Origin of the sequence: Bradyrhizobium algeriense (assembly GCF_036924595.1) — a bacterium.
Lineage (GTDB): Bacteria > Pseudomonadota > Alphaproteobacteria > Rhizobiales > Xanthobacteraceae > Bradyrhizobium > Bradyrhizobium algeriense.
In genome coordinates this window covers 4,596,371-5,051,122 of sequence record NZ_JAZHRV010000001.1, presented here as the reverse complement: position 1 = coordinate 5,051,122, position 454,752 = coordinate 4,596,371, and the positions used below count along the sequence as shown (strand labels likewise).

General features: G+C 61.1%; 430 protein-coding genes and 11 pseudogenes (2 of these 441 only partly in view). 261 read left to right on the top strand and 180 right to left on the bottom strand.

The genetic code is table 11. The annotated features are described in order from the left end of the window. Nucleotides 1-105 carry the 5' portion of a hypothetical protein gene (locus V1286_RS24435; protein WP_334483669.1) on the bottom strand. 204 nt of this gene lie to the left of the window's left edge, so 105 of the gene's 309 nt are visible here — the first part of the coding sequence; its start codon is at nt 103-105; its stop codon lies beyond the left edge, outside the window. A 472-nt stretch (nt 106-577) separates the two neighbouring features. Here V1286_RS24435 and V1286_RS24430 point away from each other — a divergent pair, with 472 nt between their 5' ends. Further along, entirely contained in the window at nt 578-1,363 is a 786-nt protein-coding gene (locus V1286_RS24430) for a bestrophin-like domain (RefSeq protein ID WP_334479398.1), read from the top strand. A 446-nt stretch (nt 1,364-1,809) separates the two neighbouring features. Here V1286_RS24430 and V1286_RS24425 read toward each other — a convergent pair whose 3' ends face one another. Beyond that, complete coding sequence (locus tag V1286_RS24425) at nt 1,810-2,460, bottom strand: TetR/AcrR family transcriptional regulator (protein WP_334489860.1); 651 nt, start codon at nt 2,458-2,460, stop codon at nt 1,810-1,812. Between the two features lie 240 nt (nt 2,461-2,700). Between V1286_RS24425 and V1286_RS24420 the strand changes: the two genes are divergently transcribed. From V1286_RS24420 to dinB, 5 genes are all read left to right on the top strand, one after another. Further along, nucleotides 2,701-3,198 carry a (2Fe-2S)-binding protein gene (locus V1286_RS24420; RefSeq protein WP_334483667.1) on the top strand — a complete coding sequence of 166 codons (498 nt, stop codon included), beginning with the start codon at nt 2,701-2,703 and terminating at the stop codon, nt 3,196-3,198. After that, nucleotides 3,195-4,250 carry an FAD binding domain-containing protein gene (locus tag V1286_RS24415; protein WP_334483665.1) on the top strand — a complete coding sequence of 352 codons (1,056 nt, stop codon included), beginning with the start codon at nt 3,195-3,197 and terminating at the stop codon, nt 4,248-4,250. The genes V1286_RS24420 and V1286_RS24415 overlap by 4 nt, the downstream gene beginning before the upstream one ends. Beyond that, the gene (locus tag V1286_RS24410) at nt 4,243-6,504 is read left to right on the top strand and encodes a xanthine dehydrogenase family protein molybdopterin-binding subunit (protein WP_334483662.1); all 2,262 of its coding nucleotides are present in this window, start codon (nt 4,243-4,245) and stop codon (nt 6,502-6,504) included. Before V1286_RS24415 ends, V1286_RS24410 begins: the two co-directional genes overlap by 8 nt. 36 nt (nt 6,505-6,540) lie before the next feature. Beyond that, complete coding sequence (locus V1286_RS24405; RefSeq protein WP_465249083.1) at nt 6,541-6,822, top strand: portal protein; 282 nt, start codon at nt 6,541-6,543, stop codon at nt 6,820-6,822. 151 nt (nt 6,823-6,973) lie between these two features. After that, a complete protein-coding gene (dinB, locus tag V1286_RS24400; protein WP_334483656.1) occupies nt 6,974-8,221 on the top strand; it encodes a DNA polymerase IV in 1,248 nt (415 codons plus the stop codon). A 340-nt stretch (nt 8,222-8,561) separates the two neighbouring features. Here the strand turns inward: dinB and V1286_RS24395 are convergent, their stop codons facing one another. Further along, on the bottom strand, nt 8,562-9,929 hold the full coding sequence (locus tag V1286_RS24395; protein WP_334483653.1) for a tyrosine-type recombinase/integrase: 1,368 nt from the start codon (nt 9,927-9,929) through the stop codon (nt 8,562-8,564). A gap of 1,216 nt (nt 9,930-11,145) precedes the next feature. Between V1286_RS24395 and V1286_RS24390 the strand changes: the two genes are divergently transcribed. The 4 genes from V1286_RS24390 to V1286_RS24370 all read left to right on the top strand — a co-directional run bounded on the left by V1286_RS24390 (nt 11,146) and on the right by V1286_RS24370 (nt 16,362). After that, the gene (locus V1286_RS24390; protein WP_334483650.1) at nt 11,146-13,173 is read left to right on the top strand and encodes a TonB-dependent receptor; all 2,028 of its coding nucleotides are present in this window, start codon (nt 11,146-11,148) and stop codon (nt 13,171-13,173) included. A gap of 620 nt (nt 13,174-13,793) precedes the next feature. Next, nucleotides 13,794-15,011, top strand: coding sequence for a sigma-70 family RNA polymerase sigma factor (locus tag V1286_RS24380; RefSeq protein WP_334483647.1), 1,218 nt, complete (start codon nt 13,794-13,796; stop codon nt 15,009-15,011). 24 nt (nt 15,012-15,035) lie between these two features. Next, complete coding sequence (locus tag V1286_RS24375) at nt 15,036-15,836, top strand: anti-sigma factor (RefSeq protein ID WP_334483644.1); 801 nt, start codon at nt 15,036-15,038, stop codon at nt 15,834-15,836. Between the two features lie 256 nt (nt 15,837-16,092). Then, the gene (locus V1286_RS24370) at nt 16,093-16,362 is read left to right on the top strand and encodes a hypothetical protein (RefSeq protein ID WP_334483642.1); all 270 of its coding nucleotides are present in this window, start codon (nt 16,093-16,095) and stop codon (nt 16,360-16,362) included. Between the two features lie 347 nt (nt 16,363-16,709). Here the strand turns inward: V1286_RS24370 and V1286_RS24365 are convergent, their stop codons facing one another. From V1286_RS24365 to V1286_RS24355, 3 genes are all read right to left on the bottom strand, one after another. Beyond that, nucleotides 16,710-18,626, bottom strand: a complete 1,917-nt coding sequence (locus V1286_RS24365; protein ID WP_334483639.1) for a caspase family protein — start codon at nt 18,624-18,626, stop codon at nt 16,710-16,712. Nucleotides 18,627-18,794: 168 nt separating this feature from the next. Further along, entirely contained in the window at nt 18,795-19,226 is a 432-nt protein-coding gene (locus V1286_RS24360; protein WP_145963620.1) for a hypothetical protein, read from the bottom strand. A gap of 155 nt (nt 19,227-19,381) precedes the next feature. Then, entirely contained in the window at nt 19,382-20,110 is a 729-nt protein-coding gene (locus tag V1286_RS24355) for a DUF4908 domain-containing protein (protein ID WP_334483635.1), read from the bottom strand. Between the two features lie 295 nt (nt 20,111-20,405). Between V1286_RS24355 and V1286_RS24350 the strand changes: the two genes are divergently transcribed. The 10 genes from V1286_RS24350 to V1286_RS24305 all read left to right on the top strand — a co-directional run bounded on the left by V1286_RS24350 (nt 20,406) and on the right by V1286_RS24305 (nt 30,572). Next, nucleotides 20,406-20,837 carry a hypothetical protein gene (locus V1286_RS24350; RefSeq protein ID WP_334483633.1) on the top strand — a complete coding sequence of 144 codons (432 nt, stop codon included), beginning with the start codon at nt 20,406-20,408 and terminating at the stop codon, nt 20,835-20,837. A 313-nt stretch (nt 20,838-21,150) separates the two neighbouring features. After that, the gene (locus V1286_RS24345; protein WP_334483630.1) at nt 21,151-21,816 is read left to right on the top strand and encodes an HAD family hydrolase; all 666 of its coding nucleotides are present in this window, start codon (nt 21,151-21,153) and stop codon (nt 21,814-21,816) included. After that, nucleotides 21,816-22,769, top strand: coding sequence for a sugar-binding transcriptional regulator (locus V1286_RS24340; RefSeq protein WP_334483627.1), 954 nt, complete (start codon nt 21,816-21,818; stop codon nt 22,767-22,769). Before V1286_RS24345 ends, V1286_RS24340 begins: the two co-directional genes overlap by 1 nt. Before the next feature lie 196 nt (nt 22,770-22,965). Beyond that, nucleotides 22,966-24,279, top strand: a complete 1,314-nt coding sequence (locus tag V1286_RS24335; protein WP_334483624.1) for a sugar ABC transporter substrate-binding protein — start codon at nt 22,966-22,968, stop codon at nt 24,277-24,279. 83 nt (nt 24,280-24,362) lie between these two features. Next, a complete protein-coding gene (locus V1286_RS24330; RefSeq protein WP_334483621.1) occupies nt 24,363-25,235 on the top strand; it encodes a carbohydrate ABC transporter permease in 873 nt (290 codons plus the stop codon). A 3-nt stretch (nt 25,236-25,238) separates the two neighbouring features. Further along, a complete protein-coding gene (locus V1286_RS24325; protein WP_334483618.1) occupies nt 25,239-26,069 on the top strand; it encodes a carbohydrate ABC transporter permease in 831 nt (276 codons plus the stop codon). A 17-nt stretch (nt 26,070-26,086) separates the two neighbouring features. Continuing rightward, nucleotides 26,087-27,091: an ABC transporter ATP-binding protein gene (locus V1286_RS24320; RefSeq protein WP_334483615.1), complete on the top strand. Its 1,005-nt coding sequence runs from the start codon at nt 26,087-26,089 to the stop codon at nt 27,089-27,091. Nucleotides 27,092-27,138: 47 nt separating this feature from the next. Further along, a complete protein-coding gene (locus tag V1286_RS24315) occupies nt 27,139-27,912 on the top strand; it encodes an SDR family NAD(P)-dependent oxidoreductase (protein ID WP_334483612.1) in 774 nt (257 codons plus the stop codon). Between the two features lie 28 nt (nt 27,913-27,940). Next, nucleotides 27,941-29,605, top strand: a complete 1,665-nt coding sequence (locus V1286_RS24310) for an FGGY-family carbohydrate kinase (RefSeq protein ID WP_334483610.1) — start codon at nt 27,941-27,943, stop codon at nt 29,603-29,605. A 4-nt stretch (nt 29,606-29,609) separates the two neighbouring features. Continuing rightward, entirely contained in the window at nt 29,610-30,572 is a 963-nt protein-coding gene (locus V1286_RS24305; protein ID WP_334483608.1) for a carbohydrate kinase family protein, read from the top strand. Between the two features lie 332 nt (nt 30,573-30,904). On the opposite strand, the gene V1286_RS39005 is transcribed toward V1286_RS24305, so the two are convergent. Then, nucleotides 30,905-31,399 carry a transposase gene (locus V1286_RS39005; RefSeq protein ID WP_417021178.1) on the bottom strand — a complete coding sequence of 165 codons (495 nt, stop codon included), beginning with the start codon at nt 31,397-31,399 and terminating at the stop codon, nt 30,905-30,907. 533 nt (nt 31,400-31,932) lie between these two features. Here V1286_RS39005 and V1286_RS24300 point away from each other — a divergent pair. The 11 genes from V1286_RS24300 to V1286_RS24250 are packed head-to-tail and all read left to right on the top strand — an operon-like array spanning nt 31,933 to nt 44,402. Beyond that, the gene (locus V1286_RS24300) at nt 31,933-32,634 is read left to right on the top strand and encodes a sugar transferase (RefSeq protein WP_334483606.1); all 702 of its coding nucleotides are present in this window, start codon (nt 31,933-31,935) and stop codon (nt 32,632-32,634) included. Then, nucleotides 32,634-33,809 (top strand): glycosyltransferase, encoded by a 1,176-nt coding sequence (locus tag V1286_RS24295; protein WP_334483603.1) that lies wholly within the window; start codon nt 32,634-32,636, stop codon nt 33,807-33,809. Before V1286_RS24300 ends, V1286_RS24295 begins: the two co-directional genes overlap by 1 nt. Nucleotides 33,810-33,843: 34 nt before the next feature. Beyond that, a complete protein-coding gene (locus V1286_RS24290; protein ID WP_334483600.1) occupies nt 33,844-35,085 on the top strand; it encodes a polysaccharide pyruvyl transferase family protein in 1,242 nt (413 codons plus the stop codon). Then, nucleotides 35,082-36,518: a hypothetical protein gene (locus tag V1286_RS24285; RefSeq protein ID WP_334483598.1), complete on the top strand. Its 1,437-nt coding sequence runs from the start codon at nt 35,082-35,084 to the stop codon at nt 36,516-36,518. The genes V1286_RS24290 and V1286_RS24285 overlap by 4 nt, the downstream gene beginning before the upstream one ends. Further along, nucleotides 36,515-38,284: a GumC family protein gene (locus V1286_RS24280; RefSeq protein ID WP_334483596.1), complete on the top strand. Its 1,770-nt coding sequence runs from the start codon at nt 36,515-36,517 to the stop codon at nt 38,282-38,284. The genes V1286_RS24285 and V1286_RS24280 overlap by 4 nt, the downstream gene beginning before the upstream one ends. Next, the gene (locus V1286_RS24275) at nt 38,281-38,988 is read left to right on the top strand and encodes a methyltransferase domain-containing protein (protein ID WP_334483593.1); all 708 of its coding nucleotides are present in this window, start codon (nt 38,281-38,283) and stop codon (nt 38,986-38,988) included. The genes V1286_RS24280 and V1286_RS24275 overlap by 4 nt, the downstream gene beginning before the upstream one ends. Continuing rightward, the gene (locus V1286_RS24270; RefSeq protein ID WP_334483590.1) at nt 38,985-39,908 is read left to right on the top strand and encodes a glycosyltransferase family 2 protein; all 924 of its coding nucleotides are present in this window, start codon (nt 38,985-38,987) and stop codon (nt 39,906-39,908) included. Before V1286_RS24275 ends, V1286_RS24270 begins: the two co-directional genes overlap by 4 nt. A gap of 9 nt (nt 39,909-39,917) precedes the next feature. After that, nucleotides 39,918-41,201, top strand: coding sequence for a glycosyltransferase family 4 protein (locus V1286_RS24265; RefSeq protein WP_334483588.1), 1,284 nt, complete (start codon nt 39,918-39,920; stop codon nt 41,199-41,201). Further along, a complete protein-coding gene (locus tag V1286_RS24260) occupies nt 41,201-42,442 on the top strand; it encodes an acyltransferase family protein (protein ID WP_334489857.1) in 1,242 nt (413 codons plus the stop codon). Before V1286_RS24265 ends, V1286_RS24260 begins: the two co-directional genes overlap by 1 nt. A 2-nt stretch (nt 42,443-42,444) precedes the next feature. Beyond that, the gene (locus V1286_RS24255; protein ID WP_334483585.1) at nt 42,445-43,341 is read left to right on the top strand and encodes a class I SAM-dependent methyltransferase; all 897 of its coding nucleotides are present in this window, start codon (nt 42,445-42,447) and stop codon (nt 43,339-43,341) included. Next, on the top strand, nt 43,338-44,402 hold the full coding sequence (locus V1286_RS24250) for a glycosyltransferase (protein WP_334483582.1): 1,065 nt from the start codon (nt 43,338-43,340) through the stop codon (nt 44,400-44,402). The genes V1286_RS24255 and V1286_RS24250 overlap by 4 nt, the downstream gene beginning before the upstream one ends. A gap of 5 nt (nt 44,403-44,407) precedes the next feature. On the opposite strand, the gene V1286_RS24245 is transcribed toward V1286_RS24250, so the two are convergent. After that, nucleotides 44,408-45,199 carry a glycoside hydrolase family 16 protein gene (locus V1286_RS24245; RefSeq protein WP_334483579.1) on the bottom strand — a complete coding sequence of 264 codons (792 nt, stop codon included), beginning with the start codon at nt 45,197-45,199 and terminating at the stop codon, nt 44,408-44,410. A 187-nt stretch (nt 45,200-45,386) separates the two neighbouring features. On the opposite strand from V1286_RS24245, the gene V1286_RS24240 reads away from it, so the two are divergent. Further along, nucleotides 45,387-46,916: a lipopolysaccharide biosynthesis protein gene (locus V1286_RS24240; protein WP_334483577.1), complete on the top strand. Its 1,530-nt coding sequence runs from the start codon at nt 45,387-45,389 to the stop codon at nt 46,914-46,916. 20 nt (nt 46,917-46,936) lie between these two features. Further along, a complete protein-coding gene (locus tag V1286_RS24235; protein WP_334483574.1) occupies nt 46,937-48,289 on the top strand; it encodes a polysaccharide biosynthesis/export family protein in 1,353 nt (450 codons plus the stop codon). Between the two features lie 25 nt (nt 48,290-48,314). Here the strand turns inward: V1286_RS24235 and V1286_RS24230 are convergent, their stop codons facing one another. Continuing rightward, nucleotides 48,315-48,626 (bottom strand): hypothetical protein, encoded by a 312-nt coding sequence (locus V1286_RS24230; protein WP_334483572.1) that lies wholly within the window; start codon nt 48,624-48,626, stop codon nt 48,315-48,317. 515 nt (nt 48,627-49,141) lie between these two features. Between V1286_RS24230 and galE the strand changes: the two genes are divergently transcribed. After that, nucleotides 49,142-50,173, top strand: coding sequence for a UDP-glucose 4-epimerase GalE (gene galE / locus V1286_RS24225; protein ID WP_334483569.1), 1,032 nt, complete (start codon nt 49,142-49,144; stop codon nt 50,171-50,173). 200 nt (nt 50,174-50,373) lie between these two features. On the opposite strand, the gene hydA is transcribed toward galE, so the two are convergent. The 7 genes from hydA to V1286_RS24190 all read right to left on the bottom strand — a co-directional run bounded on the left by hydA (nt 50,374) and on the right by V1286_RS24190 (nt 57,439). Continuing rightward, entirely contained in the window at nt 50,374-51,783 is a 1,410-nt protein-coding gene (hydA, locus tag V1286_RS24220; RefSeq protein WP_334483566.1) for a dihydropyrimidinase, read from the bottom strand. 47 nt (nt 51,784-51,830) lie between these two features. Beyond that, a complete protein-coding gene (locus V1286_RS24215) occupies nt 51,831-52,667 on the bottom strand; it encodes an ABC transporter substrate-binding protein (RefSeq protein ID WP_334483563.1) in 837 nt (278 codons plus the stop codon). Nucleotides 52,668-52,739: 72 nt separating this feature from the next. Then, complete coding sequence (locus tag V1286_RS24210; RefSeq protein ID WP_334483561.1) at nt 52,740-53,240, bottom strand: MaoC family dehydratase; 501 nt, start codon at nt 53,238-53,240, stop codon at nt 52,740-52,742. A 10-nt stretch (nt 53,241-53,250) separates the two neighbouring features. Continuing rightward, nucleotides 53,251-54,834 (bottom strand): acyl CoA:acetate/3-ketoacid CoA transferase, encoded by a 1,584-nt coding sequence (locus V1286_RS24205; protein WP_334483558.1) that lies wholly within the window; start codon nt 54,832-54,834, stop codon nt 53,251-53,253. Between the two features lie 16 nt (nt 54,835-54,850). Continuing rightward, nucleotides 54,851-55,993, bottom strand: coding sequence for an acyl-CoA dehydrogenase family protein (locus V1286_RS24200; protein ID WP_334483555.1), 1,143 nt, complete (start codon nt 55,991-55,993; stop codon nt 54,851-54,853). A gap of 15 nt (nt 55,994-56,008) precedes the next feature. Continuing rightward, on the bottom strand, nt 56,009-56,377 hold the full coding sequence (locus V1286_RS24195; protein WP_334483553.1) for a tautomerase family protein: 369 nt from the start codon (nt 56,375-56,377) through the stop codon (nt 56,009-56,011). Between the two features lie 3 nt (nt 56,378-56,380). Further along, on the bottom strand, nt 56,381-57,439 hold the full coding sequence (locus V1286_RS24190; RefSeq protein ID WP_334483551.1) for a LacI family DNA-binding transcriptional regulator: 1,059 nt from the start codon (nt 57,437-57,439) through the stop codon (nt 56,381-56,383). A gap of 183 nt (nt 57,440-57,622) precedes the next feature. On the opposite strand from V1286_RS24190, the gene V1286_RS24185 reads away from it, so the two are divergent. The 5 genes from V1286_RS24185 (at nt 57,623) to V1286_RS24165 (ending at nt 61,357) form a co-directional block, all read left to right on the top strand. Beyond that, nucleotides 57,623-58,540 (top strand): dihydrodipicolinate synthase family protein, encoded by a 918-nt coding sequence (locus tag V1286_RS24185; RefSeq protein WP_334483548.1) that lies wholly within the window; start codon nt 57,623-57,625, stop codon nt 58,538-58,540. 76 nt (nt 58,541-58,616) lie between these two features. After that, nucleotides 58,617-59,558, top strand: coding sequence for a dihydrodipicolinate synthase family protein (locus V1286_RS24180; RefSeq protein WP_334483545.1), 942 nt, complete (start codon nt 58,617-58,619; stop codon nt 59,556-59,558). A gap of 72 nt (nt 59,559-59,630) precedes the next feature. Continuing rightward, nucleotides 59,631-59,762, top strand: a complete 132-nt coding sequence (locus V1286_RS24175; RefSeq protein WP_334483542.1) for a hypothetical protein — start codon at nt 59,631-59,633, stop codon at nt 59,760-59,762. Beyond that, a complete protein-coding gene (locus tag V1286_RS24170; protein ID WP_334483539.1) occupies nt 59,759-60,490 on the top strand; it encodes an amino acid ABC transporter permease in 732 nt (243 codons plus the stop codon). Before V1286_RS24175 ends, V1286_RS24170 begins: the two co-directional genes overlap by 4 nt. 87 nt (nt 60,491-60,577) lie before the next feature. Continuing rightward, nucleotides 60,578-61,357, top strand: a complete 780-nt coding sequence (locus V1286_RS24165; protein WP_334483536.1) for an amino acid ABC transporter ATP-binding protein — start codon at nt 60,578-60,580, stop codon at nt 61,355-61,357. A gap of 250 nt (nt 61,358-61,607) precedes the next feature. Here the strand turns inward: V1286_RS24165 and V1286_RS24160 are convergent, their stop codons facing one another. From V1286_RS24160 to V1286_RS24150, 3 genes are read right to left on the bottom strand one after another with little or no spacing between them, the layout of a single operon-like run. After that, nucleotides 61,608-62,903: an LLM class flavin-dependent oxidoreductase gene (locus V1286_RS24160; protein ID WP_334483533.1), complete on the bottom strand. Its 1,296-nt coding sequence runs from the start codon at nt 62,901-62,903 to the stop codon at nt 61,608-61,610. A gap of 4 nt (nt 62,904-62,907) precedes the next feature. Next, entirely contained in the window at nt 62,908-63,669 is a 762-nt protein-coding gene (locus V1286_RS24155) for an ABC transporter permease (RefSeq protein WP_334483530.1), read from the bottom strand. Next, the gene (locus V1286_RS24150; protein ID WP_334483527.1) at nt 63,666-63,920 is read right to left on the bottom strand and encodes a hypothetical protein; all 255 of its coding nucleotides are present in this window, start codon (nt 63,918-63,920) and stop codon (nt 63,666-63,668) included. Before V1286_RS24150 ends, V1286_RS24155 begins: the two co-directional genes overlap by 4 nt. Nucleotides 63,921-64,100: 180 nt before the next feature. Between V1286_RS24150 and V1286_RS24145 the strand changes: the two genes are divergently transcribed. The 4 genes from V1286_RS24145 to V1286_RS24130 all read left to right on the top strand — a co-directional run bounded on the left by V1286_RS24145 (nt 64,101) and on the right by V1286_RS24130 (nt 69,462). Then, nucleotides 64,101-65,282, top strand: coding sequence for a hypothetical protein (locus tag V1286_RS24145; protein WP_334483524.1), 1,182 nt, complete (start codon nt 64,101-64,103; stop codon nt 65,280-65,282). A gap of 302 nt (nt 65,283-65,584) precedes the next feature. Continuing rightward, entirely contained in the window at nt 65,585-66,106 is a 522-nt protein-coding gene (locus V1286_RS24140; RefSeq protein WP_334483521.1) for a hypothetical protein, read from the top strand. Nucleotides 66,107-66,220: 114 nt separating this feature from the next. Beyond that, entirely contained in the window at nt 66,221-67,957 is a 1,737-nt protein-coding gene (locus V1286_RS24135) for a type I secretion system permease/ATPase (protein WP_334483519.1), read from the top strand. A gap of 173 nt (nt 67,958-68,130) precedes the next feature. Then, nucleotides 68,131-69,462: an HlyD family type I secretion periplasmic adaptor subunit gene (locus V1286_RS24130; protein WP_417021278.1), complete on the top strand. Its 1,332-nt coding sequence runs from the start codon at nt 68,131-68,133 to the stop codon at nt 69,460-69,462. 32 nt (nt 69,463-69,494) lie between these two features. On the opposite strand, the gene V1286_RS24125 is transcribed toward V1286_RS24130, so the two are convergent. From V1286_RS24125 to V1286_RS24115, 3 genes are all read right to left on the bottom strand, one after another. Continuing rightward, nucleotides 69,495-70,268 (bottom strand): response regulator transcription factor, encoded by a 774-nt coding sequence (locus V1286_RS24125; protein WP_334483515.1) that lies wholly within the window; start codon nt 70,266-70,268, stop codon nt 69,495-69,497. A 200-nt stretch (nt 70,269-70,468) separates the two neighbouring features. Further along, nucleotides 70,469-71,077, bottom strand: coding sequence for a hypothetical protein (locus V1286_RS24120; RefSeq protein WP_334483512.1), 609 nt, complete (start codon nt 71,075-71,077; stop codon nt 70,469-70,471). Between the two features lie 1,407 nt (nt 71,078-72,484). Beyond that, a complete protein-coding gene (locus V1286_RS24115; RefSeq protein WP_334483509.1) occupies nt 72,485-73,090 on the bottom strand; it encodes an SCO family protein in 606 nt (201 codons plus the stop codon). A 216-nt stretch (nt 73,091-73,306) separates the two neighbouring features. Between V1286_RS24115 and V1286_RS24110 the strand changes: the two genes are divergently transcribed. The 10 genes from V1286_RS24110 to V1286_RS24065 all read left to right on the top strand — a co-directional run bounded on the left by V1286_RS24110 (nt 73,307) and on the right by V1286_RS24065 (nt 82,653). After that, complete coding sequence (locus V1286_RS24110) at nt 73,307-74,062, top strand: carboxypeptidase regulatory-like domain-containing protein (protein WP_417021177.1); 756 nt, start codon at nt 73,307-73,309, stop codon at nt 74,060-74,062. A gap of 128 nt (nt 74,063-74,190) precedes the next feature. Then, nucleotides 74,191-75,321, top strand: a complete 1,131-nt coding sequence (locus tag V1286_RS24105) for a metallophosphoesterase family protein (protein WP_334483506.1) — start codon at nt 74,191-74,193, stop codon at nt 75,319-75,321. Between the two features lie 11 nt (nt 75,322-75,332). Continuing rightward, a complete protein-coding gene (locus V1286_RS24100; RefSeq protein ID WP_334483503.1) occupies nt 75,333-75,788 on the top strand; it encodes a c-type cytochrome in 456 nt (151 codons plus the stop codon). Nucleotides 75,789-75,896: 108 nt separating this feature from the next. Further along, a complete protein-coding gene (locus tag V1286_RS24095; RefSeq protein ID WP_334483500.1) occupies nt 75,897-77,354 on the top strand; it encodes a cbb3-type cytochrome c oxidase subunit I in 1,458 nt (485 codons plus the stop codon). Then, on the top strand, nt 77,351-79,030 hold the full coding sequence (locus V1286_RS24090) for a cbb3-type cytochrome c oxidase subunit II (RefSeq protein ID WP_334483498.1): 1,680 nt from the start codon (nt 77,351-77,353) through the stop codon (nt 79,028-79,030). The genes V1286_RS24095 and V1286_RS24090 overlap by 4 nt, the downstream gene beginning before the upstream one ends. 6 nt (nt 79,031-79,036) lie before the next feature. Beyond that, a complete protein-coding gene (locus tag V1286_RS24085) occupies nt 79,037-79,228 on the top strand; it encodes a hypothetical protein (protein ID WP_334376151.1) in 192 nt (63 codons plus the stop codon). A 232-nt stretch (nt 79,229-79,460) separates the two neighbouring features. After that, the gene (locus tag V1286_RS24080; RefSeq protein ID WP_334376150.1) at nt 79,461-79,583 is read left to right on the top strand and encodes a hypothetical protein; all 123 of its coding nucleotides are present in this window, start codon (nt 79,461-79,463) and stop codon (nt 79,581-79,583) included. A 14-nt stretch (nt 79,584-79,597) separates the two neighbouring features. Then, nucleotides 79,598-79,720 carry a hypothetical protein gene (locus tag V1286_RS24075; protein WP_334483496.1) on the top strand — a complete coding sequence of 41 codons (123 nt, stop codon included), beginning with the start codon at nt 79,598-79,600 and terminating at the stop codon, nt 79,718-79,720. A 57-nt stretch (nt 79,721-79,777) separates the two neighbouring features. Next, nucleotides 79,778-80,497 (top strand): sulfite exporter TauE/SafE family protein, encoded by a 720-nt coding sequence (locus V1286_RS24070; protein ID WP_334483493.1) that lies wholly within the window; start codon nt 79,778-79,780, stop codon nt 80,495-80,497. Next, nucleotides 80,494-82,653, top strand: a complete 2,160-nt coding sequence (locus V1286_RS24065) for a heavy metal translocating P-type ATPase (protein ID WP_334483490.1) — start codon at nt 80,494-80,496, stop codon at nt 82,651-82,653. Before V1286_RS24070 ends, V1286_RS24065 begins: the two co-directional genes overlap by 4 nt. On the opposite strand, the gene V1286_RS24060 is transcribed toward V1286_RS24065, so the two are convergent. The 5 genes from V1286_RS24060 to groL all read right to left on the bottom strand — a co-directional run bounded on the left by V1286_RS24060 (nt 82,638) and on the right by groL (nt 86,945). Then, nucleotides 82,638-83,918, bottom strand: coding sequence for an NAD(P)/FAD-dependent oxidoreductase (locus V1286_RS24060; RefSeq protein ID WP_334483487.1), 1,281 nt, complete (start codon nt 83,916-83,918; stop codon nt 82,638-82,640). The genes V1286_RS24065 and V1286_RS24060 overlap by 16 nt on opposite strands. Continuing rightward, nucleotides 83,915-84,232, bottom strand: a complete 318-nt coding sequence (locus V1286_RS24055) for a c-type cytochrome (protein WP_334483485.1) — start codon at nt 84,230-84,232, stop codon at nt 83,915-83,917. The genes V1286_RS24060 and V1286_RS24055 overlap by 4 nt, the downstream gene beginning before the upstream one ends. A gap of 91 nt (nt 84,233-84,323) precedes the next feature. Then, entirely contained in the window at nt 84,324-84,650 is a 327-nt protein-coding gene (gene soxZ, locus V1286_RS24050; RefSeq protein ID WP_334483483.1) for a thiosulfate oxidation carrier complex protein SoxZ, read from the bottom strand. A gap of 21 nt (nt 84,651-84,671) precedes the next feature. After that, nucleotides 84,672-85,097, bottom strand: a complete 426-nt coding sequence (locus V1286_RS24045) for a thiosulfate oxidation carrier protein SoxY (RefSeq protein WP_334483480.1) — start codon at nt 85,095-85,097, stop codon at nt 84,672-84,674. A 204-nt stretch (nt 85,098-85,301) separates the two neighbouring features. Next, nucleotides 85,302-86,945, bottom strand: coding sequence for a chaperonin GroEL (gene groL / locus V1286_RS24040; RefSeq protein ID WP_334483478.1), 1,644 nt, complete (start codon nt 86,943-86,945; stop codon nt 85,302-85,304). Nucleotides 86,946-87,177: 232 nt separating this feature from the next. Between groL and V1286_RS24035 the strand changes: the two genes are divergently transcribed. After that, a complete protein-coding gene (locus V1286_RS24035) occupies nt 87,178-88,122 on the top strand; it encodes a LysR substrate-binding domain-containing protein (protein ID WP_334483477.1) in 945 nt (314 codons plus the stop codon). Between the two features lie 366 nt (nt 88,123-88,488). On the opposite strand, the gene V1286_RS24030 is transcribed toward V1286_RS24035, so the two are convergent. Both V1286_RS24030 and V1286_RS24025 read right to left on the bottom strand, forming a co-directional pair. Further along, a complete protein-coding gene (locus V1286_RS24030; protein ID WP_334483475.1) occupies nt 88,489-89,496 on the bottom strand; it encodes a hypothetical protein in 1,008 nt (335 codons plus the stop codon). A 10-nt stretch (nt 89,497-89,506) separates the two neighbouring features. Continuing rightward, nucleotides 89,507-92,371, bottom strand: coding sequence for a penicillin-binding protein 1A (locus V1286_RS24025; RefSeq protein WP_334483473.1), 2,865 nt, complete (start codon nt 92,369-92,371; stop codon nt 89,507-89,509). A gap of 408 nt (nt 92,372-92,779) precedes the next feature. On the opposite strand from V1286_RS24025, the gene V1286_RS24020 reads away from it, so the two are divergent. Beyond that, on the top strand, nt 92,780-93,358 hold the full coding sequence (locus V1286_RS24020; RefSeq protein WP_334483470.1) for a hypothetical protein: 579 nt from the start codon (nt 92,780-92,782) through the stop codon (nt 93,356-93,358). Nucleotides 93,359-93,839: 481 nt separating this feature from the next. On the opposite strand, the gene V1286_RS24015 is transcribed toward V1286_RS24020, so the two are convergent. Then, a complete protein-coding gene (locus V1286_RS24015; RefSeq protein WP_334483467.1) occupies nt 93,840-94,289 on the bottom strand; it encodes a YbhB/YbcL family Raf kinase inhibitor-like protein in 450 nt (149 codons plus the stop codon). Nucleotides 94,290-94,301: 12 nt separating this feature from the next. Then, nucleotides 94,302-94,532 carry a hypothetical protein gene (locus V1286_RS24010; protein ID WP_334483465.1) on the bottom strand — a complete coding sequence of 77 codons (231 nt, stop codon included), beginning with the start codon at nt 94,530-94,532 and terminating at the stop codon, nt 94,302-94,304. Here V1286_RS24010 and V1286_RS24005 point away from each other — a divergent pair. From V1286_RS24005 to V1286_RS23995, 3 genes are all read left to right on the top strand, one after another. Beyond that, entirely contained in the window at nt 94,531-95,538 is a 1,008-nt protein-coding gene (locus tag V1286_RS24005; RefSeq protein WP_334483462.1) for a ribonuclease Z, read from the top strand. The two genes, V1286_RS24010 and V1286_RS24005, sit on opposite strands and share 2 nt — an antisense overlap. 53 nt (nt 95,539-95,591) lie before the next feature. Then, a complete protein-coding gene (locus V1286_RS24000) occupies nt 95,592-96,746 on the top strand; it encodes a CapA family protein (RefSeq protein WP_334483459.1) in 1,155 nt (384 codons plus the stop codon). 290 nt (nt 96,747-97,036) lie between these two features. After that, on the top strand, nt 97,037-97,369 hold the full coding sequence (locus V1286_RS23995) for a hypothetical protein (RefSeq protein WP_334483456.1): 333 nt from the start codon (nt 97,037-97,039) through the stop codon (nt 97,367-97,369). On the opposite strand, the gene V1286_RS23990 is transcribed toward V1286_RS23995, so the two are convergent. Beyond that, nucleotides 97,359-97,697 (bottom strand): DUF2905 domain-containing protein, encoded by a 339-nt coding sequence (locus V1286_RS23990; RefSeq protein ID WP_334483453.1) that lies wholly within the window; start codon nt 97,695-97,697, stop codon nt 97,359-97,361. The two genes, V1286_RS23995 and V1286_RS23990, sit on opposite strands and share 11 nt — an antisense overlap. A 23-nt stretch (nt 97,698-97,720) precedes the next feature. On the opposite strand from V1286_RS23990, the gene V1286_RS23985 reads away from it, so the two are divergent. The 9 genes from V1286_RS23985 to V1286_RS23945 all read left to right on the top strand — a co-directional run bounded on the left by V1286_RS23985 (nt 97,721) and on the right by V1286_RS23945 (nt 108,731). Beyond that, on the top strand, nt 97,721-98,446 hold the full coding sequence (locus V1286_RS23985) for an SAM hydrolase/SAM-dependent halogenase family protein (RefSeq protein WP_334483450.1): 726 nt from the start codon (nt 97,721-97,723) through the stop codon (nt 98,444-98,446). A 651-nt stretch (nt 98,447-99,097) separates the two neighbouring features. Further along, nucleotides 99,098-100,744, top strand: a complete 1,647-nt coding sequence (locus V1286_RS23980) for an amidase (RefSeq protein WP_334483448.1) — start codon at nt 99,098-99,100, stop codon at nt 100,742-100,744. A gap of 165 nt (nt 100,745-100,909) precedes the next feature. Beyond that, complete coding sequence (locus tag V1286_RS23975) at nt 100,910-101,266, top strand: Mth938-like domain-containing protein (protein ID WP_334483446.1); 357 nt, start codon at nt 100,910-100,912, stop codon at nt 101,264-101,266. 260 nt (nt 101,267-101,526) lie between these two features. Further along, the gene (locus tag V1286_RS23970) at nt 101,527-103,497 is read left to right on the top strand and encodes an AMP-binding protein (RefSeq protein ID WP_334483443.1); all 1,971 of its coding nucleotides are present in this window, start codon (nt 101,527-101,529) and stop codon (nt 103,495-103,497) included. Then, entirely contained in the window at nt 103,494-104,279 is a 786-nt protein-coding gene (locus tag V1286_RS23965; protein WP_334483440.1) for an ABC transporter ATP-binding protein, read from the top strand. Before V1286_RS23970 ends, V1286_RS23965 begins: the two co-directional genes overlap by 4 nt. Before the next feature lie 10 nt (nt 104,280-104,289). Beyond that, nucleotides 104,290-105,219 carry a branched-chain amino acid ABC transporter permease gene (locus tag V1286_RS23960; protein WP_334483437.1) on the top strand — a complete coding sequence of 310 codons (930 nt, stop codon included), beginning with the start codon at nt 104,290-104,292 and terminating at the stop codon, nt 105,217-105,219. Nucleotides 105,220-105,234: 15 nt separating this feature from the next. Next, complete coding sequence (locus V1286_RS23955; RefSeq protein WP_334483434.1) at nt 105,235-106,362, top strand: branched-chain amino acid ABC transporter permease; 1,128 nt, start codon at nt 105,235-105,237, stop codon at nt 106,360-106,362. Between the two features lie 131 nt (nt 106,363-106,493). Then, nucleotides 106,494-107,813, top strand: a complete 1,320-nt coding sequence (locus tag V1286_RS23950) for an ABC transporter substrate-binding protein (protein ID WP_334483430.1) — start codon at nt 106,494-106,496, stop codon at nt 107,811-107,813. Nucleotides 107,814-107,912: 99 nt separating this feature from the next. Continuing rightward, nucleotides 107,913-108,731 carry an ABC transporter ATP-binding protein gene (locus tag V1286_RS23945; protein ID WP_334489851.1) on the top strand — a complete coding sequence of 273 codons (819 nt, stop codon included), beginning with the start codon at nt 107,913-107,915 and terminating at the stop codon, nt 108,729-108,731. A 95-nt stretch (nt 108,732-108,826) separates the two neighbouring features. Here V1286_RS23945 and V1286_RS23940 read toward each other — a convergent pair whose 3' ends face one another. Then, nucleotides 108,827-109,486, bottom strand: coding sequence for a universal stress protein (locus V1286_RS23940; RefSeq protein WP_334483427.1), 660 nt, complete (start codon nt 109,484-109,486; stop codon nt 108,827-108,829). Between the two features lie 171 nt (nt 109,487-109,657). Then, a pseudogene (locus V1286_RS23935) lies at nt 109,658-110,748 on the bottom strand (type II toxin-antitoxin system HipA family toxin); the annotation flags it as partial. Nucleotides 110,749-111,312: 564 nt separating this feature from the next. On the opposite strand from V1286_RS23935, the gene V1286_RS23930 reads away from it, so the two are divergent. After that, on the top strand, nt 111,313-112,080 hold the full coding sequence (locus V1286_RS23930) for an SDR family oxidoreductase (RefSeq protein ID WP_334483424.1): 768 nt from the start codon (nt 111,313-111,315) through the stop codon (nt 112,078-112,080). Between the two features lie 282 nt (nt 112,081-112,362). Next, complete coding sequence (locus tag V1286_RS23925; protein WP_334483421.1) at nt 112,363-112,581, top strand: hypothetical protein; 219 nt, start codon at nt 112,363-112,365, stop codon at nt 112,579-112,581. Here V1286_RS23925 and V1286_RS23920 read toward each other — a convergent pair. After that, nucleotides 112,578-113,486 carry a LysR family transcriptional regulator gene (locus V1286_RS23920; protein WP_334483418.1) on the bottom strand — a complete coding sequence of 303 codons (909 nt, stop codon included), beginning with the start codon at nt 113,484-113,486 and terminating at the stop codon, nt 112,578-112,580. The two genes, V1286_RS23925 and V1286_RS23920, sit on opposite strands and share 4 nt — an antisense overlap. A gap of 85 nt (nt 113,487-113,571) precedes the next feature. Here V1286_RS23920 and V1286_RS23915 point away from each other — a divergent pair, with 85 nt between their 5' ends. Then, nucleotides 113,572-114,633 carry a YeiH family protein gene (locus V1286_RS23915; protein ID WP_334483415.1) on the top strand — a complete coding sequence of 354 codons (1,062 nt, stop codon included), beginning with the start codon at nt 113,572-113,574 and terminating at the stop codon, nt 114,631-114,633. 199 nt (nt 114,634-114,832) lie between these two features. On the opposite strand, the gene V1286_RS23910 is transcribed toward V1286_RS23915, so the two are convergent. The 3 genes from V1286_RS23910 to V1286_RS23900 all read right to left on the bottom strand — a co-directional run bounded on the left by V1286_RS23910 (nt 114,833) and on the right by V1286_RS23900 (nt 117,174). Continuing rightward, on the bottom strand, nt 114,833-115,423 hold the full coding sequence (locus V1286_RS23910) for a nitroreductase family protein (RefSeq protein ID WP_334483412.1): 591 nt from the start codon (nt 115,421-115,423) through the stop codon (nt 114,833-114,835). A 612-nt stretch (nt 115,424-116,035) separates the two neighbouring features. Continuing rightward, nucleotides 116,036-116,347 carry an H-NS histone family protein gene (locus tag V1286_RS23905; RefSeq protein WP_334483409.1) on the bottom strand — a complete coding sequence of 104 codons (312 nt, stop codon included), beginning with the start codon at nt 116,345-116,347 and terminating at the stop codon, nt 116,036-116,038. 107 nt (nt 116,348-116,454) lie between these two features. Next, nucleotides 116,455-117,174: an Npun_F0296 family exosortase-dependent surface protein gene (locus V1286_RS23900; protein ID WP_334483407.1), complete on the bottom strand. Its 720-nt coding sequence runs from the start codon at nt 117,172-117,174 to the stop codon at nt 116,455-116,457. A gap of 381 nt (nt 117,175-117,555) precedes the next feature. On the opposite strand from V1286_RS23900, the gene V1286_RS23895 reads away from it, so the two are divergent. Further along, nucleotides 117,556-117,861, top strand: coding sequence for a hypothetical protein (locus V1286_RS23895; RefSeq protein ID WP_334483405.1), 306 nt, complete (start codon nt 117,556-117,558; stop codon nt 117,859-117,861). Nucleotide 117,862: 1 nt separating this feature from the next. Here the strand turns inward: V1286_RS23895 and V1286_RS23890 are convergent, their stop codons facing one another. The 7 genes from V1286_RS23890 to V1286_RS23860 all read right to left on the bottom strand — a co-directional run bounded on the left by V1286_RS23890 (nt 117,863) and on the right by V1286_RS23860 (nt 124,508). Further along, entirely contained in the window at nt 117,863-119,371 is a 1,509-nt protein-coding gene (locus V1286_RS23890) for a glycosyl transferase family protein (RefSeq protein WP_334483402.1), read from the bottom strand. 3 nt (nt 119,372-119,374) lie between these two features. After that, entirely contained in the window at nt 119,375-120,562 is a 1,188-nt protein-coding gene (gene wecB, locus V1286_RS23885) for a non-hydrolyzing UDP-N-acetylglucosamine 2-epimerase (RefSeq protein WP_334483399.1), read from the bottom strand. 220 nt (nt 120,563-120,782) lie between these two features. Further along, a complete protein-coding gene (locus V1286_RS23880; protein ID WP_334483396.1) occupies nt 120,783-121,007 on the bottom strand; it encodes a hypothetical protein in 225 nt (74 codons plus the stop codon). A 166-nt stretch (nt 121,008-121,173) separates the two neighbouring features. Further along, on the bottom strand, nt 121,174-121,374 hold the full coding sequence (locus tag V1286_RS23875) for a hypothetical protein (RefSeq protein WP_334483393.1): 201 nt from the start codon (nt 121,372-121,374) through the stop codon (nt 121,174-121,176). 426 nt (nt 121,375-121,800) lie between these two features. Then, nucleotides 121,801-122,505 (bottom strand): PEPxxWA-CTERM sorting domain-containing protein, encoded by a 705-nt coding sequence (locus V1286_RS23870; RefSeq protein WP_334483390.1) that lies wholly within the window; start codon nt 122,503-122,505, stop codon nt 121,801-121,803. A gap of 439 nt (nt 122,506-122,944) precedes the next feature. Further along, nucleotides 122,945-123,961, bottom strand: coding sequence for a hypothetical protein (locus V1286_RS23865; RefSeq protein ID WP_334483387.1), 1,017 nt, complete (start codon nt 123,959-123,961; stop codon nt 122,945-122,947). Between the two features lie 139 nt (nt 123,962-124,100). Continuing rightward, nucleotides 124,101-124,508 (bottom strand): hypothetical protein, encoded by a 408-nt coding sequence (locus tag V1286_RS23860; protein ID WP_334483384.1) that lies wholly within the window; start codon nt 124,506-124,508, stop codon nt 124,101-124,103. A 267-nt stretch (nt 124,509-124,775) separates the two neighbouring features. On the opposite strand from V1286_RS23860, the gene V1286_RS23855 reads away from it, so the two are divergent. Continuing rightward, a complete protein-coding gene (locus tag V1286_RS23855; RefSeq protein WP_334483381.1) occupies nt 124,776-125,123 on the top strand; it encodes a hypothetical protein in 348 nt (115 codons plus the stop codon). 56 nt (nt 125,124-125,179) lie between these two features. On the opposite strand, the gene V1286_RS23850 is transcribed toward V1286_RS23855, so the two are convergent. Continuing rightward, on the bottom strand, nt 125,180-125,443 hold the full coding sequence (locus V1286_RS23850; RefSeq protein WP_334483378.1) for a hypothetical protein: 264 nt from the start codon (nt 125,441-125,443) through the stop codon (nt 125,180-125,182). A 188-nt stretch (nt 125,444-125,631) separates the two neighbouring features. Here V1286_RS23850 and V1286_RS23845 point away from each other — a divergent pair, with 188 nt between their 5' ends. Next, the gene (locus tag V1286_RS23845) at nt 125,632-127,095 is read left to right on the top strand and encodes an undecaprenyl-phosphate glucose phosphotransferase (protein ID WP_334483375.1); all 1,464 of its coding nucleotides are present in this window, start codon (nt 125,632-125,634) and stop codon (nt 127,093-127,095) included. Nucleotides 127,096-127,388: 293 nt separating this feature from the next. Continuing rightward, the gene (locus V1286_RS23840; protein WP_334483372.1) at nt 127,389-127,766 is read left to right on the top strand and encodes an H-NS histone family protein; all 378 of its coding nucleotides are present in this window, start codon (nt 127,389-127,391) and stop codon (nt 127,764-127,766) included. 329 nt (nt 127,767-128,095) lie between these two features. Here the strand turns inward: V1286_RS23840 and V1286_RS23835 are convergent, their stop codons facing one another. From V1286_RS23835 to rfbF, 4 genes are read right to left on the bottom strand one after another with little or no spacing between them, the layout of a single operon-like run. Beyond that, entirely contained in the window at nt 128,096-129,022 is a 927-nt protein-coding gene (locus tag V1286_RS23835; protein WP_334483369.1) for an NAD-dependent epimerase/dehydratase family protein, read from the bottom strand. Next, entirely contained in the window at nt 129,019-129,585 is a 567-nt protein-coding gene (gene rfbC, locus V1286_RS23830; protein ID WP_334483366.1) for a dTDP-4-dehydrorhamnose 3,5-epimerase, read from the bottom strand. The genes V1286_RS23835 and rfbC overlap by 4 nt, the downstream gene beginning before the upstream one ends. A gap of 19 nt (nt 129,586-129,604) precedes the next feature. Beyond that, the gene (locus V1286_RS23825) at nt 129,605-130,648 is read right to left on the bottom strand and encodes an NAD-dependent epimerase/dehydratase family protein (protein ID WP_334483363.1); all 1,044 of its coding nucleotides are present in this window, start codon (nt 130,646-130,648) and stop codon (nt 129,605-129,607) included. A gap of 14 nt (nt 130,649-130,662) precedes the next feature. Further along, nucleotides 130,663-131,433: a glucose-1-phosphate cytidylyltransferase gene (gene rfbF, locus V1286_RS23820; protein ID WP_334483360.1), complete on the bottom strand. Its 771-nt coding sequence runs from the start codon at nt 131,431-131,433 to the stop codon at nt 130,663-130,665. Between the two features lie 497 nt (nt 131,434-131,930). On the opposite strand from rfbF, the gene V1286_RS23815 reads away from it, so the two are divergent. Then, the gene (locus V1286_RS23815; protein ID WP_334483357.1) at nt 131,931-132,131 is read left to right on the top strand and encodes a hypothetical protein; all 201 of its coding nucleotides are present in this window, start codon (nt 131,931-131,933) and stop codon (nt 132,129-132,131) included. 49 nt (nt 132,132-132,180) lie between these two features. Here the strand turns inward: V1286_RS23815 and V1286_RS23810 are convergent, their stop codons facing one another. Beyond that, nucleotides 132,181-132,348, bottom strand: coding sequence for a hypothetical protein (locus V1286_RS23810; RefSeq protein ID WP_334483354.1), 168 nt, complete (start codon nt 132,346-132,348; stop codon nt 132,181-132,183). Nucleotides 132,349-132,790: 442 nt separating this feature from the next. Between V1286_RS23810 and gspD the strand changes: the two genes are divergently transcribed. Both gspD and V1286_RS23800 read left to right on the top strand, forming a co-directional pair. After that, nucleotides 132,791-134,953, top strand: a complete 2,163-nt coding sequence (gene gspD, locus V1286_RS23805) for a type II secretion system secretin GspD (protein ID WP_334483351.1) — start codon at nt 132,791-132,793, stop codon at nt 134,951-134,953. Then, on the top strand, nt 134,950-135,387 hold the full coding sequence (locus tag V1286_RS23800) for a hypothetical protein (protein ID WP_334483348.1): 438 nt from the start codon (nt 134,950-134,952) through the stop codon (nt 135,385-135,387). Before gspD ends, V1286_RS23800 begins: the two co-directional genes overlap by 4 nt. On the opposite strand, the pseudogene V1286_RS23795 reads toward V1286_RS23800, so the two are convergent. Beyond that, nucleotides 135,384-135,522, bottom strand: a pseudogene (locus V1286_RS23795) (IS5/IS1182 family transposase); the annotation flags it as partial. The gene V1286_RS23800 and the pseudogene V1286_RS23795 overlap by 4 nt on opposite strands. Nucleotides 135,523-135,545: 23 nt before the next feature. Beyond that, a complete protein-coding gene (locus tag V1286_RS23790; protein WP_334483346.1) occupies nt 135,546-136,355 on the bottom strand; it encodes a helix-turn-helix transcriptional regulator in 810 nt (269 codons plus the stop codon). Between the two features lie 729 nt (nt 136,356-137,084). Here V1286_RS23790 and V1286_RS39000 point away from each other — a divergent pair. The 3 genes and pseudogenes from V1286_RS39000 to V1286_RS23775 form a co-directional block, all read left to right on the top strand. Next, a pseudogene (locus tag V1286_RS39000) lies at nt 137,085-137,192 on the top strand (PEPxxWA-CTERM sorting domain-containing protein); the annotation flags it as partial. A 280-nt stretch (nt 137,193-137,472) separates the two neighbouring features. Further along, entirely contained in the window at nt 137,473-137,715 is a 243-nt protein-coding gene (locus V1286_RS23780) for a hypothetical protein (RefSeq protein WP_334483342.1), read from the top strand. Between the two features lie 327 nt (nt 137,716-138,042). Beyond that, a pseudogene (locus tag V1286_RS23775) lies at nt 138,043-139,072 on the top strand (IS110 family RNA-guided transposase). 468 nt (nt 139,073-139,540) lie between these two features. On the opposite strand, the gene V1286_RS23770 reads toward V1286_RS23775, so the two are convergent. Next, nucleotides 139,541-139,819, bottom strand: coding sequence for a hypothetical protein (locus V1286_RS23770; RefSeq protein ID WP_334367013.1), 279 nt, complete (start codon nt 139,817-139,819; stop codon nt 139,541-139,543). Nucleotides 139,820-140,103: 284 nt separating this feature from the next. On the opposite strand from V1286_RS23770, the pseudogene V1286_RS39135 reads away from it, so the two are divergent. Further along, nucleotides 140,104-140,399, top strand: a pseudogene (locus tag V1286_RS39135) (transposase); the annotation flags it as partial. A gap of 405 nt (nt 140,400-140,804) precedes the next feature. On the opposite strand, the gene V1286_RS23760 reads toward V1286_RS39135, so the two are convergent. Beyond that, the gene (locus V1286_RS23760) at nt 140,805-141,341 is read right to left on the bottom strand and encodes a DinB family protein (RefSeq protein ID WP_334483340.1); all 537 of its coding nucleotides are present in this window, start codon (nt 141,339-141,341) and stop codon (nt 140,805-140,807) included. Between the two features lie 252 nt (nt 141,342-141,593). After that, complete coding sequence (locus V1286_RS23755) at nt 141,594-141,779, bottom strand: hypothetical protein (RefSeq protein ID WP_156438732.1); 186 nt, start codon at nt 141,777-141,779, stop codon at nt 141,594-141,596. 236 nt (nt 141,780-142,015) lie between these two features. Here V1286_RS23755 and V1286_RS23750 point away from each other — a divergent pair. Then, a pseudogene (locus V1286_RS23750) lies at nt 142,016-142,109 on the top strand (IS5/IS1182 family transposase); the annotation flags it as partial. Nucleotides 142,110-142,183: 74 nt separating this feature from the next. On the opposite strand, the gene V1286_RS23745 reads toward V1286_RS23750, so the two are convergent. Continuing rightward, nucleotides 142,184-143,032, bottom strand: a complete 849-nt coding sequence (locus V1286_RS23745; protein WP_334483334.1) for a hypothetical protein — start codon at nt 143,030-143,032, stop codon at nt 142,184-142,186. Between the two features lie 219 nt (nt 143,033-143,251). Here V1286_RS23745 and V1286_RS23740 point away from each other — a divergent pair, with 219 nt between their 5' ends. From V1286_RS23740 to V1286_RS23700, 9 genes are all read left to right on the top strand, one after another. Further along, nucleotides 143,252-145,033, top strand: a complete 1,782-nt coding sequence (locus V1286_RS23740) for a GspE/PulE family protein (RefSeq protein WP_334483331.1) — start codon at nt 143,252-143,254, stop codon at nt 145,031-145,033. 15 nt (nt 145,034-145,048) lie between these two features. After that, nucleotides 145,049-146,314, top strand: coding sequence for a type II secretion system F family protein (locus V1286_RS23735; protein ID WP_334483328.1), 1,266 nt, complete (start codon nt 145,049-145,051; stop codon nt 146,312-146,314). Further along, nucleotides 146,311-146,751: a GspH/FimT family pseudopilin gene (locus V1286_RS23730; RefSeq protein ID WP_334483326.1), complete on the top strand. Its 441-nt coding sequence runs from the start codon at nt 146,311-146,313 to the stop codon at nt 146,749-146,751. Before V1286_RS23735 ends, V1286_RS23730 begins: the two co-directional genes overlap by 4 nt. Before the next feature lie 20 nt (nt 146,752-146,771). Next, nucleotides 146,772-147,191, top strand: a complete 420-nt coding sequence (locus V1286_RS23725) for a type IV pilus modification PilV family protein (RefSeq protein ID WP_334483324.1) — start codon at nt 146,772-146,774, stop codon at nt 147,189-147,191. Beyond that, on the top strand, nt 147,188-147,832 hold the full coding sequence (locus V1286_RS23720; RefSeq protein ID WP_334483321.1) for a prepilin-type N-terminal cleavage/methylation domain-containing protein: 645 nt from the start codon (nt 147,188-147,190) through the stop codon (nt 147,830-147,832). Before V1286_RS23725 ends, V1286_RS23720 begins: the two co-directional genes overlap by 4 nt. Nucleotides 147,833-148,161: 329 nt before the next feature. Continuing rightward, nucleotides 148,162-149,271, top strand: coding sequence for a PilN domain-containing protein (locus tag V1286_RS23715; RefSeq protein WP_334483318.1), 1,110 nt, complete (start codon nt 148,162-148,164; stop codon nt 149,269-149,271). After that, nucleotides 149,268-149,873: a type II secretion system protein GspM gene (gene gspM, locus V1286_RS23710; protein WP_334483315.1), complete on the top strand. Its 606-nt coding sequence runs from the start codon at nt 149,268-149,270 to the stop codon at nt 149,871-149,873. The genes V1286_RS23715 and gspM overlap by 4 nt, the downstream gene beginning before the upstream one ends. Beyond that, nucleotides 149,870-150,469 carry a hypothetical protein gene (locus V1286_RS23705; RefSeq protein WP_334483313.1) on the top strand — a complete coding sequence of 200 codons (600 nt, stop codon included), beginning with the start codon at nt 149,870-149,872 and terminating at the stop codon, nt 150,467-150,469. The genes gspM and V1286_RS23705 overlap by 4 nt, the downstream gene beginning before the upstream one ends. Beyond that, nucleotides 150,466-151,086, top strand: coding sequence for an A24 family peptidase (locus V1286_RS23700; RefSeq protein WP_334483310.1), 621 nt, complete (start codon nt 150,466-150,468; stop codon nt 151,084-151,086). Before V1286_RS23705 ends, V1286_RS23700 begins: the two co-directional genes overlap by 4 nt. Before the next feature lie 59 nt (nt 151,087-151,145). Here V1286_RS23700 and V1286_RS23695 read toward each other — a convergent pair whose 3' ends face one another. Next, complete coding sequence (locus tag V1286_RS23695) at nt 151,146-151,808, bottom strand: PEPxxWA-CTERM sorting domain-containing protein (protein WP_334483307.1); 663 nt, start codon at nt 151,806-151,808, stop codon at nt 151,146-151,148. Between the two features lie 323 nt (nt 151,809-152,131). Here V1286_RS23695 and V1286_RS23690 point away from each other — a divergent pair, with 323 nt between their 5' ends. After that, entirely contained in the window at nt 152,132-152,458 is a 327-nt protein-coding gene (locus V1286_RS23690; RefSeq protein ID WP_108514999.1) for an H-NS histone family protein, read from the top strand. A gap of 649 nt (nt 152,459-153,107) precedes the next feature. Here the strand turns inward: V1286_RS23690 and V1286_RS23685 are convergent. After that, nucleotides 153,108-153,512, bottom strand: coding sequence for a VanZ family protein (locus tag V1286_RS23685; protein WP_334483301.1), 405 nt, complete (start codon nt 153,510-153,512; stop codon nt 153,108-153,110). Nucleotides 153,513-153,752: 240 nt separating this feature from the next. Between V1286_RS23685 and V1286_RS23680 the strand changes: the two are divergent. Continuing rightward, nucleotides 153,753-153,995 (top strand): annotated as a pseudogene (locus V1286_RS23680) (PilZ domain-containing protein); the annotation flags it as partial. 61 nt (nt 153,996-154,056) lie between these two features. Continuing rightward, on the top strand, nt 154,057-154,362 hold the full coding sequence (locus V1286_RS23675) for a hypothetical protein (RefSeq protein WP_108514995.1): 306 nt from the start codon (nt 154,057-154,059) through the stop codon (nt 154,360-154,362). Between the two features lie 161 nt (nt 154,363-154,523). Here V1286_RS23675 and V1286_RS23670 read toward each other — a convergent pair whose 3' ends face one another. The 6 genes from V1286_RS23670 to V1286_RS23645 all read right to left on the bottom strand — a co-directional run bounded on the left by V1286_RS23670 (nt 154,524) and on the right by V1286_RS23645 (nt 162,268). After that, the gene (locus V1286_RS23670) at nt 154,524-154,673 is read right to left on the bottom strand and encodes a hypothetical protein (protein WP_334483297.1); all 150 of its coding nucleotides are present in this window, start codon (nt 154,671-154,673) and stop codon (nt 154,524-154,526) included. 282 nt (nt 154,674-154,955) lie between these two features. Further along, nucleotides 154,956-156,488: a hypothetical protein gene (locus V1286_RS23665; RefSeq protein WP_334483294.1), complete on the bottom strand. Its 1,533-nt coding sequence runs from the start codon at nt 156,486-156,488 to the stop codon at nt 154,956-154,958. A 49-nt stretch (nt 156,489-156,537) separates the two neighbouring features. Then, entirely contained in the window at nt 156,538-157,032 is a 495-nt protein-coding gene (locus V1286_RS23660) for a hypothetical protein (RefSeq protein ID WP_334483292.1), read from the bottom strand. A gap of 26 nt (nt 157,033-157,058) precedes the next feature. Next, nucleotides 157,059-158,042: a glycosyltransferase family 2 protein gene (locus V1286_RS23655; RefSeq protein WP_334483289.1), complete on the bottom strand. Its 984-nt coding sequence runs from the start codon at nt 158,040-158,042 to the stop codon at nt 157,059-157,061. 414 nt (nt 158,043-158,456) lie between these two features. Then, the gene (locus tag V1286_RS23650) at nt 158,457-158,867 is read right to left on the bottom strand and encodes a hypothetical protein (RefSeq protein ID WP_334483287.1); all 411 of its coding nucleotides are present in this window, start codon (nt 158,865-158,867) and stop codon (nt 158,457-158,459) included. A 299-nt stretch (nt 158,868-159,166) separates the two neighbouring features. Then, nucleotides 159,167-162,268 (bottom strand): efflux RND transporter permease subunit, encoded by a 3,102-nt coding sequence (locus V1286_RS23645; protein WP_334483284.1) that lies wholly within the window; start codon nt 162,266-162,268, stop codon nt 159,167-159,169. Nucleotides 162,269-162,628: 360 nt separating this feature from the next. On the opposite strand from V1286_RS23645, the gene gspG reads away from it, so the two are divergent. After that, nucleotides 162,629-163,057, top strand: coding sequence for a type II secretion system major pseudopilin GspG (gene gspG, locus V1286_RS23640; protein WP_334483282.1), 429 nt, complete (start codon nt 162,629-162,631; stop codon nt 163,055-163,057). Between the two features lie 150 nt (nt 163,058-163,207). Here the strand turns inward: gspG and V1286_RS23635 are convergent, their stop codons facing one another. After that, nucleotides 163,208-163,900, bottom strand: a complete 693-nt coding sequence (locus tag V1286_RS23635) for a PEPxxWA-CTERM sorting domain-containing protein (protein WP_334483279.1) — start codon at nt 163,898-163,900, stop codon at nt 163,208-163,210. 364 nt (nt 163,901-164,264) lie between these two features. On the opposite strand from V1286_RS23635, the gene V1286_RS23630 reads away from it, so the two are divergent. The 3 genes from V1286_RS23630 (at nt 164,265) to V1286_RS23620 (ending at nt 168,337) form a co-directional block, all read left to right on the top strand. Continuing rightward, nucleotides 164,265-165,200 carry an O-fucosyltransferase family protein gene (locus tag V1286_RS23630; protein WP_334483276.1) on the top strand — a complete coding sequence of 312 codons (936 nt, stop codon included), beginning with the start codon at nt 164,265-164,267 and terminating at the stop codon, nt 165,198-165,200. Between the two features lie 364 nt (nt 165,201-165,564). Beyond that, nucleotides 165,565-166,950, top strand: coding sequence for an oligosaccharide flippase family protein (locus tag V1286_RS23625; RefSeq protein WP_334483273.1), 1,386 nt, complete (start codon nt 165,565-165,567; stop codon nt 166,948-166,950). Between the two features lie 61 nt (nt 166,951-167,011). Then, the gene (locus tag V1286_RS23620; protein WP_334483271.1) at nt 167,012-168,337 is read left to right on the top strand and encodes a glycosyltransferase family 4 protein; all 1,326 of its coding nucleotides are present in this window, start codon (nt 167,012-167,014) and stop codon (nt 168,335-168,337) included. A gap of 16 nt (nt 168,338-168,353) precedes the next feature. On the opposite strand, the gene V1286_RS23615 is transcribed toward V1286_RS23620, so the two are convergent. Then, on the bottom strand, nt 168,354-169,106 hold the full coding sequence (locus tag V1286_RS23615) for a class I SAM-dependent methyltransferase (RefSeq protein ID WP_334483269.1): 753 nt from the start codon (nt 169,104-169,106) through the stop codon (nt 168,354-168,356). A 310-nt stretch (nt 169,107-169,416) separates the two neighbouring features. Here V1286_RS23615 and V1286_RS23610 point away from each other — a divergent pair, with 310 nt between their 5' ends. Together V1286_RS23610 and V1286_RS23605 are read left to right on the top strand one after the other, a co-directional pair. Continuing rightward, nucleotides 169,417-170,820: a hypothetical protein gene (locus V1286_RS23610; protein ID WP_334483266.1), complete on the top strand. Its 1,404-nt coding sequence runs from the start codon at nt 169,417-169,419 to the stop codon at nt 170,818-170,820. 571 nt (nt 170,821-171,391) lie between these two features. Continuing rightward, on the top strand, nt 171,392-173,098 hold the full coding sequence (locus V1286_RS23605; RefSeq protein ID WP_334483264.1) for a hypothetical protein: 1,707 nt from the start codon (nt 171,392-171,394) through the stop codon (nt 173,096-173,098). Between the two features lie 173 nt (nt 173,099-173,271). Here V1286_RS23605 and V1286_RS23600 read toward each other — a convergent pair whose 3' ends face one another. Beyond that, on the bottom strand, nt 173,272-174,366 hold the full coding sequence (locus V1286_RS23600; protein ID WP_334483262.1) for an acyltransferase family protein: 1,095 nt from the start codon (nt 174,364-174,366) through the stop codon (nt 173,272-173,274). 531 nt (nt 174,367-174,897) lie between these two features. Between V1286_RS23600 and V1286_RS23595 the strand changes: the two genes are divergently transcribed. Next, nucleotides 174,898-175,773 (top strand): UbiA family prenyltransferase, encoded by an 876-nt coding sequence (locus tag V1286_RS23595; RefSeq protein ID WP_334483260.1) that lies wholly within the window; start codon nt 174,898-174,900, stop codon nt 175,771-175,773. A 6-nt stretch (nt 175,774-175,779) separates the two neighbouring features. Next, a complete protein-coding gene (locus V1286_RS23590) occupies nt 175,780-177,249 on the top strand; it encodes a hypothetical protein (RefSeq protein ID WP_334483258.1) in 1,470 nt (489 codons plus the stop codon). Nucleotides 177,250-177,568: 319 nt separating this feature from the next. Here the strand turns inward: V1286_RS23590 and V1286_RS23585 are convergent, their stop codons facing one another. Together V1286_RS23585 and V1286_RS23580 are read right to left on the bottom strand one after the other, a co-directional pair. Next, nucleotides 177,569-178,279 carry a class I SAM-dependent methyltransferase gene (locus V1286_RS23585; protein ID WP_334483256.1) on the bottom strand — a complete coding sequence of 237 codons (711 nt, stop codon included), beginning with the start codon at nt 178,277-178,279 and terminating at the stop codon, nt 177,569-177,571. A 327-nt stretch (nt 178,280-178,606) separates the two neighbouring features. Further along, on the bottom strand, nt 178,607-179,467 hold the full coding sequence (locus V1286_RS23580; protein ID WP_334483254.1) for a glycosyltransferase family 61 protein: 861 nt from the start codon (nt 179,465-179,467) through the stop codon (nt 178,607-178,609). Nucleotides 179,468-179,849: 382 nt separating this feature from the next. Here V1286_RS23580 and V1286_RS38995 point away from each other — a divergent pair, with 382 nt between their 5' ends. Next, the gene (locus V1286_RS38995) at nt 179,850-181,103 is read left to right on the top strand and encodes a glycosyltransferase (RefSeq protein ID WP_417021176.1); all 1,254 of its coding nucleotides are present in this window, start codon (nt 179,850-179,852) and stop codon (nt 181,101-181,103) included. Between the two features lie 308 nt (nt 181,104-181,411). Here the strand turns inward: V1286_RS38995 and V1286_RS23570 are convergent, their stop codons facing one another. The 3 genes from V1286_RS23570 to V1286_RS23560 all read right to left on the bottom strand — a co-directional run bounded on the left by V1286_RS23570 (nt 181,412) and on the right by V1286_RS23560 (nt 183,581). Beyond that, on the bottom strand, nt 181,412-182,398 hold the full coding sequence (locus V1286_RS23570) for a glycosyltransferase family 2 protein (RefSeq protein WP_334483250.1): 987 nt from the start codon (nt 182,396-182,398) through the stop codon (nt 181,412-181,414). Beyond that, nucleotides 182,398-182,925: a serine O-acetyltransferase gene (locus tag V1286_RS23565; RefSeq protein ID WP_334483248.1), complete on the bottom strand. Its 528-nt coding sequence runs from the start codon at nt 182,923-182,925 to the stop codon at nt 182,398-182,400. Before V1286_RS23565 ends, V1286_RS23570 begins: the two co-directional genes overlap by 1 nt. A gap of 158 nt (nt 182,926-183,083) precedes the next feature. Then, nucleotides 183,084-183,581, bottom strand: coding sequence for a serine acetyltransferase (locus V1286_RS23560; RefSeq protein WP_334483246.1), 498 nt, complete (start codon nt 183,579-183,581; stop codon nt 183,084-183,086). Between the two features lie 296 nt (nt 183,582-183,877). On the opposite strand from V1286_RS23560, the gene V1286_RS23555 reads away from it, so the two are divergent. Together V1286_RS23555 and V1286_RS23550 are read left to right on the top strand one after the other, a co-directional pair. Beyond that, a complete protein-coding gene (locus V1286_RS23555; RefSeq protein WP_334483243.1) occupies nt 183,878-185,044 on the top strand; it encodes a WecB/TagA/CpsF family glycosyltransferase in 1,167 nt (388 codons plus the stop codon). 42 nt (nt 185,045-185,086) lie between these two features. Continuing rightward, a complete protein-coding gene (locus V1286_RS23550) occupies nt 185,087-187,474 on the top strand; it encodes a tetratricopeptide repeat protein (RefSeq protein ID WP_334483241.1) in 2,388 nt (795 codons plus the stop codon). 6 nt (nt 187,475-187,480) lie between these two features. Here V1286_RS23550 and V1286_RS23545 read toward each other — a convergent pair whose 3' ends face one another. The 3 genes from V1286_RS23545 to V1286_RS23535 form a co-directional block, all read right to left on the bottom strand. Next, entirely contained in the window at nt 187,481-188,665 is a 1,185-nt protein-coding gene (locus tag V1286_RS23545; protein ID WP_334483239.1) for a hypothetical protein, read from the bottom strand. 88 nt (nt 188,666-188,753) lie between these two features. Next, nucleotides 188,754-189,338: a polysaccharide biosynthesis/export family protein gene (locus V1286_RS23540; RefSeq protein WP_334483236.1), complete on the bottom strand. Its 585-nt coding sequence runs from the start codon at nt 189,336-189,338 to the stop codon at nt 188,754-188,756. 111 nt (nt 189,339-189,449) lie between these two features. Continuing rightward, nucleotides 189,450-190,286: an ExeA family protein gene (locus tag V1286_RS23535; RefSeq protein WP_108514940.1), complete on the bottom strand. Its 837-nt coding sequence runs from the start codon at nt 190,284-190,286 to the stop codon at nt 189,450-189,452. Nucleotides 190,287-190,533: 247 nt separating this feature from the next. Between V1286_RS23535 and V1286_RS23530 the strand changes: the two genes are divergently transcribed. Next, on the top strand, nt 190,534-191,868 hold the full coding sequence (locus V1286_RS23530; protein ID WP_334483233.1) for a GumC domain-containing protein: 1,335 nt from the start codon (nt 190,534-190,536) through the stop codon (nt 191,866-191,868). A 24-nt stretch (nt 191,869-191,892) separates the two neighbouring features. Further along, nucleotides 191,893-192,693, top strand: coding sequence for a CpsD/CapB family tyrosine-protein kinase (locus V1286_RS23525; RefSeq protein ID WP_334483230.1), 801 nt, complete (start codon nt 191,893-191,895; stop codon nt 192,691-192,693). On the opposite strand, the gene V1286_RS23520 is transcribed toward V1286_RS23525, so the two are convergent. After that, nucleotides 192,687-193,388 (bottom strand): S1 family peptidase, encoded by a 702-nt coding sequence (locus V1286_RS23520; RefSeq protein WP_334483227.1) that lies wholly within the window; start codon nt 193,386-193,388, stop codon nt 192,687-192,689. The two genes, V1286_RS23525 and V1286_RS23520, sit on opposite strands and share 7 nt — an antisense overlap. 72 nt (nt 193,389-193,460) lie before the next feature. Beyond that, entirely contained in the window at nt 193,461-194,156 is a 696-nt protein-coding gene (gene epsI / locus V1286_RS23515) for an exosortase-associated protein EpsI, V-type (RefSeq protein WP_334483224.1), read from the bottom strand. Nucleotides 194,157-194,403: 247 nt separating this feature from the next. Here epsI and V1286_RS23510 point away from each other — a divergent pair, with 247 nt between their 5' ends. The 5 genes from V1286_RS23510 (at nt 194,404) to V1286_RS23490 (ending at nt 198,107) form a co-directional block, all read left to right on the top strand. Further along, nucleotides 194,404-195,210, top strand: a complete 807-nt coding sequence (locus V1286_RS23510) for a SurA N-terminal domain-containing protein (RefSeq protein ID WP_334483222.1) — start codon at nt 194,404-194,406, stop codon at nt 195,208-195,210. 132 nt (nt 195,211-195,342) lie between these two features. Then, the gene (locus V1286_RS23505) at nt 195,343-195,567 is read left to right on the top strand and encodes an XrtV sorting system accessory protein (protein WP_108514931.1); all 225 of its coding nucleotides are present in this window, start codon (nt 195,343-195,345) and stop codon (nt 195,565-195,567) included. Between the two features lie 61 nt (nt 195,568-195,628). Then, complete coding sequence (xrtV, locus tag V1286_RS23500) at nt 195,629-196,543, top strand: exosortase V (RefSeq protein ID WP_334483218.1); 915 nt, start codon at nt 195,629-195,631, stop codon at nt 196,541-196,543. Between the two features lie 151 nt (nt 196,544-196,694). Continuing rightward, a complete protein-coding gene (locus V1286_RS23495) occupies nt 196,695-197,384 on the top strand; it encodes a metallophosphoesterase (RefSeq protein WP_334483215.1) in 690 nt (229 codons plus the stop codon). A gap of 66 nt (nt 197,385-197,450) precedes the next feature. Then, complete coding sequence (locus V1286_RS23490; protein ID WP_334483212.1) at nt 197,451-198,107, top strand: PEP-CTERM sorting domain-containing protein; 657 nt, start codon at nt 197,451-197,453, stop codon at nt 198,105-198,107. A gap of 348 nt (nt 198,108-198,455) precedes the next feature. Here the strand turns inward: V1286_RS23490 and V1286_RS23485 are convergent, their stop codons facing one another. Then, nucleotides 198,456-199,670, bottom strand: coding sequence for a glycosyltransferase (locus V1286_RS23485; protein WP_334483210.1), 1,215 nt, complete (start codon nt 199,668-199,670; stop codon nt 198,456-198,458). 189 nt (nt 199,671-199,859) lie between these two features. Here V1286_RS23485 and V1286_RS23480 point away from each other — a divergent pair, with 189 nt between their 5' ends. Both V1286_RS23480 and V1286_RS23475 read left to right on the top strand, forming a co-directional pair. After that, a complete protein-coding gene (locus tag V1286_RS23480; RefSeq protein ID WP_334483208.1) occupies nt 199,860-201,047 on the top strand; it encodes a glycosyltransferase family 2 protein in 1,188 nt (395 codons plus the stop codon). Nucleotides 201,048-201,221: 174 nt separating this feature from the next. Further along, the gene (locus V1286_RS23475; RefSeq protein ID WP_334483205.1) at nt 201,222-201,386 is read left to right on the top strand and encodes a hypothetical protein; all 165 of its coding nucleotides are present in this window, start codon (nt 201,222-201,224) and stop codon (nt 201,384-201,386) included. A 588-nt stretch (nt 201,387-201,974) separates the two neighbouring features. Here the strand turns inward: V1286_RS23475 and V1286_RS23470 are convergent. Then, nucleotides 201,975-202,256, bottom strand: a complete 282-nt coding sequence (locus V1286_RS23470) for a hypothetical protein (RefSeq protein WP_334483202.1) — start codon at nt 202,254-202,256, stop codon at nt 201,975-201,977. Between V1286_RS23470 and V1286_RS23465 the strand changes: the two genes are divergently transcribed. Together V1286_RS23465 and V1286_RS23460 are read left to right on the top strand one after the other, a co-directional pair. Next, nucleotides 202,255-202,398: a hypothetical protein gene (locus tag V1286_RS23465; protein WP_334483199.1), complete on the top strand. Its 144-nt coding sequence runs from the start codon at nt 202,255-202,257 to the stop codon at nt 202,396-202,398. The two genes, V1286_RS23470 and V1286_RS23465, sit on opposite strands and share 2 nt — an antisense overlap. A gap of 433 nt (nt 202,399-202,831) precedes the next feature. Beyond that, nucleotides 202,832-203,710, top strand: coding sequence for a PEP-CTERM sorting domain-containing protein (locus tag V1286_RS23460; RefSeq protein WP_334483196.1), 879 nt, complete (start codon nt 202,832-202,834; stop codon nt 203,708-203,710). Nucleotides 203,711-203,900: 190 nt separating this feature from the next. On the opposite strand, the gene V1286_RS23455 is transcribed toward V1286_RS23460, so the two are convergent. Then, complete coding sequence (locus tag V1286_RS23455) at nt 203,901-206,507, bottom strand: NfrA family protein (RefSeq protein ID WP_334483193.1); 2,607 nt, start codon at nt 206,505-206,507, stop codon at nt 203,901-203,903. 1,101 nt (nt 206,508-207,608) lie between these two features. Here V1286_RS23455 and V1286_RS23450 point away from each other — a divergent pair. The 4 genes from V1286_RS23450 (at nt 207,609) to V1286_RS23440 (ending at nt 210,691) form a co-directional block, all read left to right on the top strand. Further along, complete coding sequence (locus V1286_RS23450) at nt 207,609-207,881, top strand: hypothetical protein (RefSeq protein WP_108514911.1); 273 nt, start codon at nt 207,609-207,611, stop codon at nt 207,879-207,881. A gap of 549 nt (nt 207,882-208,430) precedes the next feature. Then, complete coding sequence (locus V1286_RS23445; RefSeq protein ID WP_334483188.1) at nt 208,431-208,751, top strand: hypothetical protein; 321 nt, start codon at nt 208,431-208,433, stop codon at nt 208,749-208,751. Nucleotides 208,752-209,031: 280 nt separating this feature from the next. Next, nucleotides 209,032-209,433 (top strand): CHAT domain-containing protein, encoded by a 402-nt coding sequence (locus tag V1286_RS38990; RefSeq protein WP_417021175.1) that lies wholly within the window; start codon nt 209,032-209,034, stop codon nt 209,431-209,433. Between the two features lie 100 nt (nt 209,434-209,533). Then, entirely contained in the window at nt 209,534-210,691 is a 1,158-nt protein-coding gene (locus V1286_RS23440; RefSeq protein ID WP_334483186.1) for an epoxide hydrolase family protein, read from the top strand. 16 nt (nt 210,692-210,707) lie between these two features. On the opposite strand, the gene V1286_RS23435 is transcribed toward V1286_RS23440, so the two are convergent. After that, complete coding sequence (locus V1286_RS23435) at nt 210,708-211,649, bottom strand: GAF domain-containing protein (protein WP_334483184.1); 942 nt, start codon at nt 211,647-211,649, stop codon at nt 210,708-210,710. A gap of 125 nt (nt 211,650-211,774) precedes the next feature. Beyond that, the gene (locus V1286_RS23430) at nt 211,775-212,569 is read right to left on the bottom strand and encodes a class II aldolase/adducin family protein (protein ID WP_334483182.1); all 795 of its coding nucleotides are present in this window, start codon (nt 212,567-212,569) and stop codon (nt 211,775-211,777) included. Nucleotides 212,570-212,780: 211 nt separating this feature from the next. On the opposite strand from V1286_RS23430, the gene V1286_RS23425 reads away from it, so the two are divergent. Continuing rightward, on the top strand, nt 212,781-213,800 hold the full coding sequence (locus V1286_RS23425) for a glutathione S-transferase N-terminal domain-containing protein (RefSeq protein WP_334483179.1): 1,020 nt from the start codon (nt 212,781-212,783) through the stop codon (nt 213,798-213,800). Nucleotides 213,801-213,823: 23 nt separating this feature from the next. Here V1286_RS23425 and V1286_RS23420 read toward each other — a convergent pair whose 3' ends face one another. The 5 genes from V1286_RS23420 to V1286_RS23400 form a co-directional block, all read right to left on the bottom strand. Further along, complete coding sequence (locus V1286_RS23420) at nt 213,824-214,453, bottom strand: 2-hydroxychromene-2-carboxylate isomerase (RefSeq protein WP_334483176.1); 630 nt, start codon at nt 214,451-214,453, stop codon at nt 213,824-213,826. A gap of 515 nt (nt 214,454-214,968) precedes the next feature. Continuing rightward, nucleotides 214,969-216,912: a flavin-containing monooxygenase gene (locus tag V1286_RS23415; RefSeq protein ID WP_334483173.1), complete on the bottom strand. Its 1,944-nt coding sequence runs from the start codon at nt 216,910-216,912 to the stop codon at nt 214,969-214,971. Between the two features lie 13 nt (nt 216,913-216,925). Next, the gene (locus V1286_RS23410; protein WP_334483170.1) at nt 216,926-217,699 is read right to left on the bottom strand and encodes an SDR family NAD(P)-dependent oxidoreductase; all 774 of its coding nucleotides are present in this window, start codon (nt 217,697-217,699) and stop codon (nt 216,926-216,928) included. Continuing rightward, nucleotides 217,689-218,345, bottom strand: coding sequence for a TetR/AcrR family transcriptional regulator (locus V1286_RS23405; protein WP_334483167.1), 657 nt, complete (start codon nt 218,343-218,345; stop codon nt 217,689-217,691). The genes V1286_RS23410 and V1286_RS23405 overlap by 11 nt, the downstream gene beginning before the upstream one ends. After that, nucleotides 218,342-219,838 carry an AMP-binding protein gene (locus tag V1286_RS23400; RefSeq protein WP_334483164.1) on the bottom strand — a complete coding sequence of 499 codons (1,497 nt, stop codon included), beginning with the start codon at nt 219,836-219,838 and terminating at the stop codon, nt 218,342-218,344. The genes V1286_RS23405 and V1286_RS23400 overlap by 4 nt, the downstream gene beginning before the upstream one ends. Nucleotides 219,839-220,008: 170 nt before the next feature. Between V1286_RS23400 and V1286_RS23395 the strand changes: the two genes are divergently transcribed. The 12 genes and pseudogenes from V1286_RS23395 to V1286_RS23340 all read left to right on the top strand — a co-directional run bounded on the left by V1286_RS23395 (nt 220,009) and on the right by V1286_RS23340 (nt 230,618). Further along, complete coding sequence (locus tag V1286_RS23395) at nt 220,009-221,268, top strand: ABC transporter substrate-binding protein (RefSeq protein ID WP_334483161.1); 1,260 nt, start codon at nt 220,009-220,011, stop codon at nt 221,266-221,268. A gap of 95 nt (nt 221,269-221,363) precedes the next feature. Continuing rightward, a complete protein-coding gene (locus V1286_RS23390; RefSeq protein ID WP_334483158.1) occupies nt 221,364-222,266 on the top strand; it encodes a branched-chain amino acid ABC transporter permease in 903 nt (300 codons plus the stop codon). After that, nucleotides 222,263-223,282, top strand: a complete 1,020-nt coding sequence (locus V1286_RS23385; protein ID WP_334483155.1) for a branched-chain amino acid ABC transporter permease — start codon at nt 222,263-222,265, stop codon at nt 223,280-223,282. The genes V1286_RS23390 and V1286_RS23385 overlap by 4 nt, the downstream gene beginning before the upstream one ends. Nucleotides 223,283-223,284: 2 nt before the next feature. Beyond that, the gene (locus tag V1286_RS23380) at nt 223,285-224,043 is read left to right on the top strand and encodes an ABC transporter ATP-binding protein (RefSeq protein ID WP_334483153.1); all 759 of its coding nucleotides are present in this window, start codon (nt 223,285-223,287) and stop codon (nt 224,041-224,043) included. Then, the gene (locus V1286_RS23375; RefSeq protein WP_334483150.1) at nt 224,040-224,756 is read left to right on the top strand and encodes an ABC transporter ATP-binding protein; all 717 of its coding nucleotides are present in this window, start codon (nt 224,040-224,042) and stop codon (nt 224,754-224,756) included. The genes V1286_RS23380 and V1286_RS23375 overlap by 4 nt, the downstream gene beginning before the upstream one ends. Nucleotides 224,757-224,780: 24 nt before the next feature. Beyond that, a complete protein-coding gene (locus V1286_RS23370) occupies nt 224,781-225,683 on the top strand; it encodes a CaiB/BaiF CoA transferase family protein (RefSeq protein ID WP_334483147.1) in 903 nt (300 codons plus the stop codon). A 172-nt stretch (nt 225,684-225,855) separates the two neighbouring features. Continuing rightward, a complete protein-coding gene (locus V1286_RS23365) occupies nt 225,856-226,785 on the top strand; it encodes a TAXI family TRAP transporter solute-binding subunit (RefSeq protein WP_334483144.1) in 930 nt (309 codons plus the stop codon). Between the two features lie 188 nt (nt 226,786-226,973). Next, entirely contained in the window at nt 226,974-227,135 is a 162-nt protein-coding gene (locus V1286_RS23360) for a hypothetical protein (protein ID WP_334483141.1), read from the top strand. Further along, nucleotides 227,132-227,908 carry an enoyl-CoA hydratase/isomerase family protein gene (locus V1286_RS23355; RefSeq protein WP_334483138.1) on the top strand — a complete coding sequence of 259 codons (777 nt, stop codon included), beginning with the start codon at nt 227,132-227,134 and terminating at the stop codon, nt 227,906-227,908. The genes V1286_RS23360 and V1286_RS23355 overlap by 4 nt, the downstream gene beginning before the upstream one ends. Then, the gene (locus tag V1286_RS23350) at nt 227,908-228,363 is read left to right on the top strand and encodes a MaoC family dehydratase (protein WP_334483135.1); all 456 of its coding nucleotides are present in this window, start codon (nt 227,908-227,910) and stop codon (nt 228,361-228,363) included. The genes V1286_RS23355 and V1286_RS23350 overlap by 1 nt, the downstream gene beginning before the upstream one ends. A gap of 4 nt (nt 228,364-228,367) precedes the next feature. Next, nucleotides 228,368-229,225, top strand: a complete 858-nt coding sequence (locus V1286_RS23345; RefSeq protein WP_334483132.1) for an HpcH/HpaI aldolase/citrate lyase family protein — start codon at nt 228,368-228,370, stop codon at nt 229,223-229,225. Nucleotides 229,226-229,390: 165 nt separating this feature from the next. Beyond that, nucleotides 229,391-230,618: pseudogene (locus V1286_RS23340) on the top strand (acetyl-CoA C-acetyltransferase). Nucleotides 230,619-230,726: 108 nt separating this feature from the next. On the opposite strand, the gene V1286_RS23335 reads toward V1286_RS23340, so the two are convergent. The 3 genes from V1286_RS23335 to V1286_RS23325 are packed head-to-tail and all read right to left on the bottom strand — an operon-like array spanning nt 230,727 to nt 234,532. Further along, entirely contained in the window at nt 230,727-232,319 is a 1,593-nt protein-coding gene (locus V1286_RS23335; RefSeq protein ID WP_334483129.1) for an ATP-binding protein, read from the bottom strand. Then, nucleotides 232,316-233,020, bottom strand: a complete 705-nt coding sequence (locus V1286_RS23330; RefSeq protein ID WP_334483124.1) for a response regulator transcription factor — start codon at nt 233,018-233,020, stop codon at nt 232,316-232,318. Before V1286_RS23330 ends, V1286_RS23335 begins: the two co-directional genes overlap by 4 nt. Before the next feature lie 21 nt (nt 233,021-233,041). After that, nucleotides 233,042-234,532 (bottom strand): DUF4153 domain-containing protein, encoded by a 1,491-nt coding sequence (locus tag V1286_RS23325; protein WP_334483122.1) that lies wholly within the window; start codon nt 234,530-234,532, stop codon nt 233,042-233,044. A gap of 293 nt (nt 234,533-234,825) precedes the next feature. On the opposite strand from V1286_RS23325, the gene V1286_RS23320 reads away from it, so the two are divergent. Then, entirely contained in the window at nt 234,826-236,199 is a 1,374-nt protein-coding gene (locus V1286_RS23320) for a glycoside hydrolase family 3 N-terminal domain-containing protein (protein ID WP_334483120.1), read from the top strand. A 146-nt stretch (nt 236,200-236,345) separates the two neighbouring features. Here the strand turns inward: V1286_RS23320 and V1286_RS23315 are convergent, their stop codons facing one another. The 4 genes from V1286_RS23315 to V1286_RS23300 form a co-directional block, all read right to left on the bottom strand. After that, a complete protein-coding gene (locus V1286_RS23315; RefSeq protein WP_108514862.1) occupies nt 236,346-236,618 on the bottom strand; it encodes a hypothetical protein in 273 nt (90 codons plus the stop codon). A gap of 223 nt (nt 236,619-236,841) precedes the next feature. Beyond that, nucleotides 236,842-238,017: an OpgC domain-containing protein gene (locus V1286_RS23310; RefSeq protein ID WP_417021174.1), complete on the bottom strand. Its 1,176-nt coding sequence runs from the start codon at nt 238,015-238,017 to the stop codon at nt 236,842-236,844. Between the two features lie 184 nt (nt 238,018-238,201). Beyond that, nucleotides 238,202-238,477 carry a hypothetical protein gene (locus V1286_RS23305; protein WP_334483112.1) on the bottom strand — a complete coding sequence of 92 codons (276 nt, stop codon included), beginning with the start codon at nt 238,475-238,477 and terminating at the stop codon, nt 238,202-238,204. Between the two features lie 171 nt (nt 238,478-238,648). Continuing rightward, nucleotides 238,649-239,287, bottom strand: a complete 639-nt coding sequence (locus V1286_RS23300) for a S24 family peptidase (RefSeq protein WP_334483109.1) — start codon at nt 239,285-239,287, stop codon at nt 238,649-238,651. Nucleotides 239,288-239,416: 129 nt separating this feature from the next. On the opposite strand from V1286_RS23300, the gene V1286_RS23295 reads away from it, so the two are divergent. The 3 genes from V1286_RS23295 to V1286_RS23285 are packed head-to-tail and all read left to right on the top strand — an operon-like array spanning nt 239,417 to nt 240,740. Next, on the top strand, nt 239,417-239,950 hold the full coding sequence (locus V1286_RS23295) for a GcrA family cell cycle regulator (protein WP_334483106.1): 534 nt from the start codon (nt 239,417-239,419) through the stop codon (nt 239,948-239,950). Beyond that, on the top strand, nt 239,947-240,117 hold the full coding sequence (locus tag V1286_RS23290) for a hypothetical protein (protein ID WP_334483103.1): 171 nt from the start codon (nt 239,947-239,949) through the stop codon (nt 240,115-240,117). Before V1286_RS23295 ends, V1286_RS23290 begins: the two co-directional genes overlap by 4 nt. 47 nt (nt 240,118-240,164) lie before the next feature. After that, nucleotides 240,165-240,740: a DUF6456 domain-containing protein gene (locus tag V1286_RS23285; protein WP_334483100.1), complete on the top strand. Its 576-nt coding sequence runs from the start codon at nt 240,165-240,167 to the stop codon at nt 240,738-240,740. Here V1286_RS23285 and bamA read toward each other — a convergent pair. Beyond that, the gene (gene bamA, locus V1286_RS23280; protein WP_334483097.1) at nt 240,721-243,057 is read right to left on the bottom strand and encodes an outer membrane protein assembly factor BamA; all 2,337 of its coding nucleotides are present in this window, start codon (nt 243,055-243,057) and stop codon (nt 240,721-240,723) included. The two genes, V1286_RS23285 and bamA, sit on opposite strands and share 20 nt — an antisense overlap. A gap of 226 nt (nt 243,058-243,283) precedes the next feature. Between bamA and V1286_RS23275 the strand changes: the two genes are divergently transcribed. Further along, nucleotides 243,284-244,336 carry a hypothetical protein gene (locus tag V1286_RS23275; protein WP_417021173.1) on the top strand — a complete coding sequence of 351 codons (1,053 nt, stop codon included), beginning with the start codon at nt 243,284-243,286 and terminating at the stop codon, nt 244,334-244,336. 21 nt (nt 244,337-244,357) lie between these two features. Here the strand turns inward: V1286_RS23275 and V1286_RS23270 are convergent, their stop codons facing one another. Beyond that, nucleotides 244,358-245,914 (bottom strand): winged helix-turn-helix domain-containing tetratricopeptide repeat protein, encoded by a 1,557-nt coding sequence (locus V1286_RS23270; RefSeq protein ID WP_334483095.1) that lies wholly within the window; start codon nt 245,912-245,914, stop codon nt 244,358-244,360. 350 nt (nt 245,915-246,264) lie between these two features. On the opposite strand from V1286_RS23270, the gene mddA reads away from it, so the two are divergent. The 6 genes from mddA to V1286_RS23240 all read left to right on the top strand — a co-directional run bounded on the left by mddA (nt 246,265) and on the right by V1286_RS23240 (nt 251,317). Then, nucleotides 246,265-246,816: a methanethiol S-methyltransferase gene (mddA, locus tag V1286_RS23265; RefSeq protein WP_417021172.1), complete on the top strand. Its 552-nt coding sequence runs from the start codon at nt 246,265-246,267 to the stop codon at nt 246,814-246,816. 43 nt (nt 246,817-246,859) lie between these two features. After that, a complete protein-coding gene (locus V1286_RS23260) occupies nt 246,860-247,282 on the top strand; it encodes a GFA family protein (RefSeq protein WP_334489842.1) in 423 nt (140 codons plus the stop codon). A gap of 293 nt (nt 247,283-247,575) precedes the next feature. Continuing rightward, complete coding sequence (locus V1286_RS23255; RefSeq protein WP_334483093.1) at nt 247,576-248,838, top strand: CaiB/BaiF CoA transferase family protein; 1,263 nt, start codon at nt 247,576-247,578, stop codon at nt 248,836-248,838. Nucleotides 248,839-248,973: 135 nt separating this feature from the next. Then, nucleotides 248,974-250,107, top strand: a complete 1,134-nt coding sequence (locus tag V1286_RS23250; protein ID WP_334483090.1) for an alpha-hydroxy acid oxidase — start codon at nt 248,974-248,976, stop codon at nt 250,105-250,107. A gap of 165 nt (nt 250,108-250,272) precedes the next feature. Further along, nucleotides 250,273-250,479, top strand: coding sequence for a hypothetical protein (locus V1286_RS23245; RefSeq protein ID WP_334483087.1), 207 nt, complete (start codon nt 250,273-250,275; stop codon nt 250,477-250,479). A 484-nt stretch (nt 250,480-250,963) separates the two neighbouring features. Further along, on the top strand, nt 250,964-251,317 hold the full coding sequence (locus V1286_RS23240; RefSeq protein WP_108514838.1) for a phasin: 354 nt from the start codon (nt 250,964-250,966) through the stop codon (nt 251,315-251,317). Between the two features lie 9 nt (nt 251,318-251,326). Here V1286_RS23240 and V1286_RS23235 read toward each other — a convergent pair whose 3' ends face one another. Continuing rightward, nucleotides 251,327-251,548: a hypothetical protein gene (locus V1286_RS23235; protein ID WP_190241816.1), complete on the bottom strand. Its 222-nt coding sequence runs from the start codon at nt 251,546-251,548 to the stop codon at nt 251,327-251,329. A 204-nt stretch (nt 251,549-251,752) separates the two neighbouring features. On the opposite strand from V1286_RS23235, the gene V1286_RS23230 reads away from it, so the two are divergent. Beyond that, on the top strand, nt 251,753-252,028 hold the full coding sequence (locus tag V1286_RS23230; RefSeq protein WP_334483083.1) for a hypothetical protein: 276 nt from the start codon (nt 251,753-251,755) through the stop codon (nt 252,026-252,028). A gap of 78 nt (nt 252,029-252,106) precedes the next feature. Here the strand turns inward: V1286_RS23230 and V1286_RS23225 are convergent, their stop codons facing one another. Further along, nucleotides 252,107-252,292: a hypothetical protein gene (locus V1286_RS23225; RefSeq protein WP_334483081.1), complete on the bottom strand. Its 186-nt coding sequence runs from the start codon at nt 252,290-252,292 to the stop codon at nt 252,107-252,109. Nucleotides 252,293-252,416: 124 nt separating this feature from the next. Further along, nucleotides 252,417-252,893 (bottom strand): hypothetical protein, encoded by a 477-nt coding sequence (locus tag V1286_RS23220; protein WP_334483078.1) that lies wholly within the window; start codon nt 252,891-252,893, stop codon nt 252,417-252,419. Nucleotides 252,894-252,983: 90 nt separating this feature from the next. Between V1286_RS23220 and V1286_RS23215 the strand changes: the two genes are divergently transcribed. The 11 genes and pseudogenes from V1286_RS23215 (at nt 252,984) to V1286_RS23165 (ending at nt 259,704) form a co-directional block, all read left to right on the top strand. Beyond that, nucleotides 252,984-253,145, top strand: a complete 162-nt coding sequence (locus V1286_RS23215) for a hypothetical protein (RefSeq protein ID WP_334483076.1) — start codon at nt 252,984-252,986, stop codon at nt 253,143-253,145. Next, complete coding sequence (locus tag V1286_RS23210) at nt 253,145-253,405, top strand: hypothetical protein (protein ID WP_334483074.1); 261 nt, start codon at nt 253,145-253,147, stop codon at nt 253,403-253,405. Before V1286_RS23215 ends, V1286_RS23210 begins: the two co-directional genes overlap by 1 nt. A 240-nt stretch (nt 253,406-253,645) precedes the next feature. Beyond that, the gene (locus tag V1286_RS23205; protein ID WP_334483072.1) at nt 253,646-254,053 is read left to right on the top strand and encodes a hypothetical protein; all 408 of its coding nucleotides are present in this window, start codon (nt 253,646-253,648) and stop codon (nt 254,051-254,053) included. Nucleotides 254,054-254,339: 286 nt separating this feature from the next. After that, on the top strand, nt 254,340-255,431 hold the full coding sequence (locus V1286_RS23200) for a hypothetical protein (RefSeq protein ID WP_334483070.1): 1,092 nt from the start codon (nt 254,340-254,342) through the stop codon (nt 255,429-255,431). 79 nt (nt 255,432-255,510) lie between these two features. Further along, nucleotides 255,511-255,825: pseudogene (locus V1286_RS38985) on the top strand (phage terminase large subunit); the annotation flags it as partial. Nucleotides 255,826-256,164: 339 nt separating this feature from the next. Further along, entirely contained in the window at nt 256,165-256,596 is a 432-nt protein-coding gene (locus V1286_RS23190) for a hypothetical protein (protein WP_334483065.1), read from the top strand. 170 nt (nt 256,597-256,766) lie between these two features. Further along, nucleotides 256,767-257,561, top strand: a complete 795-nt coding sequence (locus V1286_RS23185; RefSeq protein WP_334483063.1) for a hypothetical protein — start codon at nt 256,767-256,769, stop codon at nt 257,559-257,561. A gap of 162 nt (nt 257,562-257,723) precedes the next feature. Next, entirely contained in the window at nt 257,724-257,990 is a 267-nt protein-coding gene (locus tag V1286_RS23180; RefSeq protein ID WP_334483060.1) for a hypothetical protein, read from the top strand. Between the two features lie 72 nt (nt 257,991-258,062). Continuing rightward, on the top strand, nt 258,063-258,503 hold the full coding sequence (locus tag V1286_RS23175; protein WP_334483057.1) for a hypothetical protein: 441 nt from the start codon (nt 258,063-258,065) through the stop codon (nt 258,501-258,503). Continuing rightward, entirely contained in the window at nt 258,475-258,675 is a 201-nt protein-coding gene (locus V1286_RS23170) for a hypothetical protein (RefSeq protein WP_334483054.1), read from the top strand. Before V1286_RS23175 ends, V1286_RS23170 begins: the two co-directional genes overlap by 29 nt. A gap of 33 nt (nt 258,676-258,708) precedes the next feature. After that, the gene (locus tag V1286_RS23165) at nt 258,709-259,704 is read left to right on the top strand and encodes a phage tail protein (protein ID WP_334483050.1); all 996 of its coding nucleotides are present in this window, start codon (nt 258,709-258,711) and stop codon (nt 259,702-259,704) included. Here the strand turns inward: V1286_RS23165 and V1286_RS23160 are convergent. Continuing rightward, nucleotides 259,697-260,407, bottom strand: coding sequence for a class I SAM-dependent methyltransferase (locus V1286_RS23160; RefSeq protein WP_334483048.1), 711 nt, complete (start codon nt 260,405-260,407; stop codon nt 259,697-259,699). The two genes, V1286_RS23165 and V1286_RS23160, sit on opposite strands and share 8 nt — an antisense overlap. 65 nt (nt 260,408-260,472) lie before the next feature. Between V1286_RS23160 and V1286_RS23155 the strand changes: the two genes are divergently transcribed. From V1286_RS23155 to V1286_RS23120, 8 genes are all read left to right on the top strand, one after another. Beyond that, a complete protein-coding gene (locus V1286_RS23155; protein ID WP_334483045.1) occupies nt 260,473-261,177 on the top strand; it encodes a hypothetical protein in 705 nt (234 codons plus the stop codon). Beyond that, entirely contained in the window at nt 261,174-261,404 is a 231-nt protein-coding gene (locus tag V1286_RS23150; protein ID WP_334483042.1) for a hypothetical protein, read from the top strand. The genes V1286_RS23155 and V1286_RS23150 overlap by 4 nt, the downstream gene beginning before the upstream one ends. Nucleotide 261,405: 1 nt before the next feature. After that, the gene (locus tag V1286_RS23145) at nt 261,406-261,573 is read left to right on the top strand and encodes a hypothetical protein (protein ID WP_334483040.1); all 168 of its coding nucleotides are present in this window, start codon (nt 261,406-261,408) and stop codon (nt 261,571-261,573) included. Further along, the gene (locus tag V1286_RS23140) at nt 261,564-261,947 is read left to right on the top strand and encodes a hypothetical protein (RefSeq protein ID WP_334483037.1); all 384 of its coding nucleotides are present in this window, start codon (nt 261,564-261,566) and stop codon (nt 261,945-261,947) included. The genes V1286_RS23145 and V1286_RS23140 overlap by 10 nt, the downstream gene beginning before the upstream one ends. After that, a complete protein-coding gene (locus tag V1286_RS23135) occupies nt 261,944-262,246 on the top strand; it encodes a hypothetical protein (protein WP_334483034.1) in 303 nt (100 codons plus the stop codon). The genes V1286_RS23140 and V1286_RS23135 overlap by 4 nt, the downstream gene beginning before the upstream one ends. A gap of 51 nt (nt 262,247-262,297) precedes the next feature. Then, nucleotides 262,298-262,726 carry a GNAT family N-acetyltransferase gene (locus V1286_RS23130; RefSeq protein ID WP_334483031.1) on the top strand — a complete coding sequence of 143 codons (429 nt, stop codon included), beginning with the start codon at nt 262,298-262,300 and terminating at the stop codon, nt 262,724-262,726. Between the two features lie 195 nt (nt 262,727-262,921). Continuing rightward, nucleotides 262,922-264,148: an acyl-CoA dehydrogenase family protein gene (locus V1286_RS23125; protein ID WP_334483029.1), complete on the top strand. Its 1,227-nt coding sequence runs from the start codon at nt 262,922-262,924 to the stop codon at nt 264,146-264,148. Between the two features lie 9 nt (nt 264,149-264,157). After that, nucleotides 264,158-264,712: a flavin reductase family protein gene (locus V1286_RS23120; protein ID WP_108514829.1), complete on the top strand. Its 555-nt coding sequence runs from the start codon at nt 264,158-264,160 to the stop codon at nt 264,710-264,712. A gap of 42 nt (nt 264,713-264,754) precedes the next feature. On the opposite strand, the gene V1286_RS23115 is transcribed toward V1286_RS23120, so the two are convergent. Both V1286_RS23115 and V1286_RS23110 read right to left on the bottom strand, forming a co-directional pair. Continuing rightward, nucleotides 264,755-265,630 (bottom strand): polysaccharide deacetylase family protein, encoded by an 876-nt coding sequence (locus V1286_RS23115; protein ID WP_334483027.1) that lies wholly within the window; start codon nt 265,628-265,630, stop codon nt 264,755-264,757. A gap of 25 nt (nt 265,631-265,655) precedes the next feature. Continuing rightward, nucleotides 265,656-266,762, bottom strand: coding sequence for an LLM class flavin-dependent oxidoreductase (locus V1286_RS23110; RefSeq protein WP_334483025.1), 1,107 nt, complete (start codon nt 266,760-266,762; stop codon nt 265,656-265,658). 175 nt (nt 266,763-266,937) lie between these two features. On the opposite strand from V1286_RS23110, the gene V1286_RS23105 reads away from it, so the two are divergent. Genes V1286_RS23105 through V1286_RS23095 form a run of 3 tightly spaced genes read left to right on the top strand, consistent with a single transcriptional unit; the run spans nt 266,938 to nt 270,691 of the window. After that, nucleotides 266,938-267,819 carry an FAD binding domain-containing protein gene (locus V1286_RS23105; protein ID WP_334483022.1) on the top strand — a complete coding sequence of 294 codons (882 nt, stop codon included), beginning with the start codon at nt 266,938-266,940 and terminating at the stop codon, nt 267,817-267,819. Beyond that, nucleotides 267,816-268,301: a (2Fe-2S)-binding protein gene (locus V1286_RS23100; RefSeq protein ID WP_334483019.1), complete on the top strand. Its 486-nt coding sequence runs from the start codon at nt 267,816-267,818 to the stop codon at nt 268,299-268,301. The genes V1286_RS23105 and V1286_RS23100 overlap by 4 nt, the downstream gene beginning before the upstream one ends. Continuing rightward, entirely contained in the window at nt 268,298-270,691 is a 2,394-nt protein-coding gene (locus V1286_RS23095; RefSeq protein ID WP_334483016.1) for a xanthine dehydrogenase family protein molybdopterin-binding subunit, read from the top strand. Before V1286_RS23100 ends, V1286_RS23095 begins: the two co-directional genes overlap by 4 nt. A 38-nt stretch (nt 270,692-270,729) precedes the next feature. Here V1286_RS23095 and V1286_RS23090 read toward each other — a convergent pair whose 3' ends face one another. Beyond that, complete coding sequence (locus V1286_RS23090) at nt 270,730-271,884, bottom strand: zinc-dependent alcohol dehydrogenase (protein ID WP_334483013.1); 1,155 nt, start codon at nt 271,882-271,884, stop codon at nt 270,730-270,732. Between the two features lie 185 nt (nt 271,885-272,069). On the opposite strand from V1286_RS23090, the gene V1286_RS23085 reads away from it, so the two are divergent. From V1286_RS23085 to V1286_RS23055, 7 genes are all read left to right on the top strand, one after another. Then, nucleotides 272,070-273,077, top strand: a complete 1,008-nt coding sequence (locus tag V1286_RS23085; protein ID WP_334483011.1) for an ABC transporter substrate-binding protein — start codon at nt 272,070-272,072, stop codon at nt 273,075-273,077. A gap of 38 nt (nt 273,078-273,115) precedes the next feature. Beyond that, nucleotides 273,116-273,931: an ABC transporter permease gene (locus tag V1286_RS23080; protein ID WP_334489840.1), complete on the top strand. Its 816-nt coding sequence runs from the start codon at nt 273,116-273,118 to the stop codon at nt 273,929-273,931. 4 nt (nt 273,932-273,935) lie between these two features. Beyond that, the gene (locus V1286_RS23075; RefSeq protein WP_334483008.1) at nt 273,936-274,721 is read left to right on the top strand and encodes an ABC transporter permease; all 786 of its coding nucleotides are present in this window, start codon (nt 273,936-273,938) and stop codon (nt 274,719-274,721) included. Further along, nucleotides 274,718-275,779, top strand: a complete 1,062-nt coding sequence (locus V1286_RS23070; protein WP_334483006.1) for an ABC transporter ATP-binding protein — start codon at nt 274,718-274,720, stop codon at nt 275,777-275,779. The genes V1286_RS23075 and V1286_RS23070 overlap by 4 nt, the downstream gene beginning before the upstream one ends. Nucleotides 275,780-275,787: 8 nt before the next feature. Next, the gene (locus tag V1286_RS23065; RefSeq protein WP_334483004.1) at nt 275,788-276,627 is read left to right on the top strand and encodes a phosphodiesterase; all 840 of its coding nucleotides are present in this window, start codon (nt 275,788-275,790) and stop codon (nt 276,625-276,627) included. Nucleotides 276,628-276,768: 141 nt separating this feature from the next. Continuing rightward, complete coding sequence (locus tag V1286_RS23060; RefSeq protein WP_334483001.1) at nt 276,769-277,737, top strand: Bug family tripartite tricarboxylate transporter substrate binding protein; 969 nt, start codon at nt 276,769-276,771, stop codon at nt 277,735-277,737. Between the two features lie 578 nt (nt 277,738-278,315). Next, nucleotides 278,316-279,050 carry a Crp/Fnr family transcriptional regulator gene (locus V1286_RS23055; RefSeq protein ID WP_334482998.1) on the top strand — a complete coding sequence of 245 codons (735 nt, stop codon included), beginning with the start codon at nt 278,316-278,318 and terminating at the stop codon, nt 279,048-279,050. A gap of 50 nt (nt 279,051-279,100) precedes the next feature. Here V1286_RS23055 and V1286_RS23050 read toward each other — a convergent pair whose 3' ends face one another. From V1286_RS23050 to V1286_RS22985, 14 genes are all read right to left on the bottom strand, one after another. Further along, nucleotides 279,101-279,772, bottom strand: a complete 672-nt coding sequence (locus V1286_RS23050) for an ATP-binding cassette domain-containing protein (protein ID WP_334482995.1) — start codon at nt 279,770-279,772, stop codon at nt 279,101-279,103. Beyond that, on the bottom strand, nt 279,769-280,515 hold the full coding sequence (locus tag V1286_RS23045) for an ABC transporter ATP-binding protein (RefSeq protein WP_334482992.1): 747 nt from the start codon (nt 280,513-280,515) through the stop codon (nt 279,769-279,771). Before V1286_RS23045 ends, V1286_RS23050 begins: the two co-directional genes overlap by 4 nt. Beyond that, nucleotides 280,512-281,501 carry a branched-chain amino acid ABC transporter permease gene (locus tag V1286_RS23040; protein WP_334482990.1) on the bottom strand — a complete coding sequence of 330 codons (990 nt, stop codon included), beginning with the start codon at nt 281,499-281,501 and terminating at the stop codon, nt 280,512-280,514. The genes V1286_RS23045 and V1286_RS23040 overlap by 4 nt, the downstream gene beginning before the upstream one ends. Further along, a complete protein-coding gene (locus tag V1286_RS23035; protein ID WP_334482987.1) occupies nt 281,501-282,397 on the bottom strand; it encodes a branched-chain amino acid ABC transporter permease in 897 nt (298 codons plus the stop codon). Before V1286_RS23035 ends, V1286_RS23040 begins: the two co-directional genes overlap by 1 nt. A gap of 95 nt (nt 282,398-282,492) precedes the next feature. After that, the gene (locus V1286_RS23030; protein WP_334482984.1) at nt 282,493-283,800 is read right to left on the bottom strand and encodes an ABC transporter substrate-binding protein; all 1,308 of its coding nucleotides are present in this window, start codon (nt 283,798-283,800) and stop codon (nt 282,493-282,495) included. A 198-nt stretch (nt 283,801-283,998) separates the two neighbouring features. Next, nucleotides 283,999-284,685 carry a cyclase family protein gene (locus V1286_RS23025; RefSeq protein ID WP_334482982.1) on the bottom strand — a complete coding sequence of 229 codons (687 nt, stop codon included), beginning with the start codon at nt 284,683-284,685 and terminating at the stop codon, nt 283,999-284,001. A gap of 34 nt (nt 284,686-284,719) precedes the next feature. Further along, nucleotides 284,720-286,009, bottom strand: coding sequence for a TRAP transporter large permease (locus tag V1286_RS23020; RefSeq protein WP_247835873.1), 1,290 nt, complete (start codon nt 286,007-286,009; stop codon nt 284,720-284,722). 5 nt (nt 286,010-286,014) lie between these two features. Continuing rightward, on the bottom strand, nt 286,015-286,536 hold the full coding sequence (locus V1286_RS23015; RefSeq protein ID WP_108514789.1) for a TRAP transporter small permease: 522 nt from the start codon (nt 286,534-286,536) through the stop codon (nt 286,015-286,017). Nucleotides 286,537-286,639: 103 nt separating this feature from the next. Next, nucleotides 286,640-287,641 (bottom strand): TRAP transporter substrate-binding protein, encoded by a 1,002-nt coding sequence (locus V1286_RS23010; protein WP_334482974.1) that lies wholly within the window; start codon nt 287,639-287,641, stop codon nt 286,640-286,642. A gap of 46 nt (nt 287,642-287,687) precedes the next feature. Next, nucleotides 287,688-288,386: a GntR family transcriptional regulator gene (locus V1286_RS23005; RefSeq protein WP_334482971.1), complete on the bottom strand. Its 699-nt coding sequence runs from the start codon at nt 288,384-288,386 to the stop codon at nt 287,688-287,690. A gap of 161 nt (nt 288,387-288,547) precedes the next feature. Beyond that, entirely contained in the window at nt 288,548-289,255 is a 708-nt protein-coding gene (locus V1286_RS23000; protein ID WP_334482969.1) for a molybdate ABC transporter substrate-binding protein, read from the bottom strand. Further along, nucleotides 289,252-291,393, bottom strand: coding sequence for a xanthine dehydrogenase family protein molybdopterin-binding subunit (locus tag V1286_RS22995; RefSeq protein WP_334482966.1), 2,142 nt, complete (start codon nt 291,391-291,393; stop codon nt 289,252-289,254). The genes V1286_RS23000 and V1286_RS22995 overlap by 4 nt, the downstream gene beginning before the upstream one ends. After that, nucleotides 291,390-291,860, bottom strand: a complete 471-nt coding sequence (locus tag V1286_RS22990) for a (2Fe-2S)-binding protein (RefSeq protein ID WP_108514779.1) — start codon at nt 291,858-291,860, stop codon at nt 291,390-291,392. The genes V1286_RS22995 and V1286_RS22990 overlap by 4 nt, the downstream gene beginning before the upstream one ends. A 27-nt stretch (nt 291,861-291,887) precedes the next feature. Beyond that, nucleotides 291,888-292,862: a Bug family tripartite tricarboxylate transporter substrate binding protein gene (locus tag V1286_RS22985; protein ID WP_417021277.1), complete on the bottom strand. Its 975-nt coding sequence runs from the start codon at nt 292,860-292,862 to the stop codon at nt 291,888-291,890. A gap of 161 nt (nt 292,863-293,023) precedes the next feature. Here V1286_RS22985 and V1286_RS22980 point away from each other — a divergent pair, with 161 nt between their 5' ends. From V1286_RS22980 to V1286_RS22935, 10 genes are all read left to right on the top strand, one after another. Then, entirely contained in the window at nt 293,024-294,112 is a 1,089-nt protein-coding gene (locus V1286_RS22980) for a hypothetical protein (protein WP_334482959.1), read from the top strand. A gap of 21 nt (nt 294,113-294,133) precedes the next feature. Beyond that, nucleotides 294,134-296,908 (top strand): xanthine dehydrogenase family protein molybdopterin-binding subunit, encoded by a 2,775-nt coding sequence (locus V1286_RS22975; RefSeq protein WP_334482957.1) that lies wholly within the window; start codon nt 294,134-294,136, stop codon nt 296,906-296,908. Continuing rightward, the gene (locus V1286_RS22970) at nt 296,905-297,429 is read left to right on the top strand and encodes a (2Fe-2S)-binding protein (protein WP_334482956.1); all 525 of its coding nucleotides are present in this window, start codon (nt 296,905-296,907) and stop codon (nt 297,427-297,429) included. The genes V1286_RS22975 and V1286_RS22970 overlap by 4 nt, the downstream gene beginning before the upstream one ends. Nucleotides 297,430-297,451: 22 nt before the next feature. Continuing rightward, nucleotides 297,452-298,069: an Isoquinoline 1-oxidoreductase subunit gene (locus V1286_RS22965; protein WP_334482954.1), complete on the top strand. Its 618-nt coding sequence runs from the start codon at nt 297,452-297,454 to the stop codon at nt 298,067-298,069. A gap of 118 nt (nt 298,070-298,187) precedes the next feature. Further along, nucleotides 298,188-298,508 (top strand): hypothetical protein, encoded by a 321-nt coding sequence (locus tag V1286_RS22960; RefSeq protein ID WP_334482952.1) that lies wholly within the window; start codon nt 298,188-298,190, stop codon nt 298,506-298,508. Further along, on the top strand, nt 298,451-299,254 hold the full coding sequence (locus tag V1286_RS22955; RefSeq protein ID WP_334482950.1) for an ABC transporter substrate-binding protein: 804 nt from the start codon (nt 298,451-298,453) through the stop codon (nt 299,252-299,254). The genes V1286_RS22960 and V1286_RS22955 overlap by 58 nt, the downstream gene beginning before the upstream one ends. Before the next feature lie 5 nt (nt 299,255-299,259). After that, nucleotides 299,260-300,633 (top strand): MmgE/PrpD family protein, encoded by a 1,374-nt coding sequence (locus V1286_RS22950; RefSeq protein WP_334482948.1) that lies wholly within the window; start codon nt 299,260-299,262, stop codon nt 300,631-300,633. A 6-nt stretch (nt 300,634-300,639) separates the two neighbouring features. Beyond that, a complete protein-coding gene (locus V1286_RS22945) occupies nt 300,640-301,392 on the top strand; it encodes a 3-oxoacyl-ACP reductase family protein (RefSeq protein ID WP_334482946.1) in 753 nt (250 codons plus the stop codon). A gap of 84 nt (nt 301,393-301,476) precedes the next feature. Beyond that, nucleotides 301,477-303,573, top strand: coding sequence for a molybdopterin oxidoreductase family protein (locus V1286_RS22940; RefSeq protein ID WP_334482943.1), 2,097 nt, complete (start codon nt 301,477-301,479; stop codon nt 303,571-303,573). 72 nt (nt 303,574-303,645) lie between these two features. Then, nucleotides 303,646-304,428 carry an enoyl-CoA hydratase/isomerase family protein gene (locus V1286_RS22935; RefSeq protein ID WP_334482941.1) on the top strand — a complete coding sequence of 261 codons (783 nt, stop codon included), beginning with the start codon at nt 303,646-303,648 and terminating at the stop codon, nt 304,426-304,428. 489 nt (nt 304,429-304,917) lie between these two features. On the opposite strand, the gene V1286_RS22930 is transcribed toward V1286_RS22935, so the two are convergent. The 3 genes and pseudogenes from V1286_RS22930 to V1286_RS22920 all read right to left on the bottom strand — a co-directional run bounded on the left by V1286_RS22930 (nt 304,918) and on the right by V1286_RS22920 (nt 309,148). After that, a complete protein-coding gene (locus tag V1286_RS22930) occupies nt 304,918-305,346 on the bottom strand; it encodes a GlcG/HbpS family heme-binding protein (RefSeq protein ID WP_334482939.1) in 429 nt (142 codons plus the stop codon). Then, nucleotides 305,342-308,318: pseudogene (locus V1286_RS22925) on the bottom strand (FAD-binding and (Fe-S)-binding domain-containing protein); the annotation flags it as partial. The pseudogene V1286_RS22925 and the gene V1286_RS22930, both read right to left, overlap by 5 nt. A gap of 98 nt (nt 308,319-308,416) precedes the next feature. Continuing rightward, nucleotides 308,417-309,148, bottom strand: coding sequence for a GntR family transcriptional regulator (locus tag V1286_RS22920; protein ID WP_334489837.1), 732 nt, complete (start codon nt 309,146-309,148; stop codon nt 308,417-308,419). A gap of 132 nt (nt 309,149-309,280) precedes the next feature. Between V1286_RS22920 and V1286_RS22915 the strand changes: the two genes are divergently transcribed. The 3 genes from V1286_RS22915 to V1286_RS22905 all read left to right on the top strand — a co-directional run bounded on the left by V1286_RS22915 (nt 309,281) and on the right by V1286_RS22905 (nt 312,661). Next, nucleotides 309,281-310,483, top strand: a complete 1,203-nt coding sequence (locus V1286_RS22915) for a pyridoxal-phosphate-dependent aminotransferase family protein (RefSeq protein ID WP_334482935.1) — start codon at nt 309,281-309,283, stop codon at nt 310,481-310,483. 144 nt (nt 310,484-310,627) lie between these two features. After that, nucleotides 310,628-311,827, top strand: a complete 1,200-nt coding sequence (locus V1286_RS22910; RefSeq protein ID WP_334482933.1) for a pyridoxal-phosphate-dependent aminotransferase family protein — start codon at nt 310,628-310,630, stop codon at nt 311,825-311,827. A 36-nt stretch (nt 311,828-311,863) separates the two neighbouring features. Continuing rightward, the gene (locus V1286_RS22905) at nt 311,864-312,661 is read left to right on the top strand and encodes an enoyl-CoA hydratase/isomerase family protein (protein ID WP_334482931.1); all 798 of its coding nucleotides are present in this window, start codon (nt 311,864-311,866) and stop codon (nt 312,659-312,661) included. A 33-nt stretch (nt 312,662-312,694) separates the two neighbouring features. On the opposite strand, the gene V1286_RS22900 is transcribed toward V1286_RS22905, so the two are convergent. Then, nucleotides 312,695-313,024, bottom strand: coding sequence for a hypothetical protein (locus tag V1286_RS22900; RefSeq protein WP_334482929.1), 330 nt, complete (start codon nt 313,022-313,024; stop codon nt 312,695-312,697). Nucleotides 313,025-313,729: 705 nt separating this feature from the next. Between V1286_RS22900 and V1286_RS22895 the strand changes: the two genes are divergently transcribed. Beyond that, entirely contained in the window at nt 313,730-314,707 is a 978-nt protein-coding gene (locus V1286_RS22895) for a Bug family tripartite tricarboxylate transporter substrate binding protein (RefSeq protein ID WP_417021276.1), read from the top strand. Nucleotides 314,708-314,715: 8 nt separating this feature from the next. Here V1286_RS22895 and V1286_RS22890 read toward each other — a convergent pair whose 3' ends face one another. Beyond that, complete coding sequence (locus V1286_RS22890) at nt 314,716-315,366, bottom strand: class II aldolase/adducin family protein (RefSeq protein ID WP_334482924.1); 651 nt, start codon at nt 315,364-315,366, stop codon at nt 314,716-314,718. A 91-nt stretch (nt 315,367-315,457) separates the two neighbouring features. Between V1286_RS22890 and V1286_RS22885 the strand changes: the two genes are divergently transcribed. From V1286_RS22885 to V1286_RS22870, 4 genes are read left to right on the top strand one after another with little or no spacing between them, the layout of a single operon-like run. Continuing rightward, entirely contained in the window at nt 315,458-316,333 is an 876-nt protein-coding gene (locus V1286_RS22885) for an S-methyl-5'-thioadenosine phosphorylase (protein WP_334482921.1), read from the top strand. After that, nucleotides 316,330-317,433, top strand: a complete 1,104-nt coding sequence (mtnA, locus tag V1286_RS22880; RefSeq protein ID WP_334482918.1) for an S-methyl-5-thioribose-1-phosphate isomerase — start codon at nt 316,330-316,332, stop codon at nt 317,431-317,433. Before V1286_RS22885 ends, mtnA begins: the two co-directional genes overlap by 4 nt. Nucleotides 317,434-317,493: 60 nt before the next feature. Then, on the top strand, nt 317,494-318,036 hold the full coding sequence (locus V1286_RS22875) for a tripartite tricarboxylate transporter TctB family protein (RefSeq protein ID WP_334482915.1): 543 nt from the start codon (nt 317,494-317,496) through the stop codon (nt 318,034-318,036). Nucleotides 318,037-318,085: 49 nt separating this feature from the next. After that, the gene (locus V1286_RS22870) at nt 318,086-319,597 is read left to right on the top strand and encodes a tripartite tricarboxylate transporter permease (RefSeq protein ID WP_108514726.1); all 1,512 of its coding nucleotides are present in this window, start codon (nt 318,086-318,088) and stop codon (nt 319,595-319,597) included. Nucleotides 319,598-319,931: 334 nt separating this feature from the next. Here the strand turns inward: V1286_RS22870 and V1286_RS22865 are convergent, their stop codons facing one another. Further along, nucleotides 319,932-320,141 carry a hypothetical protein gene (locus tag V1286_RS22865; RefSeq protein ID WP_334490280.1) on the bottom strand — a complete coding sequence of 70 codons (210 nt, stop codon included), beginning with the start codon at nt 320,139-320,141 and terminating at the stop codon, nt 319,932-319,934. Between the two features lie 340 nt (nt 320,142-320,481). On the opposite strand from V1286_RS22865, the gene V1286_RS22860 reads away from it, so the two are divergent. Next, nucleotides 320,482-321,741 carry an IS110 family RNA-guided transposase gene (locus V1286_RS22860; RefSeq protein WP_334477866.1) on the top strand — a complete coding sequence of 420 codons (1,260 nt, stop codon included), beginning with the start codon at nt 320,482-320,484 and terminating at the stop codon, nt 321,739-321,741. Nucleotides 321,742-322,063: 322 nt separating this feature from the next. Beyond that, on the top strand, nt 322,064-323,431 hold the full coding sequence (locus V1286_RS22855; protein ID WP_334489835.1) for a hypothetical protein: 1,368 nt from the start codon (nt 322,064-322,066) through the stop codon (nt 323,429-323,431). A 6-nt stretch (nt 323,432-323,437) separates the two neighbouring features. On the opposite strand, the gene V1286_RS22850 is transcribed toward V1286_RS22855, so the two are convergent. Further along, entirely contained in the window at nt 323,438-323,935 is a 498-nt protein-coding gene (locus tag V1286_RS22850) for a YybH family protein (protein WP_334489833.1), read from the bottom strand. A 150-nt stretch (nt 323,936-324,085) separates the two neighbouring features. On the opposite strand from V1286_RS22850, the gene V1286_RS22845 reads away from it, so the two are divergent. The 5 genes from V1286_RS22845 (at nt 324,086) to V1286_RS22825 (ending at nt 329,806) form a co-directional block, all read left to right on the top strand. Continuing rightward, nucleotides 324,086-325,084 carry a LysR family transcriptional regulator gene (locus tag V1286_RS22845; RefSeq protein ID WP_334482914.1) on the top strand — a complete coding sequence of 333 codons (999 nt, stop codon included), beginning with the start codon at nt 324,086-324,088 and terminating at the stop codon, nt 325,082-325,084. Nucleotides 325,085-325,263: 179 nt separating this feature from the next. Then, the gene (locus tag V1286_RS22840) at nt 325,264-325,968 is read left to right on the top strand and encodes a cysteine hydrolase family protein (RefSeq protein ID WP_334482912.1); all 705 of its coding nucleotides are present in this window, start codon (nt 325,264-325,266) and stop codon (nt 325,966-325,968) included. Between the two features lie 2 nt (nt 325,969-325,970). Next, a complete protein-coding gene (locus tag V1286_RS22835) occupies nt 325,971-327,623 on the top strand; it encodes a regulator (protein ID WP_334482911.1) in 1,653 nt (550 codons plus the stop codon). A 180-nt stretch (nt 327,624-327,803) separates the two neighbouring features. Then, nucleotides 327,804-328,823, top strand: coding sequence for an alpha/beta fold hydrolase (locus tag V1286_RS22830; protein WP_334482909.1), 1,020 nt, complete (start codon nt 327,804-327,806; stop codon nt 328,821-328,823). 23 nt (nt 328,824-328,846) lie between these two features. Next, entirely contained in the window at nt 328,847-329,806 is a 960-nt protein-coding gene (locus tag V1286_RS22825) for a fatty acid desaturase (RefSeq protein ID WP_334482906.1), read from the top strand. On the opposite strand, the gene V1286_RS22820 is transcribed toward V1286_RS22825, so the two are convergent. The 6 genes from V1286_RS22820 to V1286_RS22795 all read right to left on the bottom strand — a co-directional run bounded on the left by V1286_RS22820 (nt 329,793) and on the right by V1286_RS22795 (nt 336,507). Then, complete coding sequence (locus tag V1286_RS22820) at nt 329,793-330,404, bottom strand: TetR/AcrR family transcriptional regulator (protein ID WP_108514706.1); 612 nt, start codon at nt 330,402-330,404, stop codon at nt 329,793-329,795. The genes V1286_RS22825 and V1286_RS22820 overlap by 14 nt on opposite strands. 39 nt (nt 330,405-330,443) lie before the next feature. Continuing rightward, nucleotides 330,444-331,298 carry a VOC family protein gene (locus V1286_RS22815; protein WP_334482904.1) on the bottom strand — a complete coding sequence of 285 codons (855 nt, stop codon included), beginning with the start codon at nt 331,296-331,298 and terminating at the stop codon, nt 330,444-330,446. Between the two features lie 130 nt (nt 331,299-331,428). Continuing rightward, nucleotides 331,429-333,060: an ABC transporter ATP-binding protein gene (locus V1286_RS22810; protein ID WP_334482902.1), complete on the bottom strand. Its 1,632-nt coding sequence runs from the start codon at nt 333,058-333,060 to the stop codon at nt 331,429-331,431. Beyond that, nucleotides 333,057-333,887: an ABC transporter permease gene (locus V1286_RS22805; protein ID WP_334482900.1), complete on the bottom strand. Its 831-nt coding sequence runs from the start codon at nt 333,885-333,887 to the stop codon at nt 333,057-333,059. The genes V1286_RS22810 and V1286_RS22805 overlap by 4 nt, the downstream gene beginning before the upstream one ends. A gap of 4 nt (nt 333,888-333,891) precedes the next feature. Further along, entirely contained in the window at nt 333,892-334,866 is a 975-nt protein-coding gene (locus V1286_RS22800) for an ABC transporter permease (protein WP_108514700.1), read from the bottom strand. A gap of 24 nt (nt 334,867-334,890) precedes the next feature. After that, nucleotides 334,891-336,507, bottom strand: a complete 1,617-nt coding sequence (locus V1286_RS22795) for an ABC transporter substrate-binding protein (RefSeq protein ID WP_334482898.1) — start codon at nt 336,505-336,507, stop codon at nt 334,891-334,893. 426 nt (nt 336,508-336,933) lie between these two features. Between V1286_RS22795 and V1286_RS22790 the strand changes: the two genes are divergently transcribed. Beyond that, on the top strand, nt 336,934-337,233 hold the full coding sequence (locus tag V1286_RS22790) for an HU family DNA-binding protein (RefSeq protein ID WP_027536409.1): 300 nt from the start codon (nt 336,934-336,936) through the stop codon (nt 337,231-337,233). A 207-nt stretch (nt 337,234-337,440) separates the two neighbouring features. Here V1286_RS22790 and V1286_RS22785 read toward each other — a convergent pair whose 3' ends face one another. Continuing rightward, on the bottom strand, nt 337,441-338,220 hold the full coding sequence (locus V1286_RS22785; RefSeq protein ID WP_334482896.1) for an SDR family oxidoreductase: 780 nt from the start codon (nt 338,218-338,220) through the stop codon (nt 337,441-337,443). A 341-nt stretch (nt 338,221-338,561) separates the two neighbouring features. Between V1286_RS22785 and V1286_RS22780 the strand changes: the two genes are divergently transcribed. The 4 genes from V1286_RS22780 to V1286_RS22765 all read left to right on the top strand — a co-directional run bounded on the left by V1286_RS22780 (nt 338,562) and on the right by V1286_RS22765 (nt 341,529). Then, the gene (locus tag V1286_RS22780) at nt 338,562-339,407 is read left to right on the top strand and encodes a CmcJ/NvfI family oxidoreductase (protein ID WP_334482894.1); all 846 of its coding nucleotides are present in this window, start codon (nt 338,562-338,564) and stop codon (nt 339,405-339,407) included. 81 nt (nt 339,408-339,488) lie between these two features. Further along, nucleotides 339,489-339,710, top strand: coding sequence for a hypothetical protein (locus V1286_RS22775; protein ID WP_334482892.1), 222 nt, complete (start codon nt 339,489-339,491; stop codon nt 339,708-339,710). A gap of 9 nt (nt 339,711-339,719) precedes the next feature. Then, complete coding sequence (locus V1286_RS22770; protein ID WP_334482890.1) at nt 339,720-340,067, top strand: hypothetical protein; 348 nt, start codon at nt 339,720-339,722, stop codon at nt 340,065-340,067. Nucleotides 340,068-340,296: 229 nt separating this feature from the next. Further along, nucleotides 340,297-341,529, top strand: a complete 1,233-nt coding sequence (locus tag V1286_RS22765; RefSeq protein ID WP_334482888.1) for an ABC transporter substrate-binding protein — start codon at nt 340,297-340,299, stop codon at nt 341,527-341,529. Nucleotides 341,530-341,672: 143 nt separating this feature from the next. Here the strand turns inward: V1286_RS22765 and V1286_RS22760 are convergent, their stop codons facing one another. Both V1286_RS22760 and V1286_RS22755 read right to left on the bottom strand, forming a co-directional pair. Next, entirely contained in the window at nt 341,673-342,887 is a 1,215-nt protein-coding gene (locus V1286_RS22760; protein ID WP_334482885.1) for a mandelate racemase/muconate lactonizing enzyme family protein, read from the bottom strand. 184 nt (nt 342,888-343,071) lie between these two features. Further along, nucleotides 343,072-344,313, bottom strand: a complete 1,242-nt coding sequence (locus V1286_RS22755; RefSeq protein WP_334482882.1) for an amidohydrolase family protein — start codon at nt 344,311-344,313, stop codon at nt 343,072-343,074. Between the two features lie 153 nt (nt 344,314-344,466). Here V1286_RS22755 and V1286_RS22750 point away from each other — a divergent pair, with 153 nt between their 5' ends. Further along, entirely contained in the window at nt 344,467-344,883 is a 417-nt protein-coding gene (locus tag V1286_RS22750; protein WP_334482879.1) for a nuclear transport factor 2-like protein, read from the top strand. A 123-nt stretch (nt 344,884-345,006) separates the two neighbouring features. Here the strand turns inward: V1286_RS22750 and V1286_RS22745 are convergent, their stop codons facing one another. Then, nucleotides 345,007-345,765, bottom strand: a complete 759-nt coding sequence (locus tag V1286_RS22745) for a GntR family transcriptional regulator (RefSeq protein WP_334482876.1) — start codon at nt 345,763-345,765, stop codon at nt 345,007-345,009. A gap of 195 nt (nt 345,766-345,960) precedes the next feature. Between V1286_RS22745 and V1286_RS22740 the strand changes: the two genes are divergently transcribed. From V1286_RS22740 to V1286_RS22720, 5 genes are all read left to right on the top strand, one after another. Continuing rightward, nucleotides 345,961-346,839 (top strand): ABC transporter ATP-binding protein, encoded by an 879-nt coding sequence (locus tag V1286_RS22740; RefSeq protein ID WP_417021275.1) that lies wholly within the window; start codon nt 345,961-345,963, stop codon nt 346,837-346,839. A gap of 1 nt (nt 346,840) precedes the next feature. Continuing rightward, nucleotides 346,841-347,617 carry an ABC transporter permease gene (locus V1286_RS22735; protein ID WP_334482871.1) on the top strand — a complete coding sequence of 259 codons (777 nt, stop codon included), beginning with the start codon at nt 346,841-346,843 and terminating at the stop codon, nt 347,615-347,617. A 47-nt stretch (nt 347,618-347,664) separates the two neighbouring features. Beyond that, nucleotides 347,665-348,690, top strand: a complete 1,026-nt coding sequence (locus V1286_RS22730; RefSeq protein WP_334489830.1) for an ABC transporter substrate-binding protein — start codon at nt 347,665-347,667, stop codon at nt 348,688-348,690. Nucleotides 348,691-348,819: 129 nt separating this feature from the next. Then, nucleotides 348,820-350,262, top strand: a complete 1,443-nt coding sequence (locus V1286_RS22725) for an amidohydrolase family protein (protein ID WP_334482869.1) — start codon at nt 348,820-348,822, stop codon at nt 350,260-350,262. Nucleotides 350,263-350,469: 207 nt separating this feature from the next. Next, a complete protein-coding gene (locus tag V1286_RS22720; protein ID WP_334482867.1) occupies nt 350,470-353,790 on the top strand; it encodes a carboxyl transferase domain-containing protein in 3,321 nt (1,106 codons plus the stop codon). Between the two features lie 378 nt (nt 353,791-354,168). On the opposite strand, the gene V1286_RS22715 is transcribed toward V1286_RS22720, so the two are convergent. Then, entirely contained in the window at nt 354,169-355,785 is a 1,617-nt protein-coding gene (locus V1286_RS22715; RefSeq protein WP_334482866.1) for a flavin-containing monooxygenase, read from the bottom strand. Nucleotides 355,786-355,966: 181 nt separating this feature from the next. On the opposite strand from V1286_RS22715, the gene V1286_RS22710 reads away from it, so the two are divergent. From V1286_RS22710 to V1286_RS22700, 3 genes are all read left to right on the top strand, one after another. Beyond that, the gene (locus tag V1286_RS22710) at nt 355,967-357,565 is read left to right on the top strand and encodes a GMC family oxidoreductase (protein WP_334482865.1); all 1,599 of its coding nucleotides are present in this window, start codon (nt 355,967-355,969) and stop codon (nt 357,563-357,565) included. A 22-nt stretch (nt 357,566-357,587) separates the two neighbouring features. Then, nucleotides 357,588-358,037 carry a hypothetical protein gene (locus tag V1286_RS22705; protein ID WP_334489828.1) on the top strand — a complete coding sequence of 150 codons (450 nt, stop codon included), beginning with the start codon at nt 357,588-357,590 and terminating at the stop codon, nt 358,035-358,037. 80 nt (nt 358,038-358,117) lie between these two features. Continuing rightward, nucleotides 358,118-359,140 carry a S1C family serine protease gene (locus V1286_RS22700; protein ID WP_334482863.1) on the top strand — a complete coding sequence of 341 codons (1,023 nt, stop codon included), beginning with the start codon at nt 358,118-358,120 and terminating at the stop codon, nt 359,138-359,140. 167 nt (nt 359,141-359,307) lie between these two features. On the opposite strand, the gene V1286_RS22695 is transcribed toward V1286_RS22700, so the two are convergent. The 5 genes from V1286_RS22695 to V1286_RS22675 all read right to left on the bottom strand — a co-directional run bounded on the left by V1286_RS22695 (nt 359,308) and on the right by V1286_RS22675 (nt 366,848). After that, nucleotides 359,308-360,090: an alpha/beta fold hydrolase gene (locus tag V1286_RS22695; RefSeq protein ID WP_334482862.1), complete on the bottom strand. Its 783-nt coding sequence runs from the start codon at nt 360,088-360,090 to the stop codon at nt 359,308-359,310. Between the two features lie 3 nt (nt 360,091-360,093). Further along, nucleotides 360,094-361,389 carry an O-acetylhomoserine aminocarboxypropyltransferase gene (locus V1286_RS22690; protein ID WP_334482860.1) on the bottom strand — a complete coding sequence of 432 codons (1,296 nt, stop codon included), beginning with the start codon at nt 361,387-361,389 and terminating at the stop codon, nt 360,094-360,096. Nucleotides 361,390-361,437: 48 nt separating this feature from the next. Further along, nucleotides 361,438-362,742 (bottom strand): nicotinate phosphoribosyltransferase, encoded by a 1,305-nt coding sequence (gene pncB, locus V1286_RS22685; protein WP_108514656.1) that lies wholly within the window; start codon nt 362,740-362,742, stop codon nt 361,438-361,440. 69 nt (nt 362,743-362,811) lie between these two features. After that, a complete protein-coding gene (locus tag V1286_RS22680) occupies nt 362,812-366,366 on the bottom strand; it encodes a molybdopterin cofactor-binding domain-containing protein (RefSeq protein WP_334482857.1) in 3,555 nt (1,184 codons plus the stop codon). Continuing rightward, nucleotides 366,366-366,848: a (2Fe-2S)-binding protein gene (locus V1286_RS22675; RefSeq protein WP_334482854.1), complete on the bottom strand. Its 483-nt coding sequence runs from the start codon at nt 366,846-366,848 to the stop codon at nt 366,366-366,368. The genes V1286_RS22680 and V1286_RS22675 overlap by 1 nt, the downstream gene beginning before the upstream one ends. Before the next feature lie 286 nt (nt 366,849-367,134). Here V1286_RS22675 and V1286_RS22670 point away from each other — a divergent pair, with 286 nt between their 5' ends. The 8 genes from V1286_RS22670 to V1286_RS22635 all read left to right on the top strand — a co-directional run bounded on the left by V1286_RS22670 (nt 367,135) and on the right by V1286_RS22635 (nt 375,375). Continuing rightward, nucleotides 367,135-368,583, top strand: coding sequence for a 6-hydroxynicotinate reductase (locus tag V1286_RS22670; protein WP_334482851.1), 1,449 nt, complete (start codon nt 367,135-367,137; stop codon nt 368,581-368,583). Next, complete coding sequence (locus tag V1286_RS22665; RefSeq protein ID WP_334482848.1) at nt 368,580-369,488, top strand: UPF0280 family protein; 909 nt, start codon at nt 368,580-368,582, stop codon at nt 369,486-369,488. The genes V1286_RS22670 and V1286_RS22665 overlap by 4 nt, the downstream gene beginning before the upstream one ends. Nucleotides 369,489-369,506: 18 nt before the next feature. Further along, nucleotides 369,507-370,091 (top strand): amino acid synthesis family protein, encoded by a 585-nt coding sequence (locus tag V1286_RS22660; protein WP_334482846.1) that lies wholly within the window; start codon nt 369,507-369,509, stop codon nt 370,089-370,091. Nucleotides 370,092-370,115: 24 nt separating this feature from the next. After that, nucleotides 370,116-371,318 (top strand): ABC transporter substrate-binding protein, encoded by a 1,203-nt coding sequence (locus V1286_RS22655; protein ID WP_334482844.1) that lies wholly within the window; start codon nt 370,116-370,118, stop codon nt 371,316-371,318. A 196-nt stretch (nt 371,319-371,514) separates the two neighbouring features. Continuing rightward, nucleotides 371,515-373,404: an ABC transporter permease gene (locus V1286_RS22650; RefSeq protein WP_334482842.1), complete on the top strand. Its 1,890-nt coding sequence runs from the start codon at nt 371,515-371,517 to the stop codon at nt 373,402-373,404. Further along, nucleotides 373,401-374,192 (top strand): ABC transporter ATP-binding protein, encoded by a 792-nt coding sequence (locus tag V1286_RS22645; RefSeq protein ID WP_334482839.1) that lies wholly within the window; start codon nt 373,401-373,403, stop codon nt 374,190-374,192. The genes V1286_RS22650 and V1286_RS22645 overlap by 4 nt, the downstream gene beginning before the upstream one ends. After that, nucleotides 374,189-374,893, top strand: coding sequence for an ABC transporter ATP-binding protein (locus V1286_RS22640; protein ID WP_212418956.1), 705 nt, complete (start codon nt 374,189-374,191; stop codon nt 374,891-374,893). Before V1286_RS22645 ends, V1286_RS22640 begins: the two co-directional genes overlap by 4 nt. A 26-nt stretch (nt 374,894-374,919) precedes the next feature. Next, nucleotides 374,920-375,375 carry a MarR family winged helix-turn-helix transcriptional regulator gene (locus V1286_RS22635; protein ID WP_334482835.1) on the top strand — a complete coding sequence of 152 codons (456 nt, stop codon included), beginning with the start codon at nt 374,920-374,922 and terminating at the stop codon, nt 375,373-375,375. 22 nt (nt 375,376-375,397) lie between these two features. Here the strand turns inward: V1286_RS22635 and V1286_RS22630 are convergent, their stop codons facing one another. Together V1286_RS22630 and V1286_RS22625 are read right to left on the bottom strand one after the other, a co-directional pair. Beyond that, nucleotides 375,398-376,063: a hypothetical protein gene (locus tag V1286_RS22630; protein ID WP_334482832.1), complete on the bottom strand. Its 666-nt coding sequence runs from the start codon at nt 376,061-376,063 to the stop codon at nt 375,398-375,400. Nucleotides 376,064-376,065: 2 nt separating this feature from the next. Next, entirely contained in the window at nt 376,066-377,466 is a 1,401-nt protein-coding gene (locus V1286_RS22625) for a selenium-binding protein SBP56-related protein (RefSeq protein ID WP_334482829.1), read from the bottom strand. A 24-nt stretch (nt 377,467-377,490) separates the two neighbouring features. Between V1286_RS22625 and V1286_RS22620 the strand changes: the two genes are divergently transcribed. From V1286_RS22620 to V1286_RS22605, 4 genes are all read left to right on the top strand, one after another. Continuing rightward, nucleotides 377,491-377,751, top strand: a complete 261-nt coding sequence (locus V1286_RS22620; RefSeq protein WP_334482827.1) for a hypothetical protein — start codon at nt 377,491-377,493, stop codon at nt 377,749-377,751. An 81-nt stretch (nt 377,752-377,832) separates the two neighbouring features. Continuing rightward, nucleotides 377,833-378,495, top strand: a complete 663-nt coding sequence (locus V1286_RS22615) for a TetR/AcrR family transcriptional regulator (RefSeq protein ID WP_334482824.1) — start codon at nt 377,833-377,835, stop codon at nt 378,493-378,495. A 13-nt stretch (nt 378,496-378,508) separates the two neighbouring features. Continuing rightward, nucleotides 378,509-379,321 (top strand): crotonase/enoyl-CoA hydratase family protein, encoded by an 813-nt coding sequence (locus tag V1286_RS22610; protein ID WP_334482821.1) that lies wholly within the window; start codon nt 378,509-378,511, stop codon nt 379,319-379,321. Between the two features lie 22 nt (nt 379,322-379,343). After that, complete coding sequence (locus V1286_RS22605) at nt 379,344-380,201, top strand: crotonase/enoyl-CoA hydratase family protein (protein ID WP_334482819.1); 858 nt, start codon at nt 379,344-379,346, stop codon at nt 380,199-380,201. A 46-nt stretch (nt 380,202-380,247) separates the two neighbouring features. Here the strand turns inward: V1286_RS22605 and V1286_RS22600 are convergent, their stop codons facing one another. The 4 genes from V1286_RS22600 to V1286_RS22585 form a co-directional block, all read right to left on the bottom strand. Beyond that, entirely contained in the window at nt 380,248-380,673 is a 426-nt protein-coding gene (locus V1286_RS22600) for a DUF4399 domain-containing protein (protein ID WP_334482816.1), read from the bottom strand. A gap of 18 nt (nt 380,674-380,691) precedes the next feature. Further along, a complete protein-coding gene (locus V1286_RS22595) occupies nt 380,692-382,254 on the bottom strand; it encodes an SUMF1/EgtB/PvdO family nonheme iron enzyme (RefSeq protein ID WP_334489827.1) in 1,563 nt (520 codons plus the stop codon). Between the two features lie 241 nt (nt 382,255-382,495). Further along, on the bottom strand, nt 382,496-383,185 hold the full coding sequence (locus V1286_RS22590) for a hypothetical protein (RefSeq protein ID WP_334482814.1): 690 nt from the start codon (nt 383,183-383,185) through the stop codon (nt 382,496-382,498). Between the two features lie 125 nt (nt 383,186-383,310). Then, entirely contained in the window at nt 383,311-384,510 is a 1,200-nt protein-coding gene (locus V1286_RS22585) for an amidohydrolase family protein (RefSeq protein ID WP_108514624.1), read from the bottom strand. 145 nt (nt 384,511-384,655) lie between these two features. Between V1286_RS22585 and V1286_RS22580 the strand changes: the two genes are divergently transcribed. Then, the gene (locus tag V1286_RS22580) at nt 384,656-385,429 is read left to right on the top strand and encodes a ferredoxin--NADP reductase (protein ID WP_334482808.1); all 774 of its coding nucleotides are present in this window, start codon (nt 384,656-384,658) and stop codon (nt 385,427-385,429) included. 19 nt (nt 385,430-385,448) lie between these two features. Here the strand turns inward: V1286_RS22580 and soxA are convergent, their stop codons facing one another. The 10 genes from soxA to V1286_RS22530 form a co-directional block, all read right to left on the bottom strand. Next, complete coding sequence (soxA, locus tag V1286_RS22575; RefSeq protein WP_334482806.1) at nt 385,449-386,222, bottom strand: sulfur oxidation c-type cytochrome SoxA; 774 nt, start codon at nt 386,220-386,222, stop codon at nt 385,449-385,451. After that, nucleotides 386,219-386,539, bottom strand: coding sequence for a thiosulfate oxidation carrier complex protein SoxZ (soxZ, locus tag V1286_RS22570; protein WP_334482803.1), 321 nt, complete (start codon nt 386,537-386,539; stop codon nt 386,219-386,221). Before soxZ (V1286_RS22570) ends, soxA begins: the two co-directional genes overlap by 4 nt. Beyond that, the gene (locus V1286_RS22565) at nt 386,539-387,018 is read right to left on the bottom strand and encodes a SoxY-related AACIE arm protein (protein ID WP_334497956.1); all 480 of its coding nucleotides are present in this window, start codon (nt 387,016-387,018) and stop codon (nt 386,539-386,541) included. The genes soxZ (V1286_RS22570) and V1286_RS22565 overlap by 1 nt, the downstream gene beginning before the upstream one ends. 9 nt (nt 387,019-387,027) lie before the next feature. Further along, nucleotides 387,028-387,465, bottom strand: a complete 438-nt coding sequence (soxX, locus tag V1286_RS22560) for a sulfur oxidation c-type cytochrome SoxX (protein ID WP_334482801.1) — start codon at nt 387,463-387,465, stop codon at nt 387,028-387,030. A 13-nt stretch (nt 387,466-387,478) separates the two neighbouring features. Continuing rightward, a complete protein-coding gene (locus V1286_RS22555; RefSeq protein ID WP_334482799.1) occupies nt 387,479-388,759 on the bottom strand; it encodes an FCSD flavin-binding domain-containing protein in 1,281 nt (426 codons plus the stop codon). 11 nt (nt 388,760-388,770) lie between these two features. Next, nucleotides 388,771-389,064 carry a c-type cytochrome gene (locus tag V1286_RS22550; protein ID WP_334482796.1) on the bottom strand — a complete coding sequence of 98 codons (294 nt, stop codon included), beginning with the start codon at nt 389,062-389,064 and terminating at the stop codon, nt 388,771-388,773. A 58-nt stretch (nt 389,065-389,122) separates the two neighbouring features. Continuing rightward, on the bottom strand, nt 389,123-391,309 hold the full coding sequence (locus tag V1286_RS22545; protein ID WP_334482793.1) for a xanthine dehydrogenase family protein molybdopterin-binding subunit: 2,187 nt from the start codon (nt 391,307-391,309) through the stop codon (nt 389,123-389,125). 10 nt (nt 391,310-391,319) lie between these two features. Next, the gene (locus V1286_RS22540) at nt 391,320-391,769 is read right to left on the bottom strand and encodes a (2Fe-2S)-binding protein (RefSeq protein WP_334482790.1); all 450 of its coding nucleotides are present in this window, start codon (nt 391,767-391,769) and stop codon (nt 391,320-391,322) included. Nucleotides 391,770-392,130: 361 nt separating this feature from the next. After that, the gene (locus tag V1286_RS22535; RefSeq protein ID WP_334482788.1) at nt 392,131-392,547 is read right to left on the bottom strand and encodes a type 2 periplasmic-binding domain-containing protein; all 417 of its coding nucleotides are present in this window, start codon (nt 392,545-392,547) and stop codon (nt 392,131-392,133) included. A 48-nt stretch (nt 392,548-392,595) separates the two neighbouring features. Beyond that, nucleotides 392,596-393,993, bottom strand: coding sequence for an MFS transporter (locus tag V1286_RS22530; RefSeq protein WP_334482787.1), 1,398 nt, complete (start codon nt 393,991-393,993; stop codon nt 392,596-392,598). Between the two features lie 251 nt (nt 393,994-394,244). Here V1286_RS22530 and V1286_RS22525 point away from each other — a divergent pair, with 251 nt between their 5' ends. From V1286_RS22525 to V1286_RS22515, 3 genes are read left to right on the top strand one after another with little or no spacing between them, the layout of a single operon-like run. Then, nucleotides 394,245-396,008 (top strand): ABC transporter permease, encoded by a 1,764-nt coding sequence (locus V1286_RS22525; RefSeq protein WP_334482785.1) that lies wholly within the window; start codon nt 394,245-394,247, stop codon nt 396,006-396,008. 23 nt (nt 396,009-396,031) lie between these two features. Further along, complete coding sequence (locus V1286_RS22520; protein WP_334482782.1) at nt 396,032-397,066, top strand: ABC transporter substrate-binding protein; 1,035 nt, start codon at nt 396,032-396,034, stop codon at nt 397,064-397,066. Nucleotides 397,067-397,094: 28 nt separating this feature from the next. Next, on the top strand, nt 397,095-398,198 hold the full coding sequence (locus V1286_RS22515; protein ID WP_334482779.1) for an ABC transporter ATP-binding protein: 1,104 nt from the start codon (nt 397,095-397,097) through the stop codon (nt 398,196-398,198). Between the two features lie 5 nt (nt 398,199-398,203). Here V1286_RS22515 and V1286_RS22510 read toward each other — a convergent pair whose 3' ends face one another. The 6 genes from V1286_RS22510 to V1286_RS22485 form a co-directional block, all read right to left on the bottom strand. Continuing rightward, nucleotides 398,204-398,992 (bottom strand): ABC transporter ATP-binding protein, encoded by a 789-nt coding sequence (locus V1286_RS22510; protein WP_334482776.1) that lies wholly within the window; start codon nt 398,990-398,992, stop codon nt 398,204-398,206. Continuing rightward, nucleotides 398,980-400,035: a dihydrodipicolinate synthase family protein gene (locus V1286_RS22505; RefSeq protein WP_334482774.1), complete on the bottom strand. Its 1,056-nt coding sequence runs from the start codon at nt 400,033-400,035 to the stop codon at nt 398,980-398,982. The genes V1286_RS22510 and V1286_RS22505 overlap by 13 nt, the downstream gene beginning before the upstream one ends. A gap of 11 nt (nt 400,036-400,046) precedes the next feature. Next, on the bottom strand, nt 400,047-400,871 hold the full coding sequence (locus V1286_RS22500; protein WP_334482771.1) for a GNAT family N-acetyltransferase: 825 nt from the start codon (nt 400,869-400,871) through the stop codon (nt 400,047-400,049). Further along, nucleotides 400,858-401,895: an NAD-dependent epimerase/dehydratase family protein gene (locus V1286_RS22495; protein WP_334482769.1), complete on the bottom strand. Its 1,038-nt coding sequence runs from the start codon at nt 401,893-401,895 to the stop codon at nt 400,858-400,860. Before V1286_RS22495 ends, V1286_RS22500 begins: the two co-directional genes overlap by 14 nt. Before the next feature lie 13 nt (nt 401,896-401,908). Continuing rightward, entirely contained in the window at nt 401,909-402,679 is a 771-nt protein-coding gene (locus V1286_RS22490; RefSeq protein WP_334482766.1) for an ABC transporter permease, read from the bottom strand. A gap of 88 nt (nt 402,680-402,767) precedes the next feature. After that, nucleotides 402,768-403,415: a TetR/AcrR family transcriptional regulator gene (locus tag V1286_RS22485; RefSeq protein WP_334482763.1), complete on the bottom strand. Its 648-nt coding sequence runs from the start codon at nt 403,413-403,415 to the stop codon at nt 402,768-402,770. Nucleotides 403,416-403,514: 99 nt separating this feature from the next. On the opposite strand from V1286_RS22485, the gene V1286_RS22480 reads away from it, so the two are divergent. Continuing rightward, nucleotides 403,515-404,519, top strand: coding sequence for an ABC transporter substrate-binding protein (locus V1286_RS22480; protein ID WP_334482761.1), 1,005 nt, complete (start codon nt 403,515-403,517; stop codon nt 404,517-404,519). A gap of 195 nt (nt 404,520-404,714) precedes the next feature. Here the strand turns inward: V1286_RS22480 and V1286_RS22475 are convergent, their stop codons facing one another. Further along, nucleotides 404,715-405,257: a MarR family winged helix-turn-helix transcriptional regulator gene (locus tag V1286_RS22475; protein ID WP_334482759.1), complete on the bottom strand. Its 543-nt coding sequence runs from the start codon at nt 405,255-405,257 to the stop codon at nt 404,715-404,717. On the opposite strand from V1286_RS22475, the gene V1286_RS22470 reads away from it, so the two are divergent. Continuing rightward, nucleotides 405,256-405,684, top strand: a complete 429-nt coding sequence (locus V1286_RS22470; RefSeq protein WP_334482757.1) for an anthrone oxygenase family protein — start codon at nt 405,256-405,258, stop codon at nt 405,682-405,684. The genes V1286_RS22475 and V1286_RS22470 overlap by 2 nt on opposite strands. Nucleotides 405,685-405,715: 31 nt before the next feature. On the opposite strand, the gene V1286_RS22465 is transcribed toward V1286_RS22470, so the two are convergent. Beyond that, complete coding sequence (locus tag V1286_RS22465; protein WP_334482754.1) at nt 405,716-406,213, bottom strand: Bug family tripartite tricarboxylate transporter substrate binding protein; 498 nt, start codon at nt 406,211-406,213, stop codon at nt 405,716-405,718. 62 nt (nt 406,214-406,275) lie between these two features. Beyond that, complete coding sequence (locus V1286_RS22460) at nt 406,276-407,049, bottom strand: IclR family transcriptional regulator (RefSeq protein ID WP_334482751.1); 774 nt, start codon at nt 407,047-407,049, stop codon at nt 406,276-406,278. Between the two features lie 145 nt (nt 407,050-407,194). Here V1286_RS22460 and V1286_RS22455 point away from each other — a divergent pair, with 145 nt between their 5' ends. The 3 genes from V1286_RS22455 to V1286_RS22445 are packed head-to-tail and all read left to right on the top strand — an operon-like array spanning nt 407,195 to nt 412,293. Next, entirely contained in the window at nt 407,195-408,436 is a 1,242-nt protein-coding gene (locus V1286_RS22455) for an acyl-CoA dehydrogenase family protein (RefSeq protein WP_334482748.1), read from the top strand. A 49-nt stretch (nt 408,437-408,485) separates the two neighbouring features. Next, nucleotides 408,486-410,306, top strand: coding sequence for a flavin-containing monooxygenase (locus V1286_RS22450; RefSeq protein WP_334482746.1), 1,821 nt, complete (start codon nt 408,486-408,488; stop codon nt 410,304-410,306). A gap of 40 nt (nt 410,307-410,346) precedes the next feature. Beyond that, complete coding sequence (locus V1286_RS22445; RefSeq protein ID WP_334482743.1) at nt 410,347-412,293, top strand: alkyl/aryl-sulfatase; 1,947 nt, start codon at nt 410,347-410,349, stop codon at nt 412,291-412,293. Between the two features lie 127 nt (nt 412,294-412,420). On the opposite strand, the pseudogene V1286_RS22440 reads toward V1286_RS22445, so the two are convergent. Continuing rightward, nucleotides 412,421-413,492, bottom strand: a pseudogene (locus V1286_RS22440) (glycosyltransferase family 4 protein). Between the two features lie 303 nt (nt 413,493-413,795). Here V1286_RS22440 and V1286_RS22435 point away from each other — a divergent pair. From V1286_RS22435 to V1286_RS22425, 3 genes are all read left to right on the top strand, one after another. Then, the gene (locus V1286_RS22435; RefSeq protein ID WP_334482741.1) at nt 413,796-415,559 is read left to right on the top strand and encodes an ABC transporter ATP-binding protein; all 1,764 of its coding nucleotides are present in this window, start codon (nt 413,796-413,798) and stop codon (nt 415,557-415,559) included. 67 nt (nt 415,560-415,626) lie between these two features. Beyond that, entirely contained in the window at nt 415,627-417,825 is a 2,199-nt protein-coding gene (locus V1286_RS22430) for an amylo-alpha-1,6-glucosidase (protein ID WP_334482739.1), read from the top strand. Nucleotides 417,826-417,866: 41 nt separating this feature from the next. After that, nucleotides 417,867-418,370: a PRC-barrel domain-containing protein gene (locus V1286_RS22425; protein WP_334482737.1), complete on the top strand. Its 504-nt coding sequence runs from the start codon at nt 417,867-417,869 to the stop codon at nt 418,368-418,370. On the opposite strand, the gene V1286_RS22420 is transcribed toward V1286_RS22425, so the two are convergent. Beyond that, nucleotides 418,367-418,489: a hypothetical protein gene (locus tag V1286_RS22420; RefSeq protein WP_334482734.1), complete on the bottom strand. Its 123-nt coding sequence runs from the start codon at nt 418,487-418,489 to the stop codon at nt 418,367-418,369. The two genes, V1286_RS22425 and V1286_RS22420, sit on opposite strands and share 4 nt — an antisense overlap. 27 nt (nt 418,490-418,516) lie before the next feature. On the opposite strand from V1286_RS22420, the gene V1286_RS22415 reads away from it, so the two are divergent. After that, nucleotides 418,517-419,746, top strand: coding sequence for an MFS transporter (locus V1286_RS22415; RefSeq protein ID WP_334482731.1), 1,230 nt, complete (start codon nt 418,517-418,519; stop codon nt 419,744-419,746). Here the strand turns inward: V1286_RS22415 and V1286_RS22410 are convergent. The 4 genes from V1286_RS22410 to V1286_RS22395 all read right to left on the bottom strand — a co-directional run bounded on the left by V1286_RS22410 (nt 419,718) and on the right by V1286_RS22395 (nt 423,583). After that, entirely contained in the window at nt 419,718-420,944 is a 1,227-nt protein-coding gene (locus V1286_RS22410; protein WP_334482728.1) for an MFS transporter, read from the bottom strand. The genes V1286_RS22415 and V1286_RS22410 overlap by 29 nt on opposite strands. 121 nt (nt 420,945-421,065) lie before the next feature. Beyond that, nucleotides 421,066-421,557 (bottom strand): cupin domain-containing protein, encoded by a 492-nt coding sequence (locus tag V1286_RS22405; RefSeq protein WP_334482725.1) that lies wholly within the window; start codon nt 421,555-421,557, stop codon nt 421,066-421,068. Nucleotides 421,558-421,701: 144 nt separating this feature from the next. Beyond that, nucleotides 421,702-423,048, bottom strand: a complete 1,347-nt coding sequence (locus tag V1286_RS22400) for a dihydrolipoyl dehydrogenase family protein (RefSeq protein ID WP_334482723.1) — start codon at nt 423,046-423,048, stop codon at nt 421,702-421,704. Nucleotides 423,049-423,091: 43 nt separating this feature from the next. Continuing rightward, nucleotides 423,092-423,583, bottom strand: a complete 492-nt coding sequence (locus V1286_RS22395; protein ID WP_334482720.1) for a DUF302 domain-containing protein — start codon at nt 423,581-423,583, stop codon at nt 423,092-423,094. A gap of 238 nt (nt 423,584-423,821) precedes the next feature. Between V1286_RS22395 and V1286_RS22390 the strand changes: the two genes are divergently transcribed. Then, complete coding sequence (locus V1286_RS22390) at nt 423,822-424,106, top strand: hypothetical protein (protein WP_334482717.1); 285 nt, start codon at nt 423,822-423,824, stop codon at nt 424,104-424,106. A 77-nt stretch (nt 424,107-424,183) separates the two neighbouring features. Beyond that, a complete protein-coding gene (locus V1286_RS22385) occupies nt 424,184-424,903 on the top strand; it encodes a peroxiredoxin-like family protein (RefSeq protein WP_334482714.1) in 720 nt (239 codons plus the stop codon). A gap of 40 nt (nt 424,904-424,943) precedes the next feature. Here V1286_RS22385 and V1286_RS22380 read toward each other — a convergent pair whose 3' ends face one another. After that, entirely contained in the window at nt 424,944-425,663 is a 720-nt protein-coding gene (locus V1286_RS22380; protein WP_334482711.1) for a DUF899 family protein, read from the bottom strand. A 259-nt stretch (nt 425,664-425,922) separates the two neighbouring features. Here V1286_RS22380 and V1286_RS22375 point away from each other — a divergent pair, with 259 nt between their 5' ends. After that, entirely contained in the window at nt 425,923-427,080 is a 1,158-nt protein-coding gene (locus tag V1286_RS22375) for an ABC transporter permease (RefSeq protein WP_334482708.1), read from the top strand. Nucleotides 427,081-427,162: 82 nt separating this feature from the next. Here the strand turns inward: V1286_RS22375 and V1286_RS22370 are convergent, their stop codons facing one another. Then, entirely contained in the window at nt 427,163-428,065 is a 903-nt protein-coding gene (locus tag V1286_RS22370) for a LysR family transcriptional regulator (protein WP_334482705.1), read from the bottom strand. A gap of 186 nt (nt 428,066-428,251) precedes the next feature. On the opposite strand from V1286_RS22370, the gene V1286_RS22365 reads away from it, so the two are divergent. Further along, a complete protein-coding gene (locus tag V1286_RS22365; protein ID WP_334482703.1) occupies nt 428,252-429,076 on the top strand; it encodes a 3-hydroxybutyrate dehydrogenase in 825 nt (274 codons plus the stop codon). Nucleotides 429,077-429,094: 18 nt separating this feature from the next. Next, nucleotides 429,095-430,258, top strand: a complete 1,164-nt coding sequence (locus V1286_RS22360; protein ID WP_334482700.1) for a patatin-like phospholipase family protein — start codon at nt 429,095-429,097, stop codon at nt 430,256-430,258. A 6-nt stretch (nt 430,259-430,264) separates the two neighbouring features. Here V1286_RS22360 and glgA read toward each other — a convergent pair whose 3' ends face one another. Then, nucleotides 430,265-431,692: a glycogen synthase GlgA gene (gene glgA, locus V1286_RS22355; RefSeq protein ID WP_334482698.1), complete on the bottom strand. Its 1,428-nt coding sequence runs from the start codon at nt 431,690-431,692 to the stop codon at nt 430,265-430,267. Between the two features lie 204 nt (nt 431,693-431,896). Between glgA and V1286_RS22350 the strand changes: the two genes are divergently transcribed. From V1286_RS22350 to V1286_RS22315, 8 genes are all read left to right on the top strand, one after another. Continuing rightward, entirely contained in the window at nt 431,897-433,102 is a 1,206-nt protein-coding gene (locus tag V1286_RS22350) for a CaiB/BaiF CoA transferase family protein (protein ID WP_334482696.1), read from the top strand. Nucleotides 433,103-433,250: 148 nt separating this feature from the next. Continuing rightward, nucleotides 433,251-434,792, top strand: a complete 1,542-nt coding sequence (locus V1286_RS22345) for an ABC transporter substrate-binding protein (protein ID WP_334482693.1) — start codon at nt 433,251-433,253, stop codon at nt 434,790-434,792. A 6-nt stretch (nt 434,793-434,798) separates the two neighbouring features. Next, entirely contained in the window at nt 434,799-435,749 is a 951-nt protein-coding gene (locus V1286_RS22340) for an ABC transporter permease (protein ID WP_334482690.1), read from the top strand. Beyond that, complete coding sequence (locus tag V1286_RS22335; RefSeq protein WP_334482688.1) at nt 435,736-436,608, top strand: ABC transporter permease; 873 nt, start codon at nt 435,736-435,738, stop codon at nt 436,606-436,608. Before V1286_RS22340 ends, V1286_RS22335 begins: the two co-directional genes overlap by 14 nt. Beyond that, nucleotides 436,605-437,600 carry an ABC transporter ATP-binding protein gene (locus V1286_RS22330; protein ID WP_334482685.1) on the top strand — a complete coding sequence of 332 codons (996 nt, stop codon included), beginning with the start codon at nt 436,605-436,607 and terminating at the stop codon, nt 437,598-437,600. The genes V1286_RS22335 and V1286_RS22330 overlap by 4 nt, the downstream gene beginning before the upstream one ends. Next, nucleotides 437,597-438,577 (top strand): ABC transporter ATP-binding protein, encoded by a 981-nt coding sequence (locus V1286_RS22325; protein WP_334482682.1) that lies wholly within the window; start codon nt 437,597-437,599, stop codon nt 438,575-438,577. Before V1286_RS22330 ends, V1286_RS22325 begins: the two co-directional genes overlap by 4 nt. 94 nt (nt 438,578-438,671) lie before the next feature. Further along, the gene (locus V1286_RS22320) at nt 438,672-439,742 is read left to right on the top strand and encodes an alcohol dehydrogenase (RefSeq protein ID WP_334482679.1); all 1,071 of its coding nucleotides are present in this window, start codon (nt 438,672-438,674) and stop codon (nt 439,740-439,742) included. Nucleotides 439,743-439,869: 127 nt separating this feature from the next. Continuing rightward, the gene (locus tag V1286_RS22315) at nt 439,870-440,952 is read left to right on the top strand and encodes an isocitrate/isopropylmalate dehydrogenase family protein (RefSeq protein WP_334482676.1); all 1,083 of its coding nucleotides are present in this window, start codon (nt 439,870-439,872) and stop codon (nt 440,950-440,952) included. A 22-nt stretch (nt 440,953-440,974) separates the two neighbouring features. On the opposite strand, the gene V1286_RS22310 is transcribed toward V1286_RS22315, so the two are convergent. Then, complete coding sequence (locus tag V1286_RS22310; RefSeq protein WP_334482673.1) at nt 440,975-441,796, bottom strand: enoyl-CoA hydratase; 822 nt, start codon at nt 441,794-441,796, stop codon at nt 440,975-440,977. Continuing rightward, complete coding sequence (locus V1286_RS38980) at nt 441,790-442,002, bottom strand: hypothetical protein (RefSeq protein WP_417021274.1); 213 nt, start codon at nt 442,000-442,002, stop codon at nt 441,790-441,792. The genes V1286_RS22310 and V1286_RS38980 overlap by 7 nt, the downstream gene beginning before the upstream one ends. Here V1286_RS38980 and V1286_RS22305 point away from each other — a divergent pair. Continuing rightward, nucleotides 441,919-442,098 (top strand): hypothetical protein, encoded by a 180-nt coding sequence (locus V1286_RS22305; RefSeq protein ID WP_334482670.1) that lies wholly within the window; start codon nt 441,919-441,921, stop codon nt 442,096-442,098. The two genes, V1286_RS38980 and V1286_RS22305, sit on opposite strands and share 84 nt — an antisense overlap. A 403-nt stretch (nt 442,099-442,501) precedes the next feature. Here the strand turns inward: V1286_RS22305 and V1286_RS22300 are convergent, their stop codons facing one another. After that, nucleotides 442,502-442,897 (bottom strand): helix-turn-helix domain-containing protein, encoded by a 396-nt coding sequence (locus tag V1286_RS22300; protein ID WP_028347342.1) that lies wholly within the window; start codon nt 442,895-442,897, stop codon nt 442,502-442,504. 894 nt (nt 442,898-443,791) lie between these two features. On the opposite strand from V1286_RS22300, the gene V1286_RS22295 reads away from it, so the two are divergent. The 3 genes from V1286_RS22295 to V1286_RS22285 all read left to right on the top strand — a co-directional run bounded on the left by V1286_RS22295 (nt 443,792) and on the right by V1286_RS22285 (nt 446,708). Further along, the gene (locus V1286_RS22295; RefSeq protein ID WP_334482667.1) at nt 443,792-444,790 is read left to right on the top strand and encodes a TRAP transporter substrate-binding protein; all 999 of its coding nucleotides are present in this window, start codon (nt 443,792-443,794) and stop codon (nt 444,788-444,790) included. Nucleotides 444,791-444,876: 86 nt separating this feature from the next. Next, complete coding sequence (locus tag V1286_RS22290) at nt 444,877-445,392, top strand: TRAP transporter small permease (protein ID WP_334482665.1); 516 nt, start codon at nt 444,877-444,879, stop codon at nt 445,390-445,392. Continuing rightward, on the top strand, nt 445,389-446,708 hold the full coding sequence (locus V1286_RS22285; RefSeq protein WP_334482662.1) for a TRAP transporter large permease: 1,320 nt from the start codon (nt 445,389-445,391) through the stop codon (nt 446,706-446,708). Before V1286_RS22290 ends, V1286_RS22285 begins: the two co-directional genes overlap by 4 nt. Here the strand turns inward: V1286_RS22285 and V1286_RS22280 are convergent, their stop codons facing one another. Continuing rightward, entirely contained in the window at nt 446,709-448,205 is a 1,497-nt protein-coding gene (locus tag V1286_RS22280; protein ID WP_334482659.1) for a sensor histidine kinase, read from the bottom strand. A 151-nt stretch (nt 448,206-448,356) separates the two neighbouring features. Further along, the gene (locus tag V1286_RS22275) at nt 448,357-449,619 is read right to left on the bottom strand and encodes a serine hydrolase domain-containing protein (protein ID WP_334482657.1); all 1,263 of its coding nucleotides are present in this window, start codon (nt 449,617-449,619) and stop codon (nt 448,357-448,359) included. A 137-nt stretch (nt 449,620-449,756) separates the two neighbouring features. On the opposite strand from V1286_RS22275, the gene V1286_RS22270 reads away from it, so the two are divergent. From V1286_RS22270 to V1286_RS22245, 6 genes are all read left to right on the top strand, one after another. After that, nucleotides 449,757-450,671, top strand: a complete 915-nt coding sequence (locus V1286_RS22270) for a dioxygenase family protein (RefSeq protein ID WP_334482654.1) — start codon at nt 449,757-449,759, stop codon at nt 450,669-450,671. A 340-nt stretch (nt 450,672-451,011) separates the two neighbouring features. Next, nucleotides 451,012-452,331, top strand: coding sequence for a CmpA/NrtA family ABC transporter substrate-binding protein (locus V1286_RS22265; protein ID WP_334482652.1), 1,320 nt, complete (start codon nt 451,012-451,014; stop codon nt 452,329-452,331). Between the two features lie 67 nt (nt 452,332-452,398). Next, nucleotides 452,399-453,307: a nitrate ABC transporter permease gene (ntrB, locus tag V1286_RS22260; protein ID WP_334482649.1), complete on the top strand. Its 909-nt coding sequence runs from the start codon at nt 452,399-452,401 to the stop codon at nt 453,305-453,307. A gap of 12 nt (nt 453,308-453,319) precedes the next feature. Further along, on the top strand, nt 453,320-454,114 hold the full coding sequence (locus V1286_RS22255) for an ABC transporter ATP-binding protein (protein ID WP_108514505.1): 795 nt from the start codon (nt 453,320-453,322) through the stop codon (nt 454,112-454,114). Nucleotides 454,115-454,198: 84 nt separating this feature from the next. Continuing rightward, nucleotides 454,199-454,624 carry a globin family protein gene (locus tag V1286_RS22250; protein ID WP_334482646.1) on the top strand — a complete coding sequence of 142 codons (426 nt, stop codon included), beginning with the start codon at nt 454,199-454,201 and terminating at the stop codon, nt 454,622-454,624. A gap of 9 nt (nt 454,625-454,633) precedes the next feature. Then, on the top strand, nt 454,634-454,752 hold the beginning of the coding sequence (locus V1286_RS22245; RefSeq protein WP_334482644.1) for an NAD(P)/FAD-dependent oxidoreductase. Its footprint extends 1,099 nt past the window's final position; the window shows 119 of its 1,218 coding nt (coding positions 1-119); the start codon lies at nt 454,634-454,636; the stop codon falls past the right edge of the window.

The following is a 454,752-nucleotide window of genomic DNA, read 5'->3' as shown; positions in this document are numbered from 1 at the left end:
CATCTTGTCGCCATCGTCGAAAAGTTGCAGCAACGCTGGATAATCTTCCTCCTTGATCCAATAGGCCCCGACTGCGGGAGGCGGTTTATCCTCGGAATTCGTCATACGTGTTCTCCCTGCAGATGCTGCCTGTCACTAACACGATCGAGGCGGGTCGCCCGCCTTGAACTGTCGTAAATCAGTGATGTCATCATTGATGAAATTATCTCCGAATTGAAACACTTCCCCTTGCAAAGTCGGGCCGCCGAACTTCCACGATATTCCCCGGACGCCGATGGCGGCGTAGGCATGACAGTTCCTCCGCCATCCCGCCCTCCGCGTCGCTCTATAGCGAGCCGAAGACCATAGCTTCAAAACCGTCTTGACCTTTGATCTCACCCAAGCGGCCGTCTCTGATCGGCCGCTTGTGGCGCAAAGCGGCCGTTCGACCGTCGGCGGAAGCCGTCGTCAAACCGCATGAATTGATCTACAACAAGGGGGCAATGTCGCTACGCCAACCGGCGTGTCGCGTGATTTGGCGCCATTCTGTTGCGGCCGGAGCCGATCCATTCGGGCGCCAGGCGGAACGGGGACAATAATGAGCGACTGGTTACACAATCTGCCGGTGCCGTTGATGGCAATAGCTATCTTCGCCTTTACCTATCTGCTTGCCATAATTATTTTCGCCAGTGTTTCGGCACTCGCGACGGGAGAGCGCGCAAAATCGTTCCAGGCGATTTCTCCCGGTATGTTGCCGGTGCTGGGTATCCTATTCGGCCTGTTTGTTGCTTTCACCGCTGCACAGGTCTGGAGTGACAGTGATCGTGGTAGTGCGGCGGTCAGCCGAGAGGCCAGCGCGCTGAGAGCCGTTGTGCTTCTAGCGGCTGGCCTGCCGCCAGAACAGGAAAGCCGGTTGCGTGACCTGATTCGTGACTACGTTGAGCAAACAGCAACGGTGGAATGGCCGATGATGGCGCGCCAAACGGCTTCACTGAGGTCGGCTCCTATTGCTCTGGCCGAGGCGCTGCAGTTCGTTGTCTCGATGACTCCGCAGAACCCGGGCCAGCAGACCGCGCAGCGCGAAATAATCAGCGCACTGGGGTCCGCGCTGGATGCGCGCCGGCAACGGATCATCGTCAGCCAAGCAGAAGTCAATTCGGTGAAATGGTGGAGCCTGTACCTGCAGGCGATATGCGAGTTGCTCGTGATCGCCGTGGTCCACTGCGGCAATCGGCTGGCATCGGGGATAGCGATGGGGCTGTTCGCGACAGGAGTGGCCACCTCCGTACTGCTGATCGCCGCTCACGACCGGCCATTCACCGGTCAAATCTCGATCGGGCCGGAGCCTCTTCTGCAAATCATGCCAGGTAAGTCGGCGAGCTAGTGAGCGCGGGCCATCTGCCGCTGTGACGAGGTTGGATGAGTAGCGTGTTTGCGTTAGCTGGAGTCCGCAATTGGCGCGAAGCGGTCGTTGTGGATGTTAGATTTCGCTAGCTCCCGCCAACTCGACCTAGTCCGAACAACCTCCTCTCGATGGACTGGACCGACCCGCATTGCGAGCGCCAATTCAAGCGCGTGTAGAAATTTTCTCTCAATTGCTTGCTCGCGCGAATGAACGAGAACTGAAGTCTCAGGCTGAGTTTGCACATCGCCTTGTAAAACAACGAAAAACTGGCGCACCCGGCACGATTCGAACGTGTGACCTTTGCCTTCGGAGGGCAACGGCTCTACGCCGGCGGATCGGCAAGGCGTTCCGCGGAGGGCGACCCTATGGCGCGGCGCGGTTCGTCGCCGGCCAGCGCGATGAGCTAAAGCCCGATCCTGACGGGGTTAGCGTCTAACCGTTCGCGTCGTCGCGCGTTTGTTGGTCGGCGACTTCGCAGCGGCGCGTGACGCTTTCGCCTTCGGCTGGATCCGAAGCCCGTCGATGAACACGTCGAGCAGCCGCAGTGCCGTCGCCTGCCAGCCGGGCTGATCGTGCATGTAGCACATGCCGATCAGCGCCCGCAGCAGGTCCTCCGAGCTGATATCGGCGCGCACCTCGCCGGCGGCGACCGCGCGGTCGAGCAACAGGCCGACAGCCTTGGTCAGGCGATCGAGCGAAAATGCGTGCAGCTCGGACTGGTTCTGCACTGCGAGCGCCAGCGCCGCCAGCATGCCCTTCTTGGTGGCGACGAATTCGACATTGGAATGCAGCCAGCGGCGCAGCGCCTCGACCGGGTGCTTTGCACTCTTCAGCTGCCCGGCGAGTTCACCGAGCTGTTCGACCTCGCGCCGGTAGACGGCCTCGAACAGAGCTTCGCGGGTCGGGAAGTGCCGATAGAGCGTGCCGATGCCGACGCCGGCGCGCTTCGCAACGGCTTCGAGGCTCGCCTCCGATCCGCCCGCGCTGAACACGGCTTTCGCGGCTTCGAGCACGCGCTCGCGATTGCGCACGGCGTCGGCGCGGGGCTTCCTGACGTTGTCGACGTGGTCGTCCATGCCCGCAATGTAGATCACGATCTGGTTAGATTGAACCCGCTCATGGCTGCATCGCGTTGTTTGCACATGTCCTTTGGATGGATTCTGAAATCTTTCGGGGCACGTCTTGTTAAACGGAGGGTACCTCCGTATATCCGTCCCTATGCCGGCTCGATCCATCTTCGCGCCGTCTGAGATCGATGGTGGCCGCGGCGGCGGCACGCTGCGGCCACCCATGACCATATCTGATCGGAGCCCTGCATGATCCACTCCATCAGCCTCACCGTGAACGGTGCGCGGCGCGAGATCGAATTGAACGATCCGCGCGTCACGCTGCTCGATCTACTGCGTGAGCGCCTGCAACTCACCGGAACCAAGAAGGGATGCGACCGCGGCCAATGCGGCGCCTGCACCATCCTCGTCGACGGCAAGCGTATCAACTCCTGCCTCGCGCTCGCCATCAGCCATGACGGCGCCGAGATCGTAACCATCGAAGGCATCGCGCGGGGCGACCAGCTGCATCCGGTGCAGGCCGCCTTTATCGCCTGTGATGGCTTCCAGTGCGGGTTCTGCACGCCGGGCCAGATCATGAGCGCGATCGGCCTGATGTGCGAAGACCAAGCCGGCGACGATCCCGAGCGGATCCGCGAGGGAATGAGCGGCAATCTCTGCCGCTGCGGTGCCTATGCCGGCATCGTCGACGCTGTACTTGAGGCGCAGGCCAGCCAGACCGAAGACAAACAGAGGCGTTCCGCATGAAGATGTTCGATTATGTGAAGCCCGCGACGCTTGCTGAGGCTGTTGCAGCCGCGGCCCAGCCGGGTGCGGCCTATCTTGCCGCCGGCACCAATCTGCTCGACCTGATGAAGGACGGCGTCAGCCGGCCGGATCGCCTGATCGACATCACCCATCTTCCGGGGCTTGACCGCGTCGAGCATCTCGCTGATGGCAGCGTCCGCATCGGCACGCTCGTCAGCAATGCCGGCCTGGCGCACGACACGGATTTCGCAAAGGTCTATCCAGCGGTGGCGGAAGCTTTGCTGTCGGGTGCATCCGCACAGCTGCGCAACGTCGCGACCGTCGGCGGTAACTTGCTGCAGCGGACCCGTTGCGCCTATTTCTACGACAAAGCCAGCCGCTGCAACAAACGCGAGGCGGGAAGCAGCTGCGATGCGCGTGATGGCGAGAACAGGCTGCACGCGGTGCTCGGCTGGAGCGAGAGCTGCATCGCGACCCACCCGTCCGATTTCTGCGTGCCGTTGGTCGCGCTCGATGCTGTGGTCGAGATCGAAGGCAACAGTGGCCGGCGCGAGCTGCCGCTTGAGGAACTGCACCGCTTGCCCGGCGATGCGCCGGAGCGTGACACCGTACTCGAGCCTGGCGACCTCATCGTCGCGGTGCGGCTGCCGCCGGCGGCGCGCAGCTTTGCTGCGCATGCGCGCTATCTCAAGGTGCGGGAGCGCACCTCCTATGCTTTCGCCGTTGTGTCGGCGGCCGCGACGCTCCACGTCGAGAACGGCAAGATCTCGGAGGCACGGTTGGCGCTCGGCGGGGTCGCGGCAAAGCCGTGGCGTGCCCGGGCGGCGGAGCAGGTGCTGAAGGGTACCGCGTCCGAGGCGGCGAATTTTCGCGAGGCCGCGCAAGCTGCTCTCGCCGACGCAAAGCCGTCGGGCGACAACGCCTTCAAGATCGAGCTGGCGCGCCGCGTGATCGTGCGCGCACTGAGCCTTGCCGCAAACGGGACGCCCGCGCGCATGCCCGCGTTGCCGGCGTCTCCCTTCGCATCGAATTCGGGAGCATTGCATGCTTGAGATCAATCCAACCCAGACGCCTGCCCACATACGGCATGGTTCGAGCATCGGCCAGCCGCTGACCCGCCGCGACGGCATCCTGAAGGTCAAGGGACAGGCTGCTTACGCCGCCGATCATCATCCACCGGGCATGCTGTTCGCGGTGATTGCCGTTGCCAGCATCGCGCGCGGCCGCGTGACATCGCTCGATGTCGCGGCGGCGAAAGCCCATCCCGGCGTGGTCGACGTCATGACCTCGACGCACAAGCCGCCGCTTGCGATCGACCCTGATATCAAGACCAATCCGTTCGTGTTTCGGATGGAGGTGCTGCAGAGCGACGAGGTGCGCTATGCCAACCAGTCCATAGCGGTCGTGATCGCCGAGACGCTGGAAGCCGCTACCGAAGGCGCAGCCCTGCTGGTGCCGCGCTACGAGGCGTTGCCGGCGCGCGTCGGCCTCGATGCCGGCGAGACATTCGTGCCGCCCGTCGTCGGCGTCGGCAATCCGACCGAGAATGTGCACGGCGATATCGAGGCAGGCCTTGCCGCGGCATCGAAGACGGTCGAAGCGACCTATGAGACGCCGCCGCAATATCACAACGCGATGGAGCCACACGCGATCGTCGTGGCCTGGGATGGCGACACGCTGTCGATCGATACGCCAAGCCAGGCGATGGTGATGGCGCGCGCGCGGGTCGCCGAGCTGTTCGGCATCGCGCCAGAGAATATCCTGATCCGCAGCCCGTTCCTCGGTGGCGGCTTCGGCTCGAAGGGATTTTTGACCGGCCCTCAGATCCTTGGCGTCATGGCGGCGAAGCTGGTCGGCAGGCCGGTCAAGCTCGTGCTCCGCCGCGAGCAGATGTACGGCCCTGTCGGCCATCGCGCGCCGACGCGGCAGCGCCTGCGGATAGGTGTCGACGGCGAAGGGCGTCTTACCGCGATCGACCACCACGCTAGGACGGTGTCGAGCAGCTATGATGATTTCTACGAGCCGGCGGCGGGCGCGTCCCACACGCTCTATGCCAGTCCCGCGATCCGCACCTCGCATGAGGCGGTGCGCGTCGATACCGGCACGCCCCTATTCATGCGTGCGCCTGGCGAGGCGACCGGATCGATTGCGTTGGAGAGCACGATCGACGAGATGGCCTTGGCCTGCGGCATGGATCCGCTCGCGTTCCGCCTGAAGAACTATGCCGAGGTCGAGCCGATCACCGGCAAGCCGTTCTCCTCGAAGGCACTGCGGGCCTGTTATGAGCAGGGCGCCGCGCGCTTCGGCTGGGCGAAACGTCCGCTCTCGCCGCGGCAGATGCGCGATGGTGACGGCCTTCTGGTCGGCTGGGGTCTCGGCACGGCAACGTTCCCAGCGATGATGTTCCAGGCTGAAGCCCGCGCTGTGATCCGCCGCGACGGCACAGGCGTGATGGAGATCGGCGCGCATGACATGGGGCAGGGCGCCTGGACGGCGTTGGCCCAGATCGCGGCCGACGGCCTCGGCCTTGATGTTGACCGAGTCGAATTCAGGTCCGGCACGTCGGATCTGCCGGACGGCGGCATCGCCGGCGGGTCGGCGCACACCGCGACCGCGGGAAATGCGATCCACAACGCCGGAGCGGCCTTGATCGCCAGGCTCGCCGATCTCGCAACCAATGACGAGCGCTCAGCGCTGTTCGGCGCCGGCAATGCCGGCGTGATCGCGCGCGACGGGCAACTGTTCCGCCGCGACGATGAGAGTCGTAGCGAGGCCTATCCGGACATCCTCGCTCGCGCCGGCCTTGCCGAGATTGAGGCGCGCGGCATGGGCGGCGCTGATACGGCGGCGCAGGCAGAGTATGCGATGCATGCCCATGGCGCCGTGTTTGCCGAGGTCAAAGTCGATCCCGAGCTCGGCCAGATCCGCGCCACCCGCATGGTCGGCGCGTTCGCCGCGGGGCGCATCATCAATCCGCATCTAGTGCGGAGCCAGCTGTTCGGCGGCATGATCTGGGGCCTGTCCTTTGCGTTGCATGAGGAGGCCATCATCGATCGCCGCAGCGGCCGGATCATGAACGCCAACCTCGCCGAGTACCACATCCCCGTGAATGCTGACGTGCCCAGTCTCGACGTGCTAACCGTCGAGGAGCACGATCCGCACGTCAACGCGCTGGGCATCAAGGGCGTCGGCGAGATCGGCATCACGGGCAGCGCCGGCGCGGTGGCGAATGCAATCTGGCACGCGACCGGCGTGCGGCTCCGCCGCTTCCCAATCCGGATCGACGAACTGCTGACGCAGCTGTAGCGACAGAACTGCACTCCCTCTCCCCCCTTCTGGCCGATTGAGTCGAATCCTAGCAATCGGCAGGAAGTGCAGTTCTTGCCGCGAACGCCCGGCGTTGTGAAGAAAAACGAGCTTCTGACGTCGGCGGCGAAGTGGTTTCACCAGCAATGCGACGCGGGAGATGAGGAAGGCGACGCCTTCCACGACATGGTTGTTTGCGGCATGGGTCGGATGGAAACCCGCTTAGACTATGAGGACAACCCGGAAGATCCGAAACGACCATTTGATGCGCAACGTTCGCAACGCAATCATTGCCGGCGTCGTCGGCGCGCTCGGTAGCGGCGGCGTCAGGTACTGAAGGAAACGTAGAGCCACGGCCTTATGTTGGAACTGGTCACGGGGCGCAGGATCGGCTTGACTTCATCCATGTGTGTTCTCATTATGTTCTCCGCGTGAAACTTCCTCGAAACGTCACGGGCCAACGATCGGGATGGCAACGACAGCCACCATCCTCCATGCGGACCTGGATGCTTTCTATGCCTCGGTAGAGCAGCTGCTCGACCCGTCGTTACGCGGCAAACCGATCGCCGTCGGCGGCGGAGTCGTGCTCGCCGCTTCTTACGAGGCTAAGGCCTTCGGGGTCCGTGGCGGGATGCCGGGACGACAAGCGCGCGGACTCTGTCCGCAACTAACTTTTGTCAGCGGGCATTTCAAGGAATACCAACGGCTGGGCGATGCCGCCATCAAGGTGATCGGCGATTTCACGCCCCTCGTCGAGCGGATTTCCATCGACGAGGCCTTTGCCGACGTTGCGGGCTGCACTCATCTCTTCGGTTCGCCTGCTGAAATTGCAACGGCAATCCGCCAACGGGTGCGGGTGGAGTATGGCCTTCCGATCTCGGTCGGTGTCGCGCGCACCAAGCATCTGGCAAAAATCGCGTCGCAGTTGGCCAAGCCCGACGGATTGGTGGTTGTCGATCCCGACACCGAGTTGCAATTCCTTCACCAAGTGCCAGTCGAGCTGATGTGGGGAGTGGGTCCGGTTACAAAGGCACGGCTGGCCGAGATCGACGTGCTGACGATCGGGCAGCTGGCAAAGACACCAAGATGGTCGCTTGAACGGCTGCTCGGTCCCGCGGCAGGAGAGAAACTCTCAGCGCTGGCATGGAATCGCGATCCACGCGAAATCAAGACCCACCGACGGGCTGGATCTGCGGGAGCGCAGTCGGCGATCGGCGTGAAGTGTGCCGAAGAGCGAGTTTTTCGACCTACCCTGTTTCACCTTGCAGACCGAATCGGCACCCGGCTCCGGGCCAAATCCAGGCCGGGCCGAACCGTGACGGTCCGCGTTCGCTTCGCCGACCTGAACTCAGTTACTCGCTCGCTAACACTCGATGCACCAATCTCCGCGACCGTGATCCTCGCCGAGCTCGCCGAGGAGCTAGTGCGCGCGGTCATCGCGGAACACCCTGACGAGAAGACCATCTCGCTCCTGGCGATCTCTGTGTCGCATCTTGAGGAGCACTGGGATCTCGAGCTGGAACTTCCGCTTGGACTTCAAGATGAACCTCGTCGCCCCGGCACCAAAACAGGCATGGCACGGTGGGCGGCCGACCGTGCTGTCGATAAGATCCGCGATCGCTTCGGATGGGATGCCATTGGGTACGGCTCGGTGGTGCTGGGCATCTCTCGTTCCGTTCCCGACGAATTTCGCGAGCTTGCCGAAAAGGACCTGTGACCGTCGCGGGCCAGGGTTAAGATCTGAGCCCGGCAACACACCGTGTGTACAAAGATGCGTGGCAAACCAAGGTCGCAGCGAGCGCCGTTCTCCCTGAGAACGCCGCAACGAAATCGCAACGAATTGGGTGAAACGACCGTGAACAAAACGGGACAGAGGTGCCCGCCACCGCAAGAAAAATCAACAACTTAAAAGATGTGCACTGCGTTCGGGACGCAGGGATCAAATCGCCCCTAATCGAATGTCGGAATAGGCCGTTGCGCTACAGCCTTTCAGAGTCCGAGGGGCGCTGCACCGACCGCGGCGCCGAGCACCAAGGCTATCCGGCCTATGCGTGCATTCACGCTGCATGCCGAATTTTGTCTTGATCCTCACCCAGATCGCCTGGCTTCATCTGAAGCCCGCCGGTTACACATCGGCTTGCGCCCCGTCCGAGCCAATCTCGCAAAGCGGCGTCTTTCGTGAGCGTTTTACCGATAGCGGAGAACACAGCGGTGCTGATCGCTTGTTGCTGGCTGCGCAGGTGGTCCTCAAGCAGTTTATGGCGGGTAACGTAGCCGGCATTCACACCTGGGATTGAATGGTTCATCAGCAGCTTTGCGTCGAATTCCGAGACCCCGGCGGCTGTTGCAATGGTGCGGAACGTTTGACGAAGATCGTTACCCCACTTTGAAAGGGTATCGCGATCCTCTTTTGTTTCAGCAAGGTGGCCTGACTCACTGTCGCCGGGAAAGATCCATTTCCGCGACTGCAACGGATACATCTGCCTACCGAAGCGTATTGCCCGAATGAGACACAGTATCATTTCTCGGGAGAGCGGGATGTCGAAAGCTCGCTTCCTGCCACCCTTTGGCTTTTCGATGTGCAGAGTTCGGCGGCGAAAGTCGACGTGACTTGGCTTTACTTGCTGTAATGCGGTAGTCCGAGAACCACAGAGCAGCGTGAGCAGATGAAATTCGCGGCGGACCGGATTTTCGAGGGCAGCCAACTCCCGGAACCATTCGGTCAAGTCGTTCGCGCCCATGCCGGTATCTCGGCGCTTCTCCTCATTCCAGTCGACGGCGTCTGCAGGGTTGTCGCGTGGCAGCAATCTATTGGTCTTGCGAGCATGATTGTAAATTGCGCGCAGCGTTCGCATACAGCCATTCGCGATATAGGGACCGTTCTCTTTCGTAATCTCGTCGTGCTTCTTGGCAACGCGAGCGGGATCCATCGCGAGTTCGCCTAGTGAAGTATCAAGCCATTCCACAAAAAGGCGTTCCACGTGATCGCGATAACCACTTATGGTCTTTTCACTGCGACCCTTTCGGATCAAGTGGGCTTCCCGATATCGCTGCCATGCTTGCCTAAGGGTGACAGTCGAAACGTCGGTTTTCGCCTCGTTCCCGACTAGGCCGAAGTTAGTGTCTCCGTCTTGCTTTGCCGTCTTCGGGTGCTGTCCTCTGCTGATCTGGGCCAGATATTCCTTCGCGATCGCGCGCGCTGCTCGGGTCGTCAACTCGCGCGTGTCGCCGATAGATACTCTGATCGAAGACGCCCGCTTTCCTCCCTGCCGGAGATCGCCCTGGACGGTGAAGGTTCTTTTCCTCTTTCCAACGACGACGAAGAACCCCTTCAACTCGGTGTCGCGGGCTAGATACCAGCCGTCCTTCGGGGTGGGTAACTGAGCGATGCTCTTATCGCTCAGGGGCATGCGAATGTCGTTCATTGTGGGAGCCAGTCGAGTAAAACGGTTTTCAAACGGTGTTGGCGAACCGGGGTGTTTGGTTGTTTGGGTTCGACGTACTGCGAAACTATGCGACAAAACCCTGTAAAACAAAGGACTTCTGAAGGTTCGTCGTAGTGCAGAGCAGATTTAGAAATCGCAGCGAAGCGCTGGTTTTGAACTCTTAATCAGCGGGTCCCAGGTTCGAGCCCTGGTGCGCCCACCAAGCCTTTCAAGGGGCTTGGGACCTCTCGTGAGAAGCATTCCGACAAGCGGTCAGCGGCTATTCCGACAAGCCGGCTGTTTTTTAGTCGCTCCTCGCTTCGCTATGCCGGTCTGCGGCGCGCAACTCCGCATCTGCGAGATCGCTGTCGGCGCCTTCGTAAACCCGCCGTGATGGAATGAGGTGAACGAAAGCTCGTTACGAATTTCCAGCTTTGGCAAACTGAGAAATCTGCTTTGAGCCGGCGCGCGTACCATCCTTCAGTTCGTGGCTCGCAAACAGTGCCAGGCCCTGTTCATACAGCCGCTGCGTCTTGCGCCCGCCAGTTCTACGTACAGCTTGAAAAGCTCTTCAGACAGATCTTTGTTAGCTCCAAATTTCAACAGCACTGATTTTGGAATCTTCCAAAGCGAGCGTTTGGAAATTTTCCAAACACGGTGTCAGCTGACTCGAGTCGTCGATGATCGAGACATTCTAAGTCGCAGCGCACGCATTTGCGTTGTGGTCACCATAGCGCCTCTCTAAAGACGCGGTGCAGCTCGCTCGCGATCGGACTTTGCCGATAAGGCACAGGCAACCAACCCGAAGTGCGAGTCTGCGGGGCATCTGATTCACAGAGCCATAAGTGTCGGGCCGAGTTCGGACGCGGAGAGCGGATCTTCGATCTATGGTCGTTGCAGGTCGAGCGTAGAACCATTTCACGTTGTGTGGCGTGCTATTGAGGGGAACTTTCTGGAAATGCGACGTGCAGGTGGGGTTGGAACGACAGCTCGCTTTGGTGCGACACTGCTGGGTGGAGTGGCGTTGTTGGCGTGGTTCGAATCGCCCGCTCGATCCCAAACATCGCAAGGCGGCAACTCCCTTCCACCCGTTACTGTCGATGCTCCGTCGCAACAGTCGGTCCGCCGCGCGCCAACCAAACGAAGTGACGCCCGGGTCCGATCGACTTCACGGCGCACCACGGTGCCTGCCGCCCCGCAAGCGGAAACCGTCGCGGTGCAATCGCAGCCGTCGCAGCCGGGTGTCGTGCCCGCCTTTGCCGGCGGCCAAGTCGCTCAAGGCGCGCGGCTGGGAATGCTCGGCAACACCAACACAATGAAGTCACCGTTCAACGTGACGAGCTACACGGACAAGTTCATCCGGGATCAGCAGGCGGCAACCGGTGCGGATGCCTTGATCCTGGATCCTTCCGTGCGCAGTTCCCACCCAACGGGCGGCGTGGTCGATTCCTTCAACATTCGCGGCTTCCCAATCAACGAAGGCAACAATGGTGAGTTTGCCTTTGAGGGCCTCTACGGGATCGCGCCGAGCTACCGCATCTTCACGGATTACGTCGAGCGCATCGAGGTGCTCAAGGGTCCCTCAGCCGCGCTCTCGGGCATCGCACCCAATGGCGGCGTCGGCGGCGTCATCAATGTCGTGCCCAAGCGTGCGGGAGAGGATTTGACCCGCCTCACCGCGAGTTACGGTTCGGCCGCACGGTTCGGCGGTCACTGGGACGTCGCGAGGCGCTACGGCGACAGCAAGGAATGGGGCGTGCGCGCCAGCGGCAGCCTGCGCGGCGGCGACACGCCCATCGACCGCCAGTCTGAAACGACGGGCGTCGGAGCGCTGGCCCTCGACTATCAGGGCGAACGGTACAGGTCCTGGCTCTATTTCCTCGCGCAGACCGATCGGTTCACCGCGCCGTCACGCCCGTTCCTCATGACTGCGGGCCTGCCGGTGCCAAAGGCGCCGGACGGCCGGCTGAACGTGATGCAGCCCTGGGAATGGTCGCGCATCAACGATCAATCCGCCCTGTGGCGCAACGAATATGATGTAACCGATCAGGTGACGCTGTTCGCCGATGTCGGCGGATCGCACACCAATGTCGAGCGGTTCTTCGGCCTTCCGACGATCACCAGTGCGAGCGGCAACACCACCTCGACGCCGCAATTCTTCGGGCTCAGCATCGATCGGCAGACCTATGATGGCGGCGTCCGCGCCCGTTTCGACACCGGCTTCGTCCGACATGCCGTCACCTTCCAGGCCTCGGTCTATCACGACGTGCTGCACCGGCGGACGACCAATGGCAGTCCGGTCTCCTCGAACATCTACAGTCCGACCGTGGCGCCAACCCAGTTTGCGAACGAGATCAGCGATCGCCCCCGGTTCTCGGACAGCCAGCTCACGGGGCTGTCGATTGCCGACACTTTGTCCGTGCTCGATGAGCGGGTCCTGCTGACGTTGGGTGTCCGGCGCCAGGGCGTCGAGGCGACCAACTATGCCCCCAATCTCGGAACGTTTTCGAACTCCTACGACAAGACCGCGACCACTCCCGTGGTCGGCCTCGTCGTCCGGCCTTGGGACAACGTCTCGCTGTACGCGAACTACATCGAAGGTCTGAGCCGGGGCGACGTCGCGCCGCAGGGCACTTCCAATTTCGGCGAAGTGCTCGCGCCCTACATCGCCAAGCAGTACGAGGCCGGCATCAAGGTGGACTTCGGCCGGATCGCAACCACCTTCAGCGCCTTCGAGATATCGAAGGCGAGCGGCGAGCGGTCCGCAGCCAACCGCTTCGAGGCGACCGCCGAAACGCAGGTGCGTGGACTCGAGTTCAACGTCTTCGGCGAGCTCAGGCCCGATGTTCGGGTTCTCGGAGGCGTTTCGCTGCTGGATGGCACCCTGACCAAGACCGCCATCGCGGCAAACTTGGGCAATACGCCGATCGGCGTTCCGAACGTACAGGCCAATATCGGCGCCGAGTGGGATCTGCCGTGGGTGAGAGGGCTCACCTTGAATGGGGCGGTCATCTACACGGGCCGGCAGTTCGTCGATGCCGCAAACAAGCAGCCGATCCCGGAATGGACGCGACTCGATCTCGGCGCCCGCTACACGACGGCGATCAACGGCAGGAAGACGATTTTCCGCGCCAACGTTCAGAATGTGACCGGTGAGAATTACTGGTCGAGCGTGGCCTCATTCGGAACGTTCTTCCTGGGAGCACCGCGCACGTATCTGCTGTCGATGACCGTGGACATGTAATCGCTGCATATGTTGTCGGGCACAAACCTTTGGCGCATGCTGCGGGAAGAGGCCGAGGCAGTTTTCGACGCGCTCAGGCCGCGCATGTTGTCGGACGCGTTCTGGCGGGAAGAACGCAAGGCCTTTCTCGAGAAACCCTGGCCGAGCTGCTCGGTGCTACGGGTACGTCTGGAGCGTTATCGCGACTATCGGGTTGCCAAATCCAGTGGCGGGAGCGGAATGACAAATGCTTCCACCGCGCTTCGCGGCTTCGGACCTGTTTACCAGAAAGATCACGCAGGTCGCGATAGATGCGCATCCCGTATCTCGATCGACGCAATGTGGCTTGTGGTATTTGCGAGCGCCAAGCTTGGCGTAGTTGTGACAATTAAGTGTCATGTCGGGGCAGGCACGACGAACAGACTCAGCAAAGTCGAGTGCGCTCAGGATGGAGCACTGCATTCATCTTACAATTTTTGCGTTAGCATTGTTGCAATTCATAATCTCGCCAGATTGGGATACCAGTTGTTTATCGACAAGAACCAGTTATTCGGCGACGAAAGAGGCCAACTTGCGATGGCCGTAGTCTCTGGCTGTTCAACTGTCATGCGGTGGGTCGGCTGTTTGTCAGGGGAGAAGCCATGTGGTCGCGCAGCCTGTTGGTCCAGAATCTGTTGGTCCTGAAAAAGGCCAAGCCGCAAGACAACGATGCCGACAGTGCCAATGCGGTCGCCGAACGACCGGTCTCCTCTGAGATGCAGAGTGTGCCGGCGCTGAGCGGTAACTTTGAGCACGCGCTCGTCAATGGTGCCCTCTCCGGTGACGCTGGGGCAGCGAGCAGATTTCTCGAACACGTCTCGACGACATTATGGTCGATCGTCGTGAAGCTGGTAGGCGAAGGAGCGGACGCGGAGGCTGCGTTCCTTCACATCGTCGCATCACTGAAGGCTGACGATTATGCGCGGCTGCGGAGGTTCGACGGGCGCTCGCGGCTTACGACGTATTTGTCGCTGGTCGCCCGTGATGTTCTCGCCGACGAACTGGCGGGACAATTCAGTAAAACGCCGCACGAAGCGTGGGAGAGATTCTCGCGTTACTTCGAGACCGACATTCGCAGCCGGATCGCCAGACAATTGCCGCGTAACCTTGGTAGAGCCGGACGCGAGGATACATATCAAGAAGTATGCCTCAAGCTGATCGAGAATGATTTCCGTCGTATCCGCTTATACGGAGGCCGCGGCAGCTTCACGGGCTATATTCTGACCGTGGTCGATCGCGTCTTGATCGATCTCGTGCGGCGTGAGGCGCCCCGACGGCGTTTGCCGGTGGCGATTTCTCGTTCGACGCCGCTTGACCAGGCGATTTATGCAGCCGTGGTGTGGGAGGGTTGTCCGCTGGACACCGATCGCCTCGCTGCTGCACTGCGCGGCAGGCTGGCGCAAGATCCGACAGCCGCTGATGTCGCCGAGTCGGTCGCGCGCGTTGCCGGCATGGCGAAGCTGGAACGCACGCCGCCTGCGACCGAGGCCATCTCGCTCGACGCGCTGCTTGGCGAAGGTGGAGGTATTTCGATCGCGGATTCGTCGCCGACGCCAGAGGACCGTTTGCTGCTCTTTGAGGAGGAAGAGCGCCGCGCTACTCTCGTCGCTGCCGTCAATGCGGCTGCGGAGAAGCTTCCCGCCGATGAACGGTTGTACCTTCAGATTGTATTTTCGGCCAATGAGCCGTTGCCAGCACGTGACATCGCTAGGCTGATGGGTTGCCCGGTCGAGGACGTCTATCGCTTCAAGCAGCGAACCCAGAAATGGTTGAAAGAAATTGCGGTGCAATTGGAAAAGAATTCCGATATGTCCGTCTGAACATGGGTATTGGAATTCTGCCCGATGATCGAACGCCCTAGTCAGGAACCGGCGTCTGTGCCCGCCGAGGACGATGACCGCTCCGACCGGCTGCAAACCTATGAGCTGCTTCGCGCGCAACTGTCGCGGACCATTTCAGAGGGTTTGGAGCAGGGTTCCCTTGCTGCAGGTCAATGGGACGAGATCGACAACGCTCAGATCGCTGCGTTTCTCGACTGTTCCCTGCCGCGAGCAGAGTGGGATGCTGTCGCCGCGAGACTTGCGAACGACCCGGTGGCCCGCGCGGAGTTAACTTCCGCGGCGGCATTGCTGGACGAAATCCAAGCGCGGCCTGCGACAGCTCCAGCGGGCCTGGTGGTGCGGGCGGCTGGCGTTCTTGCTGCGTCGGAACAGAGCCGAACGCAGGTTTCGGCAATGGCGGTCAGTCCAGTTGCTCGGTACCGGCGCTCGATTGCGTGGTCCGGCTTCGCTCTCGCCGCCCTGGCCGTGATCGCGATCCCGACCGCTGTGAAGATGGTTGGGGACGGTGCAGCCATCGCGGTCAAGCAGGACGACGCAGGTGATGCGATCGGCCGCGGAATCGTGGCGACCCCGTCCGGTCCAACGAAGAAGAAAGATGCTCACTCGTGCAGTGACGCGAACGAACAAGCCAGGAAATCGACACCCGGCAGCATGGGAAGCGATCGCGGTACTGGACCGGGGGCGACCGCGGAGGGGGCCGAACATCCAGGCAAGGCAGCGCCCACCGATGATAACGATCCATGCGGGCCAAGGCCGGCAGGGGGCCGTAGGCATGAGCGCCCCGCTTCCGCAGGACCGAACTGACCTAAACTCGACGCTTAAGTCGTCCGGGCCACATCTCGGTTGCGGGAGGTGCGTTGTGCTCCATCACGAGGATGGGTCTAACGAGACATCGCGATGGCCGGCGACAGACAAAAAATGAGAGCCTGTCCGTCTGCTCCAATGTTGCCATCCAACAAAGGAGCAAGAGATAATGCGTTATACAACGACGAAGGCTGCGATCGGATCACGCTTGAGCACGCGCAGAGCGTTGCTTCTCCTGCATTTGGCGGGTGCCGCTTTGTTCGCGATTGCCGGCGCCGGGCCCGCACGTGCGCAGAGCACCGGCATCGCCGCTTGCGACGACTTTCTGCAAAAATATGATAGTTGCGTTACGTCGAAGCTTCCGGAGGCGCAACGTGCGACCTACAAGGCACAGCTCGACCAGACGCGAAAGATGTGGGTTGATATGGCCAAGAATCCATCAGCGAAGTCAACCATGGAAGGGACGTGTAAGCAGACGATGGACGCGATCAAGACCTCGCTGCAAAGCTTCGGCTGCTCGTTCTGATGTAGCCGCGCGGGCAGGAAGGCTGGGGTGCTCATCTGATCGCCCCAGCCTTCTGAGTACGGCGCGTCCAGGCGAAGAACCCGGAGTTCACCCTGCCAGAGCGTGATCCGGAGAAACATGCCCTCAGGCCGATGGTGGGACAGCGGTTTTCCCTTGAGCCTAACAAAGGCGACGCGTTTGCGCGGAGATGATGCTCAAGCAAAGAGCCAGAGCATGATCTGGCTTTCCGAAAAGACCATGCTCAAAACAAGCGCCGATGGCGATGTTTCCTGAACTCGTCGCGCTCCAGGTTCAAGATGAGACCGCTGCTTGTCGTGGGGGTCTCGAAAGCGATGTGATTACCTCACCTATCGCGATTTGATCTCCCGGCAGCGGGCCGCGCGCAGTCCCGTTAGAGCGTCGCGCTGCAGCAGTGTCGGGCAGGCATTGCCAAGGTAGTAGCTGTCGCCAGTCTCGCGGGCGACCTGCGCCACGACCGCAGGGCCGAGTGTGCTCCAGCAGGCTTCCGTGAGCGCCTTCGACGCCTTGGCTTCATCCCAGTCGGGAGGCCGGCTGAGCGCGGCAATGACAGCGTTGGTGAGATCTGGATCCGTACAGACTACCACATTCGTTTCGGCCGGCGCCTCGATCGCGATGGCGAAAAACGGCGCGGCGGCCGAGCGGTTGAGCTTGCGTCCGACGAGACGGGCGGCGTCACGCGCGAGGTCGGCGCGCGCCGTACCGGCGCTCTTGGGCGTTGTGCGCACGAAGTTCTCCAGCCCCCGGCGGCAATCGGCTGCCCCGTAAGCCTGCTCAAGGCAGTCGCCGAACGCGGACAGGCCGATCGACGCGCGCAGAGCCAGGAATTTCGGGTTGTCGTTCAGGATCGGAAAGGTCGTGGCATAGCGCTCGAGCGCCGCAAGCCGATCGCCAAACGGATGCGGCGACGTTGCAAGTGGAGTTAATTCGCCGATTGCGGCTTGTTCGGCCAACGTAGCCCAGTGTGCGTCGCGCGCCGTCGGCCTCACCGTTGTCAGGTGGCCGCGGAGCTCGCTCCAGCTCTTCGCGGCCGCCAGCGCGTCGAGCTCGGCGATCACAGGATCGGCCGAAGGAGCCGGCACGGCCTCGGCGGCGCGCTTGTCGACGTCGGATAGCAGGGCCGCGGTTTGTGGTGGCGGCGGGTCGGCGGGCGTGGTGCGTCCGCTTGAGTTGAGTACGATCTCGCCGACGACCTGGTCGTAGTAGGCCGGCGTTTGCTCGAGGCCGACGCTCGCTGCCAACTGCCGAACCTCGATTTGCAAGCGCTTGGCAATTTGCACCAGCGTCAGGTCAGGCTCCGCCAGCCGGCGGACGAGATTTCGCGTGAACACGGAGTTCGAGGCGCGCTCGGTGCTGGACAGCCGGTCGAGCGCGGTCTGCTTGGCGCCGGCGGAGAACATGATAAATACGCCCTCGGCAGGCGTCATCGCGGCGAGCCCGCCGCTGCCCCTGAGCCCGCGCCCGCCCGGCCGTTCGAACGGATTGTTACGGCAGGCGTCGAGCATGAGCACCGCCGTGCGGGCGCCGCGCGCCTGCAGCCGGTCGATGATCCGGTCGGCTGGAAACGCGGAATCGCGGATCAGCTCTTCCTGTCCTTCGCGGACCTCCGGGATGTCTGTCGGCAACAGGTAGTTCTGGCCGCGGATCTCGAAGCCGTGCCCAGCGAAGAAGAACAGCGCGATGTCGCCCGGCTCGATCATCTTGTCGAAAGCGAGCATGGCCTCGCTCATGGCACGGCGCGGCTGGTTCTCGACGACCATCACCGAGAAGCCGAGCCGGCGCAGGGCGGTGCCGACCGCCCGCGCGTCGTTGACGGCGGTCTGCAGCCGTGGAATGTTCTCATAGGCGTTATTGCCGACCAGCAGGGCGACGCGCTTCTCCGCGCGTGCGGTCGTGGCGAAGCCTATCGCGACGCTCAGCGCGAGGATCGCCAGGCACGAGTTTGTTTTCAACATGGATGCTCTCGTCGATGCTCTAGCGGGCTCATGGAGCGGCTGTCTCACCCGGTTGGCCAAACTGTTCGGCGGGTGAGCGCCATTATCCGTCAACTCATTGTTTGTCAGCTCTGTGGCCGGATGATGTGCATGCTGCGGGTCGGCAGGTTGGCTGCGAACTTCATCATGGGCGGGTAGCCGACGATGAGCGGGCCAGCAAGTAATAAAACTAGTCCAGATTGCTGATGACGATCGAGACGCGCCCTCGGCAGGCAAGACAATCCCTGGAGCATATTCCGGTCCGTTCGCCACGGGATTTCGTCACGCCCAAGTTGACTTTTCAGCAACCTGCTGGGGGGCGCGATGCGTTCAAGATGAAGCGTCATCGCGCTTTAGCTTTTTGTTGAGTATGAACTTTTCGGGAAAATCGGTGCTCCCATCGGGTCGTGGCCCGATGGGCGTGATTTTCCGGACCATGCCCTAGATACGATAGAGAAACGTAGCGACGATCGTCCATAGGCCGAGGACGATCGCGGCATAACCGAGCACGGTCTGATAGGGGACAATGGCAGCGCGAATCTGCTCGCCACGTTGAGCCGCTTGAGCGTTGTGGCTGAAAATGAACTTCGTCAGCAACGCATAGCCGAGCAGCAGGCCGAGCGATGCAATTAGCACGCCGGTCGCGAGGTAGGTCAGCCACCAGACCGGCACGTAGCCGAACCAGTTCAGGTTGATGATCGCATTGATGATGGTCCAGGCGCCCCACAGGCAGGTTATGAATCCGAACCATCCCTGGTAAGGTACCATCAGTTCGATATACGCCTTCGCGTCCGGACGCCTCGCAACGATGCTCGAAGCGGCCGCCAGGGCGCCGAGCGCGAGCAAAACCAGCCCAGTTATAAGACCCGACATTGGATTCCTCTCTTTCTTGACAACAATGCACCATATTGCGGTGACATTTCGAGACGGCCCGCGGCCGTCGCCACCACATCAAGATAGAGAGACGGACCAGCGAACATTTTTCTCCGCGCCGGCTGCTGTAAATTCGTGCCCGGATAAAGATCCAGCTACAGGAGATCACCGATCGCAGACTTGAGGCGCGCCGAGGACGGCCGGCCTGTGATCGCCTCCTTGGCTTCGACCTCCACGATCAGGGTGTCGCCCGCCAGTCTGACGTCGACCCGGTCGGCGTCGCGGATGACGACGCGCTGCAGTTTCGCAGCGATGATCTCGCGTGCGATCGGTGAGGTGAGCATCTCGGCCAGGGCTGTTCCTGTGACGGCGATGGCATCTGCCATCGCGGACCACGCGGCGGAGTCAGCGGAAAGGCGCGGTGCGTCGAGCGAGATTTTGAGCGCCGGGGCGCCCGCGCGCCCAAGCCTGCGCCCGAGCGACTCGGCCTCGGTCTCGGCCTGCTCTTTCGTTGCGTTCTTGACGACGAGTGGCTCGGCTTCCTGGTCGTGATACGCGTCAGCCGAACCGCCCGACAATTTGTCGCTGAATACAAGGACGCGGCCCGTTTCGTAGATCCGAAGAACCGAGACGCCGTCGTCGCGCTTGAGTGTCATCGAATCGTAAGGAGCCGGCTCGACAGTCAAGGCCAGGATTTCGGCGGAGCCGTCGAAGCGCAGCTTGATCGGCGTTCCCATGCGGTCGATCACAAAGCCGATCAATCCGCTGCCGGTGCTGTAATGCCCGATGCGAAGCCGCGGGCCCCTCTCCGCGGCGAGGGCGCCATGGCCGGCGATCAAGGCGAGGGCGGCGCCGACGACGGCCGCTCGGAAACGTCCGGACATGGCAGACCTCACAGCATCACGACAATCCGCGGGGTGCGGTACCGCTGATGAGCGCAGCGAGAGATGAGAAACAAATACGGAGTTTTTGCGGCCGATACCTACGTTGAACGCGGTGCATTCATGATTCAAAATGTTTCAATCAAGATGCACCGCTCCAGGTGCTGCGATGACACGGTGCTGCGATGACGCGGGAAAATCACCGCCGCTGTCCGTCTATCCCCAAGTCCGCCGCAGTGGCCGGACGCCGTGCCCACACGGGATGCGCGCATGAACATCTAAATTGGAGTTGTCCGCTATGATTATCCGTGCCGGTGTCGCCGTCGTCGCGCTCTCTATCTTCTCCTCGGTCGCGCTTGCGCAATCGCTGAAGGACAAGGAGTATTTCGCGGAGCAGGAAAAGTATCTCGCGGCAGAGGTCACCTCCACCAACGAGCGGTGCGGCAACAGTCTCACCGCGAAGTTTAACTGGTTGAAGCCGCCGACGCCGGAGGATCGGAAGACCTACAGCGCCTACGGTTACTGCAAGGTAGCTCTCGAAGCCATGTGGCGCGTCTGTGGCTCCGAGGCCGGCAAGGAAGCCGTCAAACAGAAGATCAAAAGCCTGACTTGTAGTTTTGGACCGCAGCGCACGGTTGTGCTCAAGGATGGCACGATCGACTACGAGGTCAATTTCAATTCGAGCAACGACGTCGACTACGTGTTCGAATATTTGCAGAACAATTTGTGAGGTGCAACGGCGTCAGAACGCATTGGTCTTTGAACAAGGATGCACCAGTCTCTCGCTCGGTACAGCGCACCGGCATCATTCGTTCACGCGCCATCCCTGGTGGACTTCACCACCACTACGCCTGTGCTTAGGTTTTCGGTACACACAACAGGCTTCTGACGCATGATCGCTCGTCGACCGTGATCCCGACTGGCGGACTGAGCCCGTGCTCTGGGTAGTGCACGGGAATCCGCCAGGCGGGGTGCCCATTCGCGGAGGCGGGTTATTGCCCATTTTATGAGTTTATGCTCATATTGGGCATGAGAAATTTACGATGATCCGGCCCGATCTCATCATTTTCGACTGCGACGGCGTATTGGTCGACAGCGAGGTGCTGAGCTGTCGCTGCCTCTCTGACACGTTGGCGGGATACGGCATCAGCCTTGACGTCGATCAGGCACTTGATCTGTTCCTTGGGCGAAGCGTGACGGCGGTCTTCCAGCATTATGAAGCGTTGGGACGCTTGAACCCCGAGAAATTTTCGGCCGAGCTGAGGGCAGGGGTTCGAGCGGCGTTTCTCTCGTCACTTTGCCCAATCGAAGGGGTGAACTCGGTACTGGAGGACTTGCAAATCCCCCGTTGCGTCGCCTCGTCCAGCGATGTCGATAGGGTGTCCTTCTCCCTTTCTCTGACCGGTCTCGCGCCGCATTTCGGCACGCGTCTCTATACCTCCCAGATGGTGGAGCGCGGCAAGCCGGCGCCCGACCTCTTTCTCTACGCGGCCGAAAAGATGCGGGTAGATCCGCGTCGCACCCTCGTGATCGAGGATAGTGTCAGCGGCGTCAAGGCGGGCAAGGCCGCCGGCATGACCGTTTGGGGCTTTGTCGGAGGCAGCCACTATCAATCGCGTGACGGGAAGGCCATTCTCCGCGAAGCGGGAGCCGATCGCGTATTCGCACGGATGGCGGATTTCTGGCGAGTGGATCGGCAAGGAACCTGATGGCAGCATCCGATAACGAGAGGTCGCGTCTGGACGAAGCCGCGCGGGCCGGTTGGCTCTATTTCATTGCCGGTCACACCCAGGACGAAATCGCCAAGATGCTGCAGGTTTCGCGCGCGTCGGCACAGCGCCTCGTCTCGCTGTGCCTCGCCGAGCGCTTGATCACTTTCCGCCTGGAGCATCCGATCGCTGCATGCATGGAATTAGCAGCGCGGTTGAAGGATTTGTTCCATCTCGCCTATTGCGAAGTCGTGCCGACCGATCCCGCCGCGCCGCTGTCGGCCGCTGGAATCGCCGAGCGCGCCGCCAACATCCTTGAATCGACGTTGCGGACCGAGAAGCCGACCATCGTCGCGCTTGGCACCGGCAGAGCGGTGCGGGCTGCCGTCGAGCGCGTGTCGCCGATCGACTGTCCGAACCACCAGATCGTGTCGCTGGTCGGAAACATTTCGGCCGACGGCTCGGCCAGCTTCTTCGACACTGTCGGCCGTCTCGCCGACCGGACCAAGGCGCGCCACTATCCGATGCCGCTGCCGTTTCTGATGTCGTCCGAGCGCGAGCGCGACCAGATGCTGAAAATAGATCCGATCGCCAGGGTGAGAGCGGTCGCCGCCAAGGCCGACCTGCGGCTTGTCGGGGTCGGGCAGATGGATCGGCAGGCGCAAGTTCACGTTGACGGTTTCGTCTCGCGCGAAGAACTGCTCGAGATGATGCGGCTGGGCGCCGTTGGCGAACTGACCGGCTGGGCGTTCAACGAGGAGGGGCACCTCATCAAAGGCGGGACAAACCTTCGTCTCACCAGCATTCCGCCGCGGGTACCTGCCGAGACCCTGACCATCGGAGCGGCGGTCGGTCGTGCCAAGGTTCCGGCCATCAGGGCGGCGCTGAAGGGGCGGCTTCTCAACGGGTTGATCACCGACGAGGCGACGGCAGGCGCAATCCTCAAGCCGTAGCGAACTGGCCGGTCTTCGGCCTCGGCGTGCGCGGGTTTCCCGCCAGCCGATCCTGGCATGCGATCCCATTAAACCATGTCCTCCCGCCCAGCGAGTCCAGTGCGGAAGCGCGATCCGATCCTTGACAACGCTTCGGCCCGGTGTGAACATAAATGCAAGGCGTGGGCATATGCTCAACGCCGTAAGGGAGGTTATCGTGAAACACGTCCTCAGCGCCCTGCTGGGCGCGGCTACCTTGTTGGGCGCAGCTCCTTCCGTCGCACAGACATCCCTGACCATCGCCACCGTGAACAACGGCGACATGATTCGGATGCAGGCGCTGACCAACGAATTCACCGCTAAAAATCCTGACATCACCGTCAAATGGGTGACACTCGAAGAGAACGTCCTGCGCCAGCGCGTCACCACCGACATCGCGACCAAGGGAGGACAGTTCGACGTGCTGACCATCGGCACCTATGAGGTTCCGATCTGGGCCAAGAAGAACTGGCTCATTCCGCTTGACAATCTCGGACCCGACTACGACGCCGCGGACCTGCTTCCGAAGATCCGGGATGCCGTGTCGGTTTCGGGCCAGCTGTACGCCGCGCCGTTCTATGGCGAGAGTTCGATGGTGATGTATCGCACCGACCTGTTCCAGAAGGCCGGCCTGACCATGCCGGAAAAGCCGACCTGGGATTTCGTGATCGATGCGGCGAAAAAGCTCACCGACAAATCCGGCGGCGTCTTCGGCATCTGCCTGAGGGGCAAGGCGGGCTGGGGCGAGAACATGGCGTTCCTGACCGCGATGTCCAACTCGTTCGGCGCGCGCTGGTTTGATGAGAAATGGCAGCCGCAATTCGACAAGCCGGAATGGAAGAAGACACTTTCGACCTATGTCGATCTGATGAAGGCCGCGGGCCCTCCCGGTGCCAGCTCGAACGGCTTCAATGAAAACCTCGCGCTGTTCAACTCCGGCAAATGCGGGATGTGGATCGATGCCACGGTGGCTGCGTCCTTTGTCACCAACCCGAAGGATTCCAAGGTTGCCGACAAGGTCGGCTTCGCGCTTGCGCCGAATGCGGGGCTCGGCAAGAACGCCAACTGGCTGTGGGCGTGGAATCTCGCCATCCCTGCGGGCTCGAAGAAGACCGCAGCCGCCGAGAAGTTCATCGCCTGGGCGACCAGCAAGGACTACACCAGGCTCGTCGCCTCGAAGGAAGGATGGGCCAATGTCCCGCCCGGCACCCGCACCTCGCTCTATCAGAATCCGGAATATCTGAAGGTTGCGCCGTTTGCCGGGCTGACGCTGGCATCGATCGATGCCGCCGATCCGAATAAGCCGACCGTGCAGTCGGTGCCTTACGTCGGCGTGCAGTACGCGGCCATTCCGGAATTCCAGGGCATCGGAACTAGCGTCGGCCAGCAATTCTCGGCGGCGTTGGCCGGGTCATCGACAGTGGACGCTGCGCTCGCAGCCGCGCAAACAGCCACCGAACGCGAAATGAAGCGCGCCGGCTACATCAAGTAGCGCGACACGCAATTCTGGCTGCCGTCAGGCCCCCGAGCAGCGACGGCAGCCCCATCTCCTTTCCCAGATAACAGGAGGCGGCGATGGCAACGCAGCAAACCCAGGTCCTCGGAAGGGCCCTGCTGACGCCGGCCGTCGCATTGCTGTTCATCTGGATGATCGTCCCGCTGGCAATGACGGTCTACTTCTCGACGTTGCACTACAGCCTACTCGATGCGGAAACCTGGAGCTTCGTCGGGCTGGAGAATTTTCGATATTTTCTCACCGATCCCGCTTTTCTGACCGCACTACGGAACACGCTGGTGCTGGTCGGATCGGTGCTCGCAATCACCATCCTGCTCGGCACGCCGTTGGCGCTGCTGCTCGATCAGCAGGTGGTCGGGCGCAGCATCGTCCGCCTGATGGTGATCGCACCGTTCTTCGTGATGCCGACCGTCAGCGCCCTGGTCTGGAAGAACCTCTTGATGCATCCGGTGTCCGGACTGTTCGCCTGGGTCGCGACACTCGTGGGCGCAACGCCGATCGACTGGTTCAACGATGTGCCTTTGTTCGCGGTGATCCTGATCGTGGCCTGGCAATGGCTGCCGTTCGCCACCCTCATTCTGCTCACGGCGCTGCAATCCCAGGACGAGGAGCAAAAGGAAGCGGCCGAGATGGATGGGGCGAGCGCACTTTCGACCTTCATCTATCTCACTTTGCCGCATCTGGCGCGGCCGATCACCGTAGTCATCCTGATCGAAACGATCTTCCTGCTGACCGTGTTCGCCGAGATCTTTGTTACGACTGGCGGCGGCCCGGGCCTCGCGACCACCAATATCGCGTTCCTGATCTATACGCAGGCGCTGGTCCAGTACGATGTCGGCAACGCGTCAGCCGGCGGACTGGTCGCGGTCGTGATCGCTAATATCGTCGCGTTCTTCCTGGTGCGGATCGTCGGACGGAATCTGGAGGCGTAGGCGATGGCACGCAAGGTGACAGCAAGGCGCGTCTGGATGTCCACCGCTGCGGCGTGGCTGTTCGGATTTCTGATTTTCCTGCCCATCCTGTGGATGGTGCTGACGAGCTTCAAGACCGAGCTCGAGGCGTTCTCGATGCCGCCAAAATTCCTGTTGTTTCACTGGACCACTGAGAACTACGCGACAGTGCAGGAGCGCAGTGACTATTTTCATCATGCGCTCAATTCGATCATCATTGCCGGCGGGTCGACGCTGATTGCGATGATCATTGCCATTCCGGCGGCTTGGTCGATGGCGTTCGCGCCGACGAAACGCACCAAGGATGTTCTACTCTGGATGCTCTCGACCAAGATGATGCCATCGGTCGGCGTGCTGGTTCCGATTTACCTGATCTACCGGGATTTCGGGCTGCTCGACAGGCGCGCCGGTCTCGTCATGATCCTTTGTCTCGGCAATCTGCCGATCGTGATCTGGATGCTCTTCACCTATTTCAAGGAAATCCCGAAGGATATTCTGGAGGCGGCGCGGATGGATGGTGCGACCATCGGACGTGAACTCGTTTATGTTCTGACGCCGATGGCCATCCCGGGCCTTGCCTCGACGCTTCTTCTCAATTTCATTCTGGCGTGGAACGAGGCGTTCTGGACACTGAATCTTTCGACCCTGGACGCAGCACCGCTCACAACATTCATCGCGTCCTATTCAAGTCCCGAGGGCCTGTTCTGGGCAAAACTGTCGGCCGCCTCAACGCTCGCCATTGCCCCGATCATCATTCTCGGATGGTTCACGCAGCGGCAGCTTGTCCGTGGACTGACCTTCGGCGCCGTCAAATAGCAAGGGGACCAGAGATCATGGGCCAGATAACGCTGCAGGGAGTCAGAAAATCGTTCGGGCCGGTCAACATCATCAAGGATGCCAATTTGGATATCGAAGACGGCTCCTTCGTGGTGTTCGTTGGGCCGTCCGGCTGCGGGAAGACGACGCTGTTGCGCCTGATCGCCGGGCTTGAGGATGTCACCGGCGGGAAAATCCTGATTGACGGCAAGAATGTGGTGGACGTGCCGCCGGCCAAGCGGGGCCTGTCGATGGTATTCCAATCCTATGCGCTCTATCCGCATATGAGCGTCCGCGGCAACATCGCGTTCGGCCTGAAGATGGCCGGCCTGCCGCGGCCGGATATCGACCGCAAGGTGGAGGCCGCGGCCGCCACGTTGAATCTCACGCCCTATCTGGACCGCAAGCCGCGCGAGCTATCCGGTGGACAGCGCCAGCGCGTGGCGATCGGACGCGCGATCGTGCGCGAGCCCAAGGCGTTTCTGTTCGACGAGCCCTTGTCGAATCTCGATGCAGCGCTGCGGGTCCAGATGCGCCTGGAAGTCACCAAATTGCAGAAGCAACTTGCGACCACCGCCATCTATGTCACGCATGACCAGGTCGAGGCCATGACGATGGCCGACAAGATCGTCGTGCTCAACGCCGGCCGTATCGAACAATATGGCTCGCCGTTGGAACTCTATGAGCACCCGGCGAATCTCTTCGTCGCCGGCTTCATCGGGTCGCCAAAGATGAATTTTGTATCCGGCGAGGCGGCAGGCCAACCCGGCGTCGCCACGCTCGGCGTCAGGCCCGAACACCTGAGGATCGGCAAGGAGGGAGAGGGTTGGCCCGGCACCGTGTCGGTCGCAGAGCATCTGGGCAGCGACACCTTCCTCTATGTCGACGCCGGCAAGCTCGGTCTGCTGACGGCGCGCTGCATCGGAGAATTCAATCTCAAGGCCGGCGACCGCATCTGGCTTTCGCCCGATCCAACCCGGCTGCACCGCTTCGACAAGGACGGCGCGGTGATAGCGGCATGAGCGGACGGCACGCTGCGCCGCGATAGGAAAACAGGAATAACAAGAAGATGTATCTGGAAAAATTCAAACTGGACCGAAAAACGGCGGTTGTTACAGGCGCCGGCCAGGGAATCGGCCTTGCCTGCGCGGAGGCCTTGGCGGAGGCCGGAGCGAAGGTCGTGATCGCCGATCGCGACCCCCAACTTGCCGATGCCGGGTGCGCGAGCCTGAAGGCGAAAGGCCTGGATGCCGAGATCGTCATCATGGACGTAACGGACTCGAAGCGCGTTACCGAGGTCGCCGACCAATTGGCAGCCCGCTACGGCGGCATCGATATCCTTGTCAACAATGCCGGCATTGCGCGAAGCGAGACGCCGGCCGAAGAAGTTGCCGACGAACACTGGAACAATGTCATCGACGTCAATCTCAACGGCACGTTCTGGTGCTGTCGCGCCTTCGGCAAGCACATGCTGGACGCAAAGTCCGGTTCCATCGTGAACATCGGGTCGATGTCAGGCTTCATTGTCAACAAACCGCAGGAGCAGTGCTACTACAACGCTTCCAAGGCCGCGGTGCACCATCTCACCAAATCGCTCGCGGCCGAGTGGGGGGCACGCGGCGTCCGTGTCAACGCCGTGGCGCCGACTTATGTCACCACGCCTCTCAATGCATTCGTCAAAAGCAACCCGAAGATGTACGATGCCTGGATCGGTGGTACGCCGATGGCCCGAATGGGGGAGGTCGACGAGATCGCATCGGTCGTCCTGTTTCTGGCGTCTGACGCCGCCAGCCTGATGACCGGGAGTGTTGTTCTCGTTGACGGAGGCTATACGTGCTGGTGAGCTGGCGCTGAACTGAAGCGGGGTTGCAATGCAGCAGGCCTTCATCGGCATCGACGTCGGAACGTCGAGTGCCCGCGCCGGAGTGTTTGACGAGAAAGGAACCTTGCTGGCGACCGCCCGGCATCCGATCACGCTATGGCACGAAGCGGGCGGTGTCGTCGAACAGTCGTCGTCCGAGATATGGTCAGCATGCGCCGCGTCGGTTCGCGCCGCGATGGGAGAGGCAGCCATTCCGCCTTCCACGGTCAAGGGCCTGGGTTTTGACGCGACCTGCTCGCTCGTGGTGCTCGATGCCGGCGGCCATCCGCTGACCGTAAGTGGCTCCGGCGACGACCGAAGGAACGTCATCGTCTGGATGGACCATCGCGCTATGGCCGAAGCGCGCGAGGTGAACGAGACGCAGGACGAGGTCCTGCGCTATGTCGGCGGCTCGATCTCACCGGAAATGGAAATTCCAAAACTGCTTTGGCTTAAACGGCACCTGCCATCGACCTATCGGTCCGCGGGCCATTTCTTCGACCTTGCCGACTATCTTTCGTTTCACGCCACCGGATCAACGGCCCGGTCGATATGCACGGTCGTCTGCAAATGGAATTATCTTGCCCAGGATCAGCGCTGGAGCCGCGGCTATTTCGAGCGCGTTGGTCTTGGCGATCTTGCCTCGGACGAATATGCGCGAATCGGAAGGGAGATCGTCGCACCCGGCACGTCGCTGGGTGCCGGCCTGACGAAGTCCGCGGCACGGGATTTGGGACTTCTCGAAGGCACGCCGGTCGCCGCGTCGCTGATCGACGCGCACGCCGGCGGCGTGGGCACGATCGGTGGGCGCGGGAAGTCGGGTGAGCCGGTCGATGTGTGTCGTCGCCTTGCCTACATTATGGGGACCTCGGCTTGCATCATGGCAACGACGCGTGAGCCGTGCTTCGTCCCTGGCGTCTGGGGTCCTTACTATTCGGGAATGGTGCCCGGCTTCTGGCTCAACGAGGGCGGACAGTCCGCAGCCGGTGCCGCCATCGATCATCTCGTCAGGTCTCATCCCGCTTACAGCGAGGCCGTCGCGACCGCGCACTCCGCCGGCATGGAAGTTCTGGAATTTCTCGAACGGCGCATCGTCTCGGGCGTCGCGAGCCTGGGTGGGGCGGCGTTGCTGGCCCGTGACATCCACGTTCTGCCCGAGTTTCTCGGCAACCGGTCGCCCTTTGCCGATCCCTATTCCCGCGCGGTCGTTGCAGGCATGGATCTCGACGTCGACATCGGCTCGATGGAGCGGCTGTTCGTGGCCGGGCTGTGCGGGCTTGCGTATGGACTTGCCGATGTCGTCGAAGCTTTTCGAGCGCACGGCGTGGACAGCGATATGATGGTGATCAGCGGTGGCGCAGGACGAAGTCCGCTGGTTCGCCAGATCATGGCGGATACAACCGGCCTGACCGTTGCGGTCCCCGAAACGCAGGAGCCCGTGCTGCTCGGCGCCGCCATGCTGGGCGCGGTTGCGGCGAAGTCTTGCGGGTCAATCGGTGAGGCGATGGCCTCAATGTCCGCGATCGGCCGGCTGAGCGAACAGACACCGCCGGGACTAGCCGATTTCCACCGGACAAAGCGGCGGGTTCACGGGCTGATGCGAAAGCTGGAGCAAGACAGCCGTCATGCGATGCAGGGGATCGCATCGATCGCCAGACGTGATACGAAGAACTAAAGCCATGCTGCTGAGTTGCGGAGATGCCCTGGTCGATTTCCTGCCGGTCAAGTCCGTGGATGGACGCGACGCGACTGTGCCAGTTGTCGGAGGATCCTGTCTCAACATCGCCGTCGGCATGGCGCGTCTCGGCGCGCCGGCGGGGTTTGTGGGCGGCATCTCCACCGATCTCTTCGGCCGCATGATTGCCGATCATGCGTCGGCCTCGCAGGTCGACCTTCGCTACGTGACGCGCAGCGATTGCCAGACGACCCTTGCCTTCGTCCGCACTATCGCGGGCGAGCCGCAATATGCGTTCTATGACGAGGCGACGGCGTCCCGAAACTGGACCTATCGGCAGGGCTCCATCCCCTTCGACGAGATCGAAGCGATTCATGTCGGATCGACCACGCTTGCCAACGACAACGGGGCAGCCCAGGCGCTGGCGATGATCGAAGACGCAGCCGGCTCGATCACCATCTCCTTCGATCCAAATTGCCGGCCCAATCTGGTCAGGCATAAGGCGCACTACGTCGATCAGATGAATGCTTTTGCGGCCGCTGCAGACATCGTGCGAATGTCGGATGTCGATTTTGAATTTCTATACGGCGGCAACGACTATGCGGGAAAGGCCAGGTCGCTCATCGAGGCGGGCGCCGGCCTGGTTGTTGTCACCCGTGGGATCAAGGGAGCGCAGGCGTGGCATGGAAGTGTAGGCGCAGTTGAGGTTCAGGCCCCCGCCGTAGATGTGGTGGACAGCATTGGGGCTGGCGACAGTTTTCAAGCGGCGCTCCTATTCGCTTTGCGTGCGATCGGAAGGATCAAAACCCGCCCCCTGTCGCAGATGAATTCCGATGAGCTTTGTCGAGTGCTGTCGTTTGCCTCGATTTGCGCGGCCTTCACATGCGGGCGGGCCGGGGCCGATCCGCCGCGCCAATCGGATGTCGGCGCCGCCTTATCTCGTCTTTTGTCGGATGGGCTCGGATGAGAAATTGCGCCCGCCAGGTGCGTGTCATGGCAATGTATTGGCGCAAAGTGCTCATCGCCGAGAAGCTTTATTGTAGTTCGACGGCCTCCGGCCGACGATCACATCGCATTGGCGGTCAGTCATTCCTGCCCACCCCGTTTGACTTGTCGTTCTGCTTGCGGGGCGAGCGCTTTCGTGGCCGGCCAGCCCGCAGGAGTTGCCCCAGGCGGCTTTTGAACTGCGCAATAAGATCGTCGTTATAAAGTTCCGAGCTTGTGTCGCTATCTTGCTTCTCTGGCTCGAAATCCGGGACCTCAGGTAGCTTTTGCATCGAGGCTGGCTCCTGCGGAGGCCTATGCGTGTGAGTTCACGGTCGAGATTTGCGGTTCTCCAGCCGTTGGGAACTCCGACGGAACCAGCGTGGAGCGCTCGTGCGCAGGCAGAGTAGTCTCGGCTTTATCTTCAGAAGTTCGTATTCCGCACGCGACGGCAGACTGGTTGATCTGCGCGATCATAAGGGCGGCGGTCTTGAAGGAGACATCGATAGCCCGGCTGAGCTGAAATGGCTTGATAGGTTCCGTGCCGCACCCGGTCAGGAAGAGAGCCTTCAGCCATTTGTGAAATGGGACGTGGCTGCACTCGAACATTGTGCCTGTTCGCACCGAGAACAGCTTTCGGCAGCCATAACACTTGCGCGTGCCGGTCTTGGTGCTGGATCCTCTTAGGAGACTAGTTCGACTATTTTCGCCGCAATGTGGACACACAACCCCGTTCGGCCAGATGCAGGCCTCGACAAGTTCGAGCGCAGCACACTCGTCTTTGAAGCAGCGAGAGAGGTCGGTACGCATACGGGGCCTCGTTTACGTCCAAAACGTCGTCGAGACGTTCCACTCCCCCCGATTTCATTCTCAGAAATTTTTACGCGCGCTTATGGCATGCGAGAACCGTACCAGTTCACGAATGAAGCTAGGTGCGGATCGCAAATGCGGATTGCAGACCAAGCTTCAGTTCAGTTTCGAGCTGATTTTGGATCGGTTTCTCTCGGAATAAAAATTTTTGATACAGCGTGTACGTGATCACTCTACCGCGAATGCGCTAGCTCCCGAGCGTGAGATCGATGGCGGTGCGTGCACACTGAGCGATCAATATGCACAAGCATCGCGCATTAGTGGGTTAGAATAATCAAGTTGCGATGCACCAATAGTTACGCATTAATTAACAACAATAGTTGCGCACTTATTAGCGATGCGGGCTGACCGAGAGATTTGTTCCCGGTACTGCCGATTAAGCGAGACCAACTAGCGAGACCCACTCGTGACCGCGGCGCGAGCCGCGGAATGAGGACGGCTTGCATGAAGGTCCCTCATTGGAGCTTAAGCTAATGCAGTTGTATCAGTTGCCGAAGAGTGCGACCACAGAAGTCGGCCTACTCATCGACAGGCGCATCAAGCAGAGATCGGCAAGGTACCCGATCGGGGGCGTACCGAAACGGTTACTTGATATTCTCGTTTCTTCGTCTGCGCTTCTGGCCTTCGCACCGCTCTTTCTCCTCATTGCATTGCTTCTGAAGGTCATGGATCGCGGTAACATTCTTTACCGGCAACCACGCGTCGGCTTTCGTTCTTCCACTTTCGGCTGTCTGAAGTTCAGGACAATGGCAATGGATGGCGACGCGGTGCTGGCGCGGCACCTTCGTGATTATCCCGAGGCTGCGAGGGAGTGGGCCGAAACGCGCAAGCTAAAGTGCGATCCGCGCGTGACTGCGGTTGGCCTGGTGTTGCGTCAAACCAGTCTGGATGAATTGCCACAGCTCTGGAATGTTCTTCGAGGCGACATGAGCATCGTGGGTCCGCGGCCGGTGGTCGTCGAAGAGATCACAATGTACGGACCGAGCGCGGGGCACTATCTGCTGACGCGTCCTGGTCTAACCGGCGCGTGGCAGGTCAGCGGACGCAACGATGTTTCCTACGAGCGCCGCGTTTCCATCGATCGGGACTATGTCGAGAACTGGTCGTTCTGGAATGACATAAAGATCATCGCGAAGACTGTGCCGGTGCTGATTACGGCCAAGGGCACATACTGATGCGGGTCGCAATAGTCCACTATTGGCTTGTCGGGATGCGCGGCGGCGAGAAGGTCCTCGAAGCCATCTGCGAACTCTATCCATCGGCCGACATCTTCACGCATGTAGTGGTGCCGGAGTCCATCTCCCCGGCGATTGCCAACCATCGAATCGTCACGTCGTTCATCGCCAAGCTGCCGCGGGCAAAGTTATGGTACAAGAAGTATCTGCCGCTAATGCCGCTTGCGCTCGAGCAGATCGACCTTCGCGGCTACGACTTGATCATCAGCAGCGAGTCCGGTCCCGCGAAGGGCATCATTCCTCCCGCGCATGCGGTGCATGTCTGCTATTGCCATTCCCCGATGCGGTACATCTGGAACATGTACCACGACTACAGATCCGCGTCCGGCCTGCTGACGCGCGCCGCGATGACGCTGTTCTCTCACTACCTGCGCAACTGGGATCAGGGGTCATCTGCTCGGGTCGACTTGTTCGTTGCCAACTCCCACAATGTTTCATCGCGTATCCGGAAATACTTTCGCCGCGAATCCGATGTTGTCTTTCCACCAGTCGATGTCGACGCCTTCGAGCAGGTTACGGCTTCTGATGTCGGCGACTACTATCTGATGGTGGGGGAACTGGTTGCCTATAAGCGGGCCGACCTGGTCGTTGACGCCTTCAACGCGTCTGGCAAGAGGCTCATCGTTATAGGCGGCGGTGAGATGCTGGATACTCTCAAGCGGCACGCGCGGCCCAACGTCACGATTATGGGACCGCAGCCATTTGCAGTCCTTCGGCATCACTATGCGCGTTGCCTTGCTTTGATTTTCCCCGGTGAAGAGGACTTTGGCATCGTTCCGGTCGAAGCGATGGCGAGCGGCCGGCCCGTCATCGCATTCGGCCGCGGCGGCGCCACCGAAACAGTTATCGACGGCGTTACTGGCGTGCTGTTCTCGGAGCAGACCACGGAGGCGCTTGGGAAGGCGATCACGCGCGCCGAGACGATCAGCTTCTCCGCCACCGACATCGTTCGGCATGCAGCCGGCTTCAGTAAGGAGCGCTTCAAGCGCCAAATGAGGCGTTCGGTTGAACGGGCATTGCGCGAAAACGCGACAGTTGCTAGCGGCCACCAGAATCAGAATCCGTCCGGCGCCGGAGCGCGCGTTGTCCATGCGAGCAGGTTCTGGGGCGGATGAATCGCACTCTGTTACGATGTTGAGTGGTAGTATCATGAAGGTTGTCACCTTCAACGTTAAGTACAGCCCGAACCTCGGTGATGGGGTGATTGCCGAATGCCTCGAAGCCGAGCTTCGGCGGCGGCTACCCGATGTCGGCATTGAAGCTCTGGATCTTGCCGGACGCACCGATCGCGACAGTCCGGCGAGGTCAGGCCGTCGTGTCCTTGCCTTGAAGGCACTGCAGATGATGCCCGCCTTGCTGCGCGATGTTTTGGTAGAGGCAATCCTTCGCCTTCAGATATGGAGGAAATGCCGACCGGTCTGGCGCGAAGCGCTACGCGATGCCGATCTCGCGATTGTCGGTGGCGGCCAGCTAATCCAGGACGGCGACCTCAACTTCCCGGTCAAGCTGTCGATTGTGGCGGCGGAGTGCAAGCGCAACAATGTTCCGATCGCCTTGTTTGGGCTAGGTGTCGCCGAAAGCCGCTCCGGACGAGGTGCAGCACTGATCTCGTCACTGTTGCATGCGGACCTGCTGGTATTCGCAGGCGTGCGCGACAGCGATTCTGCGAGACGGCTACGCCAGCGTCGCGTGAAGGGCGTCGTCGTGACGCCGGATCCCGGCCTGATGGCGTCTCAGGTGTGGCCATCAAGTGTGCGGCGACAGCGCAAGCGCCCTGTTATTGGCGTCGGGATGACCCATCCGGTCATTCTGCAACATCACGGGGAGGGAAAGTCTGATGATACGACCGTTATGGGTCTCTATCGAAGCTTGATCAGGCGACTGCTGGCATCGGGATACGACGTCACCTGCTTCTCGAACGGAGCTCGGGAAGACCGGACTTGCCTGGACCGTGTCGTTGGTTCGTTCCGTGGTGACGATGGGCTGACGCGCGCGCCAGACTGCAGGACACCCCGGGAACTCGCGGAGCTGGTGGGGAGCTTCGATGCGGTCATCGCGCACCGGCTGCACGCATGCATCCTGGCATACTCCTACCGCGTAGCGCACGTCGGATTGAGTTGGGACCCAAAGCTCGCGGCGTTCTTTGCGAATGTCGGACGGAGCCGGTACCTGGTGGAGTTCAGCGATGACGCTGTGCAGATAATGCCGGAGCTCCTGGCCGCTGCGCGGGCCGAGACGATCTGCGAGGTCCAGCATAAGCGTGTACTCACATTAACGGGGGCATCGATCGATGGTCTGGTGGGGCTGCTCAAGGGGGAGACGCGGCCAAAGCTGATCGAACATTCCGAACGGGCCTTGAACCCAATGCGTCTCAGCAAGGTTCGCGCATGACCATCGAGATTATCGGCATTGGCACAATTTTGGCGGGCCTCTGGGTGCTGTGGCAGGGCCCAATCGCGGCGTTCTGGGTGATGGCCCTGGCTACCCTGCTGGGGGCAGCGGCTGCGTTCAAGGTTCCGGCGCTGGGCGACGCAAGCGTCCCACCGGTCGTGGTAGTCGCCATCTTTCTTGCGATGACGTTCGCACTGCGGCTGCGTCTGCGCACGGCAGCGCTCGAGAGTCTTGCGCCGGCGGGGCCCGGTTTCTGGGTTCTGCTGTTCACGATCTACGCAGTTGCAACCGCATTTTTCATGCCGCGGCTGTTTCAAGGCCTGACCTACGCCTACTCGCTCGCGCGAAACGACGCCGACATTGGTATCGTCAGTCTTCCGTTGAAGCCTCGGGCCGCCAATGCGACGCAGGCCTTCTATCTCATCGCGGATCTCGGATGCTTCATGAGCACCTGGGCGCTTATGGTCCGGGATCAGGCGAGGGGTATCACAAATGCGTTGATCGTGTGTGCGGTGGTCTTGCTCGCCTCGGCCGTGGCCGACGTCGCCACACATTATACCGACACCGGATTCTTGCTCTCCTGGCTCCGCAATGCCAACTACCGGATGCTCGAGTCCGGTGAAATCGGCGGATTCAAACGCATCGTCGGCACATTCACCGAAGCCGGCGCCTTCGGCTATGCGGCGCTGGGCTTCCACGCATTTACCCTGAGCCTTTGGCTGTACGGGTTCCGCACTCGCATCACCGGATCGCTCGCGCTGCTTCTCGCAGTATCGCTGTTGTTATCGACTTCGACGACGGCCTATGGATCCTTGGCGATGTTCTCGTCGCTCATGCTGGTCGGTGCGCTTGTGAAGCTCGCCAACGGACAGGCCACCGGCAGGGACTGCAGTTATCTTTTTATCGTCTCGATGATCCCGTTCCTGCTTTTAGTGGTCATCTTGTTCGTGCCTTCGATCTGGTCGGCTGTGGCGGGCCTGTACGATGCAGCCGTCTTCAACAAGCTGGCAAGCCAGTCCGGGATTGAGCGCATGCGCTGGAATTACTTCGCGCTGCAGAACTTTTGGGACACTTCGGGCTTCGGCGCCGGGCTCGGGAGTGTCCGGGCGTCCAGCTTTGTGGTCGCCTTGCTCGCCAATACGGGCGTTCTCGGCTTGCTCCTGTTCGTCGTGACGCTGGCATCGGTGTTCACTATGGGAAGGCCGATTTCTTTTGAGGATGTTGTCGCGCGTGCAGGCCTGCATGCATGCCTCGCTCTCTTTGGCTCAGCCTGCATATCGGCTGGTAGCGTCGATCTTGGATTTCTCTTTTTCATCTTCTTTGCGCTTGCCGCTAGCGGGCGACAACTGCGTGAGCGTGCGGCTCCGGCGTTGGTGAAAAGCAATCCATTGATCGCCGTGGGTCATTTCACGCTGCAGGGACGTGGTTCATGAGACAGCCGCACTATCCGGAATCGAATGACAAGGTGTTCGGCGTCTGGGACATTGCCGCCTTTCTCCTGGAGAACCGCAAGACGATTGCTGCTTTCATCGCAGCGACCGTTTCTGCCGCTGTGGTCTATCTTCTGCTGGCGACGCCGATATTCGTGGCTACGACCAGTGTCATCATTGACCCCAACCGGGGAGCGGAACTGTTCAATGCAGCGCCAATGCCTCCGACGATGACGTCGGATCAGTCGCGCGTTGAGAGCCAGATGGAGGTAATCAAGTCGGACCGGGTCGCCAATTCGGTTATTTCACGGCTGAAACTTGAGCAGCGGACGGAGTTCGCGACCGGACCTTCGCTTTTCCAAACTGTCCTGGCCCGGCTTACTCCAACTTCGACGGCTTCCGCAGCAGGAGAGGCCGGTCCTCCAGATACGACGGAATTTCGTGAGGTTGCGTCACGCTTTGCTGGCAAACTGTCAACGAAACGAATCGGACAGTCTTTAGTCATAGAGATTGCCTTCTCGTCCGCCGATCCGAACTCGTCCGCAGAGATCGCCAATGAAATCGCCGAATCGTTTATCAGAACGATAGTCGAGGCCAAGTCCAAACTCGCAGAGGAGCAGGGCAAGTGGCTCTCGGAGCGATTGGAGACCCTGCAGCAGCAGGCGTTCGAGGCGGCGCGCAGGGTTAACCGCTTCCGCTCCGTCGGCGACTCCCTTTCCAGCCAGGACGCTCGAGCAAAGCTCGAAGAACTCGAGAGCATCGCGACCAGTTATCGCAAGATGTACGATGATTTCCAGCGCCAATATAACGAGACGCTGCAGCGCATCAGCTATCCGGACGCTGATGTAAGAATCATTTCCCGGGCGTCGGCCCCGCTGGGAAAGAGCAGCCCACGCACCTCGCTCGTTCTTGCATTCGCGGTTGTTCTGGGAGGACTGAGTGGAACGGCGTTTGCGGCGGTACGCCTCACTGGCGATCGCGCCGTTCGCTCCCTGGCGCAGCTGAACACGAATGTCGGAATAGCCCCCCTTGGTGCGATCAATGATCTTTCAGAGGCGGGCATCTGGCGGGAAGGGAAGCTGCGGTGGTTCAGCAGGAGCGCGGCGGCCCGAGACGCTGCGGGTACCTTGAGCAGGATTGCGGCCGGCCGCCTGAGCGCTTCGGTGAAGACCGATCTTCGAAGGCTAAGAACGACTATCGCGTCGCTGACGGCGAATCCGGATGTCTTGTGCATCGGCGTGATCGCCTGTTGCGAAGGAGAGGGGTCGACGACGGTTGCGGCATGCCTGGCCAATGAATACGCGCGGAGCGGCGCACGAACCATTCTGGTCGATAGCTGCGCTGACAGCCGGACACTGAGTCAGGAGCTGGCTGCCGGAACGACGACAAAGTCGCAGCCGGATGGACGACAGGAGTCCGAGCGAGCGGTCGGGCCTGGTGCTCTTGCATTGGCATTGTTGCCGTCTGCCGAAAGTTACCTCGAGCCGGGCGAAACCAATCGGCTCCTGATGGAACGGACGACGGAAGTACTCACGCAATCCCGGCTGGAGTTCGAACGGATCATCGTCGATCTGCCAGCGCTGCTGTCGTCGGATCATTGGAAGCTGCTCAGTTCCCACATTGACCAGGTGATCATCGTGGTCGACTTCGGGAAAACGACAGTCGACCAGGCAAGAGACGGCGTGATCGAACTCAATCTTGCAGGCCGCAAGGTGCTCGGTGCCGTTCTCAATCGCGTTCCTGCAATTGCTCGGAAGACCTGGTCATGACGATTGCCGGGCAGAGAGAGGTAGTGATGACCACTAGCGCGTTTGCCGAACCTTCAGCAACTCCTGTGTTGTCAGCCATTCGAAGTCGTCCCCGACTCAAGGCAGCGATGAAAAGGTACCTCGAAGCGATTGGCTATGACACGACCGACTGGGTGCGTGTGGCGATGTATCGGCATGCGTTCGAGTTCATCACGCGGTTGGGACCGGAGCGACTTCGTGTTTTGGAGGTGTCGGCCGGCTCGCAATGGAAAAGCAGGTTTGCCTTCGAGTCATTCATGGGGACGAGCTATCCGACTTTCGATATCTGCAAGGATGTCTTGCCGGATCAGTTTGATCTGGTCATCGCCGACCAGGTCTTTGAGCATTTGAAGTGGCCGACACGTGCTGCCCGCAATGTATATGAGATGGTGCGGCCAGGCGGCCACTTCCTCATCGCTACGCCGTTTCTGGTTCGCTATCACCCATCGCCGATAGACTGTAACCGGTGGACGTCCGAGGGGCTTTCCTGCCTCTTGCAGGAGGCAGGGTTTCCCGAAGCCGGGATCCAGACCTTCGCCTGGGGCAATCGTTCGTGCCTTAAGGCTAACCTGTCAGCATGGCGCAAGCGCGGTTTCTTCGGCTCGCTGCGCAACGAGCCGGATGTTCCCATCATGGTGTGGGCGTACGCCAGAAAGCCGCTCGGACCCGCGGAGGCAACCGAATGAATGGCACAGGCTCCAATTGGTCCGAAGAACGCGTGCACCATCCGCCGCTCAGGATTGTAGTGGGTATTGCAACGTCGGGTCGCCCCCTCATTCTTGCGCGCCTGCTGGAACGCTTGCGCGTGCAGACGCGTATTGCCGACGCGGTCATCGTTTGCGGCGCATCGCCAGCCGACGTATCAGGGATCGAGTCAGCACATCCGGGACTTCGCTGCATCACGAGTGATCGGGGCCTGACGATACAGCGTAATGCAATCCTCAGGGCGGGCGCGGCCTTCGACCTCGTCGTCTTCCTCGACGACGATTTCGTGCCTTGTCCCGGTTATCTTCAGGCTGTCGAACGGACCTTTATGACAAGGCCCGATGTCGTCGTTGGCACCGGACATGTTGTCGCCGACGGCATTCGTGGTCCCGGACTCGCCTTCGAGGATGCGCTCAAGACGCTGCAGCAAGACGGTCAGGCGGAGCCGACGCGGGAGATCGAGAACGTCTATAGCGCCTACGGCTGCAACATGGCGATACGCATCGACGTGGTCCGCGCGAGGGGGCTGGAGTTTGACGAGACCCTGCCACTCTACGGCTGGCTGGAGGATGTCGACTTCAGCCGTCGCATGGCGGCATATGGCCGGATTGTGAAGATCGATGCCGCGCGCGGCGTCCACCTCGGCGTGAAGTCCAGCCGTCAATCGGGTCGCCGGCTCGGCTACTCGCAGGTTTCCAACCCTCTCTATCTGATTCGCAAGGGCACCTGCTCGAGCAGCAAGGCGCTGAAGCTGATGAGCCGCAACGTCGTGGCCAACGTCGCCAAGACGTTTCGCCCGGAACCCTACATCGATCGCGCCGGTCGACTGAAAGGAAACATTCGTGCGTTGCTCGACCTGCTGGCCGGCCGGCTGTCACCGAAGCGCGTTTTGAGTTTGTGAGATTCATGTATGTTGCAGGTGATTGACCAAATTCGTCCGGCATCCGGGTCGCAACAAACGCAGCCGGCGCCGGATCGTGTCGTCATCATCAACGATGTATCCCAAGTGCGTGGAGGCGCCACGAATGTGGCGTTGCATTCCGCGGCATTGCTGGGTGACAGCGGCATTCCGGTTACCTATTTCACCGGCGACCATGGCTTGCACTCCGAGCCCCGGCTGCGCAATGCAGATGTCGTGGCTGTCGGCGGTAAACATATCCTCCGAACGGCATTGCCGCGCGCGGCACTGGACGGGCTCTACAACGTGTCGGCCGAACAGAGGTTGGCCGCCTGGATTGCCGCCAACGATACGCCGGGCACGATCTATCATCTGCATGGCTGGTCGAAGATACTATCACCTTCGGTCTTCCGTGCGCTGCGTCCAGTCGCAAAGCGCCTGATCGTCAATGCTCATGACTTTTTCCTGGTTTGTCCGAACGGCGGCTATTTCAACTTCCGCAGCGAAAGTCCCTGCGAGCTGCGGCCGATGAGCGCGTCGTGCCTGCTCAGCTCGTGCGACCGGCGCAACTATGCCCACAAGCTCTGGCGATCGGCCCGCCAGGAAATTCGTCGCGCGGTCTTCGATTTTGCGTCGGGCGCCAGGGTTCTGGCGGTTCATGAAGGCATGCTGCCGCATCTCGAACGCGGCGGAATTCCGCGGGCGAGGCTTGCGACCCTGCGCAACCCGGTTACGCCGTGGTGCCCACGACGCATCGAAGCCGAACGAAACAAGGTGTTCCTGTTCGTTGGCAGACTCGAGGAGGACAAGGGTGTCGACCTTCTTCTTGCGGCAGCCCGCGATGCGAACGTGCGCGTTCGTGTGATAGGTAGCGGTCCGCTCGAGGGCAAGCTTGCCGGGATCTACCCCGAGGTGGAGTTCACCGGATGGAAGAGCGCAAATGACATGCCCGCACTCGTCCGCGATGCCAGGGCCCTGGTCATGCCGAGCCGCTACCGTGAGCCGTTCGGCCTGGTGGCGTTCGAGGCGCTCGCCAGCGGCCTGCCGGTCGTCGTCTCCAGTTCTGCGATGATCGCCGACGAGCTATCGGAGGTCGGAGCAGGCATATCCTGCGATCCTTACGATCGGGATGCATTCAGCAAAGCCCTGTCGATTCTGGCATCCAACAACGAACTGACCGCTTCGATGAGCGATCTGGCGTACGCCAATGCCGCTCGCTTCTCGCTGACCCCGAGCGAGTGGGCGCAGCGGCTTGTTTCGTACTATAGCGACGCCCTGCAGGAGGCCGTAGCGTGATGAACAGGCTTGCTGCGATCCAGATTCTGCGTGCCGTTGCGGCGCTCCTGGTCGTTGTTTCTCATGCAATCTTGCGGCAAGCCGAATGGGCTCCGACCGATCCATTGACCAGTCAGATCGCGATACACATCGGCCTCCTTGGCGTCTGGATCTTCTTCATCATCAGCGGCTTCATCATGTCGTACACTTACTACGACAACTTTGCTGTTCCCGGCGCCGCGGGGCAGTTCATCGCCAGCCGCATCATCCGGATCGTTCCGATCTATTGGTTGGCCACCGCGCTTGAAGTTGTGCTGCGCCTTCATCACGGCGCCGGGCTGGACGTCCACAAGCTGATCTGCTCGCTGTTCTTCATTCCGGTTGCGGTCGAGCCAGGCCCGATGGCGGCGATGCGTCCGACGCTCGGCGTAGGCTGGACGTTGAACTACGAGATGATGTTCTACGCGGCTTTTGCGTCGGTGCTGTTGCTGTCGCGCAGGAAAGGACTGACGCTGCTGATTGTTCTGATGACAGGAGTTGTCTTGACCGGGACGTTCTTCAAGCCGATTGCCGATACGCGCGCTCCCACGAGCCTGATCACGTTCTATTCCGATCCCATCATCCTGCTGTTCGGTGCCGGCGTCTTGCTCGGAGCTGCCGCCCGCTGGCTCAAGAGCGCGCATGCCGTTCGCAGCAACGCTTTCCTTTTGATCGCGCTGGCCATGTTTCTCGTTGTTGATGTCATGTTGTTTGCAGCCTTCGTTGGCACTCATCCAGTTGACGTCGAGTGGAACGCTACCTTCTGGGTCATCAGTGCGATTTGTGTCGCCCTTTGTGTCACAGTACGGATAGACGACACGCGATGGCTCACCCAAAGACTCGTGCAGTTGGGGGACGCATCCTACAGCCTCTATCTGTTCCATTTCTTTACGATCATTGCCGCGGAGAAGCTTTGGTGGTGGTTCTTTGGGAAAAGCGAGTCATGGATGTTTGTCCCCCTCTCTGCCGTCGCGGCCATCATGGCAACCATAGCGATCCACAATTTCGTCGAGCAACCGATCGGCAGGCAATTGCGACGCTTCAGTGCGTTGTTCAATAAGCGTCGATTTGTTCGAACCGAAACCGTCCGAATTCCGATGAGCGGGATGCCTGGTGATGTAACTGTGACCTGGAACGGAGTTGCATCGCCTTTGGAGCCATCGCGTTCAGAGGTGTCATCCGGCACGCCCTTCCGCGCCGACATGGTCCACAGGAGACGCTAGTCATGCAGCACGCAACGTGGAACGCCATCGAATCCTCCTCGGTCGCGATGAGCGTTTACCGCTCCTATCGGAGGCTGCTTCCGTCATCAGCCCGAGCCCTGCTGCGCTGGCTTGCGATGCCCCGCTGGAATGCGGCTGCGGCCCTGGTCCGTCATCGCGCTGCCAACACAGTGCTGTCCGGCCCGTTTAGGGGAATGCACTTGAGCCTGACCCCGGTCTCCAGTCGGAATCTGCTCGGTTATCTTCTCGGCACGCAGGAGATCGAGCTGCATGACGTTGTGCGTCAGGTGATTGCGCGTGACTATCCGCGCATCATTAACGTCGGTGCGGCTGATGGCTACTACGCCATCGGATTCTTGCGGCAGATGCCACGGACGGAGGTTACAGCCTTCGAAGGTGCCCTGGAGCATCACGCCGGCCTGCTGCGGACGGCTGTTCTGAACGGCGTTTGCGCCCGTTTTACGCTGAAGGGCTTCTGCCATCCGGATGACCTCGGGGCCGAACTCGCCGAACTCCCCGGTCCGACCCTGGTGCTTGCCGACATCGAAGGCGGAGAGCTTGATATGCTCGACCTCATCAAGGTCCCACGCTTGTCGTCCGTCGACATCCTCGTGGAAACGCATGACGCCTTCGTGCCCAACTGTACCGAAAAGTTGAAGGCGCGATTTTCCGGAACGCACAACGTTGAGCAGATTGTCGCGCGGCCACGTTCCCTTGCAGACTTCCCCAAGGCGATTATCCCCGAACTTTCGAAGTTCATGCCGCGCACCGCTGTCGAACTCATGAACGAACGGCGCACCGGAACGCAGATGTGGCTCTATCTCACCGCAAAACGGCAGCCGGAAGTCGAGGCTGTTGGAGTTGAGGAGAAATCAAATTCGGACAGAGGCAATTTGTGAGTATTCTACTCGCCAGTGGCACGTCGTACCTTCCCCACGTCGTCGGTGGTTTGGAAGTCAATACGCACGAGCTCGCGCTCGAACTGAATCGCCGCGGAGTCAAGACCTCCGTGTTGTCGCGGTTACCGCTACGGCGCGTGGATGGAGTATTGCGAGCTGCCGCCAACTTTCTTCGCGGGACCGACGTATGCGTGGACCGGCAGCTTGGCTACGATGTCTACCGATCGCGCAAGCCGTGGGACAGTCTAGACGGGCTGCCTCTGCCTCGTCTGGTCGTGGTTCAGAACGGGAAGATGGTTGAGATCGCCAAGGCGTTCGTCCGCCGCGGCGTGCCGGCGATCGCCTATCTGCACGGGCTGGAGTTTGAAATCGGTCGCAGGCGTTGGACCGCCTCCAGCGGAGGTCTTCCTTTTCACGCCTATATAGCCAACTCGGAGTTTACTGCGGGAAGGTTCCGCGAACGGTTCGGGATTCATGCCTGCGTCATTCCGCCTGTGTTCCGGGCCGAGCGCTATCGCCTGGCCGGTGATCGTCGTTATGTCACTTTCATCAATCCGGTGGCCGAGAAGGGCGTCGATGTCGCCCTCGCGATTGCCGAGCAGTGTCCGGACATTCCGTTCCGCTTCGTGAAGGGGTGGCCGCTGAGAATGCGCCAGGCCGCGTTGCTGAAGGGGCGCATCCACAGGCTGGCCAATGTCGAACTTGTCGAGCGCAGCGACGACATGTCGCCGATCTATGCTTCGACACGTGTATTGCTGGTGCCGAGCCAATGGGAGGCGGAGACCTGGGGCCGCGTCGTCTCAGAGGCACAGTTCAGCGGAATTCCCGTGCTGGCGAGCGATCGCGGCGCATTGCCGGAGACGGTCGGTGCAGGCGGGGCCATCATCAAGTATGACGCGCCTGCCTGCACCTGGGCCACCGAGTTGAGGCGGATGTGGTCCGACGATCTGTATTACCGGCATCTGCAGCAGGCAGCGCTGGCGCATTCGCGTCGCCCGGAACTCGACTTCAAGCAGCAGATCGACGCCTTTCTGGCAGTTGCCACGAGGATTGCGGCATGACTGCCTCAGCGCTTCTGCCACGCCCGGACATAGTCGACATACATGTAGGACGGGCTCGGCGCCTCGTCGATAGGCCATCCGGCGCCAAGCCCGAGATCGATCAGCATGTACATCGGCTGATGATGTTCGGCGGCCGTCGGCACGCTCCCGACCTCACGACGATCGAAATAGAATCGCGTCCACTCGCCGTCGATCTTTACACCATAGGTGTGGAAGTCTGCGTAGAGGGAGTTGGGCGGCACCGCGACGAACTTGTGCGTCGTGCGCGATTTTTTCGGCTCCTTGCGATCCCACACGTGAACCGAAGCGGTGTAACGCGCGGGAATATGGCCGTAGTGCTCGACCACGTCGACCTCGGACGTATGAGTAGACCGATCGAGACCGATCAGCCAGAAGGCGGGCCAAAGGCCCTTGCCCGCTGGAAACCTGGCTCGCATTTCAAAGTACCCGAACTGCTGCGCAAAGCCCTTGCCTTCCCGATCGACGGACGCCAGAAGCCCGCCGCGCCACTTCCCATCTGCGCCTTTGGCGGCTTCGATGCGGAGCTGGCCGTTCTGCGTAGTGAATGGAAAGCCCGGCTTCGGATCCGCGAAGGCCGCGCTCCCAAAGTCGCCGTTCCACGGCGTGTGAGCGATCCAGCGCGTTCCCGGTCCCCACGCGGACACGTCCAACGCGTCAAAATCCTCGCTGAAGGTTTGTATGAGATCCGAAAGATTGAGTTCGTCGCCGGTGTCGGCGCGCCCGAGCGTCGGAAATCCAGCCAGTACAAGAAGGAGCAAAAGAACTCGTGTAACCATGTCAACGCCTCATACCCTAAAGGGGAAGGCCTCCGACCCGAAAGAACCATAGCGATGCTTGATGACGATGTCATGCATCGCAAGTATCGGTGGCTCGACAGGTCTGGACCTATTATGCAGTGGCCGTCGGCATGCAAGCTGGAAGTCCAAAAGGGCGCACTGCATGTCTAGGTTCGTGAAGAACTCGATGCTTGGCGCGCTGGCGGGAGGTGCAATTGCGCTTGCGAGCTTCCTCAGCAGCATTGCCGTGGCTCGTACACTTGGCGTGAACGAGACGGGATCGGTCGCCTATGTTATCTGGCTTGTTTGGATGGCCGCGCCCTTCGTCGATCTGGGTCTATCGTCCGCTGTTGGACGGTTCCTGCCGTTCCTGCACGGGAGCGGACAGTCCAGCGTGGCGGCACATCTGGACAGAAACCTCTCGCGACGGCTCGTGATTGCGGCGCTTATCGCGGCCATCTGTTCTGGCACGATGGTGTGGATGTATGGTCAGCGATCCGTTGCAGAGTTCCTCAGTGGCGATGCGGCGAAGGGCGCATCAATGCCGCTGGTCGTCCTCATGATCCTGCTTGTCGTCGGCCAGGCGTTGACCACTTACACCTATGCTCGCTTGAGGGGACGGCAAGAATTTTTAATGGCGGCGCGCATCGCTGGCGTTTCGCTGTTGCTTCAGGTCTTCGCCGTGATCGGCGGTTCACTGTTGTTCGGGATCACGGGCGCATTGGCTGGTTACGCTGCGGGGATGCTGGTTCCTTCAGTGGTGTGCCTGTCAGCGATGTTCGGGCCGGCGTCAATCGATCGCACGCTGAGCCGGCGCGTGACCTCGTTTGCCCTCTACTGTTGGGGCGCCAATGTCACCAGTGCCATTGTCTGGTCGCGGATCGAGCTGTTCTTCCTTGAACGCTACTGGGGAATGGATTCGGTGGCGATGTTCGCGGTTGCCCTGGCGCTGACCCAGCTCGCCGTTCAGGGCCCCATGTTGCTGACAAGCGCAGTGCTCGCGTCGCTTGCCGAGAAACGCGGGCGCGACGATCTGGATGGCATGAGAGGGCAGTTCGCTGCCGCGGTCCGGCTTCTGGCGGCACTCGTATTTCCGATATGTTTTGGCACCGCTGCCATTATTCCAGAGCTGCTGCCGGCTCTCTATGGCGACAAGTTCGTCGCTGCCGTGCCGGCGGCAATGGTCCTTGTTTCCGTTGCAGCGCTGAGCGTGTTGTCGACAATCGCCACCAGCTTGGTGCAGGCGCTCGAGCGAAGCGACTTCGTATTCGTAAGCTCCCTCTGTGGTGCCGCATGTGCGCTGGCCGCTGGTTTTCTGCTGATCCCCGAATTCGGCGTGATAGGCGCCGCTTCCGCGCGGGTGGCAATTCAGATCTTGATGATCGGCCTGGGTTGCTGGTTCGTAGTGCAGCGGCTCGGGTTCACCATTCCGGTGGTTGCGGTGCTGAAGCTCTGTGCAGTTGCACTCGCCAGCGCTGCGGCGGCATCCGTCGGCATCAGGGTTGTCGGCCATCCTTCAAGCATACCGTTGGCGATTGCCGCAGGAGCGGCGGTCTACGTGGTTGGGCTGCGCGTAGTGAACGCGGTCGAGCCTGGTGATGTAGCTTTCCTGACTAATCTTACGCGATCGCTGCCGCCGGCTCTCGCGGAGATCGCTGCTCGTCTTGCAGCTTTCGTAAGTGCAACGAAGCGGAATGAAAGAATGCTGCCGCCATGAGATCAGAAGAGGACCACCGTATGCCGATGGAGACATGGACTACGGCTTCGACCTGGAGCCATCGCGTCGCGCCGCCGAGGATCGGCGCATCGCTTGCGGCTCTTTGCGTGCTTCAACTTCTCGCCGCACCGGCTTTCAGCGCTGAATATCTTCTTGGCCCTCAGGACAAACTGCGCCTGAAGGTCGTCGAATGGCGCGCCGGCAAGGCCGAATACTACGAGTGGACACCGCTTGGCGCGGAATACACCGTAAATCCTGCTGGTCGCGTCTCTTTGCCGATGATCGGCGAAATCGCCGCGGAAGGGCGGACCAGCGACCAACTCGCTCGTGCGATCACGGCAGAACTGTACAAGCGCACCGGCTTTATGGGCGCGCAGGAAGCGGCGGTCGAGATAGTCCAGTATCGCCCGTTCTACGTGCTTGGCGATGTGGAGCGCCCCGGTGAATTCAGCTTTCGTCCCGGCTTAAGCGTCTTGCAGGCAGTCGGCGTAGCTGGCGGCTTGCATCGGCCAAGCGAAGCCGGGATGCGGGAGCAGATCAACGCGGCAGGAAACGTCGAAGCTGCACGTCTGGAACTGTGGCGGACCTACATCCGCCGCGCTCGGCTCGAAGCTGAGCTTGCCGAGCAGAACACAATCACTCTCCCGCCCGAGCTCGCTAACGAGAAGGATATCGGAAGTCTCCTGGCAGAGGAGGCAACGATCCTGATAACCCGGCGCGACGCGCAGCAATCGCAGCTCGCGGCCTTGTCGGAACTGCGATCGCTGTATGAGAAGGAGATTACCTCGCTGCAGAGCAAGCTGGCGACACAGGAGAAGCAGGTCGCCCTGGCCCAGCGCGAGCTGAGTACCGTTGGCGCGCTTGTCGATAAGGGGCTTGCAGTCACGTCGCGGCAGTTCGCGCTGGAGCGCACGACCGCAGATATTCAAAGCGGAATGCTTGATGTGCAAACCGCGTTAGTGCGGGCGCAGCAGGAAGTGCGGAAGACGGAGCGCGATGCGACCGATCTGGTCAAAGACGGCAAGGCGAAAGCCTCGTCCGAACTGCGGGAGGCCAAGGCCAGCATCGAGCAGCTGATCAATCGAATGAGTACGTCTGAAACGCTTGTCGCCGAGACAGCGACGTCGCCGCGGACGGCTCAAAATGAGGGCGGCGGGAAGTCGCTTTCCTACTGGATACAGCGGCGCAAGGACGGCGCGATGGCAACATTCCCGGCTGACGACGGAGCGCTTGTGGAACCTGGCGACGTTGTTCGCGTCGAGGTCAATCGCGCGCCGGGTGCTGCAGCGTCAGTCTCACGCAAGGGTGTCGCGACAACGGCATTCAACGCGGGGAACTACGCCACCATCGTTTCGCAATCGGGTGAGCAGTAGAGCGGAGCATGCAATCAAACGGGCTTCAGCTTGTGGAATGGTCGGTCTTGCTCGCGCGCGCGACATGCAGAATCGCATGCAGCCGGGCAAATCCGGGCGAACGAGCCTTCAGCTTTATGAGACATATTCGTGCGACGACGGCTCCCACGTATCCGACTTGCAGAAAAAGCAGCGCCAACAGCAACTCGATGGCAAGCACGTTCCAGGAGGCGTTGGCCAAGCCGAGCAGCAGTGCGTATCCGGCAATGAGTGCCGCGACGCCGATTGCAAAAGCGCCGAGTCGAAAAACGACGCCGCAGGCAAAGCCTGCGGCCGTGAACAACATGCCCGCGAGCATTCTGAGCTACCTTTGCGGTCGGTCGCGTCGGCGATCCAATCGGAACGCGCCCCGATCTCTGTCGATAAGCTGCGTTCTATCCGACAAATATTAGCGTCAAGATGCATGAACAAATCAATAAGTCGCGCCTAAAAAATGGGCAGGAGGCCACCTTCGAGAGCTCGAGGAACAGAATGGGATCCGGGGCAGGAGCAGAGCGATTGCCGGTTCCACCGGGAAACGAAGAGGTCGTAATGAAGATCGCAAGAGACTTTGCATGCGACACGTGCGGCTCTGCCTCTATCGCGCCTCCACCAAGGCTGGGCGATAGCGACGAGGTCAGGTGCCAGCACTGCAAGAAAGTTCTGATGACCTGGAAAGTCTACAGGCTCCTCGGCGCCGACGATGCAGGCGAAATCGCCATCGGCCCTGCTTGTTGGGAAGATTGAAGACCAGTTCTGCTCAGGAAGGGACGAGAGGGGCGTGTGACCACCCGTTTTACGGCCGCGGCCAGGATCAGCACGGACAGAAGGTGAATGACGATGCAGGACTTCCGGGCGACGCGATTGATGAATGGCAGCAGCGTGCTGGTCACCGGCGGAGCCGGCTACATTGGAAGCCACGCGGTCCTGGCCCTGCTGGATGCGGGCGAGCGAGCCGTCGTAATCGACGATCTATCCACGGGTCTGCAGGCCGCCGTCCCGGAAGGCGTGCCCTTCTATCGTGCAAGCTGCGGCGACACTGCGATGGTCGCCAAGATCCTGCAGAACCACGCTGTCGATACGATCATGCATTTTGCCGGCAGCATATCGGTCGCTGAGTCAGTTCGTGATCCTGGAAAATACTATTTGAACAATACCGTGAATACGCATGCGCTGATCTCCCAGGCTGAGCGCGCTGGCGTTTTACACTTCATATTTTCGTCGACGGCCGCTGTTTACGGAGAGCCGCGAACGATCCCAATTGAGGAGGAAAACGCGACGCTCCCAATCAACCCATACGGCCGTTCGAAGCTTGCCATCGAATGGATGCTACGGGATGCAGCAGCATCGACCTCGCTCAGGTATTGTGCGCTGCGCTACTTCAATGTCGCAGGGGCCGATCCGGCGGGGCGTTCGGGGCAGTCCACGCGAGAGGCATTTCATCTCATACACGTCGCGGTGCAGGCGGCGCTGGGTCGGCGGCAGGGCATGGACGTGTTTGGCAGCGATTATCCAACCTCGGATGGATCCTGCATTCGGGACTATGTGCACGTCACCGATCTCGCGCAGGCGCACGTCGATGCGCTGACGTATCTGCGAAGCGGGGGAGAGTCCCTGACCTGCAATGTGGGGTATGGCCGCGGCTACTCGGTCCTGGATGTGATCGATGTCGTCAAGCGCGTGTGCCGCGTCGATTTCGACGTGAGGACGCGCGAACGCAGGCCCGGCGATCCGGCTATCCTCGTGGCATCCAACGCAAAGGCGAAGTCCATCCTGCGGTGGAGATCGTGTCACGACCATCTCGAGCAGATCGTGCAGCACGCACTGAGCTGGGAGCGGCAGCTGAAATTCGGCGTTCCGGCATGATCAGACTTACTTACGGTGTTGGTTTTAAGACACATTACGAAGGACCGCCGAGGTCGGGACGGAAAAGGGGGTTACTTGATGCGCGCGTCCTATCGTCTGACCAAGGAAGGGGCGGAATGTCCCGAAGGGGGGTCGCAGTCAGCCGTGCACCGGGAGACCAAAGAAAGTTTGGCGACAACCAACGAAAACTGCGGGTCACGTTAGTCGCGGGCGGAGGCGAACAGCGAAGCGTCGCGCGCCAGATGTTGGCCGGCTCCCTTGCGGCCGACCAGGGTGCCATTCGCGACGACGACCTCACCGCGTACCAGTGTGGTCATCGGCCAGCCGGTGACACGAAAACCCTCATAGGGTGTGTAATCGGGGCCGTGATGCAGGATGTCCTGGCTGATCGTAACCTCACGCGCCGGATCCCAGATCGCAATGTCTGCGTCCGAGCCGATTGCGATCGTGCCCTTGCGCGGATAGAGGCCGTACGTCTTGGCATGGTTGGTCGCCGATAGGGCAACGAACCGGTTCAGATCGATACGACCCTTGACCACACCTTCCGAAAACAGGATCGGCAGGCGCGTCTCGACGCCGGGAATGCCATTCGGCACCCAACGAAAACTGGTACGGCCTTTCGGGGCGAGCTTTCCGGTCGTGTCGTAACGGAACGCGCAATGATCGGAGGAGAAAACGCTGAAGGTGCCTTGCTGCAATCCTTCCCAGCAGGCGACCTGGCTTGGGACATCGCGTGGCGGTGGGCTACAGACGTATTTGGTGCCCTCCATGTTGAGCCCTTCCATGTCCTTCTCGGTCAAGACGAGATATTGCGGGCAGGTTTCGCCAAACACCTTCAGGCCACGCTGCTGCGCGCGGCGGATTTCCTCCATCGCCTGCCGGTTGGAGACGTGGACGATCATCACCGGGACGTCGATGAGTTCTGCAAGCGCAATGGCGCGGTGGGTGGCTTCCCGTTCGACGGCAATCGGCCGGGATGCCCCGTGGAAATGCGGTGCGGTATGGCCAGCTTGCTCGAGGCGATCCGTGAGGAAGCGGATGGCGTCGAAATTCTCGGCATGGACCATGACCAGCGCACCGGTTTCGCGGGCGACTGCCATCACCTCAAGGATCTGGCGGTCGCTCAGCGCCAGGTCTTCATAGGTCATGAACACCTTGAACGAGGTGTAGCCGTCCTTGATCAGTGCCGGGAGATCCTGGCCGAGAACCTGCTCGGTTGGATCGGAGATGATCAAATGGAAACTGACGTCGATGTAGCAGTTGCCGTCAGCCTTGGCGTGATAGTCCCGCACCGCCTGACGCAGGCTCTGTCCGCGTTCCTGCAGGCAGAACGGCAGCACCGTGGTGTTGCCGCCAAAGGCGGCGGCGCGTGTGCCGCTTTCGAAATCATCGGCCATGACGATGCCCGGTCCGCTCGGCTGGGAAAAGTGGACATGGCTGTCGATGCCGCCGGGCAGGACCAGCCGGCCGGTAGCATCGATCGTCTGTCCCGCATCGCCGAGGTCGTGGCCGAGTGCTGCAATCCGACCGTCTGATATTCCGACGTCGCAGGCGAAGGTGTCGGACGCCGTCGCGACTGTGCCGCCGCGGATGACGGTGTCGAATGTCATGTCGCGCTCCCGTCGGGCCGGTTAGCGAATGGCCGCGGCGCTTGCCGTCAGTTGGTTGGACCGTCGCCGCGAATGACGAAAGTGGTGGCTTTCAGCTTGGTCATGCCGAACTTGTCGAACAGTTTGTCATAGGTACCGTCGGTGCGGATGGCCGTCAGAGCATCCGCCGTCGCCTGCGCCAGCAGCTTGTCGCGGAAGGCGAAGGTAATGTCGGTGCCGGCAATGTCCCTGACCCAGATCTTGGCGATGCCACGCTGTTCGAGCGAGTTGGCGGTCTCGTTGATGTTGAGCGCCGCTTCGAGCTGTCCGGCGCGCAAGGCCGCCGAGGTCGCGGTAACGGTCGTGAACGTGCGCAACTCGACTTCCTTGAGTCCTTTCGCCACCATCGCGGCGCTGAATTCGCGCGCCTTGCGCTCGGTATAGGTTGCCGACTCAACGCCGACGACACGGCCGGCGAGATCTTCGAACTTCTCCAGCTTCAGGGAGGAAGCGGGATCGGTGTAGATGCTGATCGCCTGCTGCGCGTAGGGCACGAGGTACAGCATCTTCGAGCGCTCCTCGGTCCAGAACAGGCCGGTATTGATGGTGTCGAAGCGGCCGGAGCGCAGACCCGGGATCATCGGCGGGAAGTCCATCCGCAGGAACACCGGCTCGATGCAGATCCGTTTGGCGATTTCGCGGGCCAATTCGACATTGAGCCCCTGCAGTTCGCCCTTGTCGTCGATGAATTGCTGCGGCGGCAGGGTCGGGTTGATCGACATCTGCCATTTGCCGGCTTCGATCAGGCTGGATGCCGGCACTTTCGGCGTGCAGCTCTGCGCGTGAGCTGTTGGGACGAGGCCGATCAGGACGGCCAGGGCGGAGAAGATATTGAGAAGTCGCATGACGTAAACCCCTGTGTAAAAGTGAATGGGTAAGGCGGCGTTCCCGGGTCTGGTCGTCTTTTCGTTGTCTCGTTATGTCGCGTCCGGCATACTGGATGCGCGATCCGGCTGGCGGGTCAGGATCAGCGAAGTATGGCGGGCTTCCGTCACTACCTCGTCGCGCTGGTTGATCAGGTCGAGTGCTTCGATGACGACGCCGCGTGCGGGGTTGCGGGTCGGCCGCTTCTCGACGAAGCGAAAGCGCACGCGGAGCCGGTCGCCAGCGACGACCGGCGCCTTGAAGCGCACTCCGTCCCAGCCGAGCGAGGCGACTGAAGTCTCTTCATAGAGCTTCAATTCCGACTTCAGCCCTTCCATCAGTGACAGGCCATACAGCCCGTGCGCGATCACTGCCGGGAAGCCGCGGGATTTTGCGTAAGTAGCATCGACATGCAGCGGATGATGATCGCGCGTGACGTCGGCGAAGGCCTCGATATCGGCCGGTGTTACGGTATGCGTCGCGCTTTCGAACTGCGTGCCGGGTTCGATGTCCTCGTAGCGGAGATTGATCGACGCGGTGGCCGTGGTTTCCATTGGCGTGTCCTCAGGCGACCTTGCGCGGGCGAGCCGGCAGCTCAACGAAGCTCTGTCCGATTCCCATCGGCCCGGGCCGGAAGATGCGCGGGTCCATATCCCGGAGGTCGGGGCTGATGCGCGGCCGGAAACCCATATGCGCCAGCACGTCCTGCTCCAGGCGTACGCCCGGGGCGATCTCGGTCAGCGTGATGCCGCCATTCTCCAGTTGGAACACGGCGCGTTCGGTGACGTAGGACACTTCCTGACCGCGCTGCGCGGCCAGCGCTGCGCTGAAGCTGATCTGGCCGACCTGCGGCACGAATTTACGGAAGGCGCCGTCGCGGCGGATCGCCAGCCGGCCGTTCTCAACGGCGATGTCGAACTTGCCGCCGGTCATGGTGCCGCTGAAGATCAGCCGTTTGGCGTTCTGGGTGATGTCGATGAAGCCGCCCGAGCCGTCGCGACGGTCGCCGAAACGGGTGACATTGACATTGCCGGTTTCGTCCACTTCCGCGAAGGAGAGGAAGGCGCAAGAGAGGCCGCCGCCGTCGTAGAAATCGAACTGGTAGGCTTGATCGAGGATGGCGCGGGGATTGATGGCGGTGCCGAACTCGCGCGCATGGCCCGGCACGCCGCCGACCACGCCGGATTCAACCGTCAGCGTGATCAGATCCGCGATGCCTTCCTCAGCTGCGACGTTGGGGATCATCGCGGAGATGCCGACGCCGAGATTGACCACGTCGCGCGGGCGCAGCTCGAAAGTAGCGCGGCGGGCGATCACTCGCCGTTCGGTGAGCGGGTCGGGCGTGATCATTGCGACCGGTACGCGGGTCTCGCCGCAGCGGGCGGCATCGTGGACCGTGCCGTAGGTCTGCATCTGGTCGGGTTCGAGCACCACATGGTCGATCAGAAAGCCGGGGATCTTGACCATCTGCGGATGGATCGAGCCGCGCTTGACGATCCGTTTCACCTGGCAAACCACCGTGCCGCCGGCATTGTGCACGGCCTGCGCGATCGAGAGATCCTCGCGTGTCGTGCCTTCGTGCTCCATGCTGATATAGCCGTCTTCGTCGGCCGAGGTGCCGCGGATGATGGCGATGTTTGGAGGCGAGGGCGCGCGGTAGAGCAGCCATGGCTGGCCCTGCAGCTCGACGAGGTCGACCAGTGGCGGGGTGGTGCGCGCGTTCATGCGCCCGCCGTCCTGGCGCGGATCCATATAGGTGTTGAGGCCGACATGGGTCAGCACGCCGGGATGCTTCGCGGCCATGGCGCGGCAGAGCTGGCTCATCACGCCTTGAGGGAAATTATAGGCGTCGATCAGTTCGTCGCGCACCAGGCGCATGAACGGCACCTGCAGCCCGAAATTGCCGCCGACCACCCGCGCGATCAGGCCCTCATGGGCAAGATGGCATAGACCCTTCTCGGTCACCGCGCCGACGCCTGTGATGTTGATCAGCGTTAACCCGTGCGGCCCACCGCCGCCGAGGAAACGCTGCTCCAGCGCATCGAGAATGGCTTCCGCCACGCCGGTGCCGCCATTGCCGCCGACGATCAGCGTATCGGCATCGCGAACCAAGTTCGCGGCCTGCGTCGCGGTGATGACACTCAGCATGGTTGCACGCTCCAATTCATGCGGCCTCCTTCTCGACCTGGCGGGCGATGATGAGGCGCTGGATCTGGTTGGTGCCCTCATAAATCTGCGCGAGGCGCACGTCGCGGAACAGCCGCTCGATGCGGTAGTCGCGTGAATAGCCGTTGCCGCCATGGATCTGCAGCGCGTTGGAGACGTGCTTCATCGCCATGTCGGTGGTGAACAGCTTTGCCTGTGCGGCTTCCTTGGCGATCGGCTCGCGGGCGTCGTGCAGGCGCGCGGCGTGGTGGATCAGAAGACGGGCGGCGGCGATGTCGGTGGCCATGTCGGCCAGCATGAACTGAACCGCTTGAAAACCGATGATCGGCTGGCCGAACTGCTTGCGGTCCTTTGCGTAGGCGGTGGCATCCTCGAAAGCGGCCTGTGCCATGCCGAGCGCCATCGACGCCATCATCAGGCGGCTGAAATTGAAGTTGCTCATGGCCATCTTGAAGGCCTGGTTCTCGGGTCCCATCACGCTGTCGGCCGGCAGACGCACGCCGGAGAAGGTGATCTGGCAATCCTCCAGGCCGTGCATGCCCAGAAGCTCCTCGTTCTTGCCGCGCGCGATGCCCGGCAACGTGCCATCGACGAGCAGGCAGGAGATGGCGCGGTGTCCACCCTCCGCGCCGGTGCGGGCGAACACCATGATGCGGTCGGCGACGCCGCCGAGCGTCACCCAGGCCTTGGTGCCATCGAGCAGCCAACCGTTGCCGTCGCGCACCGCGGTCGTTCTGATGCCGGCGACATCAGAGCCGTGGTCGGGTTCGGAGACGGCGGTGGCGGGGATAATTTCGCCACTCAGGATCTGCGGGATCAGCGTCTTGTGCGTCTCGGTGCCGTGCTGGTCGAAAAACAGCACCGCCTCGACGGGAATGGCGAAAGCGTTGGCCACCGCGCCCGAACAACGCGCCAGCTCTTCCATGGCGATGCAGGCCGCGACCGCGTCGAGCCCTGCGCCGCCCGCGCCTTCGCGCAAGCAGATGCCGAACAGGCCGAGGTCGGCCATACCCTTGTAAAGCGAACGGTCGAAGCGGTCGTCGCGATCGATCGCGGCCGCGCGCGGCAGGATCTCGGCTTGCGCGAAGCGCCGCGCGGTGTCTCGCAGCGCCTTCTGGTCCTCGGTGTAGAAACGGTCCATGGCGTGACGCTTCCCTCAGTCGCTGGCGAGCTTGGAATCGTGGGCGACCTCGTCCTTCTCCCGGTCGAGGAAGTACGTGGCGACATCAGTACCCGGCACGCCATAGGCGCTGCAGACGCTGCGCGTCAGCGCGGCCGCGGCGGCGCGGCGCTCGGCCGCGCTGCGGCGGAACGCGTGCACCTTGAGCAGGATACGCTGGCCGGTGCCTTGCGGTCCCATCTCGCCGGCATGGGCGTAGTCGCAGGGAGCGATTGGCAGGAAGTAGAGTGTGATCGTCTGCGCATCGACGCCGAAGGCCGACATCAGACCGTCGGTGATGGACTTTGCCAACGAGGCCTTGCTTTGCGGTGGGGCAGGCGGCGCAAGAATTTCGACATAGGGCATCGGTCAGGCCTTCGATCTGGACAATTTGGTTGCGGAAGATCCGCGCGCGGCCGGATCGAACGGGCGGCAGGAATCGCGGATCACCAGCCGGGCGCCGACGCGATATTCGCGTACGCTATCGGCGCCATTCCCCTTGGCGTCCATACGGTGCAGCAGCCGGTCGACCGCGAGATTGGCAAGGTCGCGCGCGCCGTTATCGACGATGCTGATGGCCGGGCGATGCCATTCGAACCAGGGCGAATGCTCGTAACAGAGTAACGACAGATCATCGGGAATCGACAGGCCACGCTCCGCCGTCACGCGCAGGACGCCGAGCGTCGCTTCGTGGTTGGCGACGAAGATCGCACTGGGGGGTTCGGTGAGATCCAGCAGCTTGCGACAGGAGGCGGCGCCGGTTTCCGGCTCGAAATGGCCAGCATGGATCAACGTATCGTCCACGGGTATCGACGCCTCGCGCAATGCGCGGACATATCCCGACAGTCGTTCGCGTCCCGAAGTCGTATCTGGACGGCCGACAATAAGGCCGATCCGCCGGTGCCCGAGCCCGGTCAGGTACCGCGTGCCCACAAAGGCGCCTTCCGAATCGTCGGCGAGCACGGTCTCGAGGTCTGTCCCGTCGTCGCGGCGCACCAGGCAGACGATCGGGATTTCATTTGCCAGAGCGGTGAGGCGGGCGCCGTTCTTGCCCGTGGGCACAACGATCAGTCCATCGACACGATGGTCGGCAAGTGTCGTCAGCGTGTCGCTTTCGAGCTGCGGATCATCGCCGGCGATGCACAGCAGCATCTGGTAGCCGAGCGCCTTCAGCCGCGCCTGCACCACCTCGGCCATCACCTGGAACGACGCGTTGGCGAGGTTGTGGACCAACAGCCCCACCAGCCGCGACTGTCCGGTCTTGAGTCCGCGCGCGATCGGGTTGGGACGGTAACCGAGCTCGCGCGCAATGCGCGTCAAGCGCTGCTGGGTGCGCTCGCTCGTCAATCCGCTGCCGCCCAGCGCGCGCGAGGCTGTGCTGATCGAAACGCGGGCCGCCAGTGCCACATCTTTGAGCGTGACGCTCATCAATCTCGCCGCTAAAATGGAAACGATTGCAAAACATTATTGGCGGAAATTTACGTGTGCAAGCCTAAATTAGAGATGGGTTCTGCCCAAATCAGCGTCAGTTCTGCAATCGATTGCAGCGCACATGGAGGTGTGCGGCAGAGGCCGCTGCCCGAGTTCACCTGAGCAACTGGAAGTTCTTCGATGAAGACATTTCGCGGTACCTACACGGTCATGATCACGCCGTTCACGCCGGCCGGTGAGGTTGATGCCGAGGCGTTGCGGGGGTTTGTCGATTGGCAGATCGGGCAGGGCATCCACGGGCTGATTCCGCTCGGCTCGACCGGCGAGTTCCTCTCGCTCGACGATGACGAGAAGGTTCTGGTGGCCGAGACGGTCATCACCCAGGCGGCGGGGCGCGTGCCTGTGCTGATCGGGACCGGCGCGGAGGATACGCGGGAAGTGGTGCGCCTCAGCCGCCGTGCCGAAAAATTGGGCGCCGACGGCGTGATGATTATCCCGCCGTTCTATTCGACGCCGACCGACGACGAGGTCGTCCAGCACTACAAGACAGTGGCCGATGCGATCTCACTGCCCATCATGGTCTACAACAATCCCGCGACCGCCAATGTCGATCTCAAGCCGGCATTGGTGGCGCGACTCGCCGAGATCGACAACTGTCTTTACATCAAGGAGTCGACGCTCGAGGTGACGCGCGTGCGCGACATCATCCGGCTGTGCGGTGATCGGATGACCGTGTTCGGCGGCATCCTCGGTTTCGAATCTTTCGTGGAGGGTGCGCAGGGCTGGGTGGCGGTTGCCTCCAACGTCGTACCCCAGCCCATGGCGCGCATCTTCAGCCTCGTCGCGGATGAAGGCGGGATCAATGCGGCGCGCAAGCTCTATCTCGACTATTTGCCGGTGATCGAATTCGTCGGTGGCCAGGCTTACGTTGCCGGCACCAAGGCGTTGCTCGGTCACATGGGCTTTTCCGCGGGCGTGCCGCGTCCGCCCCGTCTGCCCTTGCCGGGCCCGCAGGATGCAGCCGCGCGCGCACTGGTGGCGAAGTTCGGTCTGGTGTGGCCGGGCGTGACCGCGGCATCAAGGCAGAACGCCGGATGAGGAAAGGGCGCAGCATGATCGCATCCGTTCTTCGTGGTCGTACAGTTCGGCGGCGCAAACCGTCATGAGCGATCTGATGAAAAAACTCGATCTGCGCGGCGTCACCGTCGCCACCGTGCTGCCGTTCAAGGACGACCTGTCGATTGACTGGGACGGCTATGCCCGGCTGCTGGATTATTGTGCCTGTCCCGACGGCATCGCGGCTGTCTTCGTCAACGGGCATGCGGGCGAGGGCGCCTCGCTGTCGGACGAAGAGCGTCAGGCGGTCATCGCGCGGACCCGGGCCCATATCGCCGGCAAGCCGCTGCTTGCCGGCATCATCGCGCACTCGACCGCAGAGGCCATCCGGCAGGCCCGGCTCGCCGAGGCTGCCGGTGCGGCTTGCGCGGTCCTGTTTCCGCCTGCTGCCATTGGTGGCGGTGCATCGGCCACACCGCGCGCGCCGGTCGCCTTCGTGCGGGCGGTTAGCGAGGCAATCGCAATCCCGGTGTCTATCTTCCAGTATCCGGTGGCGTCCGGCTTCGGCTATTCGACGCAGACGCTCGCAGAAATAGCGACTATCGACCGCGTCATCGCCGTCAAGGAGGGTAGCGACACGATGCTCGCCTATGACGAGAACCGACGGGCCGTGAAAGAAGCCGATCCGGAGGTCGCGGTCTTGCCGTCGAATTACAACTGGTTTTTGCCGCAGCTCGCTGTCGGTGGCGACGGTATCCTGTCCGGGCTCGTCAGCCTGGCTCCGCATCTGTTTATCGAACTCTGGCAGGCGTCGGTCGCTGACGACCTCAAGGCGATGCGCGTCGTGAACGAGCGGCTCCACCCGATCGTCCGGGCGATTTACGGCCCGGCGCCGATCGTCGACATGCATACGCGCATGAAGGTGGGCCTCAAGGCATTGGGGCTGATCCGCAATGCGGATCCGCGGCCGCCGTTGTTGCCGGTTCTGCCTGATCTTTGCGACGCCATCGCAACGACGCTCGGTGCGGCGCGCTGCGCCGGCGACATTCACCTGACTTGAGGGCTCCGTCATGTCCGACGAGGCCTTCATTCCTATCGTTCGGCAGGTCGGACCGACGGAATTGATAGCGACATGCTTGGGTTCGAGGAGCGCTCGAAGCTGATGTACATGGTGGCTCGTGCTGTGCAGGCGATCTCGGTTTTCGTCGCTCCCGACGGCGGCATGAAAATTGCTGCCGAATACCACACGGAGATGAGCCGATGACCCATTTCAATCTGGCGGCCAGCGTCGACTACTTTTTCAATTTCTTCCTGATGAAGGGGGTACTCGTCACCATCGGCTTGACGGTTGCCGGAGTCGTTGGTGGGCTTATTCTGGGGATGGGCATTGCGCTGATGCGCATGTCATCCAATCCTGTGCTCAGCGGCTTCGCCCGGTTCTACATCTGGTTCTTTCGCGGCACGCCGCTCCTGATCCAGCTCGTGGTGATCTACAGCGGCCTGCCGCAGCTGGGCATCAAGTTTGACGTGATCACCTGCGCCCTGATCGGATTGATCCTCAATGAGGCTGCGTATCTTGCTGAAATCGTTCGCAGCGGTTTCATGGCCGTATCTGCCGGGCAACGGGAGGCCGCCTGGGCGCTAAGTCTGTCGAGATGGGTGACGTTCCGGCGCATCACGCTTCCGCAAGCCTTTCGCCTGATGATCCCACCGCTCGGCAACTCCATCAATTCGCTCCTGAAGGCGACGTCGCTCGCCTCCGTCATCTCGGTCGAGGAAATCATGCGCCGGAGCGACATGCTGATGCAGGAGCATTTTCAGATCCTCGAAGTCTATGCGGCCGCCACCGCCTATTACCTGATCCTCACCTCGGTCTGGGATGTGGTCCAGCGCCGCCTTGAAAAACACTTTGGCCGGTCGAGCGCGACAAGATCGCGAAGAACCACCGCAACGGCGTCGTCGCCGCAAGCCGGCCTCGAGGCCAGGGCATGAAAGTGCCGAGGGAAGATTTTGTTGCGAGGAACGAAGCTGCGACCGCGAGGCGCAGCTCCGGTGCGCGCGCCACCAAGGAACGGATCGATGGCAGCCGATATTGAAGGTGGACAGGGCCAGCCGCGCATGCGCGAGGTCGCCGCGGTTCAAATGGAGGCGGTCTACAAATATTACGGCGATTTTACCGCCTTGAACGAGATCGATCTCAAGGTGGCCAGGGGTGAGAAGATCGTCATCTGCGGTCCGTCCGGTTCGGGGAAGTCGACCCTGATCCGCTGCATCAATCATATCGAAAAGCACGACCAGGGGCTGATCTACATCAACGGCACCGAGCTGGATGATCAGCGGAAGAACATCGATGCCATCCGGCGGGACACCGGTATGGTTTTCCAGAGCTTCAACCTGTTTCCGCACATGACGACCCTGGAGAACTGTATCCTGGCGCCGATGACGGTGAACGGAATGGCGAAGGAGGAGGCGAGGGATCTCGCCATGCACTTCCTGACCAAGGTCCGGATCCCGGAGCAGGCCGAAAAGTTTCCGGGGCAGTTGTCAGGCGGACAGCAGCAGCGCGTCGCCATTGCGCGCGCGCTCTGCATGCAGCCGAAGATCATGCTGTTCGACGAGCCGACGTCGGCGCTCGATCCGGAAATGGTCAAGGAAGTGCTTGAGACGATGAAGAAGCTGGCGGAAGAGGGCATGACCATGCTCTGCGTCACCCACGAGATGGGCTTCGCCCGCGAGGTCGCGGACCGGATCGTGTTCATGAATGAGGGAAAAATAGTCGAGCAAGCAGCTCCGAAGGACTTCTTCAATCATCCGGCGTCCGAGCGGGCAAGGACATTCCTCGACCAGATCCTTCATTAGTTCGTGGCTCTCGCTCACGAACCGGAAAGACTGACCGGCGCCGCATGAATCCGTGGTTGCACCAATTCTACGTCAGCGCGACGATTGTACACTGGCACGATCCTGCAACGCAGGCGGCCGCACTCTACTTCAACCAGTCGGCGGATCGGTTCGGCGCAGCATAGTCGCACCAAATCCAATTGAGGGATGTGTGCAGTGATAATTCAGATATGACGATTTCGTGCAGGTTGAGGTGATCGTCCGGTACCAGCTAGAAGGTGTTCTCCGGCCGCCGCAGGCCGAGATGATCGCGCAGCGTCGTCCCCTCATAGTCGGCGCGGAACAGGCCGCGCTCCTGCAGGATCGGTACCACGAGCTGCACGAAATCCTCAAAACCTTCATGGAAATATGGCGGCATCACGTTGAAGCCGTCGGCGGCATATTCATCGAACCAGTGCTGCAGGGTGTCGGCGATGCTGATCGCCGAGCCGCACAGCACCCAATGGCCGCGCGCGGCGGCGGTGAGATTATAGAGGTCGCGCAACGTCATGTTCTCGCGGCGCGCCTTGGCGAGCATGACACTGGCGAAGCTGTGATAGCTGTCGGACGGCTCGATGTCGGGAACCGGTCCATCCAGATCGTAGGCTGACATGTCGCGGCCGAAGCGATCGGAGAGAATGGCGATTGCGTTGGTGCCGCTGACGAAGCTCTGCAGCACGTTGAGCTTTTCGAAAGCCTCCTTGTCGGTGCGGCCGACGATCGGCATGACGCCCGGCAGCATCGTCACATCCTCTGCGCTGCGGCCGAGGGCCGGCAGGCGGTTTTTCAGCGACGCATAGCCGGCCTTGGCCTCGTCTATGTCCTGCACAACAGAGAATACGATGTCCGCGGTGCGTGCGGCGAGTGCCTGGCCTGCCTCGGAGCCGCCGGCCTGCAGCACCACCGGATGGCCTTGCGGGCTACGGCCGATATTGAGCGGGCCCTTCACCTTGAAGAAGGCGCCGTCATGGTCGATCGAGCGCAACTTCGCCGGATCGATATAGAGCCCGCTCGCGCGGTCGGCAACGATGGCGTCATCAGCCCAGCTGTCCCAGAGGCCCTTCACGACGTCGAGGAATTCGCCGGCCATCTCGTAGCGGCGGGCGTGGTCGGGATGGGTGGTGCCGAAATTGGCTGCGGTCGCGGGATTTGCTGTCGTCACCGCATTCCACGCGGCGCGGCCGTTGCTGATGTGATCGAGCGAGGCGAACACGCGCGCCACCATGAACGGATCACTGTAGGTGGTGGAAACGGTGGCACCTAATCCAATATGGCTGGTCGAGGTGGAAAGCGCAGCCAGCATCGTAAGCGGTTCGAGCCGCAGCGTGTAGGAGGGATGGGCGGTAGCATCCGCGTAGAGGTTGTCGCCCATGAAGATCAGGTCGAATTTGCCGCGCTCGGCGATGCGGCCGATCTCTTGAATCGCGGGAAAGTTCTGGAAGCTGTCCACCGCACCAGGGTAGCGCCAGCCGGCAACATGGCTGCCGGTCCCCAGGATGAACAGCCCAAGATGCATCTGTCGTTTCATCGCATCATTTCCAAAACAGGATTTTGCGTTCGAGAAAGCCGATCAGGCCGAAGAAGCTCAGGCTCGCCGCCGAAGCAACGAAGATCGCCGACCAGACCTGCACGAAGTCGATCTGCAGCACTGCCTGGTAGATCACCCAGCCGAGCCCTCCATAGGCGCCAAGCATTTCGGTGATAATCGCCACGATGAGGCTGCGGACGGTGGAGACGCGCATCCCGGCAAGCAGCAGCGGCAGGGCGGTCGGCAGGCGCAGGCGCCACAGGATGCTCAGCCGCCCCGCACCGAAGCTGCGCATGAGATCGATGGCGCGGCGATCGACGCGGTCGAGCCCGGCGAGCGTCGACAGGAAGACGGTGAAGCTCACCGCCATGGCCACCATCACCATCTTCGACGCAACGCCGATGCCAAACCAGAGCAGGATCAACGGCGAATAGGCGACCACTGGCACCGAGTTGATGGCGGTGGCTGCAGGCAGGATCACGGCGCGGAGCGTCGGGAGCATGGTGATGGCGACCGCAAGGCCAATGCCGATGAGACAGCCGAGCCCGTAGCCCACCAGCGCTTCGAGCACGGTGTAGCCCGCAGCCTCACCCAGTAGCGCGCGCTTGGACCAGGCGCCGGCCAGAATCTCGCTGACGGCGGGAAGAACGTAGGACGGCAGATGCAGTCCGCGCGCGAGCCCTTCCCAGCACACCACCAGTAGAACCGCGCCGAGGATGCCCCGTTGTACGGCAAGCGGAGAAGAGGCGAGGGGCGATCCGCTCATTGCTCCGCGCTCCAGAATACCAGCCACCGTTCGGCCGCGGCGACGAGGGCGTAGAAGCCGGTGCCAAGCAGCGCCGCGGCCAGCAGCGCGCCCCAGATCGCGACCACGTTCTCGGTGAACATGGCCTGCAGCAGCAATACGCCAAGACCCGTGGTGTCGCCGAACCATTCGCCGACGATCGCGCCGACGAGGCTAAGCGACGAAGCAAGCCGCAGCGCCACGAATATCTGCGGCAGCGCGGTGGTCTCCAAGACTCACGGCAAGGCACCACTACCCACGCCCGAATGGGCGTAACCGATATCATGTCAACCATCCGAACGTTTGCGATCCGAATTGACGACTCGGCTTTTGGCTTGCCGCGGTGACATTCTTTCTCGAGTTTGGGAGCGTCCGTCCAGTCGGCGCGAAGCGATTTCGGTAGGGCAGCAGCCATGGGTGTTCGGAGTGTATCGGACGGCGCTCACCTCGGCATCAAGTATCCGCTCGGGTACGATGCATCAGGCTCGTGGTGGCTTTCCGCGGATTCGTGGCCAAACTTCCCGACCCACACGGGAGATAACAGCGCCGGCAATGGCGGCAACGGCTATTTTGCCGGGAGCCTGATCCATAGCAGCTACGCTGGTTTCGAGCCGCTCAACGTGGCGTGGCCGGGCGTCCATGCGACAGCTCTCGCCCATCAGACGAACATCGCCTATTTTGATCAGTCCGCAAGCCAGATCGCGGGAGTTGGCGGTGATGGCGGCAATTGGAACGCCGCATCGGGCGGAAGCGTCGGCGCGCTCGGGCCTGCCGGCCTTGGCGTGATTGCCACCGGCGGCAACAGTGCCGGCAACGGTGGCGATGGTTACTTCTCCGGAGCAATGGTGCATGCTCCTGTCGCGGTCTATAACCCGATCAATATTGCGGTGGCGGGTCCGCATGCGACGGCCGACGCTCATCAGACGAACAACGTGGTGTTCGATCAATCCGCGACCCAGATCGCGGGAGTTGGCGGCGATGGCGGCAACGGAAATGCCGCATCGGGTGGAAATGTCAGTGCGATCGGGTCCACCGGCTCTGACGCGCCCGGTACCGGCGACAACAGCGCCGGCAATGGTGGCGACGGATACGCCTACGGGGGCATCGTTCACGCGACCTTTGCGCTCTACTATCCGATCAACATCGCGGTGGCCGGATACAATTCCACCGCCAACGCCGAACAGACAAACAATGTGGTGTTCGATCAATCCGCTTTTCAGATGGCCGGCGTGGGGGGTGACGGCGGGAACGGTAATCACGCGGTTGGCGGAACTGCAGACATTTTCTCTTCCATCTTCGAGTTAATTGGCTCTGACGTAATTGCGACCGGCAACAACAGCGCCGGCAACGGCGGCAACGGCCATTTCTCGGGAAGCATGGTCGACATCGACGTAGCGATCTACGCCCCGATCAACATTGCGGTCGCCGGCTACAATTCAACAGCCGATGCTCATCAGAGCAACAATGTCGTGTTCGATCAGAGCGCGATCCAGATTTCCGGAATCGGTGGTGACGGCGGCCACGGCAACGCTGCGTTGGGCGGCGATTTCGCCATGCACCTGTTGTCGGACCTTCACTTGCTGGATCATGCCTAGCTAGAGCCTTTTCCGTTTCGATAGAATCGAAACGGAGCTCTCGATTTTTCATTTGACGCAGTTTCTTGACGCGGACCGGTCTCTACCCACGGATCAAGTCCCAGGGCATGCTTCGCTCGAAAACGCTCCAGCGGCATTGAAGCTCGCCGGATCTCGGCGGCGGGACCGTAGCATTTCGGGCGTACACCGTTGCCACAGGGTGGCATCAGCTTTGGCGGCTAGACCGATCCGGTGTCCAAATCCAAGATCGTTGCTGTCCACATTGGGACGCACAGTGTGCAAACCACATCAGGGAGACTCACATGGCAAAGGCATCATTTCCTTCAGACACGATCATGTTCAAGGCATCGACCGGCGGCAACAGCGCAGGTAACGGTGGAGACGGTTACAACGAGGGCAATATCATCAGCAACCCGAGTATCAAGTTCGAGCCGACCAACAAGGCGGAAGGCGCCGACGTCCACGTCAAAAACGGCGATGACGTTTACCAGAAGGCATACTGGGACGCCGGGGGCGCGAATGCGAAGGCGGAGAAGTATTCCAAGGCTGAGGGCGGAAAGGCCGTCTCGAATGGCGACCAGGAATCTGAGAGCGGCCATAACAAATCCGACGTGGATGCCAACACGACGGCCTATCAGGAAAACTGGCTTGCTGCGGATCAGAGTCAGACGGTGATGGCCGGCGTCGGCGGCGACGGCGGAAACAACAATAAGGCGGAAGGCGGAGATGTTTACTTCAAGGCTAGCATCGAATCCGTGAACCTGAACGACGTGCTTAACGATTCCGAGCACTTCCATATCGACGATTCAGGCATGTTCAGCTGATCGATGCCTGTGAGGGGTGAGACCGGCGGTTGAACGCCGCCGGTCTCAATTCGTCGCGAAGTCGACGAATAATGGGGCGGAAGGTTCGGACTTCAGATCTCTGGCGGGACCGCAATGCTGATGCCACCGCTCCGGCTGCAAACGATGTCACCACCACGGACGCCGTTGAAGACGGCCTTGCGGGCCTGCGTAGGGTCGCTTGGACTCGTTTTCGCGTATAGCTGCAGCTATAATCTCCTTCTTCTCGCGCCTTCCATCTATCTGCTTCAGATCTATGATCGCGTTCTGTCGAGCCGCAGCAGCGATACGCTCCTGATGCTGACGCTGATCGTTGCGTTTGCCGTCGTAGTTGGCGGAGTGCTTGACGCACTGCGCCGCGCTGCATTGGGCCGGATGGGCGAGTGGCTTGAGGAAGAACTCCATCCGGTTACGCTCGTCGCATGCTTCAAATACGCCTATGAAGCCGATCGGGCGCGGTCATCGGAAGCATATCGCGATCTTACTAGCCTGCGTCAGTTCGCTCAGTCCGGAGCTAGCTCGACGCTGTTTGACGCGCTCTGGACGCCGCTCTTTCTCGGCGTCCTTTTCCTTGTGCATCCGTTGCTGGGAGTGATAGGCGCGCTCAGCGCGCTTCTCCTGCTGGGTCTCGGGTTTGCCGGAGACAGGCTCACGGAAGGCCCGCTGGCGCGCTCGGCTGCCGCACTGACGAGGAGCCAGGGGTGGTTCGCCATGGCCGTCGGAAATCTCCACGTCATCAGGGCGATGGGAATGCTCGACGGCGCCGCGCGCTTCATCGGCCAGGCTGCACATGATGCAAGGAGCGAGCAAGCGGTGGTGCAACGCCGCCACGAGACCATCATGCTGATCTCCAAACCTGTGCGGGCGCTGGCGCAGGTACTGATTATGGGCACTGCCGCCTGGCTCGTCCTGGAGCAGAGCAGAAGTCCCGCCATCATCTTTGCCACGAGCATGCTGTTCGGACGCGCGCTCGCGCCCATTGAAGGAGCGATTGCAGGATGGAAGGCTTTCGCGATGGCCCTGGCCGCCTACCGCCGGCTCAACGACATCATGTCTGCTGTCACCCCGGTTAAAAACATCAAGGCCTTCCCGGAGCGGCCGAAGGGTAACCTCATCGTTAACAATGTTGGCGCCGCCCTGCCAGGATCGGACCATTTGATGCTGAAAGGCGTGTCGTTTTACCTCGCACCCGGTGAATGTCTTGGCATCATTGGTCCCTCCGGCTCCGGCAAATCCACGCTCGGCAAAATCATTGCCGGAATCTCCGCTCCGACGGTAGGTTCGGTCTCGCTCGATGGCATCGACGTTTTAGCCGTGCGCGATTCGGGCGGCGGCCGGCGCCTCGGATATCTGCCGCAGGATATCGATCTCTTCGGAGAGACGGTAAAGGACATCATTGGCCGGCTGGACGACGCCGATTTGCAGCAGGTCATTGAAGCAGCAAAGCTGGCCGGCCTTCACGAGACGATCATTCGGCTTCCGCAGTCGTACGATACGGTCGTCGTTGGCGGCGGGGTCAATCTCCCGCGTGGGTTTCGCCAGCGCCTCGGCCTTGCACGGGCGTTCTTTGGCGACCCGCACCTTGTGGTCCTCGACGAGCCGAACTCCAGCCTGGACGCTCTCGGCGAGCGCATGCTCTTCGACGCCATTGAGCGGATGAAGGCGGCCAATACAACTGTCATCATCATCACCCACCGGATAGGGATCCTCGGTGCAACGAACAAGCTTGCCATCATGCAAGGCGGTGTGGTCAGCGCATTCGGTGAGAGCAGGGAAATTTTCGAAAGGTGTTTGACACGCCCCCAAGTTGCTTCGCGCGAGCCTGTCTCATGAAAATCTCAGTCGCTCACGTCAACATACGAGAGGCTCCACGATGGTTGAGATCGGCGGCGTCCGCGCTCTGCGACCGGCTTCGCGGTGTCACCTGGATCCGCATCAAACGTTCTCACGGTCTCTTTGCCCAAAGGGGATGGGCTCGCCTGAAAATTGCATTCGCTCAGGTCGAGATTTGGGAGGTCCCACGGTGGTTGAGATCGGCGCCGCCGGCGCTCCGCGACCGACTTCGCGGCGTCACCTGGACCGGAAACTTGCTGGTTTGGGGTTTTGTCGTTGGTCTCGGCACCTGGTCAACCTATGCCCCCCTTGAGAGCGCCGCGATTGCGATCGGCACCGTCGAATCCGAGTCGAGCCGCAAGACGATTCAGCACCTCGAGGGTGGCATCATCAGGGAAATTCTGGTCGCGGACGGCGACGTTGTCCGCGCCGGACAAACGCTGATCTCGCTGGAGGACACCAAGGCGCGCGCCGAAGCGCAGGGCCTCCAAGGCCAGTTGTGGGAGGCGACGGCGCGAGAAGCACGGCTGCAGGCGGAACAGCATGGAGAGGAACAAGTGTTGTTTTCGGCCAGCTTGGAGATGGCGCAGTATGCTAGTTCGTCGGTCGCAGATGTCCTTGCGGGGCAGCAAGCCATCTTCGAAACGCGTCGTCAGGTCTTTCAATCGCAAGCGGCCGTAAATCGGGAGAAAAGGTCGCAGGTGGAGAAAGAGATCGAGGGCCTCAGGGCGCAGGAAAGCGCGGCCTCAAGGCGCATCGAAATCGTCCGCGAGGAGGCGGCGACCGTTGCGATGCTCGTTAACAAGGGACTTGAGCGGCGTCCGCGCCTTCTGAACCTCGAGCGGGAGATGGCTGACATCGAGGGGCGGCGGGGTGAGATTGTCGCGCAGATATCGCGCGCCGGGCAGGTTATCAACGAATCGCAGGCGACTCTTCTCAAGCTCGATAACGACCGTCAGAACGAGATCGCGCAGTCGCTGCGCGAGGTGCAAAACCAGATTTTTCAAATACGCGAGCGACTGCAGGCGGCGGACGACCAACTGTCACGAACGGCGGTCAAGGCGCCCCAGGACGGCGTGGTAACCGACCTGAAGGTCCATACCCCAGGCGGCGTCATTGGCGCCGGCGCACCTCTTATGGATCTGGTTCCCCGGCAGGATCGGCTCATCGTTATTGCGCGCATCAGGCCCGAGGACATCGATGTGGTCCGTCCCGGACTGAGCGCAGATGTGAATCTCCTGCCCTACAATCAGCGCCGCGTGCCACGGCTCCATGGGACTGTGACGCACGTTTCTGCCGACCGTCTGGTCGACAAGCGCACGGATCAGCCCTACTACGCAACGAAGATTCGAGTTCAGGATCCGGCAGGCGCGGGGATCGATGGTGTCCAGATTATTCCGGGAATGCCGGCCCAGGTGTTCATCAAGACGGGTCGCGGCACCGTGGCGCTCTACGCTCTCAGGCCTCTGCTCGACAGCTTCCACGGCGCGTTCCGCGAAGATTAAGCTGCGACCGGAACGGCGAGCGCAGGCAGCCCTCAGGATGACCGCACGCGTGAGGGCTGCGCATGGCCGTTGGCTCGCCGGCTCCAGCGAATGACCGCCTCGGTGCGGTTATGCGCGGAGCATTTTCGCATGATGCGTTGAATGTGCATTTTTACAGTGTTTTCCGAAAGGTTGAGCCTGACGGCAATCAACTTGTTGGGAAGGCCGAGCTGCAGCGCCTCGAGCACATGTTGTTCGCGTGGCGTAAGGTCGACCATCGCCTTCTCCGGCACAATCCTGGTGGCGCCGTTACCCTCGTTAGCTCCGAATAGCTCGGGCGCGTCGGGACATTCCGATATCGCCTTGAGGCTCGACGCTCCATTTTGCCCAACGATCGGTAACGGTCGGTAGACCCCACCGGCAAGGACAAGCCGTAATCCGGCAACAGCGACTTCGACCGGGATCGATGTCGGAAAAAAGCCGCGCACTCCCCGTTGCATCGCAGCTGAAGCCGTCGCATCGTCGTTGCGATTTGACAACACGGCAACAGACGCTTTCGGGCAGGATTCTGCGAGGAGGGCAAGGCTTTCCTCGATCGAAGGGTCGGTGATCTGCTTGTCCCCGATATTCAGCGCAATCAAGCGGATATCTCTGCCGGATAATGAGTTCAGGCCACTCGTCGTCGCCATCTCGACGATCTCGAATCCAGTGAGTTCTCTCTTGAGGATATTGAGGATGCACGTACGCGCCAGGACATGTTGCTCGATGATCACGAGCACCGGCGGTGACCCCTGGGTTAGTTCGGCGAGATTAATAAGATCGTCCATGATATCCTCGAGTTCAGAGAAACGCTGAGTACTCCACCAGTTTTGATTTCCATTTTCCATGGAGCAAGTCTGCCCCACACACTCTGCAGCGAATTGCTGCTGATCGCGACGTGCTTCCGACTTTCAAGTTCGTCAGGAACGTCGTCAGGGACCTTCTGGTCCGTTGCAACAGATCTTGGCAGCGGTTCCGTTGTTCCGGGCTAGCTGCTGCAAATATTGCGATACGCGCTCGCCGCCGCCGAATTCGCGGGACCATCGACGACGTATGCTTCATCTTCCGTCACGAGATATAGAAACGGCCTATCTCCAGTATCTTCGCCCGACGCTTTCTTTCCTTTGACACGGCCGCAAATGGTGTCGACGGATTTTCCGAGCGTATTTTTGCGGATGGCCCGTTTCATCTCACCGAACTCGGCAGATGTCGGGTCCTCCAACTTCGCGGCAATCGTGGTCTTCGCCTTGCTAATTACCGGATCGGACGTCTCAGCGGGCCGACCAGATGCCGGAGCCTCGACTTTCGCTTCGATCATGGAGGACTTCGCCTTTTTCTCAGCGGGTTGGGGCCTGTCGCGGACGTCGGCAATCGACGGCTTTTCCGTCTTCGTCGCGATCGTGGACTTGACTTTTGTTGTCGCGGAATTGGTCCTGGATGACGCTGGCGCCGGTTCAATCGACCGACTGACCGCCATCCCGTTGGGACAGCCGGACCCGCTCGCGTCCATGCACGCGTCCATGCTCGCTTGCGGCGGTAAAAGGCAGCTACAGCCAACCAGGGTCGCAGCCAGAACACCAATGAGAAGCGTTCTCATGCTAATCCCTCATGAGGGGCCTGAGTTCTGCTCGTACTTCTTACGACGATCTAATGTTGCGCTGGTTGTCTATCATTTGCGCAAAAGTATTAACTGCTCCTTAAACGCCGGTCCTTCGCCGCAGCAAGCTCTTGCATCGTTATGCCGGCGCATCACAGTTCACGGCAGGTGAGCACTTTTCGTGGCGGATCGGGCCACGCTGCTCAGCAGGTCGATATCTACTCCACCGTTAGCGATATCATCACGGCCTTGCTGGACATCATTGCGACTGCCACCCCGCGAATGGCGCACGATAGCGTTCGCTCGCGATCACTGAGACATCTGGGAGCGCGTCGCTGGCAAGAACTCTGTGATCGCAGGGGGTGATCGAGTTCGGCTGTTGCTCGCGAGCCGCCATATGTCGCTGTCGGTGAACTGCGGCCCGCCTACCTTTCGCAATTCGCTGCGGCTGCGCTCTATGCTGGCGCGTGGGAACGCGCACCATCGCTCCGACCGAAAACGCAACTGCATTTTGCTGCTAACCGGAAGTCAGCAATCTTCTTGCGTTCATGGTGAGGGGCGGCCGGAATCGGCCTGCTCACTCCATCTGTCGTGACGATGCTTCCAGGATTTTGGCTCGTTCTCTAGGCGCCGGACGCAGACGGATCAAAAATTGAGCTGGATCAATCCGAACCAGCCATGCGCGACTTTGCCCGTCCCGCCGACGCTCACCGGGTAGTCCCAGTTGGCTGAATATTCGACGGCCATCTTCAGCCCGTCCATCACCCACTCGCCTCCGGTAAGGAAAAGCCGGTGTTGCGGGACGAATCCGATCCGGGTTGGTATGCCGTTTCTGGAGGAGGGTGCTTGCGCCGTATCTCAGGTCCAGGCTTGCTTAAGGGAACTTGGTCGCGCTCCAGCGCGGTCACGTTATAAAGGCCGGATTCACCGTAGATTAGGTCCGCCGCGTGGCGAGCCTTCTTGAGTGCACCGATTGAGCGGGGTGTCAGGTTTGTATTTATGAGAGACGTAACTCGGCCGGATCGGAACTTTCAGTGAATGTCGGTATCGGTGGTTGCGCCTCCGGGATTTGAAGTGCATCAGGAGAAGCTCATGATGTCTAGCGGATGAAAGTTCTGACGAGGTAGGTCTTAGCCAGACGCCTCGTAGCGAGTCTTGGGTCTGAACCGGTAACGGCAGGACCAAGCGTAGACAGCAAGCGTGCAGGGTATGTATTGGGCCACGTAATGGGATCGTCGCGGTCGCCGAGGCTGCTTCAAAAGTCGAAGGCAACACCGGGATCTGCGCTAAAGGCGAGCAGGTTCTGGGCCGCCGGGGTCGGAGACCACATCACGCGCGCACAGAACAAATGGATTTCAGGATTTACGGGGGGCTTCATTGCGTTGATCGTCCCCGATGACTTGAATTCTAGCGAGCCTTTGCCATGGCGCCGCGCACCGCCTCGGCAATGCGCTCGCCTGTCGTGTCGGCGTCAAAACCGCGCACAAAATTGCCTTCAGGGTCCATCAGGTAGAGATAGGTGCTGTGGTCCATGACGTAGTCATCGGCGCCTGGCCCGTTCTGACGGGCTGTGTAGTAGACCCCATAATCGTGGGCAACGGCAGCGATCTGTTGCGGCGTGCCGGTGAGTCCGACGATTCTCGAATCAAATGACTGAGTGTAGTTCCCCATTACGGCCGCCGTATCGCGCAGCGGATCGACCGTAATGAACAGCGGTTGTAGCTTGTCGGCGTGGGGGCCGAGCCTTGTGAGCGCGGCGGCAATCTCGAGGAGCGCCGTGGGGCAGGCATCGGGACAAGAGGTGTAGCCGAAGAACACCAGCAGCCATTTGCCACGGTAGGTCTGCTCGGTGACTGACGTGCCGTCAGGTGAGGTGAGTGTGAACGGACCACCGATCGTCACCGGCGAGTTGGCTGCGCGCACGAGCGGTTGGCTCAATACCAACGCGGTCGCGACAGCAATGCCGAAAGGAATTGCCCGTCCGAGTTCCGAAAATGTGGGACGGCGACGCATCAAATGCCTCCCCGCGGCGGCGGTGCTTAGCCGCCACAAACTTCCCTCTTGTTTCAGCGGGTATTTCTTAGACGATTTTTGCCCTCGAGCTTCATAAGCTTTGCTTAAGGTCTCGCAAAGCAGTTCTGATTTTCCTAGTCCCTACAAATGGCGGTTAGCTCTCGACGAATTTTCTTGCGTACATCAAGGATCAAGAGAGAGAGAGAGAGAGCTGTGATGACGGGCTTAGCCATGAAGTGGCTGATCGGGGTGTCGTCGGTGCTCGCGGCGGTGGCAACGCCGCTCCCGGCGCCAGCCTACGAAGCGAGCGCGGTCGCGGGCGGCGGATCGATCACCGGCAAGGTCGTGTTCAACGGAACCCCCGGCACCCGCAAGGTCATTCCGACCAAGGACATCGAGGTGTGCGGCGGTCCCTACGAGGAGACGCTCATTCAAGTCGGGCCGGACAAGAGCGTGCAGAACGCCGTCGTGTATCTGGCCGATATCACGAAAGGAAAGGCCTGGCCGGCGGAAGCCAAGAAGCCGGAGATCAACAACAACAAGTGCAAATTCGAACCCAACATTCAGGTGATACGCGTGGGGGGACTGGACGTCGTCAATAGCGATCCGATGCTCCACAACACGCACGGCTATTACGGCAAGCGCACCGTGTTCAACCTCGCTCTTCCCAACCAGGGTCAGCGAATTCCCGTCGAGTTGCCGCGGCCGGGCGAGGTGCGCATCGATTGTGACGCACATGGCTGGATGGAAGCGTTTATCTATGTCGCCGACAATCCCTACTTTGCCGTCACCGGCGCCGACGGCAAATTCACCATCCCCGACGTTCCGGCCGGAAACTACAAGCTGGTCGCGTACCACCCCTTCACCGGTCCGAACGAGCAGGCGGTGACCGTTGCGGCGGGGAAGCCGAGCGATCTGAATATCGAACTGAAGAAGGGCGCCTCTTCAGTGCAAGGCGGCTCCGGGAAGTAACGACGTCTTCGGCTCGACACGCGACAATCGAGCCAAAGAAAAGAATGTAGCGAGGTCGCGAAGAGCCGGATTCGCATCGCGTTAGAGGAGTGACGTCTTGTTACGACCTATCGCAAGGGAGGAAACTCATGTCCGAGCTTGAGCGCGATCGGCGTGAAATAGCCGCGGTACTCCAACAGCCCGGAGTGCGTCCTGACCCCTCGCTGCGGATTACCCGGCGCACCTTCGTGCACAGATCATGTCTGGTCGGGGCGGCGACAGTAGCCGAGACCTTCGCCTGGTGGCCGCTGCTCAACACTCTCGACGTCGCTTATGCGGCCGAGGCGCCATTCAAGTTTGCCTGGATCTCCGACACCCATCTCTATCCGAAGTCCCTCAATACGCGCTTCGTCGAGAAGACAGTGCGCGCCGCCAAGGAGGTACAGGCCATGAGTCCGCCGGCCGACTTCCTGATTTTCGGCGGCGACCTGGCCCAGCTTGGCAAGGTCGAAGAACTTGAGCTCGGTGTGGAGATCTTGAAAGAAGTCAACATCCGCAAGGTCTACATTCCGGGCGAGCACGATTGGTACCTCGACATGGGTAAGAAGTGGGGCGAACTGTTCGGTCAGCCCAACTGGACATTCGACCATAAGGGCGTGCGCTTTGTCGGGCTCGACACCGTCAGTCGCGGTCCGGACTATTGGACGGCGAAGAAGATGAGTCCCGAGGAGCGGATGGGGCACATGGCCACGCTCGACGGCACCGTCGCTGGGCCGTGGGCGGGCGTCGGCCGCGATCAGCTCGACTGGCTGCAGAAGACGCTTGCCAATTGGGATCGGAACCGGCCGGTCGTCATCTTCAGCCACAATCCGCTGTACGAGTACTATCCGCCATGGAACTTCTGGGTGCGCGACTGGCGCGAGGTAAACGAGGTGCTCAAGCCCTACACCAAAGTCACCAACATTCACGGTCACACGCATCAGGTGCTCTACAACGAGATTGGCACCATGCGCTCGATCGGCATGCTGGCAACCTCATGGCCTTGGCCTTACGCGCCGGAGGGGGTGCCGAAGCTTACAAAGCCGATGATCCGGGTCGACCCCGGTGATCACTTTGACGGGGTCGGTTGGGCCAAGATCGACGTCAGTGCCCAGGACAAAGTCGACGCCGAATACGTAATGTGGCGCAAGCAAGTGTACGCGCAGTCTCCAGATGACTATGCGAAGAGCATTCCCGAGGTTTTGCGACCCCGGATCGCTGATGGTATCTGGCCATATTAGGAGGAATGGGCATGACCGCGTCGATAACATGCCGTTTCATTCTGTTCCGCGCTGCCCCGGCGGTAGCGCTTGCCGTCCTGGTCGGCCCTGCGGGTGCGCACAAGGATCCGGTGACGCCGCAGCTGCTGAACTCCTACCAGCAAGTGTTCATGGAGCAGGTCCGCAAGGGCGACCTGCTGTTCCACGGTGACGCAGCGACCGAGGAGGCGATGGGTGTCGTGTTGTCCAAGACGGGAATGGCCTGCGCTATGTGCCATCCCATGACGGCCGATACCCACCCCGCCACGTTCCCGAAGTACCAAGCGCAGATGGCCAAGTTTGCGACGCTGCGCGACATGATCAATTGGTGCATCGAGAAGCCCAACCAGGGCGAAAAGATCGCCGATGACTCGGACGCGATGAAGGCGCTGGAAGCGTACATCTATTGGTCGCAGAGCGGCTCGGTGTTGAACCCGGGCAAGTTCTGATTTCGATGCTGCGAAGCGGAGGCTTCTAGCGCGGGTCATTGCTGTCGAAGCTGCGTCTATCCGGGAACAGGAGAGAACGCATTAGCGGACAAGAAGGGGGAATGCTCCATGGCGGAGGTGTTTCCTGCAGAAAGACTGCGCGGCAGGTTCAGCGGCATCAACTTGGATGATCTGGTCGATTGGCGCGTGGTCCGAATCTGGCTTTATTGGGGCATGTTCTGGCTCCTCGTCATGCCATCGGTCGGCGTGGCGATCTCGGGTCTCTTCAACTATCCGGATTATCTTGGGACCAGTAATCTAGGGCTGACTTTTGGCCGGCTGCGGCCGGTGCATGTCAATGGCGTCATCTTCGGCGCCTTTTCCGCCCTTTTCATTGGCGAATGTCACTATCTAGTCCCGCGCCTCTGCGGGGTGCGGGTGCCATGGGCACAATGGGGCGTACCGCTGGCATGGCTCTATAACATCAGCCTGGCGGCGGGGCTGATCTCGCTGCCTTTTGCGCAGAACCATGGTCTGGAGGCGGGCGAGCTCCCGCTCTTCGCCGAGATTCCCATCTTCATCGTCATCGCGGCGACGACGGCACAGTTCCTTCTCACCATCGCACGACGGCTCGAGGCGCCGCTCTATGTGGCGCTCTGGTATCTTATAGGGGCCTTTGTGTGGACGACGATGAATCTCTTGCTGGGTAGCTTCATCCTTCCCTACACGATTCCAGGCATTAATAGCGCCGCATTCCATGGCCTCTACATCCACTACATCGTCGGACTGTGGCTCACGCCCGCAGGCTACGTGCTCATCTACTATTTCCTACCGGTCGCTGTGCGCAATCCGCTTTACGCACACCAGCTATCGTTGGTGGGTTTCTGGTCGCTCGCGCTGTTCTATCCCTTCGTTGGCATCCACCATTATCTGTATAGCCCGATCGCCGACTGGACCGAGACTCTCGCGATCATCACCTCCATGTTGCTGATAATTCCCGTGTGGACCGTGCTGGTGAACTTCTTCGGTACAGTGAAGGGGCGCTGGGATGGATTCGGGAAGAATCTCCCCGCGAAGTTCCTGATCATGGGCTCGCTGATGTATCTGGTGGGTTGCTTCCAGGGCTCGACCGAGGCGTTGCGCTCGATCCAGCAGCCCACCCATTTCACCGACTTCGTCATCTCACACTCGCACCTCACCGTTTTCGGCACGTTCGTGGTCTGGGCGATGGGCGGTCTGATTTACGTGTGGCCGCGCGCGGTCAAACGCGAGCTTTGGTCATGGACCCTTGGCAACTGGTCGTTCTGGCTGATCACCGTCGGAATTACGACCATGGGTCTGGTGCTGACTGCCGGAGGTCTGCAGCAAGGCTTCGAATGGATGAATGGCACCGAGTGGCTCGACACGGTGGTCCGGATGAAAGCCTATTGGCTCGTGCGTACGCTCAGCGGCATCACGATGGACATCGGGATGTCCTTGCTCGTCTTCAATCTTATGATGACCGCACTTAGTCGCCCGGCCGAGGGAAGAGAGCCCGTTCCAGTCCCAGGTGCTGCGCCAATTCCCGCTGGAGGGCCAGCCGAATGAGTGCGCGCTTTGTCGCTCTGGTGGCCGGCGTCTTCTTCTTCTTCCTCGCCGTCGTCACCCAGGGCATCCTACCCTTTATTGAGCCAACGGCGCGGACGACCGACGTAACCGCCGTGGTCCGGACCGATTTTGGTCAGCTCAAATGGATGGTGACCGAGGCCACCGATTATACGCCGCTGCAGCAGCTCGGCCGCCAGGTCTATCTGCGCGAGGGGTGTTGGTACTGCCATTCGCAATACGTGCGTCCGGTGACCGGCGAGACGCGCCGTTGGGGTCCGGTCTCCGAGGCCGGCGAATACGCCTTCGATGTGCCGCACCTGTGGGGCACCCGGCGTATCGGGCCGGATCTGACGCGGGTCGGGCTCAAGTTCAGCGACGAATGGCATCTCGCGCATTTCTGGAATCCCCGAATGCTCTCGCCGGATTCGAATATGGCGCCTTTTCGGGGACTGTTCGAGACGTCCGCGGAACGAGTCAAGATTGTCGATGACGGAGCTGGTAATCGTAGCCTGGAACGAACGCCAGCTACTGAGAAGCTCTTCGCATTCGAAAGCAAGGAGCAGGTTAAGCTCACGCCGAACGCCGATGGACTTCTGTTTGTGCCCATGGCGGCGCGCGGCAAAGCTCCGATCGTTTGGACACCGAACAAGGAATATACAGGCGACACCGTCAACGTCGCCGCCGAGACAGAAGCGCTGCAGGGTCTCATCGCTTATCTCCAGAAACTTGGCATGAATCGCGGCAAGTGGCGGGACCTGTTTGAGCCGCAAAAGCTCGAAGTTACGGATGCTACGGTGCCGCGATCGAGCGAATGGATCGCCTACGGCAAAGAGGTCTATCAGCGGCGATGTCTCGGCTGCCACGGGGACAGCGGCGACGGTAATGGACCGGCTGCAACCTTTATGTACAAGCAGCGCCCGAGGAGCTTCGCGGCGGCGGTTTTCAAGTTCAGGCTGACCAAGGAGCCGTTGCCAACCGACGGTGACCTTCTGCGCACCATTACACGCGGCGTTCGGGGCACGGCTATGCCAGCCTGGCACGAACTGCATATAATCGACCGCCTCGCCGTCATTCAGTACATCAAGTACGAGCTGGCGGTCGACCGTTCCGATCCGGCAAAGCCCTATGCCTATTTCAAGGAAGAACCGCCAGGTCCGCCCCTGTACATCGGGCGGCCGCCTGTTCCGTCTGAGCAGATGCTCACTCGCGCCAAGGATGTGTGGCAGAGTGCGAAGTGTTGGGAATGCCATGGTCGAACCGGGAAGGGTGATGGCGAAAAGGCTCCCGGGCTGAAGGACGATCTGGGCTTTCCAAGCCCGCCCGCGGACCTTACCGCCGGCCAGTTCAAGTCGGGTCCTACCGTTGAGGACATCTTCCGCACCATGACGACCGGGCTGAGCGGCACGCCCATGCCATCCTACCGGGATCCGCTTTCGGAAGAGGACCGCTGGGCGCTCTCCTACTACGTGCTTGCGCTGTCGGCCTACAAGGATCCGCTGTCGGGTGAACCGCTGCCGATCGCCCCCAGTGATCGCATGGCGCTTAACGATCCCGCACTCGAGGCCGGTACGCCCGACAAAGCCTACGTTCCAAGCGGCCGTGCCGCGAGCCGCGCCAGCGTCCTTGCCGGTCGCAGCAGGAACGGTGCGGCCGAACAACGGGCCGCCAAGGAGTAATGAGCGATGACCATCTATTTCGAGATCGTCGGCCCCTACATTGCAGCATTGATGATGAGTCTCGGTGCACTCTGCGTCTTCATTTGGGGCGTGCTCTCAGGCGCCTTTAGCGGCGCCAACGATGCATCCATACGTTTCCTGCAGAGGGAGATCGGCGATGACGGATCCGACGCGAACGCCAAACACGACGGCGAATAACAGCTCACCCGCCGATACGGAGGAGATGGAGGAGTATGCCGGCGGCACTATTCAGTCTCGTCACGGTTACATTCCCATGTGGCTGCTGGTTGTCTATGCCGTCCTCTTCATCTGGGCGCTGTATTATCTCGTCGTCTATTGGGGTGGGCTGGGACCGGGACGTGTCTAGCGATCCCGACCCACGTGCAAGCTGGTGACTGACTGATTCCGATTCGAAATAAAGGAGCAGGAATTGCCGGTTCTGAAGGAGCAGAAGGTGCTGGTAGCCAGGATCATTCTCGCCCTCGTGGCCTTGAATCTGCTGTTCCTGTTCATCGAGTTAGCCATAAACGTAGTCCGTGTCTATTTCGGCTGACCAGGAGGGCGCGCATGATCGAGAATCCGGTTTTTTCGCTCGCCGATGCGAGTGCGATCCAGATCATCGCGTTAGTCGGCTTCGCGATAGCCACCGTCGCCTTCCTCGTTTGGGTCGCCTATCTCGTGCGTGGGTAGCGGCGGCGAAGTGGTGCCGTCGCTGCACAAGCGTTGGATGGGCAGGGCAATCTGCCGATGGCCGCCTATCTCGTGATCTTTGTCGCAGGGTTCGCAGGGAGCTTTCACTGCATCGGTATGTGCGGCGGGTTCGCTTGTGCGCTGGGCCGCGATCCGCAGGGACGCGGCGCGACAGTTCTGCGCCATCTGCTGTACAATACCGGTCGATTGACGACCTACTGCTTTCTCGGCGGACTAGCGGGCGCCTTCGGCCAGGTCATATGCACGCCGCAGGGAGCGACAGTTCCGCTGCTGAGCGGTCCGCTTGACACCGGTCAGCGGATCCTCGCGATCCTCGCCGGACTGCTGATGATCGCCATGGCGCTGCAGTTCTTTGGCCTGCTGCCGCACCTGCATCGCGTCACGGCCGGCTTCGGCGCCAGTACGCTCGCGGCATCGCTGCGCAGCCTGTTGACGGCGCCGGGACATGCCGCCCCGCTCGCGTTTGGCGTATTCAACGGCTTCCTGCCTTGTCCGCTGGTCTACGCCTTTGCTGCGCAGGCGGCGAGCACGGCCGGGGCACTGCACGGCTTTCTTACCATGGCCGCGTTCGGGCTCGGGACCTTCCCCGCATTGCTGCTGATGGGCGGCGTTGGTCGAGCGCTGGCGCCAGCGTGGCGGCAACGGGGCGTATGGCTAGCGGGCAGCTGCATCCTGCTGCTCGGTCTCGTTACCGTCGGCCGCGGCATCCTGCCCTTCGCGGTGCACTTCGCGCATGGCTGGACAGAACCAGCATGACGGCCCAGGACCATGCGCTGTGCAGCCACTGCCTGTTACCCATCGGGCGGCGGGCGATGCGACTCACGGTGAACGGTGAGGCTTGCGCATTCTGCTGCTACGGCTGCTGTATCGCCTACCAGGTCAAGCACGGCAAAACCGAGGAATGGGAGGCCGCTTGGCTGCTGATTCGGCTCGGCGTCGGCGGCTTTCTCTCCATGAATATCATGCTGTTCAGCCTGCTCCTGTACAGCGACGCCTTCAGCGGCGCGGATGCCGAGATGCTTCCCTGGATTCATCTTCTGCTCTGGCTGTTCGCAACACCCGCAGTGATCATTCTCGGCGGACCGTTTCTGCGCGAGGCGTGGCTCCACGGCATGGAGGGGCGCCTGACCTCCTCGGCACTCATCGTGCTCGGCGTCGGCGCCGCCTACTTTTATTCCGCTTTTGCCACCATCGAGGGCAGCCCGCAGGTTTACTTCGATACGGCCACCATGGTGCTGATGCTGTTCACCGCGGGCTACTATCTCGACGCCGCCGGGCGTGCACGGGCGGCGCGTGACCTGCAGCCGCTCTTGGCCGCGGAAAGTGAGTGGGCCACCGTCGTCATTGGCGACGGAGAGTACCGCCGGCCGGTGCGCGAGGTTGACGCAGGTGTGCTGGTTCGAGTTCGGCCGGGCGAACGCATTCCCGTCGACGGCGTGATCATGGAGGGCGAATCGCACACTGACGAGGCCCTGCTCACAGGCGAAAGCCGGCAGATCGCCAAGGGCGTCGGCTCGCATGTGATCGCCGGCAGCATCAATCTTGACGGGCCGCTCCTGATCCAAAGCCGCGGCGTGGCAAACGCGACCCGCTGGGCGCAGATTTGTCGATCGGTACGGGATGCATTGATCCGCCGCAGCCCGAGCCAGCGTCTCGCCGACAACATTGTAGGCGTCTTCGTGCCGATTATCCTCGTGCTGGGCATTGGAGCGTCGGTGTACTGGGCGCAGCACTTATCGTTCGACCGTGCGCTATTGATCGGCCTTGCGGTACTGGTGGTGGCCTGTCCCTGCGCAGTCGGGCTGGCGGCACCGATGGCCACCTCGCTGGGCATTGGACGGCTGGCCCGACACGGCTGCCTGGTGCGCGACCCAGCCGCGCTTGAGGCGCTGGCGCGCATCCGGCTGATCGCCTTTGACAAGACCGGCACGCTCACCTCGGGTCAGGCGCGCGTTGTCGCTATCGACAGCGATGGAACCAGCGCCGATGCGGTGCTCGCGCATGCCGCCGGACTGGAGCGTCATTCCGAGCACGGCTTGGCCCGCGCCATAGCTGCAGCGGCAGCTGCGCGCGGGCTCGAGCCAGTCGCCATCCACGACGTTCGAGTCGTGCCGGGGCGTGGCATCCGTGGCAAATCGGACGGTCGGATCGTAGCGGCAGGCAGCGCCGCATTGATGCGGGAGTTGGGTTGGTCGCTGACGCCAAATCTGGCTGAGCACGGGAGACAGCGTGAAGCGAGCAGCCATTCCGTGATCTATGTCGGCTGGGGCGAGCAGGCATATGCTGCGCTTTCACTTGACGATACGCCGCTGCCGGAGGCGCGCTCGACCGTCGAAGCGCTGCGCCGCCGTGGGGTGCGCGTGACGCTGTTGACCGGCGATCTTCCGGCAGCCGCAGTGCGGATTGCCGCTGCGGTCGGAATTGAGACCGGCGATATCGAGGCGGGCCTCACACCCGAGGCCAAACGCGCAGCGCTGGGACGCCGCCGGCATGACCATGGCATGGCAGCGATGGTAGGCGACGGCCTCAATGACGCGCCGGTGTTGGCTGGAGCCGATGTCGGGATCGCCGTCGGTTCGGCGACGGACCTCGCTCGCGAGGCCGCAGCGGTCGTGCTCCCACCCGAGGGGCTACGGACGCTGCCGTGGGTGATCGACGTCGCTCGCGCAGTTCGCGCGACCATTCTCACCAACCTGGCGTGGGCGTTCGGCTATAATCTCATCGCCATTGGGCTGGCGATGGTCGGAGTCCTCCAGCCAGTGCTGGCGGCGGCAGTGATGGCCGGCTCAAGCATCGTCGTCGTCCTGAATTCGCTGCGGCTGGAGCGGCTGCCCGAACCAGTTCCATCCGCCGCGGCGGAGAGCGCTCCTGCATCTCGCAGCACGGCCACTTCAAATCAGAAAGCGGCATAGCCGAACGTGTCACGCGTAAAGGCAGTGTACCAGCTTTGCGCCTCGCGTGCGGTCCGGTGGCGGGTTTCGGCGCTTTCCTGCACCTGACTGCCGAAATTGTCGACGATCTTGATCGTTCCGGCCACGGGCTTGAAGCTGACAGCATTGCTCACCGCATCGTCGGGACTAAGAAAAGTATAGCAAGTGTTGAACAAATGAGGCGATTGGCGCTCGGACCCGGTCAGCGCCGCGGCTATGGCAAAAGCGCAGGCCTTGGCCTGGCTATTCGCAACGAACGCCGATTTCGGCATATCGCCGGCACTGCTCGCATCGCCCACCACATGGGTTCCCGGCTGTAGCTTCGACTCGAACGTTATGGGGTCGATCGGGCACCAGCCAGATTGATCCACGAGGCCGTTTTGCTGCGCGAACTGGCCGGCCATTTGCGGGGGTATGACATTTGCGACCGCGGCCTTGAATGTCTCGCTCGCGGTCTCGACAGAACGCTCCTTCACATCGATCGCCTTTATCCCACCGGTGAATTGGGCGGGTAGCCATTCGATCATACCCCTATAGTGGCGTTCCCAAGCATCCAGAAATAGATCCTGCGCGTTGAAGCTATCTTTCGCATCGAGGATCAGGATCCTCGAGCGCGGCTTATGCTGTTTGAAATAATAAGCAACCAGAGAGGCACGTTCGTATGGGGCGGGCGGACAGCGGAACGGGTTAGGGGGCGCGACCAGCACAAAGACGCCGCCATCCTCCATGCTTTCGAGTTGCCGTCGCAGCAGCTGCGTCTGCGGGCCCGCGTTCCAGGCGTGCGGAATGACCTGCGTTGCCGCCTCGTCATAGCCGGCGATGGCGTCGTAATTGAAAGTGATGCCAGGGGCAACGACCACGCGGTCGTAAGGTAATTTTGGACCACTCTTGAGCCCGACGGTTTTTGCGACCGGATCAACCGCTGCCACGGAGTCATGAATAACATTGATGCCGTGTCGTTGTGCAAGTGTCTCGTACCCATGCGTAAGCGACTCGAGCGAGCATAGCCCAGTGAGATAGAGGTTGCTGAAAAAGCAGGTCGTATAGTTCGGCTTTGGCTCAACCAGCGTGATCTCGATCGTTGGCGCGCTGACGGCCAGGTACTTGGCGGCCGTGGCACCGCCGATGCCGCCGCCGACGACGACAACCCTCGCCTTGGATTCGCTTGCAGCCAATCGAGGACCGAGCCCTGCAAGGGCCATTGCTCCTGTCGAGCGGCCGAACTCTCGACGCGTCCAGGACTTCATGGCCTGACCTGCCTGTTCAGTGCTGCGAGATAGCGCGCCACCGTCGCGATTTCTTCATCACTGAGCGAGAGGGCGATGGCGCGCATGATATGGCTTGGGCGCTCGTGCGATCTGTACGCAAGCATTGTGCGGGTGAGCATCTCCGGACTCATGCCAAGGATCGTCGGAATACCACCATCGCCGCCATCCAGACGATGGCACGACGCGCACATTGCAGCGAGTTGGGCTCCACCATCGCGATCCGCTGCCTGGCTGCAATCGGCGACAATAATCAACAAACCTGCAGCAATCGAAATAGCGATCATTTTGCGCATGCAGAGACCGGCTCCATCCCGGTATTTTCGATCGCCGATCCCTTTGCTCATTGGCCGCGAAAAGGAGCATAGCAACATGACAACGAGATCATTAGGCGACAGTGAGCTGGTGCTCCAACACATGGATGCCGCCGCCATCCTCTTCCCAAATGAACTCGAGCCGGCCGCTCTCTGTCGCGCGCAAGTAGAACTCGATAAAAGGATTCGTCGCCATCGCTTCGTGGAGATCGACGCTGAACACCACGACGTCATTGTGGCGGCAAATAAACTTGTTGACGATCTTGCGCGGGATGACGTTGCCTTGGTCATCGTGCCGCAGCCCGGTCTCCATCGGATGGCTGATCAGGGTTTTGACCAAAAACACCTCACCGCTCGCGGCGGTGCTTGGCACTTGTACACGGGGTGTCGGAGCGAACATTCCGCACCTCCTTCCGGGACGTCATTTGCATCCATTGGTGGCGACCTCGACCCAGGTCTCGGTCATCAGCAACGTGCCGTCGTTCATCTCCGCCACCGCCAGAACATATTGCGGTTCGGCAAGGCGAATGCGCGTCGACACGCGCGGCTCGCTGCGTTGCGGGACGAAATGAAACGTGGCGACCTCAATTAGCGGGTTTCGTGGCGCCAGCACAGAAACGTGCCTGACGTGATCGGCTTCCGTCATGGGACTATCGATCGCGAGCGTAAGCGGCACCGTGTATCCATTCGGAAAGGTCCGCGGCATCACCAGATGCAGACGATCGGATGCGGTCGGGGTTTTTCCGGTCAGTTGCTTGACGAGATCCACCGCGTAATCGTCCAGCGGCGGTGATAGGGCGAGAGCGGCGCTTGCAAAGCCGGTGCTCCCCGCAACGGCGGCGGTCAAGACGGTTCGGCGCGTAACGCCAATTGGTTTTATCTTCAACGCGAGATCCTCGCTATCGACAGGCGGAACTCTCCAAGCGGGCGCTCGATGTTTCTAACGTTAAAATCTTACCATGGGTGCTCTCACAAGACGGGCTCCTCCTCCTCGCGGGGGGCTGCGACCGTCGGCGCGGCCGAGGGGGGCGTGTGCGCGATCGCGATCGGCTCAGAATTCCATGTCGCCGCGATGATGGTCGTGGTCATGGCCCGGCAAAGGTGGAGGCGGCGGCGTCGGCAACTCGGCAACCATGGCCTCAGTGGTGATGAGTAGGCCGGCGACTGAGATCGCGTCCTGCAGCGCGGTTCGCACCACCTTGGTTGGATCGATGATGCCCCTGGAGACCAGGTCGCCGTACTCGCCGGTTTGGGCATCATAACCCCAGTTGTACTGCTCCTTCTCCAGGATCTTGCCGATCACCACCGAGGCGTCGGCGCCGGCGTTTAGTGCTATCTGGCGCGCTGGCCAGCTGATTGCCTTCTTGACGATGTCAACGCCATGCTTCTGGTCCTCGTTGGCAGGCTTCACCCGGTCGAGCACCTTGGCGGCGCGCAGCAGCGCCACCCCGCCGCCCGGCAAGATGCCTTCTTCGACCGCGGCACGGGTCGCATGCATCGCGTCGTCGACACGATCCTTGCGCTCCCTCGCGTCGATCTCGGTGGCTCCCCCGACATGGATCACTGCCACCCCGCCGGCGAGCTTGGCAAGCCGCTCCTCTAGCTTCTCGCGGTCATAGTCGGAGGTGGTCTCCGCGATGTGCTGCTTAATTTCGTTGATGCGGGCCTCGATGTCCGCCTTCTTGCCGGCGCCGCCGACGATCATGGTGCTCTTCTTGTCGATCACTGCCGTTCTGGCGCGGCCGAGCATGTCGAGCGTGGCGTTCTCAAGCTTCATGCCGAGATCTTCCAAGATGGCGGTACCACCGGTAAGGATGGCGATGTCTTGCAGCATCGCCTTGCGGCGATCGCCAAAGCCGGGCGCTTTCACCGCCGCGACCTTGAGGCCGCCGCGCAGCTTGTTGACCACGAGGGTGGCAAGTGCATCGCCTTCGACCTCTTCGGCGATAATGAGCAGCGGCTTACCCGTCTGCGCCAGGGCTTCCAACAGTGGCAGCAGTTCCCGCAAGTCCGAGAGCTTCTTCTCATATGCAAGGACGTAGGGATTCTCCATATCGACCCGCATCTTGTCGGCATTGGTGATGAAGTAGGGCGAGAGATAACCCCGATCGAACTGCATGCCCTCGACTACGTCGAGCTCCGTCTCTAGCGACTTCGCTTCTTCGGCCGTGATCACGCCCTCATTGCCTACCTTTTTCATGGCCTCGGCGAGCAACTTGCCGATTTCGGCATCGCCATTGGCGGAGATGGTGCCGACCTGCGCGATCTCGTCGTTGGACGTTATCTTCTTCGCGTTCCTCTTGAGATCCTCGACGACCGCCCCGGCCGCAAGGTCGAGGCCGCGCTTCAGGTCCATCGGATTCATGCCGGCGACGACTGCCTTGGTGCCTTCGCGAACGAGGGAAGCCGCCAGCACGATTGCAGTGGTTGTGCCGTCACCGGCGGTATAGGAGGTCTTGCTCGCGACCTCGCGCACGAGCCGCGCCCCCATGTTCTCGAATTTGTTCTCGAGCTCGATATCTCCGGCGACCGTCACACCGTCCTTGGTAATGCGGGGTGCCCCAAACGACTTTTCCATTACGACGTTGCGGCCCTTGGGCCCGAGCGTCACCTGCACCGCGTTGGCGAGAATATCGATACCGCGCAGCATGCTTTCACGCGCCCTGCCGGAAAATGCGATTTGCTTGCCTACCATGGATGGCTCCCGATTTGATCAGGTGACCTCGCGGGCGCCGAGGGCGTCTAAGTCCGAATTTGCGGTTCTCCCTTTGATTGTCCGCACAACAGCGACCCTCGGAGCGTGCACCTGCGGCGCGCTTGCGCTGGTGATTTCAACCCACACGATTTCAAGCCGTTCAGTGTTTTAAGCTGGCGGCCAAAAAGCCAATCAATTTGCTTTGCCGCGGCATTAAGAATATCTTATCGGGGTGATCACGACCCGGCAGCTATGTTATCTTGATGCGCTTGCCCGTCATCAACATTTCGGACGAGCCGCGGCGGAGTGTTGTGTCAGCCAGCCCGCCCTTTCAATGCAGATCCACGAACTGGAAGGGCTTCTCGGCATAGAGTTGATCGAGCGGCGCCCGGGCGCGCCGATGTTCACCGAACTTGGCATCGAGATCGCGCAACGCGCCGGAGTGGTCCTTGGTGCAGTGCGCGACCTGACAGACCTGGCTCAACACAGAGCCAAGGTGCTGAGCGGAACGTTGCGCCTTGGCGTCATCCCGACGCTGGCGCCGTATTTATTGCCGCGGTTGCTGCCGCAACTGGAACTCGGGTATCCCGATCTGCGCCTTGATTTGGTGGAAGCACAGACCAAGGTGCTGCTCGCGGATCTCGAGCGTGGCGCTCTCGAAGTATTGTTGTTGGCGTTGCCGCTCAAGGCGGCTGCGGTTGAAGTTTTCTATCTCATGAGAGACCGCTTCCTCTTTGCTGTTCCCGCCGACGACCCTCTTCCGGAAACGGCGCGCGTGACGCCCGGCGAGGTGAAGAAGCGTAAGCTTATTCTGCTGGAAGAAGGCCATTGTCTGCGGGATCAGGCGCTCGACTATTGTGCCAAGGGGCGTTGGACTGTGGCCTCGAGTCTGAGTGCAACGAGCCTTGCAACGGTCATGCAGATGGTGGCGAGTGGATATGGCGCCACGCTGGTGCCAGAAGTCGCGGCCGATGTCGAGCTGCGCGACGACCGAGTGAAGCTCCTGCGTTTTGTCGAACCGCAGCCCGGCCGCCGTATCGGGCTTGCGTGGCGCCGGACGTCTCCACGCAAGGTCGACTTCCTGGCGCTTGGTCAGGTGGTGAAGAACGCGCTGAACGCACCCGTCCGGCCGCAATGTATCCGCCACGAGCGCACCGGCCTGCGAACGGAAATCTAGTGGTGCCGGGCGCGACCTGCAGAACGGTATAGCGGCCGAAAAGAAGCTCTGTGAAAACCGCGATTTCGCGTCGCCGACGACCCCTGCTTCTGACGGGAGCAATCAAACGTTGAACTACGAATCTGATCGGTCAGCGTTCGAACTCTTGGGCGCGCCAAAATGCACGATATTCCGCGATATTTTGCGATGGGAGTCGATCGGGAGTGCCAGCCTCTCGATCGACTGATCTTGCAAGCTGTGGTGGGCAGGAATCTTGCCCCTGGCTCGGTGACTGTTTGCCAGTTCGCAGAGTTTGTTAGACGCCTGTCGACTGCAAACGCGATTTGTCCATCTACCGGCGTCCATTCGTCGCCGCACACGCTCTGCTCATTCCCGCTCCATCATGTCGGCGATCGCCTTGATGCGGCTTCTGGCGTATTTCGGCAGGCCGGCGCTCAGCGAATCGCCGCTGTTGAAGGAGCTGTTGCCCATGAGCAGTTGCGCGGGCACGAGGTTTCGCAGCATGGGTGTATTGCTGTATTCCTTTTGCTTGTTCAGCACGTCGTTCCTGACCGCAATCAGGATGTAGACCGTCGCGATGGCGGCTTCCCGCTCGGTCGGATGCTGTTGCAGAACCGCAAGCAGCTTGCCGAACTGGATGACCTGGTTGACCCAAAAGATGTTCTGCTCGAGCCCGCCGGTAACCGTGGAGTCGAGCCCTGTCAGGCTCGGCAGCTCGGCAAGGTGCGGCTGCATGACCAACATCATCTCACTCTGGAACTCGATGAAATCCGGAATGGGCTTTTTGCTCTCCTCGCGCAGCTTGTTGGCAAGCTGAATGCCCGCCGGAATTTTCCCTTCGAACATGTAGCGGGACTGCACGCAGATCGCCTTCGCGTCCTCGCACCAGCGGCGATTCGGCACACGGTTGTGCGCGGCGCCCGCGTCCTTGTTGGGAACAACATCGCCCGCCGTAATCGGCCGGTGCTTGACTGCCGGATCGATCTGCTCGAGGAACGCGACATTCGCATACCGCGATAGATCCAATGCCGCTGCCGGTCTTGGAAGTCGAAACCGCGCCTCCGCCTGGTAGACCGAGAGCTTCAGCTTTGTTTGTTGGTTGAGCGTGGGCTCAACGAAGCTCGGGAAGAGTGAGAGGAAGCGCCGCTGAACCGGACGTGAGCGGGCCCAATCGTCGAAAGGAATGAGCCCGGTCGAGGAATCGGCGAGTTTGTCGTTGCGTTGGTCGGCGAAGATGACCGTGCGCGGTTTGATCTGTGCGATCGGAACGCTGGCGGCTGCGGGCACGTCCTCCAGCTGGAATTCCTGCGCGGCCGCGCCCGTGCAAGTGGCCACGCAGGCGGCGATGAGGGCAGCGGCACGGTGGAGTCTCATGGCGTCAATCTCAATTCAGCCGCCGCCAGAAATAATCGGGATCGACTCGGAGCGGCGGTCGCGGGAGGCGGTCCTCGTCATCGGGATATCCGCGCCAGGAGGGATATTCGCGCGGACCAAGACGCCAGCTCGGGAATGGAAAGGGCAGCCGGTTATCGCCGTAAAGGCGCTTGTCGCGGGACCACTGCTGGAATGGCCCGTCGTCTTCGTCATAAACGCCACGATAGGCGTAGCTTTCTGCACGCGAGACGATCCGAAATTGCGTGTCATCGATTCTGCCCGACGGATCCCTCTTGAGGTACTCGGTGAAAGCGCGCCCGGAGCCGGCCGGTGCAGGATCGCCGGTATAGGGATCGATCGACAGAGCAACGAGCTGATGCATGGCTTCGCGCGAAGGGCCGTTCAACGCCGTCTTGGGAGCGTGCAGCTCCCAGGCTGCCTGCACGATCGGCTCGAACATCGGCAGCGCGACTTTCCCTCCGGTCTGGCCGCGCCCAAGGGTGCGGCGCCCGCCGTCGCTGTTGTCGTAGCCGACCCAGATGGCGACGGTGACGTCATTTGTGAAACCGACGAACCAGGCATCGGCCGAATTATCAGTGGTACCGGTCTTGCCGCCGACATAGGGCGAGAGATGCTTCACCGCGCGCGCGGTTCCGCGCGCGAGCACGCCCTGCAGCATTGATTTCAACTGGTAAAATGATGCGCGGTCGGCGAAGCCGATCCAGGACACCGCATGCGGATCGTGCTGGTAGATTGGGCGGCCGTCCTGTTCGATCGTTTCGATCGCATGGGGCTGGGGTCGTGCGCCTTCGTTGGCGATCGCTGCATAGAACGCCGCAAGGTCGATGAGCCGCACGGTTTGGGCACCGAGCACGAATGGGTAGTAGCGCATGCATTCTTTGTAGAGCTGCGCTTCCATCGCGATCTCGCAGACCCGGTCGAGGCCTCGCTCGGCGCTGTCGTCGAGACCGGTCGCGAGCAGTTGCGCGGTGGCGAGATTCCGGGAGTTTTCCAGCGCGCGCCGCAGTGTAATGGCGCCCGAAGCGCCGCCCTCGTAGTTCTTCGGCGACCAGAAACCACGCTGGCGCGCGGAGACCGTCGCGCCGATCGGTGCCAGCGTAATGGGTTCGTCCATCACCAGCGTGTTGGGCTGCAATCCCTTCCGAAGGGCGGCGAGGTAGGTCAGCGGCTTGAAGGTGGAGCCGGGTTGTCGCAGGCTCTGGACCACGCGGTTGAGCTGGCTTGCCGGATACGAAAAGCCGCCGGCCATCGCGAGAATGCGGCCGGTTTCGTTCCCGAGTACGAGCGCCGCTCCCTGCACGGTCGGTCGAATGCGCAGATCGGCACGCGCCGCTTGCTTAGGCTTGGCTTCGCGCACCTGCACGTAGACCACGTCGTACGGCTTGAGGCCGCGCCCGATCGCGGCGCTCCAGGTGTTCAGCGGCAGGATGCTTCCGTCGGTCAGACCGACGTTGATCGCATGGCCGCGCTTGCCACGCGTATTCTCCAGGACGACCGCCGATTCCCAGTGAACGTCATAGAGAGGGAGCCGCGTCGTCTTCAACGCCACGAGCCAGGCCGGCTCCGTGGCCTTCAGATCAGCCGCTCTCAGACGGACAGCATCGGAAATGTTCGCCTCGGGTCCCTCAAATTTGTAACGATTGGTGTTCAGCTCGTACCGCGCAAGACCCTCCTGCAATGTCGCTTCGACTATGCGCTGCAAGGCCGAATTGACGGTCGAGTGCACCGTGTAGGAGGAATTGGTGAGAGTATCGAGGCCCGCGACCACCTTCGCCTCGCGGGCGATGTGATCGACGAAGTGAAAGCCGAAGTCCCGTCGCGTCGGCCGGTACTCGACGAACTGCGGCAATACTGCTTGCGCCGCGGCGGCGTCGATCATGGCGTCGGCCTGCATGCGGCCCAGCACGTAGGCAAGGCGCTCGCGCGCGCGCTCAGGGTGGTGGTCGGGATTGAAGTAGTTAGGCCCCTTGGCGAGCCCGGCGAGCAGCGCACCCTCGACTGCGGAGAGCGCCTTGGCTGGTTTGCCGAAATAGCTGCGCGCCGCCATCTCGATGCCCCAAGCTCCGCGACCGAGATAAATCGAGTTGAGATAGAGCTCGAGGATTTCCGCCTTGGTCAGAGCCCGCTCCATCCGCGAGGCAACGATCATTTCGCGCAGTTTTCTTTCGTAAGTGATATCGTTGCCCACCAGCAGGTTCTTGGCGACCTGCTGCGTAATGGTCGAGCCGCCCCGCGGCCGGCCCGGCTGCGCGAAGTTGCCGATGAAGGCGCGGACCAGTCCGCGCTCGTCAATGCCGGTGTGTTGGAAGAAGCGCTTGTCCTCGGCGGCGATGAACGCGTTGCGCACCGCTTCCGGGATATCCGCAAGCTTGACCCAGATGCGGCGATTGTTCGGCGCGTAAATCTCGGCAACACGCTGGCTCTTGTTATCGAGGATTACGCTGGTGCCCGGAAGCCTGAGGTGCTTGAGCTGCTCGGCGTCGGGCAGATCCTTGACCGCGCTGTTGTAGAAAGCGATGACCTGACCAAGATCGACCGGAGATCCTTCCACGTTTTCGACTTTGCAGAACTGCCTGTAGGCCACGTGGAGGTCGGCCAGATTCAGTCCTTTGAGCGCCTTGATCTCGCTGCTCAACGCTTCCTTGTCGTCCATGGCAGTGGCAATCAGATCGTCCAGGTTGATGTCCTCGATGTCGAAAGCCTTGCGCATGTGGGCGCAGCCGGCGCCCAAAAGCTGCGCCACCTCGAAGCGGTCGCGCGCCGCATCGAATTCCGTCTTGACCTCATCCGGACGGGTAGTGACCTGGCTGAAGGCAAGCGCCGTGGCGAAGATCTTGATGAGAATCGAGTCCATGACCTGCCGACGGTCGAAAACCGCCTCCGTAAGGTCCCTTTTTGTAGAACAATATTAGACAAGGCTGTTTTGGGGAAAAAGTTCCCGCTAGCTCGCTTTGGCCGCGGTGGGATGCCGGTCATTCAGGGGGAAAGACAGTGGGGACCGGTGCCCGGTGCACGGCGATGCGCATGTCGGGATTGGACCTTCGAGCTACCAAAAAACGCCGTTGTCCTGGGCGCTGGGTCCCTGGATTCAGGTGTGCTGCACACACCGTTCGTTCCTCGACTCAGGAGATTCGACCGGTTGCGGCGGCCGACGTCACTCGGTCAACGAGCTCCGGGCCTTCAGCACCGCTCCGACCTGGCCGGGCCATGGAACCAACGCTGCGGCAGAGCGTTTTAGAAACACCGCATTGGCAGTGCACTCATGAATGCCACTCTTCCGGTCGTGCTTGCTGCGGCGCTCCTCAGCGCCGCCATCGCCACGATGCCTGCGGACGCTGCTCCTCGAAAAAAGAAGACCCGGGCTCTTGCCGCGGTCCCCCCAGCAGCTAGCGTCGCTCAGCCACCCACGGACAGATTTTTGGCCTGCGATGTTCGGGTGCGAGACTATCTCCGCGAAGGCGGAGCCGCGATACGGGTCACCAAGATTGAAGTGGATGATGCCCGACTGCAGTTGAACATTCATCATGAGTACGGAGAGGCGGGAAAGTCGTCTCGAAAATACCTGCGCGGGGACAGCGAAGAAGAAATGCGCAAAAATCTGCGCGGAATATTGGATGAGTTCGCGGCGGCTGCGAAGGCCGCAGCGGCTGGTCGCGCTTGGTATGTGATCGCTGCTCGCAAGGTCATGCCGGAGCTCCGCGATGGTTCGGGCGAGAACACGAGTCCGTGGACGGCCATTGTCCTCGCGGATTTCGAGGGAAAATGCAGACCCATCACGTTCTATCAGTCTGTCGATCGGAACAAGCTCAATCCTGAATTGAGCAAGAAATTGGATGAGTGAAGTTTTGCGCTTGAAGTGATTTGCAGTCGCAGCGACCGCACCCGGACGCCATGAGAGGCGCGGCAAGGATGCTTAACTCAAGATAGCGCCAAGTTGGCAGTTTTGTGTGTCGCCGAGGTCTTGTCAGCGCTGTTCATGGAGCCCGGGGCTACGCCGGCAGCTTCAACCACGACAGAGGAGAGGCCCGGTTCGGTCTTGACGGTTCGGCTCGGCCGAGGTCTCACGTCGCATCACGGAATTGACCGACCAGCGGCCATGGATGGCAACTCATGGTACTCGGCATACGGAAGATTGCCGCTCAAGGCGCGTAGCGCAGGATCGGCGGCCGTCGCAGATTATCCAGTGGCGGCGCTTGCCCGGGCCGACGCATCATAGCGCCACAGCGAAACAATAGTGCCCATCTTCGCGGCGTGCACGAGCAAGTGCAATACCTCTTCCATCCACTGCTCAAGCAACCGACGCCAAGGCACTGACGCCGAATTTATCTTTGATACAGGCCGACGAGGGTTGCTTCCGCGATCGTATGGTTACGTGCTTCCCGCTCGACGTCCCTGCAAGGCGTATTGCTGTGCACTCGCAGGTGCTCCGCGGAGAGGGCGAGAAGCCGGAAGTGATAGCGGTGAGGTCCGTGGCCATGAGGGGGACAAGGGCCGCCATAGCCCAGCTTCCGAAAATCGTTGACCGCCTGTTTCATTTTTGTGTCCTGCGCGGCCCCGACCGCAAGTTCCACCACGGTCGGTGGAATATCGTAGGCCGCCCAATGGTGCCATGTGCCGGAGGGCGCATCGGGATCGTCACAGAGCACGACGAAACTCCGCGTTCCGGCTGGCGCGCCGGACCATTGCAAAGGCGGGGAAAGGTTGTCCCCATCGCAGGTAAAGCGTCGCGGAATGACCGAACCATCGGCGAACGCACTTGATGCGAGTTCCATATGTTTTCTCCTTCAGGCCGCAGGAGACATCGCCTCGGGCTTGACGAGCTCTTGGGGATGGCTCCGCCAGCGGATCAGCATCGTCTTGCGCACGCGATCGCGCAACCGAACGATAGGTCGAAAATCGATACCCGCCCGCGCCGGCGTTGTGTAGTATGCTGATTGGCGTCGCAACAAAGCGACAATATTGACGCCATTCGCGAAGATGCGCGGAAGGTTCGCTGCGGGAAAACTGCTTGCCATGCGGCCGCTTCTCCATCCCAGCCTGGTCAACGGACGCTACGGCGACCCGACGGTCTATGTTGAGACGTTGTTCGAGACGCGCGGTCTGCTGTTCGATATCGGGGAAATCGCCTCGCTATCGCCGCGGAAGATACAACGTGTCGACCAAATCTTCGTCTCGCATGCGCATATCGATCATTTCGTTGGATTCGACCATCTGCTCCGTTTGCTGGTAGGGCGCGAGAAATCTGTGCACCTCTACGGCCCGTCCGGATTCGCCGAGCGCGTCCATCACAAACTTCAGGGCTATCATTGGAACCTGGTTGACAGCTATCGCTGCGATCTCGTTTTCATCGTGAGCGAGCTCGCGACGCCGCATTCCGTCTCCACCACGCAGTTCCGGCTGAAAAGGGCTTTTGTCGCAGAGCAATTGGTCGCGAACGCCACGTTTGACGGCATACTGTACAGGGAGCCGACCTATCACGTATCGGCCGCCATCCTGGAGCATCGCGTGCCTTGCCTCGGCTTTGCGCTGCAGGAGGCAGCGCATGTCAACGTTTGGAAGAACCGATTAGCCGACCGCGGGCTGCCTGTCGGCCCGTGGCTGCGGGCGCTCAAGAATGCCATTGTCGAAGGCCGTCCTGACGATCATTTGATCCATATCGATGGATCGGCGACATCGGACAATCGGCTCGTTCGGCTCGGTAGCCTGCGCGATCTCTTGACTGTCGCTGCCGGACAGAAGATTGCCTATATCACCGATGTCGCCGACACGGTCGCCAACCGTGCCGCGATCGTTGCTCTCGTTCAGGATGCAGACGTCCTCTTCATTGAGGCGGCTTTTGCAGGGACGGATGCCGCATTGGCGAAGCAGCGCGCGCATCTGACGACCACTGCGGCAGGACAGATTGCGCGAGACGCCAACGTGCGCCGCGTCGAGCCGTTTCATTTCTCGCCGCGTTATGCTGGGGAGGAGGGGCGGATGTTGGCCGAAGTGATGGCGGCGTTTGGGAGGCCCTGCGCCTGATCCGAAGGGGGCCACGCCATTGCTGATGCTCTGGCCTGCTGAGGCGGCATTTCATGCGTGACGAACCGCAGGTGCAGACCACTCAGCCACAGCGGCATTCGCTGCGGCTCTTTTTGTGCGGAGATGTCATGTGCGGACGCGGCATCGATCAGGTGCTGGCGTACCCCTGTAGCCCGGAACTGTACGAGAATTACATCCGATCGGCGGAAGATTATGTGCTGCTCGCCGAGCAGGTGAACGGCCGCATTCCGCGGCGCAACGGGCCGTCTTACGTCTGGGGCGTTGCACTGGACGAATTCAAGCGCATGCAACCGGACGCTCGCATCATCAATCTCGAAACGGCCGTGACCCGCGGCAACGATCGTGCGCACAGGGGTATCAATTACCGCATGAGCCCCGAGAATGCAGCATGTCTCGCGGCCGCGAGGATTGACTGTTGTGCATTGGCCAATAACCATACGCTCGATTGGGGACGGGCCGGCTTGCTGGAGACGCTGACGACCCTGCAAAAGATGAACGTCAAGACAGCGGGTGCGGGGCGCAATGATCTCGAAGCCTGCGCACCAGCAGCGCTGAATTTTTCGACGGCGCGGCTTCTGTTTTTTTCGTTCGGCACCGTTTCGAGCGGCATTCCTCCCGACTGGGCGGCAACAGCCCATACACCCGGTATCAATTTGTTGTCCGGGGTGTCCGAACAGGACGCTTCGAGGGTTGCCAATCAAATCGCCGCGCTCAAGCGCCCGGACGATCTTGTCGTCGTTTCAATTCATTGGGGATCCAATTGGGGATATCATGTTCCAGATGAACAGATGGCTTTCGCTCGAACTCTCATCGACGAAGCAGGGGTATCTGTGGTTCACGGACATTCTTCGCATCACCCAAGAGCCATCGAAATCTATCGCAATCGTCTCATTCTCTATGGCTGCGGCGATTTTCTGAACGATTATGAGGGCATTCGTGGCTACGAGCAGTACCGTGACGATCTGGCGCTGATGTATTTTGCGGACCTGCAGCGGACCAGCGGAAGCCTCCAAGCACTGAATCTGGTTCCCCTGCAGATCAGGAACTTTCGATTATCCTATCCGTCGCGCCAGGACATGGAATGGCTACAACAGACGCTGGATCGGCAATGTCAGCGGTTCAGAACAAGGGTTATGTTCGATTCTGACAGACAGCTTGTGGTGACCCACTCGACGCCAGCGACCTGACCCTCCAGAAAGATCAAAGCCGGCGAACAAATGACGACCGGCCGAAGGTCTTCTGTGAAAGCAAGGCAGCGCGGTCGGCACGCCACACGGCTAACCGCCTTCAACTGATCCAGATGAAACGCCACGCCCGCCTCAAGGAGGCGGGGTTCCGTCCTTCCGCAAGGTGCGGCCATGGTCGTGGCAGCAAGTCTCCGAGCTTTCATTGCCCGGAATAATGAGCGATAATCAATAAGCCGGTCGCTGCGGGTGCCCAGCGGGACGCAATCGGTGCACGGAGATGATAGAGGCCGATGCCTGAGCGGATGTACAGTCCAGACAGCGATATCGATGCCACAAGAGCAAGCGCTCGTTTGCCCGGCCTCGACATCGACATCATTCACCGGCAATCGCCGAATGGTGATTGGGAGCAGATGTCAATCAACCTGCGGGCAACACCGTCCTTTGAAGCGCTCGGATCCTCGTTCGAGGCAGCTAACCCTTTTTCGTTTTGGGTGCAGGCCACACGACTGATGTGGACGCCGTGGCTGCTCACGGCGCAGACGATGATGCTGCCAGCAGGCCGGCCGCGAACGCGCCCGAGCGCCGTCCATCCTGAGCAAGAGGCGCCGACGGCTAACGGTTAGCGAGCCAAAGGATCAGGGAAAGGATCACGCTGACCAGCAGCGATGTTGCGAGCGGGATATAAACGCGGAAGTTGTCGCGCTCGATGACGATGTCGCCGGGCAGGCGGCCCAAACCGATCTCGCTGATCACTGGCCATAGCAGCCCAAGCACAACGAGCGACAAGCCGAAGATGATGAGCAGACGCGAGATCGACATTGCGCCGAGCCTACGATCACAGTGGGCGAGCCGATTGAGGGAGAGCAAAGCGGGATTCGGCGTGCTGCTGTGACCGCGGTCCGCCGCACGGCTCGGATGGGTCAGTATAGCGCTTTCGAGCGAAGTGGCCACACGCACTTGGGCAAGCTGACACCATGATTGCGCTGTTCACCGATTTTGGGTTGCACGGTCCGTATACGGGTCAGATGAAGGCGGTGCTGCACCAGATGGCGCCGGGCATACCCATTATCGACCTCTTCGCCGATGCGCCGGTCGGCAACCCTAAGGTATCGGCGTATCTTTTGGCGGCCTATGCCGTATGGTTTCCCGTGCGAACCGTCTTTCTCTGCGTTGTCGATCCGGGCGTGGGCGGGACGCGGCCATCCATTTTTGTCGAAGCCGATGGCCGCTGGTATATCGGCCCCGGCAACGGCTTGTTTGAGCTGATCCAGCGCAGAGCTCAAGAGACGCGCAGCTGGGACATCGACTGGAAGCCGAAGCATCTTTCGGCCAGCTTTCACGGCCGCGACCTCTTCGCCCCCGTGGCGGCCATGCTGGCGCGCGGTGATCCGCCGCCCGGCCGACCTCGTCACGATGGCGCAGATCGTCGGGCAGACTGGCCGGATGACCTGTGCGAGATCGTTTACATCGACCACTACGGCAATGCGATGACCGGGGTGAGGGCGGCTATGCTGCCGCCCGGCGCAAGGCTGACCGCCGTGGATCGGGTTCTGGACCGCGCGAGGACCTTCAGTGATCTGCCGTCAGGCGCGGCTTTCTGGTATGAGAACTCCAACGGGCTTGCCGAAATTGCCGTCAATCAGGGGCGGGCGGACCGCGATCTCGGTCTTGCCATCGGCAGTCCGGTCGAGATCGCATGAACAAAGGTCTGTCGCTTTGACCCGAAGGCAGCATTCGACCAAACAGCGCCCTCATCCGCATCGGCCGAAGCCGCCGGAGCGCCGCGACGAGCCGCAGGCGAGCACTAACAGGCGCCTTGCGGAGCAGACCCGCAAGATCATGCGCAAGCACTACATGAGCAAATACCGGGTGCAGTGAAATCGTGAAGACTGAACTTTGAAGCAAGCCTCCGATGGTCGCTGGAGACATCTCGCGTGTAGCTTGACTGTGCGTGTGTCGCGAAGGTGGAAGTGCTCCGCGACGTGGCTGCCGAGCGCGGACCGGGAAAGATGCAAGCTCTTGAATTCGCCGCTGGCTGCGCGATAATCTGCTGCTGGACGGCGCGTCGCTCCGCAGTGCGCGCGAGGATGCCGGAGGCATCCAGTACAGGCCTTAATTGCCGTCCTGATCCGCTCGGCCAGGCCTCACGCCCCAACCTCATGCGGCTGCTGCGCTTCAGCCCTGTCCGAATGCAAGTACTCATTGTGATGTTGCAGCTTGGCACGCCGGCCGCAGCGTCGGCGGCCTCCGCTTGGTGACCGTCGCGGCCATCGACCACCAGACGGTCCCCGACGCTTTAGGGCGGGCGGTGGATTTGAGAAGTCAACCCATTGGTCGAGGGAGGATGTGCTATGAGAGCCTCGCCAGACTATTCGCGTCGTCGCTTCCTTCATGCCGGCGCAGCAGCAACCGTTGTCGCCGCGGCGACAACGCCCGTTCGTGCGGCCGCCGAGGCGGGTACGCAACCGCCACCCCCGACGGCGACGGCGCCGCGGATTCTACGCAAGCCACCGCTGCCTGAATTGGAGCGCATCGCCAAATCCTACAATTTGGCTCTCAGCCGCGCCGATTTGACGTCGTTCCGCAACCTCATGGACGGCGTGCTCGCGTCGTACCGTCGCCTGGACCAGTTCGCGGAGCCGACATTGGCGGTGAAGTACCCGCGGGACGCGGGGTTTCGACCAGGTGTCTCGGACAATCGGCTCAACGCCTGGTACTGGAGATGCTCGATCAAAGGCGCAACGTCGGGGCCTCTCGCGGGCAAGAAAATCGCCATCAAAGACAATGTGTGCGTTGCCGGCATCCCGATGATGAACGGTTCCAACGTGCTGGAGGGCTACGTCCCTGACGTGGACGCAACCATTGTGACCCGCATCCTCGATGCCGGTGGAGAGATCGTCGGCAAGGCCGTGTGCGAGCATCTTTGCTTCTCGGGCGGTAGCCATACCTCCGATACTGGGCCCGTACTCAATCCGCACGATCCGAAGCGATCTGCCGGAGGCTCCTCCAGCGGCAGCGCGGCGCTCGTCGTCGCCGGCGAGTGCGACATGGCCATCGGGGGCGACCAGGGAGGGTCGATCCGAATTCCCAGCTCTTTCTGCGGAGCGGTTGGCCACAAGCCAACCCACGGGCTTGTGCCCTACACAGGTGTCTTCCCGATCGAATTAACACTTGATCATACCGGACCCATTGCCCGTACCGCCGGCGATGCCGCCCGGCTTCTCGAGGTGCTCGCCGGAGCCGATGGCCTCGACCCGCGCCAACCGGCGGGACTGCGTACCGAAGCGTATACCAAGCAGCTCACCGGAGACGCCCGCGGCCTGCGGATCGGGATCGTCAAGGAAGGGTTTGGCTGGCCCAATTCCGAGCCCGATGTCGATGCCATGGTGCGCGAGGCGGCACAGCGGATGACGCGAGCGGGGGGAACCGTGAACGACGTATCGATCCCTCTCCACCGTGACGGCATCCATATCTGGAACGCGATCGCCGTGGAGGGCGCCACGGCGCTGATGGTCGCGGGCAACAGCATGGGAACCAACTGGAAAGGGCACTACACGACTTCGCTGCTGGACTTCTACGGTCGGAGCCGGCGGGTGCGCGCCAACGACCTTTCGGAGACCGTCAAGCTCGTTGTCCTGCTCGGCCAGTACATGCAGGACAATTACCAGGGCCGCTACTACGCGAAGGCCCAAAACCTCGCGCGCGTGCTACGCGCCGCCTACGATGAGCAACTCAAAGGCGTCGATCTCCTGCTCATGCCGACGTTACCTTTGAAGGCCACGTTACTCCCACCGCCGGACGCGAGCCGCGAGGACTACGTTGCGCGGGCACTCGAGATGATTTCCAACACTTGCCCGTTCGACGTCACTGGCCATCCTGCCGCGACGGTTCCGGTAGGCATGTCGGAAGGGCTCCCTGTTGGCATGATGCTGGTCGGACGCCACTGGGAGGACGGCACCGTGTTGCGTGCGGCTGACGCGTTTCAGATTGTCGGGTAGACGGCAGGCAGCGAATTGCCGGCTAACGGCACCGCTGGGGCCCAAGGTTCGGAAACAGGAGGCCCGCGAGCCGACGAGCGACGCGGGCTGCCCTGACATCGATGCCAGGCTCGTCTGCCGACGCGGAGTCGGGGCCTCGTGCCGGGATCATGAGGAGGTCAGGCCATGGAGATCGAACGCACGACATTCGGCACCATCACGATTGACGGGAAGACCTATGAACACGACGTGATCATTCGGCTGTCCGGCGAAGTGGCAAAGCGGAAGAAGAAGCTGTCGAAGAAGTACTACGGCACCTCGCATGTCCTCTCGAAGGACGAAGCGAAGTTCGTCTTTGAGGACGGATGCGAGCAGCTAATTCTTGGCTCGGGCCAGATGGGCAATGTGCATCTATCGCCGGAAGCTGAGGCGTATTTTGCGAGAAAGGGCTGCACGGTTCTGCTGCAGCCGACGCCTGAGGCGATCCATACGTTCAACAACTCGCGCGCGAAGAGGATCGGCCTTTTTCACGTTACCTGTTGAATCGGTGAATTACGGTCTGCATCCTCGAAGACCTGCTACTGCAAGTAGAGCCAAGCTAACCCACCGTCGGTCGCCCGCTTTCTCATTTATACCAACTGATGCCCCCAATGGGTTCGGCTCGGTCAAGCCGGGACTTGTAGGACTTGCGATCCGTTGTAATGTAAGGGACGCATGCGGAATCCGTATGGCTGCTTCCCGAAGGGCGCAGCCTCACAATAAGCAGGCGCGAACCAACGTGCCGGTTTTGGATAGAGACCGACATGGCCGTTGGCGGATCGTTTGACACGTTCCCCAAGCTGCTGGCGCGAAATGCCGTGCAGTTTAGCAGCCGTCCTGCGTTTCGGCACAAGGATCTCGGCATCTGGCAGACGTGGACCTGGGCCCAGGTCGCAGAGATCGTGCGCGCTTACGCTGCGGGCTTGCATCGACTTGGACTACAGCCAGGAGACACGATCGCCATCGTTGGCTCCAACCGGCCGAAGCTCTATTGGACGCTGATGGCAGCGCAAGTGTTGCGCGCGATTCCGGTTCCGGTCTATGCGGATGCAGTGGCCGACGAGCTTGCTTATGTCCTCGCTCACGCCGACGTGAAGTTTGTTGCGGCGCAAGATCAGGAGCAGGTCGACAAGGTCTTTTCTATATCCGACCGGGTGCCGCATCTCCATAAGGTCGTCTATGACGAGCCGCGTGGCCTCGATGACTACGGCCACGACCGATTGATCGCAATCGGCGATGTCATCGAAGACGGCCGCGCCGCGCTTGCGGCCAGCGCGGCGCTCGGCAGGCAGATCGATGGGTTCACCCGGCAGGGCGAAGGTTCTGACATCTCGATCATCCTCTACACCTCGGGAACAACCGGCGCGTCGAAGGGCGTCATGCTGTCGGCGCGAGGCTGCATCGACGCTGCGACTGATACCGTCAGGTTCGACAGCCTGACTGACAAGGACGTGGCGCTCGCCTACCTGCCGCTCGCCTGGGTTGGTGATCATTACCTCAACTATGCACAGGGCATTGTCGCTGGATTCTGCATGGCGTGTCCCGAGAGCGGTGAGACGATCGAGCAGGATCGGCGCGAGATCGGACCAACCTTCTATTTCGCCCCGCCGCGTGGTTTCGAGGCCATGCTGACGCGGGTGATGATCCGCATGGAGGACGCTGCAGCCATCAAGCGGCGCATGTTCAACTACTTCCTTGGCATTGCGCGGCGGTATGGCGAGTCGATTTTGACCGGAAAGCCGGTACCGCTGTTTGGCCGGTTGCTCTATGCGCTCGGGCACTTGATGGTCTACGAGCCCCTCAAGAACGTTCTTGGCCTGTCTCGCGTGCGCGTCGCCTATACTGCGGGCGAGGCCATCGGTCCGGATCTGTTCGCGTTCTACCGCTCGATCGGATTGAACCTGAAGCAACTGTACGGTCAGACCGAAGCGTTCCTTTACGTTACCTGCCAGCCTGACGGTGAGATCTACTCCGATACGGTCGGCCCGGCTGCACCGAACGTCGACATCCGGATTGCGGAAACAGGCGAGGTGCAGTTCCGCTCGCCGGGCATGTTCGTCGGATACTTCAAGGATCAGGCGAAGTCTGCGGAGGCCATGACGTCCGACGGCTACGTCAAGACCGGCGACGCCGGTTTCTTCGACGAGAGGACCGGGCACCTCAAGATCATCGATCGCGCGAAGGATGTTGGTCGGCTGGCTGACGGCACGATGTTTGCGCCGAAGTATCTTGAGAACAAGTTGAAGTTCTTTCCCAACATCAAGGAAGCAGTCGTTTACGGCGACTCCAGGGATTTCGTTTGCGCCTTTCTTAATATCGACCCGGTCGCTGTAGCAAACTGGGCCGAACGTAACAACCTCGCATACGGTTCCTATCAGGAGCTGGCGGGCCATCCGCTGGTCTACGACATGGTGGCAAAAGATGTTGCCGAGGTGAACCGCTCTCTCGCGGAGGGAAGGGTGCTGGCGGGCGCGCAGATTCGCCGCTTTCTCATTCTGCATAAGGAACTCGACGCAGACGATGGCGAATTGACCCGCACCCAGAAAGTTCGCCGCGGGTTCATCGCCGAGCGCTATGCGCCACTGGTCACGGCGCTCTACGACGGTTCGCATGAGGCGGACATTTCCACCGAGGTCACCTTTGAGGATGGCCGCAAGGGCGTGATCGCGGCTCGGGTCAAGATCCGCGACCTGCAAACAATTGGTGCGACAGAACCTTTGGGGAAAGCCGCATGAGGATGCCGGATACGAGCGAAGTCTTGCTTCTGGTCCAGGGGGTATCGCTGGCGTTTGGCGGCGTGAAAGCGCTGAGGGACGTTTCGTTCGACATCAGGAAAGGCGAAATTCGCGCCATCATCGGACCGAACGGCGCCGGAAAAACTTCGATGCTCAACGTCATCAACGGCTTCTATCATCCCAATCACGGCGCGATCACCTTCAAGGGACGGACCCGCGCCCAGATGCAGCCGTTCGAGGCGTCCCGTGGCGGCATCGCGCGCACCTTTCAAAACGTCGCGCTGTTCAAGGGAATGAGCGCGCTCGACAATATTATGGCTGGCCGCACATTGAGGATGCGCCGGGGCCTTTTTTGGCAGATGCTGCGCTACGGCCCTGCGCTGGCGGAGGAGATCGAGCATCGGCACCGGGTCGAGGAGATCATCGATTTTCTGGAGATTGAGGCGATCCGCAAGGTGCCGGTTGCGCGTTTGCCTTATGGCCTGCAGAAACGCGTCGAACTCGGCCGCGCCCTTGCGATGGAGCCCGATCTTCTTCTCCTCGACGAGCCGATGGCAGGCATGAACCTCGAGGAGAAGGAGGACATGTCGCGGTTCATCATCGACGTGAACAATCATTACGGCACGACTATTGCGCTGATCGAGCACGACATGGCTGTGGTGATGGATCTCTCCCATCGCGTGGCGGTGCTCGATCACGGCGTGAAGATCGCTGACGGCACCCCGGATGAGGTCAAGAGGAATCAGGGCGTGATCGACGCCTATCTCGGCGTCGCGCATTAAGGAGCGTTGCGTGATCGCGTTGGGTCAGTTTCTTGAAGTGCTGATCGGCGGATTGATGTCCGGCGTGCTGTATTCGCTGGTCGCGCTCGGCTTCGTGTTGATCTTCAAGGCATCCGGCGTCTTTAACTTTGCGCAAGGCGCAATGGTGTTGCTCGCCGGGCTTGCACTGGTTCGCTCGCTCGACCTGCTGGTGGCCAACGGCTTCTCGCTTTGGGCTGCGATCATCCTCGGCATTGGCTTCGCTGCCGTAATCATGGCGATAACGGCCTGGCTGATCGAGCGATTCGTGATCGGACCGCTTGTCAACCAGGACGCCCTTACGCTGTTCATGTCCACCATCGGCGTGACATTCATCCTTGAGGGTGCGGCGCAGATGATCTTCGGTTCCGATGCTTACCCTTTGCGGCTGTTTCCGACGGACGCCTGGTTCCTGTTTGAAAATCTCTTTCCTGGTGGAATTCTGGTCAACAAGCTGGATGTCTGGGGCGGCTTTATCGCCGGCATTCTGGTCGCGGGCCTCGCGATATTCTTCCAGCGCACCAAGACCGGTCGCGCACTCAGGGCAGTTGCCGACGACCACTTGGCCGCTCAGTCGGTCGGGATTCCAATCAGCTGGATCTGGTTCGTGGTCTGGCTTGCTGCCGGTCTCGTTGCGCTGGTTGCGGCGACCGTGTGGGGTACCAAGCTGGGCGTACAATTCTCCATCACCTTTCTCGCGCTGAAGGCCTTGCCGGTTCTCATCATCGGGGGCTTGACCTCCATTCCGGGAGCCATCGTCGGCGGGCTCATTGTGGGGGCGGGCGAGAAGATCGCCGAGGTGTTCCTGGGGGCGCATATAGGTGGCGGCATCGAATATTGGTTCGCCTATGTGCTGGCGTTGGCGGTGCTGCTCGTGCGGCCGCAGGGGCTGTTCGGCGAGCGGATCATCGAACGTATCTGAGACGAGGAGTTCGTTGTGCTTTATCGTGAGGCTGGCCAATTCAAGACGACCTACGCGGAGGACATGGCGATCTTCCCGATCCGCCAGGACCGTATGGCGCTTGCCATCTTGCTCGGTATCGCCTTCATCGGGGTGCCGCTGCTGGCCGACTTCGACATTTGGCCGTTCGGCAGCGACTATCTGCTCCGCGCCATTCTTTTGCCCTTCCTGATCCTCGCGCTCGCCGCTATCGGCGTAAACATCCTTGTCGGCTATTGCGGCCAGATCTCGCTCGGCAGCGGCGCGTTCATGGCCATCGGCGCCTACTCTGCCTACAAGTTGGGGACCGGCGTTCATATTCCGCTTGCCTGGCTTGGTTTCGCGATTTCGATTCCGCCGTTGCCCGTACTGTTATCTATTTTGCTCGGCGGGCTCGCGGCGGCGGTTGTCGGCATCCTCTTCGGTATTCCCAGTCTGCGGATCAAGGGCCTCTATCTGGCGGTTGCAACACTGGCAGCGCAGTTCTTCTTTGACTGGGTGTTCCTGCGGGTGTCGTGGTTCACCAATTATGCGCCGTCCGGGTCGGTCAATGCACCGACACTGGATTTCTTCGGTCTGAACGTAGGCACGCCGATCGAGCGCTATATGCTGTGCCTGATCTTCGTAACGGTGTTCGCGGTTCTGGCGAAGAACCTCGTTCGCGGCAATCTCGGCAGACAATGGATGGCGATCCGCGACATGGACATCGCCGCCGAGTTGATCGGTATCCGACCGCTCTATGCAAAGCTCACGGCTTTCGCGGTTTCTTCATTTATCATCGGCGTGGCGGGCGCACTCTGGGCGTTCGTCTATCTGGGCTCGTGGGAGCCGCTCGCCTTCTCGATCGACCGTTCGCTGCAGCTTCTGTTCATGGTGATCATCGGCGGGTTGGGATCGATCATGGGTTCGTTCGTCGGTGCGGCCTTTATCCTCATTCTGCCGATCATGCTGAACCTGATTCCAACCCAGCTCGGTGTGCCGCTGTCGACAGAGACGATTACTCATCTGGAATTCATCATCTTTGGATCGTTGATCTGCTATCTTCTCATCAAGGAGCCGCATGGGTTTGCCCGGCTCATATCGATCGGCAAGGAGAAGCTCAGACTTTGGCCGTTTCCCTACTGAAGGGGCGGGCAGTGCGACGGAAGCCGAAGATCGCAACGCGGAGCGGCGGTCGTTGGCAAAAGGAGGAAGGAAGCCCGCGATAACAAGACCCGGTACGGCAAAAAACCGGGCTGAACGAGGAGGACACCAATATGGTACGCAACAAGCTGATGCTGGCGGCAGCCATACTTTCAGGCGGGGCGTTTGCCTCTCCTGCTGCAGCGCAGAACGAGCAGTTCATCCCAATATTATCCTACCGGACGGGCGCGTACGCCGTGAATGGCGTGCCGTATGCAAACGGCGTGGCCGACTATTACAACCTTGTCAACGAGCGCGACGGCGGCATCAACGGCGTCAAGCTCTTGGTCGAGGAATGCGAAACCGGATACGCCACCGACAAGGGCGTTGAATGTTACGAGCGTCTCAAAGGGAAGGGCCCGACCGGCGCGGCCTTCATCAATCCGCTGTCGACCGGCATTACATTCGCCCTCACCGAAAAGACCGCGACTGACAAGATCCCGATTATCACGATGGGCTACGGCCGCGCCGATTCCAAGAACGGAGCCGTCTTCTCCTACAACTTCCCGCTGCTCGGCACGTACTGGTCGGCGGCCGATATCGCGATCCAGCACATCGCCAAAGAGGTCGGCGGCTTCGACAAGCTGAAAGGCAAGAAGATTTCGCTGCTCTATCACGACAGCCCTTACGGCAAGGAGCCGATCCCGATGCTGCAGGTGCTGGCAAAGAAGCACGGCTTTGAGTTTGCGCCGATCCCGGTCACGCACCCCGGTGTCGAACAGAAGTCGCAATGGCTGGCGATCCGCCAGAACCGGCCGGACTATGTTTTGCTCTGGGGCTGGGGCGTCATGAACGGCACGGCAGTCAAGGAAGCGGCGGCTGTTGCCTATCCGCGCGACAGGATGATCGGTGTTTGGTGGTCGGGCGCCGAGCCGGATGTGACGCCCGCAGGCGATCAAGCCGCTGGCTACAAGGCGCTGATGCTTCAGCATGGCGCAGGCAAATTCTCCGTACATGCCGACATCGAGAAGCACGTCTATGCAAAGGGCAAAGGGTTGTCGGAGCCTGGCAAGGTCGGCGAAGTTCTCTATAACCGCGGCATGACGAACGCCATGCTCGGCGTGGAGGCGATCCGCAAGGCGCAGGAAAAGTTCGGCAAGAAGCCGCTCACGGGCGAGCAGGTCCGTTGGGGTCTGGAGAACCTCAACCTCACTGAGGCACGTCTCAAGGAACTCGGCTTCGAGGGCATGTTGAAGCCGATCAAGATTTCCTGCTCCGACCACGAGGGCGCGCGGGAGGGGCGCGTACAGCAGTGGGACGGCAAGGGCTGGAAAGTCATCTCCGACTGGTACACGGCCAACCAATCCAACACCGAGCCGCTCGTCGACGAAATTTCCGCGAAGTATGCCGCGGAGAAGAACGTCCAGCCGCGCGACTGCTCGAAAGAAAGCTGAACGCTTCCCAGCGATCCGGGAGGAGCGTTCGCCTCCTCCCGGATCTTTCGAAAGCTGCAACCGTTCGGAGAGGACCGCGTGTCAATCCCTAGGGCCTCTATGGCGACAGAAGCGGCAGCGCCCTTTCTGTCGGTCAACAATATCGAGGTTGTCTACAGTCACGTCATCCTCGTGTTGAAGGGTGTATCGCTGGATGTGCCGCGGGGCGGAATTGTCGCGCTTCTCGGCGCCAATGGTGCGGGCAAGACAACGACGCTGAAGGCGGTCTCCAATCTGCTGCATGCGGAGCGCGGCGAGGTCACCAAGGGCTCGATCCTGTTCGACGGCGTCGAAGTGCAGTCCCTGTCGCCAAACGAGGTGGTGCGGCGCGGCTGCATTCAGGTGATGGAGGGACGGCGTTGCTTCGCTCATCTCACGGTCGAAGAGAATCTCCTGACCGGCGCCTTCACGCGCAGGGACGGCAAGGCCGCGATCGCGCAGGATCTGGAGCGAGTCTATGCCTATTTCCCCCGTCTCGGAGAGCGTCGCGGTTCGACAGCCGGCTATACGTCGGGCGGCGAGCAGCAGATGTGCGTGATCGGCCGTGCGCTGATGTCGCGCCCGAAGATGATTCTGCTCGACGAGCCTTCGATGGGCCTCGCGCCGCAGATCGTCGAAGAGATCTTCGAGATCGTGAAGGATCTGAACGTCAAGGAAGGCGTCTCGTTTCTTCTCGCCGAGCAGAACACCAATATGGCACTCAAATACGCCAACTACGGATATATCCTCGAGAATGGCCGCGTGGTGATGGATGGCGAGGCGAGGGCGCTCGCTGCGAATGAGGACGTCAAGGAATTCTATCTTGGCGTCGCCGGGGAGAAGCGAAAATCATTCCGCGATATGAAGCACTACAAGCGGCGCAAACGCTGGCTCATTTAGGCAACGGCGCCAAGCGATCGGCGCGCGTTGAGTGGACTCGCCGCGCGAGGCGTGGCGCAAGACCAGACCGTGGTTTATCTCACACCGATATCCGATCAGTGCGACATCAATGTGGGTTTGGTCATCGAGACAAGCATACCACGTGTCGTCCCGCCAAGAATAAATTCCCGCAGCCGGGAATGCCCGTACCCGCCCATCACAATGAGATCGGCACCTGCATCGGCTGCATATGACAGGATCGTATTTGAAACATCGATCTTGCTGACGGGAATGCGCTCAATCGTGGCGTTTATTCCGTGACGGGACAGATGGGTCGCGATATCCGCACCCGGAAGGTCTGCGCTTTTGGCGCTCTGAGTGTCGGCAACAACAATACTCGTCTTGCCGGAGCGGATAAGAAACGGCATGGCATCGGCGATCGCTCGCGTGGCTGCCCGGCTGCCGTCCCAGCACACCATGACATGATCGAGTTTGAGGCGATCCTTCTGAATAAAAGGTACGATGAGCACCGGTCTTCCGGATTCGAACAGCGCTGCCTCAAGGACGATATTCGTGGTTCGATGATCTGGGTCCCTTTCAAGTTGGCCAATGACGGAAAGATCGAATCGTCTTGCGATATGCGCAAACTGGGTTGGTACGAAGTGGCGCTCGAGATAGGCGCGAGCGACGAAGCGGCCGAATAGGCCGGAGAGGGCGACTTTGACTTCGCGCGCCTGTCCAAGCGGCTTCCCTGAAGATGAAGGGTGTTCCTGCACCGGTTGGCGTCAGCAGTGCGTCCAAAATGGACCACGCGCCGTAAGCCGCGCCCGGCGTCTGCAGCACCTCCCGAATACCCGCATCTTCGATATCCGAGACCTCTAGGTCCACGGTCGGGCCGGTAACGGGGCTCGCCGCAGGAGGATCGAAGCTATGAAGGAACGTCCTGGTCATAGCGCCAGCGCTTGCTTGAGATCGTCATGCTCGAAAGCGCTGGCCATGCGGTTGACCTCGGCGGAGCGTGCGCCGACTGCCTTGGCGGTGTCACGCCATGTTGCGGTCACGGTCGCGACCTCTTTGATGATCGCGCGGGCCTGCGGCAGCGTAAGGCCGAAGAATTCCGAGGCCGCCTCGAGCAGATCGAGCGAGCAGGTACCTTCGTCGAGGTCGATGTTCGTGGTCAGCACACGCGCCTTGAGATCGGTGGGTACAGGGTTCAGGTCATAGGCGGGGGAGAGCGACCACCCGGCCTTACCGAGCCACAGGAAGCCATGGTTGCGCAGGTGGTCGTCGACATTGGAGATGAGCACGTTGAAGACGACACGCCGATATAGCGCGTGGGCGTCCGTCTTCCCTTGCGCGCCATGTTGCGCAAGGGCGTCGACGATCTCCGGGTAACTTCCGCGCTCGCCGTCTTTGGCGCCCATCATCGTCATCGCCGACAGGAAGGGGACACGGACGGCGCCGGAACGGTCGAAGCGGCGCGATAGCATGACCGCCTTGCCGGCCACTTCGATCAGTTCGTGGTGCGGAGCAGCGATGCCAGCCCAGCCGGCCAGCCGCAGCGCGATCTCCTCCCAGGTTTCCGTGCTGTAATCGTCGGTTCCTTCGGAAACTTGGCGATGGAGAGGTGGCCATGCTGGTCGATGACCGACGTCTTCGGTCGCGCGCCACCGAGCGAGGAGCCGGGCGCGAAGATGAGCTGCAGGTCTTCGTCCGTTTCCTCGTCCCGGAGAATCCGCTCGGTGATCTGGAGCAGCCGCCCGAGTTCGATCAGTGTGGGCACGCCGGCGCGGATTGGCGCCTGGAAAGTCTCTTCGCCGTCCCAGCGAAATCGGAGTGCGCCAAGCCGGGTCTCGTCGGCGACGCCGAGCAGGTAATCGCTCTCCGCGAGGGTGCGAACGGCGCGGCCTTCGCGTTCGGCGAGACGGCGTTCGGCTCGCCGCATGAGGCGGCGGCCCCAGGTGTCGGGTGCGGAGTCACCAATGGGGCCGAACGTCGCCAGTCCAGCAGGAGGAGCGAAGGCGCCGCGTGAAGGCGCGCGCGGCCACGACGGCCATCGGTAGCCGCCGACGTCGGCGGGCATCGTGGATGTCCGCCCCGAGCTTGCGCAGGGCGCGTCGCACGGCAGCAGGAGGGTTATGCGGTGTAGGCATTTGTCACCTTCGCACTACAGATCAGCCGAATATGCAGCACGAAGAGTACAATTTTCCTAGGAACGTCAGAGGGGACCCAACAGGGTCGAGGGTTTTATATTACCTTTATCTTGATGACTTGGCAGGTTACCTGCTTCTGGGCCTCTAGCGATCTATGGGAGGGCGGACCAGCGTCGAGCCCGACATCGCCATGGAACAGATAGCGTTGGCATAGCGGGAGCTCGGCGGCTGACGCTTAATCAGCGGGTCCCAGGTTCGAGCCCTGGTGCGCCCACCAAGCCTCGTTAGAAATCAGCAACTTAGCAATGTGCGGGATGCCGTGGCGGCGTTCCGTCGTGTCCTGGATTGGGCGCGGCAGGGCGAGCGCGGAGCATTTGGCTGCGCGCTTCGATTGCCAAGGCGATGCTTGGACGCTAATGCCATCCCGCATGTATGGAGAAGGTCCCGCCGTGGCATTTGAACTGTTCGACCTGGCCGGCAAACGAGCGCTCGTCACAGGATCTTCCCAGGGAATCGGGTTCGCTATTGCGCGAGGGCTCGCCGAGCATGGAGCCTCCGTCGTGCTCAATGGACGCGAGCGCAACAAGCTTGAGGCTGCCGCCGCGAGCTTGACCGCTGCCGGGCACAAGGTTGCGGTGGCGGGATTCGACGTGACGGCCGCGGAGGACGTTTGCGAAGGCATTGCTACGATCGAACGGACGGTGGGGGCGATCGATATTCTCGTCAACAACGCCGGGATGCAGTTCCGCGCGCCGCTGGAGGATTTTCCGGTCGAGAAGTGGGAGCAATTGCTCAGGACCAATGTTTCAAGCGCCTTTTACGTCGGCCAGGCCGTCGCGCGCCACATGATCCCGCGCGGCAAGGGTAAGATCATCAACATCGCGTCGGTTCAGAGCGAGTTGGCTCGTCCCGGTATTGCGCCCTACACCGCGACCAAGGGAGCGATCAAGAATTTGACCCGCGGCATGTGCGCCGATTGGGCGAAGCACGGCCTGCAGATCAATGCGATCGCACCGGGCTACTTCAAGACTCCCCTGAATCAGGCGCTGGTGGACGATCCGACCTTTTCGGCATGGCTCGAAAAGCGGACGCCAGCGTCCCGCTGGGGCAATGTGGACGAACTGATCGGCGCCGCCGTCTTCCTGTCAGGCGATGCCTCATCCTTCGTCAACGGGCATACGCTTTACGTCGACGGCGGCATCACGACCTGCCTGTAACCCCGGCTTTCCAACGCCTGAGATTGTCGCCCGCGCAGCCGCCGGACCGCCGGCGCCGAGCGGAGACGTGAAGCGTTTCGACCATCACGAGATTTGCACTGATTGCCTGGATTTCGTAGTCGCCGAACCTGCGGCGAGGCCGGCAAAGAAGAAAGCCGTTCCGCAACCGGTCCAGGCGGGAATACGCTTCCATTCCATGGTTTGAAAAAGCAAATCGCTTCCATTGCCCCATCGGCTGGAAACGACGACATTTGCCTTGCAAATCAAGAGATTGGTCGCGCAATGGAACGCTTGAGATACGAGCCGTTTGGCGAGCGCCTGGTGCCCGGAGGGGAAGCTGGGCCGCGTTCGCGCGCGTCCAAATATCTGTTGTGGGCCGGCACCGGTCTGTTCTGGTCGCTGGTTGGGGCCATCGTGATCGCCCGCGCCGTCTTCTTCGAGCCGGGCGTCTTTGACGATTTCAGCCGCGTTGCGGCGCTCGTCAAGGCCGCGATTTTCTAAGCCATCTCCGCAACGCGCTTGTCCTGCCAGATCATCCGCTCGAACGCGGTCGCCGCAGGGATTTCTATTCGCCCGGGTACCTTCAATTGCCACAGCGTGCGCTCGATCTGCAGGTCGCGCATCGGCACGACCTTGAGCCTGCCAAGCGTGACCTGATCGGAAATCGTGGCGCTGGAGACGATGGCGACGCCGAGGCCGGCGGCTACCGCCTGCTTGATCGCCTCGGTGCTGCCGATCTCCAGCGTGCGCCTGGGTTCAATGCCCTCGGCAGCCAGCGCCTGCGCCACCACCTCGCGCGATCCGGAACCGGGCTCTCGCACAATCAGGACTTCATCGCAAAGCGCCGCGCCGTCGATGGCGCGCTCGGCCGCCGCGAAGCGGTGCCGTGCGTCGACGATCAGGCTCATCACGTCGGCGCGCCAGGCATGGCTTTCGAGCTCGTCATCTTCGACCGGACCTTCGACCAGCGCGATTTCGATATCATGCGCCAGCATGAGATCGGCGATGTCCCTGGTATTCGCGATAATGAGATGCAGGTCGATCCCGGGATATTTTCGGTGAAACGTTCCGAGATAGTCCGATATCATGTAGGTCGCGATCGTGGTGGATGCGCCGATGCGCAGCGATCCGCTGTCGAGATTGCGCAGCGACAGTAATTCGTCCTCGGCTGCGCGCTCGGCCGCAAACAGCGCCTCCGCATGCCGCACCAGCGCCTTTCCCTCTCGCGTCGGCCGCACGCCCTTTGGGGTCCGGTCGAGCAGGCGACAGCCGACCTGAAGCTCGAAATCCCGCACCCCCTTCGAGATCGCCGGCTGGCTGATATGGAGGGCGTCGGCTGCGCGCGAGAAGCTTCCGGTTCTCACCACCGTCGTGAACAGGCGCAGCAAATGCAGGTTTAAGGACATAACTTCCCTTTATCGGGCCAGATCGAAAATATATTACCCGACTATCCCGTTCTGGCGCATAGATTTTTCTCCCCGGGAGAAATTAGTGCCGCAGGACGAGGAATTTTCCGCCCCAGGAAATGGGCCGGCCAACAGCGTCAGCCGTCTTGCAGCGCTCATTCCCGGCGTTCTCCTTTGCATCGTCGTCGCCGGCGTCTCGGCCGCCCTCGAAGCCGCGGAACGGAGCTTGTTTGCGCACCCCTATGTGGAGGCGCTGGTACTGGCGATCCTGCTCGGCATGGCCGTGCGCAGTTTCTGGAATCCGCCCGAGCGCTGGCAGGCCGGCATCGCCTTTAGCGCCAAGCAGCTGCTCGAGGTGGCCGTGATGCTGCTCGGCGCCTCCATCAGCTTTGCCGCGATCGCGGCGTCCGGCATTGCTTTGCTCGGCGCGATAGCCGCGACTGTGATTGTGACCCTGGGCCTCAGCTTCGGCGTCGGCCGCATGCTCGGCCTGTCGACGCGGCTCTCGATCCTGATCGCCTGCGGCAACTCGATCTGCGGCAATTCGGCGATTGCAGCGGTCGCGCCGGTCATCGGAGCCGATGGCGACGAAATCGCATCCTCGATCTCCTTCACCGCGATACTCGGTGTGATGATGGTGTTGGGGCTGCCGCTGCTCATTCCGCTCTTGCAATTGTCCGCGACGCAATACGGAATTCTCGCCGGCCTCACGGTCTACGCCGTCCCGCAAGTGCTCGCCGCAACCGTGCCGGCGGGGCTCGTGAGCACGCAGATCGGCACGCTGGTGAAATTGATGCGCGTATTGATGCTGGGGCCGATCGTGGTGGGACTTTCGCTGCTCGCCCCGCGCCTGCATGGTGGCGTGCGCGGCAAGGCTGCGGTCGGCTTCTTCCGGCTGGTGCCCTGGTTCATCCTCGGCTTTCTCGCGCTCTCCGTTCTGCGCTCGCTCGATATCGTACCCGCAACAGTGATCGGTCCGCTGACGGCGATCACCGGCTTTCTCACGGTCGTGTCGATGGCGGCACTCGGCCTCGGCGTCGACGTTCGCGTCCTCGCCACCGTCGGCGGCAGGGTGACGGCGGCCGTGACGCTGTCGCTGATGCTTCTGCTTGCGATCAGCATCGGCTTGATTCATCTGTTCACCTGATGTCCCGCGCTGGGGCGGCCGCGTTCGAACCGATCAGTCCAGCCTGAAGCCGATGCGCCTCACATAGGCGCCAAAGTCCGCGCGCTCGGGGCGCGCATATTGCCGCGCTTTATCCTCCGACCAGCCATAGGTTTCGGCTACGCCGAACTCTCTGACATAGCGTTGAGCCGCATAAGGCTGGGCCGCCTCGCGCCGCCGATCATATAAATGTGTTGTGATGCACCGTCACGGACAGTGGAAGCCGCATGCTGAGCTGCGGCGCTTCGGCAGGATATCCCATGGCGAGGCCCGCTACCGGGAAAACATGGTCGGGAAGTTTCAGGAGCTCTGACAACGCGTCCGAGTGAATGCGGACCGCGCTGATCGGACAGACGCCTAAGCCTTCCGCCTCGGCCGCGATCACGAACGCGGACAGGGCAATCGCCGCATCGACCGCGGCATTGAAGAAGGCATCGAGGTGGTCGTTGGCGAAATGTCTGTCGCGCAACGTGTGGATTCGACGCTGCCTTCGATTGTTGCCGCAGAAGATGAGAAGGTTCGGGACGTTTGCGAGCCATTTCTGGCCTAGCGGTCCATCTGCCAGCAGCGCACCGATCCGGGATTTCAGGGACGGCGCGTCGATGATGATGATGTCGCGCTGCTGGAGATCGCTTTTGGTCGGCGCGCATAGCGCCAGAGCACATAGCCGCCGCAAGGTCAGGTACGGAACGGTGTCGGGCCGGAATTTTCGTACCGAGCCGCGTGCTGCCAACTGGCTAAGGAGAGACGGGGCGTCGCCGCCGAATTCCACGTCCGCAGCGTCAGGACCGAAGCGATCGACAAACGGGGTTCTCGAATTGGACATCTTTGAGGTCTCCTGGGGCGCTGCACATTTACGTCAGGTCCGAGCGAGATAAGCAAGGCTGCGAGGAGTGGCACGCCGGATCGGCGTCAAGACGAGACACGAATTATTCGTTTGCCTTTTGTGGCGCTTCGGAGCCGAATGATCGAAAAGGTTGTACCGTTTCCGGGGAGAAGATGCCGGCGGCTATGCGTTGCCGCGCAATCTGCAAGTCGGCGATGATCCAAACCCATCAGATAAGCTGCCTCACGATCCAGACGATAAGAAACAGCCAGCCGGCCATGCCGATCGCGACAGCGATCAAGTAGTTTATTTTCATCCACGTGTGGCGCACTGGCGATCCAAAGAACGAAGCCGCCAAGCGGAGTATATGCGCCTGGCGGCTTCGCCGGTGTGGGCCCGGACGCTTGGGGGAAATTGTCCGGTACTCAATCAATAGCCCAGCTTGAGGACGCTGCAACTGAACTTGCGACTTAACCTAACCAGTCAACCTTACTGATCGCCAAGTCTTGCTGATCAAGTCTTGCTGATCGGCAAGTCTTGGATCGCAGGTGGCAGCAACTATTGGATCCTGAACTCATCGAGCTTCCTTCCAGCCGCAATCAGTTTGGCTAGCCAGCGCGGGGTTTTGCCTCGTCCCGACCACGTCTCTGACGGGTTGTCCGGGTTTCGATACTTCGCCTCTACCTTCGGGTACGGTCGGCGCTCGGGACCTGGCGGCGATAATTCCGCAACCCTGCGGGCTAGTTGATCGAGCTGCTGTTCAAGTTTCTTCTTCTCACTCTCAATCTTGTCACTCAGGATCGCGCCGATTCTTTCGTGCAGATCCCAGAGGTCGTCGAGCGACATTTGCTTTAGTTTGTTGTCTTTCATGCCGACCCCAGCAAGGAGCGTGAAGAATCAATTCGTGACCAAACCAGCGTTTTAAAAGAAAAGCCGCCCTAAGGCGGCCCTTCAACAAGAAACCAGGCAGCCAGGGCTCAGGCTGCCGCGACGGCAAGCCTGGATCGGCGGTGACGATATGCGAAGCCAATACCGGCGAAGCCCAGCAGCATCATGGCCCAGGTCGACGGCTCCGGCACGGGTCCAACATTGCCGTAGGAGATGTTGTCGAATTCGAATGAATTGCTCGACGATGCGAGAACGATCTTGTCGAAGCTCAGGCCGGTGAACGTGACATAAGCGTTCGTCAGGGCGCCCGACTGGTCGCCGTTAAATCCAAGCGCAGGCACCGCGTTGAGGTTGTTTCCAAAAAGCGTCAGGAACGGCGTGGCGCTGCTTCCCAGATAGAATGCGACGCTGTTGTAGGAATCGATCGATCCCCAAAACAGACCGAACTTGTTCTGGGTTCCCGAGAACGTCAGCGTCTCGGATTTGCCACCCAGAATGGACATGTAGTTTGTGGTGTCTCCCGCCGGCGTCGCCGAGATACCCGCCGCCGTTCCCGCGGTATTCCTGGCGATGATGGCCGTACCCGAGAAGTTAATGCCGCCAAGCGAAGCCGGCGCAGCGCCCCACTGGATGCTGGTGCCGGCAAACGTGTTCGGCGTGGCGAGGCTGTCGAACGTAATGTCGTTGTTGGTGTTGCTATTGCCGGCGCTGAACGGGCCGCTGGAAGCCGTGACGACCACGGCACTGGCGTGATCGCTTAAGGCGACAAGGGCAGCGAGCGCGCAGAGCGGGGCAAGAAATTTTCGCATTATCGGGTTTCCAAAATGAATAGTTAATATTATTGCCGGTAATTTAAATGCGCGAATTAAGTAAAGCAAGGCCAATTAAAAGGAAGGGATATCAATACTAATAGTAATTCCGTCGCCCGACCCGGATGCAAGCCAATGCTCGCCGCATCGTGGGCCCTCTTGCCGCGGCCTTCAGCTTCGGCCTGGTTTCTCCTTTTCATGGACGAATATTCAAATCCTAACGAATGCGTTGGGCAGGAATTATTCATGTCCCGGGAGGCGCAACGCCCTTCGCGCGCAAAAGAGCCATATGGATAAAACTGTAACGGTCGGTTTGAGCGGCGGGCAATAGTCCTCCCGCCAAATGCCCCAGAGCCCGCGAGAGGCTCCTGGGGGTGTTTGATGCTTTCACGTGATCTGGCCGGCCCGACAAGCAGGGATGCGATTGACGGCTTCGATGCGATCGCGAATGCGCTCGATCAGGGTTTGGATGCCGCCCACGGCAGGAGCTCAAGGCTGGGCGACTTCCTGGCCATCGCGGCAGGCTGGCTCGTTCTCGGGGCGATTATTTTTTACCCCGGTCTCCAACTCGCTGCGATCGTGGTCTGCGCGGCTTTCCTCGCAACGCGTTCGTTCGCGCGTCTCATCCTCGGCCCAAGCCCATCCGCTGGGCAGCAGCGCGAAGGCCAGCCTCTGCTGGCAGCCTAGTCTAGCTGTTCCCCGCGGCTCCCGCGCCATCGGCGGCCACCACCGTTCGCGGCAGGGTGAGGTCGCCCATGTGAACCGGGTAGGAGTGGGACGTCTTGTCCCAAACGAGTGCGGTGCCGGATATCCGGTGACTGAGATAGATCCGCACGGCGCGCCACGTTGCGAAGAAGTTGACGAAATTGCCGACGACAAGTCTCGGCGCGGCCATCAGGGCGTGACGCACATTGTAGATTTTGCCTGTGAACGTCATTCGGTTGAACAGGCGCCAGACCAGAAACAGGAAGTTTGCGAAAAACATCCAGACCGCCCAGTTCTGATTCAGAAGGGTATAAACAAACTGCTTTTCGGGATCGAAAACCACCCGATAGAATTCGAACACGGTTAGATTGGCCAGCGCAAAATAGGCGAGCATGACCGCAGGGCTGGTGATCACGCCCTTTCTATCTCGCGCCAGAAAGTACTTGGTCCCGAGAGAGCCTTTCCAGCCTTGCTCCTGGGAGCCCTGGAACACGATGCCGAGCAGCCAGCGCGCGCGCTGGCGATAGGCGGCCTCGAGGCCTGACGGAAAGAACTCGCGGGTCGCCACCGGAAGGGTCCGGTGGAGAATGCCGGGGTTACCGCTGTCGATGTCGATGTCGATCGCATAGTTGGCCGGATAGGCGATAAACGCGGAATTGAACCCGAGCTCCGAGACACGAAACGCGATGTCATAGTCTTCCGTGAACGATGACGTGCGGAAAGCCTCGCCGTGGTTCTGGTCGTTGAGATGCTGGATCGCCTCCCGGCTGAAGCATGCGGAGACGCCGGCGCAGGGAATGACGCCGCTGATCCGCTGCCGGACCTCGAGGTCCTTGGTGTGCATCTCGGCGAACTCATCCATGTAGAGGCCCGCGATCATCGAAGTGATCGGCCGGGAGAACGAGTAAACCGGCAACTGAATGAAGTCGTAGATGTCGACCAGCTTGTTGAAGAGCTTGAGCTCCAGCGGATGAATGAGGTCCTCGGAATCGTGCATCACGATTCCCGCAAACTGGATGTTTTGCTCGGCCTCGAACATGAAGATGTCGGAAATGGTCTGGTTCAGGCAGTCGGCCTTGCTGGTCGGGCCGTCATGCGGGACCAGCACCATATGGATGTTCTTGTACAGCCCCTGCGCCTTGCGCACCTCGGCCTGGGTCAGGGGATCGTTCAGATAGACGCCGACGAAGTAATGCGCGTGCGCGTAGCGCACGAGCCGGGAGTTCGATGAGAGCATCGAAAAAATGACGTCGTGCTCCTTCCAGCACGGCACCATGATGGCGATGGGGCGCTCGGGCAGTTGCTCAAGGATCTCCACGCTCGGCAATTCCCTGGACTTGCTGTCCGCCGTGCCCATCAGCCTGCTGCTCCAGTACAGCAGGTCGACTACGAGGTCGTCGATGCTGGAGATCGCGATGATCACACCGGCGATCAACATCAGAATCTCGACGACATAGAGATATTGAAAGAGGAAGGAGGGGGCTTGTGTCATGAGTTACGACGCGTGGTGAAGCTGAATGATTTCGGCGGGGCGCATTTGCGGCGGCAGGACGTATCGCCGATAGAGAGCTTCGACGATCCGCTTGCTGGCGTGACCATCGCCATAGGGAAAGACCGGCCGGGCCATGCGGGCATATTTGGCGCGGTTCTTGTGCAACTCGAACAAGGCGCCGAATACCGCCTCGCGGGAGGTCCCGATCAACTCGACAACCCCTGATGCCACCGCCTCGGGCCGCTCGGTCACGTCGCGTAACACCAGAACGGGCTTGCCGAGCGCAGGCGCCTCTTCCTGAAGGCCGCCGCTGTCGGTCACCACGCACCAGGCATTCTGTATCGCGGCGACGACGTCGCGGTAGCTCAGCGGATCGACCAGCTTGATCCGGGGGTGTCCCGAAAGAATTTCGATGGCCGTTTCGCGCGCATTTGGATTGGGATGAACCGGAAAATACACCGCGATGTCGGGGGTGAGATCGACGAAGGCCCTGATCGCGGTAAACGCATCCCGCAGCGGCGCGCCGAAATTCTCGCGCCGATGCGCTGTGAGCAGGATGGTCCGCAGCCTGGGAAACTCGGCGGGCCGCGCCGGTTTCGAGGCCGCGACTTCGAGCAGCGAGTCGATCACCGTGTTTCCCGAAACGATAATCTTCTCCCGCGAAATGTTCTCGCGTGCCAGGTTCTGCGCAGCGGCCGATGTCGGGGCGCAGTGAAGGGACGTGGATACGGCGATCGAACGGCGGTGGAATTCCTCGGGGAAGGGCGCGTCAAGGCTTGGCGTGCGCAGCCCGGCCTCGACATGCACAAAGGCGATCTTGCGGTAGAACGCCGCGATCGACGACGCATAGGCGGTCGTCGTGTCGCCCTGGGCCAGAACGCAATCCGGCCGGACTTCGCCGAAATATTTGTCGAGGCGGCGAATGAGCAGGCTGGCGAGAACCGCAGGCGTCCGACAATTGCTTCGATGCGGGATGGAGAAGTCCGGGCGGAGGTCGAATTCGGCAAGGGTGCTGTCGAGGAGATCGCTCTGCTGGCCGGACGTTACGATCCGAACGGTCGCCCATTCGGCTTCGCGCAGGCGGCGGATGATGGGGGCTACCTTGATGACTTCAGGCCGGGTGCCAATCACAAAGACAAAAGTGCGGACAGGTGTCGACTGGCTGAAATGCTCTCTGCGAGGGTGATGCATACCTTGCTTTCAAAAAATCGCATCGTCCCCCACGACACGAAATAGAAATCGAAAATGCCGCTACATCGCCACTAACCCGACGGCACCATTGGAAATCGCTGGTGTTTTAGCCAGCAACCAAGAATTAGACAATTGATTTAAATAGATTTTCGGGGATTACCGTGGAAATGCGGGGAGATTTGCCTGCATGGTAAATGCGGTGCCCGTATTTATGCGGGCATCATAAATCTTGACCATTAACGCGGTCGCCGGAAATCGATTTGCGATGTGGATTGGTCGCCGGCGAGCTACGGGCTTTCATGCCCCCGGTGTAGCGAGGACGGTTCGGCGGACGCGCGAAAGAAATCCTGAGAGCGAGCTCCGCCCTTCGAATCTCTTCGCGAAGCAGCTGAATCTCGAAATAGGCTTTTACAATGTCGACCGGCATAAATGAGATCTCGATCAAGGGGTTTCCAAAGTGAACCACAAACCCCATCGCCTGGCTGGGTCACGATGTAACAATGGAGCCGGCAACGGCATCCAAGAGCAATGCCATACAAATGGGCTTGCTTCGTGCCTGGTTTTCGCCACGCGCGCTATGGAAGGCTCAATGCTTGCGGGCTGTCGCTCGTCTACCGCAGGACGCCGCGCTTTACCGCAAAAACAAAGTGATTGACGAATGTCTCCAGGCCGTCGCCCCGATTAGCCTCGAGATTTGCCGCGGCCGAACGAAGCAAAGGGTGCGGCCGTTGTTCAATGGCATCCAGATCCGCCGAAACCGCCTCAAGGGCGTATCGCAACCGTCTCAAATCGGAGCTGAGTTTGGTATCCACGGCCGCCACCGCAAAACCCTTAAATTAACCAATTAAAGGTAAAACATATGTGATAATTTTGCGGCGGTCAACGCGGGTGATTAAAAAATATTCCAATGATTTTATTTACTTAGTCCGGCGACCTTGGCGCGGTCTTCAGGTGGCAGTTTTCTGCTTTTCCTTAATTGTGGGCTGAAGATGATTGCAATCAAGGGATACGATCGCACAAAATTGCCTTGTGCGCGGCTGCGTTTTCTCCGGCACAAGCGTTGGTGGTCGGCACGACAAGCCCGCTTCCATGTCCTCATAGAGTCGATGGCGTGACGCACTGAGGTTGATGCCCGCTTTTTGTCTCTCAACCGACGTACTTGCCGCGCAGCAGGGTTCAGCACGGTACAAAAAAGAAGCCGCCCTGCGGCGGCTTCTCAGTCCAATCGGAAGCGCTGATCAGGCCGCGAGCGTTGCGCCGTTGCGACGGCGGTAAGCTATGAAACCCACACCAACGAAGCCAAGGATCAGCATCGCCCAGGTTGAGGGTTCCGGAACGGGCGTCAGCACGTCGAGCGATACGTTGTCGAAGTACTGCGAGGTAACGCCACCACCGGGTGCGAAGATACGCGTGGCCTGTAGCTGGATGGTATGCTGCCCAGCCGTAAGGTTGGTGGTGAAGTCCAGCGTGTTGTGCAGTGTCGTCGATGTGCCAGCGCCGACGAAGTCAAAGCTGTCCAACACCACGCCATCCAGCAGTACGCTCATCAATCCGAACGCCGTGAGACCATTCACGCGGGTAAATGCCGCTATATCGGCCGAGAATGTCGCCATGCCACCCGACGTCGTGAACGTCTGCGAGACGCCACCACCTTCCCCGGGAGCGGAACCATAGGGAGGATTGATCTTGCCTGCGTTCAGGAACAACGCGTTCGAAGCGCCGGAACCCGTCACGTTGAAAGAGACGACCGAGGCGTTCTGCGGCTGCGGAGCACCTGGCAAGCTCGGGGTAGCCGCGATCGTTCCGTTCGCGGTGGTGTACGAGGTCCATCCCGTCAGACCCGATTGAAAGTCGCCGTTCGTGATCACCTCGACAGCTTTGGCTGGCACAGCGGATACAACAAGAAGAACAGCGCAAGACAGTTTAGCGATAGTACCAACCATTTAATTATGCTCCCGTTGAGAGCCAGCGCCGAACACTGAATGTTCCCGCCAGGCTCCGGTCGACGACTGCGTCCCAAGGCTGGCCCAAGTGTTTATTTAAAGTTCGCCAGCTCCAATGTTACCTAATGTCGTATTATGACGCGTGAATGATACTTTTACTGTGTTGATCGCTTATGCCTCAGGCAAGCAGGTCCTCTGCTCGCGCAGCACGCCCGTCACGCAAAGGTCTTGTCACTTTCGAGCTGTTCGCATTTTTTTAAGGGGCGACCTTCCACTGTAAATTGTGGCTGCGGAGTCGCTACAGCGCCAGCGCAGCCGTCTGATCACCGTGATCGACGGCAACGCTCACGGCTGCATTCGGAGCGGCCGTTTTCGCGGCTCGCAAACGTGCCGCATGATGGGCGCTATGAGGGGTGTGGCGGACGCAGCCGAGCGTGGCTTAAGAGACGGTATCCCGCCACACGCTGGCTTCGTAGCCGTCGATGACTTGGGTGGTGTGGGTAAATTCCTCAAGCTGACGCAACGGCTCGATGATCTTGCGCGCCACCAGCACGGTATTCGGCTCGGCGTTCTTCTGCATGTGCCCGGCGACGTCGATGACGCGATCCGAGATTGTCTCGAGCGGAGTTGTGTCGTCGAAGTAGACCAGGCCCGCGTTGACGCCGCAGCGAACGGCGAAATCGGCCTTGGACAGTTTCACATCGCGGTTGAACACCTTGAGACTCTTGATGACGTCCTTGCCCGACTGGCAAGCGTCCTCCACATGGGCGAAGCATGCCATCACGCCGTCGGGCGTCCATGCCGTCTTCAACACGCCCCTGGCGCGAAAGATGCGCTCGACGAGCTTTCGATACTCCTCGAAGTCATATTGAATTGAAGCGTGATCCTCGCCGTGCTTCATCCCCGCCGAGCCGACCACGTCGACGGCAAGGAAGGCCACTTCACGGCCGAACGTGTCCAGCTTCTTCTTGGTTTCGGCAAATACCCGCAACAACTCCTGACGGTTCACGGTCTTGCCGCTTTCCGCCATTCGCAGCGTGGTCTCCAGTTCGGCGTCGAGCTTGGAGCCCGGCTTCACACCCTCCTTGCGGCGCCATGCCTGGGCCGACTTTCGCAGAAGCCGCCGGTTCTGGGCGGTTTGCGAGCGCTGGGCGATCGAGCCGGAGAAAATAGTGACGACGATGGCGAGGCCAATGAGGATCCAGTCGGAACGATCGCTGCCGGCAATGTTGGTCGGCACATATCGATGCAGCACCGGCGCGGATTTACCGAGAATGTATTCGCGCGCCTCGAACAGCTTGGCCGGGATCGTTGCGTTCTTTGGATTGTCGAACAGGACAAACAGCTTCGGGCCTACCAGAACAATTATCAGAGCGAACGTTGCGACGCCCAGCAGTTTCCTCAGTCCAAAAAGCGCGTGAACCAGGATCGATTTAGGAGCTTCACGATGAACCACTTTGATTGTCCCCAGGCAGAGCGGGCGAGACGATCAGGCGACCGCCCGACCGGCTTATAGCTTGCCATCCGCTTGAGTGGCAAATCACCCCGTCCGATCAGGCGCATATAGGGGGCAGTAACATCGGCGGCGCTTGCGCTCAGGCCGACGGTGGCTGTCCGTCCGCATTGCCTATGACCGGCCCCAGGGCAGACATCGCCGCGGCCTTCAGGCGGATCGGATCGCGCTCGCCGTCGCCGGCCACCTTCAAGATTTTGGCTGCGATCAATCGAAGCTGCTGGTCCGATGCCGGTTCGGGCAGGGAAGCCTCGGCACCTTCCAGCGCCGTTGACATCAACTCGATCGTTTGCGGACCGAAGGAGGGACCGCCAAATTGAGCATGGTCCAACTCCTCGATAATCCGGCGGGCCTTGCGGTGCTGTACGGTCTCCTCGGCCTCGAGACTTGTCGCGACATTCTGCGACGCCTCAGCCTTCGGATCGGACGCAGAACTCCGGCCTGGATGCATGAGCTTTTCAGGCACAAACAGCTCAAGAGCAAATTTCAAGGTGTCTCGAAATCTCATCTTGCTTCTGTCCGGTAGTCACCTCGGCATATGCTTGGCAAACCTATACGCTTGCACGGTCGTTACTATCGCAGAAAATCCGAATCATCTGGGAATCCAGCCTTTCGTTTTTTCAAAAAAATGCAACGTTGTTGATCGGGCAGTGGTTCGATAGGCTGTACAAAACTTTTCTTTCTCAACGGTGGTCCAGCGATCTGCCGGTCCAGCGAAGCAGTGCAGCGAAGACCGGTCTGCCCAAGGAGACTCGATATGGCACGAGCTTTCAAGGTTCGTTCCGCGGAGCGCGATGCTCAGACTGACAGCGAACGGCTCGGCTCAATTTCGGCCGCCGTTGAGGCCGCAGTCGCGTCGATCCAGAGAGAGAGAGACGCCCTGCGTGCGCGGGTCGACGCGGCGCGCGATCAGGCCGCCTTTGCCACCGGCACTGACTATGACGAATACCTGACGCGCGACGCCAAGGACGCGGCCAGGATCAAGGAATATGAGCAGCAAATGGCAAGCGGCGAAAAACGCACGCAGGAGCTCGAGCGTCAGCTTGGCGGTCTGGGTGCCATTCAGGAAGTCTTCAGCCGGTATTTCGCCGACAAAGTGCGGTAGGGACCGCTAGCCGCGGAAATTTTCGAATAATCCGCGTTTAAATCGTATTCCCGGGATTATACCCGCTCTGAGTGCCGAATATTGAGCCGGGATCGCAAGTGCAAATAAGCCGGCCGGGTCATTAGCCCCAGGAAATAGCCTGTCTGAACGGCGATGATTGGAAGTGCCAGGACGGCTAGGCTGTCCAGCAAGCCCTGGCCGTTGGACCAGGCCGAGACAACGTATGCCCCGGCGCCCAGTACAGAGAGCGGGAGCAGCGCCAAAATATTGAAGTGAAGGCCCACATAGATGCCGGCACCGCAGGCGAGGATGGGCAGCATGCGTCTACTCACTCCTTAATATGATTAAAAGCGCATTCAAACTGATTAAATGTTGCGTTGCACCCCGCCCGAGTGTATGGTCACGGGTATTAACGAAGAGTTACTTAGGCCTTTGATGGTCTGTCGGATTTATGGTCTCTGGCCAATAATCAGACAGTTGTATCAGTGATATTGCGCGGGCATTTTTCATGTCGATCGGAGCGGATATTGGCAACAAGGTAGGCCAGCTCGACAATTCCGCTGGCGGTCCTCCTGCTCGTTTCTCCAGCAACGCGGTTCCCTATTTATTATCGACCGCAGATGCCTTCGTGATCCTGTTGTCCAGCGTGGCGGGGGGCATCGGCTATCAGCTGTCCATCGGCAACGACGTGCCGAACATTCTCCCGCATTGCGCAGTCGGCTTGTTGGCCAGCTTCATTCACATCCTGCGCATGAGTGGCAGCGGTTATTACGATTTTCCTGACAGCGCCAAACCGCGCGTCGAGATTGGCGAAATACTGATTTGCTGGTTTACGACAGGGTTGCTGCTCGCCTTCTTTGCGTTTCTGCTCAAGATCGGCGTCGATTATTCGCGTGGCGCCTTTGTGGTTTTTTATTTTGCTGCGCCGGTGGGATTGCTCGCCGTCAGGAAGGGTACCAAGGTGGCCCTGGCGGCTGCCGTTTTGCGCGGCGTGATTGGCCGGCGGGACATCGTGCTGATCGGCGATTTCCACGAGATCGCCGCGCTGGAGCCCCGGGATCTCCTGGTTTTCTTCGGTACTTCCGAAGTCAGCCGCTTCACGCTCAGTTCGGAAGACGATCCCGTGAAGCGCGACGCGATCGACGTCAGCGTCATCAACTCAGCCGCAAACTTTGTCAGGCGCAACAATTGCAGGGAAGTCTTGCTTGCGATGCCCTGGGAGGATGCACCCCGGCTGGAGTTCATCCGCGAGAACGTCAAATCGCTTCCGGTGGCGGTGCGGCTCTTGCCCGACATGCGGGTTCGGACGTTGACGAATTATGCGTCATCGGCGCGTCAGCGCGTCCTCGCCATCGAAATTCAACGCGCGCCGCTCAGTGCCGCGGAACGCTTCGTCAAGCGCGTGATGGACGTTGTCATCGCATCCCTGGCGCTGGTGTTCTTTCTGCCGATCATGGCGCTCACGGCTTTCGCCATCAAGCTTGACAGTCCCGGGCCGGTTATTTTCCGGCAGTTCCGCAAGGGATTTAATGGCAAGCAGTTCATGATGTTCAAATTCCGCACCATGACCGTCCAGGAAAACGGGTCCGCTGTCGTGCAGGCTACGCGCGACGATCCGCGGGTAACGTCCATTGGCCATCTGTTGCGATCGGCAAGTATCGATGAATTGCCTCAGCTGCTGAATGTCGTCAGGGGTGATATGTCCCTGATTGGTCCGCGTCCGCATGCGCTGGCTCACGACAACTATTTCGAGACGGTGCTGAGCGAGTATGCGTTCCGGCATCACGTCAAGCCCGGCATGACCGGTTGGGCGCAATGCAACGGAGCGCGCGGGGGCACACCCACGATCGAGCACATCTCCGAACGCGTCAAACTCGACCTCTGGTACATAAACAACTGGAGCCTGTGGCTGGACATCCAGATCCTGATCAAGACCTTTTTCGAGGTGCTACGTAGGCGCAACGCTTACTGATCGGGCGAAGACATCGCGACGCTCGTGATCAGCCGGATGCCGGATTCTTTCAACCCGTGGGTGTGGGGAACCTTGCGATTTGCCGTGGATTGATACCTGCCCGGCCGCACAATCTTGAGCGGGCCTCCGGAAATATCCCGGGTCGGTCATGATTTGAGAGATATTTGAACCACTTAGGTTTAGTGCTCGGCAAACTCGCGGTTTGCGGAGATTTGTTGCCAAATCTACAATTTTGCTGGAAAGGCTCGCCGCCGGACTTATAGTTTGTTGCGAATCGTGATGGCACAGGCTGGATGAACAAGAAGCCAAATTTCGATGGAATGTCTGTAGACGAGTTATGGCAGCTCCATGAGGAGCTCAGTCAGATCTTGTCGGTTCGATTGACGTCGGAAAAGCGTGAGCTCGAGAAGCGGTTGGCGCAACTTCGGCGCGAGAAAGAGATGCGCCAATCGGAATCCGCGGATGTCCGAAGTGCGCCGCGCGAGCGCCGGAAGTACCCGCGCGTATTTCCAAAATATCGAAATCCCGAGGAGCCTTCCGAAACCTGGTCGGGTCGTGGAAAGCAGCCTCGCTGGCTCACAGCCGCGCTAAAGACCGGTCACAAGATCGAAGAATTCGTGATTGGCAAGCCGGAAGCCAGCGGCGAAGGTTCTCGCCGCCGCCGTGCATAGGCGTCTTGCAGCCGCAAAGGCTGTGTAATCGGAGGTCTCCATGAAGCTCGCGCTCTGTGCAGCGTTGTCCCTGCTGCTGATTGGAACCGCCGCGGCAGGTCAAGGCAACGTCTCGATCGGCAAGTTGCGGTTGGCAGATGCCGCCAGCGACGCCTGCTTTGCCAACTGCGCCAGCCAGAATGATGCTTGCAAGCGCGTATGCCCAACCACGCTCGGCGCTCCCTGCCAGAGCGCATGTGACAGTCAGGCCCAAACGTGCAGGGAAAGCTGCCGGAGATAGCGCAGACCGGTCGCGACGCCATGTATCGGGCTGACGCGACGGTCCGCAATTATTTTGCGGCCTGCTGATAGAATTCGGCTTCGGCATCCCAGGCCGATGGCTCGCTCCAGCCGAATTCCGCCCCGTCAATCCGGTCGGTGTTGATCCGGACCATCGGTTCGGTGAAGTCCTCCTGCTGCAGCAGCGTGACGGGGCAGGCAACCCCAAGGCGGGATGACATTTCCGTGGCGAAGCGTTGTGCAAACGCGCCCTGGCTCTCGACATAGAAGCTCGGATTGAACTTCGTCATGCCCTTCTGCAAGGGCACTCTCTCAGCAAAGGTTGCATAGGCTGCGGCCAGGAGATCGACATGAATGTTGTCCCGCACGTAGAGAGGTGTCCGTACCGCCGGAACTTCGCCCTTGAACCAGGTGCGTATCAAATAGTTGCAAAACCGCGGCTCTTCGAAAGGCCCAATCGGATTCGCGATCACGAACTTCCCAACATTGAAGTTCATGGTTTCACTCAGGAAGCGGTAATATTGCCAGGTGAGGCCTTTCGATAGTCCGTAAGGGGAAAAAGCTCTGAGCGGCGCTTCACCGGCACCTTCGTCCTGTTCGAATGCCGACCCGGTCAGCACGACGCCTGCCAGGCCGCGCGCCATCATCGCCTTCAGGACTGCGACGGCATTCTTCGTATTGTCGGCGACGGCGCCAATGACGTCGAAGTCCGGATTGCGGTAATCGCCGGTTTGGGCCGCATGCTGACACAACAGATCCCATGAGCCCGTCCCGGCGAGATCGAGAAAGCGGGCCGAGCCAAACGGGCAATCCTCGACGACTTCAGCAACTCGGCGGAGCTCGGCAACGCGACTGCCGCGCAAGTCCGAATAATCGCTGCCCCTGAGGGGGGCGACGACGGTATGGCCTCTCGCGGCAAGGCTGCGCGCAAACCAAAGACCGGTAAACGAACTGCCGCCGGTCAGAAGGATTCTCACGTCAGGCCTCGCAGGGATTCGATGCCATGGAAGACAGGGTCGAAATCCGGCCAACTGCTGTCCTTGGGCGAAACTTCAACGGGAGCCCGCGGCCACTCAATCCCAAATCGTGGATCGTCGAAGCGCAAGCCGCGCTCTTGCTCGGGAGCGTAGAACGCATTCACCAGATAGAACGCTTCGGTGTCGTCGGTGAGCGTCATGATGCCGTGCGCAAAACCCTGCGGAACAAAAATCATCCGTCGGTTTTCTGCGGTGAGTTCGACGCCGAACCACTTGCCGAAGGTCGGGGAGTCCGGCCGCAGATCGACAATGGCGTCATAGAGGGCCCCGCGGATACAGCGCACCACCTTGATTTCGGCGGCCGGGGCCAGCTGATAATGCATCCCGCGCAGGGTGCCGGCTTTTGCGCTGAGGGAGTTGTTTATCTGAACGATCGGCATCGGCACGCCGGCCGCTTCGAATTCCTTCTGGCAAAAGAAACGCGCGAAAAAGCCCCGGTCGTCACCGCGCTTTTCGAGTTCGATCGTGTAGGCGCCATGAAGCGGCGTTGGGTGAAACTTCACGATTGTCGGCCTTCCAAGATTATTGCCAACGGAGGTCGGCAGACAGCCGACCCACCGCAATGTGGTCCTTGAGCGTCTTGAGCCGCATCAGGGAAGATGTGCGGAATTCCTTGTCGGAGAATCTCATTCCGTTCAGTCCGGCTGAGAGGTTTCGGACGGACTGGGCGAGCGGGACCGCCGGGAGATGCGCAGGAGCCAGTTCGGCGAAAAGTGAAAAATCAACCTGATAGGAGCGCAGGTCCGGCGGCGCCGCCGTATTGATGCTCACCTGGGTTCCGGGCAGTTCAGCGGCCACAACCTGGGCCAGATCGCGGACCTGATAATTTCCTGCGTTGCTGCCGGCATTCACCACAAGAACCCGTCCGCCCCGGTCGGTATCGCGTCCGATGGCCCATTCAATGGCCTGTGCCATATCTGATACGTCGATCAGCGGCCGCCACGGCGTCCCGTCGCTGAGCACGGTAATCTCGCCTGTGGCCAGCGCACTCGCGACAAAGTCGTTCAAGACCAGATCGAGCCGCAGGCGATCCGACATGCCGCAAGCGGTCGCAAACCTCAGGCACGTGACCGTCATTTCACCTGCGTTGCTCGCGCGAAGCGCGTTTTCCATCGCGACCTTGGAGCGTGCATAGGCGGTGAGGGGATTGAGCTGGTCGCTCTCGCGCTTGGGGTGACCTTCGGCGGCGCCGTAAATGCTGCAACTCGAAGCGAATACGAAGCGGCCGACGCCACGCTGCTCTGCCATCTGTGCGAGCGCAACGCTGGCCTTTTCGTTGATCGCTTCGGTGACGCCCTCGAATTCCTTCCCCATCGGGTCGTTGGAGATCGCCGCCAGATGGACGACGACGTCGACGCCATCGAGCAGCTCCGGCGGAAAGTTTCTGATATCGCCGAAATGCATGCGATCCAGCAGCGACTCAGGCAGCCTGGTCGCTCCGGTAAGATTGTGGGCAAAAAATGCGGTATCGAAGCCGATCAATTCGGCGTCTGGAAATTTCTGCCGGAGGTGACGCGTAAGAATGGGACCGACATAGCCCATCGAACCGGTAATAAGAATACGCATGGAATCTTTCTTCTTTACCATTTTTTCCAGGGAGCCTTATTGCTTGACCAAAGATCTTCCAAATATCGCTTGTCCCGTAACGTATCCATCGGGTGCCAGAAGCCGTCGTGGAGGAACACGCTGAGCTGGCCATCGGTTGCCAGATTCGTCATCGGTTCTTTTTCCCACACGGTGGCGTCGCCTTCGATGTAGTCGCCGACCTTGGGGGAAAGCACGAAGAAGCCGCCATTGATCCAGTTGCCGTCGCCGCGCGGCTTTTCCTGAAAGCCGGTGACGCGGGGGCCCTGATGGTTGATGGCGCCGAAGCGGCCGGGCGGCTGTGTGCCGGTCACGGTCGCCAGACGGCCCTCGCGGCGATGGAAGGCGATACTTTCGGTGATGTCGATATCGGCCACGCCGTCGCCATAGGTCAGGCAGAAGGCGTCGTCATCGCCGATATAGGGGAGGATGCGCTTGATGCGCCCGCCGATCATGGTTTCTTCGCCGGTGTCGATCAGCGTCACCCGCCACGGCTCGGCGTGCTTCTGCAGAACCTCCATCCTGTTTTCGCGAAGGTCGAAGGTGACGTTCGATTGATGCAGGAAGTAGTTGGAAAAATACTCCTTGATCACGTAGCCCTTGTAGCCAAGGCAGATGATGAAGTCGTTGATGCCGTGGCTAGAGTAGATCTTCATGATGTGCCAAAGGATGGGCTTGCCGCCGATCTCGATCATCGGCTTGGGACGAACATCGGTTTCCTCGGCGAACCGAGTTCCCAGGCCACCCGCCAGCAATACTGCGCGCATTTAATTTGCCACTCAATACGTTGAGATTAATAGGTTTACCGCTAATCACTACATGAAATGGCGCTGCCGCGCGAGGCCGTGCCGTCATTTCGTGACAGAATGGTTTATTTGATTTCGCCCGTCAATTTACGGGTTCCGTTGCCGGGAACGATGCGCGAAATCCAGCAGGGTTCATTGCATGCCGCACGTTGAGATTGAATGCGGCCAAGTAAGGTTGACGGGTTAGCTTAATCAACGGCTTTGATTGAGCCCTTCATCGGCGAAGCTATGATGAAGCATGAAGCGAAATCGCCCGCATCGGAAAGTTGTCACCAAGCGTAAATTGCGGGCTCGGCCCGGAGACCTCGCGCAAAGATATCGGGAAGTGTGCGAACTCCGGCGCAAACTCGAATGCGTTACGGCCAAGATGGCTTCCCTTCGTCCCAGACAGCATTGAGGTGTGAACGCGCCATCATTTATTTCGGCGTGATTTGCCTTCAATGCCGGAGTTCAGTCCGATGAGCCGATACAACCTGTTTCAAGTCCCGTCGTTCAATCCCGAGCGGACGTGGGCGGACACCTGGCATCTCTGGACGGTCATGGTGCCGAGGCGCTCCATTACGGGGCGGCTGTTGTGGGGCAAGGTATGGCGCCGGCACGACGGCAGGCGCTGGATCTACAAGAAGTTCGTCGAATACGAGCCCGACGACCTCGTTTGATGGCGACCTCGTTTGATGGCGACCTCGTTTGATGGATTGGCTGCCTCGCTCAGGCGTTGCGGGACACGCCATTGCGGCGTTCTGAGCGAAATGCCAGAGCAACGCCGACGGCGATGACGGCCATCGTTGCCAGCAGACTGGCCGGAGTGGTGCAGTTGATGCACGTCCCAACGACCGAGAAGGTCTCGCTCACGGGAGCTGCGACAAGGTTCATCATACCGTCATCCTGATATTCAGGCCCGAGAAGGCGGGGCCGAAATTAAATGTAGCAGCTTCGTCCCGATTCAGCCAGCCGCAGCACTCGTTGCAGTGAGACCGATAACGCGGCCCATCGGCTGGATTTTTCAGGTCTATATTTATTGGTCCGAAACGGACCTATCACCTCCCGATTATCTTCATTGCATACTCTTCCCGAGGGATGCATGGCTCCCGCGCGCCCCACAGGCCCGGCCGATTTACTGTCGATTAACTATGATGTTTTACCAAATATTTACGCGCCAAAAATCGTCCACGGCGCGAAGCCGTTGGGGGTTCTACCTTTGTTGCCTTCTCGTAGCCGTGCGACGAGGTTAGCCGCCTGCGGGGCGGCAATACTCGTTGTGTCGGGCTGCACCACTACCCCCATCGCGACGCCTTTGACCACGGTGTCACAACCCAGATTGGCTTCGGGACAGCCGGTTTCCCTGGAGCAATCCTATGCGCATGACGGCGGCCCTACGGGCGCCGTGCCGCTTCCGTCCCCCTCATCGCCGGCCGTTGCCGTCATGGACGGCGGCAGCGGCAGCATGATCGGCGGGACGTATTCGAAGCGGAAGACCGCCGGCGCTGACGGGAACGTGGTTCTCAATCTGGCGAGCGTTCCCCTGCAGCAGGCCGCCAAGACTGTTCTTGGCGACATGATCGGCGTGAACTACGTCGTCGACCCTCGCGTCGACGGCGTCATTTCGGTGCAAACCACGCGTCCGGTCAGCAAGGCCGAGGCGATGGAGATGTTCCAGACCGCGCTGGTGCCGATCGGCGCGGTGCTCGTGCAAAGCCGCGGCACTTACCGGATTGCGCCGGCCGACCAGGCCGCCACCGGCGTGATTGCGACCGGCGATGGTCCGGCCGAGAGCGCGATCGCCGGCAACGGCATTCGCGTGGTTTCCCTGAAATACGTTTCCGCCACCGAAGTCGCCCGCGTGCTGGAGCCGATGGTGCCGAAAGGCGCCATCGTGCAGGCCGACGATGCGCGCAACATTCTCGCGCTCAAGGGTTCGCCGGCGGAAATCGAAAGCATGCTCGACTCGATTTCGGTGTTCGATGTCGATGTCATGAAGGGCATGTCGTTTGCCGTCGTTCCGGTGAAAACGCCCCAGCCGGAGAAAATGGTCGACGAATTAAAGGCGATATTCGCGGCCGAGAAAGAGGGGCCGCTCAAGGGCCGTGTCAGGTTCATCGCAAACACGCGGCTTGGCGCCATTCTGGTCGTGACCTCGCAGCCGAGCTATTTGCCGAGGGCGCAGACCTGGATCAGACGGCTCGACGCCAAGGCGGCCGGCTCCGAGCGTCAGCTTCACGTCTATCAGGTGCAGAACCGGCCCGTGGCGGAGCTCGCAAGCGTACTGCAGTCGATGTTTGCGAACGAGATGAAAGTGATGAAACCGCCGACGCGCAGCGTTTCGCCGCGATCGAAGCAGGCAAGCTTCTCCGGTAGCTCGGCAAAGTCGCTCGGCCCCGGTGGCGCGACGCCGGATATCGATCAGGGCGCGGGGATCGGGCTTCGCGGTGTCAGCCCCGGCAACGATCTGCAAAGCCTGCAGCGCGCGCTGAACAACGAGCCGGAAGCATTGACGCCGGATTCGATGGAGCCGTCTTCGTCGTCTTCGTCGTCCAATGGGGTGGGCGGTGAACCACCGCTCAAGATCGTTGCCGACGAGACGAAAAACTCGCTCCTCATCATGGCCAATGACCGCGACTACCAGCGCGTGCTTCGCGTCATCCAGGGGCTCGATGTCGTCGCCAGCCAGGTCCTGATCGAAGCCGTCATCGCGGAGGTGACGCTTAACGACAAGCTGCAATACGGCGTGCAGTGGCAGCTTTCGAAGAAGGGCACGCCGACCGCCTCATTCTCGAACGCCCTGACCGGCGGCGTTGCTTCCGTCTTTCCCGGGTTCAACTATGCCGTCAACGCAGCCAGCATAGCGTCGACGCTCAGCGCATTGAACGCGATTACACGCGTCAACGTCATTTCGACACCTTCGCTGATGGTGCTCGACAACAAGACGGCCAGGCTGCAGATCGGCGATCAGGTGCCGATCACCACGCAGACCGCCACCAGCACCGTGACGGCCCAAACGGCGATCGTCAATTCGATCACCATGCAGGACACCGGTGTGATCCTTTCGGTGACGCCGCGCATCAACGAAAGCGGCAGGGTGCAGCTAGAGATCGAGCAGGAAGTCAGCGCCGTGGTGAAAACCACCTCATCCGGGATCGACTCGCCGACCATCCAGCAGCGGCGCGTGAAGACCACCGTCGTCGTCAATGACGGCGAGGTGCTGGCGCTCGGCGGCATGATCCAGGAGCAGGCCCACAAGACCAGCAACCAGATTCCGCTGCTCGGCGACATACCCGGGCTTGGCGCGGCGTTCTCCAACCGGGGCGACCAGGTTCAGAAGACCGAGCTCGTCATCCTGATCACGCCCAAGGTTGTCCGCGACGGCACGGAGAGCCGTCTCGTCACGGAAGAGTACCGGCGCAAGATGCATGTCTACATGCCACACACGACGTCGCGCGAGCGTACGCCGGCCAACACCATGCAGCGGATCATTTCACAGTGAAGCGCCGAGCGGCCATAAGAAATTTCTGGCTGTTGTCGAGCATGGCCTGCTCGCTGGCGGGCTGCGTGACCTATGCCTATCCGATCGAACCGCCGCCGCCCTATGCCGTCCTGCCGGTCGATGAATCGATGAGCTGCAACGGCATCGCTGCGTCCTTCCGTTACGCGGCGCGGCGCGCCGCCCGGCTGGAGTATTGGCTGGCAGTGGGACCCTTGGCGGGCTATGGCTACGAACGATATCCGCTCGATGCACCCAAGCAGCTCATCGATGAACGCAGGCGGCTCGACGCGCTCGCCGATCTGCAGCGCTACAAGGGCTGCACCGTGATGGAGCCGGGCCCTGCCGTCGTCGAGGAGCGCTTGAAGCTCGAAGGCTCGGTCCGTCCGCCGCCACCGCCTCTGGCGCCGCCGGTCGTGCTCAACTCAAAAGGCTAGGACGCGGACTCATTAGCGCGCAGCCATAGCCTGATCGATGCGAGTTGAACGAAGGCAAGGTAGTTGGCGGCAAGCTTGTCATAGCGCGTCGCAACCCCGGCGGCAGTGCTTGATCTTGTTGAAGAAGCGCTCGATGTACGGACTGCGGCTGTAGTTCGTCATTGCAGCTTTCCGAGCCACAGCGCAGCGAGCGTCGAGCGATTTCGTACGCCGAACTTGCCGTAGATCGACTTGACGTGGAAGTGCGTGGTGTTCGGACTTTGATCGAGCCTCTGTGCGATCTCCTTTTCCATGTGCCCATCGAGCAGTGCGAGCAACACCCGGCGTTCAGCGGGTGTCAGGGGCGCGTTGGCGATGAGCAGACCATGGCTGAGCAATTGTTGACGGTGAAACCATCTCAACCCGCGCATCACGAGGCCCAGACGCTGGCCGTCCTGCGCCGAGAAGCGGGGTGCCTGCGCATCGCGAAATACGAAAAAGCGAATCCTCACGTCATGATTGAGCGCAACGCGTACGGAAATGCTGTCGGCGAAGCCGACGTCCAAATAGTGCCGCCGATAGTGCTCGCCGTCGAACCATTCCGGCGGCAGCGTTTCGAACAGCAGGCGGACACGGAACGGCTCATCTCCCGACATGGAAAGGATCTGAGACAGGTCGACGTGGTCAGACCAGAGCGTATCGTACTGCTTTTGCACCGATGCTGCCACCGCCGGCATCGGATCCAGCACCCGGACGAGGCGCGGACGCCAGCCGAGCAAGGGATCGGCTCGCTTCGGCGAAGGCAATCGCACGACCACACCCCATAGTACATTGCGTGCCGACAACATGGTGCGCAGCGCGGACATCAGGTGTGTCAGCGCGGCGTCGGCGTCGCCGACTGAGAAGTCGGCCAGTTGATCCCAGAGTGCGTAGATTTCTTGTTTTTGCGGATCGGTAGGATCCGTGGATAGATGCATGTCATTTCCCAACCGTGTGCAGGTCGCCGACCTGCGCAGGCATACATAAAGGACGTCGAACCACCTTTCTAGGTAGTTTTCAGACTCATCAAGTGGCGCGATTGTTCGGCACGGTTGCTGGGATATTTTTCAGGGGAAGCTGCAATGAAGAACTTCGTATTGTCCACGATTCCAGCATTGGCGCTGGGTATCGCAATGACTTTGCCGGGCGTGACCGAAGGAAGGGCAAGCACAATCACGCAAATTGTTGATTTGACGCGCACCAGTTACCGAGCCCCTAATCCTAATGGTGTCGGTAGCACGGCGTTTTCTCAGTTTGATTCGGCTCTCGGAACGCTGACCAGCGTAACATTCGGACTTCCGGTGGACGGTTGGTATCCTTCATCGGGCGGTTGGCTTCCTTATCTATCTTTCATTTACAAAGGCCCCACTGTCGCCGGTAGCAGCGTCGATCCGCGCTATAATTTGTATTCGGGAGACTTCCAGATAGTGGGAACTCCCTACAATCCAATTCCACAGTCCACCAACTCCGGAACCACAACGAGTTTTAATTTCAAAAATACTTCTGACAGCGATCTGGCTTACTATATCGGACTGGGGACGCTGACACTCACCTACTCCGACAACCGCGAGACTGTCGCGGACTTTTGGAATATCAACGTATTTTGCCCTTTGCAGAACTGCACAACTGCCCCCTCTCATCCGGAGATGGCGATTACGTACACCTATACGGAGGCAGTCGCCGCCGTCCCCGAAACGTCCACTTGGGCCATGATGATCCTGGGTTTTGCTGGCGTCGGCTTCATGAGGTATCGCTGGAAGAGCCTGCCTTCGTTTCGAGTAGTCTGATTCCAGCCTTTTCAGGGCCCCAAGAGGCCGCCTCAGTGGGCGGCCTCTTTCATTTGTCGATGTCGTTCCATGTCGCCTTCTGGCACTTTTGAGACGTGCCGACGCACGGCAACGATGTCTGTTTACAGGGGAAGACCGGAAGTAGTCGGCCGACGGCCAAAGTGACGCGATTGACCCGAAGCGGACGAAGCGCGGGCGGAGGGGCGCGGTACAGCCGCGAGCCTACCAATTGGCCCAGACGATGATTGCAGCAGGTAGAAGTATCGCGCCGAGAATGCTGATGGCGAAGACAACGGAGCGCGCTCTTACCATGAGCGTTACGGTTCGCACCATCGTACCTGCGGCGGTCGAAATCACGGGAATAAAAGCAAAAGCCAAGCCGATCCCCTCCAATCCGGTCCGCGTCGTTGTTGTCATGACAGCATGGTACCACATGGCGGACCAGATGCTGAGGAGGACGGCGACTGCGACAGCATATGCGAGCAGCCACCGCCACGATGGCATCAGCAATGGCAGCGCATAGGGTACGAGGAGAAGGAGCACAACCTGAAGGGCCATTCGGCGCGTTCGTCCTTTTGGCGGACACCACATTTCTTTAACAACCCATTGTACCTCAGCAATCCTACGCCGGGTCAGCGAATGATGACGTACTTAACGCAGACTTTCCGCTGTTGGCCCGAACCAGACCAAGCCGGCCAGCCTGTCGATGTCCGTTGATCGGGGTTGACCGGAAGTCGCTGTGGTCCGGTCAAACCGACGCGAATGATGTGGTGGACGACGCCCGCTCCCGGCATCGAATGTGCCAAAGGGTGATTGTTCAACAACGAATCACCGGAGGGGGGTCGTCCACATGCAGGTTAGCACCATCGGCGTTGATCTCGCCAAGAACGTGTTCCAAGTGCACGGCGTGGATAGTGCGGGCAAGGTCGTCATCACTCGTCAGTTGCGGCGCAAGCAGGTCATCATTCTTTAGCAAGATTCCCCCTTGCCTGGTCGGCATGGAAGCCTGCGGAACCGCTCATCATTGGGCGCGTGAAGTCTCTAAGCTCGGTCACACCGTGCGCCTGATGCCGCCGAGCTACGTGAAGGGCTATGTCAAACGGTCGAAAAACGATGCTGCCGACGCAGCCGCCATCTGTGAGGCCGTGACACGCCCATCGATGCGGTTCGTGCCGATCAAGTCGGCCGATCAGCAAGCCTTGCTGATGTTGCATCGAACGCGGGATCTTTTAATCCGTCAGCGCACGCAGCTGATCAATGCGCTCCGAGCCCATCTTGCCGAGTTCGGCCTCGTTGCGGCGACGGGACGCGAAGGTCTCGCGCAGCTTGCCGCGATCATCACGGACGAGATTAATCGCGAAGCTCTTCCATCTGCGATGAAACAGGCATTGCAGGCCCTTGTCGATCAACTCGCTGCTCTGGAATTGCAGATCGGGACCCTGGATCGCGCCATTCACGCCCATCATCGTGCCAATGATATGAGCTGTCGCCTCGAGACCGTGCCCGGGATAGGCGTGATCGGGGCCACGGCCATCGCTTCCACTGTCACAGACCCGAGTGACTTCAAATCCGGTCGGGATTTTGCAGCATGGATCGGACTTGTTCCGCGGCAGCACTCGACGGGGGGCAAGGAGCGGCTCGGCGGCATCTCCAAGCAGGGAGATCGCTATCTCCGACGGTTGCTCGTCATCGGTGCAACAGTCGTTGTTCGACACGCCCGGCAGCAGCCGCAAAAGCACCCCTGGATCATCAGGCTGCTGGCCAAGAAGCCGGCCAAGCTCGTCGCCGTTGCCGTTGCCAACAAGATGGCGCGCATCGCTTGGGCGATCATGGCCAAGGGAGGATACTATCGAGCGCCGGAGCTTGCTGCAGCCGCCTGAAGAGGCTTGGCAATGGGAGCCAGAGGCGACGGCGGAGCAAGACAACCGAATTGCGAGGGTGATGATGGCGTGATGCGAAACGGTCGAGCCGTCGATTGGGACAACCCGCTTCTGGGTCATGGGCGTCAAAGCCCGTGCGAATGATTGGGACCCGATCCGCGGACTACATCAGGGCCAGCGGTCATGGTGCCGCGCAAACAGGCCGGACACATGACTTGTACCCGACCGCAAGCCGAACGTCAGATTCTTCTTGCAACGCGGGCGTCGTCCACACTTGACCCAGAGCCGACATGGAGCAACCCGCGCACCTGATACCTCCACACGCAGGCACGATAAAAAGATCTGACGGCGGGGGTGAAGCGGGCAAAAGAAGTTTTTCTCATGAATGTGCGGTCATACGCGTCAGCAGCAAAAAGGCCCGGCACACATTACGTTGCCGAGCCATTCCTTTTGCCTCGAAGACAGAGCTTACTTCTTCTTGGTCGTCGTGGAAGAACCGGTCGTTGTCTGATGGCCCGGCGCGTATTCAGAGGCGCCCGGTCCGGTAGATTTCGCTCCGGTCTTCTTGGCGGCCTTCATCTTGTGGCCCGGTGTATATTCCGAAGCGCCCGGACCCGTGGAGGGCTTGCCGGTTTCCTGTGCTTTCTGCATCTGCTGGCCGGGAGCGCTCTTCGTGGTCGGCGACTGCGCGAACGCAGACGAAGCGAACAGTATGGTGCCGGCGACGATCAAGAATTTCTTTAACATGTGATTCCTCCTCCATTGGTGGATGAGCGCAGTCAACGTTTCAAGAACTCCACACGTTCCAGTAAAAGGGGAATAGTTTCCTGAACAGCCGTTCAGGTAGGCGTCGAAGCCATATGCGAGAACCGGTTGGGCGCGCCGGCGCGATGGTACGCGACAAGTAATGATTGCCGCCGCCAGTCATCCACGCCATCGCGGCGGTCGTATCGAGCCTGGATGGAGCGGCAGTAGCGACAAAGACGTGATTGACTAGCGCGCCCAACTTCCGATCTTGGCCCAAGGACTAAACCGCTCGCGCGGTAGGCCGCTTCCTCATCCACGTCCTGCCGCACGGCTTCCACCGCATCCGCCACTACGCCTGTTGGCCAGCGGCACGCGCGCCGACAACATCGCCCGAGCGCGTGAGTTGCTCGCCGTTTCAAACTCCCAGGCCGAGCCCACCGCTGCCGCCGCCGAACCCGGCAAGCCGATTTGTCCATGCTGCGGCGGTCGCATGATCATCATCGAGGTCTTCGCGTGCGGTGCAACGCCACGGCATCGGCCGACAGCTCCAACGAACCGCATCAGGATCGACACCTCATGACCGCGTCACACCCCCGCAAATCTGATCGTCGCACTAGCTGCCTCTCGACCGGCCACGGTAGAACGCGCTCAAATATCCAGTCGTCATCTCAAATCGTCCGACACTTCACTGCGGTCGACGCGACCCGCCGCTCATCCCACAGCCGTTTCACCGTCCACCGGCTTGCTGGAGCGCCTCGACTCCATTCACACACCTCATCCGCGGCACTCAAATTCCCATAGTTCTCGCCGCGCTACCCACGTGCCCCTCCCGCGGTTTCCTCCCTTGGAGGTTTGCGGACGCCGGCCCCGTGCCCGCAGCACCACCGTCATGGGGCCGGCATCCGAAAACCTTCACATAAGCCGACATGGGTCGAATCGAGCTGAGCTCAGCCCGAGACTGCGCGTCAGCCGACTACCATGGTCTTCAGACAAGGGACGCGAGATCCGGTGCGGTGCCGCCCCTTTGAAACATCAAAAGGTCCAGCGAAGGGGGTTCGGTGCCGGTGACGATTGAAAGACACGCGTGGCAGTGCCCGCGATGATGAGTCTGGTGGTTGAACAAGTGCGATAGGATGTCGGCAAGGATTTGCTCCTGCGGCGAGCCTGACGTCGTTCGATAGGCGACCTTTGCGGCAAGTTGCGCATTGTTGTATTGCTCAACGACCGAGATCAGCCGCGCATCTTCGGCCAGCCGCGCTTTGGTTAGATCCGCCCGATTGTCGTAGAGGATTGCGTTGAGTTGATTCGGATGCTCGCCCTGGCCGGTCAACCGCTTCAGCCAGATTCGATCCGTCAGTAGCAAGTGGTTAAGTGTGCCATGCAGGCTATCGAAGAAAACGCCCGTCGGCCGCCGATAGGCCTCCTCCGACAATCCGAGCGCGGCAGCGTAAAGGCGGGCGTTGGCCCAACGATTGTAGGCGGCGAGTTGTTGAAAATGACCTTTCATCATAATTTCTGTCATCGCATTGATCTCCGGTGGATTCCAATAGCAACACGGGCTGTGATGAATCGTTCAAGCATCGGTTATCAGGAACAGGTGACAAGCACGGAGCGCCTTGGAGCGAGATGAGGTCCGTTATGGGTCATTCGCGTCGGTTTGGCCGGACCACGGCGACTTCCGGTCTACCCCGGTGAACGGACATTCTCAGGATAGGCGGGCATGTCTCAAAGGTGCCATAAGCAAGCGTGCATGACTTATGCTTAAGAGCAAACGTTAGGCTCGAGGCTCCAACTGATCCGCATTGAAAATATGCAGCATCCCCGCGAATTCTGGATGATCAGCTTCGACCACATAGCGCACTGCACCAGCTTGGGTCGTGAAAACTGAAACTATAACACCCGGATAGGCGTAACCCGTCCGCTTCTTCACCAAATCGCCGACCTTTAATGACTGGGACATTTATTCCTCGTATAGCCGCGAACAGCAGTAGCGATAATCTCCGTCTAAGACGCAAATAGTACATCGTGCAATGAGTACGAGCATCAAAAGTCCGCGTTGGGTCGTTCGCGTCGATTTTGGCATGTCCCCAGCGTGTCCGGTTAGGGGTTAATCTCGGAAATGCCGATTGTCCGATTTTGCCAGGTGAAGGCATCGGTTCGGACGTGATTCAAGCGCTCAAATCGGGGCCTCGAATCATGCGGTATGAACTGACGGACTTTGAATGGGTTGTCATCAGGCCGTTCCTTCCGAACAGGCCGCGTGGCATTCCCCGTGTTGACGGCCGGCGCCTCGCATCAATCCGAATTCGGTTGCGCGCTAATGGGTCCGCGCCCTGGTTGCAGCTTCATCGTCGATGCGGAAGGTCAGCTTGCCGCCGCGTCGCGAACGCGCAGGCACGCGCGCCCCGTACCCTGGGAGCGTTCCTGCCGCGGGCTTGATGAATCGATATCTCCGCGCCGCCATTCGCGGACCACGAAGGGGCGTCCATTTCCACCCTCCAGCGAGACCAGCGCCTCCCGTATGAAGCGCGTGCCGTCCGTGGCGCTGATATCCGCGCGGATGGTGATGCTGCCGCCCAAGGGCATTCCCCGCCTGGAGGCCGCCTGCTTCGGCTGGACATTGAGCAATCGAAGCATGGCGGGAGAGGCCGCTTCCATGTCCGGCTCCGGCCGCCCCGAGCGAACCGTGACGTGGCGAAGCGCTGCCCGAAACAACCGGGGCGACATGCCGTCGAGCTGGTCCAGTTGCATCACGGTGGTGAAGCGTGCCTCCGCGGGCCCTGCGGCTGGTGTGCTCTGTGCCTTGGGTTTGCGGAATTCGATGATCTGCGCGGCGATGCGGGTGCCTGTCGACTGATCGCCGGTGAGCGCGGTGAAGAAGCGCGTCAACGCGGTTGGGCTCGCCGTGTTCAGGTCGATTTTTCCGGTCTCTTCCTCGAGCGTGATCGTGGCGCGTTCGCCGCCGGGCAATCGGCACCGTAACGGAAAATTAACGGCTTGGTCGGGCGCAGCTGTCAGCGCCGTGGCAATCGCCAGGTTGACGGCGCTCTCTGCCGCCATCTCGGCAGCGGTCACCGAGGCGTAGTTCGAGGATGTCTTGGTGCGGTAACGCGCACCGACGATGACAGCCATTCCAAGCAGCGTAATCAGGCCCAAAGTCCAGATCACGGCGACCAATGCGAAGCCCGATTGTCTGGCGCTGGAGCGGGGCAAAGAAGGGCAGTCCGGCCGGTCGGGGACGGGAAATCGGTTCGATCGAGCCTTTGGCCGGTTTGCCACGTCAGGAAGCCTTGCTGGGCCGACCAGGCGGCCTGACCTCGCGTCTCCCCGATATTTACGCGGGAATGGCAAACAAAGCGTCAAACAGCTTGTGTTAATTAAAATCCCCTAAAATTGCGCCGACGCAGACCCCGTAGACCGCCGAGCGCGCGAATGTCATTCGATATCCAGCAATTGTTGCGCCCGGCCGCGCTACCAGGCCGGGGAACGGAATTGCCGAGGCCAAGGGACGCCGGCTTCGCGCAGGCGTTTTCCGACCTTCTGATCGGCAAGGACCTGGTCGATCCCGCCGCCGTCGGCCGGGCCCGGCGGGCCGCCGAAGCGGCTTCCGAGCGTTTCGATCTCGTGCTGGTCAAGCTCGGCCTGATTTCCGAGGCCGACCTCTGTCTGGCCTACGCGACCTATTGCGGTCTGCCGCTGATCGAACCTGTGGATCTCCCGGCCCGGCCCGTTCTGGCGGATCGGTTGCAGTTCTCTTTCCTCAAGACCAATCGGATCCTGCCGATCTCGTTCGACGGCAGGCGCCTGTTGATTGCGACCGCGGATCCCTTTGTCGACGAGTCCGTAAAAGCCATCAGCTACATGCTCGACGTACGCGTCGATCTCGCCGTGATTGCTCCGGCGGAAATCGAGCGCGCCTTGCGGACGCTGTATCAGGACGCGGCGTCCGAGACGCAGCCCGAGGAAACCGACGACCTCGCGATATCAGGCAATGACGGCAGCGAATTCGACGTCGAACGCCTGCGCGATATCGCCAACGAAGCGCCGGTCATCCGGCTGGTGAATCAGATCATTGCGAGGGCCGTCGAGCGTGGCGCGTCCGACGTGCACATCGAACCCGGACGTGATGCCGTCGCCGTTCGATTCCGCGTCGACGGATTTTTGCAGCAGGAGCGCCTCGTGCCCGCGACGCTGCGGGCAGCACTGACCACGCGCGTGAAGATCATGGCCAAGCTTGACATCGCCGAGCGGCGGTTGCCACAGGACGGCCGCATCAAGACCGTGGTGCGCGGCGTCGAAATCGACATCCGTGTCTCGACCTTGCCGACGGTGTTCGGCGAAAGCGTCGTGATGAGAATCCTCGACCGGACCCGGGTGGAGCTGGACTTCACCAAGCTTGGGCTCGACGGCAAAACGCAAGCATGCCTCCAGCGCCTGATGGCGCTTCCGAACGGCATCATCCTGGTCACCGGCCCGACCGGCAGCGGCAAGACGACGACGCTCTACACTGCTTTGAAGGATCTCAATCGACCCGAACTGAAGCTGTTCACCGTGGAAGATCCGATCGAATATCAGCTCTCCGGGATCAACCAGATCCAGGTCCAGCCGCAGATCGGCCTCGACTTCCCCACGGCGCTTCGCTCGATCCTGCGCCAGGACCCGGATATCGTCATGATCGGCGAAATCCGCGACCTCGAAACTGCGCGCATCGCCATCCAGGCGGCGCTGACCGGCCATCTGGTGTTCTCGACCTTGCACACCAACAGCGCGATTGCCGCGATCACGCGCCTGATCGACATCGGGCTGGAACGTTACCTTCTCGCCTCGACGATCGCGGGCGTGATGGCACAGCGTCTGGTCAGAAAGCTTTGTCCCGCCTGCGCGCGACCGCATAGCGACGATGAGCGGGCCCATGGCAAGCTCAAGATGGCGATCGCAGGCAATCCGCGAATGGATTGGTCGCACAGCCGGGAGCCGGTTGGCTGCGACGCGTGTGGCAACACCGGCTATAGCGGCCGCACCACGATATCGGAACTGCTGGTCATCGACGACGCCATCCGCGAAACGATTGGAAGAAGAAGCCAGGACCAGCGTGCGATCGAGCAGATCGCGCGTGAAGCAGGCTTTCACACACTCTACGAGGATGGCCTGATGAAAGTCGGGGCCGGCGAGACTTCGCTCGAAGAAGTCCTTCGCGTTACCCGCGCGTCCTAAAGGGAGCATCGGCCCTTGGCAACGTTTCACTACAAGGCGTACACGGAACGAGGCGCGGTCACCGTAGGGACGATCGTTGCCGAAGGTCTCGACGCGGCCGTCGACGCGCTCTACGGCTCGGGGCTGACGCCGTTCGAAACCTACGGCGTGGCCGACCGGACGGCGGAACGCTCGGGCCAGCCATCCGCTCCGGCGCGCGAAGCGGAAACGTCGGTCTGGAAACGCGAGCTCGTTCAATCGAACCGCTTCGGCCTGAAGGAACTGACGGCCTTCACGGTTGAGCTGGCTTCGCTGACCAATTCCGGGCTGACGCTCGATGCCGCGTTCCGGATCATCGCGGGGCCGGGCGCCGCGCCGAAAACCGCGCGTCTCGCCAACGGCCTTCTCAAGGACGTGCTGGCCGGACTGCAGCTTTCGGAAGCGATGGCGCAACGACCGGACGTGTTTCCATCGGACTACCGGGCCATTCTGGCTGCCGGCGAAGCCGGAGGTGTTACCGGGCAGGTCCTCAAGCAGATCGCCGAATTGCTGGCGCGCCGGCTCGAGATTCGCAACAAGATTGCGTCGGCGCTCGTCTATCCCATGATCCTGATCCTGATGTCGCTGGTATCGGTCGTGGTCATTGTGTTCGTGCTGATACCCAGCATCTCGCCGATCTTCGTCGATGCCGGCCTTCCGCTTCCGGGCATCCTGCATTTCTTCGAGGAGGTTCAGGACAATTGGCTGATGGTCCTGTTGGGGGTCGCTCTTTGCGGCGCAGCGGTTTTCCTGTTGTGGGGCAAGGCGAAGCAAAATCCGGAAGTCATGCTTGGTGCCGATCGTTTGAAATGCTCGGCGCCGGTGATTGGCGGGCTCATTCGTAGCCGCGAAGCCGGCGGCTTTGCGCGGGCACTCGGCACGCTGCTCGTCGCAAGGGTGCCCTTGATGTCTGCGATGCAGACCGCGCGGGCGCTCGTCACCAACCGGCACCTGAATGCGCTCTATGAGGGCGCCATCAAGCGTGTTCCCGAAGGCACGCCGCTGCACCGCGCCTTTGAAGGGGACGGCCTGTTGCCGCCGGCATCGCTTCGTCTTGTGGCCGTCGGAGAGGAATCCGGACAGCTCGGTCCCATGCTCATTCAGGTGGCCAGCGTGATCGAGGCCGATCTGCAGCGGCGCATCGAACGCATGGTCGGCCTGCTGACGCCGGCTTTGACGCTGGTCATCGGCGGAAGCATTGGGGGGCTCATCATGCATGTGATGAGCGCCGTGCTGTCGATCAACAATCTCGCGTTTCAATGAAACGCCCCGCACGATCATCAGCCGGGTTCACGCTGGCCGAACTGCTGGTGGTCATCGGGATCATCGGGCTTGTCCTTGCCGGCACGCTGTCCGCCAAGCCGAAGGCGGTGGCCACGCGTGTCGCCGTCACGGCCCGTTCCGTCACGGCGACGCTTCAGCTCGCTCGTGCGCAGGCGATGTCGAGCAATTCCGAAACGCTGTTCCGGATCGACGTCGAGAAAGGCCGGTTCGGCTTGCCGAATTCCATGCACGCGCTGCCGCGTGGAATGACGGCTGCGGTGGTGATTGCCGAGACCGAGCGCGCCGGCGATTTGGGCGGAATTCGATTCTATCCGGACGGCCAGTCTTCCGGAGGCGAGATCGCGCTGACGCTGGAGGGGCGGTCGGCGCGCATCGCCGTCAACTGGCTGACCGGCGAACCGCGGCTGATCCAATGATGGGCGCGCAATCCAGGCGAGTGACCAGGCGTGACGGCGAGCGCGGTTTTGCGCTGCTCGAAATCCTCGTTGCCTTCGTCATCCTGGCGCTGGGGCTCGGTGCGATATCGACGGGCGTGGTGGTGGCGATACGTTCCGATGCGCGCACGCAGGTCAATCGCACCGCGCTCAGGGTCGCGCAGTCGCGTCTCGAAGCCGCCGGCATTTCCGAGGCGCTTGCGCCGGGCTACCGGGAAGGCTTGATCGCGAACAAATTCCGATGGCGGCAGACCGTCACGGAACTTCGTCTCGCCAACGATACACGCCAGCCGCAAGGCGCCCGACCGGCGCCGGCAAATGGCGCATTGAGGTCCTTCTGGGTTGAAATCGCGGTTGAGACGCCGGACGGCGCCGCGACCAAGCTCGCGGCGTTGAAGCTTGCGCCTGAGGCGCGACAATGACACCGGCACTGCGCAACCGGCGGATCGCTCGAACCACTGCGCGCCGGCGCGGCGAGCAGGGGCTGACGCTGATCGAGCTGCTGCTCTCGCTCGCCATCCTGGCGATCCTGACGGGGTTTCTGGCCGGCGGGCTCTCGATGGCACGGCGGGCATTTGGCGCCGATCGCGCGGGCGAGATCGGGAGTGAGACCAGTGCCGCGATCCAGACCGTCGCCGCGCTGGTGGGGTCGGCGCTCCCGGTCCGATTTGACGGGGCGGGCCCAAAAGACGCCATTGGATTCGACGGTCGCGGCGAGGCGATCTCCTTTGTGGGGTTGAGCGAGGGTCGGTCGCTGCGAGGCGGGCCGCACAGAATCGTCTTGCGGTGGAGTGGCGGCGATATCGTCGCTGATTTCGTGCCGCTCAACGGGGCGCGCTCGAAGGAGCATCCCGAACCAGCCGTAACCCGGGTCGTGGTGCTTAGCGGCGTACGTGAAATCCGTATTGGGTATTTCGGCACCGTCGATGCCAAGGTCAAGCCGGCCTGGCGCGCCGATTGGGTTCGCGCCGAGCGGCTGCCGGATCTGGTCTCGATCCGGATCGAATTTGAGGACGAGCGGCGTAACGAGCCCGCCACCGTGGTGGCGCTGCGCCAAGGCTAGCGCATGATGAGATCAGGTTGGGCCGTGGCGACAGACCATCTCGGCCCCGGATGCAAGCGGCCTCGGTGCTGCGAGCCGGGGACCATTCTACTTTGCATGGGGTTGTTTTCGCGATTTTGTATCTGGGACCTGCCGTGTACCGCCGAAGTTTCGGATAATCGCGTCCAAACAAGACGGTAAACGAGTGATCAAACCCGGTTAAAGCACGGACTGAGGGCCGCCGGGCACTTCACGCAGCTGGTGAACGGCGGCTCGTTACTCTTGTTAAAGAATTAGTAAATAAGCTTTCCCTCGTTCGAATCGAATGCCTCGATCCGCAAGTGACGATCATGCCTGTCGCCGATCTTCCAGCCCGCGCCGGTGGCCTCCACGTCCTCACGGCGTGGGGCAGGGGCTTTGCACAATGGTGGCTGTCGGGCTTGCGCGACGCGGCTCCCGCGCGCTGGCGCGAATGGGCCGAGGGCGAGGCGAGGCCGCAGGTCACGCTTTGGCGGGATGGCGACAGCGTCACATGCCGCCTGGTGTCTGCCACGGGCCCGGCGGAAATCCGGATTCCATTTTCTCACTTCAACGCGGCCGCGCTCGAGCAGTGGCTCACCGAGCAAGGCGTGACGCGGGAAGCGACGACCGTGGCGCCGGTGATTTCGCGCGAGCTTTTCTTTCTGCGCGAGTTGAGTGTGCCCAGGGCGGCCTTTGGCGCCCTGCCCAAGATCCTTGACCAGGACATATCGCGGCGAACGCCATTCCAGCTTTCGGATATCTGGCATGCCGCAACCGCAATGGGCCAGGAATCGGACGGCGTCGTGCCGATGTGTCACTGGATTATCCGGCGTGATCGCGCCGAGGCGGCTTTATCGGAGCTCGGTCTGGCGTCGCGGGATGTCGACTGTTTGGCGGTGGCAGACGCCGGCGGCGAGGCCGTTCCCGTCATCATTTTCCGCGCCGCCAGTGACGAAGATCCGGCGTGGGCGTTACGGGCGGTTCGGCTGCTGGCAGCCGCCGCGCTCGGCGCGGTCCTGCTTGGCCTGGTCGTCTTCGAATGGCGCCAGGCCAGCGTTGCGGCCGCGCTGGAGACGGCAGTTGTCGAGGCCCGGCTATCAGCTCAAAGCGGTCGGGACGGCCTGGATCCCGCGGCGCGTCTGTTCGCGATGAAGGCCGACACCGGCATCCTTGCCGTGTGGGATGAACTGTCGCGTATTCTGCCCGATCATACTTTTCTGACCGAAACCCGCATCGCCGACGGCACGGTAACGCTATCGGGGTTTTCGGCGGATGCCGCGCGCCTGGTTCGCATCATCGACCAGTCGCCACTGTTTTCGGGCGCGACCCTGACTTCGGCGATTACGCCGGATGCGAACGAGCGCAAGGATCGCTTCAGCATCGTGTTCAAGCTGCGTGGCGCGCGTGCGGCGACCGCAAGATCCCGGGCCGCGCCATGATTCAGAATCTGAAATTGGCGCGTGGGACGCCGTTCCTGGCCTTCAATGCTGCCGCGATACTCTTTGTCGTCATCTTCCTGCTTGCACCGATCATGGCGCATTTTGCCGCGAGGGGCGAAGACATTTCGGACAATGCAGCGCAGCTTGCGCATTTCCAGAATGTCACGCGCACGGCAAAGAAGTCGGCCGGCACCCTCGGGAGGTCCGGCGATCCTTTCCTTCCCGGCAGTGAAGAGCGCGTCGCCAGCGCCGACCTGCAGGCCAGCCTGAAGTCGATGGCGGCGAATGCCGGCGTCAACCTGCTCGCTATTCGCGGGTTGCAGAGTGGGCGGTCCCAGCCATTGCACATGATTGCCGTCAGCGTAGAGCTCGAGGGGCCGCTGAAGGCCATCAGGGACATGGTCTTTGCGATCGAGAACCAGACGCCGCTGTTGTTCGTCCCTTCGGCCTCGTTCCGAAGCCTGGCGGACGGGGAGGACGGTCCGATCAGGGTGGAGCTCTGGGTTCAGGGAGCTATCCGCAACGGTCTGCAGCCTTCCGGAAGGGAGGCGGCCATGGGCGGCGGGCAAGCTGGATCGGCCCCGGCGGAGCGGATGCCATGACGTCATTGGCGCAAATGGTCCAGCTTCGGCTGTCGGGCATGGCCGGTTCACCGCGGCAATTCGTAGCCGCCATGCTCGGGCGGACCGACCTGCCCAGCCGGAGCGAATTGACGGCGCTGCGGCCTGCGACGCGCGTTCTCATCCTGGGTTTTGCGGCCTGGATCGGACTGGTCGGCGCGATGACACTAAGCGCGGTGATTTCGCTTGAGCTTTCGACGGTCACGGCCCCGGCCTGGTTTGGCAGAAGCGGCCCGGTCGCCAAGGCCTCCGAAGCGCGCGCCGCCGCGGGCTTTGAGAATATCGTGCAGCGTCCGCTGTTCTCACGTAACCGGCAGGGTTTTGTTGCGGCCGAGCCGGTCGCTGCGCCGCCCCCGACGATGGTGACGTTGGATTCGGGAATAACCCTCAAAGGGGTGTTCATGAGTGACGGGGTGGCGAAAGCGTTCCTGATCACGACGCAAAGTCCGCTGGGCGTATGGGTTCAGGTCAATGGGCAAATCGACGGCTGGCGCGTCGCCGCGGTGACCCCCGAGCACGTGGTGTTGGAGGGGCAGGGCGAAAAGCTGACCGTTCCCCTTCATGCAAGCGGGAGATGATGCGCTCGCTCCGCAAGACCGGTGACCGTACCGGCCGCTTTTTCAGCGAAGCGCTGGCATGGCGCTCGCCAGGGCAGCCATACGTTGTTGTGGCGTGGGCCTTGATAGCCGGCGCGGTCTGGTTCGCAATCGGCCTTGCAGGCGATCCCGGCTGGGCGCTGCCCGCCATTGCAGGCTGCTACCTCGTCGTCCTGTTGGCCGCTGTTTGCGCCATTGACGGCCGCTACGGGATCATTCCGGACAGCATGGTCCTGGCGCTGGCCGCCGGCGGCGCGCTACAGGCCTATCTGTGGGGCCCGGCGGACTTCTGGTGGCGTGGATTTGAGGCTGCCCTGGTCTTTGCTGCCGCGTCCCTGTTCCGCGCCGGCTATCGCTGGCTGCGAGGCTATGACGGCCTGGGTTTCGGCGACGTCAAGTTCGTCGCGGCGGGCACCCTTTGGATCGGCGCGGAAGGAATTCCCGGCCTGCTGTTGATCGCGGTGGTGTCCGCCCTGGTCAGTCTGCTGATACTGAGAGCGCAAGGACATGACCTGCACGGCAAGCAGGCGATCTCGTTTGGGCCTCACCTTGCCATCGGCCTTTGGTGGGTCTGGGTTTTGGGGCCGCAGCAGATTTAGAGCCGGGCAACAGAAAAGCCGCCCGAGGGCGGCCTTTCGCTTCATTGGTGAAGATGGAGTCAGGCGGCCAGCACGGCCTGCCGTGATTTCCGGCGATAGGCCATATATCCGATGCCGGCGAAGCCAAAAATCAACATCGCCCAGGTCGATGGTTCGGGGACGGCGTTGACCTGGATCGACACGTCACCCAGTAGCTGGTCGTTTGAGCTGAAGAGCTTGAGATCGAAGGTGTAGATGCCGGAGGCGTTGGGATTGAAATTGATCGGGCCTCCCAGAAAAGCGAAAGCGAGATTTTCGCTGTTCTGATAGAGCGGGCCGCCGATCGGGGTATTGTCTAGTATTAGCTGCGGATTGAACGCCAATACCCCTCCGGGCCCGGTAATCGTCAGTAACGAGTGGGTGCCCAGCAGCGAACCGGGATTGACCGAGAACTCGAAATTCCACAACGCCTTGCCGGATGAGTTGCCCGCCGGCGCGATGTAAAGATTTCCGGTCGGCGTGATCGGTCCGCCCCCGGGCCCTCGAATAGAGGCACGCAATCCGAGTTCGACCCCGTCAGCCTCAGTGTCGACCGCGAAATGGCCGTTGCTCGTGCCGGTCCCTTGGGTCCAGCCCGAAGCCAGATCCTGATTAAGCGTGACGACGGCCGACGCACTACTGACAAAGGAGGTCAGCGCAAGCGCGGTCCCCAGACCGATTAAACCCAGCGATGAAAACCGCATGATTCCTCCCCCCATTTATTATTGGTTGTATTTTCTTTAAACACGCTCCATTAATTCGAGTCAATCTCCGATTGGGGATAACTGCGCGTTACGTGAACCCGATGAGCCACCCCATCGCTCGTTTGGAGTTGGGACTAAATAGATCGAGTATGCCAAATCCGACGGGCGTGCGGCATCGAGCGAGCTCATATTCCCTAACAATTTGCCGAATAACGCTACTGCTTTGCAGCGCAGCATATTGAAATGCGGAACACTCGCGCTTTTAAATCACCGTTCGTCAAACGAAGATGGCAGCTAGAATTAGGTCATGATTGGGGACCGTCATGAAGCTGGGCGAACTTGAGCGAATGTCCGTCGACGATCTGTGGAAGCTGCATCTGGCGGTTGGCGAGGCCTTGGCCGTAAAAATGGCGGCAGAGAAAGATGTTCTTGAAGGGCGTTTGAAGCGGCTCAAAGCCAAGCCGACTCTTGAAAGACGAATTGCCAAGTCGGAGCGCCGGGGGTACCCGCCCGTCTTCCCGAAATATCGCAATCCCGATGATCCTTCGGAAACGTGGGCTGGACGCGGCAGGCAGCCACGGTGGCTTGCGGAGCAACTAAGGTCGGGGAAGAAGGTGGACGATTTTAGGATTGAGATGGCCGCGGAATAGCTTCGTCGCAGGGCCACCTGCCCACTAACCAAGGGCCGCCCGGAGACGGCCTTTGGTGTCGGATGTCTGAAAACCTGGGCCATGCGCTGGACAGGCCCCGCCTGCTTTCCCACGGTAAGCCAAGAAGGCCGACGCCAGCGAAGCCCAAGATCATCGTGGCCGTCAGAGATTCTCACGTTTCGAAGTTTTAGCGGATTTGTTAGCCTAACGGGCCGATATCTTCTCTACGATCATACGAGGCTGAAATGAGATTCATGATTGCGGCGCTCGCCTTATTGTCGATGGACGGAGTCACGTTGGCCGATAACAACTCCAGTCGATTCAAGATCGACAATGGCCGGGTTATTCTTGCGCAGAGCTATTGCCAAATTTGTTCTGATAACGCCACGGCTTGTCGCCTCGCCTGCAACGGCGCGGGGACATGCATTCAAGCATGCGATGACAGGCTGAGAGAGTGTCGTGAGCAAAATTGCGGATTACGGTACAGGTAGGACGCGACGAAGTATCCCGCGGGCGAAGACATCGACTGGCGTCACTTTTGCGAGAATTATAGCGTTTTCCAGCGAAGTGGAAACCGGTTCGCGTCAAGAAAACGCGTCAAAATAAGAACCTAGAGCCCCGTTCCGATTCAATCGGAACGGAAAAGGCTCTAGTCAGCGCTGATTCTTCTTCTCTCTCTGAAGTACTGGACTGTCCTGGCGAACATGATTCCAGCGGCTCCACCAACAATCTTCTCCAGCGCATCGATCAATGTGCCATGTCGGTCCGGCGTCATGGTCTGCAAGATCTCCAGTAGCGCCGCGGCACCGAACACGATGCAGCAAACAAGAATCAGGCGTCGAGGATAAGCGAAGCCAAAGAGGGCACCGAGGACCGCAAACGCGATGACGTGTTCAAAATGAGCGTAGGTCTGCATGGCCGGCTGCATCAGAAACGGCGAGAGCTTGAAATAGATCGAATAAACAAAGCCGACATGCGTCAGCGTGGCATAGGCGATCGCGATGACCGCGATCCATGCCGCAGCAATGGCAAGATGGGTGATACGTCTCTTCATCTTGGGGTTTTGCACTGGTCCAGAACTTCTTTCGAGGCAATAGGATCCTTAACCTTACCTCAGACCCGACATGGCAGGGGACTTGTCGGGCATTCCCCGCAAGCGCCGGGGGTAAACTTTCCAATAAGGGAAACTATCGATTGCGGGCCGATCGCTTAGGCGAAGTCCAACGGATTTTCGATAAGATTGCCGAAAGACAAAATCAAGCAGGCAAAAATCAACCAGGGATGGGTGGGTCGGGTGTTTGCGGATCGGCGAAAGAGCGAACGTCGCTCCTGTCATGGAGCAGCCAAGATTCAGTTTGGGGCCGGCTCTCTGCCGCGCGATTGCACGATCACGGACATATCTGATGGCGGCGTGCGGATTATCGCTGAAAATCTCGATGTGCCCGAGGAGTTCACGCTGATTCTTGCAACGGGTCGCCCGCGCCTGTGCCGGCTGGCATGGCGCATCGGATGCGAGTTCGGCGCCCAGTTCATCGACCATCTGGCCACGGCTCCGTCGCAGCATTCCAGTCCGCGGGGCAGCGCGAGGACACCGGAATATGCGTAAGGCACATTCAGCGCTGTTGGCGCTTTCCCTGGCGCTTGTGATCGCCCCTGAGATCGCAGCGGCGGGTGGTGCGTTTGTCGTTGCTCCGGGGTTTCGCGGGTTTGCCTATGCGGGCGGGTATGGCTACGCGCGCCTCTACGGTCATCCATTTGACGATGGCTATGATTTTCCGTTCGGCTATGGCGAGTATGCCGAGTACGGTCCATGGGCTTACCGCCGCGATGCCGCCTGCTATGCGCTGCGTCGGGTATGGACCGGCAGGGGCTGGCGGCAAAGAGCGGTCAGGATTTGCGATTGAGCGCAGGATGTGATCGGGCGGCGATGCCGCCCGTCTGCGGGCGCCCAGACTAGAAGTCAAACGCCCAGGCGAGGCTATGCAGAAGCAGCCACGACCAGCCGACCATGGCTGCGGCAATGGCAAACAGGTAGGTGAACCTGGCAACGCGTGAACGCATGATGTTACTTCGAGACGAGCCGGTTGACAGCGGCCGGCGCCCGTAGCGCGGCCTGGGTCCGGAAGACGGCCTGGCGCAGCCTCACCACTTCCGCGTAACGGTGGCTCAGTGACTTCTCGGTCGGCAATTCCCTGATACTTTTTGGTTTGTTCAAGCGCTGGCGTTTCACGTAATACCCCGCAGTTCATACAATCAATTTGGCCGAATACGGTAACTCAAAAACAACCATAGTTTCCTACGCGTCGTTCGCAACGCAACTCGCGCGTTAAGCTTGATACCCGCGCAAAACGTTAAATCAGGAACTTCGCTCTGGCGCTTGCGTGATGCTCTGCCAATCCCGGATGGCTGAACCGTCGCCGCCGTCTCGCAGAAGGCAGTAGGATCGCTGAATAGATGCTGAACGATCAACCCTAACGCGCGGCGCATTCCAAACTGCTTATCTGGACGATGCCGCCGGTGCCCCGCCGGCGCTCGTGTGCCATGGCCAGGTCGAAAGGATGCGCTCGGCGTCGGCTTCGAGAAGCTTTCGCTTCGCGATAACTTCTTCCTTCACAAGCCGGAGGTCTTCGTCCTGATAGAAGAAATCGGAGCAGCGTGAATTGTAGTCATTTGCAAGTGTGTTAAAGGCGCGGATGTCTTCGGGCCCCCGGACCTGTTGCTTGACCACGCGCAGCCGCTCTCCCTGAAAATGACAATAACGAACATATTCTCGCGAAAAGCGTTGGCCGTTGCCGACCGGGGGAAGCAGCTCGGGCTCCGTTTTCGGCTGAGGCGGATTAGGTGCCGAGGCGACGGAGGACGCCGCTCCAAAGTCGAAGGTCCAATACGCCCCCAGAAGGCCAAGCATGGCCAGCAGCGCGGCAGCCGCGAGCATGCCCTTTTTGACGTGACGGAAGCGGCTGCTTCCTTCGGGTACCGTGAGATCCCGGTCTGGTTCGATAGCCTTCGACGCGGCGCGCTGCATATCGCGCAGTATTTCTCCGACTTCGGCGAGCCGCGCGGCCGTATCCGGAATTGATCCGAAAGCGCCGAGCGCGTGATCCAGGACCTGCTGCGCCCTGAGGTAATGGTGCTGGTTGCTCAGATCGCCGAGCAGGCCAAATATGCGATCGGGGGCGACGTTCATCTCCGGATTGCTGACCCCCTCCTGCGCGTCCAGCACTAGCAGGGGTTCGCAGAGGAAGGCCCAGCGATGCAGCGCGTCGGCTAATTCCTCAATCGAGGATGGATCGTCCGGTCGTTGTTTCAGCGATTGGCAGGCATCCTCGACCTGCTGTTCAGCTTTGGAGCGCACCTCCCCAATGGCGCGCCGGTAGACTGCCAGCAGGAGAGAATGCGTTTGGATGAGCGGCCGGTCACGCGTTGCGAGGATCTGGTGAGTGGATTCCAGCAGCGGCTCTGCGGCGCTTCCAACCGGATCGTAGGCCTCGATCACGGCCACGCAATGGGCGTTAAGCAGATCGTTCAAGCCATCCCTTACGCTCGCCAAAGAGGGCGGGGGCCAACCGGCTCGTTGCCGGAGCGCCTGCAGGGCCCGATAGATTTCCATGACGTCGATGGAATTGTGCGCGTCAATCAAGGCCAGGAGCAGTTCGCTCGACGCGCCGCGGCGAGCTGCGTAACGTGCAATGAAATTGGCCTTCGAGGTCGGTGCAAGCTGAGCCGACGCTTGCAGTATGTCTTCGTCGGAAGCGTCGGCAGATAGTTCGGTGAAAAAGAGTTCGACGCGATCGGGCGTGCCGTCGAGGGGATAGGAGAGCTCGCTCGGCAGGCGCCGGACCGGGTCCAGGAGATTTGCACGGGCCTCCGCCAGGCTCGTCTCCGGCGCGATCCGCCTCTCTTGTGCGCGCGCGAGCGCGGCATCCATCTCCGAGGCCGTTGCGCCAGGATCGATTCCCAGCAGGCGGAATGGCTGGGTTAACGGATCAAATCCGGAAGGCGAGGCATTGTTGGCTGAGTTGATTGCCATATCCTGGATACCGACGTGCTCTCCGCGGACCTCCCTTAGAACAGAGTGCCTATGTCGAACCGTTTGTCGAGATGGTTGATCGATCAGCCACGTCGAAGTCGTTACGGAGCCGCACACCGATGTCATGCACCCGGGAACACCAAAGCTCCCGATCAATGCGGGGACCGGCTTCCGGCCGTATTGTCAGCATGGCGTTCCAAGGATTTGACCCGTAGACCGTAACGACAAATCCGCGATTGGGGCAACCGTCGATGATGCGTAGCGACTTCATGATGAGGCCTGCGATTTCATCCGGCTTACGGACCTGTTTGCTGCCCGTACCGGTAGGCAGGGCTGGCTGAATGTCCGGATCGGGCTGCTTGCCGGCTGGAAGCGGGGGAGGCAGGCTGTCGCTGCCGGTCCCGGATGCGGCGGACGAAACCGCGGGGGCGGCCTCTGCAGACGATTCGGCAGAAGGGCCCTCTTCACCAATTCTTTTCGGTATCGCCGCAATCTTCTGAGCAAATTCTACCAGGCTTCGATCAATCGCTTCGTCGGTGGACATAAATAATCCCGGAGCGGGTTTGAAAATCAGGAGGTCAAGGCCGGATTCTTGACGTCGGTCACCTTAAAGCCCTTCAAAAATACGCTGTGCCGAATTGAATCGGAAAGGTGCTGCGGAGGTGTGGTGTCTTCCTTTCCGGTAAGAAGAACCCGCAATCGCCAAAGCGAGAGGCCCGCGATTCTGCAAATGTCGACCATGGCGGCGTAGAACGCGCCATAGTTCTTCAGGAAGTGCCGCCTGCGCGCTTCCAGGAGATAGGATGGCAACCGCTTCGGCTTGCTGTTCACGCCGGTCGACTGACCGACGAGGTGGACCACGCGGCTCGCCGGAACGTACCAGCTCGGCCATCCCCGCTTTTTGGCGTTGAAGCAATAGTCGATGTCGTCGAAATAGGTGAAATAGCCTTCGTCGAGCAATCCCGTCGCTTCCACCGTCTCACGCCGGATGATCATGCTGGCGCCCGCAACCCAATCAGTTTCGAACGCATGATCGACCACAGGAGGAGCCACGATCCAGCGGCTTAGCAATCTGCTGACCGGTCCAATTTTCAAACTGCCTTCAAGTTCCCCGAGCGGTGACTGAAAGCGGAATGCGGACCGTTGTGGCGTGCCATCCGGGTCTTCGAGGCGACTGCCGGCAATGCCGACTTTCGGATTGTTATCCATGAAGTCGACGAGCGCCTTAAATGCGTTTGGCCGGACGATCGTATCGGAATTGAGCAACAGAAAATATTGTGGCTTGTTCGGCGATTGCAGCGCGGGGCGCAGGATCGCATTGTTGCCGCCGGTAAATCCGAGGTTTACGTCGAGCGCCGTGAGGGTGCACCAGGATGACCAGCCATTGTCGTCGATCGCCCGTTGGATGATCTTGGCGGAATCATCTCCCGACCCGTTTTCGCAGATCGCGACATGGGTATCGGGGACACTGGCGATTTCCTTAGCGACCGAGTGCAGGCAATCAATCGCTAGATGGGTGACGCGGTAATTAACGATAACAACGAGCAATTTCACGATGGGAGACCAGTTGGTTCAAGGCAATTGGCGATCATTAGTCTTGCAGATTAGAAAAGAAAAGGCATCTGTGATCTTCACCCTTGTTTAACGCGTTAGGCTAACGGAAGGCCGGCCGTTGCATTTGCTTTGCAGATACTGTGCTGCCAGCGAGGCTTGTACGCGCAACCTGGCACACTCCGAGCGAATCAGGGGAACCAAGTAGCGTTAAATGACCAAAGTCGCGGGACGTCGCTGGACTGCCAGGTCGTGGAACGATATTTCGTGGTTACTCATTATGCTTGAGTGGGCACTCGTGCATTGGGCAGAGCGGGCGCTTCATTCCAGCTTCCCGTACCATTTCATTCAATCTGGCACCCGAACAGATAGAACAATCAACGTGACGAGAACTGTCACAAGTTGTGGACGTCTTCGCTACTTTTCGTCGGCTGCTCGGACGGTAATCAAAAAGCTCAGGCCGGGTGTCTTGTTATCGCTTGTTTCGAATTCGACTTGGACAGAATCCTTGCCTACGAAATCTCTGTCAGGTGTGTAGAATAGGGCAATAGACGGTATCTTCCGGGCTGGGCAAGCGTTGATCGCCGCAACGTCGGGCGTCACAATTTGCAGGCCAACGGCGCCATGCGATGGCTTCTCGCGAAGTTTTGGCACCGGAACCGGTCCAGGATTTGTGCCGCAATTGTTGGGCGCGCTTAGCAAATTCCCGAGTACCACGGTTTTGTTCTTTTCAGTTCTTACTTCCTTGGGCGCATCGGCCTTAGAAGCAGTTCCAAATAGAGCGATAATCGCTACCGCAAGCAGAACGGATATCGGTCGGTAATTCATGGTCGCCTCGTGGTTCGGGATCTGCCGGGACTGTACGCGCGCAATCGGCTTGTTGCGCCACCTTATACCAAGCCACCAAACAAAAGACCGCCGCATCTCTCTGACGAGCCTGATAATCAGGCCACGGTAAACGTATTGCGACAACAACGATAGGTCAAAAGCCAGCGCAGGCGAAGCTAAGGATCGTCATGAACCCGAGTGCCCGCGCCCTAGGGACAGGAGCGACCGATTGAGAACCCCCATTGAAACCATACTAGTTTCGAACACCGGATTGCTCCAAGAGAGCTAGATAGCTGCTCTCACGATGGACTGCCTTCGAAAGTACGTCGGCTATGCCGACCTTCCTCCAGCCGTCGCCTTAAGCGGTCGATCAGGAGATAGATCACCGGCGTCGTGTAGAGCGTCAGGATCTGCGAAACCAACAATCCGCCGATGATGGTGATGCCGAGCGGCCGGCGCAGTTCGGTGCCGGGGCCAGTGGCAATGACCAGCGGAATGCCGGCAAACAGGGCGGCCATCGTCGTCATCAGGATCGGCCGGAAGCGGGCGCGGCACGCCTCGAAGATCGCATCCGCCGAAGACAGGCCGCGGTGGCGCTCGGCGTCGAGCGCAAAATCGACCATCATGATGCCGTTCTTCTTGACGATGCCGATCAACAGGATGATGCCGACGAAGGCGATCACGGTCAGCGGCGTATTGGTCACCTGCAGCGCGAGCAGCGCGCCGAGCCCGGCGGACGGCAGCGTCGAGATGATCGTGATCGGATGCGCCAGGCTTTCATAGAGCACGCCGAGCACGATATACATCGCCACCAGCGCGCCCAGGATCAGCAGCGGCTGCCGTCCGCTGGTCTTGTTGAAATCGCCGGCATTGCCGTCGAAACTGCCGCGGATACCTTCCGGCATGTGCAGTTCCTCGACCGCGCGCTGGATGTTCGAGATTGCGGCCTCCAGCGGCACATTGGGAGCGAGGTTGAACGACACCGTCGCCGATGGGATCGACTGGGTGTGATTGATCGCCAGCGATGCCAAACCGCGGTCATAGCGAACGACGGCCGATAGCGGCACCTGCGAGTCGTTGGTTCCCGCCACATAGATGCGCTCGAGGTTGGAGGGGTCGCTCTGGAATTTCGGGTCGATCTCGAGCACCACCATATATTGGTTGCGCTGGGTATAGACGATCGAGATCTGTCGTTGCGCGAACGCGTTGTTCAAGGCGTCGTCGATGTCCTTGACGCGGATGCCAAGCGTGGCGGCGGCCTTGCGGTCGATCATCAGCGTGAGCTGCAGCCCGGCGGCATCGCGGTCGGTGGAAATGTCAGTGATGCCCTCGACCGTTTCCATGCGCTTGGCGACCACGGGGGCCCATTTCTTGAGCAGGTCGACGTCGACACTGGAGACCGTGTATTGGTAAACGGAGTTACTTTGACGCCCGCCGGCACGAACATCCTGGGCGGCAAACATGTAGAGCCGTACGCCCGGCATTGTTTCGAGCTTCTTGCGCAAGCGGTCGATTACGAGCTGGGTGGTCAGTCCGGCTCTCTCTTGCGGCGGCTTGAGGCTGATGAAGAAGAGCCCCCGGTTTGCCGTCATGCTGCCAAGGATCGATCCGACGCCGGCGACGGCGTCGTCCGATTCAATGGCGTCCTCAAGCTGTTGCTGAAATCTGGTCATGGACTGGAACGAAGTGTCCGATGAACTTTGCGAAGCACCGACGATGAGGCCGCTGTCGTCGATCGGAAAATAACCTTTCGGGATCTTGATATAGAGCACCACCGTCAGCGCGATGGTCGCAAAGAACACGAGCAGGGTCAGGAACGGAAAGCCCAGCACCGCCCGCAGCGTCCAGGTGTAGAAGCCGACGATGCGCGACAGCGTGCCCTCGACCAGGCGGTCGAACCAGGTCGCGCGGTCGGAGGTCGCCTCCTTGATGTAATGCGCGCAGATCATCGGCGTGACCGTGAGCGAGACCACGGTCGACACCACGATGGCAAAGGTCAGCGTCAGCGAGAATTCGCGCAACAGCCGGCCGACGATCCCGTCCATGAAGATCAGCGGCGTAAACGCCGCGATCAGCGACAGGCTGATCGACAGCACGGTAAAGCCGATCTGTTTGGCGCCTTCGAGTGCTGCCGGATAGGGCGCCATGCCGTGTTCGAGGTTGCGGTGCATGTTCTCGATCATGACGATGGCGTCGTCGACCACGAAGCCGACGGAGATCGCAAGCGCCATCAGCGACAAATTGTCGATCGAGAAGCCGGCGAGCCACATGCCGGCGCAGGTGCCGGCCAGCGCCAGCGGCACCGAGACGCCGGCCGCAATGGTCGGCGTCAGCCGGCGCAGGAAGAAGAACACCACCATCATGACCAGAAAGGCGGTCGCCAGCAGCGTGTACTGCATGTCGAGCACGCTGGCGCGGATGGTGTTGGTGCGGTCGACCAGCGTCGAAATCTCGAGGCCGGCGGGCAGCCATCGTTTGAGTTCCGGCAGCAAGGCCTTCACGCGATCGACGGTCTCGATCACGTTGGCGTCGCCCTGCTTGGTGATCTGGATCAGCACCGCCGGTTGCTTGTTGAACCAGGCGATCGAGCGGTGGTTGCGGACGGAGTCCTCGACCTCGGCGACGTCGGCGAGGCGGACGAAATTGCCGGCTGAGCTCTTGATGATGATGTCGCGGAATTCGGCCGCGGTGCGCATCTGCTTGTTGGTCGAAATGGTCTCGCTCTGGCGACCGCCGTCGAAGATGCCGACCGGGCCCAGCGGATTGGCGTTGATGATGGCGAGCCGCACGTCGTCGGTGGCGATCCCCGCATTCGACAGGCCCACCGGGTTCAGCGCGATCCGCACCGCCGGCTGATCGGCGCCGGAGACGGAAACCTCGCCGACGCCCGGCACCTGCGAGATGCGCTGCGCGATCACGGTGTCGGCGACGTCGTACATCGCACTGGTCGTCAGCGTCTTCGACGTCAGCGCCAGCACGAACATCGGCGTCGCCGAGGGATTGGTCTTGCGGAATCGTGGCAGCGACGGCAGGTCGCTCGGCAGGTCCGCCAGCGACGCGTTGATCGCAGCCTGCACGTCGCGCGCGGCGCGGTCGATGTTGCGCCCGATCGCAAATTGCAACTGGATGCTGGTGCTGCCGAGCGAACTGGTCGAGGTGATCTGCTCGATGCCCGCGATCTGGCCGAGCCGGCGCTCCAAAGGCGCTGCGACCGTTGCCGCCATCACGGCGGGATCCGCACCGGGGCGGTTGGCGAACACCCGGATCATCGGGAAGTCGACATTGGGCACCGCCGAGACCGGCAGGAACACATAGGCGACCATGCCGACCAGAAAGAGCCCGACCGCCAGCAGCGTGGTGCCGACCGGCCGGCGGATGAACGGCTCGGAAATCGAGGCCATGCCCAATCTCGTCCATGGCGCCGACTGCGCGGGCGCCGAAATGCAATGCTCCAGCCTTTCGAACCTGCCGGACTACTGGATTAAATGATAGCCCCGGGGGCGCCAGTTTAAGTTGGTATTTACCAGATGGGGGCGGGCCCTCAATAAGCCCTTCAGCAATTATACCGAGCTTTCCCGGTATCCGTTACCTGACGTTGACCGTTTCTCGAGCGAGTTCCACTCGTAAACCCTTTGGACACCGGCGGACGACAGTATCGCTTGCGGAAATTCACGAAGATGAATTCAGGGGCGATCAGGATGTTGGCCAAGATACTGGACAGGGCGAGACACCGTGCTGGAAAGCCGTTCGGGGGTGGGGCCTTGTGGTCCCGAGACCGTAAAAATGCGGGCTATACGCTGCTCGAACTGTTGGTCGTGATGGGCATCCTGGCAGTTCTGACGGCGGTCGCGACGCCGCAGCTGATGGGTTATTTCGGCAAGGCCAAAACCCAATCAGTGCAGCTGCAGATCGAGAATATCGGGACCGCGCTCGAGCTCTATTATATGGAAAACGGCGGCTATCCGAGCGCCGGCGCTGGGTTGAAAGCCCTCGTCGAGGCGCCGCCAGAGGCGCCGCGCTGGAACGGGCCTTATCTGAAGAAGGCGAAGAACCTGCTCGACCCCTGGGGGCGGCCGTATCAGTACGTCATCTCCGACGGCCAATATGAGGTTTATTCGCTAGGCGCGACCGGCAAGGCAACCTCCGTGTCGGCGGTCCAGTCATCGTCATTCCGTAGTTCCGGAAGCTAGCCTGTAAACCATTTCAAGTATCGATCAGGGCTTTCGGCAGCCGAGCAGCTTCGCGCTTGGAAGATTTACACAGTGCTGCAAAAAAGCCCCGTCAATAAAATGGACGGGGCTTGTTAGGCTCTGAAGTTCGAAGAGCAGTGGCTTGGAGAATCAGGCCAAGCGCACGGCTTCTCGGTTCTGCCTGTTGCGATACGCCACGAAGCCTACGCCGAAGAAGCCCAAGATCATCATGGCCCAAGTAGCCGGCTCAGGCACCGCGGTAACCTGGAGGACCGACGGAGCGCCATTGGCTGACACATACCAGAGTTCGAAAGTAGCCGGAGCTTCGCCAAGCGGATTTGTGAAACCCTGAGTAATCGCCGATGTTTCCGCGGGGCTGAGGAGCCGAAGGCTGCCGTTGATGAACAGCGTCGCGCCGTCATCGTGTGTGATCGTTCCGCCAGGACCGTAATACGTGCCCGTGATCTTGAAGAACGTGACATAGGCGTCGCCCGCGACGCTCAGGCTCGTGTTGCCGAAGGCTGCCACGTCTGCGATCGACGAATTGGGTGAGGAGTAGCCGGAGATATTCGCCAAAGTCAGGAAGTTCGAAGCAAGATTGCCGGCCGAGGTGGTGTTTTGCGGCGAATTGTCCACCCAGTTAAGCGGTCCAGTATAGGTGAAGTGAGCATCGGCGGTCCCCGACGGAACCGCATTTGCAAGGTTGTTCGAATCGACGCTGTTAGGCGCGCCGTTCCATACCGTGACGTCAAACACACCGGTCAGGAAAGCAGCCGACGCCGGAACGGTTGCCAGTCCAAATAACGCGACACCAACCAGTGCCGAGGTAATCAATTTCTTCATAGCAATCCTCCAATTCCCAATTCCGCAAGCCACAGGTGAGGCACGCAACCATTAATCGGATATTAAAGAAATTGGTTTGAGTCAACGCTAATTTTGCGGCGCAATGTCGGAATTAACAAAATAAATATTTTAAATTCTCAATTTCTCGATATTTAATTTGAGTTATTTAATTGAGAGTAATGCCGAATTCCCTGTGAGCCGGGTGAAAGAAGCGAGAAATCCCGACCTGACAAATGGGAGGTTGAAGAAATACTCATGACAGATTTGCGGTCACATGCGAAAACGTTCGGATTGCAGGGAGGGTAAATGGAAGTTACTTCGACACCAGTATCCGCTGCAATCCGAGGGCCGTCAGGTTTCTAAATTGAATCAATCGCTTATTCGGGTGCATCCGGCTGGACGATTGGCCAACCAGATGGCTCAATTCATGTTGGCTCGCGAGATCCAGGCGTCGTGTGGGACAGACGTGGTCGTGCGCGGTTATCACATGCCGGAGTGGGGATTGGATGCCGGCCCGGATGGGGCAGGGCCGAGATCAAATTTGTCGATCGGATCAAGTTTGACCCGGGTCAGCTATCTTTCCGCGATGATCGACCGCTATAGGCCGGTCACGCTCGAGCTGGATGGCGTCGTTCAGAGAATAGGTAATTACGGCAATATCGACCAATACCGTAACATATTTCCGTTGAGGCAAGGCGAGGGCGTTCCAATCGGAGATGATTGCATCCTGATACATATCCGGGCCGGCGATGTTTCCGCGCCCTCTCACGATAGCTACGGACCGATCCCGATCAGCTATTATCAATACCTCGTCTCAGCAACGAAGTTACGGCCAGTGTTTATAGGCGAAATTAGCCCTTCGCCCTACATTGAAGCTTTGGCAAGCAAGTTTCCCGAGGCTGAGTTCGTCGGCGGCGCGTCGGTATTCGACGATTTTCAAACCATGCGCAGGGCCCGCCATCTCGCGGTCTCCGTTAGTAGCTTTTCGTGGCTTGCCGCCCTGCTGTCGAATGCGGAAACCATCCACGTACCGCTGGCCGGCTTGTTGGACCCACGTGCGCGGCCTGACGTGGATCTGCTTCCACTCGGCGATCCTCGTTATCGATTTCACAACGTCAGCGCTGGCGCCTGGCATAACCGCTATTCAGACATTTTCGCACATCGAAGTGACTTCGGCCCAATCTCCGCGATCGAAACCGGGCGCCTCAAGGCTGCAGCCGCAAGATGGACCGCATGGAAAAGCGCCAAGGTACATTTCGGGCTGATGCGCAGGATGATCGTCCACAAATATTGCGGCTAGCGGCAACTCGCATGCAGGAACGATGATATTGCGCTTTAAATCAGTTAACCCGCGGTTTGTGCGGCTCGTTAATCAATTCCACAGATTTCGTATCGATACCGCAGTTCGGGCCGCCAAATGATGATGTTTCACGCTATTCAGACGGGACGAGCGGCGAGCCGCTATATTCAAACCAGGTTGTGCGATCTCCACGGCCAATTTCGATCGGCGAGATAAGTTTTTGGGGGCGACAGCCATGATCTTGCGATGGCTGCGCTGAAGGGACAGCAAGCATTGTCGATCATGCAGAGAAACGCTAACCGGCCGCATGCCGCGTGTGGCTGAAAGGCGCGATCGTCATGGCTGGTCTTTGGTTTGGTGAGGGATGAGTTCAATAGAAGCACAGCAGCCACCTGCACCGGCGTCACTGCGCTCTCGCGCGTTTCGGGCCGGCAGTTGGGCATTGATGGGACATTTTTCGAGCCTGGCGCTTCGATTCGTTGGAACCATCATTCTCACCCGGATATTCGCTCCTGAGGCTTTTGGAATCCTGGCTGTCGTGATGTCGGTCCAGGTTGTTGTCACGTTGCTGACCGATATCGGGCTGAGGCAGGCTGTGATCCAAAGCCCGAACGGCGAGAAGCGGGAGTTTTTGAACACTGCTTTTACCCTGCAGATACTGAGAGGCTTCTTTATCTGGGGGTTGAGCGCCATCTTCGCAGCAGGGTTAGCGATCGCAATGACGCACCATCTGCTGCCGTCTCAGTCAGCATATGCTGATCCCCAGATCCCAATTTACCTTGCAGTTGCATCGTTCTCGGCAGTGATATTGGGTCTGCAATCCATGAAGGCGACTATCGCCGGCCGCAATTTACAGATGGAGCGGCTGTTCGTCATTGAGATCATCGCGCAGTCAGTCAGTCTGATCTTCGTCATTCTGCTAGGTTGGGCTACCGTATCTCTGTGGTCTTACATTCTAGGCATGCTGCTTTCGGCTGCAATCACAACATTGCTTACTCATTGCATGCTGAAGGGCTGCTCGGATCGGCTGGGCTGGGACCACGACGCGAGTAGGGAACTGTTTCGATTTGGCAGATGGACTTTCCTGTCTTCGATGCTGAGCGCCTTTGCGGCCAATGGGGATCGTCTGTTGCTTGGCGGGTGGCTCAACGCGCAAATGCTGGGCTTTTACTCTGTCGCGTACAATTTGGCCTCGGTGCCCGACGGGCTTGTCGGCAGGGTGTTCGGAGGCGTTTCTTTTCCCGCGCTTAGCGAGGCGGCCCGCCAACAGCCGCATCGCGTTCCTGAGATATACTTTCGAATGCGCTGGCTCATGGACGCCGCGCTTTTGTTCATCGCCGGATTTCTTTTCTCGGCTGGCTCGGCGATTGTCCACTTGTTGTATGATCCGCGCTATGCGGCCGCCGGCTGGATGCTTGAATATCTGTCCTTTGGACTGCTTTTCGCACGGTACGGCATATCTCAGTCTGCCTATCTGGCTATGGGCCGGCCAGAATATCTCACGATATTAAGTGTTACCAAGCTGATCTCGCTTTTCTTATTTGCAACTGTGCTTTTCTACGCGTTTGGCGTGCAAGGCGCCGTGCTTGGGGTCGCCTTCCACATGCTGCCGACGACGCTTTGCACGTTTTATCTGAATCGAAAGCATGGGTTGAACAGTCTTCGCCTCGAGCTTGGCGTGCTATTCACCTGGGTGATTGGCTGGCTAATCGGCATCGGATTATCGAAGGTCATATTTGCCTGCTGCTGATCGGATCCAGTTTGAGGACATGCCGAGAGCGATGGCGCGAGAGTAGGGAGTACGCAGTGACATGAACGGAAGGAAGGAGGCAGTCGCCAGGAGATTGCGTGTTCTGATTCTTGCCGAAGCCGCTAATCCGGAATGGACCAGTGTGCCTCTCATTGGTTGGAGCTTGACTAACGCGCTGTCAAAGGTTGCCGACGTGCACCTCGTTACGCAAGTCCGCAATAAGGCGGCTCTGCTTCGAAAAGGCTGGATCGAGGGGGAAGCCTTTACCGCGATCGATAATGAAGGAATCGTCGCGCCCTTGCATTCTATGGCTACCCGTTTGCGAGGTGGCCACAATCAAGCCTGGACAACGGTCATGGCATTTACGGCTTTTGCATACTACTCGTTCGAGCTGCAGGTGTGGAAGCGCTTTCGCCGCCAGTTAATCGCCGGCGAGTTCGATGTGGTCCATCGTATCACGCCGCTGAGCCCCACCACCCAGAGCTTGCTCGCCGCGAAGCTCGCCAGGCACAACGTTCCCTTTGTGCTCGGGCCGTTGAACGGTGGTGTACCCTGGCCAAAGGGGTTCCGCCACCGTCAGTATGCCGAGAAGGAATTTCTTTCGCACATCAGGCCGCTGTACCGATTGATGCCCGCGTACCGATCGACTCGGAAAAATAGCGCAGCAATCATCTCGGGATCGAGATTTACGCAAAGTGAACTGCCCGATTGGGTACGCCAGAAGAGCATCTTCATTCCGGAGAACGGCGTAGACAGTGATCTGTTTAGCAATTTCAGAAAGGAAAATTCATCGCTGCCCTTGCAGGCGGCGTTCGTCGGGCGACTCGTGCCGTACAAGGGGGCGGACATCCTAATCGAAGCTGCCAGACCGTTCCTGGAAGCTGGCTCTCTGAAGCTGCACATTATCGGCGACGGGCCTCAGAAGCCGCTTCTGCACCAGAGGGTCGAAGCGCTTGGCCTGCAGGAAAGTGTAGTTTTTCACGGCTGGGTCCCGCATGCCGACATTCAGGCGAAACTGCGCTCCTGCGATTTCCTTGGATTGCCAAGCATCAGAGAGTTCGGCGGCGGGGTAGTCGTAGAGGCGATGGCGCTCGGCGTTACTCCGATCGTCGCAGACTATGGTGGACCGGCCGACCTCGTTGATGACAAGACCGGAATCCGCGTGAGATTTAGCGACGAAGCGAGTCTGACCGCAGGCTTTAGATCAGCGATCGGAAGCGTTATTCAGGCACCCGAATTGCTGAACGAACTCGGAAGCGCGGCGCGCGAGAAAGTGCTGCAGAATCTGACCTGGGACGCCAAGGCGCGGCAAATGCTCCGCATCTATGAGGCTGTTAGAACCGGGAAGCAGGATCTGAGCACCTTAGGGCTACGACCAGCACTTTGAGAACAACACGAATTTCTTAATTGCGTGCCGCCGCCACAAGGCCATCCCGCCAGATCGGACGCAACCTCAACGGTGCTAGCAGCCTTCGGGCAAGTCTCGCTTTCGAAGAGTGGCCTACGCGTCCCAACTCATCGTGCTGGATGAAGATCTTGGACAAACCGGCACGCTCAAGCTGCCAATCTAGATGGTTTGCAGAGTATTCGAGCTGGTGACCGAGCCCCTGCCCGGGCTGCGGAAGCAGAAACCGGTCCAGAAACTCAATTCCAAGAAACATTCGTATTAAATTTCGAAGCCGGAACAGGTTCGGTGTCGTCAGGAAGAGAATTCCTCCCGGTTTCAAAAGACGCTTGATACGCTCGAATAGCACATAAGCCGGGACAGGAACGTGTTCAATTACTTCCAGGAGAACTACGGCATCGAACGCGCCCTTGGCAGAGTGTTCCTCATCGCTCATCAGGTTGTACGGAATAAAAGGTATGTTCTGCCTCTCGATCGGTGCAATGAATTGATCCGAAATATCGCCCACGACACATTCGTCGTTGAATAGCTTGCTGCACATCACCGCCATCTGCCCACCGCCAATTTCTAGAATTCGTGCTGGCCGGGGCAAGTCGAGTTCGCAAAATATTTCAAGGGAGCGCCAGTAGCGTTCCTGATCGTGCCTATAGTAATCGTCCGATTCGAAAAAACCCGCGCCGATGATACAAGATGCGTAAATTCTTTCAAAATCAGGCCTCAGGTTTGTAATTTGCCGTTTTGATTTGATCATCTGCGTCCCCTGTTTGTTCTTTTTAAAATATCACGAAAACGGCGCCCCGCAAATAAGGTCACTCATTGTATTCAGCACGCCCCGCGTCAATCGCTTTTCGCAACAATAGTTCAAGTAGGCTCGATCTTGGATCAAGCGAAGCGTTTCGTCCTGCCTTGCTGTATCTAAAAGTTTGGTGGCTCCTGATCGGTTCGAGCGAGCGACATTATGCATGTCCGCCGATTTCGAAGAACAATCGTACTTGCCGCAAAGCATCGGAATGTATTCGTGATATAGTTTTTAGTCGCAGATCATGATAGCTGGATTTTCGATGGAGAGCGCAGTTGCAACATTGGCGCTATTGCTTTGGCCGCTCGTAGCTGCTGTGCTGTTTTCAGTGAGGCCTGCTGTGCAGGCGACGCTGTGGACCATCGTGGGGGCGCAACTCCTTCTTCCGGTGGGGACGGGAATCAAATTTGAAATGATTCCATCTTTCGACAAGGCGACGCTTCCGAGTTTCTGCATTTTTTTGGGCTATCTGATCGTCGTCGGTCGTCCATGGCATCCAAGATTCGGCATAGCAGAAGTGCTGGTCGCGATATTCTTATTCGGGCCGATTATAACATCCATGTTGAATGGTGATCCGGTCTTCGCAGGCGACCGAGTGATCCCGGGCGTTGGTCTCTATGATGCCGTATCGGCTGTTGAAGCGGCACTAATTGTTCTACTACCTTTTTTTGTTGGGCGCGGATTGTTTCGAACAGAGCAGGCGAATGAGCAAGTCCTCAAAGCCTTGGTGGTTGCCGGACTGTTTTATTCGATCCCAATGCTGTTCGAGATGCGATTTAGCCCGCAGTTTCATTTTTGGATCTATGGTTATTTCCCAACTGATTTCATTCAGCAGGTACGGGACGGGGGGTACCGCCCGATGGTCTTCACGGGGCACGGGCTTATCGCAGCAATCTTCTTGTTTATGAGCGTTACTGCGGCCGCGGCCCTTTGGCGGAGTGGCGGTGGCCTTCGAAGGTCTGGCGGCGTAACAGCTTATCTGGGAGCCGTATTAATCCTTTGCAGGAGCGCGGGCGCGACGCTTTTCGGAGCCATTGTCGTACCATTAGTCTGTTTTGCGAAGCCTAAGCTCCAAGCGCGGGTGGCCGTCGTCTTCGTCCTGCTCGCACTGTTCTATCCGATGCTCAGAGTTGCCGATTTAGTGCCAACACGGCTTATGGTCGAACTTGCACAATCAGTCAGTTTCGACCGTGCGTCATCGCTCCAGGTTCGGTTCGAAAATGAAGCAAGCTTGCTCGAACGAGCTTTACAACGGCCGATATTTGGCTGGGGTAGGTACGGAAGGAGTCGCATTTACGATGAAGGAGGCAAAGACGTAAGCGTTACCGATGGTCATTGGGTAATTGCGATCGGCCAATTTGGCATACTCGGCTTTGTCGCAGAATTTGGACTTCTTGCGCTATGCGTCATAAAGGCTGCTGCAGCCGCACGACATGCACGGTCATTTAAGGAAAACATCTTGCTAACCGCTCTCGCGTTGATTGTGGCAACCAATGTTGTGGATCTCCTGCCCAATGCCAGCTTGTTGCCGATGACCTGGCTGTTCTCGGGAGCGCTGTTGGGACGCGCTGAAGCCTTGCAGCAAGCAGCCATGCGGCTCAGCACGTCTGCCTCTGGCAGGTTTGGGCACCCTGACATTACACCGTCTACCTCGCGATTCGGGTGAACAGGTAGTTTAATTACTCGGTAGAAACTCGCTCGACGGGCGAGATCAACTTTAAGAACTAACTGTTATTTGATTGACAGGAAACTGACGCACCTTGAGGGCATCAACGATGGAAATCTCGCGCCGAAATTTCTTGAGTGCTGTATCTGCGACTGCGGTAATCGTGGGAAGCCCGAGCGTGCTGAGGGCGGCTGCCCCTCCACCACGAAGTGCGAGCACCAAACCGCCATCCACAACAGGCCGATCATTGATTGGCACCTCGATTGAACCGGGGATATTTAAGAATCTGGCTCTTTCTCTTGTGAACTATAGATCGAGTCCGGGATACGCCTACCCTGCGATTCTCGATGAGAACAACTATCCCACCTCGACCCCGGCAGCGACCATAGGGGCCACTATATTTTTCCCGACTAATCTAGCTCCTTCGACGCCGATGGTGCTGAAATGGTCGGGCCTGGCGACCATCCTGATGTTGCGGGGGGCCCCGGGATTCGTTGTCACGTCTGGGGCCGGGTTTGTCTCGGGCGGGACCAATTTTAACCTTACCGCCGTTGGGACCAACGGAAGGATCGTGTTTACCTTCGCTGGAGCAACGCCTAGCCAGGTTGCGTTCGGCTTCCCGGCTGGGGCGAAATATTCTGGCCTCTCGAATTTAGTTCTGTGCAGGCTTTCCGACGAAGCTGCCATAGATCAAGCGACGACTCCTGAGGAAATGTTCGACGATAATTACGTCGCGACCTACCGAACACTCAACCCGCGAATCGTCCGCCCGATGGGATGGACCAATCCAAATTTTGGAAATGTTTCGCAGGCGAGATACATCGCGCCTTGGCGGACGGCCATCAATCTTAGCGCCCAGCGCTGGGCTCCTGGTGCGTGGGCCGGCACTACGTCAGGCACCAACGATTACACATGTGCCTCTCAGAAGGATGCGACGAAATCCTATGTCGATGGGGAAATGATCCAGCTCCAGTTTGGCAACGCAAACACGTCAAGGACAATTACCGTCAATTCGGGAGCGCGGGGGGCGGTGCCGGTGCTCGCTGGGTCCGGCGGCGGAACGTGCCAGCCTCTGAACATCGGTCAAATTGCTGCTAACAGTCTCGCGACGCTCACCTATGACGCGGTTCTTGGGGCCTTCTTGTGGCAAGTTGACGGGCAAACAGGATGCATTCCCTATGAATTGCAGATAGCGTTCGCCAATCGCATAAATGCTGACTACTGGTGTAACTTCAGCGCATCGATGGACGATGCATCGATCGCGTCGATAACGAGGCTGGTCCGAGACAAGCTGAACAGTAATTTGAAAGCCTATTTTGAGCTTGGTAACGAAGTTTGGAATTGGTCATTCCCTGTCACGCCATGGGCCAATGCCAAAGGGGTCGCCCTGGGATTTCCATCTGATAACGGCCGTCAGTTCTTTGGCTGGCACGCGTTGCGATTCCGTCAAGTAATGGGTTTGGTCACCTCAAACTGGGCTCCTCGACAATCTGATCAGCTCAAGCGTGTCATGGCGTTTCAGGCTTTTGGGGGAGTCGGAGCGACGACCAACTACGAGCTGCAGGGGGCCGACTTGAGCGGAGCCGTCTACCCAAAATATGCGGCCAAAGGATTTCCGAACTACAATGCGGCGCCAAACAGGCCCATCGACTATTGTGACGTTCTTTCGTATGCAACCTACTATTCAGGGGCTCAGTGCGTTAATTTCGATGGTAACTATCTCAGGGTCGGCGCTGCCGCGATAGCGGGACTGCTCGCGGCCGCGGATGACTATGCGACGGCGGTGCCAACTAAGATGGCTTCGGCTCTCGCGTTCCTCGACAATGATATTCGGACCGGGACGTTGGCCACCGGGACGGCTGGAAGCGAGACTTTGCTCGCGCTGAATAGTGGAGCAAACCGTGGTGTTGGTATCTATCCGGCCTGGGAAGCGGTTGCCAAAACCTTTGACAAACCCGTCGCCTGCTACGAGGGGGGCCACGAAAGCTGGTACCCCTCCGCCGCGACCTGTACAGCGTTGGGTATCTCGACCACCTACGGCGGTTCCGATGGAAAAATTGCCAAACTGCTTGAGGCTTATAAGCAGTCAGACACTTTTGCTATCCTTGTACGGGACCAAATTTCCCAGTTTATGGCTCAGCCACATTCACAGACGCCGGCATGGCTTTTAGTACCTGGCAAAAATCAGTGGGGCTTGAGTTCGGGGGACTCTTATGCGCCAAAGTACAAGTCTTGGGATGCGCTTGTGAATTTCAACAAGCAATCGACAAACAAATAATTAGACGCAAACGATTATCGCTTGGCCTGGCAGATGAGAAAAATGCTTCCGCGAACTTTTGCGCTTGCCCATAGCGAGCATCGGAGCGCTGCGTTGGTGATGATGCAGAGACGACTCATTGGAAGGATCCACCGGCGAGGATCAAGCCTCTAGGTTTTATTCCCGACTTCTGCTTACGTTCTTTCAGTAATTATGGAGGGGCGACGCCGGCCAGCAAGTATTTCGCCCGATATGCGATGACCCATTCTTATCAGCGGACGCTCGATTGCAATCGCAAACGCCAAGGCGACAGCAGTTGCCAGGACGAACGCAATAACCAGGTTGAGCGGCGCCAATACGAGCACTGAAACTGACCCTGCCAGCTTGCCTAGAACGACCTCGGAGACGTTCAAGCAGAGGACGTGGACAAGATAGATTCCGTAGGACAGCCTGCCAATGAACACCAGCGCTGGATGAGCCAGGATCCTAACGCGCGCCGACTCTAACGTTAGAAGCGCCGCCAGCAACAGGCCGCCAACGAGGCTGTAAAGAACATCGATTGGCTGTTGAAACGGCCAATAGGTGTAGAGCGGTGAAATGAACTGAACCGCTGCGAATATCAATAGGATCGCGCAAAACCATAGCCGGCTCGAGAGAGTCCGAGCAATTGCGAAATATCGGGCTTCATTCAAGACGATTGCAACGGCGCACCCCACCAAGATATGAAAATAGGGGAAAAGCAGCATACCAAATCTTCCGAAGTGCGGAGAGCAAGCGAATATGGCGACCATGGCCATGCAGGCCGGCAGCCGCCACGCGCGAAGTCTCCAGAGACAAACAAAGATGAGAACCGGCCAGACCAGATAGAACTTTTCCTCAATACCCAGCGACCATGAGTGAAACAGGGGAATATTGGAGGTCGCTCCATTAACCCCAAAAAAGAACGGAAACTCCTGAAGATAGGTCAATAGGTAAGGAAGAGCTCCGGAGAAATTCGCGGCCTTGTCGGACCGGATCTGCAGGCCGTAAATCAGGACAGCGTAAATCGCTACCGTGATGTAGTAGAGCGGAAAAATTCTAAAGGTCCGCCTGACGTAAAAAGCCGAGAGGTTAAGGCGACCGTTTTCGCGCTCCTCGCGCAACGCAAGGAAGGTTATCAGGTAGCCACTCAGGATAAAAAACATCGTGACGCCGCGTTCGCCGGCGAGCCACGACCACTGTCCAATATGGGCATGAACCGTGATCGTCAGCAAAATGGAGATGGCGCGGATCCCGTCGAGCAGCGGCATCCTTGTCCGGTCCAGATATTCGGTATGTGTAAAACCTGCGCGCTTGACTGGACCTTGCGCAGTCGACGGGTCAGATTGGTGAACAATGTACGGCGTTGGGCGCATTGGCTATACTTTGAGGTGCTGAAATACTGATTTATCGAATAGTATGGCGAACAGATTGACCAATTTCATCGTCCTGATAGGCGCGTTTAATCACCGGCGAGCTATTTCCGGGTGACGACCCACACGTTATCTAATGGCAGTATTTGGCGCTAGCCTGCCTCCAGAGCCTGGATATTAATACTAACTGCCTATTCGAGCCCTGCGGGCTCGTCCAAGGCAGCGTATTGATTGCATGGGTTAGTCTTTAAAGGTATTTTTCGCGTTCGTTGGATGTCTGTACGAATGGGGAATCGTAGCGCGGACGTTCTATGGTTATTTCAACACAGCTTCGGGTTATTCAGTAACAGCTTAGCCGGCTCATTAAACTAACATCGGCGAGAATGAAAATAACTTTAGCCCCGAAGCGTTCTGCGAAGTTTACATGACATGTCGATTTGGCTCCGGGCTATACGCGTTCATCAGTGGCTAAAAAATCTGCTTCTCTTCTTGCCGGTTTTGGCCGGTCACAAGTTCACAGATTTATACACGATCCGGTGCGCGCTGTTGGGTTTTGCAAGTTTCTGCCTTTGCGCCTCTGCAGTCTATCTGATCAATGACATCGTTGACCTGAAGTCTGACAGCGCGCATCCGCGCAAGCGCCACAGGCCGTTTGCCTCTGGCGCAATACCGGTAAAGCAAGGTGTCATAGTCGCTCCGATTTTTCTGATTATCTCCATTTTGATGGCGGCTTATCTGTCCTGGCTGTTTCTTTGCGTTCTTATGCTGTATTTCCTCCTGACTTGCTCTTACTCGTTTTGGCTGAAGAACCAGGTGATAGTCGACGTAATGCTGCTGGCCGGGCTGTACACCATGCGGGTGCTGGCCGGGAGCGCTGCGACAGAGATCGTTCCGTCGTTTTGGCTCTTGGCCTTTTCTGTATTTGTGTTTTTGAGCCTGGCTCTGGTGAAGCGATATTCTGAATTGATGTTGATGCGCGATCTGCAAAAGGAAGGCGCGGCAGGAAGGGGTTATTTTGTCCAGGACTCTGTGGTTCTGTTGAGTCTCGGCTCTGCGGCGGCCTATAGCGCCGTTCTGGTCCTCGCATTGTATATCAATAGCCCCGATATGGTCGACCTTTATTCAAGTCGATGGCCATTGTGGTTGCTGTTGCCCCCTTTTCTTTACTGGATGACACGCATCTGGCTTAAAGCTCATCGAGGAGAGTTACATGAGGATCCGCTCGTATTTGCGGTGACCGACAAGCAAAGCTGGGGCGTCGCCATGACATCTGGCATTGCGCTCATTGCTGCGACCATGATGTAGCCTGCGATGCTGGCAAAAAGAACGCATCTGATCGCGTCGATTTTCTTTTTGGTCAGCGTGGTGGCACTGACTGCACTCGCCGATCGAAATGGTTACGAAGGAGACGATCTAAACTCTATCCTTCCAATGCTTCATCTCGACCAGGCAAAGCGCGGCGAATTGCTGATCTATCGATATGGTTGGCAGCCACTCGCCTACGAGGTCGGCGCGGCTGTATTTTGGATCACTCGAACGCCATCGGCCATATTTCTACTCGCACCAATCGCGGGCGCCATCTCCCTGACGTTGCTGCTCCTTACTGCTTGGGATGATAAACGCTCATGGTCGCGGCTTGGAATGGCGCTTATTGCGCTTCTTGCCATACCGGAGCTTTGGTTTTCGGGCCTCTACTTCAATTCCACCGTTCTTGGCTTGCCCTTTGCGTGCGCCTCAATGCTGCTCTTGCGAGGGAGCGCGGGGCCCGCGTCATTCTTGTCTGGCTTGCTCTTGGGCATCGCGACATTAATGCGCTTGGACTTTGGGCTAGCTGTCGGCGTCTTTTCCTTGTTGGCCTGGAAGCAGAGCCGCTCTCTACGCGAGGTGCTGCTATTCAACTGCGCGGTCTTCGTAACGATTGGCGCTTCATACTTTGCGGGACTATTTAACCCCTATGAGATTCTGGATATCTATGCGGCCTCCGTCAGGGAAATGGCGGACAAAGCGCAGAGCCTTGGCTGGGATCTCAGAACGAAGCTTGGGGTATTGTCTGTAATGTTCAGCCCTCTGGGATGGGTGATCTTGATTATCGGAGGACCTATCGCCGCGCTGCGATGTTTTCGAGAAAGAAAAATTGCCTCTCTCGTCTGGGTCGTGGCAATTGCACCCGTTTGCTTGCCGTTGCCAAATTTGCTTAGCGTAAAGTATGCCGTGCCATTGCTGATGTTCTTTCCCGTCATCCTGGTGGAATGCTTGTCATCCGCGGAGCACGCTGTGTCTGCTCAGCTCCGGAAATGGCCATTATTTATTTCAGGCGCGGCGACAGCGGGTTTGCTTTTTTTTTCGGCGAGCTTTTACGGACGAGCCCCGTACCTCACGCTGGAGACGCGCGCCTCGCGTCAGGTTGGTACACACGATGGCACTCGTTCTTACGGCGGGTATTTTTGGCAAATGTTCGCTGTGGAGCGGGGAGCTGAACTAACTCCACATCAGGAGTTCGCGCAAAGGGTCCTTAGTGAACTTCGTGAGGTGAACGGTCCTGACATAGTCGTTGCAGGAAACGAGAACTTCTTCAACCCAGGTGGAGCAGGATGGCGCGATCTTCAGCTATCGATGGAGGCTGATGGGATTCATGGATCAGTGGTCGCTCCACATACGATCCAATTTGAGCTGAATGGCCGAAGGCTGACGTTGATCCGCGACGTTCCGGCAAAGATCGACGCGCTGTTGGACCGAGGTCGAGGGCTCAAAGTGTACGATCTTCGCGACAGTTCCGGCTAGTCAATGCGACCGTGACGGTGAAGTGCGAGCAAAATGAAGGCGGCGTCCCCGCATGTGGTTATTCATGGCAATTTCCTCGGCGACGATTTCCGCTGTCTACCCGGCTTCAGGCCCTTGCCAGTGTACATTACGTAAAAAAGCTATCAGCCAAACGGCAATAAATGCTCGTCCAAGCCATTCCATCACTTCACCCCCGTTGTGTCGAGCATCTCCTTTAGGACGCCAAGGGCCCCTAACGATGTCGCATCCAGTGTTCGAGCCGGGATCTATACCGGCCTCTCCCAATGCGCCATCACTCCATTAGAGATCGAGTACGTGACTAGGGTTTGACTGCCTCTGCGATGATACTTGTTGCCCAAACAAAAGGAGGAGGCGGCATCCCGTAGCGGGTTTCCAGGTTCTTTAGTTCCAAAAAGCTTGAACCCGTCACCTGCGGCGGTTTTCGTTCAAGGGCCGAAAAGCCAGCGGACAATGCAATCTCACGCAGCGACTCAAAGTCCCAAACGTATTGATGCCCCCAGCTTCGAAACATTGCATTTGCCCAGATATCCCTGGTCAGGCGTTTATCCTCGAGCCAAATCGTCGAAATCTGTTCAATGGTGCATTCATTGCTGATGCCGAGTATGATTCGACAAATTTCCTCCAGATCCGGCGTGGTGAGGCGAAAGACGCCCCTTGGCCTCAAGACACGGAAAGCCTCTTTGAAGAATGGCAGAACCGCGTGTTTTGGAATGTGCTCGATAACTTCACAGCCATAAATTGAGTGTAAACTGCTATCCTGGAACGGCAGCCGTTCAGTGATGTCAATGCCGATTTCTGCACCGGAACCCGGCAGATCGGAATTGAGCCAGCCGTCGCGCTTATGAGACCCGCTACCAATCTGCAATCCTGTGAAACCTTCGCGCTTTAGATAGCGTTCGATAATTGCTTTGCGGGCGGTCCACGCGTTGAAATTTACCGCCAGACTCTTGGCTTGTTTGACTGGCTGATAGGCCCAGCGGGCAGCGCGGTAGAAAGCGGATTTTTCCATACACCATTTCCAAGTTGCCGCCGCGCAAAACTATCTGACGCAGCTTTTCCCGCCTAGTCCCAGAGGAGCGCGTTCCTGGCTCTGCCCCAGTCTGGGTTCTGGATGGTTGTCGCGTTGCCCGATTTGCAGAGAGCGGAGTACCTGCTAAAACCGCACAGTCGGCAGATCCCATTTACTGCAATAGAGAACAATTTTGCATGCTGGCTATCTACTATTCAGTATACGTGCAGACTTGAGGGCAGCCAACAAAATACTCCCAGGCTTGGACCTGCAAATGCAATTGATCTCTTAGGCTTGCATTTAACGCAATATAAATGAGCAGACGCTTCATGCTGGCTCGAAACTGTCGCTCCCCAGACCGAGCAGACGTTCTGACAGCTGGAGAATTTCCTTGCTTGAGAACCTGTAACCCTTGCTTTCCGGTTCGCCCACCACAAACCCGAAATGGATTCCCGTGCATGTGGCCCAATGACGATGTGTAGCAGTAAACCGGTCTGGTGGCTCCAGAACCAACAAGGCGCAACCGCTTGCAAGAGCATATGTACAATGAGATATATGGCTACCCTCTATGGACATGACTAGCTTTGCGTTCTTCAACTGGCTAAGTATAGTTGGAAGATCGTCCTCTACATCTACTATCTCTACGCCTTCGCGAGCCAAACACTCTAGTAGCTCACCTTCATTTGCTATGAATCGGGGCGAGCCGGCCCGGCCGCGTCTCAGAAATACAACCTTGTCTCTATCGCGGTCAGGAAAAAGGCGGCTGAGCCTGTCTTGCAGCTCTAGGTAGCGCTTCTTCTTCAAGCTGTTCTGCGCGTGGTCTTGGAAGATCACAAGATCATCGATGAAGGCGCTTTCGGTTGGAGTCCAATCTTGCCCAAAGTAACTCGCATACATCTTTTGATGGCTGGAAAACTTTTGGCCTATGCAGATTGGTGCGCCTGCTTGTTCCGCCAGAAGATACTTTAAACAGTCATCTCTCAACCAATGGCCGAAGTATGTATGGCCCGCTGCGCTCGACGTCAGGCTCGCCGAACCGAAGTGCTGAACTGTATGAAACTGGTGCTCCAGCGCACGGTCCGATACGATGTATCGCATGTTGCTTGCATACACCGATCCATTATGGATAATTGCATCTTTGATGTGGTAAGCTACGGTGGCCTCGTGTGTGTAGGTGTCTGCAAGCATGCTTGCAACCTCATTTCCGACTGGCTGATGGCCAGTGCCTTCCGTAATACGGCTCAGGTGGTGCTCAAAAAAAAGAGGTTGCGGGACCTTCGTCCGTTCCTCTCGGCAAAGTATTTCCTGCCGAAAAGAGACCGAGTCAGGTGTTCCAGGTCCACGGATGACACGCCTGAGGAGGCGTCTAAGAGGGGCGGTACGAAAGGCCGCGTATCTCATTCGTGTTCTATTTCTATACTATTAATGTTCCAAAATCGATTAGAGGGCGCACCGCATCCAACAGTGCGGGTAAACGGCTCATCCCTCTCTCTTTAGTAACTTACGTTGTCGCAGAGGCAAGGCCTATTGCAAGCGCTGCACAAAAGATGAGGCGGGATAAGGCAGATATATGGTAACTTACGCAAGCGACCGACTGTTGTTGGTGTTGCCGGTTCAAGCGTTCCATTTCAACGGGCGGATATTTCTAGACCAGCAAGCGTGCCATGGGCTGGGGTTGTGGTTGGAAAATTTTGAGCAGATCATATTAGCCTGCCCAACGCATGATTGTAAACCGCCGCCCGATCGATCACCGATTGACGGCGTAAAAGGCGCGGACAGATTGTCTTTCGTGCGCTTGCCCGTCGCTTACGAGGCATTCCACTTTTTCGCTCGTCTTCCGGGTGTCTTCATGACCCTGAGGAAGCAAATCTCATTATCGAGCCATTTGCACTTTGCGATTGGGGGGCTTTGGGGCGATTGGGGGGCAGTCGCTGCCTTGATTGCCGCTCGCAACGAGCGCGGTTTCGTGGTTTGGACTGACCGCGTTGAGTCTGCCGTTATTTCTTGGCGTGCAGACACCAAGAGTGGAGTTAGGCGTATTTATTCAAAGTTGCTTGCGATAGCAACGAGCTATTACGAGAGGTATGTAATCAGCCGTTGTGCCGTGGGTTTATTCCACGGAATGGATTGCTTTAGCGCTTATGCCAAATTTTGTAAAAGGCCATTCCTGGTCCACGACATTCATCTCGATAAATCGGACCAGATCAGTGAAGAAGAAGTTAGAGAACGACTCAGCCATCGGCGTACGCTTCAAATCGTATATGCCGGTAGAGTTCACGGCGAGAAAGGTATTCTTGATTGGATCCAGGTCCTGCATGCAGCCAGAACCAACGGCCTGGATTATCGTGCAGTTTGGTATGGTGACGGACCCCAGCTCGCTGCCGCCCGCGAGCGAGTGCTTGAGCTCCAATTGGACAGTCATATCCAGTTCCCAGGTGCAATCAACGATCATCAAGCTTTGATGTCCAAGCTCAAGCTTTGTGATGTTTTTCTCTTCTGTCATCTAACCCCGGAGTCGCCGAGATGTCTTATAGAAGCTCTCGTGTGCGGACTACCGTTGATCGGTTACGACTCTCCCTATCAACGCGATCTAATCCAGAGGCACGGGGGAGGAATTCTAACACCAATTGGCAGTCCAACCCTAGTTGCGAGGTCGCTATCCGAATTCTTGGAGAAGAGGGAGGAAATTACTCTTGCAGCACGAAAAGATGGGATGGGATTTACCGCTCAAGAGGTGTTCAAGCATCGTTCTGAGTTAACGCGCCTAGCTAGCAAACGTAACATACCTGCGTTCATTGATCCGGCCGAAAGCGAGTCCTCTTAACTGTACGACACGGTGAGTTCGACGAGGCGTAGCCTCATCTGTGTTCTACCGACCGTCGATCGATTGAAAGCGGCGCTGGTCATGGATTACTCGCGAAGTAAGGCAGGTAAATGTCATTGAACTATGGACAACCCAGTGTATGCCGATGAACCGGCTATCGAGGAGCATGAATCTGTTGTGGGCCGTGAGTCATCTGAGGTCAGCGCTATCGCGGTGACAATGCGGATGGCTATTTGTCGTACGTGAGGAGAACGCGCAGCCGAGTACAACGAACTAATTGGAAGAGCCGCCAAACGAGCATACGACCATCACTTGTATTCCAATATCTTGCTGTGTTGACCGGTGAGGCGATCGCGCAGGAATCTCATCTGTCCGATGCTTTCTGCCAGTCGCGCAAGCTGCTCAAGGATAGCAAACTGAAATCGGCTCTTCAAAGCTCCCGAAAGTCGGAGGACCCGGCGCAAGAGTTGCAGCGGATAGATGAGGAGAAGCGCAAGACCTTGCAATCCGAACAGAGCCACCGCCAACGCACAGACAGCGGGAATCCCTATTCCCCATATCCAAGCGCGCCGGCTTTCCCACACCCAAAGCTGTTCCGGTGGTGATCCGTGCACCTGACGTCCAAGGGCGAACGCATAGCCGCTGCGAACCATACGAAGCCACCACTGCCCAAACCTGGTGATGGCGGCGTCATGCAATGTCATTTCGTGGTCGATGCGCCAGATCTTCCATCCGACCGAGCGCAGCCGAACACAGAGCTCAGGCTCTTCGCCCGCAATAAAATCTTCGCGATATCCGCCCACCTTTTCAAGCGCGTCCCTGCGCATCATCACATCACCGCCGCAGGCGCGGGCAATGCCGATCGGAACGTTCCATTCATCATCACAGATACGGTTGTATATGGATCGATCCGGATAGCGTTCGCGTCGGCGTCCGAATACCGCGCAGACCTCGTCGTGCGCTTGCAGGAATTCGACCGCCTGATGCGGCCATTCCTTCACTAGCTCGCAATCCCCGTCCACAAACTGCACGTAGTTCAGATGGGGCGCTAATTGCTTCAAGCGCGCAAAGCCGGCGTTGCGTGCCCTGGCGGCGGTAAATGCTCTGCTCATATCCAGCGCAACCACCGTCACCCCCCGACCACGCGCCCACTGAACGGATCCATCGGTCGAGCCAGAATCGACATAGACGATCACCTCGGCCTCCGAAGCCGAAGCGAGGCACCGCTTAAGGCGTTCGCCTTCGTTGCGCCCAATCGCGACTACACCAAAACGGGATGAGGCGGACGTCCGCATCAGTGATCGTGTAGGTCCAAAGACGATGACCGGCGCGGTTTGATGATCGCCGGAACTCCAATCGCGATGGAATTTTCGGGGACATCCACGAGCACGACAGCATTCGCTCCGATGACCGAATTATCTCCAATCCTGATTGGACCAAGCAGCTTTGCTCCCGCGCCGATATCGACATTGTTGCCGATGACCGGCGCGCTGGGCTCTTCGATCCGGCGGAGGCCTACCACGACGCCGTTGCGGATTCTGCAGTTATCCCCAAAGCGCGCATAGCCGCTGACGATGATGCCCCCAAAATGGTCGATGACGAAGTTGCGTCCCACGATCGCTTCGCACGGTAGCTCGATTCCCGTTATGATCTGCACCAACTTGAAGAGGATTTTGTATGTCAGCGAGCACAGTCTTCGGAGTAATTGCGGCCGCACTTTATAACGCCATTGGCCAAACCGATATACGATCATTACCCAAAATCCTTGGGCACCCCAATCTCGACCGTGAGCACGAAAATCACTGCGGATGTTGTCGAACATTAACGTCACCGATCCGGACGATGCACAAGCTCTGCAAATGGCGTGCTCCGTCAAATTACAAATTCAGCCTATAGTGTCGCGAGTATTAGTGCGCTCAAAGAATCCATGTATCTGGTGATCCAAGCTTCGTGACCTGATCGCACCAATCCGGAAATATGTTATCCGGGGTGGTAAATCTTACCGAATCCCACTGCTACGGCGTGGCTGTCGATATCGGTAATGACTACCGCATTTGCGCCAATTCGAGCATGAGCACCTATCCTGACAGGACCCAGAATCTTCGCGCCCGCTCCGATGTCGACGTGGCCTCCGATCTCGGGAACCCCGCCCTGCTCGCGGTGGCCCAAAGTCACCTGATGGAAGATCAGGCAGTTGACGCCAATTTTCGCGTCGGGATGAATAACAATGCCGTTAGGATGTGGGATGAGGAGGCCACCCCCGATCTGACAGGTTAGCGGGATATCTGCGCCGGTGACGACGCTCCAAAAGCGGTGGCGCAGGACAAGAATTTTGCAGAAAAAATGACCGAGGAGGCCACCGCGAGCGCGCCAAAATTGATAGCGTCGGACAGAAAGAAGGAGCTTCCGCCCAGGATCCCAGAATTGCCTTGGAACCTCGCGCGTCCAATCTGGAACATCGGCGCTGATCTGGTTCATCGGCTCGTTTAATCTCTGAGGTAGCCGTGCTGGGAGTTTAGCCGACTCGTTGGGTGACAATCCTGATTTATATGGAGATTCCCTGCTCCCTGCGATACAGAATTGGGGCGGGGGTAAGGTTTTCATAATATTAGTTAAATTCTCGACGCCGACTTAATAGGCGCCACAGGAATTAATCACGTAAACTAAAACGATTTTACCGGTTAAGGATTTGGTAGTAAATCGTTGCCGCGGCTCGTGCATTGCATTCGGATTTCACCGTCCGTTGATGGGTATTTCGTAAGAAAGTGTTTGTGATGTTAAAGGTTTTGCGGGTTTCCGACGGCGGTTCAGCGCCCGGAGAGAACGTCGAGGAGAGCCTCAGGGAGCGAGGGAGTTCCGACGATCTGGACCGGGATGTCTATGGCCTGCTGGGTCTGCCGATTGATGCGATCAATTTCGCAAATTTGCTCCGATCAATGGATGCCGCAAAAGACGCGTCTGCACCTTTTCTTGTTTCTACGCCAAACGTCAATTTCCTTGTCAAAAGCCAAACTAACGTCGACTTCCGAGAATCCATATTGGCAAGCGACTTATGTTTGGCTGATGGCATGCCGCTCATCTGGATAGCGAAGCTGCTTCGCGTTCCGGTACATGAGCGCGTAGCAGGGGCTGACCTTTTTGTGAAACTGAAATCGACGGTTCGGGCAGGGCGCCCGCTTAAGATTTTTCTGCTTGGGGGGGCAGAAGGTGCGGCCGAAAGGGTACGTACCAAACTCAATTCGGAAAAATGCGGCTTGGAGTGTGTTGGAGCGCTCAATCCAGGGTTTGGAACGGTCGAACAAACGAGTTCCCAGGGCATCATCGACGCAATTAACGCGAGCGGTGCCGACCTGCTGGCCTTGTTCTTTGGTGCCGAGAAAGCCCAGCAATGGTTGATCTACAATCATCACCGACTGCTACCGCCGATCCGTGCTCAGTTTGGCGCCACCATTAACTTCGAGGCTGGAACCGTAAAACGAGCGCCACAGCTTCTCAGGAGTACCGGATTCGAATGGCTTTGGCGTATCAAGGAAGAACCTTATCTTTGGCGTCGTTACTGGAACGACGGGAAAGCTCTTTTAAGGCTGCTTGTCACCTGCGTGCTGCCCCTCGCGATTACTGCCCGCCGAGCCAACGCCAATTTCCTCACCATTGAGGCCGCCGCCGATCCGTCCTCCGTCACACTGCGATTGTCGGGATCTGCTACGGTCGACCACATTGATCAGGCAATTGACCAGTTTCGGGCTGCTCTTGCGACCAGCAAGCAAATAATCGTTGATCTGGCTCATACGGATGGCATCGATCCGCGGTTCTTTGGATTGCTTCTGATGGTTCGTAAATGTCTTGCGAGCCGGGGCAAGAAACTGGTCTTCGCGGGTATGTCCCCTGAAGTAAGGCGGATGTTCAGTTTGAACAGGTTTGACTACCTGCTCTCACCCTGACCGTTGCGCAAGATGCTCTGTGTCCTAAATGAAAGATACGAAATGAAGCTACCGCGGGTTCGAAATATTCGCAGCTACCGGTTATCAGCAGCGCTGGCTCTCTTGCTACTTGCCGGCTGCGGATCTCCGGAGCAGAACGCGCAGCGCTATTATGAAAGCGGAATGGCCCTGATTGAGAGGGGCGATGATCTCGGCGCGCGTATCGAACTTCTCAAGGCTGTCAAATACAAGAGCGATAAGGTTGAAGTTTGGAAGGCGCTGGCCGGCATTGATGAGCGCACCAAGGCGACATCCCTCCTTCTTGACTTGCGCCGGATAGTCGAACTTGACCCGAACGACCTCGACGCAAGACTGCGCCTTGCCAGAATAATGTTGGCGGGCGGCGCTGCCGATGCGGCAGCTCGTGTCCTCGATGGAGCAAAAGAGGATGGTCCGAGCGCGCAACTCCATGCATTGAGGGCAATGGTATTGTCGCGAGCGAACGATAGCTCGGGCGCGACCCGCGAGGCGCAGCGCGCGCTCGAAATTGACCCGAAAAACGTAGACGCTGTCACTCTGCTTGCTGCCAAGAAACTCTCGGAGGGTGATGCTGATGCCGCGCTGAAGATGCTCGATCCGCTCAATCTGGAGCAAAAGGACGCAACGGGCACTTCGCTGCTGAAAATACAGGCCTATGCCCGAAAGGGTGATATGGTCCAAGCGGAACGCCTTTTGCGCAAAGTAATCTCACTCAATCCCAAAGAGCAGAGCTATCAGGCCCAGCTCATTCAATTGCTGGTCTCGCAACGACGGTTCGATGAAGCCGAGGTGGAGTTTCGTGCCAGAGCAGACGCTAATTCGAACGATGCTAAAGCCGGTCTCGAATTGGTTCGCTTCCTCAGCCTCACGAAGGGCCCTGATGCAGTACGCAAAGAACTTGATAGCCGGATAAAGGCTGGGGGAGACACCTTCGACTATCAGCTCGCGCTCGTCGCACTGGGCATCGCCCAAGGCAAAATCAAGGAAGCGACTGAAGCGCTGCGGTCCCTTACCCAGTCAGCGCCTTCACCGGAAAAGAAGACGATAGCACAGGTCAAGCTCGCGGAAATCCACGTCAGCAGGGGAGAAGTTGCGGCGGCTCAGCCGATCATTTCGGAAGTCCTCGGTAAAGATCGTCGCAATGCGGGTGCCTTGCGACTTCGCGCCGCCATCAATATTGATCGTGGCCAATTTGACAACGCGATATCGGATCTCCGCGAAGCGCTAAACGATCAACCGAAGTCACCGGACTTGTTGATCCTGCTGGCTTCGGCATATGAACGCGCCGGAAAGAACGAATTAGCGGATCGCCAGTACGCCGATGCACTGAAGGCTGCTAACCAAGATCCCCAGATCGTGCTTCGGTATATAGGATTTCTGCAGCGCCGAGGAGACCCCGCCCGGGCGGAAGATATGCTGGCTGAAGCCGTAAATCGGTACCCCAGCAATCTGCAGCTTTTCTCGTCGTTGGCTCAGGTCAGATTAAGTCGACAGAACTGGTCCGGTGCACTGAATGTTGCCGATAGGATCGAGAAGATCAAGGACGGTCCCGCGCTGGCGGATCAGATTCGCGCCTCAGTCTTCGCTGGACAGAACAAGATCGACGATAGCATTGCTGCGTTGGAGAGCGCTCGTCGCACCGCGCCGGATGCTGTTCAGCCCGTGGTATCGCTGGTCTCGGCTTATGTCAGGCAGGGTAAGGCGGATAAGGCCGTCGCCCTCTTGCAGGAAATGAATAAAAGACTTCCTGCAAACGCGGAGATCCTTGTGTTGCTTGGTCGGGTGTGGACGTCACAGAAGAACGATGATGAAGCAATCAAGGCTTATAGGGAGGCGATCGCCCAGCAGCCGAGAGAATCCGTCAGTTACGGTGCATTGAGCGAGATTTACGTCCGCCAAAAGAACTTCGATGCCGCCGGAGATATCCTTCAGGCGGGCTTGAAGGAGTTACCAAACGATCTGAACCTTCGTCTGGCTTCTGCGTCACTGCAGATTAGCAGGGGCACTAACGATGCTGCCATCGCGCAATATGAGTCTATTCTAAAGGATCAGCCGAACTCTTTGCTGGCGATTAACAATCTGGTCAGTCTACTTCTCGACTATCGGTCGGACACCGCCAGCCTTGACCGGGCCTTTTCCTTGGCCGAGATGCTGAAGAATTCGAGTGTGCCACAATTCATGGATACGGTCGGCTGGGCCCAATATAGACGCGGCGACTTCAAGGGCGCCGTCTCAACTTTGGAAGCTGCTGCCGAGAAGTTACCAGACCTGTCCGCTGCTCACTATCACCTTGGCATGAGCTATGCTGCAGCTGGAATGCCGGAGAAATCCGCCGAGCAGCTCAAGATGGCGCTTTCCCTTGAGCCGGATGGCACAGCTCTGAAGGAGAGTATTCGTGCAGCTCTGAAATGAGCGGCGCTAGTTTCCTGCAGGCAGCAGCGTATAGCTATGTGTGAGGACTACCATCAAGCTATGGGAGTCGGCAGGCCCGGTACCTGAAACAGTTGGCGTTCCAGTTAGTGGGTCGATATTTGTGCTGGCGCCGCTACTGGCAAATCGATGAAGGTATCTGTAGCTCAGTTGCGCCAGCCATTCTCGCGTCAGACTGTAATTATAGCTCGCTGACGCCGAAGCGAAATCCGTGCTTGTAGTCGATATTTGGCGATTTATGCCCGCCGACAAAGTCAGGCTTGATCTTGAATTGAGAACCTGTGTGATATTAGCTGAAATCGAGTCCCGCTTGAACAATGAGCCAACGACGCTTGGCCCGACCGACTGGACTGCATTGATCGCCAGGGTCGTATTCTTAAGCATACGGTAGGTCAGGACGGCATCGCCAATCCAATCGGCGATCGAGCCCGAGACGGGCGTTGTGGATGGAACGCCAGCGATTACAGAAGTTGATGCGCCTCGTTCGGTCGCAATATAGGCAGCACCGACATTTGCTCTAAATGAGAGTACGGCCGATAACGTTGCATCTATTCCTATCTGGTTACGGTAGATCTGGATGCTCGTATTGAACGTGTTGCCATAGTCAAGGAGCTCAAGCTCCGACGAAAGGTTGATGGAGGTTATCGGGTTTAGAGAGTGCCTCCAGACTCCTCGCGCCAAGGTGTCGGTGAATGGCGTTCCAGCCGTGGAGGGTTCATAGCTGGTTCGTGTGGACGTGGCTAACAGGGATAAGCTGTCCCTGGGGGTAATTGAGCGATCGATACCGCCCGTGCCCGTCAATCGGTCAATAAATCCGCCAACGTTGCTTACGACGCCGAGTTCGTTCAAAAGAGCAAAGGCTGCACTCGACTGTCGCCACTCAGCCTCTACGAACTCGCGATCGGACCGCGTTTTCTCTCTTTGCTCGTAACGCGCGCGAAACCCGTAGGTGAGGGACTCCGAAGGCACACCTTCGACACCTGGCCCCCAGTACTTTCTAAACGATCCATCACCGTCAATGTTGAAGCGCGAAGTAGGTGTTCGAGCTTCAGCGTTTGCGGTGAGCGTCGAGTAAGAGCCGAGAGAAGCGGCCGGTGACGTGCGCAAGAATTGATTGCTGTTTAATTCGACCGTTTCACTCTGAGTCGTTTTAATTGACCAATCGAAAGCCAATGCCCTCGATGCCGCCGTGACGCAGCATACGGATACGAGTATGGCTGTTCGCTTCACGGCGGGGCGCCTTTTGGAAGGGGATGAATCGTTAGTCGAAGAATCCCCGCTCTGGAACCATTATTACATCGCCCGCGCGCAACTTGATATTGCCCTCGAGGTCGTTGCCGGCTTCGTAGGCTTTATAATTGAACATGAAGATCGTTTCGTCGCCTCCCGACCCACGCCGGCGCACCTGGATGCGGCTTTTTGCTGCAAACGGGCCAACGCCGCCGGCCAGGGCGATCACCTGCATCAGCGTGGTCGGCTGCCGAACCACATAGGATCCCGGTCGGACGACCTCGCCAGTGATGAAAACCTTGGGCTTAAGATCTTCCTCAGGAATTTCCTTAGGCGCAGCCGCGACTGCGACTGTGATATCGAGATTTTCTTCTTTGTAGTTGTTCTTCAGCTTGGCCTTCAGGATATTTTCGACGGCTTGCGCCGTCAGGCCTCGCGCGCGGACATGGCCGGCAAGCGGGAAGGCGATTTCGCCTGCCGGATCGACTACCACGGTGCGGTCGAGTTTCGGATCCTGCAAGACCGTAATCGTTAGTGTGTCACCGGACTTTAGGGTCTGAGCGCCAGCTGCAGAGACACAGAAAAACAGGCAAAATATGACAAAAAAAACCCGCATTGCTCATCCCCTCATCAGCATCGGCTAGGTAGGCTTGCGGGAGCAGCGTTAACTTTTCCGACGTAGCCGACTTAGAAAATAATGGATTAGAAAATAATGGATTTCAAATACTTAAGGAACCCTGGAGACCTTCTTCACTGGAAAAATGCTGTACTGTTGCTTGTCTGCAATGACGTCTCTAACCAGTTGATCTGAAATGATTTTTCGATCGTTGGCGAAGCCGTACACCAAGGCGGTATCGCAAAGAACATTGATCATGCGCGGGATTCCGCCAGAAGCGCCGGCAATGAGTGCGCAAGCCTCCTGGGTGAAAAGTGGTCGGGGTGATCCTGCCGCTTGCACGCGAAAAGCGATGTAGTTTGTGGCGTCTCGCTCATCCAACGGCCTAAGGTGGAAGTCGGAGGAGATCCGTTGCGCGAACTGGTGCAGCGATGGGGCTAGCAGGAGGTCCCTGAGTTGGGGTTGTCCCACCAAGATCAATTGCAGGATCTGGAATTTGTCGGCGTTGATATTTGACAGCATCCGAAGGTGTTCGAGCGCTTCCGGTTCAAGATTTTGCGCCTCATCAATGATGAGAATGGTCCTTCGTCCATTCGCGTATTGGCCGTACAGAAAATCTTGCAAGTGTTTGAAAAGATTTGGATAGTTTCCATCGAAGGGCTGCCCGAGCGACATCAGGATCCATTGTAATAGTTCCTCGCGCCCCTGCGGCGAATTCGAAATTAAGCCAACCGTAATAGCGGGGCTAATTTTCTTGAGAAGATGCCTTACAAGTGTCGTCTTGCCGGAACCTATTTCACCTGTGATCACCGTGAAGCCAGCGTTGTTCATGACGCCAAACTCGAGCATCGTGAAAGCCATCGAGTGCATCTTGCCCCAGTAGATCATGTCTGGGTCGGGAAGGATCGAAAATGGCTTCTCCCGTAGCTGATAGAATGCCTCGTACATTGATGTTCCTTAGACGGCACTGCGGTTGGCTTATAGCTCAATTTAACGAATACTTCGCGCCGCAGCCGCGGTTTCTTCAAACTGCGTGAATCGTGCCAGTGGAACCGGTTGGGATCTGCACATTAACGATGAGCTGGCAAATCGGTTTGATTCGTAACTATTAACTAAAATTAATGTCGATTGATGATATGCTGAACCACGAGCATTCAGATGCGAACCTTGCCGTCTCTTGATAGACTGATGTTGGATGACCATGCTTCAGAAAGTTGATTTCGAGGACGACTATCAGGAATTGCAGGAGGACCGCAGTTACCTTCTGCGGCCGGCATTTTACTGGGAGCTTTTCAAGCGCCGGTGGCCCTACTTCGTTTTGCCATTTGTCGTCATTGCTTCCACGGGTATCGCGGGGGCGTATTTGTGGCCTCCGACTTACATGTCCGAAGGCAAGATCCTGGTTCAGTCGCAGCAGATTCCCTCGGAGCTGGTCCGACCAACGGTGACGAGCGCAGCGCAGGAGCGCATTCAGGTCATTCAGCAGCGTACCATGACGCGCGACAATCTGATTGCCATCGTCGACAAATTCCAGTTGTTCCCGGAAAAGCGGTCGCTGATGTCAGTAACCGAACTCGTAGAGCTGATGAAGAAGAATACAAAGTTTGCGCCGGTCGATCTTCAGCTGGATTTCAAGCAGCGCTCGCGCGCGGATAACCCGACGATCGTTTTCTCGGTGGGCTTTGAGTACCCGGAACCAGATACTGCGTCGCGTGTGGCCAACGAACTGATGACGCGCATTCTGAATGAAGATTTGCGCGACAGGACAAGCCGGGCGACAGATACAACAAAATTTTTGGCGCGCGAGGTTCAGAGGCTACAGGCTGAAGGTGTTGCGCTTGATAACAAGATTGCTCAATTGAGAGTCTCGCAAGGTAAGCCGTTAAAGAGCGATCAACCCTCGACGCTTGACCAACTAAGAGCCGAGTTGACGCAGAAGAGCGCGCTATACTCGGATCGACACCCCTCTATTCAATCGTTGAAGCGCCAAATTGAAGCGCTAGAGAAGACAGCGCCTGCCGTCGTTGGCAATGATCCAAATGCCGCAGCGAGCCTCGATGCGCTTACCGCACAGCAGGAAGGGCTTCAGAAAAATCTTGACGCCGCCTCGGCGAAGCTTGCGGCAGCACGACTTGGCGAAAACCTGGAAAAGGATCAACAGTCCGAAAAGCTGGAGGTCATCGAGCAGCCGACAGTTCCGCAACAGCCAATTAAGCCGAATCGAACCAAGATAGCGGCCCTGGCGATCGTTGCAGCCTTGATCGCAGGCGCCGGCCTGGCCTTGCTGGTAGAAATTTCAGACAAGGCCATTCGCAGGGCTGGCGATCTTTATAGTATCGTAGACAGCAAGCTGGTTATCTCGATTCCATACATTGTTACCGGGGCCGAAACTCGGCTTCGACGGCGACGCCTGATCACGTTGGTAAGTTGCTCTCTCGTACTCCTGGCGGCCGCGCTCGTTGGCGTCTACTTCTTTCTACCTCCGCTTGATTTGGTCATGGCGAAGGCGAGAGTCGGTTTGTTCCGTTGAGCTGAAGGGGCGGGAGTTCGAACAATGGATTCGATCAAACAAGCTGTTGAGCTTGCGAGGGCTGCGGATGCTCCGGGTCAAAGCGCAATTGCACCGGAAGTGGTTCGTCCCGGATCAGTCGATCCCGCGATCAGAAAAGCGCAATTGAGTCCTGCGCATCTCGAACGATCCCGGATCGTGGCGCAGGGCTCTGCGACGCCGCAGGGGCGTTACTATGACATGCTGCGGACGCAGATCTTGCAGGAAATGGACAAGAAGAGCTGGCAGTTCCTGGCGATCACCTCGCCCACGGCAGGCTGTGGCAAGACAGTGACAGCTTGTAATCTGGCGATAAGCATAGCCCGCTTGGCGGAGCGATCGGTCCTGCTTGTGGATCTGGATCTTCGCAGGCCAACGGTCGCAAATTATTTGGGCGTTCAGGGCACTGGGGGGGTGATGAGTGTATTGGAAGGGCGTGCATCGCTCTCCTCTGCAGTCATGCAGGTGAACGTCGGCCCCACGAACTTTTTGGTTCTTCCCGGAACGGTATCATCATCGAGCTCTTCCGAATGGATGGCTTCGCAAACAATGGGTACCTTGTTGCAGACCATCAAACGGGAGTTTCGTTCACGTATCGTAATCTTTGATCTGCCGCCTATGCTGCTTGGCGATGATGTGATTTCGATTCTGCCGCGAATGGATGCCACCTTGCTCGTTGCCGGCGTTGGCGCCACGACAGTTGCTGATGTCAAGGAGTGTCAGAAACATCTGCAAAGAAGCCCTGTCATTCGCGTTGTAGTGAACAAGGCGCAGGAAACCCCCGATTCCTACTACGGATATTATTGACCTTCATTGAGAATGCCCGCCGGCAGGAAAGTGGCGATCTCGGCGGCTGGCACAAAGTACTTGGCAATATCTTGCGTCTTCGTGCGTCCCGAGTATGGACCGCTTTGCGATTTCGAGATTTTGCGGCTGATGATGCCGAGCAGGCATCGACGGTCAGCGTCGAAAACCCCTGATCCTGAATTTCCCGTTCGAGCCACGTCAGCTATCACAGTACTGAAACGTCGGGTCTCAATCGGGAGTCGTTCGGGTGATAAGATTTGAGAATGCGCCACCTGTCCTGGTACGATGGTCACGACGCGTTGACCCGGGACGGGAGCCTGTTTGCACAACGTCATCCGACGCAGGCTCAATCGGGAGGGAAGCAAATCCTCGTTGACTGCCAGGAGCGTCAGATCGGTGCCTTCAAGACTGCCTTCCTTGATGACGCGCGTTGGATATCCCTGACCGGCAACCACGACCTTGGGCCTCGTCATCCACGCACGGCCAACCACGTGTGCGGCCGTAAGGAACAAGCCGCGGCCAAGATATATTCCATTGCCTGGCCACGGTTGGACTGGCGTTCTGTGAATGTTGACCGCGTATGCAAGCAACGAGTCGCTGAAATCTTCCGCCCAGCAGGGCGTCATGTAAATGGTCGAAGTGAACAGAATGACGAAAAGCCTGGGCCAAACAGATTGGGCGAACAGTTTGTTCACTGCACTCTCACATCCGAACTCCGCGGATCCTGGCGATGTACGGAGCGACCATTAGCCGATTCGGACGGCAAGTTAAGACACGCCGATAAAGAACCTGAGTTCCTTCGAGGGAACGGCAGCAAGCAAGTCTTTAATGAACTGGTCTTGCAGTTTGAATGAAGCTTCGCGGGGCAGACCGATCGTTGAAACTCTGATTAGGGCACCATCCGGGATCATGCCGCGCAAACCATACTTTAGACGGCTGAGCTGATGTTCGAACACGGTGTTTGAGATATCGTTGCCCACTCTCATCCAGTAGGTCAAAGGCTCAAACCGAGATTCCCGTTCGGCGATGAGCCGCATGGTTTTGATAGGCGCACTTCCATCCTTATAGCTTACTGCCGTATCGGTCTTGTCGAAGACACGGAATCCATTTGCTGTATAGCAGATTTCCGGTCGATGGGCTTTGAGCCTGTAATTTTGCACCGGACCATAGGCGACCATGAGCATGACAATGTTGCCATGGCCATCGGTGTAGCCGCGTGCCACTTCCTGGCTGTAGTTCCTTGCTGATAGCAGGTCCGGTTCAGCAGACTCCTCAGTTGGCTTAACCGGGCTAATTTCAGGGACGAGCGTCCAGGTGCCAAATTGTCGCGGCACGATGCTTTCAAGACTGGGCGATGCAGCTGTTCTCGCCATCAACTGGCGAGGCTGGAGCAGTTCCGCAAGCGCCGCAGAACCGAGAAGCGCGATGCTCGCCAAAATCACCTGAATGCGACTAATTTTCATTGGTTAACTCGATGTGGATTCGGCATTCCAAATCATTGTATTTGGAAAGAATAATATACATGAACGGCTGTGATTTCCAATTAAAACGACGTAGGTTTGTGCCGCGTCAATATTAACATAAACCCTTGAAATTTTTAGCGCCGTGGCCATTGGTCTCGACGCGCGACGAGTAAATGCGTAAGCAGTTATTGCCAGTGGGCAGAGGATTTCAGCCTGCCAAAGCCATGTCGTATCACGGAGTTTTGAGATGAAGGGCTTATCGGTCCGGCTCTTTCATATTGCAGCAGTTCTGGGCGTTTGCGCAGCCGTGCTCGGAGGATGCAGCAAGAAATCCGATGAAGCCGCGGCCTATCGTGGTCAGGTCATTGCGCATGTCGGCGACGAAGTTGTGACAACGCAGGAGTTCGAAAACGAACTGCGCATTACCAGCATTCCGCCTGACAAACAGAAGGATCCCGCGGTTGTAAGGAAGGTGGTGGGAGATCTGGTTGCTCGCAAGTATCTGCTGCAACGGGCGCTCGCTGCCAAGCTTGATCGCGAGCCGAGCGTATTGCTGGACTTGTTGCGCGCGCGCGAGCAGGTCCTGGAAAACGCAATTCTGCTTCGTTCAGTAACTTCCAAAGCCCCTGGCAAGGCGGACGTCGATAGGTACATCGCGAATAATCCAGGCAAATTTGCCAATAGAAAAATCCTAAGCGTCGAACAGATTGGTTTTCCGTTCGGACCGAATGGTCAGGCGGTGGTCGATGCCAACAAGAACGCCAAAACGCTGGACGAAGTTGATCAGCACCTGACGTCGGCCGGAATACCGCACGCTCGCCAGACGAGCGTATTGAACAGCGGCGATATTCCACAAGACTTCAATAGCACAATCGAGGCTAAGAAGGCAGAGGACGTGTTCTTCCTGCGCTCTGGTCCCAACGGCATTTTCTTCAAGGTGAAAGGTGAAGAAGCGCGTCCGCTTGAGGGGGAAGGCCGCGGCCAATGTCGCGCGGCAGATGATGAGAGCGGAGGCGTTAAAAGGGGAAGCCAGCTTGGCCGCTTACTCGGCTAATCTCGAAGCAAGGTATCAAGGTGAGTATGCCAAAATAATGAAGCCGGGTGGAGACGGAAAAAATTGACGCCTGATTGGTGTACAGTGATTTCGCCCGCCCCTTCTGTTTTTCAATTTTGGCAGGCCTAGGATATGGCAACGCTCTTTGATGTAGTGACCGTAACTTGCTTTGTCGGACTGGTCATCGCTTTCCTTCAATTTACGGACCGCGAAACCCGTACGTTGATGCATTTTATGCTGGCGGGTATCGTGTTTGCGGTCGCGAACCAGGTTGGCAATTCCGGTTCAACCGTCCTTGCTTTGCTGCTGGTTGTTGCGGGCGTGATCTATCCGGCTCTGATTGTGCTGCGGAAATAAAACCGGTTGTTGAGCTTTCTGCAAAATGTTAGTTATTTGAAGCGTTTAATTGGAAACACCGATGACTTACTCCCAAGTGTTCCAGCCCACGAAATCGGATACTTCAGCGGGTTTGCTTTGGTCGGGACTGCTCGTGGCCTGCGTCCTTATTGCCTACGCGCCGACTGTTTCGAATCTGATTGATGGACCTTGGCAGACCGAGCAAGAAGGCCACGGCCCGCTCATCATTGCGGCTTCACTTTGGTTCGTCTGGCAATCGCGCTCCACCTTGAAGCTGGTCAAGACCTCGCCGGCTCCGATTGTCGGCTGGATGGCGCTCTTGTTTGGTCTGGTGTTGATGTTCCTGGCGCGACTCCAGCAGGGGCTCGTAACCTTTGAAATGTTTTCGATCATCCCGGTGATCGTTGGTTGCATTCTGATCCTGCTTGGTTGGCCAGCGCTCCGTGTCCTCGCATTTCCAATCGCTTTTCTTTTTTTCGCGGTTCCGATGCCTGACTGGATAATCGACGCGGCGACCGTCCCGCTCAAGGTGCTCATTTCCAATATGGTGACGGGCATCCTGTATGCTGCGGGTTATCCTGTCGCACAAAATGGCGTCATGATCATGATCGGTACGTACCAGCTCCTGGTAAAGGACGCATGCTCTGGAATGAATTCGATTTTTGCCTTGTCGGCGATCGGGGTGTTTTACGCATATGCGTTCCGGTGGTCGGAAAAAGTCCGGAGTGTCATTCTTCTGATGTCCATCATTCCAATTACGATTGCTGCTAATTTTATCCGTGTTCTGGCGCTCGTGTTGATCGCCTACTACGGTGGTCCCGATTTGCTCGACGGGATCGTTCACGACTTGACTGGTATCAGTTTGTTCGTCGTTGCGCTTTTCCTGCTCTTCTTGCTCGACGCTGCATTGGGTCTTTGCATCGCGGCCTATCGCCGGCTTCACGTGCGTTCTCGCCAACAGCAGGCTGCCGCCTAAATCGGAACGCCCATAAATAGATCCGTGATGCCCGCTGGACAATTGCGGGAGGCGATTCCTTTCTGCGAAAGTTTGGATAAGCCTGGGTTGTCGATTGTTTCGTTCCGCACTACCTGATGGACCACTGCGATAGGGAAAGAGTCGGTGGGCCATGGCGCTTACTTATGCGATACCCGATCTTCACGGTCGTCTCGATCTGCTGGAAGGCGCGCTCGATCTCATCACACGACACTCAAGTGGTCAAAAGTTCAAGATTGTGACTTTGGGAGACTACGTTGATCGTGGCCCGGAGAGTCGGCAGGTCATAGAGCGGTTGATGGGGTTGAAATCCTCCACGCTGGACCTGCTGTGCCTCAAGGGTAATCATGAAGCGATGATGTGGACGACGAGCCGCAATCTCGCCGAGTTGAGTTGGTGGCTAGAGAACGGAGGTGACAAAACGCTCGCCTCGTATGGCGCCGTCGACGATCTAAAGGTCATTCCATCGGCGCACCTGAACTGGATAGCTGATCTTCCACTGATGTACGTGGATCATCAGAGGGTCTTTGTTCATGCAGCTGTCGACCCCAGGATTCCGCTCTCCAAGCAAAATGAACAGACGCTCTTGTGGAGACGATATCCAAGGGGCTTTGCGGGCGGTCACGGTCGGCGTCACGTTGTTCACGGACATCACGCCGATCAGAAGGCACCATTGGTAACCCAGGGTAAGACCAACCTTGACGGAATGGCTTGGATCACGGGCCGGCTTGTGATTGGCGTGTTTGTGGACGACCAGAGCGGTGGCGCCGTTGAATTTTTGGAAGTTTTTGGGCCTCCGGCAGCTTTAGCGAAGTCGGACTGAGAAGCTCAGGGAAGTTCGATGCTGACCTGACTACTCACGTGTGCTGGCTCTGGCCCGAGCAATTTGTTGACGCGAATCACTTTCTTATTCAATGCTGCTGGCAGACTTAAAGTCATGGGGCTGGCAATGAGATTTAATTTTGGCTTGGTTGCAGGTTTATGGTTGGCGTTTAATTTGGCCCCGGCAAATGCAGCGACACTTACCGAGGGCTTCACCTTTTCGGATAGTTCGAACACGGTGATTGCAAGCGGGTCCTTCAGTTACGACTCGGCGCTCGCCGGGGTTATTGGCTATTCTGATTTGACCGCTTTTTCGATCAATGTGCTCGGGCAATCATATGATCTTTCCTTTGTGAATTCGCAGCTGAGTAACCCCGACGCATACGTCTATTTTGGCTTTGATCTCGGGTCGAAGAGTTTCGTTCCTAACGCGGTTAATGGATACGCAGGATTTTACAGCACGATACTGGCGGCAGGGGATGACGTAAGCGGTTTTTTTGTATCGCCGTTGCCCGGACAAGATGATCCAGCCAATACCGGTGCTGATGGGCAAATCGCAAAGTACGGCCCATTTCAAACGGCCAATGCATCGCAAGTTCAGGTGAATGCAATCCCGGAGCCGTCAACGTGGGCAATGATGATTGCAGGGTTGCTTGGTTTGGCGGGTATTGCTCGGATAAAACGTCGGCGGGACTCATTGCAGCTCGATCAAGCAGGCTCGTAGGCGAGGCGGTGTCCTTCTTTCGCACCGCACGCGGATCATGATAAAGATGATCGGTGCGTGGTGTTGAACGAGGACGACTGCCGCTTGATAATCGTTTATGATGTAGCCCAGGCGGAGCGGGGTATTGGCTAAATAGGCGCCGTCCTGATCGGCGACGCCTGCGGCGTGCGCGCCGCTTTGGATCATGAGCCGCTACACCTCCGATCCCCTCAGCACTTGCGCGGCACTAGCCGGAGCTGCTGCTCATGCGATGATGTGCCAGCAAGGTACGGCTTAAGGCCAAGCCAACGTCAACTTTTCACGCGGTGCCCTGCTTCCGGAATTAATTCTGAGGGACTCGGCTCGCCATCAAGATACTCTCAACGACTGCGAGACCAGATCGATTAATTTGCTCGCTTCTTTGTCCACATCATGCTGTTGAAGGACTTTCGCGCGCGCGGCGTCTCCCATTCTGATCATCGTTTCCACGGGGGCATTGAGGCAGGCGTCCATTGCGCGCGCCAGCGCCTCGACATCCCCTGCAGCTACAAGCCAGCCGTGCTGCCCCGTTTCGACCAGCTCCGGGATTCCAGCAACGAACGTACTAATGACCGGTCTGCGCAACGCCATGGCTTCCATGATGACGACCGGCAAGCCCTCCGCGAAGCTCGGCAAGACCAGCGTCCGCGCTGCGAGAATTTCGGAGCGAACCTCGTCGCTGCTGATCCAGCCTGTTATTCGCACGATGCCCGTCAGCTTGTACTTTGCGACGAGCGCCTCGATCTCGCCGCGCATTTCGCCATCGCCGGCGAGCACCAGTTCGAACTTCGTTCCGCGTTCCGCCAGCAGCCGCGCCGCCTCGATCAGCAGCAACTGTCCCTTCTGTTCACACAGGCGGCCGACGCAAACCAATCGCCGTTCGCTGCCCGCCGCCGTGGTGTCATCGGTTTGATAGAAGGCTGGTTCAAGCCCGCAATGGACCACCTTTATCTTGGGCCAATAAGAATGGGGGACATTGCGAAAGAGCTGGCTCCGCCCGAATGAACTGACCGCGACGACAAAACGAGCCCGCCGGATTTTCTCAGGCAGCGAGATGAACTTCGGCTTGTCGAATTCTTCGGGGCCGTGGGCGGTGAAGCTCCAGGGCGGCCCTCCGAGCTCGCCGACCAGCATCGCTACTTCGGCAGAATTGGTTCCGAAATGAACGTGCAGGTGCTGGGCGTTTTCGCTGCGCAGCCACAGGGCCACCTGACACGCCTCGAACAGATAAATCAAATGAACGGGGAGGGGACGCTCCGCCCGCAGACCGACTTTCAATGTCAAGACGATCGCGCGAAACAGGCCGACGGGGTTGGTTGCCAGAATGCGCAAGAATGAAACGAGTAGCGGCGCGGCGCCGCCGCGCAGGACGTAACGCGTGCGGGCCTGCTCGAGCTGATCTTCGGCGCCGCGCTGCGCGTCGGCCCAACCCCGGATCGATATTCGCAGGATCTCGTGACCCAGCCGTTCGAGCGCCAGTATTTCGCGCCGAATGAAACTGTGGCTGATCGCCGGATAATGGTTAACCAGATAGGCGATCTTCATAAAGGGTGCTCTGCCTGACTTATCCGAAAGTAGGCCCGATAAAACATGCTCATTCGGCCCGCGTCCTATTTATCTATTTGGGAAATATAGTAGTAATCTAGGGGGAAACAGGATATTTATACCTGACTTCCATACTCACTTTTTTGCAAAAGACGTTAAATCAAACGTTTCGAGATCGGTATTTGTGAAATGTTGATCTTGGCCGCTATGGCTGGATTGCTCAGCGTTCCCGTCGCTGTCCTGCTGGTTGAAGTCGTTGCAGCTCTCAAGGCGCCAAGGCTGGAGCCTTTCGAAGTCCAGGAATTAAATATTGAGAAGCGGGTCGCGGTAATTGTTCCTGCGCATAATGAGAGCTTGGGACTTAATCCAACGCTGCAGGATATCAAGGCGCAGCTTGGCGCTGGAGACCGCATTATCGTCGTTGCCGATAATTGCACCGACGACACCGCGGTGGTTGCGACCGAAGCGGGGGCCGAGGTCATAGTCCGCAACGACCCCAAAAGAATTGGCAAGGGATTCGCGATGGGGTGGGGCATAACCCATCTTAGCCAGGACCCGCCTGATTTTGTCCTCTTCGTCGATGCCGACTGCCGGCTCCAGGCCGACCTGATCGAGGGGCTGAAGCGGGTCTGTCACGGCGTTCAGCGGCCGGTACAAGCGCTGTTCATGATGCAAAGCGCTGACAATTCACCCGTCAATCACAGCTTTGCAGAGTTCGCCTGGATTCTCAGAAACTGGATTCGGCCGCTTGGACTAAGAAACCTTCATTGCCCTGTTCAATTGATGGGGACAGGAATGATGTTTCCCTGGAATGCGATCAACACCGTTCCACTGGCGAGCAGTCATCTGGTGGAGGATTTGAAGCTAGGGCTCGATCTGGCGAAAACCGGCCAAGCCCCGTATTTCTTTCCGTTTGTGAAAGTTAGCAGCGTATTTCCGACAAGCGCCAAGGGGACCGAGAGTCAGCGTCAGCGCTGGGTGCAGGGTCATCTCGCCACCATCGGAAAATTCGTTCCGCGACTTCTCGTGACCGGTTTAATGCGCAGGGACGTAAACGTCCTTGCGCTGGCGCTTGATCTTCTGGTGCCGCCACTCTCTCTCCTTGCGCTATTGATCATCGGGACAATGGTCCTGACTTCGTCTGTTGCGCTGCTGGCAGGGCCGTGGCTGCCCGCCGTGATCGCGGGCGGCAATCTCGTTGGATTTTTCTTATGTGTCGTTCTGGCTTGGTCTAGATTTGGGCGCCAGGTTTTCCCTGCGCATGAGGCATTATCGTTCGGCTCTTTTGCATTGAAAAAAATCCGGCTCTACGGCCGGATGTTGATAGGCGGCACCGCGTCCCAATGGATACGGACCGACCGGTCAACTCCCAACTAGCCACCACGCCGCGGTTTTTTTCCACGACTTCCCCCAAATGGGTCACGCAAGCGTTATCGAACTTCAATAAGAACGCGCCAGACAAAGGTTGGTCTGGTGTTCCGGTCGCATCACCCTGTTTTGACTGGCACATCGTTTGCTTGAGTTTTCTCAGGCAGTAGGAGGGGGCTACCTATGAAAGCGCACAGCCGCACGACGGTGGATGATCTGCCGAAATCAAAGAAGCCGAAGAAGGCTTTGAAAAAGCCCACAGCTGTCAGCATTACGGAGCGGTATCTGGAATTGCGACGCCTTCGGGAGCGCTTGTCCGAGGCGGAAGCTTTGCGAAGTTCACAGTGAAGAAGATACGTCAGGTGTTAGCTCCGCCGCTCTATTTAGTAGCGATCGGGATCGCCATGGTTGGTTGGCTATGGGCGATATTTGCCGGCGTGGGATGGCTTTTGGGGGCTTAGCTAGCTGGCTCCCGGATCTCCGTCATCGGCGGCGTTCAGCGCCAAGTCTTGACCGTACCAAGTCTGACCATACTCTGTCCCGTGCACGGCGGTCCCGAGCAGGGGCGGGCCCTAGGGCTAGTCTAGTCCCGGCTATGGGCACTGTTCGGCATCCAGTTGGAATAGATACGGCCAGGCCGGCTAGCCGGCTTGCGAATCGCCGCGCGCTCGGGTTCCCATCCTGGATAGTGTCGGAGCGATAAGCGCCTTGGGGTGGGTTGCGTCGCCATTTTTCTTCGGGCTTGTGACCGCCGGGCTGGTTGCCGGATGGCGCGAGAGGATGGGACCCATGCCGGACAGGCTGACGAGCGCGCTGCTTGCGGCGCTGAATGAATCGACCGAGATCAAAGAGAGCGATTGGCGACAGCTCGAAAGAGCCCTGCGCGGCCAGTCGGACAGGGTTGATAGCCGGCCGGACATCGAACCGAGAACGGGCTCAGAAAACAGATTCGCCGCGACGGTATGCTCGGGAATGGCCAAGGTCCGAGCGAATTTCTGAGCGTTCGGCCACGATTTGGAAAAAGCCGCCGCTGAAGCGGCTTTTCTTGTTATACAGATGGCCGTCCGCTTCTGTGTGTACGAAAACCATGTGGAAAGCCTTCGTTGTCTTGGCCGCCTTGATGTTGAGCTCAGCGGCGCTTGCACAGGAGAGCGGCCGCATCAGGCGACCGCCGCCTTCTGCCGCTGAGGCGGAGCGGATCGTCTCGGAAATGGCCATGAACGACAGCCTGCTTCAGAAGGGCGACATTGTCGTCACCGACCGCGGCTTCTTCGTTTTTCGCGGGCCGGCTCCGGATGGTGTGACCAACGAGTTCACAAGGGTGCCCGATCCCGGCCTTGCCGGCAAACCAGCCCGGTAGTCCTGGGGCAAAGTCCCGCCTTGACGGTAGGCGGCAGAACCAGTCCGTGGCCGGGCAATCGTTTGCGATTCGGCGACAGGGTTGGGAAGGCGGCAATTAAATGTGATTAATTAATAAAAGGGGGCATTAAAGACCGAATCAATCCTGCCCGATGGTTATCACGGCTTTTGAGTAATTACCTCTCTTCGGTATTGAGAAGGCACGCCGGATGGCGTCAGCCAAACCAAATAGAGCCAGATTTTGTCGAAAAGAGCTTAAATACAACCGATGCACGCAACGGGTGGTCTTTTGCAACAACCTGCGCGATCAGGCCGTTAACGATAAACGCTGCCGCGGAAGATGCGGCTTTGCACTAGTTATTCCCCGTGGTAATAAGTTGGTAACAATAAACAATGGTGTTCGATTTATTTGATCGCCTCTTGAGGAATTTAATATGTCGCTGCGGTCTCGTTTGCTCATTGCTCTATCAACTACCCTGCTGGGTTCCACGGCTGCATCGGCCGGCCTGGTTACCGTCACCAGTTACGAGATGAACAACGGCAACGGGCTGATTCAAAACGGCAACTACAACTATTTCGATTCGACCTATTCTGTTCAAGCCAATGCCAATACCAACGGCTCTTCATTGGTCGTGCCATCAAATGGGGCTCCCAAGGAAGCCTTGCTGACAGGCGGTACCGGCAAACTGACCGACACTGTCATTCCAACGCAGAATTATTCGTTCGGGCCCCAAAACTACGTCGGCTGGAAATATCAGGATCCCACCATCATTTTTAACCTTGAGGCAGGCAAGAGCGTTAGTACGATTACGTTGTATGTAGCGAGCTCGTACGCCGGTTCGCTCGGCTTCATGGGCCTCGTTGGACAGCCGGCGTCGGTGGGTGTGTCGATCACCACAGCTAACAATACGATCTTAACGCCGAGCTACACTACTACGTTCACGGACTATCTGGGTAACCCGTACACCGGAACTGAAGTCATTACCTTGGCTTTTTCTACGCCCATTCTTTCCAGTGACACTTTCAGCTTGACCCTGAATAGGGGGCCTTTGCTGCTGGATGGCATCAACTACTACAACAATCATGTTGCCCAAGAAGGTTGCGATGCCGCCGGTTGCTTTCTCGATAATGTCAATGACTTCAAGAATAGCGCATACACTCCAAATCTTGAGCCGTGGATACTGCTGAGCGAAGTGCAGTTCACCACCGCCGTGCCTGAACCGTCCACTTGGATCATGATGCTCCTTGGTTTTGCAGGCGTGGGTTTTGGCATGTATCGGCGCAATGTCCGCCCCGTGCCAGCAGTGGCATGATCTGACCTCTGCGCAACGACCGAAAAGATGGAAGCCACCGAAAGGTGGCTTTTGTTTTGGATAGCAGAGCTGGCTGAATTGTTCAGTCTCATCCAAGCGTTTCACATCCACTAAGGAATGAGACGCTCAGCCACCACCATTTTGATTGCTCGAAGCGGTAGCATCAAGCGGGTGCAGATGTGCACGGCTTTCAATAATTGATCGACGTCTGCGCGAAAATACCTTGAGCCCGCTGATCGCCCGCGAGGCGCCAGCGATACTGCAGCGTCAACTCCCAGTACGAGGGCGGCGCCATGTATTTTGTCTCGCCGAACCAGTAGCGTAACGAACCACCTGCGCCGGCCGAGTAGGCGGAACGGTTTGCGAATGAATCGTCGTAGTTTGCGGCCAGCACGGCGTGCGGGAAGAATACCAGTTTGCTGCTGATGGGATCGAGCCGGAAGCTTCGTCCGAAGCGGCCTTCCATGATCGCGACCAGCTGTCGCTTCTCGAGGAAGCGATCCACCTCCGCGTAGACATACCAGGTCGGCCAACTCGGATCCAAAACACGCAGATCCGTGCCGACCGTGTAGGAGTAGAGCGCGCGCAACAGCGTGTCATCGCGCGCCGCATCGCCAAGCGCAATCAGCTTGTCGACTTCAAAGACCAGGTTGGCGTTCGAAAACGGCTTCCAGCGGGCGCCTACCATGCCCTGTGTCGTGCGCCCGCCCGTCGGCCCACCGGACTGGTCGTAGAGGGTTTCGAAAAGGCGACCGAACAGCTCGAATATCGCGCCATTCCTGTACCCGAACCCTTCCGGGCGATAATAGAGCTCGGTTCCCAGTTGCGACGTGTAACTGCTGGGCGCCGTTATAGTCAGGAACGGATTGGGCGCCGAACCAACTTTGCCGTATGTAACCGAACTGTTGATGCCCCATACGCGGGCGAGGTCTGAAACCGTCCGTCGCGTCTCGAACAGCTTTTGATCGTCAATATTGATCCGTCCGTCTGCCTTGGCGTCGATCCCTTCCATCAGATAGGCGATGGCCTTTGGATTTTCGAAGCGACGCATAGCGGTATATCCCGCATCGATCGTGGCCCGAGCCGGCAATTGTCCATGGGCATGCGCACGATCGAAGCGCGCCAGCGCGACCTCATCATTGCCGACCGCAACGGCCAGGTAGCCAACATCGGTGTCCCGGATGGACGTCAATTTGCCACGGGCTATCGCGTGGTCGAACAGCACACGCGCTTCTGGTTTGCGGTCCAGCTCGACCAACGTGTTGATCTGCGCCCGCAACGCGCCGTCTCTCTGGACAGCGGTGGCTGCCAGCCGTTCAGCGGTCCTGAACTCGGGAAACGATTCTTCCTTTCGGCCGAGCGCCTGCAGCGCATAGGCCTTGCGGATTGCCGTGTCATAGCTGACGGCCAATTTCTGCAACGCGCGCAATGCCCGCAGGGGCTCGTTGGAAGTCACGGCGGCATCGGCGAGCGAAAGCCTGATGTTGCGAGCTTGACCGGGAGGAAGGCCCTGCTTCAGGGCGTTTTCCCAGTCCGACATCGCACCGTTGAAATTCTTGAGCTTGCTCCTCGCATATCCGCGTTGCGCGTAGATTTCAGCGCTCGCATGCCCCGCATTGATTGCCTTGGTGGCCTCTGTCTCGGCCTCCCCGGGGCGGCCAGCAGCCATCAGGATGTTGACAAGCAGAAGCCGGCTCGCAACGGCATCGGGCTCAAGCTCCACGGCTTTGCGCGCCTCAGCGACCGCTAACTTGTAGTCCTTGTCTCGTTCGGCCCGATAGGCGCGTTCTTTCGCCTCATAGAGTTCTGCTGCAGCTTTCTCTTCAGCAGATGCAACGGGAGTCAGAATACTCGAAACCAGAGGTGCCTCGAGCTCGCAGCGAACGCCACTGGCATTGGCTAAACAATTCTGTATCGGCGCCGGCACGCTACTGCCGTTGCTCTGCAGCACCCCGATGCGTTGGCGTGCGCCTTCGGCGTCGGTCAGTCGGGTGATGACCTTGGGATCGGTTCGCGAATAGCTGCCTAACAACTCTATCGCGGCGTTGAAGTCCCCCGATGCAAGAGCCGCATCCGCGGCGATCAGGCGGATATTCTTTTGCTGAGCCTCGGTCAGGCCCGGGACCGCGAGAGCGGCGCTAAAGTCAGAAACGGCGTCGGCGCGCTTTCCCAATCGCTGGTTGATGTGGCCGCGCCACACCAGGGGGACATAGTCTGCCCGATCGAGCGCTATGGCTTCGGTGGCAGTCGTCAGTGCGCCGGGCAAATCATTGTCCGCGAGCTGGGCGCTCAGCAACAACAGGCGATAGGACATCGAATCCGGGGCATATTCGACCGCGCTGCGCGCCGCCCGGATCGCCGCCTTGGCATCGCCCTTCTCAAGCGCCTTGTAGCCTTCACCGGCCGGCCGCTGGGCGAGGCGCTGGCGAATATTGGCTTGCCGCCCTTCGAGATCCTGGTTGCCCGCAAACGCCGCCGATGCGGTCTTTGTTGCCTGCTCGGCCAGGGTGAGGTCGCCTGCAGCGACCAGGGAATCGATCAGGAGAAGGTGCAGCCGCAGGAGATCAGGACGGAGCGCCACAGCCTCTGCGGCGCTTGTTGCGGAGGCCTTGTAGTCGCCCTGGCCGAACGCCTTGTAGGCGGTTTCCGCCGCTGTATAGGCGTCGCCCTCCAGCGGAGGACCGTTATCAGCGATCTGGGCACTGGCACCCGCGCACAAAACCACGGCGAGCAAAAGCGCCCCCAGCGCCGCCCGAAATGCCGTCTGGTTCAGGTATTTTCCGCCCCAATTGCCCATGCAACCAGTGCTACGCCAATCCCGTTAAATTTTGACGCTAAACTGTAGCCCGGGCGGCGATTCAGCGGAACTGAGATTCAGCTTTTAAATGGCGCAGCAGGCCTTGATGTCATTCATTTTTCTCACTTTTTTAGGGGCTGTGACGTTTTTGCTGCGCAATGTCCGAGCAACACATCACGCTGCTCGGGTTAACCATTTTCTCGTTGCGCAGGGCCAGCACAGCTCCGTTCCAGCCGCCAGACCGATAAGGCTTCGGGCGCACAATTCCCCGACAGCGTCAGGCCCATTTTGAAGCTGCGATCGTGCCCTGGCTTCAGCGGCACATAGTCGCGCGGACCGCTCGACAGGCTGCTATGCCATCACCGGCCCCTGTTAGGGTTAAATGCGTTCAGCCGTTGCAGAACCCAGCGGGAATCTGGATTTGTTAGGCTCTGGGCAGCGCACGGGCCGGCTCTCGACCTGTTGATTTTTAACCGTGCATTATTTCAGATTGATGCATTACCGATGGGTGGATTCGATATGGGTGTTGAAGCGCACGTCACCCTGATGGACAGGCAAACCTTCAAGCTGGTTTGCGAACAGTGCGGCAGCCTGACGGTTGCGCTACCGATCGAGGCCCAGCCGGACCCGTGTTCGATTCTGAAATGTGGGCGGTGCGGCTCTCCGCGAGGAACGCTTCAGTCGCTGCGCGACACGTCAATTCAGGCGGGCATTCGGCATCCGGTTTAGTGGAAATGGCCGGCGACGGCTTTGACTTGCGCTCTGTTTTCAGCGGCGGGATCGGCCTTGCCGGAAGCCTGATAGTCCGATGTGATTGTCGGCTGTTGACGGCATGGCGGCTGAACTCGCGAACGCAAATTTGTCTCGCGAACCCCGGATAATCGCGGAAAAATACGCCTGGAAGGCCCTAGTCAGCATCCGGTCAAGCGGGGTAGGCTCGATTGGGCAGGCTCCGGTTTGGCCGTCGATGGGCTGGGTACGTCGTTCCCAAGGAGCCGGCCGCAACCCGGTGAGGCGGAGGTCATCACCGGCGGTTAGTCTTGTATTTTCGAGTATCTGTATTTCCGAAAGCAACTAGTAAATTCGCGCGAGGAAAGAAACATGCGAACGATCTTTGCGTCCGTGCTGGTGGCCGGCCTTTTGATTGCTACCCATGCCGATGCGGCGCCGCTTCTGAGCCATAGCCAGCCTGCCCCGGATTCGTTGATCACGGCCGCGAAGGTCATCTGTGACGAGGCGGGAAACTGCTATCGACCGAATGTGCGACGGCCCGTCGCCAGGTGGGTCTATGGCGACAAGAATTTCTATGGACCGTACGCTGGACCTGGCAACTACGGTAATCCGCGGTATCGTTACAGCTGGTGGCCCTGGTAACTGATCTTATCTGCCGGACATCGTTGCGGCGTGGGTCCGTTAGCCTGCCGAAAGCCAATGCAGGAATGTGGCGCAGCCGCAAATGAGCTGCGAGGCCAGCAGGAAAACGGCCCATGAAACGAACAGAATACGAATAACCATCCTCGCGCACTCGACCGGCTGCAGATCGCTGATTGGTCGGGCACAACGCACCAGATTCGAGATCGTTCATCATCGTCGACGCACGTGAAGCGCGGCCTCGGAGCTTCGTTTGTTGAACCTCCTAAGCCGGGCGTCACCATCAAGCGATTAATGCAAGCGGCTTAAATCGCGATCAAGGGCCGGTGAACTAAGCCCGGTCGACGCCGGGTAAGCGCCGACGTCAGGCGGATTTGCTGCAGGCCGCGATTATATCTCCACAGGCAGGTTTGTGCGGAACCCAAATTAAGCTAGTTTCGCCCTACAAACGGTATCAAATCGCTGCTATAGAATTGCGAGAGTTTGCCGATATTGGTGCGCCAGTATTGGTTTTAAAGATAATCACGCTGTTCAATTGTCATGGTTATTAAAATGAATGATGCAGCCCCGTGGCCTCTGCGTCCTCGCGAGGTCGGGCCAAGCGATCCCGATCAGGAACTGGATGGCATCAATTGGTCGGCAGCTGCACCGAGCTGGCGTTCAATGTTTACAGGGCTGTTTTTGCCGCTGCTTGCCCTCGCGTTGCTGGTTGTCTCCATTGATCTCGCTTTGGGCTGGTCGTTTGGAAGATGGATCGACCCTTCGTCGAGCATGTCGCCTTTGCTGCTCGCCGCGATCATGTTTCTGCCGGCGCTGATATGCGCTTTTTGCTGCTGTAAGTTTTTCCTGTATTTGAAAGACAGGATGCGATGAGGGCGGCTGCTCGATCCGGCGATTGAGAGCATTGTCTTAGCGGATCGAGTATGCATCTTCTGACGGATTCAAAGCCCGTATGAAGTTGCGTCCGAGGCCGACTCGCCCGTTTTGATGTCTGCGACGGCGGTCCGGACCCGGCCAGAAAAACGGACGAGGACCGCCTCTATCCTGCACGAATTCAAACCTCAAACGCCGGACGCATGGCGTCCGGTGGGTTTATGATTACAAGCAGCTACGCCTTCATGCGCGCTGGCCAAGCCCGAGCAACAAACGCCGTTTGGGCGCCCTCTTGACGCCGCCGGCTGCCGCCACGCAGGTCGACGATGGCTATCTCTCATCATCGGAGATTTCCGGGTTCAAACTCAACGCCGACTGGGTGGTGCTTTCAGCCTGCAACACGGCGGGCAGTGATGCATCGAATTCGGAGGCATTCTCCGGGCTTGCGAGAGCGTTTTTCTATGCAGGCGCACGTGCGCTGTTGGTCTCACACTGGCCTGTTCGCTCAGACGCCGCTGTTGCCATCACGACCGGCGCAATCGATGCGATGCTGTCTCATCCGGATATCGGCCGCGCTGAAGGGCTTCGCCGCTCGCTCTCGGCCTTGATCGCCAGGGGTGGCGATTATGCGCACCCGAGCGCATGGGCACCATTTGTGCTCGTGGGAAAGGGTAGCCCGTAGCGCGCCACGCTTCCCTTGATATCGGCCTCGCGTGCGACGATGATTTCCGCCTGTGAAATCCATCCCGGCAGCTCGGGCTGGGCTTTGAAAAGGGTCTTTCATGCACGCTGAAATCAAACCCTATCGCATTTCGATCGCCGACGACGTGCTTGACGATCTCAAATCGCGGCTGCGCAACACGCGCTGGCCGGAAGCCGAACTGGTCGAGGACTGGAGCCAGGGCGCGCCACTGAAATGGATCAAGGACATCTGCCGCTATTGGGCGGAAGAGTATGATTGGCGCGGGCGCGAGGCGCGGCTCAATCGCTTTGCGCAGTTCACCACCGAAATCGACGGGCTCGACATTCATTTCCTGCACGTCCGTTCGCCGCACCCGGAAGCCATGCCACTGGTCATCACGCATGGCTGGCCGGGTTCGGTGGTCGAGTTTCACAAGGTGATCGAGCCCTTGACCGATCCGACCGCGCATGGCGGCAACGCCGCCGACGCGTTTCACGTCGTTTGCCCGTCGCTGCCGGGCTTCGGCTTTTCGGAGAAACCGAAGACAACCGGCTGGGGCGTCGGTCGCATCGCGTCAAGCTGGGCGGTGTTGATGGATCGCCTTGGATATCAGCGCTATGGCGCGCAGGGCGGCGACTGGGGATCGGCGATCACGACCGCGATCGGCGCGCAGGACACCGAACATTGCGCCGGCATTCACATCACGCTGGCGATGTCGACGCGGCCGAACGTGGAAGGGCAGCCGACGTCCGAAGAAGCGCGGGCGCTGAACGGCATTCAGCATTACGCCGATTGGGATTCCGGATATTCCAAGCAGCAATCGACCCGGCCACAGACGCTCGGTTACGCCTTGACGGATTCGCCGAGCGGGCAGGCCGCGTGGATTCTGGAAAAGTTCTGGGCCTGGACCGATTGCGACGGCCACCCGGAGAACATCCTTGGCCGCGATGAGCTGCTCGACAACGTGATGCTCTATTGGGTGACGGCGACCGCCGCCTCGTCAGCTCGCCTGTACTGGGAGAGTTTCGGGCCTAAGCGCCGCGCGCCGTTTAAGGTGACGATACCGACGGGCGTGGCCGTCTTCCCCAAGGAGATTGTCACGCCGGTGCGAAAGTGGATGGAAGCGAGCTACACGAATATCCAGCACTGGAGTGAAATGCCGAAGGGCGGTCACTTCGCGGCATTCGAACAGCCCGATCTGTTCGTGCGGGAGGTGCGGAACTATTTCAGGACACTGCGGGATCCACCTGTATCCTGACCAGTTGAACGGCCGTTCAGAGATACCAGGCGAGTACGGCCTTGAGCAGCGCGTTTTCGATCACTGGAAGAACAACGATCTGGTTCATGCCGGCCGCGCGGGCGAGCTGCGCCGCGATCGATTCATCGACCTTCAGATGTTCGTTGATGGCCGGCATGCCTGTCGCCCAGGCGCCGCCAATGCTGCCTTCGCCCTTGCGGATCGTCTTTGAGGCATAAAGCGAGGTCAGGTCGGCATTCTTGCTGCAATCGCCGGACTGAAACACCAGTTCCGTTCGCGACGGATTCGGTACCCAGATCTCAAAGCGTCTGGCGATCGGCGTTGCCTGTGCAGACAGGAACGTCATGACCCAGGTTTGATCCGGCGGCGTCACGTAGGGAATGCCGACGCCGCAATTGATCCCGATTTCGCTCGCTTCCTCCCAGCGCAGAAAGCTCTTGGCGTTGTGCAAATCCTTGATGATGAGCGGCATGCCGGCTTTCCAGGCGCGGCCGGGCAGGCCGAATCCGCGCGGGAACTTGGTGTGCCGCGAATTGAATTCGAACATGTCGGCGGTGCCGTAGTAGCCGTCGACCAGGCCCATCTCGTGGGATTTCTCCGGATCGTTGTGCCAGAGTTCGATGGCGCCGACGTGCTTTTCGTCATCGCCGCAGAACAGCACCATCACGGCCATCAGGAATTCGCCGGCAAAGACCGGCATCGCCACGCCGCAGGTCAAGCCGGCTTCGATCGCCTCGTCTGTGCGCTTGAAGTAGGAGTTTGCGAATTCCGTGAGAATGACGGGATGGCCGGAGGCCCAGGCCTTGCCGGGCAGCCCTTCGTCATAGGCGAACAGGGCGTTTTCGCTGACGGCCTTGAACTCCGCGTACTCTTCGCTGCAAAGACAGCCGCCGAACTCCAGGCGCGTGCGGGTTCGGTCGGGCACCCATAGTTCAACCACGCGAATGAATGTCTTCATCGGACGCACCTGTCGCTACGCCTGATATCAGCATCGGCGATTTCGCGACGATATGTGCGATCAAATTACAGGCAGGCTGCGCTCAAAGTTCGTGCGGAGTTCCGGCGCACCCAGCAGCGGCTCAGTCAGTCTCGATAAGACGGATCAGCCCGATCGAGCTTGCGCAGCAGGGCCGGCCAGGCAAGGTTGCCGTTACGGGTGCTACGCTCGGGTTTCGGTTGCATCCGCTCATAGGTGTCCTCGAGGATGCTCTGCGGCGGATAGATCAGCTTGGTATTGCAGGACAACGCCATGACCTGCACCTGGCAGGCGCGTTCGAGACGGAACAGCACATTGAACGCTGCCGGCACGGTGCGGCCGACGACGAGCAGGCCGTGGTTGCGCAGGATCATGGCTTCATGGTCGCCGAGGTCCCTCACCAGCCGCTCGCGCTCGTCGACATTGTCGGCGATACCTTCGAAATCGTGATAGGCGATGTGGAGAAACCGCATCGAGGTCTGCGCCAGCGGCAGCAAGCCGCATTCCATCGCCGAGACCGCCATTCCGGCCGGCGTGTGGGTATGCGCCACGCAATCCATGTCGTGCTTGGCCATGTGGATGGCGCTGTGAATCACGAAGCCGGCGACGTTGACGTCATAGTCGGAGGCGTTGAGCAGCGTGTTGCCATCGACATCGATCTTGATCAGGCTGGAAGCGTCGATTTCCTCGTAGAGCATGCCGTAAGCATTGATCAGGAACTGGTCGATCGTCCCCGGCACCCGGCAGGAGATATGGTTGGCGACCATCTCGGTCATCCCGTACATCGCGGTGAGACGGTAGCAGGCCGCAAGATCGACCCGCGCCTGCCACTCCTCCGCGCTCACCTGTTCGCGAACCGATTTCACGACCTTGATGGCGGGCGAATTAACGGGAGGGTTCATGGCGTTTCTCCACGGTTGAATTATTGGGCAGGGCGGGCCGGGTCATTGGCGATCAGAATAGCGGCAAATTTCGCTGCGCTGCAAGGCGAGCACTGCAGGCGTTATTGCAGGTCTGGCGGGTGAAATTCGAATGCGGGCGGGACGTCGATCTCACGGGGTACTTTCTCTATGATAGCGGGGTATTCCCGCCTGACTTGCCGCGAGGCGAACAATGAATGCCATGACCGAAGGACGCTACCGGCTGATCGGCTCGACCGCGTCGCCTTACGCCATCAAGCTGCGCGCGCTGTTGCGCTACCGGAGAATTCCGTTCGATTGGGTCATCATGACCAAGGCGCTGCGCAAGGCGACCGAGCATTTGCGGCCCAATCTGATTCCGGTGCTGCAGTATCCTGACGGGACCTACCGCGGCGAGACTACGACGCTGGCTTATGATCTGGAGAGCCGTCACAAGGAACGCTCCGTCATTCCCGATGACAAGGCGGTCGCATTTGTCTGCGATCTCCTGGAAGACCTCGCCGACGAATGGGCGGTGAAGCCGCTGTTTCTCTATCGCTGGTGGGATCCGGAAGATCAGGCCTATGTCTCGCGCTGGGCGGGAGAGGAGTGGTCGGTCTCGGAGGCCGAGACGGGCAGCCCGGAGGAAATCGAGCAATTCCGCCAGCGGCAGATTTCGCGCATGGTCATTCTCGGCGCGACGGCGGAAAACAAGCCGCTGCTGGAAGAGAGTTACTTGCGGATGCTGGCGGCGTTCGAACCGCATGTCGGCATGTCCAATTATCTGTTCGGCCGCCGGCCATCGCTTGCCGATTTCGCCTGGTTCGGCCAACTCAGCGAGATGGCCACCGACCCGACGCCGATGCGGATCATGCGCGCGAAGGCGCCGTTTACCGATCACTGGGTGCGGCGGCTGGACGATGCATCGGGGGTCGAGGGCGATTGGCATTCGCGCGAGCAGGCGTTCGGCGGCATGGCCGAGGCGCTATTGCGAATTGCCGGCGAGCTCTATCTGCCGTTCCTGGTCGCCAACGCCGAAGCGTTTGCCAAAGGCCTTGAGCGGCTGGAGATGAATGTTTGGGGCATGCCTTATGCGCTGGCGCCATTCAAATATCAGGTGAAGTGCCTGCAACAACTTCGTGACAAGTTAGCCGCCCTCGATGCTGAGAGCCGGGCTGCGTTGCGGCCGGTGCTGGAGCGCACCGGGTGCTGGCCGCATTTGGCCGTCGGCTAGGTGTTCAGCGTTTCGGAAATTTTTTACTTGCGATGACGGCCGCCCAGCGCCGTCGCGATCGACTCCGGGTTCCTGATGCGCTCGATCAACATGTCGATGCGATCGCCGCCCCAGAACAATTCGCTGTTGAAGACCATGGTCGGCACGCCGAACACGCCGAGCGCTTCCGCTTCATCGATGATGCGGTCGTGTTCGGCCCGCGCCGGGCCGTGGACGTAAGCCTCGAACGCCTCGGCCGAGCCGCCGATCGATGCGATCACGCCCGAAATGTCCGACAGCTCGTCGATTTCGAGATCATGGCTCCAGAAGCGACGGAATACCGTGTCGTGATAGGGCCGGAACAAGCCATGGCGCTGTGCGAACAGCATGCCGGCGCTGGAATAGAAGCCGTCGTAAATGCGCCGCGGCCCCTTCATGGTGAGGCCCTGCGCATTGGCATAGCGGCGCGCGTCCATATAGGCGTAGCGCACCTTGCGCCAGAAATGCGGCGTGCGCTCTTCCACCGTGCCCATGAATTCTGGAATGCGCAGCGTGTAGGGCAGCCATTCGAGTTCGACGCCATGAGCGTCCTCGAGTTCAAACAGCCGCTTGTTGGCGACGAACGCATAGGGGCTCTTGTAGTCGGTGTAGATTCGTACGCGCGGCTTATCCATGGTGTATCCTTGTTCGATCGGATCAGTATTCCCGATCCGAACAGAGCATGGAACCATGCGGCGCGGTTTTGATATTCCAAAGGTTTTGATATTCCAAAAACGAATGGGCCCCGGTGCATGAGAGCATCGCGGGGCCCGACATCTTCGTTTTAGGCGAAGGATTTCTGGTAGACACCAGTATGATCTCAGGATCCGGCAGCGCGTGGCCTTTGCGCTCCAGTCCCGCGGATATGTCGTTCGAATTGTTGAAGGCGCAACGAGGCTGGCAGCTGCTTATGACCTCGACCGCACCCTGACCTTGCGATGAGCAAGGTCACCAGTCTGATCCGGTGGCGTCATGCTCCTCCTCAAGAGTTGGCCGACGGACTTTCGTCCGCTTCCGCTGCGTGTCGTCTCGATCATCTCACCGAAGCGCCAATGCCTGCGAAGTGGGGAGCCACCCCGCTCCGTGACTCCAACAGGTGCAGCATCGAAATGCTGCGGCAGATGCCGGCCGGTGTCAAGCCATCCCAAAGTCAACTCGCGCGCGACTGGTTCCCGGGAACTGGTTCAAGCCTTGTCTGGCGGTAGTCCCGTAGGTCGGGGTCGTGGGTCATCGCCCAATAATCCACGAACCGCCACGGCATCGCCGAAAACACTCGACCTTGGCTGTTGCGATAATACGTAGTCATGCCTGGGTGAGTCCAGATCAACTGCTCATGCTCGGCATCAACTTGTCTGATGTATTGATTGTGCGCCTCGGGGCGAACATCGACCGCAGCGATGCCTTGCTCGATCATCTCAACGAGGCAAGCGGAGATGTACCGGCTCTGGCATTCCGACTGGAAGATCACGCTGCCGCCGTGCGCGGGGCCTGAATTGGGACCGAGCATCACGAAGAGATTCGGAAAGTCCGGCACGGTGAGCCCGAGATAGGCGGTCGGGTTGTCGTCGGCCCAAGCCACCTTAAGATTCTTGCCGCCGCGTCCGGTGATATTGAGGCGCGCCGCCATCTCCGTGACCTTGAATCCGGTCGAGATGACGATGACGTCCGCAGGCCGCAGCTTGCCGTCGGAGGCGACGATGCCGTCGTGAGCGAGATGATCGATCTTGTCGGTGACCAGTTCGACATTCGGCTTCGTCAGCGTCCTGAACCAGTTGTTGTCGAGCAGGATGCGCTTGCCATAGGGCGGATAGGTCGGGACGCATTTCTCGATGAGATCGGGACGGCCCTTCAGTTCGGACAGGATGAAATCCGTCAACTCCTCGCGATGCCGGTCATTGCCCTTGTTCACGGCGCGCTCAGGATGCGGCCAATCCGGGTCCTTGCGCAGGAACGGCAACAGACCGTCGCCGTAGCGCCAGAACATGTTGAAGCGATACCACTGCACGTAAAACGGCAAATGCGCGAGCAGCCACCGTGCGCCTTCGGTGATGGGATCGGAATAGCCTGCCACGGGGCGCGCCCATTGCGCGGTGCGTTGGTAGATGGTGACCGACGCGACGCGGTCGGCGATCGAGGGCACCAGCTGCATGGCGGTTGCACCGGTGCCGATGACGGCGACATGTTTGCCGTCGAGCTTGATGTCATCGGTCCACAAGGCCGAGTGCAGCATCTCACCCTTGAAATCCTCCTCGCCCTTGAAGTGCGCAGGTGAGGGGTCGTTGAGTTGGCCGATCGCGCTGACCAGCGTGGTCGACTCAAAGGTCTCCTCGCCATCGGCGGTCTTTAACGTGGAGATCCAGCGCCGCTTGTTCTCGTCCCAGTGCGACGATTTCAGCTCGGTGTTGAGGCGGAGATGTTTGCGGATGTCGTATTCGAGCGCGACCTTCTTGAGGTAGTCGAGCAATTCCTGGCGCTGGGCGAAATAACGCGTCCACGGGTTGCGCGCGCCGAACGAGAAGGAATAGGAATGGTTCGGCGTATCGACGCCGCAACCGGGATAGCGGTTGACGTACCAGGTGCCGCCGAGTTCGTCGTTCTTCTCGACGATGGTGTAGGGGATGCCGAGGCGGCCAAGGGAGACGCCCAGCGCGATGGCGCAGACGCCGGCGCCGACGATCAAGACATGTTGCTGCGCCAACTTCTCACCGGAAGGAGGTTTGGTCCAGCGTGCCTCTCGGGGAATGAAACCCATTTCCTCGCGCATCAATGGCGCATATTCCGGCGTGACGTTCTCGCCGAGTGTCGCGCGCATCATCTTCAGCATCAGCTCGTCGCCGGGGTCAGTAATGACGGGCTTCGGTTCGCCGTTTTCGAACAACTTCAGCACGGCGGCGCGGATTTCGGCCTGGATTTCCGGCGGGACGCCGGCTTGCGGATCCGGAATCAGCCGCACGTCGCGCTTCGGCTTGTAGGGTGGTTCCAGCCAGCGCTCATCTCCGGTCATGTGCACCAGAACCATCAGCAACACGCGGATGTCACCCTCTGCGATGGCCGACGACAGATCGAGCTTCTTGCGCGATACTTCGATGTTCATGCTCATTTCCTCATTACGCGTTCGGCGCTTCGCGCAGGCCGCCATAGGCGGCCCAGGTGGTGCCTGCGATATATCCGGCGTCTACGGGTAGATTGATTCCGGTGACGCCGCTGCTCATCGGCGAGAGCAGCCACGAGATGGCCTGTGCGACCTCGATCGGCTCGACCAGCCGGTTCATCGCGGTCGGACTTTCCAGCCATTTCTTGTTCAGTGCGCCGGAGGCGATGCCGGCTTCCAGCATGGCGGTGCGTGTAAAGCCGGGCGAGACAGCATTGACGCGCACGCCACTGCGGCCCCATTCGGCGGCCAGCGTCTGCGTAATCTGAATGACGGCGGCTTTCGCGGCCGTATAGGCATGGATCGGTCCTGACGTCATGCCGGCAACGGAGGCGACATTGACGATCGCGCCCTGCCGGCGCGCAGCCATCCTCACGCCGACGCTGCGGGCGACCAGAAACGTGCCGCGCAGATCGATATTGACCTCGCGGTCCCATTGATCCATTCGCACGCGCTCGATCGGGTGCATCTTGCCGAAGACGCCGGCGGCGTTGACCAGTCCCGCAATTGGTCCGTGCGCGGCCTCGATGTCGGCGATGCCGCTGACGACGGCGCTTTCGTTGGCGACGTCGAATGGTGCCGGCCACATGACGACTTGCGTTCCAGCCAATGGTTCTGGTGCGATGTCTGATATCACCACGCGCCGGCCCTGTTCGGCCAGCAGCGTCGCAGTGGCGGCGCCGATGCCGCGGCTGCCGCCGGTGACGAGGACGATACCCTCAGCGGTCATGGTTGTTGCCTTTTTCCGGTGTGAACAGGCCGCGCGTAACCAGCTTTCGGTAGGCGGAGATGACATGCCCGGGCGCTGCCGTGACGCTGCCGCCAACGTAGGAGTAGCGGCGGCTCAGATAGCCGCGCGCGCCCATCAAGATGTGAACGATGGCTTCGAACTCCTCGTCGCTATAGTCGATGATCGCGCCGGCCTGACGCGCGCGCCGGAGGATGCGGACATAGGCGGTGGCGATGTTGTCGAGATGTTTCTGATAGCCGATCGGCGCGAAATATTCGGCTTCGTTGAGGATGCGAAGAAATTCCGGCACTTCGCGGATGAAATCGAAGAAGGCGCTGAAGCGTTCGATTTCCTGCGTTGCCGCATGTGCGCTTCCGGTGCGCTCGCGGATGAAGTGAACCATATCGGTGCCGACCTTCGGCAGCAATTGATCGAGCAGTTCCTGGCGGTTCTCGAAGTGATTGTAGAACGTTCCCTGCGCGACACCGGCCTCCTCGGTAATGCGGGCAACCGAGGCCTCGGCGTAACCCACTTTGCCGACGACCTTGGTGGCGGCGTCGAATATCCTGCGCTTGGTCCAGGCGTTGCGCTCGGCCCGGTTGAGTTTTGTCACCTTGCCCGGTGCGGCTTGCGATGATTGCGTCATGCGTGGGATTCCAGTTCGGCGCGCAGCACGCGCTTGAGCACCTTGCCCGAAGGGTTACGGGGCAGGCTTTCGCGGATGATCAGTTGCTTCGGCACCTTGAAACCTGCGAGGCGCGCGCGGCAGTGATCGGCGAGATCCGGCAATTCCAGCGTGGCGCCGTCGCCCAGCACCACGACCGCCACCGGCTTTTCGCCCCAGCGCTCGTCGGATAGGCCTATGACGGCGACTTCGCGCACCTGCGGCAGTTCGTAGATGACACGCTCCACCTCGGAGGAGGCGATGTTCTCTCCGCCGGAAATGATCATGTCCTTCTTGCGGTCGGTCAGGTAGAGAAAGCCGTCCTCATCGAGATAGCCGACGTCTCCGGTGCGAAACCAGTCGCCGAAGAACGCCGCCGCGGTTTTCTCGGGATCCTTCCAGTAGCCCTGCGTGATCTTCGGTCCGCGCAGGCAGATTTCACCGTTCTCGCCGGCCGGCAGTCGATTGCCGGCATCGTCACGGATTTCGATTTCGACATGGGCAATGGCGCGGCCGGTCGAGCCGATCTTCTCGATCTCGCGGCCGGCTTCCATGAAGGTGTCGCCGCCGCATGTCTCGGTCAGGCCATAGGCGTCGATGTAGCGGGCGTTCTTGAAGTAGTCGGAGAAAGCGCGGATGCGCACTTCCGGGGTTTTCTCGCCACCGCCGATCGTCCATCGCAGGCTCGATACATCGTAATGGTTGCGAGCAGGGCAGGTGAGGATCGCGGTCGTCATCACGGGTGCGAACCAGGCGGCGTTGAGTTTCTCCGTCTCGATCGCGGCGAGCGCCTGCTCGGGCTCGAAGTTGCGGTGGATGGAAAGCATGCCGCCGTGCCAGAGCACCGCGATCCCCGGCAGATCGAGCGCGCCGACATGATAGAGCGGACCGACCACCAGTAATCGCGTGTCGGCGTTCAACCCGAGTGCGAGCGTCTGGTCGGCCGACTTCCAGTAGAGGTTTTCGTAAGTGAGCATCACGCCCTTGGGGCGATCCGTCGTGCCTGACGTGTACATCAGCCGCATCAGGTCGCGCGGTTGGCGGACGTGCATCGGGGCGGCGGCAATATCAGGCGCAAGGCGCGTCGCGTCGGACTGTGCGGCTTCGTCCAGCAGCACCACCGGCGCGCCGCCTGCAGCGATGTCCGCGAGTTCGTCATCCGCGATCAGGATGCGCGCACCGGAATTACCGACGATGTAGCCGACTTCGTCGGCGCACAGACGGTAGTTGATGGGCAGAAACACCGCGCCGATATGGCTGGTCGCAAACACGAACTCGAGGAACGCCGTGCTGTTCTTCATCAGCACCGCGACGACGTCGCCGGGGCCGACGCCGCGTGCGGCGAGCCATCCGCCAACCCGACGTATGCGGGCGTCGAACTCGGCATAGGAGACGTCCTCGCCGCGGTATTTCAGCGCACAGCGATCAGGCGTCCGCCGGGCGTGAAACGCGATGAAGCTGGATAGATTGATCATTATCCGCCCAAAAGCCCGGTTTCCGGGTCCGTTTTCTCCCTAGATGAATTATGAGTCGTAATTCATCTTTGGCTTGACGTCACCCCCCTTGCTCTGAAATCCTTGTGAGTACGGAGGCGACGCGATCTCCGGCAGGGATTTGGGAACGCAAACCCCACAGGGAGGAAGCAATGACGAGAACCCGCAAACCGGGCGTAAGCCGCCGCGCGACATTGGCGATGATGGGCGCCGGGGCCGTAACATTTGCGACACCCTGGGTGGCGCGCGCGCAGGCCAAGACCATCAAGGTCGGCATGCCGACCATTCTCTCCGGACGCGTGGCGCAGCTCGGAACGTCGTCGCGTAACGGGGTGATGCTGGAAGTCGAAAAAGTCAATGCTGCCGGCGGGCTGGCCGGACGTCAGGTCGAAATGGTGATCCGCGATTCCAAGGGACAGCCGCAGGAAGCCGCCCGCGTCTCCCGCGAACTCGTCAATACCGATGGATGTGAATTGCTGATCGACGCGGAAGCGTCATCGGGTGCATTCGCGGTGCATGAAGTGGCGCGCGATCTCGGCGTGCTCTGCCTTCACACCAACTCGGAAACCTCGGCGCTGACGGCCGATCCCAAGCAGCACATTCCCAACGCGTTCCGCACCGCGCGCCAAGGCGTGCATGACTCGATCGTCGGCGGCAGCTACGCAGCGGCGATCGCCAAGGCCAAGGGTCTGAAGAAATGGGCGACCTGTTCGCCCGACTATGCCTATGGCCGCGACACAACCGGCGAATACGTGACGTATCTCAAGCGCTTCGCGCCCGACGTTGAGATCATTAGCGAGTCCTGGCCCAAGCTTTTCCAGCCCGATTACACCGAGGTGGTGACGAAAATCCTGCAGGCGAAGCCGCAGGCGTTGTATTCCTGCCTGTGGGGCGGCGACCTCACGTCCTACATTGACCAGGCCAATATCTATGCGCTGTTCAGCCAGATGGAGGTGTTTGCGGTCAATATGGCCGACTACACCGCGCTGACGGTGGTGAAGAACCTGCCGAAGGGCATTCACTCCGGCAACCGCTACATCAAGACCTATCCCGCAACCTCTGAGAACGCCGCTTGGGGTGACGCTTACAAGGCGAAGTACAACGAATATCCCACCAACTGGTCATGGGAAAATGCAACTGCAATCATGCTGTTGGCGGAGGCTTCGAAGAAGGCGAATTCAGTCGACGGCAAGAAGATTGCGGAGGCGTTGCGTGGGTTGAAGATCAAGTCGCCGTTCGGCGCCGACGGCACCGTCACCATGCGCGCCGAGGACCAGACCCTGGTTGGCTATGCGATCGGCTGGGGAACGACGATCCCGCAGGAGCCTTACGTGCCGCAAGTTCAGGCCGGCGACTGGAAGACGATCTTCGAACTCGAAGCCGAGTGGAAGAAGACCAAGGGCTACACCTGATCGATTGGCGAAGAGCGGAGGCGGTGTAGCCGCCTCTGCTTGCTGCCGAGTGTTTCTCGCGCGCCCCTGTTGGCACGCTGCAATGGATGTTTCCCTTGGATCTTGACGCGCTTACCGGCTGTCTCGCCAGTTCTGCCTGCCTGGTGACGCAAACCACCAGCGGCTTCATCATCGGCATGTTGCTGTTCCTGGTCGCCGTCGGGCTGACGCTGATCTTCGGCGTGCTCAAGGTGGTGAATTTCAGCCACGGTGCCTTCTATATGTTCGGCGCCTATTTCGCGATGACGGCCTACCAATACACTGGCAGCTTTGCGCTGGCGATGTTGTGCGGGGCGGCCGGCACGGCCTTGCTTGGCCTGATCTTCGAGCGCGTGTTCATGAGCCGCGTCTACGGCTCCGACGTGCTGATGCAGTTGCTCGTCTGCTACGCCTTTGTGCTGATCTTCGATGACGTGGTGCGGATGATCTGGGGGCAGGAATTCAAGTCGATGGGTATGCCGGCGGCGTTCCAGGTCGCGCCGCTGTTCATCGCCGGCGGCGTGGTGCCGCCGTATTATTTGCTCCTGATCGGCGTTGCGCTGGTCGCTGCCGTGATCCTCGGGCTCGGCCTTGCCCGCACGCGAATTGGCAAGGTGATCCGGGCGGCCGCGCATAATCCGGGCATGGTGTCTGCGCTCGGCATCAACACCGGCCTGATTTATGGTGGGGTATTTGCGTTGGGCGGCATGCTGGCAGGCCTTGCTGGCGCGCTCGCCGCACCCGTGCGTTCGCTGACGCCGGGCATGGGATTTTCCGTCCTGATCGAATCCTTCATCGTCACTGTGATCGGCGGCATGGGCTCGATCCTGGGGGCGCTGATCGGCGCGATCCTGATCGGCATGATCCGCTCGTTCGGATCGCTCGGCTTTCCCTTGTTCACGGAAGGCCTGATGTACCTGTTCATGGTGATCGTGCTGGTGTCCCGGCCCACCGGCCTGTTCGGCAAGGAGGTCGCATGACCGAGCTGCAGGCCGAACAGGGGGCGCCGGCACTCGATGTCCCCCACACCGAAGCAAAGCCGCGCCGTAATCGGGATGCCCTGATTGCACTTGCGGTCTTTGTCGTGCTTGCGCTGTTGCCGATGGTCTTCAGCAGTAAACTGCTGCTCGACTTCGTGATCCGCTGCGCGGCCTATGGGCTGTTCGCGACGTCGCTCAACCTTCTGGTCGGTTACACCGGCCTGACATCGTTCGGCCATGGCATGTTCTTTGGCCTTGGCGCCTACGGCTTCGGGTTGATGATGCAGAAGACCGGTGTTCCCATCCCTGTGGCTTTCGTCGCAACGTTGGCGATCACGTTTGTCGTCGCCCTCGTCATTGGCGCCATCTGCGTGCGACTGAAGGAAATCTATTTCGCCTTCGTGACGCTGGCGTTCCAGATGCTGATCCACTCGACCATCCTGTCCTGGGTATCGCTGACCGGCGGCGATCAGGGATTGCGCGGTGGCATTCCGCGTCCGGCCTTTTTCGGCATCGATTTGTCGAACCATGTGCATTTGTACATCACAAGCTGCGCACTGCTGGTGGTCGGGCTTCTACTGATGCGTCAGATCGCGCAATCGCCGTTCGGCTATACCTTGCGGATGATCCGCGATAACGCCAGCCGCGCCAGCTTCGTCGGCATCGATGTCTGGCGCGCAAAACTCACGATCTTCGTGCTGGCGGCGCTATTCGCCTCTACCGGCGGCGTCATCATGGCGCTGTTCGTCTCCGGAGCCTATCCGGAATTCGCCTATTGGACCATTTCGGGCGAGGGCATCTTCATCAACATGCTCGGCGGTGTGACTACATTTCTGGGGCCGATGGTCGGCACCGTGCTGCTCCTGATCCTCAACGATACCGTTACTCGTTGGACCGACTATCACGGCATCGTGCTCGGGATCGTGATCCTGTTCTTTGCCATCGGCCTGCGGAAAGGCCTGATGGATTTTGTTGTCGAGTGGTATGCGCGACGCCGCAAAGGTTCGGGGCAGTAGCCATGCTGGAGATACGCTCCCTTTCGAAATCGTTCGGCGGCGTCAAGGCGACCGACAATGTGACGCTCGATTTTGCCGACGGTTCGCTCACCGCCGTGATCGGCCCCAATGGCGCCGGCAAGAGCACGTTCTTCAACCTGATCACCGGCGCGCTGAGGCCCGACTCCGGACAGATCCTGCTCAACGGCGTCGACATGGCCGGGCGATCGCCGCCCGAGATCGTGCGTCACGGTATCGGCCGGGCGTTTCAGGTAGCCAGCATTTTTCCGTCGCTGACGGTGCAGGAGACCATGCTCGCCGCCGTCTGCGCCGATCAGCGGCGCGCCAGCGTGCTGCACCGGCGCTTCCCGTTGGCCGAAACCCGCGACCGCGCCGAACAAGCGATGGAATTATTGGGGCTGGCCGGCAAGCGCAATCGCACCGCGGCGACGCTGTCGCATGGCGATCAGAAGCTGCTCGATATCGCACTGGCGCTGGTGCTCGATCCCAAGGTGCTGCTGCTCGACGAGCCGACTGCCGGCATGGGCACCGAGGAACGCTGGCGGATGATCGACAAGGTGAGGGAGCTCTGGGAGAAACAGAAGATCACGGTAGTGTTCATCGAGCACGATATGGATATCGTGTTCAAAATCGCGCCCGAGATCGTCGTGCTCTGCTATGGCCGCATTCTCGCGACCGGCACGCCGGATGCGATCCGCCGCAACGAGGCTGTGATCGAGGCCTATCTCGGCACCGAACATCACGCCGGAGCAGCGGTATGAGCGCGCAGCCGGTCGTGCAGGTCGAAGACCTCGACGTCTATTACGGCACCAGCCAGATCCTGTTCGGCGTCGCCCTCGCGGTGCGGCAGGGCGAGACCATGGCGCTGCTCGGCCGCAACGGCGCCGGCAAGTCCACCACCATGAAGGCGATCATGGGGCTAGCTCCCGCACGCCGCGGCAAGGTCACTTTGCGCGGCAAAGTAGTGTCCGGGCTGAAGCCACATCACATCGCGCGCGCCGGTCTCGGCTTCGTACCGGAGGATCGCCAAATCTTTCCGGAGCACACGGTCGAGGACAATCTGGTCATCGGCGCCAAGAAGGGGCCTGATGGCGAGGACGAGTGGCCGATCCGGCGCGTTTACGACGTGTTTCCGCTGCTGGAGCCGCTGCGGCACCGGATCGCGGGAAGGCTGTCGGGTGGCGAACAGCAGATGCTGGCGATTGCGCGCACGCTGATGGGTAATCCGGCGCTGTTGCTGCTGGACGAGCCGAGCGAAGGACTAGCGCCGATCATCGTGCAACGGATCGGAGAATTGCTGCGGCAGCTTCGCGGCACCGGCGCCACGGTGCTGATCGCCGAGCAGAACATGCATTTTTGCCTTGGCCTTGCGAGCCACGCGACGGTTATCGATAAGGGCCAGATCGTCTACACATCCGGGATCGAAGAGCTGAAAGCCAACGACAACATTCGTCAGCGCTACCTCGCGCTGTAGCTTTCGGCCGGGCCGGGGGACGGAATGACCACCGAACGCAAGCTATCGCCGACGCATGAGGCGCCGTATGCCGGCCTGCGCGTGCTGGATTTCGGGCAGGGCATCGCCTCGCCCTATTGCGCGATGCTGCTCGGCGTCTACGGGGCCGACGTCATCAAAGTCGAGCCGCCGGAGGGCGATTGGTCGCGTTTCCTCGGAACGACCTATGGAAGCCATACCACGCTGTCGGCGGTCTATGACCGCGGCAAGCGCAGCCTTTGCCTCGACATGAAGCACAAGGACGGGATCGCAATTGCCCGACGGCTGGCGGGAGATTGCGACGTTCTGATCGAAGGCTTTAGGCGGGGCGTCGCCGCGCGGCTGGGGATCGGCTACGAGGAGCTGTCGCGCGACAATCCCGGCCTGATCTACCTCTCGGTCAGCGCCTTCGGGCAGAGCGGTCCTTATTCGAAGCGGCCCGGCTCCGATTCCGTCGCGCAGGCGTTCTCCGGCCTGGTGTCGATCAATGTCGGCAACGACGGCACCCCGCATCGGGTCGGCACCACGATCTCCGACGTCGTTACCGGGATCTACGCCTTCCAGGCGATCGCAACGACGCTGTTCGCGCGCGCAACCGTCGGCGCCGGGCGCTGGATCGACGTCAATCTTTGCCAATCGACTTCCGCCCTGCTTGGTCACAAGGTCGCCGAACATATTCTGGAGGGCGGCGGGCCACGTGCGCTTAACGTGCCGGCGGGCTTGTATCAGACTGCCGACGGCTGGATGATGGTCACGTTGGTGAACGAGCCGCAATACAAGCGACTGTGCGCAGCCATCGGCCGTGACGACCTCGCCAGCGATCCGCGCTTCGCCGATTTCGCCCGGCGCGCCGTCGTCATCGGAAGCGCACACGATGCCGAGATCGACCGCGCCAAGGCCGAACATTAGATCGCCGGAAGTCAGATTTCCGGCTTTTGCGCCGCAGACTTGCCGTAATTGTCTTACCAGACTACCTTAGGTATAACCTCTCAAATCGCAGTAACTCCCTTAACGCAGCCGTCGCTCTGCAGGCCCCTGCATCCGGCCGACGGATTTGAGTTATAACGCGAGGTAATGAGTAATGAAGATTCTTGTTTCGGTCATTATGCTTGCCATGTCGGTCTCGACGCCGCCGCATATGGGAATCGTCACGGGTGGTGCGGCTGGCACCTACATCAAGATTGGCGAGGACATCAGGAAGATCGTCGAACCGAGCGGCGTCTACTTGCAGGTTCTTGAATCGGCCGGCTCTATCCAGAACGTATTCGACGTTCGCAAGAAGCGCGGTGTGCAACTCGGTATCGTGCAGTCGGACGTGCTCGAATATATCCGCGACATTTCTGACGACCAGGAACTGAAAGTTATCGCCACCAAGCTTGCTGCCGTTTATCCGCTTTACAAGGAGGAGGTCCACGTTCTCGGTGATCTTTCCTTGAAAACGCTGCAGGACTTGCAAGGCAAACGTGTTGCGATAGGTCCTCAAAGAAGCGGCACTTACCTGACTGCAAAGACGATTTTCTTCCAGACGGGAATCACGCCCTCGAAAGAGGTATTTCTCGGCGGCAAGGAAGCGCTGGATTCGCTGCGCAAGGGCGAAATCGATGCCATGTTCTATGTGGCCGGCGCGCCAGCGACGCTGTTTTCGGAGAACACAACAGTCGACGATAAATTCCAGCTCATCGGGTTGGACGACAAAGCCCTCGACAGCTATCTCACGGCAGTCATCCCGGCCGGCACATACAAATGGCAGGAAACCGAGGTGAGAACGGTAGCGGTCAAAGCCGTTCTGATGACGTTCAACTACGCTGGCGAACAGTGCCAGAATGTGGCCAAGGTGGCCAAAATTATCCGCGAGAACAAGGCTTGGTTGGATGTCAACGGACACCCGAAATGGCGCGAAGTGAATCTCGACGAGAAATTGCCGAAGTGGCCGCAATATGAATGTGTGGTGGCAATGCAGGAGCGCGCGCTGCCCAAGCCAAAGGGCCCGGATATCAAAATCGTGCGCTAGTTTTTTGGTCTGCGCCTCGGTCAGCGGACCTGGTATGCAATTGAAGCGCCCTCAATTTGGATCGCATTTCTCATTGCGGCGCGGATCTTCAATCCCGGCGAATGGCTGCACAACGCCCATATCGAGGCGACCAGGGCAGCGGTCTGCCAGCAGACGCCGGGCGTCGGGCCGGTGTACTCTCAACGCGGATGCCGGGCATCGCGACCTTCTCGAAGGACGACTTGTGCCCCGCGCCTGATATAGGCCGGGACAGTTACGAGGTGCTGCTGAAAGTGGGTTTCGAGCGTTGCGCCATCGGCGATCTGGTCAAGGCCGGCGCGGTGCGTCAGGCCAAGGGAGGCACGGCATGAGTACCGATCTCGTTCGTTATTCCGTCTCGAGCAATATTGCCGAGATCATGCTCGATCGCGGGCCAGTCAATGCGCTCAGCATGGACCTGATCGATGCGTTGCTGGCGGTGCTTTCGAAGGCGAGGGACGATGAAGCGGTGCGCGCCGTCATCATCGGCAGCGCCCACAGGGTGTTTTGCGCCGGGCTTGATCTGGACATCGTCCGTGGCAAGCCCGGAATCGAGACCAAGAAATTCCTCGAACGGCTGTATTTCGCGCTCAACGATACCCAGTATCGCATGGGCAAGCCGACCATCGCCGCCGTCGACGGCGCGGTGCGCGCCGGCGGCATGACGATTGCGATCTCCTGCGACATGATCATCGCCGGCGACGCCTGTACCTTCGGCTATCCCGAGATCGATGTAGGCCTGATCCCCGCCATTCACTTCGTGCAATTGCCGCGCTTGGTCGGCAAGCACCAGGCTTTTGGTCCGCTGTTCCTCGGCGAACCCTTTGACGCCGCGACAGCCTTTCGCATGGGATTGCTGAGCGAGGTGGTGCCAAAGGGCACCGCGCTTGAACGCGCGCGGGAGGTCGCAAACAAGCTCGCTGCCAAGTCTCCAATCGTCATGAAGATCGGGCGCGACGCCTTCATGCGGGCGGTCGACGCCGATTTTCGCCGGTCGGTCGAAAACGCGGCCGAGAGCTTTGCGCTTGTCGCAACGACGGAAGATTGTCAGGAAGGGCTGAATGCGTTCGTCGAGAAGCGGACGCCGAACTACAGGGGGCGCTGATGGCTGGATTGTATTTCGAGGAGTTTGAGGTCGGCCGGGAATTTCACCATGAATTCTCCAGGACCGTGACCGAGATGGACAATACGATGTTCAGCCTGCTGACGATGAACCCGCAGCCACTGCATATCGATGCGCATTTCTCCGAAAATACTGAATTCGGCCAGCGGCTGTTCAACAGCCTCTATACGCTCGGCATCATGATCGGCATGAGCGTCTACGATACGACGTTAGGCACGACGATCGGCAATCTGGGCATGACCGACGTCAAATTCCCAAAGCCAGTATTCCACGGCGACACGCTGAAGGCGCATACCAAAATCATCTCGAAGCGCGAAAGCAAATCGCGGCCGACGCAGGGCATCGTCGAGTTCGAGCATACCATGACCAATCAGCGCGGCGAGGTGGTCGCGAGTTGCCGCCGGACCGGCCTGATGCACTGCAAGCCGAAGGCCTGAGCCGATGAGATCATTCCTGTTTGTTCCCGGTGACAGTCTGCGCAAGTTCGAGAGCGCCAAGAAGACCGCGGCCGATGCGCTGATCCTCGACCTCGAGGATTCGATCGCACCGGAGGAGAAGGTCAGTGCGCGGCGCACGGTGCGCGAGATGCTCGATGCAAGGAGCCCGAGCCAGAGAAACTATATCCGTGTCAACGCGCTCGATACCGGCATGACGCTTGGCGACCTCGCGGCCGTCATGCCGGGCCGGCCCGACGGCATCGTGCTGCCGAAATGCGCCGGCGCCGCCGACGTCAACCGCCTGTCGCTGTATCTCGATGCCTTCGAGGCGGCCGTCGGGATCGAGCATGGCTCTACGAGAATAGTGACGGTGGCGACGGAAACGGCGAGGGCGGTCCTCAAGCTGCTCGACTTCGAGAACATGAGCCCGCGGTTGTGGGGCATGATGTGGGGCGCCGAGGATCTTGCGGCCTCGCTCGGCGCGTCGCGGAACCGGACAGCAGGACGCTTCCACGGGCCGTTTCTGCTGGCGCGCGATCTCTGCCTGATCAGCGCGGCGGCCGCCGGCGTGGTTGCCATCGACACCATTGCGACCGACATCAACGACCTCGATGCGCTTCGGGAAGAGTCCATCGCTGCGCGTCAGGATGGTTTCCTTGCCAAGGCGGTGATCCATCCCAAGCATGTGGACGTCGTCAATGCCGCCTTCATGCCGACGGACGAGGAAATCGCCTGGTCGGAGAAGGTCGTGAAGGCGTTCAACGAGAATCCGACTTCAGGCGTGGTGAAGATCGACGGCAAGATGATCGACAAGCCGCATCTGCGCGCTGCGGAGAAAATCCTGGCGCTGCGGGGGCGGTAGCCGAAATCATTTAGCCGGGATGGAGCGCAGCGAAATCCGGAATCCATCCGATATCCGGCCCCGGATTTCGCTGCGCTCCATCCGGGCTACAAATCGGCCTTGATCGGATTGACAGTGTAACACGATCGGCAGCAAATGCAGCCAATCAACAAGAAGGAAAACACCATGGTTGACGCGCTGATCATCGACGCATGCAGGACGCCGCGGGGCGTCGGCAAGGCCGGCAAGGGCGCCCTGTCGGGCATTCATCCGCAGCAGCTCGGCTCCACGGTTTTGCGTGCGCTGGCTGATCGCACCGGCATCAATACCGCTGATGTCGATGACATCATCTGGGGTACCAGCTCGCAACGCGGCCAGCAGAGCGGCGATCTCGGTCGGATGTCGGCGCTCGATGCCGGCTACGACGTGCGCGCCAGCGCGGTGACGCTGGACCGGTTTTGCGGATCCGGCATTACCAGCGTCAACATGGCGGCCAACTCGATCATGTCGGGCTCGGAGGACCTCGTGATCGCCGGGGCACCGAGATGATGTCGATGGAAGGCCGCCGCGGCGAGGGGCCGTTCATGATGGACAACGGCAATCTTCGCCTGCGCGCCCGGCACCCGCAATCGCATCAGGGCGTCTGCGCCGACGCGGTGGCGACGCTCGAGGGCATCACGCGGCAGGACGTCGATGGACTCGGCCTCCCAGAAGCGGGCGGCGGCCGCTATCAAGGGCGGACATTTCGACAAGAGCCTCGTGCCGGTCTACCGCGAAGACGGCAGCCTCGCGCTCGACCGCGAGGAATACCCGCGGCCGCAGACCACGCTCGAAGGGCTGGCCGGCTTGAAGCCGGCGTTTCCTGCGATTGCTGACTATGCGCTTGACGACAAGGGGACAACCTACCGCAAGCTCATCCTCGACAAATAATCCCGACCTCGACATCAATTTTATGCATCACGCCGGTAATTCCTCCGGCGTCGTGGACGGCTCGGCGGCCATCTTGCTGGCGTCGCCGAGTTACGCAAAAGCCCATGGCCTGAAGCCGCGCGCCCGCGTCGTCGCGATGGCGAATATGGGGGACTCGCCGACCTTGATGCTGAACGCGCCGGTGCCGGCCGCCCGCAAGGTGCTGGCCAAAGCCGGCCTCACGCTCGACGATATCGATCTTTTCGAAATCAACGAGGCGTTTGCGGTCGTCGCCGAAAAATTCATCCGCGACCTCAAGCTCGACCGCGAGAAGGTCAACGTCAATGGCGGCTCGATCGCGTTCGGCCATCCCATCGGTGCAACCGGCTCGATCCTGATCGGCACGGTGCTCGACGAACTGGAGCGGCGCGATCTCAAGCGGGGGCTGGTAACGATGTGCGCGGCCGGCGGCATGGCGCCGGCCATCATCATCGAGCGCGTCTGACGGCAGGGCCATAGCGTTTTCGAGCGAAGTGGATACCGGTTCGCGTGAAGAAAACGCGTCAAAACGAGAATCTAGAGCTTCGGTTCTGATTCAATCAGAACCGAAGCTCTAGGCAGCCGGAAACTGCAACTCGAATGTAACGCCTTCGCTCGACGGCAATAGCTGGATCGATCCGCCGTGGCTGGTCATCACAGCCCGGACGATCGATAGGCCCATTCCGGTACCGCCGGTGTCGCGGCGGGTGGTGAAGAAGGCATCGAAAATCTTTTCCCGGTTCGGTTCGGATATCGGGTCGCCGTCATTGCTGACGGTCATCTTGATGGAAGCCTCTTCCGCGACAGCTTCGAGCCGCACGCTCTTGGCGTTGTGGCGGATGGCGTTGTCGGTCAGGTGCGACAACACGATCAAAGCCTTTTCGCTGGACATGCCGATCGAGCGCTCGAGGCACCCGGTTGCCTCGATCGCACGTGTCGGAAAGCGGCTCTTCAATCCGCCGATCACCTGCGACAGTTCGGTGTGTTCGTTCTGCGGCGCGGTTTCGGCGCGCGCCAGTTCGCGCAGCCGCTGCGTCATGGCCTCCAGGCGCCCGGTGTCGCCCAGGATGTTCGATATGAAATTCTTCTGCTCCATCCGGGTAAGATTGTCGGATTTGCTTTGCAGCGAATCCAGCAGCAATTCAGCGGCGCCCTTGATCGATGTTAGGGGCGACTTCAGTTCATGGGTGAGGTGCGCCGAAAACGTCGCGATGTAGTCCGACCGCCGCGCCAACTGCTCGGCCATGTCGAGGAAGCTGTGCGACAATTGGGCGAACTCGCGCGTGCCGTAATGGGCGAGCGGCTGGAATGCGTCGCGATCGCCGCGGCTGATGCGCGCGGCGCGATCGACCAACTCGCGCATCGGGCGGGTGATGGTTCGGGAGAAAACCAGGCCGATGGCGATGGTGGCCAAAATGACCGTCAGTCCCGCTAGAATGAACTTGCGGCGCTCCTGATAGAGATGATCGAAGATGTTGCTCGGCGTTCGCGAGGTATAGATGACACCAGCAACGCGGTTGTTGACGATGACAGGCATCGCCGAGAACACGTGGACGCCGACGCCGCGGCTGATGGAGTAGATCGGAGGAGGCGGCTTGTCGGGTTTGCGTATCCGCAGGGCCGCCCGATACTGACCCTGCAGTGCGGTGGCGATTTCCTCGATATGGGCCAGCGATTGGCCTACCTCGTCGCGTCCGGCGATCACGACGCCGCGGGGATCGAGGATGCGGAATCCGGCCAGCGTGACTTTCTGCGTTTCCAGGATGATCGGCATCAGCCTTGTGCCGATCTCGACATAGGCAGCCGAGGCAGGCGCGTTCGCGGGAAGGGCGTTCGGCCGCCGGCGGAGTAGATCGCCGCCGGCGGCAAGATCGAGCGCGGGCCGGATCGGCGTCAACTGGTCTTCGCGATCGGGGCGCGCCTGGGGTGGAATTTCGGCGCCGAGGGCAATTCCGCCCCCGAGACGGGCTTCCACTTCCCGCGCATAAACTGCGGCCAGCACCCGGCTTTGTGCGATCAGCTCCGCTTGGGTCTGGTGAATGAGCTGGTTGTCGTAGAGGCGAAAGAAGAACAGTCCGACCAGCGGCAGTGTCGCCGCGGCGGCAAGCGCGGTGAAAATGACCAGCCCTACGGACGGCCGCCATTTTTCGCCCGGGCGTCGTATCATGCCAGCGGCTCGCATCGGCCGAGCTTGAAGCCGACGCCGTGAATGGTTTCGATGACGTTGTCGCAGTTCACGGCAGACAGTTTGGCGCGGATATTGCGGATGTGGCTGTCGATGGTGCGGTCCGACACCTGGATGTTGAGCTGATAGGCGGCGCTCATGATCTGCTCGCGGCTGAAGACAAGCGTCGGCCGTGTCAGAAATGCCCTGAGGATTCCGAACTCGATGGCCGTCAGCCGAAGCGGGGTTCCGGCAAACTCGGCGAGATGCTGTTCGGGGTCGACGGACAGCCTGCCTTGCGACAGCGCGGCCATGGACGCCTTGGCATCCTGCCCGCGCGAAGCCATGCGACGCAGGATGACGTTCACCCTCGCCACGAGTTCGCGCGGGCTGAAAGGCTTGGTGACATAGTCGTCACCGCCGATCTCCAGGCCCAGGACGCGATCGATCTCGTCGTCGCGGGCGGAGAGAAAAAGGATCGGAATGTCCGAGGACTTTCTGATTTCCCGGCAGACGTCCAGGCCGTCGAATTCCGGCATGCCGATATCCAGAATGATCAGATCCGGCCTGTCGGCGGCGAAGCGGGTTAACGCCTCCTTGCCGTCGCGCGCCTCGAAGACAGTCATCCCGGCCTTCTTCAGTGCAACACGGATGACCTCGCGGATGTGCAGGTCATCGTCGACGATAAGAATGCGGTGCGTCAAAGGTCTCTCCGGGAAGTCGTACTAGCCTGTGGTCGAACTCTTCTGTGGGGCGTCCAGGATGCGCTGCAGCCGCCAACTTCGGAGGCCCCAGCTGCGCCAGGATACCACCTCTCTTCGTTGCTGTTCTACAAGGCTACCACGGCGGGAAACAAGGGTGGGATCGAGCCCGCGAAAGGCAATGGCCCGGTCGATCGCCGGCAATGCCTGCGGTCCGAGGGAAAACAGATAGTTCATGTCGATCCACACGCCCTTGCCGGCGGCTTCGCGGCTATGGCTGACATTGTAGTCGGCGATGATGGCGGCGAAATTGACCAGCGAGCAGATGTAGAGCGTTGCCGTCAGGGTGAGGAGGTTGGCGCGGATCAGCCAGCCATTCGGGCGGTTCAGAACGATGCGGGCGACGATAAGCACGAGTCCGAACGCGACCAGTACCATCCAGATGAAGGCTGCGACGCGCCACCAGGTCAGCAGATAGATTTGAACATAGAGGTCGAGGCGCAGGATCGATGACAGCACCAGCAGGACATTTTGCGCCACCCATAGGTAGACCAGCGGCCGGATTACCCTTGATTGCTCGACCGGCCCACCGGGCCGCATGGCGGCCAGAACGAAGCCGGCCGCCAATAGCGCCGTGACAATGAGGGGATAGGCGCCCCGGTGCGCATATGAAGCGTAGCTGATATCAGCCGGCAGGGTCGCGTTGCCCCAGAGATAGGCGACGTCGAGAACGGTTTGAACGGCGAACAGCAAATTGAACAGAATCAGCGAACGGAGGATCGTCGCAACACCGAAGAAGTCATTTTGGCCCGATGGTATTCCCTGCGCCAGTGCCGCAGCTTCGGCTAAACCTGTCGGCATCTTGCGCTTGCCGCTCCACCGGACGTGGATGAAGGGCCATACGATCGACAGCGCCACAGTCCAAAACAGTACGCGTCCGAGGCTCACGTAAGAAGCCGTGTTACCCGGGTTCAACAAGCCGATCCACTTCTCGAGCAATGGATTGGCCGATACCAGCAGAAATACGAAGATGCCGCCGAAAACGATCGGAACGAACCAGACGGCAAACCCGGTCCTCAGTGCCGGCAGATTGAACGCGCCGATGGCGTCGCGGAAAAATCTGAAGGGGCCGACCAGATAAAGATCGCATAACGCCGCGGCTCGCTCGGGCAGACGATGCCGATCGCGATTGGTCGTCAGCAGCAGGCCTACGCCGAGAGCCAGCACCATGAAGGTCAGAGACGCGACGTTGAATTCCTCGATAGCGGGGACAAGGGCGGCCAGCAGGAGAGCGCCCGCCGGCAGTGCCTGGCTTCGGTTCAAGATTGCGAGGTTGGCGAGTAGCGAGCCGCAGGCCACGGCGACTGCAAAGATGGCGGCCGATATTCCAATGCCGTGCCCGTAGAACAGCCAGTCGGCCAGCGCTGCCAGCGCGAGAACAATGGCTGCTTTGACGGGAAAGGTGCCTTCCTGAACGGAGCCGGCATTGGACGCCGGCGCGATGAAATCAGCCATTATTGCGCTACCTGTCTGGAGAGGAAAATTGCAAACCAGCGCCGTCGCGGGGCGCTCGCAAAGCCACCACCCGTCGTTGGCTAGTCTCGTGGGAACAGGCATTCGATCAATCGCCCCTGGCTTGCAGTTCGGACTATCCGATGCGGTTGTGCAGTTGCTTGGAGCGCCCTCTGCAAGAGTTCAGGATTCTTATGCAGTTTCCGTGCAGGCGCGCTTATGCGCTCGCGCATGCCGGGTAAGTTTGATACGGGCAATCGTCTCGCCCCGTCTCCGCAAAGCCCCCAAACTTTTTCATGCAAATCCTCAAGCGTATCGGCATCATCCTCGTCTGGCTCGCCGGACCAGTCTTCGTTTTCGCAGCCGTCAACAAGAACGACCCCTACCTGATTGCGCTGCGGGGGCCAGGAAACATTGTTCTGGCGGCAGCGAGCATCATCGCCGTGGTGGTCCTCATCCGCCGCGGCTATTGGAGGCGAGGCGTCGCCGGACGGTTGCTTGTTCTGCTGTGGTGCCTGCCATCGCTGTCGATGCTCGGCGCGCATACTTCGTTTGAATGGCGCAAGCGGAGCATCTTGCAAATCGGCGCTGCACAGGCGCGAAACCTTGGGCGACACTTCATCGTGGGATACTCGTCATTCCCTGAGGTGGCCGTTCTTGCCGAGAAGGGCCTGATCTCCGGGGTCTACATCACCAGGCACAATATCGCGGGATCGACGGCGGCGCGTCTGAAAGAAGAAATCTCCGCGCTGCAAGAAAAGCGGCGTGCGGCCGGCCTGCCGCCTCTGATCGTCGCCGCCGACCAGGAAGGCGGCATCGTATCGCATCTGGCGCCGCCCTTGACCAAGTTGCCGGCGCTATCGACCCTTGCGAGTCTGGCGCCGGATGTTCGCGCCGAGAAGGCGGAGGCGTTCGGGCGTACGCACGGGCAGGAGTTGGCGGCGCTCGGCGTCAACATGAACCTCGCGCCGGTGCTGGATTTGCGCCCCGAGATGAAGCGCAACCGACTCGATTTCAACACGCTGATTCGCTACCGCGCGATTTCCGATGACCCGGCCATCGTCGCCGATATCGCGCGAGCTTACGTCAACGGGCTGGAAGCGTCAGGCGTTGGCGCGACGGTCAAGCATTTTCCGGGGCTCGGACGCGTACGAACCGACACCCATCACTTCAGCGCCGATCTGGATACGCCTCTGGAAGAACTCGAAGCGTCGGACTGGCTTCCCTTCAGGAAGGTGCTGGCCGGCTCGAAAGCGCAACTGATGATCGGGCATGTCACGCTGACATCCGTTGATCCGGATCGCGCGGCGTCGCACTCCAAACGGGTCGTCGACGGCATCGTTCGCAAGAAATGGAATTATCAAGGCGTCGTCATGACCGACGACCTCGTGATGGGGGCGATCTATCAACGCAACGTCTGTACGGCGGTGGTCGAGGCGCTCAATGCCGGTGTCGATCTGCTGCTGGTCGCCTTCGACGGAGCGCAGTTCTATCGCATCTTTACCTGCGCCGTGGCGGCGTCGGCCGAGGGAAGGCTCGACGCCGCCATGTTGGGCGACAGTGATATGCGGTTGAAAGGGGCATTCCCCAGGGAGCGCCAAGGCCCACGGTATTCTACGACATCGAACACTGCTGCTCCGGGAGTACTAGCCCGCCCGATGACTGATTGATCGCGCGGGCCCGCTTGGCTTTTCGCGCCGTGTGGGTCTTGCCAATTTACATATGATTGCGTGAGGCCTCGCCGGTGCTGCCAATGATGGATTGAAGCAAAAGTGAAATTCTCTTTCCCGAGCAGGCTCTGATCACCCAATGAGGGCTAGCGCAGCGAGAACGCATTTTTCAACTGCACCAGGAATGTCACTACCCATGCGCACGCAAACATGCCCGCGAGACCAAGCGCCGTTCTGCGATCGATCAAAGACAGGCTTGTCCACCACCATATCCGGTAAAGCCATATTCCCGTCGTGGCCACGCCAAGCAGGCAGACCAGCATCTTGAGAAAGGATGAGTTCGCGACACCTAAAGCACCGAACAAGAGCGTTGCTGGAACGAGAAACATCGTGCAGGCGGATATCAAAGTCTCGTTCATGGGTCCTCAAGACATCTACGAATCGCAGGCGACATATGCAGTTTGCAGCAACCTTTGCCCTTCCGGAAGGGACACCGATGCGCAATTCCGCCGGCGGCTCGACGGCGCGGCTGTTCGTGGCCGGGCTGTGCTGGCTTGCTGATGTAGTCGAAGCTTTTCGATCGCGCTGCGTGGACAGCGATATATGTGATCAGCGGTGGTGCAGGACGAAGCCCGGCGCGAATTATTTGGCGAACCGGCCTTCCTCAGGTAGCCCCGTCATTGCCTGGGTCCGGAATGCTGGCTTGTGATCCTGCCGTTTGGACCACGACACGTAGTAGGCCACGCCCGTCATGATCAAAATCCCGGCCAAGCTGACCAGGATGTGCATGGCGAGCGAATCCGGGCCCGTGATCAGGACAAGGTGTCCGGCAAACGAAAGAAACACGCCCGCGCAAAACACTGCCAGCCACTCCTGGCCGCATTTGATGGCCGGCTGCAGCATCTGCCATCGGAAACCGGACCAGTCGCGCGGCACCATGTAGGCAAACAGAAAAGCCAAAGCGAGAAAGTGAAGTACCCTGTGAGGGGCGAGGTTTTCCTTGTCGTTGGGAAGAAAAGCATCGCGCAGGAGATCCGGGACAATGCCGGCTTGGGGAAATTTCCCTGCCACCGTTACCACCAGAGCAAAGAGCAGGTACAGCCACGCCGCACCGCGCAGCACTGCGAGATCCTGAAGCTTGTATACGGCGCGGATTTGATTGGCGCCGCTCAATGCAAGCCAAGCGCCGAGCACAAACAGGAGTTGCCAGCAGAACGGGTTGAGATACCACCGTCCGTCCGGAAACGCAGAAAAATTCCAGTCGAATTGGCGGGCTGCGAAGTAGAGACCAATCGACCCAGCCATGGTGACATTCGGTCGGCGCACCATGCCGAACAGAACGAACGGCAAGACCGCCATCAATACAATGAACAGTTGCAGCACTTCGAGGTTCAGCGGCTTGGCCCGAAGCAGCAGGCCATGAATCAACGTCCGGACCGTATGGTCGACGATTCCCGTGACGTTGAATTCGCCGATAAGTGCGGGCGCCGCGGATTGGCGCGCGACATATCCGATCAGATTGATGTAAATCACGAATAGGACGATATAGGCGGCGTATAGCTGCCACAGCCGCTTGAAGATACGGGTTGCCGTCACGACGAAGCCGCGCTCCAGCATCATCTTTCCATAGAGGATGGCGGCAGTGTAGCCGCCGACGAATACGAACAGGTCGGTGGCGCCGCTGAATCCGAAGTTGCGCATGGTCAGCAGGCTGACCGCATTGTGCGGAACGTGATCCAGAAAGAGAAACCAGGCCGCGAAACCAAGCAGGAGACAGAGTCGAAGATCGCCGTCGCGCGCGGCGAGCTCAGCCTTCATTGACGGATACATTCTGGGTTAAGAACTTTGCAAGTCGGAGGAATCGAATCGCGAATCTAGCGCGATTGTCCGCACCGTCGGAATAGACTTTGCGTGAAGAATAATTAAGCAAGTTGTCGGCGATTCAAGCCTGCCCAACAATCACAATGTTTTGAGGGAATAGCGCGGCGCGGCCGAACATGGGTCACACCCGCTCGTGTTTGCGCAAGTCGCGGATGTGATCGAACTGGCTGGCTTGCAGATCGGCGCCGGCCGGGCCGATGTCGGGCAGGGCCGCTTCGCTGAGAATCTCGGCGGTGATGTCCTCGACCGAGCAATCCGCGATTTCATGGATGAAGCTGATGTTCCTGTATTCACCCGAGGCGATCCGGGAGATGACCTCGCGCCTTGTGATTTCGGGATCGACGATGGCCTCGCGACCGCGGCGGCCGTAGTCGATCATCACGACGAAATACTGCATGCTGGCGATCTGACCCTCATCCCGTGCATCGGAATCAATGAGGGCATTATTTCTGAAAAACGGAAATTTGTCAAGTAAAAATTCGGAAAAACAGAAATACTACCGTGAAGAAGGACAGGCGGTCGCGGGCATCGGCAGAATCAGTCGATTCGGCAATTGCGACGGCGATCGCTATTTGTCCGGCGTGCGGCCACCCGCTGCCCTTGTCGCCTTGCGCGACCGGGCCGCCGCCTTGTTGCGCAATCGCTCGATCTGGCCCCTCGGCAAGGTGACGCAGATCTCGCCGATCCATTCCAGCTTTACGCCGGTGATCGGCTTGGCATTGAAACTCGTGAGGTTGACCGAGGTCGATGATTTCCCCCGCTCGATCGTCTTCAGATAGCGCTCGCCGGTCTTCAGGCGGACAGCAGCCTCCTCGCCGTAGAAGCTCGACAGCGGGTGACGCTGCTCGCGATAGACTACGATAATATCGCCATTCTCGTACTTTGGCAGCATGGAATCGCCGGCCACCTCGAAGGCGATGGTCTCTTCGGCGATCGGGAAGGGCAGTTCGACCTCGCCGAGGCCTTCCGGCGGCACCTGCTCATGCTCCGGCTCGATCGAGGCGCCGGCGCCGACGCGGCCCATGATCGGCACCGAGTTCAGTTCGAGATATTCGATGATCGGTGCGATCTCAGAAGCCTTGATCAGGCGTAGCCCGGACAAGATTTCGGAAACCGCGCCAGGGCGAACGCCCATCGCGGCGGCCAATCCGCCCTTGGTCTTGCCCGGCTTTTCCAGTCCCCGTTCGATCAACCTGATGTCCAGCATGGTCAGACCTTTCCGAATTTCAGAAATAATAGCAGTTCCGATTATCCGAAATCAAGCTTGACTTTCATTTCGGAATATCAGAAACTGTTCGCCGGCGTCGGGCGGCGTTGACAAGAGCAAGGACAACAAATGGAACTGTCGAACTGGGCGCCCGAGCACTCGGACGCGCTGCGGGAATTTATTGCCAAAGGCATGACCTTTTCGGAAGCCGCGCGAGCCATCAATTCACGATTCAATACGTCCTACTCCCGCAGTGCTGCGCTCGGACGCGCCCGGCGCCTGGGGCTGGGACCGGACGATCGCCAGCAACCGTCGATGCCGACCAAGCCTGCTGAGCTGCACGAGATCGCTGAACCCCGTCCCAGCGATTTCAGGACGCTTGCGCTTCCCTGGCCGACGCCGGTGTTCAAAGAGATCAAACCGGTCAAGCTGCGTTGTGTGGCGATCGAACCGCGGCATCTCTCCCTGATCGAACTGGAGCGCGGCGACTGCCGCTATCCCTACGGCGGCGATGAAGAGGGCGAAGCCATTACTTTCTGCGGTCATCCGCGCCGCCCGGGTTCGAGCTATTGCACTCCCCATTTTCATCTGAGCCGCGATCCGATCGTGCCCGCCGAACGTGCGGTGAGCACTGTTTCATTGCTCGTGGTGGAGGTGGCATGAAGAACACTGCTGTCACAGGCGTGGCCGAGAGGCTGAAACGGCTGCCGCGCTGCCATCGGATCGCTCATCTGCGCGCGCTGATCGGACTTCAGCCGGTGGGCTGCGGCCGTAGGGACGAATTATCCGAACTGCTACGTGACGAGATATCGAGCACATCAAGCGAATAGATCTTCTGGTCGAAGCCGAATTCCACAGTTTTCGAGGAGTCCATCAGATGCCGAGAGCCAAACGCCGAAAGCCGTACAATCCCGCCAAGGCACATGACCGAAGGTCCCGCGATCTGCTACGCAACGCTGAGGTCGCAACCGTCGAGGTCGAGAATCCCCTGGCGTTGGAGCCGGGCGAGAAGATCGTTGCGCTGCGGTCGATCCGCAACGATCCGCTCGCTCGGCTGCATTCCCATCGCCAGATCGACGAGGCGCAGTATCAGGCGGGGCGTGCGTTCCAGAGCGATTGGGAGAAGGCCGAACGCGGGCCGCGCGCGGTCGATCCGACCCGGGAATATGTCGATGGCGGGCAGAGCCGCGAACCGATCACCGAGGGCCAGCGCAAGGCCGTGCTGCGGTTGAACCGGGCCGAGCGCGAACTCGGCGCGGACGGCTCGGCGCTGGTGCATGACGTCCTGGTCCAGGGCCTGACCATGGAGCAGATCGGCCAGCGGAGGGGCCTGTGTACCAAACGCTGGAGCGACTATTTTTCAAGACGATTCCGCGAATGCCTCGACCGGCTGGCGCTGTTGTATGGATTCGCGACGGAGCATCCTGTCCCCGTCAAAACCCTCCCGCGCTGAATCGCAGCGGCTGTACTACGTCGTAGGCAGCCTTGCTCAGCGGTATGGCGTAGTCGACGGTCAAGGCGCCGAACGGCGAGGCCCAGGTCAGGCCTGCGCCGACCGACGAGCGCACGACATTCTTGTTGGCGACCTGAAGTCCTGCCGTCGATCCGCTATAGCGGAATACGCTGCCGGCATCGACAAAGGCCGTGGCCCTGAGGCCGTATTCATTGGGCACGCCGGGGATTGCACTCTGCAGTTCGGCGGTCGTTGCCCAATACGCGCTGCCGCCGACATTATCCATCGTGGTGCCCGCCGTCAGGTCGCGCGGGCCGAATCCATTGGGGGAAAATCCACGCACCATGGTCGGGCCGCCGAAGAAATTGTTCATCAGCGGCACCTGCTGGCCGCCCCAACCAGTCACGTAGCCGCCCTGGGCGCGAACCATGCCAACGAGGTCGCTGTTGATTGATTTGTAGTAGCGCACGTCTTCCGTCGTCTTCAGAAATTTCACATCACCACCAAGTCCCGCCAGGTCCTGGCTGAGCTGCGACCTGATTCCGCTGGTCGGGCTCTTTGTGTTGTCCAGCGTGCTGTAGGTCGTTGTGCTGCCGGGCGCAGAGACCCAGGTCGGCCCGGCGGCCGCCGCCTGCTGGACGGCCAGCGAAGGTGTCAGGCCCGAGCTGTTCGGCGAGAGCGTGATGTTCTGATTGTAGATCGAGTAGCGCCACTGCACGCCGAGTTGCTCGTTGATCGGCGTCCCCAGCTGCAGCCTCGCGCCGTAGGTGGTGGTGCCGTAGGATTGGTAGCTGGTGGCGTCGCTTTGGCGGCCGAAGAGTTCGATCCCCGCCGCGACCTTGGTGCCGAGGAAATAGGGTTCGGACGCGGCCAGATTGACCCCGCGCGCATATTGGCCGTAGGTGAAGGCGGCCTGGACGTTCTTGCCCGTGCCGTAGAAATTCCGGTCGCCGACTTTGACCTCGACGAGCGCGCCGTCGGTGGTCGAGTAACCGCCGGCGACGTTGAAATCGCCGGTCGCCTGGTCAACCGCCTCGACATCGAGGATGACATGGTCCGGGGCCGAGCCCGGCCTGTTCGATATCTTCACCGTTTTGAAGTAGTTCAAATTCTTCAAGCGCCGCTCGGCCCGGTCTATCAACGTCTTGTTGTAAGCGTCGCCTTCCGCGATATCGAATTCGCGCCGGATCACGTAATCGCGGGTGCGCGTGTTGCCGTGGATCTCGATCCGTTCGACATAGGTGCGAGGCCCCTGTTCGATCACGAAGGCGACGTCGATGCGTTGTGCGTCGGCATCGCGGGTGAGGTGAGGAGTCGCCTGGGCAAAGGGATAGCCAAGCTTTGCCATTTCGATCGCCAGCAGTTCGGTGGTCCTGTCCAGGGCGTTGCCGTCGAACACCGCGCCCGGGTGCGCGGTGGGGAGCGCACGAAGCTTGTCGCAATCCATGCCCGGGACGTTGCAGGCGACGCTGACTTCCCGGAAGCGATAGAGCGGACCCTCATCGATTGCGAAGCTCAGCGTAAAACCCTTTGTCGCCGGATCATACTCGGCCTTTGCCGGTGAGACGCTGACGTCGGCGTAACCCTTGCTGCGGTAGTAAAGCCGCAGTTGTTCCTGGTCTTGCGCGATACGGTCGGGATCGTAGACGTCACCGCCGGTCAGAAAACTCAGCATGTGGGTAGCGGAAGTCTTGATCACGGCGTTGAGCTGCCGTTTGCCGAAGGCCTTGTTGCCGGTGAAGTCGATCTGCCGTACCGGAGTTTTTGCCCCCTCCGTTATGGCGTAGATGAGGTCGACCCGGCCATTGCCGCGGTCGATGATTTGCGGATCAACGCGGACCTCGGAGCGGCCGGCACGCCGGTATGCCTCGATGATGCGGCCGACGTCGGCTTGCACGGTGGCGCGCTGCAGTGAGCCGCGCGGCTTCGCTTCGACGGCGACGGCAAGGTCGGTGTCCTTGACCTTCTTGTTGCCTTCGAATGCGACGCGGTCGAGCACGGGCGCTTCGGACACATGCACCACAAGCCGCTCGCCGGCGCGTTCGATGGAAATCTTGTCAAACAGGCCCGTTGCAATCAGCGCTTTCAACGCAGCGTCACGCGCGGCTTCGTCGAAATGTCCGTCAGGGCCTGCACGAAAGTGGGAGCGCACGGTCTCGGCGTCGACGCGGCGATTGCCTTCGACGATGACAGATGCTTGCGACGGCGAGGCGGTTTCTGCGACGACGGGTGTCGCGAAAATCAATCCGAGGGCGCCGGCAAGCCGAAAAGCGGTCCGGCTGCGTTGCGTGATGCGTCTAATCTCTGTGATCCCCACGTCCCGCGGGGCTCCTATTGATCGGCTGAGATCGAATTGCCCGCGCGGGGCAAAAAAATGTCTGGGATAAGGTGAATTGCGGGCGATGCGCCACAATTTGACCGCTCTTTCTTAATCCGGACTTTCTCAGAATTGTCGCAATGCCCGCTTCATGCTTCGCCATCGAGAGAGCCAGAGACGCTCGCGTACGGAACCGCGCATGCGTCTACGCTCACAGGAGCATCACATGCGTTATGCAGCTTTCCTCGCCGCCGCGCTCATGCTGATTCAGCCCGCGCATGCAGAGAAGACGCCGGAGGTCGATCCGCGCGCTTCGCTCGGCGTGGTCCAGCAATGGATCTATAATTACAGGGCCAAGCCGGACTATGCCCACGTCCCGGCAGCCGTGCGCGTGCTGTTTCATTCGCAGACGTTCAAGGAACCGGAGAATGCCGGAATCTATCTCGGCTTTATCGCGGGTGCGATCGGCTCAAACCCTGCCAAGGCCGAGCAACTCATCGCCGGTTTCTTTCCTGTCCGACCGGAAGACGAATGGGTGATCGTCCGTGCCATCGCCTATTCGGGGCTGCCCGACTGGAGAAACGTTCTGCGCCGGGTCGCGCCACGGATGCCGGGCCGGCGGGTTATGATCGACGCCTACTTGGCGGGCAAGCTGCCGACCTTGACCGATATCCCGCTGGAGGAGATGAAGCCTGGTGTGATGGACAAGTTGCGCGGGGCGTTCACCAAGAATCCCTTCGCCAAGGACGAGCGGAAGCTGAACACGACGCTCACTTTTGCGAGCAATCAGGATTTGCTGGATACGCTGTGGGGCTACTATTTTGCGACCGGCTCGCACGCGCCTATCCAGCGCATCATCCAGATGCTGCCGTGGAGCAAGAGCCGCGACACGGTCGACAAGCTGACGGTCGGAAGCATGGCGCGATACACACTGGCAAGCTATGCGATCCGCGATGCCGGTTTGCGCGAATATCTCCGCAGCGAACTTGCCAGACAGCCCGCGGCGGTCAAAGCGCCGCTCGCCGAAGTGGTCGAGGCGGCGGACACGGTGCAAATCGCAGCGCTCCGCAAGGACGCGCTCGCCGCCGTGGATGAACTCAAGATCAAGGGCTCCGATAGCCGCCGCGACCTCAGCTTCTGGGGTCAGGTCGGTGTCGGCGCGGTCGCGCTCGGTTGCGTCTCTGCGGCTGCGCTGGGGCAGGTCGCAGTCGGCATCCCCTGTGTGATCGGCGGTTCGGCCTCGCAGGGGTTGCTGTCGTTCTGGGAAAAGCAGCAGTAGTTCAGGGCTCGTCGCCGCAGCTCATTCCAGCCCGGCGCGGCGAAAGCCTTCGAGATAGTGCTCGCGATCGGCGTCGTGCTTCCAGGGTAACTGCGTCGCGATCCAGGAGAGCGAAATATTGGGCTGGGTCCGGCGCAACTCGTGAAGTGCGGTCCGGGCGAGTTCAATCTGGCCGGTCATGCCGGCCGCGACCGTCAGCACGCGATAGGCGCCGGTGAGGTCGCCGCGCTGACGGGTCGCCTCGCGCGCCAGTGCAATCGCTTCCTGATAGTTCCTTCCGACGAACTGGGCGTAGGCCGCAACGCCGTAATAGATTGCTGAAGAGGGATCGCGCGGGCTCTGGCGGATGGCGCGTTGCGTCGCCGCATAGGCATCCGTCCACCGCCCGCTATAGGACAGCGCCAGCGCGTAGTACCCCTGCGCCAGCGAGAAATTCGGGTTGAGCTGGAGCGCCAGTTCGAACTCGGCCAGCGAATGGTCGAGCCGGCGCGTGGAGAAATACACGCTGCCGAGGGCCGTATGCGCCCAGGCATCCTCGCTATCGGCGGCAATTGCCGACAATGCCGCTTGCTCGGCGACAGGCGCTGCAGTTGCAAGATCAGTCCAGCCCAGATGCACGCCGAACATATGGTTGGTCGCGAACAGGGCCAGCGCCTGGCCGTAGTTCGGATCGATCGCAATCGCGCGTTCCAGCAGCGCCTGCGCGGCGAGGCTGTCGGGAAGCGTCACCCGCCAGTGATGCGACAGCGCCCGCATCACCAGATCCCACGCGTCCACGCTGTTGGGCGGCTTGCGCCGGCTGCGAAAGTTCTCCGCGGCGTAAATCTGCGGCTCGATCGCAGCGACGATGGCGTCGGTGATCTCGTCCTGCACGACGAAAACGTCGGTGAGGTCGCGGTCGAAACGCTCCGCCCAGATATGACTGCCCGTTGCGGTATCGTTGAGCTGCGCAGTGATGCGTACACGATCGCCGCTCCTTCTCACGCTGCCTTCGAGCACGTAACGCACCCCGAGCTCGGCAGCGATCTGCTTCATCTGGACCGCCTTGCCCTTGTAGGTGAACGACGAGTTGCGCGCGATCACGAAGAACCAGCGCAGTTTCGACAGCGCGGTGATGATGTCCTCGCTGATTCCGTCGGAAAAATACTCCTGCTCGCGGTCGCCGCTCATATTGTCGAACGGCAGCACGGCTATTGCCGGCCGGTCGGGCAGCGCTAACCCCGAACGCGGTTGTTCTGTTTCCAGCGCCGAAGCGGCCTGTGCATTGCACGACCCATTCACGGCGCCGACGAAGCGAAGCCCCTTGCGCGGAATGGTGCGAATGAGCCGCTGTTCCTTGCCGTTGTCGCCGATCGCGTTTCGGGCGGCGTTGATCCGGCTGTCCAGCGTCGAGTCCGAGACGATCCGTCCTCCCCACACCAGCGCAATGAGATCGTCCCGGCTCACCACATGATCGCGGTGTTTCAACAGGTGAACCAGCAAGTCGAACACTTGCGGCTGCATCGCTACCAGTTCGCCGCCGTGGCGCAGCTCGCGACGATCGGTGTCAAGGACGTGATTATCGAAGTTGAATTTCACGTGCGCTACCGCACCTTTCTCAAGAAACAATCAAGTCCGCCTCATGAAGAGATCAAGCGTCAGGCAAAGTCCTGGGGCCATTCCCCGTGCATCCTGCCAAATTGGGGGTTGCAATCCCATTGTCTGCAGCGGAGCCAATTTCATGACGGAAACCCAAGCCATCAGCCCGGCGATGCCGGGTAATCGAATCCTAAAATTCACTGCATTTCTTTTCGGAGGTGTGGCCTATCTCACATTTCTGATCACGATTCTGTACGCCATCGGGTTCGTATCGGGCTCGCCGTGCCGAAGCGATCGATAGCGGCGCGAGTTCGGGGATATTCGAGGCAATTATCGTCAATCTCGGTCTGATGTCGTTATTTGCCATTCAACATAGCGTCATGGCGCGGAAATCTTTCAAACACTGGTGGACGCAGTTTATTCCAAAGTCGGTCGAGCGCAGCACCTATGTTTTGTGTGCAAGCCTGACGCTTCTGTTGCTGTTCTGGCAATGGCGTCCAATGCCGGCCGTGATCTGGAACGTCCAGGAGCCGGAAATAGCCATGATGATCGCCACACTGTCGTTCATCGGCTGGGTGATCGTGTTCACGAGCACCTTCCTGATCAATCATTTCGAACTGTTCGGACTGCATCAGGTCGCCAACAATCTCGTGCGACGCGAGATGCCGGCGCCCGTCTTCCGGACACCGTTCTTCTACCGTTTTGTCCGGCACCCGATCTATCTCGGTTTCATCATCGCCTTCTGGGCTGCCCCGACGATGAGCGCCGGGCATCTATTGTTTGCGGCGGTGACCACGGCCTACATCTTCGTCGGCATCATGCTCGAAGAGCGCGATCTCGTCGGCATGTTCGGCGACGAATATCGCCGTTATCGGGAGCGCGTTTCCATGCTATTCCCGTAGCGCAGGCCGGCGTGATCACTTCTCAATCAAGGAGACAGAAATGATGAAGCATACCGGAAGCTGTTTTTGCGGTGCGGTCGAGGTCCAGGTCACGGGTGCGCCGGAAGGAATGGGTTATTGCCATTGCCATTCCTGCCGTTCGTGGTCCGGCGGACCGGTGAACGCGTTCACCCTGTGGAAGCCGGAAGCGGTGCGGATCACGGCGGGGGCGCAACATGTCGCGACGTTCGAGAAGACTCCGATGAGTCAGCGCAAGTACTGCGCGGAGTGCGGCGGTCACCTGATGACCAATCATCCGACGCTCGGGCTGGTCGATGTCTTCGCGGCAATTCTGCCGACACTCCCCTTCACGCCTGGCGTTCACGTCAATTACGCCGAGACGGTGCTGCCGATGCGGGATGGGCTGCCCAAACTGAAGGATTTCCCCGCTGAGCTTGGCGGGTCCGGTGAGATGATCGCCGAGTAGGAAAACGGGCATGTAAAGGCGCCGCGAACGCTGTTCGCAGCGTCTGCGCATCGATAACGCGTCGCTCGACTCCCGGACCTGACCGGGGGCGGACGACGTCTTTTTGGGGTACCAGCCTTGGAGGCGAGGGCAATGCCGCGCCCCGCGCGCCGTCATGAGAGCTATGTCAGCGGCAGGTCCCGCCCTGCAAAATCGGGGTTTGGCGTTACCCGTCTGGTTCCGGTAAGAAAACCTTGAAGTCGCGGCGAAAACCTTCGTTTCGCCAGGCAGAATAACAAGGGGAAATGCTGGAGATGACTGCCAAGCCGCAATTGCCGGAGCGAACGCCGCGCGTAAAGGGCGAGCCGACTGCGCTGGATGGTCTGCTGGTCGTCGACTTCACCCGGGTCGTTGCCGGCCCTGCCTGCACGCAGACGCTGGCCGATTTCGGCGCCGAAGTGATCAAGATCGAAAACCCTGACGGGGGTGATGATACCCGCCATTATGAACATGCGGAAATCGGCGGCGAGAGCGCGGCCTTCCTTGGCCTCAATCGCAACAAGCGCGGCATCGCGCTCGATTTCAACAATCCTGCGGCGCTCGAAGTCGCCCGCGAACTGATCGCGAAAGCGGATGTCGTCGTGGAGAATTTCTCCGGCGGCGTGATGAAGAAGTTCGGTCTCGACTATGCCTCCGTCGCGCCGACCAATCCGAAGCTGATCTATTGCTCGATCTCGGCCTATGGCCGCAAGGGCGAGTTCGCCTTGCGTCCGGGGTTTGATCCGATCACACAGGCCGAAAGCGGCTTCATGTCGCTGAACGGATTTCCGGATGGGGAGCCGGTGCGGACCGGTCCGCCGATCGTCGACATGGCGACGGGCATGTCGGCATGCAACGCTATCCTGCTAGCGCTGATAGCTCGCGACCGGCTCGGCCGCGGCCAGCAGGTCGAGGTCGCGCTGATCGACACCGCCGTGGCGATGACCGGTTTCTACGGCATGGCCTATCTGATCAGCGGCGCGAACCCGGGCCGCTTCGGAAATTCGCCGAACGGCTCGCCCACTGTCGGCGTCTATCAGGCATCCGATGGGCCGCTTTACATGGCCTGCGCCAACGACCGCCTGTACCGCCGGCTCGTGGTAGATGTGCTCGAACGGCCGGACCTCGTCACCGATCCCGAGTTCGCCCACAGGAAAAACCGAACCGCCAACAAGGAAAAGTTGCGCGCCATCATCGCCGGTATCTTTGCCCGCGACAGCCTTGAGCACTGGATGGCCAAGATGAAGAAGGCCAACATACCGGTCGGCTATCTGCGCACCGTAGAGGAAGGCTTCAACGCGCCGGAAGTGCGTGACCGCCATCGTCTCAGCCGGATTCCGCATCCGACCGCGGGCGCCATCCCCAATATTGAAACGCCGCTGCAGATGAGCTTGACGCCAACCGTCGATCCCGTAGCGGCGCCGCTGCTCGGCGAGCATACCAGGGAGGTGCTCCGAAAGACCCTAGGCTACGATGAGCGACGTATCGCTGATCTGGCCGAGGCGGGGGCTTTCGGGAAGCCGGGCAATACGGCCTGAGCGGCACCGATCAGGTTTGATGCATCTCGCAAACGAATAACATCCCTGCGTTTGCACGACGCCTAACTCGTTCAAAGCGGTAGCTTTTCCCGTTTGTCTGCGGTTAATGTGCCGGCAAAATGGGAGAGAAGCACCATGAACGACGGGACGCCCAGCCGGCCGGCGAGGAATGTCGAACTCGGCGCCAGCGGCGAAGAATTCCAGAATCTCCACGAATTCGTCCGCAAAGCCCGCGCCCGACTCAACCAGAACGCATGGGACTATATCGTCGGCGCCTCGGAGACGGAGACCACCATGCGCCGCAACCGCATGGCGCTCGACGAGATTGCATTCCGGCCCCGGGTGCTGCGCAATGTTGCTGAGGTAGACGGGTCGACCGAGGTATTCGGCCGCCGCTTGCGCCTGCCGGTCATGATTGCGCCGGTCGGCGCACTCGAGATTTTCGATCCCGATTCAGGCGCGGCCGTCGCGCGGGGAGCCGGTCGGTTCGGCGCGGCCCACATGCTGAGTTCGGTGTCCGAACCAGGACTTGAGGCGACCGCCAAAGCTGCGCCCGACGCGCTGCGCATTTACCAACTCTATGTCCGCGGTGATGACGCCTTCGTCGAGGACGTTGTCAGTCGAACGATTGATAATGGCTATGCCGCGTTCTGCCTGACCGTCGACACGGCGCATTACAGCCGGCGCGAGCGCGATATCGCCAAGCGGTATGTCCGCGAAAGCCGCATCCGCGCTACCGGCGGCGACTTCCAGAAGGGGCTGGATTGGCGCACGGTGAAGCTGATCAAGGACAAGTATAAAATTCCGCTGGTGATCAAGGGCATTGCGACTGCGGAAGACGCCGCCATCGCGCTCGATCACGGCGTGGATTGGATCTATGTGTCGAACCACGGCGGCCGCCAGCTCGACCATGGACGAGGCTCCATGCACGTCCTGCCGGAAATCGTCGACGCCGTTGCCGGCCGCGCCAAGATCATGGTCGACGGTTCGTTCTGCCGCGGCACCGACATCGTAAAGGCGATCGCCTCCGGGGCTGATCTGGTTGGCATCGGCCGGCTGCAATGCTGGGCGCTCGCAGCCGCGGGCGAAGCCGGCATCGTGCGGATGCTTGAGCTGCTGGAAGATGAGGTTATCCGCTGTCTCGGGCTGCTCGGCGTCACCAGCTTGACCGAACTCGACAAGTCTTGTCTGCATGCGGCGACCGCGACGAATCTTCCGAGCGTGTTCAGCGCCTTTCCATTGCTGGATATCGAGCCCTACCGCTATTGAGAAGGGCGGCCGCGCCGGGTTTTTTCGGCTGAAACCACCCCTTTCATTTCCCGAGTTGGTGGCTCGTCAGGGAACCTGGCGGGGCATCTCCGCATTATCAGCTGCGCCGAGAACGGCGCCGCCAAACACGAGTTTGATCTCCCATGGCCAAGTAGTCGCAAGCGAATGGCAGAAAATCCTTTCGCTCAATTCAGCCTCGAGAAGGCTATCGGCCTTCGTTGGACGTTGCGGGATATTCAGGCCCGCCGGCTGAAAATGTCGCCGGTCAGCGAGGAAGATTTAAGGACATTGACGGGCCTCGGCCTGGTCGAAGTGCGCGACGAAGGTCTCGTGCTGACGTCGGCCGGAACGGCCGTGCTGAACGGGTCGTAGTCAGCGCGCCTTCAGGAAGCTTTCGCCGGAGTCGCAAGGCGTGCAGCGGTAGGTCAGGACGTCGTAATTCTGGTCGCGCGGCTCGATCATGGTCAGCCGCATCTGTGCGCCGCATTTCATGCAAGGCATTTCTATGCTGGTTTGAAAGCGCGTGCAGGTAGGCGTCGGTCGAAGCGTTTGCAGCATTTTATCCCCATGTCCCAAGAGAGACTTAAAAACCAGAGACGCAACGCCACCGACAGTCGATCCCTTAACCCGAATCACTATGCCACACTGTTGCCACCATTGGAATCCGGCGCCGCATCCGTATGGCTAGGGTCGCGAGGAAAGGAAAGGAAATCATTCCTTTGGCCCCATTCGTTGGGATTGGGCCGGCCGGATGCCGGACAGCCGGGCCTGTGCCCTGGCGGAGCTCGATCCAATACGACGCAGACGCAGCCGGGAATTGTGCTAACCTGCCAAAGTCGACATTGGAGAAGCGACCATGACTGAACCGAAACTCGAAGTCCCGGCCGAGCTGCGCGATCTGGCCGAGAAAACCATCGATCAGGCGGAAAAGGCGTTCGGCATGTTCTTCGATGCCGCCGGAAAGTCCATGACGTCGATGCCCGGTGCGGGTACGGAAATTTCCAGGCAGGCGCTATCGTTCACCGAGCAGAATATGAAGGCAGCCTTCGAGCATGCCCGCAAACTCGTTCACGCGACCGACCTCCAGGAAGCGATGCGGATCCAGTCTGAATTCCTGCGCAGCCAGTTCACCAACGCCGGCGAACATATGCGTCAGATCACGGGCGGCGTCATATCGGCCACAAAAGATTCGACGAAAGGCAAGTTCTGAGGAGGCGCGCTAGCGGCGGCGTCCGATCGCGACACCGAACAGAAAAGCGACGAACAGGCTGGTCAGCGGCGCTTCGCGGGTAATCGCACTGATGGTCGATAGCGGCATTCCCGGTTGCCGTGCCGCCGTGATCGTGTCGCTGAGACGGCCGACCGCAGCCTGCAGCGCAGCAGACACTTCCGTGAGCGTGCGCGATACGTCGGTCGCCGTGTCGATGGCGCGTTCGGCCATGCCGGGTTGCGATGGATCTGAGGTTTCGTTTTTCACGTTCTGCAACTCACTCGATCGCTTGCCGGGGTGGCGGCTGACGTCCTGTCAATACACGGCCAGGACAATTGTTCCCCGCCAGTTATCGCCGCTTTGCCGGGTCAATGGAGGAACCTTCGTCGTCGCCGGGATTTGATTTCGTCAGAGGAAATCAACACGGATTTTCGGATGGCGGAAGATCGTTTGAATCGACATGGTGGCGCGCCGCTGAAGGTTGCGATTGCGGTCGCGGTTTTCGGCGTGCTCGGCATGCTGATCGTCACCCACGGGCTATGGAATAAGCCGAAGGTACAGCCGGCCGTGATCGCGAATTACAGTTCCACCGGCGAGGCCGCCCGGGCAGCCGGCGCACAGGTCATGCCGACCGAGCCGAAGCTGCAGGTGGAGCCTGAGCCACTCGTACCGAAGCCCGTTCACCCGGTTAATCCGGCGGCGCCTCGGTAGAGCGCGACGTTGACACGTCGGGCAAATCACCGGCATAACGGCATCATCACAGAAATTCGCGGGCTTCGAACGAGCGCGTCAGCGCACGCTGACGAATGCGCCCCAGCACGCAGCCAACCCGGCAGCGACCAGCGCGAGCAGCGGATTGTCGCAAAACGGGCTGCCGTATTGGCACATCGCTACGCCCAGCGAACCGATCTCGTGACGGCCCGCTGCATAGAAGAAGCCCGACAGAATCGCGAGCATGGCAGCAACGAAAAACATCCGAAGGCCTCCTTGCGCTCTGTTGGGCCGCAGGTTGCGCCATCCACGGCCTAACGATTTCGTTTCGATGTCGTTGTGCTGGCTTGAATCTGGTTTGCTTCGGCCACTTGACGCGTCGGGCAAATCAGGGGCACATTGGCATCATCGCAGAGATCGTACAGCCCGCGCCTGAAACGGTGGCGGGCTTTTCATTTCTCACTACAATCGGCCGAGGCCGTTTCAATTTGTCGAAACCGTTTCGTCGATTTTTCTGCAATTCGTTGACCATTCGAAAACGATTTGACATGTCGGGCAAATCACCGGCATAACGCCACCATCGCAAAAATTGCAAAGCCCGCGCGGAGAAATCCGCCGCGGGCTTTTTGCTTTTAATTCTCGAATCGGACGGCGGCCGCACATCGACGCCGCAACTCCCAACGCCCCCCGCCCGGGCGTCGCGAGCGCGCCGCCGTCCGAGCCTTCCACCGCCACCCAATTGGCCGGCATGCGCGAACATGCCGGCCCGCGGCGCGAAATCGTCACGCGCCGCATGCGGCCCCCCGACGGGGATAAGGTTCGCGCCCCAAATGATCTGCGCCTGCACCCCGCGATCATGCCGCACGTTTCTTTCCGGAGAGAAGCCGATGACCGCCTATCTGATCTCGCTCGCGCTCGTCGGTCTTGTCGTCATCGCCGTATCGGAGGAATTCTCGTGAGCGCCGACTTCACTCAATTCATCCCGCGTCCGAAACGCGGTGACATGCAGACGGACTTTCCGGCAATTGCGTTCCGCTCAGCTCGGCAGGATCCTGTCACCGATCCCGTCGATGCTGCGCCGGACAAGCACACCGGGCCGGCCAGCCGGGAAGCGTAATGGGTAAGGCCAAGGCCCTTCTTGAAATTCGCTCCCTCGCACGGAGCCACACCAGAACCGCGATCCGCGTTCTCGTCGGCATCATGCGGTGCAAGGATGCGACGCCCGCTGCCCGAGTCTCGGCCGCCAACGCCATTCTCGATCGCGGCTGGGGCAAGGCCACGCAACCGTTGGAGAACGGTGGTGATGGGGCGCTCGAACTGATCCATAGAATCGAGCGCGTCATTGTCCATCCTGATGGGAGCGCGGAGAGTGATTGAGACGCGATCGTCTCCTTCAGCGCGACGATTTTGCTTTGATCTTCTGCTTCAAGTGGCCGACAGAAGTGAGCACAAGACAAGCTGACACTTAAGGGCAATGCGCTCCGGCGCATCTGCACAAAAAATCCTGAAACTATTGGATGCTACCAGAAGGATGATGCACGAGAAATCCTCATACGATCGATAGGGTTATCTTCTCAATGGATTGGTTGAACCCCTGCATCATGAATGGCTCCCAAAATGGCTGATCAGAACGTTATAACCTCACTAGTCCGTTCGATGACTTTCTCGCTGGTCACAGCCTCATTGCTGATTGTCCAAGCCTCGCCCACCCGCGCCGATCCCGTCCTCTGCCTGGAAAAAGCAAAGTCCTATTTCGCTGAGATCGGTCAGTTGCTGTCGAAAGAAAAAAACTGGATCATGCCGTTCGTCGAACTCAATGAGCGATACTCTCCTCTTGAGGATTGTGACACTGATCTCCTGCTGCAGGAAGCCACCCAATGGCGGTTTATCCAGCCAATAATCTACAATCCGCACGCGAAGTATTACATTGTTCGTTTCTGGAGCAATGACGTCAAGGTTGAGTTCGCGTATAGCGCCTTGACGAAAAAGTCCGACACTCACAGCGCTGGGTGGGTGAAAAAGTAGTGACGCGATCTTCTCTACGTTTCGGACCGAATGATGCTTGCTGCGTCCGGGCGCGGTTTCGTTGCAGCGACTCCGTCGAGCCTCGATAGTCGCATCGACGTCGACTGATTGGCAGCCGATGGATCATCGCGGCGTCTTTGCCAAGACCCGTAGCCGATCGATAATCGCGACTTAACATCCGCGCTACCTCCACTCTAGCGGTGGGACGACGAACCATGGATCGTTGCGGTGAGTCTAGCGGAGTTGGCGCCACACAGCATTCACCAAAGGAGTAGCGAGATATTCAATGCGTGAAAGAATTTTTCTCACTTACACCAATGCGTCCGCGGTGCCTTATCACGGAGCGGTCTTAGGACATCATGTCGTGTTGAACTACATCGACTCCAATGGAGTTCATCATACACTCGAGGGGGTGCCAGAACGGAAGATCAATCGCAATGCCGAAAAATTGGTCGCATATCTTGACGAGGAATGGTTTTCAGATGGCATAAGGAATACAGATTCGCGGTTTCGACGATTGAGAGCGCAGGAAGGCAAAGGTATTGGCTTCGCCGCGTTAGACAAGCCGCATACGATGATTGCCAGTGGTCATGATCTCAGTTCGCAATGGGATCAAATGAAAAAATTCGGTGCCGGCGTTAACGCCACTGGTTACGAGTATCGTCCAACGTCCCAAAACAGCAATTCCTTTGCAGCCGGAGCCTTGAAGCAGGCAGGCTTTCTCGGGCCGGGTACTGTGCTTCCTGAAATCTTTGACCGGCTCATCGCAGCCGACCCGGCAAATGGCAGAGCGCATGCCGTCAGTGTTCCGGGCTTCGACCAGCGCCTGACAAATCCGATCAACATGGCCGTGCCTCCCCTTGATGCAGTGCCATTCGTGCCAACCAATTCGTCTCCAGCAGACGAGCGACATGCCTCGTTCGACAAGCGGTTCGAGAACTCTGATCCTTCGCCTCAACGCGTGGAAAACGGCGGTCGATCTGCTTGGCTGCCGCCGATTGGAACTCGCGGCGTCACTGGCGCTAAGCCCGAGCGATATCTAGCTCGCCGCGTTGCAGGCCAACCCGAAATATCAGCATTCGACGCGGGTGCTCCAGCGGTGCCCTTCATTCCGTCCGATGAGAATTCCTCATCTCCTCGTTCCAATGCACTTCCTGACCGCTTCGGAAACTGGACTTCCTCACCTCCGGTCAGTGCGCCGAGACCGACATATTCGCTTGCGCCGGCACCAGCGGAAACACCGCCCGGTATCGTCCCCGGCAAGCCGGAGCCCGATTTGCCCTTCCCGCTGCCGATCTTGAGTTCTTCGAAGAGTCCATCGGCGCGCGAGGAAACGATGGACGACTTTCTTTTCGGCTTGCTCCGCTTCAGAAGATAAGGCGTTTGCGGCAATCAGACTCCTGGCATCGAGATATTGACCTGATAGCAAACTTGAAATCATTGAATAGGTCGCGCCGTTGTCTGTCCTGAAAATCCCCACAGCCAAAGTCTTCGAACCCCTCCTGGAGCCCGCACGCTACAAAGGGGTGTACGGCGGCCGCGGCTCTGGTAAATCCCATTTCTTCGGCGAGTTGCTGGTCGAGACCTGCCAGGCCGAGCGCGGCACGCTTGCGGTTTGTATCCGCGAGGCGCAGCGGACGCTGGCGCAATCCTCGAAGCGGTTGATCGAAAGCAAGATCGCCTCGCTCGGTGTCGGCAGCGGCTTCAAGCTCTACAGCGACAAGATCGAGACGCCGGGGGGCGGTCTCATCATCTTCCGGGGGCTTCAGGATGACGCTGGAAAGTACCGCCTGATGATGAAGGCAAAGGAGGCAGCGACCGCAAGGCCATTGCCGCCGGTGGTGCGGCCCGGAACGACGCGCTCCCCGGCTGAACGGGATCAGGCGGACTTGCGGACGCTGAGCGCCAAGCTCTCGAGCTCGGGCGACATCAAGGACGCGGTGGCGCTCTATCACGCCCGGAAATCCGGCAGACGCTAGAACAGCGTCTCGATAGGAGAGGCTTCGGGTCTGCACAAAAAATCCTGGAATTATGCGCGCAAAGTCCGACGCCATTCACGAATAATCCCTCCGACAACCATAGAGTTGGTTTCTTCTGGGATCGCGGCTAGCATGATGATGATTATTCGCCCGAGAAATGTGTTTCTTGCACTGACACTGCTGCTCTTACTATGGGTGGCTCAATGCTCCTATCGCACCAACTACTATTGCGGGCCAGGCGATCATCCCATTCAGTCAGAAGTGGATGCGATTGCCGTCGCAAAAAGGAAGATTGTCGAAAGGGGCTTATTTAGCTCGGAAAGCTTCGGAAGCATATCGGACTTCGTTGATGCCGTCGGGCGAACGGAGGATTGCTGTCACGCAATTCGGTCTCGCAACATTCTGGGTTTCATAACTTGGGATGTCTATCTCGGTGCAAGAATAAGGCCCAGCGCCCGTCTGTACCCGGGGATGCCAACTGATTTTTTCAGTCATAGCGTCCTCCTGGACCTGTCGAACTGCGGTTCGATTGCCACCGAGAATTCCTACAAGATTGTTGACTAGAGGTACAACGTTATGTCCGGAAATAGAGTCAAGCTGACAAATGGTGATCGTTGGACGGCGCAACAGTTTCTCGATCACTATTTCAAACCGGCCGCGGCCGAGTGCGCCAGGTTGCGGTAGATATACCATGGTACATGAGTGATGGGCCAGGAAGATACTATCATCCAGGCATGTTTCCGATCATCGAGAACACGATCAATCGTCGTGATCTTGCTCCGGGAAGGTACGACCTTTGGAAATTGGCGCCGCTGAAGGAGCGCGATCCTTCGGTTAAAGCGGGGATAACTCACTACCTTACCGATCCGGGATCAAGTGATTACAAGACTCGCGTCCTGGTGTTCGGTGACGAGAGTGCCAGAGTATCGGGTCACGTTCTCGTCAATCCAGATGGGACCAAGACATTCGAGCGAGTTGAAATCAGGCCAATGGACACGGATTTTGATTTCCGTCACAACAATTGGAAGAGGTTGCATGTCGAACTTGCTCGCGAGGCAGCAAGGCTAATATACGATCCCAGAAATCGGGGGACTTCTTACGAGATGGAGTACCGCGGGCATGGGCGGCTCGATGAGCCGGGTCCAAATCGCGGAATTGGGCGAATCTATCATCCCTTTACCGACTCACAACTGAAGGCGGCGCTAGGCAACCCCGGTAGCGCGCCTCCGGGATTGCTGCCGAGCTTTACCGCCGCTCCACCTCCTGCGATCAAAGAGCATCTTCAATATCTGGATCAAGCGAACGCCAGTCAGGCGCAGGCCCCCGGAGCCGGCGCGGTGGTGCCGCCTTTCGGTCCCCCGATCAATCCAGACCCGCTCCCTGGCGGCGTCGCCGGCTGGATAGCCTCGATGGCAGGCGTCGATCCCGCGAACCCGACGCAGCCGCAACAAGGCGCGCTTGGGAGCCCGGGCGGCAATCCGACGCCGCAAAGGCTGCTGCCGCCGTGGGTCTTCTTTGGTTCGCCGTAGGCGTGTCGATCGTTTTCCTTCGCGGTCAGATGTTCCTCGATACTTGCGGGGCAGCAGTTGTCCGCGCCGGCTTCGCGCGTGAATCCCGTCGACCATCGATTCTCCAAGCGCATGCGCCGCCTTCGAAGAGAATGGTGGCGCGTTTTCTAAGGAAATCTATCAATGCCGAACGATGACCGCGACTTTATCGAACGTGCCGACTCCGCGGCTGAAAAGCTCCATGGTGAACCGATGACGACTGAGGAGATCGCCAACAACTTTGCGCTTTTTGGACTGCAGAAGCGCACGACAGCTCTCGAAAAATTCGATACCGAGCTGCGCGGCGAGATCGATTTCAGTCCGCACGCCCTGCGCCGGCGCGTGCAGTTGATGGCATTGCGCAAGGAGATGGGTGGCGTGCACGAAGCGCTGCGCAAGGCCAGGCGTTAGACCGCTCGCATGCGTCCGACTACAAATCCCGTCCTCGCCGCATTGGCGCAGGCGCGAATGCGAGCTGCGCCAATGTTTGTGAAATGGTGCGAGCTGAACGGCCTGTCGCCTTGTCCTGCGGAGCCAGCGCACGTCGTGCGCTTCGTCGTGGACTGCGCTCCGCTCGGCATTGAGCGGCTTTGGCCTGCGATCCAGGATATATCGAGGCTACACGTCTCGGTCGGCCTCGCCGATCCGACCCTCGGAGGCGTGGCGGCCGAAGCTATCAGCGATCTTGCCGGAATAGATCCGCCGCGCTCCTGGCCGGCCGGTCACAAGCAGCGTTTCAAATCGTTGCCATATGACCTGCAGGTCTATGTCGCGAGCCACGAGGCGCAGCGAGAAAAGGCGCTGCGGCGGGCGCAGAACGAGGCGGCGAACGCGAGGCGGACGTCGGCAGCATACCCGAAGAGCGAGACCAACCCGAATGAGGAAAGCAAATCCGATGAAAACGACACGCACCCCAGCTCTTGAAGAGCGCATCAGACTGGTCAGGGCCGATATCGAGGCGGTCATCGAAGCACGAGTGGATGCGGTGGCGAAGGAAAGTCCCGGCGTTCCCTCCGGCGTGATCCGCAATCTCCTGACGGCGCGGGCGCCGGCATGCCCCTGCGCGCAATATCTCGAGCTGGACACCAAGGCATAGCCGGCGACTGGCCGGGAACGGAGGAGTTCGAAAATGACTCTCTATAAATGGTCGAAAACGGCGGCCAGCAATGCGACAGCCGATCCCTCGATCAACTGGCAGGAAGGCCAGGCACCTTCCAGTGTGAACGACTCTGGGCGAGCGATGATGGCCTCGATCGCCAAGCATCGCGACGATATTGCAGGCGCGATCGTCACGGGCGGGACAGCGACGGCGTATACAGTCTCGAGCTACGGGGTATTCGAAACCCTGGCCCGGCTCGATGGACAGATCATCGCGTTCACCCCGCATGCGACGAACGGCGCGACGGTGACGCTCAACGTGGATTCGCTGGGCGCCATGCCACTGCGATCGGCGCCGTCAACCGAATTGCTTGCGGGCACGTTGATCCAGGGTACGCCTTACGTCGCGCTCTATAATTCGAGCGATGCCGTGTTCTACCTTCAGGGATTCTACGGCAATCCGTACAATGTGCCGCTCGCTGCTGGGCTGGACTATTGGGGATCTTCTGCGCCAAACAGCGCGTTTGCATTCCCGATCGGACAGGCGGTTTCCCGCACGACCTATGCGTCTCTCTTTGCGCTGCTGGGAACCACATTCGGGATTGGCGACGGATCCACCACGTTCAATCTGCCGGATAAGCGGGGGCGAGTTTCTGCTGCGGCCGATCCGACGGGGACGATTTTGTCATCAGCCACGATGACGCCAGATGGAAACACGCGCGGCGCTACTGGCGGCTCCCAAGTTCACACTCTGACGCTCGCTCAATTGCCGACCGGGATCAATTCCAGCGGGAGCAATTCGATCAGCGTGAGTGCTAGCGGAGGCCAGATCGTCACAGCCACAGGTCTTACTTCGTCTAACGCCGGGGCCGGTTCGCACGGCGGCGTCGATGGCGTTGGATACTCAGGCACGATTACTTCGACGGGGTCCAACTCTATCGCAGTCACCTCGAACAACACAAGCGGCAACCCGCACAACAACGTTCAACCTACTATCGTCTGCAACTACATCATCCGTATTATCTAGCCACGTCACACATGGCGGCGCCAAGATATACGAACACATTAGGAGCAAGCGCGGGGGCGAACTTCAGCGCTGTTGAGCGTATGACATGCTTGGCTGAGCCGGCTGCTTTGCCTCCGACGAAGGTCTCGTAAGCCAACGAGTTAGGGAAAATTTTCGATGCCACTGGCTTCAATCCGCAGGTATCCAGAAGATTAATAAATCGGTCAAAAGTGTAGTGGTTGATGTGCCCGAACGGTTTTCCCATCACGATCGAGCGCTGCAATCTGAATGTATGTTCGAGGGGCACCTCAATGAAAACGCGTTTAGAAACGCGCTTAAGTTCATTCAGAAAAAGTCGCTCGTGTTCAACGTGTTCCAGCACGTGGATGGCTATCGTCGTATCAAACGATTTGTCCTCGAATGGCAGTCTGTAACCGTCGAACGACCGGATGGCATTGAGAGTGCTTAAGCGGCGAGATGTTACACGATCTATGCCTGACGATGAGATTTCAACCGCGTCCAATTTCGATGCAATGCGGCGGGATTCTATCTCTTGCAAAACTGCGCCATCACCAGCCCCAACATCCAGAAGGTGCCCCAGGCTTTTGCCGCCGAGTCGCACTAGGTGATCGACGGACTGCTTGGCCGCGATTGTTCTCTTGGCTGCAACTGCTTCATTGTAATAGCCATCGTAAAAGTCGCGAAGTTCAGCGCTCTGACTCATAGAAGACCCGCCCTTAAGGGTGCGTTCCCATCTTTACCACCACAACCCCACAGCGAGCAATACAGATGGTCGATATTAACGCCCTAGTTGCGGCGAATGCAAAACGCTGGGCGAATGCCAGGTTGAGCCGGAACTTCACCTCTGTTGCCCGTCATCTGGTGGCCGCGAATGCCAAGGCCAGATACCAGGCCGTTTCCGTCAAAACCGGCGTGCCGTGGGCGGTGATTGCCGTCATCCATCAGCGCGAGTGCTCGCAGGATTGGACGGGGTCGCTGGCGCAAGGCGATCCCTGGAACAGGGTTTCCGTCCATGTGCCTGCTGGCAGGGGCCCGTTCAGGTCCTGGGAAGAGGCTGCGGTCGATGCGCTCGTCAATTGTGCCCCGTATGCCGCGCGCAACGAGGACTGGAGCATCGGCCGGACGCTGGCCAAGCTCGAGCAATATAACGGGCTTGGCTACGCCGCGCGCGGGAGGCCGTCGCCCTACATCTGGTCCGGCACCGATCAGTATAGATCCGGCAAATATGTCCGCGACGGGGTCTACGATCCGAACGTCGTCGACAGCCAGCCTGGTTGCGCCGGCCTGCTGATGGCGATGATGGCGCTTGATCCCACCATTACGTTCACGGGCACGACGATCGCGCCGGCGATCCCGGTCACGCCGCGCCCAGCCGCAAAGTCTGCCGCGCCATCCATCGCCAATCCGGCGAAAGGCTCCTTCGCCGCGTTCATTGCCAACATCTTCAACACCGTTTTCAGGAGGAAATCATGATCACCACATGGAACAAGGTCAAGGCATGGTTCAAGGATTCCGTGACGATCCTCTGGGCGCGTGTCCAGTACGTCGTCGGCATCGTCGGCGCCGGGCTCATCGGGGCGTTCTCGGGATACGACTTCACGCAGCTGTCGAGCCTGGACGCCAAGTCGGCGTTCAAGATGCTGGCCTTTGCAGCGCTGGCCGGCGTGATTACCGAAGTCTGCCGCCGCCGGACGCTCTGACATGAAGATCGCGCTTGCCCTGCTGGCATGGGCGGCCGTGCTGGCCGGCGCATGGGTGATCTGGATGGCGAGCCAGCTCTACCAGGTCCGTCCCGGCGTGTTCGGCGCCGAAGCGCTGGCGGTCGTGTTCGCGATGTGGATGACGCTGGAGGCGCGCAAATGTGGATGACCATCATCAGTTTCATCGGCGGCCCCGTCATCAAGGGCCTGATCGACGGCTACAAGGCCAAACTGGCGGCCGGCAACACCTCGGAAAAGATCGCGAGCGAAACGGCATCTGCCGAGATCGCAGCCCAGGTCTCCGAAGCCAACGCCATCATGCAGTATCGCATCGCCGAGATCGGGCACTGGTATGAGCCGGACAAGCTGATGGGATATTTCGTGGCGATCTATTTCGGCAAGCTGTTGATCTGGGGCAAGGTTCTTGGCCTTGGCACGACCGATCCGCTCGCGGGATTCGCGGCGATCACCTCGAATCTCGTGGTGTCGTTCTATTTCGCCAAACGAGGCTTTGAGAACGTAGCGCGGATTATCAAACGATGACCTGGGAGCAAGCTGCGGATGTCAGGGCCATCGTCGTCGAGACCTTGGCCGAACAGAAGAGGATTCGTCACGACGATATCGATGCAGTGGTTCTCAAAGCGATCGCGACGACACTGACCTCGTTCGGAATTGATGAAGAGGATCGCAAAGAGTTGCGCGCGGATTTTCAGCATCTTCGACGCTGGCGCAGAAGCGTCGAGCAGGCACAGAGCTACACCTTCAAGGCAGTCATCACGGTGATTGTGACGGGATTCGTCGGGGCCGTGTGGCTCGGCATCAAGGCGACGCTCGGCAAATGATCTGCGGACGTACCGAAACACTGGCGATGGGCTCGAATTCAGGTGCGACAGATGTATCGGATTCGTGAGGTTGACGGGAATGACGATGATATTGCGGACACGCTCGAGGAACTTCATCAGTTGACATTCCTTGACGCCGCCCCCATTCCCGAATTTGATCAAGGGCACTGGTGGCTTGCCTTTCGTGGAACCGAGCCGGTCGCGTTCGCCGGTATCATTTCATCCACCCATGTTTTCAATGCGGGCTATTTTTGCCGCGTTGGTGTGCTGGGGGAGCATTGCGGGCATCGGCTTCAGTTGCGCCTGATGCGAGCCACGGAGGCGCGTGCGCGTCTGAATGGGTGGTGTTCGATCATCTCTGACACCACAGATAATATGCACTCAGCCAACAACTTCATCCGCGCGGGCTATCGCCTGTTCAATCCCAAGGCTCCCTGGGCCTGGCCGCATACGCTTTATTGGCGCAAGGACGTGAAATAGCGGCTCGTCCGTTGTGTACCGCAAATTGCTCTACTCGCCCGGTGGCCTTGCAGCCACCGGGCGTTTTTGCGTTTTAGGGGCCAGCGCCTTGTGGCGGAGTAGCCATGCTTCCTGTACGCCTTGATCATTGGCGGTCAGGCGGTAGACTGGCAAGGCTCGGGCGGCGCACACCAACGGAGCAGGCGAGGAAAAAGCATGGCGGGAGGCGGCGGAAAGCCGGATGCAGGTTCGTCCGCGGGGCCGGGTGCGGACAGCTATGTCGCCATGGTTGCGCGTGCCAAGGCCCTGATTCCGGAATTGCGCGAGCGTGCTTCAAAGACGGAAGAGCTTCGGCGCCTGCCGCCGGAGACCGAGCGCGATTTGCATGACACCGGCCTGTTCCGAATCGTGCAACCCAAACGCGTTGGAGGTGCCGAGCTTGACTATGTCGCTCTGGTCGATTGCGCCGACGCGCTGGGGCAGGCGGACGCTTCCGTGGCCTGGAATTTCGCCAATCTCGCCAGCCATCACTGGATGCTGGGCATGTTTGACCGGCAGGCGCAGGACGCTGTCTGGAGCAGGAATGCCGATACGTTGATCGCGTCGTCCTTCATCTTTCCAGCCGGCCGCGCGAGAAAGGCGGATGGAGGATATGTCCTACGTGGTCATTGGCCGTTCTCCTCGGGCGTCGAGTCTTGCGACTGGAACATGCTTGCCGGCGTGGTGTCATCGGACGATGAGGCTGACGGCATCGAATACCGTATATTCCTGCTTAACAGGAGTGAGTACAGGATCAATGACACCTGGAATGCGACGGGACTGTGCGGTACCGGATCGAACGACGTATGGGTCGAGGATGCCTTTGTTGCGGAGAAAATGACCGTCGCGGTCAGCGACCTGACCGGCGGACCGACGCCGGGAAGCACGGTCAACCCGAACGCGCTGTATGCGCTGCCGGTATTCTCTCTTTTTCCTTACGTGTTGTCGGGTGTCGGCTTGGGTAATGCGCAAGCATGTCTGAATGACTACGTCGAATTCGCGCGGCATCGGGCCTCGACCTACAATCGTACTAAACTCAGCGACCTGCAGACGACCCAAATCAAGATCGCAGAGGCCTCCGCCAAGATCGACGCAGCCCGCCTCGTCATGCGCACGAACTGCGTCGATGCGATGGCTGACGCAAGGCGAGGCTACATTCCCGATCTCGCGGCAAAGACGAGACTGCGGCGGGATGGTGCGTTCGCGGTGAAGCTCTGCACCGAAGCGGTCTCGCTGTTGTTCGCGGCAAGCGGTGCGCGCAGTCTGTTCACGTCAGGCGCGCTGCAGCGGCAATTCCGCGACGCCCACGCGGTGAATTCGCACCTCGCATTCAATTTTGATGCGGCGGGAACCAACTATGGACGCGTGGCGCTTGGCCTGCCGTCCGAAAATCTGACGCTCTGAGGCTGGCGGATGTCTGACGCACCCAAACATCCGGCCGATCCGGCCAATGAATTTGCCAGTGACAACTCGGCGATCGATCCCCGGGACTTCCGCAATGCACTTGGCACGTTCGCCACAGGCGTCACCATCGTCACGGCGATGGCGGCGGATGGAAGGCCGTATGGCGTGACCTGCAACTCGTTTGCCTCGGTGTCGCTCAATCCGCCGCTGGTGTTGTGGAGTCTGGGGATGTTTTCCCAAGGACTCACGATTTTCCAGAATGCCAGCCATTTCACGATCAATGTTCTCGGAGCTTCCCAGCAAGCACTGGCGTCGCAGTTTGCAAAATCGTCGGACGACAAGTTCGCTGGGGTGAGCTGGACGCCGGGGCTTGGTAACGCGCCGGTATTGACCGACAGCGTCGCCAATTTCCAATGCCGTGCGGCCAATCGGTATTACGGCGGCGACCACATCATCTTCCTGGGCGCCGTCGAAGCTTACACCTATAATCGGCAGGAACCCCTGCTGTTCGCACGCGGCAGCTTCGGCCGTTTTATTGCCGGGGACGGCAAGGCGTCCTCGTGAACGGACCGCCGAAGCTTGCGGTCCTGTGGTAGAGCGGCAATTTTAATTCTTTGCCATCTCTGCGCGATACCAGTCGCCAATCTCGCTGGCCGTCATCAGTGCCACCCCGTCGTGACCGAGGACGTAGTCGAGCAGCGCCTCCAGATATTTGATGCGATGCGGCACGCCGGTGATGTAGGGGTGAATCGATATTGCCATGATCCGCGCGTTCGACGCGCCTTCGAGATATAGCCGGTCGAACTGATCGGTGCAGCGTTTCTGGAATTGCTCGGAAGGCAGATGCTGCAGCGCATGGATGACGATGTCGTTGGTTTCGACCGAATAGGGAATTGTGGTGATAGTGCCGTGAGGCGTGGCGATATCCTGCGGCAAATCGTCGATCACCCAATCAGCGACATACTCGATGCCGTTGAGGCGAAGCAGATCAAGGGTTTCCTCGGTCTCCGTGAGGCCCGGGCTTTCCCATGACCGCGGTGGCTTCCCCGCAAATTTGGAAATTGTCTCGACCGAGCGCTTGATGGCATCCGCCTGGTTCTCGACCTTGTGCATCGGCCCTTGCACGAAACCGTGACCCATGAATTCGAATCCGGCGTCGAGGGCAGCAGACGCGACACGCGGGTAGGCGTTGCAGACATTGGCATTGAGCGCCAACGTCACCGGCATTTTGCGATCAGTCAGCGCCTTGAACTGTCGCCAGAAGCCGGCGCGCATCCCGTATTCATGCCATGACCAGTTCGGCACGTCTGGTAATAGCGGCTGACCCATCGGCGGGCTCAGCACCGTGCGAGGCATGGCATTCTCGATCCGCCATTCTTCGACATTGAGGATAACCCATACCGCAAGCCTCTTGCCGCCGGGGAGCGTCAGCTTCGGTCGGTCGACTTGCGCTTGATAGGGGATGCGGTCGTTCAAGGCCACGGCAAGCTTTCCTGATCTCGGTGGACTATTCGGCCGCCCTGGAGCCACTGGATGTACCGGCATTGACTCGTGGCATGACCTTTTCGGCCATCAGGATCATTGACTGGCGTCCGAGTTTGCTATCCTTCCAATCCTTGCCGGCATAGAGCAGTGTGCCAAAAGGCCCAGTCTCCTCCTGAAACGCCAGCAGTCGATCTGCCACGCTCTCCGGCGTGCCATGAATGATCAGCTTCTCGCAAATCGACTCCAGCGTCACCTCGTCGTCGGGCTGATCGCGGCGCGTCTTGAACAATTCGAGGCGGCCACCGCGCTTCAGCTTGGTGAACAGCGAGCGATAGTAATAAACATAGGGCCCATTTGGATCAGTGGCGTAGGCCTTCGCCATTGCTGCGTCCTTGGCGACGAACACGCTCTTGGCAACGCGCCAATTTGCCATATCCGCAGGGCGGCCGGCGCGTTCGCACCCCTCGACGTATTTCGGCCAGTGGCTTTTCACCCAGGCCGGCATCAGGAAGTTTGCCGAGATCGGCTCCCAGCCGCGCGCGGCGGCTTCCATGACACCCTTTGAGAACGGCGCCACCGCAGTGACCACGATCGGCGGGTGCGGCCTTTGCAGCGGGCGCGGAATGAAGCCCTGGCCGATGTCTTCGATCAGGGTTTTCTCAACCGATATGTTCCAGAACTGGCCTTGCAGATTATAGGGCGGCTCGCTGGCCCAGATCTGGAGCACCTGATTGATCGCCTCCAGGAACATGGCATTCCTGTCCGCTTCGAGATTGCCGAACACTTCCGCGTCCGATAGCAGGCCACCGGGGCTGATGCCGAAGATCAGGCGGCCGTCGAGAATATGATCGAGCATCGCGATCGAGGCTGCAATCGCCGCCGGGTGAGCGTTCGGCATGTTGACGGTGCCGGTGCCAAGCTTGATCTGCCTGGTCGCCGCCGCGAGCCACGCAATGAAAGCTATGCAGGAAGTGATATTCTCGGCCCTGTCGGTGACGTGCTCGCCGACATAGGCTTCGGTGAAGCCGAGTTCATCGGCCAGCAGGAAAGCCTCGCGGTCCTCCTTGAGCGAAAGCCGCCAATCCTTGTCGACAGGATGGACTGGCATCGTAAAGAACCCAAGCTTCATGGTCTGCTCTTCCCCAAAGGCAGGCTTTTTAATCGGCACAGAACGTGCGTCGTTCGTCGCTCGAAAACAAGCTCAAAGTCGAAATATTCACCCGATAACAAACTTGACCTTTGTTGATCCCAACCCTCTAATTCTGCAAAAATACAGATAATTGGCCGGGGAGGTCACGCCAAAAATGAAAGCCTCGGCTTTCGCTTACGCCCGCGCAACCAGCGTCGCAAATGCGCTGGATTTGCTGACCGTGCATGGCGAAAAGGCCAGGGTGCTGTCCGGCGGCCAGAGCCTGTTGCCGGCGATGAATCTGCGCCTGATCACGCCCGAACTCATTATCGATATCGGCGAATTGGCCGAGTTGCGTGGGGTCGTGGTGAAGGGAGACATCCTCACCATCGGCGCGCTGACACGCCACGCCGATCTCTTGAAATCTCCGGAAATAGCAGCCCATGCTCCCTTGCTGGCGGATGCGGTGGCCCATGTTGCCCATCCTGCGATCCGCAACCGCGGCACCATCGGGGGAAGTCTTGCGCATGCAGACCCGGCTTCTGAACTGCCTGCCTGCATGCTCACGCTCGGTGCCACCATCATTGCTCGCGGGCCAAGCGGCGAGCGGCGGATTGCGGCAAGCGAGTTCTTCGTCGGTATCTACGAAACTACGCTTACGCCGCAGGAACTTCTGGTCGCCGTCGAACTACCGGTGCCCCCGATAAATTCGACGCATTTCTTTCATGAGTTCGCCCGCCGACATGGCGACTACGCGATCGTCGGTCTCGCGGCGCAGGCCTTCGTCAGGGATGGGCGGTTTGCTGATCTTCGCCTTGGTTTCTTTGCCGTCGGCGATCGCCCGATGCTAGCCGCGTCTGCCGGCAAACTGGTCGATATCGCCATCACGCCAGCAGTATTATCCGAGGCGTTTTCTGCATTGGATGAAGAACTCGACCCTCTGGAGGATCATCAGGCGACACCTGCCATGCGCCGGCATCTGGCGAAAGTTCTGTTGGCGCGTTGCGTATCCTCGCTGCTCGATCGCCCCGATCTCCGCACGGGAGCTTCGGCGTGACGAATGCGGTTGCGATTTCGCTTGTCGTCAATGGTGAGCGTGTTGAAGCGAATGTGCTGCCGCGCCTGAATTTGGCGGATTTTCTTCGCGAGCATCTTGAACTGACCGGCACGCATGTCGGTTGCGAACACGGAGTGTGCGGTGCATGCACGGTCCGCGTCAACGGCGATATCGTCCGTTCCTGCCTGTTGCTTGCGGTACAGACGCACAATGCGATGGTTGAGACGATCGAGGGGGTCTCCGACAGCGGCGAGATTGCCGACTTGCAATCTGCATTCCGGGAACGTAACGCGCTGCAATGCGGCTTCTGTACGCCGGGAATGTTGATGGCGGCGCAGGATCTGCTGAAGCAATCGCCGTGTCCGGATCGAGAACAGATTCGCGAACATCTTTCCGGAAACTATTGCCGCTGTACCGGCTACCAGGCCATCGTCGACGCCATCGAGACCACAGCGCGGGCGCGCGCCGGACGCTTGCCATGACATCAGCACAGGAAAAATCTGAAACGCTTTCCGCGCTGGACCGTCCGAACTCCTATATCGGCAGGACAGTACCGCGGCCGAATCTCGACCGGCTGATGCAGGGGCGGGGGCTCTATGTCAGCGATATCAAGTTGCCGCGCATGGTGCATGTCGTGTTCCTGCGCTCGCCGCACGCGCACGCGAAGATCAATGGCATCGACGCCTCAGTGGCCAAGCAGATGCCGGGAGTGATCGCCGTCGTCTCAGGCAACGAACTCTCGACCGTTATCACGCCGTGGGTCGGCGTACTCTCGCATTTGAAGGGCCTCAAATCCGCTCCGCAAAGCGCCATCGCCGTTGAGCGCGTGTGCTGGCAGGGCGAAGCGGTCGCGGCCGTGGTGGCGAGCAGTCGTGCTCAGGCGGAGGACGCCGCGGAGCTTGTCTCGGTCGATTATAAGGAGCTCGATGCCGTAACGGACATGCGCACCGCGCTCGATCCAGCGACAGCCGTGATTCATGCTTCGCTGGGCGACAACCTGGCTTTTGAGCGCAATCACGATGCGGGTGCCGTCGATCAAGCCTTTGCCGAATGCGACGAGGTGGTGGAGGCGGAGTTTGTTTTCGGGAGGCACACCGGCGTGACACTCGAACCGCGCGCGGTGGTGGCGGACTGGAACGCCGCGGAAGCCAAGCTGACTATCTATCAAGGCACGCAGGCGCCGCATATGGTACAAAATATTGCGGCGCTTCATCTCGGTTTGAAGGAATCGCAGGTCCGCGTGGTCTGCAAGGACGTCGGTGGCTCCTTCGGCATCAAGGTTCACATTTATGCCGACGAGATGGCGACTTATGCGCTGTCCAAGCTGCTGCGGCGTCCGGTCAAATTCGTTGCCGACCGGGTCGAGAGCTTCAATACCGACATTCATGCCCGGGACCATCGCTGCAAGGGAAAGATCGGCGTCAAGCGCGATGGCACCATTACGGCATTCGAGATCGACGATCTCACGGGCATCGGGCCCTATTCGATGTACCCGCGCACGAGCGCGATCGAGGCCAATCAAGTCGTCAATCTCGTCGGGGGTCCCTATGTGACGAGGAATTATCGCGCGCGGACCCGCGTCGTGTTCCAGAACAAGAACGTGATGTGCCAGTACCGCGCCGTCGGCCATCCGATCGCCTGCTCGGTGACGGAGGGCCTGGTCGATCTGGCGGCCATGAAGATCGGCATGGATCCGATCGAGATCCGCCGTCGCAATCTGATTGCCGATGACGCTTATCCCGGTGCTTCGCCGTCAGGTTTGCGCTTCGAGCAATTGTCGCACCATGCAGCGCTCGCCAAGCTCGTCAAAATGATGGACTACGACGCGTTGCGCGCCGAGCAGGTCGTTCTGCGGGCGAAAAATATCCATCGTGGCATAGGTATCGCCAGCTTCATCGAGGTTACGAATCCCAGTGCGGCGTTTTATGGCGTCGGCGGTGCGAAGATATCCTCGCAAGATGGCGTCGCGGTGCGGCTCGACGCGCAGGGGTCGGTGATCTGCCAGACAAGTATCACAGAGCAGGGACAGGGGTCGGAATCGCTTACCGCACAGATCGTCGGAAGTGTGCTTGGCGTTTCGATGGATCGGGTCCGCGTGATCCTGGGCGATACCGACAATACGCCGTACGGCGGAGGCACCTGGGCCTCGCGCGGCGCTGGTATCGGTGGAGAGGCCGCGCTTCAAGCCACCAAGGTGCTGCGCAAGAACATCCTCGACGTAGCGGCCGCCGTCCTGCAATCGACGCCAGGGGAGCTCGACATTGTCAACAATGGTGTCGTGAATACCATCGATGGTACGCCGCGGATCGATTTGAGCGAGCTTGCTCGCATTGTCTATTTCCGTCCCGATACGCTGCCGCCGGGCATTCAGCCCGAGTTTATGGCTAGCAGGCACTTTGTCCCGCGCGAATACCCCTTCGCCTTCACCAATGGCATTCAGGCCTCGTGGCTGGAGGTCGATACCGATACCGGCTTTGTGAAGCTGCTGAAGCACTGGGTGGTCGAGGATTGCGGCACCATCATCAATCCCCAGCTGGTCGATGAGCAGATCAGGGGCGGCGTGGTCCAGGGTCTTGGCGCCGCGCTGTTCGAGAAATGCGTGTATGACGAACGCGGCCAGCTAACCAACGCCAATATGGCCGATTACCTGGTTCCGATGTCCGGTGAAATGCCTGACATCGATGTCGGGCATGTGGTTTCACCGACTATGGAATCCGAGCTGGGCGCGAAGGGTGCGGGTGAGGCTGGCACGGCAGGTGCGGCAGCGGCGGTAACCAATGCGGTCAATGACGCACTTAGGCCGTTTGGGACAATTATCACGGAGATTCCTCTGACGCCTCAGGTTGTCCTGACCGCCTTGGGGCGAATTTAGTACGAAGTTCGAAGGGCGGCGACTGCCGCCCGTTCGCGCTATTCGGCCGCCGCGTTCGCGACCGCGCCCGCCTGCCGGTTGGTCACAACGACCTTGATCGCATCTTCGACGCGCTCGCGGGCATAACGCAACGCGGTCGGCAGGTCGGCCAGCGGAAATGTGTGCGTGTGGATCTTCGTGGCATCGAAACGCTTTTCCGCCATCAGCGCCATGGCGCGGCGGGTGGCGCTGCGGCCTTCGCCACGAATTCCGAAAGTATAGATATTGTTCTTCACGAGACGCGCGAGATCCATCGTGACTGGATCGTGCGGAAACGCGGCGAGGCAGATTTTTCCGCCGCGGTTGGTCATTTGAATGGCCTGGTTGATCGTCGCCTCGGTGCCGGCGCACTCGACCACATAGTCCGCGCCGATACCGCCGGTGAGTTGTCTGACGACCTCAACCGCGTCCTCGTCGTTGATATTGACGACACGATCGGCACCGAGTTCCCGGCCGATCGTCAGCCTTCTGTTGCGTGTTCCCGTCAGGATGACCGGGCCGGCGCCGAGCGCCTTGGCAACGGCCACCGCGAGTAGTCCGATCGCCCCCGGGCCGATCACCACCACGCTCTCGCCGGCCACCAACCCTCCCAATTCCGTCAGCCCATACATCGAGGTACCCGCGGTAACGACCAGCGTCGCCTCCGCGTCACTCATGGTGTCGGGCACCCGCGCCAGCGTGTTGATGTGATTGACGGCGTATTCGGCAAAGCCGCCGTCCGTCGTGAAGCCGTTCGCGCGATGGCCCTTCTCCGGCTTTCCGTAATTCAGACATGAGGTATACATGCCCTGGCGGCAGCGCTTGCACTGGCCGCAGCCGGCGTGGATCTCCACGCTGATCCGCTCGCCGATCTTGAATTCGTCGACATCGGGTCCGAGCGCGGCGACCGTGCCCATATACTCGTGGCCCGGCGTGAAATTCTTGTTGAAGGGCAGGCCGCCTTCAATGCTGGCCGGCGATCCCGAATGAATGATTTCGAGATCGGTGGCGCAGATCGCAACGGCATCGATCCGGATCAGGACTTCGGCGCGTGAAGGCACAGGTACTGGCTTCTCCTGCAGCAGGAGCTGATCCGGATCGCCGAGCACCCAGGCTCTCATCCGGTCAGGAATTAGAAGATCGGGCGAGGTCTTCACGCCTGGAGGTTGGTACATGAGTCTCTCCTCTAGCGCCGGATGCTACCGGAAATCGCCGGCCAGCGAAATTGCCGGATGCCGCTGGCGTCGTGCAGGTTTGCTGCATAGCAAAAACGCCTTGTCGCAAAACCTTCATACGCGGCCTATACTTGCACACCGGTCGGTGATGAGATCGTCAATTGCCGCCTAAACCGGAGTGACCCATGAAGACCGTCCGTTTTGTACTTGCCTTGCTGGCGCTGTCGCTAATCGCGCCCTGGCAGTCCGCCAAAGCGGCCGACGTCATCTGCTATAATTGCCCGCCGGAATGGGCGGACTGGGCTTCGATGCTCAAGGCGATCAAGGCCGATCTGAACTACGACATTCCGCACGACAACAAGAATTCCGGCCAGGCGCTGGCTCAGATCCTCGCCGAGAAAAACAATCCCGTCGGCGATATCGGTTATTTCGGTGTCACCTTCGGCATGAAGGCAAAAGCGCAGGATGCGCTTGAGCCTTACAAGCCGGCGAAATGGGACCAGGTCCCCGCCGGCCTGAAAGATGCCGACGGCTACTGGACCACGATTCATTCCGGTACGCTTGGCCTGTTCGTGAACAAGGACGCGCTCGGCGGCAAGCCGGTGCCGGCCTGCTGGAAGGATCTGCTGAAGCCGGACTATAAGGGCATGGTCGGTTATCTCGATCCGTCGTCGGCCGCGGTCGGGTATGTCGGCGCGGTCGCGATCAATCTGGCGCTCGGCGGCTCCGAGGCGAATTTCGATCCCGCGATCAATTTCTTCAAGGACCTGCGGAAGAATGATCCAATCGTTCCCAAGCAGACGTCCTACGCCCGGGTTGTCTCCGGCGAGATGCCAATCCTGTTCGACTATGATTTCAATGCCTATCGCGCGAAATACTCAGAAAAGGGCAATTTTGAATTCGTGATCCCCTGCGAGGGATCGGTGGTGTTTCCCTACGTCGTCGGCCTCGTCAAGAACGCACCCGACAAGGACAAGGCGAAGAAGGTGCTGGATTATCTCTTGTCCGACAAGGGACAGGCGATCTGGACCAACGCCTACCTCCGCCCGGCGCGGCCGATCGAATTGCCCGAAGCCGTGAAGAAGAAGTTCCTGCCTGACAGCGACTATGCGCGCGCGAAGAACGTCGACTGGGGCCAGATGGAAAACGTGCAAAAAGGCTTTGTCGACCGCTATCTCGCCGAAGTCCGTTGAGGCAATATGGTGCCCCTTCGATGGGGCGCTATCTTCTGATGTCACATAAGTCCTTTGTCTGGTCATGCCTGCTGCCGCTTGCGGTGGTGACGGCGGCATTTTTCCTGTTGCCGATGGCGCGGCTGGTTGTAACCGGGGCAGGCGGACCGCAGGGGCTCGCGGGATATCTCGCGATCCTGACCGAGCCGCGTTACCGTGCGACGCTTGTCAACACCGTCCTGCTGGCCGCCGCGACCACTATTGTGACCCTGATCGTGGCGACGATCGCTGGAATGTTCCTGCAACGGCATCGTTTCCCGGGTCGCGCCGTTCTGATTGCGATGCTGACCTTTCCGCTGGCGTTTCCCGGCGTGGTGGTCGGCTTCATGATCATTCTCCTCGCCGGGCGGCAGGGCCTGATCGGCGATTTCTCCAACCGGCTGTTTGGCGAGAAGCTGGTCTTCGCCTATTCGATCTACGGCCTGTTTCTCGGCTATCTCTATTTTTCCATCCCGCGCGTCATTCTCACCATCATGGCCGCGGTGCAGAAGCTCGATGTCGGCCTGGAGGAAGCCGCGCGTTCGCTCGGCGCGGGCCCGTGGGCGGTGCAGCGCGATGTCGTTCTGCCGGCGCTGGCGCCGGCTTTCGTTGCTTCCGGCGCCATTGCCTTTGCGACCGCGATGGGCGCGTTCGGTACGGCGTTTACCCTGGCGACGAACATCGATGTACTGCCGATGCTGATCTATACCGAATTCACGCTGGCTGCGAATTTCTCCATCTCGGCCGCGCTGTCGGTCGGGCTTGGCATCATCACCTGGTTTATTCTTGCGCTTGCTCGCTCCTTCAGCGGAAGCGCCGTTGCGGCGGCTGGATGAGGCCATGCGCGATCGCCTGATCCTCACCGGCCAACTCATTTTCACACTGCTGGTCGCCGCATTCCTGGTTGTACCGGCGATCCTGTCGATTTCCGCCGGCGTGACCGTGAATTATTTCCGTGGCATCCAATCGGGCGTGACCCTGCAATGGGTCGTGCAGGTATGGCAGCTCTATGCCGGCACCATCCTGCTGTCCTTCGTGGTCGCATTTGCGACGCTTGCGGTAACGCTCGCCGTGGGCGTTCCCGCCGCCTATGCCTTGCATGTGCGGGGAGGGCGCCTGTCGCGGATTGTCGAGGAGATCATCACCCTGCCGTTGGCGATCCCTGGCCTGGCCATCGCGCTGGCATTGCTCTTGACCTATGGCGGGTTTGGCGATTTTCGCCGCTCTTGGCTATTCATTCTCACAGGCCATGTCATCTTCACCATGCCCTTCATGGTGCGATCGGTCATGGCCGTGTTCGCGACCGTCGACATCAAGACGCTGGACGAGGGCGCAGCATCGCTCGGTGCATCGCCGTGGCGTCGCTTCCGCGACGTGATCGTGCCCAACGCGGCGCCGGGGATATTGGCGGGCAGCCTGATGGTGGTGACGTTGTCGCTCGGTGAATTCAACCTGACCTGGATGCTGCATACGCCGCTCACCAAGACGCTGCCGATCGGACTGGCCGACAGCTATGCCTCGATGCGGCTGGAGGTGGCGTCGGCCTATACGCTGATCTTCTTCGTGATGATCATCCCGCTGCTGGTTGCAATGCAATTGTTTGCCGAGAAGGAACAGAAGAGATGAGTGCGCAGGCCGGACATGGCGCCTCGGTGCATATCGAGGCCTGCGGCAAGACGTTTGCCGACGGAACCCGAGCGCTCGAACCTGCGACGCTCGACATCGCGCGTGGCGAAACGCTGGTGCTGCTCGGCCCCTCCGGCTGCGGCAAAACCACCATGCTGCGCATCATCGCGGGGCTCGAAGCGCCCGATGCCGGCGGCAGGGTGCTGTTCGACGGCAAGGACATGACGGCGGTGCCGATCGAGCGGCGCAACGTCGGCATGGTGTTCCAGTCTTACGCGCTTTTCCCCAACATGACCGTATCGGACAATATCGGCTATGGTCTAAAGATCCGCGGGATACCGGCTAGGGAGCGGGCGGCACGCGTCGCCGAACTGGTGGCGTTGACCAACATCTCCGGGCTTGAGAACCGTCGCATCGACCAGCTTTCCGGCGGGCAGCGTCAACGCGTCGCTCTGGCGCGTGCGGTTGCGATCCGGCCGGGCATCCTGTTGCTCGACGAGCCGCTGACCGCGCTCGACGCCGCGTTGCGCGATCGGCTGCGCGGCGAACTGAACCGCCTGCTGCGCGCGCTGGGCATCACCACGATTTATGTGACCCACGATCAGTCCGAGGCCATGGAGCTCGGCGATCGCGTCGTCGTCATGCAAAAGGGAGCGATTGCCCAGATCGGCACGCCGCGCGAGATCTACTTCACGCCGCGAAGTCGCTTTGTCGCCGAATTCATTGGCGCCGCGAATATCGTCGAAGCGGCCATCGAGGGCGGCCATCTCGTGTTGCCGGGCGGACGGCAGCCAATTCGCTGCGATGTGGACATGCCGGCGGCGGTCGCGATGATCCGCCCCGAAACCATTCGCGTGACGTCAGCCGGAAGCGCGTCGCTTTCGGGTATCATCGACAGCGTCAGCTTCATAGGCGACAGGCAACGGCTGGTCGTCAGCAACGCGTCCAACAGGTTGCTCACCGTCGACGCGCCGAATACGGTTCAAGCCAAGGCAGGCGAGCGCATCGGGTTGTCGATTTCGCCGGACGCCGTCCGCCTGTTGCCGCCTGAAAATTGAGAAGGCCGATGTCGCCAAAACCGGTTCATATTGCCCAGATTTCCGACCTGCATATCAAGCCGCCGGGATCGCTTGCCTACGGCAAGGTCGACACAGCGAACGCGCTCGAACGCTGCATTGCAGCACTGAACGCATTCGACCCTGCGCCGGATTTTGTGGTGATCTCCGGCGATCTCGCCGACACGCCGACAGCTGAGGAATATCAATATCTCAAGCGGCTGCTGGCGCCACTCAAGCTTCCGTTCGCAGGTATTCCCGGCAATCACGATTCGCGCGAGTTGATGCGCGCCGCGTTTCCTTCCGCTTCGTATGCCTTCGTATCAGGGCCGCTCAATCAGAAGATCGAGGTCGCCGGGCTCGATCTGCTGTTGCTGGATTCAAGCGTACATCGAAAGCCGCATGGCGAACTCGAAGAGCCTACGCTGCAATGGCTTGATACTACTCTGGCTTCGTCGCCCGACCGGCCGGCACTGCTGTTTTTGCACCATCCCCCGTTCAAGGCGGGCATTTGGCACATGGACCGCCAGAATCTCGTCAACGCAAGCGAACTCGCGCCTATCGTGCGCCATCATCCCCGCGTGCAGTTGATCGCAACCGGGCATGTCCATCGCGCGACACTGACCATGTTTGCGGGCGTGCCGACCACGATCTGTCCGGCCCCAAACCATGCCGTCGATCTCGATCTGGCCGAACTGCGCGAACCCTCCTTCAAGGTCGAGCCGCCGGCCTTCCATCTCCATAGCTGGCTTCCGGGGGAGGGATTCGGCACGGTTGTGACCCATCAAGTCCCCATCGGTACCTTCGACGGGCCGCATCCGTTTTTTGGACCGGACGGCAAGCTCCTTTAGTCACCGCGCGCCCTTGGTGGGCATTCGGTACCCGGGCCAGTCCAATTTCCGGACCGATTGCAAAGCGGAGAGTTCGAGCGCAATCTTTCCTCAACAGAGGCGGCTGCGATTGAGCAAGCTTGCCCGATCAGGGGGGAATGTATGCGTCTGGTCCATTTGCTGATTCCGGCGCTCGCGCTGTTCTCAAGCCACCAAGCGATTGCCCAGGGGAGTTATCCCGACCGGCCGATCAAGATGATCGTGCCGCTGGCCGCGGCAAGTGCGGTCGATGTCGCTGCGCGGATCGTCACCCAGAAGATGGCCGACAATATGGGCCAGCAAATCGTGATCCTGAACCAGCCGGGCGCGTCGGGGCTGATCGGGGCCGAGGCCGTCGCTCGCGCCGAACCGGACGGTTACACGATTGGCGGATTCAACGACAGCATCATGACGATGGTGCCGAACCTGCAGTCGAAGATGCGCTGGGAGATCCTCAGGGATTTCGAGCCGGTGTCGCTGGTCGCGACGGTGGAGTGGGGGCTGATTGCTAACAATCAGGCGAGCTTCAGGAGCGCAGCAGATCTGATCGCGGCCGCGAAGGCGGCACCCGGCAAGATCGATTATGGCTCGGGCGGGCCAGGAAGCCCGCAGCATCTGGCGATGGCGATGTTCGCGTCGGCTGCCGGCATATCGCTGACGCATGTGCCCTACAAGGGCGCCACCCAAGCCGCAACCGACATTGCCGCCGGCCAGATTCCTGTCGGTTTCCAGGGCCTGGGCACGGTCGCAACGCTCGTGCGCGGCGGTCAACTCAGGCTGATCGGGGTGACCACCGAGAAGAGATTGTCGCAATTCCCTGATGTGCCGACCGTCTCGGAGTCCGGCCTGCCCGGCTTTTTCTTCAACTCGTGGTTTGCAATTCTGGCTCCTGCCGGCACCCCGAAGGACATCATTGCCCGTTTGAATGCCGGGGTGTTGAAGGCGGTCGGCGATCCCGACGTGCGCCGCAAACTTGAAGAGCTGGGCTTCGCGGTCCGCGGCAGTTCGGCGGCGGAGTTGCGCGCCATGACGCGCGATCAGCTCGCCAAGTATGAGCGCGTGATCAGGGAAACGGGAATCGCCAAGGAATAGCCAAGGAATAGCCGCCGGGCGGATGACGCCGCGGACGCCGGTGGCCTGTCGGGTCGGTGCGCGGCCTGATGCGAGCCGTTAGTGCGATCGTGCGAGGAAAGGTTCACCGAGGGGGATGGCGCAATATGCGACATGGCTGGGCCGTCTTACCCCCTGGTTGGAGTGGCGTTTTCGGGAAGATCGATCGCAGGCCTTTTTACCCATGCCGAAGGAGTTGTCTCTGCGGCATCCGGCTATTTCTACGCGACGGGCTTGGTTTACGGGCTTATGGCGCATTTGTGATACTGTTTTCCGCCTATCAGCGATGGGGACAGGCGACGACCCCGCTGCTTGTCAGCCTGCTGAGGGTAGCTATTGTGCTGGCCGGCAGATGGATGCTGCTGCTGCAAGCGCCTCGGCTCGATTGGCTGTACTATCTTGTCGCAGGTTCCACGGTTATTGGAGCGTTAACACTGGGCATCGTTTTCGCATTCCGGCCGCCAAATCGACGCGTTTTGATGCTTTCCGGTTGAAAAGCTGACCGGCGTTGATTACGGAAGGGCTGCATCCCCTGCAGCTTTCTCTGGAGTTTGACTGACGTGCCTCAACAAAGGACGGGTGAAGCTCACGGGTTCTCAAGCGGCAAACTGTCGGTCTTGCGCAAGCACCCGATTTTTGCCGACCTCGAGCCAGAGGCGTTCGAGCAGCTCTGCCGTTACGCCAAGCACTCCTCGCTGAAGCGGGGGACCACGCTGTTTTCCAAAGGGGACCCCGGCCACAGCCTGTACGCGGTCATTTCGGGTACGGTGAAGATGAGTATTTCCTCGCCGGATGGCCGCAACGCAATCCTGAACATCGTTGGGCCGGGGGAAATTTTCGGCGAGATCGCGCTGCTCGACGGACAAGCCCGCTCGACCGATGCCATCGCAAACAGCAATTGCGAACTCTTCGTTATCGACCGGCGCGAATTCATCCCCTTTGTGAAGGCTCAACCGGCGTTGGCAATGAAATTTATCGAATTGCTCTGCGAGCGGTTGCGGTCGACCAGCGATCAGGTCGAGCAGATTATCCTGCAGAATCTGCCGGGACGGCTGGCCAGTGCGCTGCTTCGCCTATCCGAAAAGCACACCTCTGCCGCGCAGGGCCGAACCATCGCGATCACGCAGCAGGAGATCAGCGAGATGGTTGGCATGACCCGGGAGAGCATCAACAAGCAGTTGCGCGCCTGGGCAGGCCGCGATTGGGTGCGTCTCGAGCACGGTGCCATCGTTGTGCTGAATGCCGAGATGCTGCGCGAGATGGCGGAAGCGGGGTCCGGGCACGATGGCGAATGACCGGCGATGCCCGTCACGAAGCCGGCCAGTGAAGTCCGGACGCTCAGGGCTCATTGACTGGCGGTTACGGGATTGGCGCCACGTTCAATCGTGAATTCCACGTCAATCAGCCCACGCGAGTGATTCAGGTCCGATTGCGACATCAGCAAGGTCAGATCTTTGCCCTTGAGGGATGCAAGCACCTCCGACAGCCGTTCCGACAGCGCTGGCGCAATGCCTTCGAACGGCTCGTCGAGCAGCAGGCATTTGGTGCCAATGGCAAGCGCCCGGCCGAGCGCGACCAGCTTTTGCTGTCCGCCGCTCAGCGATAGCGCCTTGCGCTGGCGCATCTCGGTGAGTTCGCCGATCACCTCATAGACGAAGTCGAGCCGGGCCTTGCGGTCGAGATGCCGCGCGACCCACAACGGCAACATGATGTTTTCCTCGACCGTCAACTGCGGCACCAGGCAGCGATCTTCCGGCATATAGCCGATCCCGAGCGCCGCGCGCGCATGGCGCGGACGGGACGTCAGGTCGCTGCCTTCGAACCGCACCATGCCCCTGGCCGGCGTGAGGTGCCCCATGATCGAACGCATCAGCGTCGTCTTGCCCGCGCCGTTGCGGCCCACCAGGCTGACCATGGCACCTTTCGCGACGTGCATCGTAAAGTCGCGCAATGCAGGCATCGACTGGATCTCGACGACAAGATTGTCGATCGCGAGCAATGGCGTCGCGTCGCTCATCGCACGCCTCCGGTGACGTAGCGGCGGACTTCCTGATTATTCAGGACCTCGGCGGGCACCCCGTCGGCCAGAATCCGACCCTGATAGAACGCCACGACGCGATCGGCATAGCGGCTGACGATTTCCATGTCGTGCTCGACGAATACGATGGTCGCGGCGTCGGGCGCGACGGCGTGAATAACGCGATCCATGGTCGTGAATTTTTCTTCCGCCGATACTCCGGAGGTCGGCTCATCCAGCAGCAGCAGTTTTGGACGACGCACCAATGCCATGGCGACGTCGATCAGTTTGCGCACGCCGCCCGCAAGCTCGGAGATCGGGCGATCGGCCAGATCGGCAAGGCCAAAGCGTTCCAGCAGCTCGACGGCCTTGTCGCGGCGACCTTGGGCCTCTGCCGGCGCTCCGAGTGACATCCGAGTGCCGATGCCGGAAATCGCCACAGCGAGATTTTCGGCAGCGGTGAGCTCGACAAACAATTGCGGAATCTGGAATGAACGGGAGATGCCAAGCCGGGCTACGCTGCGTGGCGAGTGTTTGCCTATGTCCAATCCATCGAGCAGGATCGTCCCGCTGTCGGGTTTGAGATAGCCGGTGACCATGTTGACGAAGGTCGTCTTACCTGCGCCGTTGGCGCCGATCAGGCTGATCTTCTGACCGACCGGAACATCAAGGGTAAGCGCATCGGCCGCAACCACTGCGCCAAAGCGCTTCTCGAGCTGGCGCACCGAAAGAACCGGGTTCACGGTGCGGCTCCTCGTTCGGCGGTGAAGGGCGCCGTCGCCGGGATGCGCCGCTTGCGCCGGTCCCTGATCCAGAGCGAACCGATGCCACGCGGCAGAAACAGAATGACGCCCAGGAGGAAGACGCCGAGCACGAGCTGCCAGGTATTGGGCAAATAGAGGTTCGAGAACGAACGGACCAGCTCGAGCGCCATTGAGGCGACGAAAACGGCGGCCACGCTCTGGTTGCCGGCAAGCACCGCCACGAAGACGAATTCGCCCGATGTGGTCCAGTATGCGAATTGCGGATCGATATGCCGTTGCGCCATCAGGGCAAAGGCGCCGCTGGCGCCGGCGAAGATGGCGGCGATCAGGAAATTGATCGATATGATCCGATTGGCCGAGAGTCCGAGATATTCGACTCGTAGATTGTTTTCGCGCACCGCCAGGCTGGCAAGCCCGAATTCGGACCGGAACAGGATGGTCGCGGCGATACCGGCGCATCCGGTCACGATGACCGAGACGGCATACAGCATGAAGTCGGCCTCGCGCGGATCGGTGAAGCTCATGCCAAACAGGCTCGGCCGCCCGACATTAAACCCGTCGGAGCCGCCAAGCGCGGTCGATTTCACCAGCGCGCCGTAAAACACCATCGATAGCGCCAAAGTCAGCATGCCAAAGAAAATCCCGCTGTAGCGCGCGATCAGCGGCCCGATGACCAGGCCGAGCAGGCCACCGCAAGCCGCGCCGACGATCACCTGTGCCACCGCGTCGGTGAGACCCCAGGCATTGGCGATCAACGCCACGCCATAGCCGCCGGCGGCAAAGAACAGGCCCTGGCCGAATGACACGTTGCCGGTGCGCGCCAGCACGACGATGCCAAGGGCGATCAGCGCATTGGAGGCGGCAATCGTCGCCAGCGACAAAGTCCAGGTCGGCAGCGCGAGGCCGGCCAGCGTCACCGCAGCGACAAGGCCGATCATGACCAGGGGATGCAGGCCTTTCCTCATCAAATCCGCCTTGCCGTCTCGCGCTTGAACAGGCCCTCAGGGCGAAACATCAGCACTGCCGCCATGATCAAATAGATCATGAACAGCTCGGCTTGCGGCATGAGATGCACCGAAGCAGCGCGCGCCAGCCCGACCAGAATCGCGCCGACTGCCGCGCCCTCGACGCTGCCCAGCCCTCCGATCACCACGATAGCGAAGCTCAGGATGATGACGTCCGAACTGAGGCCCGGCTGCATCGATATTTTCGGCGCGGTCAGGGCGCCGGCGAGCGCGGCGAGCAGGACGCCGAACGCAAAGGCAATCGCATAGACGCGGTTGACGCGTACGCCCATGCTTACGCTCATTTCCTCGTTATGTATGACGGCGAGCACGATCTTGCCGATCACGGTGCGATTGAGGCCGAACCAGATTGCAAAGCCGACCACGGCCGAGATCGGTATCAGCACCAAATCGTAGCCGACGTAATAGAGTCCGGCGAATTCGAGATTGCCGAACAGCTCATATGGCTGCGTCGCATAGATCGGATTAACGCCCCAGATCAGCTTGGTGACGTCTTCCAGGATCAGAAACACGGCATAGGTCACCAGCAGCAGCACTACTTCGTCGCGACCGTAGAACATTTTCAGGAGGCCGCGTTCCAGCAGAAGTCCGACGGCGGACGCGATCAGCGCCACCGAGAGCAGCATGGCGACGAAACCAACGCTTGGGGGAAGGCCGCGCGCGGCCACCATGGTTACCGCTGTTGCCGCGATATAGGCGCCCAGGGCGTAGAAGCTGCCATGGGCGATGTTGAGGATCTTCAATACGCCGAATACCAGCGTCAGGCCGAGGGCGACGATGAACAGCCACGAGGCCTGAATCAGGCCATCGAGAACGATCGTCAAAAAGAAATTCATGGCGGTGGAGTCACGCGGGTTGTCGGTGGGCAGAAAAAGGCGGCGCGGAGCTTAATGACGCGCCGCCATATGCGCTCATTGGATACCAGTGCGGCCTAATTGCACTTGGCGCCCTGCATGCCGCCTTTGATCCAGTCGATCGACTTCACGCCCGGGGGCGGGTTGACGCATTCGGCCGCGAAGTACTGGATATCCACTAGATCGACCCGCTTGAGATCGGGATTGTATTTGGTACGGCTGATCGCGATCGGCTGGATCGCCTGATGGCCGTCGGCGAGCTTCATCTGAATGAGTCCGCCGGGCGACGGCCACTCCAGACCGGTCATTGCCGCGACCATTTCATCGGTCGAGGGCTTCTTTCCGCCGTTCTTGCTCATGGCCTTTTCGACCGCGGCCTTCAATCCAAGAATCGATTGCGTAATACGATAGGCGGCCTGGACCGGATAGACGCCGTTGGCGGCCTCGTATCCCTTGAACAGCCAATCGTTCAGAGGGGATTTCTGCGACATCAGGCCATAGGCGCCGCGCGCGCCGATGATCGTGCCGTCGGGCATCTTGTCGCCAAGCGGCGGCAACACATGATCAGCGGCGCTGAACACCAATTGGCTGCGTTTTGGCAATCCGCGGGGAGCCGACTGCAGGATGAAGGCCTGCAGATCGCCGCCCCACAAGCTCGAATAGACCACATCGGAGCCGGCGCCCACCAGCGCAGAGATTTCGGTGCCGTACTGACCCGCACCAAACTTGGGCAGCAGGTCTGTCTGAACCTTGACGTTCGGATACAGTTGTTGGGCGGCGGCGACGAAGTCAGCCCGGCTATCCTGGCCCCAGGCATAGTCCTGGTTGATCGCCGACAGCGTTTCCATCTTGATGTTCTTGGCCTTCATATACCTGATCAGGCCGACGTTATCCATCGTCGCATGGGCGGCGGTTCGGAACACATAATTGTATTTGGATTCCTCGAAGATGCGCGGCGTTCCGCAATCCATCAGCACCAGCATCTTCTTCAACTCTTCGGCGATCGGCGCCACGGCAAGACAGTCGCCAGAACCGATATAGCCGAGCACGACGTCGACATTGTCGCGCTGGTAGAGGTTGCGTAATTCCTGCACCTGCTTGGTGGCGCCACCATTCTCGTCGATGATGATGGGCTCGATCTTGATGCCGCCGAATCCGACCTTCTCGTAAGGCGAGGGCACTGAACCCTTGTTCAGCTGATCAATGACGAACTGCGCGCCGTTGCGGGCAGGAACGCCAAAACTATCCGCCGCCGGCCCCGACAGGAACGTCACGATGCCAAGCTTGAAGGTTTCCTGAGCAGACGCGGGTACCGCCAGCCCCAGCGACGTCGCAGCGACTGATGCAAATAGGACAGCGCGATTAGTCCGCCGAAGACGGTCCATGCTTTCCTCCCCTGATTCGACGGGTGTTCCCGCCCGATTATCCGCGCCGCTTTGCCCCGGCATCGGCCATTATTGGGATGAGTTTAGGCAAGCTTTCACGGCACGTCCATACGCGCCTTGTCGAAAGGGAAGGTCGGGGTGAGCGGCTGGATGCCGCCTTTGTCGAAGACGTTACGTCGGTTCGGCGCTTCGCCTGCTTCACATGTCGAACACTGCAACCGCGCGGATCGGCGAAGCCGTCCCGCCGCGCCACTTCATCGGCAGGCCGATGAAGGTGAACTGGCCACCGCCCAGCAGCGCTTCGAGATTGCACAGGCTCTCGATATGGGTGATGTCGAGGTCGAGGCAGGCCTTGTGGACGAGGGCATTTACTTTGCCTTCGGGTCCCGGCCGCATCGAATCGATACCGAAATGCACGACGCCCTGCTGCGCCAGCCATTCGGTGGCGGCGACGTTCACGCCGGAATTGTCGCTCGAATATTCCTTGTGGGGGAATGTCCGCTCGTGGTGACCGGTGCAGAGCAGTACGGTGCCGCCTTTCGGCACCGGCACGCCGGCCTTCACCACCGCTGCCTCAAGGTCACCAGGCGTAATCTCCGCGCGCGCCGCAATGTGGCGCAGATCGATGCAGATGCCCGGCACGATGCATTTTTCCAGCGGATACTCGTCGATGGATATGCCGCTCTTGCCGAAATGTCGGGGCGCGTCGATATGGGTGCCGGCGTGGTCCACCATCGAGATGAACATCGACGCCAGCCCGTGCACATTGCCGGACTCGGCAAACGATTCTTCGTGGGTCTTCCAGACGCCGTGTATGACGGGAGGGTGGCCGGGATAACTCGGGGTGCGATGATAGAGCTCTCGGCTGAGGTCGATGATCTTCACGCAGAGTCTCCCGCCGCGAACTGCGGCGCCTGTTCTAGAACCCGAACGCCCTCGGCAGCGCCAGCGACAGCCAGGGCACGTACGTCACGATCATCAGCACCGTAAACATCACGTAATAGAATGGCCAGATGCCGCGCATCACCTCGTCGACCGAAACCTTGCCGATGGCGCAGCCGACGAACAGCGTGGTCCCCACGGGCGGCGTCAGCAGGCCGATGCCGAGATTGAGCAGCATGACGATGCCGAAATGCACCGGGTCGATGCCGAAGCTCTTCACGACCGGCAGCAGAATCGGGGTGCAGATCAGCAGCAGCGGCGCGAGATCGAGTGCCGTTCCAAGCACCAGCAGCATGATGTTCAACCACATCAGCAGCACGTATTTGTTGCTCGATATCGCAACGAAGAACTCAGTCATCTTTGCCGGCATCTGCATCAGGGCGGCGACATAGCCGAAGCACGACGCGGTAGCCACCAGCGTCAGCACCATCGCCACGGTCTGCAGCGTCTTGTAGACCAGTAGCGGCAGCTCGGACCATTTGTAATCGCGGTAGATGAACATCGTGACAAAGAACGCCCAGACGCAGGCGACCGCACCCGCCTCGATCGGCGTGAAGACGCCGGTGAGGATGCCGCCCAGCACGATGACCAGCGTCACGATTCCCCATACGGCGTCACCGAGCATCCTAACAGCCTGCCGGATCGGCACCGGCTCCCCCTTGGGATGCTTGTCGCGATAGGCGTAGAACAGGCAGAGCACCATCAGCGAAAAGCCGAGCAGCAGGCCGGGGAGCACGCCGGCCAGGAACAGGCTGGTGATCGACACCACGCCGCCGGTCGCCAGCGAATAGATCACTGAATTATGGCTCGGCGGAATGATGATGGCCTGCAGCGAGGCGCTGATGGTCACATTGGTTGCGAACACCCGCGGATAGCCCTTGGCGGCCATCTGGGGGATCATCACCGAACCGATCGCAGACGTGTCGGCGACCGACGAGCCCGAGATGCCGCTCATGATCGTGGTCGCGAGGATGTTGACCTGCGAGAGGCCGCCCCGCATGCGTGTGAACCCGACGACGACGGCCGCGAAGTCCACCAGCCGTCTGGCCATGCCGCCCTCGGCCATGATGGCGCCCGCCAGCACGAAGAACGGAATGGTCAGCATCGAGACCTTGCCGACGCCGCTGGCGAATTGCTGCATGACCGCGCCGACCGGCAAGTCGATCCAGAGCGCGCCGACCAGCGAGGACAGCGCCAGCGCATAGGCGATCGGCATGCCGATCGCGAAGAAGAAGCACATGCTGAGAAGCAGAACCGCGATATCCATGGCAATTACTCGACCGGTACGTGGGCGTCGCTGCCGTCACGCGGCGGCGGGCCGATGGTCAGGCGTTCGACGACGAACAGAAGCATCATGGCGCCGCTGACCACGATCGGAAGATAGGTGATGCCGACCGACAGCCACGGAAATTCGTCCACCGAATTATCCCAGGTGGTGTGAACGAGCCGCAGCCCCCACACCACCATGAAGATCGCAATCACGCCCATCAATACTTCGCTGAGGAACAGCGAGGCGCGTCGCAGCAGCGGCGGCAGCAAGTCGGTGCCAACCGTCATGTTCATGTGGATGCGCTGGCGATAGCAGTTGGCCGAGCCGATGAAGGTGATGCCGACAGTCAGCAGCACGGCCATCGGCTCGGGCCATGACGCAGCGCTGTTCAGGACGTATCGGGTATAGACGGCCCACGGAATGACCGCCGAGACCAGCACGAGCGCCACGCAGGCGATCACGGCGCCGGTCCAGTAAACCGCATCGGTCACACGCCGGAGAGTTCCGGCCGCAGAATTGGACATTTTGACCTCGGAGAATAACGGCGCTTCAAATCGCTTCGGCGGCGCGGAGAGGCGGTGGCCGGAACGGACGTCGTCCGGCCACCCGCCAATCGCGAGCCGGGCGCTAGTTCACCGCCTCGATGCGCTTGACCATCGCCGCGTATTTCGCGCCGTATTTGTCCCAGACCGGTTTGACGGCATCCTGGAACGGCTTCTTGTCGATGTCGGTGATGATCTCGGTGCCGGCCGCCTTCATTTTTTCGATGGCGACGTTCTCCGCTTCATACCAGAGCACACGCTGCTCGGCCTGCGCTTCCTTCGAAAGCTTCTTGATCAGCGCCTGATCTTCCGGCGACAGCTTTTGCCAGGAGATGCGCGAGAAGACCAAAAGCTCCGGAATGATCAGGTGTTCGGTCATCGTGAAATACTTGGCCACCTGATAATGGTTCTGCGCGATGAAGGAGGGCGGATTGTTTTCCGCGCCGTCGACCACGCCGGTTTGCATCGAGCTGAAGACCTGATCGAAGCCGAGGGCTACGCCATTGCCGCCCAGCGCGTTCATCGTGTCGACGAACAGCGGATTACCCATCATGCGGACCTTGAGGCCCTTGAGGTCGGCGATGGTCCGGATCGGCCGCTTGTTGTTGTAGACGTTGCGCGAGCCGGCGTTCATCCAGCACAGCGCGATCAGGCCGGTCTTTTCGGTCGCGGAAATCTTCGCCAGCAATTCGTCGCCGATCTCGCCGTCGATGACTTTCTCCATGTGCTTGGAGTTGCGGAAGACGAACGGCATGTTGAAGACGTTGACGTCGTCCACGACGGGGCCGACGGCGCCGACCGAAATACGGGCGATCTGCAGCGCGCCGAGCTGGGCCTGCTCGATCATTTCCTTTTCGCCGCCGAGTTGCATCGACGGGAACATCTGGATCGTCAGCCGGCCGTTGGTGGCGGCTTCCAGCTTCTTGCCCATTCGGACGACGGCTTCGACCGTCGGATAGCCCAGCGGATGAACGTCCGATGCCTTCAGCACCATTTTCGTTTGAGCAAATGCGGATGATAGCGGCGTCGTGGCCGCCATCGTGGCCCCGAGCCCTGCGCTCAGCTTGATGAAGTCGCGGCGTTTCATGGTGTTCCTCCCTGATGTTGTTTATCGTTTTATGGACGTCTGAACTCTAGGATCGCTCGTCGAAGTACTCCGGATTGATGTGTTGAGTGGCCGAGATGTTCTCGAGAAGGCTTTCGAGGTGGACTTCCATCGCCCGTCTTGCGCCCTCTGCATCATGCGCCTCGATCGCGGTCAGCACGGCCTCGTGTTCGACGATCACCTTTGCGATCCGCCCGCGCTGCGGCAGGGTTAGCCGGCGGTAGCGATCGACGTGGACCTTCACCTGCTGGATATATTTCCAGATTCCGGGATAGCCTGCGACATCGGCGACTGTAGCATGAAACATCTCGTCGGCCTGATGGAACGTATCGCTGTCACCGGCGGCGCTGGCCTCACGCTGGCGTTCCAGGATCGACTGCAGTGCCAGAATCTGGCTCGATGTGGCGCGCTCTGCGGCGAGCCGTGCGGTGGTTTCTTCCAGCGCCTTGCGGATGATGATGGCCTCGGGGAGCGCGGCCACCGGAATGCGCGAGACGAAGATGCCGGACTGGGGATAGATCTCCAGCAGGCCCTCATCCGATAATTTGAGGATGGCCTCGCGAACGGGGGTGCGGCTCACCCCGTAGGAGAGCGCGATTTGCGCTTCCGAGATGGCTTCTCCGGGTCGGCGCTGCAGCGACACCAGTTCGACCCGAAGATCGGAATAGATCTTCGACGCCGCCGTCGCCGCGCGAGGCCTGCCGCTGCGGCGAGTGCCGGCGGCCATTCGGCGAACCGTTGGATCCGTCTTTTTCGATGCGCGGGCGGGCATGACTGCTCTCTCGATTGATATATTAGTATATGAATTGACTTTGACAATCGAAAATCGAGCCGCGCAGTGGTTTTGTGCCGTGCGCGCCCCGCAGGGGCTCATCCACCTATGAGCGCCTAGCCCCGGCCGCCGATGAAGCCAGCGCGTTTCCGCTGTTCGTGTTGCCCGGCGCCGGTCAACAAGTCGATCAGGTCCTGGGCTTGTTGCGGGTGGGCGGCGGCGATCGTGATGCCTGCCGTGTACATGGTTGCGAGTTCGCAGCCCGGCGGCAGCGAACCGGACAGGGTTACGCCTTTGGTGCTGATGATCTCAGTCGATTGCGTACACCCGATCGGACGCCGCGCCTCTGACGCCGCCAGTTCGCGCATCGCTGTCGCGCCGTTCGGGAAAATCCTGAGGCGGGTGGCGACCCTTTCCGCGATGCCGAGCTGATCAAGGACTTTTGCAACGTGAATTCCGGCCGTCGAGGCTTTGGTATCCGGCACGAAGATCGTGTCCGACGCCAGCAAAGCCCCGCGCAAGCCAGCGGCATCCTTGACCGCGGCCGGGGGATCGCCGGCGCGGACGGCGAGGGCGGTCTCGACCAGGCCGACATCGGACATCGAGGTGGCAATCACCAGCTTCTCCTCCACCAGTTTGGCGACGAGCGCAGCCGTCAGGATGATGATGTCAGCCGGCGTGCCCTTGCGCAATTTGTCGGCCATGGCGCCGACCGCGCCAAACTCGCCCGCGACATCGAAACCGGTCTGGGCCTTGAAGGCCGGCGTCAGGCTTGCGACCAGGCCCTGTGCCGCGCCGCCGCTCAGGATGTTCAGGGTGTTCATGAACTCAATTCCATCGCGGCAATGATTCTGTCGCGCGTAATCGGCAGATCGCGCACCCGCACGCCGAGCGCGTCGAACACGGCGTTGGCGATGGCTGCCGTAACCGGGCCATGGGCAGCCTCGCCGGCGCCGACCGGATCGATGTCCGGACGCCGGATAACCTCAACCTCGACGTCGGGCACTTCGCTGAAACGCAGGATCGGATATTCCATCCAGCTCGTGCTGGTGATGCGTTGCCGGTCGAAGCGGAGGCGTTCCTTCAGCACCCAGCTCGTGGCCTGAATGGCGCCACCCTCGATCTGGTTGATGACGCCGTCGGGATTGATCGCTTCACCGACATCGACTGCGAGCGTCAACTTTCTGACGCGGATATCCTCGGCGCTCTCGATCTCGGCGATCGCAGCGCAATAGGCGCCGGTGTTCTTGTAGCGGGCAAAGGCGATGCCATGACCGACGTCGGGCTGCTTCTGGGGTTTCCACTTGGCGCGAGCGGCAACGGCGCGGATGACATCCTTGGCCCGCTCATCCCGTAAGTGGCGCAGCCGGAACGCGACCGGATCCTCGCCGCGCTCGGCCGCGATTTCATCGAGGATGGATTCGATCGCAAACACATTGCCCTGCCCACCAAGCGTTCGCAGCGCCGAGGTGCGGATTGGCATCGTCGTCAGGCGATGGCTTTCGATGCGCCAGGATGGAAAATCATAGAGCGGGATCGAGTTGCGATCGCCGCCGCCGCCATTGGCCTGCGGCGGATTGGTCGAGATCATGCGCGGAAAAGGATTCGCCAGTTCGAACCCCGCCAGCAAGGCAGGCTGTGCCGCGCGCCCCGGCCGCGCCGCATGGCCGTTGCTCCAGATCGAGTGCCGCCAGTCGACGATTTCTCCCTGCGCGTCAAGATCGGCCTCGATCTCGATCGCCATCGCCGCCCCAAAAGGTGCATCCGACATCTCGCCCTGGCGCGACCACTGCACCCGTACCGGCCGGCCGCCGGCTTCCTTGGCGAGCAGCACGGCATCGAGCGCGACATCGTCGGCGGCGTTATGCCCATAACAGCCGGCGCCTTCCATATGCTCAACGGTGATGTTCTCGACCAGTAGTTTGAGAACCAGCGCCAGATCGGCGCGCAGGAGATAGACGCCCTGGCTGTGGGTCCAGACATGGACGCGGTCGCCGTGCCACTGCGCCATCGCGCAGGACGGTGCGATCGACGCGTGCGCAATATAGGGGCGGGTATATTGCCGCCGGATGGTGCGCGCTGTCGTGCCGGGCGATGCGGCCGTTTTCTTGTCGATGATCGTCGATTCCGACGGCTGAGCCTTCAGGAATGCAGCCAGATCGTTTTCGTCGGGCAGGGGCTCGCCGTCGGACCAGGACGCGCCTTTGCGTAGCGAATTGAGGGCCGCCTCCGCGCCATGTTCGGTCTCGCTGACGACACCGGCAAAACTGCCGTCGCGCACGATCGCAACAAGACCGGCCACCGTGCGCGCGCCATCCTCCTTCAATTCGGTAAGTTTCGCGCGCGCGTTGTCCGGCCGCAGCACGCGGCCATGCAGCATCCCCGCCAGCGCCTGATCGTGGATGAATCGCGGCCGGCCCAAAACCTTGTCCGGAATGTCGATCCGCTGAATTGAATTCCCGGCCAGTGCCCGGCGAGAGGCGATCTTTGGCGTTACTCCGGGCGTGGCATCGCGATCGAGCGAGACTTCCTCGGTAAGCTCCCAATAGCTGGTCCTGACATTGCCGGGGCCCGAAATGGTGCCGTCCTTGACGTCGAGCGTATCGATATCGACCCCGAGCCGTTCCGCCGCCTGCTGAAGAAAGATCCGGCGAACTTCCGCGCAGGCGTGGCGCAGCGCGCGGCCCGACTGCTGGATGGAGAGACTGCCCGACGTGATGCCCTCGTTGGGGCTACTGGCGGTCGACGCGCGGATCATCTGCACGCGTGACAGATCGATATCGAGTTCGTCGGCGGCGATCTGCGCCAGCGCTGTCACGATGCCTTGCCCGATCTCCACCTTGCCCGGCGAGACCGTCACTTGTCCGTCGCTTGAGAATTTCAGCCACGACGACAGCTTCGGGTTTGCCGCAAGGCTTACCGGCAGTGCGGGCGGGGAGGGAGCGGGCGCCGGCTGGTTCATCCTGCCGTCATTTCTTCCGCCGCGCGCAGCACGGCGCGAACCATGCGATTATGCGATCCGCAGCGGCAGAGATTGCGGTCGAGCGCTTCCTTCACCTCCCGGCCTGTCGGTGACGGATTTCGCTTCAACAGCGCGGCGGCGCTCATCAGGATGCCGGAGACGCAATAGCCGCATTGCAGCGCCTGCTCGGCGATGAAGGCCCGCTGCAGCGGATGCGCCCGCTCGCTCGTTCCCAGTCCTTCGATGGTCGTGACGTCCTTGCCTGCCACCGACCACAGCGGCGTGTCGCAGGCAGATACCGCGCGGTCGCCGACGATCACATTGCAGGCGCCACACTCGCCTGCGCCACAGCCGAAATGCGGCCCGGTCATGCCGATCTGGCCGCGCAGAATATCCAGCAATGACCGGTCGGGATCAGCGTCAATCTCGGTCTCGGCGCCGTTGAGGCGAAATCGAACGCTCGGCATCGAGGGCGAACCTACTCTTGTGACTTCTTATTGCGGCGGCCTGTCGAATTTCCTGACGACTTCCCCCCACTTCACAATATCCCCGCGCAGGAATTTGTCGAATCCCTCCGGTGTCATCGACATAGGAACCGCGCCTTGCTGGGTCCAGAGCTTGACGATATCGGGTCGTTTCACGATCGCGTTCACGGCCGCATTGAGTTTGTCGATGATCGGCTTTGGCGTGCCCGCGGGCGCCATCAGGCCGAGCCAGATGGTGGCCTCATAGCCGGGAATGCCCGCCTCGATCACCGTCGGCGCATTGGGCAGGACAGTCGAGCGCGTTTTGCCCGTGGTGGCCAGCGCGCGCACCTGATTTTCGGCGACGTTGGGGGCCATCGCCGGAACCGCGTCGATCATCATCTGCACCTGGCCGCCGATCACGCCGCTGCGCGCCTCGCCGCTGTTGCGGTAGGGCACGTGCAAGACGTCGATGCTGGCCATGGCTTTGAACAGCTCGCCCGCCATGTGGTACGGCGTGCCCTGGCCTGATGAGGCGTAGTTCAGTTTCCCGGGCTGCGATTTGGCGAGCGCGATGAACTCCTGCAGCGTCTTCGCCTGCACGGAGGGATGAACCACGATGACAAGGTCGGAGTAATTGACCGGCGCAATCGGCGCGAGATCGCGCATCAGTTCGTATTTGCGCTGTGGAACCAGCGATTCATTCGCAGTCTGGGTGTTCGACATCATCAGCAGCGTATAGCCGTCGGGCGGCGACTTGACGGCATCCTGCGTGCCGATCACACCGCCGGCGCCGGTACGGTTTTCGACCACGAAGGGCTGGCCAAAACTCTCCTGCAGAATGTTCCCGATCTGGCGGGCGGTAACGTCGGCCGGCCCCCCGGCGCCGAATGGAACAATCACCTTCACCGGCCGCGACGGATAGTCCTGTGCCAGACCGGGCGTCGCCAGAACAGGTGGCGCCGCAACAATTGCCGCCAGCGCGAGCGCCGTTCTCAAGCGCATCATGTCAACCTCCCGAACTGACTCTTTTTCTGCAAGGGCCCGTTTACCGGCCTCGTGCCAAGTCTAGTGCCAAGTCTAGCTATCCGCGCACTGACTGCTAGTCCCAGAATCAGATATTCGTCAGCGCATGTAATTCAGTGGATCGCCACAAGGAGCATGACATGAGGATATCACCCAGTCTGGCCGCCGTTGCGATCATGCTCTGCAGCTGTGCCGTGGCCAACGCCCAGACGCTTCCAGCCTATATGGCGCCGATATCCGGCAAGACCGCCGGAACGTCGTCGGATGTCGCGACCAGGGATATGCTGGCGCTCAACACCGGCATGTTCGAGCTCTATGGCGATGCAGCAAAGATTTTCCAGAAGAACATCCTGGGCAAGCATCCGGTGATCCTGGGTTTGTTCTCAGGCGCTGGCGGCCGGATGATCCTCTATCGACCGGGTATGGCGCCGATCGACGCGCCGCAGGTGCCGATCGTATATCAATTGCTCAAGTCTGTCGGCCACAGCACGATGGCGTTGGCCCAGGTCGTCGGTCCCTACATCGATAATGGCGATGACAAGTCCTGGCGCGGCTCGATGCTGGCCTATCGCAGCCGCATGCAGTCGGCGCTCGACGTCCTCGATGCGACACCGATGGAGCCGGGCTGGCGCGACAACAACCGCACCATCCTGCAGAACAACATCGCCTTCATGGACGAATGCGTTGCCAGAGGCGTCATTCCATTCGCTGCACTCGAAGCTTTCGGCAAGAAACAGGCGCCATATCTGGCGAAGAACGTTGCCTGGGCGGCCCAGACGCAGGTCGCACACTGGATGACGGTGCTGGCCGAATGGAAGAAGCAGCTCGGGGCCGACTGGGACAAGACCTATGCCGCCAGCAACACGATCTACGTCGCGCGCCAGAACAACGTGCTGTTCAGCGTGCTGGCGCAATTCTTCGGCCCCGACGCCATCAATAACCGCCTGTTATTGATCGAGACGATTTCCTTCACGACCACGCCGGCCGACATGCTGGAATCGCTGACCCGCATCATCGCCGACCGCTCCGTCGGAGCGCTGTTCTTCGGCAATTACCATCTGATGGATTACGAACTGATGGGCGGCGATGCGCGTGCGGCGATCATCGCCGAGACCGGCAAGCGCGGCATGACACCGTTCCTGCCGCCCGTCGTTCCCTTTGGCTCGAAGCAGTGGCCGACACTGGTCACGCCGGGGCCGGGGCCTGCGACCATCGCCGATCTGAAATAGTTCGGGCAAAAGGTTGAGAGCATGCAGCCTTCGCGACGCGAGTTTTTGAATTGGGCATCGGCGGGCGGCATCGCGCTCAGCCTGTCGCGTTTGGGATCAGCGGACGCGGCCTCCTTGCCCCCGCGCGCGTCGCTTCCGGGGCGCGCGAACTGGAACCCGGCCGCCGATGGCGCGGGGCGGGTCGATGGCACGGCCAAGGTAACCGGCGCGAAGCTCTACGCATCCGACTTCCGCGCCGCCGATCTTCCGGGCTGGCCGGCCAATACCTCGCACGCGATGCTGATCCGCGCGCCGGATGCGACACACGTCTATCTCGGAATGGATCTCGCGCGGCTTGGCGGCGCGATGAAACCGTCGGTCGTGGTGACATCAGCCGATCTCGACAAGATCGGCGCCCGCGTTCCCGAATTTTATACCGGCGACCTGTTCTGTCCGCTGGGCAAGACACCGCTCTATCTGGAGCAGCCCGTCGGGCTGTTGATATTCGAGACGTTCGACGCCTTCGATCAGGCGCGCCTCGCATTGCGCGATGGAAAGTTCGTGAGGCTCGGCGAGGAGACCGGCCCCGTCGCTATGCCGGCCTATGGCGCCTATCGGTTCACGCGCGTGGCGGGCCCGACACCGGAAGCGCCCGACGTCTATTCGCCGATCATGGCCGGCTGGGTCAGCCCGGGACGCTCCCAGAACGTGCCGCTTCCGATATGGTCACCGGCCGCGAAGGACACCGAGGCTTCCTACGCCAAGGCCGCGATCCATGGCGAACGGATCCGCGCTGAACTCGCGGCTGAAAATCCGAATCTTTTGGTGCTCGATCGCGAATTCGAGACGCAATCGGTCGATCCGATGTTTCTCGAACCGGAGACTGGCCTCGCGTGGTACAGCAGGAACGGCGCAAGCCTTGAGCTCGTGCTTGGCGTGCAGTCGCCCTATGAGGCGGCGGAGTCGATCGCGCATATGCTTGGCGAGGCCCGCGCTCCCTTCAAGCCGGCGCGGATCAATACCCAGTTCACCTATATGGGCGGCGGCTTCGGCGGCCGCGATCACACGCCGTTTGTGCTGTATGTGGCGCTGGCGGCGATGTTCTTCCCCGGTCATCCCGTGCGGCTGGCGCATGACCGGTATCAGCAGTTTCAGGGCGGCATCAAGCGCCACGCCTTCAAGATGCGGTCGCGGATCGGCGTTGACCGGGGAAGCGGAAAAATTCAGGCTTTCGCTGCGGACCACGTTCTCGATGGCGGCGGCCTGGCCAATTTCTCGGTCAATGTCGCAACCTGCGGCGCGACCGCCGCGATCGGCATCTATGATGTGCCGAAGGTCGACGTGACTACGGTCGCCGTTCATTCACGCGGCGTGACTGCGGGATCGATGCGCGGTTACGGCACGCTGCAGACGATGACGGCGCTGGAGGCGCTGATCGACGAAGTGGCGGCTGCCTTGCCGCTTGATCCGATCGAGTTCCGGCGGCGCAATGCGCTCGCGCCCAAGGGACGGACCATGACCGGCAATCCCTACGGCGTTTCGGTCCGCACCATTGAAATCCTGGATAAGCTCGAGAAGCATCCGATCTGGCAGCAGCGCGCGCAGCAGAAATCCGCCGCGGCGCAGGGCATGCTCGTCGGTACCGGTGTTGCGTGTGTGACCAAGGACTATGGCACCGGCGCCGATTGTTCGCTGGGGCGTGTCGAGCTGTCTCCCGACGGCAAGATCACGATCTATGGCGATCATACCGAGATGGGCAACGGCATCGGCACCGCGCTTGCCAACCGGGTCGCGATCCATCTCGGTGTGGTCGCTGACGAAGTCTCGGTGGCGCGTGTCGACACCTATGACGCCCTCGGATTGGTCACATCGGGTGATCCCTACACGATGGACCAGAAGACACAGGACGCTGCGGAGAAAAATCCGCGCTGGGTGCCCGCCATCAGCTCGGCGACCAGTGCCTCGATCGGCGCGCATGTCGGTACCCACTCGGTCGCCGAAGCCGCGCGCGTCATCTTCCGTTTCGGCCTGTGGCCGGCGGCGCTGGAACTATGGCGCATCGCGCCGAATGATCCGCGCGCAAAGGATTGGGCGAAGGCGCAATGGAAGGACGGGCATCTCGTCGTGCCCGGTCTTGCGCCATTGCCGCTGCCGACCCTCGCCGCAAGAGCGCATGCGCGCAACCTCGTGACCGGCGCCGTGGCCCACAGCTTTTCCCGCTGGGCATGGTCGCGCGCGCGTTTTCTCCTTTTTGGCGAACAATATCGCGCCGATATCGACGCGCTGGCCTTGCGCAGAGGCAACGGCAAGTTCGAGCGCATCAACCGCGTCAGCGTCAAATTCCCACCGACCGACAACAACCGGATCGGCACCAGCTATACCTCGATGTGCGGCACGCTGGTTCGTATCGAGATCGAGCGCGCGACCGGCGCGCTGCGCATCGCCAAGGCCTATAGCGTATTCGAATGCGGCCAGGCGCTCGTGCCTGAGGTGGTGATGGGGCAGGCGCAAGGCGGCTTCGCGATGGGTGTCGGCTATGCCCTGCTGGAGACGCTGCCGCGCTTTGAAGGCGGCCCCGGCAACGGCCGGTGGAATCTCGGGCAATACCTCGTCGCGCGCGGATCGGACCTGCCGCTGCATGACCTCGAAATCGAAATGCTGCCGCCACTGACCCCGGATGAGCCGCCGAAGGGCATGGCGGAAGTCGTCATGGTTCCGGTGGTGCCCGCCATCCTGAATGCGATTTTCGACGCGACCGGCCGCCGGTTTCAGTCCCTGCCGGTGACGGCAAACCTACTCAAGGGAGTTTTGGCGTGACTAAATTGAGCCTCACGATCAACGGCCGGGCGCACGGACCGGTGGAGGTGCGCGACGAACTTTCGATGAACGATTTTTTGCGCGAGTATCTCGGCATGACTGGCACCAAGTTCGGCTGTGGTGCCGCGCAGTGCCTGAGTTGCGCCGTGATCGTCGACGATCCCGATGGCACGAGCTACACCAGCCCGACCTGTGTCGCCTCGGCGGCAAGTTTTGACGGCAAGACCATCCGCACCGTCGAAGGACATGCGAAGGGCGACGAACTAACGGCGCTGCAAAAGGCCTTCATCCGGCACTTCGCCTTCCAGTGCGGCTATTGCACCGCGGGCTTCCTCAATGAGGGCCAGGTTCTGCTGGAGCGTCTGGCCAAGGCGCCCGTGAAGCGCGCTGATCTCGAAAACACGATTGCCGAAGCGCTCGATGGCCATATCTGCCGCTGCACCGGCTACATCAAATACCACGAAGCCGTGCGGGATGTGATCCTCGCAGATTCCAGGCGCTATCTCGTGGCCAACCAGTAAGCGAACGCCAGGGGCAATCGATATGAAATCGGAATTGCGGTTTCAGCTTGCGGTCGCCGTGCTTGCGGTCGCGGCGAGCATGTTTACCGGTTACGCCATTTCCCAAACCGCACCGCAATCGCTTGCAAGCCCGGAAAGCTTCGCGTTGATATCGGATACGGATGCGCGATCGGCGGCCATGTTTACCGAACTGGGCAAGGTGCTGACCCATCCGCGCTGCACGAATTGCCATCCCGCAACCGATCGGCCGCGGCAAGGCGACGAGGGCCGGCTGCACCAACCGCCGGTCACGCGCGGCGCGGACGGTCATGGCCTTCCGGCGATGCGCTGCTCAAGTTGTCACAAGCATGCGAACTTCGAACCCGGCCGCATGCCGGGCCATCCGGAATGGCATCTCGCGCCGCGCGAAATGGCGTGGGAGGGCAAGACGGTTGCCGAAATCTGCGCGCAGCTCAAGGACCCCGCACGCAACGGCGGACGCAAGGTCGAGGAACTCATCCATCATATCGGCGAAGACACGCTGGTTGGTTGGGCCTGGGTCCCCGGCGGAGGCCGCAGCCCCGCGCCGGGGACGCAAAAGCAGGCCGGTGCCCTGGTCGAAGCCTGGGTGAAGACCGGCGCGGGCTGTCCCGCGCAGTAGCATTTAGGCTTAGCGGCCATCGCCAGACGCTGCCGGCGATGGACAGCGGGCCATCCATAGGAATAATGCGGGGGATCAGGGGTATCTAACTTCGCCGACAGCGCGGGGATTCGAAAACATGAAACACCCAGGGATTTCACGCCGCCATATGCTGGCTGGCGCCGGTGCTGCTCTCGCGGGCGCAGCATTCTCCACGCGCGTGATGGCCGCTGCGCCGCCGCCGGAAGCGGTGACCCCGGCGCTGATCGACGCGGCGAAGAAAGAAGGCAAGGTCATATATTACACCTCGACCGATTTGCCGGTCGCGGAGAAGCTGGCCAAGGCGTTCGAGGCGAAATACCCGGGCATCGCCGTCCGCGTCGAGCGCACCGGCGCGGACGCGTGTTCCAGCGCATCGGCCAGGAATATTCCAGCAACATCCATGCCGTCGATATCGTGAACTCGTCCGATGCCGCGCATTTCATTGTCTGGAAACGCGACGGCATTTTGGCGCCTTACGTGCCGGAGGAGGTCGCAAAATATTATCCGGCCGAGCACAAGGACCCGGACGGCCAGTTTGCCAGCTTCCGCGTCTGGCTCAGCATCATTGCCTACAACACCAATCTGGTGAAAGCGGAGGACGCGCCGAAGAGTTTTGCCGATCTGCTCGACCCCAAATGGAAGGGCAAGATCGTCAAGGCACATCCCGGCTATAGCGGCACCATCATGACCGCGACCTACCAGATGCAACGCGATCTCGGCTGGAGCTTCTTCGAACAGCTTGCCAAGCAGAACATCATGCAGGTGCAGTCGTCGGCCGATCCGCCGAAGAAGCTCGATCTCGGCGAGCGCGCGGTGATGGCGGACGGCAACGAATACAACATCTTCCAGATGAAGGAGGCCGGCCGTCCGGTCGAGCCAGTATATGCCACGGAAGGGTCGCCGCTGATCATCGGACCGAACGGCGTCTTCAAGGATGCGCCCAATCCGAACGCGGCAAGGCTGTTTCAGTCGTTCAGTCTCAGCCGGGAGGCCCAGCAGCTGATCATCGATGTCGGCGGCCTCCGCTCGGTGCATTCTCAAACCGTCGAGAAGGCGGGGCGCAAGTCGCTCAAGGACATCAAGACCATGAAGGACGACGCCGCGGCGGTGGAGAAGGAGAGCGAGTCGATCAAGGCTCGCTACACAAAAATCTTCCGCATTTGACCGCTATGGCCTCCGGACTGCCTGAGACTTCGGTCGCCGAAGCGCTGGCCGAAAAGATCGTCGCACTGCAAGGCGGCGCATTGCCGGCCGCAACCGTGCGCAAATGCGAGGAGCTGCTGATCGACGTAGTCGGGCTATGTGTCACCGCGCGCAACGAGGCCTACGTCAGAAGCGCGTTGGCGGGTTACGACGATGATGGTCCCTGCACGGCGATCGGGCACAAGCGCACCCTGAATGCGGCAGGCGCCGCCTTCGTCAACGGCACGGCCGCACATGGCGAGGATTTCGACGACACTTTTGAGGGAGGCCCGGTGCATGCCGGCGCCGTGATCGTGCCGGCGGTGCTCGCCGCCTGCGAGCGGCATAATCCTGACGGTCGCATGGCGCTGATCGGGATCGCCGTCGGCACCGAAGTGCTGTGCCGGTTGAGCCTCGTGGTGCCGAAAGCCGTCCATAAGGCCGGCTTTCATCCGACGGCAATCTTCGGCGCGATGGGCGCGGCCGCCGGTGTCGGTGCGTCGCTCGGCCTCAATGCCAGGCAGATCGTCGATGCGCTCGGCGTCGCCGGCAGCATGGCTGGCGGCATTATCGAATACCTCGCGGAAGGTGCCTGGACCAAACGTCTGCATGCCGGATGGGCGGCGCAGTCGGGTATCCGCGCGGCGCTGTTGGCACGGGCAGGGTTCGTTGGCCCGCGCACGGTGTTCGAGGGCGTGCACGGGCTGTTCTACGGCTTCGCGCACACTACGGAGGGCGATTATGACGCGCTGACCGGCGATTTTGGCACGCGCTGGGTGACGGATACGCTGGCGTTCAAGCCTTATCCATGCGGGACCATGGCGCAGCCCTATATCGATTGCGCGCGCCGGCTCGGCGCGCGCGGCATCAAGCCCGAGGACGTTGCCGGGATCGTCTGCGAGGTGGCGGAGGGAACGGTGCACCGGCTATGGGAGCCGCTCGCCGACAAGCAACATCCCCGCAACGGCTATGCCGCGAAATTCGCCGTGCCTTATCTGCTGGCTACCGGCTTCGTGCATGGCGGCGTCGGACTCGGTGCATTCACCGAAAACGCGATCCGCGATGAGCGCGTGCTGGCGCTTGCCGCCAAGGTGAAATTTGGGATCGACCCGGACAATCCCTATCCGAACAGTTACACCGGCCACATCCGCGCCACCCTCAGGGATGGCAGCGTGGTGGAAGAGCGGCAACCATATTTGCTGGGCGGCGCGCAGGAGCCACTGACGCGGCAGGACGTGACCGACAAGTTTTTGCTCAACGCCGAGCACGGCGGCTGGAGCGCTGCACAAAGCGATGCAGCGTTGAAACTGATGGCGGGGCTATATAATGGCCGTATCGATCTTTCCTCATTGCGCGGGTAGCGACTCATGACGCAGGAACTCGCCGGCAAGGTCGCTGTCGTCACCGGCGCGGGCCGCAACATCGGCCGCGCGATCGCCCTGACCCTGGCGGAGGGCGGTGCGTCCATCGTGGTCAATGCACGCAGCAATCGCGCCGAGGCGGACGCGGTTGGGCGCGAGATCGAGGCCGCCGGTGGCAAGGCGCTGGTTCATATCGGCGACGTCGCCGACGCCATGGCAGTGCAGGCCATGGCGGATGCCGCCGTGAAGCATTTCGGCCGTATCGATATCCTTGTCAACAACGCGGCGCTGCGGCGCGAAAAACCCTTCGCCGAGATGGACTACGCGGGGTGGCGCGAAATCCTCGATGTCACCCTCGATGGAACGTTTCACTGCGTAAAGGCCTGCCTGCCGGCGCTGCGCAAGTCAGGTGAGGGGACCATCGTCAATATCGGCGGCCTCAGCGCGCATACGGGCGCGAAGAACCGCGCGCATGTGGTGACGGCGAAGGCGGGCATCATTGGCCTGACCCGGGCGCTGGCCCACGATCTTGCCGATGACGGTATCACCGCGAACTGCGTGGTTCCCGGGTTGATCGGCACGCCACGGCCCAAGGACAAACCGGAGCCGGCGCATCATTTGATCCATCAGACCATCACCGGCAATCGGGGCCTGCCGGAAGACGTCGCTGTAACCGTGCGTTTTCTGTGCGGGCCCGGCGCGCGCTACATAAACGGGCAGGCCATCCACACCAATGGCGGCGCCTATTTGGGCGCCTGATGCATGGCTAAAGGCCGTTTTTGCAGGTGTACTGCCTGACAAACCCTCTCGGCGACCGCGGCGTTTGATGTTACCTAGAAACGCATGAACCAGCATGCCAAGGTCGCTATCCGCCACTCCACCTGTCCGCACGATTGTCCGTCGGCCTGTGCGCTCGACATCGAAGTGATCGAAGGCCGTTCGATCGGCCGGGTTCGGGGCTCCAAGCTGCAGACCTATACCGCCGGTGTCGTCTGCGCGAAGGTCGCGCGCTACGCCGAGCGCATTCATCATCCCGACCGGCTGCTCTACCCGATGCGCCGCACTGGACCCAAAGGCTCCGGCCAGTTCGCGCGAATTTCCTGGGATGAAGCGCTGGACGAAATCGCCGCGCGTTTCGATCAGGCCGAGCGTGAATTCGGCGCTCAGTCTGTCTGGCCCTATTACTACGCCGGCACCATGGGGCTCGTCATGCGCGACGGCATCAATCGCCTCGCGCATGTGAAGAAGTATTCCCGTTTCTACGGCACCATCTGTGCGACTATCGCGCGCATCGGGTTTGCTATCGGCACTGGCAAGATCGCTGGCGTCGACCCGCGCGAGATGGGGGTCTCCGATCTCGTTGTGATCTGGGGCACCAACCCGGTGAATACCCAGGTCAACGTGATGACCCACGCCTCGCGCGCCCGCAAGGAGCGCGGCGCGAAGATCGCGGCGATCGATGTCTACAACAACGATACGATGAAGCAGGCCGATATCAAGATACTGCTCCGGCCGGGCACCGATGGCGCCTTCGCTTGCGGCGTCATGAACGTGTTGTTCCGCGAGGGTTACGCGGATCGCGCCTATATGGATCGCTACACCGATTGTCCTGACGAACTCGAGGCGCACCTTAAGACCCGCACGCCGGAATGGGCTTCAGCGATCTCGGGCGTGCCGGTGGAAGAAATCGAGGCGTTCGCGCGCGTTGTCGGCCAAACCAAACGTTCGTTCTTCCGCCTCGGCTACGGCTTCACGCGCAGCCGCAACGGAGCGGCGCAGATGCATGCAGCGCTGTGCATCCCGGCGGTGACTGGCGCCTGGCAGTATGAAGGTGGCGGCGCCTTCTTCAACAATGCTTCGATCTGGAAGTTCGACGAATCCATCATCGAGGGGCATGACGCAATCGACCGCACGACCCGCTGGCTCGATCAGTCCCTGATCGGGCGTATCCTAACCGGCGACGCCGAAGCCTTGAAGGGTGGACCGCCGGTCAAGGCGATGCTGATCCAGAATACCAACCCGGTGACGGTGGCGCCCGAACAGGCACTCGTGCGTCAGGGCTTCGCGCGCGAGGATTTGTTCGTCGCGGTGCATGAGCAGTTTATGACCGAGACGGCCGCCATGGCCGACATCGTGCTTCCGGCCACGATGTTCATGGAACACGACGACGTCTATTACGGTGGCGGGCACCAGCATATTTCGGTCGGCGCCAAGCTGATCGATCCGCCCGGCGAGTGCCGTTCCAACCATGAGGTGCTGCAAGGCCTCGGCCGTCGCCTCAACGCCGTGCACCCGGGTTTTGAGATGTCGCCGCGCGAACTAATCGATGCGACGCTGAAAAAGAGCGGCCACGGCGATATCGAAACGCTGGAAGCGGATCTATGGCGCGATATCCAGCCGGATTTTCGCACCTCGCATTATCTCGACGGCTTCGCGCACGCTGACAAGAAGTTCCACTTCAAGGCCGACTGGGCGCACCCGCCCGTCGGCAATCCGGGCTTGGGTCCCTGGGCCGAGATGCCCTCGTTGCCCGATCACTGGACGATCATCGAGGAGGCGGATGAGAAACATCCGTTCCGCCTCGCCACTTCGCCGTCGCGCAGCTATCTCAACACCAGTTTCAACGAGACGCCGGGATCGCAGGCTCGCGAGGGTGCGCCGACAGTGATGATGCACCCCGAAGACGCCTCAAGCCTTTCGATTGCCGATGGCGATGCCGTGACGCTCGGCAACATGCGGGGCGAAACCACGCTGACCGTGAAAGTATTTGACGGTGTACGCCGCGGCGTGCTGATCGCCGAATCCATCCATCCGAACAAGGCGCATATCGGCGGCCGCGGCATCAACATGCTGACCGGAGCTGAGGCTGTTGCTCCCATCGGTGGCGCGGCATTCCATGACAACAAGGTCTGGGTGACGAAGGCTGCGCCCGCCGGCTAATTCCCGCTTGCAGTCCGCTGCCATCCTGCCGCAAATGCTTGCCGTGCAACGGCAAACCAGGCGAGCAGGACAATGACCGACACGAGCAGCGTGATACGCGAAAAGCGCGGACAGGCGTTCTGGATTACCATCAATCGGCCCGACAAGCGCAACGCCATCAATACCGATGTGGTCGCCGGCATCGCCCGCGGCTATCGCGAAGCGCATGACGACAAGGAGGTCCGCGTTATCGTGCTGACCGGCGCGGGCGACAAGGCGTTTTGCGCGGGTGCCGATCTGCAGCACAGCGGCGCTGCCTTCGCGATGGATTATTCCCGGCCGAATGTCGACTACGCCGATCTGCTGCGGCTGTCGCAGAACGCCACCAAGCCCGCGATCGCCCGCGTGGGCGGCGTCTGCATGGCCGGCGGCATGGGACTGTTGTGCATGACCGACATGGCGGTCGCCGCCGATCATGTGATTTTTGGTCTACCCGAAGTGAAGGTCGGCGTGTTCCCGATGCAGGTGCTCAGCCTGCTGCAGTCGATCGCGCCGAAGCGGCTGGTCAGCGAATGGTCGCTGACCGGCGAGCCTTTCGACGCGCACACGGCCAAGGAAGCCGGCCTCCTGAACTACGTGGTGCCCTCGGCTGAACTGGACGCCAAGGTCGATTGGTTGATCAGCCGCATCGTCGACAAGTCGCCGACCGCGATCCGACGCGGCAAATACGCCATGCGGGCGATCGCCTCGATGTCGTTCGACGAGAGCATCGCCTATACCGAAAGCCAGATCGCGCTGCTGGCGATGACGGAAGACGCCAAGGAGGGCCTCAAGGCGTTCGGCGAAAAGCGCAAGCCATCATGGCCGGGCAAATAGCTCGATAGGACGGTTCCATAGCCTCCACGGACACGACCGAGGCAGCCCTTATGCGCGGTTATTCCTCGACTTCGCGCGTTCGGCGGCCTCGCGCCACCGTCGAACAATTTCGGCCGTGATGATGTATGCGCCAACAATCAGCAGAATGGCTTCGATCATGACTTGTCCCCGCCAAGGAAGCGCCGCCGATAAACTACAATACGCATGTGTAGTTGCCAAGTCGGCTTTCTACATCCGAAACGAGTTCCAATGACGAGGTTCCCGAAGGGGCGTCCGTTCTTATCTTGAATTGGAGGAGGGCAAATACGAGCAACGTCCTCGGCGCTGCGCGGCTGGCGGCCTTGTATATCGAGGAAACCAACGTGGGGACAGATCCCGGCCGCGATCGAGATCTGACACGGCCCGAGGTGGAGACACTGCTCGACCGCTGGTTCTTGCCATCAACGCACGAGGCGGTCAGCCAAGATCAATCGGGGGCGTAGACGACGTTTACCCCACATTCGCTTTCAGTCCGGCGGCTTCGATGCCAGCGACCGCGCAAGCCTCGTCATTGTCGGACGTGTCGCCGCTGACGCCGACGGCGCCGAGCAGGCCTCCATCGCCCTGGATCAGCACGCCGCCGGGCACTGGCACAAGGCGGCCTTGGGCCATCGTGTTCACCGCACTGACGAAGTAGGCCTGCTCCTGGGCGCGCTGGAACAACGCCCGCGATCCCATGCCCATCGCGAGCGCGCCATAAGCCTTGCCGTGCGCGATCTCGGCCCGCATCAGGCTGGTGCCATCCTGCGCCGCCGTGACCTTCACACAGCCGCGGGCATCAAGGATGGTGATGACCAGCGGCTTCAGTTTCTTCTCGACGCCCTTGGAAAGGGCGGCATCGAGAATCTTGCGGGCGACGTCGAGGGTAAGTTCGGCCATGAATAAGTTCCTTTGCGATTGAGTGGGGATTACTGGTTGGGCCGCGCACTGTCGAGGCTCATCGCGAGCACCCGGGCGACGTGCAGTGCTGCACGGTTCGTGCCATCCTTGATCTGGTGTCGGCAGGAGGTACCGTCGGCAACGATCAGCGTGGCCGCATCGGCGCGGCGAACGGCCGGCAGCAGCGACAGCTCGGCCATTTCCATCGAGGCTTGATAGGTGTCGGCGGCGTAGCCGAACGCGCCGGCCATGCCGCAACAACTGGATTCGATGATTTCGACACTGAGATCTGGAATGAGGCGAAGTATTTTTTCGACCGGCTTGAACGCGCCGAATGATTTTTGATGGCAGTGGCCGTGAACCAGCGCTTTCGCCGGCATGGCGCCAAGTGGCAGTTTCAGGCGGCCGGCTTCCGCCTCGCGAACCAGAAACTCCTCGAACAGTAATGCGTGTGCGCTGACGGTCTTTGCGTCTTTGTCCGAGCGCAGCGAGAGCAGCTCGTCGCGAAGCGTCAGCAGACAGCTCGGCTCCAGCCCCACGATCGGCACGCCGCGCGCGGCGAATGGGGCGTAAGTCGCCACCAGACGATCCAGTTCGCTGCGCGCCTGTTCGACCAGGCCGGCTGAGAGGAACGTCCGCCCGCAACACAGCGGACGGGCGCGGTCGACAGGTCTTGGCATATGCACGCGATATCCGCCTTCAACCAAAACACGCAACGCGGCGTCGAGATTCTCGCGCTCATAGGCGCGGTTGAACGTATCGGCGAACAGCACGACCTCATGGCCATCCGCGGCGCCGAAGACCTCAGCGCCGGCCTTGAACACGTCGCGGCGGAATGCGGGCAGGGCGCGCTTCGCGCTGATGCCGGCAAACTTCTCGAACAGCGCACGCAGCAACGGACTGTTGTTACGCCAGTTGGCGAGGGGAGCGAAGCGGGAGGCGAGATCCGCATAGCGCGGCAGATAGCCGACTAACCGGTCGCGCAGCGAAAGGCCGTGCTTCTCTGCGCGCGCAGCCAGCACCTCGATCTTCATCTTGGCCATGTCGACGCCGGTCGGGCATTCATGACGGCAAGCCTTGCAGGATACGCAGAGTTTGAGCGTATCCATCATCTCGTCGGAGGCTAGGGCATCCGGCCCGAGCTGGCCCGAGATCGCCAGCCGCAGCGCATTGGCGCGGCCTCGCGTGACGTCCTTTTCGTTGCGGGTCGCGCGATAGGACGGACACATCACGCCGCCCTCGAGCTTCCGGCAGGCGCCGTTGTTGTTGCACATCTCGACGGCGCCCTGAAAGCCGCCGCCGGCGCCGGGATAGGCCGACCAGTCGAGCACGGTCTTCAGCTCGCCTATGCGATAGTCCGGCGAAAAGCGAAACAGCGAACGGTCATCCATTTTAGGCGGATCGACGATCTTGCCGGGATTGAGCAGATTGTCCGGATCGAAGCGCTGCTTGACCTCCCGGAAATCGGCAACGATGCGGGAGCCGAACATCGCCTCGTGAAATTCGGAACGAACCAGCCCGTCGCCATGCTCGCCGGAGTGCGAGCCCTTGTATTCGCGCACCATCTCGAACGTTTCTTGGGCGATGGCCCGCATCGCCTTGACGTCCTTTTCGAGCTTCAAATTGAGGACAGGGCGCACATGCAGGCAGCCTTCAGACGCATGCGCATACATGGTGCCGCGCGTGCCGTGCCTGGCGAAGATGGCGTTGAGCCGTTCGGTATAGTCCGCGAGATGCGGCAGCGGCACCGCGCAATCCTCGACAAAGGAGACCGGCTTGCCTTCCTGCTTCATCGACATCATGACGTTAAGGCCGGAGGTGCGGAAATCCGCGATTGCCGTCTGCGTCGCGGGTTCTATGACGTCGACCACACCACCCCATTTGCGCTGCGGATGGTTCCAGCCGAAGCCAAGGTCTGCCATCAATTCGGAAAGCCGCTTTAGCTTTTGCAGATTGTCGAGCTGATCCTCTTCCGCAAATTCGACGATCAGCAGCGCATCCGGATCGCCGCGCACGGTCGCCTCGATTACGGGCCGGAACATCGCGATGTCACGCCCGAGCGCGATCATGGTGCGATCAACCAGTTCCACCGCGATCGGACGCAGCTTCACCAGATGTTGTGCCGCATCCATCGCTTCGTAAAAACTGCCGAAATGGCAGACACCCAGCACCTTGTTGCGGATCACAGGCCACAGCTTGAGTTCGACCTGCGTGGTGAAGGCCAGCGTCCCCTCGGAGCCGACCAGCAGATGCGCCATGTTGTTCGGCGCGTTGCGCGGCACCAGCGCATCGAGATTGTAGCCGCCGACGCGGCGCTGCACCTTTGGAAACCGCTCCGATATCTCGGCGGCCTCGCGCTCGCCGAGGTCGAGCATGTCACGGAATAGCGCAAGCCCGCTCTGGGACGAGTTCACCCGCGCCAGATCCCGCGGGACCTCGCCGAAATGCAGAAGCGTGCCGTCGGCCAGCGCCGCATCCATCGATAGCGTGTTGTCGCGCATGGTGCCGTAGCGCAGCGAACGGCCGCCGCAGGAATTGTTGCCGGCCATGCCGCCGATGGTGGCGCGCGAGGCGGTGGAGACGTCGACCGGAAACCAGAGCCCGTGCTTTTTGAGCTGGCGATTGAGGTCGTCGAGCACGATGCCGGGCTCGACCACGCAGGTACGGTTCTCGACATCTAGCGAGAGGATGCGGTTCAGGTGCTTGGAGAAGTCGACGACAATCCCGCCGTTGACCGTCTGGCCGCACTGTGAGGTGCCGCCGCCGCGCGGGGTGACGATCAGGCCGTCATCGCGGGTGATCGCAAGCGCGCGCAGCGCCTCATCGATGGTACGGGGGATCACGACCCCGAGTGGCATGATCTGGTAAAACGACGCGTCGGTGGCGTAGCGGCCGCGGTCGATGGCGTCGAAAAGGACGTCGCCGGTCAGGTCTGACCGCAGGCGTCGCTCGAGCGTTGAGGCGTTTTTCATCCCAAATCCAAAGCGATCCAAGAGGGCTGTTGTAACCCCTCAACGGGATTATGCACTTTTTACAGGACGAATTACATTATGAATTCATAATCGGCAAGCTAGCTGCCCGCAGTCGCGGCTGCGGTGGCATCCCGTGCCACGGCCAGATGTTCAATGGCTGCGGCTCGCTTGTTGCGCAAGTGCTGGAACAGGATGTCGCTCAGCTCGCTTGCGGCGCGACGGCGCAGCGCATCCAGGATCGCTTCGTGCTCGCGCATGGCTTCGCCCCAGCGCTGCCGCTTGCGCGCAAAATTGGCGGAATAGCGGACGCGGCGGATCCGGCCGGCAAAACTGGCGTAGGCCGCGCGCAGGGTCTCGTTGCGGGCGGCGGCAACGATACTCTCATGGATGCGCTGGTTAACCTGAAAATAGCCGTGCATGTCGCTATTGAGGTAGTGGCCGTACATCTCATAGTGCAGCCGCTCGATCGCGACGATTTCCTCGTTTGTGATGGCTTCGCAGGCAAGGCGTCCGGCGAGGCTTTCCAGGCCAGCCATCACGTCGAAAAGCTCCTCCAGATCCCGCTCGCTAAGCTGGCGCACGCGTGCGCCGCGGTTGGGAAGGAGTTCGATCAGGCCCTCCGCAGCCAGGACCTTGAGCGCCTCGCGCAGCGGCGTCCTGGAGATTCCAAGCATCTCGCAGAGCTGCCGTTCCGGAACACGTGCACCCTCTGGAATGTTGCCTTCGACGACGTAATCGCGAAGCCGCAGCAGGATTTCGCCGTGAAGCGAGGCCTCCTGGCGGTCGGACTGGGCGATCGGCACCCCGGCTTCGGGAATCGTGGATTTCATTTGCATAACAGTAGTTTGCGGAATCTGCGGCGTCGACGACCTAAATCGAATACCAAAATTAGATTGAAAAGACAAAAAATGAATGCAAAATGAGCTGCGCGTTGATCGAAACGGGCTTCCTGGGAGGTTATCATGCGGCAAGGACGGCATTTTCTGCAGATTCCAGGGCCGAGCCCGGTCCCGGACCGGGTTCTTCGCGCGATGGACATGCCCGTGATCGATCACCGCAGCGCCCAATTCGCCGAACTCGGGCGGGCGGTGCTGGAGGGTAGCCAGCGGATTTTCCAGACCGCTGGACCGGTGATGATCTTCCCGTCGTCAGGGACAGGCGCCTGGGAGGCCGCGATCGTCAATACGCTTTCGCCCGGCGACAAGGTCCTGATGGTGGAGACCGGCCACTTTGCGACCCTGTGGCGCCAGATGGCGGGCCGCTTCGGGATCGAGGTCGATTTCATTGCCGGGGACTGGCGTCGCGGCGCCGACCCCGCCCAGATCGAGGCGAGACTCACAGATGACGCCGAACACGCGATCAAGGCGGTGATGGTCGTCCATAACGAGACGTCGACCGGCGCCACAAGTCGTATCGCCAACATACGCGCCGCGATCGACCGGACCGGACATCCCGCTTTGTTGATGGTCGACACCATCTCCTCGCTCGGGTCGGTCGACTACCGGCATGACGAATGGAAGGTCGATGTCAGCGTCAGTTGTTCGCAAAAGGGTTTCATGCTGCCGCCCGGCCTCGGCTTCAACGCGATCTCGGAGAAGGCCCGCGCCGCTGCCAGGACCAACCGGATGCCGCGCTCCTATTTCGACTGGGAGGAAATGCTGAAGCCGAACGCGAAGGGCTTCTTCCCGTACACGCCGGCGACAAACCTGCTTTACGGGCTGCGCGAGGCGATCGCGATGCTGCTCGAGGAGGGGCTCGATAATGTGTTTGCGCGTCACCAGCGGCTCGCCGCAGCGACGCGAGCGGCGGTCAATCATTGGGGGCTGGAGGTGTTGTGCCAGGAGCCCCAGGAATATTCGCCTGTGCTGACCGCCGTACTGATGCCGCCGGGGCATGACGCCGATCAATTCCGTCAGGTCGTGCTCGACAACTTCAACATGTCGCTCGGCTCAGGCCTGTCGAAGGTCGCAGGCAAGGTGTTTCGCATCGGCCATCTCGGTGAATGCAACGAGCTCACGCTGCTCGGTGCGTTGACCGGTGTGGAGATGGGCTTGTCGGTCGCAGGCGTACCGCACCGCTCCGGAGGCGTCGATGCCGCGATGAAGTATCTGGAGCAGCGTCCGCAAGGCAATTCCCCGGCGCATCTCAAGGTCGTCGGCAGCTAGCCGGCAGCTCCGGCCTGCCCGGGTGGGCGCCGCTCCAGCCCTGCTCCTTATGCATTGACGTGCTGCGTCCGGCGGGCGACAAGCCCGCCAAATGGTGATATTCGAGCGGCTCGAAACGCCAAGGTAATACCGGGAAGGACGCCCATGACCGTGCATACTGGAAGGCATTTTCTGCAGATTCCGGGACCGACCAACGTGCCGGACCGGGTGCTGCGGGCCATGGATATGCCGACCATGGACCATCGGGGTCCCGAGTTCGCCGAGGTCGGCCACGCCGTGCTGGCGGCCATGCAGCGGGTGTTTCGCACCAGGCAGCCGGTGATCATCTACCCGTCGTCCGGCACTGGCGCCTGGGAGGCGGCCCTCGTCAATACTCTGCAGCCCGGCGACAAGGTTCTGATGGCGGAGACCGGGCAGTTTGCCGTGCTGTGGCGCGGTATCGCCGAGAAGTTCAAGGTCGATGTCGATTTCCTGCCCGGCGACTGGCGTCACGGCGCCGACCTCGAGCAGATCGAGGCGCGGCTGTCGGCCGACAAGGCGCACAAGATCAAGGCCGTGTGCGTGGTTCACAACGAGACGTCGACCGGCTGCGTCACCCATCCGCAGGAAGTTCGCAAGATTCTCGATCGCGTCAATCATCCCGCGTTGCTGATGGTCGACACCATCTCCGGTCTCGGCTCGCTGGAGTATGAGCACGATGCCTGGGGCATCGACGTGTCGGTGGCCGGCTCGCAGAAGGGCCTGATGCTGCCGCCGGGTCTCGGCTTCAACGCCATCTCGGAAAAGGCGCTTGCCGTGGCGAAGGCCAATCCCGCGATGCGGTCCTACTGGGACTGGCAGGAGGTCATCGCGATCAACAAGGCGGGCACTTGGCCCTATACGCCCGCGACCAATTTGCTGTTCGGTTTGCGCGAGGCGGTCAACATGCTCGAGGAAGAGGGCCTGGAGAACGTCTTCGCCCGGCACAAGCGCCACAGCGCCGCGACGCGCGCCGCCGCCAAGGTGTGGGGCCTCGAAACGCAATGCCAGGAGCAGGGCGCGCACTCGCCTGCGCTGACCGGCGTCGTCATGCCGGAAGGCCATGACGCCGATAATTTCCGCAAGGTCGTGTTGGAAAACTTCGACATGTCGCTCGGCACCGGCCTGAACAAGATCAAGGGCAAGGTGTTCCGGATCGGTCATATCGGGCACTTCAACGACCTGATGCTGATGGGCACGCTGTCGGGCGTCGAGATGGGCCTCGATCTCGCCAAGGTACCGCATCGCGGCGGCGGCGTGCTGGCAGCGATGGAAGTGCTCAAGGGACGCGACGTCGTCGCTATGCCGAAGGCTGCCGTTGCCTGAGATCGTTTGACCGAAACAACAACAGAGAGAGCTGCGATGAACGCTCCGGTAGCTGCGACCGAAGACCTGATTTATTCCGTCGAGGACGGTATCGCCCGGCTGACGTTCAACCGTCCGCAGGCGCGCAATGCGCTGACCTTTGCCATGTACGAACAGATGGCGGCGATCTGCGAAACCGTCAACAATGATCGATCGATCAAGGCGATGATCCTGACCGGCGCGGGCGACAAGGCGTTCGCGTCGGGCACCGACATCTCGCAGTTCCGCGCCTTCAAGACCGCGCAGGATGCGCTCGACTACGAGGCGCGGATCGATCGTGTGCTCGGCGCATTGGAAGCATGCCGGGTGCCGACGATCGCGGCCATTGCCGGCGCCTGCACCGGCGGCGGCGCGGGGATCGCAGCCTGCTGCGACATCCGTATCGGCACCGAGACCACGCGGATCGGCTTTCCGATCGCGCGCACGCTCGGGAACTGCCTGTCGATGTCGAATATTTCCAGGCTGGTTTCGTTGGTCGGCCCCGCACGGACCAAGGACCTGATCTTCAAGGCGCGGCTGGTCGAGGCGCCGGAAGCGCTGGCGCTTGGGCTGCTCAACGAAGTGGTGCCTGATGTCGCGACGTTGCAGCGCCGCGCCGACGAAACGGCGAAGCTCGTCGCCGGCCATGCGCCGATCACGCTCGAAGTCACCAAGGAAGCGGTGCGCCGCATCCGGCGGACGCTGACGCGCGACGAGGGCGAAGACCTGATCCTGCGCGCCTACATGAGCGAGGATTTCCGCGAAGGAATGGACGCGTTCCTCAACAAGCGCTCGCCGAACTGGAAGGGCAAGTAGTCGAACGGGGCGACAAGCGGTCAGAACCGCTCACTATGGTCTGGCAGCCTTTTTTGCCAGTTCCATGCCCAGGTCGAGCGCCGCGATACCTATTCTGTCTGAAGGGGTTGTGAGGCAACGTTGATCCATCCACGCAATGATCGCGTCGAAGTCGCCGCCGCCAACCATGTCCCGTTCGCCGCTGATGTTCAGGCCGCTGATAAATCCAACCAACCAGGATTCAAAACTTCCTTTGACGACCGCATTCTTTTTGCGGTTGGTCCACGCCGTGCAGGTTTGAGAACCCGCGCCGATGATTGAAGAACCGGCGTCCGCGGCGGTGGCAAGACAGGCCAGGAGCAAACCAATCGCGAACGCCTTCATGCTTTTTCACCGGCCGTCATTCGTCGGTTCGTGGCGCGGTAGGACGGCTACTTTTTGAGACAGAGACCGACGGCCGGACCAGTGCCGCACTTGGCGCCATCGGCTGCACCGCCGGACGGACAGAACACCGACACCAGATTTTCATTTGCATCGCAACTGACCTCGCCGCTCGCCTGAACCGATCTGATGGAAGCGCTAGCCGGTCCGGGATCGCCTTTTGCGCCGGGGGCGCCCTGCGGTCCTTGTGGCCCTTGGGGACCCTGTGGCCCTTGAGCGCCCTGTTGTCCTTGAGGGCCCGGCACGCCTTGCAAGCCCTGCGCGCCCTGCGGCCCGGCTGGTCCTTGTGGGCCGGCATCCCCCTTCGGTCCCGGATCCCGTCCGCACCCGGCGAGGGCTATCGTCGCGCCCATGAGGACGGTTATCAAAATCCTTCTCATTCAGCTTCTCCCCCTGATTTACCTTGTAGCGTGCATTAAATGGGCCCACTCACAGCCATGCAACGGAAAAGCGGCGAGATTGAATCGGCTGTACGTAGCTACGAACCTCCTGCGGGAAAGGTTTGCGCCTCATGCGAAAGTCATAGGGCGGTACATTGCGGTGCAGCTTGAACTCTCGTCTGTTCGCTCGCAAGATGTGGCAAGCAACCAGCCAAGTCTGATTTTACAAAGTCTTGCAAATACATAGGGAAGAAACCTCGTGGGACAGATGCTGAAAGCCGCGGCCGCCTTGACGGCCATGATCGCAAGTACCCCGGCGCTTGCCGCCTGGGAGCCGACCAAGCCGGTTGAAATCGTGGTCGCGGCCGGCGCGGGCGGTGCGTCCGACCAGATGGCGCGGATGATGCAGGCGGCCATCCAGAAGAACAACCTGATGAAGCAGCCGATGGTTGTATCGCTCAAGGGCGGGGCGTCGGGCGCCGAGGCGCTGATGTACATGAAGTCGAGCGACGGCGATCCCAACAAGGTCCTGATCGCCTATTCGCTTATCTACATGCTGCCGCTGTCGGCGAAGATCCCCTTCAACTGGCGAGACCTGACGCCGGTGTCGGTCGTTGCGATGGATCAATTCGTGCTGTGGGACAATGCCGAGGGACCGAAGACGGTGAAGGACTTCATCGCGGCCGCCAAGGCGGCAGGCTCGCCGTTCAAGATGGGCGGCACCGGCTCCAAGCGCGAGGACCACGTGCTCACCGTGTTCATGGAGCAGAAGACCGGCGCGAAATTCTCCTATCTGCCGTACAAGTCGGGCGGCGAGGCGGCGACGCAACTTGTCGGCAAGCACACCGAGGCCAACGTCAACAATCCATCCGAAAATCTCGAGGTCTGGCGCGCCGGCCAGGTCCGCGCGCTGTGCGTGTTCGACAAGGAGCGCATCGCCTACAAGACCAAAGTCACCGAGACGCAATCTTGGAACGACGTCCCGACCTGCAAGGAGGAGGGGCTCGACGTGCAATATCTGATGCTGCGCGCGATGTTTCTGCCCGGCAAGGTGACGCCGGAACAACAGGCGTTCTATGTCGACCTGTTCCAGAAGGTGACGCAGACTTCGGAGTACAAGGAGTACATGGAGAAGCAGGCGCTGAAGCCGATCTTCCTCACCGGCAAGGACATGCTGAAGTTCCTCGAGGAGGACGACAAGCTCAACACAGCGCTGATGAACGAAGCGGGCTTCGTCGCGAAATAAGCCGATCGTTATTTGTCGGCAGGGCCGTATCCCGCGATCCTGCCGAGAACGTTTTCGATCTCGGCCTTCGGCAGCAGGCGCGGTGTCCCGATCTGCAGGCAGCCGTGGTATTGCCGGGCCAGCGTTTCGACTTCGACGGCAAGCCACATCGCTTTCGACAGCGATGCGCCGACCGCAATCATGCCATGGTGTTCCAGCAGGCAGGCCAGCCGGCCTTCCAGCGCGCGCACGGCGTGCTCCGAAAGCTCCTGCGTGCCGAAGGTCGCATAGGGCGCGACGCGGATGGTGTCGCCGCCGGCACACGCGATCATGTAGTGGATCGGTGGAATTTCCAGGCCCATGATGGCGAGGATCGTCGAATAGATCGGGTGGGCATGGACTACCGCATTGATTTCTGGCCGGGCTCTCAGGATGTCGAGGTGAAATCGCCACTCGCTCGACGGCCGCTGGGCGGCATCGTGCGAGCCATCCAGGCCCATGAATACGATCTGCTCGGGCTGCATCGCCTCGTAGGGCGTGCTGGTCGGCGTGATCAGCAGGCCCTCGCCATGGCGCAGGCTGATATTCCCTGATGTCCCCTGGTTGATGCCGAGCGCATTCATGCTGCGGCAGGCATCGATGATCGACTGGCGTTTTTCCCGGTCCTTCGTGGTCGGCATTTGAAGACCCCTTGCAACCGCGCGACAATGCTTGATTATTGCGCCGCAGTATAGTCGAACATCTTGCGTGAAATCCTGACTGGGAGAAGTCATGACGCGTGCCGTGCTTGGCATCATCGGCGGATCCGGCATCTACGACCTGCCGGGGCTGGAGGACGTCCGCGAGGAGACCATCAAGAGCCCCTGGGGCGAGCCGTCCGCAGCCCTGACGCGCGGCGTGATCGGAGGCTTGCCGATCGTGTTCCTGCCGCGGCACGGCAAGGGGCATGTGCTGTCGCCCTCCGACATCAACTACCGCGCCAATATCGACGTGCTGAAGCGGGCGGGGGTTACCGACCTGGTTTCGCTGTCGGCCTGCGGCTCGTTCAGGGAGGAACTGCCGCCCGGCACATTTGTCCTCGTCGATCAGTTTGTCGACCGCACCTACCGGCGCGAGAGTTCGTTTTTCGGCAGGGGCTGTGTTGCCCATGTCTCGATGGCGCATCCGGTGTCGCCACGGCTGCATGTGCATCTGGCGGCGGCCGCCAAGGCCGAAGGTATCGCCGCGGTGCAGGGCGGCACCTATGTGTGCATGGAAGGCCCGCAGTTCTCCAGCCTCGCCGAGAGCCTGACCTACAAGGCGCAAGGCTATTCGGTGATCGGCATGACCAACATGCCCGAGGCCAAACTCGCCCGCGAGGCCGAGATCTGTTACGCCAGTGTGGCGATGGTCACCGATTTCGATTGCTGGCATCCCGATCACGACGCCGTCACCGTGCAGGATATCATTCGCGTGCTGAACTCGAATGCCAGCAAGGCCAAGGGGCTCGTCGCGCGTCTCGCCAGGGATTTTCCGCGCGAGCATGAGCCGTGTCCTGTTGGATCGGACAAGGCGCTCGACACCGCCTTGATCACGGCGCCGGAAGCGCGCGATCCGCGGCTACTCGCCAGGCTCGATGCGGTGGCGGGGAGGGTGTTGAACTCATGAAGGTCGACGGCCGACATTTTCGCAGCATCTGGCTCGAGGACGACGGCTGGACGGTCGGCGCGATCGACCAGCGGCGATTGCCGCATGAATTCGTGGTGGCGCGCATCGCAAGCGCGGAGGACGCGACCGAGGCCATCCGTTCCATGCTGGTGCGTGGCGCGCCGCTGATCGGCGCTACGGCGGCTTACGGCATGGCGCTCGCCATGCGTACCGACGCTTCCGATGCGGCGCTCGACCGCGCCTATGCCATGCTGCTGGCGGCGCGGCCGACGGCGATCAACCTGAAATGGGCGCTCGACGAGATGGCGCGCTTGCTCCGGCCATTGCCGGCGTCGGAACGCGTCGCGGCGGCCTACCGGCGCGCAGTCGAAATCGCCGAGGAGGACGTCACGATCAACCAGGGGATCGGCCGGCACGGTCTGGCGCTGATCGAGCAGATCACGGCGACGAAGCGGCCCGGCGAGCCCGTCAACGTCCTGACCCATTGCAACGCCGGCTGGCTTGCGACGGTCGACTGGGGCACGGCGACGGCACCGATTTATCTGGCGCATGATCGCGGCCTGAAGGTTCATGTCTGGGTCGACGAGACCCGGCCGCGCAATCAGGGCGCTTCGCTGACCGCTTGGGAACTCGGCCACCACGGCGTGCCGCATACGGTGATCCCGGACAACACCGGCGGCCATCTGATGCAGCACCGCATGGTCGATCTCGCGATAGTTGGCACCGACCGGGTGGCCGCCAATGGCGATGTCTGCAACAAGATCGGGACCTACCTGAAGGCGCTCGCCGCGCACGACAATGGCGTGCCGTTCTATGTTGCACTGCCATCGCCCACCATCGACTTTAGTATCGATGACGGCATCAGGCAGATTCCGATCGAGCAGCGCAGCGCCGACGAAGTGGCGAACATGACCGGCCGCACCGCCGATGGGCGCGTCGAGACCGTGCGCGTGGTTCCCGAAGGCTCGCCTGTGGCCAATTACGCCTTCGACGTCACGCCGGCGCGGCTGGTGACGGGATTGATCACCGAACGCGGCCTGCTGCGCCCGGAGCGTGCTGCACTTGCGAGCGCATTCCCGGAGCGCAGCGCGGGACATTGACGCCGGCGACGTCGACACGTATCCCCGTTCAGGTCTGTCGTATCGGGGGTCACCGTCGCCATGTCCAATACCGACATCGAAATCGTCGTCGAGGATCCGACCGCACCCGAAGCCGACTCGCCTGCGGTGACGAGCGTTCGCGCGGCCGACGTCGTCGTCTGCCTCCTGTTGCTCGCGCTCGCAACGACACTCGGATACGACAACTGGCGGACGGGAGCCGGTTGGGAATCGACCGGCCCGCAGTCCGGCTACTTTCCGTTTTATCTCTCGATCATCCTCGCCGGCGCCAGCCTCTATGGTCTGGTCGCCGCGTTCCTGTCGCGCAGGGAGGCTTCCGAGGTTTTCGTGACGCGGGCGCAGCTTCGCCGCGTGATGGCGGTGTTCGTGCCTACGGTGCTGTTCTGCCTCGCCATGCAGTTCCTCGGGCTCTATGTCGCGAGCTTCCTCCTGATCGCCGGCTTCATGCGGATGGTCGGCAAGATCGCGCTGTGGAAATCGTTGCTCACCGCCTTCGTGTTCACCGCCGTGATGTTCGTCACCTTCGACATCGCCTTCGACGTCATCATGCCAAAGGGTCCGCTCGAAGCGGCGCTCGGCCGCTAACGGGTCGGTAGGGCGCATCTGATGGAAGCCTTGTAATGGAAGCCTTGTAATGGAAGCCTTGGGCCTCTTGATGCATGGCTTCGCCGTGCTGCTTACCTGGAAAACACTGCTGCTGATGATGCTCGGCCTCGTGCTCGGCATTTTCGTCGGCGTGCTGCCCGGCCTCGGCGGCCCGAACGGCGTGGCGATCCTGCTGCCGCTGACATTCACGATGGATCCGACGTCGGCGATCGTGATGCTGTCCTGCATCTATTGGGGCGCGCTGTTCGGCGGCGCCATTACCTCGATCCTGTTCAACATCCCCGGCGAGGCCTGGTCGGTCGCGACCACCTTCGACGGCTATCCGATGGCGCAGCAGGGCAGGGCGGCGGAAGCGCTGACCGCGGCCTTCACCTCGTCGTTCATCGGCTCGCTGGTCGCGGTGATGCTGATCACGTTCCTGGCGCCGATGATTTCCTCCTTCGCGCTGAAATTCGGGCCGCCTGAATTCTTCGCGGTGTATCTGCTCACCTTCTGCTCTTTCGTCGGCCTCGGCCGCGAAGCCAAGCACAAGACTGTGATTTCGATGTCGCTTGGCCTCTTGCTCGCCGGCATCGGCATGGACACCGTGTCCGGGCAGTTGCGCATGACCTTTGGTTCGGCGGAGCTCTTGCGCGGCGTCAACTTCCTGGTCGCCGTCATCGGCCTGTTCGGCATCAGCGAAATCCTGCTCACCATGGAGGAGCGCCTCGCGCTGCGCGGCCACGCCGCCGGCATTTCCCTGCGCGTGGTGCTGTCGGTCTGGAAGGATTTGCCGAAATACTGGGTGACGCTGTTTCGTTCTTCCTTCATCGGCTGCTGGCTCGGCATCACCCCGGGTGGCGCGATTGCCGCCTCCTTCATGGGCTACAACCTCGCCAAGCGCTTTTCCAAGGACCAGGACAGCTTTGGCAAGGGCCGCATCGAAGGCGTGTTCGCGCCGGAAACCGCAGCGCACGCGTCCGGCACCGCGGCTCTGCTGCCGATGCTGGCGCTCGGCATTCCCGGCTCCGGCACCGCGGCGATCCTGCTCGGTGGGTTGATGGTGTGGGGTCTCAATCCGGGTCCGTTGCTGTTCGTCGAGCACAAGGATTTCGTCTGGGGCCTGATTGCGTCGATGTATCTCGGCAATGTCGTCGGTCTCGTGCTGGTGCTGACGACGGTGCCGATCTTCGCCTCGATCCTGCGCGTGCCGTTCGCAGCGGTCGCACCGATGATCGTGGTGTCCTGCGCGATCGGCGCCTACGCGATCCAGAACGCGATGTTCGATATCTGGCTGATGCTGGGCTTCGGCGTCGTCGGCTACGTATTCAAAAAAATCGGCATTCCTCTGGCGCCGTTCACGCTGGCGCTGGTGCTCGGCAACCGCGCCGAGGATGCGTTCCGCCTGTCGATGATCGGCTCCGGCGGCGACATGAAGGTGTTCTGGTCGAACGGTCTCGTCGGTTCGATCACGACACTGGCGATCGTGCTGCTGTTCTGGCCCGTCATCGATTGGGCGTTCGGCAGCGTCACGCGCATGTTGCGGCCGGCGAAGGCGTAGCGGTCCGGACGGACATTCCGCCGTCATTGCGAGCGAAGGGAAGCAATCCATAGCGCCGCGTGGGATAGATGGATTGCTTCGCTGCGCTCGCAATGACGTGGATACAGTTTCGCGTTCTCGCGGCGCGATGCGCCCGGAGTTTTGCATCTCGGTTAGCCCTCCTGAACTTAGAGGGCGCAGGGAAGACCGGGTGCACGCTGCGCCCGCGGTCTCGCGTTGCCATTGCGCACAGAGAACGCGCACACGCGCATACAGGTTCAGCGGAAACACTCCGGCCTTCCCTGCGCAGTGGCTTTACGGCTTATAGCGAGCTCCCCGGTGAACGGCTCTTTTGCTACCGTCGCCCGCGAGAGGCGTGCCTCTCGCGAACTTGACGCACGGCAAAAGCCAGGCTTCTCAAGGTCCAGCGCATCGGCAAAAGCGTCTCGACAAAAGCGTCAATGGCCCGAACCGGATTGTCGCGATCCACGTAGTCTTCAACACGCGCAGGAAGAAGGCTCGGCTGGTTCCGGTCAACACCGGTCTTGAAGGTATGATTCGTCATCAGTCGAATCGTACACTCGTTTGCCCAGCCGGCCGGGATTCTTGCCCAGTCTCGAAGCGAAACCCATCAATCATTGCGCGGAGGCGTGATGGGTTTCGCTGCGCTCCACCCATCCTGTACCCTTTTGAGCGTTCGGCACTAGTCTGGAGATGTAGACTGGTCGCACGGGCCGATCCGCCGGGAGCCGCCTGACCCATCTGTGCCATGAGCACCTGCGTAGGACCCGCGCCCCGGTGGAGCGGCTGCGATCGAGATCCACTAGGAGGTTTGCGCCAAGAGCGCCAGTACAGGGATCGATCGGGATCGCAGTGGCCCGCTTCGCAAGCGAGGAGGTCGAGCAATGGTCGAGGATGTGCATTGGTTTGTCGGGATCGACTGGGCAACGCAGAACCATCGCGTTTGCCTGTTGGATGCCGAAGGAAGACGCGTGGGCGAGCGGGAGTTCGTCCATGGCGGAGCCGGCTTGACGGAGCTGCGAGACTGGCTGCTTGAGAAGACCAAGGCCGCGCCGGGGCGGATCGCCGTCGCGATCGAGATGCCGCACGGTCCCGTGGTGGAGATGCTGCTCGAGCACGGGTTTACGGTCTTTGCCATCAATCCCAAGCAACTCGATCGCTTCCGTGATCGCTTCACGGTCGCAGGCGCCAAGGATGACAGCCGTGACGCTCTTGTCCTCGGCGACTCGTTGCGCACCGATCGGAAAGCCTTCCGGCAGCTTGCCACCGACGATCCGACGGTGATCGAACTGCGCGAGTGGTCGCGCCTTATGGATGAACTGCTGCAGGAACGGACGCGTCTGGCCAATCGCCTGCGCCAGCAGCTATGGCGTTATTATCCGCAAGCGGCCGAACTGACCGACGATGTCGCAGATGATTGGTTCCTGGCGCTGTGGCAGAAGGTGCCGACCCCCGCTGCGGCCGCCAAGGTATCGGAGAAGGCGATTGCGCGCATCCTCAAGGAGCATCGCATCCGCCGTCTCGACGCCACCACCGTGCTGCAGACCTTGCGCAAGGCGGCCTTGTTCGTCGCACCAGGTACCAGGGAGGCCGCGTGCGTCCATATCCGCAGTCTTGTGGCGCGCATGCACCTGATCAATCAGCAGATCAAGGAAGCCGGCGCCGCCCTGGACGGCCTTTGCGACAGCCTCGCAGCACAGGATGAGGAGAACTCGTCGGGGCAGAGCCATGAGCAGTGTGACGTGGCAATCCTGCGCTCCTGGCCGGGAATCGGCAGGATTGTTCTCGCCACACTGCTCACCGAAGCAGCGCAACCGCTGCAGGCACGAGATTATCACGCCTTGCGTGCTCTGGCAGGGGTTGCTCCGGTAACACGGCAAAGCGGCAAGCAACGCTTCGTGATCCGGCGCCTCGCCTGCAACAAGCGGCTGCAGACTGCGGTCCATCACTGGTCACGCGTCGCCATCCAGCGCGACGCAGCCGCTCGGCGACGCTACGACGCCTTGCGGCAGCGCGGCCATGGCCATGCGCGTGCTTTGCGTGGTGTGGCTGATCGCTTGCTTTCCGCCCTGTGCGCGACGCTCACCCACCGGACCCTGTATGAGGCAGACCAGAGGAGTGCTCAGACCGTCGCCACGCCGTAAAGCCTCATTCCTTTGTTCGGCCGCTTGCGACCATTCCTTCGTCCCGACCTGCCGAACCCAACAGCGCCGCGCACAGCCGCTGTCCAGGATGCCATCGGCACCGGCGTAGCCGGCGCGAAGCGTCCTGGACGGCGGCGAGCACGGCGCTACGCTTGTCACCCAAAGAACGAAAGCCCCTTGACCAAGCCCTAGGAGGTCCTACGCACGGTCCATTTGTGACAATGCGATGACATCACGATTCATCTGACAGAAAGACGAATCTATGATGTCTGGGGTAACCACTGACACTCGACACCCGCCGGACATGGTTTCATCCAATCATATGAATCGTCACATTCCATTTTCATCTCATCGCGAATACCGGTTTTACCAGGGCCTGTTGGCCACCGGTGTCGCCAACGGTATTCAGGCCCTAAATTTTCTCGGTGATCGATTCCTGAGAAAATCTCACGCATCGGGTGGGATCGACGAGTTGTACAGGCACTCGGTCAACAGTGCCTTTTCTCCCAAGGAAGCCTTTCTGGTCACGGGGGCGCCGCACGCCTCCGCCTATTATCCTCGGGATTTTGCCTGGTTTTATCCCGATGTTCTCGATCCCGAGACCATCATGGGTTCCGAGGATGCCGTCCGCCGGGTTCGCTTGCTCGAAAAAAGCGTCCGGCTACTGCTGGAGGCCGTCCGCGCCAATGTCGTCACGACGACCATCGTTCCCGCGGGAGGCGACCGGTACATCGGCGTCAATTACTTCTCGCTGCCGTCGGACACGCTGTTGGGCATCCTCGCAGGCCTGGAACAAATCGTGCGTGCGGACCAAAGGGCATCGCCGTTTTTGGCGATGTCACAGGGCGCTCATGCCGGCCGCTTGTTGCTTGCCGAATATCGCGAGGATCTGAAGAAGGCGATATTTCAACTCGCGGAAGCGTTGGAGCCGTTCGAGGACGGCGGCGTCGCGGCTTTGCTGTGCGACGTCACCGCACCGCGTTCCGCGGCAACCGATACCCGTGCCGAACGCAGGCGCTTTGTCACCAATGCATGCGTCTACGCGACCTTTGTGCGCGGCATACGGTTGGGGGTGATCGACCGGATCGAGCTGGAAGGGCTGCTCGGACGCGAGCTTTCGCAATACAAGACGGAGCTGCTCGGGTTGTTCGGCAAGCCTGGCTATATCAGGCATGCTCTGGACTTAAGGAGCGAACCGGCGGCGTCTTGCATTGCGCTGGATTTCGTCAATGTGCATCAGGGATTTTGGGATCTGAGCGAAGCGGGCGAACGCGCGCTGTTCGCAGCCACGACGGATCTGATACTTGGCGAGCCGCGGTTTCGAATCCCGGATACATCTCACTTCCTGGTATCGGCGGATAATCCGCAGAACAAGATGATCCACAAGATTGCGGCTCCGGCCTACCAGGGGCGTTCTTGCTGGCCGACATTCAATGTCGAATTTGCCGATCGCATGCTGGACTACGATGAATGTTCTGGCACCGACAAGTACCGGTCCTGTGCCCGCGATATATTGAGGGACATTCGTACCGCGACCGAAACGCACGGCGGGTATCAGGAGCTGCTGTCGGAAAAGGGACAAAAATATCGCACTTGGGCCTATCAGAGCGCAGACGCCCACTCCTGGTTTCCGCGTTTTCTGTCGGTCTGGCGGCGGGCATTCGGGACGCCGCTACTTGACAGGAGCTAGACCGCCTCATTTCTTGTCGAGATTTGCGCCGCGGGCCAGCGAGGCCGCAGTCTCAAGCCCGACGTGGCGCACGAGCGGGTCGGCATGGCGATGAACCAGCCACCATTGCCCGCCTTGCCTGCGATAGACTTGCGTCACACGAAGGGACCAATCCTGGTTTGGCAAACCGCCGACCTCGCCGTGTTGACGCTCAATCATCGCAAGAACGACCAGATCGTCCGACGTATAGGACTGGACAAGTTCGAGCTTGGCGTCGCCGTTCCCAAAGTAGCTGGCGAGCCGCGCCAGCCGCTCGGGACTCATGTCGAAGCCCCGGCTGGCTTCACCGCCAAATGGCTGCATCAGCGTAAAATCTCCTGCGATGCGCACCAGACCGGACCATTTGTCCATGTCGCCACGCATGAAAGCCGAAGCCTGGGCTTCGGTCTTCCTGACCAGATCGACAAGTTCCTGCTCCGAACCTGCCGACGTCGGCTCCTGCGCGGCGCTGGCCGACAGCGGCATTGCGAGTGCGGCCTTCAGCGCCAAGCGCCTCCAGCGGTTCAATTTGAACATTTCGGTATCTTTCCATTCGGGTTGGGCCGGCAACCGGCCGGCGGTGCTGCCCAAATCCCATTTCAATGATACTGAATCCAGTGATATGATTTCAGCATTATGCTGAACCAGACTGACCTTTCCCGGATCGATCTCAACCTGCTCGTGCTGTTCGAGATCGTCTTTCAGGAGCGGCATGTCGGCCGATCGGCTGAGCGGCTGCATCTTTCGCCGTCCGCCATCAGCCATGGACTCGGCCGCCTGCGCGCGCTGCTTGGCGATCCCTTGTTTCTCAAGACTCCGAAGGGCGTTGTTCCAACGGAGCGTGCCTCCCAGCTCGCCGCGTCGGTGGCTGAAATTCTCGCGCGTGTCCGCGGGGTCGTCTCGACAGCTACGCCGTTTGATCAGCGGCATTCGACGCGCCGTTTCGTCATCGGCGCGCCGGATGGAATTTCGTCGGTCATCCTGCCTTCGCTGTTGGAGACGTTGCGGGAGGTGGCGCCGGGCGTCGACGTGGGTATCCGGCAGCTACTACCGACGCAAGGCTTCACCGCGCTTCATCTGGCGTGGAGGGATGCGTTGAAGGAGCTCGAAGACCGGACGATGGATATCGCGATCATTCCGTTCGACGATATTCCGGTCCGTTTCCATAAGCAGAAGCTCTACGAGGAGGAGTTCGTCATCGCCGTCAGAAAGGGGCATTCGTTCCAGCGTAATCCGACCCTCAATCGCTACTGCGAGATGGAGCATCTCGTCGTTTCGCATACCGGTGATGTTACCGGATTCGTGGATGTTGAACTCGCCAAGAAAAGCCTGACGCGGCGCGTGGCCCTGACCGTGCCAAACTTCATTTTCGCGCTTTCGGTGCTGGCCGAAACCGAGATGATCTCCGCGCTGCCGAGACGGTTTCTCGAGATCCATGGTGCCCGCTTCAATGTCGTCGCCGTCAAGGCGCCGCTGCCGCTGCCGCGTTTCTCGATCAATGTCGTCCTTCCGAAAGTGGCGATGATGGATGCGGGCCTTGCGTGGCTGGTCCAGTTGTTGGGACAGGTGCGAACGGGAAATGACAGGTCGTTCGTTCTTCGGTCGGGCAAGCGCAATCGCAGCATGCACAGCTAATGGGCAACTGCTCGCTCGTGATGCGCTCGATGCAGGCGAGCCGGGATCTGCATCCGCGAGTAACGGACTGACAATACGATTGATTTTCTTCAGACCGATCGCCAGCCGGCATTGTACACAATGGCACGCGCCTTGCTTGACTTCTCTTTAAGAGTTCTCTCGTTCGGGGCGCGTACGTCATGGCGAACTCAGCAAAGCTCAGAGCGGAGCCGGGACCGATCGAGCTCGACTGGGCGGCGACCGCGCTTCTCATCATCGACATGCAGCGCGATTTCATGGAGCCGGGCGGCTTCGGCGAGACGCTCGGCAATGACGTCAGCCAGCTCGCGCGGGCGGTGCAGCCGATCGCCTCCGTGCTGGATGCGGCGCGCGCGGCCGGCATGCTGGTCATTCATACCCGCGAGGGGCATCTGCCCGATCTGTCGGACGCGCCGCCGGCCAAGGTCGAGCGCGGCGCGCCGTCCTTGCGCATCGGCGATCCCGGGCCGATGGGGCGCATTCTCATTCGCGGCGAGGCCGGCCACGACATCATTCCCGAATTGTATCCGCTCGACAGCGAGATCGTGATCGACAAGCCGGGCAAGGGCGCGTTCTACGCCACCGAGCTCGGCGAGGTGCTGCAGCGCTACGGCATCGAGAATTTGCTGGTCTGCGGCGTCACCACAGAGGTCTGCGTCAACACCACCGTGCGCGAAGCCAACGACCGCGGCTATCGCTGCGTGGTGCTGGCGGATGGTTGCGCATCCTACTTTCCTGAGTTTCACGAGATGGGCCTGAAAATGATCAAGGCCCAGGGCGGCATTTTCGGCTGGGTCTCCGACTCGGCCGCGGTGCTGGAGGCGCTTTCACTGGAGATTCCAAGAACGGCAGCAGCGGGGGCATAACGATGAGCACGAGTGCGACAGGAACATCAGGCACATCCACTTTCAAGCCGGTATTGTGGACACCCGGCGACTGGAACGCGCTGTTCGGCTTCGGCACCAACATTCTCGTCAACATGCTGGTGCTGACCGGGCTGTTGCGCTTCGTACTGAAGATGCCTGACTCGATCGTGTTCGGCCGCATCCTGCCGGCGCTCGGCCTTATGATGTGCCTCTCGACGTTCTATTACGCGTATCTCGCCTACAAACTGGCGCAGAGGACCGGCCGCAGCGACGTCTGCGCGCTGCCATCGGGCGTCAGCGTCCCGCACATGTTCATCGTCACCTTCGTGATCATGCTGCCGATCACGCTGAAGACCGGCGATCCCGTCAAGGGCTGGTCGGCTGGCCTGGTCTGGGTGTTCTTCCAGAGCTTTATCCTGATGATCGGCGGCTTCATCGCGCCCTATATCAGAAAGGTCACCCCGCGCGCGGCGCTGCTCGGCACGCTCGCCGGTGTTTCCGTCACCTTCATCTCGATGCGCCCGGCGCTCGAAATGTACATGACGCCGCAGATCGGGCTGCTGTGTTTTTCCATCATCCTGGTGAGCTGGTTCGGCGGCGTGAAATACTGGAGGGGTATGCCGGCCGGCCTCGTCGCCATTGCGGTGGGAATGATCATCGCCTGGGGTTCGAACCTGTTCGGTCTCGGCCTCGGCAGTTTGAGCCTGAAGGGCGTCGGCGATGCCTTTGCGAACTTCGGCTTCTCGGTGCCGTTGCCGGCCATCGGCCACGTCTTCTCCGGCTTCGAATTCCTCGGCATCATCCTGGTCACGGCAATTCCGTTTGGCATCTATGACCTCGTCGAAGCCATGGACAATGTCGAAAGCGCGGAAGCGGCCGGCGACGAATATCCGACCACGCGCGTGCTCACTGCCGACGGTGTCGTCAGCCTGATCGGCTGCTTGATGGGCAATCCCTTCATCAACGCGGTCTATATCGGCCATCCCGGCTGGAAGGCGATGGGCGGGCGGATCGGCTATTCGACGGCGACCGGCCTGATGGTGGTGCTGCTGTCATGGTTCGGCATCATCTCGGTCTTGCTGGCGCTGGTGCCCGTGGTCGCGATCTCACCGATCCTGCTCTATATCGGCATGCTGATCGGCGCGCAGGCGTTCCAGACCACGCCGGTCAAGCATGCGCCGGCGATCGTGCTGGCGCTGACGCCGCATCTCGCTGCCTGGGCGAAACTGCAGATCGACACCATGCTCGGCTCGACGATCACGGCGGCGCAGGCGGTCGGCGGTCTCGCTGCCGACAAGGTCGACGCGGTCAAGTCCGCCGCAATATCAGCGCTGCCGCAGCAGGGCGTGCTCTATCACGGCCTCGAAGTGATGGGCGGCGGCTCGATCCTCGCCGGCCTGGTGCTCGGCGCGATCGGCGTGTTCGTGATCGAGCGTGATTTTCTTAAAGCATCCGCGTTTGCGCTGGCCGGTGCGGTCATGACCTATTTCGGTTTCATGCACGGCGAAGCGGTCGGCATCGGCAGCGGCCTCGGCGTCACGCCGGGCGTGGCGCTGGCCTATGCGGTCATGGCGGCAGGTCTGTTCGCGCTGGCGAAGACCAGTCCAGGTGTCGACTACTCGCATGCGGAGGTCGCAGCAGCCCCGGCCGAATGAGGCGTGGTGGGCGGCCTCGTAGAGATACGCGCACCATATGGTCTGACATGAGACCTGGTCTCGAGGCGCGCCAGCGTGCGTTTCGAAGGCCGCAACAATGCGGTTGCAATCTCATCCAAATAATGTACGATTTGTACATTAAAGGTTGCGCCGGTTACGCGCGCCGACAAGGGTGACGATATGGCGACCAGCGGTGATTATCAGGTCTTCCACGCCGGAGACGTTTTGCTGCAGTCAGGCGTCGTATTCCCCTCGTTGCGTCTTGCCTACAAGACCTATGGCACGCTGAACGCGCGGAAGGACAACGTGATTGTCTATCCGACGTCCTTCAGCGCGCAGCACACCGACACGGAATGGCTGGTGCAGCGCGGCGGCATCCTGGATCCGGAGCGCTTCTTCATCGTCATTCCAAACCTGTTCGCCAACGGCCTGTCCTCGTCGCCATCCAATTCGGAAGTGACGCCGTTTCCAGCCATCAGCTATCACGACGCGGTGGCGGTCCAGCGCCGCCTTCTGGTCGAGCAGTTCGGGATTTCGACGCTCGCGCTGGTCTACGGCTGGTCCATGGGCGGGATGCAGGCGTACCATTGGGCGGCGTGCCATCCTGACATGGTGGAGCGGGCGGCCATTGTGTGCGGCAGCGCTAGATGCTCGCCCTATAATCACGTCTTCCTCGAGGGCGTGAAGGCCGCGCTCACCGCCGATCCCGCGTTCAGGGACAGTCGTTTCGTCGCCAGGCCTGCCGCTGGCCTGCGCGCCATGGGGCGCGTCTATGCCGGTTGGGCGATGTCGCACGCCTATTACCGGGACGAGGTGTGGCGCGATTACGGCTTCAGCTCGCTGGAAGATTACCTGACGCGTTCCTGGGATGAAGCCTTCTCGCGCCGTGATGCCAACGATCTGCTGGCGCAGATCGGCATCTGGCAGCGCGGTGATATCAGCCAATGCCCGGAATTCGGCGGCGACATGGTCCGTGCGCTCGCGGCGATCAAGGCACGGGTTCTGCTGATGCCGGGGCAGACGGACCGCTACTTCGATGTCAGCGACAACGAGGAAGAGATCGGCCGGCTCGTCAACGCGAGGTCAGCCGAACTCCATCCGATTCCCTCGATCCACGGACACCGCGCCGGAAATCCGGTCAACAATCCCGCGGATCGCGGGTTCATCACTGCCGAAATATCGACGCTGCTGCAGAGTTGAAATCCTGGGAGGCGATTGCGACCATGAGCACTGCCATCACTGCAACGGGAGAGAAGCCGCTGAATTCGGCCGCGCTCCGCGAGCTATCGGTGCGATCCGACCTTCAAGGTATCGTTCGCGCGGTTAGCCATTACGGTGCCATCGGCATTTTCGGTACGCTGATCTGGCTGGTGTCCTCGACCTATGGCCTGGCGTGGGCGTTGCCGCTCATCGTCGTGCAAGGTTATTTCGTCGCCTTCCTGTTCATGGTCGTGCACGAGACCGCCCACAAGACGGCGTTTCGGAGCCGCGCGCTCAATCTCGCATTCGGTCATCTGTCTTCATTCGCGATCGGACTGCCTTACGAATATTATTGCCTGTTCCACTGGGACCACCATCGCTACACGCAGGATCCGGATCGGGATCCGGAACTGCTTGTTGGCCCGATCCCCGCCTCGGATACGCAACTCGCAGTCGCCTATACCGGTCTTCGACAGGTCGCTTTCCGGGTAGGGCTGATGCTTCGCCATGCCTTTACCGGCAAGGCCTCCGCTCCCTGGATCCCGGAAGGCAAGCGCCACATCGTCGTGAAGGAAGCGCGCCTCTATGTCGCCTTCTATGTCGTGCTGCTGCTCGCGTCGCTCACGCTGCATACGGCGCTTCTGCTCTGGGTGTGGATCGTTCCGCTGATCGTCGGCCAGCTATTCCTGCGGCCTTATCTCTACGCCGAGCACACCGGATGTGAACGGACGCGCAGCGCCTTTCAGAACACCCGCACCACCTACACCGGCATGCTCATGAGATGGTTTGCGTGGAACATGCCCTATCACGTCGAGCACCACGCTTATCCTTCGATCCCGTTTCATGCGCTGCCGAAGCTGAACCGGATCGTCGATGATCAGATCGTTTTCCGGGGGCAGGGCTATCGGGCCGTGACGCGGGAGACGTGGGCGTGGTTCCGCCGCGCGCAAGCTGACGCGGCCGGCGGCGTCAGCGGTTCTTGATCATCAGCAGGGTGTCGACGAGATTGCGGGCATGTGCCGGCGAGATCGGCTTGATTCCGAAGATGTAGCGGTAGAACAGGCTGCCATAGATCGCGTCGTACAGGTCCTCCGGCGTCCCGGTCGCGCCAATGCTTCTGTCCTGCTGGCCGGCGGCGATCAATTCGACCAGGGCGGTTCTTCGATACCCGAGATAGCGCTCGTAGAAAATCTCCGCGGACCCTGTGTTCGAGATGCATTCGGAGATCACCGCGAGCTGTACCCTGCCGAACTCGCCCAGCAGCGCCTTCGCATAAGCCGCGGCGTGGCTTCTCAGGCGTTCCGCCGGCGCGCCGGTGGCCGGCAGCGGCAGCATCAGCGAGGCATGGTTCAGGAACGCATCTATCAGCAAGGCCTCTCGCGATGGCCACCATTTGTAGATGGTCATCTTCGAGACGTTGGAATGCCGCGCAACAGCATCGATACTGGTGGCGGCGAGACCCGTAGTCGCCATCAGCGTGTAGGCGCTTTGCAGAATGGCGTTGGTGGTCTCGGCAGAACGGGGGCGACCACGGCGGGTTGCCGCCGTATCGCTGTCTGCTTCGCTTCTGCCCTTCGCCATGTTCCGGCTTCCCCGATGCAGCGCGACTGGCGCTGCCGGCTACGCCGCGACAAACGCCAGCATCGTGCCGTTGCCCTCGGCTGGTGGCACCACAATGCCGCCTGCGCTTTTCACGCCGGCTGTACCCAGCGCCTTCTCCGCCGCGGCGACATCGGCCACGATCACAAGGCCTGCGCCGCCGCGTTCCGGCAGGCCGGCCAGCGAAACGCCGGGATAGCGCTTGCCGAGTTGACCTTTCGTCAGAAATACGAAGTCCGCGCGGTCGCCACCCGAGGGCACCGCGATCGCGCCATCGGACTCGTTGCGTACCTCGCGGTCGATCAGCTTCGACAGATGAGCGGCCTCCTTGGCCGGCTCCGGCGCAACCATCAGCACCTGCTTCAAGCGCTTCGCGCCGTTGGCATGCTTCATCAGTTCAGGAATCCAGACCGTCTCGCGCGTCTTGTGCTGGCAGGCAAAGATACGCACGCCGCCCGGCGCTTCCACCGTCGGCCATTGAAAGGTCCGGAACCTGGCTTCGGATTCCGTGCCATCAGGCAGCGTCACCGGCCGCTCGAAATCCGTCGGGCCAACGGGGACATAACCACGCGCGAGAATTTCTTCCGCGCCCCGCGCCGAATCCACGGCGGTGAAGGCGATACGCTCGATGCCTTCGCCGTTCTTTTCAAGGAACGCCCGCGCCGGCTCATTATGTTCCGTCGGCCTGAGCACGCCGAGCAATTCCATATAATCAGGGTCGAACATGATGGTGTAGTTGCCCGATCCCATATGCGCGCTGTGGGTGCCGCGCGGTGACACGGTGAAGCCCAGCCGCTTGTAGTTCTCGGCTGATTTGTCGAGGTCCTTCACCATGACCACGGCGTGATCGATTCCGATGACGTTTTTGAGTGCCACTTCTTGTTTCCTTGAGCTTGATTAGCTGACTTAAACTAAGCAGAACGATCAGTTGCCTGCAAGAAAGGATCTTCCTCCAAGAGCGGGCCTCGCTCGTCTCGACCCTGCGAAGAGCGGGGATGCGGAGCTGCTACACCGCCGCCGTCTCGTGCTCCCTTGCAAACTCCCCGCCCGGGATGGAGTCGAGCAGCGCCCGCGTGTATGCGTGCTGCGGATTGCCAAACACTTCGCCCGCCAGCCCGTGTTCCACCACTTCACCATCCTTCATGACGGCCACGAGGTCGCAGATTTGCGCGGCAACACGCAGGTCGTGCGTGATGAAGACGATCGACAGCCCGAGCCGTGTGCGCAATTCCGCAAGCAGCTTCAGCACCTGCGCCTGCACGGAGACATCGAGCGCCGAGACCGGCTCGTCGGCGACCAGTACGTCCGGCTTCAGCGCCAGTGCCCGCGCAAGGCCGATGCGCTGGCGCTGGCCGCCGGAGAATTCATGCGGATAACGGTCGGCGGAGGAAGGATCTAGTCCGACGAGCGCGAACAGTTCCTTCGCATCCGCAATCGCCTGCGCGCGCGGCGCGCCGTGCACGATCGGGCCCTGCGCCACCAGCTCGGCCGCCTTGCGGCGCGGATTGAGGGAGGCGAACGGGTCCTGAAACACCATCTGTATATGGCGCGTCTCGCGGCGGACTTTTTCACGCGGCATCTTCGCCCAGTCGCTGCCATCGAGCACGATCGACCCGGCATCTGGATCGATCAGCCGCACGATGCAGCGCGCCAGCGTCGATTTGCCCGAGCCGGATTCGCCGACGATGCCGAGCGTGGCGCCGCGCGGCAGCTTGAGCGATACGTTCTTCACGGCCGGCGTCACCCGCGTGCCGCGCCCGAGAAAGCCGCCGGTGCGATAGGTCTTCGAGACATCCGCGATTGTCAGGATGTTGTCGGCGGCCAGCGGGCGCGGCGGCGGCGCCTTCAGCGGCGGAACGGCGGCGATGAGCTGTTTGGTGTAGGCGTGCCGCGGGCGGTGCAGCACGTCCGCCGTCGTGCCCTGTTCGACGATGACGCCGTGCTGCATCACCACGACGCGGTCGGCGATCTCGGCGACGACCCCGAAATCATGGGTGATGAACATGACCGCGGTTTTTCGGCGCTGCTGCAGGTCGCGGATCAGTTTTAGAATTTGCGCCTGCGTCGTGACATCGAGGGCAGTCGTAGGCTCGTCGGCAATCAGCAGCTTCGGATCGAGCGCCAGCGCCATCGCGATCATGGCACGCTGGCGTTGGCCTCCCGACAGCTCATGCGGATAGGCCTTTGCCGCCACCTTGGGATCGGGAATGCGGACGTCGGCGAGCAGGGCGAGTACCTTGGCGCCGATCTCCGCCTTCGACAGTTCGGTGTGAATCGAAAACATTTCCGCGATCTGGTCGCCGATGGTGCGCAGCGGATTGAGCGCCGTCATCGGCTCCTGAAAAATCATCGCAATGCCGGCGCCGCGCACCTCACGCATGTCGGCAATTGTTGCCGCGCAGAGGTCGCGGCCCTCGAACATCACCCGGCCGCCGTCGATCGTCACCTCGTTGGGCAACAGCCGCATGACGGCGTTGGCCATCATCGACTTGCCGGAGCCGGATTCGCCGACCACGCAGAGGATCTCGTTCGATGCGATCTCCAGCGACACGTCCCTGAGCGCATGTGTCCGGTCCGCGCCGCGGGGCAGGCGGACGCTCAGGCGATCCAGCGAGAGGATGGCTTCGGTCCCGCTCATCGGCCCTTCAGCCTCGGATTAAGCGCATCGTTGAGCCCCTGGCCGACCAGCGACACCGCGAGCACGGTGACGAGGATGGCGATGCCGGGGATCGCCGAGACATACCATTGCACCCGCAGCACGTCGCGGCCGAGGCCGATCAGGTTGCCCCATGACGCCACATTAGGGTCGGACAGCCGCAGGAAGGCCAGCGCGCTTTCGAGGAGTATCGCGACCGCCATCACCACGCTGGCGTAGACGATCACCGGCGGCAGGGCGTTGGGCAGGATTTCGCCAAAGATGAGCTGGATGTTTTTCATGCCGAGCGTTCGTCCGGCCTGGACGAATTCGCGGTTGCGCAAGGACAAAAATTCCGCGCGGGTCAGCCGCGCCGGCGCCGGCCACGACACCACGCCGACTGCGATGGTGACGGTGGTGAGCGTCGAGCCGAACACGGCGACCAGCACCAGCAGCAGCACGAAGTTCGGCAGCGTCTGGAACGCCTCGGTAACCCGCATCAGTACATTGTCGACCCAGCCGCCGTAATAGCCGGCGAAGGCGCCGACCAGGATGCCGATCAGGATCGCAATCGCGGTAGCGACGCCGCCGATCAAAAGCGAAATCCGCGCGCCATAGAAAATCTGGGCGGCGATATCGCGCCCTGAATTATCGGTGCCGAGCAGGAAGCGCGGATTGGCGAACGGCCAGATCAGGGGACGGCCGGCGAGCGCGAGCGGATCGCGCGGATAGAGAAAGCCGGCCGAGATCGCCATGGCGATCACGATCACGAGCAGGATCAGGCCGGCGACGGCGGCGGGGCTTCGGAAATAGCGCTTGACCGCATCCATCGCTTCAACCCGCCGTAATGCGCGGATCGAGCCGCGCATAAATGAGGTCGACGACGAAGTTCACGATGATGACGAGCAGCGCGGAGACGAACACGATTCCCAAAAGCGTATTGAGGTCACGTTGCACCACCGATTCATAGGCGAGGCGTCCGAGACCGGGTAGTGAGAACACGCTTTCGACCACTACCGATCCGCCCAGCATGGTGCCCGCCTGCAGCCCGATCAGCGTCACCATCGGCAACAGCGCATTGCGCAGCACGTGCCGCGTCACCACGCGCGTCTCGTCGAGGCCCTTTGCACGTGCGGTCCGGACATAATCGAGGTTGAGCACTTCCAGCATCGAGGCGCGCATGATGCGCAGGTAAATCGCCAGAAAGATCAGCCCCAGCGTCAGCGTTGGCAGCACCAGATGGCTGGCAATATCGAAGACGCGCCAGATCCCGGTCCGCACCGTGCCGATGTCCTCGAAACCGCCCGGCGGCAGCCATTGCAGGTAGACCGAGAACACGACAATGGCCATCAATCCAAACCAGAACGAGGGCGTGGCGTAGAAGATCAGGCCGAGCGTCGAGATCAGCGTATCCGGCCAGCGGTTGACGCCGCGGGCGGCGATCACGCCGAACACGAGCCCGAAGAAGAACGCGAACGACAGCGACGCCGTCATCAAGAGGATCGTCGGCGGCAGCCGTTCCAGAATGACCGAGGCCACCGGCTTGCCGTAGATCGAGGAGAAGCCGAGATCGAGCCGCACCAGCCGCCACAGATAATTGCCGAGCTGGGCCGGGATCGAGAGGTCGAGCCCATAGAATTTTCGTAGCTCCTTGGCGGTCGCGGCGTCGCCGCCGCCCATCTGCGCCATCATGGCGTCGACGGTATCGCCCGGCGCGAACTGCAGCAGCAGGAACACGCCGATCAGGATCAGTATTAGAGTCGGGATCGAGGCGGCCAGCCGCCGCCCCGCAAGGCCAAGGATGCGCATACACCTATCTTGTCGGATATCGGGTTAAGCCGAAAGCCAAAGATCGTGCCAGCTCGTCGAACCCCAGCGCGGGGTGTTGGAGTGGTTGCGTGCCTTCGCCGTAATCGTGGTGACGAAGATCTGCTCGATCGGCATCCAGACCGGCAGCTCCGTATTCACTTCCTTGACGAACTGGGCGTAGAGCGCCTTGCGCTTGGCCGGATCGACTTCGGTCGCGGCGTCGTCGATGGTCTTGTCGACCGCCTTGTCTTCCCAGCCCCACTGGTTGGTCCAGGGCGCGCCCTTGGGCTGGCCCGAGCGATACCAGACCGTGGTCGAGACGGCGGGATCGTTGCGGTACTGGTGCCAGCCGGTGGCGAGATCGAAGGCATGTTCGTCATAGACCTGCTTGAGGAAGCCGCCGCCGTCGTTGCGCACGATATCGACGGGGATGCCGATTTCACCCAGTGACTGCTGGATGAAGGTCGACCACAGCGAGATGTCCTCGCCCCACGGCGCGGGAAGCAGTTTGACTGAGAAGCGCGTGCCGCCACGGGCTGCCTTGAAGCCGGCTTCGTCCAGCAGCGCTGCGGCCTTGGCCTTGTCGTACGGGTATTGCGGCGTGTTCGCACCCGGATAGAAGTCGGCCGAGGTCGAGGGGATCGGCCCGGTGCCGAGCTTGGCGAAATCGCCGAGAAAATTGTCGATGAAGAACGGCACGTTGATCGCATGCGCGATCGCGCGGCGAACCCGGATGTCGGACATTTCCTTGCGGCGGAAGTTGAACTCGAGTGTATTGGTGCGCGCGTTGCCTTCATTGCCCTTGGTGGAGACGATGAAGCGCTTGTCCTTGCCGAGCCGCGCGAGATCCGAGATCGTCAGCCCGGAGAACGGCGAGTAATGCAGTTCGCCGGCCTCCATCTGTGCCGCAGCCGCGGCGCGATCGGTGATCACGCGCCAGACGATCCGGTCGAGATAGGGCGCATTGGGGCGCCAATAGTCCGGGTTACGGTCGGCGATGACATATTGCCCGCGCTCATATTTGACGAACTTGAACGGGCCGGTGCCGACGGGAGCGAGGTTGGTCGGGTTCTGGCGGATATCGCCGCTCTCATAAAGGTGCTTGGCCGAGATGTAGCCGAGGTCGGGCAGGGCGCGGAGCAGCAGGTTCAGCGGCATCGGCCGCTCATACCTGAAGATCGCGGTCTCGGCGTCCGGCGTTTCGACCGCGGTCAGGAAGAGCTGCAGCGTCGATCCGTAATTGAGGATCTTCTTCCACATGTTCATGGCGGTGAATTCGACGTCGGCCGAGGTGAACGGCTTGCCGTCGTGCCAAGTGATGCCCTTGCGCAGCTTGAACGTCACCGTCTTGCCGTCGGGCGAGGCCTCCCAGCTTTCGGCGAGCACGCCGACCGGCTGGCCGTTGGCGTCGAGATCGACGAGGTTTTCCTGGATCTTGCCGCCGATGATGTAGACGCCGGTGGAAGCCTGGATGCTCGGATTGAGCTGGCGCTGCTCGGCGCCGTAATGGACGTTGAACACGCCGCCCTTGCGCGGGGTTTCCTGGGCAAAGGCCCGCATCGGATTGATCACGTTGGCCGCGATGGCCGCCGACGTCAGCAGCGCGGTGCGGCGATTGATCTCAAGGCGCGTCAAATCCATGCGAAGTCTCCAGACACACTATTGATGGCGAACCGTTCACGCGTCCGCCTTGCGAGGGATGTTACGATGGAACGGGAACGCGAGTCATTTTCTAATCGCGATGTGAAGCGGAAAATCCTTCCTGAAAACAACGTGCTCAGCGCGTCATCGGCCTGCTCGTTTTCTCGCTAGGGTGCGAAATCAAGGCCCGTCAGAATAGAGGCACGGGCTGCCCGGCAGTCTGAGATTGTCCGGAAAGGGGCCCTCAGGAGTGGCGGAATCCCCCTAAAATAAGGCTCCGCACGGCTTCGGAGGCCTAAAAACCAGCCAAAATTGGACGAATCAGTGCAACTCGATTAGCGAGATAGTTGTGCAGAATGTCGGAAACCCTGTTTTTTAGGCGGTTTCCGCCATATCGTCGCCTGTGCCAGAATCAATGGAGCAACCATGGCTACCCAAATGTCTAAGTCGCAGCTGATCGAGAAGATCGCGACCACCACCGAAGTTTCGAAGAAAGAGGTCAAGGGCGTGATGGAAGCGCTCGTTGACGTCGGCCACAAGGAGCTCAAGAAGAACGGGGTATTCCTCGTCCCCGGCTTCGCAAAGTTCGTCGTGGTCAAGAAGCCCGCGACCAAGGCTCGGAAGGGCACCAACCCCTTCACGGGCGAGGAAATGATGTTCAAGGCCAAGCCGGCCCGCAAGATCGTCCGGGCCCGCCCGGTCAAGGCCGCCAAGGACGCGGTTTAAGAATCTCTCTCCCCGTTCTTCACGGGGTCGAGACGAGCGAAAGCTCGCTCTTAGAGGGTTGGGGTGAGGGGCTGCCTCCGCAACTTCGCTAGCAGAGGTGCTCGCGGAGAGTCCCCCTCACCCGAAATTCGCTAGCGCGAATTCGACCTCACCCCGCACGCGGGGCGAGGTAACCTCAGTGTGCCGCGCCGTTTGCGCCCGGTCCCGCTACACCACCGGCGAACGACCGCCATCGACATTGATGGCCGTGCCGGTGATGAACGATCCCTGCTCGGAGGCGAGGAAGCAGGCCAAATTGGCGAATTCCTCCGCCGTGCCGATGCGCCCCAGCGGGGTACCCTTGGCGAGGTTTTTGGCGAACACCTCAAAATCCATGTCCGGCGCCTGCGCCGCGTGCCGCTTCACCCATTGATCGCTCATGATCAGGCCGACCAGCATGGCATTGACCAGGATGTTGTGCTCGCCGCCTTCGCCAGCCATCACCTTGGTCAGCGCCATGCCGGCCGCCCGCGATACCGAGGTAGGCGCCGAGGATGCCACCGGCGCCTTGGCGTAGGTGTTGAGCACGTTGATGATGCGGCCCCATTTGCGCGCCTTCATGCCCGGCCAGACCAGCCTGGAGAAACGGATCGCAGCAAACAGTTTGAGGTCGAGGTCTTCCTGCCAGGCTTCGTCAGAGATGTTTTCGAACGCCATCGTCCGCGCCGTGCCGGCGTTGTTGACGAGAATATCGACCGGGCCGAGATCGGTTGTGATCTTCTCATGCGCCTTGGCAATATCTGATGCCTTCGAGACGTCGCAGATATAGTCGCGAACCGCGAGGCCTTCCTTGGCCAGCAATTCCCGCGCGGCTTTCAGGTCCTGCGCGCCGCGCGCCAGCATCGCGACCTTGGCGCCCGAGGCGGCGAACTGCCGTGCGACGGCGAGCCCGATTCCCTTGCTGCCACCGGTGACGACGGCGACGCGATCTTTCATCGTGACTTGCATGGTGTTCTCCCGGTCGCGGTCCTCCCTGCCGCTGGTTGAGCCGACGCCGATGATCGGCCGATAATGCCATCTTGGTCCCGCGGGCCGGCATGATCAAGCGGCCTGCGGGTGAGGGCAGGTTCGCGCTTCACGCATCGAAGGGCCGGATCGCGCCGCTCGCGGGCGATGACGAGCCCGTGAGTGCCGGAAATACCATCCGGTTCGGAAGGCGTCCTGAAAAAGGATTTTTCCCGTTTGCCACCGCCGGGAATGGCATCGTTGCTATTTTCGGAAACGTCTTGCGGGCCTCGGGGGCCGGGCCGAGATCAAACAGAACAAACAATGGAGTCCAGGAGACCACCATGGGCCTGCAACAAGCAAAACTCGAATCGCTTCCCTTCGTCACCGCCGAGCTGAACTATCTCGCGCCGACCCCGGGAAAGCCCCGCACCTACGCCTTCGATCCGCCGCCGGGCGAACCCAAATCCACCGCGCTGCCTGAACCGCATAACGTCCCGATCTTCGATGCTCGCCTGATCGCCGGCAACCTCTCCTTGGACCGCGAAGGCTTTGCGTTGGTGCGCCATCCCACCATCGTCAAGGATTTCTACGACGAGAAGGAAGTGAGGAGCGTCTACTACCCCGCCGTGGAGGCCTTCCTGAAGGCGACGCTCAAAGCCGACCGCGTCTTCATCTTCGACCACACCGTGCGCAAGCGCGTCGATGGCGCCGCCGATATCAGGGGCGCCGGACCGCGGCAGCCGGCCACGCGGGTCCATGTCGACCAGACCGACATCTCGGGTGCCAACCGCGTTCGCGAGCACCTTCCCGACGAGGCCGACGAACTCCTGAAGGGGCGCGTGCAGGTCATCAATGTCTGGCGGCCGATCCGCGGTCCCTTGCGCGATACGCCGCTTGCGATGTGCGACGGCCAGACGGTCGAGGCGGGCGATCTCATAGCCTCCGACCTGATCTATCCGAACCGCAGCGGCGAAACCTATTCCGTAAAATACAACCCGAACCATCGCTGGTACTACATCCCGGAAATGAGGACCGACGAAGCGTTGCTGCTGAAGTGCTACGATTCCTCAACCGACGGCCGCACGCGGTTCGGGCCGCATACCGCTTTCACCGATCCGACCACGCCCGCCGACGCGGCCCCCCGCGAGAGCATCGAGCTGCGGACACTGGTGTTCCACAAGAGTTGATCGGGCAGTCTCGCCGGATTCGCGTTCCCGCCCTGTTGATGATACCTCGCGCCCCAAGACAAATTTGGGGCGAGACGGCTTATGGACGGCAAGGCCGATGACGCGGATACCAACATCCTCGCACTGATTCGGCGGTGGCGATGGCGGTATTCGCGCTGGTCCCGAAACAGCCGGCGGCGCATGCCGACCCGTCTTCGCGGCCTGATCGCGCTGTCGCCGGTGTCGCTCGCGGCCTCGCTGGTGCTGCGGGGATTGTGGGGCGGCCCATGGCTGATGGAGATCAAAGCGCTCAGTCGCATCTAGGCGGGCAATATGCTCGGCCTGTTCACGCTCGCGCTGATCGCAGGCCCCGTGCTGACGGGGATTCTCGATCGCTGCATCGGCCATCGCCGTGAAGTGTTGGCCGCCACGCATTGCCTTGCCGCGTTGCTGCTCGCGCTGATGGCGGCCGGCGCGCCCCATTATCCGATGTCCGAACTGCTCGGCGTGAAGGCCGTGCCGGTACAAATCGACGGCGCGCTGTTCGTCCTGATCGGCATCGCCATCTCGACGCAACCCTTGCTCTACGGCATGACGCGGCACCTCGTGGACGCGCAGAATGCCGGCAAGGCCTTGTCTGCGATCAATCTCGCCTTCTTCCTCGGCGCCGCGCTGATGTAATCGACGATCGGCATTGTTGCGACGATCTTCGGGCTCCCCGCCGTGCTGCTATTCATGGCCGCGACCTTGATCGTCGGAACGATCGTGTTTCTGATATATACTTAGGACGGGTAGAGCCAACGGGTCTGCCCCAACATTTGAGTTCAACAACCGGATTTTGCGCGCTATCATCACTTCCGCTGGGTTGGCGTCACAAGCTTCCACGAGCTTGGCGTTCGAGGCCATGTCGATGCAAACAACAACAAAAGCCAGACGTATTGTATCGTTTCTCGCCGCCGCGCTGGTATGGGCTTCAGCGGCCGCGCAGCCGGTCCACGGCGCTGGCGTTACCGACACCGAAATCCGCATCGGCAACATCATGCCCTATACTGGGCCGCTGGCCGCTTTCGCTTCGATCGGAAGGGCGGAGGCCGCCTATTTCGACATGATCAATGAGCGCGGCGGCATCAATGGGCGCAAGATCAGGTTCATCTCCCGCGACGACAGCTCAAATCCGAGAACGGCGGTCGAGCACACCAGTGAACTGGTCGAGCATGAGCGCGTGCACCTGATGTTCGGATCGTTCGGCACGCCGAGCAACCTGGCGACGCGAACCTATCTCAACGAGCGGAGCATCCCGCAGCTCTTTGTCGCTTCCGGCGACGAAGAGTGGGCGCACCCGAAGCGATTTCCGTGGACGATGGGCTGGCAGCCGACCTTTCGGGCCGAGGGGCGGATTTATGCCAATTACATCCAGGCCGCCTATCCAAGCAAGAAGATCGCCGTGCTGTGGCAGAACGATCAGTTCGGCCGCGATCTGTTCCGGGGATTGCAGGAGGGGCTCGGCCTCACCGCCAACATGATCGTGGCCGACATCGCCATTGATGCGGACATGTCAATCGATACCCAGGTTGACATCCTCAAGAACTCCGGGGCCGACGTGCTTGTGCTCAATTGCGCGCCGCCGATCTCGGCGCGTGCCATCCGCAGAGCGGCCGAGCTGGATTGGCATCCCGTCCTGCTGCTGGTCAATGCGGCAGCTTCGATCGCCAACGCGCTGCGACCGGCGGGGCTTCAGAACGCCGTCGGCGTAATCTCCACCTCGTTTCTGAAGGATGCCAGCGACACCGCCTGGAAGGAAGATCCCGCCGTCAAGGGGTGGCTCGCGTTCATGGACAAATATTATCCCGACGGCGACAAGGAGGATAGCTACGCCATCTTCGGCTACGCGGCGGCCGAAACCCTGGTCCAGGTGTTGACCCAGTGCGGCGACGACCTGTCGCGCGAGAACATTATGCGGCAGGCGGCGTCGCTGAGGAATTACCAGAGTCCGGTCGTGCTTCCGGGAATTGTGATCAACACCGGTCCGGCCGACTTCCACCCGATCAAGCAGATGCGGCTGGTGCAGTTCGACGGCAACACTTGGCAGCCGATCGGCGACGTGATCGAGAGCGCGTTCGCGAGCGCGCCGAATGATAACTGAGCGCGGGCATCGTTCCTCCCCAGCCCTGAGAGCGTAGGGTAGGCAAAGGCGCGTTTGCGCCGTGCCCACCATCTATCCACACGCGTTGCCGGGAATGGTGGGCACGCTTCGCTTTGCCCACCCTACGAAGTCTGAGCGCGCGCCTACTTCTTCTGCCCGTAATTCAGCAGCCCGCCCTGGCTCTTCGGCGGATGGGCGCGCAGGCCTTCCTCGTTGGGTTCGGTGCCCCAGCCGGCGCGATCCGGCATGATGAGATGGCCGTCAACAATCTCCGGCACATGCGTGAACAGTTCATGGTCCCACGCCAGCCGGTCGATGTCGGTTTCCATGATGCGCAAATTCGGCACGGCGGCGGAGAAGTGTGCGTTCTGCATGGTGCAGAGGTGGCCGTAGAAATTATGCGGGGCGACGTTGACCTCGAAATGCTCCGCAGCGGCGGCGATCTTCATCGATTGCCACACCCCGTTCCACGGCGTGTCGATGATCGCGACATCCATCGCCTGTTCGCTGAAGTAGGGCAGGAATTCGCGCAGGCCCAACAGCGTCTCGCAGGATGAGACCGGGTGCGGACTCTGGCGGCGGATATATCCCAGCGCCTGCGGATTGAAGATGTCGATCTCCACCCAGAACAAGTCCATATCCTTGATGGCGCGCAAGATCTTCAGGTAGCCTTCGGTCTTGGCGTTGAAGTTGAGGTCGAGCAGCAGGTCAACGTCAGGCCCGGCGCCGTCGCGAATCGCTTCCAGATGCATGCAGAGGTTTCGCAGCACCTTGCGATCGACGTTGATCTCGGGCTCGAACGGCGAGCCGAAGCCGGGCCGCCAGCCCTGCGGCTTGCCGTCGGTATAGACGAAGATGTTGGTCTTCATCGCCGTAAAGCCCTTCTCACGCACCTCGTTGCCGATGGATTTGACGCCGTCGAGGCTAGTGATCGCCGGCTTGAACCAGTCGGGATGGTTGATGCGCCAGGTCGCGCAGTGCGACCAGTAGACCCGGATGCGGTCGCGGATCTTGCCCCCGAGCAGTTCGTAGCAGGGCACGCCCAGCGCCTTCGCCTTGACGTCGAGCAGCGCGTTCTCGATGGCGCCTAGCGCCAGCGCCACCACGCCGCCCGCGGCCGGTCGTGTCGCCGCAAACAGTTCCGCATAAATCCGCTCGTGCTGGAAGGCGTTCTTGCCGACAATGCGCGCCGCCAGCCGCTCGATCGCTGCCGTCACGCCCGGCGCGCCAAAGCCCTCGTCATACTCGCTCCACCCGACGATGCCGTCCTCGGTCATGATCTTGACGAAGTGGTAGTTGCGCCAGCCGGCGTCGCAGGCGAGCGTTTCGACGCTTCTTATTTGAGCGGCTTTTTTCATGATTTCCTGCCCCGGGGCTTGTTGTTGTGGTTGGCCGATAACAACAATGATTGGCGGGGCCGTCAATTGCAGGGCAACGCATAAGGCAGGGCACGGCCTGCATGGTTCGCCCGGCGCCTCGAAGCATCGTCTCGGCTCCGTCATCATGGCCGGGTGACACGGCCATGACGAGGTTGCGGAGCGGCTATGCTTGCGGTCGAAACAGCGTCGGCTTCCGCCGTTCGAACACCTGCCGGCCGTTCTTGAATCCCATCAGCATGTCGGGCAGTTCCGCAATCGCATTTGCGCCGCTGTCGGTGTCGAGGATGATCAGATCGGCCGGGTTGCCCGGCGCGATGCCGTAATCCCGCAGGTTCATCAGCCGCGCCGGCAGCTCGGTGACGAGATCGAGGCAGGCGTCGAATTCGCTGACGCCGGCATGCGCGACATTGGCGTAGAAATTCGCCATCCGCAGCAGCGAGGCGTCGCCGAACGGGGTGAAGGGATTGAGCACATTGTTGGTCGCGACCGAACACAGGACGCCGCTTTCGACGAGCTTGTGCGCCACCGTCAGCCCGCGCGGTGCATTGTGCGTGGCGTCGCGGCCCATCAGATAGAGATCGGTCGCGGGCAGCACGGTGACGGCGACGCCCGATCCGGCCAGCCGCGCTGCGGCCGCCTTCAGTCGATCCGGCGGCAGCGCTGACAATTTGGTGGCATGACCGATCGCGACGCGGCCCTGGTAGTTGCGCCGTTCGGTCTGGCGGCAGACCTCCTCGAGATGCCACCAGGACGGATCGAGATCGAAGTCGAGGTGCAGGTCGATATCGACGTCGAACTCTTGCGCCAGGCCGAAAATCTTTTCGAGATGCGCGTTCGGGTCGGTGTCCATATAGGGACAGCCGCCGATCGCGTCGCCGCCGTCACGCAAGGCCGCAATCAGCAGTTCTTCAGCACCGGGATCGTTGGTCAGGCCCTCCTGCGGAAACACGCAGATCGAGAGATCGAGCGCCCAGGTATAGGCGCGCTTCAGCGCCTTGACCGCCTCGAAGCCGCGCAGGCCGATGCGCGGATCGATTTCGACATGGGTGCGCATGCGCGTCGTGCCATGCACGATGGCGCGCTCGATCACCCGCGCGCCGCGCGCATAGATGTCTTCCACCGTGAAATCGCGCTTCATGGCCGCGACCGCGGCGATGGCCTCTGCGACGCTGCCGTGGTCGTGGCCGCAGCGGCCGAGCAGGCAGGCCTTGTCGAGGTGGATGTGGGTGTCGACGAAGCCGGGCAGGGCGAGCCTGCCGCCGACATCGATCTCGGCCGCCTCACAGGCAAGCCGCGGTTCGATCGCAGCAATGCGCCCGCCGGTGACGCCGATATCGACCGGGTTGGCTGCGGTCCGGGTTCTGGCGTTGCGGAAGATGAGGTCGAAGGCCGTTTTCGCGTTCATGGGTCCGAGCAGGCTGGAGCGGGCCCCGAGCCTAGCGGAAGCCCGCGCGCGGGGCAGCTCCAGATTGTGTGCAGTTTAGGGCCTCAATTGTTCAAAATATGTGCATGCAGTTTGACGGTCCGATTGTAGTATTATCCATCAGGAGAAACCGCCATGTCCGTTGCGAAAGCCGAATCCAAGCGAATGTCCGACGCCGAGGTGGTCGAGGCCTATCTCACGGCGTCGATGATTCCGGATCCCGAGGCTGCGTCGGCCTACATGAAGCCCGGCGCCATCATCACCTTCACCGGCGGGCGCGAGTTCGATCATCCGCGCGGGCCGACCGGCTTCAACGCGCGGCGCTATCGCTGGGTCAAGAAGAAGATGGACCGTTTCGACGTCTGCCCGGGCGCGGACGAGACCGTCGTCTACAGCATCGGCACGCTCTACGGCGAGTGGCTCGACGGCACGCCGTTCGAAGGCAACCGCTACGTCGACCGCTTCGTGGTGAAGGGCGGCCAGATCATGAAGATGGACGTCTGGAACGACAGTGCCGAGCGGATTCTGGTGCAGATGGGGATCGAGGCGTAGGGCGTTCTCCACCGTCATTGCGAGCGCAGCGAAGCAATCCATCGCGCGGCAAAGCAAGTGTGGATTGCTTCGTCGCTGCGCCCCCTTGCGCAAACGCTTCGCGTTTGTCGCAGGCAATGACGATCAGCGCGCCCGCACCACCTTCGGCAGCTTCACCACGCGGGCACTATCCGCCTCGTCCGCATAGGGCGCCAGAATATCCAGCAGATCCCGGCCACGCTGCGGGGCAGGGGCGACCAGCGCGCGGTTGGCGACCGAATCCAGGTGCCTGTGCATCAGGCTCATCACCTTGGCTTCGTCGCCCTTGACCAGTGCTGCGATAATCGCGCGATGCTCGTTGATCGCGCATTCCGACGAATGCGGGCGGCTGTACAGCGATAGCGTCAGGCAGCAGCGATAGGCGACCTCGCTGACGTAGCGCACCAGGATCGGGCTGTTCGTCATGTTGGCGAGCAGGATGTGGAATTCCGTCGCCAGCCTGATCGACACCGCGTCCGTGCCGTCGCGGGCGTGGTCCTCGGCATCGACATGGGCGTTGAGTTCGGCGACCTGGCTCTTGGTCAGCTTGCCGGCGAGTTGCCGCACCACCAGGCGCTCAAGTTCGATCCGGATATCGAAGGCATCGCGCGCTTCCTGCCAGCTTGGCGTCGCCACGACCGCGATCCGGTTGCGGCGAAGCTCGACGAGGCCTTCCGCGGCCAGTTGCCCCAGCGCATGGCGGGCGATGGTGCGGCTGACGCCGAACCTTTCTCCAAGCGAGTCCTCCGGTAGTTTCGCGCCGGGCTCCAGCGCCTGCTCGATGATGGCGCGGCGAAGCGCGCGGCAGATCACGCCGACCTTGTCGGACGGTACGGCTGACTTGCTGGCGGAGCGAGGCGCCATCGGCGAATCCTAACGGGAAGTGCTTCGGATGGCGTCTCTTATCACAATTGCGCACCGATTGAGCGCCTCAATTGCATGCAGTTTGAGGGCCGGATTGCACAAAAGGAATCCGTCCGCTTCGGCGATCATCCGCGATACCATTGATTTCAAACGCAAGTTTCGCTGGCATTCGGCTTGCATGCACTTCCAGCCATGATGCGCATGCAACCACATTCCGAATTCTCTGGCTTGCCGGTTCCGGCTTCCGCCGCCCCCATCGCCATCGAACTGTCAGAGGCCTCGGTCACCTTCGGCCGTGGCGACCGCGCTGTGCCGGCCCTTTCCACCACGACGCTGCGGATCGCCGATGGCGAGTTCGTTGCTCTCGTCGGGCCGTCCGGCTGTGGCAAGTCCACCATCCTGCGGCTGGTGAGCGGGCTGGTGCAGCCATCCACCGGCGTGGTGATCGTCGGCGGCCGGGAAGTGGCGGCGCGCGCCTTGCGCGTCGGCATGGCGTTCCAGAACCCGACCATGCTGCCCTGGATGACGATTGAGCGGAACATCATGCTGCCGCTCAAGATCGTCGAACCCTTTCGTTCGCAATTCCGAAAACTCCGCAAGACCGAATTCCGCGACAAGGCCAACGCGCTCCTGGAGCAGGTCGGCCTCAAGGGGTTTGGCAACCGCTACCCCTGGCAACTCTCCGGCGGCATGCTTCAGCGCGCCAATCTGTGCCGGGCGCTGATCCATGAGCCGCGGATGCTGCTGCTCGACGAGCCCTTTGGCGCGCTCGATCAGTTCACGCGCGAAGAGCTGTGGTCGATCCTGCAGGACCTCTGGATCGCCCACAAGCCGACCGTGCTGCTGGTGACGCACGACCTGCGCGAGGCGGCGTTTCTCGGCAGTCGCATCTGCGTGATGAGCGCGCGCCCCGGCCGCATCCTCGACGACAGCCACGTCACCTTCGCCCGCCCGCGCACGGTCGCCATGACGTTCGAGCCGGACTTCGTGGCGCTCAATCAAAAACTGCGCGCGTTCATCGAGGATGCCCGGACGGCGTCAAGAGAAGCTTCGGCAACACAGGGAGCGGTTTGAGATGCCCGATCTCGATTATCGCCAGAAAGCCTGGTCGGCGGCACTGATTGTGCTGTTCTTCGTCGCCTGGGAATTGTTCTGCCTGATGACCGGGATGTCCGATCTGGTGCTGCCGCGCCCGTCGCAGGTGTTCGTCACGCTGTTTGAGAAATTCCCGATTCTCTGGCCGCACATCCTGCAGACGCTGGCCACGACGATGATCGGCTTCGTGCTCGGCGTCGGCCTCGGCGTAGTGCTCGGCGCTGTCATCGGCATTTCAAAGACGGCTTACGATACGGCCTATCCGCTGCTGGTGGGGTTTTCGTCGATCCCGAAAGTCGCCGTGGTGCCGATCTTCGTGCTGTGGTTCGGCTCCGGCTCGGTGCCGGCGGTGCTGACCGCGCTCTCGATCTGCTTCTTCCCGATCGTGGTCAACATCGCGACGGGCCTCGCCACCACCGAGCCCGAACTCGAAGACGTGCTGAAGGCGCTCGGCGCTAGCAAGCTCGACATTCTCTGGAATGTCGGGCTGCCTCGGACCATGCCGTTCTTCTTTGCGTCATTGAAGGTCGCGATCTCTTACGCCTTTGTCGGCGCGGTACTTTCGGAAACCGTCGCCTCGAACCGTGGCATCGGCAACGTCATGATGACCGCGTCCTCCAATTTCAACGTGCCGCTGGTGTTCGCCGGCCTGTTCGTGCTCGCCGGCCTCGGCGTCGCGCTCTACGTGATCTTCTCGGCGATCGAGGGACGCGTCACTGGCTGGGCCACTCGCAAGAACGACGTGATCGCGACATGAAGAAATTTTTCGCCGACGCCATCCAACCCTTGATCCAGGAGACCATGATGTTAGCCAGAGTAAGCGCCGCGCTGTTGGGAGTTGCCTTGTTCGCCGGCACCGCCAACGCCCAGGAAACGACGATCAAGTTCACCCTCGGCTGGAAGACGCAAGGCAGCGATGCCGCGTTCTTCTATGCCAAGGACCACGGCTTCTTCAAAGCGGAAGGCCTCAATGTCGTGATCGACCAGGGCGAGGGCTCCGGCGCCACGGTGACGCGCATCATGTCCGGTGCCTATGATGCCGGCTTCGGCGACGTCAACGCCATCATCCAGAACGCCTCGACCAAGCCGCAGGATGCCCCGGTCATGGTCTACATGATCTGGAACCAGCCGCCGTTTGCGATCGTCACCAAGAAGACCAGCGGCATCAACACCATCAAGGATTTCGAGGGCCATACGCTCGGCGGCGCGCAGGGCACGCCGACGACGCGGCTGCTGCCGGTGTTTGCGCAGAAGAACAAGCTCGAAGGCGAGAAGATCAAGATCTCCAACATGGCGCCGAACCTGCAGGAGCCGATGCTGATCAAGGGCGATATCGACGCCGCCCTGGTGTTCAACATCACGAGCTACTTCAACCTCGTGCTGAACCGCCAGGATCCCGACAAGGACTACAAATGGTTCCAGTTCGGCGATTATGGCCTCGACCTTTATTCCAACGGCGTGATGGTCTCGCGCAAGCTGCTCGCGTCCAATCCGAAGGCCGTCGCCGGCCTCGTCCGCGCCGTCAACAAGGGCATGATCGCGATCGCCAAGGATCAAAATGCCGGGATGAAAGCCGCTGTCAATTACGACAATCTGATCAATGTCGAAGTCGAAAAGCGCCGCCTGCAATATTCCTTCGACAAGCTGATCGTCTCGCCCGAGATGAAGGAAATCGGCGTCGGCGACGTCAAGGACGACCGCATGGCCCGCGCCATCGGCATCATCGTCGAGGGTTATCAGCTCGCCCGCGCGCCGACGCCCGCGGAAATCTTCTCGCGCGAATTTTTGCCGCCGCGCGCGGAGCGGGAGCTGGTCTATACGGCGAACTAAAGGGCAGATACCCTTGCCGTCATTGCGAGCGAAGCGAAGCCCCTGCACGGGGAAAGATGGATTGCTTCGTCGCTTCGCTCCCTTGCGCAAACGCTTCGCGTTTGTCGCAGGCAATGACGGAGTGCTATCGTGACCACGGAAGTTGCCGCACGCAGCCTGTTCTCCGGCCCTGACCGCGGCCTGCTCGAAAACGTCGTGCTGCAGTACGACAATGGAATCATCACCGATATCTCCACCGGAGCGCCTTCCGCCACAAGCCCGCGCTCCCTCGTGCTTCCGGCCTTCGTCAATGCCCACGACCATGCGCGGCCGACCGCGTCCTCGTTCGGCGCGGTCGGCATGCCGCTGGAAAGCTGGATCCTGCGCTCCGCGCTCGGCACGCCGGTCGATCCCTATCTGACCGCAGCCTCTGCCCTGGCGCGTTCGGCGCTGGCCGGCTGCGCGGCGATGATGATCCATTACACCCGCCCGAGCGGCACGATGGCGCTGGTGGAAGAGGCCGGCGCGATTGCGCGCGCAGCGTCCGACGTTGGCATCCGCATCGCGTTCGCGCTTGCGGTGCGCGATCAGAATCCTGTCGTGTATGGCGATGAAGAACCGGTTCTCTCCAACCTTTCCAAAGACGATCGCAGCACGATCGAGCAAATGTTCGTCCGCGCGCCGATGTCGCCGCAAGCCTATATAGAGCTGACGAATGCGATCGCCGCGGCCATCGCAGGGCCGAAGGTGGATGTGCAGCTCGGCCCGGCCGGCGTGCAGTGGTGCTCAAAGCCGCTGCTGGAGGCGGTGGCGGAGAACTCCGCGCAGACCGGACGCCGTATCCATATGCATCTGTTGGAGACCATCTATCAGCGCGCCTGGGCGGACCGGCATTTTCCTGACGGTATCGTCCGCTACCTCCGCGACATCGGCTTCCTGTCGGACCGGCTGACGCTGGCGCATTGCATCCATGCCCGCCCCGACGAGATCGAGATGATCGCGGCCTCCGGCGCGCGCATCGTCACCAATTTCTCCTCCAATCTCCATTTGCGCTCCGGCCTCGCGCCGATCGCCGCCGCGCACAAATGCGGTTGCGCCATCGCGGTCGGCGTCGACGGGCTGGCGCTCGACGAGGACGACGACGTGCTGCGCGAGATGCGGCTGGTGCAGATGATGCACGGCGGCTTGGGCTTCCAGCGCACCTGGACAACCCCCGAATTCCTGAGCCTCGCGATCGCCAATGGCCGCAAGGCGACGGGCGCGCCCGGAACCGGCGCGCTGGTCGCCGGCGCGCCGGCCGATTTCGCCACCATCGATCTGGATCGGCTCGACCGCGACCAGATCATGCCGGTCGATCCGATCGACCTCCTGTTCGCCCGCGGCAATGCGTCGTTGCTCCGCGACGTGGTCGTGGACGGTCGGCGAATCGTCAACGAAGGTCGCTGCACCGGCGTCGATCTCCCCGCGATCGAGCACGAGTTGCGCGGAATCTACCGCGCCAACGCAAGGCAACTCACGCCCTTCCAGCGGGCCTGGCCGCCGCTGTCGGCATCGCTGCAGAACTGGTTCGAAGCCCAGCTCGATTGCCGGTGACGCGCTAAGCGCCTCATCCTGCTGTGTGAATTCCGTGATGTGGAACGAAATTCCACTTGCACAGAATCCCGGCAAAGGTTTCATGTTCAGCAACAAGAAATCGAACCGCGGCCGTATCGCGCTGCCGTTGGTGTATGGGGAAGCACGCGGGGGCGAGGTGAGCCGGTCACCCGTTCATTTCGCGCCGGTGCCTGAACGGAAACGTCAATGTCCTTCCACAAGCTGCTGATCGCCAACCGTGGCGAGATCGCCATCCGCATCGCCCGCGCGGCGGGCGACGCCGGCCTTGCTACCGTAGCGATCCATTCCGCCGACGATGCGCAATCGCTGCATGTCCGCGCCGCCGACGCGGCCTGCGAAATCCCCGGCCGCGGCGCGCGGGCCTATCTCGACATCGAGGCCGTGATATCGGCCGCCAAGGCGACCGGATGCGAGGCGGTGCACCCAGGCTATGGCTTCCTCAGCGAGAACGCCGCGCTCGCCCGGCGCTGCATCGAGGAAAGCATCGTCTTTGTCGGGCCGTCGCCGGAGGCGCTCGACCTGTTTGGCGACAAGGCGCAGGCGAAGGCGCTGGCCAAACAATGCGGCGTGCCCATCATCGAGGGCACCAGCGGGCCGACCAGCCTGGAAGAGGCAAGGGCCTTCCTGGAATCTTTAGGGCCCGGCGGCGCCATCATGATCAAGGCGATCGCCGGCGGCGGCGGCCGCGGCATGCGCATCGTCGACGACACGGGCAAGCTGGAGGAGGCCTATGCGCGCTGCCAGTCCGAGGCGATGGCGGCCTTCGGCAGCGACGGCGTCTATGTCGAGCACCTGATCCGCAACGCCCGCCACATCGAGGTGCAGATCATCTGCGACCACTACGGCGCCATCAGCCATCTCTGGGAGCGTGAATGCACCATCCAGCGCCGCAACCAGAAACTCATCGAGGTCGCGCCGAGCCCGTCGCTCAACGACGCCTTGCGCGGGCGCATCATCGACGCCGCCAAGGAACTCGCCGCCGCCGCCAACTACGACAACCTCGGCACCTTCGAATTCCTCGTCGATAACGACGCCAAAACCAGCGATCAGGCGTTCGCCTTCATCGAGGCCAATCCGCGGCTCCAGGTCGAGCATACCGTCACCGAGGAGGTGCTCGGCCTCGATCTCGTGCAGTCGCAGCTCGCGGTCGCGGCCGGCGCCACGCTGGGTTCGCTCGGTCTGGCGCAGGCCTATATCCCAAGGCCGCGCGGCTTTGCGATGCAGCTCCGCGTCAACATGGAGGTGATGGACGAGACCGGCGGGACAAAGCCCACCGGCGGGACGCTGGCGCTGTTCGACCTGCCGTCTGGCCCCGGCGTTCGCGTCGATACATTTGGCTATTCGGGATACCGCACCAGCACCGCCTTCGACTCGCTGCTCGCCAAGGTCATCGTGCATTCGCCGGGTGGCAACTGGACCGACGTCGTGCACAAGGCGACGCGGACGCTGCGCGAGTTCCGCATCGGCGGCGTTGCCACCAACATTCCCTTCCTGGCGGCGATTTTGGTGCATCCGGATTTTGTCGAGAACCGCGTCAGCACCGGCTTCATCGAGGCCCATGTCGCTGATCTCGTCGGCGAAGCCAAAGCGACCGCCGAGGCGGCGCTGATCGAATCCGGCGTCGCGGCCGACGACAGCGCGCCCATATCGGAAGCCGCGGCTGCCGGATCGGGACCGGCAGGCTCAGAGCCCGTTCCCGCGCCGCTGCAGGGTACGATCGTGGCTGTCGATGTCAGGGAAGGGGACCTCGTTCGCCCCGGCCAGCAGATCGCCGTGCTGGAATCCATGAAGATGGAGCATCTGGTGACGGCGCCGCATGGCGGCAGGGTGACGAAGGTCGCGGCGGAAGCCGGCGTGACGCTGATGCAGGACGAGGCGATCCTCTATCTGGAGCCTGCCGAGATCGACGCCCATGATGTGGCCGAGGAAGAGGACGTCGACCTCGATCACATCCGGCCCGATCTCGCCGAACTGATCGAGCGCCACGCCATTACACTGGATGAAAACCGCCCGGCGTCGGTCGAGCGCCGCCGCAAGACCAACCAGCGCACCGCACGGGAAAACATCGCGCAACTCGTCGATGAAGGTTCGTTCGTCGAATACGGCTCGCTCGCCATCGCCGCCCAGCGCCGGCGGCGCGCGGTCGACGACCTCATCCGCAACACGCCTGCCGACGGCCTGATCTCCGGCGTCGCCACCGTGAACGCGGAAAAATTTGGTGCGGATGCCGCGCGCTGCATGGTGATTGCCTACGACTACACCGTGCTGGCCGGCACGCAAGGGCATATGAACCACAAGAAGATCGACCGCATGCTGGGCCTTGCCGAGCAATGGCGGATGCCGCTGGTGTTTTACGCCGAAGGCGGCGGCGGCCGTCCCGGCGACACCGACCGGCTCGGCATGACCGGCCTCGACGGGCCGTCTTTCGTGCAATTCGCAAAACTCTCCGGCCTGGTGCCCGTCATCGGCGTTGTCTCCGGCTATTGCTTCGCCGGCAACGCCGCGATGCTCGGCTGTTGCGATGTCATCATCGCGACGATGAACGCGTCGATCGGCATGGGCGGCCCCGCGATGATCGAAGGCGGCGGCCTCGGCGTCTATCATCCGGCCGAAGTGGGGCCGGTGTCGTTCCAGTCGCCGAACGGCGTCATCGACATCCTTGTCGAGGATGAGGCGGAAGCGACGGCTGCTGCGCAAAAATATCTGTCGTACTTCCAGGGCGCGGTTACCGACTGGAAGGCGCCGGATCAGCGCCTGTTGCGGCGGGCGATCCCGGAAAACCGCCTGCGGGTCTATGATATCAGGACCGTCATCGATCTTCTTGCGGACGAAGGTTCGGTGCTGGAAATCCGCCGGGATTTTGGCGTCGGCATGATCACCGCCTTCATCCGCATCGAAGGAAAGCCGTTCGGCCTGATCGCCAACAATCCAAAGCATCTCGGCGGCGCGATCGATGCGCCGGCCGGCGACAAGGCCGCGCGCTTCATGCAGCTCTGCGATGCCTTCGACATTCCAATACTATCGCTGTGCGATACGCCGGGCTTCATGGTCGGTCCCGAAGCCGAGAAGACCGCGATCGTGCGCCATGTCGCGCGCATGTTCGTGACCGGCGCCAGCCTCACCGTGCCGCTGTTCGGCATCGTGCTGCGCAAGGGTTATGGCTTAGGCGCGCAATCCATGATCGGCGGCGGCTTCCACGCCTCCTTCTTCACGGTGGCCTGGCCGACCGGCGAGTTCGGCGGCATGGGGCTGGAAGGCTATGTCCGGCTCGGCTTCCGCAAGGAGATGGAAGCGATCGAAGACCCCGTCGAGCGCGAGGAATACTACCAGGCCAAGGTCGACGAACTCTACGCCAACGGCAAGGCGGTCTCGATCGCCTCTGTGCTGGAGATCGACGAGGTGATCGATCCCGCCGACACGCGGCAGTGGATCATGGCCGGCCTGCGCTCGGTGCCGAAGCCGGAAGTGCGCGCGACCAAGAAGCGGCCGTGTATTGATGCGTGGTAACGGAGAGCCGTAGGGCGGGCAAAGGCGCGTCAGCGCCGTGCCCACCATCTATCCGCAACGATTGCCGTGAATGGTGGGCACGCTACGCTTTGCCCACCCTACGGATTCTCGGCGTCATTGCGAGCGAAGCGAAGCAATCCACGTTTCCACTTGCGGCACTATGGATTGCTTCGCTGCGCTCGCAATGACGGTGGACGGCTGCAAGGCCGTCATCCCCGCAGCCGTCATCGTCCGCCTTGTGCGCAATTGCGCACTGGGGCGGACGATCCAGCATTCCAGAGACGGCAATGATAGAACCGATAAGCCGCGGCGTATTGGATACCCCGCCTTCGCGGGGTATGACAGGGCGTCGGACGGCTAGGCCGCGCGCGTCAACCGCTACCCCAGCCGCAACTCATCATACCCCTTCGCCGCCACCTCGTCGCACCTTGCGCGATACGCCGGCGCGCTGCCGCTGTAGCGGGCGACGATGCGCGTCTGCTTGCCTTCGACGTTGGAATTTATGCCGGTCATCCAGGAGTTGACCTCGTTGGACAACAGCCCGACGCCGAGCGCTTTCACGTGATCGGTCCAGGAGGCAACACCCTCCGGCGTCGCCTCCAGCCGCGTCAGCTTCCTTTCCATCGCGAAACGAATGAGCCCCGTCACCCAGTCGACGCTGTATTCGATGCTGCGCGGAATATTGCCGAGCGCAGTGTGCGGCCCCATCAGCATCAGCATGTTCGGAAATTCATGGACCATGATGCCGAGATACGTCTCCGGCCCTTGTCTCCATTTGTCCTTCAGTCGCGCGCCGCCGGCGCCCCGAAAATCGATCTTGTCGAAGCTGCCGGTGATGGCGTCGAAGCCGGTGGCATAAATGACGATGTCGAATTCGTATTCCCTCTCGCTGGTCCTGATGCCCTCAGGCGTAATGCGCTCGATCGGCGTTTCCGTGATGTCGACCAGCTCGACATTGTCCTGATTATAGACCTCGTAATAGAAGGTCTCGAGCGGCAGTCGGCGGGTACCAAAACCGTGATTCCTTGGAATCAGCTTCTCCGCCACCGCTTGGTTCTTCACCCGCTGCCGAATCTTGCGCGCGACAAAATCGGAGATCGTCGCGTTCGCCTTGCGGTCGATCAGGATGTCGCGGAAATTGCCCTGCCAGATGCCGAAGCCGCGCTCGCCATAGAGCTTTTCATAAAACGCCTCGCGCTCCTCATCCGACACCTCGAATGCGCCGCGCGGGTCCGGCGTATGCAGGAAGCAGGCAAAGGTCTCCTGGCACCGGGCGAACATCTCCGGATAGCCTGCCTTGATCTTCGCTTGCGTCTCGGCGTCGATCTTGCCGTTGTGCAGCGGCGCACACCAGTTCGGCGTGCGCTGGAACACGGTGAGATGGCCGACTTGGCTCGCAATGGTCTGGATGGTCTGCACGCCGGTCGCGCCGGTGCCGATCACGGCGACGCGCTTGCCGGTGAAATCGACGGGCTCCTTCGGCCATCGCGCGGTGTGAAACGACGCGCCCTTGAAATCGTCGCGTCCCTCGATCCGCGGCAATGTAGGGGTCGACAGCGGGCCGATCGCCGTGATCAGGAACCGGGTGTTGAAGCGGCTGCCGTCTTCGAGCGTAACGCTCCAGCTTCGCGAGCCCTCATCGTAAACCGCTGCCGTCACCCGGCTGCGAAACTGGATATTGCGGCGCAGGTCGAACTTGTCGGCGACATAATTGAGATAGCGCAGCGTCTCCGGCTGGCCGGCGAAATGCTCCGACCACTCCCATTCGGCCAGCAACTCCCGGGAGAACGAATAGCCGTAGGAGTAGCTTTCGGAATCGAAGCGCGCGCCGGGATAGCGGTTCCAATACCAGGTGCCGCCGACGTCGGTACCCGCCTCGAACACGCGCACGCGAAAACCCTGTTCGCGCAGCCGGTAGAGCTGGTACAGGCCCGACATGCCCGCGCCGATGATGATGGCGTCGTAGTCCGGAATCGGCGTCGCTCCTGTGCTCATGGTTTGGTGCAAGGCTATCCCGTCTTGCCGCCGCGAACAAACCGGTATCGAGGCGCGGCAGGGTTGCAGGTTTGTCCGACCAAGCCCGCCTCACGCAGCTTTACTGCCGGCCGCATCTGCCCCTATCGTGAAGCCGAGATCGCCCTTAGGCGACGTAGTTCAGGGAGCGAAGCGAACCACAATGAATGATCCCGTTGACGTCCTGATCATCGGCGCCGGCGCGTCCGGCGCGGCGGTGGCATGGAGCCTGGCCGACACCAAGATGCACATTCTCTGCCTCGACCAGGGGGGCTGGATGAACCCGTCGGAATATCCGAGCACGGGGCGCGACTGGGAAGCAAAATTCTACGGCGATTGGTCGAGCAGCCCGAACATCCGCGGCCGGCCCGAGGACTATCCTGTTAACGACGACAACTCGCCGATCAAGGTCGTGAACTTCAACGGCGTCGGCGGCTCGACGGTGATGTACACCGCGCATTGGCCTCGGTTGCATCCCTCCGATTTCAAGGTGAAGACGCTCGATGGCGTCGCTGATGACTGGCCGATCGATTACGACGCACTCACCCCGTTCTTCGAAGAGAACGACCGGATGATGGGCGTCTCGGGGCTATCAGGCGATCCGCTTTCGCCGCTGACGCACCCGCCGATGCCGCCGCAGCCGCTCGGGCTTTCCGGCCCACTGATCGGCAAGGCGATGAACAAGCTCGGCTGGCACTGGTGGCCGTCGGACACCACGGTCGCGACGATGGATTACGAGGGGAGGGCGCGCTGCATCAATCTCGGCCATTGCACGCCGGCCTGCGCGCAAGGCGCAAAGGCCTCCACCGACATCACCTATTGGCCGCACGCGATCCGCGCCGGCGTCGAGCTCAAGACCCATTGCCGCGTGCGCGAGATCCTGACCAACGAGCACGGCATGGCCTCGGGCGTTGTCTATTACGACAAGGACGGCGTCGAGCAGTTCCAGCCGGCCGAGGTCGTCATCATCGCCTGCAACGGCGTCGGTACGCCGCGGCTGCTCTTGAACTCGGTCTCCGGCCGCTTCCCGAATGGGCTGGCCAATTCATCCGGCCTAGTCGGCAAGAACCTGATGTTTCATCCCTATGCGCAGATCTACGGTTTTGTGAAGGAGCCGACCGACAGTAACCGCGCGCCGCCGACGTGCCTCTGGAGCAAGGAGTTTTACGACACCGACCTGTCGCGCGGCTTCGTCCGCGGCTACGGCATCCAGTTCGGCCGCGGTGCAGGGCCCGTGTTCGAAGCGGTGGCGAGCGAGCAGAAAGGCATTTTGCCGTGGGGCGCGGATCATCACCGCGTGTTCCGCAGGCTCAACGGCCATCGGCTTGCGGTCTCCGCGATCTGCGAGGATCTGCCCGAGGAGCATAACCGCGTCACGCTCGATCCCGTGCTGAAGGACGGCCACGGCATTCCCGCGCCGAAGATCGACTACACGATCAGCGAGAACAGCCGGAAGATGATGGAGCATGGACTGGCGCGCGGCCGCGAGATTCTCGAAACCGCCGGCGCCACCGATATCTGCATCAACAACCCGATTCCGTGGGGCGGCTGGCATCTGCTCGGCACCGCGCGGATGGGCACTGATCCCGCGCGCTCCGTGGTCAACGAATGGGGCCGCTCGCACGATGTGAAGAATCTCTTCATTGTCGATGGCAGCGTGTTCGTGACATCAGGCGGCGTGAACCCGACCTCGACCATCCAGGCGATCGCGCTCTATGTCGCCGACCAGATGAAACAACGCCTTGCCAACCTCTTCGATTGAGACCGCCATGTCCGCAGCAAACATGTCCCCAGCAAATCAACTGACCTCGGCGCAACGCGATGATCTCCGCACCGTCGCTGCGATGATCGTTCCCGCCAGCGACGAGTACAACGTGCCCGGCGCGGACGATCCCGCGATCCAGGCCGACATGCTGGCGACGCTCGGCCGCGACACCGCGCGGGTCAAGCAGGCGCTCGATCATCTCGCGCGTCTCGCCGGCCAGCCCCTGGCCGAACTCGATACGGCCAGGCGCGAGGCGATAGCGAACGAGTTCCGTGCCACCGGAGGCGCCGCGGCAGCGACGCTCGTCCGCGTCGTGCTGCAATGCTATTACCGTGACGACCGGGTGTTGCGCTCGCTCGGGTTGGAGCTTCGCGCACCATTCCCCAGGGGCTACACGCTGGAGGAGGGTGACTGGGCGCTGCTCGATCCGGTCAGGGCAAGGTCGGGGACGCTCAGGCGGGCGCCGTAGCAGGCCAGCCTTGCGGCGAACGCGGACATCTTGCGCATACGGTTCCCGGCCACCATCTGATGAGCCGAAGGAATCTCGCCATGTTGGATTTTACCTCAGATATCGCCGATGACGGGCCGTCATCGCGAACGGCCGAGCCTGCCCGGGACAATGACCGGGTCTTGCTCGATGCCTATTCCAATGCCGTGATCGACGTGACTGAGCGCGTCGGCCCAGCCGTCGTGCGCGTCGAGACGGGGCCGAAGGTGCGCAGCGTGCGTGAGCGTGGCGGACTTGGCTCCGGCATCGTGATCTCGCCCGATGGTCTCGTGCTGACTAACAGCCATGTGGTCGGGTCATCGAAAGAGATCAGGCTGCGCGACATCGAAGGCTTTGTCACCGACGCGCATGTGTTGGGTGTCGATCCCGATACCGACCTCGCGCTGCTGCGGGCCGATGGCGCGCGCGATCTGCGCTACGCCTCGCTGGGCAATTCCAAGAGCCTGCGCCGCGGCCAACTCGTGGTCGCGATCGGCAATCCGCTCGGATTCGAATCGACGGTGACAGCCGGCGTGGTGTCGGCGCTCGGCCGATCCATCCGCTCGGTGAGCGGACGTACCATTGAGGACGTGATCCAGACCGACGCCGCGCTCAATCCCGGCAATTCCGGCGGGCCGCTGGTGTCGTCGGCATCTGAGGTGATCGGCATCAATACTGCGATCATCAACGGCGCGCAGGGCATCTGCTTTGCGGTCGCCAGCAACACCGCGCAGTTCGTGCTGTCCGAGATCATCCGTCACGGCTACGTCCGCCGCGCCTATATCGGCGTCGCCGGACAGACCGCGCCGATCCCGCGGCGTCACGCGGTGGTCGCCGGCGTCGACAACAAGATGGGCGCGCTGCTGGCGCAGATCGAGCCGGATAGTCCGGCGGAGAAGGCGGGGCTGCTGCCCGGCGATGTCGTTATCAGGTTGGACGGTATCGAAATCAACGGCGTCGACGATCTGATCCGCGCCCTCGACCGCGACCGCATCGGCCGCACGCTCGCGATGGACGTGCTGCGAATGGGAAGGTTGCGCGCGATCGACGTCCATCCGGTGGAGCGCAAGCCGGCGGGGAGGTAGTAAGGACTATATCAGCTGGCGCTGCTTCCCCTCTCCCCTTGTGGGAGAGGGTGGCGCCGAACGAAGTTCGGCGACAGGTGAGGGGTCTCTCTCCGCGGATAGAGACCCCTCATCCGGCGCTGCGCGCCACCTTCTCCCACAAGGGGAGAAGGAAAGAAGCGAGACTACTATTGACGCAACGCCGCCAGCAACTCGTCCGGCGCTTCGGCCATGATCATGTGGCCAGCCCCTGGAACGACAACGGTGCGCGAATTCGGCGTCGCTGCCGCGAGAGTCTTGCCGGCCTTCGCAGGCGTCATCATGTCACGCTCGCCGAGAATGAAGGTGGCGGGCACCTTCACCTGCGCGGCGGCGGCGAGCGCGTTCTGATACGAGTTGCAGGCATTGAGATCGTTGTACAGCACGCCCGGCCGCGTCTGCTGCAGCACGCGCTGCGCGCCCTGGTGCATCCACAGTCCCGGCGCGAGGCTGCCACCGAGTTCGGCCTTGAAGCCGAGACCCCAGATCGAGACCATGTCGATGGCATCGGGATTGTTGAACTCCGCGGCCTTAAGCAGATCGGGCCCCACCGTCATCGCGGCGGCGGTGCCGATCAGGCTGAGGCCGGATACCTTCTCCGGATGCCGCGCGGAAGTCTCGAGTGCGATCAGCGAGCCCATCGAATGCCCGACCAGCTTGGCCTTCGGCGCGCCGGCCGAGTCGAGCAGCGCCGCGGTCCAGTCGGCCATGTCGGCGATGGTCGGCAACGGCGCGCCGGAAGAACGGCCATGGGCCGGCAAGTCCGGCGCCAGCACGGAATAGCCGTGATGCGCGAACCAGCGGCTGTGCAGCGCCCAGGTCGAATGATCAAAACCCGCACCATGCAGCATCATCACCGCAGGCAGCGACGGATCGAACGGACGGCCGCCGGTGGCAACGAAGACATCAGCACCATTGACGGAAAGCTGCATGGTTCAAACCTTCTGCGATGCGCGAAGCGCCTGGCCGAGATCGTCGATGATATCGGAAACGGTTTCGATTCCGACCGACAGCCGCACCAGCTCCTCGCCGACGCCTGCGGCCTTCAACTGGGCTGCGTCCATTTGCTGATGTGTGGTGCTGGCGGGGTGGATGACCAGCGTCTTGGCGTCGCCGACATTGGCAAGGTGGCTGATCATCCGCAACGATTCGATGAATCTCTTGCCCGCCGCCCGACCGCCCTTGATGCCGAAAGAGACGATCGATCCGGCGCCCCGCGGCAGCAGTCGCTTCGCGAGTTGATGGTCGGGATGATTCTCAAGCGCGGGATGCAGCACCCAGTCGACGGCCTTGTTGGCGGTCAGCGCTTCGAGCACCGCGAGCGTATTGCTCATGTGGCGCTCCATGCGGATGCCCAGCGTCTCGACGCCCTGCAACAACTGGAACGCATTGGTCGGCGACAGGCAGGCGCCAAAATCGCGCAAACCTTCCGTGCGCGCGCGCATGATGAAGGCGGCCTGGCCGAACTGTTCGTCGAAAACGATGCCGTGATAGCCGGCATAGGGTTCGGTGAGCTGGGGGAATTTGCCCGAGGCGTGCCAGTCGAACCGGCCGCCATCGACGATGACGCCGCCGATCGCGATGCCGTGGCCGCCGATCCACTTGGTCGCCGAGTTCATCACGATATCGGCGCCGAGCTCGATCGGGCGGCTAAGAAACGGCGTCGCAAAGGTGTTGTCGATCAGCAGCGGAATTTTGGCGTCATGCGCGATCTGGGCGACATCGGGAATATCCAGTACCTCCAACCCGGGATTACCGATGGTCTCGCCGATCACGAGCCGGGTGTTCGGCTTGATCGCCGCGCGGAATTCATCGAGCGCGCGCGGCTTGACGAAGGTGGTGGTGATGCCGAAGCGCGGCAGCGTATGCGCCAGCAGGTTGATGGTGCCGCCGTAGAGCGAGGAGGAGGCGACGATGTGATCGCCGGCATTGAGCAGCGTCGCGATCGCCAGATGCATTGCGGCCATGCCGCTCGCCGTGCAGATCGCGCCGACGCCGGCTTCGAGCGCGGCGAGGCGCTCCTCGAGCACCGCCGTCGTGGGATTGGAAATGCGCGTGTAGATGTGGCCGGCGCGCTCGAGGTTGAACAGCGCGGCGGCATGGTCGGAATCCTGGAACACGTAGGAAGTCGTCTGATAGATCGGCACCGCGCGGGCGCCGGTTGCGGGGTCCGGGCGCTGGCCGGCGTGCAGGCTCAAGGTTTCGAAAGCAGGCGGCTTGGGTGCGGGCATGCGGGGCTCGTCAAGTCGATAGGTGGCTGGAAATTGATATTTGCGGGTTCAGACGTGCACGGGAGTGCGGACGCGGCCGGCATTCCCGAACACGCGCAGATAACGCTCGACCTCGGACGCGGAGCCGGTCGCCTTCTCGGGATTGTCGGACAGCTTGACCGCCGGCCGTCCATCGACCGAGGTCACCTTGCAGACCAGCGAGATTGGATCGAGATCGGCGGAACCATCGGGCGCGCAGCCGACGAAATCATTGGTCAGGTTGGTGCCCCAGCCGAACGAGATACGGACGCGTCCCGCGAAATGGCGATAGGTCTCCTCGATCGAGTCGACGTCCATGCCGTCGGAGAAAACCAGCAGCTTCTCCCTGGGATCGCGGCCCTTCTGCTTCCACCACTTGATGATCTCCTCGCCGGCCGTGATCGGCGGCGCGCTGTCCGGGCGAAAGCCGGTCCAGTCGGCGAGCCAGTCCGGCGCGTCGCGCAAAAACACCTTGGTGCCGAAGGCGTCGGGCAGCGCAATCAAAAGATTGCCGCCATAGGTGTGTCGCCACTGATCGAGGATGCGATAGGGCGCCCAGCGCAATTCCTCGTCGGAATTGGCGAGCGCGGCTGCGACCATCGGCAATTCATGCGCGTTGGTTCCGATCGCTTCGAGATCGTTGTCCATCGCCAGCAGCACGTTCGAGGTGCCGGTGAACGAAGGCCCGAGTCCCTCCTTGACCGCCTCGACGCACCAGCGCTGCCAGAGATGGCCGTGGCGACGGCGGGTGCCGAAGTCCGACAGCCGCAAGCCTTCGAGCTTGCGCAACCGTTCGACCTTGGACCACAGCTTGGCCTTGGCGCGGGCATAGAGCACGTCGAGCACGAAGCGTCCCTGTCCCTTGGTCGCCTGTCGCGAACGCAGCTCGTTCATGATCGCAAGCGCCGGGATCTCCCACATCGTGGTGTGGGTCCACGGCCCATGGAAGTGCAGTTCGTACTGGCCGTCGACCTTGTTCAATTCGTATTCGGGCAGGCGAAAGCTGGCGAGCCAGTTGATGAAGTCGGGCGAGAACATCTGGGTCTTGCCGTAGAACGTATTACCCGCGAGCCAGATCAGTTCCTTCTTGGTGAAGCGGATGGTGCGGGCATGATCGAGCTGCGCGCGCAGTTCGCCCTCGTCGATGATCTCGGCAAGGCGGACCTGCTTCGTGCGGTTGATGACCGAAAAGGTAACGCGCTGATCCGGATAGAATTCGCGGATCATCTGCAGCATCAAAAGCTTGTAAAAATCTGTGTCGAGCAGGCTGCGCACGATCGGGTCGAGCCGCCAGCCATGGTTATAGGTTCGGGATGCAATGTCGGTAACTGCCATGGCGGAACTCTACCGTGCCAGGGGCCGCCCAACCAGTGGGTTTTGGCGGCGGCATGGCAGCTCAGCGCGCTATTCCTGCCGAATCCGTCCGACTGCCGCCTGGATACCGGTCCAGGCAGGCTTGTCCGGGGCGAATTGCCGCCGCAGATAAGCGGCCAGTTCCGCGATCTGGCCGTCGGTCAGGCTGTCCTTGAAGGCCGGCATATAGCCGAGGTCGGTTGCGGCCGGCTTGGCGATGCCATGCAGGATGAGCTGGATCAGATTATCAGGCACGGCGCTCTGCAGATTGCTGTTCAGCGCCAGCGACGGCCGGCTGCCGAACAGCGGCGCGCCGCCGACTTCGTGGCACACCGCGCAGGCGCCCTGATAGAGCCGGGCGCCGGTGCTGGAGGCTGCCGACGCGCGCGTGCCGGTCGAGGATTCCAGTCTCGCGGCGAGCGCTTGCTGCGCCGCGGGATCCATGGAGGTCTCATTGAACGAAGCGAGATAGACCGACATGGCGCGGATATCGGAATCTGGAAGTGCTGTGAGCTCCTTTACGACGGGCGCCATCGGCCCGGCGGCGACGCCGTGAAGCCGCGACTCGCCGGTTCGCAGGTAAGCGTAAAGTTCACCCTCACTCCACGGGATCGGCGCCTGCGACAGCGACGTCAGCGCAGGAGCTTCCCAGCCTTCCGCAAATCCGCCGGCGAGATAGGCGTTCGCCCTCTCCGCGCCCAGTGCATTGCGCGGCGAATGGCAGGCGCTGCAATGGCCGAGGCCTTCGACGAGATAGGCCCCGCGATTCCATATCTCGGATCTCGTCGGGTCGGCCTGGAATAGAGTCGGTTTGTGGAACAGCGCGTTCCACCCCGCCATCAGCGGACGAACGTTGAACGGTAACGCCAGCGCATTCTGCGGCGCCTCCGCGCGCACCGCCGGCTGCGCCATTAGATAGGCGTAGAGCGCCTGCATGTCGGCGTCAGTGGTCCTGGCGAAATGCGTGTAGGGAAATGCCGGATAGAGATGCCGGCCGTCGCGATGGATTCCCTCCCGCATCGCGCGCTCGAAGGCGGGATAGGACCACGCGCCGATTCCGGTTTCGACATCGGGCGTAATGTTGGTCGAATAGATCGTACCGAAAGGCGTAGGCAACGGCTTGCCACCGGCGTTGAGGATACCGTTCGCCGAGGTGTGGCAGACCGCGCAGTCACCGAGGGCGGCGAGTTGCTGGCCGCGGGCGATGGTCGCGGCCGAATAGACCGAGGCATCGGGCCGCGCGATCGGCGCGATCGCGCGCCACGGCAAGACGGCGGCGCCGATACCGATCGCGGCGGCGCACAGGGCTGCGGCTGTCGCGAACACGCCGCGGCGTCCGGCAAAAGGATTTTGCCACCTGTTCAGGTCGGGCTGCGGCGCGGATGTCGGCGACGGCAACGCTTCCGGTGCATGCTGTTCCTCGCCGTGCAATCGCCGCAAGATACGTTCCGGCGTGAACGGCAATTCGCGAAAGCGCACACCCGTCGCATCAAAGATGGCGTTGGCGATGGCAGCCGCGCTGGGGACGGAGGCGGACTCACCGACGCCGAGCGGCGGCTGGTCCTGCCGCGGCAGCATCAACACGTCGATCTCGGGCACCTCCGGGAATTTGATGATGGGGTAGGCGCCCCATTCTCGCGCCGTCACCGACGTGCGATCGAACGACACTTCCTCCATCAGCGCGCGGCTGGTCGACTGGATGACGTTGCCGTGGATCTGGTGGCGCACGCCTTCCGGGTTGATCATCAGGCCGGAGTCCTGTCCCGCCACGACGCGCGTCACGCTGACATCGCCGGTCGCCTTGTTGACGGCGACATCGGCGATCCACGCCGACCACGCCGCGCCATAGCCCGGAAACTTGCTGTGCACATAGAGAGCGTAGGCAAAGCCGCGCCCACGAACGATGTCGCCTTCGGCTTCCGGTTCCCGCCGTACCGGCCGTGGCTTCCAGCCGGCGCGCTCGGCGACCGCATTGACGAGATCGATCGCGCGCGGGTCCTTCAGATAGCGCAGGCGGTACTCGATCGGGTCGACGCCGGCTTCATCGGCGCATTCGTCGATCCAGGATTCATGCGCAAAAGTGTTCGGCAGCGCCGAGACGCCGCGCAGCCAGGAGGCGCGCACGATCGGCGGCATGTCGTTGGCCACCACGCGCAGATTGTCGTAATCGTAGGGCGGGATCGCGGTGCGGTCGCCCATCTCGAAGATCGCCGGCGTGTGCGGGATGGTACCGGTCAGCAGCAGCGCCAGCGTCGGTGCGCCGTTCGATGGATAGCGCGTGGCAAAATCATAACCGGCGACGCTGCCGTCGGCGTTCAACCCGCCATTGACATCCATCAACTGTGCGGTGCCCTTTGGCTCCCACGCATGTTCCTGCTCACGCGTCAATTGCACGCGAACGGGCCGGCCGACGGCGCGCGACAGCAGCACTGCGTCGGCAGAAACGTCATCGGCGCAGTTGCGGCCGTAGCAGCCGGCGGCCTCCATCCGGATCACCTCGATCTCGGCTTCGCGGCGATGGATCAGCCGTGCCAGCTCGGTGCGCAGATGGTGCGGGTTCTGCGTGCCGGACCAGACCCGCGTCAGATCCTCCTGATAATCGGCAACCGCGCAGGAAGGGCCGATCGAAGCGTGCATCTGGTACGGCCAGATGTAGGTTCGCGGCATCGGCTTCGCCGCACCGGCAATCGCCGCGTCGACATTGCCCTTGTCGATCAGTGTCCGCGGCGTCGACGGATTGGCACGCAGCGCGGTCTCGATGTCCTGCAGGTCGGGCAGCGTCGGCACCGGCTTCCAGGAAACCTTCAACTGCGCTGCGGCCTTGATCGCATTTTCCTCGCGCTCGGCGACGACGCCGACGAAGTCGCCGATCCTCACAACGGCGACAAGTCCGGGGATGTCGCGCACGGAGGACTCGTCGACCGCGATCAGGCTGTTGCCGATGAAATCACCGACATCGACGCCGGCATAGGGTGGACGAACGACGCGGCCATGCAGCATGCCGGGCACGCGCATGTCGTGAACGTAGACCAATTCGCCGGTTGCCTTCGCCGGCAGATCGACGCGCGGCACGGATTGGCCGACAATGTTGTAGGCATCAACAGACTTCACGGGAACATCATCGGCCAGTTCAAGCTGGATGGTCTCGCCCGCAATCAGTTCGCCATAGCTGACGCTGCGGTTGTCCTTGCCGCGGACCAGGCCGTCCTCGATGACGAGTCCTTCGACCGGAAGCTCCAGCCGCTCCGCCGCACGTGCGATCAGGAACTGCCGTGCCTGCGCAGCGGCCTTGCGCAGCGGCACGGCGGTGATCTGGATCGTTTCGCTCGCGATCGTCGCGCCTTGATTGGGCACCAGCGACGTATCGCCCAGCACGACGACGACGCGCGCAAAGGACACGTCGAGTTCCTCCGCGACGATCTGTCCGAGCGCGGTGCGAATGCCGGTGCCGAGATCGACATGGCCGTTATAGGCGGTGACCGATCCGTCGGCGGTGATCCTGATGAAGGTCTCGAACTTGACGGCTTCGACGGGGGAGGCGGGACGAACGACGGACAGCGTTCCCTGCAGACGTTCGCGATCCTCGGTCGTGTCGGGAGCCGTCATCACGCCTGCGCCTCAACGGCACGGCCTGCGGCCCGCATCGCCGCACGCATGATCTCGACATGCGCACCGCAGCGGCAGAGATGATGGCGGAGCGCTTCCAGCACTTCATCGTCCGACGGGTGAGGGGAACGCAACAACAAGGCCTTGGTCGCTATGATCATGCCGTTGAGGCAGTAGCCGCATTGCGCAGCCTGTTCGCGGATGAAGGCCTGCTGCACGGGATCGGGATGCTCGCGCGTGCCGAGACCTTCGAGCGTCACGATGTCGCGCCCGGTGCAGCCCTCGATCGGGATCACGCAGGAGCGCGCGGCGACGCCGTCGATCAGCACCGCGCAGGCGCCGCATTCGCCGAGACCGCAGCCATATTTCGGTCCGTTCAAGGCGAGGTCGTTGCGCAGGACGTAAAGCAATGCGGTGTCGGGCGCGGCGTCGACATCGCTGGTCTTGCCGTTGACGGTCAGGCGCATCGTGCTCTGCGTCATGCTCTCCTAAGCCTTCGTTGCGCTGCAAACTACGCCCTGGACGCTGCTGAAAGATACCGTTTGTGTACAAACGTGCAAGCCGCACGATCCCGCGCTGCGGTGCGCTGCTCACTTTATGAACAGAGCGGCGAGGCAAATGAGGTATTATGCGGCAAGTCGGGCCTTTCGCGGCAGGGCCCGCTTGACAGCGTTTCCGTCCGCGCGCAACATCATTCGTATACGAACAAAGTGATCGGGCCGTGAGGAAGCGGCTCCGATCGGCGCCTTCTCGACTGCAGGCTTGTTCATGACCGATGCGACCGTCGCCGGTGGCGACAAGATCCGCTGCGATGCCTGTCCGGTGATGTGCTACATCAAACCGGGCGCGGCCGGCGCGTGCGATCGCTATGCCAATCACAACGGTGAACTGGTGCGCGTCGATCCGCATATCGTGCTGGAACAGACGGTATCGCATGGCGGACGGTTGGTGCCGTTCCAGGCCGGCGGCGGCGATTGGGATGGCAAGATCGTCCTCGAACCGAACGTGTTCGTGACCGCCATCGGCGCCGGCACCACATACCCGGATTACAAGCCCGCGCCCTTTATCGTGTCCTCGGAGATCGATGGCGTCGACATGGTCACCGTCGTGACCGAGGGCATCTTCAGCTATTGCGGCGTCAAGGTGAAGATCGACACTGACCGCTATCTCGGCCCGGAGACGGCGACGGTCCGTGCGCAAGGCGAGGCGATCGGCCATCTGACGACCAGCGAATACGGCTCGCAGATGCTCTCCCTCGGTGGCGTGCATCATCTGACCGGCGGCTCCAAGAAGGAAGGCCGTGTCACCTGCGACGCGCTAATGGACCTCTCCAACTGCAAGCCGGTGGAACTGACGATCGATGGCGGCGCTACCGTCGTGGTGCAGGCCGGTTATCCCCCCATCGTCAATGGGGTTGCCGAAGAGCGCATGCGGGTGGGCTGCGGCTCGGCGACGATCGGCATGTTCGCCAAGCAATGGCATGGCAAGGTCGATGAAGTCGTGGTCGTGGACGATCACATCACCGGCGTTCTCTCGGAACACCAGGCCGGCAAGCTGCTCGATATTCCCGATACCGGGATCAAGATGAAGGGGCGGCGCTCGACACCGGGCCGTTATTTCCAGGTCGCCGATCCCGGCACCGGCTGGGGCGGCACCAATATTTCCGATCCGCTGTCAGTGCTGGGGCCGTTCAATCCAAAGGAAGCGCGGCCCGGCCTCACCATGCTGATGGTCTCGACCACGGGCGAGCACGCGGCCTATTACGAGCTTGATGAAGCGCTGCGGCCGATCGAAAAGCAGATGCCGCCCGACCTTCGGTTCTCCGTCGAGCGTATCCAGGAAAATTGCGAACCGGCGCTATGCACGGTGCTGTTCATGGGCGGCGCCGGCGGCTCGCTGCGTGCCGGCGTCACCGACAATCCGGTGCGGCTGACGCGCTCGGTCAAGGATGCGCTGACGCGGGTCACCAGCGGTGGCGCACCGGTCTATGTCTGGCCCGGTGGCGGCATCACCTTCATGGTCGACGTCACGCAGATGCCGGCGGGTGCGTTCGGCTATGTGCCGACGCCGGCGCTGGTGGCGCCGATCGAGTTCACGCTGCGGCTCTCGGATTACGCCGCGCTCGGCGGGCACATGGATCACGTGCGCCCGCTGGCGTCGTTGCGGGATAACACCGAGCTCCGTCCGATGCCTTACATCCCGGGACGGCGCACATGAAACGGCTGCGGCAAATCGCGCTTCTTCCTGACGGCAAGCGGCTGCATTTGCAGGACGGTCCGATCGATCTGGTTATCGAGGCGAAGGGCAGGGAAGGCGATGTGAGCGCTGCGTATGAGGCGGCGGCGCGGCGCTTTACCGGCCTGCTGGATGAACTCTGCGAGGAGTTGGTTGAACTCCGAATGGCCGCCGATCCGATTCGATGCCCACTGAAGGGCGTCGTCGCGCGCCGCATGCATGCGGCTGTCGTGCCTTTTGCGACCGAAGAGTTCATCACGCCGATGGCAGCGGTGGCAGGGAGCGTCGCGGAGGAGATTCTAGGCGTGATGCTTGCCGCCGCACGGCTCGACCGCGCCTACGTCAACAATGGCGGTGACATCGCGCTGCATCTCACCGGCGGCGAGCAGTTTACCGTGGGCCTGATGGATCGGCCCGACCGGCATGGCCTGATGCGAACGATTGACATCGACGCCGACGATCCGGTGCGGGGCGTCGCGACCAGCGGGCGGCACGGCCGCAGTTTTTCGCTGGGGATCGCGGATGCCGTCACCGTGCTGGCGAAAACGGCATCTCAGGCAGATGCCGCCGCCACGATCATCGCCAACGCGGTCGATCTGCCCGACCATCCCGCGATCATCCGTTGCCCGGCGAACGAACTGCAGCCCGATAGCGATCTCGGCGCGCGTCTTGTTACCCGCGATGTCGGCGTGCTCGGGGAGAGTGAAATCGACGACGCATTGAGGGCAGGGGTGAGCCGGGCACAGCAATTGCTTGCGGCGGGATTGATCGAAGGTGCGGCCTTGCGTCTACTAGGCGAGACGGCCGTGGTGGGTGCAACAGGGATCAAGGCAGGCGCGCCGCCGGCGTTTCATGGAAGCGCACTGGAAAGAACAGCGCATGTTTGATCGGGAGCGAGGCTGACAATGGGCGCGATCATTCGCAAGATCGTCACGGTGGTCGAGGAGACCCATCTCGAGATGGGTCAGAAGGTTGCGCCGCCGACCCGGCGCGCAGCGGCGATCGCCGTGATTGAGAATCCCTTTGCAGGCCGCTACGTCGAGGATCTCTCGCCGTTGATCGAAATCGGTGAGGAGCTCGGCGATCTACTTTCCAAAAGAGCGGTGGCGGCGCTCGGCATCGACGGCGCCATGGCGCACAGCTACGGCAAGGCCGCAGCCGTCGGCGAAAACGGCGAACTGGAACACGCGGCCGCGATCCTGCATCCGAAGATGGGCGCGCCGGTGCGGAAAGTTTTGAGCAAGGGCGCAGCGCTGATCCCGTCGTCGAAGAAGCGCAGCGGTCCCGGAACGACGCTGGATATTCCGCTCGGTCACAAGGACGCAGCCTTCGTGCGCAGCCATTTCGACGGCATGGAGGTGCAGATCAACGATGCGCCGCGCGCCAACGAGATCATGGTGGCGGTTGCGGTTACCGACAGCGGCAGGCCGTTGCCTCGGGTCGGTGGACTGACGGTTTCGGAAGTCAAAGGCGAAGACGGTTTAAGATAGTTTCACAGTACATTGGAGGTAGGGATGCGACGTAGACACGTACTTGGAGCAGGTTTGGCGATCGCGGTTGCCGGCATGGCCGGCAGCGCCATGGCACAGAGCGAGATCAAGATCGGCGAGATCAACAGCTATTCGCTGTTGCCTGCCTTCACCGAGCCCTATCGCAAGGGCTGGCAGCTCGCGGTCGAGGAAGTCAACGCCGCGGGCGGCATCAACGGCAAGAAGCTCGTCGTCATCTCCAAGGATGACGGCGGCAAGCCGGCAGACGCGCAGACCGCGGCCAACGAACTGGTCTCGAGCGAGAACGTGGCGATGCTGACCGGCACGTTTCTCTCCAACATCGGTCTGGCCGTCAGCGATTTCGCCAACCAGAAGAAAGTATTCTTCCTGGCGGCAGAACCTTTGACCGACGCCATCACCTGGTCCAAGGGCAATCGCTACACATTCCGGCTTCGTCCTTCCAACTACATGCAGGCGGCGATGCTGGTGGAAGAAGCCGCCAAACTGCCGGCCAAGCGCTGGGCGACGATTGCGCCGAACTATGAATACGGCCAGTCGGCGGTCGCGGTGTTCAAGAAGCTGATGTCGGAGAAGCGTCCGGACATCCAGTGGGTCGACGAGCAGTGGCCGCCGCAGGGCAAGATCGACGCCGGCCCGGTAGTGCAGGCGGTTGCATCAGCCAACCCTGAGGCGATCTTAAATGTCACCTTCGGCGCCGATCTCGTAAAACTCGTGCGCGAGGGCAATACGCGCGGCCTGTTCAAGGGACGCTCGGTGGTGTCCTTCCTCACCGGCGAGCCGGAATATCTCGATCCGCTCAAGGACGAGACGCCCGAGGGCTGGATCGTCACGGGTTACCCCTGGTACGACATCAAGACGCCGGACCATGACAAGTTCCTGAAAGCCTATCAGGCCAAGTACAACGACTATCCGCGTCTCGGCTCGATCGTCGGCTACCAGACCATCAAGGCCGCTGCGGCGATCCTTGCGAAGGCCAACTCGACCGATCCGGAGAAGTTGATTGCCGCGACCGAAGGCCTGTCGATGCCATCGCCGTTCGGCGAGATCACCTTCCGCAAGATCGATCACCAGTCCACGCTTGGCGCCTATGTCGGCAAGACCGCGCTGAAGGACGGCAAGGGCGTGATGGTGGACTCGGTCTATCGCAAGGGGGCGGATTATCTCCCTGGTGATGCGGAGGTTGCCAAGCTGCGCCCGAAGGATTGAACTTCTCTCTCCCTCTCCCCGCCCTTCGCGGGGTCGAGACGAGCGAAGCTCGCTCTTAGAGGGTTGGGGTGAGGGGCTCTCTCCGCGAGTCCTATGCAAGTCGATAGACCTGTACCCCCTCACCCGGATCGCAGGAGCGATCCGACCTCTCCCCGCAAGCGGGGCGAGGTAAAGCGACCACCAACCCGGACCGCCCATGGCCTTTTACTTCGTTCAGTTCCTGACCGGTCTCGCCAGCGCGGCGTCGCTGTTTCTGGTTGCGTCGGGGTTGTCGATCATCTTCGGCGTGACGCGGATCGTGAATTTCGCCCATGGCGCGTTCTACATGCTCGGCGCCTATGTCGCGTTCACGCTGACCGAGCGTTTCTCCGGCGCGCTCGGTTTTTGGGGCGGCATCGTCGTCGCGGCACTGGTCGTCGCCGCGGTCGGCGTGCTGGTCGAGATGGTGCTGCTACGGCGAATCTATCATGCGCCGGAACTGTTCCAGTTGCTCGCGACCTTCGGCCTGACCTTGATGGTCCAGGATATCGTGGTGCTGATCTGGGGACCCGACGATCTGCTCGGCCGCCGCGCGCCCGGCTTCAAGGGCGCGGTCGATTTCTTCGGACAGAATATCCCGAGCTACGATCTGTTCCTGATCGGGCTCAGTCCGGTCGTGCTCGGCGTGCTCTGGCTGTTGTTCCAGCGCACGCGCTGGGGCGTGCTGGTGCGCGCGGCAACGCAGGACCGCGACATGGTGGCGGCGCTCGGCGTCAATCAGAAATGGCTGTTCACCAGCGTGTTTGCACTCGGCGTCTTTCTCGCAGCGCTCGGCGGCGCGCTGCAGATTCCGCGCGATGCCGTGCATCACGCGCTGGACCTGCGCATCATCGTCGACGTGTTCGTGGTGGTGGTGATCGGCGGGCTCGGCAGCATCATCGGCGCCTTCGTCGCCGCCGTGCTGGTGTCCGAACTGAACGCCTTCGGCATTCTCATATTCCCGAAAATCTCCATCATCCTGGTATTCCTGGTGATGGCGGTCGTGCTGATCGTGCGGCCATGGGGCCTGTTCGGCAAGCCGGAGGCCGCCGCACGCCGCACGCCGGGGCTGACCGTCAATCCGTGGCGACCGCTGACCTCGGGCGAGCGGCTGATGTCGATCGGCGCGCTGGTCCTTGCGGCCATGCTGCCGCTGTTCGCAGGAAATTACGCGCTGACCGTCGGCTCGGAGATTGCGATCTTCGTGATCTTTGCCGCAAGCCTGCATTTCCTGATGTCGGTCGGAGGGCTCGCCTCGTTTGGACATGCGGCCTATTTCGGCCTTGGCGCCTATGGCGTTGCGTTCCTCGCCAAGGCGGCGGGACTGCCGATGATCGTGTCGCTGCTGCTGGGCCCCTTGCTGGGCTTGCTCGGTGCAGCCGTGTTCGGCTTCTTCGCCGTGCAACTATCCGGCGTCTATTTCGCGATGCTGACATTGGCCTTTGCGCAGATCGTCTGGTCGATCGCGTTCCAGTGGGTCACGGTAACCGGCGGTGACAACGGCATTTTGGGCGTCTGGCCAGACAAGTGGGCCGCGGGCCCGGCCAGTTTTTACTGGCTGTCGCTTGCGATCGCCGCGCTCGCGGTGACGGTGTTGCGGGTGATCGTCTTCTCGCCGTTCGGTTTCGCGCTGCGCGCGACACGGGACTCGCCGCTGCGTAGCGAGGCGATCGGCATCAACGGCAAACGCGTACAATGGACGGCCTTCGTCATATCAGGGACGGTTGCAGGGATCGGCGGCGCGCTGTTCGCCTATCTGAAGGGAAGCGTCTTTCCGGACAGCCTCGGCATCTCGCTGTCGGTGGACGCGCTGGTCATGGTGCTGCTCGGCGGCGTCGAGACGGTTTCCGGCGCGGTCATCGGCGCCATCGTGTTCAAGGCGGCGAACATCTGGCTGGTCAGCCAGACCGATCTCTCCAAGCTGGTGCTGGGTGGCTTCATCGTGCTGATGGTGGTGGCGTTCCCCAAGGGAATCGTCGGCACGCTGGAGGCGATCTGGAATCGCCGGCGATCCTCCGACGACAAGAAATCTGCGCTCGCCACCTCCCGGGTAGAGGTTGCCGAATGAGCATGGTCCCCACACTGCTGTCGGTTCAAAATCTCAGCAAGTCCTATGGCGGCGTCCATGCCGTGCGCAGCGTTTCGTTCGAACTGCGCGCGGGCGAAATCCTCGCGCTGATCGGCCCCAACGGCGCCGGCAAGAGCACGTGTTTCGACATGCTCAACGGACAGAACACACCGGACAGCGGCCGGATCACGCTGCTCGGCGAGGGGACGGTCGGCCGGAAGCCGCGCGCGATCTGGCGGCTCGGAGTCGGGCGTACGTTCCAGATCACCGCGACGTTCCCGACCATGACCGTGCGCGAGAACGTGCAGGTCGCGCTGGTGTCGTATGGACGGCAATTGTTCAATCTCTGGGGCTCGACCGCGAGTTACGCGCGCGAGGAGGCCGGCCGGCTGCTCGATCTCGTCGGCATGGGCGCCTATGCCGGGCGTCCGTGCGGCGAGCTGGCCTATGGCGATCTGAAGCGGCTGGAGCTTGCCATCGCGCTCGCCAACCAGCCGAAATTATTGCTGATGGACGAACCGACCGCCGGCATGGCGCCGCGCGAGCGGATCGAGTTGATGCGGCTGACCGCACGCATCGCCCGCGAAAAATCGATCGGCGTGCTCTTCACCGAGCACGACATGGACGTGGTGTTCGAACATGCCGACCGCATCCTGGTGCTGAACCGCGGTAGCCTGATCGCCGAAGGCTCGCCGGAAGAGGTCCGCGGCAACCCGCAGGTGCGCGCCATCTATCTCGGCGAAGGCCTGGTCTACGACGCACGTCACCGCGAGGGAGCCGGCGCATGAAGCTGCAGGTCGCCGATCTCAACAGTTTTTATGGCCCGGCGCATATCCTGTTCGATATCGCGCTCGAAGTCGGCGAGGGCGAGGTGGTGGCGCTGCTCGGGCGCAACGGCGCCGGCAAGTCGACCACGTTCCGTTCCATCGTCGGCCTGGTCGAGAATCGTTCGGGGCGGATTGTCTTCGAAGGCAAGGACGTCTCGCGCGAGCCGACGCATGCGATCGTGCGCGGCGGGCTCGGTTATGTGCCGGAGGAGCGGCGCATTTTCACCGACCTGACGGTCGAGGAAAACCTCGAAGTCGGCCGCCAGCCGAAACGGCCGAACGCGCCGCAGTGGACGCGCGAGAAACTGTTCACGCTGTTTCCAAATCTCGGCGAAATGCGCAACCGCCCTGGCGGGCGCATGAGCGGCGGCGAACAGCAGATGTTGACCATCGCGCGGACGCTGATGGGCAATCCGTCGCTGGTGCTGCTCGACGAGCCGTCGGAGGGATTGTCGCCGAAGATCGTCGAGCAGATGGTCGAAGCCATCCTCGCGATGAAGCGAGAGGGCGTCAGCATCGTGGTGTCGGAGCAGAACCTGCATTTCGCACGGCTGATTTCGGACCGCGCCTACATCATCGAGCGCGGCAAGATCTGCTTCGGCGGCACGATGGCGGAACTCGATGCGCGGCCGGACATCCGGGACGCGCATCTGTCGCTGTAGCTGGTAGCAAGGGAAGGGGCGGCAAAATGGGGAGGAGTGTTTCGCCGAAACGAGCGGTCAAGCCTGCGCGGCCGTCTTACATTCTCGACGAGCAGATCGGCTTCATCCTGCGCCAGGTCTGGCAGCGCCACGCCACCATCTTCGCCCGCGAGATCGGCATCAACTTGACGTCGGCGCAATGGGCGGCGCTGGCAAAACTGACCGAGACCGGACCGTGCTCGCAGAACCTGCTCGGACGGCTGACGGCGATGGATGTTGCGACCATCAAGGGCGTGATCGACCGCCTCACCGCGCGCGGCCTGACAGAGACCAGCCCGGACCCTGAGGACGGCCGCCGCCTGCTGGTGAGTCTCACCCGCGCCGGCCAGCAACTCGCCGAAAAAGCCGCGCCGAACGCGCTTGCGATCTCGCGGGAGACGCTGGCGCCACTCGATGCGAAGGAGCGCGAGACACTGATCGCGTTACTCGACAAGCTGCGTTGAATGGCCGGTCGCGGCTGCCGCGCTAGGCGACATTGAGCGCCAGTGCGATAGCGCCGACCAAAATAAGGCTGACGGCCCAGGTCGTATCCAGGTTGAACCAGCTTTGCGATATGAATTTGAGACCGAGATAGCGGTAGGCGAGCCACGCGCAGCATCCGCCGGCGGCAACCATCGCGGCGGCGTGGACAATGGCAACCAGAACGGCCATGCCGAGATTGGCGTTGATGAGAGTACCGGCGGCCTGGTGGCCGCTGTCGAGTTCTGTTTCCCGGCAGAGCCCGAGATAGATCGGCACCAGCATCAGCGCCGCGCCGTGGGCGAGTGCCACGGCGAACGACCAAAGCCCCAATTGCGCCGGCGATATCCGCGCCAGGACTCTCGGATGGCGCCGGTTGGCAAGCCGGTAAAGACCGAAGGCGATGACGAGGAGGCTGGCGCCGATCTGTATCGTGCGCTGCCATTCGACGACGGCAACGAGCAGCGCGAAGGGCAGGATCACCAGCAGCATCGCGAGCAGGTGGCCGGCCGTGAGTGGCCAAAGCGCGGCCACTAGCGCCCGCGGACTCTTCTCCATCAACCCGGCCGAAACGGCGAGCGGCCACCCCATGCCCGGGTTGACGCCATGGTAGAGGCCGCTCGCGATGACAGCCAGCCAGAGCCAGGCAGGTGTCCAGTCGGCTGCACTCAAATTCAAACCGACGGATAGCAGAATGAATCCGTCGAACAGTCACCACCGTCGAGCCGAACCTGGTGTGACCGGTATCCGTCGGGGAAATTGACCCAGTAATCCCTAGCCAGGTCGAGGCCACCGTCCGGCTTCGCATTGGCCATCACCATGGCGCCCGGGACACCATCGGGATAGAACTGGTTGTCCCACGTCGAGTACAGCGAGTTGGTCCAGTACACCCGCTTGCCGTCGCGGCTGATCTCGACCATCTGCGGACCGCCTCCAAAGGCCTTGCCGTTCGGATGCGGCGTGCGGCGCGTGATGCCGCCGATGTGTACCGAGCCGGCAAGCTTTGGCTTTCGCGGGTCTCTGACATCGTATTGACGCATCTCGCCGGTGCCCCAGCAGGCGACGTAGAGGAATTTGTCATCCATCGACAGGTCGATGTCCGTCACCAGCGGCGGCACTGCGCCAAAGCCCTGCAGCAGCGGCGGCAATTGCTCCTTCGGCGCTGCCTCGGGCGGGATCGTCGCCGTCTTCTCGGCGTGAAACTTGCCGCCCTCGCGCCACCAGGTCCAGATCGAGCCTTCGAGATTTGTGGTGTCGACCACGGTGCCCAGAAAGCCGTACTCGCGAACCGGATCATGCGCGGGACGCACTTCCAGCCCCATCTGATGATTGGCCCCGAGATCGATCGTCTGCACGTTTCGCCGGGCCCGTAGATCCCAGAAGTGAATATGGTGACCGTACTTGTTCGAGAGCAGATCCTCCGGCACGATTCCGTTCTCGAACTGCGGCGGCAACCCCCACTCGCTCGTCACCATGTAGTCGCGTGGCAGGTTCCACCAGAAATCATAGTGCATTGTCTGGGGGCCGCGATCGATCTCCCACCGTCCGAGCACCTCGAATGTCTCGCAATCCATCATGAAAACGCCGGGCGGTCCGTCGGTACCGTTCTTGCCACCGCCGCCCAGCGTAGAGACGTAAATGCCTTCCGGCCCGCAATGAACGGTGTGGGGCCGCGAGTATCCGGTCTTTTTGAAGATTTCCTCCGGCTCGATGATCTTGTGGATCGCCGCCTTGGTGGGATCCGGCTTCGTATCGACGATGTAGATGCGGGAAGACCGCATGCCCGGGATGATGAGATAGCGGCGCTCGAGGAAGGCGTGTCCGGTGAGCGGCGATAGTGACGACGAGCAGGCGTTCCAGCCGAAATGGTGAAACTCGTCGCCCTTGTTCGGCATCGTCACGGTGTGAACGACCTGACTGTAGCTCTGGGAATTCGGATTGACATCGATGACTGCGAGTGCGTCCGGCTTTGAAGAGTCCGGGCTGAGCAGCACGGTGTAGGCGAAGCTCTCCGGCGGAGCTTCCATGGCAAGCTTTGGCGAAGCGTGAAACGTGGGGTCGGGCCGAATGTTCATCGTACTGCCTCCCTGTTTGCCTCGATGAATGGCAACACGGCTCAGCGGCATGCAGCAGCAAGAAATACCCGGCGCGTTAAGTTCCTCTCGCGAGTGCCGCCGGCCGGGTTTGCGCAATCGACCATACACCCCAATACGGCAGGCGAAAATAACGATGGTGCGACCGATCCGCGCCGCGTCAGCGCGGCTTCGATCATCGCCATTCCGCTCGCGACCATTTTGCAGGACGACGCCCTGCGTCGTCCGCGCTCCTTCCCCCGCGCAATCGATCGAGCGTTGACTTGATGTGCGCCGCCATATTGGCGCGCCTTGTAAAATCATTGTTACTATTGACGTCACAGCAACTGATTTGATAACACTGTTATCATGAGCAAACCCGCAACCGCCGCAAAGGACTGGTCGGACGTCGTGAGGGGGGCGAAGCGCGAGCTTCTGCTGCGCGCCGCGCGCGACGAATTCGCCGAGCAGGGGCTCGAAGGCGCCACCATGCGCGGCATCGCGGTTCGCGCCGGCTGCACGACGGGCGCGATCTATCCGCTGTTCGACAGCAAGGAGGCGATCTATGCCGAACTGCTGAATCAGTCGCTGGCGGCGCTCGATGCCTGCGTCGCCCAGGCCGTGGCTAAAGCGCGGACGCCGGAAGCGCAGGTCGAGGCGGCCTGCGGCGCCTTCCTGAACTACTACCTCGATCATCGCTTCGAGATAAATCTGGGCCTCTATGCGTTCCGCGGCCTCAAGCGGCTCGGCGTCGGCAAGCCGTCGGATGAGGAACTCAACCAGGCGCTTTGGAAGGTGCTGGAACGCATCGCGGTGCCGCTGACCGAAGTGCGCGGCCTCAAGCCTTCAGAGGTTCGGCCGTGGGTGGCGCTGCTGACCAGCCAGATGATCGGGGCGCTCGTGCTGCAGATCGCGGGCCGGCTGGATTTTCTGCAAACCGGCGCGCAAACGTTGCTTCGCATGATGCTGGCGCAATGCCTTGCGTCTGCGGCGCCGAAGAACGCGAAGGCCGCACGCAAATCAAAACAGTAAGGGAGTAAGCGAAATGGTCCGGATCGAAAAGCAGGGCGCGGTGTGGACCGTCATCCACAGCCGGTTTGCGGAAGCGCGTAACGCGATGGATCCCGCCAGCGCGGACGCGCTGGCGCAGGCCTTCAGAGAATTTGACGCCGACGGCTCCGCCAGCGTCGCCGTGTTGTGGGGCGAGGGTGGTGCATTCTGCGCCGGCTGGGATCTCAAATTTGCCAGCACGCTGTCCGATCGCGAGGCCTTTCAGCGCCATGTCGCCGATGGCCTGGCGTTCCCGACCGGCGCTAACCCTGCGCCGCGCGGTCCGCTAGGACCGACGCGGCTGGAATTGTCGAAGCCCGTGATCGCCGCGGTGGAGGGGCCGGCCGTGGCCGGCGGCATGGAGCTCGCGCTGTGGTGCGATATCCGCGTGATGGCCGAGAGCGCCTATTTCGGCGTCTATTGCCGCCGCTGGGGAATCCCGCTGCTGGACGGCGGCAGCGTGCGTCTGGCACGCCTGGTCGGCCAAGGCCGCGCGATGGAAATCATTTTGACAGGACGCAAGGTGCCGGCGGACGAAGCGCTGCGCATCGGCATGTGCGAGCAGGTGGTCGAGAGCGGTGGCGCCCGCGCCGCGGCGGAAGCGATGGCGCGCGAGATCGCGCGGTTTCCGCAAGCGGCGGTGCGGGCTGATCGGCGCTCCGTGGTCGAGACGTATGGTTTGTCAGTTCGCGAAGCCTTGCGTCAGGAATGGACCAACGGCGTCGAAGCCATCTTCAAGGAAGGCGCCAGCGGCGCCGCGCGCTTTGCAGCCGGCAAGGGCCGCCACGGCGACTTTGCCAAGATCTGATCTTTTTCCTGGGGAGCCGCACATGGCCAAAGTCCTCTACGAGCGCGACGGTCGCATCGCCCGCATCACGCTGAACCGGCCGGAAGTCATGAATGCGATCGACGACGAGTTGCCGGACGCGCTGGCGGACGCGGTCGCGCGCGCCGACAACGATCCGGGCGCGCATGTGATCGTGCTTGCGGGGGCGGGCCGAGCGTTCTGCGCCGGATATGACCTGACGGCCTACGCCTCCGGCGACAAGGCCAATCGCTATACGCAGGAAATGCCGTGGGATCCGATGAAGGATTACGCTGCCATGTCCGACAATACCAACAAGTTCATGAGCCTGTTCCGTTCCAAGCGGCCGGTGATCTGCAAGGTGCACGGTTTTGCGGTGGCCGGCGGCTCCGATATCGCACTCTGCTCCGACTTGATCGTGATGGCGGAGGATGCGCGCATCGGCTATCCGCCGGTTCGGGTCTGGGGCTGTCCGACCACCGCCATGTGGGTCTATCGGCTCGGCGCCGAAAAGGCCAAGCGGATGCTGTTCACCGGCGACAAGATCACCGGGGTCGAAGCGGCGGCGCTCGGCCTCGTGCTGAAAGCCGTTCCGGCCGACAGGCTCGACGACGAGGTCGACGCGCTCGCGCACCGGATGGCGACGGTGCCGCAGAACCAGCTCATGATGCAGAAGCTGATGGTCAACCAGGCGCTCTACAACATGGGGCTGATGGGGACGCAAATGATCGCGACCATGTTCGACGGCATTACCCGGCATTCCCCCGAGGGGCTGAACTTCAAGCGGCGGTCGGAGGAGATGGGCTGGAAGCGCGCCGTCGACGAGCGCGACCAAGGTACCTTCGACTGGACCACCAATCAGCCGATCACGCAAAACAGGTAATTCGAAGCGCAGCGATGCGCGATGCAAGTCGGCGGAGAGTTCTGCCCTATTTGACCGTGATGGTAATTTTCTGCGAGACCACCGGAGGAACGTGCGGGTAGTGTTCGGCATCGCCGAGCACTAGCTGAAGCGTGTACTTGCCGGGTGGAAGTTCGATCCGGGCTTCGGTCTGACCCGCCCCAAAATGAAGATGTGACTTGTCTTGCGGGATCGGCTCGTTCGGATTGAGCGGCTCGTTCACATTGACCAGAAGATGATGATGGCCGCTGTTTGGATAATTATCGCCGGCGTGGGTCACGCCCATGTTGCGCAGACCAAAGCGGCACCAAAATCCACCTTTGATGGACGCGCCGTTCTGCGGCCAAACGAAATAGAGAAGGGCATCCTTCGCTGCGGGCTTTCCCTGAGCGCACGCAGCGAACGGCAGGCCAGTGAGCGCTGCTGACAGAGCGATCCACTGCATCACCTTCATGACTGCCTCTCACGCTCCTTAGGGGGATAGTGCGACACGGAACCCGTGGGTGGGATATCGCACGTTGGTGTCATAGCTGCCGCGGCTTGACGTCCGAGCATAGTCTGAGTCTTTCCTCCATGAGCCGGAACGGATCACGTGCGAGGGACATGCATTCTCGACCCACGCTGATCCGTCCGCCGGAGCGCCTTGATAATTTCTGTGCCAGCAGTCTTCGACCCATTGATCGACGCCGCCGCCCATATCGAATAGCCCAAACGGATTTGGCTTCAGGCTGCCGACCTTGACCGGCTGATCGACGGCTGGAATGTCGCTGCAGTTCTTGCAATTGACCATGCCGGGCTGAAGCTGATCGCCCCACCAAAACTTGGTCTGCGTGCCGCCGCGCGCTGCATATTCCCATTCGGCTTCGCTCGGCAGCCGATACGGCTTGCGGGTGGTTTCCGCAAGCCACGCGACATATTGCTTGGCGTCGCTCCAACTCACGTTTGCAACCGGCGCATCGTCCTTTCCGCTCGCCGTGAATCCGCATGCCTTTGCAGCGGCGCATGCGTTCCACTCCCGCACGGAGACGGGAAATTTCCCCATCGCAAACGGCTTGACCGTCACCTGACGGACCGGCTTTTCCGAAGGATCTTCGTTGCTGCCCATCGTGAAGCTGCCACCCCTAAGTGAAACCATCTCGGGCTCTCGAACCGAGGCGGCTGCCTGCGTCGTCGGTGGGGTCTGGGGAGCGGCGGGAGATGCCGACGGCGCTGGCGGCGCCGCCTGTTGTTGAGCTGGCGCAACGGAAGGCGAGGGTTGCGGCGTCGCTCGTTGTTTTGCGGCAGGCGCAGGCGCCTTCGGCGCTTCCGCCGGAGATGAAACAGGAGCCGACGCCTGTTCTGTCGCCTTGCGAGGCTGCCCCAGCATGTACCAGAGAGTGCCGCCCGCAATGATCAGTAATGCAAGAACGAGCAGAAGGGCCAGGATCCTTTCGCGTCGCCTCCGATTCTCGTGCAGTGCGGCTGGGTCGGGAAGCACGCGATAGACCCGCACCGGGTCGGTGATGTTCTTGACATGGCGATCACCGAGCGACTCGTATCCGCAAACCAGCTTGTGCTTTATCTGCTCGTAGATGCCGCCGGAGATATAGACTTCGCCGGGCTGGGCTATGCCTTCAAGCCGCGTGGCGATATTGACGCCGTCGCCGTAAACGTCGTCGGTTTCGATGATGACATCGCCAAGATTGACGCCAATTCGATACTCGATCCAATGATGCTTCGGCAGTGCCGCGTTGCGTCCCACCAGATTTTGTTGAATCACGATGCTGCAGCGGACGGCTTCGACAGGACTATCGAAAATCGCGATGAACCCGTCGCCGGTGGTTTTAACGAGTCTGCCGTGATGTTCCAGGATGCTGGGTTCGATGAGATCGCGCTCGATGCGCTTGACACGGTTGTGCGTGCCTTCTTCGTCGATCTGCATCAGGCGGCTGTAGCCGGAGATATCGCCTGCCACGATGGCCGCAAGGCGGCGCGGCATTGGTTCGCGCGGTGGCGCGCCAAATCGACCTGACTTGATGTCACGAATCTGGGCCATGGCTCGGATTGTTCCAAGAGCTGTAAATGACAGCGTGAGGCAAACAATCTTTCCAGCGGCCAATAGGGTAGCATATTGAGGGTATGTCGCAAGCGAGCGCGCGACGGCCACGAATGCGTGGAACCGTCACTGATAGCGGTCGGACTGATTTCGACCAACCACCGGTATGTATCGATCGGATACTGTGGCACGCTTACCCGCATCGAACGAGCGGGTTTCATTCAACGCTAGCGTGCGTAGCTCAATCCCGTCCCGGCCATTTGGCGCGATAGCGGATTTCGCTGCCGTCGCCGTTGGCTCGCCATGGTCCAAGCTCCGAAGCGTGCGGCGCCTTGGCCGACAGGCCGATGAGGTAAAGCCGGTCGGGCTGGTCTTTGACCTTGATCTCCAATTGCCGGTGCGCGGTGCGGAACGCCAGTTCGACGTCGCCCGCGATCACCGGCCTGTCGCCGTCGCTACGGAACTGGTTGAAGCGGGGCTCACCCGGCATGCGGTTAATGTCGGTCTGCAGTTCGATCGCCATCTCACGGGCGGAGTTCGGCAATGCGGCTCCGGCGGGCAGGCGCACCTCGAAGACGAGAAGCGGATTGGCTGCATTCGGATTAAGCCAGGGCGTCGCCGTCGTGACGGCGTAAACATAGTAGGACGTGCCGGCTGCGATGCAGAGCGCGACGACAACGGCAAGTGCCTTCAGGCTGTTACGGAGAAGTGTGCCGGTATTTTCTCCGCCGCGCAGCCGCGTCGCCAGCGCCGTGCCGAGGACGAGACCCGCGATCGCGCCAAGCGGCGCGAGCACCAGCAGCGCCAGAATACCCGACGTGATGGGGTCGGCGCGGTTTCCGAAGCCGACCAGCTCCAGGATCAGCAGTGTGGCGATAAAGCCTGCGACCGCACCGACGACCCCGCCGGCGACTTGCAGCGAATTCTTCACGTATCCCTCGATGACCAGAGCCAATAGACTGCCATTAAGGCAGCCCGGTTTTGTCGGGGCTGGCCGGCAATTCGTTCATCACTTTCGAGGCTTAACGTAACTTTTTCAGATACGCCCTGTGCACATCAATGCCCGATGATAATCTCCGGCACCTTTCCGGCCGGCGGCGTATTGCGGCTGCGCTGGGTGCGGACGATGCCGTCGATGATGGTCATGCCGATGCCGGGGAGGTCGCCGAGCTGAACGCTCTCGAGAATATTCTTGCCGGGCGAATGCTGCGCCTTGTCCATCAGGACGAAATCTGCGGAACGTCCGACTTCGATGATGCCGCAATCCAGCTCCCGCATGCGCGCGGTGTTGCCGGTCGCAAGGCAGAAGGCGAGTTCGGCGGGCAGGTCGCCAAGCGAGGACAGCATCGACACCATCCGCAAGATGCCGAGCGGCTGCACGCCGGAGCCGGCCGGTGCGTCCGTGCCGAGAATGACGCGATGCAGGTCACCCATCTCGCGCGCGATGCGCAGCGTGAACAGCGCTGAGCGCTCGTTGCCGTTGTGAACCAGCTCCAGCCCGCGCTTGCAGCCCTCGCAGATGCAGCGGATCTGGTCGTCGGGCAGGGCCGTGTGGCCACCATTGATATGGCCGACTACGTCGGTGTCGGCCTCTAGCACCACGTCCTTGTCGATCAGGCCGGAGCCGGGAATTGACGGCCCGCCGGTGTGGATCGTGCTCTGGATACCGTATTTGCGCGCCCAGCCGACCATTTTGCGCGCGGTCGGGCCGTCCTTGACGCCGCCCAGGCCCACCTCGCCGAGCAGCTTGACGCCGGCCGCGGCCAACTCCTTGAAGTCGTCTTCCACCATCTCGCATTCGATGACCGGCGCGCCGGCATGAACCTTCACGCCGCCTGGGCGCAGCGTCCAGAATGCGCGCTGCGCAAAAATCGCCATCGCCTTCAGGCCCACGACATCGCGGGGACGGCCGGGCATGTGCACCTCGCCCGCCGAGATCATGGTGGTGACGCCGCCATGGAGATAGCTGTCGATCCAGTTGGTCTGATTCTGCCGCGGCGTCCAGTCGCCGGCGACGGGATGAACGTGGCTGTCGATCAGGCCGGGCGCGACGGTGGTGCCGTTGGCATCGACCACGGTGGTGGCGCCCTCGGTGTTGACGTCCTTGAAGCGGCCGATCGCGGTGATCTTGCCGTTCTCGGCTACGATCGTGTCGCCGTCCAGGATCGGCTTCTCCAGGGCCCCCGACAGCAGCAGCCCGATATTGCGGATCACCAGCTTGCCCGGGCCGGTCGCCTGGGGTGCATCGTGGGCCATGGTTTTTCCTTTTGGTTCAATGCCTTCGCCGGACATTCTGCCCGGCTTGACGATCGGATCAAGCTGGATTATTCATTCGTATACGAATGATCGTATACAAATGATTTGAGCATCGCAATCGGCCTCCAGCGACGGGATCGGCAAGATGAGCAATTTCAACCAGGAAAGCGTGCTAAGCGTCCATCACTGGACCGACACGCTATTCAGCTTCACCACCACGCGCGATCCCTCGTTTCGTTTCAGAAACGGCGAGTTCACCATGATCGGGCTGAAGGTCGGCGAGAAGCCACTGCTCCGCGCCTACTCGGTCGCCAGCGCCAATTACGAGGACCGGCTCGAATTCTTCTCCATCAAGGTGCCGGACGGCCCGCTGACCTCACGCCTCCAGCACTTAAAGCAGGGCGACGAGATCATCGTCAGCCGCAAGGCCACCGGCACGCTGGTCATCGACAACCTCGAAGACGGCCGCAACCTCTATTTGATCGGCACCGGCACGGGCTTGGCCCCGTTCCTTTCCGTGATCAAGGATCCCGAGACCTATGAGCGCTTCGAGAAGGTGGTGCTGCTGCACGGCTGCCGCCGCGTCGCCGAACTCGCCTATGGCGAGATGATCACCGAAAAGCTGCCGAACGACGAACTGATCGGCGAATACGTCCGCAACCAGCTGGTCTATTACCCGACCGTGACGCGCGACCCCTTCCGCAACCGCGGCCGTATCACCGATCTCATCAACTCGGCCAAGCTGTTCGCTGACATAGGCCTCGCCTCGCTCGATCCCGCGCATGACCGCGTCATGATCTGCGGCAGCCCGGCGCTGGTGACGGATACGCGTGCGCTGTTGACGGGCAGGGGCTTCGTCGAAGGCAATCACGGCGAGGCCGCGCAGTTCGTGGTCGAGAAGGCGTTCGCGGAGCGCTAAGCGCTGACCGCTAGCAAAGTTACGGTCGCACCGCCGGCGTTTCCATCGGCATGCCCCGCGCGCGCGACATCAAGTACAATTCCAACTCGACCAGTTCCGGTGCGCCGTAATCATAGGCCTGCGCCCGGATGCCGGTGATGCAGGCGCGCAGGCGCCGCTGCAGCGATCCCAGCGACTGCCATTCCAGCCGGTAGAGCGGGTAGCCGGTCGGGTGTCCTTGCGTGATTGCGGAACCCGCGAGCCGCTTGTCCCAGTTATCGTCATGGCAATTGGCGCAGCCGAGATTGAGCTGGCCCTGCCGCTGCATGTAGAGCTCGCGTCCTTTGGCTATGAACGGCGCGAGCTGTGGGTCGGTGCCGGTTTCGATTCGCACGCCTTGCGACTGCCGTGCGATGAAGGCCGTGAGCGCCAGCAGCTCGCGGCTCTCGAAAGGCAACGGCGTCGCCTGCTGCTGGCTGGTGCGGCACGAATTGATGCGCTGCTCCAGATCGACAGGGCGACCGGTTGCCTTGTCGAGGGCTGGATAGCGGGCGGCCACGCCCTTCATGCTGGTGCGGGCATCGTCGTGGCAGTCGGCGCAGGCCTTGTTGGCGGTGCCTGGCTTGCGCTTCCAAAGCGCCTCGCCGTCGAGCACCCAGAGCATGCCGGGATTGGCGGTATCCTCGTCCTGCATCGCTTTGGTGTCCGGCTTCATGAAGCCGTAGCCGGAGCGGCGGTCGGCTTGCGGGATTTCGGCGGCGGCAACGGCGCCCGCCATCAATAGGGCGGCGGCTATGGGGCCGACACGCCTCATTCGACGGATATCGAGGCAGAAGCGGTTTCGGAAAACCCCTGGTCGCCGGTCCATTCGAACTCGAACTTGCCGCTCTCCGTCGCGGTGGTGAAGAAGGTAATGAAGGGGTTGGCGGCGATTGCCGGAAACAGGTCGGTGCGGAAAATCTCGTTGCCGTTGAAGCGGCACGTAAAGCCCGTGATGATGTTGCGCGGCACGACTTCGCCTGAAGCTTTATGGCGATAGCCGGTTTCCATGATGTGCGACATCAGCGTCTTGATCTCGATAATGTCGCCGCGTTTGGCTTTCGCTGGAACGTTGATCAGTGCCGAGGTCATCAGATCACCTCCTCGGTGCAGGCCGCCAGCGTCACCACGACGTCAACGCTGGCCGACCAGAACGACCCGTCCGAGAGCTTTGCGATCGCCACGATCTTCTGGCTGTCGGCGAGACGGATGCGGGTCGAAACCTGCGCGCGGCCGTTATGCGGACTGAGATGGAAATTGGCGATGTTCGGCTGCGGATTCTTTTCGTTGAAGACATGGATGCTCCGGACATGATCCTCCGGGGCCATCGGGTGCGCGACGGTGACCGTCATCGGTACGGTGTTGCCGTTCTCGACCAGCGGCGGGATGTCGAGCTTGACCTTGCCGGACTGCACCGCCGCGCCGCCGGTGACGTTCTGGATCGCCGACGCCAGCATCGCGGGCGTCGCCTCGGCGGGACGGACAATCACGACGGGGAGCGCGCCGAGCACGGCCGCGCCACCGGCGAGGCCGAGGAACTGGCGGCGTGATGAATTTGGCAGTTGCTGCATCATTGCTTCCTATTCGCGCAAGCTTACGAGATACGCCACGATATCCTCGATCTGTTCGGCCGACAGGATCGGCTTGCCGCGCCACAGCGTCCCGACGCGATCGAGGCCGTCCACGCGGTAATAGGACGGCATGATGGTCGCGGCATTGAGACGGGACGCGTCCACCAGCCGGAGCCGAAGCTGACCCTCGGACGCGCGGCTGCCGGAACCGGAAAGATCAGGCGCCAGGTCGCCCTGGAATTTCCGTTCGGGAAATGGGCCGCTGTGGCAGAGGATGCAAGTGCTGGAACGTTCGATGACGAGGGCCCGTCCGCGCGCTGCATCGCCGGCCGCGCCCGTAAGTGAAAGCGGAATGGCATCGCCGACGACAGCGTAGCTGCGAAGTTCCTGCGCGGCAGTACCGCCGGGCAGGGCAAGGAGCGCTCCAGCGAGGATCGGAGCCGTCATGCGATGCGTGCGTCTAGCCAAAGACTTCCGCCGTTACGGTCGAAAACCAGGATTGCGCATAGTCGGCCTCGCGCGCGCGGAACTCGCGTGGCGCATCCGCCGGGCTGACGCCGCCGGCGCCCTCGACGTCGGCCAGCAGCCCGTTCTTCGGCTGGTAGACGCCGGCGATCGAGATGCCATAGTCCGGGGCCGCCAGGCTGTAGCAGGTATTGATCAGCTTTGGCGTGGCGGGCGATCCGCCTGATAGCAGCGTGGCAATCGCGCGAGCGCAGGCCTTGGCCTGCGCATTGGCCGAGAATGCGGATTTAGGCATGCCGCCGGCGAGGCAGGCATCGCCAATGACATGGATGTTCGGCGCCGATTTGGACTCGAAGGTAACGGGATCGATCGCGCACCAGCCGGTGTTATCGGTCGCGCCGGCGATTGTGGCGATGCGGCCGGCCCGCTGCGGCGGAATGACGTTGGCCACCTGGGCGGTGTGGTTGCCGAAATCGGTGATCAGGGTATTGGTCGCTGGATCCACCGCGTTCACCTTGCCGCCCTGCGACAGCGATACCCATTCTATCATTCCCGGATAGAGCTCCTTCCAGGCATTCTGGAACAGACGCTGTTTGGAAAAGGTGTCCTTGGCGTCGAGGATGAGCAGTTTCGAGCGCGGCTTTTTGCTCTTCAAATAATGCGCAATCAAACAGGCGCGCTCATAAGGCCCCGGCGGACAGCGGAAGGGATTGGCGGGAGCTGCGATCACCACCAGGCCGCCATCGTCCATGGCCTCGAGCTGCTTGCGCAGCAACAGCGTTTGTTCGCCGGCTTTCCAGGCATGCGGCATCTTCGCGGTGGCGGCTTCGTCATAACCCTGCAGCGCGTCGAAACGCAGATCGACGCCGGGAGACAGCACCAGCCGGTCATAGGTGAGCGAGGTACCGTCGGCGAGCCCGACGGTCCGGGCCGCTGCATTGACGGCCGTTGCCGCCTGCGCCACCACGGTCAAGCCGCTGGCGGCGATCTTGTCATAGCCGAATTGCTGCGCCTCGAGTGAACGCAGTCCGGCAATGACATTGTTGCTGAACGGGCAGGCGGTGAAGGTCCGGTTCGGCTCGACCAGCGTGACCTGTAATTCCGGCTCAATCTGTTTCAGCGCCCGCGCACAGCTCGCGCCGCCAAAGCCGCCGCCGATCACGACCACGCGTGCCGTCGATTGCGCGAACGTCGGCGGCGGAAACGCCGCCGTCGCTGCGGCGCCCGCACCGACGCGGCAGAACTCCCGGCGGCTGATGCGATGCGTGATCTTCATGCCGGCAGCCCTTATTTCTGTGCCGCGAGCCACGCCGCAATCGCGCGCGACTCCTCGTCGGTAAAACCCTTGGCGATCCGGTTCATGACCGTGGCGGGAAGCGAGCCGTCGCGAAATTTGGTCATCGCCGTTGCGATATCGCCGGCGTCGCGGCCATACAGCCGCGAAATCGACGAGGCGGTTGCTCCCGTGGAATGGCAGCCGGAGCAGGACGCCGCGCCGGGCGGCGGATCGGAAGCCGCAAGCAACGGCTGGCTCCACGCCGCGACCGTGGCAAGCGCGATGGCGACACGCAACGCGTTCATCAGCAATCTCTCGATGGGAAAACGGCGGCCCCGGGGGCGAGGCCGCCGTCCGTTATTGTCAGGCGAACGTGATGTTCTGGTCCCGCAGCGGCACCGAACGGATGCGTTTGCCGGTGGCCGCGAAATAGGCGTTGAGCACCGCGGGTGCAGCGACACCGATGGTCGGCTCGCCGACGCCGCCCCAGAAGCCGCCGCTCGGCACCATCACGCATTCCACCTTCGGCATCTCCGCAATCCGCATCGAGTTGTAGGTGTCGAAGTTGGTTTGCTCGATCTTGCCGTCCTTCACCGTGCAGCCGCCATAGAACAGGGCGGACAGGCCATAGACAAAGGAGCCCGCGATCTGCCGCTCGACCTGCGCCGGGTTGACGACGTAGCCCGGATCGGTCGAGGCGACGATGCGATGCACCTTGATCTTGCTGCCTTCGGTGACGGAGATTTCGGCGGCGCCCGCGACATAGCTGCCATAGCCCATCACCTGCGCAATCCCGCGATAGACGCCTTGCGGCGCGGGCTTGCCCCAGCCGATCTTCTCGGCCACAGCGTTGAGCACGGCAAGGTGCTTCGGATGCTTGCTCATCAGCTTGCGACGGAATTCCACCGGATCCTGGCCGACCGACTGCGCCAGCTCATCCATGAAGCATTCCATATAGATCGCGTTCTGGTTCACGTTCACGCCGCGCCAGAAGCCGGGCGGGACGTGGGGATTGCGCATGGAATGCTCAACCAGCAGATTCGGCACGGAGTAGCCGATCGCCGCGTCGCCGGAAGGACTCAGGCCCTGGAACGCGGCCGTATCCATGCCGTTTACCAGCGCCGCCGGACGCACCGTGTACAGGATCGATTGACCGGACAATCTGACGTGCAGCGCAGTGAGATTGTTGTCGGCATCGAAGGCCCCGGTCATTTTGCATTGCGTGACCGGATGAAACTTGCCTTGCGCCATGTCCTCTTCGCGCGACCACAGCAGCTTGACGGGTGTGCCCGGCATCTGCTTGGCGATCAGAACTGCCTGCCGGACGTAATCGGTCATGCCGCGCCGGCCAAAGCCACCGCCGAGGATGAGCTTGTGCACCTCGCACTTTTCGGCCGGCAACCCCGACGCTTCCAGCGTGGCGGCAAATGCCGCTTCGCCGTTCTGCGTACCGCACCAGACCTCGCATTTGTCCGGCGTATAGAGCGCCGTGGCGTTCATCGGCTCCATGGTCGCATGGTTCTGGTAGGGATAGTTGTAGACCGCCTCGACCTTCTTGACGGCGCCGGCAATCGCGGCCTTGGCGTCGCCGTTCTGGTTGCCGATATAGGCCGGCTGGGAATTATCGAGGCCTTCGGCCAGCCATTTGGCGATCGACTCGCTGGAGACTTTGGCGTTCTCGCCTTCGTCCCAGACGATAGGTAGCGCATCGAGCGCGGTCTTGGCGTGCCACCAGGTATCGGCAACGACGGCGACACTGCTGTCGCTGACGCGCACGACCTTCTTGACGCCCTTCATGCCCATGACTTTGGCTTCGTCGTAGCTCTTCAGCTTGCCGCCGAAGACGGGACAATCCTTGATCGCGGCGTTGAGCATGCCCGGCAGCTTGACGTCGGCACCATAGATCATCGCACCCGTCGTCTTGTCGACGGTGTCGAGCCGCTTCACGCCCTTGCCAATGATCTTCCAGTCCTTCGGATCCTTCAGCTTCACCTCGGCCGGCGGCTCGAGCTTCGCGGCGGCTTCAACCACCTTGCCGTAGGTCGTGGTCTTGCCGGACGGCGTGTGGGTGATGACGCTGTTGGCCGCGGTGCAGTCCGAGGCCGGCACCTTCCACTCGTTGGCGGCGGCCTGCAGCAGCATCATCCGCGCGGTGGCGCCGCCCTTACGGACATAGTCCTGGCTGGAGCGGATGCCGCGGCTGCCGCCGGTCGAGAAGTCGCCCCAGGCGCGCTTGCGTGCGACACTTTGACCCGGCGTCGGATATTCGGTGACGACCTTCGACCAGTCGCATTCGAGTTCTTCGGCGACGAGCTGAGCGAGGCCGGTGAGGGAGCCCTGTCCCATCTCCGAGCGGGCGATGCGAATCACGGTGGTATCGTCGGGGCGGATCACCACCCAGACATTGACTTCGGGCGAGCCGTCGGCGGCGCGAACCACGGTCGGTCCGCCGAAGGGAATATCGAGGCCGATCGCGAGGCCGGCGCCGGCGGCAGCCGTGCCGATCACAAAGCCGCGGCGAGTGAGTTTGGGCATGACGTGCTTGTTCATGGTGTCCCCCTCAAGCGTTCGCGGCGGCGTGGATCGCCTCGCGGACCTGTTGGAAGGTCCCGCATCGGCAGATATTGGTGATGGCCTCGTTGATGTCCTCGTCGGTCGGCTTCGGCTTCTCCTTGAGAAGGGCGGCAACCGCCATGATCATGCCGCTCTGGCAATAGCCGCATTGCGGCACGTCGTTCGCCACCCAGGCCTGCTGCACTTTGTGCAGGGCGCCGTTGCTGGCGAGCCCTTCTATCGTGGTGATCTGCTTTCCGGCTGCTTCGCTGACCGTCATGCCGCAGGAGCGCATCGCGACTCCATCTACATGCACGGTGCAGGCACCGCATAGTGCGATGCCGCACCCGTATTTGGTGCCGGTCAGTCCAACATTTTCCCTGATCGCCCAAAGCAGTGGCGTGTCGTCTTCGACGTCCACATTGATTGTTTTGCCGTTAATTGTGAGGTTTGCCATCGCGTATCCCCTGTTCGTCTGACCCATCGGTCGAGACCCGGCGCAATCTGGCCTGCAACCTGGAATCGTTCAAATCAAGAAAATGCGTGGTTACGGTAGGGAAGAAAGCCGATCCGCCGGTGTTGCGTGTGCCCGTCGCATGGCTGTCATGTCCATTCTGCATCCACGGCCAGACGCGCATTGATGCTGCCATCGACCAGTTTCGGCATCGTGTCCGCGAAACTGATCGATGCGGCCTTGGCGCCGATGCTTAGGAATACTTCGGTTGAGATCCTGTCATAGGTGCGAATGGAAAGCTCCGCGAGGTCGGGCGGTGACGTCAGCGCCGTCTTCGACCAAATGCCTGAGGGCGGCCAGGGCGTCAGATAAGCAGCCGCAGGCCTTTCTTCTGCAGCGCCGCCGCAAGATGCGGCCGCGCGATGTCGGCAAGGCGCTTGGCATCGGCGGTCGACGTCACCAGAAACGGCAGCGAGGGTAGCGCAAAGATCGGGTCTTCGGCCTCGAGCGCGCCGGCGAACGCATCGCCGGCCTGCACCCGGCCTTCCGCAATCGCGGCGAGCATGCCGGCCGATTTGATGCCGGCCTTGGCATCGAAGCTCGGCCTGATCTCGAGTTTGCCTGCGCTGGATTCGGCGACGTATTTTGTGAAGGCCGTCAGGCCAACGCCCGGCATCGCGTGTTGCGGGTATTCCGTTGGCATGTCCCAGACGGTCTGGGCTTGAAGGGCGGCCGGAAACAGCAAGAGGCACGCGCCGGCCAGCATACTGAGAAGTCGCAACTCGTCCTCCAAACCCATCGCGTCGGCCCGATCGCCGGGCGATGACGGTCATGTACTATGCGGAGCACCCACGGCCAAACGCAGGAAACTCATCACGCTGCCGAGCGCAGCAAACCTGGCGCCGAGTGCCAATGCAAGCGTCGCGCCATCATGGCCGGCGAGGGCAAAGCACAGGGCCGCGAGCGCAGCGCCCAGGGTTTGTCCGGTCAGGCGTGCGGTGGCGACAATGCCGCTCGCGCTTCCACTGCGGTGTGGCGGCGCGCTCGACATCAGTGCCCGCAGATTGGGCGTTTGGAAGAATCCGAATCCGATCCCGCAAATCACGGTGCGCCAGACGATGTTGGCAATGCCGGGATCCGGTGGCAGCGTTGCGAGCAGCGCCATGCCAATGCCGAGCAGCACCAGCCCGATGCCGCCGAGGATGCCGACGGGATAGCGGTCCGACAGCCGGCCTCCGATCGGCGCCATGATCGCCACCACCAGCGGCCAGGGCGTCATGAAGAAGCCGGTCTCAACCTGGGACCGGTGCAGCACGTCCTCGAAGTAGAAGGGCAGCGAGACGAAGGCCAATCCCTGTACCGCGAACGTACAGACCGAAGTGGCCGCCGACAGCGCGAACATAGGTCGTCGAAACAGATCAATCGGCAACATCGGTGCCGGATGGTTCGCATCTCTGCGGGTCATCATCCATCCGAGCAGCAATGCAGCGCCAAGCTCCAGTCCGACCAGGGCGGGATGGGCCTGATGCGCCGCGCTGCCGATGCCGATAATGAAGAGCCCGAGGCAGCTTGCGGTCAGCGCCGCGCTCGCAAAATCGAACGCGTGCTTCGCGCGCGGTGTTTTCGGCAAGGTCTTCAGGCCGATCCAGATCGCGATCACGCCGAAGGGGATGTTGATGGCAAACAGCCACGGCCATGTTCCGATCGCAAGGATTGCGGAGGCAATGGTCGGCCCGAACGTGAACGCCGTTCCGACCACCAGCGCGTTGTGGCCGAAGCCGCGGCCGAGCATATGGGTCGGGTAGACGAAGCGGACCAGCGCCGCATTTACGCTCATGATGCCGCTGGCGCCTAACCCCTGCAGCGCGCGTGCCGCCGTCAGGCTGGGCAGCGACCACGCGAAGGCGCAACCGAGCGAGGCCAGCGTGAACAGCAATAGGCCGCCGAGATAGACCCGCCGATGGCCGACGATTTCGCCGAGCGCGCCGAGCGGCAGCAGCGTCGCAACCAGGGCGATCTGATAGATGTTGACCACCCAGACCACGTCGGCCGGGCTGACATGGAGGTCGGCCGCGATGGCGGGAAGGGCCACGTTGGCGATCGCCGTATCCAGCGAGGCCATCGCCAGCGCGGTAAAGATCGCCGCGACCGCCCAACGCCGGAGTTCCGGGGGCAGGCCGTCGATTGGCGCGGGGGCGGGCGGCTTTGCGGTCGTATCCAGTGACATCAGGTCGGGCTCTCCACGCCGCGGGGCGGTCGCGCCCGCTGCGGCGTGTACTACGGACGCGGCACAAGCCACAGGCACACCGCTGCATGATGCGTATGCGAAGGGATGGCGGATCTGAAAAAAGGTCCTCCGCGCCATATCCGCGCGCCGACTTTCGGATACCTTTCCGCGCGCCGCGCGATCGACTAGGCTTCCCGCGCATCGCGACCGCAATTCCATAAAAAGACGGTCGGCGGCGAGGGGAAAACGCGTTGAACGGACAGACGAGCCGGCGCAGCGAAGTCATGCATAGCGCCAGTGAGGGGCAACGCGCGTGGGCCGGCTTGTGGGTCACGCTCCTGCTGGCGATCCTCGGCTTTCTGGTTATCTATCCGATCCTGATGCTGCTGCTCGGCGCGCTCACCGACACCAATCCGGTGGTCGAGGGCATCTCGCTCGGTCACCTCTCGGTCATCAACTTCCTCACCGTGCTTGCGAACCCGAATGTCGCGGAGGCGTTGGCGAATACGTTGATCGGTTGCGGCGGCGGCACCCTGATCGCGGTTGTGATCGGATTGTTGTTTTCCTGGATCGTCGTTCGCACCAATACGCCGTTCAAGGGCGTTATCGCGGCAGCGAGCATCCTGCCGTTGTTCGCGCCGCCGCTGGTCGCGGGCGTCGCATGGGCGATCCTCGGTTCGCCAAAGACCGGCCTGATCAACACCATGTTCAAATGGATCGGGCTCGACTGGCGTGTCGATTTCTATTCGATGTGGGGCCTGGTGTTCGTGTTCGGCATCTACTACGCGCCCTATGTCTACATGTTCACCGCTTCGGCGCTGCGCAACATGGACCCCAGCCTGGAAGAGGCCGCCGAGATTTCCGGCGCCAGCGCGTTTGCGACACTGTTCACGGTGACCTTTCCGCTGATCATGCCGGCGATCGTCTCGGGAATGCTGCTGTCGTTCATCGTCATGCTCGGCATCTACGGCATCCCCGCGGTGCTGGGCGCGCCGACCAACCTTGCCGTGCTGACCACCTACATATTCAAGCTCACCAACTGGTCGCCGCCGCTCTACAATACAGCCGCCGCGGTTGCGATCATTTTGATGGTCGTCACCGGCCTGCTCGTGTTCCTGCAGCAGAAAGTGCTGAGCGGCCGCAGCTACACCACCGTCGCCGGCAAGGCATTCCGTCCGCGCAGCCTGGATCTCGGGCGCTGGCGCTGGTTCACCTTCGGCCTCGGCATCGTCTATCTCCTGGTCGTGGTGGTGCTGCCGTCGCTTGCGCTGATCGTCGCCGCGTTCCGCAAGTTCATGTTCATCCGCGACGTCGCCAGCCTGTTCGATGCCAGGCAGTATTCCCTGATGCATTTTCACAGCATCTTCGACAATCCGCTGACTATGCGCTCGATCTATAACTCGGTCGAGGTCGGCATCATCACCGCCGTGGCCGGCGGCGCGCTCGCCTTCGCCATCGGCTACACCATTCACCGCACCCAGGTGACGGGCCGGCGCTGGATCGACGTGATATCGACCCTGCCGGTCGCGATTCCCGGCCTCGTGGTCGGCGTCGCCTATCTCTGGGCATGGATCGGCATTCCGGGCGGGCTCTACGGCACGATCTGGATCCTGGCGCTGGCGTTCATCGCGCGCTTCATGCCGGACACGGTCAAGGCGTTGTCGACCTCATTCCTGCAGATTCATCGCGAGCTCGAGGAAGCCGCCTGGGTCTGCGGCAAGGGCATGCTCGGCACCATCAGGACGATCGTGCTGCCGCTGGCGCGGCCGGGCGTGGTCGCCTCGATGACGCTGTTGTTCGTGCTGGCGATCCGCGAACTCGGCTCGTCGCTGTTCCTCTACACCAGCAACACCATGGTGATGTCGGTGCTGTTGCTCGACTATTACGAAGGCGGAAACCTTGGAAAGACCGCCGCGTTCAGCCTGGTGCAAACCGTTCTGCTCGGCGTTCTCATCGGCGGCGCCAACTGGCTGTCGCGCGGTGCGGCGCAGGGCAGTGTCGCCCGAACCGGATAACAAGACGAAGGGGAGGATTGGCTATGACTGGAAGGATTTTCACCAGCCTTGCCGCAATCGCCGGCATCGCCGGGCTTGCGCTGACTTGGAGCGCTGCGGCAGAGGCGCAGGAGTTCGGCTCGCCCGAATTGATTGCCGCCGCGAAGGCCGAGGGCAAGCTGGTGTTCTACACCGCGAATTTCGCCGAAGTGGAACAGCAGGTCATCAAGGCGTTCAACAAGCGCTTCCCCGAGATCAAGGTCGAGATGGTACGCGCGCCGGGCGGACAGCTCATCACGCGCGTGAAGACCGAGGCCGCGGCCGGCAAATTGATCGCCGACGTGGTCGATCACTCGGACCGCGCGCTGATGCAGCCGATGGCGGACATGTTCCAGGATTACGCACCACCGAACGCGGCCGACTACAATCCCGACGCGCAGATCGCGCCCCAGCTCTGGCCGCGCGCTACGCTGGTATGGTCGATCGCCTACAACACCGAACTGGTCAAGAACCCGCCCAAGACCTGGATGGACCTCACCAAGCCCGAATACAACAAATTGACCGGGCAGGTGATTGCGCCATCAGGCGGCACCACATGGACGCGGGTGATGTTCGAACGGCAAGTGCTCGGCGAAGATTATTGGGCCAAGCAGGCGGCAACCCGTCCGGTGCTGTATCCATCGGGCGCGCCGATGTCGGATTCGCTGGTTCGCGGCGAAATCGCCATGGGGCCTTTGCTCTACAACGCGATCTATCCAAAGCAGAAGGACGGCGCGCCGATCCAGATCTTCTTTCCGCCGGAAGGCGCGCCGGTCAATCCTTATGCCACGGGCATTCCGAAGACGGCCGCGCATCCCAATGCTGCAAAACTGTTTCTGAACTGGTGCCTGTCGAAGGAGGGGCAGACGTTCATGATCAAGGAACTCGGCAACCTCACATCGCTGAAGGTGCCGCCGGCCTATCCGGAAGGCTTTGATCCCAAAGTCGTCAAGGTGTGGTTTCCCAAATTCGACGAGTATGTGAAGCTCCACACGGCCTGGGTGGCCGAGTGGAATAAGACCTACGGTTACGGGCAATGATCGTCGCATCAGGGAAATCATCGAACCGATGACGGCAACCCTCGAAGTCACCGACCTGCGCAAGCAGTTTTCGATCGGCCGGCCGGCGATCGATGGCGTCAGTTTTGCCGTGCCGGCCGGCGAGATCGTGGTTCTGCTCGGCCCCTCCGGCTGCGGCAAGACCACGACGCTGCGCTGTGTTGCGGGACTGGAGCATCCGACATCGGGCGAGATCAGCATCGCCGGCAAGGTCGTATCGTCGCCCGAACGCGGCATTCTGGTTCCGCCGCGTTTGCGCGAGCTCGGCATGGTGTTTCAGTCCTATGCAGTATGGCCGCATATGACGGTGCGGCAGAACGTGGTCTATCCGCTCAAGCACCGAAAACTTTCGCGGAGCAATGCCCGCCGCAAGGTCGACGAGGCGCTCGAACTGGTCGGGCTGTCGGAATATGCCGAACGGCCGGTGGTCGCATTATCAGGCGGCCAGATGCAGCGCGTGGCGCTGGCGCGCAGCATCGTCTACCGGCCGCAATTGCTGCTGCTCGACGAGCCCTTGTCGAACCTCGATGCCAAGCTGCGCCTGCGGCTGCGCGACGATCTTCGCGTGATCCTCAAGCAGACGGGAATGACCGCGCTGTATGTCACCCATGACCAGGCCGAAGCCGTCGTGCTGGGCGACCGCATTGGCGTGATGCGCGACGGCAAGTTGCTGCAGATGGATACGCCTGACGCGATCTATAACCGTCCAGCGGACTTGTTCGTCGCCAATTTCACCGGCGCGACCAACGAACTGGCGGGTACGCTGGTGTCGCGCAACGGCGCGTTCGGCACGGTCGATTTTGGCGAGGGACGACGGGGCGAGGTGGCTTTGCTGCATGCACTCGGCCCAGATGAGAAGGTGCGTATCGCGCTGCGACCGGAAAACATCACCATCGGCCAGCATAACGGCGCCAATATTTTTCCCGCCCGCGTCCTCGACCGCCGTTATCAGGGCACGCAGACGGCCTATGGCATCGAGCTGTTCGGCCGGCGGCTGGAGGTGGTTGAACTCGGCACCGCGGCCCGGCATCAGGTGGGCGTCGAGACCCAGGTTTCACTGCCGAAGGAGAGTTGCTGGGCCTATCGCGATACCGGACCTGTGGCGTATGAGTAACGGGCTCAAGCGCTAGGGCTCAATCCCAGGCTCGCATAAATCCGTCGCGCATAGGCGCCGAATTCATCCGTGGTCTTGATCGGCAACGCGCGCGGGAACGGCAGCTCGATCGGGAAATATTCCGCCATCCGCGCCGGGCCTGCGGTGAGCACGGCGCAATGCGAGGCGAGGAATACGGCTTCCTGGATCGAGTGCGTCACGAACAGGATGGTCTTGCCGCTCTCGCGCCAGATCCGCAGCATTTCGAGGTTCATCTGTTCGCGGGTGAGCGCGTCGAGCGCACCGAACGGCTCGTCCATCAGGATCAGTTTTGGGTCATGGATGAAAGCGCGCGCAATCGCTGTGCGCTGCTGCATGCCGCCGGACAATTGTTGCGGGTATTTGTCCTCGTAGCCGGCGAGGCCGACCAGGTTGAGCAGATCGCGGGCGCGGGCCCGCGCGGCCTTCATGGGCAGGCCGACGATCTCGGCCGGCAGCAGCACGTTGTCCAAGATGGTGCGCCATTTCAGCAGCAGCGCCTGCTGGAACACCATGCCAATGTCGCGGGCCGGGTCGAACGGAGTCTTCGAATTGCCGATCTTGATCGTGCCGCCGTCGGCGTCATGCAGCCCGGCCAGGATCTTCAGCACGGTGGTCTTGCCGCAGCCGGAGGGGCCGACCAGCGAAACCAGCTCGCCTTCCTGCACGTCCATGGTGACGTCGGAGACGGCGAGGAACTCCGCGCCCTTGGAACGATAGACCTTGCGGACGTTCTGCAGGCTGATGAAAGGCTCGTCGGCGCTCATGCCAGCCATTTCTGCAAATTGTCTTTTACGAAGGCGTCGTCGGAGAGATCGGCATGCTCGCGGCAGACGCGGTCGATCTCCTGCATCTGGCCCGGGCTAAGCCCCTCCTCGGGATCGAGACACCAGAGGCCCTGCATCAATCCTTGCCGCCGCAGGATTTCATGGCAACCGGCGATGCAGCCGTGAAAATTGTTGGCGACGTCGAAGAACGCGCTGTTGCAATCGGTGACGCGGGCATCGAGCGCCAGCAGGTCCGCCGGCACGCTGTCCTTGCCGCGCGCCGCCTTGCACATCTCGAACTGCTTGATTGCACTCGCGGTCCACACCGACCAGTGCCCGAGCAAGCCGCCCTTGAAATAGGCGCGGGTGGTGACGCCCTTGTCGCGCAGGTCGAAGGGCAGCGTGAGGTCGAGCAGGATGTGATCGTCATTGCCGGTATAGAGCGCAACACGGTCAAGCGCGCCGGCGGCCGTCACGCCGCGCAGCACGTCGAGCGTCCGGTAGCGGTTGAAGGGCGCGATCTTGATGGCGATGACATTGTCGATGGAAGCGAAGCGGCGCCAGAAATCAGCGCTGAGGATGACGCCGCCGACGGCCGGCTGCAGGTAGAACCCGACCAGCGGAATCTCGCGGGCCACTGCCTCGCAATGCGCGATGATCGCGTCCTCGGATGCCGATTTCATCGCGGCAAGGCTGAGCAGCCCCGCGTGATAGCCGATGCCAACAGCGGTTTGCGCCTCGGTGATGGCCTGCTGGGTCGGGCCGGCGAGGCCTGCAACCATTGCGACCGGCCGCTTGGTCCATGAGGCCGCGGTCTCGGCCGCCAGCTCCAGCACCGGCCGATACAGGCCGACGTCGCGGATGGCAAACTGCGTGGTGTGGACGCCGACAGCCAATCCTCCGGCGCCGGCATCGAGATAATAGCGCGTCAAGGCGAGTTGATGCCGGACGTCGAGTGCGCGGTTGGCATCGAGCGCGAGCGGATGCGCCGGCAACACAGTGCCGTCGGCGATCAACTTTCGAACGTCGGCTTTGATTTCGCTATGATGCATCGCTGCTATTCCTATCCAAATTCCGGTCCCGCGACGGCGAACGGCAATTCCGCCGACAGCATGGTGGCGCGGCCGAAGCGCATGCGTTGAAACGGCCGTTCGATGTTCCAGCCCGAGCGGACGAGGCCATCCAGAAATTCGTCCTGGGAGTGAGCGGCATCGATCAGCCATGGGCCGGCCTCGGAGCTAACGATGGCATCTATCAACGCCAGCGCTTGATCGGTCCGATCGGCCAGCAGTGGCCCGATATGCCGCGCGGTGCGTCCATCCCGGATCAGGGCCATCGCCTGGGTACGGGACACAACGCAGGAGCCAGACCGCACGGCGAATTCCGACAGCAATGTGCTGCGGTCGAATCCCATGGCGCTGGCATCACGCACTATCAATGCCTCGAGGTCGCCGGCCGAAAGCTGCTCTGTCGCTTTGGCTTCGCGGGGCCTTGCCAGCCGCAGCCGCCGCAATTGCAGCGTCGGGGTGAAGCCGAGGGGACCGTAGACGGCGGCACCGGCCGGCGTCGCGTCCAGCCAGGCCGTCAGGCCGCGCCGTTTCGCCACATCGAGGCAGGCATCGACGAGCCTCGTCGCAATGCCGCGGCGGCGAAAGTCCGCGGTCACCAGCACCATGCTGATCCAGGCATTGCCCGCCGAGTAGGGCAGCAGCGCCGCGGTTGCGACTAGCCGCGCGCCGTTGCGCATACCGAACACAACGCCCTTGCTCAGGAAAAACCGCCAATCGGCCTCGTTCTGGTTCCAGCCCGCTTCGGTCGACAGCGCCAGCCCGGCCTGTGCGTCGCCGACACCGAGCTCGACGATGTCGAGTGGCTCAATAGCGGCCATCGCGCACCTCGTATTTGGTGGGCTTGCCGAGGCTCGGCATCGATCGCGATACCCAGTCGGCGGTCCAACTGATGAGTTGCTCGGTATCGACGATCGGCAGGCCGAACAGTTTTACGGCCTGTGACGTATCGGTGAGCCAGGCCGTGGGCTCTTCGTTGCCGACAATGATGGGAGCGCGGCCAAAGCGTTGGCCGAACTTCGCGGCAAGATCGCGCACGGCAAGTATTTCATGGCCGCTGACATTGATCGGCGAGGTCGGCGTATCGCAATGCGCCAGACACCGCAGCGCCTGTGCGGACGCGTCGCCCTGCCAGATGAAATTGACATGGCCGAGGCTGACGTCGATCGGCTTGCCCTGCAGCACCTTGCTGGCGATATCGTGCAGCACGCCGTAGCGCATGTCGATAGCGTAGTTCAGCCGGAACAACCGTCCGGGCGTCGAATACTTCTTCGAGAAATACTCGAACATGCGCTCACGCCCGACGCAGGATTGCGCGTACTCGCCGGGCGGATTGGGCGCCATGTCCTCGTCCGAGCCCTTGCCGCTGACTGGCACGAACGGATAGACGCAGCCGGTGGAGAACGCGACGATGCGCGAACTCGCAAAGGCTTGCGCGACCAGAGCGGGGACGTGCGAATTCATCGCCCAGGTCAGCGAGAGATCGCCCTCGGCGCCGAATTTTCGCCCGGCCATGAAGACGATATTCGGAACCTTCGGCAGTAACTTGATCGCGGCCTCGTCGAGCAGATCGCAATTGATTGTCTCGACGCCGCGCGCCTGCAGCCACTCCTTGACGGCGGGATCGCTGAAGCGGGCGACACCGATCACGCGACGATCCGGCACTGCGGCTTTCGCGAGACCCGCCAGCGTCGGCCCCATCTTGCCGGCGACACCCAAAACCATAATGTCGCCGTCGACCTTGCGGAGATCATCAATCAGTGCCTGGCTCGGGCGGCACAGCAGTTTGTCAAGCGCGGCGATATCGGCAATCGTTGCGGGCAGGGTGTCGCGCGTCAGCAGCATGTTTCTTCCTTTGTTACTGCAGCCGGATGTCACGGACGACGAACATCCGCTCCAGGCCGAGCACGAGCCCGTACAGCGCCACGCCCAGCAATGTCAGAAGCACGACAGCCATTACCATCGCGGGCGTATCGAGCGAGGACTGCACCTGGATCATGAGATAGCCGAGCCCGCGCTCGGAGGCGATGAATTCGCCGACGATCGCACCGGCCACCGCCAGGATCGCGCCGACCTTCATTCCCGAAAACACGTAAGGCAGCGCCCCCGGTAACTGGATCTTCCGGAACAGCGTCCACCGCGAGCCGCGCAGCGATTTCACGAGATCAAGCAAATCGGGCTCGACCTCGCTCAAGCCGCGCGCGGTCGTGAGCAAAATCGGAAAGAAGCAGATCGAAAACGCGATCAGGATGTTCGGGAATATCCCGTAGGAGAACCATACGATGAACAGGGGACCGAGCGCCACTTTCGGAATCATGTTCAACGTCACGAACAGCGGCAGCAGCAACAGGCTGATCAGCGGCGACCAGGTGAACATCACGGCCAGCATGATGCCGACCAGCGCACCAAGGCAGAACCCGCCGAGAATTTCGATGGCCGTCACCGCGAGGTTGGAAAGCCACGCATAGCTGGGCGAGCCGAGCGTCGCGACGGTCGCGAGCGGCGAGGGCAGGATGAATTTCGGCACCTGGAAGGCGTCGACCAATACCTGCCACAACACGATCACAGCCAGATGCACGATCAGGATGATCGCGAAAGACCGTGCCGATCCGCCGTCACCGCTGAACACCGTGCACTCCCTTTAGACGCGCAGCCGGTTCCCGGCCGCGTGGCGGCAATCTATCGCGGCCTTTCCCGGTAATCAACCATCTGGTTGATTAGGGCCGCAGCGAATGCATCACCAGATCCACCACATGCTTGCGGCGGGCCTGCCGGGCGGCCCGGCTCGACAGGTCCTTGCCGAAGATCGCCGACAGCGTCGGCGTGTTCGAAAAGTAGAAATAGCTGAGCCCGGCAATCGAGATATAGAGGTGCACCGGGTTGATACCCTTGCGGAATATGCCGGCCCTCACGCCCTCGCCGAGAATAGTCGAAACCAGGCTGACCAGCGGTGAATGCATCGCTTCGAGCTTTTGGGAGCCGCGCACGTGCCGGGCGCCGCCGCGGTTTTCGTCGTTCAGCAGCACGATGAAGTCAGGGTGTGCCGCGAGGTGATCAAAGGAACTCTCGATCAGCTTCTTGATGGCCTGTTCGGGCGGCAAACCCTCGAGGTTGAGCTTGCGCTCCTGAGCGCGGATCTCCTCGTAGACCCATTCGAGCACCGCCAGATAAAGCGCGTCCTTGTCGCCGAAGTAGTGATAGACGAGCTGCTTGTTGACACCCGCCCGTGCGGCGATCTCGTCGACCCGGGCCCCGGCAAGGCCGCTGCTGGCGAACTCGCGTCGCGCCGCAGTAAGCAATTTTTTGCGGGTTGCGGCCGGATCGCGCCGCTGCGGCTTGGTGTCGTCGATACGTTTTTTGGGCATTTCCAACCAAATAGTTGACAAGTCGTCTGGTCCCTTGTTGCATTGGTAGCGTCACGGGAACGCGGCGACAAGATCGGGTTGCAGAACGAGGAGGGTGCAATGAAGGCTTTGCGAATTGCGGGACTGGCGCTTGCGCTGGCTCTACCGGCCGTGCCCTGCGCCGCGGCCGAATCCGTCAACCTGATCCTGAACTGGACGCCGACGGCGGATCATTCGCCTTTTTACTACGCCAAGTCGCAAGGCTGGTACGAGAAGGCCGGCATCGACCTCACGATCGAGGTCGGCAAGGGATCCGGCGTTTCCTCGCTGAAGGTCGGCTCCGGCGGCTCGCCGTTCGGCATCGCCGATCTCGCCACCATGCTGGTGGCGAAGAGCAAGGGCGCCGATGTGGTGGCGCTGATGAGCATCTACGCCAACACCGGGCAGACCTTCTACTGGCTGAAGAGCTATGGCGTGAACGGGCCGAAGGATTTTCCGAACCACAAGATCGGCAATCCGCCGGGCGACGCCTCGCGGGTGATGTGGCCGGCCTTTGCCAAGGCCGCCGGTATCGCGCCTGACTCGGTGAGCTTCGTCAATGTCGGCCCGACCGCAAAGATCGCGGCGCTGAAGAGCCACACTGTGGATATCATCAGCGACTTCTACAATGAGCACGATCTGAAGGTGATCGAGTTCGGTGCCGATCTCGGTTACGTCAACTGGAAGGATATCGGGCTGAACCCCTACGGCAATTCGCTGATCGTCAACGGCGCTTATTTCGCGAAGAACCCGAAACTGGTCGAGGAGTTCGTCAAGATCAGCCAGAAGGCCTACGCCGCCTGCGTCGCCGACGTCGCGCCCTGCCTCAAGGCACTGCTCGACCAAGCCTCCGGCCTCGACAGGGAAAACCAGCAGCGCCAATGGGAGCGCATTAAGTTCCTGATGACGGACGATTTCACCACGACCAAAGCGCTGGGCTGGATCGACGCCGAGCGGATGAAGAAGGACTACGAGCTGGTGCAGACCTATCTCGGCATGGAAAAGCCGTTCGATGTGAACACCGCGTTCTCGGTCAAGATGCTCGATACGTCGATCAAGATGGATGCCAGCAAGGTCAAGAAGTGAAAGGTGGATGGGATCACCGCCGTCATTGCGAGCGAAGCGAAGCAATCCATCGAGCAGCGCAGGCAGTGTGGATTGCTTCCGCCTTCGCTCTGCGAGCTACGGCGGACAAGTCGTCGCGGAGCCTGTCATCGGGCGCGCATTCGCGCGACCGTTGACTCCTCGCAATGACGTTGAGGTGCGACGATCATTGACGGCTCAGCCGTTGTCGTCGCGGCCCTTGCCCAATTCCTGATCGAGCCGTTCGCATAATGTTGCGAGAAGGCGGCGGGTCTTCGCGAACTCCTCGGCGCTGATTCCCCGGGCCAGGGCATTTGCCCATGGCGCCTGTAACCGGCTCGCGGAACCAAAGGCATCTGCTCCCCGTTTCGTCAGCGCAACGAGATGCGCGCGGCGATGGTGCGGGTTGGGGCGCAGCTCAACGAGGCCATCTTGCCGCATCTCGTTGACGATGCGCTGAACGCCTTGGCGATTGAGTCCCATGTTCCGCGCCAGCCACGCCACCGGTTGCGGGCTCGGCGCCAAAGCGATGGCGCCCAGCACCTGCCAGCGCGCGCTGGTAAGGCCGAGATCGGACACAAGGCGGTCGCCAGCCGTGAGCAGGCGCCCGTTGAGCCGGAACACCGCAAGGACCAGGCCGGTCAGGGCGTCGCCGCCGGGCGTGTGTCGTTTGGCTGTCATTGACAAATAGTAGTCAAGATGACAATATATTGTCAATATGGGTAATGTGGAGTGAGTCATGTTTGTCGGACAGCTTGCGACGATTGTCGCCGCCGCGTTCGCCGGGGCTGCGTTCTACGTCAATTTCGCCGAGCAGCCGGCGCGTCTCGGTCTCGATGACCGAGCGCTCTTGAAGCAGTGGAAGCCAAGCTACGACCGCGGCCTTCAGATGCAGGCGAGTGGCGCGGTCATTTCAGGCGTGCTCGGGCTGATCGCCGCCTGGCTGACGCAGGATTGGCGCTGGATCGTCGGCGCTGTGCTCATTCTCGCAAACTGGCCCTATACGCTGTTTGGCATCATGCCGACCAACCGCGCGCTGAAAGCGATTTCGGAAGAAGACGCCGGCTCCCAATCACGCGCGCTGATCGTGAAGTGGGGAGGCCTGCACGCAGTCAGAACGGCGCTCGGGACCGCGGCGACGCTGGCCTACCTCTGGGCACTCAATTAGCGACAGGATCGGCGGTGCCTGCCAACCCGTGTCACTGCAGCGCCATGCCCGAGGTCGCGATTACTTTCGTCAGCTTCTCGTGGTCCGCCTTCATCAGCGTGGCCAGGTCGGTAAGCGGCATCGGCCTGCCCGGGATGTTGGCGACCGATAGCTGGCGCTGCACCTCCGGATTCTGCAGCGCCTTGTTGATGCCGTCGTTGATCTTGCCAACGATGGCATCGGGCGTTCCCGCCTGAACATAGATGCCGTACCAAGGTACATAGGTGGCTTCCGGAAATCCCGCTTCCGCGATCGTCGGCACATCAGGCAGGTCGGTGACACGCTTGTCCGTCATGACGGCCAGCGGCTTCACGCTCCCTGCCTTGATGTGCGGCAATGCCAGTTCGAGCGAGACGATCTCGAAATGCATCAGGTAGGGCACGATGATGCGGATCGGGCGGTTCGGATAATTGCTCTGCGCCTGTGCGGCATTGGCGAGCAGCATGGCAGAACCCACGGCGAAGCCCAGCACGGTTTTGATCCGGCGCATTCTTTCCTCCCCATATTTTACGCATCGTTCGAGCGATGCGCTTGCCCCTCTGGCGGGGGTATTCAGTCGTTGGCCACCAGCGAGCGGATGCTGCGCGCCAGGCCCAGCATGCGGGGGCCACATTCGCGCTCGATCTGTTCGGCGTTAAAGCGAAACGAGGGAATGCCGCAATTGACGGAAAGGCAGTCGCCCGACGGCGTGCGGTACAGCGGCGCGGCGACGCCGAAGATTTCGCGCCGCCATTCGCCGAGCGAGATCGCAAAGCCGCGCTCCTTGCAAAGCTCGACATCCGGCAGCGTCCGTGCCTGCACATAGTCGGCTTCTTCCGGCCGCTCGGCCTTCACGTCCGCCACATAGGCGTCGAGCTCTTCCTTGGTGAACAGCGACAGCAAGGCGCGGCCGACGGCGGTAGGCGCCAGCGAACTGGCAAAGCCGACATCCGGCAAATGCGTCACGGCGTCGGTGGTGCGCAGCGTCTCGACATAGATGAAGTCGAGGCCGAACGGCATCGCGATGGAAACCGTGCCCCCGGTGTAGGCGGCGAAATCGCGCATCAGGGGCCGCGCTAGTTGCCGCACCTTCAGCGCCGACAGCACGGGATACGCGGCGGCGAGAATGCCAAGCCCGAGCTGGAAGCGTCCTTTGGCATCGCGCTTGAGATAGCCGAGTTGCGCCAGCGTGTAGGTCAGCCGCGACACCGTCGGCCGCGACAGGCCGGTATGCAGCGCGAGGTCGGCGTTCGACAGCGAGCCGCTACGGTTGCGGAACGCCGCCAGCACATCGAGCCCATGCGCCAGCGTAGTCGCGAAGGAGGGATCTGCCTGGTCCTCCGGCATCCGGGACCTTGGGGGATCAATACTGGAAATCGCTGCCATGGTCGAAATTTGGTCATGGTTCCCTAATTCTGTCAATATATCGAAATGAATTTGCATATCGTGTCGATATACGCTTAGGTTTCGCCTCACAAGGACGGGAGGCGACATGGATTTCGATCTTTCCGGTCGATCGGAGGCATGGCTTAAGAAGCTGCAGGCGTTCTTCGACCACGAAGTTCTGCCGCGCCACCGCGCCTGGCTTGCTCACGTCGCCAAGGGCGAGGCCGCGCCCTTCATGGGCGACCTTCAACGCAAGGCGCGGGCGGCAGGGCTGTGGAATCTCGGCCTTCCCGAACTGTCCGACGATGAGCCCGGCACCCGGCTTTCCAATCTCGAATATGCGCCGCTGGCGGAAATCATGGGCCGGCTGTTCTGGGCGCCTGAAGTCTTCAACTGTCAGGCGCCCGACGTGCCCAACATGATCGCGCTGCAGAGTTGCGCCACTTCCAAGCAGAGGGCGCGCTGGCTGCAGCCGCTGCTGGAAGCCAAAACCCGCTCGGCCTTCGGCATGACGGAACCTGACGTGGCTTCATCCGATGCCACCAACATCGCCACGCGGATGGTCCGCGACGGCGATGACTACGTCATCAACGGACGCAAATGGTTCATCACCGGTGCGGCGCATCCGAAATGCAGCTTCCTGATCGTGATGGGCGTGACCGATTCCGGTGCCGACCGCACCGGTCGCCATTCCTGCATCATCGTGCCGATGGATACGCCGGGCGTCCGCCTGGTGCGGCGGCTGCGCTGGATGGGATGTGAGGATCATGTCGCCCCGATCGGAGAGCTTGCCTTCGATAACGTTCGCGTACCCCGCGCCAACCTGCTCGGCGCCGAGGGCGAAGGCTTCAAGGTCGCGCAAATTCGGCTGGGGCCGGCCCGCATCCATCATTGCATGCGTTCGATCGGGCTCTGCGAGCTTTTGATCGAACTGATGATGGTGCGTTCATCGGAGCGCTCGGCCTTCGGACGCGCTGTGATCCAGTACGACACCGTGCAGCGTTGGATCGCGGAGTCCCGCGTCGAACTCGAACAGGCGCGGCTACTCGCCTATCGCTGCGCGTGGCGGCTCGATCAGGCCGGCCACCAGGACGCCTGGCGCGACGTGTCGCTGATCAAAGTCGCAGTGCCTGCGATGCTGCAGCGGATCGCCGACCGCGCCATGCAGGTGTTCGGCGCGATGGGCGGTTCGGATGACACGCCAATCCATCAGGCGCTGGCCTGGGGGCGTCTGCTGCGCATCGGCGACGGCCCCGATGAAGTCCATCTGCGCCAGATCTTTCGCATGGAGCCGATGCCGTCATGGTCGATTGCAAACTCGCCCTATCTGTCCGCACATCCGTCCTGAGCGGGTGGTAAGACAGAAACGTTTCGCAATTTTTGAAAGGCGTCTTCGGATGACGATCACAGATCAACCCCGGGCCGCGCAGAACGCTTCGATCGACAAGGAACGACTGCGCCAAAAGTATCTGGAAGAGCGCAACAAGCGACTCCGCGCCGACGGCAACGACCAGTATCTCCGCGTCGCGGGGCAGCTAGCGCATTATCTCGACGACCCCTATACGCCCGTCACCCCGCGCGATCCGAAGACCGACCATGTCACCTTTGCCTTTATCGGCGGCGGCTTTGCCGGGCTCGCCACCGCCGCGCGCATGTCGGAAGCCGGCATCAAGGATGTCAGGATCATCGAAAAGGGCGGCGATTTCGGCGGCACCTGGTACTGGAACAGGTATCCCGGCGCGCAATGCGATACCGCGTCGATGGTCTACATGCCGCTGCTCGAAGAAACCGGCCACATGCCGTCGGAGAAATATGCGCATGCGCCGGAAATCCTCGCGCACTGCCAGCGCATCGGCAGGCAATACGGCCTCTACGAACATGCGCTGTTTCACACCGAGGTCGTAAGCCTCGATTGGGACGAGACAAAATCGCGCTGGACCATCCGCACCACTCGCGGCGATGCCTTCACCGCGCAATTCGTCGGCATGGGGACGGGGCCGCTGCATGTGCCGAAACTTCCCGGCATCGAAGGCATCGAGTCCTTCAAGGGGCACTCGTTCCACACCAGCCGTTGGGATTACGATTACACCGGCGGCGACCCCAAGGGCGCGCTGATGGAGAAGTTGAAGGACAAGCGCGTCGGCATCATCGGCACCGGCGCCACTTCCGTGCAGTGCGTGCCGCATCTCGCGCGCGCCTGCAAGGAGCTCCATGTGTTCCAGCGCACGCCGTCCTCCGTCGACATCAGAGCCAATGCGCCGATCGATCCGAAATGGTTTTCGCAGATCGCGACGTCAGGCTGGCAGCAGCGCTGGCTGGAGAACTTTACCGCCAACCAGGCCGGCGGCTCCGCGGAAGAAGATCTGGTGCAGGACGGCTGGACTGATTTGTCGCGGCGTATTCGCGCCAGGGTCATGGACCTGCCGCGTGAGCAGCGCACCCCGCCAAACATGCTGGCGGCGTTCGAGGATTCCGATTTCGAGAAGATGGAGGAAATCCGCGCGCGGGTCGACGCCATCGTCGGCGACCGCGAGACGGCCGCAAAACTCAAGGCCTGGTATCGCCAGCTCTGCAAGCGGCCGTGTTTCCATGATTCGTATCTGCAGGCCTTCAACACGCCGGGCACGTATCTGGTTGATACCGACGGCAAGGGCGTCGAGCGCATCACCAAGAACGGCGTCGTGGTTGCGGGCAGAGAATACAAGCTCGACTGCATCATCTACGCTTCGGGATTTGAGGTCGGCACCGAATACAAGCGGCGTGCCGGCTTCGACCTGACCGGTCGCGGCGGAGTGAAGCTGTCGGACCACTGGGCGTCGGGCATGCGTACCAAGCACGGCATCCACGTCCATGGTTTTCCGAATGCATTCTTCGTCCAGCCGACGCAGGGCGCCAATCTCATCTCCAACGTGCCGCATAATCTGACCGAGGCGGCGAAGACGATTGCGCTGATGATCCGGCATGCACAGGCGAACGGTTTTAAGGAGATCGAAGTCACCAGGGAAGCCGAGGACCGATGGGTCGAACTGCTGCTGACCGGCGCCGGCCTCATGATCGGCTCACCCGATTGCACGCCGGGCTACTACAACAATGAAGGGCGCGAGCCCGGTCCGGCGGCCAAGCTCAATGTCGGCCATCCGGCGGGGGCCATGGCCTATTTCAAATATATCGACGGATGGCGCAACAGCGGCCGGTTCGAGGGGCTGCAGTTCCGCTGACGTCGTTTTCAATTTTTGTTTGCGCAAGGAGTACACAACAATGAGCCAACCAGCCGCGATTGAAATGCCCAAGGAATCCCCGAAGGAGGCGTCCGCCTCCGTCATCGCCCAGCATGCGGCGACGCTGAAGGCGCTGCCGTTCTCCGACGTCAGGGATTTCGACGACGCCGCGCGCGGCTTCCTCGGCACGGTGGAGAACGCCAGGATCACATCGCCGCAGGGCAGGGTGGTCTGGACTCTGGAGCCCTACGGCTTCCTCTCTGCGGAACAAGCCCCGCCAACCGTCGATCCCAGCCTATGGCGGCAGTCTCGGCTCAACATGCATCACGGCCTGTTCGAAGTGGTGCCCGGCGTCTATCAGGTGCGTGGACTCGACATCGCCAACATGACGCTGATCGAGGGCGACAGCGGCGTCATCGTGGTGGATACGTTGACCTCGATCGAGGGCGCGCGCGCCGCGATGGAACTGTACTTCCAGCACCGTGGCAAGCGGCCGGTCGCCGCCGTCATCTTCACCCACACCCACACCGACCATTGGGGCGGCGCACGCGGCGTGCTCGACGACGAAATGCTTGCGAGCGGCAAGGTGCCGATCATCGCGCCCAATCTGTTCATGGAGCACGCGGTCTCCGAGAACATCATCGCGGGGCCGGCGATGCTGCGTCGCGCGATGTACCAGTTCGGGCCGCTGCTGGCGAAGGGCGTGCGCGGGCAGGTCGATTGCGGGCTCGGCAAGACCATGGCGGCTGGCGCAGTCGCGCTGCTGCGCCCCACCGATCTGATCATCGCGACCGGCGACAAGCGAACCATCGACGGCGTGGAATTCGAATTCCAGATGGCGCCGAACAGCGAAGCGCCGGCGGAAATGCATTTCTTCATCCCGCGTTATAAGCTTTTGAACCTCGCGGAGAACTGCACGCACAATTTCCACAATCTGCTCCCGTTCCGCGGCGCCGATGTGCGCGACGCACTGGCGTGGTCAAAATATCTCGGCGAAGCGCTGCAGATGTGGGGCGGCAAGGCGGATGCGATGTGCGGCCAGCATCACTGGCCGGTCTGGGGTCACGAGCGGATCGACACCATGATCCGCCAGCAGCGCGACCTCTACAAATTCGCGCATGACCAGACCATCCGGCTGATGAACCATGGACTGACGGCGAGCGAAATCGCGGAGACCATCCGCTTGCCGGCGAGCCTCGAGGGTGCCTGGCACGGCCGCGGCTATTACGGGCATATCAGGCACAATGTGAAGGCGATCTACCAGAAATATCTCGGCTGGTACGACGCCAATCCGGTCAATCTCGATCCGCTGCCGCCGGTCGAGTCCGGCAGGAAATATGTCGAGTATATGGGTGGCGCGGATGCGATCCTGGCGCGCGCGGCCAAGGATTTTGCCAAGGGCGAATTCCGCTTCGTCGCGCAAGCCGTGAGCCATCTGGTATTCGCTGATCCCGACAACCAGGCGGCGCGCGCGATGCTGGCCGACACCTTCGAGCAGCTTGGCTATGCCTCGGAAAGTTCGACCTGGCGCAACGCCTATCTGTTCGGCGCGCAGGAATTGCGGCAGGGCATGCCGAAAGTGCCGCCGCGTTCATCGATGCCGCGCGAAACGCTGGCCGCGCTCCGCACCGAACAGCTCTGGGACGTGCTCGGCGTGCGCCTCAATGGCCCCAAGGCTGAAGGCAAGCGCATCGTGCTGAACTGGAATTTCACCGACACCAACGAGAGCTTCGTTCTCAATCTGGAGAATTGCGCGCTGACCTATGCCTCCGGCACGCGAGCCGCCGCTGCCGACGCCAGCTTCACGCTGTCGCGCGGCGTGCTCGACGAAGTGATCGCCAAGCTGACGACGTTCCCGGAAGCGGTCGGCTCCGGCAAGATCAAGGTCGTCGGCGATCCGGCGCGACTCGGCGAACTGATGATGCTGATGGACGAATTCCCGCGGATGTTCGAGATCGTCGAGCCGAAACGGACGGCGGTGAGTTGACGGCGGCGTAGGGTGGGCAAAGCGAAGCGTGCCCACCATTCATCGGCAAACTGCCTCGAAATGGTGGGCACGGCGCAAGTGCGCCTTTGCCCGCCCTACGGTCGTGCAATGACGGCGATCTTTCACGCTACTCCGCGCTGCTGACCAGCTTGATCCGCGGCTCGGCTTCCTCCATCAGGCCGCGATAGGCGGCGAGATAGTCGAGCGCCATGCGGCGCGCGGTGAAGCGGACCTCGAACTGCTTGCGGATGGCGGTGCGGTCCAGCGCGGCAAGACGGTCGACCACGGCAACCGCGCTGGTCTCGTCTTCCACGACGAAGCCGGTGAGACCGCGGGTCGATGATCTCCGGCACCGATCCGCGGTTATAGGCAATCACCGGCGTGCCGCAGGCCATGGCTTCGATCATCACGAGGCCGAACGGCTCCGGCCAATCGATCGGGACAAGGAGGCCGATCGCGCCGCTGAGGAAATCGGATTTCTCGCGGTCTGAGATCTCGCCGATATATTCGACCAGCGGGTTGGCCTTGATGAGCGGGGAGATCAACTCATCGTAATAATCCTGGTCGGCGCGATCGACCTTGGCAGCGATCTTGAGCGGAATGCCGCATCGGGTCGCAATGCGGATGGCACGATCCACGCCCTTTTCCGGCGCGATCCGGCCGAGCACCGCCAGATAGGACGGCTGCACCGGCTGCGGCGTCAGCAAATTCTCCGGCAGCCCATGGTGAATGGTGCGCACCCAATTGGCCTGCGGCACCGGCCGGCGCTGCGCGTTGGAGATCGAGATCACCGGAACCTTGGAGAAGGTGCTGAATACCGGCTGATGCTCCGGCAGGTCGAGCCTGCCGTGGAGGGTGGTCAGGAATGGCGTCGGCTGCCGGTAGAACAGCGAGAATGGATAATAGTCGAGATGAAAGTGGAGAAAATCGAACTCTTCATCGTCGCATTTTTGCCGCACACGCTCCAGCATCACCATATGCAGTGCGTTGGGGTCCCGGACCGAGCCGTCGAGGCGCAGCGCCTTCGGCCACGTGGCGTCGAGTTTCGCCGAGGTGCGGGAATCGCCGCTGGCAAACAGTGTGACCTCGTGTCCCAATGCCACAAGTTCCTCGGTCAGCCAGTGCACCACCCGCTCGGTGCCGCCGTACAATTTGGGGGGTACAGCCTCCGTCAGCGGGGCGACCTGCGCGATGCGCATGTTTGCGTCTCCTGTTTGGAATGGTGGTTGAACAAAGCCCTCAGCCCACGATCGACACCGGCGTGTCATTAGCGGGAACGTTCCCGCATCTGCGAAGTTCCCTTACTCAGCACATCTTGCTTCCTCCACACGACTGTCTTGCTGATGCCATTTGACACAAACACAGTTAGGACTGTCTCGATGCTGCAGAATTGTTGCGCAGTGATGGCCATGCGCACGGAAACCCGAAGCGGCATTCTTCACGTCGTCGTGTGCGACACGCGTTAGGGATTCTCGTTCACTCTCAACAGGTTTGCGGAACTCATGGACAACCTTTCAGGATATGTGCGACGGCCGTTTCCATTCGTGCTGCGCTATCTGCGCCAGCGTCGCGCGGCCCATGTGGTCATCGTGTCTGCCGTCGTTGCAGCAGTTGCCTGCTCGGTGGGCACGCAGTATGGCGTGAAGAATCTGGTCGACAGCCTGACGGCCGGTTCGGCGCACGCGAACAGCGTATGGCTGGCATTCGGTTTTCTCATGTCGCTGATCGCGGCAGATAATTTGCTGTGGCGGGTCGCAAGCTGGACGGCGAGCTTCACCTTCGTCGGCGTCACCGGCGATCTCCGCCGCGACATGTTCCGCCATCTGACCGGTCACGCCCCCAGCTACTTCTCCGACCGGTTGCCGGGCATGCTGACCAGCCGTATCACCGCGACGTCCAACGCCGTCTTCACCGTTGAAAACATGTTCGTCTGGAACGTGTTGCCGCCGTGCATCGCAACCGTCTCGGCGATACTCCTGATCGGAACCGTCAGCCTGGCGATGTCCGCGGGGTTGATCGTCATCGCGGGTATCATGTTGATGGCGATGTTCCACCTCGCCGCGGCGGGCAAGCCGCTGCATGACGACTTCGCTGACAAGGCGGCCGCGGTGGACGGCGAGATGGTCGACGTCATCAGCAACCTGCCGCTGGTCCGCGCCTTCTGCGGCCTCAGCTACGAACACGACCGCTTCGACGCCACCGTCGAGCGGGAACTCGACGCCCGTGGCCGCAGCCTTCGCTATCTCGAGAAGTTGCGGCTGCTTCACGCCGTCGTGACAATCGCGTTGACGATCGCGCTGCTGGCGTGGGTCATCACGCTCTGGCAGCAGGGCGCAGCGACCACCGGCGATGTCGTGCTGGTCTGCACGCTCGGGATTTCGATCCTGAGCGCGACGCGCGACCTTGCGGTGGCGCTTGTCGACGTGACCCAGCACGTCGCCCGCCTGACCGAAGCGATCGCGACCCTGTTGCTGCCGCACGAGTTGAAGGATCATCCCGAGGCCGAGCCGCTGGTCCGCAGCGGCGCCGCCGTCGCCTTCAACAACGTCGCGTTCCACTATCCCGGCGGCGTCCAGGTGTTCGAAAAGTTCAACCTGCGCATTCAACCGGGCCAGCGGGTCGGACTGGTCGGTCATTCCGGTGGCGGAAAATCCAGCCTGTTCGCGCTGCTGCAGCGGTTCTACGACATCCAGCGCGGCAACGTCACGATCGACGGCCAGGACATTTCGCGGGTGACGCAGCAAAGCCTGCGCGAGGCGATCTCGGTGGTGCCGCAGGACATCTCGTTGTTCCACCGCTCGATCATGGAAAACATCCGCTACGGACGGCCGAACGCGACCGACGACGAGGTGCTGCGTGCGGCGATCGCGGCGCGTTGCGATTTCATCGAGAATCTCCCCGAGGGCATGTCGACCATGGTCGGCGATCGAGGAATCAAGGTCTCCGGCGGGCAGCGGCAGCGCATCGCCATCGCGCGTGCCTTCCTGAAGGACGCGCCGATCCTGTTGCTGGATGAAGCGACCGCTTCGCTGGACAGCGAATCCGAAGAGGCGATCCGCGAGGCGTTGTCGCGGCTGATGCGTGGGCGTACCGTGATTGCCATCGCCCATCGTCTCGCCACCTTGCGCAATTTCGACCGCGTGGTGGTGCTACAGGGCGGGCGGATCATCGAAGACGGACCGCCGGATATTCTCGTGCAGGGAAGGGGCCCCTACCGCGAATTGGTCGCGCGCGAACTGGGTCGCCTCGCCAGCCATGCGGCCTGATCTGCGGCAGTAGCGTTTGCGTCCCGATTGCGTCCATCGCCACGCACGAAAATCGCTTGAGGTGCAAATGACGGCCGAAGTCACCCAACTGATCGCCATCGAGGCTGCCGAACACGTCGCGGAATCGTCGTTCTACATTCCGATGACGGGCCCGGCGACGCGGCCGCGCTGCTCGCTCAAGCACGACGACACCTTCATCGTACTGGACAGCCATGGCGATATCGGCGCCTCTGCCGGCGGGCCCGATGGCCTGTTCAACGCCGATACGCGTTATCTCGCCCGGCTGGAGATGGTGCTCGACGAAGTCCAGCCGCTGTTGCTCGGCTCCAATCTGCGCGACGACAATTCGGCGCTGACCGTCGACCTCACCAATTCCGACGTGTACCGCAACGGCAGGCTGGCGCTGCAGAAGGATACGCTGCACATCGTGCGCTCGATTTTCCTGTGGCGCGGCACGGCCTACCAGCGCATCGCCCTGCAAAATCACGGCGACCGGCAGGCAAGCTTCGATCTAGCGTTATTGTTCGACAATGATTTCGCCGATTTGTTCGAGGTGCGCGGCGAGCGCCGGCCGCGCCGGGGAGTGGGCTCCAGCCGGTTGCTCGGCCCCGCCGATGTCGTGCTGGAATATAGCGGGCTCGACGGCCAGGTCCGCATTACCGCCCTGCATTTCGAGCCGCGCCCGACACGGCTCGCCGTCCACTCGGCGACCTTTCATTTCGAGCTGGAGCCGAAGGAAGCGACCGCATTGTTCGTTGCGGTATCCTGCAACAAGCCGATCATGCACAAGCCGGCGCCGTTCTTCCGCGGCCTGTTGGCGCACCGTCGTGAGATGCGGCGCTCGACATCGGGCGCGGCCAGCATCGAGACGTCGAACGATATCTTCAACGAGGTGCTGTGCCAGGCAATGGCCGACCTCAACATGCTGATGACCGAAACGCCGCAGGGGCGGTACCCCTATGCGGGCATTCCCTGGTATTCGACCACGTTCGGCCGCGACGGATTGATCACCGCGCTGCAAATGCTGTGGGTCGATCCGCGCATTGCCCAGGGTGTGCTGCGGCGGCTTGCCTTCTTCCAGGCCAAGACCACAGATCCGCTCGCCGACGCCGAGCCCGGCAAGATCCTGCACGAGATGCGCGGCGGCGAGATGGCCGCGCTGCGCGAGGTGCCGTTCGCGCAGTATTACGGCAGCGTCGATTCCACCTCGCTGTTCGTTCTGCTGGCCGGCCTTTACGTCGAACGCACCGGCGACGACGAAACGCTGGCCGAACTGTGGCCGGCAATCGAGGCGGCGTTGCAATGGATCGACGGCCCCGGCGATCCCGACAAGGACGGATTCATCGAGTACCAGCGCGCGACCGAACAGGGGCTTGCCAACCAGGGCTGGAAGGATTCCTTCGACGCGATCTTTCATGCCGATGGGCAACTCGCCGAAGGCTATATCGCGCTGGCGGAGGTTCAGGGATATGTCTTTGCCGGCAAGCGGCTGGCGGCGCGCTGTGCCCGGCGCCTGGGAATGATCGATCGGGCGGCGCAGCTCGAATCCGCGGCGCTTCTCCTTGCCGAGCGCTTCGAGGCGGCGTTCTGGTGCGAGGAACTCGGCACCTACGCCGTGGCGCTCGACGGGGCCAAGCGGCCGTGCAAGGTGCGAACGTCGAATGCCGGCCAGCTTCTCTTCACCGGCATCGTCCGGCCCGAGCGTGCGCGGCGGGTCGCGGCCGATCTGATGAGCCAGAAATTCTTTTCGGGATGGGGCATCCGCACCGTGGCGCGCGGCGAAGCCCGTTACAACCCGATGTCCTATCACGACGGATCGGTCTGGCCGCATGACAATGCGCTGATCGCGCTCGGCTTCGCGCGCTATGGCCTGAAGCATTGCGTGGCGCATCTGTTCAAGGGCCTGTTCGATGCCGCGAGCTACATGGACCTGCGGCGGCTGCCGGAATTGTTCTGCGGATTCCCGCGCGAGCGGCGGCGCGGGCCGGTGCTCTATCCCGTCGCCTGCGCGCCGCAGGCCTGGGCCAGCGCGACGCCTTTCAGCCTGCTGGAAGCGGCGCTCGGCCTCGAATTCGATGCCGCGCGCGGCGAAATCCGTCTGCGCGATCCACGGTTGCCGGAATTCCTCAACGAAGTGCTGTTGCGCGATCTGCGGCTCGGACCTTCCAGCGTCGATCTGAGGGTTCGCCGTCACGGCGATGAAGTGTCGCTCGAGGTGGTGCGGACACGCGGCCAGATCCAGGTGTCGATCGTATTGACGCATTAGAAGCCATGCGCGGGTCGTGCATCTAGGAGTCAGGAGGCCACATGCGCATTGGTATTCTCATTCTGTGTTTAATCGCTGGATTAGCCGGCGGTCCGCCAGCTTCTGCGGCGGAGGACACCGGCGCGCCGCAAGGTAGCCGCACTGCGCCACAGGACGCAGCGAAGCCCCCGGACGCCGCAAAGGAGCTCGTGCCTCCGCCGTCGGTCACCGTGATTGGCGCCAGGGATGCCCACGGCATTCTCGGCCGTGAAGTTCGCAGCGCGGCGAACGAAGATATGGGGCGCATCGTCGATGTGATCGTGGATCGTGAAGGCAATGTGCGCGCGGCCGTGATCGATTTCGGCGGTTTTCTCGGCGTCGGCAGCCGGAAGATCGTCGTCGACTGGGGCGTGCTGCGTTTCGGCCGCGTTGCCAACAAACGTGACAGCATCTCGCTCGAGCTGACCAAGGCGCAGGTCGCGGCGGCGCCCGAATACAAGGAGGACGCACCGGTCATCGTTCTCGGTGCAGCCGGCCGTCTGCAGCCATGGGATTTCGATCACTAGCGCATGATCCGGAAAAGTGGATACCGGTTTTCCGGGAAGATCATGCGCAAATGAGAAGGAGACGTGACCTGTTCGCGCGTCCATCCCAATCGATTGAGCGGATTGACGACGATCGCCATGGGCGATCAGCCGGTGGGGGCAATGTTGTGCCGCTGCCGCCTGCGCCCGGCGGCAGGCCAAAGCCGTCGCGCGAAAGCCAGCGCGGCCTCGACTGGTTCATCTTCTTTCTCGCCGACGTTCAGACCGGCTTCGGCCCGTTCATTGCGGTCTATCTGACTACGCAGAAATGGACGCAGGTCGAGATCGGCTTTGTGCTGTCGATCGGCGGCATCATCGGCCTGCTCGGGCAGATGCCCGGCGGCGCTATCGTCGATTACGCGCGTTCCGAGCGGCTGGTGGCGGGCCTGGCGGTCGCCACCATCGGCTGCGCCGCGCTGGCCTATGCGTTGTGGCCGATCTTTCCGGTGGTGACGGCGGCGGCCATTCTGCATGCGCTGGCGAGTTGCGTGCTGGGTCCGGCGATCGCGGCGATCAGCCTCGGTCTGGTCGGGCCGTTCGCCATCGGGGAGCGGCTTGGGCGCAATGCCCGCTTTGCATCGCTGGGCAACGGCTCGGCGGCGGCGCTGATGGGCGCGACCGGTTACCTGTTGTCGAGCCAGGCAGTGTTTCTCGTGACCTTCATGCTCGCGATTCCGACATTGCTGGCGCTCTCGCGCATCCGCGAGCAGGAGATCGACGTCGCTCAAAGCCACGGCGCCGTCGTGCGGGAGGTTCCCGATAAAGAGGCCACCAGCGTTTTCCATCTGCTGCGCCAGCGTCCGCTGCTGATCTTTGCCGGCGGCGTGCTGCTGTTTCAACTCGCGAACGCCGCCATGCTGCCGCTGATGGCCGGCGTCGTCACCATGCGGTCCAGCCAATGGGCGCCGGTGCTGATCGCAGCCTGCATCATCGTGCCGCAGGCCATCGTCGCGCTGGCTTCGCCCTCGGTCGGCCGCAAGGCGCAGGCGTGGGGCAGGCGGCCGCTGCTATTGTTGGCGTTCGGCGCGCTGGCGATCCGCGGCCTGCTGTTTGCGGTTGTCAGCGATCCTTATCTATTGGTTGCCGTGCAGGTGTTCGACGGCATCACCGCGGCCGTACTTAGCGTGATGGTGCCGCTGATCGTGGCCGATGTCGCCTTCGGAAGCGGCCACTTCAATCTGGCGCTAGGCATCGTCGGCACCGCGACCGGCATCGGCGCGTCATTGAGCACGGTGCTGGCGGGCTATATCAGCGACACCTTTGGCAGCAGCATCGCGTTCACCGGCTTGGCTGGGATCGCAGCCTTGGGCCTGACAATGATCTGGCTGTTCATGCCGGAGACCCGGCGGGTTGAGTGAGCGTGAGGCGCGCGGTCAATAGCGCCGCGATGGCTAGCGACGCGCCGACGCCGGCGACGCAGGCGGTCCATCCGAAACGGTCAAACAATTGGCCCAGCACGGCACTGCCGACGAGGCCGCCGAGAAAATAACAGGCAAGATAGGTTCCGCTGGCAATGCCGCGGTTGTCGCGGGCCGCTTGGCCGACGAAGCCGGTGGCGCAGGCCTGTGCGAAGAACGTGCCGACGCCGACCAGTACCATGCCGGTCAGGACCGCGGGCAGATGCGAAGACAGCAACAGCGGCAGGCCCAATGCAGCGACCGCAAGCGCGCCCCAGATCGCCGGCCGCGTACCGAAGCGCGCCACCGCCCTGCCGGCGAACAGCGTGGTGACGACGGACGGCGCGAACACGAAATAGACGAAGCCGAGATCCATTCGCCCGAGCGACAGCGGCGCGCGCACCAGAACGAAATTCACGAAGGTGAAGGTGCCGATAAAGGCGAACAGGATGCAGAAGCCGATGGCAAAGGCCGAGCGCAGCGCCGGGTTGCGCCAATGCTCGAGCGTCGCAGCGAACGGCGATTGCACTGTCGGCATCGCGTGCGTCGGTTTGACGCGCTGGATGGTGAAGTAGACCAGCACCGCGCCGGCGAGATTGAGCAGCGCGAAGAAATAGAAATTCGAGGCCAGCCCGAGCGTATCGACGACGGCGGCCGACACCAGCCGCCCGATCAGGTTGCTGGCGACATTGCCGGTGATATAGGCTGCGAACGCGCCGCCCGCATCCATCTGACTGCACTGCTCGCCTAGATTGGCCAGCGTCAGTGCAAACGCCGAGGCCATGCAGAGGCCCTGCGCGACGCGAAGGACCGTGAACACGGTGAGGTCGGGCGCGCTGGCCAGCAGCACCGTGGGGATCGCGAGCAGGACCAGGCTTGCGAGAATGCCGAAGCGGCGGTCGATATGCGGGCTCAGGACCCCGACCACGAGCCCCGCGACCGCCATGCCCATGGTGCTCGCGTTGACCGCAAAGCCCATCGCGGCGGGGGTGACGTTGTAATGCCGGGTCAGCGAGGGAAGGATCGCCTGCGTGGCGAACAGGTCGACCACGGTCAGGAACGCCGTGAGGCCGATGACGAGGGACCGCAGCACCATGCCAGGCGAATGACCCTGCATTTCCATCGCTTGAGGTTTCATCTGCGCGGAAATACCGGTCATGGCGCTTCTCACTACTACGCTTGAAAAAGAAGGATGTGACGGCTGGGGGTGTGGGGCGACACGCGGGATCCCAGGCCGTCACATCCGGTAACGAACGTCGGGTGGCGCTCGTTACAGCTCCTTACATGTTGTGGTCGTGCGGATCCCTGCGGACGTCGCCGACGTAGAGAATGACGGTCTCCTTGCCGAGGTTCTTCCACCAATGCGAGGTGCCGGCGACTTCCGGCCTGATCTCGCCGGCCTTGTGCACGATCGGATCGGCGCAGTTGCTGGCGTATTCGACGATCTCGCCCTGCTGGACGTAGATCAGCGCGGGACGGTCATCATGGCTGTGCCAGGGCACGATGCCGCCCGGCTCGATCGTCAGCTTGCGGAAGCGCAGCTCGCGATCCCTGATATTGGCCGGCTGCTTCTCGAGGTTGATCGCGCCAAGCGTAACGTCGGTGACGCCTACCGGCTTGTGGTCGACCATCGGACGAACGTTGGGCTGCATCTTGCCGACCGGGCACTCGCCCGCAATGGCAGTCGAGCTGGTTGCAACCGAACCAGCAATCATTCCGGCGAGTGCGAGGCCTTGCCAGATTGTGCGTGACGCGACGTTGGATGTGGACATGCTGTGCTCCTCTGTTTTCTGTCTTTGCCTTGAGATTCGCCTTGGCCTCGAACGATCTGGCCGGCTACGTCATCACCATCAGGGAAACCGCGCACGAGAGGAAATGCCGGTTGGCTCTTGACTCCATAGCGCCGCGCTATGCGGTTAACCGTGGCCGAGGCCGAGCATGTGCTTGATGTCGGAGGAGAACGTCGGAAAGGCGTAAACATTTTCCCGGATCTGGCTAGCTGTGATGCCGAAGCGCATCGCCAGTCCGAAAATATTCACGAGCTCCTGGCCAGAATGCCCGACGAAATGCGCGCCGAGAATGTGGTCGGTCGATTGGTCGACGATCACCTTCGACCACGCGACAGTCTCGGCATAGGTTTTGGCGGAGAACCAGTCGAGCATTTCGTTGGTGTGAACGTCGATGGAAAAGCCTTTCTGCCTGGCTGCAACCTCCGTCAGGCCGACGGAAGCGAGCGGCGGCACGGTGTAGACGGACGTTGCCATGCTGGCGTAGTCCGGGCTGTATTTCGGGCCTTCGACGATGTTGCGCCCGACGATGTCGCCCTCATAGGTCGCGATCGGCGACAGTTGCGGCGAGGTTGGCACCGCGTCGCCGCAGATATGGACGTTCGGGTTGGAGATCGAGCGCAAATGGCTATCGATCGCGACGCGGCCATTGGCGTGCTCGACCTGGCCCGCAGCGAGATCAAGCGTATCGACGTTGGCGACGCGGCCCGCGCCGTTGACTGCGCGTTCGGCCTCGGCGGCGTGCTCGGTGCCGTTATAACAGAAGACAACGCGCAGGCGGCCGTTCGCCTTTTCAATTCGCTTGACGCTGACGGCGGTCCTGAAGCGGATGCCGATCCGCTCGCTTTCGGTCTGCAGGCGTGCGACCGCATCGGCGTCCATGGCCGGCAATAGCTGAGGCAATGCTTCGAGAATCGTCACCTGCGCGCCGGCGCGCGCATAGACGTGGCCGAATTCCAGCGCGATCACGCCGCCGCCGACGAAAATCACCGAGTCGGGTAGTTCTCGTTCGCTCAGCATCTCGTCGGAAGTGATCATCAGTTCGGCGCCCGGAATCGACAGCGGTCGCGGCTTCGATCCTGTCGCGATCACGATGTGTTTCGCCTCAAGCCTGCGTCCTCCGACGCGGACGCTGTTCGGACCAGCAAACGCGCCGTGGCCCTTGATGACCTCGACATTGCGCCTGGCCATCGAGCGGGCGAGGTTGGCCGGAATGTCCTTGATCATGTCTTTCTCACGGTCGATCAGCGCCGCCCAGTCGAGCTTCGGCTTGCCGATGGCAATGTGATGGATGGAGGCGCGTTCGATTTCGTGCAGCGCGTGGCCGGCGGCGACCAGCACCTTCTTTGGCGTGCAGCCCCGGTTCGGGCAGGTGCCGCCGAGAAGATCGGCCTCGATCATCGCGACCGACATTCCGGCGCGCCGGACCGGTCCGGTCACGCCGATGCCGGCGTTTCCCCCACCCAGAATGACCACGTCGAATTTTTCCGGCGTCATCGCGGGAGGCGAGCCGACGCTGTTACTTGGTCGTAATGGTCGAGGTGATCGAGCCCACCACCTTGGTCGCCATCTCGAATTGGGCTGTGCGATCCCGGATGTTGTGGCGCCTGGCGATCCATTCGAAATCGGTCCATACCGCCCAGACATCGCCATGGTCGTCCTGCGTCAGCAGCAGGCGGACCGGCCAGTCGAGTCCGGCATTCGGATTCGAGGTGATGAATTGCGTCCCGAGTGGGGGATTGCCGAACACCAAAAGCGTCGAGGGACGCAGCTTGATGCCGGCGTCGGCCGCGAGCTTCGACTGATCGATCTGCGTGAAGAACTTGATGCCCTTGGCAGCGATGTCGGCCTTGATGCGGGTGATCGCTTCGGCCATCGGCACCGCGCTCTTGACGCGGACGATACCATCGTCGCTGTCGGCCCGCGCGGTGGAAGTGACCGAAAGGACGAGGAATATCAGGAGCAGCGAGGTGCAGAAATTCGCAACGCGGGTGGTCAAACGACGGGTCATGGAAAGCCTCCTGTTTGCGCATGCCCTCCGCATGCTTTCCAGCACAGGATGAGCGCCGGCGCCGGCAATAGGAAATGCGCAACTGCTCTCAAGTCGATAGCGCTCGGCTATTGGTGCCGCTCAATACGCGGCGGCTATCGAACCGATTGTGCAACGGTATTTCAAATCCGGGGCAGGGCGGCCTCTGATGGGTCAGCGCCCGATTGGCGGGCGTCACCATCCATTCAGAGGAACCGCCATGAAAACCCTTTCCAAGACCCTGATTGCCGCTGCGGCGTTTGCCGCCATTGCCACCACGGCCTTCTCGCAAGTTCCCTGGGAATTCAATCCGGGCATGGCCTACATGTATGCCGGCCCAGGCAAAATGTCGGCGATGGCCATGGCGGCGACGCCGAAGAACCACGATGCGATGATGAAGAACGCGAAGAAGGTGCCGAGCAACACCGTGTTCTTCATGGACAAGGGACAGCTCTATTCGGCCTCGGGCATGCTCGACCCGACCGGCAATTTCTATCTGCCTTGAGAAGGGCCTGAAACGCTTGGGCCGCCCTTGCGGGGCGGCCCGGACCGGAAAATAATACTGAGATGCCGGAGCACGCCATGACGACAACGTTATCGCCCGCCAACGCCGAACGTCTCAAGGAGGCATTCCAGCGATGCCGCGACATGGAAGGCACGTTGCGCGAGCAGCTCGAAGCCTACGCCGCGGCGGGTCAGGACATCTTTCCGGCCTATGGCGAAGCGGTCGACCGGCTTGTGGCGCGGCTCAATGAGAACGGCGGCGGCGAAAACGCGCCGCGGCCGGGCGAAGTGATGCCGCCGTTCCTGCTGCCGGACGAGACCGGCCGGCTGGTCAGCCTGAAATCACTGACCGACCGCGGCCCGGTCGCGGTGATGTTTTATCGCGGGCATTGGTGTCCATATTGCCGGCTGAATGTGCGGGCGGTGATCCAGGCCCAGGACCGGATCAAGGCCCTGGGCGCGCAAACGGTTGCGATCATGCCGGAGACCCAGGCCTATGCCGAGAAATTCAAGTCCGAGGCGGAAGCGCCGTTTCCGGTCTTGACCGATCTCGACAACGGCTACGCGCTGTCGCTCAACCTTGCGATCTGGCTCGGCAGCGAAATCCAGCGGCTGCTGTCATACCAGGATATGGCGAGCTTCCAGGGCAATGACGGCTGGGTGTTGCCGATCCCGGCGACCTTCGTGGTCGGCCGCGACGGATTGGTGAAGGCCCGCTTCGTCGATCCCGATTTCCGCAAGCGCATGGAAATCGACGATCTCGTCGCTGCGCTGAAGAGTGCGAGCGAAGAACGGTAGCGCGGGCGACTTGGCTTTGTGGTGCGCCGTCAAGCGTGGCTCAATCGTAGTTCACCTTTGGAAAGAAATCGCCTCGGCCTTCAGGTGTCATGTCGAGAAGACCCCAGAGCGGATCGGCGAGATCACCAGCACGATGGTGCTGGTTGGAAGCGGGTGGGGCAAAGCTCATCTCGGAGCCCCAGAAGTGCCTGATCGCACCGTTTTTCTTTCTGAATACGTTGAAGATTGTTTCGTCCCAGTTGTCGCCGTCCGGAACGCGATGTTGCGTGCGCATTCCCTTGGAAAATTTTGACGTGTCGCCAAAGTAGTCCGCGTCGTAGCTGTTGCCTGCGGTCGAAAGTAGCGAGAGGTGTTCCCAGCCTCTTTCGTGTGCCCAGGCGGCGAGACGCGCGATTGGCGACTTGGCGACGATGTGGAGCGCAGCGCGTTCGCCTATGTGTCGCGCGGCGCCCTCTATCCCATCGAGCAAATGGGTGCAGCCTGGACACGGCAATTCGCGTTCGGGGCCGTACATGAAGCTGTACAAAATGAGCGTGTCGTGTGGACCGAACAGCTCGGACATCCTCACTTTCTCCGGCATGCTCGTCTTGCCAATCCACTCAAAGACGTAGTCCTCGGGTACCTCACCGCCGGGCGGCAGCGCACGACGCTTCGCCGCAACGGCCTCAATCTGCGCCCGAAGGGCAATCTCGTCATCCAGAAGCGCGTTTCGGGCGGCTCGGTATTCGGCGCTTTCATTGGGGTATTGGATATGCTCCATGGCTCTGCTCTCGGACGCTGATGGTTCGATATTAAACTCGCCCCGGCAACCAGAGTTCCTCCCATCGCGCCGCCTGCTATGCTGACGTCAGCTTTTGCGGTCACCAGGAGGCACGAAACAAGATTTGCAGCAAACGGCCGCGAAGGACTTGATCCGATGCCGGCCGGACCGCCGCACGGAAAAATCGTCCCTTTAGAAATCACCTAATCAAACGGTGGGGCCGTTGCCGCGCGATATGACGCTTTGCTAGCTTCGCGGCATGACCTTCGTTGGAATTGCTTTAGAAAATTTGAGGGCGGCCAAGGCGCGCAATCTCCTGCTGGCTGTTGCGTTCTTCTTTGCCTTTTGCCTTTTCGGCGTCCTGACTGCATTTGAGCAAGCCTTCAATGCGGAAGCCACTACCGATGCAGGTCGATTGATAACCGTCAACAAGCTAAGCTTCATGCAGCCTCTACCGGCGACACATTTTGGCCGACTGCTGGGTATCTCGGGTATTGGTGAAGCGACCTTCGCGAGCTGGTTCGGCGGTTACTACCGCGAGCCCAAGAATTCGCTCCATGCATTCGCAGTCGATCCAGCGACCTACTTGGAAGTCTATCGCTCAGACATCCTGCTTTCCGAGTCTGAAAAGACGAGATTCAAACAGGATCGTCTGGCGCTTCTCGTCGGTGAAGCTATGGCTGCGAAATGGGGCTGGAGGGTCGGAGATACAATTCCGGTTCTGAGCCGTTCTATTGTTCAAAAGAATGGCTCTCGTTCTTGGCAGTTCACGATTTCAGGTATCTTCAAGGGCGGATCAGCCCAAGTCGATACCAACTTTATGTTTCTACGCCATGATTATTTCAATGATGCTCGCGCCATTGGCCAAGACACAATTGGCTGGATTGTGTTCCGCCCGCTTCCCGGTGTTGACAGCCAGTCGCTCAGCAATGCGATCGATCGAGAATTTCTCGTTGATCCTGCCTCGACCGCAACGGACACCGAGCGCAGCTTTAACAGAAGCTTTGCCGCACAGCTTGGCAATGTCGCGCTGATGACGTCACTTGTAGTTGGCGCTTCTCTGGTCACCTTGCTGATGATCGTTGTCAACACGGTCATGATTTCGGTGCGCGAGCGTCGCAAGGACATAGCCGAATTGAAGGTGTTGGGATTTTCGCCGGCGCGGATTGTCTCAATCTATTTTGCTGAAGTGTTGATTGTCGCAACCTTTGGAGGGATTGCCGGAATGGTCGCGGCCTTCGGAGCCATAAAATCGCTCGGCCCGATGCTGACTCAGATCGCTCCGGGAATGGCTCTCTCGGTTGAGGTATTGACGATTGCATCTCTGCTGATTGCCGTAACCTCCTTGCTGGCAGTCACGGCTCCTGCGGTCTTTGTTTTGCGACTGCCCGCGCTCTCATCGTTGCAACGCTCCTAAATGGCCTGACCGACGGGGGTGTATTCGCCGGCGTCCTTCAGCGTGACGCAGCCTATGACGAGGTCCTAGCGGGTTGAAAACCCTAGACGCCCGCGGCCTTGCCGATGAATTGCTGCCAGTCGGCGCCGCGCAGCATGCGCATCACGGCGGACGCCACCGCCGTCCGCTCACGCCCGGCAACGCCGTAGAGGTTCACGGTCCGCCGCGCATCCAGTCCCTCGACATTGGCACGCTTGAGCGTCGGCGGGATCGAGGCGGTGTCAGGCACCACGGCGACGCCGATATCGGCTTCCAGCAGTTCGATCAAATCGCGTTCGGAGGCGATCTCATGGCTGCGATCCACATTGAGCCCATGTTCGCGAAGCGAGCTGTTTACCCGCGCGCCATGTTCGCAATAGTTACGCGACAGCAATTGTTCGGCGCGAAGATCGACGAAGTCGATTTTCTCGCGCGCCGCCAGCGGGTGGTTTTTGTTGACGACGAGCTGAAAGTTTTCCGTGAACAGCGGCCAGGTGTCGAGCCGGTCCCACTCCTCGCTGATCTCGGCGGCAATGCCGAGCTCGGCTTCACCCTTCTTGAGAAACTCAGCGACTTCGCGGGCGTTGCCGCGCAGAAAGCGGAACTCCAGACGATTGAACATCCGCTTGATCTCGTCGAGATGCGGAATCAGCAGCGACAGGTCGACGGAATGGGTCAGCGCAATCCGGAGCGCACCGACTTCGCCGCTCTTGAAGGACGAGGCAAGTTCGCGCGCCCCTGTCGCCGCCTCGTAGCATTGCTTGAGCAGCGGATGCATGCGCTGGCCGAGTTCGGTCAATTGCGCGGCGGGGCGCTCGCGGCGAAACAGGTCGCCGCCGAGTTCGGCTTCCAGTTGCTTGATGGCCCGCGTCAGCGACGGTTGCGTGACGTTGCACTCATCGGCGGCACGCGTGAAGTTGAGCACACGCGCGACCGCAAGGAAGTAGCGAACCTGATGCATCTCCATGGCCGTGCCCCGGTCTGTTGTGCATCAAAGCTACTCGATTGCGCCCCCTAATGACTACCCAAACCGCGATAGCGTCCGCGTATGGTTTTGGAAGCCAAACGGCATTTCCTCAGACGAAGGCCGCCGGGCAGGGTGAGGCGGAGATGGTCAGCGTAAGGCGCTGAATCCCCACCCGAAAGGACGGCCATGAATATTCAGCTCAAAACGCAAGGTGTGGCGGCTCTGCGGCCGCTGACAGGCAAGGTCTCACTGGTCACGGGTTCGACCAGTGGTATCGGGCTCGGGATTGCCCGCGCGTTGGCGGAAGCCGGCTCGGCGGTGGCGCTGAACGGTTTTGGCATCGCGGCCGAGATCGCCCGGACCAAAGACCAGTTGGCCGCCGATTTCGGCGTCGAGGTCAGCTATTCCGCCGCCGACATGACGAGCCCGGAGGCGATCGCCGAGATGATCGCGGCTACCGTCGCCAATCATGGCCGGCTGGATATTCTGGTCAACAATGCCGGCATCCAGTACGTCGCGCCGCTCGACCAGTTTCCGGTCGAGAAATGGAATGCGATCCTGGCGATCAACCTGTCGTCGGCGTTTCACACCACGCGGCTGGCGCTGCCGGCGATGCGTCAGAACAAGTTCGGGCGGATCATCAACATCGCCTCCGCGCATGGATTGGTCGGCTCGCCCTTCAAGGTGGCCTATGTCGCAGCCAAGCATGGCATCGTCGGCCTGACCAAGGTGACTGCGCTGGAGACCGCCGAAGATGGCATCACCTGCAATGCGATCTGCCCGGGTTATGTCTATACGCCGCTGGTCGAAGCACAGATCGACAGTCAGGCCAGGGCGCACGGCATTTCCCGCGAGAAGGTCATTCACGACGTGTTGCTGGCACAGCAGCCCAACAAGCATTTTGCGAGCGTCGAGGAATTGGGCTCGCTGACGGTCTTTCTCGCCAGCGAGGCAGCAGCCTCGATCACGGGCACGGCGTTGCCGGTCGATGGCGGCTGGACTGCACACTAACGTCCGAGGGAGCGTGACATGAAAGACGTTCAGGACATCGGTTCTTCGCCGAACTTGCGATCGCTGGCCAGGTCCGAGCCGGGTCAGGTCGTGCTGGTGCTGCAGGGTGGCGGCGCGCTCGGCTCCTATCAGGCCGGCGTCTACCAGGCGCTGCATGAGGTCGGCATCGAGCCGGACTGGATCATCGGCACCTCGATCGGCGCCATCAACGCCAGCCTGATCGCCGGCAATGCGCCGCAGCACCGGCTGCCGCGCCTGCGCGAGTTCTGGAAGAAGATGGAGCAGAATCCGATATGGAGTTTTCGTGACATCTTTCCGGGCTTCAACGAAAAGCTTTCTTACTGGTCGACGGTGACCAACGGCATTCCCGGTTTCTTCCGGCCAAACCCGCTGGCCCATGCTGGCGACAGCTATCCGCTCGGCGCCGACAATGCCGGCTATTATTCGACCTCGCCGCTGGAGCGGACGCTGACGGAGTTGGTGGATTTCAATCTGGTCAATCAATGCACGCCGCGCCTGACGGTCGGGGCCGCCCATGTCCGTACCAGCCAGATGCGCTATTTCGACAGCCGCGATGGCGAACTTGGCGTCAGGCACATCATGGCCTCGGGCGCGCTGCCGCCGGCCTTCCCGGCGGTGCGCATCAACGGCGAACTCTATTGGGACGGCGGGATTCTATCGAACACGCCGACGGAGGCGGTGTTCGACGACAATCCGCGCAAGAACTCGCTGATCTTCGCCGTGCATCTTTGGAATCCGTCCGGCGCCGAGCCGACCACGATGGCGGAGGTGCTGAACCGCCACAAGGACGTGCAGTATTCGAGCCGTATCGCCAGCCACATTGCGCGGCAGCAGCAGGCGCATCGGCTGCGCCATGTCATCAACCAGCTCGCCGCGCGGTTGCCTGAGTCTGAACGCAACAGCGAAGCGGTGAGGGAGCTCACCGGTTATGGGTGCCCGACCCGGATGCATGTGGTGCGGCTGCTGGCCCCGCAGCTCAGCCGCGAGGACCACACCAAGGATATCGATTTCAGCCCGTCCGGAATCATGCAGCGGTGGGATGCCGGTTACCGCCACACCAGGTCGGTGCTCGAAAAGAAGCCTTGGGTCGGCGAGTTCGATCCACTCTCCGGCGTCATCCTCCACGAGCAGATGGAAGTCATGCCGGAAGCGGCGGAGTAGGCGACATCACGCGATGATGGAAGGCGCGATCGTCTTGCGATAGAGTGCGCTGTAAAGCGCGGCCGACAGATCCCAGCTAAAGGATCGCGCCATCGCGCTGCGCCGCATCGCGTCGAGGCGGTCCTTGGCGCGGAAGGCGTCGAACGCGCGCCTGACGCCGCCGAGGAAAGATTCCGCCGATGGTTGCGGAAACAGGAATCCGGTTTCGCCGTCCTTGATGGTCTCCGCCAGCCCGCCGGTCTGGTGACCGATCGGCAGCGATCCGAACCGTTGCGCATACATCTGGCTCAGCCCGCACGGTTCGAACCGCGACGGCATCAGGGTGAAATCGCTGCCGGCAAAAATCCGCCGCGCCTGGGCATCGTTGAAGCCGATGGTGACGCCGATCGCATCCGGCCGGCGGCGGTGTGCGTTGACCAGTGCCTGTTCGATCTGGGCCTCGCCGCTGCCGGTCACCACGATCTGTCCGCCGGCCTCGATGATTTCGTCGGCCGCGGACAGGACGAGATCGACGCCCTTCTGGTGCACCAGGCGGGCAACCAGGCCAAACAGCGGGCCGCGCGACAGCGCCATGCCAAACTGCTTGCGGACGTAGTCGGCATTCGCCTGCTTGCCTTCCCAATCGCCGGGGGCGAAGGTCTGCGCCAGATGCGCGCAGGCGCTGGGATCCCAGCTTTCGTCGATGCCGTTCAAGATGCCGGTCAGTTGCGCGGCGTTCGAGCGGCGCTGCAGCAGACCTTCCAGCCCGCAGCCGAGTTCGCGCGTCGTGATCTCCTTCGCATAGGTGGCGCTGACGGTGGTCAGATGCGAGGCATAGACGAGGCCGCCCTTAAGGAACGAGACGTGGTCGTAGAACTCGAGCCCGTCGATGTGGAAGGAGCTTTCGGGCGCGCCGATCCGGCGCAGCGAGTCCGGCGGGAACAACCCCTGATAGGCGAGGTTGTGGATGGTCAGGATCGAGGGGACCTTTGAGCCTCGCCATGCCAGATAGGCCGGCGCCAGCGCGGCCTGCCAGTCGTTGGCATGGATCAGGTCTGCTGCCCAATTCTTGTCCAGGCTGCCCGCGGCAAGTTCCGCGGCGGCGGATGCGAAGCGGCCGAACCTGATGTCGTTGTCCGGCCAGTCGCGCCCCGATTCGTCGCCATAGGGATTGCCCGGCCGGTCATAAAGCTGCGGGCAGAGCAGGACGTAGACTGGCAGACCATCCTTGGTCGCGGCCCGCCCGAGCGAGCAGGCTGGCATCGCCGCCAGAGCGGGGCATTCTCCAACGATTTCAATGTGGGTGAACTGTTCGATGATGTCCCGATAACCGGGCAGCATGACCCGGACGTCACTCCAGCGGCGCAGCGCCCGGGGTAGCGCCGCGGATACGGCAGCAAGCCCGCCCACCCGGACAAAGTCATCCATTTCAGTGGTGACGAACAAGACCTTCAAGACAAGCGTCCTCGTACCAGCCGCAATGATACTCCAGCCTCAATGAGACTGATGCAAGAATGGGTCCAACTTCCATGCATGTTTACAACGCGCGCTGCAGGCCATCGTTCCTGGCGAACTACTTTCCTGTCGACGCTGCACAATTTAGGGTCTCGGCCGCCAACCAAAACGAATGGCCGCAAAAGGCCTAAGGAGTTTCACGCGATGACCATAGCCGGCAATGATCAGAGGAATTTGACAGGCAGCTTCACTGGCCTGCGGGTCCTCGATTTCTCCACCACGATTGCCGGCCCCCATTGTACACGAATGCTTGCCGATATGGGAGCGGAGGTTATCAAGATCGAGACCGAGGAAGGCGAGACGATGCGGACCCGCCCGCCAGTGCGGAATAATTGCTCGACCGCCTTCGGCCAGCTCAATGTCGGCAAGAACAGCCTGGTGCTGGATTTGAAGTCGCCCGAGGGATCGGAGGCGGTCCGCCGGCTGGTTGCGACCGCGGATGTGCTGGTGGAAAATTTCCGTCCAGGCGTGATGCGGCGATTGAAGCTCGATCATGCCTCGCTGCGTGAGCTCAACCCGAAGCTGGTCTATTGCTCGATCTCGGGATACGGCCAGACCGGGCCGTCGGCGGAGCTGCCGGCCTATGCGCCGGTGATTCACGCGGCCTCGGGCTATGAGATGGCGCATCTGGCCTACCAGCCCGGACGAAGCCGGCCGGACTATTGCGGCATCTATCATGCCGACGTGCTCACCGGCGTCTACGCGTTCGGCGCCATCTCGGCGGCGCTGTATCAGCGCAACACAACCGGGCAGGGCCAGCATATCGACGTCTCGATGCTGGAATCCATGCTGAGCCTGACGCTGAACGAACTGCAGTGGTCGCAATTCGAGGTGAAGCCGACGCAGCGGCCGATGTTCGGCCCGATCGAGACGACGGACGGCTACGTGATGATGGCGATCGCCAGCGAGAAAACTTTTCAGAGCCTGATGCAGGTGATCGGCCATCCGGAGTGGGTGAGCGATCCGCGCTTTGCGAAATATTCCGACCGCCGGGAAAACTGGACGAGCCTGATCGAAGGCGTCGAGGCGTGGTCACGCAGTGTGACGACCGAGCAGTGCCTCGCGGCGCTCAATGCGCACGGCGTTCCCTCATCGGCCTATCGCACCGTCGCCGAGGCGCTGCGCGATCCGCAGATCGCCCATCGCGGCGCACTGGCCGAGGTCGAGGACGACGGCGGCACCTTCAAGGTGCTCAACCTGCCGTTCCGCATGTCGGGCGCCAACGTGTCGGCGGCGCGACGCATGTCGACGCTCGGCGAGCACACGCGTGTCTACCTGAAGGAGACCGGTCTGTCGGAGGATGAAATCGCATCCTTTGCCGCAAAAGCGCAGGTAGCCGCGCGCGTCTGACGGCGCGCTCCGCATAGCGAAACATGAACCTGCGGCGTTTCATCCGCGGGTTGCGAACGGCCTTGCCCGCGACGGAAATTCCAGACAATCTTGCCGCAGCGATCACGATCCGGAATGCCGGACGGATGACACATCGGAGGGAACATCAATGAAAGCGGCGATCCGTTCGAGCGCGCTCGCGCGAATATTTCTTGTGGCGGGATTTGGCGTGGCGTTGTCGGCAATGCCCGCCACCGCACAGAAAGCGGGCGGCAGCATCACCGTCGGCCTCGAAGTCGATATCCCCGGTTTCGATCCACTGAAGGTCGGCGTGTACGACACGGCGGTGGAAACCGCGGCGGCTGCGATTTTCGACACGCTCGTTGCGCTCGATGACAATGGCAAGCCGGTGCCAAAGCTGGCGTTGTCCTGGACGCATTCGGACGACTACAAGACCTGGACCTTCAAGCTACGGCCCGGTGTCAAATTCCACGACGGCACGCCGTTCAATGCGCAAGCGGTCAAGGAGAACTTTGATCGGCAGAAGGATCCGGCCAACAAGTGCCGCTGCGCCTTCTATATCGCCTACGTCAACAATGTGCAGGCTCCCGACGAACTGACGGTGGTCTATAATCTGAATGATCCGCAGGTGAACCAGCCTGCACTGATGACCATTCAGAGTTCGAACAACGTAGTCCACTCGCCGACGGCGTGGAAGACCAAGGGCGACGACTACAATCGCAACCCGGTCGGCACCGGTCCCTTTATTCTGAAGTCATGGACCGCGGGCGACCGCATGGTGCTGGAAAAGAATGCGGACTACTGGAACAAGGGCCATCCCTACCTCGACCGGATCATCTTGAAGCCATTGCCGGATGCGCAGTCGCGCTTCGCCAGTCTGCAGTCGGGCGAAGCCGACATCGTCTGGGATGACGAATACGACGCTGACAACATCATGAAGGCGCAAAAAGACCCGAAGATGAAGGTGCACACCTACGCCGGCTCCGGCGCGCAGGTTTACGCCATCAACACCAAGGCGCCACCTCTCGATGATGTCCGCGTGCGCCAGGCATTGGTGATGGCACTCGACCGCAAGAAGATGTCGCAGGCGATCACCAATGGCCTCGCGAAGCCCGCGAGCAACCCCTATGGCGACGGTTCCTGGGTCAAGTGCAAGGACGATGGTGCGCTCCCTGAAGACCTCGAGAAGGCGAAGGCGCTGATCAAGGACTACGGCAAGCCGGTCGAGTTCAAGTTGATCGTCACCGCGACGCCGCGCGGCCGCACCATCGGTCAGGTATTGCAGCAGTTCTGGAAACGGGCGGGCGTCAATGCGGAGATTGAGCAGATCGATCAGGCATCGTTCCCGCCACGCGCCTTCATGCGCCAGTTCCAGGTGATAGGGTGGCGGATCGTCGATCTCGCCGATCCCGATCCGCAGATGTTCGCCAATTTCCGCACCGGCAGCCCGGTCGCGCTCGCCAATTTTTCCGATCCGGAACTCGACCGGTTGCTGGACCATGCACGGGTCACGGCCGATCCCGAAAAGCGGATCGAAGATTATTGCGCCGTCAGCCGCATCGTGAACAAGGAAGCGATCTGGTTCTGGACTTTCCAGAACACCTACTATGCAATTTCCACGTCCAAGCTGAAAGGCTTGCCAAAAATCTATCACGGAGTGATCGACGTATCGGACACCTGGCTGGAATAATCTTCCATGCTGTTCTTTGTCGCGCGCAGACTTCTGTACCTCATCCCGGTCCTGATCGCCGTATCGCTGTTGACGTTCTTCATCGCGTCGCTGCTGCCGGGCGATCTCGCCTATGTGATCCTCGGCGATCAGGCGACGCCGGAGAATGTCGCGGCGCTGCGCAAGGACATGGGGCTCGATCAGCCGGTCTGGATCCGTTACTTCAGCTGGCTCGGCAACATCCTGCAGGGCGATTTCGGCCGATCGTTCCGCACCGGGCAGGCCGTGCTGCAGGCCGTGACCGAGCGGCTTCCGGTGTCGTTCGAGCTGATGATTCTGGCCGAGATCATGGGCCTCGTCATCGGCGTTCCCCTGGCGATCGTCTGCGCCGCCCGCAGCGGTAGCGCGTTCGACCGCTTCATGACCGGCAGCGCCTTCGCCATGCTTTCGGTGCCGGCCTTCCTGTCGGCGATCCTGCTGATTTACCTGTTTGCGGTGGAGCTGCGCTGGTTGCCGGCGACGGGCTACGTGCCGTTTGCGGAAGACCCGGCTGCAAACCTGCGCTTCATGGTGCTGCCCGCGCTGACGCTCGCGCTTGCCGAATGGCCCGGCATCATGCGTGTGCTGCGATCGGACATGATCGCAACGCTGCAGGAAGATTATATCGCGCTGGCGAAAGCCAAGGGACTGAAAGCCTCACGCATTCTGTTCGTGCATGCGCTGAAACCATCGTCGCTGACGCTCGTTACGATAACCGGCATCAATATCGGGCGATTGATCGGCGGTACCGTTATCGTGGAGACGATCTTCGCGCTGCCGGGGATCGGTCGGTTGCTGGTTGGCGCGATCTATACTCGCGATCTCATCATCCTGCAGGGGGTCGTGCTGATCGTTGCCGCCGGCTTCGTGATCATGAACTTCATCGTCGATTTGCTCTACGCCGTCCTCGATCCCAGGATTCGTCATGGCCACGCTTGAACTCACCATCGACGAAGGCGTCGCGGCGCAACCGGCAAAGCGCGGACGCCGATTGGGGCTGCTGTTCTGGATGGCGATCGGCTGGATGATCTTTATGTTCACGGTCGCGATCCTTGCGCCAGTGTTGCCGCTGCCGAGCCCGACCGACATGGACATGCTGGAACGGCGAGCTCCGTTCTCTATGGAGCACTGGCTCGGAACCGACGGTCTTGGCCGCGACGAACTCTCAAGGCTCGTCTACGGCGCGCGGATTTCGCTCGTGGTCGGGCTGTGCGCGCCGATGATCGGGCTCACCATCGGCGGCGCGCTCGGCATGCTGGCGGGCTACTTCCGTGGCCGGTTCGAGTCCGTCGTGGTCGGCAGCATGGACGTGCTGCTGGCGTTTCCGCCCCTGATCCTGGCGCTGGCTGTGACCGCCTTTCTCGGGCAGTCGATCCTCAACCTCACCTTCATTCTCGGTGTGCTCGGCATTCCCGCCTTCATGCGGGTGGCGCGGGCGGCGACGCTGACGCTGGCGCGTCGTGAATTCGTCATCGCGGCACAGGCGTTGGGAGCGACGCATGCACGCATCCTGTTGCGCGAACTATTGCCGAACGTCATCCTGCCACTGTTTGCCTTCTTCCTGCTCGGCGTCGCCGTTACCATCGTGGTCGAGGGCGCCTTGTCGTTCCTCGGCCTCGGTGTGCCGCCGCCTATTTCGAGCTGGGGCAGCATGATCGGGGAGGGGCGCGAAAGCCTGGAGGTCGCGCCGAGGCTCGCCTTCCTTCCGGCAATCGCGATGTTCCTGACCGTGCTCTCCTTCAATCTCATCGGCGATACGCTGCGTGCGCTCACCGATCCACGTCAGGGCGTGCTGTGACCGGAAATACCCTGCTTTCCGTCGAGGACGTCCTGGTCGATCTGCCAACTCCGCGCGGCAATCTGCGCGCGGTGGATCATGTCGATCTCACCGTCGGCGGCGGCCAGACGCTCGGCGTCGTCGGCGAATCCGGCTGCGGCAAGACCATGCTGTCGCGGGCGATCCTGCAACTGCTGCCGAAGAAGGCAAAGCTCTCCGGCCGCGTGATGTTCGACGGGCAGGATCTGCTGCAGCTCTCACCGGAGAAACTGCGCAAGCTGCGCGGCCGCTCGCTGGCGGTCGTGTTCCAGGACCCGATGACCTCGCTCAACCCGGTGCTCACGATCGGCACCCAGTTGATCGAGACGTTGCAGGAGCATCTCGAACTGGACGACGCCACCGCCACCAGGCGCAGCATCGAACTGCTCGCGGCGGTGGGCATCCCCGCGCCCGAGCAGCGGCTGGCGCAGTATCCCCACCAGCTTTCCGGCGGCATGCGCCAACGCGTGGCGATTGCGATCGCGCTGTCGTGCGAACCGAAACTTCTAATCGCCGACGAGCCGACCACCGCGCTCGACGTAACGATCCAGGCGCAAATTCTCGACCTCTTGGCGCGCGAGCAGCGCCGCCGGCACATGGCGATGATCCTGATCACCCACGACCTCGGCGTCGTCGCCGGCCGCACTGATGAAGTCGCCGTCATGTATGCCGGCCGCGTGGTCGAGCGCGCGCCGACGCCTGCGTTGTTCAAGAAAATGCGGATGCCCTATACCGAAGCGCTGCTCGCGGCGCTTCCCAGGCTCGATGCCGCGCCCCACACGCCGTTGCCGGCTATATCGGGGCGTCCGCCCGATCCGACCCGGCCGCTGCAGGGGTGCTCGTTCTCGCCGCGCTGCCGCTATGCGGTGGCGCGCTGCCGGATCGAGAAGCCGCCGCTCGAGGCGGCGGAGACGAGCGCGCACCAGTTCGCCTGCTTCCACCCGATCGAGATCCATGCGGACGCGGGCGCATGATGCAGCAAGCCGTGTCGGCCGTTTCAAATGAGCCGCTGCTCGCCGTCGACGATCTGGTCGTGGAATATCCCGTCGGCGCCAAGATCGTTCATGCCGTGTCCGGAGTATCCTTGCAGATCGCCCGCGGCGAGACGCTGGGTCTGGTCGGCGAATCCGGTTGCGGAAAATCGACGCTCGGCCGGGCGGTGCTGCAGTTGCGCCGGCCGACCGCGGGGCGCGTGCTGTTCGACGGTCACGATCTCACGACGATGCAGGGCGATGCCCTGCGGCTGATGCGCCGGCGCGTGCAGTTGATCTTCCAGGACCCTATCGCCTCGCTGAACCCACGCCGCAGGATCGGCGACATCGTCGCCGAGCCGCTGGTGATCGCAGGCGTCAAGGACCCGGAGGAGCGCGAGCGGCTCGTTCACGAGGTGCTGACCGCCGTCGGGCTTGATCCGACACTGGTCGTGGGACGGCTGCCGCATGAATTCTCCGGCGGGCAATGCCAGCGCATCTGCATCGCGCGTGCGCTCATTCTCAATCCGGAGTTCATCGTCTGCGACGAGCCGGTCTCCGCGCTCGATGTTTCCATCCGCGCCCAGATCCTCAATTTGCTGGAGGAGATGAAGGGCCGGTTCGGCTTGACGCTGTTGTTCATCGCGCACGATCTCGCCGTGGTGAAGGCGGTGAGCGACCGCGTGGCGGTGATGTATCTCGGCCGGCTCTGCGAGGTCGGTCCGTCCGAGCAGCTGTTCGCCAGGCCGGCGCATCCCTATACCGCGCTCTTGATCGAGGCGATCCCGGTGCCGGATCCGGACGTCCGCCCCACCGAAACCGTGCCGGTGGGCGAGCCGCCATCGCCGATCGCGCCGCCGTCCGGCTGCCGGTTCCGTACCCGCTGTCCGCGTGCGGATCAGCGATGCAGCGACGAGATGCCGGAACTGCGCGCCGTCGCGCCGGGCCAGTTCGTGGCTTGCCATCATCCGCTGATCTGACTGCCGCCCGCGTTTGTCTCTATGGGACGGACGTGGCAATGTCCGTCCTCAAGAAATGTCCGCGTCCAAGAACAAGAATGACGGGAGAAAAGCCATGAAGAGTTTTCAGGTTGCCGAGTTCAACGCCCCCCTGAAAGAGGTGGATCAGGAGACGCCGCAGCCGACGGGCACGCAGGTGCTGATCAAGGTCAAGGCGGCCGGCGTCTGCCACAGCGACCTTCACATCTGGGAAGGCGGCTATGATCTCGGCCATGGCCGCAAGCCGCTGTCGCTGAAGGACCGCGGCGTGTCGCTGCCACGCACGATGGGGCACGAGACGGTCGGCGAGGTCGTGGCGTTCGGGCCCGACGTCACCGCCGCCGACAAGGGCGACCTCAAGGTCGGCGATATCGCGCTGGTCTATCCCTGGCTCGGCTGCGGCAAGTGCGCGACGTGTGTGGGCGGCGACGAGAACATGTGCGTCGTCAAGCCGAACTCGCTCGGCGTCTACTGCGACGGCGGCTATGCCGATCACATGACGGTGCCGAATCCAAAATATCTCCTGAACCTGAAGGGGCTCGATCCCGTCACCGCGGCGCCCTATGCATGTTCGGGCGTCACCACCTACAGTGCGCTGAAGAAGGTCGAATTCGCCTTCAATTCGCCGATCGTCATCTTCGGCGCCGGCGGGCTCGGTTTGATGGCGCTGTCGCTGCTGAAGGCGATGGGCGGCAAGGGCGCCATCGTCGTCGACATCGATGCGCGCAAGCGCGAAGCCGCTGAAGCGGCCGGTGCGCTCGCCACCGTCGACGGCAAGGCGCCGGATGCGCTGGAGCAACTGGCGAAGGCGGCCGGCGGACCCATTCGCGCCGTGATCGATCTCGTCGGCAATGCGCAGACCACGCAGCTCGGCTTCGACTGCCTGACCAAGGGCGGCAAGCTCGTCATCGTCGGTCTGTTCGGCGGCGGCGCGCCTTGGGCGTTGCCGCTGATCCCAATCAAGGCGATCACGATCCAGGGCAGCTATGTCGGCAATTTGCGCGAGACCGAGGAATTGCTCGAACTCGTCCGCAACAAGATGATCGCGCCGATTCCGGTGACGACGATGCCGCTCGCGAAAGCGAACGAAGCGTTGACCGATTTGCAGAAGGGCAAACTGGTCGGTCGCGCGGTGCTGACGCCGTAGCCTCCGTCATTCCGGGGCGATGCGAAGCATCGAACCCGGAATCTCGAGATTCCCCGATGCGCAATTGCGCATCTGCGGTCTGGTCCTTCGGACCATCCCGGAATGACTACTCAACTAAGGAACTCCAATGTCCGCAAACAACGCGCTCCACATCGCCGTGCTCGGCGGCGATGGCATCGGCCCTGAAGTGATGGCGCCGGCGCTGGAAGTCCTGCGCAGGATCGAGGCGACATCGGACCTGAAGTTTCGCTTCACCGATGCCCCGGCCGGCGCCAACAATTATCTGGCGACCGGCAAATCGATGCCTGACAGCACGGTGCGACTTTGCGAGGAAGCGGACGCCATCCTGCTCGGCGCCTGCGGCCTGCCTTCGGTGCGCTACCCTGACAATACCGAGATCGCCCCGCAGATCGAACTGCGCTTCCATTTCGACCTCTATGCCGGCGTGCGCCCGGCGCGGCTCGTTCCGGGCGTGCCGAGCCCGATCGTCGGCGCCGACCAGCGCGGCATCGACCTCGTGCTGATCCGGGAATCCACCGAAGGCCTGTTCGCCTCGATGGGCAAGGGCGTGGTGACGGATACCGAGGCGCGTGAGACGCTCGTGATTACGCGCAAGACCTCGGAGCGCTTGTTCGAGTTTTCGTTCCGCCTCGCCGAACGCCGCAAGGCGCGCGGCAAGGCCAATGGCGGCTTGACATGTGTCGACAAGGCAAACGTGTTCAGGGCGTTCGCGTTCTTTCGCGAGATGTTCGATGACGCCGCCAAACGCCATCCCGGCGTCAAGGCCGATCGGCTCTATGTCGATGCCTGTTCGCTCATGCTGGTGAAGCGACCCTGGGACTTCGACGTCATGGTGACGGAGAACATGTTCGGCGACATTCTCTCCGACCTCGCCGCCGGCCTGATCGGAGGGCTCGGCATGGCTCCCTCGGCCGATATCGGCGACCGCTACGCCGTGTTCCAGCCCTGCCACGGCACCGCGCCCGATATCATGGGGCAGGGCAAGGCCAATCCCACCGCGATGATCCTGTCGACCGCGATGATGCTGGACTGGCTCGCCGACAAGCATGGCCTCGAAAGCGCCGCTGAAGCCGGCGAGCGCATCGAGCGCGCGGTCGACAAAGCCTATGCCGGCGGAATCAAGCCGATGGAATTCGGCGGCAGCAACGGCACGGCGGATATTACGAGGGCGGTATTGGCGGCGTTGTAGCCGGGCTACGGGATGACCGATCTCACTTCCCCTTGAACTGCGGCTTGCGCTTTTCCATGAACGCCGTGCGCCCTTCACGAAAATCCTCGCTATCCATGCAGGCCATGCCGATCTTTTTGATCGCGTCCATGTCGCGCTTGCTTTCGTCCTTCAACACTTCGGCAATCGTGATCTTGGCGGCCTTGATCGCCAGCGGCGCGTTGCCGGAGATGGTGCGCGCGATTTCCATGGTGGCGTCCCATAATTCCGCATCCGGCAGCACGCGGTCGACCAATCCGATCCGTAAGGCTTCCGCAGCCTCGATCCGCATGCCCGTATACATGATCAGCCGCGCCCAGGATGGCCCGACCAGCGAGACCAGATGCTTGAGGCCGTCATAGCCATAGGCGATGCCGAGCCTGGCGGCGGGAATGCCGAACTGGCTGTTGTCGGAGGCGATACGGATGTCGGTGAGCATGGCGACCTGCATGCCGCCGCCGAGGCAGAAACCGCGGATGCAGGCAATCGTCGGCTTGGGATAACTCGCGAGCAGGGCGCGCTGCGCCTCGCTCCGTTTCGAATATTCCTCCGAGGCCGCCGCATTGTGGCGGGTCTTTTCAAACTGGCTGATGTCGGCGCCCGAGACGAAGGCCTTGTCGCCGGCGCCGACCAGAATTACGACGCGGACGTCGGGATTGTCGCGCAGTTCGACCAGCGCCTGGCCCAGGCCCTCCCACATCTCGAGCGACATCGCGTTGCGCTTGTCGGGATTATTGAAGGTGATGATTCCGACGCCATCGCGGGTACTTTGCAGGATCTTGCCGTCGGCATGGGGTGTTTCGGCGTTCTTTGGGGTGTCTAGCATCGAAGTGTCCAGTCCATTTCAGGAATCAACAAAGGGGCCGAAATTCGCCTGGGCATAGGCTGGCCGCGCCTGCAGTCTAGTCCACCGCGCCGCGACGCGTGGGTGTTTCTTTCGATCACCTCATGCAGTGGCTTGCCGTCGTGAATCAGGGTCGGGATAACGCCGAGCGGATTGATCTTCAGATATTCCGGCGAATGATGTTCCATCCTGGCCATGTCGACCTCATGGCCTTCAAAGGCGAGGCCCTTCTCCGCGAGGCACGCTGGACGCGGCGCGAAGCGCTCAAGCGCCAGCCGTGGTGAAGGATCGTCATGGTTGCCTCCCGGACCGGAACAGCCGATGGCTGATCATGCAATCCGGAACAAGCTAATGGCAGTTTCGGCGGAGCCGTCGACACCGGATGGCTTCGCGACTTACATCAAGACCGGGATCGAGTGCTGGGCAATGATAAAAAAAACGGGCGCCACGTTCGAATAGCAGAAAATCTTTTCAACGGCCCGCGCCCGCGAGGCCTGAGATTCAGGGTTCTAGGTATCAGACGACCGAATTCCGCCAAAGATGATGGCGTTGCGCTGATCTTTTCCGGCCAGATCAAGATCTCTTCCGGCCAGATCAGCATGTGGCCTAGCGCAGCAACAGGCTACCCGGCGATTTCTCGCGTTGATTAATCGGGTCCGCGGTGCTGCGATCCAGGCGCGATAATGCCTAGCCCTCGTTGGCGGCGATCGATTCCATCAAGGACACCAACTGACGTTGTACGGTCTGGTCCTTGATCTTGCTGTAGGCACGCAACAGCCTCAGGCTGAACGCGCTGTCCAGGAACAGCAGGCTCTCGACTTCCCGCGCCTTGCCGTCGCCGTCGTAGAAGAACGTCACGGGCACGTCGAGCGCGGTAGCGATTTGCTGAAGACGAGCTGCGCCGACACGATTGACGCCCTTCTCGTACTTCTGGACCTGCTGGAAGCTCACGCCGAGCTTGTCGCCGAGCTCCGCTTGAGAGATTTTCTGTTCCACGCGCCGCAGGCGAATCCGCTTGCCCAACTCGATATCGGGTTTGCCGGCGCTGCGCTGTTTCATCTTCTTCGCTGCTGATCTGTTCATTCTGGTTTTACCGTCCTTCAATCGGGAAACCCTGGCAAAAGTAGGTCAGAGGTTCATCCGCATTTGCCGTGTTTAAAGTCAGTCCAAACCGTGAGGTTGTAAAGTGAACCACAGGAATCCTGAGATATTACTGGATGGTAGCCAAACGCATGCGCGTATTGGAAGCATCCTGATACCGGCGCCGCCACCCACTTAAAGCTGTCGGCACCCGGGGCGAATTTGGCGAAAAGCCCCGCCCTCTACATTTGACAAAATATTCGACAAACCACAACCACCGCGAGTTCAAAGGACACAGATTTTGGCCGGCATACTTACTGCGTAGCGCTTAAGCACCGGATTTTTACGGGGTTTGCCGGCCAAAAAGGGGATCGCTCACAGCGCGTGCCGGCTCCACATCGGCGTGCAACGCGTGAAATGCCAGCGGCAAGTGATGCCTGACAGAACGCAGCACCGTTCAGTTCCGGTTTTCGGATCAAGCGTGACGGGAAATTGCGGCAAGCCGCGTGCTTGCACGTCATCCGCGCCTCTGACGGAGCGGGCCAGACCCGACATCGCGCAACATTTGCGGCATGTCGGTTGCCTGCGCAATGAACATCGCCGTCGGCGTCAGATGGAATCGCGAGATGTTGCCTCGGCAACTATTATGCCGGGAAGCCGTGACGCGTGCTTGCGGCTATTTGCGGATGGGACACCGGCTCGGCCCGCGCCTCCGGGGCGGGATTTGCCGAATGATTGCAATCATCGGCCCGGCGTCTGCGGCCTATTGGCCTTGGGTACTGCTTAAATTGGCTTCCACAGCCGCGCTGTTTTGCATACGCTTTGCGGTAGTGGCCGCGTCGTCGGCCAGGCCAAAGTCCCGCTTACAAGGGACGGGCATTACAGGGGAGGAACGCCATGAAGCGAAGAACCGTACTTGCGGGCCTTGGTGCGACGGCGGCTGCCGGCGTCTTGGGCATGCCATCGATCCTGCGGGCGCAAGCGCCCGTCACGCTCAACGGAGCCGTGCAGTTCAACGACGACCACGCCTTCACCAAGGCGCTGACCCGGTTTGAAGAACTGGTGAAGAAGTATTACGGCAAGCCCGTCAACTTCACGCTGCACAAGAATTCATCGCTTGGTCTCGAGAAGCAGTATTTCGAGTACATGTCGCAGGGCAAGGCGGTCGATTACGGCATCGTCTCGCCGGCCCACATGTCGACCTTCGCCAAGGCGGCGCCGTTCATCGATGCGCCCTTTGTGTTCAAGGGCATCGAGCACATGAACAAGGTCGTCGAGAAGAATATCCTGGCGCCAGTCGCCGATGAAATCGCTGTTAAGGCCGAGGTGGTGTTGATCGGCTATGCCGGCGGCGGCATCCGCAACATCTTCGCCAACAAGCCGCTGAAGAACCTCGCCGATCTCAGGGGTCTCAAGGTGCGCGTGCAGGGCGCGCCGATCTGGTCGAAGACGTTTGCCGCCGTCGGCATGAGCCCGACCGTGATCGCCTACAACGAAGTCTACAACGCCATCCAGAACGGCGTGATCTCGGCCGGCGAAAACGAGGCGGCCGGTGTCGAGGCGATGAAGTTCTACGAAGTAGCACCGCACCTCAGCCTGACGCAGCACGCGGTATCGATCCGGCCGATCTGCTTCTCGGTGAAGACGCTGAAGACCCTGCCGAAGGATCTGCAGGACGCGATCATGAAGGCCGGCAAGGAGGCCGGCGACTACGGCCGTCAACTGGAGTCGAGCGAGGAAGTCGTCAAGCTCGACACGCTGGAGAAGGCCGGTAAGCTCAAGCGCGTTCCGTTCGAGGAGCGCGACGCCATGAAGAAGCTCGCCGATCCCGTGATGGCCACCTACGCCAAGGAAATCGGCGCCGAGGGCATCTTCGAGAAGATCAACGTCGCCTGAGAATTGTCGCCGCCCGCGCGGCAGGAAGTCGGGGCAAGCCAGATCGGCTTGCCCCATTCCGTGATCGCTATCCCTCCGGAGCCATGATGACTGAAATACCAATGCCGCCGAACCCGTCGCTATGGCGTCGAGCGACGGCGGCCTATGCAAAATTGCTGGAAGTCCTGCTCGCCGCCTGTGTCGGCATTCTGGTCATTCCGGTCACGTTGCAGATCATCTCGCGCTACACGCCGTTCATTCCGTCCTACATCTGGACCGAGGAGATGGCGCGGTTCATGTTCGTCTGGACCATCATGATCGGCGCCATGGTCGGCATCAGAGAGTCGCAGCATTTCGAGGTCGACGTCTGGCCTGACCTGTCGCGACGAGGCGAGGCCATGGTGCGGATTCTCGCGCGGCTGGGCGTGCTGGCGATGGCGGTGGTGTTTGTGTGGGCCGGGCTCGAATTCACGCGGTTCGCCTGGAACCGAACGTCGGAACTGGCGGACCTGCCGCTCTGGATGATCCATGTCGCATGGCCTGTGGCTGGGGTGACGTGGATCGTATTTGCGGGTGAGCAGATACTTGATGAAGCGCGGGTTGTGCTTGGGGCAAGACGATGAGCGGCAATGTTCTTTCTGCCGGACAGGCCGCCATGGTCCTGTTCGGGGTCTTCGTCGGCCTGCTCATCATTCGCGTGCCGGTCGCCTTTGCGCTCGGCCTTGCCTGCGTGCCGATCCTTTTGACCGAGCCTCGCCTGTCGATCATGACGCTCGCGCAGGAAACCTTCAACGCCTACAATTCGTTCATCCTGCTGGCGGTGCCGTTCTTCCTGCTCACCGCCAACCTGATGAGCATCGGCGGCATCACCGACCGCCTGGTCGCGTTGTCGCGCTCGATGGTCGGGCACTGGCCGGGGTCGCTGGCGCAGATCAACGTCGTGCTGTCGGTGTTCTTTGCCGGCATCTCCGGCTCCTCCACCGCGGACGCGGCGAGCCAGTCCAAGATCTTCATCGACGCCCAGACCAAGGAGGGGTACGACCTCTCGTTCTCGATCGCCATCACCGCGGTCTCCGCCGTGCTCGCCGTCATCATCCCGCCCTCGATCCTGATGATCGTGTGGGGCGGGCTGATCTCGACCTCGATCGCCGCGATGTACCTCGCCGGTATCGTGCCGGGATTGCTGATCGCCGGCGCGCAGATGGCGACGGTGCATGTCTATGCCGTGCGCCGCGGCTATCCGACCTATCCGAAGGATAGCTGGCGGGACATGTGGTGGGCGATTCTGCGGTCGATACCGGCGCTGACGACGCCGTTCATCATCGTCGGCGGCATTTTGCTGGGATGGTTTACCGCGACCGAATCCGCCTGCGTCGCGGTGCTCTATTCCGTTGCGCTGTCGACGTTCTTCTACCGGGAAACCGGGGCGCGCCAGCTCTACAAGGCGTTGCTGGACACCGGACGTCTCGCCGGCGTCGCGCTGTTCTGCATCGGTACCGCGAGCGCCTTCGGCTGGCTATTGGCTTATTACAGGATTCCGCAGGAACTGCTGGCCAATGTCTCGACCTGGGGCATGGGCGCGATCGGGGCCGGCTTCTTCATCTCCTTCTGCTTTCTGGTGGTGGGCTGCTTCCTCGACGCCATTCCGGCGATCATCATCGTCGGCACTGTGCTGGAGCCGCTGGCGAAATCGGTCGATCTGCACCCCGTTCAGTTCGCCATCATCTCCATCGTCTCGCTGGCCTTCGGGTTGGTCACGCCGCCCTATGGCCTGTGCCTGATGATCGCCTGCTCGATCGCGGGCGTGCGGCTGCGCTATGCGCTAAAGGACACGATTATCATGCTGATACCGATGATGCTGGTGCTGGCTGCATTGATCATTTGGCCGAGCGTCTCGCTGTTCCTGCCGCGGTTGATCGTGCCGGAGATGCTTAAGTAGCTATTCTTCCCGGTCGAGCGCGCAAGTCACGGTGTAGATGACGCCGCGCGGCAGGAAGTCGACGGTCGCTTCGCCGCCGAGCTGGTCGCGCGCGCTGCGCTCGATCAGCCGCGAGCCGAAGCCGCGCTGCACCGGCGCCGTGACGGGCGGGCCGCCTGCCTCGGTCCAGATCAGCCGCAGCTTGCGCCCGTCGCTCTCCTCGAGGATCTCCCAGTCCACCGCGACGGTCCCGGTGTCGTTCGACAGCGCGCCGTATTTGGCGGCATTGGTCGCGATCTCGTGCACGATCATCGACAGCACCACGGCGAGCCGCGGCGACAGCGGAACCTGCGGCCCGAACATCCGCACCCGCTCCGGATAGGGTTGCAGCACCCGCGCAATCACTTCCCGCAACTCCGCGCCCTGCCATTTTTCCTGGCTCAGCAGATTGTGCGCTTCCGCCAGCGCACCGAGCCTTCCCTCGAACTTCTCGCGCTCCGCCCGACTCGCGCTGCGGAACGTCTGGGTGGCGATCGACTGCAGGACCGCGAGCGTATTCTTGACGCGGTGGTTGAGTTCCTCGATCAGGAGATTGTGAAGCATCTCGCCGCGGGCGATCTGGGTCGCCATCCGCACCGCAAAGGCGAGGCCGACCATCAGCAGGACAGCGCCCATCACGCTTGTTATCGCCAGGTTGCGCCAGAGCGGCGCGATCAGCGAGCTTTCGGCCACGCCCGCGGCAACCGTCCAGCCGGTGAGCGAGGAACGGGCAAAGCTCGTAATCAGCGGCACGCCCTCGAGCGATACCGTCGGCACGGTGGTTTCGGGGTTGTGGGACATTTCCGCATAGAGCGAGGGCGATGCACGCTTGCCGACGGTCTCCTGCGGGTTCGGCACGCGTGCGAAATTGGTGCCTTCGCTGTCGAAGATCGAGATGGTCCAGTCCTTGCTCGGTCGCTGCTGCTCGATCATAGCCTGAAAAATTTCGATCGGCGGACTGAAGGAGATGTCATAAAGTACCTGGTCATTCTGGATGACAGGTACTTCGACCGTCACGATCAGCCGTTGCTTCACCGACCCGAAGAACAGGTTGGAATAAACCGGCTTCTTTTCCGCGAACACCTTTTCGACCATGGCAAGGTTGTTGCGTAATGGCAGGTTTGCCGTGTCCAGGGTGAGCGAGGAGAACACCTGGCGGCCTTCGCGGTTCGCCACCAGCACGATGCCGCCTTCGCCATACTGGTCGAGGAAACCCTGGCAGATGCGGCGGAATCCCTCGATATCTCCGTCGCGCAGCTCGTTTGTCAGCGACAACATATGGAGCGCGCCGGTGATCCGCTGCATCTCCGCGTCGAGTACGAGGCGAACGCTGCGCACGGTTTCGAGCACCCGCTGGGTCGCGTTATTCCGGTCCTGCTTGTAATTGTTGTAGACGATGCCGGCCGCGAAAATGATCAGCGGCAGCGTGGTTCCCGCGACCAGCAGGGCGAGACGCACTGGCAATGAAGGTTTCGGCAACGCAAGCCCCGGGTCGGCGCCAATCGGCCGAAGCATAGGAGAAGCCGCTGAATTTCGCCAAGGATATTAGAGGTATGCAAATCCGCTCGACAGGGCGCCGAGGTTCCGTGGCGGTCGCCTTGGCCGCGGAACCCTGGAATGACCGTGTGTCTCAGAGATTGCTGTCGGTGATGGCGGCATACACCATGGTGCGCAGTTCGCGCCGCAACGGATAGGCGCTCGACGGCAGCACTTGCGTCATGAAGATCATGATCAGTTCTTCCACGGGGTCGATGAAGAACGAGGTCGTCGCAGCACCGCCCCAATTATATTCGCCGGGGCTGCCGGCAATGAGTGTCTGCGAGGGGTTCATGGTGACGGCGAAGCCCAGACCGAAGCCGATGCCATTATAGGCAGCTTCGGAGAATAGCGAACGCGACATCGCCGGCAGGTCGGCGCCGCCGGGCAAATGGTTCGAGGTCATCAACTTCAAGGTCTTCGGACCGAGCAGGCGGACGCCGCCCAGCTCGCCGCCATTGAGCAGTGCCCGGCAGAAGGTGAGGTAGTCGGCTGCGGTCGAGCACAGGCCACCGCCACCGGAAATGAACGAGGGCGGCGACAGAAACGAACTTGTGGCCGGGTCGTCCTGCAGCGTCAATTTGGCCTCGCCGGCAGTCATGCCGATCTGCACGCCGGCCGAATAACACGCCGCGAAGCGATGCGCCTTGTCCTTTGGTACGAAGAAATCGGTATCCTTCATCCCGAGCGGATCGAGGATACGTTCCTTGAGGAGCTGTTCGAACGGCTTGCCGCTGATCAGGCCGATGAGGTAGCCGACCACGTCGGTGGCGACGGAGTAGTTCCAGGCTTCGCCCGGTGAAAACTCCAGCGGGATTTTTGCGAGGTCGTCGATCATGGTTTGCAGCGTGCCGGCCTTGACCACTTCGCCGATCTTGGTCTCGCGATAGGCGGCATCGACATTGCTGCGCTGCTGGAAGCCATAGGTAAGCCCCGAGGTGTGGCGCAGCAGGTCCACGATCAGCATCGGCCGCGCCGGCGGGCGGGTCAGGAACGCCGGGTGGGTGCCGGCCACGAACACGCCGAGGTTCTTCCATTCCGGAATGTATTTGTGGACGGGCTCGTCCAGCGCGACGCGGCCTTCCTCCACCAGCATCATGAAGGCTACGCTCGTGAGCGGCTTGGTCATTGAATAGATGCGGAAGATCGTGTCGTCCTTGACCGGCGCCTTGCGCTCGAGGTCGGCAAAGCCCTGCACGGTCGAATGCACGATCTTGCCGCGGCGGTAGACCAGGAGCTGCGTCCCCGGGAAGCGTCCGCCGTCGACATAGCGCTGCTTCAGGTGATTTTCGAGGCGATCGAGCGCCGCTTTCGACATTCCGGCTTGCTCGGGCGAGGCAGGGGTGGGGGCTAACATCGGGACGAGTCTCCGGCTGGCTATTGGCAGCCTTGATAGCCGAAAAGTGTGCTCCGTTCCAATCAGCCGCGCTTACCCGGCGTGGGACGCTGGTATAGGCTGACGCCAACCCTCGTTTATTCTGCAGGACAGCAAAAATGCGCCAATTCAGCGAAACCGAACTGACCGCCGCCGTAATCCGCAGTTTCGACGATACCCCGGATCCGCGCGCCAAATTCCTGCTGCAGGAACTGGTGAAATCGTTGCACGACTATGTCCGCAGAACCGATCTCACCTTCGAGGAGTGGGAATATGCAATCGACTATCTGACCCGGACCGGCCAGAAGTGCACCCCGATCCGGCAGGAGTTCATCCTGCTCTCCGATGTGCTTGGCGTGTCGATGCTGGTCGATGCCGTCAACCACCGGGAGCGCGAGGGCGCCACCGAGACCACAGTGCTCGGCCCGTTCTATGTCGGCGAGCACAAGGTGGCGCCGCATGGCACCGACATCTCGGCCAATCTGCCGGGCGATCGGATGTTCGTGCAGAGCCGCGTCACGGACCTCGAAGGCAAGCCGCTGGCCGGCGTGCCGGTGGACATCTGGCATGCCGATGATGACGGCTTCTATGATTCCCAGAAGGCTTCCTACGCGACGGAGGGGCCGTCCTCGCGGGCGCGCTTCATCACCGATGCCGACGGGCGGTTCTTCTTCCGAACCATCCTGCCATGCAGCTATCCGATCCCAACCGACGGTCCGGTCGGCGAGATGATCGTGCAGACCCGTCGCCACGCGATGCGACCGGCCCATGTGCATTTCCTGGTCGACGCGCCCGGCCACCAGCCGCTGATCACGCATGTCTTCATGGATGGCGACAAATATCTCGATTCCGACGTGGTGTTCGGGGTCAAGGACGAGCTGGTCGCCAAAATCGAAAAGCGGACCGATCCGACGATGCCGGACGGCAAGCCGGCGGCCACCCCGTGGCACCTCATGACCTACGAATTCCGGATGAAGCCGGGCGGGGGAAGTGCGCCGAAACCGATGATGGCGAAGGCCACCGAGGACGCTTAAGGCAGCGAGTATGCAGCCTGCCCAATTCTTGTGCGGCGCACAAGAATTGGGCGAATCGCAAATTTAGAATGCGAATAACGGTTCCGGACATGGCGCGATATTCCGCCGCATCCGACGAATACTTAATTGATAAAACTAGATTTTTTGCGATGCAAAAGGCTTGGCACGAAGCTTGAATAGCTTGTGTCGACGCCATTGAAGCCGTCCCTCGAGACCACTCATCCGAATTGTGTCGCCACCATTCCGGGGCCTTCCTGGAACGCGCCCTTCTGCGCCTAGCGCGGCGACCCCAATCGGACGGCCCCGTTTCAAGCACTGACGCAAAAGGACAAAGACGCCCATGACGAAGCCCACCAATCCGACCTCACGCCGCGGTCTCAGCCGCCGCCAGATCCTCAAGGCGACCGGCGGCACGGCGGCATTGCTCGCCGCCGCCAGGCTGAATTTCCCCGCCGGCGCCTTTGCGCAAGGCGCGGGTCCGGAAGTCACCAAGGCGACGCTCGGGTTCATCGCGCTGAGCGATGCCGGGCCGCTGTTCGTCGCCAAGGACAAGGGGCTGTTCGCCAAATACGGCATGCCAGACGTCGAAGTCGCCAAGCAGGCTTCGTGGGGCACGACGCGCGACAACCTCGTGCTCGGCTCGGAAGGCAACGGCATCGACGGTGCGCACATCCTGACGCCGATGCCGTATCTGATCTCGGCCGGCAAGGTGACGCAGAACAATCAGCCGACGCCGATGTACATCCTGGCGCGGCTCAATCTCGATGCGCAGTGCATCTCGGTCGCCAAGGAATATGCCGACGCCAAGGTTGGCGTCGATGCCTCGCTGCTCAAGGCGGCCTTCGAGAAGAAGAAGGCCGCCGGCAAGGCGGCCAAGGTCGCGATGACCTTCCCGGGCGGCACGCACGATCTCTGGATTCGTTACTGGCTCGCCGCCGGCGGCATCGACCCCGACAAGGATGTCGAGACCATCACGGTGCCGCCGCCGCAAATGGTCGCCAACATGAAGGTCGGCACCATGGATGCCTTCTGCGTCGGCGAGCCGTGGCCCGGACAATTGGTCCATCAGGGCATCGGCTATACCGCGATCAACACCGGCGAAATCTGGAGCAAGCACCCGGAGAAATCGCTCGGCATGCGCGCAGCCTGGGTCGACAAGAATCCGAAGGCCGCCAAGGCGATCCTGATGGCGGTGATGGAGGCGCAGCAATGGGCCGACAAGATGGAGAACAAGGACGAGCTCGCCACCATCATGGGCAAGCGGCAGTGGATCAACTGCCCGGTCGAAGACATCGCCGATCGCGCCAAGGGCAAGTTCAACTACGGCATTCCCGGCAAGGTCGTCGAGAACTCGCCCCACATCATGAAGTACTGGCGCGACCACGCCTCCTATCCGTTCCAGAGCCACGACCTCTGGTTCATGACCGAAGACATCCGCTGGGGCAAATTCGAAGCGGGCTTCGACAGCAAGGCGCTGATCGGCAAGGTCAACCGCGAGGATATGTGGCGCGACGCCGCCAAGACGCTCGGCGTCGCCGCGGCGGACATTCCGGCTTCCACCTCGCGCGGCAAGGAGACCTTCTTCGACGGCAAGGTGTTCGATCCGGAAAACCCGGCTGCGTATCTGAAGTCGCTGTCGATCAAGCGTGTTGATGTCTGATCAAGCCCGGGCCGCGCGTAAAGTGAGCGGGCGGCCCGCCTTTTTTGAACACGGAGATACAATTTCAATGTCGATGCCTGCGATCAAAGCTGAAGCCACCACGGTGGCCATTCCGACCGCACCGCCGACTGCGGCGGCGCCAGTGGTCACGATGACGCCGAAGCAGGCGCCGCGTGCCGAAAAGTACATCAAGATGGCAAAGGAGACCGCGGTGCGCGTCGTGCCGCCGCTGATCGTGCTTGCGCTGTTGATGCTGTTCTGGGAGCTGGTCTGCCGCCGCACCGGCTCGACACTGCCGCCGCCATCGAAAGTCTTCAAGGACACCAAGGAACTGATCCTCGATCCGTTCTTCGATAATGGCGGCATCGACAAGGGTCTGTTCTGGCACCTGTCCGCCTCGCTCCAGCGCGTCGCGTATGGCTATTCGATTGCCGCCATCGTCGGCATCGGGCTCGGCACGCTGGTCGGCCAGTCGGTATGGGCGATGCGCGGGCTCGATCCGCTGTTCCAGGTGCTGCGCACCATCCCGCCGTTGGCATGGCTGCCGCTGTCGCTTGCCGCGTTCCGTGACGGCCAGCCCTCGGCGATCTTCGTCATTTTCATCACCTCGGTGTGGCCGATCATCATCAACACCGCGGTCGGCATCCGCAACATCCCGCAGGATTATCGCAACGTCGCAGCGGTGGTGCAGCTCAACCCGCTGGAGTTCTTCTCCAAGATCATGATCCCGGCGGCGGCGCCCTACATCTTCACGGGTCTTCGCATCGGCATCGGCCTGTCCTGGCTTGCCATCGTCGCGGCTGAAATGCTGATCGGCGGCGTCGGCATCGGCTTCTTCATCTGGGACGCCTGGAACTCCTCGCATATCAGCGAGATCATCCTGGCGCTGTTCTATGTCGGCATCATCGGCTTCGTGCTCGACCGCCTGATTGCGGGAATGGCGAAGATCGTGACCCGCGGCACCGCACTGAGCTGAAGGAAACATATCATGCAGGCCTATCTGAAGCTCGACCACATCGACAAGACCTTCACCCGCGGCAACGCCACCACCGAGGTGCTGAAGGACATCAACCTGACGATCGAGAAGGGCGAATACGTCTCGATCATCGGCCATTCCGGCTGCGGCAAGTCCACGCTGCTCAACATCGTCGCCGGCCTCACCGACACCACCCAGGGCTGCGTGCTGCTGGAGAACCGCGAGGTCAATTCGCCGGGGCCGGACCGCGCGGTGGTGTTCCAGAACCACAGCCTGCTGCCATGGCTGACGGTCTATGAGAACGTCCGGCTCGGCGTCGACAAGGTGTTTGCCTCGACCAAGACCCGCGCCGAGCGCGACGCCTGGGTGATGCACAATCTCAATCTGGTGCAGATGGCCCACGCCAAGGACAAGCGTCCGTCCGAAGTGTCCGGCGGCATGAAGCAGCGCGTCGGCATCGCCCGCGCGCTCGCGATGGAGCCGAAGGTGCTTTTGCTCGACGAGCCCTTTGGCGCGCTCGACGCGCTGACCCGCGCGCATCTGCAGGACTCGGTGATGGCGCTGCACCAGAAGCTCGGCAACACCATCCTGATGATCACCCATGACGTCGACGAGGCCGTGCTGCTGTCGGACCGCATCGTGATGATGACCAACGGTCCGAGCGCACGGATCGGCGAAGTGCTGGAAGTGCCGCTGGCGCGCCCGCGCAAGCGGCTCGAGCTCGCGACCAACCCTGGCTACCTCAAGTGCCGGCAGCGCGTGCTCGAATTCCTCTACGAGCGGCATCGCTTCGTCGAAGCGGCGTAGCTGCGTTATTCGCGTGTTGGCGGTGAACTATTGTTCCCGCCGCACGACCAACTGGATTGCCCTTAACACGCGAGGAGAGTTTCGGTGAATCCAACACAAATCAACCTGGTTCAGGAGAGCTTCGCCAAAGTCGCTCCGATTTCGGAGCAGGCCGCGGTTATATTCTACGATCGTCTGTTCGAAGTCGCGCCAACGGTGAAGGCGATGTTTCCCACCGACATGAAAGAGCAGCGCAAAAAGCTGATGGCGACGCTGGCGGTAGTGGTGAACGGGTTGAGCAATCTTGAATCCGTGTTGCCGGCCGCAAGCGCATTGGCAAAGCGTCACGTCAGCTATGGCGCCAAGCCGGAGCACTATTCCGTCGTTGGCGGCGCGCTGTTGTGGACGCTGGAAAAAGGGCTCGGCGAAGCCTGGACGTCCGAAGTCGCCGACGCCTGGACCGCGGCCTACGGCACGCTGTCCGGTTACATGATCTCCGAAGCCTACGGCGGTACCCAAGCCGCCGAATGAGGATGCACCATGAGCGAACCGCTTGTCATCGTCGGCAACGGCATGGCCGCTGCCCGCCTTGTCGACGAATTGGCCAAGGTAGCCCTTGGCCGCTACGCCATAGCGGTGATCGGTGACGAGCCGCGACT

Coding starts and splice junctions, on each gene's coding strand:
- V1286_RS24285 (WP_334483598.1), top strand. CDS start 35,082: ATGACCATCGAGATTATCGGCATTGGCACAATTTTGGCGGGCCTCTGG.
- V1286_RS22565 (WP_334497956.1), bottom strand. CDS start 387,018: ATGCAGCAACTGCCAAATTCATCACGCCGCCAGTTCCTCGGCCTCGCC.
- V1286_RS24395 (WP_334483653.1), bottom strand. CDS start 9,929: ATGAACGACATTCGCATGCCCCTGAGCGATAAGAGCATCGCTCAGTTA.
- V1286_RS24190 (WP_334483551.1), bottom strand. CDS start 57,439: ATGAGCGTCACGCTCAAAGATGTGGCACTGGCGGCCCGCGTTTCGATC.
- V1286_RS23060 (WP_334483001.1), top strand. CDS start 276,769: ATGCGTCTGGTCCATTTGCTGATTCCGGCGCTCGCGCTGTTCTCAAGC.
- V1286_RS23400 (WP_334483164.1), bottom strand. CDS start 219,838: ATGATCAATCTATCCAGCTTCATCGCGTTTCACGCCCGGCGGACGCCT.
- V1286_RS22480 (WP_334482761.1), top strand. CDS start 403,515: ATGAAGGCTTTGCGAATTGCGGGACTGGCGCTTGCGCTGGCTCTACCG.
- V1286_RS22675 (WP_334482854.1), bottom strand. CDS start 366,848: ATGACGCAGAGCACGATGCGCCTGACCGTCAACGGCAAGACCAGCGAT.
- V1286_RS23065 (WP_334483004.1), top strand. CDS start 275,788: ATGTCGCCAAAACCGGTTCATATTGCCCAGATTTCCGACCTGCATATC.
- V1286_RS23685 (WP_334483301.1), bottom strand. CDS start 153,512: ATGAAGAGACGTATCACCCATCTTGCCATTGCTGCGGCATGGATCGCG.
- V1286_RS24430 (WP_334479398.1), top strand. CDS start 578: ATGAGCGACTGGTTACACAATCTGCCGGTGCCGTTGATGGCAATAGCT.
- V1286_RS22975 (WP_334482957.1), top strand. CDS start 294,134: ATGCAGCCTTCGCGACGCGAGTTTTTGAATTGGGCATCGGCGGGCGGC.
- V1286_RS23950 (WP_334483430.1), top strand. CDS start 106,494: ATGGTACGCAACAAGCTGATGCTGGCGGCAGCCATACTTTCAGGCGGG.
- V1286_RS23030 (WP_334482984.1), bottom strand. CDS start 283,800: ATGGACCGTCTTCGGCGGACTAATCGCGCTGTCCTATTTGCATCAGTC.
- V1286_RS22950 (WP_334482948.1), top strand. CDS start 299,260: ATGGCCTCCGGACTGCCTGAGACTTCGGTCGCCGAAGCGCTGGCCGAA.
- V1286_RS23980 (WP_334483448.1), top strand. CDS start 99,098: ATGAGAGCCTCGCCAGACTATTCGCGTCGTCGCTTCCTTCATGCCGGC.
- V1286_RS22465 (WP_334482754.1), bottom strand. CDS start 406,213: ATGCGCCGGATCAAAACCGTGCTGGGCTTCGCCGTGGGTTCTGCCATG.
- V1286_RS22885 (WP_334482921.1), top strand. CDS start 315,458: ATGACGCGTGCCGTGCTTGGCATCATCGGCGGATCCGGCATCTACGAC.
- V1286_RS22745 (WP_334482876.1), bottom strand. CDS start 345,765: ATGGCGCCTCGCTCCGCCAGCAAGTCAGCCGTACCGTCCGACAAGGTC.
- V1286_RS22380 (WP_334482711.1), bottom strand. CDS start 425,663: ATGGAGCATATCCAATACCCCAATGAAAGCGCCGAATACCGAGCCGCC.
- V1286_RS22515 (WP_334482779.1), top strand. CDS start 397,095: ATGACGGCAACCCTCGAAGTCACCGACCTGCGCAAGCAGTTTTCGATC.
- V1286_RS23945 (WP_334489851.1), top strand. CDS start 107,913: ATGGCGACAGAAGCGGCAGCGCCCTTTCTGTCGGTCAACAATATCGAG.
- V1286_RS23560 (WP_334483246.1), bottom strand. CDS start 183,581: ATGAACCAGATCAGCGCCGATGTTCCAGATTGGACGCGCGAGGTTCCA.
- V1286_RS23365 (WP_334483144.1), top strand. CDS start 225,856: ATGAAGATTCTTGTTTCGGTCATTATGCTTGCCATGTCGGTCTCGACG.
- V1286_RS24205 (WP_334483558.1), bottom strand. CDS start 54,834: ATGCTGAGTGTCATCACCGCGACGCAGGCCGCGAACTTGGTTCGCGAT.
- V1286_RS22510 (WP_334482776.1), bottom strand. CDS start 398,992: ATGGCTGGCATGAGCGCCGACGAGCCTTTCATCAGCCTGCAGAACGTC.
- V1286_RS23965 (WP_334483440.1), top strand. CDS start 103,494: ATGAGGATGCCGGATACGAGCGAAGTCTTGCTTCTGGTCCAGGGGGTA.
- V1286_RS24075 (WP_334483496.1), top strand. CDS start 79,598: ATGATCGAGAATCCGGTTTTTTCGCTCGCCGATGCGAGTGCGATCCAG.
- V1286_RS23460 (WP_334483196.1), top strand. CDS start 202,832: ATGTCGCTGCGGTCTCGTTTGCTCATTGCTCTATCAACTACCCTGCTG.
- V1286_RS23375 (WP_334483150.1), top strand. CDS start 224,040: ATGAGCGCGCAGCCGGTCGTGCAGGTCGAAGACCTCGACGTCTATTAC.
- V1286_RS23620 (WP_334483271.1), top strand. CDS start 167,012: ATGAACGGAAGGAAGGAGGCAGTCGCCAGGAGATTGCGTGTTCTGATT.
- V1286_RS22660 (WP_334482846.1), top strand. CDS start 369,507: ATGGGCGCGATCATTCGCAAGATCGTCACGGTGGTCGAGGAGACCCAT.
- V1286_RS23505 (WP_108514931.1), top strand. CDS start 195,343: ATGGCAACGCTCTTTGATGTAGTGACCGTAACTTGCTTTGTCGGACTG.
- V1286_RS22410 (WP_334482728.1), bottom strand. CDS start 420,944: ATGACCGGTATTTCCGCGCAGATGAAACCTCAAGCGATGGAAATGCAG.
- V1286_RS23305 (WP_334483112.1), bottom strand. CDS start 238,477: ATGCAGTATTTCGTCGTGATGATCGACTACGGCCGCCGCGGTCGCGAG.
- V1286_RS22545 (WP_334482793.1), bottom strand. CDS start 391,309: ATGAACAAGCACGTCATGCCCAAACTCACTCGCCGCGGCTTTGTGATC.
- xrtV (WP_334483218.1), top strand. CDS start 195,629: ATGACTTACTCCCAAGTGTTCCAGCCCACGAAATCGGATACTTCAGCG.
- V1286_RS22800 (WP_108514700.1), bottom strand. CDS start 334,866: ATGCGCATCCTTGGCCTTGCGGGGCGGCGGCTGGCCGCCTCGATCCCG.
- V1286_RS23260 (WP_334489842.1), top strand. CDS start 246,860: ATGAAGCATACCGGAAGCTGTTTTTGCGGTGCGGTCGAGGTCCAGGTC.
- V1286_RS23675 (WP_108514995.1), top strand. CDS start 154,057: ATGCGTAAGGCACATTCAGCGCTGTTGGCGCTTTCCCTGGCGCTTGTG.
- V1286_RS24065 (WP_334483490.1), top strand. CDS start 80,494: ATGACGGCCCAGGACCATGCGCTGTGCAGCCACTGCCTGTTACCCATC.
- V1286_RS23475 (WP_334483205.1), top strand. CDS start 201,222: ATGAAAGCGCACAGCCGCACGACGGTGGATGATCTGCCGAAATCAAAG.
- V1286_RS22875 (WP_334482915.1), top strand. CDS start 317,494: ATGTCCAATACCGACATCGAAATCGTCGTCGAGGATCCGACCGCACCC.
- hydA (WP_334483566.1), bottom strand. CDS start 51,783: ATGACATTCGACACCGTCATCCGCGGCGGCACAGTCGCGACGGCGTCC.
- V1286_RS24105 (WP_334483506.1), top strand. CDS start 74,191: ATGTCCGAGCTTGAGCGCGATCGGCGTGAAATAGCCGCGGTACTCCAA.
- V1286_RS24310 (WP_334483610.1), top strand. CDS start 27,941: ATGCAGCAGGCCTTCATCGGCATCGACGTCGGAACGTCGAGTGCCCGC.
- V1286_RS23855 (WP_334483381.1), top strand. CDS start 124,776: ATGGCACGAGCTTTCAAGGTTCGTTCCGCGGAGCGCGATGCTCAGACT.
- V1286_RS23015 (WP_108514789.1), bottom strand. CDS start 286,536: ATGTCCAATTCTGCGGCCGGAACTCTCCGGCGTGTGACCGATGCGGTT.
- V1286_RS23470 (WP_334483202.1), bottom strand. CDS start 202,256: ATGGCCATTTCCGAGACGATCCGCTCCGCCTCAGCGGCAGAAGGCGGC.
- V1286_RS22435 (WP_334482741.1), top strand. CDS start 413,796: ATGGACAACCTTTCAGGATATGTGCGACGGCCGTTTCCATTCGTGCTG.
- V1286_RS22270 (WP_334482654.1), top strand. CDS start 449,757: ATGCGCCAATTCAGCGAAACCGAACTGACCGCCGCCGTAATCCGCAGT.
- V1286_RS22940 (WP_334482943.1), top strand. CDS start 301,477: ATGAACCAGCATGCCAAGGTCGCTATCCGCCACTCCACCTGTCCGCAC.
- V1286_RS23130 (WP_334483031.1), top strand. CDS start 262,298: ATGTATCGGATTCGTGAGGTTGACGGGAATGACGATGATATTGCGGAC.
- V1286_RS23645 (WP_334483284.1), bottom strand. CDS start 162,268: ATGGCCTCGATTTCCGAGCCGTTCATCCGCCGGCCGGTCGGCACCACG.
- V1286_RS23495 (WP_334483215.1), top strand. CDS start 196,695: ATGGCGCTTACTTATGCGATACCCGATCTTCACGGTCGTCTCGATCTG.
- V1286_RS23175 (WP_334483057.1), top strand. CDS start 258,063: ATGTTTGTGAAATGGTGCGAGCTGAACGGCCTGTCGCCTTGTCCTGCG.
- galE (WP_334483569.1), top strand. CDS start 49,142: ATGACGATGCAGGACTTCCGGGCGACGCGATTGATGAATGGCAGCAGC.
- V1286_RS22735 (WP_334482871.1), top strand. CDS start 346,841: ATGCCCGATCTCGATTATCGCCAGAAAGCCTGGTCGGCGGCACTGATT.
- V1286_RS22825 (WP_334482906.1), top strand. CDS start 328,847: ATGAGCACTGCCATCACTGCAACGGGAGAGAAGCCGCTGAATTCGGCC.
- V1286_RS24000 (WP_334483459.1), top strand. CDS start 95,592: ATGCGTGACGAACCGCAGGTGCAGACCACTCAGCCACAGCGGCATTCG.
- V1286_RS23585 (WP_334483256.1), bottom strand. CDS start 178,279: ATGGAAAAATCCGCTTTCTACCGCGCTGCCCGCTGGGCCTATCAGCCA.
- V1286_RS23920 (WP_334483418.1), bottom strand. CDS start 113,486: ATGTCCTTAAACCTGCATTTGCTGCGCCTGTTCACGACGGTGGTGAGA.
- V1286_RS22720 (WP_334482867.1), top strand. CDS start 350,470: ATGTCCTTCCACAAGCTGCTGATCGCCAACCGTGGCGAGATCGCCATC.
- V1286_RS23360 (WP_334483141.1), top strand. CDS start 226,974: ATGCCGGGCATCGCGACCTTCTCGAAGGACGACTTGTGCCCCGCGCCT.
- V1286_RS23590 (WP_334483258.1), top strand. CDS start 175,780: ATGCTGGCAAAAAGAACGCATCTGATCGCGTCGATTTTCTTTTTGGTC.
- V1286_RS22965 (WP_334482954.1), top strand. CDS start 297,452: ATGAAATCGGAATTGCGGTTTCAGCTTGCGGTCGCCGTGCTTGCGGTC.
- V1286_RS24055 (WP_334483485.1), bottom strand. CDS start 84,232: ATGCGCAAAATGATCGCTATTTCGATTGCTGCAGGTTTGTTGATTATT.
- V1286_RS23150 (WP_334483042.1), top strand. CDS start 261,174: ATGATCACCACATGGAACAAGGTCAAGGCATGGTTCAAGGATTCCGTG.
- V1286_RS22990 (WP_108514779.1), bottom strand. CDS start 291,860: ATGCCGAGCGTTCGATTTCGCCTCAACGGCGCCGAGACCGAGATTGAC.
- V1286_RS23480 (WP_334483208.1), top strand. CDS start 199,860: ATGTTGATCTTGGCCGCTATGGCTGGATTGCTCAGCGTTCCCGTCGCT.
- V1286_RS23815 (WP_334483357.1), top strand. CDS start 131,931: ATGAGCCGATACAACCTGTTTCAAGTCCCGTCGTTCAATCCCGAGCGG.
- V1286_RS22760 (WP_334482885.1), bottom strand. CDS start 342,887: ATGAAAAAAGCCGCTCAAATAAGAAGCGTCGAAACGCTCGCCTGCGAC.
- V1286_RS23465 (WP_334483199.1), top strand. CDS start 202,255: ATGAACGACAGCCTGCTTCAGAAGGGCGACATTGTCGTCACCGACCGC.
- V1286_RS23850 (WP_334483378.1), bottom strand. CDS start 125,443: ATGCTGCCCATCCTCGCCTGCGGTGCCGGCATCTATGTGGGCCTTCAC.
- V1286_RS23430 (WP_334483182.1), bottom strand. CDS start 212,569: ATGAACCCTCCCGTTAATTCGCCCGCCATCAAGGTCGTGAAATCGGTT.
- V1286_RS22870 (WP_108514726.1), top strand. CDS start 318,086: ATGGAAGCCTTGGGCCTCTTGATGCATGGCTTCGCCGTGCTGCTTACC.
- V1286_RS22350 (WP_334482696.1), top strand. CDS start 431,897: ATGACCATAGCCGGCAATGATCAGAGGAATTTGACAGGCAGCTTCACT.
- V1286_RS22375 (WP_334482708.1), top strand. CDS start 425,923: ATGACCTTCGTTGGAATTGCTTTAGAAAATTTGAGGGCGGCCAAGGCG.
- V1286_RS24200 (WP_334483555.1), bottom strand. CDS start 55,993: ATGGACCGTTTCTACACCGAGGACCAGAAGGCGCTGCGAGACACCGCG.
- V1286_RS23435 (WP_334483184.1), bottom strand. CDS start 211,649: ATGAAGACATTCATTCGCGTGGTTGAACTATGGGTGCCCGACCGAACC.
- V1286_RS22930 (WP_334482939.1), bottom strand. CDS start 305,346: ATGGCCGAACTTACCCTCGACGTCGCCCGCAAGATTCTCGATGCCGCC.
- V1286_RS23085 (WP_334483011.1), top strand. CDS start 272,070: ATGAAGACCGTCCGTTTTGTACTTGCCTTGCTGGCGCTGTCGCTAATC.
- V1286_RS23665 (WP_334483294.1), bottom strand. CDS start 156,488: ATGGCAATCAACTCAGCCAACAATGCCTCGCCTTCCGGATTTGATCCG.
- V1286_RS22640 (WP_212418956.1), top strand. CDS start 374,189: ATGAAGCTGCAGGTCGCCGATCTCAACAGTTTTTATGGCCCGGCGCAT.
- V1286_RS23295 (WP_334483106.1), top strand. CDS start 239,417: ATGGAACTGTCGAACTGGGCGCCCGAGCACTCGGACGCGCTGCGGGAA.
- V1286_RS24165 (WP_334483536.1), top strand. CDS start 60,578: ATGGCAGCCGATATTGAAGGTGGACAGGGCCAGCCGCGCATGCGCGAG.
- V1286_RS24350 (WP_334483633.1), top strand. CDS start 20,406: ATGATTATCCGTGCCGGTGTCGCCGTCGTCGCGCTCTCTATCTTCTCC.
- V1286_RS23700 (WP_334483310.1), top strand. CDS start 150,466: ATGATGCGCTCGCTCCGCAAGACCGGTGACCGTACCGGCCGCTTTTTC.
- V1286_RS24070 (WP_334483493.1), top strand. CDS start 79,778: ATGGCCGCCTATCTCGTGATCTTTGTCGCAGGGTTCGCAGGGAGCTTT.
- V1286_RS22910 (WP_334482933.1), top strand. CDS start 310,628: ATGACCGTGCATACTGGAAGGCATTTTCTGCAGATTCCGGGACCGACC.
- V1286_RS22790 (WP_027536409.1), top strand. CDS start 336,934: ATGGCTACCCAAATGTCTAAGTCGCAGCTGATCGAGAAGATCGCGACC.
- epsI (WP_334483224.1), bottom strand. CDS start 194,156: ATGAAAATTAGTCGCATTCAGGTGATTTTGGCGAGCATCGCGCTTCTC.
- V1286_RS23610 (WP_334483266.1), top strand. CDS start 169,417: ATGGAGAGCGCAGTTGCAACATTGGCGCTATTGCTTTGGCCGCTCGTA.
- V1286_RS22265 (WP_334482652.1), top strand. CDS start 451,012: ATGACGAAGCCCACCAATCCGACCTCACGCCGCGGTCTCAGCCGCCGC.
- V1286_RS24185 (WP_334483548.1), top strand. CDS start 57,623: ATGAAGACATTTCGCGGTACCTACACGGTCATGATCACGCCGTTCACG.
- V1286_RS23210 (WP_334483074.1), top strand. CDS start 253,145: ATGGGTAAGGCCAAGGCCCTTCTTGAAATTCGCTCCCTCGCACGGAGC.
- V1286_RS23240 (WP_108514838.1), top strand. CDS start 250,964: ATGACTGAACCGAAACTCGAAGTCCCGGCCGAGCTGCGCGATCTGGCC.
- V1286_RS22370 (WP_334482705.1), bottom strand. CDS start 428,065: ATGGAGATGCATCAGGTTCGCTACTTCCTTGCGGTCGCGCGTGTGCTC.
- V1286_RS23395 (WP_334483161.1), top strand. CDS start 220,009: ATGACGAGAACCCGCAAACCGGGCGTAAGCCGCCGCGCGACATTGGCG.
- V1286_RS23975 (WP_334483446.1), top strand. CDS start 100,910: ATGGAGATCGAACGCACGACATTCGGCACCATCACGATTGACGGGAAG.
- V1286_RS23660 (WP_334483292.1), bottom strand. CDS start 157,032: ATGTCCACCGACGAAGCGATTGATCGAAGCCTGGTAGAATTTGCTCAG.
- V1286_RS22595 (WP_334489827.1), bottom strand. CDS start 382,254: ATGGCCCAGATTCGTGACATCAAGTCAGGTCGATTTGGCGCGCCACCG.
- V1286_RS22795 (WP_334482898.1), bottom strand. CDS start 336,507: ATGGATTTGACGCGCCTTGAGATCAATCGCCGCACCGCGCTGCTGACG.
- V1286_RS22860 (WP_334477866.1), top strand. CDS start 320,482: ATGGTCGAGGATGTGCATTGGTTTGTCGGGATCGACTGGGCAACGCAG.
- V1286_RS23225 (WP_334483081.1), bottom strand. CDS start 252,292: ATGTTTTTCGTTGCTGCCATGCTCGCGATTCTGTCGGGCTTCTTCTAT.
- V1286_RS24260 (WP_334489857.1), top strand. CDS start 41,201: ATGAACAGGCTTGCTGCGATCCAGATTCTGCGTGCCGTTGCGGCGCTC.
- dinB (WP_334483656.1), top strand. CDS start 6,974: ATGGCAACGACAGCCACCATCCTCCATGCGGACCTGGATGCTTTCTAT.
- V1286_RS24345 (WP_334483630.1), top strand. CDS start 21,151: ATGATCCGGCCCGATCTCATCATTTTCGACTGCGACGGCGTATTGGTC.
- V1286_RS22840 (WP_334482912.1), top strand. CDS start 325,264: ATGGCGAACTCAGCAAAGCTCAGAGCGGAGCCGGGACCGATCGAGCTC.
- V1286_RS23020 (WP_247835873.1), bottom strand. CDS start 286,009: ATGGATATCGCGGTTCTGCTTCTCAGCATGTGCTTCTTCTTCGCGATC.
- V1286_RS23615 (WP_334483269.1), bottom strand. CDS start 169,106: ATGATCAAATCAAAACGGCAAATTACAAACCTGAGGCCTGATTTTGAA.
- V1286_RS22495 (WP_334482769.1), bottom strand. CDS start 401,895: ATGCTGCTGACGCGCGACACCCTGCCCGCAACGATTGCCGATATCGCC.
- mddA (WP_417021172.1), top strand. CDS start 246,265: ATGTCGTTATTTGCCATTCAACATAGCGTCATGGCGCGGAAATCTTTC.
- V1286_RS24325 (WP_334483618.1), top strand. CDS start 25,239: ATGGCACGCAAGGTGACAGCAAGGCGCGTCTGGATGTCCACCGCTGCG.
- V1286_RS23075 (WP_334483008.1), top strand. CDS start 273,936: ATGCGCGATCGCCTGATCCTCACCGGCCAACTCATTTTCACACTGCTG.
- V1286_RS23890 (WP_334483402.1), bottom strand. CDS start 119,371: ATGACACAAGCCCCCTCCTTCCTCTTTCAATATCTCTATGTCGTCGAG.
- V1286_RS23810 (WP_334483354.1), bottom strand. CDS start 132,348: ATGATGAACCTTGTCGCAGCTCCCGTGAGCGAGACCTTCTCGGTCGTT.
- V1286_RS22555 (WP_334482799.1), bottom strand. CDS start 388,759: ATGAAGATCACGCATCGCATCAGCCGCCGGGAGTTCTGCCGCGTCGGT.
- V1286_RS22310 (WP_334482673.1), bottom strand. CDS start 441,796: ATGCTAGACACCCCAAAGAACGCCGAAACACCCCATGCCGACGGCAAG.
- V1286_RS23235 (WP_190241816.1), bottom strand. CDS start 251,548: ATGGCCGAACGCGCCATCGACACGGCGACCGACGTATCGCGCACGCTC.
- V1286_RS22385 (WP_334482714.1), top strand. CDS start 424,184: ATGACGACAACGTTATCGCCCGCCAACGCCGAACGTCTCAAGGAGGCA.
- V1286_RS24100 (WP_334483503.1), top strand. CDS start 75,333: ATGACCGCGTCGATAACATGCCGTTTCATTCTGTTCCGCGCTGCCCCG.
- V1286_RS23410 (WP_334483170.1), bottom strand. CDS start 217,699: ATGACCGCTGAGGGTATCGTCCTCGTCACCGGCGGCAGCCGCGGCATC.
- V1286_RS22905 (WP_334482931.1), top strand. CDS start 311,864: ATGAACGCTCCGGTAGCTGCGACCGAAGACCTGATTTATTCCGTCGAG.
- V1286_RS24140 (WP_334483521.1), top strand. CDS start 65,585: ATGGCAAAGGCATCATTTCCTTCAGACACGATCATGTTCAAGGCATCG.
- V1286_RS23525 (WP_334483230.1), top strand. CDS start 191,893: ATGGATTCGATCAAACAAGCTGTTGAGCTTGCGAGGGCTGCGGATGCT.
- V1286_RS38980 (WP_417021274.1), bottom strand. CDS start 442,002: ATGGAACATCATTCGCCGGAATATCTGAAGATCAATCCGCTCGGCGTT.
- V1286_RS24020 (WP_334483470.1), top strand. CDS start 92,780: ATGAATGCCACTCTTCCGGTCGTGCTTGCTGCGGCGCTCCTCAGCGCC.
- V1286_RS22780 (WP_334482894.1), top strand. CDS start 338,562: ATGGGCCTGCAACAAGCAAAACTCGAATCGCTTCCCTTCGTCACCGCC.
- V1286_RS24230 (WP_334483572.1), bottom strand. CDS start 48,626: ATGCTCGCGGGCATGTTGTTCACGGCCGCAGGCTTTGCCTGCGGCGTC.
- V1286_RS23145 (WP_334483040.1), top strand. CDS start 261,406: ATGAAGATCGCGCTTGCCCTGCTGGCATGGGCGGCCGTGCTGGCCGGC.
- V1286_RS24090 (WP_334483498.1), top strand. CDS start 77,351: ATGAGTGCGCGCTTTGTCGCTCTGGTGGCCGGCGTCTTCTTCTTCTTC.
- V1286_RS22755 (WP_334482882.1), bottom strand. CDS start 344,313: ATGAACGCGAAAACGGCCTTCGACCTCATCTTCCGCAACGCCAGAACC.
- V1286_RS23355 (WP_334483138.1), top strand. CDS start 227,132: ATGAGTACCGATCTCGTTCGTTATTCCGTCTCGAGCAATATTGCCGAG.
- V1286_RS23985 (WP_334483450.1), top strand. CDS start 97,721: ATGATTGCGCTGTTCACCGATTTTGGGTTGCACGGTCCGTATACGGGT.
- V1286_RS24290 (WP_334483600.1), top strand. CDS start 33,844: ATGAAGGTTGTCACCTTCAACGTTAAGTACAGCCCGAACCTCGGTGAT.
- V1286_RS22550 (WP_334482796.1), bottom strand. CDS start 389,064: ATGAACGCGTTGCGTGTCGCCATCGCGCTTGCCACGGTCGCGGCGTGG.
- V1286_RS22690 (WP_334482860.1), bottom strand. CDS start 361,389: ATGCCCGCACCCAAGCCGCCTGCTTTCGAAACCTTGAGCCTGCACGCC.
- V1286_RS22290 (WP_334482665.1), top strand. CDS start 444,877: ATGACTGAAATACCAATGCCGCCGAACCCGTCGCTATGGCGTCGAGCG.
- V1286_RS23415 (WP_334483173.1), bottom strand. CDS start 216,912: ATGAACATCGAAGTATCGCGCAAGAAGCTCGATCTGTCGTCGGCCATC.
- V1286_RS23370 (WP_334483147.1), top strand. CDS start 224,781: ATGACCACCGAACGCAAGCTATCGCCGACGCATGAGGCGCCGTATGCC.
- V1286_RS23825 (WP_334483363.1), bottom strand. CDS start 130,648: ATGCGTATTCTTATTACCGGTTCGATGGGCTATGTCGGTCCCATTCTT.
- V1286_RS23870 (WP_334483390.1), bottom strand. CDS start 122,505: ATGGTTGGTACTATCGCTAAACTGTCTTGCGCTGTTCTTCTTGTTGTA.
- V1286_RS22345 (WP_334482693.1), top strand. CDS start 433,251: ATGAAAGCGGCGATCCGTTCGAGCGCGCTCGCGCGAATATTTCTTGTG.
- V1286_RS24110 (WP_417021177.1), top strand. CDS start 73,307: ATGACGGGCTTAGCCATGAAGTGGCTGATCGGGGTGTCGTCGGTGCTC.
- V1286_RS23035 (WP_334482987.1), bottom strand. CDS start 282,397: ATGAATTTCTTTTTGACGATCGTTCTCGATGGCCTGATTCAGGCCTCG.
- V1286_RS22625 (WP_334482829.1), bottom strand. CDS start 377,466: ATGAACATTCGGCCCGACCCCACGTTTCACGCTTCGCCAAAGCTTGCC.
- V1286_RS23185 (WP_334483063.1), top strand. CDS start 256,767: ATGTTTCCGATCATCGAGAACACGATCAATCGTCGTGATCTTGCTCCG.
- V1286_RS24085 (WP_334376151.1), top strand. CDS start 79,037: ATGACCATCTATTTCGAGATCGTCGGCCCCTACATTGCAGCATTGATG.
- V1286_RS22985 (WP_417021277.1), bottom strand. CDS start 292,862: ATGCGCTTGAGAACGGCGCTCGCGCTGGCGGCAATTGTTGCGGCGCCA.
- V1286_RS23780 (WP_334483342.1), top strand. CDS start 137,473: ATGGCGAAGACAACGGAGCGCGCTCTTACCATGAGCGTTACGGTTCGC.
- V1286_RS22395 (WP_334482720.1), bottom strand. CDS start 423,583: ATGACCCGTCGTTTGACCACCCGCGTTGCGAATTTCTGCACCTCGCTG.
- V1286_RS22315 (WP_334482676.1), top strand. CDS start 439,870: ATGTCCGCAAACAACGCGCTCCACATCGCCGTGCTCGGCGGCGATGGC.
- V1286_RS24180 (WP_334483545.1), top strand. CDS start 58,617: ATGAAAAAACTCGATCTGCGCGGCGTCACCGTCGCCACCGTGCTGCCG.
- mtnA (WP_334482918.1), top strand. CDS start 316,330: ATGAAGGTCGACGGCCGACATTTTCGCAGCATCTGGCTCGAGGACGAC.
- V1286_RS23755 (WP_156438732.1), bottom strand. CDS start 141,779: ATGTCCCAGTCATTAAAGGTCGGCGATTTGGTGAAGAAGCGGACGGGT.
- V1286_RS22340 (WP_334482690.1), top strand. CDS start 434,799: ATGCTGTTCTTTGTCGCGCGCAGACTTCTGTACCTCATCCCGGTCCTG.
- V1286_RS24120 (WP_334483512.1), bottom strand. CDS start 71,077: ATGAGAACGCTTCTCATTGGTGTTCTGGCTGCGACCCTGGTTGGCTGT.
- V1286_RS23540 (WP_334483236.1), bottom strand. CDS start 189,338: ATGCGGGTTTTTTTTGTCATATTTTGCCTGTTTTTCTGTGTCTCTGCA.
- V1286_RS22505 (WP_334482774.1), bottom strand. CDS start 400,035: ATGCATCATAGCGAAATCAAAGCCGACGTTCGAAAGTTGATCGCCGAC.
- V1286_RS22700 (WP_334482863.1), top strand. CDS start 358,118: ATGTTGGATTTTACCTCAGATATCGCCGATGACGGGCCGTCATCGCGA.
- V1286_RS22895 (WP_417021276.1), top strand. CDS start 313,730: ATGCTGAAAGCCGCGGCCGCCTTGACGGCCATGATCGCAAGTACCCCG.
- V1286_RS23205 (WP_334483072.1), top strand. CDS start 253,646: ATGGCTGATCAGAACGTTATAACCTCACTAGTCCGTTCGATGACTTTC.
- V1286_RS23535 (WP_108514940.1), bottom strand. CDS start 190,286: ATGTACGAGGCATTCTATCAGCTACGGGAGAAGCCATTTTCGATCCTT.
- V1286_RS24320 (WP_334483615.1), top strand. CDS start 26,087: ATGGGCCAGATAACGCTGCAGGGAGTCAGAAAATCGTTCGGGCCGGTC.
- V1286_RS24145 (WP_334483524.1), top strand. CDS start 64,101: ATGGGTGTTCGGAGTGTATCGGACGGCGCTCACCTCGGCATCAAGTAT.
- V1286_RS23705 (WP_334483313.1), top strand. CDS start 149,870: ATGACGTCATTGGCGCAAATGGTCCAGCTTCGGCTGTCGGGCATGGCC.
- V1286_RS22805 (WP_334482900.1), bottom strand. CDS start 333,887: ATGGATGCGGTCAAGCGCTATTTCCGAAGCCCCGCCGCCGTCGCCGGC.
- V1286_RS23970 (WP_334483443.1), top strand. CDS start 101,527: ATGGCCGTTGGCGGATCGTTTGACACGTTCCCCAAGCTGCTGGCGCGA.
- V1286_RS22300 (WP_028347342.1), bottom strand. CDS start 442,897: ATGAACAGATCAGCAGCGAAGAAGATGAAACAGCGCAGCGCCGGCAAA.
- V1286_RS22995 (WP_334482966.1), bottom strand. CDS start 291,393: ATGAACCAGCCGGCGCCCGCTCCCTCCCCGCCCGCACTGCCGGTAAGC.
- V1286_RS22750 (WP_334482879.1), top strand. CDS start 344,467: ATGTCCGTTGCGAAAGCCGAATCCAAGCGAATGTCCGACGCCGAGGTG.
- V1286_RS24340 (WP_334483627.1), top strand. CDS start 21,816: ATGGCAGCATCCGATAACGAGAGGTCGCGTCTGGACGAAGCCGCGCGG.
- V1286_RS22610 (WP_334482821.1), top strand. CDS start 378,509: ATGGTCCGGATCGAAAAGCAGGGCGCGGTGTGGACCGTCATCCACAGC.
- V1286_RS22325 (WP_334482682.1), top strand. CDS start 437,597: ATGATGCAGCAAGCCGTGTCGGCCGTTTCAAATGAGCCGCTGCTCGCC.
- V1286_RS22580 (WP_334482808.1), top strand. CDS start 384,656: ATGAGCAATTTCAACCAGGAAAGCGTGCTAAGCGTCCATCACTGGACC.
- V1286_RS24255 (WP_334483585.1), top strand. CDS start 42,445: ATGCAGCACGCAACGTGGAACGCCATCGAATCCTCCTCGGTCGCGATG.
- V1286_RS23285 (WP_334483100.1), top strand. CDS start 240,165: ATGCCGAGAGCCAAACGCCGAAAGCCGTACAATCCCGCCAAGGCACAT.
- V1286_RS23165 (WP_334483050.1), top strand. CDS start 258,709: ATGACTCTCTATAAATGGTCGAAAACGGCGGCCAGCAATGCGACAGCC.
- V1286_RS22620 (WP_334482827.1), top strand. CDS start 377,491: ATGAATGGCAACACGGCTCAGCGGCATGCAGCAGCAAGAAATACCCGG.
- V1286_RS22920 (WP_334489837.1), bottom strand. CDS start 309,148: ATGAAATCCACGATTCCCGAAGCCGGGGTGCCGATCGCCCAGTCCGAC.
- V1286_RS22285 (WP_334482662.1), top strand. CDS start 445,389: ATGAGCGGCAATGTTCTTTCTGCCGGACAGGCCGCCATGGTCCTGTTC.
- V1286_RS23770 (WP_334367013.1), bottom strand. CDS start 139,819: ATGTTAAAGAAATTCTTGATCGTCGCCGGCACCATACTGTTCGCTTCG.
- V1286_RS23315 (WP_108514862.1), bottom strand. CDS start 236,618: ATGAACGAGACTTTGATATCCGCCTGCACGATGTTTCTCGTTCCAGCA.
- V1286_RS22365 (WP_334482703.1), top strand. CDS start 428,252: ATGAATATTCAGCTCAAAACGCAAGGTGTGGCGGCTCTGCGGCCGCTG.
- V1286_RS24170 (WP_334483539.1), top strand. CDS start 59,759: ATGACCCATTTCAATCTGGCGGCCAGCGTCGACTACTTTTTCAATTTC.
- V1286_RS23425 (WP_334483179.1), top strand. CDS start 212,781: ATGAATGCCATGACCGAAGGACGCTACCGGCTGATCGGCTCGACCGCG.
- V1286_RS24030 (WP_334483475.1), bottom strand. CDS start 89,496: ATGAGACTCCACCGTGCCGCTGCCCTCATCGCCGCCTGCGTGGCCACT.
- V1286_RS24210 (WP_334483561.1), bottom strand. CDS start 53,240: ATGGAAACCACGGCCACCGCGTCGATCAATCTCCGCTACGAGGACATC.
- V1286_RS24125 (WP_334483515.1), bottom strand. CDS start 70,268: ATGGACGATCTTATTAATCTCGCCGAACTAACCCAGGGGTCACCGCCG.
- V1286_RS23570 (WP_334483250.1), bottom strand. CDS start 182,398: ATGCGGACGTCCGCCTCATCCCGTTTTGGTGTAGTCGCGATTGGGCGC.
- V1286_RS22255 (WP_108514505.1), top strand. CDS start 453,320: ATGCAGGCCTATCTGAAGCTCGACCACATCGACAAGACCTTCACCCGC.
- V1286_RS22775 (WP_334482892.1), top strand. CDS start 339,489: ATGGACGGCAAGGCCGATGACGCGGATACCAACATCCTCGCACTGATT.
- V1286_RS23380 (WP_334483153.1), top strand. CDS start 223,285: ATGCTGGAGATACGCTCCCTTTCGAAATCGTTCGGCGGCGTCAAGGCG.
- V1286_RS24315 (WP_334483612.1), top strand. CDS start 27,139: ATGTATCTGGAAAAATTCAAACTGGACCGAAAAACGGCGGTTGTTACA.
- V1286_RS23730 (WP_334483326.1), top strand. CDS start 146,311: ATGAAACGCCCCGCACGATCATCAGCCGGGTTCACGCTGGCCGAACTG.
- V1286_RS22820 (WP_108514706.1), bottom strand. CDS start 330,404: ATGGCGAAGGGCAGAAGCGAAGCAGACAGCGATACGGCGGCAACCCGC.
- V1286_RS24025 (WP_334483473.1), bottom strand. CDS start 92,371: ATGGACTCGATTCTCATCAAGATCTTCGCCACGGCGCTTGCCTTCAGC.
- V1286_RS22540 (WP_334482790.1), bottom strand. CDS start 391,769: ATGGCAAACCTCACAATTAACGGCAAAACAATCAATGTGGACGTCGAA.
- V1286_RS23080 (WP_334489840.1), top strand. CDS start 273,116: ATGTCACATAAGTCCTTTGTCTGGTCATGCCTGCTGCCGCTTGCGGTG.
- V1286_RS22730 (WP_334489830.1), top strand. CDS start 347,665: ATGTTAGCCAGAGTAAGCGCCGCGCTGTTGGGAGTTGCCTTGTTCGCC.
- V1286_RS23510 (WP_334483222.1), top strand. CDS start 194,404: ATGAAGGGCTTATCGGTCCGGCTCTTTCATATTGCAGCAGTTCTGGGC.
- V1286_RS22785 (WP_334482896.1), bottom strand. CDS start 338,220: ATGCAAGTCACGATGAAAGATCGCGTCGCCGTCGTCACCGGTGGCAGC.
- V1286_RS23760 (WP_334483340.1), bottom strand. CDS start 141,341: ATGACAGAAATTATGATGAAAGGTCATTTTCAACAACTCGCCGCCTAC.
- V1286_RS24330 (WP_334483621.1), top strand. CDS start 24,363: ATGGCAACGCAGCAAACCCAGGTCCTCGGAAGGGCCCTGCTGACGCCG.
- V1286_RS23160 (WP_334483048.1), bottom strand. CDS start 260,407: ATGAGTCAGAGCGCTGAACTTCGCGACTTTTACGATGGCTATTACAAT.
- V1286_RS22585 (WP_108514624.1), bottom strand. CDS start 384,510: ATGGCCCACGATGCACCCCAGGCGACCGGCCCGGGCAAGCTGGTGATC.
- V1286_RS22835 (WP_334482911.1), top strand. CDS start 325,971: ATGAGCACGAGTGCGACAGGAACATCAGGCACATCCACTTTCAAGCCG.
- V1286_RS23005 (WP_334482971.1), bottom strand. CDS start 288,386: ATGGCCGCCGGCACTCGCCGCAGCGGCAGGCCTCGCGCGGCGACGGCG.
- soxX (WP_334482801.1), bottom strand. CDS start 387,465: ATGACGGCTCCGATCCTCGCTGGAGCGCTCCTTGCCCTGCCCGGCGGT.
- V1286_RS22500 (WP_334482771.1), bottom strand. CDS start 400,871: ATGGCCGCTATTGAGCCACTCGACATCGTCGAGCTCGGTGTCGGCGAC.
- V1286_RS24245 (WP_334483579.1), bottom strand. CDS start 45,199: ATGGTTACACGAGTTCTTTTGCTCCTTCTTGTACTGGCTGGATTTCCG.
- V1286_RS24010 (WP_334483465.1), bottom strand. CDS start 94,532: ATGGCAAGCAGTTTTCCCGCAGCGAACCTTCCGCGCATCTTCGCGAAT.
- V1286_RS22765 (WP_334482888.1), top strand. CDS start 340,297: ATGCAAACAACAACAAAAGCCAGACGTATTGTATCGTTTCTCGCCGCC.
- V1286_RS39005 (WP_417021178.1), bottom strand. CDS start 31,399: ATGCGTACCGACCTCTCTCGCTGCTTCAAAGACGAGTGTGCTGCGCTC.
- V1286_RS23580 (WP_334483254.1), bottom strand. CDS start 179,467: ATGCTTGCAGACACCTACACACACGAGGCCACCGTAGCTTACCACATC.
- V1286_RS23310 (WP_417021174.1), bottom strand. CDS start 238,017: ATGAAGGCTGAGCTCGCCGCGCGCGACGGCGATCTTCGACTCTGTCTC.
- V1286_RS23105 (WP_334483022.1), top strand. CDS start 266,938: ATGAAAGCCTCGGCTTTCGCTTACGCCCGCGCAACCAGCGTCGCAAAT.
- V1286_RS22485 (WP_334482763.1), bottom strand. CDS start 403,415: ATGCCCAAAAAACGTATCGACGACACCAAGCCGCAGCGGCGCGATCCG.
- V1286_RS23895 (WP_334483405.1), top strand. CDS start 117,556: ATGCTTTCACGTGATCTGGCCGGCCCGACAAGCAGGGATGCGATTGAC.
- V1286_RS22320 (WP_334482679.1), top strand. CDS start 438,672: ATGAAGAGTTTTCAGGTTGCCGAGTTCAACGCCCCCCTGAAAGAGGTG.
- V1286_RS23070 (WP_334483006.1), top strand. CDS start 274,718: ATGAGTGCGCAGGCCGGACATGGCGCCTCGGTGCATATCGAGGCCTGC.
- V1286_RS23405 (WP_334483167.1), bottom strand. CDS start 218,345: ATGACGCAATCATCGCAAGCCGCACCGGGCAAGGTGACAAAACTCAAC.
- V1286_RS23090 (WP_334483013.1), bottom strand. CDS start 271,884: ATGTACCAACCTCCAGGCGTGAAGACCTCGCCCGATCTTCTAATTCCT.
- V1286_RS23245 (WP_334483087.1), top strand. CDS start 250,273: ATGGCAGAAAATCCTTTCGCTCAATTCAGCCTCGAGAAGGCTATCGGC.
- V1286_RS22770 (WP_334482890.1), top strand. CDS start 339,720: ATGCTCGGCCTGTTCACGCTCGCGCTGATCGCAGGCCCCGTGCTGACG.
- soxZ (WP_334483483.1), bottom strand. CDS start 84,650: ATGTTCGCTCCGACACCCCGTGTACAAGTGCCAAGCACCGCCGCGAGC.
- V1286_RS22305 (WP_334482670.1), top strand. CDS start 441,919: ATGCAGTGGCTTGCCGTCGTGAATCAGGGTCGGGATAACGCCGAGCGG.
- V1286_RS24115 (WP_334483509.1), bottom strand. CDS start 73,090: ATGCGTCGCCGTCCCACATTTTCGGAACTCGGACGGGCAATTCCTTTC.
- V1286_RS22530 (WP_334482787.1), bottom strand. CDS start 393,993: ATGTCACTGGATACGACCGCAAAGCCGCCCGCCCCCGCGCCAATCGAC.
- V1286_RS23625 (WP_334483273.1), top strand. CDS start 165,565: ATGAGTTCAATAGAAGCACAGCAGCCACCTGCACCGGCGTCACTGCGC.
- soxZ (WP_334482803.1), bottom strand. CDS start 386,539: ATGACCTCGGCACTGATCAACGTTCCAGCGAAAGCCAAACGCGGCGAC.
- V1286_RS24015 (WP_334483467.1), bottom strand. CDS start 94,289: ATGGAACTCGCATCAAGTGCGTTCGCCGATGGTTCGGTCATTCCGCGA.
- V1286_RS23350 (WP_334483135.1), top strand. CDS start 227,908: ATGGCTGGATTGTATTTCGAGGAGTTTGAGGTCGGCCGGGAATTTCAC.
- V1286_RS23320 (WP_334483120.1), top strand. CDS start 234,826: ATGCAAATCCTCAAGCGTATCGGCATCATCCTCGTCTGGCTCGCCGGA.
- V1286_RS24215 (WP_334483563.1), bottom strand. CDS start 52,667: ATGCGACTTCTCAATATCTTCTCCGCCCTGGCCGTCCTGATCGGCCTC.
- V1286_RS23385 (WP_334483155.1), top strand. CDS start 222,263: ATGACCGAGCTGCAGGCCGAACAGGGGGCGCCGGCACTCGATGTCCCC.
- V1286_RS22705 (WP_334489828.1), top strand. CDS start 357,588: ATGTCCCCAGCAAATCAACTGACCTCGGCGCAACGCGATGATCTCCGC.
- V1286_RS23445 (WP_334483188.1), top strand. CDS start 208,431: ATGAATGATGCAGCCCCGTGGCCTCTGCGTCCTCGCGAGGTCGGGCCA.
- V1286_RS22430 (WP_334482739.1), top strand. CDS start 415,627: ATGACGGCCGAAGTCACCCAACTGATCGCCATCGAGGCTGCCGAACAC.
- V1286_RS23550 (WP_334483241.1), top strand. CDS start 185,087: ATGAAGCTACCGCGGGTTCGAAATATTCGCAGCTACCGGTTATCAGCA.
- V1286_RS24305 (WP_334483608.1), top strand. CDS start 29,610: ATGCTGCTGAGTTGCGGAGATGCCCTGGTCGATTTCCTGCCGGTCAAG.
- V1286_RS23230 (WP_334483083.1), top strand. CDS start 251,753: ATGGCGGAAGATCGTTTGAATCGACATGGTGGCGCGCCGCTGAAGGTT.
- V1286_RS22865 (WP_334490280.1), bottom strand. CDS start 320,141: ATGACGAATCATACCTTCAAGACCGGTGTTGACCGGAACCAGCCGAGC.
- V1286_RS22450 (WP_334482746.1), top strand. CDS start 408,486: ATGACGATCACAGATCAACCCCGGGCCGCGCAGAACGCTTCGATCGAC.
- V1286_RS22645 (WP_334482839.1), top strand. CDS start 373,401: ATGAGCATGGTCCCCACACTGCTGTCGGTTCAAAATCTCAGCAAGTCC.
- V1286_RS23720 (WP_334483321.1), top strand. CDS start 147,188: ATGACACCGGCACTGCGCAACCGGCGGATCGCTCGAACCACTGCGCGC.
- V1286_RS23095 (WP_334483016.1), top strand. CDS start 268,298: ATGACATCAGCACAGGAAAAATCTGAAACGCTTTCCGCGCTGGACCGT.
- V1286_RS23455 (WP_334483193.1), bottom strand. CDS start 206,507: ATGGGCAATTGGGGCGGAAAATACCTGAACCAGACGGCATTTCGGGCG.
- soxA (WP_334482806.1), bottom strand. CDS start 386,222: ATGAGGCGTGTCGGCCCCATAGCCGCCGCCCTATTGATGGCGGGCGCC.
- V1286_RS22335 (WP_334482688.1), top strand. CDS start 435,736: ATGGCCACGCTTGAACTCACCATCGACGAAGGCGTCGCGGCGCAACCG.
- V1286_RS22405 (WP_334482725.1), bottom strand. CDS start 421,557: ATGTCCACATCCAACGTCGCGTCACGCACAATCTGGCAAGGCCTCGCA.
- V1286_RS23845 (WP_334483375.1), top strand. CDS start 125,632: ATGTCGATCGGAGCGGATATTGGCAACAAGGTAGGCCAGCTCGACAAT.
- V1286_RS23300 (WP_334483109.1), bottom strand. CDS start 239,287: ATGCTGGACATCAGGTTGATCGAACGGGGACTGGAAAAGCCGGGCAAG.
- V1286_RS23050 (WP_334482995.1), bottom strand. CDS start 279,772: ATGAGCGACGCGACGCCATTGCTCGCGATCGACAATCTTGTCGTCGAG.
- V1286_RS22695 (WP_334482862.1), bottom strand. CDS start 360,090: ATGCAGCTTTCCGTCAATGGTGCTGATGTCTTCGTTGCCACCGGCGGC.
- V1286_RS22275 (WP_334482657.1), bottom strand. CDS start 449,619: ATGTTAGCCCCCACCCCTGCCTCGCCCGAGCAAGCCGGAATGTCGAAA.
- V1286_RS23290 (WP_334483103.1), top strand. CDS start 239,947: ATGAAGAACACTGCTGTCACAGGCGTGGCCGAGAGGCTGAAACGGCTG.
- V1286_RS22945 (WP_334482946.1), top strand. CDS start 300,640: ATGACGCAGGAACTCGCCGGCAAGGTCGCTGTCGTCACCGGCGCGGGC.
- V1286_RS23000 (WP_334482969.1), bottom strand. CDS start 289,255: ATGAACACCCTGAACATCCTGAGCGGCGGCGCGGCACAGGGCCTGGTC.
- V1286_RS22470 (WP_334482757.1), top strand. CDS start 405,256: ATGTTTGTCGGACAGCTTGCGACGATTGTCGCCGCCGCGTTCGCCGGG.
- V1286_RS22295 (WP_334482667.1), top strand. CDS start 443,792: ATGAAGCGAAGAACCGTACTTGCGGGCCTTGGTGCGACGGCGGCTGCC.
- V1286_RS38995 (WP_417021176.1), top strand. CDS start 179,850: ATGGTAACTTACGCAAGCGACCGACTGTTGTTGGTGTTGCCGGTTCAA.
- V1286_RS24175 (WP_334483542.1), top strand. CDS start 59,631: ATGCTTGGGTTCGAGGAGCGCTCGAAGCTGATGTACATGGTGGCTCGT.
- V1286_RS24270 (WP_334483590.1), top strand. CDS start 38,985: ATGAATGGCACAGGCTCCAATTGGTCCGAAGAACGCGTGCACCATCCG.
- V1286_RS22935 (WP_334482941.1), top strand. CDS start 303,646: ATGACCGACACGAGCAGCGTGATACGCGAAAAGCGCGGACAGGCGTTC.
- V1286_RS23900 (WP_334483407.1), bottom strand. CDS start 117,174: ATGCGAAAATTTCTTGCCCCGCTCTGCGCGCTCGCTGCCCTTGTCGCC.
- V1286_RS23530 (WP_334483233.1), top strand. CDS start 190,534: ATGACCATGCTTCAGAAAGTTGATTTCGAGGACGACTATCAGGAATTG.
- V1286_RS22980 (WP_334482959.1), top strand. CDS start 293,024: ATGAGGATATCACCCAGTCTGGCCGCCGTTGCGATCATGCTCTGCAGC.
- V1286_RS23135 (WP_334483034.1), top strand. CDS start 261,944: ATGACCTGGGAGCAAGCTGCGGATGTCAGGGCCATCGTCGTCGAGACC.
- V1286_RS24235 (WP_334483574.1), top strand. CDS start 46,937: ATGCCGATGGAGACATGGACTACGGCTTCGACCTGGAGCCATCGCGTC.
- V1286_RS24355 (WP_334483635.1), bottom strand. CDS start 20,110: ATGTCCGGACGTTTCCGAGCGGCCGTCGTCGGCGCCGCCCTCGCCTTG.
- V1286_RS23140 (WP_334483037.1), top strand. CDS start 261,564: ATGTGGATGACCATCATCAGTTTCATCGGCGGCCCCGTCATCAAGGGC.
- groL (WP_334483478.1), bottom strand. CDS start 86,945: ATGGTAGGCAAGCAAATCGCATTTTCCGGCAGGGCGCGTGAAAGCATG.
- V1286_RS22460 (WP_334482751.1), bottom strand. CDS start 407,049: ATGCCGGAGGACCAGGCAGATCCCTCCTTCGCGACTACGCTGGCGCAT.
- V1286_RS22420 (WP_334482734.1), bottom strand. CDS start 418,489: ATGGCGATCGTCGTCAATCCGCTCAATCGATTGGGATGGACGCGCGAA.
- V1286_RS24275 (WP_334483593.1), top strand. CDS start 38,281: ATGACGATTGCCGGGCAGAGAGAGGTAGTGATGACCACTAGCGCGTTT.
- V1286_RS22425 (WP_334482737.1), top strand. CDS start 417,867: ATGCGCATTGGTATTCTCATTCTGTGTTTAATCGCTGGATTAGCCGGC.
- V1286_RS23120 (WP_108514829.1), top strand. CDS start 264,158: ATGTCTGACGCACCCAAACATCCGGCCGATCCGGCCAATGAATTTGCC.
- V1286_RS24005 (WP_334483462.1), top strand. CDS start 94,531: ATGCGGCCGCTTCTCCATCCCAGCCTGGTCAACGGACGCTACGGCGAC.
- V1286_RS23690 (WP_108514999.1), top strand. CDS start 152,132: ATGAAGCTGGGCGAACTTGAGCGAATGTCCGTCGACGATCTGTGGAAG.
- V1286_RS23695 (WP_334483307.1), bottom strand. CDS start 151,808: ATGCGGTTTTCATCGCTGGGTTTAATCGGTCTGGGGACCGCGCTTGCG.
- V1286_RS23325 (WP_334483122.1), bottom strand. CDS start 234,532: ATGGCTGATTTCATCGCGCCGGCGTCCAATGCCGGCTCCGTTCAGGAA.
- V1286_RS22670 (WP_334482851.1), top strand. CDS start 367,135: ATGACCGATGCGACCGTCGCCGGTGGCGACAAGATCCGCTGCGATGCC.
- V1286_RS23715 (WP_334483318.1), top strand. CDS start 148,162: ATGCCTGTCGCCGATCTTCCAGCCCGCGCCGGTGGCCTCCACGTCCTC.
- V1286_RS22665 (WP_334482848.1), top strand. CDS start 368,580: ATGAAACGGCTGCGGCAAATCGCGCTTCTTCCTGACGGCAAGCGGCTG.
- V1286_RS23595 (WP_334483260.1), top strand. CDS start 174,898: ATGTCGATTTGGCTCCGGGCTATACGCGTTCATCAGTGGCTAAAAAAT.
- V1286_RS23485 (WP_334483210.1), bottom strand. CDS start 199,670: ATGAAGATCGCCTATCTGGTTAACCATTATCCGGCGATCAGCCACAGT.
- V1286_RS23345 (WP_334483132.1), top strand. CDS start 228,368: ATGAGATCATTCCTGTTTGTTCCCGGTGACAGTCTGCGCAAGTTCGAG.
- V1286_RS23420 (WP_334483176.1), bottom strand. CDS start 214,453: ATGGATAAGCCGCGCGTACGAATCTACACCGACTACAAGAGCCCCTAT.
- V1286_RS23995 (WP_334483456.1), top strand. CDS start 97,037: ATGCCTGAGCGGATGTACAGTCCAGACAGCGATATCGATGCCACAAGA.
- V1286_RS23840 (WP_334483372.1), top strand. CDS start 127,389: ATGAACAAGAAGCCAAATTTCGATGGAATGTCTGTAGACGAGTTATGG.
- V1286_RS24420 (WP_334483667.1), top strand. CDS start 2,701: ATGATCCACTCCATCAGCCTCACCGTGAACGGTGCGCGGCGCGAGATC.
- V1286_RS23740 (WP_334483331.1), top strand. CDS start 143,252: ATGTCATTCGATATCCAGCAATTGTTGCGCCCGGCCGCGCTACCAGGC.
- V1286_RS22915 (WP_334482935.1), top strand. CDS start 309,281: ATGCGGCAAGGACGGCATTTTCTGCAGATTCCAGGGCCGAGCCCGGTC.
- V1286_RS22710 (WP_334482865.1), top strand. CDS start 355,967: ATGAATGATCCCGTTGACGTCCTGATCATCGGCGCCGGCGCGTCCGGC.
- V1286_RS23555 (WP_334483243.1), top strand. CDS start 183,878: ATGTTAAAGGTTTTGCGGGTTTCCGACGGCGGTTCAGCGCCCGGAGAG.
- V1286_RS23905 (WP_334483409.1), bottom strand. CDS start 116,347: ATGAAAGACAACAAACTAAAGCAAATGTCGCTCGACGACCTCTGGGAT.
- V1286_RS22600 (WP_334482816.1), bottom strand. CDS start 380,673: ATGAAGGTGATGCAGTGGATCGCTCTGTCAGCAGCGCTCACTGGCCTG.
- V1286_RS22830 (WP_334482909.1), top strand. CDS start 327,804: ATGGCGACCAGCGGTGATTATCAGGTCTTCCACGCCGGAGACGTTTTG.
- V1286_RS22715 (WP_334482866.1), bottom strand. CDS start 355,785: ATGAGCACAGGAGCGACGCCGATTCCGGACTACGACGCCATCATCATC.
- V1286_RS24300 (WP_334483606.1), top strand. CDS start 31,933: ATGCAGTTGTATCAGTTGCCGAAGAGTGCGACCACAGAAGTCGGCCTA.
- V1286_RS24415 (WP_334483665.1), top strand. CDS start 3,195: ATGAAGATGTTCGATTATGTGAAGCCCGCGACGCTTGCTGAGGCTGTT.
- V1286_RS23155 (WP_334483045.1), top strand. CDS start 260,473: ATGGTCGATATTAACGCCCTAGTTGCGGCGAATGCAAAACGCTGGGCG.
- V1286_RS23440 (WP_334483186.1), top strand. CDS start 209,534: ATGCACGCTGAAATCAAACCCTATCGCATTTCGATCGCCGACGACGTG.
- V1286_RS23040 (WP_334482990.1), bottom strand. CDS start 281,501: ATGAGGAAAGGCCTGCATCCCCTGGTCATGATCGGCCTTGTCGCTGCG.
- V1286_RS23250 (WP_334483090.1), top strand. CDS start 248,974: ATGAACGACGGGACGCCCAGCCGGCCGGCGAGGAATGTCGAACTCGGC.
- V1286_RS23650 (WP_334483287.1), bottom strand. CDS start 158,867: ATGAATTACCGACCGATATCCGTTCTGCTTGCGGTAGCGATTATCGCT.
- V1286_RS23010 (WP_334482974.1), bottom strand. CDS start 287,641: ATGAAACGCCGCGACTTCATCAAGCTGAGCGCAGGGCTCGGGGCCACG.
- V1286_RS23110 (WP_334483025.1), bottom strand. CDS start 266,762: ATGAAGCTTGGGTTCTTTACGATGCCAGTCCATCCTGTCGACAAGGAT.
- rfbF (WP_334483360.1), bottom strand. CDS start 131,433: ATGCGCGCAGTATTGCTGGCGGGTGGCCTGGGAACTCGGTTCGCCGAG.
- V1286_RS24155 (WP_334483530.1), bottom strand. CDS start 63,669: ATGAGCGGATCGCCCCTCGCCTCTTCTCCGCTTGCCGTACAACGGGGC.
- V1286_RS22810 (WP_334482902.1), bottom strand. CDS start 333,060: ATGAGCGGGACCGAAGCCATCCTCTCGCTGGATCGCCTGAGCGTCCGC.
- V1286_RS22455 (WP_334482748.1), top strand. CDS start 407,195: ATGGATTTCGATCTTTCCGGTCGATCGGAGGCATGGCTTAAGAAGCTG.
- V1286_RS23180 (WP_334483060.1), top strand. CDS start 257,724: ATGCCGAACGATGACCGCGACTTTATCGAACGTGCCGACTCCGCGGCT.
- V1286_RS22520 (WP_334482782.1), top strand. CDS start 396,032: ATGACTGGAAGGATTTTCACCAGCCTTGCCGCAATCGCCGGCATCGCC.
- wecB (WP_334483399.1), bottom strand. CDS start 120,562: ATGCATCACCCTCGCAGAGAGCATTTCAGCCAGTCGACACCTGTCCGC.
- V1286_RS24295 (WP_334483603.1), top strand. CDS start 32,634: ATGCGGGTCGCAATAGTCCACTATTGGCTTGTCGGGATGCGCGGCGGC.
- V1286_RS24360 (WP_145963620.1), bottom strand. CDS start 19,226: ATGTCGGGTCTTATAACTGGGCTGGTTTTGCTCGCGCTCGGCGCCCTG.
- V1286_RS22475 (WP_334482759.1), bottom strand. CDS start 405,257: ATGACTCACTCCACATTACCCATATTGACAATATATTGTCATCTTGAC.
- V1286_RS24060 (WP_334483487.1), bottom strand. CDS start 83,918: ATGAAGTCCTGGACGCGTCGAGAGTTCGGCCGCTCGACAGGAGCAATG.
- pncB (WP_108514656.1), bottom strand. CDS start 362,742: ATGGCAGTTACCGACATTGCATCCCGAACCTATAACCATGGCTGGCGG.
- V1286_RS22960 (WP_334482952.1), top strand. CDS start 298,188: ATGAAACACCCAGGGATTTCACGCCGCCATATGCTGGCTGGCGCCGGT.
- V1286_RS23275 (WP_417021173.1), top strand. CDS start 243,284: ATGCGTTATGCAGCTTTCCTCGCCGCCGCGCTCATGCTGATTCAGCCC.
- V1286_RS22845 (WP_334482914.1), top strand. CDS start 324,086: ATGCTGAACCAGACTGACCTTTCCCGGATCGATCTCAACCTGCTCGTG.
- V1286_RS24280 (WP_334483596.1), top strand. CDS start 36,515: ATGAGACAGCCGCACTATCCGGAATCGAATGACAAGGTGTTCGGCGTC.
- V1286_RS22890 (WP_334482924.1), bottom strand. CDS start 315,366: ATGCCGACCACGAAGGACCGGGAAAAACGCCAGTCGATCATCGATGCC.
- V1286_RS22650 (WP_334482842.1), top strand. CDS start 371,515: ATGGCCTTTTACTTCGTTCAGTTCCTGACCGGTCTCGCCAGCGCGGCG.
- V1286_RS22855 (WP_334489835.1), top strand. CDS start 322,064: ATGAATCGTCACATTCCATTTTCATCTCATCGCGAATACCGGTTTTAC.
- V1286_RS22740 (WP_417021275.1), top strand. CDS start 345,961: ATGCGCATGCAACCACATTCCGAATTCTCTGGCTTGCCGGTTCCGGCT.
- V1286_RS22390 (WP_334482717.1), top strand. CDS start 423,822: ATGAAAACCCTTTCCAAGACCCTGATTGCCGCTGCGGCGTTTGCCGCC.
- V1286_RS23200 (WP_334483070.1), top strand. CDS start 254,340: ATGCGTGAAAGAATTTTTCTCACTTACACCAATGCGTCCGCGGTGCCT.
- V1286_RS23125 (WP_334483029.1), top strand. CDS start 262,922: ATGGCGGGAGGCGGCGGAAAGCCGGATGCAGGTTCGTCCGCGGGGCCG.
- V1286_RS23170 (WP_334483054.1), top strand. CDS start 258,475: ATGAAAACGACACGCACCCCAGCTCTTGAAGAGCGCATCAGACTGGTC.
- V1286_RS23190 (WP_334483065.1), top strand. CDS start 256,165: ATGATGATGATTATTCGCCCGAGAAATGTGTTTCTTGCACTGACACTG.
- V1286_RS24375 (WP_334483644.1), top strand. CDS start 15,036: ATGATCGAACGCCCTAGTCAGGAACCGGCGTCTGTGCCCGCCGAGGAC.
- V1286_RS22850 (WP_334489833.1), bottom strand. CDS start 323,935: ATGCCGCTGTCGGCCAGCGCCGCGCAGGAGCCGACGTCGGCAGGTTCG.
- V1286_RS22445 (WP_334482743.1), top strand. CDS start 410,347: ATGAGCCAACCAGCCGCGATTGAAATGCCCAAGGAATCCCCGAAGGAG.
- V1286_RS22655 (WP_334482844.1), top strand. CDS start 370,116: ATGCGACGTAGACACGTACTTGGAGCAGGTTTGGCGATCGCGGTTGCC.
- V1286_RS23600 (WP_334483262.1), bottom strand. CDS start 174,366: ATGCCGCTGCTCGACGGGATCCGCGCCATCTCCATTTTGCTGACGATC.
- V1286_RS23565 (WP_334483248.1), bottom strand. CDS start 182,925: ATGTTCGACAACATCCGCAGTGATTTTCGTGCTCACGGTCGAGATTGG.
- V1286_RS22605 (WP_334482819.1), top strand. CDS start 379,344: ATGGCCAAAGTCCTCTACGAGCGCGACGGTCGCATCGCCCGCATCACG.
- V1286_RS22635 (WP_334482835.1), top strand. CDS start 374,920: ATGGGGAGGAGTGTTTCGCCGAAACGAGCGGTCAAGCCTGCGCGGCCG.
- V1286_RS22680 (WP_334482857.1), bottom strand. CDS start 366,366: ATGACGGCTCCCGACACGACCGAGGATCGCGAACGTCTGCAGGGAACG.
- V1286_RS24095 (WP_334483500.1), top strand. CDS start 75,897: ATGGCGGAGGTGTTTCCTGCAGAAAGACTGCGCGGCAGGTTCAGCGGC.
- V1286_RS24195 (WP_334483553.1), bottom strand. CDS start 56,377: ATGCCCTATGTCGAAATTCTTGCGCCGCCTGCCCCACCGCAAAGCAAG.
- V1286_RS22900 (WP_334482929.1), bottom strand. CDS start 313,024: ATGAAGGCGTTCGCGATTGGTTTGCTCCTGGCCTGTCTTGCCACCGCC.
- V1286_RS23335 (WP_334483129.1), bottom strand. CDS start 232,319: ATGATACGACGCCCGGGCGAAAAATGGCGGCCGTCCGTAGGGCTGGTC.
- V1286_RS23255 (WP_334483093.1), top strand. CDS start 247,576: ATGACTGCCAAGCCGCAATTGCCGGAGCGAACGCCGCGCGTAAAGGGC.
- V1286_RS24240 (WP_334483577.1), top strand. CDS start 45,387: ATGCTTGGCGCGCTGGCGGGAGGTGCAATTGCGCTTGCGAGCTTCCTC.
- V1286_RS22615 (WP_334482824.1), top strand. CDS start 377,833: ATGAGCAAACCCGCAACCGCCGCAAAGGACTGGTCGGACGTCGTGAGG.
- V1286_RS23450 (WP_108514911.1), top strand. CDS start 207,609: ATGCGAACGATCTTTGCGTCCGTGCTGGTGGCCGGCCTTTTGATTGCT.
- V1286_RS22360 (WP_334482700.1), top strand. CDS start 429,095: ATGAAAGACGTTCAGGACATCGGTTCTTCGCCGAACTTGCGATCGCTG.
- V1286_RS24380 (WP_334483647.1), top strand. CDS start 13,794: ATGTGGTCGCGCAGCCTGTTGGTCCAGAATCTGTTGGTCCTGAAAAAG.
- gspM (WP_334483315.1), top strand. CDS start 149,268: ATGATTCAGAATCTGAAATTGGCGCGTGGGACGCCGTTCCTGGCCTTC.
- V1286_RS24265 (WP_334483588.1), top strand. CDS start 39,918: ATGTTGCAGGTGATTGACCAAATTCGTCCGGCATCCGGGTCGCAACAA.
- V1286_RS24160 (WP_334483533.1), bottom strand. CDS start 62,903: ATGAAACGACAGATGCATCTTGGGCTGTTCATCCTGGGGACCGGCAGC.
- V1286_RS24425 (WP_334489860.1), bottom strand. CDS start 2,460: ATGGACGACCACGTCGACAACGTCAGGAAGCCCCGCGCCGACGCCGTG.
- V1286_RS23925 (WP_334483421.1), top strand. CDS start 112,363: ATGGAACGCTTGAGATACGAGCCGTTTGGCGAGCGCCTGGTGCCCGGA.
- V1286_RS23635 (WP_334483279.1), bottom strand. CDS start 163,900: ATGAAGAAATTGATTACCTCGGCACTGGTTGGTGTCGCGTTATTTGGA.
- V1286_RS24135 (WP_334483519.1), top strand. CDS start 66,221: ATGCTGATGCCACCGCTCCGGCTGCAAACGATGTCACCACCACGGACG.
- ntrB (WP_334482649.1), top strand. CDS start 452,399: ATGTCGATGCCTGCGATCAAAGCTGAAGCCACCACGGTGGCCATTCCG.
- V1286_RS24410 (WP_334483662.1), top strand. CDS start 4,243: ATGCTTGAGATCAATCCAACCCAGACGCCTGCCCACATACGGCATGGT.